Genomic DNA, 328,368 nt, shown 5'->3' with positions numbered 1-328,368 from the left:
TTATCAACATATCTGGCGTTGACTTTTAGCACGCTGTTGAGTTCTCAAGGAACGGTCGCTTCCTTTGTACTCACCCTCTCGGGCTTTCCTCCGGGCTTCCCTTCGGTGTTTCCGACTCTATCAGATCCTTTCGGCGTCTGATTCCCAGTCGGATTGGGATTGTCCTGGGCTTTTCGGCTTTCGCCGTCCGGCCTTTCGACATTCACTACGTTAGCCGATCTCCGCTGTTACTCATAATCGAGTCTCGCGGAGTCGAATTCGGACGTGCGGGCACGCCGAAATCATCCCCGCCAGGGGAAGTCGTAGGTAGTGGGTGGCCGCTTCCGGCTGCAGGCGATTGCCGTACCCGGTTCAAGCGACTCGGGCTACCTTACGCATCCGGCGGGGACGAGTCAACGTGGCCTGCGTCTCGGGACATGGGCCCGATAGGGGCTCACGGTGGGGTCGTCCGCGACCCAGAAGCGCCAGGGATGGGCTCCGCCGTCGCCGGCCACTCCGGTACGCGGGCCGCTGCGTACCTGCTCGGGCGGGACCGGCGTGCCCGTGAGGACCCGGATCGGGGTGTCCCCCGTGGTGCAGGCGTCGGTGCCGTCGAGGGAGCGGTCGACGTCCAGGGCGGTGGCCAACCGCGCCGGGCCCTTGGCCAGTTCCTTGTCGTTGCGGGCCGAAAGCCTGCGCTTCCGGGTCAGCTCGGCGCCCTCGACGATTTCGCCGGCGCGCAGCAGCACACCGCTCGCGGTGCCCTCGGGGCCGCAGACGAGATTCATGCAGTGCCACATGCCGTAGGTGAAGTAGACGTACACATGGCCGGGCGGGCCGAACATCACGTCGTTTCGGGGGGTGCGGCCGCGGTAGGCGTGCGAGCCGGGGTCGTTCGGGCCGTCGTACGCCTCCACCTCCGTGAGGCGGAGGGCTATCGGACCGTCGGGGGTCGTGCGGACGACGAGGCGGCCGAGGAGGTCGGGGGCGACCTCCAGTACGGGACGGTCGAAGAAGTCCCGAGGCAGTGGCGTACGGTCCGGGGGCGTGATCATGCCCTCCGAGGGTAATGCAGCCGCGTCGCGGTCCCGGCGGAACCGGTCGTGGCCGGCTCGCGTTTGTACGGGTCGAGGGTCCATACGTAAAGGGAGAGTCAATGGCGTTCAAGAAGCTGCTCGCGAGCCTGGGGGCCGGGGGCGCCTCCGTCGAGACGGTGCTGACCGAGGTCAATGTGGTGCCCGGTGGCGTCGTCCAGGGTGAGGTCCGGATTCAGGGCGGCTCGGTCAACCAGAACATCGAGGGCCTGTCCGTGGGCCTCCAGGCGCGGGTCGAGGTGGAGAGCGGCGACCAGGATTACAAGCAGGACGTCGAGTTCGCCAAGGTGCGGCTCGGCGGTGCCTTCGAGCTGCAGGCCGGGGCGGTGCACGCGGTGCCGTTCGGTCTGGAGATCCCCTGGGAGACCCCCGTCACGGTGATCGACGGGCAGGAGCTGCGCGGGATGCACATCGGGGTGACGACCGAGCTGCAGATCGCCCGCGCGGTGGACTCCTCCGACCTGGACCCGATCCGGGTGCACCCGCTGCCCGCGCAGAAGGCGCTGCTGGACGCCTTCATCCAGCTCGGCTTCCGCTTCAAGAACGCCGACATGGAGCGCGGCCACATCCGTGGCACCCGGCAGAGGCTCCCCTTCTACCAGGAGATCGAGTTCTACCCGCCGTCCCAGTACCGGGGTCTGAACCAGGTCGAGCTCAGCTTCGTGGCCGACGAGAACGCGATGGACGTCGTGCTGGAGATGGACAAGAAGCCGGGTCTGTTCAGCGAGGGCTCGGACACCTTCCGCTCCTTCCAGGTGGGCCTGCACGACTTCCACGCCACCGACTGGGCCGGTTACCTCAACCAGTGGCTGTCCGAGGTCGGAAGCAAGCGGAACTGGTTCTAGGCTCGGGAGTCACGAACGGAACGATCAGCAGGAGGTATCGACGTGACCGAGCACAAGCGGCGGCCGCTCCCCCATGACTTCCATCCGCCCGTGCCGTCGTTCACGGTGACGAGTGAGGACATCACCGAGGGCGCGACGCTGAAGGACGCCCAGGTGCAGTCGGAGGGGAACACCTCTCCGGAGCTGAGCTGGTCCGGCTTCCCTGCGGAGACCAAGAGCTTCGCCGTGACCTGCTTCGACCCGGACGCGCCGACCGGGAGCGGATTCTGGCACTGGGTGGTCTTCGACATCCCGGCCTCGGTGACCCAACTGCCCGCGGGTGCGGGCAGTGGCGACTTCGCGGGGCTGCCGGAGGGCGCCGTCCAGGTGCGCAACGACTACGGCGAGCCGGGGTTCGTCGGCGCCGCCCCGCCGCCCGACGACGGTCCGCACCGTTACGTGTTCACGGTGTACGCGGTGGACGAGGACAAGCTGAGTGTCGGCCCGGACGCCACTCCGGCGGTCGTGGGCTTCAACCTGCGCTTCCACGCGCTGGCTCGCGCCCAGCTCATCGGGGAGTACGAGATTCCCGCGCGGGGCTGAGTGCCCCTTCGGTGTTTGCCCGCCCCTGGTCTTGGAATTGATCAGGGGCGGGCGCTTTTTATTTCGTTGTCCATCTCGATGCGTCCGTCCAGAGTTGGTCCAGGTCCGCCGGGGGTGCGGACAGGCGCACGGGAGGTGGGCGGGATGCGTGGCACGTTGGTCCTGAACGCGAGTTTCGAGCCGCTGTCTACGGTGACGGTGAACCGCGCCGTCGTGCTGGTGCTCCAGGACAAGGCGGTGGTGGAGCAGGCGCACACCGGGCTGCGGATGCGCGGCACGGCGGTGGACATGCCGGCGCCGAGGGTGATCCGGCTGTGCAGATACGTAAGGGTGCCGTTCCGAAGACAAGCGCCGTGGTCGCGGCGGGGTGTGCTGGTGCGGGACCGGCACCGCTGCGCGTACTGCGGGCGGGCGGCGACCACGGTGGACCACGTGATACCGCGGGCCCAGGGGGGCGCGGACTCCTGGCTCAACACGGTGGCGTCCTGCGCGGAGGACAATCACCGCAAGGCGGACCGGACACCGCAGCAGGCGGGGATGCCGTTGCTGCGGCAGCCGTTCGAGCCGACTCCGGCGGACGCGATGCTGCTGGCGCTGGGGTCGGACGACTTCGCGGCGCTGCCGGAGTGGCTGGCGCCGCCCGCGGCCGCGTAGGCCGGTGGACGACAGTGGGGCCCGCTCTCCGTCGTCGGGAGAGCGGGCCCCTTGTCGTGCCGGGGTGGGCTCAGTCGATGGTCGGCCGCTCGCGGCGGTCGGTGCCGGTGGCCGTGCCCTTGTTCTGCTGGGGCACCGCGCCGCCGCCCCCGCCGAGGTTGCCGAAGTTGCCCATGGCTCCGGAAAGGCCCTTGAGGGCGTCGCCGATCTCGCTGGGGACGATCCAGAGCTTGTTGGCGTCGCCCTCGGCGATCTTCGGGAGCATCTGGAGGTACTGGTAGGAGAGGAGCTTCTGGTCCGGGTCGCCCGCGTGGATGGCCTCGAAGACGGTGCGTACGGCCTGGGCCTCGCCCTCGGCGCGGAGTGCGGCGGCCTTGGCCTCACCCTCGGCGCGCAGGATCTGGGACTGCTTCTCGCCCTCGGCGGTGAGGATGGCGGCCTGCCGGGTGCCCTCGGCGGTGAGGATGGCGGCGCGCTTGTCGCGGTCGGCGCGCATCTGCTTCTCCATCGAGTCCTGGATGGAGGTGGGGGGCTCGATGGCCTTCAGTTCCACGCGGTTGACGCGGATGCCCCACTTGCCGGTGGCCTCGTCGAGGACGCCGCGCAGGGCCGCGTTGATCTCCTCGCGGGAGGTCAGCGTCCGCTCCAGGTCCATGCCGCCGATGATGTTGCGCAGCGTGGTGACGGTGAGCTGCTCGATCGCCTGGATGTAGCTGGCGACCTCGTAGGTGGCGGCGCGGGCGTCGGTGACCTGGTAGTAGATGACGGTGTCGATGTTGACCACCAGGTTGTCCTGGGTGATCACCGGCTGGGGCGGGAACGGTACGACCTGTTCGCGCAGGTCGATGCGGTTGCGGATGGTGTCGATGAACGGGACGACGATGTTCAGGCCCGCGTTCAGGGTGCGCGTGTAGCGGCCGAAGCGCTCGACGATGGCGGCGCTGGCCTGTGGGATGACCTGGATGGTCTTGATCAGGGCGATGAAGACCAACACCACCAGAATGACCAGGACGATGATGACCGGTTCCATCGTGTTCCCCGTATCCCCTCTCCGCTTCGGTGCGCGCGGCGGATGCCGTGGCCTGTGAAAGATCTTGCCGGTCGAGTCTGACAGACCGTCCGGCAAGTCGTCTGCTGTTCGGTTCAGTTGAGTCGTACGAGGTCAGATGACGAGCGCGGTGGCTCCGTCGATGTCGACGACGTCCACCTCCTGGCCGACGTCGTAGGCGCGGGCGGTGTCGAGGGCGCGGGCCGACCAGATCTCCCCGGCGAGCTTGACGCGTCCGCCGGTGCCGTCGACCCGTTCGAGGACGACGGCCTGTCTGCCCTTCAACGCGTCGATGCCGGTGGGCAGATGGGGGCGACGGCTGCTGTGGCGGGCCGCGATGGGGCGGACCACCGCGATGAGCGCGACCGAGACGATCACGAAGGCGAGGACCTGGACGACGATGCCGAAGCCGAGTCCGGCCGCGCCCGCGGCGACCACGGCTCCGACCGCGAGCATGCCGAACTCGGGCATGGCGGTGACGACGAGTGGGATTCCGAGGGCCACGGCGACGACGAGCCACCACACCCATGCGTCTATGGCGTTCACCCGGTCATGGTAGGTCCGGGGGCCGGGCTGCCGACAGGGTGCGGCTGGACCGGTGGTGGCCGAAAGGGGCGGGTCAGCCCAGCGGGAGACCGCGCGCGGTCCAGCGCTCGCCGGCCTGCTCGACGACGAGCGGGAGGCCGAAGCAGTGGGAGAGGTTGCGGGAGGTCAGTTCCAGCTCGATGGGTCCGGCGGCGAGCACCTTGCCCTGGCGGATCATGAGGACGTGGGTGAAGCCGGGGGCGATCTCCTCGACATGGTGGGTGACCATGATCATGGAGGGCGCGATGGGGTCGCGGGCGAGCCGGCCGAGGCGGCGGACGAGGTCCTCGCGGCCGCCGAGGTCGAGTCCGGCGGCGGGCTCGTCCAGGAGGAGCAGCTCGGGGTCGGTCATCAGGGCCCGGGCGATCAGGGTGCGCTTGCGCTCGCCCTCGGAGAGGGTGCCGAAGCGGCGGTCGAGGAAGTCGCTCATGCCGAGGCGGTCGAGGAAGGCGCGGGCGCGCTGCTCGTCGACGTCCTCGTACTCCTCCTGCCAGCCGGCGGTCATGCCGTAGGCGGCGGTGAGGACGGTCTGGAGGACGGTCTGGCGCTTGGAGAGCTTCTCCGCCATGGCGATGCCGGCCATGCCGATGCGGGGGCGCAGGTCGAAGACGTCGACCTTGCCGAGGGTGTCGCCGAGGATGGTGGCGGTGCCCTTGGTGGGGAAGAGGTAGCTGGACGCGACGTTCAGGAGGGTGGTCTTGCCGGCGCCGTTGGGGCCGAGGATGACCCAGCGCTCGCCCTCCTTGACCGACCAGGAGACCTGGTCCACCAGAGCCCGGCCCTCACGGACCACGGATACGTCCTGAAGCTCCAGAACATCGCTCATGAGCGCGTTGTCTCCCCTTGCGTTGTGGCCGGTCTCGGCTGTCGCGTACGCCTGTGGCTCGGTCCGCCGCGCCGATGGGCGCAGCCCATATGAAATCTACGCCACGAGTGCCCCGCTCCATTCCATCGGTCCGGTCCTTAGGGTGGGGGCATGCTCACGGAACCGCGTTCAGGACGCCTCGCCGCTTGGGGAAATGCCCTATTGGCCGGACTTGTCTCGCCGGACGACGCCGTACTGGCCGCTGTCGGTGACGACGCGGTGCACCGGGTGGCCGGGCTGCCGGGTGAGAACAGGGTGGTGGGTCTCACGTTGGCGCTGGGCCGGCTGCGGGCGCTGGGGGTGACCGGGCTGCGGGTGGCGCTGCCCGCGCCGGGACATCCGCTGGGGCTGAGCGGTCCGCCGGACTTCAACGCGCGGGCGCTGGCCGCCGGGGAGGCGGTGGTGTGCACGGGGGCCGCCTTCGGGCTGGTGCCGGAGGTCACCGAGGCGGGTCCGGCGGGCGACGTGCACGTGGAGGTGGTGTGGCACGTCCTCCCGGTGCGGGAGGCGCCGCCGGCCGATGTGCCCTCCCTCGGTGAGGCGGAACGGGAGCTGGCGGAGGCGCTGCGGGAGGCCACCGAGGTGCTGTCCAGGTTGGACGTGGCCGGCTCGGGGCCGGTGGCCGCGGCGGCGATCGACGCGTACCGGGCGCGCGCCGAGCGGGACGGGGAGGTGCTGGCGCCGGGGTATCCGCCGCGTGCGGCACGGGTGTTGGAGCTGGCGGGGCGGGTGGGGCTGCTGGTCTCGCTGGCCCAGGAGCGGGGGCACGGCGGGGCGGTGAGTGCCTCGGAGATGGGGGCACGCGCCGAGGCGCTGCGCCCGGTGGAGCGGACGGCGCGGCGGGCGCAGGTGGCGGCCTACAACTCGGTGGTGGAGGAGCGCGAGCGGCGCTGAGCCCCGGTTCAGTCGGTCATGCCGTGGCGTACGGCCCACAGGGCGGCCTGGGTGCGGTCGGCGAGGTCGAGTTTCATCAGGATGTTGGAGACGTGCGTCTTGACGGTCTTCTCGGAGAGGACGAGGGCGCGGGCTATCTCCCGGTTGGAGCGGCCGTCGGCGATGAGGCCGAGCACCTCGCGTTCCCGTTCGGTGAGTGAACCGCCCCTGCCCTGGCCCGAGTTGGCCTCTTCCTGGGTGAGGAGTGCGTCGGCGACCTCGGGCTGGAGCAGGATGTGCCCGGCGTGCACGGAGCGGATGGCGGCGGCGAGGGCGTCGGGGTCCACGTCCTTGTAGACGTACCCGGCGGCGCCCGCGCGCAGGGCCGGTACGACGGTACGGCGCTCGGTGAAGCTGGTGACGATCAGGACGCGGGCGGGGTTGCCCAGCTCGCGGAGCCTGCGCAGGGCTTCGATGCCGTCGGTGCCCGGCATGAGGACGTCCATCAGGATCACGGCGGGCCGCAGTTCCTCGGCGCGGGCGACCCCCTCGGCGCCGTCGGCCGCCTCCCCGACCACCTCGATGTCGTCCTGCACCTCCAGGAAGGTGCGCAGGCCACGGCGGACGACCTGGTGGTCGTCGACGAGCAGGACCCTGATCGGCTCAGCCACCGGGCACCTCCATCTCGATCGCGGTGCCCTTGCCGGGCGCCGATTCCACGGTGAGCGTGCCGCCCGCACCGTCGGCCCGGTCCCGCATGGAGACGAGGCCGAGGTGGCGGCCGGCCCGGCGGACGGCGGTGGGGTCGAAGCCGCGGCCGTCGTCGGTGATACGCAGGACGGCTCCCCGGCCACGCCGTGCCACGTCGACGTGGACGTTGTCGGCGCCGGAGTGGCGCAGGGCGTTGTGCAGGGCTTCCTGGGCGACGCGCAGCAGGGCTTCCTCCTGGGCGGCGGGCAGGGCGCGCAGGCCGTGGCCGGTGAAGGTGACGCGGGCGGTATGGGCGCGGTCGAGGACCTGGATCTGGGTGCGCAACGTGGCGAGCAGGCCGTCCTCGTCCAGCGCGGCGGGGCGCAACTCGACCACGGCGGCGCGCAGTTCGTCGGCGGCTTCGGCGGCGAGGGCGGCGACCTGGTGGAGTTCGTCCTTGGCGCGGGCGGGGTCGCGGTCCACGAGGGCGGTGGCGGCCTGGGCGGTCAGGCGCAGGGAGAACAGCTTCTGGCTGACGGCGTCGTGGAGTTCATGGGCGAGGCGGGAGCGTTCCTCGGCGATGGTCAGCTCGCGGCTGCGTTCGTAGAGGCGGGCGTTGGTGAGGGCGATGGCGGCGTGCTGGGCCAGGATGCCGAGCAAGTCCTCGTCCTCGGCCGTGAAGCCGCAACCGCCCTGCGGTCGGGGGCAGTTCTTGTTGGCGAGGAACAGGGCCCCGAGGATCTCGTCGCCGTCGCGTACGGGCAGGCCCAGGAAGTCGGCGAGTTCGGGGTGGGCGTCCGGCCAGCCCTCGAAGCGCGGGTCCTCACGCACGTCGCCGAGGCGGACCGGGCGGCCCTCGCGCAGCATCGCGGCGAGGATGCCGTGCTGGCGGGGCAGCGGGCCGATGGCCTTCCACTGGGCGTCGCTGACGCCGTCCACGACGAACTGGGCGAAGCCCCCGTGGTCGTCCGGGACGCCGAGGGCCGCGTACTGGGCGTCGAGCAGTTCCCGGGCGGAGGCGACGATCGTCTTGAGGACGTCGCGCACCTCCAGATGCCTGCTCATGGCCAGCAGCGCGGCGCTCACGGCGGCGAGACCGGACCGGGGACCTGGGTGCATGCCCTCACGGTACCGGCGTGGCGCGGGGAGGCGGGACGAGGAGGTACAACGCGCGCGGGCGGGTGTGCACGCACAGACATCGGGGTGCCCGGAGAGTTTGCTAACGCAGAGAAACGCTCGATGACCGCGCGTGACATTGGACCCGTACCGGTGTGAGCCCCCGCATAGGGCGCACATCACTTACGAACGGACATAGGAGACAGAGCGCCCCTCGATGAACGGGTAGATGTGATGATCTGTCCTGTTTTATGTGGACCTGATCCACTACCCGGCTTCGTACGTCACATCGTTGCGAGGAGATTTTGCGGCCGCTAAGAATTGCTCCTGTCGCTCAGCGCCGCGGTTCACCCCGCGGCGTTCGTGCTGGAGGAACCGATTTCCCCGGCGGACGCGAGAGCGACCTCCGCGCAAACGAAGAGGTCCATCAAGCCATGCCCAAGAGCACCCTGCATCGTCGTCTCAGTCGCCCGCTCGAGAAGTTCTCCGCGCTGAACAAGCAGCACAAGATCGCCATCGCGGGTGTCAGCACCCTCGGTGCCGCCGCCATCGCCCTGTCCGCCGTTCCCGGCGGTGCCACGACCGTGGCCGGTGGTACCCCGGCCGTGGCCGCCAAGCCGGTGGCCGCCGAGCAGAGCCAGACCCGCGACCTGCACGCCACGCTCAGCAGCCCGCTGACGAGCGACAAGGTCAAGCTCGACGCCATCGCGGCCAAGCAGAAGGCCGCCAAGCAGAAGGCCGCCGACGCCGCGAAGAAGGCCGCCGCCGAGCGCAAGGCCGCCGAGTCGCGCGCCGCCAAGAAGGCCGCCGACCGGTCCGCGACGCGTCCCCAGATGGAGACGGTCGCCGCGAAGACCTACAAGAACAACCTCGACGGCTGGATCCGCGAGTCGCTCGACATCATGCACGCCAAGGGCATCCCGGGCAGCTACCACGGCCTGCACAAGAACATCATGCGGGAGTCCTCCGGCAACCCCCGCGCCATCAACGGCTGGGACATCAACGCCGTCAACGGCGTCCCGTCCAAGGGTCTGCTCCAGGTGATCCCGCCCACGTTCGCCACGTACCACGTGAAGGGCACCTCGAACGACATCTACGACCCGGTCGCCAACATCACCGCCGCCGCCAACTACGCGGCGCACCGGTACGGCTCGATCGACAACGTCAACAGCGCGTACTGAGGTCGGCGCGGACCTCTGAGACGACGCGGAAGGGCGGCACCCGAACCGGGTGCCGCCCTTCACGTGCCTCATCGAGGAGCGAGCGCCGCTACTTGCGCATGACCTCGGGCTCGTGCCGCCGCAGGAAGCGCGAGACGAGGAAGCCGCAGGCCGCCCCGAGCGCGATCAGCACGGCCATGTCCAGACTCCAGGCCGCCGCCGAGTGGTCCCACAGCGGGTCGGTACTGGTCGGGTCGTCGGTGTTCGGCGCGATGTTGTTGAAGTCCAGCGTGGTGCCGGCCGCGGCCACCGCCCAGCGGGACGGCATCAGGTACGAGAACTCGTTGACACCGGGCGTGCCGTGCAGGGTGAACAGGCAGCCGGTGAACACGACCTGGATGATCGCGAACATCACCAGCAGCGGCATGGTCTTCTCCGCGGTACGCACCAGCGACGAGATGACCAGGCCGAACATCATCGAAGTGAAGCCCAGCGCCATGATCGGCAGGCACAGCTCGAAGAGCGTCGAGCCGCCGAGGACGAGGCCCCGGTCCGGGATCTCCCGGCTGGCGAAGCCGATCAGACCGACCATGAGGCCCTGGAGCACCGTGACGGCGCCCAGCACGACCACCTTGGACATCAGGTACGCCGAGCGGGACAGGCCGGTCGCGCGCTCCCGCTCGTAGATCACCCGCTCCTTGATCAGCTCGCGGACCGAGTTCGCCGCGCCCGCGAAGCAGGCGCCGACCGCGAGGATGAGCAGGACCGTCGTCGCCGTGCCGTTGGGCACGTGCAGGCCGGTTCTGGGGTTGAGCGGGTTGACCAGCAGCCCCTTCTCGTGGTCGATGAGCAGGCTGACCGCGCCGAGCACGGCCGGCAGGATCACCGTCAGCGCCAGGAAGCCCTTGTCGGAGCCGATGACCGCCACGTACCGCCGGACCAGCGTCAGCAGCTGCGAGCCCCAGCTCTGCGGCTTGGGCGGCTTGACCGCCTGCGGCGGGGGCGCGGTGACGGACTGGGCGGCGACCGCGTCGAGGTCGGCGGCGTACATCTGGTAGTGCTGCGAGCCCTTCCAGCGGCCCGCCCAGTCGTAGTCGCGGTAGTTCTCGAAGGCGGAGAAGACGTCGGCCCAGGTGTCGTAGCCGAAGAAGTTCAGCGCCTCCTCCGGCGGGCCGAAGTAGGCCACCGCGCCGCCCGGCGCCATCACCAGCAGCTTGTCGCAGAGCGCCAGCTCGGCGACGGAGTGCGTGACCACCAGGACGGTGCGGCCGTCGTCGGCGAGACCGCGCAGCAACTGCATCACGTCGCGGTCCATCCCCGGGTCCAGGCCCGAGGTCGGCTCGTCCAGGAAGATCAGCGAGGGCTTGGTCAGCAGCTCCAGGGCGACCGAGACGCGCTTGCGCTGGCCGCCGGAGAGGGACGTGACCTTCTTGTCCTTGTGGATGTCGAGCTTCAGCTCACGCAGCACCTCGTCGATACGGGCGTCGCGCTCGGCGGGCGTGGTGTCGGCGGGGAAGCGCAGCTTGGCCGCGTACTTCAGCGCCTTCCGGACGCTCAGCTCCTTGTGCAGGATGTCGTCCTGCGGGACCAGGCCGATGCGCTGGCGCAGCTCGGCGAACTGCTTGTACAGGTTCCGGTTGTCGTAGAGCACCTCGCCCTCGTTGGCGGGGCGGTAGCCGGTGAGCGCCTTGAGCAGGGTGGACTTGCCGGAGCCGGACGGGCCGATGACCGCGATCAGGGACTTCTCGGGGGCGCCGAAGGAGACGTCCCGCAGGATCTGCTTGCCGCCGTCGACGGTGACGGTGAGGTGACGGGCGGAGAAGGACACCTCACCGGTGTCGACGAACTCCTCCAGGCGGTCGCCGACGATGCGGAAGGCCGAGTGGCCGACACCGACGATGTCGTCCGGACCGAGGACCGCGGTGCCGCCCTTGGCGATGGGCTGGCCGTTGACGTACGTGCCGTTGTGCGAGCCGAGGTCGCGGATCTCGAAGCGGCCCTCGGGGGTGGTCTGGAACTCGGCGTGGTGCCGGGAGACCTGGAGGTCGGAGACGACGAGGTCGTTGTCCAGCGAACGGCCGATGCGCATCACGTGGCCGAGGGCGAACTGGTGGAACGTGGTCGGGCTGCGGTCGCCGTGGTTCGGCTGCTCCGGCGCCGCGGGGGTGCCGCCCTGCTGGTGCGGGAAGGCCGGGGCCTGCTGCGGGCCGCTGTGCCACTCGGCGCCGTGCGGCTGCGCGGCCTGCGGTACGGCCTGCGTCTGCTGGGCCCACACGGCGGACTGGGCGGCGTAGGGCGCGGCCTGCTGCGCGTCGGCCGCGGTCAGGTTCAGCCGCGGGCCGTCGGTCGCGTTGCCCAGGTGCACGGCCGTGCCGGCACCCAGTTCCGTCCGGCCGACGCGGTGGCCCTGCACGTACGTGCCGTTGGTGCTGCCGTGGTCCTCGATGACCCAGGTGTGCCCGTCGAAACGGACCGTGGCGTGGCGCCACGACACCCTGGCGTCGTCGAAGACGATGTCGCCCTGCGGATCACGTCCGAGGGCATAGGACCGGGACGGCTCCAGCGTCCAGGTCCGTCCGTTTGTTTCCAGTACGAGTTCCGGCACTCCATGCCCCACTGAGTTGTCCCCCGAATCGCCCCCGACACGGGGAGTCTAGGGATGTCGAACATCGTGGGGAACTATTCCAGGCGGGACCGCCCAACTGTTAGTCGGGCGGCCGCGCGCACCGGAGTTGGGGGGCGTATACCGGTGCGGAGGGGTCCAATCGACCGCGACCGGGGCGGGCGGGGTGCTGTCCGGGTGGCGGACCTGTCGGGCGGGCGGCCGTGGGGGGCGGATACGGTGGTGGGACCATGAGCGCTTCGCAGATCGCCGCTTCGCGGACCGGTGAGGTCCCCACTCTTCTCGTCAAGGTGTTCGGGAAGGACCGGCCCGGCATCACGGCCGGGCTGTTCGACACCCTGGCCGCCTTCCAGGTCGACGTGGTCGACATCGAGCAGGTCGTGACGCGGGGCCGGCTGGTGCTGTGCGCGCTGGTCACGCAGCCCGCGGAGGGGCTGGAGGGCGACCTCCGGTCGACGGTCCACAGCTGGGCCGAGTCAATGAAGATGCAGGCCGAGATCATCTCCGGCCACGGCGACAACCGCCCGCGCGGTGTAGGCCGCTCCCTGGTGACGGTGCTCGGGCACCCCCTGACCGCCGAGTCGACGGCGGCCATAGCGGCGCGGATCGCCCAGGCCGGCGGCAACATCGACCGTATCTTCCGGCTCGCCAAGTACCCGGTGACGGCCGTGGAGTTCGCGGTGTCCGGCGTGGCGACGGAATCCCTGCGCAGCGCGCTGGCCGCGAGCGCCTCCGCACTCGGTGTCGACATCGCCGTGGTCTCGGCGGGCCTGCACCGGCGGGCGCAGCGGCTCGTGGTGATGGACGTGGACTCGACCCTCATCCAGGACGAGGTCATCGAGCTGTTCGCCGCGCACGCCGGCTGCGAGGCGGAGGTCGCCGCGGTGACCGAGGCGGCGATGCGCGGGGAGCTGGACTTCGAGCAGTCGCTGCACGCGCGGGTGGCCCTGCTGAAGGGGCTGGACGCCTCCGTGGTGGACAAGGTCCGCGAGGAGGTCCGGCTGACGCCGGGCGCGCGGACGCTGATCCGTACGCTGAAGCGGCTCGGCTATCAGGTCGGGGTGGTGTCCGGTGGCTTCACGCAGGTCACGGACGCGCTGCAGGACCGGCTGGGCCTGGACTTCGCGCACGCCAACACGCTGGAGATCGCGGACGGGAAGCTGACCGGCCGGGTCACCGGTGAGGTCGTGGACCGGGCGGGCAAGGCGCGGCTGCTGCGCCGGTTCGCCGCCGAGGCGGGGGTGCCGCTGTCACAGACGGTGGCGATCGGTGACGGCGCCAATGACCTGGACATGCTGAACGCGGCCGGTCTGGGCGTGGCCTTCAACGCCAAGCCGGTGGTCCGGGAGGCCGCGCACACGGCGGTGAACTTCCCCTTCCTGGACACCGTGCTCTATCTGCTGGGCGTCAGCCGGGAAGAGGTCGAGGCGGCGCAGACGCACGACGAGGACTGAGCCGGACACGCATGGGGCCCGGAACCGCCTCGGTTCCGGGCCCCGCGCGCGTGTCCGCGCAGGTCACTTCGAGGGCGCCCAGTAGTCCACCAGCGTCGCCTTGCCCGGCTCCAGGTCCTTCCAGTCGCCGTCGAAGGTCAGCACGGCGAAGGCGGAGGTGGGGAAGCCGCGCCGGTTCATCCGCTCGCCGGCGTCACCCTCCGCGGTTCCGGCCAGGATCTCGACCAGGTTCTGCACGCCGGGGTTGTGGCCGATGAGGATCGCGTTGCGTACGTCGTCCGGGGTCTCGTTCAGCACGGCGATCAGCTCGCCGGGCGAGGCGTTGTAGACCCGGTCCTCATAGACCGTTTTCGGCCGGTGATCCAGCTCGGGCACGGCGAGTTTCCATGTCTCGCGGGTGCGTACCGCGGTGGAGCAGACGGCCAGATCGAAGGCGATTCCGGTGTCGGCGAGCCTGCTGCCGGCGACGGGGGCGTCCGTGCGGCCCCGGTCGGCGAGGGGACGCTCATGGTCGGAAACGTCGGGCCAGTCGGCTTTCGCATGGCGGAAGAGGACGATCCTGCGGGGTTCAGCAACGCTCATGTCACCCAGCTTCGCATGAAACAGGCCACCTGGCGCAGGGAGTTGACATGCGGATTCACCGGGGCGGGGGCGTGGGTCCTCAGTGCTCGGCGAGCTGCCGGGCGCGCTCGAGTATGTGCGCGAGCGCGGGGTCGCCGCTCGCCGCCTGCGCGTCGGAGGGGTTCATGAGGAGCAGCAGCAGCGCGACGAACGCGAGTACCGGCAGGGCCAGCGCCCACCAGGGCAGCCGGGCACCGGCGGGGTGGGGCCGGGGGTGGGCGGGTACCGGCATGATCGCCTCCGTCGCTCGTCGGACCGTACGGGAATCCCTCTCCCGTACCCCTCGAAGCTACGCGGTCACCGGCCGTCAACCCATCCGGGCTTCCACCCACTTGACCCTGATCCCCGCCCCCTAGGGGATGGTGGGGAAAACCCCCGCCACCACCCCCCGGCGGATGCGGTCAGGAGGGGGCGAGCAGCATCGCGACGATGCCGATGACGATGAAGATGGCGAAGAACGAGCCGAAGACGATCAGCATCTTCTTCTGGCCGTTCTGAGGGTTCGGATCGAGCACAGGCTGCATGCGGCCAGTGTCCCACCCTCGCCGGGGCCGGAGGCCGCCGCCCCCGGCTTCAGTGCGCCTCGTCCTCCACGATCCGGTCGCGCCCGGCGAGGAACCCGACCGCCATCTGCGGCAGCATCAGCGCCGCCATGAGCGCGATCGGCACGCCCCAGCCGCCGCTGCGCTGGTAGAGCACGCCGACCAGCAGCGGGCCGGGGATGGAGAGCAGGTACCCGGTGCTCTGGGCGAACGCGGACAGCTGGGCCACGCCCGGCCCGGTGCGGGCCCGCATGCCAACCATGGTGAGCGCGAGCGGGAAGGCGCAGTTGGCCACGCCCAGCAGCACCGCCCAGGCCCAGGCCCCGGCGGCGGGCGCGAGGTACAGCCCGGCGTAGCCGGCGAGGCCGCAGGCGCCGAGGACCAGCACGATGGGCCCCTGGTGGGGCAGCCGGCTCGCCACGCGCGGGATGACGAAGGCCAGCGGGACGCCCATCACCATGGTGACCGCGAGCAGTACGCCCGCCGTACCGGCCGGGACCCCGGCGTCGCGGAAGATCTGCGGCATCCAGCCCATGGTGATGTAGGCGGCGGTCGCCTGGAGGCCGAAGAAGACGGCGAGCGCCCAGGCGGTGCGGCTGCGGGCGATGCGCAGCCGGGGGCCCGCCTCCGCGCCCGGCACCGGCACCGGCGCGGGCACCCGCTCGCGGACCAGCGGCAGCCAGGGCAGCACGGCGATGCCCGCGAGGACCGCCCACACGGCGAGCCCGGACTGCCAGTGCCCGCCGAGGGCGCCGGTCATCGGCACGGTGACGGCGGCGGCGACGGCGGTGCCGAGGGCCAGCGCCATCGAGTACAGGCCGGTCATGGTGCCGACGCGGTCCGGGAACCAGCGCTTGACGATGACCGGCATCAGCACGTTGCTCAGTGCGATGCCCATGAGGGCGAGCGCGCTGGCGGCCAGGAACCCGGCGGTGGAGCCGATGTACGGGCGGATCAGCAGACCGGCGGTGATGGCGGTCATGCCCGCGCAGACCACCGCGCCGGGGCCGAAGCGACGGGCGAGGCGGGGCGCCGTGGCGCCGAAGAGAGCGAAACACAGCGGGGGTACGGAGGTGAGCAGTCCGGCGACGCCGCCGCTCATGCCGAGCCCGTCGCGGACCTCCTCCAGGAGGGCGCCCAGGCTGGTGATGGCCGGGCGGAGGTTGAGCGCGGCCAGCACGATGCCGACGACCACCACGCGCACGGCCCAGGCGGGCGGGGCGGCGGCGGCCGTCAGGGGGGTGCTCGTTTCGGGAACGGCGGGCTTCCGCACGGTCCGGGTCTCCTCAGCCATGAGACCCATCATAGAATCATGGGATGATTGGTTGTCCATTCCGGAGCCGGCTCCGTACGGGGCGCCCCGGTCCGGTCCGTTGGTACGGGCCGGAACTCACGTGCCAAGGTGGGCCATGCCTCTGAGCCACCCGCGCCGGTCGGCGCTGTCCGAACAGGTCATCGCGGAGCTGCGCGCCCAGATCACGTCCGGCGAGTGGCCGGTCGGCTCCCGCATCCCCACCGAGCCGGAGCTGGTCGAGCAGCTCGGCGTGGCCCGCAACACCGTCCGCGAGGCGGTACGGGCGCTCGCGCACAACGGGCTGCTGGACATCCGCCAGGGCTCCGGCACCTATGTGGTCGCCACCAGTGAGCTGGCCGGGGTGATGCACCGCAGGTTCGCGGACGCCGACCCCCGGCACATCGCGGAGCTGCGCTCCACGCTGGAGTCGTCGGCGGCGAAGCTGGCGGCGGAGCGGCGCACCGAGAAGGACCTCAAGCAGCTGGACGCGCTGCTGACCCGGCGCGAGGAGGCGTGGGAGGCCGGGGAGGCGGAGGCGTTCGTGGCGGCCGACGCCACCTTCCACCTGGCGGTGGTCTCCGCCTCGCACAACGACGTGATGACGGCGATGTACGCGGACCTCGGCGAGGTGCTGCGGGAGTGGCTGCGCGCGGACGTGGGCGCCGAGCTGGAGCAGCGGGCGTACATGGACCACACCCGGCTGGTGGACGCGATCCGCACCGGTGACGCGCGGGCGGCGGCCACCGAGGCGGCGGGCTACCCCTTCCAGTGCCGCCCGGAGCGTGTCAGCCCGCCTTCTGGTGACTGATCCACACCACCCGGATCTCCTTCCAGCACCGCCCGGTCAGCTTCACCGTCAGCGCGGGCCCCGCGGGCACGGGCGCGCTGTCGGTGTCGATGTCCCACCACCGGGCGCACTCGATGTGCAGCCGCACCCGGTCGACGTGCACATACGGGTTGTGGCAGTAGGCCACCACCTCGGACCCGTCCACCTTGATGCGACAGGACGCCCCGAAGAGATCGGGGGCGTGCGGCTTGCCGTCACCGGCGCGCGCGACGCCGCCGGGCGGGGCGAGGACGAGCACCGCGGCCGCGGTCACCGGGGTCAGGCTGCGGGGAAGACGCACGTAGGGGGACTCCTCGGCCAGGGCTGCGGAGGGGACGCGTCCTACGAGAGTGCACCGCGGGAGCCGGGACGGCCCGGCCGGTGACCCGAACGGTTGACGGTGCTGGAAGGACGTTCACCCCCCTGCCGGGGCGGGAGCCTCCCCGCTCAGGCCGTGTCGCGGAGCATCGGGGCGTGCGGGGCCGTGGCCACGCCGAGGGCCAGTACCGCGGTGGCCGCGAGTGCGGCGGGCAGATGGTCCGGGGGCAGGAGGATGACCGTCCAGGGGTGGGGCTGACCGTTGCCGCCCGTGTTGCCGATGAGCATCATCGTGATCACCCAGGCGACGGGGGTGATGGCCGCCACCTGGTGACCCGCTGTCCGGCGGGCACAGAGCATCAGGCCGACCAGGAACGCGGTGTTGCGCCCGGCGGTGTTCGCGGTCCGGGCGTCGAGGAACACGGCGACGGCGTACGCCACGACGACCGTGGCCAGGACGGTGGCCAGGATCAGGGCTTGGTCGAAGCGGGCCACCGGACGGCTGCCCGACGCCTCGGCGGCGGGGAGTCTGCTGCCGAGGCAGACCGCCAGCCCCATGCAGACCAGGAGCGGGGCGAAGAGCACCAGGGGCCGGGCGGCGTCGCTGCCCAGGGAAGGAAGATCGACCAGCGTGTCACCGGCCGCCGCGGTCAGCGCGGTGTAGGCCGCGAGAGCGGCGGCGAGGACGGTGATCCATCGCGTTCTCAGCCAGATGCGCATCGGATCACTCCCTTTCCGCGGCGACGGTGGGCAGGGTCTCCGGAGCGGGGCGGCACCGCTGGAGCAGCGTGACGTTGCGGGTGAACCACGAGAGCTGCTCGGCGGAGGACAGTTTCGTCTCCCTTTTCACCACGGACATCACCCGGGGGTCGGCGGCCAGTTTCTGGCTGCGCTGGCTCTGGATCTCGTCCACGCCCATGCCGGCCTTGACCATGAGCCAGGCGGCGAGCGTGCCCGCGTGACCGGTGCGGACGTCGGAGGTCTCGGGGCACGGCGGCATCGTCGGCAGCGCCGACGCGGCGATGCTCGCCTTCAGGTCGACGTCCGTCATGTCGCGGTAGAGGAACAGCTTCCAGGTCCGGGTGTCGGTGTCGGCCGCGTCGGAGACGAACGCGAGTTCCTTCGGTGGCTGCATGCCCGCGTCGACCAGGCGCGGTACGACCTCCTTCGCGGCGCCGGACAGCGGCTTCAGACTGCCGGCCGCTTCGACGGGGACGCAGATCCGGGGTGAGGCGCCCGCGCACACGGGTGGGTCGGCGCGGGGGCGCGGCGGCGGGTCACCGTTCCAGTCGCGGACGGGCAGTACGGCCGAGACGGTGAACACGCTCAGGCAGACCACGGATGCGGCGGCCGCGGCGCCGACGCGTACGGCGCGGGGGCCGCGCCACCGGGCGATCTCGGCACTGACCAGCACGGCGGCCAGGATGCCCGTAGCCAGCACCATCGGGACGGCGAGCGCCACCGGATTCATGGTGACGGTGAGGTCGCCGTAGGGGGCGTCGAGCCAGCCGGTCAGTTCCCGCAGCCACATCGGGTCGACGACCGTGACCGGCATGACGAGGCACAGGTAGTCGACGACGAGGATCAGCGGGGTCGCCAGAATGCGCGGGAGCAGCATGCCGAGCCCGTAGCCCATGACGGTGTGGACGGTGATCAGGTACCCGGCCATGGCGAGGACGCCCAGGTGCGGCCAGTCGTGCGCCGCGCCGGTCTCCAGGCGCACGGTCAGCAGGCAGGCCACGACCGCCGTCACTCCGAGGGCCACCACGGGCCACAGGGCGCCGAACGCGATCGCGTATCTGCCGCGCACCGGTGCCAGCCGATGGACGCCCGCCCTCTTCAGCCGCCCGGCCTCCCATGCCGCGAAGGCCGCGCAGGCCGGGGCGTAGAAGGGCAGGGTGTGCCCGACCAGGGCGGTGTTACCGGCCCAGTAGGCGGGTTCGTTCGCGGCCTCGTGGCTGCTGACCAGCCATACCCATGCGAGGACCAGGGGCGCGACCCAGACGACGCTGGTGGTGCGCAGCGCTGTTGTCACGCGCATGCGGTCTCCTCCTGGACCGTGTGGTAGTACGCGGCTTCCGCCAGGCGGCCCGGCGCGGTGCCGGGCGGTGCCATGGCGTGGAACTCGCGTACCGCCCCGGCGAACCGGACGGTCCCGCCGTTGAGGACCACGACGTGGTCGTAGGTGTCCTCCAGGTCGGCGACGTCGTGGGTGGAGAGCAGTACGTGCTGGTCGAGTCCGGCGAGGATCTCGTGGAAGACACGCCGCTGGCGCGGGTCCATGCCGGCCGTCGGCTCGTCCAGGAGGAGGACTTCGGCCTTGTGCACCAGGGACTGCGCGACGCCGACCCGGCGCTGCTGTCCGCCGGACAGCCGGTGCACCTTCCGGTCGGCGAAATCCGCGAGTTCGACCCGCTGGAGAGCGCCGAGGGAGGCGTCCCAGGCGTCCCTGCGGTTCATGCCTTTCAGCCAGCCGACATAGGCCACCTGTTCGCGGGCGGTCAGCCGGGGGACCGACTCGATGCGCTGCGGCAGCCACGCGATGCGCCGACGGTATTCAGCGAGGTCACCGCGCCGGCCCGTCCTCCGCCTGCCGTACGCGACGGTGCCGGAACGCGGCAGCAGCACGGAAGCGGCCAGGGACAGGACCGTCGACTTGCCCGCCCCGTTCGGGCCGAGGAACACGGTCCGGCCAGGCGGAAAGACGAAGGTGAAGTCGTGGATGACCGGACTGCGGCGTCGATAGCCGAAGGCAGCCGAGTGGAAGCCGATGGGCATGGCGCATGCTCTCTGACGGTGGAAAAAGCCCGCACCGGATCGGTGCGGGCCCTCTTACTCCTCAAATCACCACATGTGAACGCGCGACGCGCTGAGCGTCGGCCCACTGCCACTGCTCGTGGTTCCGTTCACTGCCTTGATCTGGAAGAAGAGGTCATCGCCCTTGCGCCCGGTCCACTCGCCGTGGGACTGACCCCCGTCGAAGCAGGCGGTGAAAGTCTTCTCCTCCCAATACTCGTTCGGGGTGGTGTAGTTGTAGTTGATGAGCTGAACCTTGGTCGACTCGTTCACCAAGCCGTGGTCCGAGGTTCTGCAGTCGAAGAAGTCGATGATCGTCGGGGCCGACCCGATGTCGGTCTTGCTCGACTGGAAGCCCGGCCGCACACCCGAGAGGTAGCTGTCGATGGCCTGGATGGACACTCCGCCGCGCGCCTTGCTCCCGTAGGCGTCCTCGGCGGACGCCGCGGGCGCGGCGGCGAGCGGCAGGACGGCGGCGCAGGCCACGACTGCGGCAACCTTGCTTATATTGAGGGAAGAACGCATGGATCACTCCTGGTGTGATGGCGTTCGCGAGGCCGGATTCGACCTCGCCGCCTCTCCGGGAGTGCGACCCGGAGGGGCACCCCAGCTTCACCCGTTTTTCACAGCCCGCGAAAGCGGATCATGATCAGCGTGATCGATTCGTGATCAAGTCCAGGTAAAATACGCGTAGTTATTCGGACAAGGGATCACCAGCAAACGTCAAGTCGCCCTGGCGATCGGCCTCTTGGAGGCGTCCGCTCCCCCTGGACGTGTGAACGCGTGCCCCCTGAGCGGCTTCGGATGCCCCCTGTACGACCGCGAGGCCCGCACCCCTTGAGGGGATGCGGGCCTCGCGCACGTGCTGGGGCGGTCAGGCGCCGATGGCGTGGAGGCCGCCGTCCACGTGGATGATCTCGCCGGTGGTCTTGGGGAACCAGTCGCTGAGGAGGGCGACGACGCCCTTGCCGGCGGGCTCCGGGTCCTTGAGGTCCCACTCCAGCGGGGAGCGGGAGTCCCAGACCGAGGCCAGGTCGGCGAAGCCGGGGATGGACTTGGCGGCCATGGAGCCGATCGGGCCCGCGGAGATGAGGTTGCAGCGGATGTTCTGCTTGCCCAGGTCGCGCGCCATGTAGCGGTTGGTGGCCTCCAGGGCGGCCTTGGCCGGGCCCATCCAGTCGTACTGCGGCCAGGCGTACTGCGCGTCGAAGGTGAGGCCGACGACCGAGCCGCCGTTCTGCATCAGCGGCAGGCAGGCCATGGTCAGCGACTTCAGGGAGAAGGCGGAGACGTGCATGGCGGTGGCGACCGACTCGAACGGGGTGTTCAGGAAGTTGCCGCCGAGGGCGTCCTGCGGGGCGAAGCCGATGGAGTGGACGATGCCGTCGAGGCCGCCCAGCTCCTCGCCGACGATGTCGGCCAGGCGCGCGAGGTGCTCCGTGTTGGTGACGTCCAGCTCGATGACCTTCGCCGGCTTCGGCAGCTTCTTGGCGATGCGCTCGGTCAGCGTGGGCCGCGGGAACGCGGTCAGGATGATCTCGGCGCCCTGCTCCTGGGCCAGCTTGGCGACGTGGAAGGCGATGGAGGACTCCATCAGCACGCCCGTGACCAGGATGCGCTTGCCCTCGAGAATTCCGCTCATGGTGTTCAGTGACCCATTCCCAGTCCGCCGTCAACGGGAATGACGGCTCCAGTGATGTACGAGGCGTCGTCCGAGGCGAGGAACTTCACCGCCGCGGCCACCTCCTCCGGCTCGGCGTACCGGCCGAGCGGTACCTGCGACACGATGCCCGCGCGCTGCTCGTCGGTGAGCGCCTTGGTCATGTCGGTGTCGACGAAGCCGGGAGCGACGACGTTGAAGGTGATGTTGCGCGAGCCCAGCTCACGGGCGAGCGAGCGCGCGAAGCCGACCAGCGCGGCCTTGGACGCGGCGTAGTTCGCCTGCCCCGCCGAGCCCAGCAGGCCGACGACCGAGGAGATCAGTACGACGCGGCCCTTCTTGGCCCGCAGCATGCCCCGGTTGGCCCGCTTGACCACCCGGAAGGTGCCGGTGAGGTTGGTGTCGATGACCGAGGTGAAGTCCTCCTCGGACATGCGCATCAGAAGCTGGTCCTTGGTGACGCCGGCGTTGGCGATCAGGATCTCGACGGGGCCGTGCCGCTCCTCGATCTCCTTGTACGCCTGCTCGACCTGCTCGGCGTCGGTGATGTCGCACTTGACGGCGAGGAAGCCCGCCGGGGGCTCGCCCGAGCGGTACGTGATGGCGACCTTGTCGCCGGCGTCGGCGAAGGCGCGGGCGATGGCGAGGCCGATGCCCCGGTTGCCTCCGGTGACGAGAACCGAGCGGCTCAACGGATCACCCTTTCATCAGCGGTCTACAACGTTCCGACAATCAGCCCGGGCACCCTCGTGACGGACCTGACAGGCGGCTTCCCAAGAAACCTATCGGTCCGTACGCGACCACGGACAATCGGGCACCGACAGTGACACATCCCTGCTCCTGTCGGATTCCTACAGATCAGGACTCCCCGTCTCACACTCCGCCCGTACAGTCTTGCCGGGGCCGCTGCGGGGGCTCGTGCCCCAGCGGGTGGCCACGGCGTCGATCAGGAGCAGGCCCCTGCCTCCCTCGGCGGTGGGGTCGTGGGCCGGGAGCGTCGGGTGGGCGGGATGGGTGTCGGAGAGCTCGATCCTTACGGTGCCGTCCCGGTGGTGGAGGCGTAGCTCGAAATCCCTTCCCGGCACGCGGCCGTGCAGGACCGCGTTCGCGGCGAGTTCGGCGACGATCAGGGCGACGGCCTCGGAGGCGGGGGTCCCGTAGGGGTGGCCCCACTGGTCCAACTGGTGCACGGCCAAGCGGCGCGCGAGCCGGGCACCCCGCCGGGTGGCGGAGAAACGCTGAGCGAACGTACGTACGGTGACTGCCTCTTGGGCGGGTGTGGGCGACATACGTCCAGCGTGGGGAGTCCCTCCAGGCGGCCAACAGGAACGAAACCCATACAACTCCGCTTGTATCAGTGCACACTCTGGACTGGGTGGGTTACTCCCCGTGACGATGAGTGGATCGGCCGGGTTGAGCAGGGTGGGTGAAAGGTGGGCGGCGATGGTGGCAGAGCACGGGGCGGAAGCCTCCGGCAGCCTGAAGATGTTCGGCGCGGTACTGAAATCACTGCGAGACCAAGGGGGCCTGACTCAGGAGGAGTTCGGCCTCCAGGTGCAGTATTCGGCGCCCTACGTCGCCAAGATCGAGCAGGGGAAGCGGTTTCCTCCGGCGGACCTGCCCGCGCGAGTGGCGGGTGTCCTGGGTGAGGACGCGGCGAAAGTCCTTACGGCAGCGGCCAAAACCCTGACGAGGCGGTCGGGGCTGGCGACCTGGTTTCAGCAGTGGGCGGGGATCGAGGAGGAAGCAATCTCCCTGTGGGCTTACGAATGCCGAGTGATTCCGGGGCTGTTGCAGCCGGAGGGGTACATCCGGGCAGTGTTCGACCAGCAGATCCCGCCCCTGTCCGAGGAGCAGTTCGAGCGGCAGGTGGCGGCTCGGCTGGAGCGGCAGCGAATCCTGGACGCGCGGCCGAACACCGCGTTCTCCTTTCTCATCGAAGAGGCAGTGCTGAGGCGCGGTCTCGGTGGCGTGGAAGTGACGCGAGACGTCGTCAGGAACCTTTTGGAGCAGGGCAGCCGACGGAACGTAGAGATCCTCCTCATGCCACTCCAGCAGGTGGACCACTGCGGTGTCGACGGCCAGATGTACCTCGCCGAACGCGACAGTCACCAGTGGGTCGGCTACATCGAAGGACACGAGTGCAGCACCCTGCTCACCCAGCCCAAATTGGTGAGTTCCATGCTCCAGCGCTATGGAAAGATGCGCTCACAGGCCCTGAGTCACCTGGCCACCGCGGACGTGCTGAGAGACGTGCAAGGAGCGCTATGAGCACCGAACTGACATGGTTCAAGAGCAGCTACAGCGGTACCGGTGGCGGCAACTGTGTCGAGGTCGCCGTGCGCCCCGGTGTCATCCACATCCGTGACTCCAAAGACACCCGCATCCAGCCCCTCTCCGTGGCGCCGGAGGCGTGGGCCGCGTTCGTGGGCCGTATCGTGCCCTCATGCCCGGTGATCTGATTCGTATCGTTTCCCGCAACTCCCCCATGGCGCTCGCCCAAGTCGCGCGCGTCAAAGCGGAGTTGGCCGTGCTCCACCCCGACGTCCCTACCGAGGTACTGCCGGTCACGACCACCGGTGACCGTTGGATGGGGGACCTTGCCCAGGTCGAGGGCAAGGGAGCCTTCACCAAGGAAGTGGACGCCGCTCTGCTGCGCGGCGACGCCGACCTCGCCGTGCACTGCATGAAGGACGTACCCGGAGACCGCCCCATCCCGGCAGGGACCCGCTTCGCGGGATACCTCGCGCGGGACGACATCCGGGACGCCCTGGTCGACCCGCACGGCCGCACCCTGGACCAGCTTCCGGCGGGGACCCGCATCGGCACCTCCTCCGTGCGCCGGGTCGCACAGCTCGCCGCGTCCCACCCGCACCTGGACTGCGTGCCGATCCGGGGCAACGCGAACAAGCGGCTGGAGAAGATGGCGGCCGGGGAGGCGGACGCGCTGATCCTGGCGGTGTCCGGCCTGGAGCGCATCGGCCGGATGGACGCGGCCAGTGAGATCCTGACGCTGGAGACCATGCTGCCCCCGATCGGCGCGGGCGTCCTCGCCCTTCAGTGCCGGGAGGACGACACCGAGACCGTCGACATCGTCAGCGACCTGGGCGACCCCGCCACCCACCGGGAGACCACCGCCGAGCGGATGCTGCTGCACGTCCTCCAGGGTCACTGCAACTCCCCCATCGCCGGGTACGCCCGCACCGAGCGCTCGGGTGAACTCTCGCTGCGTGCCGCGGTGTTCACGCCGGACGGCAAGACCGTGCTGCACGCGCACGAGTGGGCCGGCCGTCTCGACCCGGCCACGCTCGGCACGTCCGTCGCCGTCGCCCTGCTCCGCCAGGGCGCGCGGGAGCTGATCGACGGCATCGCCCACTGAGCCAAGCGGGACCGGGCCCCCGAGCGACGTATCCTCCTGAGCACCCCACCCCGTGCAGGAGGAACCCGCCCGTGGCTCAACACATCGACCCTTCCTTCCTGGCGCTCCCCCTGCGGGCCCTCGCCGACGCGGCCCTCGCCCGTGCGCGCGCCCTCGGGGCCGAGCACGCCGACTTCCGGCTGGAGCGGGTGCGCAGCGCGTCCTGGCGGCTGCGGGACGGGCGCCCGTCGGGGTCCTCGGACACCACCGACCTGGGGTACGCGGTCAGGGTCGTGCACGGGGGCAGCTGGGGGTTCGCCTCGGGGGTGGACCTGACGATGGACGGCGCCGCCAAGGTCGCCTCGCAGGCGGTGGCGATGGCCAAGCTGTCCGCGCAGGTGATCAAGGCCGCCGGTTCGGACGAGCGCGTGGAGCTGGCCGACGAGCCCGTGCACGCCGACAGGACGTGGATCTCGTCGTACGACATCGACCCCTTCACCGTGCCCGACGCGGACAAGTCCGCGCTGCTCGCGGACTGGAGCGGGCGGCTCCTCGCGGCGCAGGGCGTCGACCACGTGGACGCCTCGCTGACCACCGTGCACGAGAACAAGTTCTACGCCGACACCGCCGGGACGGTCACCACCCAGCAGCGCGTCCGGCTGCACCCCGAGCTGACGGCCGTCTCCGTGGACGACTCCAGCGGCGAGTTCGACTCGATGCGCACCCTCGCCCCGCCGGCCGGCCGGGGCTGGGAGTACCTGACCGGCACCGGCTGGGACTGGGACGCCGAACTCGAACAGATCCCCGAGCTGCTGGCCGAGAAGATGCGCGCGCCCAGCGTGGAGCCGGGCCTGTACGACCTGGTCGTCGACCCCTCCAACCTGTGGCTCACCATCCACGAGTCCGTCGGCCACGCCACCGAGCTGGACCGCGCCCTCGGCTACGAAGCCGCCTACGCGGGCACCTCGTTCGCCACCTTCGACCAGCTCGGCAAGCTCAAGTACGGCTCCGAGCTGATGAACGTCACCGGCGACCGCACCGCCGAACACGGCCTGGCCACCATCGGCTACGACGACGAGGGCGTGGCCGCGCAGTCCTGGGACCTGGTGAAGGACGGCACCCTCACCGGCTACCAGCTCGACCGCCGCATCGCCAGGCTGACCGGTTTCGAGCGCTCCAACGGGTGCGCCTTCGCGGACTCCCCCGGCCATGTCCCGGTCCAGCGCATGGCCAACGTCTCGCTGCGGCCGGACCCCGCCGGGCTGTCCACCGAGGGGCTGATCGGGGGCGTCGACCGGGGTATCTACGTGGTCGGCGACCGGTCCTGGTCGATCGACATGCAGCGCTACAACTTCCAGTTCACCGGCCAGCGCTTCTTCCGCATCGAGAACGGGCGGATCACCGGCCAGCTCAGGGACGTCGCCTACCAGGCCAACACCACCGACTTCTGGGGCTCGATGGCCGCCGTGGGCGGCCCCCAGACCTATGTGCTGGGCGGCGCCTTCAACTGCGGCAAGGCCCAGCCCGGCCAGGTCGCCGCCGTCTCCCACGGCTGCCCCTCCGCCCTGTTCCGGGGCATCAACATCCTCAACACGACGCAGGAGGCCGGGCGATGAGCGCGCGGACCAGCAAGCCGTACGAGATCGTCGAGCGGGCCCTCGCGCTGTCCCGGGCGGACGGCTGTGTGGTCATCGCGGACGAGGAGTCCAGCGCCAACCTGCGCTGGGCGGGCAACGCGCTCACCACCAACGGAGTGACCCGCGGCCGTACCCTCACCGTGATCGCCACCGTGGACGGGCAGCAGGGCACCGCCTCCGGCGTGGTCTCGCGGTCGGCGGTGACGGCGGCCGAGCTGGAGCCGCTGGTGCGGGCCGCCGAAGCCGCCGCACGGGCGGCCGGACCCGCCGAGGACGCCCAGCCGCTGGTCAGCGGCGTTCCGGACTCCCCCGACTTCCGCGACGCGCCCGCCGAGACCTCCTCCGCCGTCTTCGCGGACTTCGCCCCGGCACTCGGCGAGGCGTTCGCCCGTGCCCGGGCCGGCGGCCGCGAACTGTACGGCTTCGCCAGCCACGAGACCGTCTCCACCTACCTCGGCACCTCCACCGGCCTGCGCCTCAGGCACGACCAGCCGACCGGCACCCTGGAGCTGAACGCCAAGTCCCCCGACCACACCCGTTCGGCCTGGGCCGGCCGCTCCACCCGTGACTTCAAGGACGTCGACCCGGGCGCCCTGGACACCGAGCTGGCCGAGCGCCTCGGCTGGGCCGAGCGCCGCGTGGAGCTGCCGGCCGGGCGGTACGAGACGCTGCTGCCGCCGTCCGCCGTGGCCGACCTGCTGATCTACCAGCTCTGGTCCGCCTCCGGCCGGGACGCCACCGAGGGGCGCACGGTGTTCTCCAAGCCGGGTGGCGGCACCCGTACCGGCGAGCGGCTCAGCGAGCTGCCGCTGACGCTGCGCAGCGACCCCGACGAGCCGGGCCTGGGCTGCGCGCCCTTCGTCGTCGCGCACTCCTCCGGCGGCGACCGCTCGGTCTTCGACAACGGGCTGCCGGTACGCGCCACCGACTGGATCAAGGACGGTGTCCTCGACCACCTCACCACCACCCGGCACAGCGCGGCCCTGACCGGGCTGCCGCTCGCCCCGGCGATGGACAACCTGATCCTGGACGGCGGCGGCGACCGCTCGCTCGCGGACATGGTCGCGGCCACCGAGCGCGGTCTGCTGCTGACCTGCCTCTGGTACATCCGCGAGGTCGACCCCGCGACCCTGCTGCTCACCGGGCTCACCCGCGACGGCGTCTACCTGGTGGAGAACGGCGAGGTCACCGGCCAGGTGAACAACTTCCGGTTCAACGAGTCGCCGGTCGGCGTGCTCGGCCGGGCCGCCGAGGCGGGCCGCACCGAGCAGACCCTGCCCCGCGAGTGGAGCGACTGGTTCACCCGGGCCGCGATGCCCGCGCTCCGCGTCCCGGATTTCAATATGAGCTCTGTCAGCCAGGGCGTATAACCTCGTACTCGGCTGTCACCCGACCGCCGCAGGATCATCTAGGAGACACGAGAACCGTGACGGACATCGTCGACGAACTGAAGTGGCGTGGGCTGATCGCCCTCTCCACCGACGAGGACGCATTGCGCAAGGCGTTCGCGGACGGTCCTGTCACGTTCTATTGCGGCTTCGACCCGACCGCGCCCAGCCTGCACCTCGGCAACCTGGTCCAGATCCTCACCATGCGCCGCATCCAGGACGCGGGCCACCGCCCGCTGGGCCTGGTCGGCGGGGCCACCGGTCTGATCGGCGACCCCAAGCCCACCGCCGAGCGCACGCTGAACGCGCCGGAGATCGTCGGCCAGTGGGTGGAGCGGCTGCGCGCGCAGATCCAGCCGCTGCTGGACTTCGAGGGTCCGAACGCGGCCGTGATGGTCAACAACCTGGACTGGACCCAGGGGATGTCGGCCATCGAGTTCCTGCGGGACATCGGCAAGCACTTCCGGGTCAACAAGATGATCGCCAAGGAGGCCGTCTCCCGCCGGCTGAACTCCGACGCGGGCATCAGCTACACCGAGTTCAGCTACCAGATCCTGCAGGGCATGGACTTCCTGGAGCTGTACCGGCGCTACGGCTGCACGCTGCAGACCGGCGGCAGCGACCAGTGGGGCAACCTCACCTCGGGCACCGACCTGATCCACCGGGTCGAGCCGGACGCGGTGGTCCACGCGCTGGGCACCCCGCTGATCACCAAGGCGGACGGCACCAAGTTCGGCAAGACCGAGTCGGGCACCGTCTGGCTCGACCCGGAGATGACCACGCCGTACGCCTTCTACCAGTTCTGGCTGAACGCGGACGACCGGGACGTCTCCAAGTTCCTGCGGATCTTCAGCTTCAAGTCCCGCGAGGAGATCACGGAGCTGGAGCGGCTGACCGAGGAGCGCCCGCAGGCCCGCGCGGCGCAGCGCGCGCTCGCGGAGGAGCTGACGACGCTGGTGCACGGCGCCGAGCAGACGGCCGCCGTGGTCGCCGCGTCCAAGGCGCTGTTCGGCCAGGGCGAGCTTTCCGAGCTGGACGAGGCGACGCTCGCCGCCGCGCTCTCCGAGCTGCCGCACATCCAGGTCGCGGAACTGGGCCCCGTGGTGGACCTGCTCGCCGAGGTGGGTCTGGTGGCCAGCAAGTCGGCCGCGCGGCGCACGGTGAAGGAGGGCGGTGCGTACGTGAACAACGTCAAGGTCGCCGGCGAGGACGCCGTCCCCGCCGCCGAGGAGCTGCTGCACGGGCGCTGGCTGGTGCTGCGCCGGGGCAAGAAGAACCTGGCTGCGGTCGAGGTCACGGGCGCCTGAGGCACCGAGAGAGGGCGGCTTCCCTTCACCGGGAGGCCGCCCTCTGCCGTACCCGCTGTGTCACACCCGTTCGTCGTACTTGCGCTTGCGGCGCTTGCCGAGGGTCGCGGTGTAGAGCATGTCGACGAAGAACACGATGATGATCGCCGCCACGAGCTGGAAGAGGTGCCTGCTCCAGTCGATGCCGCTCGTCTCCGCGACCCCCAGTGCCCGCGCGAGGGCGTTGCCCGCCAAGGCGCCCAGGATGCCGCAGATGGTGGTCAGCCACAGGGGGCTGTGCTGCTTGCCGGGAATGATCGCCTTGGCGAGCAGGCCCAGCACGAATCCCACGATGATCGCCCACAGCCAGCCCATGGCGGCCTCCTCGTCCGGTCCGACCTGATCGATCCGCTCGTCCCGGCCAGTCTGGGCGCGGCCCGGCCGCCCCGCATGCCGGAGCCACCCGGACGGTGGACGTTCCCGCAGGCCGGACGGCGCCCCGGTATCGAACGCGGCGCCCCGGCGGCGTACCGTTGGGGGGTGTCCCGGTCCGGTTCGGGCCCGGACACGGCTTTCGGGCCGGGGTTGGACCCATGCGGGCGGATGGTGGACTGATGGGCAAGCAGCGTGGCGAGGTCTTCCGGATCACCGGCGCCCGGACCGGCCTGGCGGAGGACGTGCGGGGCCGGCAGCGGCGGTACGTGATCTCGATGTCGATCCGGACGGTGGCCGTGATCCTGGCCGCCTCCCTGTGGAACGTGGAGCGATACGTCGCCATCGTGGCGCTGGTGCTGGGCGCCGCGCTGCCGTACATCGCGGTGGTGATCGCAAACGCGGGGCGGGAGCGGCCGCAGTCGCTGCCGTCGACCTTCGTCGCCATGCCGTCCAAGCCGATGATCACACCGCCACGTGACGAAGAGTCAGCGGGTCGGTCGGATTCCGGCCCGGAACACGCGTCGTCCCGGCCGGGGGCGGAGTCGCGGGAGAAACGTTCCGACCGAGCCTGAGCAGCGTGGGAGCGGAAAAAGCGGAAGGCGACTTCCCGCCAAGCTCAAGAAAAGCTCAGTTCAATCATGCTGTTCTTGTGCCGGTCGGCCAGTGGTGCGTGACATACTGCGTACGCGCTCCGCATCCCCCGTCGGAGCGACAGACCGACGCCGGGCAGCTCCCCCCGTGGCTGCTCGGCGTCGCCTTGTTCGCAGCCGTTTCCGCGCGAATTCACTCCGCTCCCACCGCGCCAATTCCCCTCCGCTCGCCTCTGCGAGAATCTTCCCGTGAGTGAGACACCGATCTGTTCCGCGAAGGGCTGCCGGGCCGACGCCGTATGGGTGCTGGCGTGGAACAACCCGAAGATCCACACCCCGGAGCGGCGCAAGACCTGGATCGCCTGCGAGGAACACCGCGAGCACCTGTCCCAGTTCCTCGGCGTGCGCGGCTTTCTGAAGGACGTGGTCCCGCTCCGGGAGTGGGAGGACTCAGCCGCCGATCGCTGACATGGGGCGCTCCGGCTGGACGAAGGACGGGTCGTCGAGGCCCGCGCCCGCCTTCTTGCCCCACATCGCCTTGCGCCACAGCTCGGCGATCTCCTCGTCCCGCGCGCCGGAGCGCAGCAGGGCGCGCAGGTCGGTCTCCTCGGTGGCGAACAGACAGGTGCGTATCTGGCCGTCGGCGGTGAGCCGGGTGCGGTCGCAGGCCGCGCAGAACGGACGGGTCACCGAGGCGATCACGCCGACCCGCTGCGGGCCGCCGTCCACCAGCCAGCGCTCGGCCGGGGCCGAACCGCGCTCGCCCTCGCCCTCGGCGGTCAGCTCGAAGCGGGTGCGCAGGGAGGCGAGGATGTCCTGGGCGGTGACCATGCCCTCGCGCTTCCAGCCGTGCTGGGCGTCGAGCGGCATCTGCTCGATGAAGCGGAGTTCGTACTCGTGCTCCAGCGCCCAGGCCAGCAGGTCCGGGGCCTCGTCCGCGTTCAGGCCCGGCATCAGGACCGAGTTGACCTTGACGGGGGTGAGGCCCGCCTCGGAGGCGGCGCGGAGGCCGTCCAGTACGTCCTGGTGGCGGTCGCGCCGGGTGAGGGTCTTGAAGACGTCGGGGCGCAGGGTGTCCAGCGAGACGTTGACCCGGTCGAGTCCGGCGTGCTTCAGGGCGGCGGCGGTGCGCTTGAGGCCGATGCCGTTGGTCGTGATCGACATCCGGGGGCGCGGCTGAAGCGCCGCGACGCGCTCCACGATGCCGGCCAGGCCGGGGCGGAGCAGGGGCTCGCCGCCGGTGAAGCGGACCTCTTCGATGCCGAGGTGGGTCACCGCGAGGCCGATCAGGCGGACGATCTCGTCGTCCGTGAGCAGATCCGGCTTGGCCAGCCACTGCAGACCCTCCTCGGGCATGCAGTAGGTGCAGCGCAGATTGCACCGGTCGGTCAGCGAAACCCTCAGGTCGGTGGCCACCCGGCCGTAGGTGTCGATGAGCACGTGGGCCCCCTCCCTCGTCCCGGACCGCTTGTCACTGTCATCTGCGAGCCTACGCGAGACCTCGGACATCGACAGCGGCTGGTTTCCCTGCCCGGTACGGACGCGGCCGCGCCGCGCGGGTGTCCTGCCCCCCGCGCGGCGCGGCCGTGAGGTGTGCCGGGCGGCCGGCTCAGTGCGCCCCGGTGCCGGTCAGGGACCGTACCTCCAGCTCGGCGTACTTCTCCGCGTCCGGGACCTCCTTGGACAGCAGGGTGCCGACGGCCCCCAGCAGGAAGCCGACCGGGATGGAGATGATGCCGGGGTTCTCCAGCGGGAACCAGTGGAAGTCGACGTCGGGGAACATCGAGGTCGGCTTGCCGGAGACCACCGGGGAGAACAGCACCAGGCCGACCGCGGTGACCAGGCCGCCGTAGATCGACCACAGGGCGCCTGAGGTGGTGAACCGCTTCCAGAACAGGCTGTAGAGGATGGTCGGCAGGTTCGCCGACGCGGCGACCGCGAAGGCCAGCGCCACGAGTCCGGCCACGTTCAGGTCGCGGGCGAGGGCACCGAGCACGATGGAGACGGCGCCGATGCCGACGGTGGCGTATCGGGCGGCGTTGATCTCCTGCTTCTCGGTGGCCTGGCCCTTCTTGATGACGTTGGCGTAGATGTCGTGGGCGAAGGACGAGGAGGAGGCCAGGGTGAGGCCGGCGACGACCGCGAGGATCGTGGCGAAGGCGACGGCGGAGATGCTGGCCAGCAGGATGGCGCCCCAGTTGGAGTCCACTCCCCCGAGGTGCAGGGCGAGCAGGGGGGCCGCGGTGTTGCCCGCCTTGTTGGAGGCGATGATCTCCGCCGGCTTGATCAGCGCGGCGGCGCCGAAGCCCAGGGCGAGGGTCATCAGATAGAAGGCGCCGATCAGGCCGATGGCCCAGATCACCGACTTCCGGGCCGCCTTGGCGGTGGGGACCGTGTAGAACCGGATCAGGATGTGCGGCAGGCCCGCGGTGCCCAGGACCAGGGCGATGCCGAGGGAGATGAAGTCCAGCTTGGAGGTGCCGGTGGCGCCGTACTTCAGGCCGGGCTCCAGGAACGCCTTGCCCTTGCCGCTGTTGTCGGCGGCCGAACCCAGCAGGTCGGAGACGTTGAAGTCGAACTTGAGCAGCACCAGGAAGGTCAGCAGAATGGCGCCCGCGATGAGGAGGACGGCCTTGACCATCTGGACCCAGGTGGTGCCCTTCATGCCGCCGATGGTGACGTACACGATCATCAGGACGCCGACCAGGGCGACGATGCCGATCTTGCCGCTGTCGCTGGTGATGCCGAGCAGCAGGGAGACCAGGACACCGGCGCCGGCCATCTGTGCGAGCAGGTAGAAGATCGACACCACGATTGTGGAGGTGCCCGCGGCGGTGCGCACCGGGCGCTGGCGCATCCGGTAGGCCAGCACGTCGCCCATGGTGTAGCGGCCGGAGTTGCGCAGCGGCTCGGCGACCAGGAGCAGGGCGACCAGCCAGGCGACCAGGAAGCCGATGGAGTACAGGAAGCCGTCGTAGCCGAACAGGGCGATGGCGCCCGCGATGCCGAGGAAGGACGCGGCGGACATGTAGTCGCCGGAGACGGCGAGTCCGTTCTGGAAGCCGGTGAACTGGCGGCCGCCCGCGTAGAAGTCGGCGGCGTCCTTGGTCTGGCGGCCCGCCCAGACGGTGATGACCAGGGTCGCGGCGACGAACACCGCGAACAGGGAGATGATCAGACCTCTGTGCTCACTGGCCTCGCCGGCCGCGAGCCAGGTGTGCTGGGCGGCGATCGTGTGCTGAGCGGAAATCATGCGCCGCCCTCCATCCGGGACTTGATGGCCTCGGCCCTGGGGTCGAGCTTGGCGGCCGCGTGCCGCGCGTACCACCAGGCGATGAGGAACGTGGTGAGGAACTGGGCGAGGCCCAGCACGAGGGCCACGTTGATGTTCCCGGCGATCTCGGTGCCCATGAAGCCGCCCGCGTAGCAGGAGAGCAGCACGTAGAGCAGGTACCAGGCGATGAAGGCGATCGTCAGGGGGAAGGCGAACGAGCGGTGGGCGCGGCGCAGTTCACCGAACTCCGCGCTCGCCTGCGCCTCGGTGAACTCCACGGGGGAAGGAAGTTGGTGCTTCGCGGGGGGCGGTGTCTCGGTCGCCACTCAAGGTCTCCTCGCGTCACGGACGGGCGGTTGCCGACCTCACTGGAACGGAGATCACGTTACCGGGCGTCAACGAGCGACTCCCCGTTGTGATCTTCCGGGGGGCGCGATCCGGCCGTGCCCCCTCGTTGACGCACACGGTCCGGCGCTGACGCCGGTTCACACGGGTTCGGGGCTTTCGCAGTTCCGCGCCCGCGGGATAGCTTCACCTTGTTCCACCCGTCATGTACCTGCCCGAGCACCACCCGTGCCTCGGGCGGTTCCGTTTCCGGATGATGTGGAGATCCCATGGCTCATCTGCGCTCCCGGCGCCGGTTCGCGCCGGCCGTCCCGGTCGTGCTGTCGCTGACCGCCTCGCTCGGCTTCCTGCCGACGGCGGCTTCGGCGGCCCCGTCCACGGCCCTGACGACGCGGGCGGCGGAGGGTTCGGCCACCACGTACGACGGCCCGAAGCTGTCCTACGTGGTCAACACGAGAACGGACCATCGCACGATCGAGTCGGTGCGCCGCGCGATAGGACGCAACGGCGGCACCGTCGTGGCCAGTTACGACCGTATCGGCGTGCTCGTGGTGCACTCCGCGAACCCCGGCTTCGCCACGTCGATCCGCAAGGTGTCCGGTGTCTCCTCGGCCGGGGCCACCCGCAACGCGCCGCTGCCCGCGCAGTCCACCACCGATCTGGGCGTGCCGAAGCCGCTGACGGCGGCGGAGCTGTCGAAGGCCAAGGCGGTGGACGGGCAGGACCCGCTGGAGCCGCTCCAGTGGGACCTGCCCGCCATCAAGGCGGACAAGGCCCATGAGAAGACGCTCGGCAGCAGCAAGGTGACGGTCGCCGTCATCGACACCGGCGTGGACGACACCCACCCGGACATCGCGCCCAACTTCGACCGGGCGGCCTCCGTCAACTGCGTCTCCGGCGCGCCGGACACGGCGGACGGTGCCTGGCGGCCCAGCGCGTCGGAGTCGCCGCACGGTACGCATGTCGCGGGTGAGATCGCGGGTGCCAAGAACGGCGTCGGCATCACGGGTGTGGCGCCGGGCGTGAAGGTGTCGGGCATCAAGGTGGGCAACCCGGACGGCTACTTCTACACCGAGGCCGTGGTCTGCGGGTTCGTGTGGGCGGCCGAGCACCACGTGGACGTCACCAACAACAGCTATTACACCGACCCGTGGTACTTCAACTGCACCGGCGACCCGGACCAGAAGGCCCTGGTGGACGCCATCACGCGGGCCACCCGGTACGCGGAGAGCAAGGGCACGGTCAACGTCGCGGCGGCCGGCAACGAGAACTACGACTTCGCCGCCGACTCGATCACCGACCCCTCCTCCCCCAACGACGGCACCCCCTCGGACCGGACCGTCGACCCGCGCAAGTGCTTCGACATACCCACCCAGCTCCCCGGTGTGGTGACGGTCGCGGCGACCGGCGCGAAGGGCATCAAGTCGTCGTTCTCCAACTACGGCCTGGGCACGATCGACATCGCGGCGCCCGGCGGCGACTCAACCGCCTACCAGACCCCGGCCCCGCCCGCGGCCAGCGGCCTCATCCTGGGCCCGCTGCCCGGCGGCAAGTGGGGCTACATGGCCGGCACCTCGATGGCCTCCCCGCACGTCGCCGGTGTCGCGGCGCTGATCAAGTCGGTCCACCCGCACGCCCCCGCCGCCGCGGTGAAGGCCCTGCTGTACGCGGAGGCGACGGCCACGCCGTGCACCGACCCGTACGACATCAACAGTGACGGCAAGGTCGACGCGGTGTGCGAGGGCACGAAGAACCGCAACGGCTTCTACGGCTGGGGGATCGCGGACGCCCTGGCGGCGGTGAGCCACTAGGGGCTGGGGCGCCTCTTGTCGGGCTCAGGCGGCTGATGCATAGTGCGGTCGTGATCGATCCCATGATCAAGTCCGCCTGGGCCGCGCTGGGCGACGACCGCGCGCTGCTCGCCCGGCTGGTCTGCGTCGAGCGGCCGGGGGCCCTGAGCGCCCGCCTTCCCGTGCAGCGGCTGGCGCGCGCGTGCGTGGGCACGTGCGCGCTGGCCGCCGCCGAGCTGGGCGCGCTGCGGGCCGGGCTGGGCACCGTGCCGCGCGCCGTGGTGGACGACGGCGCGGTCGTCACCGCCTTCCACAGCGAGCGGCTGCTGCGGATCGACGGCCGCGCCCCGGTCAACTTCGCCCCGCTGTCCCGCTGGTGGCGGGCGGGGGACGGCTGGGTGCGGACCCACGCCAACTACCCGCACCACCGGCAGCGCCTCCTCGGTGCGCTGGGCCTGCCCGACGGCGCCGGCCCCGAGGACGTGGAGCGGCTGCTCCTCGAACGCTCCGCCCTGGACATCGAGGAGACGGTGTACGCCGCCGGGGGCCTGGCGGTGGCCCTGCGCACCCCCGGACAGTGGGCGGCACATCCGCAGGGCGCCGAGGTGGCCCGGCGGCCACTGGTGGAGCGCGGCCCGGTCGGCGCGCCCTCGGCACGCCGACTCCCGCCTCTGGAAGGGGAGTCCGGCCCGCTGCTGCCCGCCGCCGGGCTGCGCGTCCTGGACCTCACCCGCGTCCTCGCCGGGCCCGTCGCCACCCGCACCCTCGCGCTGCTCGGCGCCGACGTGCTGCGCGTCGACGCCCCCGAGCTGCCCGAACTGCCCGACCAGCACGCGGACACGGGTTTCGGGAAACGGTCCGCCACCCTCGGACTCACCGCCGACAGCACGGCGTTGAACGACCTGCTGGCATCCGCCGACGTGGTCGTCACCGGCTACCGCCCCGGCGCCCTGGACCGCTTCGGCCTCTCCCCCGAGGCCCTGGCCGAGCGGTACCCCGGCCTGATCGTCGCCCAGATCTCGGCGTGGGGCACGTACGGACCCTGGGGCGAGCGGCGCGGCTTCGACAGCCTGGTCCAGGTCGCGACCGGCATCGCGGCCATCGAGGGCTCGGCCATGGAGCCCGGCGCGCTGCCCGCCCAGGCCCTGGACCACGGCTCGGGCTATCTGCTGGCCGCCGGCATCCTGCGGGCCCTGGCCGAACGGTCCCGCGACGGCCGGGGCCGCCTGGTGCGCCTCGCGCTCGCCCGGACGGCGCACTGGCTGACCGACGAGGCGGGGCGGGACCCGCGTACGGGCGGCCCGGCCTACGAGGGCCCGGACGCGTGGCTGGCCGAACGGGACAGCCCGCTCGGCCGGTTGCGGTACGCCCGGCCCCCGGTGTCGTTCACCGGCGGGCCGGCCGACTGGGCCACCCCGCCCGTCCCCCCGGGGTCCAGCGCGGCGGCGTGGGGCTGACCGTTCAGCCGTTGGTGACGAGGACCTTCAGCGCCGTGCGCTCGTCCATCGCACGGTAGCCGTCCGGGACGCCCTCGATGTCCACGGTCATGTCGAACACCGGGGAGGGGTCGATGGTGCCGTTCAGGACGTCGGGCAGCAGCTCGGGGATGTAGGTGCGGACCGGGGCGACGCCGCCGCGCAGGGCGATGTTGCGGTCGAACATGACGCTGAGGTCCAGGCCGGTGCCGCTGCCGTGGGGGACGCCGACGAAGCCGATGGCGCCGCCGTCGCGGGTGATGTTGACGGCGGTGCTCATGGACTGCTCGGTGCCGACCGCCTCGACGACGGCGTGCGCGCCCTGGCCACCGGTCAGCTCGCGGACGGCCGCGACCGCTTCCTCGCCGCGCGCCGCGACGACGTCGGTGGCGCCGAAGCGGCGGGCGATGTCGGTACGCACCTCGTGGCGGCCGAGGGCGATGATCCGCTCGGCGCCGAGCCGCTTGGCGGCCAGCACCGCGCAGAGGCCGACGGCGCCGTCACCGACGACGGCGACCGTGGCGCCGGGGCGGACGCCCGCGCCGAGGGCGGCGTGGTGGCCGGTGCCGAGTACGTCGGAGAGGGTGAGCAGGCCGGTGAGGAGGTGGTCGTCGGAGGCCGCCTCCTTGGGCAGCTTGACGAGCGTGCCGTCGGCGAACGGCACCCGTACCGCCTCGCCCTGGCCGCCGTCGTAGCCGACGGAGCCCCAGAAGCCGCCGTGCACGCAGGAGGTGGTCAGGCCCTCGGCGCAGTACTCGCAGGTGCCGTCGGACCACATGAACGGCGCGACCACGAGGTCCCCGCGCCGGAGCGTGCCGACGTCGGAGCCGGTCTCCTCCACCACACCGAGGAACTCGTGCCCGATCCGCTGCCCCGGCTGCCGGGCCGCCTCGCCCCGGTAGGCCCACAGGTCGCTGCCGCAGATGCAGGCGCGCAGCACGCGTACGACCGCGTCGGTGGGGAGCTGCACGATCGGCTCGGGCACGTCCGACACCCGCATGTCGAACGGGGCGTGGATGGTGGTGGCGCGCATGACGGGGTCCTTCTCGTACCGGAGGCGGGGGTGCCCGGAGATGTGCCGAGCGCACCCACGGTACGCCGTCGCGGGGCCGGTCCGCGCCGCGAGGGGCCCCGGACCAGCGGCGACGTCCTCAAGGGCGTTGGCCCGTATCGGCCTTGGGGGCGTACACCCATGCGAGGCACAACCCGGTCGGTGGGGCGGGAGCCCCTGGGCGGCCCGGCTGTCGGCGGTGACCCGTATCCTCATTGACCATGCTCGAAGACCCCGCGACCGCAGTGTCCTCGCCCACCCCGTGGCCGGCCGTGTATCCGAAGGGATACGCGGTCGTTGACGTCGAGACCACCGGGCTGGCCCGCGACGACCGGATCATCTCCGCGGCCGTGTACCGGCTGGACGCGCGCGGCGAGGTCGAGGACCACTGGTACACGCTGGTCAACCCCGAGCGCGACCCCGGCCCGGTGTGGATACACGGGCTGACGAGCGACGTGCTCGAAGGGGCGCCGCTCTTCACGGAGGTGGCGGAGGAGTTCGCGGCCCGGCTGGCGGACCGCGTGCTGGTCGCGCACAACGCGGTCTTCGACTGGCAGATGATCGCGCGGGAGTACGCGCGCGCCCGGCGCGAGCCCCCGGTGCGCCAGCGGCTGTGCACCATCGCGCTCTCCAAGGAGCTGCGCCTGCCCCTGCCCAACTTCAAGCTGGAGTCGCTCGCCGCGCACTTCGGGGTCGTGCAGCAGCGCGCGCACCACGCGCTGGACGACGCGCGGGTGCTGGCGGAGGCGTTCCGGCCGAGCCTCAGGGCGGCCGCCGCGAACGAGGTGCGGCTGCCGCTGCTGGAGTGCCGCCCGCTCACCGAGTGGTCGGACACCCCGCTCATCGGCCGTCAGGCGACCGGCGGTTACGGCGGCGGGCGCGGCCCCGGCTGGCGCCCGGCGCGCAAGCGGCCCGCGTGCCCGTACCCCAACCCCGGACGGTACGAACCGGGCAAACGCCTCAAGCAGGGCATGCGGGTGGCCTTTTCGGGTGACACCTCCACCGAGCGCGAGCTGCTGGAGGACCGGGCCACCGAGGCCGGGCTGCACGTGGCCACCAGCCTCTCCCGGCTGACCAGCCTGCTGGTCACCAACGACCCCGACTCGGGCACCTCCAAGACGGCCAAGGCCCGCCAGTTCGGCACCCCGGTCATCGACGAGGCCGCCTTCGGACAACTGCTGCGCGACGTCGAAGCGGCCGGCTGACAGCCGTACGGACGGGTGATTCCCCCGCGATTCGCGCCCGCCCCCGCTCGCCCCACGGCCGGGTACGGCCCACTCTGAGGCGCATGGCGAGATGCGAAGTTTGCGGCAATGACTACGGAATGACCTTCGAGGTCCACGCACAGGGCGCGGTGCACGTCTTCGACTGCTTCTCCTGCGCCATCCACCGCATGGCACCCATCTGCGAGCACTGCCGGGTGCAGATCATCGGGCAGGGCGTGGAGGTGGAGGGCCACTGGTACTGCGGCGCCCACTGCGCCCGCGCCGAGGGGAAGGCGGGGGTGGTGGACCGGGTCTGACCCGGTACCCGCCCGAATGCGCCCCACGGCCCGGAGGTACCGTCGTGGGGTGCACCGCTACCGCTTCCTGCTCACCCGCCAGTGGGTGATCCTCACCCTCGTCGTGATCGCGCTGATCCCGACGATGATCAGGCTCGGTTTCTGGCAGCACCACCGGTACGAGGAACGCACCGCCCGCAACAACCTGGTCGCGCGGGCCCTGCGCGCCGATCCGGTGCCCGTGGAACGGCTCACCTCCCCCGGCCGCGCCGTCACCCACGCCGACAAGTACCGCACGGTCACCGCGACCGGCACCTTCGACACCGCCCACGAGGAGGTCGTCCGGCGCCGCACCAACGCCGACGACGAGGTGGGCTTCCACGTCCTGACCCCGCTGAGGCTGACCGACGGCCGGGTGCTGCTGGTCAACCGGGGCTGGATTCCGGCGAACGGCGCCCAGACCGAGTTCCCGAAGGTCCCCGCGCCTCCGGCCGGGAAGGTGACGATCACCGGCCGGCTGAAGGCCGACGAGACCACCGAGGCCAGCGGCATCAAGCAGATCGCCGGTCTGCCGGACCGCCAGGTCATGCTGATCAACAGCGCCGACCAGGCCGAGCGCCTCGGCGCCCCGGTGCTCGGCGGCTATGTGGAGCAGACCGCGCCGGAGCCCAGGGGGGACACCCCGGAGCAGATCTCCAGCCCCGGCAGCGAGGACGCCCCGCTGAACTACGCGTACATGATCCAGTGGTGGCTGTTCGCCGCCGCCGTGCCCGTCGGCTGGTGGTTCCTGGTCCGGCGCGAGCTGCGCGACCGGGCCGCCGCGGCGGAGCAGGAGAGCGCGGCCGAGGCGGAGCCCGCCGCCGTGTGAGCCGGGTGTCACTCCCCCGGCGCACCACCTGATTGGCCGTCAGGCCGCCCGGGGAATCGCCAACCCGTGAACCCGCGCATCGAGGACTACGCCGTCATCGGCGACGAGCAGAGCGCCGCCCTGGTCGGCCGGGACGGCTCGATCGACTGGCTCTGCCTGCCCCGCTTCGACTCCGGCGCCTGCTTCGCCCGGCTGCTGGGCGACGAGGACAACGGCTACTGGCGGATCGCGCCGAAGGGCGCCGGCACCTGCACCCGGCGCGCCTACCGCCCGGACACCCTCGTGCTGGACACCGAGTGGGACACCCCCGAGGGCACCGTGCGCGTCACCGACCTGATGCCGCAGCGCGAGAAGGTCCCGGACGTCGTACGGATCGTGGAGGGCGTCAGCGGCCGGGTCACCGTGCGCAGCACACTCCGGCTGCGCTTCGACCACGGCTCCATCGTGCCGTGGATGCGCCGCGCGGACGGGCACCGGGTGGCCGTCGCGGGCCCGGACTCCACCTGGCTGCGCTCCGAGCCGCACGTGCGGACCTGGGGCGAGGACCTCGGCACGCACTCGGAGTTCACCCTGGCGGAGGGCGAGCGGGTGGCGTTCGTGCTCACCTGGCACCCCTCGCACCAGCCGCGCCCCCGGCTGATCGACCCGTACCAGGCGCTCAGCTCCAGCGTGCGGGACTGGCGGCGCTGGAGCGGGCGGTGCCGCTACGACGGGCCGTACCGGGACGCCGTGGTGCGCTCGCTGATCACCCTGAAGGCACTCACCTACCGGCCCACCGGCGGGATCGTCGCGGCGGCCACCACCTCGCTGCCGGAGAAGCTCGGCGGGGTGCGCAACTGGGACTACCGGTACTGCTGGCTGCGCGACTCCACCCTCACCCTGGACGTGCTGCTCGCCGCCGGGTACCACGAGGAGGCCGAGGCGTGGCGCGACTGGCTGCTCAGAGCGGTCGCGGGCAGCCCCGAGGACCTCCAGATCATGTACGGGGTCGCGGGCGAGCGCAGGCTCCCGGAGACCGAGCTGCCCTGGCTCGCCGGGTTCGCGGGATCGGCGCCGGTCCGCATCGGCAACAGCGCGGTGGACCAGCTCCAGCTCGACGTGTACGGCGAGGTGATGGACTCCCTGTGGCTGGCCCGGAAATCGGGCCTGTCGGCCCGGCCGCACATGTGGGCCCTGCAGTGCGCGCTGATCGACTTCCTCCAGGATCAGTGGCGTCAGCCGGACGAGGGGCTGTGGGAAGTGCGCGGCGGGCGCCGCCAGTTCACGCATTCCAAGGTGATGACCTGGGTGGCGGTGGACCGCGCCGTACGCACCCTGGAGGAGCACCCCGAGCTGGAGGGCGACCTTCCCGGCTGGCGGGAGCTGCGCGACGAGATCCACGCCGAGGTGTGCGCCAAGGGCTACGACCCCGAGCGCAACACCTTCACCCAGTACTACGGCTCCCGCGAGCTGGACGCCTCGCTGCTGCTGATCCCGCGCGTGGGCTTCCTGCCCCCGGAGGACCCACGGGTGATCGGCACGGTCGACGCGATCGCCGCCGGCCTGGGCGACAGGGGCTTCGTTCGCCGCTACGACACCGAGGACCCCGAGGGCCCGGTGGTCGACGGGCTGCCCGAGGGCGAGGGTGCCTTCCTCGCCTGCTCCTTCTGGCTGGCCGACGCCCTGTACCTGACCGGCCGCACGGACGAGGCCCGCGCGCTGTTCGAGCGGCTGGCCGGGCTGGCCAACGACGTGGGGCTGCTGGCCGAGGAGTACGACGCGGAGGCCGGCTGCCAGCTCGGCAACTTCCCGCAGGCGTTCAGCCACATCGCGCTGGTGAACACCGCCTTCACACTGTTCGGCACCGAGGAGGCAGGATAGGAGCATGGATCTTGGACTGAAGGACCGGGTGTACATCGTCACCGGCGCCTCGCGGGGCCTGGGCAACGCGGCCGCGCGGCAGTTGGTCGCGGACGGGGCGAAGGTGGTCGTCACCGGCCGGGACGAGCAGCGGGTGGCGGACGCCGCCGCCGAGCTCGGCCCGGACGCGGTGGGCGTGGCCGTCGGCAATGCCGAGGCGGACGCTCCGGAGCGGCTGATCGCGCTGGCCCGCGAGCGCTTCGGCCGTTTCGACGGCATCCTCATCAGCGTCGGCGGCCCGCCGCCCGGCTTCGTCGCGGACAACAGCGACGAGCAGTGGCGGGACGCGTTCGAGTCGGTGTTCCTCGGCGCGGTGCGCCTGGCCCGCGCCGCGGCGGCGGAGCTGGAGCCGGGCGGGGTGATCGGGTTCGTGCTGTCGGGCTCGGTGCACGAGCCGATCCCGGGGCTGACCATCTCCAACGGGCTGCGGCCGGGCCTCGCCGGGTTCGCCAAGTCCCTCTCCGACGAGCTGGGCCCGCGCGGCATCCGGGTCGTCGGCCTGCTCCCGGCGCGTATAGACACCGACCGGGTGCGCGAGCTGGACGCCCTCTCCGCCGACCCGGTGGCCACCAGGGCGGCCAACGAGTCCCGCATCCCGCTGCGCCGGTACGGGACGCCGGAGGAGTTCGGGCGGGTGGCCGCGTTCCTGCTGTCCCCGGCCGCGTCCTATCTGACGGGCGTCATGCTGCCGGTCGACGGGGGCATGCGGCACGGGTTCTGAGTCCTTCCGGGGCGGACCGTCAGCTCACCCGGTCCGCCTTGTGCCGTACCGCCCGCAGCCGCACCTCGGTGGGCAGCGTCTCGATGCCCGTCGAGTCGCGGGCCGCGCCCAGTGGGTGCGCGGCGAAGTCGGCCAGGGCGGCGGCCGGGGCGGCGCCGGGTTCCAGGCGGAGCCCGGCGCGCAGCGCGGGGGACGTCCGGCGGCCGCTCAGGCGGGCGCCTGCCCCGGCCACGCCCGGCCGGCGGGCCGCGTCCTCCGCGACCGCGGACTCCAGCGCGCCGCCGCGCACCAGGGCGCCGGTGCCGTCGCCGCTGTCGACGAGGATCTCGGAGAGCCGGTGCCTGCGCAGCACCGACACCAGCCACCACAGTCCGACGAGGAACAGAACGGCCAGCAGCGCGATCAGCGCGGGCCACCACCAGTCCTGGTCCCGCCAGGCGGTGCGCTCGGCCCGGCTGAGCAGCACGTCGTGCCGGCCGGAGTGCGGCCACCAGGAGGGCGAGGGCGCGCCGAGGCCGACGGCCAGCACCGACCCGCCGAGCACGAACAGCACCAGTCCGGCGAGCGCCAGCAGGACGCGGTTGACGACTCCTGAACGCATGCCCCTCATCCCTTCTTCCCGGGTCCCCTGAGGCGTACCGACAGCTTGGGGCGCCGCACCAGGCCGAGGTCGGTCACGGCACCGGCCAGCGCGGTGTCCAGGTCGCTCCGCACCTCGGCGGGGTCCCGGAAGTGCGAGATCACCCGCACGTCGGCCCGGCGGCGGTGCATCCTCACCCGCGCCTCGCGCACCCCGGAGACCTCCACGGCCCGGTCCCGCAGCACCTGGGCGGCGGCGTCACGGGTGAGCGCGGCGCGTACGTCGTGGCGCGGGCGGAGCATGGGGAGCAGGTTGCGCAGGCCGGGGGTGATCGCGAGCAGGATCAGCCAGAGGCCGACGGCGGCGACGAAGGCGGCGCCCGCGAGCACCGGGATGTCGTCGAGGGGACGCTCGGCCAGCTGGCGGGCGAGTTCGCGGCGCCAGTACATCGCCGGGTACCCGGCGCGGACGGCGACCACGTCGTACAGCAGCAGGCCGGCGCCGCCCAGGGTGAGCAGGGCGACGATCGCCGAGGGGACGCGGCGGGCGGACCAGAAACGGCCGCTGCCGCGGGCGTCCGGGGAGAGGGCCGGCTGCTGGGCCGTGGGCGGGGTGTGCCGCTCGGTGCCGGGGTGCTTCTCGGTGTCCGGGTGCTTCTCGGTGTCCACCACGGGCATGGGCCGGGTGGCGTCCTGCGGCGGCTCGCTCATACCGTCCTCCCCCGACGCTCACCGGGCAGCCGCAGCCGCTCCACCTCGACGACCACCTCCGGCACCTCCATGTTCGCCAGCGTGCCCACCCGCTCGGTGACCCGGCGGCGTACGGCCGCGCAGCGCGCGCCGATGTCGCCGGGGTACTCCAGCTCCAGCGCCACCCGCACCCGGGCCGTGGCGAAGGGGCTGTCCTCCACCGGGCCGGTGCCGCGTGCCCGGGGACGGACGTTGACCGTGGCGTGCGGCGGGTCGAGATCGCGGGGCAGCGGAGCGATCGCCTCCCGCGCGGCCCGCGCGGCGATCTTGGCGACGACCCGGTCCGCGATCCGGGTGTACCCGCGCTCGCCCGGCGGGGTGCGGTCCGGGACAGCCGGCGCCGCCGCGCCGGCCTCCGTGCTCATCGCGCTCACCGGCGCCAGTCGCGCCGGTCGCCGCCGGTGCGGAGCCGGTCGTCACGGGTGCGGTCGTCCCGGCGGCGGAAGAAGTCGCCGAGCTCCAGTTCACCGTCCATGAAGCGGCCGGCGAAGAATCCGATGGCCCCGAGGGCCGCCACCAGCACGAAGGCTCCGAAACCGCCGTAGAACCCGGCGAAGCCCAGCGCCATTCCGGCGATCATGCCGACTGCTGCCATGCTCATCTCTGCAGCGCTCCTTCAAGCGGGTCGGCTCGTCCGGCCGAGTGATGTCAGCCGGTCCGGCCTCTTGTACGAGTACCCCCCGACTCACTGGATACGAGGCTGCCCCGGCTCCTCGTCGTCCTCCTCTTCGGGGAGGTGGACGTCGCTGACCGCGATGTTGACCTCGACGACCTCGAGGCTCGTCATCCGCTCCACGGCGGAGATCACGTTCTCCCGGACCGCGCCGGAGACGTCGCCGATGGGATAGCCGTACTCCACGACGATCTCCAGGTCGAGCGCGGTCTGCACCTCTCCGACCTCGGCCTTCACGCCCCGGGTGACGGCCTTGCCGCCGCCCGGCACCCGCTCGCGCACGGCGCCGAGGGTGCGGGAGAGGCCGCTGCCCATGGCGTGCACGCCCTCCACGTCACGTGCCGCCATTCCGGCGATCTTCTCGACGACTCCGTCCGCGATGGTGGTGCGGCCTCTGGTCGCCGGGTCGCCGCCGCCGGACCGGGTCTGCCTGCGGGCCGAGGTCTGCGGCTCGTTGTCGCCGCCGTGGGTTGCCATCTCGCTCATCGCCACTGCTCCCCTTTTCGGTCGTCGTTCTCCGACCACGGTAAGCACGCCTGCGCCGTTGCGCGCCGTGGAGAGGGCAGGGTGGAGGAATGACGGCGGACTGGACACAGGCGGTACGGCAGCGACTGGCGCCCGGCAGACTGCTGCCGCTCGGCGGCAGCCGGGACGGTGCGTGGATGACGGAACGGGCGGCCGCCTCTGTGCTGGCCGGGGCGGCGGCGGAGGTGCCGGGGGCGTGGCTGGGCACGCTGCGGATCGGTCCGGCCGATCCGCGGGAGGTGCGCGAGCCGGTCGTACCGGCCCCGCCGAGCGCGCTGTGGCCGGGGCCCCTCCGGGTGACGGCAGACTTCGCGGCGACCGCCGCCCGGCCGCTGCCGGTGACGGCGGACCGGCTGCGGGAGGTGCTGACCGCGGCGGCCGACCGGCTGGGGCTCACCGTGACGGAGGTGGACCTGCGGGTGACGGACCTGTTGGAGCCGCCCGCCGAACCGCCCCCGGCGCCCCGGCCGCAGCGGGCGCCGGACGCCGAGCGGACCACCGACCCGGACGAGGCGACGGTGGCCGCGGCCGTGCTCACGGTGGCCGGGGTGACCCGGCTGACGGCGGCCTTCGGCGACCGGGGCCACGCGGTCCGGGTCCAGCGGCGCGAGTCGGACGCGGCCCTCCCGCACCGGCATGTGTACGTGGAGGTCGCCACGGACTCCGCGCACCGGGCCACCGAGGTGGCCCAGCGGGTGCGCGCGGCGGTACGGGACACGCTGGAGGACCGCCCGACGGTGGCGGTCCTGGTGACCGGCGTGGAATGAGCGCGACCGCGAACGGGGCCGCGGTGGGCTCAGTCCCCGATGCCCGCGAGGTCGCGCAGACGGCGGGCCTGGGCGGCGCGCTCGGCGACGACCTGCTCGTCGAAGGAGCGGCCCACGGCACCGCGCAGCAGCGCCTTGGTCTCCACCACGGCGTCGCGCGGCGCGGCCAGTACCGCGGAGGCGAGGTCGGCGGCCGCGCCGTCGAGTTCGGCGGCGGGCACGGCGACGCTGGCGAGGCCGGAGACGACCGCCTCCTCCGCGTGCACGAAGCGGCCGGTCACACAGATCTCCAGCGCGCGGGCGTAGCCGACGAGGCCGACCAGCGGGTGGGTGCCGGTGAGGTCGGGGACCAGGCCGAGGCTGGTCTCGCGCATGGCGAACTGCACGTCGTCGGCGACGACCCGCAGGTCACAGGCGAGGGCCAGCTGGAAGCCGGCGCCGATGGCGTGTCCCTGCACGGCGGCGATGGACACGATGTCGTTGCGCCGCCACCAGGTGAACGCCTCCTGGAACGCGGCGATGGCGGAGTCGACCCCGGCGTCGTCACGGCGCGCGAGATCGATGAAGCTCGGCTCGCCCTCGATCCCCTCGGGCGTGAACATCTGGCGGTCCAGCCCGGCGGAGAAGGACTTGCCCTCGCCACGCAGCACGACCACGCGGACGGAGCCCGGCAGCGCCCGGCCCGCCTCGGCCAGCGCCCGCCACAGAGCGGGGCTCTGCGCGTTGCGCTTGGCGGGGTTGGTCAGGGTCACCGTGGCGAGCGCGTCGTCGACGGTGAGCCGTACGCCGTCCTTGTCGAGTACAGGAGCGAGGTCCTGGTCGGGCGAAGCCATGGGGCGCCTCCGGTGGGTGCGGTCATCGCGCGGAGCCGTACGGCACCGCGAAGTGACTGCACAGTAACCACCCGGACGATCAGAGGACCGACCGGGTGGCCACCATCGAAGCCGATGGGCCGCCCGGAGTCAGGACGACGCGGCCTTCTTGCCCCGCGTCGCACCGCCACGCCCACGGAGCGTGACGCCCGACTCGCTGAGCATCCGGTGCACAAAGCCATACGAGCGACCGGTTTCCTCGGCCAGCGCCCGGATGCTCGCTCCGGAGTCGTACTTTTTCTTCAGGTCTGCCGCGAGCTTGTCGCGCGCGGCGCCGGTAACCCGGCTGCCCTTCTTCAGAGTCTCGGCCACCCGGTCCTCCTCATGGGAAGTGCGCTCTGGTCTTCTCATGATCACCCCTTCTCGTCGGGTTGGCCACCCATTCGGCAAGGTCCGTGAGACGAGGTTGTGACGACAGGAGCGGGTCCGCACATACGGAATCAGCGATTCCGAAGCGGCGCGCGCGTACCGCCGAACGGGTGGAATCGGGAAGTCCCAGGTCAGCGACGCGAGACGGCCGGTCCCCCGGTACCGCTCGGGTACGGGGGGACCGGCCGCAAAATCCGTGTAGGACACACCTCGGTATGAGGAGATCTCACTCAGATGGTGGATCACCGCTGGGCCGAATGATCGGGCCGAATGATCGCGCCGGGGTCAGGCGAGGGCCACCAGGTCGGCGTAACCGGAACCCCACAGGTCCTCGACGCCGTCCGGGAGCAGGATGATCCGCTCCGGCTGGAGCGCCTCGACGGCGCCCTCGTCGTGGGTGACCAGGACGACGGCGCCCTTGTAGGTGCGCAGCGCGCCGAGGATCTCCTCGCGGCTGGCGGGGTCGAGGTTGTTGGTGGGCTCGTCCAGCAGCAGCACGTTGGCCGAGGAGACGACCAGGGTGGCGAGCGCGAGGCGGGTCTTCTCGCCGCCGGAGAGGACCCCGGCCGGCTTGTCGACGTCGTCGCCGGAGAAGAGGAACGAGCCGAGCACCTTGCGGACCTCGACCAGGTCCATGTCCGGGGCGGCCGAGCGCATGTTCTCCAGCACCGAGCGCTCGGGGTCCAGGGTCTCGTGCTCCTGGGCGTAGTAGCCGAGCTTGAGGCCGTGGCCGGGGACGACCGCGCCGGTGTCGGGCTGCTCGACACCGCCGAGCAGGCGCAGCAGGGTGGTCTTGCCGGCGCCGTTGAGGCCGAGGATGACGACGCGGGAGCCCTTGTCGATGGCCAGGTCGACGTCGGTGAAGATCTCCAGCGAGCCGTACGACTTCGACAGGCCCTCCGCCATCAGCGGGGTCTTGCCGCAGGGGGCGGGCTCGGGGAAGCGGAGCTTGGCGACCTTGTCGGACTGGCGCACCGCCTCCAGGCCGGAGAGCAGCTTGTCGGCGCGGCGGGCCATGTTCTGCGCGGCGACCGTCTTGGTGGCCTTGGCGCGCATCTTGTCGGCCTGCGAGTGCAGGGCGGCGGCCTTCTTCTCGGCGTTGGCCCGCTCGCGCCTGCGGCGCTTCTCGTCGGCCTCGCGCTGCTGCTGGTAGAGCTTCCAGCCCATGTTGTAGACGTCGATCTGGGAGCGGTTGGCGTCCAGGTAGAACACCTTGTTGACCACCGTCTCGACCAGGTCGACGTCGTGGGAGATCACGATGAAGCCGCCGCGGTAGGTCTTGAGGTAGTCCCGCAGCCAGACGATCGAGTCGGCGTCGAGGTGGTTGGTCGGCTCGTCGAGCAGCAGGGTGTCGGCGTCCGAGAACAGGATGCGGGCCAGCTCGATACGGCGGCGCTGGCCACCGGAGAGGGTGTGCAGCGGCTGGCCGAGCGCACGGTCGGGCAGGTTGAGCGCGGCGGCGATGGTGGCGGCCTCGGCCTCGGCGGAGTACCCGCCCTTGGTGAGGAACTCGGTCTCCTGGCGCTCGTACTGGCGCAGGGCCTTCTCACGGGTGGCGCCGGAGCCGTTGGCGATGCGCTGCTCGTTCTCCCGCATCTTGCGGATCAGAACGTCGAGGCCGCGGGCGGAGAGGATGCGGTCGCGGCCGAGGACGTCGAGGTCGCCGGTGCGGGGGTCCTGCGGGAGGTAGCCGACCTCGCCGGAGCGGGTGATGGTGCCGGCGGCCGGGATGCCGTCACCGGCCAGGCACTTGGTGAGAGTGGTCTTGCCCGCGCCGTTGCGGCCGACGAGGCCGATGCGGTCACCCTTGGCGACACGGAAGGTGGCGTTCTCGATGAGGACGCGCGCACCGGCGCGCAGCTCGATACCGGAGGCGGAGATCACGGACATACTCCTGGGCGTACGTGGTTGACGGATGGGCGGCTGTCGAGGGCGTTCCCGCCGTCTAATGCGCGAGGAGAATGGCCATGGGGCCAGTCTAACGGGGGCGGGCAAGCCCTTTTCCTGCCTCGGGGGGCAGGTATGGGGAGTCTCGGGGTACAGATGCCGCGTGAGCTGCGGGCCCCGGTGTGACGGGTCGGGCCGGAAGCTCGCGAAAGCCGATGGAAGCCGACAGAAGGTGACGGGCTGTGCAGTTCGACGACGACGCGAATCTGGACACCTCCGAGGTGCGGGACGTGCGCGGGAGCCGGGTGCCGGGCGGCCGGGCGACGATCGGCGGGGGTGTCGTCGGGCTGGTCGGGCTGCTGCTGGCGCTGTTCCTGGGCGTCGGCCCGGACCAGCTCGGGCTCTCCTCGGGCGGTGAGGAGACCACGTCCCAGCCCTCCTCGGTGAGCGAGGTCCAGCAGTCCTGCCGTACCGGCCGGGACGCGAACACCCGCGAGGACTGCCGGGCGGTCGCGGTGGTCAACAGCGTGCAGGACTACTGGTCGGGCGAGTTCGGGCAGCGGGGGAAGCGGTACACCCCGGCGGAGACGTATCTCTTCAGCGGGCAGATCCGTACCGCCTGCGGGGCGGCGACGGCGGCCGTGGGGCCGTTCTACTGCCCTGGTGACCAGCGGGTCTATCTGGACCTGGGCTTCTTCGACGAACTGCGCACGAAGTTCGGGGCGAGCGGGGGCCCGTTCGCGCAGGCGTACGTGATCGCGCACGAGTACGGCCACCATGTGCAGGACCTGATGGGCACGCTGGGCCGGAGCCAGGACGGGACGACCGGCGAGAACAGCAGCTCGGTCCGGGTCGAGCTGCAGGCGGACTGTTATGCCGGGGTGTGGGCGCACCACGCGACGACGACCTCGGACGAGTCGACGGGGAAGCCTCTGATCACCAGCCTGACCCCGGCGGACATCAAGGACGGGCTGAACGCGGCGGCGGCCGTGGGCGACGACCGCATCCAGCAGGAGTTCCAGGGGAAGGTGACCCCGGAGACCTGGACGCACGGGTCCTCGCTGCAGCGGCAGCAGTGGTTCGACCAGGGCTACCGGACAGGCGATCCGGACCGGTGCAACACGTTCGGCTGAGGCGTGGTCAGTACCGGCTGCCAGACTGAGGGGACGAAGCGGGCGGAACCGTTCGCAAGGGAGTGATCGGCATGGCGGACACCGGCGGGCGCCCCAGCGTGTACCCGACGCTGCTGTACGCGGACGCGCGGGCGGCGATCGCGCAGCTCACGCGGGCGCTGGGCTTCACCGAGCTGGCGGTGTACGAGTCGGAGGACGGTACGGTCCTGCACGCCGAGCTGGCCCAGGGGAACGGGGCGGTGATGCTGGGGTCCAAGGGGCGCGGCGGTGTCTTCGCCGAGGTGATGGGTGGCGGGGGCCCGGCAGGGGTGTACGTGGTGGTGGACGACGTGGACGCCCATCACCGGCGCGCGGTGGAGCACGGTGTGGAGATCCTCGCGCCCCCGACGGACCAGGACTACGGCGCGCGGGACTACCTGGCGCGGGACGCCGAGGGCAACGTCTGGAGCTTCGGCACGTACGCCCCCGCGCTGTCTTCCTGAGCGGCGGGGGCGTTCCGGCGGGTCCCGCTCAGCCTCCGGTGTGCACCTGGAAGGCGGCCCGGCGCACGGCCTTGGCGAGGGCGGGGTCGGGGTGGGCGGCGGCGAGCGCGACCAGTACCTGCACGGTGCGGGGGTGTCCGACGGACCGGACCTCCTCCAGCAGGGCGGGGACGGTGGGCTGGACCGCCGCCTCCAGGTGCCGGACGAGCATGTCGGTCTCGCCGTGGTCGGCGACGGCGGCTGCGGTGTCGACCCACAGCCAGGTGGCTTCCTCGCGGGTGAGGACCTCGTGGGCGTCCTCCGGGTCGACGCCGTCGTACTCGGCGAGCCACAGCAGGGCGTAGGGGCGCAGCGCGGGTTCCGCGACGACGGCACGGACCTCGTGCTCGGCGGGGGCGCCGACCACGCGGAGCGCCTCGAAGGCGAGGCCGCGCAGCAGGGCGTCGTCGCCCCGGGCGGCGTCCAGCAGCTGGCCGACGGCTCCGCCGACCGTGCGGGCGGCGAGCCAGGCGCGGTACTCGGCGCGGGCGGCGTTGGGGCGGAGCTGGGCGCAGCCGCGCAGCATGTCCTCGGCGGACTGCTCGATGTTCCCGGCGGGGCTCTGCGCGGCGACGCAGATCTGCTCCAGCTTGACCCAGACCGCCCAGCTTCCGAGGGGGGTGAGGGTGGCGTGGCCGCCGCCGTGGGTGAGCGCGCCGACCGCTGCCAGCGCGTCCACGGCCCAGTCCAGGAGGGGGGCGAGGGGGACGTCCGGGGCGGGGGCGGTGAGGACGGGGACCTCGACGGCGCCGGGGGCGTAGGTGACCTCGCAGCGTTCGGTGCGCAGCTCGGTGACCCGCTGCTGGAGCAGGTCGAGCAGCTGCTCCACCGGGACGGGTCCCGCGGAGAGCTGGAGGAAGGAGAGGACCTGGGGCATGGCCGAGACGACCTCGGCGACCGTGGCCGGCTCATGGCCGTGCGGCTCGGGGGAGGCCAGCGACCAGGCGTCGAAGAGGGCGACCCAGCCACGCAGGACGGCGCTGTCGTCCCGGTCCCAGGCGCGCAGGCGCCAGCCGGGGCGGGCGCTGTCGCCGTGCACCTCGACCAGGCCGGAGAGGCGGGCGGTGTCCCAGTCGGCGCGGACCTGCGCGGGGGTGAGGCCGAGGTCGGCGGCGGCGCGCTCGGCGGTCGCGTCGGAGAGGGTGGCCTTGCCGTCGGCGGTGGCGGCGTCGCTGCCGGGCCCCAGGGCCTGGTCGGCCCACCGGGCCACCCGGACCGCCCCGGCGAGGACGGTCCGGGCGAGTCTCGCCAGTTCGGCGGGGGCCGGCGTCCCCTCGGGCGGCCGGGGCACGGTGCGGCGCGTGCGCCGCTGGTTCACAGCTCTGGGGGCGGCGGCCAGGGGTCGCGGTCGGACGAGTCGAAGCCTGGAGTCGCGCGGGATACGGGACGTCACGGGTGCAGTCTTCCGGTTGACGGTCCGAAAACCCAAACGGGAAGTCACACGCGGCAACAGAGAGGGCCATGACCTGGGGTTCCCGCGGGGGTCCGCGGGGCCGATCCGCTACAGCAGTGGGGTCAGGAAGCGGCGGAGGAGGTCCTCGTACGCGGTGGGGTCCGTGTTCCACATGGCGGCGTGCGGGGCCTTGGGGACGGGGTGGAGGGATATGAGGCCGGGCTGGCGGGCGGCCATGCGGCGGGAGTCGGCCCAGGGGGCGACCTTGTCGTCGGGGCCGTGGATGATCAGGGTGGGGACCTTGAGGGGTTCGACGCCCACGGCGTGGCGGGCGGTGCGCATGCCGGCCCGGCCCTGGGCGGCGCGTACCGCCAGGGGCAGCAGGGGGCCGGGGACGTGGCGGGCGTGGGCCAGGGCGCGCAGGGTGGTCTCCCAGCCGAGGACGGGCGAGTCGAGGACCAGCCCGGCGATCCGGTCCCGTACCGAGGAGCATTCGGCGGCGTGCAGCGCCATGGTGGCGCCGGTGGACCAGCCGAGCAGGACGACCCGGCGGGCACCGTGGTGGACGGCGTACCGGATCGCCGCGTCCACGTCCCGCCACTCGGTCTCGCCGAGGTGGCTCAGGCCGTCCGGGGAGCGCGGGGCGCCGATGTCACCCCGGTAGGCGAGGGCCAGTACGGGCAGTCCCAGCGCGTGCAGCATCCCCATGACGTTGAGGGTCTGCTCGCGGGTGGTGCCGAGACCGTGCACGGCGATGACCCAGGTGTCCCGGGGACCGGGCACGAACCAGGCGGGGAGCGGGCCGAGTTCGCCGGGGACGTCGATGTCGGCGTACTCCAGGCCGAGGGCGGAGCCGGGATCGCCCACGTACGCGTTGGGGGTGAGCCAGGCGGGGTCGCCGGGGGCGAAAGCGCCGTGGGTGAGGCGTTCGAGACGGCGTACGACGGTGTCCGGGCTCTGCTCGGCCCCCTCCAGCACCTCCCCGACGACCGCGTGCGAGCCGTTGCCCGCGAGGCCGTAGACGCCGGGTCGCCGGGAGGCGAGGTCACGGGTGAGGGTGATCCGGCCGCCCTCCAGGCCGTGCACGGTGAGCCGGGGTTCGGTGGGCAGCGGGCGGCCGGACGGCAGCTTCAGCGCGGCGCCGCTGGCCCGCCTTCCGACGGCCACGGACGCGGCGCCCGCGGCCAGCACGGCACCGATCGCGGCGGCGACCACGTGGACTTTTCGCACGCGTCCAGTGTCACGGGACGCGCGCCTCCCGGCCAGCGGAGCCCCCGCGCTCAGCGCTGCCCGTACCCCCGCAGCCGCTCCCCCGCCTCCGCCAGCTCCGCTTCCGTCAGCAGCGAGGGGCTCAGCCCCGGCACGGAGGACGCCGTGAGCCAGACACGGCACATCCACTCCAGCTGGGCGGTGCGGTCGTAGGCGCGGTCCAGGGTGTCCCCGTGGGTGAGCGTGCCGTGGTTGCGCAGCAGGCAGCCGGAGCGGTCCTCAAGGGCCCGGAGCACGTGGGCGGCGAGGTCGGGGGTGCCGTAGGGGGCGTAGGGGGCGACCCGCACGGGGCCGCCCAGGGCACCGGTCATGTAGTGGATGGCGGGCAGCTCGGTGACCAGGGTGGAGACGGCGGTGGCGTGCACGGCGTGGGTGTGGACGATCGCGCGGGCGCCGGTGGTGCGGTACACCGCGAGGTGCATGGGGAGTTCACTGGTCGGCACCAGTGACCCGAGCACCTGGCGGCCGGAGAGGTCGACGCCGGTGACGTCGGCCGGGGTGAGCCGGTCGTAGGGCACGCCCGAGGGGGTGACCAGCACGGTGTCGCCCACCCGTACGGAGACGTTCCCGGAGGTGCCGACGACCAGCCCGTCGGCGACGGTCCGCCGGGCGGTGGCCACCAGCTCGTCCCAGGCCCGCGCCTCGTCGCCGTCCGCGTCCCACCGCTGTTCCGCCATGCCGCGATCCTGCCAGGAGGCGGCCGCCCGTGTGCCCGCTTCGGCCCCCTCCACGCGCCACCGAATGGGCGAAAACGATCTGAAACGCCAGAAATGGTCACACTTCTGGCGACCCTCCGGCTTTCACTGATCCCTCTTGCCGCTGGACCACGTCTCGCCGGGGGACCGCATGGCCCGTGACCGCTCATCAACCCGTCGCCGCGCGGGCGTCCTCGCGGCGGCCCTCTCGGCCCTCACCCTCACCGGGGCCCTCACCGCGGCCCACGCCCCGCTGACCGCGAAGCCGGAGCCGCGCAGGATCCAGCCCAGGGGCCACGACGTCTCCTCGCACCAGAGGAGCGTCGACTGGTACGCGGCCCGCGCCGAGGGCGCCCGGTTCGCGTACATCAAGGCCACCGAGGCCACGACCTACCGCAACCCCTACTTCACCGGCCAGTACGACGGCGCCCGCCGGGCCGGCCTGGTCCGGGGCGCGTACCACTTCGCCCTGCCGGATCACTCCTCCGGTGCCGCGCAGGCCGCGTACTTCGTCCGGCACGGCGGCGACTGGCGGGCGGACGGGGTGACGCTGCCGCCCGCGCTGGACATCGAGTACAACCCGTACGACAAGCACCACAAGTGCTACGGGCTGAGCCGGACGCGGATGGTGCGCTGGATCAGGTCCTTCAGCGACGAGGTGCGCCGGGAGACCGGCCGCCGCCCGGTCATCTACACCACCGCCCACTGGTGGACCGCCTGCACCGGGAACAGCCGCGCCTTCGCCGCCGACCACGCGCTGTGGATCGCGAGCCACGGCTCCTCCGGCCCCGGCAGGCTGCCCGGCGGCTGGCGGTACTGGACCTTCTGGCAGCACGGCACCAAGGGAGAACTGCCGGGTGACCAGGATCTCTTCGGCGGCTCCGCCACCCGGCTGCGGACCTTCGCGCGCGGGCGCTGAACCGGCCCCGCAAGACCTCCCGAAACCCCCGGAATCCGGGGTGCCGCTTCCGGCACCAAGGCGCCCGGCCCAGTTCACCTTCCGTTCACCCAGGTTGCCTACGTTCATCCCGCCAACGACTTCGAACGATTGCCTGGGTAAATGGAAAGCTTCTCGCTGATCCTCGCGATAGTGGTGATAACCGCACTCGCGTTCGATTTCACGAACGGTTTCCACGACACCGCCAACGCGATGGCCACCACCATCTCGACCGGCGCTCTCAAGCCCAAGGTCGCGGTGGCCATGTCCGCCGCGCTCAACCTGGTGGGCGCTTTCCTCTCGGTGGAGGTCGCCAACACGATCTCCAAGGGTCTCGTCGACGAGACCGGCATCCGTCCCGAGGTCATCTTCGCGGCCCTGACCGGCGCGATCCTCTGGAACCTGCTGACCTGGCTGGTGGGCCTGCCCTCCAGCTCCTCGCACGCCCTGATGGGCGGCCTGGTCGGTGCCACCGTCGCCTCGGCGGGCTTCGGCGCCGTCCACGGCGACGTGCTGGTGACCAAGGTCCTGCTCCCGGCGGTGGCCGCGCCGATCGTGGCGGGTCTCGCCACGATGGTCGCCACCCGCCTCTCCTACGGCATCGGCCGGGACGGCGACACCCCGGTGACCCGCAAGGGCTACCGCGCCGGCCAGATCGCCTCGGCCGGTCTGGTCTCCCTGGCGCACGGCACCAACGACGCGCAGAAGACCATGGGCATCATCACCCTCGCGCTGATCGCGGGCGGTGCCCTCTCCCCCGGTTCCAACCCTCCCACCTGGGTGATCCTCTCCGCCGGCCTGGCCATCGCGCTCGGCACCTACATCGGCGGCTGGCGCATCATCCGCACCATGGGCAAGGGCCTGACCGACCTGGAGCCCCGTCAGGGCTTCGCCGCGCAGACCAGCGCCGCGACCGCGATCCTGGCCTCCTCGCACCTCGGCTTCTCCCTCTCCACCACCCACGTCGTCTCCGGCTCGGTGATGGGCGCGGGCCTCGGCCGCAAGGGCGGAGTGGTCCGCTGGTCCACCGCGACCCGGATGTTCATCGCCTGGGCGCTGACCCTGCCGGCCGCCGCGCTGGTCGGCGCGGGCGCCGAGGCCGTGACCGGCCTGGGCGACTGGGGCACCGGGCTGGTCGCGCTCTTCCTGATCGGCTCCAGCTTCGCCATCTGGAAGATCTCCCGCCGCGAGGTCATCGACCACACCCACGTCACCGCCGAGGAGTACACCGAGCCGCCCGGCGTGGTGACCACCGCGATGGCCATGGTCACCCCGCCCCCCGTGGGCGTCGTCGCGGACGACCTGACGGCCACCATCCCGGCCGCCGGCGCCGAGTCCGCGCCCGCCCCCGCCACCACCGCGCCGTCCGCCCGGGTCTGACCCCCCGGCAACTGGAGGAACATCCCCATGAAGATCGACTGGGCGGCCCTCGGCTCCGTCTTCGGCGTCAGCCTCGTGGCCACGGTGGCCCTGGTGGGCCTGTTCACCCTCGGCGTCAGCGGGCTGGCCCGCCGCGAACGCGCGGTGGCCACCGGCGGCTCGGCCCCGCTCGCGGTGACCGGCGCCTACGCCTGCTTCGCCGCCTGCGCGGCGGCGGTGGCGTACGGCTTCTATCTGATCGTCGCCTAGCACCGCCCACCTGGAAGGCCCCCGCACGGCATGTGCCGCGCGGGGGCCTTCCGCTGTTCCCACCGGTGCCGGTGTGGGGCTCCACACACTCTTCTCCCGCAGGTCACAGGCAGGTTGACGACCCTTCCGGGCACGTGGTGGACTTCGCGGGCCATGTACGGCGACAGCAGAGGAAGCCGGTGCGAATCCGGCGCGGTCCCGCCACTGTCACCGGGGAGAAGTCCCCGGGAGCCAGGAACTCTCGTCGCCGGTCTCGTCGAACCAGGGCGTGGACACCCTGAGTGAGGACTACCGTGATGCCCGGCCGCCGCCCGAGAACCCGCACCAGGAACACCGGCACGCCCACGGCGAGCTAGCCGATGGGCGCCGATCGCTCGTACGCGTACGGTGCCGCCGCCGGCCTCCTCGGTGATCTCCTCCTGGGCGATCCCCAGCGCATGCACCCCGTCGCCGCCTTCGGGCGGGCCGCCGGACGCGTGGAGCGCGCGCTGTGGCACGACCACCGCGGCTGGGGCACGCTGCACACACTGGTGTGCGCCGGAGGCGCCACCGCGCTCGGGGTGGTGGCCGCACGCGCCGTACGCGCCGTATGTCCTGGCCCCGCCGCCTCCGCCGCGCTGACCGCCGCCGCCACCTGGGCCGTCGTGGGCGGTACTTCGCTCGCCCGCGAAGCGTCTGCCGTCGGCCGCGCCCTGGAGCGCGGCGACCTCGCGGCCGCGCGCGCCCGGCTGCCGCATCTGTGCGGGCGGGACCCCGAGGTGCTGGACGCCGACGCGATCGCGCGCGCCGTCGTGGAGTCGGTCGCCGAGAACACCTCCGACGCCGTGGTGGGCGCCCTGGTGTGGGGCGCGGTGGCCGGGGTGCCGGGGCTGCTGGGCTTCCGGGCCGTGAACACGCTGGACGCGATGGTCGGGCACAGGTCGCCCCGGCTGCGCCGCTTCGGCTGGGCCTCCGCCCGGCTGGACGACGTGGCCGGCTGGCCCGGCGCCCGGCTCACCGCCGTACTCGCCGCGCTCGCCGGGGACGACCCGCGCGGGGCGGTACGGGCCTGGCGGGCGGACGCGCACCGGCATCCGAGCCCCAACGCGGGCCCGGTGGAAGCCTCGTTCGCCGGCGCGCTCGGCGTCCGGCTGGGCGGCACCCTCTCCTACGGCGGCCGGGTCGAGCACCGGCCCGTGCTCAACGGCACCGGGCGGCCGGTCGAGGTCGCCGACATCGGGCGGGCCGTACGGCTCTCCCGCCGGGTCGGTCTGCTCGCGCTCGGCGTCACCGTCGCCGGGCGCCTCATCGGAAGGGGGCGGGGCAGGTGAGCGGTGGTCTGCTGGTCGCGGGGACGACGTCCGACGCGGGCAAGAGCGTGGTGACGGCCGGGATCTGCCGGTGGCTGGTCCGGCAGGGCGTCAAGGTGGCGCCGTTCAAGGGACAGAACATGTCCCTCAACTCCTTCGTGACCCGTGAGGGCGCGGAGATCGGGCGGGCGCAGGCCATGCAGGCGCAGGCGTGCCGGGTCGAGCCGACCGCGCTGATGAACCCCGTGCTGCTCAAGCCCGGCGGCGAGCGCAGCAGCCAGGTGGTGCTGCTGGGGAAGCCGGTGGGCGAGCTGAGCGCGCGCGGTTATCACGGCGGGCGCCAACAGGCCTTGCTGGGCACGGTGCTGGAGTGCCTGGAGGAGTTGCGGGGCACGTATGACGCGGTGATCTGTGAGGGCGCGGGCTCGCCCGCCGAGATCAACCTGCGGCGCACCGACATCGTCAACATGGGCGTCGCGCGGGGCGCGGGGCTGCCCGTCCTCGTCGTCGGCGACATCGACCGGGGCGGGGTCTTCGCCTCCTTCTTCGGCACCGTCGCCCTGCTCTCCCCCGAGGACCAGGCGCTGGTCGCCGGGTTCCTGGTGAACAAGTTCCGCGGCGACGTGACGCTGCTGGAGCCGGGCCTGGACATGCTGCGCGGCCTCACCGGACGGCACACCTACGGGGTGCTGCCCTTCCGGCACGGGCTCGGCATCGACGAGGAGGACGGTCTCAGAGTCTCCCTGCGCGGGAGCGTGAGGGAGTCGGCCGTCGCTCCCCCGCACGGCGAGGACGTGCTGCGGGTCGCCGTGTGCGCCGTCCCGCTGATGTCCAACTTCACCGACGTGGACGCCCTCGCCGCCGAACCCGGCGTGGTGGTCCGCTTCGTGGACCGGCCCGAGGAACTGGCCGACGCCGACCTCGTGGTGGTGCCGGGCACACGCGGGACCGTACGGGCGCTTCAGTGGCTGCGCGAGCGGGGTCTCGCGGAGGCGCTCGCGCGCCGGGCCGCCGAGGGGCGCCCGGTGCTGGGGATCTGCGGCGGCTTCCAGGTGCTCGGCGAGCACATCGAGGACGACGTCGAGTCCCGCGCCGGAAGCGTGCCGGGACTCGGACTGCTCCCGGTGCGGGTGCGGTTCCACCCCGGAAAGACCCTCGCCCGGCCCGTCGGGGAGGCCCTCGGCGAGCCCGTCGAGGGGTACGAGATCCACCACGGGGTCGCCGAGGTGCTGGGCGGGACGCCCTTCCTGGACGGCTGCCGCACCGGCCAGGTGTGGGGCACCCACTGGCACGGCTCGCTGGAGTCGGACGGCTTCCGGCGCGCCTTCCTGCGCGAGGTCGCCACCGCCTCCGGGCGCCGGTTCGTCCCGGCCCCCGACACGTCTTTCGCCGCGCTGCGCGAGGAGCAGCTCGACCTGCTCGGCGATCTGATCGAACACCACGCGGACACGGACGCGCTCTTGCGGCTCATCGAGTCGGGCGCGCCCGCAGGACTGCCCTTCATTCCACCGGGAGCGCCCGCATGAGCACAGTGTTGCTGCTGTCCACCGCCGACACGGACCTGCTGGCCGCCCGCGCCAGCGGCGCCGACTACCGCATCGGCAACCCGTCCCGCGTCGACGCGGCCGCCGACCTGCCCGCCCTGCTCGACGGCGCGGACCTCGCGGTCGTCCGGCTGCTGGGCGGCAAGCGGGCATGGGAGGACGGGCTCGCCGCGCTGAAGGCGTCGGGGGTGCCGACGGTGCTGCTGGGCGGCGAGAGCGTGCCGGACGCCGAGCTGATGGCCGAGTCCACCGCCCCGGCCGGGGTCGTCGCGGAGGCGCTGCGCTATCTCGTCGAGGGCGGCCCGGCGAACCTGCTGGAGCTGTCCCGGTTCCTCTCCGACACCGTCCTGCTGACCGGCGAAGGCTTCGAAGAGCCGCACCGGATGCCGGAGTTCGGGCTGCACGGCGCCTACGAACAGCGGCCCGGCCGGCCGACCGTGGGCGTGCTCTTCTACCGGGCCCACGAACTCAGCGGCAACACCGCCTTCGTGGACACCCTGTGCGCGGCCATCGAGGAACGCGGCGCCAACGCCCTGCCGGTGTACTGCGGTTCGCTGCGCGACGCGGACGCCGGGCTGTACGAACTGCTGGGCCGGGCCGACGCCCTGATCGCCACCGTGCTCGCGGCCGGAGGGGCGCACGCCTCGGCCGCCTCGGCGGGCGGTGACGAGGAGGCGTGGGACGTCGGCGCCCTCGCGGACCTGAACGTGCCGGTGCTCCAGGGACTCTGCCTCACCTCCACGCGGGCCGCCTGGGACGCCTCGGACGCGGCCCTCTCCCCCATGGACGCCGCGATGCAGGTCGCCATCCCGGAGTTCGACGGCCGCCTGATCACCGTCCCCTTCTCCTTCAAGGAGCCCGGACCCGACGAGGTCCCGGTCTACGTCGCCGACCCCGAGCGGGCGGCCCGGGTCGCCGGGATCGCCGTACGCCACGCGGCACTCCGGCACAAGCCGAACGCCGAGAAGCGGATCGCGCTGGTCTTCACCGCCTATCCCACCAAGCACTCCCGCGTCGGCAACGCCGTCGGCCTGGACACCCCCGCCTCGGCGGTCCGGGTGCTGGACGCGCTGCGCGACGCCGGATACGGGGTGAGCGAACACCCCTCCGAGGGCGACGAGCTGATCCACCGGCTGATCGCGGCCGGCGGTCACGACGTGGAGTGGCTGACCGAGGAGCAGCTCGCCGCCGCGCCCGCACGGGTGCCGCTCGCGGACTACCGGGCCTGGTTCGACACCCTCGACCCGGAGCTGCGCGACGCCATGCTGGAGGCGTGGGGCGAGCCGCCGGGCAGCCTGTACGTGGACGGCGACGACATCGTGCTCGCCTCCCTGCGGTTCGGGAACGTCGTCGTGATGATCCAGCCGCCGCGCGGCTTCGGCGAGAACCCCATCGCCATCTACCACGACCCCGACATGCCGCCCTCGCACCACTACCTGGCCGCCTACCGGTGGCTGGAGAACAGTTTCGGCGCCGACGCGGTAGTGCACATGGGCAAGCACGGCACCATGGAGTGGCTGCCGGGCAAGGGCCTCGGCCTCTCGCGCGGCTGCGCCCCGGACGCGGTGCTCGGTGAACTCCCGCTGATCTACCCCTTCATCGTCAACGACCCCGGCGAGGGCACCCAGGCCAAGCGGCGCGGACACGCCACGGTGGTCGACCACCTGGTGCCGCCGATGGCCCGCGCCGACACCTACGGCGACCTCGCCAAGCTGGAACAGCTGCTGGACGAGTACGCGCTCGTCTCCGACCTGGACCCGGCCAAGGCGCCGGCCGTGCGCGCCCAGATCTGGACGCTGGTCAAGGCCGCCGAGCTGCACCACGACCTGCACGTGGACGAGCAGCCGGAGGACGACGACTTCGACTCGTTCGTCATGCACATCGACGGCTACCTCTGCGAGATCAAGGACGTGCAGATCCGCGACGGACTGCACATCCTGGGCGGCGGCCCCGAGGGCGAGCCCCGCGTCAACCTCGTCCTCGCCGTGCTGCGTGCCTCCCAGGTGTGGGGCGGCCGGGCCGATGCCCTGCCGGGACTGCGGGCGGCGCTGGCGCGGCACTTCGGCCTGGTGGAGAAGGAGCTGCTGGCCGAGCCGGGCGCGCCGGTGAAGGTGCCGGTGGAGCTGACCGACCTGGCCGAGGGCCCGGCGCGCACCGGGGCCGACGCGGTCGACCTGCTGGAGAAACTGTGCCGGGGCATCGCCGAGGGCATGGAGGCGCGGGACTGGGACCGGGCGGCCGTACCGGCGGTGCTGGACGAGGTGCTGGGCTTCGAACTGGCCGACGCCAAGGCCGTGCTGGAGTTCGCCTGTACGGAGGTCGTGCCCCGGCTCGCCCGGACCACCGACGAGATCGGGCACATCCTCCGCGCACTGGACGGCGGTTACGTCCCGGCGGGGCCCTCCGGGTCGCCCACGCGGGGTCTGGTCAACGTGCTGCCGACCGGGCGCAACTTCTACTCCGTCGACCCCAAGGCGATTCCGTCCCGGCTCAGCTGGGAGGTCGGACAGTCGCTCGCGGACTCGCTGGTGCAGCGGTATCTGGCCGACACCGGGGAGTACCCCAAGTCGGTGGGGCTCACCGTGTGGGGCACCTCCGCCATGCGGACCCAGGGCGATGACATCGCGGAGATCCTCGCGCTGCTGGGCTGCCGCCCGGTGTGGGACGACGCCTCGCGCCGGGTCACCGGCTTCGAGATCGTGCCGCTCGCCGAGCTGGGGCGTCCGCGCATCGACGTCACGGTCCGCATCTCCGGCTTCTTCCGGGACGCGTTCCCGCACGTGGTCGGGCTGATCGACGACGCGGTGCGCGCGGTGGCCGAGCTGGAGGAGCCCGGCGAGTCCAACTACGTCCGGGCCCATGTGGAGGAGGACACCGCCGGGCACGGTGACCGGCGCCGCGCCACCGCCCGCGTATTCGGCTCCAAGCCGGGCGCGTACGGGGCGGGCCTGCTGCCCCTGATCGACGCCCGCAACTGGCGCTCCGACGCGGACCTCGCCGAGGTGTACGCGGTCTGGGGCGGCTACGCCTACGGCCGCGGGCTGGACGGGCGCGCGGCGCGGGGGGACATGGAGACGGCGTTCCGGCGGATCGCGGTGGCGGCGAAGAACGTCGACACCAGGGAGCATGACATCGCGGACGCCGACGACTACTTCCAGTATCACGGAGGCATGGTTGCGATGGTCCGCCACCTGACCGGCACCAACCCTGAGGCCTATGTGGGTGACTCTGCCGTCCCTGATCAGGTGCGCACGCGGACACTCGGCGAGGAGACCCACCGGGTGTTCCGGGCAAGGGTGGTCAATCCCCGCTGGATGAGCGCGATGAGAAGGCACGGTTACAAGGGTGCCTTCGAGATGGCGGCGACCGTGGACTACCTCTTCGGGTATGACGCGACCGCCGGCGTGGTGGACGACTGGATGTACGAGAAGCTCGCTAGCGAATACGTGTTCGCGCCGGAGAACCGGGAGTTCATGAAGCGCTCGAATCCGTGGGCGCTGCGGGGCGTGACGGAGCGTCTGCTGGAAGCCGCGGATCGAGGACTGTGGGCTGAGCCGGACCAGGAGACCCTGGACCGGCTCCGCGCGACCTACCTCGAACTCGAGGGAGATCTGGAGGGAGACGCGTGATCCCCCTGGAAACCCCCGCAGTCGCGGGGACCAGTCGACCAGCTCGTGATCTCGAGTGTCGACGTTCGGACCACCCCCGCGTCTGCGGGGAGCACATGAGCAGCCTCGCAGCCTCCACAGCGCACGGCGCCCTATCAGCACATCAGTCCCTCGAAGGAGTGATCGCAGCGTGACCACCCCGTTTCCGTTCACCGCTGTCGTCGGCCAGGACGACCTGCGGCTCGCGCTGCTGCTGAACGCGATCTCGCCGGCTGTCGGCGGCGTCCTCGTGCGCGGCGAGAAGGGCACGGCCAAGTCCACGGCCGTCCGCGCCCTTTCGGCGCTGTTGCCGGAGGTGAACGTCGTCGCCGGGTGCCGGTTCTCCTGTGACCCGGCCTCGCCGGACCCGACCTGCCCGGACGGGCCGCACACCGTGGAGGCGGCCGAGGCGCGGGCGGCGCGGATGGTCGAGTTGCCGGTCGGCGCTTCCGAAGACCGACTCGTCGGCGCCCTCGACATCGAACGTGCTCTGGCCGAGGGCGTGAAGAGCTTCGAACCCGGCCTCTTGGCCCAGGCTCACCGGGGCATCCTCTACGTCGACGAAGTCAACCTGCTGCACGACCACCTGGTGGACGTGCTGCTGGACGCGGCCGCGATGGGGGCCTCGTACGTCGAGCGCGAGGGGGTCTCCGTACGGCATGCCGCGCGGTTCCTGCTCGTGGGGACGATGAACCCCGAAGAGGGGGAACTGCGGCCGCAGCTGCTCGACCGGTTCGGGCTGACCGTGGAGGTCGCGGCCTCGCGGGAGCCGGATCAGCGGGTGGAGGTCGTGCGGCGCAGGCTGGCGTACGACGACGATCCGGCCGCCTTCGCGGCGCGCTGGGCGGACGAGGAGAGCGCCGTACGGCAACGCGTCGTCGCGGCGCGGGAGCTGCTGCCCAAGGTGCGGCTGGGCGACGGTGCGCTGAAGCAGATCGCGGCGACCTGCGCGGCCTTCGAGGTGGACGGCATGCGGGCCGACATCGTGATGGCGCGTACCGCGACCGCGCTGGCCGCGTTGGACGGGCGGAGCGATGTGCTGGCCGAGGACGTGCGGCAGGCCGCGCTGCTGGCGCTGCCGCACCGGCGGCGGCGCAACCCCTTCGACGCGCCGGGTCTGGACGAGGACAAGCTCGACCGGACGCTGGAGGAGTCGGCCGGGGACGACGACGATCCCGATCCGGACGGTCCCGGTGGCGGCGGGCAGCCGTCGCCGGAGGAGGGGCCGCAGGGCGGGGACGCCGGTGCGCAGCCCGAATCCGGGGAGGACGGGGAGCCGCGGCCGGCCGCCGGCAAGGCGGGTGAGCAGGCGCCGGCTCTGGCGGCGGAGCCGTTCCGTACCAAGGCGCTGACCGTGCCCGGTGTCGGGGCGGGTGCGGCCGGGCGGCGTTCGCGGGCGCGGACCGAGCGCGGGCGGACCACCGGCGCGCTGCGGCCGCGCGGGGCGCTGACCAAGCTGCACCTGGCGGCCACCGTTCGGGCGGCGGCGCCGCATCAGCGGGTTCGGGGCCGGTCGGGGCCGGGGCTGGTGCTGCGCCGGGACGATCTGCGGCAGGCGGCGCGGGAGGGGCGCGAGGGCAACCTGGTGCTGTTCGTGGTGGACGCCTCCGGTTCGATGGCGGCGCGGCAGCGGATGAGCGCGGTGAAGGGTGCCGTGCTGTCGTTGCTGCTGGACGCCTACCAGCGGCGGGACAAGGTCGGTCTGGTGACCTTCCGGGGCACGGCCGCCGAGGTGGCGCTGCCCCCGACCTCGTCGGTGGACGCGGCGGCGGCCCGGCTGGAGTCGCTGCCGACGGGCGGCCGTACGCCGCTGGCCGCGGGGCTGCTGAAGGCGCACGACGTGCTGCGGGTGGAGCGGCTGCGGGACCCCTCGCGGCGGGCGCTGCTGGTGGTGGTGACGGACGGCCGGGCGACCGGTGGTCCGGAGCCGGTGGCGCTGGCGGGACGGGCGGCACGGCTGCTGGGCGCGGAGTCGGTGGCCTCGGTGGTCGTGGACTGCGAGTCGGGGCCGGTGCGGCTGGGGCTCGCGGGGCGGCTCGCGGAGGAGCTGGAGGGTACGGCGGTGACGCTGGAGGAGTTGCGGGCGGACGCCATCGCCGGGCTGGTCAGGGATGTGCGGGGGACGACTTCGAGGAGGGCCGCGTAATGCCGCAGGGGCAGCCGAGTGTGGTGCCGGACGACGGGCTGACGACGCGGCAGCGGCGCAATCGCCCGCTGGTGGTCGTGCACACGGGGATCGGGAAGGGCAAGTCGACGGCCGCGTTCGGGCTGGCGCTGCGGGCCTGGAACCAGGGGTGGCCGATCGGGGTGTTCCAGTTCGTCAAGTCGGCGAAGTGGAAGGTCGGCGAGGAGAACGCGCTGCGCGTGCTCGGTGCCTCCGGCGAGGGCGGGACCGTCGACTGGCACAAGATGGGCGAGGGGTGGTCCTGGGTGCAGCGGGACGCCCAGCTCGACAACGAGGAGAAGGCCCGGGAGGGGTGGGCGCAGGTCAAGCGGGACCTGGCCGCCGAGACGTACCGGCTCTATGTGCTGGACGAGTTCGCGTACCCGATGCACTGGGGGTGGGTGGACACCGAGGAGGTCGTCTCGGTGCTGCGCACCCGGCCGGGGAATCAGCACGTGGTGATCACCGGGCGTAACGCGCCCGCCGCCCTGGTGGATTTCGCGGACCTCGTGACCGACATGTCGAAGGTGAAGCACCCCATGGACGCCGGGCAGAAGGGGCAGAGGGGCATCGAGTGGTGATGTCCGTTCCCCGGCTGGTCATCGCCGCGCCCTCGTCGGGGTGCGGGAAGACGACCGTCGCCACGGGGCTGATGGCCGCGTTCGCCGCGCGGGGGCTCGCGGTGTCTCCGCACAAGGTGGGGCCGGACTACATCGACCCCGGTTATCACGCGCTCGCCACCGGGCGGGTGGGGCGGAATCTCGACGCGTATCTGTGTGGGCCGGAGCTGGTCGCCCCGCTGTTCGGCCATGGGGCCCAGGGGTGTGATCTCGCGGTCGTCGAGGGCGTGATGGGGCTGTACGACGGGGCCGCGGGGCAGGGGGAGCTGGCGTCCACCGCGCAGGTCTCCAAGTTGCTGCGGGCGCCGGTGGTGCTGGTTGTCGACGCGTCGTCGCAGTCCCGGTCCGTCGCGGCGCTGGTGCATGGGTTCGCGTCCTGGGACACGGGGGTGCGGATCGGGGGCGTCATCCTCAACAAGGTGGGGTCGTCGCGGCACGAGGCGTTGCTGCGGGAGGCTCTGGAGGAGGCGGGGGTGCCTGTGCTGGGCGCGCTGCGGCGGGCCTCGCAGGTGGAGACGCCGTCCCGGCATCTGGGGTTGGTGCCTGTCGCCGAGCGGGGTGCTGCCGCGGTGTCGGCGGTCGCGGCGATGGCGGCGCAGGTGTCCGCCGGGTGCGACCTGGACGCGCTGATGGCGCTGGCGCGTAGTGCGGGAGCGCTGCCGGGTGCGGGGTGGTCTCCGGCTGAGGCCCTTTCTCCGCCCAGCCACGACCAGCCGCCTCGGAGCGACGGCAGCGACGCCGTACGTCCACGACCCGTGGTGGCCGTCGCCGGTGGGCCCGCGTTCACCTTCTCCTACGCCGAGCACGCCGAGTTGCTCGAAGCCGCCGGGGCGGAGGTCGTCACCTTCGACCCGCTGCGGGACGAGCGGTTGCCCGACGGGACTCGGGGGCTCGTCGTCGGTGGGGGGTTCCCCGAGGTCTACGCCAGTGAGCTCGGGGCCAACGAGTCGCTGCGCAAGGAGGTCGCCGCGCTCGCCCTTTCCGGGGCGCCCGTCGCCGCTGAGTGTGCCGGACTGCTCTATCTGTGCCGGGAGCTCGACGGGGTCCCCATGTGCGGGGTGCTCGATGCGGCGGCGCGGATGGGCGAGCGGCTGACGCTCGGGTACCGGGATGCCGTGGCCGTGGGGGACAGCGTGCTGGCGGTGGCCGGGACCCGGATGCGGGGGCACGAGTTCCATCGGACCGTGATCGAGCCGGGGGCCGGCGAGGCGCCGGCGTGGGGCGTCGTCGCGCCCCGTCGGCGGGTGGAGGGGTTCGTGCAAGGGGGCGTGCACGCGAGTTATCTGCATACGCACTGGGCGTCGGAGCCCCAAGTGGCCCGGAGATTCACGGAGAGGTGCCGGACTTCATGAGCAGCAGGCTGGTCGGGGTCGGAGTGGGTCCCGGGGACCCGGAGCTGGTGACGGTGAAGGGGGTCAACGCGTTGCGGGCCGCCGATGTGGTGGTCGTACCGGTGATGGACACCATGGAGCGGGGCCGGGCGGAGGCGACGGTGCTGCACCACGTGTCCGGGGAGAAGATCGTCCGGGTGGTGTTCGCGCTGAACGAGCGGACGGACCACGCGCGCCGGGAGGCCGCGTGGGACGCGGCGGGCGCGCGGGTCGCGGAGCTGCTGCGGGAGCACGCGTACGTGGCGTTCGCGACCATCGGCGACCCCAACGTGTACTCGACCTTCACCTACCTCGCGCAGACGCTCACCGCGCTGGTGCCCGAGCTGGTCGTCGAGACGGTTCCCGGCATCACCGCGATGCAGGACCTCGCGGCCAGGTCGGGCGCGGTCCTGACCGAGGGCACCGAGCCCCTGACGCTGGTCCCGGTGACGGCGGGCACCGCGGCGCTGAAGGAGGCGCTGGCCGGTCCGGGGACCGTGGTGGCGTACAAGTTCGGGCGGCACGCGGCCGAGGTGGCCCGGGCGCTGCGGGAGTCCGGCCGACTGGAGGACGCGGTGTGGGGCTCGGCGCTGGGCCTGCCGGAGGAGTCCGTACGGCCCGCCGCCGAGCTGGACGGCGACGCGCTGCCGTACCTGTCGACGCTCATAGCGCCGCCCCGGCGCGCGGGCGGCCGGGGCGGGAAGCTGTGAGGGGGTCAGCCGCCGGAGAGGCCGACCACCAGCCAGATGAAGGCGGCGCCCGCGACGGTGCACAGCACGGTGGAGCGGGCGGGGTGTTCGTGGTGGGCCTCGGGGAGGATCTCGGCGGCGGCGAGATAGAGCAGCGCGCCGCCGAAGAGGCCGAGGTAGCCGCCGAGCAGCTTCTCCGGGATGTGCACGAGCGTCGTGGACAGCGCGCCCAGGACCGGCGCGCAGGCGTCGGCGACCAGCATGGCGACGGCCCGCCGGCGGGCGTTGCCGTACAGGCTGGTGATGGTGAAGGTGTTGAAGCCGTCGGCGAAGTCGTGCGCGACCACGGCGAGGGCGACGGACAGGCCCATGCCCTCGCCGATCTGGAAGGCGGCGCCGATGGCGACGCCGTCCATGAAGCTGTGCCCGACCATCGCGGCGGCCGCCGTGAGGCCGACCTCGGGCGCCCGGTGCGTGTGCTCGCCGGCGCCGTGCGCGGCCTGGCGGCCGGCGAGGAGACGTTCCACCAGATGGGCCAGCAGGAAGCCGGCGACGAACAGCACGAGCGCCGCCGGTACGCCGAACACTTTGTGACCGGCCGCCTCCAGCGCCTCGGGGAGCAGGTCGAGGCCGACCACGCCCAGCATGAGGCCGCCGGCCAGGCCCAGGACCAGGTGGCGACGGTCGGTCACGCGCTGCGCCGTCCAGCCGCCGGCCAGCGTCATCAGGAACGCGCCGAGCGCGACAAGGACCGCCATAGGCCCTTGCTATCCGATGCGGGCCCCTGTGCGCACATCCTGCGACCCGCAAACCTCATCAGACCCTGACATTCACCCCAGTTCCCCAGACCCCTCCCGGACCACGACCACGTGTCCGGGCTTCCCTCAGGAGAGGACCCTTCCCATGGCCGATGCCCCCGCCGGCAAGGTGACGTTCGTCGGTGCCGGGCCCGGTGCCGCCGATCTGCTGACGTTCCGCGCGGCCCGCGCGATCGCGGAGGCGGACGTGGTGATCTGGGCGGCCAGCCTGGTCCGCGCCGAGGTGCTGGAGCACGCCCGCGCGGACGCGGAGATCCTCGACTCGGCGACCCTCTCCCTGGAGGACGTGGTGGCCGTGTACCGGCGTGCCCACGCGGAGGGTCTGAAGGTCGCGCGGGTGCACTCCGGCGACCCCTCGCTGTGGGGCGGCACGCAGGAGCAGATGGACCGCTGCGCGGAGGCAGGCATCGCCACGGAGATCGTGCCGGGCGTGTCCTCGTTCTCGGCGGTGGCCGCGCTGGCGGGGCGGGAGCTGACCATCCCGGAGGTGGCCCAGTCGGTGATCCTGACCCGGCTCGGCGGCGGCAAGACGCCGATGCCGCCCGGTGAGGAGGTGCGCGAGTTCGCCCGGCACGGAACCACGATGGCGGTGTTCCTGTCGGCGGCGCGCAGCGGCCAGTTGGTGCGCGAGCTGCTGGAGGGCGGCTACCCGACGTCCACCCCGGTCGTGGTCGCCCATCAGGTGACCTGGCCGGAGGAGCTGGTGGTGCGGTGCACGATCGGCACGCTGGAGGAGACGGTCAAGGAGCACCGGCTGTGGAAGCACACCCTGTTCCTGGTCGGCGCCGCGCTGGACGCGCACGGCACCCGCTCGCACCTGTACCACCCCGGCCACTTCCACGGCTTCCGCAAGGCCGACCCGGAGGCGCGGCGGGCGCTGCGTGAGCGGGGGGCGAGCAGTTGATCACGGTCGTCGGCGCGGGGACGGGCGCCCCGCTCCCGCCGGACGCGCTCACCGGCGCGGAGCTGGTGGTCGGCGGGCAGCGCCATCTGGACGCCGCGCCGGTGCCCGAGGGCGCGGCACGCGTGGTGCTCGGCCCGCTGGCGCCCGCCCTTAACACGATCGGGAAGTACGTGGCCGAGCAGCGGCCGGTGGTGGTGCTGGCCTCGGGTGATCCGGGGTTCTTCGGCATCGTGCGGGTGCTTGCGGAACGCTTCGGCGCGGGGCTGCTCGAGGTGCGGCCGGGCGTGTCGTCGGTGGCGGGTGCCTTCGCCCGGCTGGGGCTGACCTGGGACGACGCGGTGGTGGTGAGCGCGCACGGACGGGACCTGCGTACGGCGGTGAATGTGTGCCGGGCACGCCCGAAGGTGGCCGTGCTGACCGGGCCGGGCTCGGGTCCGGCCGAGCTGGGTGCCCGGCTGGAGGGTACGGGCCGGGCACTGGTCGTGGTGAGCGCCCTCGGTGATCCGGAGCGGGAGCGGGTGGAGCGGGTGACGCCCGCCGAGGCCGCCGCGCGGGACTGGGGTCCGGCGGTGAGCGTGGTGCTGTGCCTGGACGAGACGCGGAACGAGGACGGCCCGCGCACGGTCGCCGGTCCGGGTGCCGGGCCCGCGCGATGGGCGCTCGCCGAGGGCGAGTTCGCGCACCGGGACTCGATGATCACCAAGTTCGAGGTGCGGGCGCTGGCGCTCGCCCGGCTCGGGCCGCGCCTGGGCGACCTGGTGTGGGACGTGGGCGCGGGGTCGGGCTCGGTGGCCGTGGAGTGCGCGCGGCTCGGCGCGGCCGTGACCGCGGTGGAGAAGACCGAGGACGGCGCCGGGCGGGTTCGGGCCAACGCCCGCGCCCACGGTGTCGACGTGAGCGTGGTGCACGGCACCGCCCCGGAGGCGCTGGCCGGTCTCGACGAGCCCGACGCGGTGTTCGTGGGCGGTGGCGGGCGTGATCTCGCCGCCGTGGTCGGCGTCTGCGCGGAGCGGGCGCGGCGGACGGTCGTGGTGGCCGTGGCCGCGCTGGACCGGGTCGGCCCGGTGCGCGAGGCGCTGACGCGGGCCGGGCTGAGCTGTGACGGGGTGTTGTTGCAGTCCTCGCGGCTGGCGCCGCTGCCGGGTGACGTGACCCGGCTGGCGGCCGGCAACCCCGTTTTCCTGCTGTGGGGCGACCGCCTCCCGGCACGGAGTGAAGGAGGAGTCCAGTGATCGGCCTGATTTCCGCCACCGCGGCGGGGGCGGCGGCCCGCGACCGGCTGGCCGCGGCCTGGCCGGACCGTACGCGGGTGTACGAGGGCCCGGCCGGGGAGGCCGTACGGGCGGCGTTCGCGGAGTGCGACCGGCTGGTGTGCTTCCTGGCCACCGGTGCCACGGTCCGGCTGCTGGCCCCCCTGCTCGGGGACAAGGCCACCGATCCGGGCGTGGTGTGCGTGGACGAGGGCGGCCGGTTCGCGGTGTCCCTGGTCGGCGGACACGGCGGCGGCGCCAATGAACTGGCGTACGAGGTAGCCGCGTTGCTCGGGGCGGAGCCCGTGGTGACGACGGCGACGGACGCGGTGGGCCTGGCCGGACTGGACACCCTGGGCCTGCCGGCGGAGGGCGCGGTCGCGGCGGTGTCGCGGGCACTGCTGGACGGTGAACCGGTGGCGCTGGAGGCCGAGTCGGCCTGGCCGCTGCCGCCGGTGCCCTTTGCCGAACAGGGTGCGTACACGGTGCGGTTGACCGACCAGGCCGTACAACCGGGTCCGCGGGAGGTGCTGTTGCGTCCGCCGTCCCTGGTGGTCGGGGTCGGCGCGTCCAGGGGTGCGCCGGTCGAGGAGGTGCTCGGGCTGATCGAGGAGGCGTTGCGCGAGGCGGGGCTCTCGGTGCGGTCGGTCGCCGAACTCGCCACCGTGGACGCCAAGTCGGAGGAGCCCGGCATCGTGGCGGCCGCGGAGCGGCTGGGCGTGCCCCTGGTGACGTACCCGGCGGACGAGCTGGCCGCCGTGTCCGTGCCCAACCCCTCGGACGCGCCCCTCGCCGCGGTCGGCACCCCGTCCGTGGCGGAGGCCGCCGCGCTGCGGACCGGTGGCGAACTCCTCGTGCCCAAGCGGAAGTCGGCCGCCAGCCCCGCCATGGCGACCTGCGCGGTCGTACGGCGTCCCGGCCGGGGCCGGCTCGCGGTGGTCGGGCTCGGGCCCGGCGCCCGCGACCTGCTGACCCCGCGCGCGGCCGCCGAACTGCGGCGCGCCTCGGTGCTGGTGGGCCTGGACCAGTACGTCGACCAGATCCGCGACCTGATCCGGCCCGGCACCCGGGTGCTGGAGTCGGGACTCGGGGCGGAGGAGGAGCGGGCCCGTACGGCGGTCGCGGAGGCCCGCAAGGGACACGCGGTGGCGCTGATCGGCAGCGGGGACGCGGGCGTGTACGCCATGGCCTCCCCCGCGCTCGCCGAGGCGTCCGACGACATCGACGTGGTCGGCGTTCCCGGTGTCACCGCCGCGCTCGCGGCCGGGGCGGTGCTGGGCGCGCCGCTGGGCCACGACCACGTCTCGATCAGCCTCTCCGACCTGCACACCCCGTGGGAGGTCATCGAGCGCCGGGTGCGCGCGGCCGCCGAGGCGGACATCGTGGTGACCTTCTACAACCCCCGTTCGCGCGGCCGGGACTGGCAGCTCCCCAAGGCGCTGGCCGTCCTGAGCGACCACCGGGAGCCGGGGACGCCGGTCGGTGTGGTGCGCAACGCCTCACGGCCGGACGAGTCCGCCCGGCTGACCACGCTCGCCGGACTCGACCCGGCGACCGTCGACATGATGACGGTGGTCACCGTCGGCAACACCGCCACCCGGAACATCGCCGGGCGCATGGTGACCCCGCGCGGCTACCGCTGGCAGCACGCCCCGGAGGGAGCCCGGTGAACCGTGTCGTCCACCCCATCGAGCAGGAGTCGTTCCGGCGGCTGCGCGCCCGCCTGGACACCTCCGGCTTCCCGCCGCTGACCCGTGCGGTGGTGGAGCGGGTCATCCACTCCGCCGCCGACCTCGACTACGCCACCGACCTCGTCACGGCCGAGGCCGACCTCCGGCGCGGGCACGCCGCGCTGCACGCCGGGGCGCCGGTCGTCGTGGACGTGGAGATGGTCGCCGCCGGGATCACCCGCCGTGACACCGTCTGCCGGCTGCGGGAGGCCAGGTCCGGCCCCGGACTGACCCGTTCGGCGCATGCCGTGCGGCTCGCCCACGAGCAGGTCGGTCCGGGCGCGCTGTGGGTGATCGGCTGCGCGCCGACCGCGCTGGAGGAGCTGCTCACCCTGGATGCCGACCCGGCGCTCGTCATCGGGCTGCCGGTCGGCTTCGTGGGCGCCGCCGAGTCCAAGGAGGCGCTGCGCGCGAGCGGGCTGCCCGCCGTGAGCAACGTCTCCGAGAAGGGCGGCTCGGCGGTCGCCGCCGCCGCGCTCAACGCCCTGCTGTACCACCCGACTCATCCCGAGGAGACACCGTGACCACCCAGCCGCCCGCCCTGCTCATCGCCGGACACGGCACCCGTGACGAGGCCGGGGCCGAGGCGTTCCGCGACTTCGTGAAGGAGCTGGGCCGCCGCCACCCCGAACTGCCCGTCGCGGGCGGCTTCATCGAGCTGTCCCCGCCCCCGCTGGGCGAGGCCGTCACCGAGCTGGTGGAACGGGGCGTACGCCGCTTCGCCGCCGTACCGCTGATGCTGGTGTCCGCCGGGCACGCCAAGGGCGACATACCGGCCGCGCTGGCCCGCGAGAAGGAGCGCCATCCGGGCGTCACCTACACCTACGGCCGCCCCCTCGGCCCGCACCCCGCCCTGCTGCGGGTGCTGGAACGCCGGCTGGACGAGACCCTCGCCGGCACCCCCCGCGAGGACGTGACCGTGCTGCTGGTCGGGCGCGGCTCCACCGACCCGGACGCCAACGCCGAGGTGTGCAAGGCGGCCCGGCTGCTGTGGGAGGGGCGCGGATACGCGGGCGTGGAGACGGCGTTCGTGTCGCTGGCGGCACCGGACGTGCCGAGCGGCCTGGACCGGGTCGCCCGGCTGGGGGCGCGGCGGGTCGTCGTGCTGCCGTACTTCCTGTTCACCGGCATCCTCCCCGACCGGGTGCGGCGGCAGACCGAGGAGTGGGCGGCCGCGCACCCGGAGGTGGAGGTGCGCTCGGCGGACGTGATCGGGCCCGAGCCGGAGCTGCTGGACCTGGTGATGGAGCGGTACGCGGAGGCCGTCGCCGGTGATCTGCGCATGAACTGCGACTCCTGTGTGTACCGGATCGCGCTGCCGGGGTTCGAGGACAAGGTGGGCCGGCCCCAGCAGCCGCACTTCCACCCGGACGACGACGGCCACGACCACGGGCACGGCCATCACCACCACGGCGGCCACTCCCACAGCCATGCGCACTGACGCCGGGCCCGATCTGCGCCATCACGGGGACGCCGAGGTCCGCGACGCCGGGGCGGGCCTGGTGGACCTCGCCGTCAACGTCCGCGCGGACACGCCCCCGCACTGGCTGCGCGAGGAGATCGCCGCCTCGCTGACCACTCTCGCGGCCTACCCGGACGGGCGGGCCGCGCGGGCGGCGGTGGCTCAGCGGCACGGGCTGCCGGTGGAGCGGGTGCTGCTGACGGCGGGTGCGGCGGAGGCGTTCGTGCTGCTGGCCCGTGCGCTCGAGGTGCGGCGGCCGGTGGTGGTGCATCCGCAGTTCACCGAGCCGGAGGCGGCGCTGCGGGACGCGGGGCACACGGTGGAGCGGGTGCTGCTGAGCGGGCGGGACGGCTTCCGGCTGGACCCGGCTTCGGTGCCCGAGGACGCCGACCTGGTGATCGTCGGCAACCCGACCAACCCGACCTCGGTGCTCCACCCGGCCGGAGCACTCACCCGACTCGCGCGGCCGGGGCGGACGTTGGTCGTGGACGAGGCGTTCATGGACGCGGTGCCGGGTGAGCGGGAGGCGCTGGCCGAGCGGACGGACGTGCCCGGCCTGGTCGTGCTGCGCAGCCTCACCAAGACCTGGGGCCTGGCCGGGCTCAGGGTCGGCTACGTCCTCGCGGCCCCGGACACGGTGACCACCCTGGAACGCGCCCAGCCCCTGTGGCCGGTGTCCACCCCGGCCCTGGCCGCGACCCGCGCCTGCGTGGCCCCCCGCGCCCTCGCCGAGGCGGCCCACGCGGCCCACCGCACGGCCGCCGACCGCGCCCATCTCCTGACCGGCCTGGCCGAGTTGGCCCCCTACGGCCTCAAGGTCACCGGCCCCGCGGAAGCGCCCTTCGTCCTGCTGGAACTGCCGGACGCACAGCGCGTACGGCACCGCCTGCGCGAGCTGGGCTACGCCGTCCGCCGGGGCGACACCTTCCCCGGCCTGGGCCCGGACTGGCTCCGGGTGGCGGTCCGGGACCGGACGACGATGGCGGGGTTCGTCGACGCGCTGCGCACGGCGCTGACGTAGACGCCTCAGCCCCGGCGCCCGCGGGCCACCGTCACCGCGCCGCCGCCCAGCAGGAGCAGGGCCAGCGCGCCACCCGCGATGTACGGGGTGGCCGAACTGCCGCCCGTCTCGGCGAGGTTGCTCCGGGCGCCCTGGGGCTCGGCCCGGGGCGCGGGGGCCTCGGTGGACTGCTCCGGCGTGGGCGCGGCGGGCTCCGAGGAGGCGGGGGCCTCGCTGGGCGTCGTCTCCTCCTCCCCCGCCGGTGTCTCACAGCTCGCCTCCGCCAGCGTGACGGTGCCCTTCACCTCGGCCACGTTCAGCCGCAGCGGGTTCACCGAGACCTTGAGGCGGAGCGCGGTGGCCGCCGCCGTGCCGGAGGTGGTCCGGTGTTCGGCCAGGCGGAGGCGGACCTCGCCGACGCCGGGGACGCGGACCTCGGTGGGACCGCCCGCGGTGAGGGTGGTGCGTCTGCCGAGCACGGTGACGGTGCCGAGGACGTTCGCCTCGGCCTCGGGCTCCTTTCCGGCCGCGCAGGTGGCGCGGGCGGTGACCGTGCCGACCTCGACCAGGGACAGCAGCGGCAGACCGGGCACGTGCAACCGGGCGTTGGCGAGACGGACCGAGCCCTCGGCGCGCTGGTCGTTGGCGGTGGCTCTGGCCGAGGCGACGTCGGCGCGCAGTACGGAGAAGGGGCGGCCCTGGTTCACGCCGTCGAGCCGGGCCGAGAGCGCGGTGCGGTCGGCGTCGCCCGGCGCCTGGACCTCGTTGAGCGAAAGGGTGAGGGGGACGTCGGCGGTGCGGTGGAGCAGGGACACGTCGAGGCCGGCGCGCAGCACGGCGGCGGAGGCGTGTCCATGGCCGCTGGTGGCGTGCGCCGGGCGCACGCTCAGGAGCAGGGGCGCGGCGGTGAGGGCGGCGGCCGTCGCCACGGCGGCGAGGCGGCGTGCGGGCATGCGGAAGTTGTCGCTGTTCAAGGCGGTGGGACCCCCAGGAGGAACGTGCTCGGGACACGACAACCCTTACGCACTGTGGGTGAACGGTCAGCGATCCTGGGTTACTTCACTCCATCGTGGGGTTTCCGCCCCCGTATTCGATTAAGCGGGCACGGCCGTTCGCTCCGCCTACTGCACGACCCGCCCGTTCAGCACCACCCGGCGCGGCGCCGCGAGCACCCGTACGTCGGCGCGCGGGTCGGACTCGTAGACCACCAGGTCCGCCGGGGCGCCCTCCTCCAGGCCGGGGCGGCCCAGCCAGGCGCGGGCGGCCCAGCTGGTGGCGGCCAGCGCCTCGACGGGCGGGATGCCGGCGGTGACCAGTTCCGCCACCTCGGCGGCGACCAGCCCGTGCGGCAGCGAGCCGCCCGCGTCCGTGCCGACGTACACCGGGATGCCCGCGTCATAGGCGTCGCGCACCGTGTCGTAGCGCCGCTCATGGAGGCGTCGCATATGGGCCGACCAGCGGGGGTACTTGTCGTCGCCGCCCGCCGCCAGGTCGGGGAAGGTGGCGATGTTGACCAGGGTCGGCACGATGGCGACCCCGCGCTCCGCGAACAGCGGGATCAGCTCGGGGGTGAGCCCGGTGGCGTGCTCGACGCAGTCGATGCCGGACTCCACCAGGTCCCGCAGCGAACTCTCCGCGAAGCAGTGCGCGGTGACCCGCGCGCCCAGCCGGTGCGCCTCCGCGATCCCCGCCTCGACCGCCTCGCGCGGCCAGCAGGGCGCGAGGTCGCCGACGCCCCGGTCGATCCAGTCACCGACCAGCTTGACCCAGCCGTCCCCGCGCCGCGCCTCCCGGCCGACGTAGGAGACGAGGTCGGCGGGCTCGATCTCGTGGGCGTAACCCCGGATGTAGCGGCGGGTACGGGCGATGTGCCGCCCGGCACGGATGATCTTCGGGAGGTCCGCGCGGTCGTCCACCCAGCGGGTGTCGGAGGGTGAACCGGCGTCCCGGAGCAGCAGGGCGCCGGCCTCGCGGTCGGTGAGGGCCTGCTTCTCGGCGGTGTCCGCGTCGACCGGGCCCTCCGCGCCGAGGCCGACATGGCAGTGGGCGTCGACCAGGCCGGGGAGCGCCCAGCCCGCTACAGTCATGACGTCACCGGCGCCGGCGGGGCGGTCGTAGGTGATGCGGCCGCCGACCACCCACAGCTCGTCGCGGACGTCGTCGGGTCCGGCCAGGACCCGCCCCTTCACGTGCAGCACCGCGTGATCGCTCATGCACCGCACCTTAGTGAGGCCGCCCCCCGGGCTGAAGCCCCGGCTACTTCTCCGTCTTGCCGGGTACGTCCTCCACCTCGGCCATCGCCGGGTCCAGGATGCGGGAGAGGAAGTGCCGGGTCCGCTCGTTCTTCGGGTTCCCGATGACCTCCTCCGGGGTGCCCTGCTCGACGATGACGCCGCCGTCCATGAACACGACCCGGTCCGCGACCTCGCGGGCGAAGGTCATCTCGTGGGTCACGACCATCATGGTCATGCCCTCCTCGGCGAGCCCCCGCATCACCGCGAGCACGTCACCGACCAGCTCGGGGTCGAGCGCGGAGGTCGGCTCGTCGAAGAGCATCACCTCGGGGCCCATGGCGAGCGAGCGGGCGATGGCCACCCGCTGCTGCTGGCCGCCGGAGAGCGAGGAGGGGTAGGCGTGCGCCTTGTCGGCGAGCCCGACCCGGGCCAGGTTCTCCGCCGCGACCTTCTCCGCCGCCGCCTTGTCCCGCCTAAGCACCCGGCGCTGGGGCAGCGTGAGGTTCTCGGTGACATCGAGGTGCGGGAAGAGGTTGAACTGCTGGAACACCATGCCGATGCGCCGGCGTACGGCGTCGATGTCCACGTCCGGGTCGGTCAGCTCGGTGCCGCCGACCACGATGGTGCCCTGCTGGGGTTCCTCCAGCAGGTTGACGCAGCGCAGCAGGGTGGACTTGCCGGAGCCGGACGGCCCGATGACGCAGACCACCTCGCCCTGGCCGATCTCCAGGTCGACACCGCGCAGGACGTGATTGTCGCCGAAGGACTTGTGCAGCCCCTCGACGCGGATCTCGGGAGTGCTCACCGGATCGCCTCCTGGGACTTGGACTCCATCCGGCGTACGACGAAGCCGAGCGGGATGGTGACCAGCAGATAACACAGGCCGGCCACCAGGATGGGGGTGGAGTTGGCGGTGGTGCTGGCCAGGTCGTTGCCGAACTTGGACAGCTCGCGCTCCTCCAGCGTGACACCGAGGAACAGCACCAGCGAGGAGTCCTTGAAGAGCAGGACGAGTTCGTTGGTGAGCGGGGGCAGGATGATGCGGAACGCCTGCGGGATGACGATGGAGATCATGGCCCGCGCGGGCGAGAAGCCCAGCGAACGCGCCGCCTCCATCTGCCCCTTGGGCACCGCCTGGATGCCCGCCCGGATCGTCTCGGCCATGTACGCGGCCGAGACCAGGCCGAGGGCGACCGCGACCTTGCCGTAGGTGCCGCCCGGATACTGCACGTCCGGGAAGGCCAGCGGCACGCCGACGCCGACGAAGATGAAGATCAGCAGGGCGGGCAGGCCCCGGAAGATCTCGATGTAGATGCCGGCGAGCCAGCGGTACGGCCCCACGGAGGACAGCCGCATCAGGGCGACCACGATGCCCAGCACGAGTCCGACCACGAAGCCGGACAGCGTGTAGAGCACGGTGTTCTTCAGCGCCAGCGTGATGATGTCCGGGAACATCTGCTCGGCGATGGGCAGTTGCGCGAACTGGTTCTTCAGCCGTCCCCAGTCCGCGGAGAACGCGAAGGCGAGGACGGCTGCGACGAAGACGACGTACTGCGCGCCGCGTGAGAGCCTGCGCCGCTGCCTGCGGGTCAGGCCCTTCTTGCGGGGCTGGATGCGGGTGTCCGTGTCGGCCATCGGGTCAGGAGCCCGCGGAGGGGGAGGCGGCGGACGGGTCGTACGGGCCGATCCACTTCTCGTAGATCTTCTTGTACTCGCCGTCGGACTTGGCGTGGGCCAGCGCCTTGTTGATCGCGTCGCGCAGGGCCGTGTTGCCCTTCTTCACCGTGAAGCCGTACTGCTCGCCGGTGTTGATGTTGTCCACCACCTGGAAGGCGGAGGAGTTGGCCTTGTCCTTCAGCCAGCCCTGGACCACCGGGTAGTCGATGACCACGGCCTGGACCTGGCCGGTGCGCAGGCCGTTGAGGACCGCGTCGGAGGAGTGGAAGGAGACCGGGTCGAGGCCCTTGCTCTTGGCGAAGTCCTCACCGGTGGTCTGCGCCTGCGCGCCGAGCTTCTTGCCCTTGAGGTCCGCGAACGACTTGATGCCGCTCTTCTTGTTGGCCAGCACCGCCTGGGTGGCCTCGAAGTAGGGGTCGGAGAAGTCGACGTTCTTCTTGCGCTCGTCGGTGATCGTCATACCGGCCGCGGCGAGGTCGCACTGGCCGGAGTTGAGGAAGGCGCCGGTCTTGAAGTTCTCGAACGGCGTGTCCACGATCTTCTGCTTCACGCCCAGGTCCTTGGCGACCAGGTCGATCAGGGAGACGTCGAAGCCCTGCACCTTGCCGTCGATCACCGACTGGAACGGCGGGTAGGGCAGGTGGGTGCAGACCGTCAGCGCCCCGGCGTTGGCGAGGTGGACCCCCTTGACGGTGGTCTTCCCGCCCCCGCCGCCCGAGGAGGAGCAGCCGGCGACGAGCGCGATCGCGGCCGTCGCGGTGATGGCTGCCAGCACACGGGGCCGGCGCCGAAGAAGGGTCTTCATGGGGGGAATCTCCCGATCGGGGGAACTGTGGGTTCCGATTATAAGGAGAGGTTTGGGCCTCTCAAATCAAACTGATGGCTGCGCGGCCGTCCAGCCTAAGATGTCGCCGGTCAAAACGGCACGGAGGCCGCCAGTTACCCTCGTCACCGTCGGCCCGGCCGGGGCCGGCCCCGTGGACCTCGTGAGCGAAGAAGGCACCCGCCGTGACCCATCCCCTCCTCGACCTGCCCCCGCTGACCGCTGCGCGGTTCGCCGCCATCGAGGACCGGGTGGCCCGGCTGCTGGACACCCGGCAGGACGTGCTGATCACCCAGGGCGAGGCGCTGCTGCCGCTGGAGGGTGCGATCCGCGCGGCCGCCGGCCCGGGCACCGTGGCGCTGAATGTGATCACCGGCCCGTACGGCCAGACCTTCGGCGACTGGCTGCGCGACTCCGGCGCGACCGTGCACGACCTCGCGGTGCCCTTCGACTCGGCGGTCACCGCGGACCAGGTCCGGGCGGCGTTCGCCGAGCACCCGGAGATCGACTTCGTCTCCCTGGTGCACGCGGAGGCGGCCACCGGCAACACCAACCCGGTCGCGGAGATCGGCGAGGCGGTGCGGGAGCATGGCGCCCTCTTCTACCTGGACGCGGTCGCCTCGGTCGGCGCCGAGCCGGTGCTGCCGGACGCGTGGGGCGTGGACCTGTGCGTGATCGGCGCCCAGAAGGCGATGGGCGGGCCCGCCGGGGTCTCCGCGATCTCGGTGAGCGAGCGGGCCTGGGAGCGGATGGCCGCCAACCCCGGCGCCCCGCGCCGCTCCTACCTCTCCCTGCTGGACTGGAAGGAGCGCTGGATCGACGGCGGCCGCAAGGCGCTGCCGCACGCCCCGGCGCAGCTGGAGATGCTGGCGCTGGACGCCTGCATCGAGCGGATCGAGGCGGACGGCCTGGACACGGTGATGGCCCGGCACCGCGACCTCGCGCGGGCCACGCGGGCGGGCGCGCTCGCCCTGGGCGGCGGCCTCCAGCCGTACGTCCGTGCGGAGCGGGACGCGGCGCCGGTGGCGACCACGCTGCGGGTGCCGGCGGGCACGGTGGCCTCGGAGCTGGTGGCACGGGCGCTGGAGAGCGACCCGGGGCTGCCGCTGGCCGCCGGTGGCGGGGCGCTGGCCAGGGAGATGATCCGGGTGAACCACTACGGGCCCGACGCCACGCCGCAGGTGGTGCGCCGCGCGCTGGCGGCACTGGGCACGGCACTGGCCGGACAGGGGCTGACGGTGGACGCCGAGGCGGCCATGGCGGCGGTGGACGAGTTCGTGCTCTGACCCCCGGCACCGACGAGCGGCCCGCGCGATTTCGCGCGGGCCGTTTTCTTTTCCGGCGACCATTCCAACCAATTGTGCATACGACGTAAATTCCCCGTGAATTCAATCGTCCAGGCCCAGCCTTTTTAGCCTGCCCGGTTTTTGCAGAGCTAAACAACTTCGATTTCCAACGGGTTTCGGTCCTGTGACACACTCCACACAGACACCTTTTTGTCCCGGTTTGACCCAGGTCATATCCGGCATACCACCAAGAGGTCCAGACCCTGCCGAGATCACTGCCGTGCATTTCGCAATTCACCTCGCTAAATTCAGGCCGCATGACTTCCGCATCCGCCGACCTGCTCATCGACAGACCCGCGGTCACCGACGGCGCCGCACTCTGGCGTCTCGCCAAGGACTCGAAAACGCTCGACCTGAACTCCTCGTACAGCTATCTGCTGTGGTGCCGTGACTTCGCCGGCACCTCGGCGGTGGCGCGCGGCGCGGACGGCGAGCCGGTCGGGTTCGTCACCGGCTACATCCGCCCGGACCGCCCGCACACGCTGCTCGTGTGGCAGGTGGCCGTGGACGGCTCCCAGCGCGGCAGGGGCATCGCCGCCGCGCTGCTGGACGGGCTGACCGCGCGGCTCGCCGCCGAGCAGGGCGTGACGGATGTGGAGACGACCATCACCCCCGGCAACACCGCCTCCGAGCGGCTGTTCACCTCGTTCGCCGAGCGCCACGGCGCCGGGCTGACCCGCGAGGTGCTGTTTCCGGAGGAGCTGTTCCCCGACGGCCCGCACGACCCCGAAGTGCTGTACCGCATAGGCCCGCTGACCCACGTCCCGGCGCACTGACGCCCCCCGAGGAGCGAATCACCGTGACCATCACCCAGCCCGACCTGAGCGTCTTCGAGACCGTGGAGTCCGAGGTCCGCAGCTACTGCCGCGGCTGGCCCGTCGTGTTCGACCAGGCGCGGGGCAGCCGGATGTACGACGAGGACGGCCATGCCTACCTCGACTTCTTCGCCGGGGCCGGCTCACTCAACTACGGCCACAACAACCCGGTACTGAAACGGGCGCTGATCGACTATCTGGAGCGCGACGGGGTGACCCACGGCCTGGACATGTCGACCACGGCCAAGCGGACCTTCCTCCAGACCTTCCAGGACCTGGTGCTCCGGCCGCGCGACCTGCCGTACAAGGTCATGTTCCCGGGGCCGACCGGCACCAACGCGGTGGAGTCCGCGCTGAAGCTGGCCCGGAAGGTGAAGGGGCGCGAGGCGATCGTGTCCTTCACCAACGCCTTCCACGGCATGTCGCTGGGCTCGCTCGCGGTCACCGGCAACGCCTTCAAGCGGGCCGGCGCCGGCGTCCCGCTGGTGCACGGCACCCCGATGCCGTTCGACAACTACTTCGACGGCACCGTGCCGGACTTCCTGTGGTTCGAGCGGCTGCTGGAGGACCAGGGTTCCGGCCTGAACAAGCCCGCCGCGGTGATCGTGGAGACCGTGCAGGGCGAGGGCGGCATCAACGTGGCCCGGCCCGAGTGGCTGCGCGCGCTGAAGGAGCTGTGCGAGCGGCAGGACATGCTGCTGATCATCGACGACATCCAGATGGGCTGCGGCCGTACCGGCCCGTTCTTCTCCTTCGAGGACGCGGGGATCACCCCCGACATCGTCACGGTCTCCAAGTCGATCTCCGGCTACGGCCTGCCGATGTCGCTGTGCCTGTTCAAGCCGGAGCTGGACATCTGGGAGCCGGGCGAGCACAACGGCACCTTCCGCGGCAACAACCCGGCGTTCGTCACCGCCACGGCCGCGCTGGAGACGTACTGGGCCGACGGCGCCGCGATGGAGAAGCAGACCCGCACGCGCGGCGAGCAGATCGAGCGCGAGCTGATCTCCATCACCGAGGAGAACCTCGCCGACGTGAAGGAGTACCGCGGGCGCGGGCTGGTGTGGGGCCTGGAGTTCCACCACAGCGACCGTGCCTCGCGGGTGGCCAAGCGCGCCTTCGAGCTGGGACTGCTGATCGAGACGTCCGGCCCGCAGAGCGAGGTCGTCAAGCTGCTGCCCGCGCTGACCATCACCCCTCAGGAGCTGGACGAGGGCCTGAGCATCCTCGCCCGCGCCGTCCGGGAGACCGCCTGACCGGCGAGAGAACCTGACCAGCCACACCCCCTGACCAGCCAGACCAGCCAGACCGTCTGACCGGCTAGTAAAGAGGAGGAGACACCGTGATCGTCCGTTCGTTCAAGGACATCGAGGGCACCGACCGGCATGTGAAGGCCAAATCGGGTACCTGGGAGAGCAAGCGCATCGTGCTCGCCAAGGAGCGGGTCGGCTTCTCTCTGCACGAGACGGTCCTGTACGCCGGGACCGAGACGTCGATGTGGTACGCCAACCACATCGAGGCCGTCGTCTGCACCGAGGGCGAGGCCGAGCTGACCGACCACGAGGACGGGCAGGTGTACACCATCACGCCCGGCACCATGTACCTGCTGAACGGGCACGAGCGCCACACGCTGCGGGTGAAGGAGGACTTCCGCTGCATCTGCGTGTTCAACCCGCCCGTCACCGGCCGGGAGGACCACGACGAGAACGGCGTCTACCCGCTGCTCACCGAGCCCGAGGAGGTGTGAGAACCATGACCACGCTCACCACCACCCCCACCGACCTGTACCCGAGCCGGGGCGCGACCGAGGTCCGCGTCCCGCGCAAGGACCCGGTCGTCTGGGGTTCCCCGGACACACCGGGCCCGATCCAGGCGGCCGAGCTGGAGGGATTCGAGCGCGACGGCTTCCTCACCGTCGACCAGATCATCACCCCCGCCGAGGTGCAGGTCTACCGGCGTGAGCTGGACCGGCTGGTCGGCGACCCGGCGATCCGCGCCGACGAGCGCTCGATCGTGGAGCCGCAGTCCGGGGAGATCCGCTCCGTCTTCGAGGTGCACCGGCTCAGTGAGCTGTTCGCCAACCTCGTGCACGACGAGCGGGTGGTCGGCCGCGCCCGGCAGATCCTCGGCTCGGACGTCTACGTCCACCAGTCGCGGATCAACGTCAAGCCCGGTTTCGGTGCCAGCGGCTTCTACTGGCACTCGGACTTCGAGACCTGGCATGCCGAGGACGGCCTGCCCAACATGCGTACGGTGTCCGTCTCGATCGCGCTGACCGAGAACTACGACACCAACGGCGGCCTCATGATCATGCCGGGGTCGCACAGGACCTACCTGGGCTGCGCGGGCGCCACCCCGAAGGACAACTACAAGAAGTCGCTCCAGATGCAGGACGCGGGCACCCCCTCCGACGAGGCGCTGACCGAGATGGCCAGTGAGCACGGCATCCGCCTGTTCACCGGCGCGGCGGGCTCGGCCACCTGGTTCGACTGCAACTGCATGCACGGTTCCGGCGACAACATCACGCCGTTCCCGCGCAGCAACGTCTTCATCGTGTTCAACAGCGTGGAGAACACGGCGGTGGAGCCGTTCGCGGCGCCGGTGCGCCGGCCGGAGTTCATCGGGGCGCGGGACTTCACTCCGGTGCGGTAGCCCTCGCCCGACCCCTTGTCACCGGGCCGGTGCCTCTTCGTGTGGGACGAGAGGCACCGGCCCGGTCATGTCCGGGCTCAGCCGGCCAGCGCGTCCAGCAGGCGGTCGACGTCCGCCTCGGTGTTGTAGAGGTGGAAGGACGCGCGCAGGTTGCCCGCCCGGTCGGACACCTCGATGCCGGCGCGGCCCAGCTCCGGCTGGCGGGAGCCGAGGCCCGGCACCGAGACGATCGCGGAGCCCGGCGCGGGCAGCGCCTCGTGGCCCAGCGCGGCGAGCCCGGCCCGGTAGCGGTCGGCCAGGGCCGTGTCGTGGGCGTGGATCGCGGACACGCCCAGCTCCTCGATCAGCTCCAGGGAGCGGCGCAGCGCGGGATAGCAGAACAGGGCCGGGCTGAGGTCGAACCGCCGCGCGGAATGGGCGAGTTCGGTGACGGGGCCGTAACAGCTGTCCCAGGGCCGCTCACCCGCGACCCAGCCCGCCAGCAGCGGGTCGAGCCCGCCGAAGTCCTCGGGGACGACGAGGAAGGCGACGCCGTGCGGGCCGAGCAGCCACTTGTAGGCCACCGACGCGGTGAAGTCCCACTCCCCCGCGTCCATCGGCAGCCACCCGGCCGCCTGGGAGAAGTCCACGTGCGTACGCGCGCCGTGGGTGCGGGCCGCCTCCCGCAGCGCGGGCAGGTCGGCCACCTTGCCGTCGGCGGACTGCGCGGCGCTGACGGCGACGAGCGCGGTGCCGGGGCGGACGGACTCGGCGATCCGCTCCACGGGCACCGCGCGCACCTTGAGGTCGCCCCGGACGTGGAACGGGTTGGGCACGGAGGCGAAGTCGTCCTCCGCGGTGAGGACTTCGGCGCCGGACGGCAGCGAGGCGGCGAGCACCCCGCCGTGCGCGGCGACCGAGGCGCCGAGCGCGACCCGCTCGACGGGGACCCGGGCGAGCCGGGCGTAGGCGGCCCGGCACGCCTCCACGTCGTCCCAGAGCGCGGTCAGCGGCTGCCCCTGCGCCCGCAGCAGGGCGGCGTCGTGCAGGGCGGTGACGGCGCGGGCGGGCAGCAGGCCGTTGCTGGCGGTGTTGAGGAAGGTGCCGACCGGGGCGAACTCGGCGCGGACGAGGCTCTCGAACGTCTCCGTGGTCTCCATGACTCCACTGTGCGGCGCCCGGAAGCCGTCGTCCATCACGCATCTCTACGAGGTGTCCGCAAGCAACCCTTATGCGTCAGCCCTGCTGGGGCACCGCGCAGCCGTCGGGGCCGCAGGTGCCGGCGTCGTCCTGGACAACCGCCTTCAGCGGGGAGCGGTCGCCCCACGCCTGGGTCAGGGCCCGGGTGAAGACCTCGGCGGGCTGGGCGCCGGAGACGCCGTAGGTGCGGTCGAGGACGAAGAAGGGGACGCCGTTCGCGCCGAGCTCGGCGGCCTCGCGCTCGTCGGCGCGGACCTCGTCGGCGTACGCGGCGGGGTCGGCGAGGACCGCGCGGGTGGCGCCGGCGTCCAGGCCGGCCTCGGTGGCCAGCTCCACCAGGTGGTCGTCTCCGCCGGTGAACACCGACTGTTCGTCGGCGAAGTTGGCCCGGTAGAGCCGGTCGAGCAGCGCCTCCTGCCTGCCCTGCTCCTTGGCGAAGTGCAGCAGGCGGTGCAAGTCGAAGGTGCTGCCGTGGTCGCGGCCGCGGGTGCGGTAGTCGAGGCCCTCGGCGGCGGCCTGGGCGCCGAGGTTGTCCTCGCCGGCCTCGGCCTGCGCCACGCTCATGCCGTACTTCCGGGTCAGCATGTCGAGCACCGGCTGGACGTCGCCCTTGGCGCGGCCGGGGTCCAGCTCGAAGGAGCGGTGCACGACCTCGACCTGGTCCCGGTGCGGGAACGCGGCGAGTGCCTTCTCGAAGCGTGCCTTGCCGACGTAGCACCAGGGACAGGCGATGTCGGACCAGATCTCGACGCGCATCTTCAGGGCTCTCTTCCGCTCGTACCGGACGGGGACTCTCTCCGCCCGGTACATGAACGTTCAAGCAGCTTGGTCCATTCCCCCGGCGGGGTCCAGCGCAGGGACAGGTGGTGGTCGTCCTCCGCGGGCGGGTGCTCCGGGTCGGGCGCCCAGCCCTGGCGGGCGTAGAACGCCTGGGCGCGCCGGTTGTCCACGTGTACGTCGAGCACGGCGGTCCGCCTGCCCCCGGCGAGCCACCGCTCGACGCAGGCGGCGTGCAGGGCGCTGCCGAGGCCCGCGCGCCAGCGGTCCGGCGAGACATGGAACTGGTACAGCTTCACCGTGTCCGCCGGCTCCCCCTCGGGGGTGCGGAAGGAGGCGACGGCGACGATCTCCCCGTCCCGCACCCCGCACAACACCTCCCCGTCCGGCCGCTCGATGGACCCGCGCCAGGCATCCGTCCAGTCGACGTCCAACCGCGGCAGGCCGTCCGGGTAGTACGTCGCCCGGGCCCGCGCGTGCAGGGCGGCGACGGCCTCGGCCTCACCGGGTCCGGCGGGTCGGATCACAGGGATCCTGCTGTCTCCTGACTGATCATGAGGTTCCGCCCCTCCCTCAGCTCCCGTCGCGCAGGTCGGCGGGCCAGACCGGGCGGAACTCCAGGTGGTCGTACGTCACCACGCAGCCCTCCCCCAGCGGTGACTGGGTCATGAAGCCGATCAGGGCGGCGCCGGTCTCCTTCTCGTCGCCGAGGGTGAAGAGGCGGACGAAGGTCCAGCGTTCGCCGTCGCGGGAGGCGTGGAAGGCCAGCGCGCGGCCGGTGCGGCTCACCCGGAGCCAGACGGAACTTCCGGGCACGGTGAAGGAGTTGGCGTCGTCGGAGTGGCCCCGGGTGACCACCGTGCAGATGGTGGACACGTCCGGGGAGTTCTCCAGGCAGAGCTTGGCCCAGGCCCGGTCGCCGACGTGGGCGTAGAGCACCCCGGCGTCGAAGGCGGCGTTGAAGCCGACCGTGACGCGGGCGATCAGCTGGAAGTCGCCCTCGGGCGAGCCGAGCAGCCGGGGCGCGTCGGCGGCCGGGTCCAGCGCCTCCCCGGTCGGAGTGACGAACCGGTCCTGCCGGGGCCCGGCCCAGCCGGTGAGCACCCCGTTCTCGTACGACCAGTGCCCGTCCGGGCCGTACGTCCGCAGGGGGAAGGGGAGTTCGGGAAGCTCTATGTCCATCGGGCGATTCTCTCAGCCGTCGTACGTCAGCGTTCGAGGACTCCGTCGTACCGCCGGGGCAGCCCGAGCGGGTTGCCGTCGCGCAGTTCGGGCGGGAGCAGGGGCTCGGGGGTGTTCTGGTAGGCGACCGGGCGCAGCCAGCGTTCGACGGCGGTGCCGCCGACCGAGGTCGAGGTGGAGGTGGTGGCGGGGTAGGGGCCGCCGTGGTGCTGGGCGGGAGCCACCGCGACCCCGGTCGGCCAGCCGTCGACCAGGACCCGGCCCGCCAGCGGGGTCAGCCGGGCCAGCAGCGCGGCCGCGTCCCCCTCCCCCGCCGCCTCGGCCGGGGAGAGCTGCACGGTCGCCGTGAGACTGCCCGGCAGCCGCTCCAGTACGGCGGTCAGCTCGTCCTCGTCCGTGTAGCGCGCGACCACGGTGACCGGACCGAAGCATTCCTCCAGCAGCAGTTCGTGCGCGCCCTCGGTGAGCCGGGCCGCGGGCACGGTGAGGAAGCCCGCGCTGACCGTGTGCGCCCCGGCCGCGCCCGGCGTGACGGGTGAGTCCACCTCGGGCAGGGCCGTGCGTTCGCCGACGCCCGCGAGGAAGGCGTCCCGCATGCGGTGGTCGAGCAGTACGCCGGGCTCGGTGTCGCTGACGGCGTCGGTGAGTGCCTTGACCAGGCCGTCGCCGTGGGCCCCGGCGGGGACCAGCACCAGGCCGGGCTTGACGCAGAACTGGCCGACGCCCAGGGTCATGGAGGCGGCGAGACCCGCGCCGATGTCCTGGGCCCGCGCGGCGGCCGCGTCCTCGGTGACCACCACCGGGTTGAGCGAGCCGAGTTCGCCGTGGAACGGGATCGGCACCGGGCGGGCGGCGGCCGCGTCGAACAGGGCCCGGCCGCCGCGCACCGACCCGGTGAAGCCCGCGGCGGCGACCAGGGGGTGCCGGATCAGGTCGACGCCCGCGGTGAAGCCGTGCACCAGGCCGACGACGCCCGCGGGCAGCCCGTGTGCGGTGGCGGCCCGGCGCAGCACCTTGGCGACCAGCTCGGACAGCGCCGGGTGGTCGGGGTGAGCCTTGACCACGACGGGGCAGCCCGCCGCGAGCGCGCTCGCGGTGTCGCCACCCGCGACGGAGAAGGCGAAGGGGAAGTTGGAGGCCGCGTAGACGGCCACCACGCCGAGCGGGATCTTCCAGCGGCGCAGGTCCGGCACGGGCGGGGTGGCGGCCGGGTCGGGGTGGTCGATGACGACGTCCAGGAAGGCGCCCTCGTCGACCAGGTCGGCGAAGGCCCGCAACTGGTAGGCGGTACGGGCGAGTTCGCCGGTGAGCCGGACCGGGCCGAGGGCGCTCTCGGCGTCGGCCACCTCGATCAGCAGCGCGCTCGCCGCCTCCAGGCCGGTGGCCGCCTCGCGGAGGAAGGCGGCGCGCACCGTGCGGTCGGCGAGGGCGCCGCGCGCGGCGTGCGCCTGCCGGACGGTGGCGTCCACCTCGTCCGCGGTGGCCTCCACCGCGACCTGCTCCCGGTGCTTCCCCGTACGCGGGTCGACACTCCAGACTGGTGCTGCTGTCACCGCGGTTCCCTCCAGACAAGGCCGCACTGCGGGGATTCGGCCATCGGCTCGTTCGATATGCTGAACGCCGTCTCCGATGGTGAATGAGCTGTTGGGAGACTATAGGGGCGGGGGCTTGCTCAACAGGGGTCCGCGGCCTTGGGGCGACGGCCGAGCGAAGGGTCCAGGAGCGATGACGGCAGCCGAGACGGGCGGCGGGGCGCAGGTCAAGTCCGCGGTGCGGACGGTGGAGTTGCTGGAGTACTTCGCGGGGCGGCCCGGCATGCACTCCCTGGCGGACGTGCAGGAGGCCGTCGGCTATCCCAAGTCCAGCCTGTACATGCTGCTGCGGACGCTGGTGGAGCTGGGCTGGGTGGAGACGGACGCGACCGGCACCCGGTACGGCATCGGGGTACGGGCGCTGCTGGTCGGCACCTCCTACATCGACGGCGACGAGGTGGTCGCGGCGGCCCGGCCCGCGCTGGACCGGCTCGCGGACGACACCACGGAGACCATCCACCTGGCCCGGCTGGACGGCACCAACGTGGTCTACCTCGCCACCCGCCAGTCCCAGCACTACCTGCGCCCCTTCACCCGCGTCGGCCGCCGGCTCCCCGCGCACTCGACCTCGCTGGGCAAGGCGCTCCTCGCCACGCACACCGACGACCAGGTGCGGGCGCTGCTGCCCGAGAAGCTCCCCACGCTCACCGAGCACACGGTGACCGACCGGGAGGAGCTGATCGCCGAGCTGCACCGCGTCCGGGAGCAGGGCTATGCCGTGGACCGCGAGGAGAACACCCTCGGCCTGCGTTGCTTCGGCGTCGCCGTGCCGTACCGCACCCCGGCCCGCGACGCGGTGAGCTGCTCGGTCCCGGTGGCCCGGCTCACCCCGGCGCACGAGCAGATGATCAAGGACGCGCTGCTGGACGCGCGGGACCGGCTGACGCTGGCCACGCGGCGGTTGTGAGTGGTCGCCGCGCACACGACCTCGGCACCAAAAATCTGAACATGTGATGAGAACCGCGTCGGGAAGGGAACGGAACCGGCGGTCCGGCTCGTCTTCCCCTGCGCCATGAACAAGACGATCAGGCGCGCCGCCGTCTTCTCCCTGCTGCTCGTACTCGCCCTGCTGATCCGGGCGACCTGGGTGCAGTTCTACGACGGCAAGGCCCTCGCGGACGCCCCCGAAAACCGCCGGAACGCCATCGGTACCTACTCCCGCCCGCTCGGCGACATCGTCGTGGCCGGCAAAGCGGTCACCGGTTCCGGCCGGGCCGGCGGGAGCGACCTCGCGTACAGGCGCACGTACACCGACGGCCCGCTGTACGCGGCGGTCACCGGCTACGCCTCGCAGGCGTACGCCCCCACGCAGCTCGAAGGCGTCTACGCCGACCTCCTCAACGGCACGGACACCCGGCTGCGCACCGTCATGGACACCGTCACCGGGCGGCGGGCCGATCCGGGCAACGTGATCACCACGATCGACCCGGCCGTGCAGAAGGCCGGTGCCCGGGCGCTGGGCGGCAACAAGGGCGGGGCGGTGGCGATCGACCCGAAGACCGGCAAGATCCTCGCCATGGTCTCGACGCCGTCCTACGACCCCTCGGCGCTGACCGCCGCGAACACGGCGGGGACGGCCTGGCAGAAGCTCACCACCGACAAGGAGAAGCCGCTGGTCAACCGGGCGATGCGGCAGCCGCTGCCACCCGGCTCGACCTTCAAGCTGGTCGTCGCCGCGGCCGCGCTGGAGGACGGGCTGTACCCGGACGTGGACCGGCCCACCGACAGCCCGGTGCCCTACACCCCGCCGGGCACCACCCGCGAGCTGCCGAACGAGAACACCGCGGCGCCCTGCGAGAACGCCTCGATCCGGGTGGCCCTGCAGTACTCCTGCAACAACGTCTTCGGCAAGCTCGCCGTCGACCTCGGTCAGGACAAGGTGCGGGCCATGGCGGAGAAGTTCGGCTTCGACGACGACAAGCTGGACGTCCCGGTGCGGGCCTACCAGAGCGTGTATCCGGCCCACATGGACAAGGCGCTCACCGCGTTGTCGGGCATCGGGCAGTACGACGTCACCGCGACGCCGCTCCAGATGGCCATGGTGTCCTCCGCCATAGCGAACGGCGGGGAGCTGGTTGCGCCCCATATGGTGTCTCAGCTCACCACGGGCGACGGCGACGTGTTGCAGGACTTCGGGGACGCGGACCGCGAGCGGATCGTCAGCGCCCGTACCGCCGAACAGCTCCAGTCCGCGATGCAGACGGTGGTGCGGGACGGCACCGGCCGGAACGCGCTCATCGACGGGGTGACGGTCGGCGGCAAGACCGGCACCGCCCAGCACGGCCCCAACAACAGCGAGACGCCGTACGCCTGGTTCACCGCGTACGGCAAGTCGGACAGCACGGGCCAGGAGGTCGCCGTGGCGGTGATGGTCGAGCAGTCCGGCGCGGCCCGCTCGGAGGTCAGCGGCAACGGGCTCGCGGCTCCGGTGGCCCGGGCGATGATGGCGGCGGCGCTCAAGCGGAGCTGAGCGCCGCCGCCATCAGGGCCGGCCGGGGTCCGTCAGGAGACGAAGTACGTCGGGTTGGGCAGCTTGTACGTGCGGTCGGCGTAGCCGCCGTCCAGGTCGGAGTACTGGTCGCCGAAGTTGGCGATGATCTCGTACCCGAGGTCCTGCTCGATGTGCTTGCGGGTGCCGCCCTTGTACTGGACGGTGGTGCAGGTCCAGGTACCCGGCGTGGCGCAACCGGACAGGTAGGCGGGCGGGTTGGTCTTGTCCTTGAGGAACATGTGGCCGGCGTCCAGGTTGACGTCGGCGCCGACCTTCTTCAGGTTCTCCACCGCACCGGCGCGCTGGGACTCGCTCAGGCCGGAGTTGTAGAACACGGTCACACCCTTGGCGGCGGCGTACCGCACCAGCTCCGGGCTGCCGAACACCTCGGGGCGGTCGGCGCGGTTCACGTAGTCGTTCCAGGTGGCGGAGTCGTACGTGTAGTTGTAGCGCTTCTCGTAGTCGAGGCTCAGCAGCAGGGTGTCGTCGATGTCGAACACCACGGCCGGCTTCTCGCCCCGGTGGTGCGCCTTGCGGGCCGCCTTGTCGATGTACCGCTTGGCGTCGGCGTCGATCTGCGCCAGGTCCTTGGCGTACGGGCTGGTGGGCGACGCCTGGTACTTGCCCGCACTGTCGGCGGTGGTGCCGTAGTAGGTGTCGATGTCCTTCACCAGGAGCCCGATGTTGTACGGCTCGTGCGTGGAGTTCGCCGTCGACTGCCCGGCAGTGGCCGCCCCGGCGCCGTACAGCGCACCCCCGGCAAGCGCACAGGCGGCGGTGGCAGCCGCGATCCGCAGTGATTTATGCATGACAGGTGTTCTACGCGCGTAAGCGCTGCCGCGCGACGGGTGTTGCAGGATCGAGATCAAGCCAGTGCCCGCCGGGCGGGGCGGGTGTCCAGGGCGGGTGGGCCCGGGCACACGCCTCGCGGTGGGCGTTGTGCCCGGGGTGCTGGAGAGGGCCGAGGCTCGTGTGGAGCGACTCCTACGCCCGCCACTTGGGGTCGCGGCCGCTCAGGCCCACCGCTCGGTCCAGGAGAGGGGCCTCCGGTGGGACCGGGACCACCGGGCCGAAGAGGCCGTCGCCTCGGCCGGGGTCTTCGGCCGCGGCGAGGAGGAAGCCGTGGGCGGAGGCCAGGGCGGGGAGGTCTGGGGTGTATGCGAGGTCCAGGGCGCGGGACAGGTCCCACCCGTGGATGACCAGTTCGTCGGCGGCCACGGCTCCCGCGATCTCACCGGAGAGGTCTACTCCGCCGGCGCGGGTCCGGCCGGTCCAGGCGGCGGGGTCGCGCCAGGCGTCGGCCAGTTCGTCCAGCGCCTTGGGGAGGTCCTCGCGCCAGCCGGGGGGCAGGTCGGGGACGGTTGCGTTGGGGTTCGTGTCGGTCGTGGCGCCCAGGTCCTTGCGGGCGGCGTCACGGAAGGCGATGGACAGGTGCAGCAGGTGCCCCAGCAGGTTCCGTACCGGGGTGTCCGGGCACGGCGTCGGCGCCGCGAGCTGCTCATCGCTCACGGCCTCGGCCAGCCGCGCCACGATCCGGGCCTGCGGCCCGAGGTCCAGGGGCGAGTCGGTCATGTCGGTCTCCCAAGAGGTGCGCACCGGGTGTACGAAGGGGGGACCGGCCGGCCGTCCGAAACTCATCGGCGCGATGCCCGCTCACCACCCCGCGAGCCCGTCCCGTACCGCCGCCAAGTCCGCGTCCGAGGCCAGACCCGCGTGGTACAGCCGCAGCTCGTTCGCCCCCGCCCCCCGCGCACGGGCCGCGTCCGAGGCGAGGCGCGCGGGGTTTCCGCCCATGCCCGATACCACCGTCAGGTTGGCCGCCAGGACCGTCCGCTCCTTCGCGTGCTCAGCGAACGGAGCCAGGCGGTGCACACCGTCCACACAGGGGACGACCACACCGTCCGCCCGCGAGAGTATGTGCGCCGGGTCCACCCCCGCGTTCGCGCCGCAGTGGTACGGAACCGGGTCCGCGTGCAGCAGGACCCGGAAGCCCTCGGGGGCGGCCCTCCGCACCGCGGTGATCGCCTCCTCCTGGAGCGTGCGGGCCACCGACTCGCGCCACGCCCGCACAGCCGCAGCCGTCTCCGCGCCGAGCGCCCGCTCCACGTACTCCCAGCCCCCGTCCCCCGCCCCCCGCCACACCGGCTCCAGCGCGGCCCGGACACGCGCGGCCAACTCCCCCGCGTCCGGCCCGTACCCCTCCCCGCAGGCCGGGCAGAAGCACAGGGACGTCAGGTACTGCCCCGCCTCCCCCAGCCGCACCCCGCCCGTCTTGTCATGGGCGTGGAGATGCGCGAGGCCGTACCAGCCGAGGGACTCCAGTTCGGTACCGGTGGCGCCGGGACGCACCGCCGCCTCGGCCGCGAGAGCGGTGAGGTAGGCGCGGACGCGGGGCTGGGCGATGCAGGGGGCCCAGGGGTACCGGTCGCCGTAGGCGTTGACGACGGAGGTGTCCGGATGCTCCGCGCCCAGCCGGGAGTTGTGCGCGAGGACGACCCAACTGTGCACCTCCAGACCGGCGGAGAGGAGGGCCGAGGCCGCCTCGCCGAAGGCGTCACCGGGGGCCCAGTCGCCGGCCGGGTGGGGCCGGAGATCGCGGCCGGCCCAGACATCGCCGGGGGGATACAGCACGGCCGCGTACTCCGCCGTGACGATCCGGTGGCGAGGATGTCGCGGGGTCAGCGCGCGGGTGGAGTGATAGGCGGCGGCCAGAGTCACCTGCGAGACCCCCAGCGAGGCGATCCGGCCCGGAGCCCCGGGGTCGCCGTTGACGTCCCAGGGGTAGACGAACGCCGACGCCCGCACGTGTCCTCCTCCAGCGGCCCGACCGCACCACCAGGCAGCAGGCTGACCGACGTCCGCATGCGTGAACGCTACGAGCCCCCGCCGCAGCGGTCAAGGTCACGCGCACCCCGTATCCACCAGCCAATTGACCGCATCCCCCAACCCACTTGACCCTCCCGAGCCCCCTCTCTAACTTCGCCAAGTATGTGAACGCCCCTCATGGCCGGACCACGCAAGGAGACCCCCCATGCCCGCCCCCCGCACCCTTCTGCTCACCGGCGCCGCAGGCGGCCTGGGCACCCTGATGCGCTCCCTGCTCCCGGCCCACGGCTACCACCTCCGCCTTCTCGACGCCCGCCCGGTCCCCGACGCCCCGGACGCCATCACCGCCGACCTCGCCGACCTGGACGCCCTGTGCGAAGCGGTACGCGGCACGGACGCGGTGCTGCACCTGGCCGGCATCTCCCTGGAGGCCCCGTTCGAGAAGATCCTGAAGGCCAACATCGAGGGCACGTACCACCTTTACGAGGCCGCCCGGCTGGAGGGCGTCCCCCGCGTGGTCTTCGCCTCCTCCAACCACGCGGTCGGCGACACCCCCGTCCCGGCGCCGGACGGCCCCCGCATCCCGGTGGACACCCCGCACCGCCCGGACACCTTCTACGGCCTCTCCAAGTGCTTCGGCGAGGACCTGGCCCAGCTCTACTGGGACCGGCACGGCATCGAGACCGTCTCCGTCCGCATCGGCTCCTGCTTCCCGGAGCCCACCAGCGTGCGGATGCTCTCGATCTGGCTCAGCCCCGCCGACGCGGCCCGCCTCTTCCACGCGGCCCTGACCGCCGGGGACGTGGGCCACACCGTGGTCTACGGCTCCTCCGCCAACACCCGCCTGTGGTGGGACCTCACCTCCGCCCGCGCCCTCGGCTACACCCCCGAGGACGACTCCGAGCCGTACGCCGCGAAGCTCATCGCCGAGCAGGGCGAACTGGACCCCGCGAACCCGGCCAACGACCGCCTCGGCGGCCACTTCCTCACCGACCCGCCGATCTGGCCGTACTGACCCCAACACCGAACGTCCCCACGGCCGGAAACGATCGCGGGCGGGCACCAAACGGGCCCGCCCGCGGTCGCGTTCGGGCACGCACCGCGCCCGCTCCCACCCCGGACCCCGCTGCCGCGCAGGTCCGAGGCGGGCGCGCCGGGACGTGATCGGTCACACACGGGCAGGATCGGGCGTGGAACAGGCCTGGTCAGCGCCCCGCGTCCGCTGTAGAACTTCCCCCAGGGCCCGAACGGGCATCCCAGCGGGCATCTCGATGACGAGAGCGGGTGACGACATGAACACCAGGACGGCCGAGGAACGCCAACGCGAGATCGTGCGTGCGGCGCGGGCCACCGGTTCCGTCGACGTCACCGCGCTCGCCGACGAGCTGGGCGTGGCCAAGGAGACCATCCGGCGGGACCTGCGCGCGCTGGAGGACCACGGGCTGGTGCGCCGCACCCACGGCGGCGCCTACCCGGTGGAGAGCGCCGCCTTCGAGACCACGCTCGCCTTCCGCGCCACCAGCCACGTACCCGAGAAGCGCAGGATCGCGGCCGCCGCGGCCGAGCTGCTCGGGGACGCGGAGACGGTCTTCGTCGACGAGGGCTTCACCCCCCAGCTCATCGCCGAGGCCCTGCCCACCGGCCGGGCGCTGACCGTGGTGACCGCCTCGCTGCCCGTCGCGGGCGCCCTGGCGGAGGCCGAGAACGTGTCGGTCCTGCTGCTGGGCGGCCGGGTGCGGGCGGGCACGCTCGCCACGGTCGACCACTGGACGACCAAGATGCTGGCCGGCTTCGTGGTGGACCTCGCCTACCTCGGCGCCAACGGCATCTCCCGCGAACACGGTCTGACCACGCCCGACCCCGCCGTCAGCGAGGTGAAGGCGCAGGCCATCCGGGCCGCCCGGCGCACGGTCTTCGCCGGGGTGCACACCAAGTTCGGGGCCGTGAGCTTCTGCCGGTTCGCGGAGGTCGGCGCGGTGGACGCGATCGTCACGAGCACCCAGCTCCCGGCGGCCGAGGCCCACCGGTACTCCCTCCTGGGGCCACAGGTCATCCGGGTCTGACACAGCACCGCACCACACAGCTTTCCGCACCACCTCTCCCCGAGGGCACCCGTACGCGCGGCCATGCCCTTCTGTCCCCATATATCCAGGAGCGATCCATGCGCACCCCGAGCCGACGGAGGCCGCGAACCACATTCGCCGTGGCCGCCGCAGGGACGCTGCTCGCCCCGCTTCTCTCCGGCTGCTGGGCCGGCGCGGGCGGGACCGGTTCCGGCGGCGACTCCATCAACGTACTGATGGTCAACAACCCGCAGATGACCGAGTTGCAGAAGCTGACCCGCGCCCACTTCACCAAGGAGACGGGCATCAAGGTCAACTTCACCGTGCTGCCCGAGAACGACGTCCGCGACAAGATCAGCCAGGACTTCGCCAACCAGGCCGGCCAGTACGACGTGGCCACGCTGTCCAACTACGAGATCCCGATCTACGCCCGCAACGGCTGGCTGCACGACATGGACGGCTATGTGGCGAAGGACCACGCGTACGACGAGCAGGATGTGCTCAAGCCCATGCGCCAGTCGCTCACCGGCGACGACAACAAGCTGTACGGACAGCCGTTCTACGGCGAGTCGTCCTTCCTCATGTACCGCAAGGACATCTTCGCGGCCAAGGGCCTGAAGATGCCCGCGCATCCGACCTGGCAGCAGGTGGCCGATCTCGCCGCGAAGGCGGACGGCGCCAAGCCCGGCATGAAGGGCATCTGTCTGCGCGGCCTGCCCGGCTGGGGCGAGGTCATGGCTCCGCTGACCACGGTGGTGAACACCTTCGGCGGCACCTGGTTCGACAAGGACTGGAAGGCCCGGCTGGACTCCCCCGAGTTCAAAAAGGCCGTCACGTTCTATGTGGACCTGGTCCGTGAGCACGGCGAGTCCGGCGCCGCACAGTCCGGCTTCGCGGAGTGCCTGAACAACATGACCCAGGGCAAGACCGCCATGTGGTACGACGCCACCTCCGCGGCCGGACTCCTGGAGGGCAGCGGCTCCCCGGTCAAGGGCAAGCTCGGCTACGCCCCCGCCCCGGTGGAGCGGACCAAGTCCTCGGGCTGGCTCTACACCTGGGCCTGGGGCATCCAGCACGCCTCCCGCAACCCCGACAAGGCGTGGAAGTTCGTCTCCTGGGCCTCCAGCAAGCGGTACGAGCAGCTGGTCGGCGACACCAGCGGCTGGGCCAACGCCCCGGCGGGCAAGCGCGCCTCCACGTACACCAACCCGGAGTACCGCAAGGAGGCCGCCTCCTTCCAGGAGATGACCAAGGAGGCCATCGAGAACGCCCGGCCCACCGACCCCGGCGTCCAGCCGCGCCCCGCGCCCGGCATCCAGTTCGTCGGCATCCCCGAGTTCACCGACCTCGGCACCAAGGTGTCCCAGCAGATCAGCGCGGCCATCGCCGGCCGCCAGTCGGTCGACTCGGCCCTGCGCAAGTCCCAGCAGCTCGCCGAGCAGATCTCCAAGGAGTACGAGGGACGATGACAGCGACGACAACGGCCCCGCTCGCGGCCGATTCCGCCCCCGCCCTCCGGCGTCCCCCGGCCCGGCTGCGGGCCTGGGCCACCCGCGCCCCGCTCCTGCCCGCCCTGGTCTTCATGATCGTCGTGACCCAGCTGCCGTTCGTGGCCACGCTGGTGATCTCGTTCTTCGACTGGAACGCGCTCTACCCCAAGGCCCGCCGCTTCACCTGGTTCGACAACTACCAGCAGGTGCTCACCGACGCCGACCTGCGCCACTCGGTGTGGGTCACCGTGCTGCTCACCGCCTCCGTGGTGGTGGCCAGCCTGGTCCTCGGACTGGCGCTGGCGCTGCTGCTGGACCGGAAGTTCAAGGGCCGCGGTGTGGTCCGCACCCTGCTGATCGCCCCGTTCCTGGTGGTCCCGGTGGCCGCCGCCCTGCTCTGGAAGCATGTGCTCTACAACCCGGAGTACGGTCTCCTCAATGGGCTGCTGCACTATGTGGGCGGCCCACAGCCGGACTGGGTCTCCAACACCCCGCTGCTCGCGGTGGAGGCTTCGCTGGTGTGGCAGTGGACGCCGTTCATGATGCTGATCCTGCTGGCGGGACTGCAGAGCCGGGACCAGCAGCAGATCGAGGCCGCCCGGGTGGACGGGGCGAGCGACTGGCAGATCTTCCGCCACCTCACCCTCCCGCACCTGCGCCGCTACCTGGAACTGGGCGCCCTGCTGGGTTCCATCTACATCGTGCAGAACTTCGACGCGGTGTTCACGCTCACCTCCGGCGGCCTCGGCACCGCGAACCTGCCGTACACCGTGTACCAGAGCTTCTACCAGGCCCATGAGAACGGCCTCGCCTCGGCGGCGGGTGTCCTCGTCGTCATCGGCTCCATCGTCATCGCCACCTTCGCGCTGCGCGTGGTGTCGTCCCTGTTCCGCGAGGAGGTGTCCCGATGAGTTCCACCACCGCCACCTCCGCGCGGCGCACCGGGCGCAGTGGGCTCGGTCTGGGCCTGGTGGCCTGGCTGGCCGGCATCGTCTTCTTCCTGCCCATCGCCTGGATGGTCCTGACCTCGTTCCACTCCGAGGCGGACGCGGCCACCAACCCGCCGTCCTTCGCCGCGCCGCTCACCCTGGACGGCTACCGCGAGTTCTTCGGCGCCGCCGGCGGCGCCAGCCCCTGGCCGGCGCTGATCAACTCCACGGTCGCCTCGCTGGCCTCCACCCTGTTCGTGCTGGTGTTGGCCCTCCCGGCGGCGTACGCGCTCTCCATCCGGCCGGTGAAGAAGTGGACCGACGTCCTGTTCTTCTTCCTGTCCACCAAGATGCTCCCGGCCGTGGCGGGCCTGCTGCCGCTGTATCTGTTCGCGAAGAACGCCGGGCTGCTGGACAACATCTGGCTGCTGGTCGTCCTCTACACCTCGATGAACCTGCCGATCGCGGTGTGGATGATGCAGTCCTTCCTCGCCGAGGTGCCGGTCGCCGTCATCGAGGCGGCGCGGGTGGACGGGGCGCCGCTGCCGGTGATCCTGGCCCGCGTGGTCGCGCCGATCGCGCTGCCCGGCATCGCGGCGACCTCACTGATCTGCTTCATCTTCAGCTGGAACGAGCTGCTGTTCGCCCGTGTGCTGACCGGCGTGGTCGCGGAGACCGCCCCCGTCTTCCTGACCGGCTTCATCACCAGCCAGGGCCTGTTCCTGGCCAAGGTGTGCGCCGCGTCGCTCGTCGTCTCCCTGCCGGTACTCGCCGCGGGGTTCGCCGCCCAGGACAAGCTGGTCCAGGGCCTGTCGTTGGGAGCCGTGAAATGAAGGCCGCCGTCATCGAGTCCGTGGGCCGTGCCGTCGTCACCGAGGTCCCCGACCCGGCGCCGGGCCCGCGCGACGTGGTCGTGGAGGTCGCCGCGTGCGGGATCTGCGGTACCGATCTGCACATCCTGCAGGGCGAGTTCGCGCCCAAGCTGCCGATCGTGCCGGGACACGAGTTCGCGGGCCAGGTGGTCGGGGTCGGCAGCCAGGTCACCGAGGTCGCGGTCGGCGACCAGGTCGCGGTGGACCCGTCCCTGTACTGCTACGAGTGCCGCTTCTGCCGCGACGGCCACAACAACATGTGCGAGCGCTGGGCCGCGATCGGTGTGACCACGGCGGGCGGTGCCGCCCAGTACGCGGTCGCGCCCGTGGCCAACTGCGTGAAGCTGCCCGAGCACGTACGCCCCCAGGACGCGGCCCTCATCGAGCCGCTGTCCTGCGCGGTGCGCGGCTACGACATCCTCAACTCCCGCCTCGGCGCCCATGTCCTGATCTACGGCTCCGGAACCATGGGCCTGATGATGCTGGAGCTGGCCAAGCGCACGGGCGCGGCGAGCGTGGACATGGTCGACATCAACCCGGCCCGGCTGGAGACGGCCAGGCTGCTCGGGGTCTCGGGCTCGGCGGCCAACGCCGACGAGCTGGACCGGCCGCAGGGCTGGGAGATCGTGATCGACGCGACGGGCAACGCGGCGGCGATCCAGGACGGCCTGGGCCGGGTGGCCAAGGCGGGCACGTACCTCCAGTTCGGCGTGGCCGACTACGCGACGCGGGTGACGATCGACCCGTACCGCATCTACAACCAGGAGATCACCATCACCGGCTCCATGGCGGTGCTGCACAGCTACGAGCGGGCGGCGGAACTGTTCGCGAACGGCGTGCTGAACCCGGACGTCTTCATCAGCGACCGGATCGATCTGGAGAACTATCCGCAGGCGCTGGAGCAGTTCGCGGCGGGCGTCGGCCGCAAGATCGTCGTGACTCCCTGAGCCGCGCTTCTCCGGCCAGGCCCTGTCGGCCGGGGGGGGCGAGCGCGCGGGTGCTCGCCCCCCCCGCCGTAGATCCCCGGCGGGCGGCCCGCCGGGTCGCCCGGTCCCGCGGCCCGCGCCGGGCTCCGTGCCCGGTGCGTATCTCCCCTCCGCGGCGCTCGTGACCCGAACGGGGGGTCTCGGGGCCGGGTAAGGGAACGGCAAAGTGGGCTCGTTCGTTCACCCGGCATGACCGCAATGACCCCTGGCTCCAACGTTCCGCTTCCGGCCGCCCGTGTGACGGTGGAGGTGGCCGCACCGGTGCGGCTGGACGTGTCGGGCCTGCTGCTCGCCGCCGACGGCAAGGTGCGCTCCGACGACGACTTCATCTTCTACAACCAGCCGGCTGGCCCCGGCGTGACCTACCGCTCGGGCGGCGGGTCCGCGCCGGACTCGATCACGGTCGACACCGGCGCGGTGCCGCCGGACATCGAGAAGATCGTCGTCACCGCGAGCCCGGACGCGGCGGGCCAGACCTTCCAGGGCATCGAGCCGACGGCCACGATCCGGGACGCGGACGGCGGCGCGGTCGTCGCCTCCTTCACCCCGCCCGGCCTCGGCGCCGAGACGGCCCTGGTGGTCGTGGAGATCTACCGGCGCAACGGCCAGTGGAAGGCCCGCGCGGTGGGGCAGGGGTACGCGAACGGGCTGGCGGGCATCGCGACGGACTTCGGCGTCACGGTGGAGGAACCGGCCCAGCCGGTCTCCGCGCCGCCGCTTCCCCAGACGCCGCCCGCTCCCCAGGCACCCCCGGCCCCCACGCCGGGCGCGGGCAAGATCAACCTGGACAAGGGCCGGGTGAACCTCCAGAAGAACCAGACGGTCTCCCTGGTCAAGGGCGGCGCCCCGCTCCTCTCCCGCGTCCAGATGGGCCTCGGCTGGGAGCCCGCCTACCGGGGCAAGGACATCGACCTCGACGCCTCGGTCATCGCCTACGGCCCCCAGCGCAACGCCGTCGACAGCTGCTACTTCGGCAAGCTCTCCATCCTGAACGGCGCCATCAAGCACTCCGGCGACAACCTCACCGGCGAGGGCGGCGGAGACGACGAGGTCATCACCGTCGACCTCGGCCGCGTCCCCCCGGAGGTCACCGGCCTGGTCTTCACCGTCAACTCCTTCTCCGGCCAGAAGTTCACGGAGGTCGCCAAGGCGTACTGCCGCCTGATCGACCCCACCTCCGGCGAAGAACTGGTCCGCTTCGACCTGACGTCGGCGGAGCCCCAGACGGGCGTCCTGATGGCCAAGCTCATCCGCCAGTACTCGGGCGAGTGGGACATGACCGCCCTGGGCGACTTCGTCAAGGCCCGCACGGTGAGGAACATGGTGAAGCCGGGGGGCGCGGCGCTGTGACAGAGGTCTAGGACGCCCGGCCGGGGCCCCGCACCGGGACCCCGGCCTCGTAAAGAGCCAGCAGCTCCGCAGTGGTCCCGGCGTCCGCCGCCAGCAGTGGTGCCCGCACCGGGCCCGCCGGGAGGTCCAAGGCGTTGAGGAGGGCCTTCGCCGTCACCGTGCCCGGCAGGTCCGAGGCCATCATCGCCTCGATCAACGGGGTCACGCGGGACTGGAGTTCAGCGGCCAGCGCCGTATCACCCGCGTCGAACGCCGCCAGGATTCCCGCCACCTCCTCCGGCACCGCGTTGGCGACCGTGCTCACACAGCCCGCCGCCCCCACGGCGTACAGGGGAAGGATGTGTTCGTCGCACCCGGCGTAGTACGCCAACTCCGTTTCCGCGAGCACCTTCTGGGTGCCGAGGAAGTCGTAGGAGCAGTCCTTGACCGCGACGACGCGCGGGTGGGCCGCGAGGCGGATCATCGTGGTCGGGGCGATGCGGGTGCCCGTGCGGCCGGGGATGTCGTAGAGCATCAGCGGGAGGCCGCTCGCGTCCGCGACCTGGCGGAAGTGGGCCTCGACGGCGGCCTGTTGGGGGCGGCTGTAGTACGGGGTGACGACCAGCGCCGCGTCGGCGCCCGCCTTCTCGGCCGCGAGGGTCAGTTCGACGGTGTGCCGGGTGTCCGCCGTGCCGACGCTCGCGACCAGCGGGACGGCGGGGCCCACCGCGGAGCGGACCGCCGCGATCAGCTCCCGCTTCTCCGCGTCGGTGGTGGTGGGCGACTCGCCCGTGGTGCCGTTCAGGACCAGCCCGTCGCAGCCCCCGGCCACCAGACGGGTGGCCAGGCGGGCCGCCCCGTCCACATCGAGCGCGCCGGCCGGCGTGAACGGGGTGACCATCGCGCAGAGCGTGCGGCCGAAGGGTGCGTTCCGTTGCCTCATGGTCGTAGTCTCGGCACCACGACCATGAAGCTCCACTTAAATCTGCTACGAGATGCGGCCAAGCAGATCTGAACAATCAGGGGCGGAAGCGCAGCACCTGCGGGTCGTGGTCGCTGATCTGGTCGTGGAACTCCGAGTTGATGTGCACGCTGTCGTACGCGAACGAGCCCCGCCGGATCGCCCTGCTGATCAGGATCTGGTCGAGCACCTGCGCGTTGCCCTGGTAGTCGTAGGTGTAACGCTCCCTGCGCGGCAGCGACTTGATCGCCGACCAGAGCTGCCCGTCACCCTCCAGGATCTTCGCGGTGCCGGAGAACTCGAAGTCGTTCATGTCCCCGAGCGCGATGACATCCGCGTCCTTCTGCACGGCGAGCAGGGACTTCACGAAGGTGTTGACCTCCGTCGCCTGCGCGTGCCGCTGCGTCTCCGAGCTGCGGACCACCGGCTGGTACTGCCCGGCCAACGGCTGGTCGCCGCCCTTGGAGTTGAGGTGGTTGGCGATCACGAAGACCGTACGGCCCCGGAAGACGAACTCCCCGGCCAGCGGCTTGCGGCTGTTGGCCCAGGCGGCGTTCGCCGGGTCGACACGGCCGGGCGACACGGTCAGCCGGGCCTTGCCGTTCTCCTTGGCGACGCCGACCGCCGTGGTGGAGTCACCGCCGGGGCGGTCGGTGAAGGAGACCCGCTCCGGGTTGAAGAGGAACACCTGCCGGATGTTGCCGCCCGGCTCACCGCCGTCCTGCTTGTCGACGGGGTCGATGGAGCGCCAGTCGTAGCGCGGACCGCCGGCGGCCACGATCGCGTCGATCAGCTTGCCGACCGTCGCGCCCGCGCTCACCGTGCCGTCGTCCTTGGCGCCGTTGTCGTCCTGGATCTCCTCCAGGGACACGATGTCGGGCGAGCGCAGGTTGTTCACGATCGCGGAGGCGTGCGCGTCGAAGGTCTTGTCGGACGGGTCGAGGTTCTCGACGTTGTACGTCGCCACCGCCAGCTCGCCGGACGCCTGCTTGCGGGTCGTCTCCCGCTCCAGGCCCCCGCTCTCCAGCGTGCCGAGGGCGCTCGCCACCAGCGTGTAGCCGCCGAACTGGTTGAAGTCCAGCGGTCCGGTGGTGGTGCCGGCGAGGGTGTCGCCGACGTTCGCCTGCGGGAAGTCCGCGGTCGCGCCGAGGGACTGGATCTGGAGGCGGCCGGTGTTCTGCGCGTCGTAGGAGCCGTACAGGGTGCCGCCCCGCTCGGTGCGGTGCTCCGTCGGCTTCACGGTGACCCACAGCTCGCTGTACGGGTCGGTGCCGGTGACTATGCGCGCGTCGCTGACCTGGACGTTCATGCCCTCCAGCGACTCGTAGTAGTCGAGGGCGTAGGTGGCGGGGGCGAGCGGCAGGGCGTTGATCGAGTTGTTCGCGGCCGGGTCGCCGGCCGGGGCGTATCGTTCCGGCACCGTGCGCTTGGTGATCACGACCGGCGCCGGGACCGGATTGCCGGTGGAGAGCGTGGTGACGACGGGCTTGGTGATCTCGGTGACCGACTGGTTGCCCGAGGCGGTGCCGCCCGGCACGTACTCCGAGACGGTTCCGGTGACGGTGACCGAGTCGCCCACGGCGGCCTTCGGCGTGGAGCTGGTGAAGACGAAGACGCCCTCACTGGTGGCCGGGTCGGCGTCCGGGTTCGGGTCCTGGAGCCAGAAGCCCTTGGACGAACCGTAGGTGCGTACGGCGGTGACCACGCCGGGCACGTCGGCGACCTGCTTGCCGGCGTACGGCGAGAGGCGGGTGGTGCCCTGGATGTCGTGGACGCGCACCGAGTCGGCGTGCGCGGGAGAGGTGGCGACGACGGCGGACGCGGCGCCGCACACGGCGGCGACGGTGAGCGCGGCGAGACGCGCGGAAGTCCTGCTCGGCAAGGGGATTTCCTCCGGGAACGTGACGGAACGCCGGGACGGCAACGCACAGCAGCGTGCAGGGCTCGTCGCCCTCAGTGACACGCGTAGAGCCGAGTGAACAGTCGTTCCCCCACCTCTACGCGCGTCAATCTCCTGCCTGGCGCCGGGAGTTGTCAAGGTTTCGGCCACGTACGAGGGGCAGCGGCGACCGGAACCGGATGGTGCGCCGGCAAAGCCGTCTACGCTGAGGGGTTGAGTGCTTTCCCGGTCCGAGGAGAACCAGCCGATGTCAGACAGCTCCCCCCTGCCGCCCGTACGGCTGCGTCCCGAAGCGGAGCTGGCGCGTGCCGCGCTGTCCACCCCGCTGCTCTCCCGCGCCGCCCGGCTCGCCCGCTGGGCAGGCCCCGACACCCGCGTCGACGGCGGCGGGAGCCTGGTCGAGGAGCAACTGCCCGCCGCCGCCGAACTGCTCGGCCTGACCGGGGACGACGCCGCCGCGAATGCCGCCGAGGCGTGGGGCGTGGCGGTGGACACCGGCCTGGTCGAGATCACCGACGAGGAGGCCGGGACCGTGGCCCCCGGCGCCGACCTGGCCCTGCTGACCGGCGCCCCGCACGACGTGCTGACGATCTGGCTGGCCGCGCTGGACACGGTCGTGGCGGACGCCGGGGTGCCGGACCTGGAGGGGCTGGCCGCGGCTCTGGAGGAGGGCGGCGAGATCGATTTCTCGACGTTCGACTGGGACCCCCAGGGCGAGGCGGAGCTGCTCGACGGCGTGCTCGGCAACCTCTATCTGCTGACCGCGGGTGAGGACGGACCCGGCGAGAGCCCGGTGCCGCTGCCCGTGCTGGCCGCCTCCACCATCGTCCCCGACGACCTGGAGGAGCCCAGCAACGACGTCCTGGAGCAGGTCTCCGACACGATGATGAAGCTGGACGACCAGTTCCGGATGCTGGAGCCGATCGGCCTGGTGGAGTACCGGCCGGTGGACGAGGAGGTGATGGCCGGCGCGGAGGAGGAACCCGCCGAGCCGGTCGACGAGGACGACATCGCCCGCTACGGCATGGTCCGGCTGACCCCGCTCGGGCTGTACGGGCTGCGGGCGCGGCTGCTGGAGGCCGGGTTCGAGGCGCCGGCCGTGGGCGAGCTGGCCGACAAGGGCGCGGACGCGCTGCTCGACGGCACCGCCGGGTACGGGGAGTTCGCCGCGCGTGCCGAGACCGAGCAGTGGCTCGGGCGGCGTGAACCCCTCGCCGCCGCGCGGGAGCTGCTCGCGGCGGCACGCGGTGCGGACGCCGGGGCGCCGCTGCGGCGGCTGCGCTGCCAGCAGGCGCTGTCCCTGGTCGGCGAGGCGGCCGAGCCGGCGCTGCGGGAGGTGCTGGACGATCCGGAGCTGGGCGGTCTGGCCCGGGTCTGGCTGAGCGAGCGGGGCGCGCCGGACGTGCCGCCGCCCTCGCAGGACCTGGTGTTCTGGCTGACCGTGGACACGATCGCCGCGCAGCTCCAGGCGGAGGGCAACTCCGAGGAGCTGCAGGCGCTGGTGGAGGGCCTGGCCGAGCAGCACAGCGGGTTCTTCTCGGCCGCCTGGCGGGTGGAGCACCCGGCTACGGCGGACGTGCTCGAGGCGATGGGACGGCTGCATCCGGACAAGCGGGTGGCCAAGGAGGCGCGGAAGGCGGCGTTCAGGGCGAGGTCGCAGCAGCAGGGGAACTGACGGGCCCGTCCCCGGGGTGTACGGCAGCGGTGTCCCGTGCGCGGCTCGGTGTTCAACTGCCGTTCAGCGGCGGGCGGGAGTGTGTCGGCCGAACGAGGCCCCGTCACCCTCGCCCTCCGCCACGGGCGTCCCGACCGTCACAGGAGACACCATGTCACTCACCCGCAGGGACTTCGCCAGGACGACGGCGGTCACCGGTGCCGGGGTCGTGCTCGCGGGCAGCGTCGGCGCCCTCGCCACCGCCCCGCAGGCCCTCGCCGCCGCGGACCTCGACGGCGCCCGGGACGCGCACGGCCACCCCGGCATCGGGTACGGCCCGCTGATCCCCGACCCGGACGGCATCCTCGCGCTGCCCGCGGGCTTCTCGTACCGGGTGGTGACGTACAGCGGCCGTACCCGGCTGGAGTCGGGCGAGCCGACCCCGTCGAACCACGACGGTACGGCGGCCTTCGCGGGCCCGCGCGGTGCGGTGCTGCTGGTGAACAACCATGAGCTGAAGGGGCCGCGCGCGAACTGGAAGCACCCGGTGCCGCTCGCCGAGGGCCTGGTGTACGACCCGGCCGCCTCGGGTGGCTGCACGGTGGTGGAGGTCCGCCGCGACCATGTCGCCGAGTGGGTGGGCATCGCCGGTACCTCCACCAACTGCGCGGGCGGCAGCACTCCTTGGGGCACCTGGCTGACCTGCGAGGAGACCGAGGACCGGGCCGGGCAGAACGGCATGACCAGGGACCACGGCTATGTCTTCGAGGTCGACCCCGCCGACCGCCGCGCCAACCGGGCCCCCAAGCCGCTGAAGGCGCTGGGCCGTTACGCCCACGAGGCGGTGGTGGTCGACCCGAAGCGGGGCCACCTCTTCCTCACCGAGGACGCCTCCGGCCCCAACGGCCTGTTCTACCGCTGGACTCCGCCGGAGGGCTTCCACCACGGCCGGGGCCGGCTGCGCACCCTCGCCGACGACGCGGGCGTCCTGCAGGCGTTCCGCTGCTTCGACTCCGGCGGCCGCTTCGTGGACGACCTCTCGCGCGCGACGCGCACCGGCACGGTGTACGGCGTGGACTGGGTCGACGTCCCCGACCGGGACGCGCGCACGGTGCCGGTCCGCAGGCAGTTCACCGACGGCCAGGTGACGCGGGCCCGCAAGCTGGAGGGCATGTGGTGGGGCGACGGCGGGGTGTACTTGGTCTCGTCCTACGCCCGCGAGGAGAGCCCCGTCCAGCACGACGGCCAGGTGTGGTTCTACGACCCCCGGCGGCGGACGCTGACCCTGAAGGTGCTCCTCGGGGTCAACCCGGACGCCTCCGCCGACGGCGCCTTCGACGGCCCCGACAACATCACCGTCTCCCCCTACGGGGGCCTGATCATCGCCGAGGACGGCGAGGGTGTACAGCACCTCTTCGGCGCGACCGACGGCGGCCGTACGTACCCGATCGCCCGCAACGAACTCAACATCGGCACCGAAACGGCCCCCGCGTACAGCGAGTTCACCGGCGTCACCTTCTCCCCCGACGGCCACACCCTGTTCGCCAACATCCAGGACCCCGGCATCATGCTGGCGATCACGGGCCCGTGGAAGCGGCAGCGGCGGGGCTAAACTCGGCGTGCACGCACCCCCGCCTGACAGAAAGCCCGGCCCATGCGGGCAGACGCCCGACGCAACCACACCCGCCTCCTGAACGCCGCCACCGCAGCCTTCGCCGAACACGGCGAGAACGCCTCCCTGGACGACATCGCCAAGCGCGCGGGGGTGGGCTCGGGCACGCTGTACCGCCACTTCCCGACGCGGCGCGCGCTGCTGGAGGCGGCGTATGCGGCCCGCATCGACGCACTGGGCGAGCGGGGCGCGGAACTGTCCCGACTGCTGCCTCCGGGCGAGGCCCTGACAGAGTGGCTGGGTGAGGTATGCCTGGCGACGATCCAGGTCAGGGGCCTGAAAATCCTCCTGGGCACAGCCGCGACTGACACTCCGCTGACCGCCTGCGGCACGGTGGTGAAATCCACGGCAACAACTCTGCTGGCAGCCGCCCAGTCCGAAGGCACCCTCCGCCCCGACCTGACCCCCACGGACCTCCTCCGCCTGACCCACGGTGTTGCCACGGCGGCGGAACTCGGGGGCGGGGAGGCACGGGAGATCGGGCGGTATCTGGGGTGGCTACTGGACGGACTTCGCGTCAGCGGAGGTTGAGGGCGCGGCGGGCCGCGGTGATGACGTTCTGGGCTTCGGTCCCGTACACGGCCGACTCGTGGAGGGTGTGCCAGACCTTCGAGTAGAGGGCGATGTTGTCGGCGTCGTCCAACCACATCTCGGCGTGCCAGTCCTCCGCGACGACCACCCGGTCGTCCAGGACCCAGAAGCCATTGGCGGGCACGATCTTCACGGGGGCGGCGAAGGGGACGACGCCCAGCTCGACGGTGTCCATGCCGATCATGCCCGTCAAGCGGTCGAGCTGGGCGGCCAGCACGGTGGGCGGGCAGATCAGCGAGCGCAGCGCGGCTTCCCACATCAGCACGTGCAGCTTGCGGCCGGGCCGGTAGAGCCACTCCTGCCGCTGGACTCGGGAGCGTACGGCGGCGTCGATGTCGTTGGCGCCGCCTAGCAGTTCGGCGTACCTCCGGATGACGTGGTGAGCGTACTCGGGGGTCTGCAGCAGGCCAGGGATCACCGACTCCTCCCAGAGCCACATCTCCGAGGCCCGCTCTATCTCCGCGCTCAGCCCTTCATGCATCACCTTGAAACCGTTCGCCAGCGCGCGACGCCATGACCTGATCTGGGACTCGAAGCCCGCCAGTCGGGCGGCCAGCTCGGCGTACACCTCAGGCTGCTCGGTCGCGTCGGCCCAGGCCCTAAGGTCCTCGGGGGTGGCCGTCTGCTTGCCGTTCTCCAGCTTGCTGACCTTGGAGCCCTGCCAGCCGAGCCGCTGGGCGAGTTGCTGACCGGTGAGCCGACCACCAGGGCATGAAAAGCGCAGCTCCCGCAGCCGCGTTCCCAGGGCCACCCTGGCTTGCTGATAGTCAGTGCTCACCGGTCACGCGCGCTATCCGGCCTCAGCGACCAGTGCCTCGAACTCGTCCCGCGCTATGGCGTGGTGCATCGCAGCGTCACGTGCGATGCAGTACCGGACGACCTCGGCTGGTTCGGTGATCAGCTCGATGTTCGTGATGTGGTCGGCGTCGTCGAAGTGCAACAGCGCGACGAGCCGCGAGTCAAAGATCCAGAAGTCCTCGGCGGGCAGGTCGGTGGCGTCTTCGCGCCACAGGTACCGGATGTCCTCGCCCACGGCCGCGTTGTGCCGGGCGTAGTCGAGCAGGAACAGTTGCTCCGTGGTGAGCGGCTTGTCCGCGACGCGCACCCGACCGACCGTCTTCCCTGCCTCGGTCTGCGCCTTGATGTTGACGAACCAGGGCTCACTGAAGTCGCACGGCGACGAGCCGGTGGCCAGGAACGCCTGGAAGTCGGGGTCCTCACGGTCCGAGGCGTAACCACGCCGGCTTTCCAGCCGCCAGGCGGTGCGCTTAAAGGTCTCGAAGAGGCGGCGAAAGGTGGCCCGGTCCACGAGTTCGGGCACGCGCTCCATCTCCTTCGGCCCCCAATTCACCAGCAGCTCGCGCGGCACGGCCACCGCCGCGTCACCGGGCCCGAAGTGCTGGAGCTGCGCGAGGTCGTCGGGGTCGGTGACGGGCGTGCCCTGAACGATGACATCACCGGTGCCCTCGTCCGTGTGCAGGGCGGGGCAGCCATCGACCTTGCTGTCTGTGCCGGTGAAGCGTAACTGACGGGCCATGAGCGGTCTCCGTTCCGGGGGATTTGCTCCAACAGCATGGCCAGGGCGGTGTCTCGGCGCTACGGGTTCAGGCTGGGCCGCTGAGAAAACACCAGCAATGTTGACGACCGGCCGAGCAAAGACGGGAAAACACCATACCGCCCGCCAACCCGCCAGCTCTAGCGTCCGGTTCATGGCAACCGAGGAACAGCAGGACCCCTTCACAGCGGTAGAGAATCTCAAAACAGCCCTGGCCGGCGCAGGCATCGTCCTCCCCTCCCTCGCCGTCGACATCGCGTCACCGGCACTGAAGCTCGTGGAGCTGGGCCGCGTACGAGCCGACGTGGCCGCCCGCCTAGCCGACGCCCTACGGCAGGAAGGCCAGGCGTGACCGAACGAGTTCCAACAACCCTCTGCACCGGCAAGCTCCCCTACCCCGCCGGAACCCTGGTGATGGATCGGATCTCAGAGCGCACGGGCCACCTGGTCTACGTCCTAGAGGAGCGCACCAAGGAGAAGTACAGACTCATCAGCAGCCAGGCTTTCATGCGCCCGGTCGGCGGCGGTATCGAGTGGGACGTACCCTTGGACCGAATCAGGCCGGTGGTGGAGTAGCAGACTTCAACAGCGCCCCGATGTCGACTCGTTGACGTCGGGGCGCTTCCGTGTGCCGTGCGCTATCATCGGCACTAGTGAGCGAAATGCTCCGCGCACCTGTGCGCCCCGGCTGCGAAACGGGAAGGCAGGGCAAGCCAGCCTAAGTGACTGGGCCTCGGTGCAACTAGGTCGCCGAGCCGACGATGTCAGTCAAGATCCCGGGTTGGCGGGTAGGGCAAGACCGCACGACTGTACAAACCCGGGTCAGCAATGACCCACCCGAGAACATTTGCGCGCCGCATCAGCGTAGGTGTCTCGGTCCCGACCGAAAGGGACGGATCGAGGCTGCCTATGCCACCGATTCCGACCCATGACAGGGAAGGTAAGGATCGGTGGACGGCACCGCCATCATCATCATTCTCGCCATCGCTGGCGTGGCTTCCGTGCTGCTCTTCGCTGTGAAGGGTCTGCTAGACCAGATTCCAGACGTGATCGAGTCCGCCGGAAAGGCGCGCGAGGCCTGGCAGCGCTTCAAAAAGCCCGATCAGCCGCACCGGACGGACGATCAAGAGCCGCCCATGGCCGCTTAGGCCATCCCTGGGCCTGCCGTCACTCTCCATGGACATGAGTGCCCTGCATCGCAGCCGCCAGCGGTGGATTGTACCGTCGACGACTATGCGTCGTGCTCCCTTGCGGCCCAGTGCCTTGTCTGCCCCCTCGATGCCGGGACGCTAGCGGACCCCGCTCACAGCGGAGGATGATGCGATGTCAGGGCCGTCTCTGGGCGGTACGAGGTCAGCCGACGCCGACCGACAACGGCAGAAGCCCACGGCATCTGAGCTGGTCAGAGCCGTGGGCTTCTTTAGGCCCGCTGGGCGGAAGAGCCGATCAGTAGACCAGCTACCGATCGCAGCTGCCGGCGCTCGCCAGGCTCATTCAGACTCCGCCGACCTCAGTGCGCTGGGTGGGCCGTTGAGCGCTGTTCGTGTTCAACTTCCCAGGCGTCACGGCCCAGCCGGAGTACGAATGAACTCGCACAGCGCTGACCGTGAAGGTAGACGAAATGCCCCGGGCCAGCCCACATCACAACGATACCCACGCCATCGAATGGCTTAGAACAAAGAAAGCAAAGCCGATCTAGGGATGGGTACTGATCACTACCTGGTCGAACCAGTACTTTACCTAGTACACGCCTTTCTGGACCCATTCATGCGCTTCCGACTCGATCAACCGCACAGCCTCATCGATATCCGATGTAGACGCATCTGAGAATTGAGCCGAGAGTACGTCATGGGCATCGTGCGGCCCACCCAAAACGTACTGATACCCACCCTCACCCGAGTCGAATGGAACTCCATTAGCAGGATCTTCGTAATTATCGAAGAACCAATCAACCATTTGATCAACAGAAACATAGCGTGCGTCAGCGATGCGCTCAGCCAAAAAGGCGACATCTTGCACCATAGAAAGCGAAACTGGCACATCGACGCCATGAGCAATTGAGTTACGCACTTGTCGAGCCGCATTCAACCTACTGAAGTCTTCGGGACTAAGTAGGCCTAGGCTGGCCAGCTCTGCCAGTCCGGGGTGCGGGCGACGCTTCGCCTGTTCACGCAGCTCAGGGGTGCGATCCGCGAGTCGAGCGATGGCTCCTTCGAGTGCTGCGTACGCGAGTAGTAGACCAGCCGCTTCATCATGCTTTGCGACTAGCACCGCTCGGTGGGCAAATGAATCGACGGCGCGCTCCTCGGGAACAACGGCATCCTCACCGATCCACATCACCTCGAAGCGCCAATTCTTCTTAGAATCGGTGAGGGTGGAGAATTCGGCAAGCGAGCGCTTCACTTCGTCTGGCAGGGAAGAGTTGGGCTGCCTGCGAGCGAATTCAACGATAACAACCTCATCACCTCGTCGAGCGATGAGGTCAGGACGGATGGCCGTCTTCTCGCCCAGGAGCATTGACATTTGCCCCTCGCGCAGGATCTCGAACCCGTCCCGCCGAAGCTCTAGCTCTTTCTCTCGGCGAGCGTCCTCCACTACACCGAGCATGGGCCCAATGTTCATGGCAGCTCCTTGTGGTCGGGCGCGAGATCTATTTTGATATGCACGAACGGACCGTTAGAAATAAATCCATCCGCCATGACGCGGCTCATGCCTTTGACAATGAATGCGTTCGCCAAGTCGCGCTTCGCTCCTCGTACGTCGGTCACATGCTTATCGTCTTCCAAGACGATGCCGATCAGCGCATCCTGGATCGGCTTCAACATATTGTCGACGTCGAGGGCGCTGCCCTCAAAGAAGTACGTGATGGTGACCTGAACGGGCACTGCGAGCGGAACTTCGCCTGCCGGCCATTGCGACGTCGCAGCAGCAGAGACGGCCGCCTTCCAGCGAGCGCGGGTAGATCCCTTTGACTGGAGTGACGCAGGGACCCCATGCACCACACATTCCCAAGGCAGTGTCGCCATGGCGAGACAATACCAATGCAGGACAGGCCGATTGGCGTCGATGGCACCTCTGCCCATGACACGAGCGCCCTCCCGGGCCGTCCTCGGGCCGTGGAAGGGCGCTCAACCTTGACCAACGTCGACAGCTACCGACAGCTCAGCAGCAGGTCAGGGCATTGATCGATAAGGCGGCCGCAGGTCACGGCCGCCGGTGATCAGTTGTGGCTGTGCAGGATGTCGTTCAGGCCGCCCCACACCGCGTTGTTCGGCCGGGCCTCCACCGCGCCGGTCACCGAGTTGCGGCGGAACAGGATGTTGGAGGCGCCGGAGAGGTCGCGGGCCTTGACGATCTGGCCGTCGGGCATCGTGACGCGGGTGCCTGCCGTGACGTAGAGGCCGGCCTCGACCACGCACTCGTCGCCCAGCGCGATGCCCACCCCCGCTTCCGCGCCGACGAGGCAGCGTTCGCCGATGGCGATGATGACGTTGCCGCCGCCGGAGAGGGTGCCCATGGTGGAGGCGCCGCCGCCGATGTCGGAGCCGTCGCCGATGACGACGCCGGCGGAGATGCGGCCCTCGACCATGGAGGTGCCCAGCGTGCCGGCGTTGAAGTTGACGAAGCCCTCGTGCATGACCGTCGTGCCCTCGGCGAGGTGCGCGCCGAGACGGACGCGGTCGGCGTCGGCGATGCGGACGCCCTTGGGGGCGACGTAGTCCGTCATGCGGGGGAACTTGTCGATCGAGGTGACCTGAAGGTGCAGCCCGTCGGCGCGCGCGTTCAGCCGGACCCTCTCGACGTCGTCCACCGCGACCGGGCCGAGCGAGGTCCAGGCGACGTTGGCGAGGTGGCCGAAGATGCCGTCCAGGCTCTGGCCGTGCGGCTTGACCAGGCGGTGCGAGAGCAGGTGCAGCCGCAGGTAGACGTCATGCGCGTCGAGCGGCTTCTCGTCCAGCGAGGCGATGACCGTACGGACCGCGACCACCTCGACGCCCCGACGGGCGTCCGGGCCGAGCGCGGAGACCGCGCTGTCGCCCAGCAGTTCGGCGGCCCGGTCGGCGGACAGCCGCTCGCTGCCGGACGGCCCCGGCTCGGCGACCAGCTCGGGCGCCGGGAACCAGGTGTCGAGAACGGTGCCGTCGGCGGCGATGGTGGCGAGACCGGCGGCGACGGCGCCGGTGGTACGGGAAGCAGTGTCGGTCATGCGGAAAACCTAACGTGGGAGCGGCGCGGGGGCCTAACCGGTGCGGCGCGCCGGGTACGCGAAGGCGGCGATGCCCGAGGGCACCGCCGCCTCGATCCGTGAGGGGGAAAGCAAGCCTCAGACGTTGAACCCCAGCGCACGCAGCTGCTCGCGGCCGTCGTCGGTGATCTTGTCGGGGCCCCACGGGGGCATCCAGACCCAGTTGATGCGGAGTTCGCTGACCAGGCCGTCGGTGACGGACTTGGCCTGGTCCTCGATGACGTCCGTCAGCGGGCAGGCCGCAGAGGTCAGGGTCATGTCGATCGTGGCGATGTTCGCGTCGTCGACGTGAATGCCGTAGATCAGACCGAGGTTGACGACGTCGATGCCCAGCTCGGGGTCGACGACGTCCATCAGGGCCTCGCGGAGTTCTTCCTCCGAGACCGGTTTCATCTCAGCGGTGTCGGTCATGCCGTCTTCCTTTCGGCGTCCGCGCCGGCCTCGCCCAGGGCCTGGGCCGTCGCGTCCTTCCACGCCATCCAGCTCAGGAGGGCGCACTTGACCCGCGCGGGGTACTTGGAGACACCGGCGAACGCGACCGCGTCCTCCAGCACCTCCTCCATCGCGTCGTCGGGCTCGATACGGCCCTTGGACTGCATCAGCTCCAGGAAGGTCTCCTGGATCTTCTGCGCCTCGGGCAGGTCCTTGCCCACCAGCAGTTCGTTCAGCACGGACGCCGAGGCCTGGCTGATGGAACAGCCCTGGCCCTCGTACGAGACGTCCGCGATCGTCGTACCGTCGTACCGCACTCGGAGGGTGATCTCGTCGCCGCACGTCGGGTTCACGTGGTGCACCTCGGCGTCGCCGTCCCGGAGACCACGCCCGTGCGGGTTCTTGTAGTGGTCCAGGATGACTTCCTGGTACATCGAGTCCAGCTTCACGGTGTCAGCCCACGCCTCTCAGCCGAAGAAGTTCCGTACGTGCTCCAGCCCCTCGACCAGTGCGTCGATCTCGCCGGGCGTGGAGTACAGATAGAACGACGCCCGGGTGGTCGCCGGAATTCCGTACCGCAGGCAGACCGGCCGCGCGCAGTGGTGGCCGACGCGCACCGCGATGCCCTGCTCGTCGAGGACCTGGCCCACGTCGTGCGGGTGGATGTCGCCGAGCGTGAAGGAGATCGCCGCGCCGCGGTCCTCGGCCGTGGAGGGGCCGATGATGCGCAGGTCGGGGACCTCGCCCAGCCGCTTCACCGCGTACTCGGTGAGCGCGTGCTCATGGGCGAGGATCTTGTCCATGCCGATCGAGTCGAGGTAGTCGATCGCGGCACCGAGACCGACCGCCTGGGCGATCGGCGGGGTGCCCGCCTCGAACTTGTGCGGGGCGGGCGCGTAGGTCGAGGAGTGCATCGACACCGTCTCGATCATCTCGCCGCCGCCGAGGAACGGGGGCAGGTCCTCCAGGAGTTCCTGGCGGCCCCAGAGCACCCCGATGCCGGTCGGACCGCACATCTTGTGACCGGTGAAGGCCACGAAGTCGGCGCCGAGCGCCTGTACGTCCAGCGGCATGTGCGGCGCGGCCTGCGAGGCGTCGACGCAGACCAGCGCGCCGACCTCCTGGGCGCGGCGCACGATCGCCTCGACCGGGTTGACCGTGCCCAGGATGTTGGAGACCAGCACGAAGGAGACGATCTTCGTCTTCTCGGTGATGATCTCGTCCAGGTTGGACAGGTCGAGGCGGCCGTCGTCGGTGAGGCCGAACCACTTCAGCTTCGCGCCGGTGCGCTGGGCGAGCAGCTGCCACGGCACGATGTTGGAGTGGTGCTCCATCTCCGTGATGACGATCTCGGTCTCGTGGTCGACCCGGTAGGGCTCGTCGGCCCAGCCCAGCATGTTGGCCACGAGGTTGAGCGACTCGGAGGCGTTCTTGGTGAATATCACCTCGTCGCGGCTGGGCGCGTTGATGAAGTCGGCGACCTTGTCACGCGCGCCCTCGTACAGCGCCGTGGCCTCCTCGGCGAGGACGTGCACGCCGCGGTGGACGTTGGCGTTGTAGCGCTCGTAGTACTCGCTCAGGGCGTCCAGCACCTGGCGCGGCTTCTGCGAGGTCGCCGCGTTGTCCAGGTACACAAGCTTGCGCCCGTCGTGGACCTGTCGGTCCAGGATGGGGAAGTCCTTGCGGATCGCCTCGGTGTCGAGGAGGCCCGGCAGCTCTGTCACGCGGATACGCCACCCTTCGTGTATGCCTCGTAGCCCTCGTTCTCCAGCTTGTCGGCCAGCTCGGGACCGCCGGACTCGACGATGCGGCCGCCGGAGAACACGTGGACGAAGTCCGGCTTGATGTAGCGCAGGATGCGCGTGTAGTGCGTGATCAGCAGGGTGCCGGTCTCGCCGGTCTCGCGGACGCGGTTGACGCCCTCGGAGACGATGCGCAGGGCGTCCACGTCGAGGCCGGAGTCGGTCTCGTCGAGGATGGCGACCTGCGGCTTGAGCAGCTCGAGCTGGAGGATCTCGTGCCGCTTCTTCTCACCGCCGGAGAAGCCCTCGTTGACGTTGCGCTCGGCGAAGGAGGGGTCCATGTGGAGCCGCTCCATGTTCTCCTTGACCTCCTTCACCCAGGTACGCAGCTTGGGGGCCTCGCCGCGGACGGCGGTGGCGGAGGTGCGCAGGAAGTTGGAGACGGAGACGCCGGGGACCTCGACCGGGTACTGCATGGCGAGGAAGAGGCCGGCGCGGGCGCGCTCGTCGACCGACATGGCGAGGACGTCCTCGCCGTCGAGGGTGACGGTGCCGCCGGTGACCGTGTACTTCGGGTGACCCGCGAGCGAGTAGGCGAGGGTCGACTTGCCCGAGCCGTTGGGGCCCATGATGGCGTGCGTCTCGCCCTGCTTCACGGTGAGGTCGACGCCCTTGAGGATCTCCTTCGTGGCGTTGTCGGCCTCGACGGTGACGTGCAGGTCTCGGATTTCAAGCGTTGCCATGGGTGCCTCAGGACTCCTGGGTGAGGGAGACGAGCACGTCGTCCCCTTCGATCTTTACGGGGTATACGGGGACGGGGCGCGTCGCGGGCGGACCGGACGGCTTGCCGCTGCGGAGGTCGAAGCAGGAGCCGTGCAGCCAGCACTCGATCTGCCCGTCCTCCACCTCGCCCTCGGAGAGGGAGACGTTCGCGTGCGAGCAGATGTCGTAGATCGCGTACACCTCGCCCTGGGTCTTCACGACCGAGACCGGCGTGCCGTCGAGTTCCACCCGCTTGGGGGTGTCCTCCGACAGTTCGCTCAGTCCGCAGGCGCGCTGGAAGGTCGTCGTCATGCGACCGCGGCCTCCAGCTCCTCCTCGATCTTGACGAGCAGGCGCTCCTCGATGTCGGGGACACCGATCTGCTGGACCAGCTCGGCGAAGAAGCCGCGGACCACCAGGCGGCGGGCCTCGTGCTCCGGGATGCCGCGGGCCATCAGGTAGAAGAGCTGCTCGTCGTCGAAGCGGCCGGTGGTCGAGGCGTGGCCGGCGCCGACGATCTCGCCGGTCTCGATCTCCAGGTTGGGGACCGAGTCGACGCGGGAGCCGTCGGTGAGCACCAGGTTGCGGTTCATCTCGTAGGTGTCGGTGCCCTCGGCCTTGGCCTCGATGAGCACGTCACCGATCCACACCGCGTGCGCGCCCTCGCCCTGGAGCGCGCCCTTGTAGACGACGTGGGAACGGCAGTGCGGGGTGTTGTGGTCGACCAGGAGGCGGTGCTCCTGGTGCTGGCCGGCGTCGGTGAAGTACAGGCCGAACAGCTCGGCCTCGCCGCCGGGGCCCGTGTAGCTGACGCGCGGGTGGAGGCGGACGACGTCGCCGCCGAAGGTGACGACCACGGACTTGAAGGAGGCGTCGCGGCCGACCAGGGCGTTGTGCTGGGCCACGTGCACGGCCTTGTCGTCCCAGTCCTGGACGGAGACGACGGTCAGCTTGGCGCCGTCGCCGAGCACGTAGTCGATGTTGGCGGCGAGCACCGCGTCACCGGTGTGGTCGATGACGACGAGGGCCTCGGCGAAGGCACCCAGTTCGATCACCTGGTGGCCGAAAGCGGTGCCGCCCTCGCCGTGCACCGCGATGCGGATCGGCTCGGTGAGGACGGTCTCCTTGGGCACGGTGACGACCGACGCCTGCTCGAAGGCGGAGTACGCCTGGGCGGCGACGCGGTCGACCGGGGTGCCGGCCTTGCCGAGCCGGGCGTCGTCACGGCCGACGTTCTCGACGGTGACGCCCTCGGGGGCCTCGACGACGACCTTCAGGCCCTCGCCCGTGGCGACGGCGGTGCCGTCGTGCAGGCCGCGCAGCCGCTCCAGCGGAGTGAACCGCCACTCCTCCTCCCGGCCGTGCGGGACGGGGAAGTCCGCGACGTCGTAGGAGGGGGGTGCGCTCATGCGCGTGGCGACGGTCGACTCCGCGGCGACCGCGATCGAGCCCGCGGTGGTGGACCCCACGGGGATGTTCTGCTCAGCCATGGCTGTCGGGGTGCTCGCTTTCTGGTGCGTAGGTGGCTGCGTGTGTGGCGTGACGGGGGACGGGCGGCGGGTCAGCCGACCGCGCCCTCCATCTGCAGCTCGATCAGCCGGTTGAGCTCAAGCGCGTACTCCATCGGCAGCTCCTTGGCGATCGGCTCGACGAAGCCGCGCACGATCATCGCCATCGCCTCGTCCTCGGAGAGGCCGCGGCTCATCAGGTAGAAGAGCTGGTCCTCGGAGACCTTGGAGACGGTCGCCTCGTGGCCCATGGAGACGTCGTCCTCGCGGACGTCGACGTAGGGGTAGGTGTCCGAGCGGGAGATCGTGTCGACGAGCAGCGCGTCGCACAGCACGTTGGACTTCGATCCGGCCGCGCCCTCGCCGATCTCGATGAGACCGCGGTAGGAGGTACGGCCGCCGCCGCGCGCCACCGACTTCGAGACGATGTTGGACGACGTGTTGGGCGCCATGTGGACCATCTTGGCGCCGGCGTCCTGGTGCTGGCCCTCGCCCGCGAAGGCGATGGAGAGGGTCTCGCCCTTGGCGTGCTCGCCCATCAGGTAGACGGCCGGGTACTTCATGGTCACCTTGGAGCCGATGTTGCCGTCGACCCACTCCATGGTGGCGCCCTCGTAGGCGACGGCGCGCTTGGTGACCAGGTTGTAGACGTTGTTCGACCAGTTCTGGATGGTCGTGTAACGGCAGCGGGCGCCCTTCTTGACGATGATCTCGACGACCGCGGAGTGCAGCGAGTCCGACTTGTAGATCGGCGCGGTGCAGCCCTCGACGTAGTGGACGTAGGCGTCCTCGTCGACGATGATCAGCGTCCGCTCGAACTGGCCCATGTTCTCGGTGTTGATCCGGAAGTAGGCCTGGAGCGGGATCTCCACGTGCACGCCCTTCGGCACGTAGATGAAGGAGCCGCCGGACCACACGGCCGTGTTCAGCGAGGCGAACTTGTTGTCACCGACCGGGATGACGGTGCCGAAGTACTCCTTGAACAGCTCGGGGTGCTCGCGGAGCGCGGTGTCGGTGTCCAGGAAGATGACGCCCTGCTCCTCCAGGTCCTCGCGGATCTGGTGGTAGACGACCTCCGACTCGTACTGGGCGGCGACACCGGCGACGAGGCGCTGCTTCTCGGCCTCCGGGATGCCCAGCTTGTCGTAGGTGTTCTTGATGTCCTCGGGCAGGTCCTCCCAGGACTCCGCCTGCTTCTCCGTGGAGCGCACGAAGTACTTGATGTTGTCGAAGTCGATGCCCGAGAGGTCCGAGCCCCAGTTGGGCATGGGCTTCTTCTCGAACAGCTTCAGACCCTTGAGGCGGAGCTTGGTCATCCACTCCGGCTCGGACTTCTTGTCCGAGATGTCGCGGACGACGGCCTCGCTCAGGCCGCGCTTGGCCGAGGCGCCGGCTACGTCGGAGTCGGCCCAGCCGTATTCGTACTTGCCCAGACCCTCGAGTTCGGGGTGGGCAGTCTCCGTGGGGAGCGTCATGCGGGGTTCCTCCCGGCCGTGCTTGCGTGGTGGCTCTGATCGGACTTGTCGGTCTTGGAAATCTTGGGGATGAACGTCGTGCAGACGCCGTCACCGTGGGCGATGGTCGCCAGTCGCTGGACGTGGGTTCCCAGCAGCTCGGCGAAGAACTCCGTCTCCGCCTCGCAGAGCTGGGGAAACTGCTCGGCGACGTGGGCGACCGGACAGTGGTGCTGGCAGAGCTGCTCACCCTGTTGCGGGAGGGGGGCACTGCGTGCCGTAGCAGCGTACCCGTCGGCGGTCAAGGCCCTGGCCAGGGCTTCGGCGCGGCGCTCGGGCTCCACTCCCTCGACGGCCTTGCGGTAGGTGGCGGCCTGGGCGGCGATGCGGGCGCGGGCGAAGGCGGCGACGGCCTCGTCCCCGCCCTCGCGCTCGGCGATCCAGCGCATGGCGTCCGCGGCGAGCTGGTCGTAGGACTGGTCGAAGGCGTCCCGGCCGCAGGCGGTCAGGGCGAAGACCTTCGCGGGGCGGCCGCGGGTACGGGCTCCGTACACCCGCTGCTCGCGTGCCTGCACGACGTCGTCGGCGGCCAGCGCGTCCAGATGCCTGCGCACGGCGGCCTGGGTGAGGCCCAGCCGGCCGGCCAGTTCGGCGACGGTCGACGGGCCGTGGTCCAGGATGGACCGCGCGACCCGGTTGCGCGTCGAACGCTCACCGGTCGCTAGCTCTTCCTGGGGCCCCGTGGGGGTCTCCCGGGCCTCGCCGACGTTTTTCACAACGCTATTGTTGCGTAATTCTTCGGAGCCTGACAAGCCGGTCCCCGAGCGGCCGACGGTGCCCTGCGTCACTTAGGCACACCTAACCTGACCTGCGGAAACGATCTCCGGAACGCCGATCGCGGCCCCCTCACCAGGCAAAACCGCTGGCGGCCGGCACCTCGGCCGGGCAGACTCCGCGCCATGCCGACCCCCGTCCCAGCAGGCCCCCTCGTCACCCGTTCCACCCTCGCCGAACAGCTCCTGGAGCTGGGTGTCGAGCCCGGCGAGACCCTGCTCGCGCACTCCTCGCTGAGTTCCCTCGGGTGGGTGAACGGCGGTGCCGTCGCCGTCGTCCAGGGCCTCCTCGACGCCCTCGGCCCGGACGGCACCCTGGTCGTCCCCACCCAGTCCGCCGACCTCTCCGACCCCGCGCTGTGGCGCGCGCCCCCGGTGCCGCCCGAGTGGTGGGAGACGGTACGGGCCACCATGCCCCTCTACGATCCCCGCACCACGCCCTCGCGCGGGGTCGGGGTCGTCCCGGAGACCGTGCGCACCTGGCCCGGCGCCCGGCGCAGCGACCATCCGCAGACCTCGTTCGCCGCGCTCGGCCCGCGCGCCGCCGAGATCACCCACGGCCACGCGCCGGACTGCCGGCTCGGCGAGCGCAGCCCACTGGCCCGCCTCGAACGGCTCGGCGCCCGGGTACTGCTGCTGGGCGTGGGCTACCACGCCTGCACCAGCTTCCACCTGGCCGAGTACCGGATACCCGCGCCGATGGTGGAGGTCGGGCGGCCCGGCCCCGGCGGCTGGGAGACGGTGACCGAGGTGTCCATCACCTCCGATCGCTTCGACGAACTGGGCCAGGACTTCGAGCGGGACCGCCCGGTCCTGCGGGGCCGGGTCGGCGCGGCCGGGGCCCGGCTGTTCCCGGTCACGGACGCGGTGGCCTACGCCCAGCGCTGGCTCCCGCTGCACCGGCCCCGCGAGGCCGGTTTCCAGCACCCCCACGCCTGAGCCCCGCCGCGCCTCCCTAGACTCTGGACCCATGCATAGTGACCCCGTGGTCCAGGTCCAGGCCCTGGTGAAGCGGTACGGGCGGAAGACCGCGGTGGACGGCCTCGACCTGGAGGCCCGGCCGGGCGTGACCGCCGTACTCGGTCCCAACGGCGCCGGCAAGACGACCACGGTCGAGACCTGCGAGGGATACCGCACCCCGGACGCCGGCACCGTTCGCGTCCTGGGCCTCGACCCGGTGCGGGACGCTGCCGCGCTGCGCCCCCGGGTCGGTGTGATGCTCCAGTCCGGCGGTGTCTACTCCGGCGCCCGCGCCGACGAGATGCTGCGGCACGTCGCCAGGCTGCACGCGCACCCCCTGGACGTGGGCGCCCTGATCGAACGGCTGGGGCTCGGCTCCTGCGGCCGGACCTCCTACCGGCGGCTGTCCGGCGGCCAGCAGCAGCGGCTCGCGCTCGCCATGGCCGTCGTCGGCCGCCCCGAGCTGGTCTTCCTGGACGAGCCGACCGCAGGTCTCGACCCGCAGGCCCGCCGCGCCACCTGGGACCTGGTACGGGACCTCCGCACCGACGGGGTCTCGGTGATCCTGACCACGCACCACATGGACGAGGCCGAGCAGCTCGCGGACGACGTGGCGGTCATCGACGGGGGGCGGGTCATCGCCCAGGGCTCCCCGGAGGAGCTGTGCCGCGACGGCGCCGAGAACACCCTGCGCTTCAGCGGGCGCCCCGGACTGGACGTGGCCTCGCTGCTCAAGGCGCTCCCGGCCGACTGCACGGCCGACGAGCTGACGCCGGGCGGGTACCGGGTGAGCGGCAAGATAGACCCGCAGCTGCTCGCCACCGTGACCTCCTGGTGCGCGCAGCACGGGGTGATGCCGGACCGTATCTCGGTGGAGCGGCACACCCTCGAAGACGTCTTCCTGGAACTGACCGGCAAGGAGCTGCGCTCATGACCACCGCGCCGGGCACGTACGCCCCCAGGCCCGGAGCGGCACCGCTCCCCCGCATGATCGGCGCGCAGGCCGCGCTGGAGACCCGGATGCTGCTGCGCAACGGCGAGCAGCTGTTGCTGACCGTGGTGATCCCGACCCTGCTGCTGGTGCTGTTCAGCTCGGTGGACATCGTGGACACCGGGTCCGGCAAGGCGGTGGACTTCCTCACCCCCGGCATCCTGGCGCTGGCGGTGATGTCCACGGCGTTCACCGGGCAGGCCATCGCCACCGGCTTCGAGCGGCGCTACGGCGTGCTGAAGCGGCTGGCCTCCTCACCGCTGCCGCGCTGGGGCCTGATGGCCGCGAAGACGGCCGCGGTGCTGGTCACCGAGGTGCTCCAGGTCGTCCTGCTGACCGTCATCGCCTTCGCGCTGGGCTGGTCCCCGCACGGCAGTCCGGCCGCCGTCCTGCTGCTGCTCGTCCTCGGTACGGCCGCGTTCTCCGGGCTCGGGCTGCTGATGGCGGGCACGCTGAAGGCGGAGGCCACGCTGGCCGCGGCCAACCTGGTCTTCCTGCTGCTGCTGGTCGGCGGCGGGGTGATCGTGCCGCTGGAGAAGTTCGGCTCCGCCGGGCAGCACGTCCTCGGGCTGCTGCCGATCTCCGCGCTCTCCGACGGTCTGCGGGACGTGCTCCAGCACGGCGCCGGGATGCCCTGGGGCGACCTGGCGATCCTCGCGGTGTGGGCGGTCGTGGGGCTCGCGGCGGCGGGGAAGTTCTTCCGCTGGGAGTAGGGGCCCCGGCGGCTCGGGGAGCCCCTCGTGAAAGTGTGCACAAGCGGGCGCCTACCATGGTGCGCGTGCCAAAGCTGACCCCCGCCGACGCCGCGGCGGCCCTCCGCAACCCGCTCGCCTTCATCGCCGACCGCTGGACCCCGGACCCCCGGACCGTCCGCCGGGCCGCGCTCGCCGCTCTCGTGATGTCGGTGGTCATCGTGGTCACTGGCGGCGCGGTGCGTCTGACCGGCTCCGGTCTCGGCTGCCCGACCTGGCCCACCTGCACCGACGACTCGCTGACCACCACCCGCGCCATGGGCGTGCACGGCGTCATCGAGTTCGGCAACCGCATGCTGACGTACGTGCTCTGCGCGGCCGTCGGCTGGGCGATCATCGCCGCCCGCTCCCGGAAGCCGTGGCGGCGCGACCTGACCCGGCTCGGCTGGGCGCAGTTCTGGGTGGTCATGGGCAACGCGGTGCTCGGCGGCATCGTGGTGCTGGTCGGGCTGAACCCGTACACGGTCGCCGCGCACTTCCTGCTGTCCACGGCGCTGATCACCGTGGCCACCGTGACGTGGCAGCGCGCCCCTGAGGGCGACGCCGAGGCGCGTCCGCTGGTCGGCGGGGCGGTACGGCAGCTCGTGTGGTTCCTGGTGGCCGCGTCCGTGCTGCTGATCGCGGTCGGCACGGTGGTGACCGGCGCCGGTCCGCACGCGGGCGACTCCTCCGAGGTGGCGCGCATCCCGCTGGACTGGGAGATGATCGCCAAGCTGCACGCGGTGCTGGCGTGGATCGTGGTGACCCTGACCTTCGCCCTCTGGTTCGTCCTCAAGGCGGTCGACGCACCCAAGGGCCCCCTGTCCCGTACCCGCGACCTCTTCCTGATCCTCCTGGCCCAGGGCGTCATCGGCTACGTCCAGTACTTCACCCACCTCCCCGAGGCCCTGGTCGCCCTCCACATGCTCGGCTCCTGCCTCGTGTGGATCGCCACCCTCCGCGTCCTCCTCTCCCTCCGCGAACGCCCGGCCGTCCCGGCCCCCGTGCCTGGCCAGGCGGCGGAGGTCTCGGTGGGCACCCGGGCCTGAGTCAGCGGTACCCGGCCACCAGCGCGTCGATGGCCGGTCCGAGGTAGGCACGGGTCAGCCGGGCCCTGCGGTCCGGCGAGGGTCCGGGGCCGTGTTCCCCGTAGCGCCGCCGCGTGATGTCCTCGACGACCTCGCGCGGCGCCCCCAGTGCGGGCAGCTCGGTGAGCGCCTGGCGCTTGGAGATCAGCCGCCCCTCGCGCAGGGTCACCGTGGCGCGGGCGAAGGTCAGCAGGCCGAGGTCGACCCAGATGTCCTCCGTCCAGAGCCGCTCCTTGTCCACGGCCGGGCGCCAGAAGTCCCGCTGGTCGGCCGCGACGAAGTCCCGCAGCTCCCGGTCCGGCACCGGCGGCAGATACGCGGCGGGCGGCGCCCCGTGCAGCACCCGGCCGAACTCGTGCAGCTCGCTCCGGGTCACCGGTGTGACCGGGCGGCGCTTGATGCGGCCGTGCGCCCAGGTCAGGTGCGGCCTTTCCGGGTCGGCCGCCGTGGGCGGGGTCAGGTACGAGCAGTGCAGCCTGTCCGCCAGTGGCGCGGCGCGCAGATGCCGGTGCAGCACGATCAGGCGGCGGACGGAGGCCGGGGTCAGCGGGCCGGGCAGGACCGCGATGAGGTCCAGGTCGCTGCGGCCCTCCTGGTAGTCCCCGCCGCCCAGTGAGCCGTGGGCCCACACGGCGAGCGGCCGGAGGGGGGAGAGGTCGTCCAGGAAGCGGGAGATGAGCGCTTCGGTCGGCATGGGGCGAGTGTCGGGGACGGGGGGCCGCCCGTACAGAGGTCAGCTCAGCCCGTACACCCGGTGGGCGTTCTCGGACGCCAGGAGGTGCGCCACGCGGCGGGCGTCCGTGGGGCTGCAGGCGCCCTCGGCCAGCCAGGTGCCGAGGACCCGGTCGAGGGACTCGCGGAAGAGGTGGGCGCCCACCACGTGGAGTTCGGGGAGGGACTGGGCGCCGGTGGAGAAGAGGACCTTGCCGAAGGGGGCGAGTTCCAGGATGTCCGCGAGGATCGCGGCCGCGCGGGCGCCGGTACGGGCGAGGGCGGCGCCGGAGTCGGCGTAGACGTGCGTATGGGCGCCGGCCAGCCGGGCCGCGTACCGGTGGTGGAAGAGGCCGGGCAGCAGGACCAGGTCGGTGCCCAGGCCCGCGGTGGCCCGTACGAAGCCGGTGAGCGGGGCGGGACCGGTGCGCAGGCCGGGCTCCTCCGGGCCGGCGTGCAGCTGGAGCGGGCGGCCCGTGGCCACCGCGGTCCACAGCAGGTGGCCCAGCAGGACCGGGTCGGTCAGCTCCTCCCCCACGCGCCGTCCGGCCAGCCAGCGGGCGGCGGCGCTCCGTACCGCGCCGGGTCCCGGCGGCTCGGGGGCGAGGGCGGCCCCTTGGCCGGCGAGGGAGGCCGTGGCGGCGAAGGCGACGGCGTTCGTCGCGGCGCCGTGCACCGACTCGGCCAGATTGGCGAGGAACGAGGCGACCGTGCCCGAGGTGTCCGCGACCTGCTCGGCCAGCGGCTCCAGCCGGACCACCTCGCGCGCCTGCGCGTCCCCGGCGGCGGCCATCTCCTCGGGCCCGGTGAGATCGTCCGGCAGCCCGCTGGAGACCAGGTAGGTGGTGATCCCGGACCCGCGCAGCAGCCTGCGCCCGGCCTCCAGCACGCCCAGTTCGCGGCGCCGGGCCAGATAGCGGGCGGGCGGACAGTGCGGCTCCAGGCCGAGCAGCGGCGGACACCAGCGCCGCACCGCGAACCCCGTCTGCGTGTCGAACAGCGTGGTCCCCGGCGCGGCGGGCCCCTCCCCCGGCCCCAGCCGCGCCTCGAACGTCCCGAGCCCCAGCTCGGTCCGAAGCACCCCATGGCAGTACTGATCCACGAGCGAAGGCGTGTCGATCATTCCGGCTCCCGACGAGGACGCTGTTTCACGTCCTAACGGCACGAACCGGATTCAGGTGGCGCGGGGACGGGACTCAGAGCTGAATACCGGCCATCCGCTTCCACTCGTACGCGCTGGTGCGGATCTTCGCCGCGAGCTCCCCGTCGAAGTCGTCCCTGAGCGCCACTCCGGCCTTCTCCACCGCCCGGCGCCCGATCTCCACGCTGGGGGCCACGAGGTTGCCCCACTCGCCGTCCTCGCCCACGAGGGCGATACGGGCCCCGCGCTCGCCGATGTAAGCCACGTTCCCCTCGGCGCCCCCGTGCGCCTTGGCGAACGTACCGATCTGGTGGGCGAGCCGCTTCACCTGGCGCTCGCTCTTCGCGTCAACCTGCTCCGTGTCAGCCATGACCAGGATGCTACCGACGAGTAGAGAAAAGGGCGACGGGAGGGGTCGGCGTCCCGGTCAGCGGAGGAAGGGGTCCACCGCGACGGCGACGAAGAGGAGGGAGACATAGGTGATCGACCAGTGGAACAGCCGCATCTCCTTGAGCTTGCCCCCCGTCACCTCGGCCTTGGCCCGGTTCTGCAGGCCGTGCGCCTCCCAGAGCCAGAAGCCGCCGGCCGCGAGGGCGACCACGGTGTAGAACCAGCCGGTGTAACCGAGCGGGGTCAGCAGCAGGGAGACGGCGACCATCACCCAGCTGTAGATCACGATCTGCCGGGCGACCACCTTGTTGGAGGCGATGACGGGCAGCATCGGCACGCCCACGCGGGCGTAGTCCTCCTTGACCTTCATGGACAGCGGCCAGTAGTGCGGCGGCGTCCAGAAGAACATCACGAGGAAGAGGATGACCGGCGCCCAGGACATCGAGTTGGTGACCGAGGACCAGCCGATCAGCACCGGCAGGCAGCCCGCGATACCGCCCCAGACGATGTTCTGCGAGGTACGCCGCTTGAGGATCATCGTGTAGACGACGACGTAGAAGAGGAGCGCACCGAGTGACAGCCAGGCGGACAGCCAGTTGACGGTCAGCCCGAACAGCAGGGTCGAGACGACCGCGAGGGTGATGCCGAAGGCGAGGCACTCGCGCGGGCTGACCAGTCCGGTCACCAGCGGCCGCTGCGAGGTGCGGTCCATCAGCGCGTCGATGTCGCGGTCGATGTACATGTTGAGCGCGTTGGCGCCGCCCGCGGACAGGTAACCGCCGACACAGGTGAGCAGGACGAGGCCCAGGTCGGGCACCCCCTGCTGGGCCAGGAACATCACCGGCACCGTGGTGATGAGCAGCAGCTCGATGATCCGCGGCTTGGTCAGCGCCACGAAGCCCTTGACACGGGCTCCGAACGACCGGTCAACCGGGCTCCGGCTCGTACCGGGACTGGCCTCCCCCAGAGCCTCGAGGGCCTGGGAAGTGCCGCCAGGACGGGATTCGACGGCCGTCACGCACACCCCTGACAGAGACATCAAGCGAGCATTCCCGTGTGAAAGCGGGGTAAAGGCTCGCGCGTACCACGCCACTTTAGACGTTGCCCATATCCGGTTTTTCGCCGGGGTCGGCTCGTGTTGGCGAGCCTTGCGACACGCCGCCCGTCCGAGGTCTCCCCCGGCTCGGTTGAGCACTCGGACGAGCGGCTCCGTATTCATGTGCCAAGCGGCTTCCGGGCCGGTCGGGAGGCGGATCGCGACGAGTCCCGGCAGTCTGGAATGACTCGAAAAACGCACGTCCCCTCGGGGGTAGGCTCGACAACGGCCGGTGGACACCAGTGCATCGGCGGCCGGCGGGCGCCACGCGCCGCGAACCGGCGACCAACATGTGGAGAGGAGCCCTGACCCAGGGTGAGCACCAAGCCGACCACCACAGACCTTGAGTGGACCGAGCTGGACCAGCGGGCCGTGGACACCGCCCGGGTCCTGGCCGCCGACGCCGTACAGAAGGTCGGCAACGGCCATCCCGGCACGGCGATGAGCCTGGCCCCGGCCGCCTACACCCTCTTCCAGAAGGTGATGCGGCACGACCCGGCCGACCCGCAGTGGGTGGGCCGCGACCGCTTCGTGCTGTCCGCCGGTCACTCGTCCCTGACCCTCTACACGCAGCTCTACCTGGCCGGCTTCGGCCTGGAGCTGGACGACCTGAAGTCCTTCCGCACCTGGGGCTCGAAGACTCCGGGCCACCCGGAGTACGGGCACACCAAGGGCGTCGAGACCACCACCGGCCCGCTGGGCCAGGGTGTGGCCAACGCGGTGGGCATGGCGATGGCGTCCCGCTTCGAGCGGGGCCTGTTCGACCCCGACGCGCCCGAGGGCACGTCCCCGTTCGACCACTACATCTACTGCATCGCCGGCGACGGCTGCCTCCAGGAGGGCATTTCCCACGAGGCGTCCTCCCTCGCGGGCCACCAGAAGCTCGGCAACCTGGTCCTGCTGTGGGACGACAACCACATCTCGATCGAGGGCGACACCGAGACCGCCGTGTCCGAGGACACGATGAAGCGGTACGAGGCGTACGGCTGGCACGTCCAGCGCGTGGAGCCCAAGTCCGACGGCGACCTGGACCCGGAGGCGATCTACGCGGCGATCGAGAAGGCCAAGGCGGTCACCGACCGGCCGTCCTTCATCGCCATGCGCTCGATCATCGCCTGGCCCGCCCCGAACGCCCAGGACACCGAGGCCGCGCACGGCTCGGCCCTCGGTGACGACGAGGTCGCGGCCACCAAGCGCGTCCTCGGCTTCGACGAGACCCAGAGCTTCGCCGTCGCCGACGAGGTCCTCGACCACACCCGCGGCGCCCTGGAGCGCGGCCGTCGGGCCAGGGCGGAGTGGGAGAAGGGCTTCCAGGTCTGGCGCGAGAACAACCCGGACCGCGCGGCCGAGTTCGACCGCATCAGCGAGGGCGCCCTGCCGACCGGCTGGGAGCTGAAGATCCCGGTCTTCGAGACCGGCAAGAGCGTGGCCACCCGTGCCGCCTCCGGCAAGGTCCTCCAGGCGCTCGGCCCGGTCATCCCCGAGCTGTGGGGCGGCTCCGCCGACCTCGCCGGGTCGAACAACACGACCATCGACAAGGACAGCTCCTTCCTCCCGGCGGGCAACCCGCTGCCGGAGGCGAACCCGTACGGCCGCACGATCCACTTCGGCATCCGCGAGTTCGCCATGGCCGCCGAGATGAACGGCATCACCCTGCACGGCAACACCCGCGTCTACGGCGGCACGTTCCTCGTGTTCTCCGACTACATGCGCAACGCCGTCCGCCTGTCGGCGCTGATGCACCTGCCGGTGACGTACGTGTGGACGCACGACTCGATCGGTCTCGGCGAGGACGGCCCGACCCACCAGCCGGTGGAGCACCTGGCCGCGCTGCGCGCGATCCCCGGTCTGAACGTGGTCCGCCCGGCGGACGCCAACGAGACCGCGACCGCCTGGCGCGAGGTGCTCAAGCGCTGGACCAAGGAGTTCGGCAAGGGTGCCCCGACCGGTCTGGTGCTGACCCGCCAGGGCGTGCCGACGTACGAGCCCAACGACGACGCCGCGCGTGGCGGTTACGTCCTGTTCGACGCCGAGGGTGGCGAGCCGCAAGTGATCCTGATCGCCACCGGTTCCGAGGTGCACGTCGCCGTGGAGGCGCGCGAGCAGCTCCAGGCCGAGGGCGTGCCCACCCGGGTGGTCTCGATGCCGTCGGTGGAGTGGTTCGAGGAGCAGGACCAGGGGTACCGGGATTCCGTGCTGCCGCCGTCGGTCAAGGCCCGCGTCGCCGTGGAGGCGGGCATCGGTCTGACCTGGCACAAGTACGTGGGTGACGCCGGCCGCATCGTTTCCCTGGAGCACTTCGGCGCGTCCGCGGACGGCAAGGTCCTGTTCCGCGAGTACGGCTTCACTCCGGAGAACGTGGCCGACAAGGCGCGGGAATCCCTCGCCGCTACGCAGCGCTGACGCCCGTAAACGACACGTAGGAGATGCAATTTCCATGACAGACGCACTCAAGCGCCTCTCCGAGGAAGGCGTGGCGATCTGGCTGGACGACCTGTCGCGCAAGCGGATCACGTCCGGCAACCTCGCCGAGCTGATCGACCAGCAGCACGTCGTGGGCGTCACCACCAACCCCACGATCTTCCAGAAGGCGATCTCGCAGGGCGACGGCTACGACCAGCAGCTCACCGACCTCGCCGCGCGTGAGGTCACGGTCGAAGAGGCCATCCGCATGATCACGACGGCGGACGTCCGTGACGCCGCCGACATCCTGCGCCCGGTCTTCGACGCCACCGGCGGCAAGGACGGCCGGGTCTCCATCGAGGTCGACCCGCGTCTGGCGCACAACACGCGCGCCACGCTGGCCGAGGCCCGCCAGCTCGCCTGGCTGGTGGACCGCCCGAACACGCTGATCAAGATCCCGGCGACCGAGGCGGGTCTGCCGGCCATCGCGGAGACGATCGGCAACGGCATCAGCGTCAACGTCACGCTGATCTTCTCCCTCGAGCGGTACCGCAAGGTCATGGACGCGTACCTGACCGGCCTGGAGAAGGCCAAGGAGCGCGGCCTGGACCTGTCCAAGATCCACTCCGTGGCGTCCTTCTTCGTGTCCCGCGTGGACTCCGAGGTCGACAAGCGGCTGAACGCGATCGGCACCGACGAGGCCAAGGCGCTGCGCGGCAAGGCCGCCATCGCCAACGCGCGCCTGGCATACCAGGCGTACGAGGAGGTCTTCTCCACCGACCGCTGGAAGGCGCTGGAGAAGGCGGGCGCCAACAAGCAGCGTCCGCTGTGGGCGTCGACCGGCGTGAAGGACCCGGCGTACCCGGACACGATGTACGTCACCGAGCTGGTCGCGCCGAACACGGTCAACACCATGCCGGAGGCCACCCTGGAGGCGGTCGAGGACCACGGTGAGATCACCGGTGACACGGTGACCGGCACCTACGAGCAGGCCCGTGCCGACCTCGACGCCATCGAGCGGCTCGGGATCTCCTACGACGACGTCGTCCAGGTGCTCGAGGACGAGGGCGTGGACAAGTTCGAGGGGTCCTGGAACGACCTGCTCAAGTCGACCGAGGCGGAGCTGAAGCGCCTCGCCCCCTCGGAGGGCTGATTTGTCACCCCTCAACGGTTCCGGAGCGAACCCGCTTCGTGATCCCGCGGACCGACGGCTCCCGCGCATCGCGGGGCCGTCGGGCCTGGTGATCTTCGGCGTCACCGGCGACCTGTCCCGCAAGAAGCTGATGCCGGCCGTCTACGACCTGGCCAACCGCGGTCTGCTGCCGCCGGGCTTCTCCCTGGTGGGCTTCGCCCGCCGCGACTGGGAGGACGAGGACTTCGCGCAGGTCGTGCACGACGCGGTCAAGGAGCACGCGCGTACGCCGTTCCGCGAGGAGGTCTGGCAGCAGCTCATCCAGGGGATGCGCTTCGTCCAGGGCACCTTCGACGACGACGAGGCGTTCGAGCGGCTGCGCTCCACCATCGACGAACTGGACAAGCAGCAGGGCACGGGCGGCAACTTCGCCTTCTACCTGTCGGTGCCGCCGGGCGCCTTCCCGGTCGTGATCCAGCAGCTCAAGAAGAGCGGTCTGGCCGACCAGTCCAAGGGCTCCTGGCGCCGCGCGGTGATCGAGAAGCCGTTCGGCCACGACCTGAAGTCGGCCGAGGAGCTGAACAAGGTCGTGCACGAGGTGTTCGAGCCGGACCAGGTGTTCCGGATCGACCACTACCTCGGCAAGGAGACCGTCCAGAACATCCTGGCGCTGCGCTTCGCCAACACGATGTTCGAGCCGATCTGGAACCGGTCCTACGTCGACCATGTCCAGATCACCATGGCCGAGGACATCGGCATCGGCGGCCGTGCCGGGTACTACGACGGCATCGGCGCCGCCCGTGACGTCATCCAGAACCACCTCCTCCAGCTGCTGGCGCTGACCGCCATGGAGGAGCCGTCCTCCTTCGGCGCGGACGCGCTGGCCAGGGAGAAGACCAAGGTGCTCGGTGCCGTACGGCTGCCGAAGGACCTGGGCGCCGACACCGTGCGCGGGCAGTACGCGGCCGGCTGGCAGGGCGGCGAGAAGGTCATCGGCTATCTGCAAGAGGACGGCATCGACCCCGAGTCGAAGACCGACACCTACGCGGCGCTGAAGCTGGAGATCGACAACCGCCGCTGGGCGGGCGTCCCCTTCTACCTGCGCACCGGCAAGCGGCTGGGCCGCCGGGTCACCGAGATCGCGGTGGTCTTCCAGCGGGCGCCGCACTCCCCGTTCGACCACACGGCGACCGAGGAGCTGGGCCAGAACGCGATCGTCATCCGGGTCCAGCCCGACGAGGGCATCACGGTCCGCTTCGGCTCCAAGGTGCCGGGCACCTCGATGGAGATCCGGGACGTGTCGATGGACTTCGCCTACGGCGAGTCCTTCACCGAGTCCAGCCCCGAGGCGTACGAGCGGCTCATCCTGGACGTGCTGCTGGGCGACGCCAACCTCTTCCCGCGCACGGAGGAGGTCGAGCTGTCCTGGAAGATCCTCGACCCGGTCGAGGAGTACTGGGACGAGCACGGGCGGCCCGCGCAGTACAAGTCGGGCACCTGGGGCCCGGCCGAGGCCGACGAGATGCTCGCGCGAGACGGACGGAGCTGGCGCCGGCCATGAAGATAGACCTGACCGACACCACCGCCGGTGAGATCAACAAGGCGCTGACGGAGGGCCGCCGCGCCATCGGCACGCCCGCCGTGGGCATGGTGCTGACCCTCGTCATCGTCACCGACGAGGAGAACGCCTACGACGCGCTGCGGGCGGCGACCGACGCCTCGCGGGAACACCCCTCGCGCACGCTGGTCGTCATCCGCCGGGTCTCACGCACCCCCCGCGACCGCACCACCTCCCGCCTGGACGCCGAGGTGCGGGTGGGCGCGGATGCGGGCGCCGGGGAGACGGTCGTGCTGCGGCTGTACGGCGAGGTGTCCGACCACGCCGACTCGGTGGTGCTGCCGCTGCTGCTCCCGGACGCGCCGGTGGTGGTCTGGTGGCCGGTGGACGCCCCGCTCGACCCGGCCGAGGACCCGCTGGGCGCGCTGGCGCAGCGCCGGGTCACCGACACCTACGCGGCCGAGCAGCCGGTGCGTGAGCTGGCGGCGCGTGCGGAGACGTACGCGCCGGGCGACACCGACCTGGCGTGGACGCGGATCACGCCGTGGCGGTCGATGCTGGCGGCGGCCCTGGACCAGGTGGACTGCGAGGTGCGGTCCGTCGAGGTGGAGGGCGAGGAGTTCAACCCGAGCTGCGAGCTGCTGGCCATGTGGCTGGCGGACCGGCTGGGCGTGCCGGTGCAGCGGTCGCTGTCCTCGGGTCCGGGTCTGACGGCGGTCCGGATGGAGACGACGTGCGGGCCGGTCGTGCTGGACCGGGCGGACGGTTCACTGGCGAACCTGTCCATCCAGGGCCAGCCGGGCCGTGCGGTGGCGCTCCAGCGCCGGGACACCGCCGAGCTGATCGCGGAGGAGCTGCGCCGGCTCGACCCGGACGACACCTACGCGGCGGCCCTGCGCTACGGCGTGGAGCGGCTGTCCGCGGGCGCGGAGGCGGTGGCGACGCTGGACGGCGTTCCGGCCGGGCCCACGGAGAAGGCCGCGGACAAGGCCGCGGAGGACGAGGCGGTCGCCGAAGTGGCTGTCGCCGAGTCCGAGGCGGGCACCGAGGAGGGCGAGGCCGAGCGGCCCACCCCGAACTCCCTCGCGAGGAAGGCGGCGTCGAAGTGAGCACTCCGCAACTGGTCGTGCACCGCGACAAGGAACTGATGGCCGAGGCCGCCGCCGCGCGGCTGATCACCAAGATCGTGGACGCCCAGGCGTCGCGCGGTCACGCCTCGGTGGTCCTCACCGGTGGCCGCAACGGCAACGGTCTGCTGGCCGCGCTGGCCAAGGCGCCCGCGCGGGACGCGATCGACTGGGGCCGCCTCGACCTGTGGTGGGGCGACGAGCGCTACCTCCCCGAGGGCGACCCGGACCGCAACTACACGCAGGCCCGCGAGGCCCTGCTGGACTCCGTACCGCTGGACCCGGCGCGGGTGCACCCGATGCCCGCCTCCGACGGGCCCTACGGTGCGGACGTGGACGCGGCGGCCGCCGCGTACGCGGCGGAGCTGGCCAAGGCGGCCGGTCCCGAGGACCACGCCGAGGTGCCGGAGTTCGACGTGCTGCTGCTGGGCGTCGGCCCGGACACCCATGTGGCGTCGCTCTTCCCGGAGCTGCCCGCGGTGCGGGAGACCGAGCGCACCGTGGTGGGTGTGCACGGCGCGCCCAAGCCGCCGCCGACCCGGACCTCCCTGACGCTGCCCGCGATCCGCGCGGCGCGTGAGGTGTGGCTGCTGGCGGCGGGCGAGGACAAGGCCGAGGCGGTGGCGATCGCGCTGTCCGGCGCGGGCGAGGTGCAGGCCCCGGCGGCCGGTGCCCGCGGCCGGGCGCGGACGCTGTGGCTGCTGGACTCGGCGGCCGCGGCGGACCTGCCGCGGTCGATGTATCCGCCGGCTTCACCGTGAGCTGAGCGCGGGGAAAGGGGCGGCGGGGATTCCCCGCCGCCCCTTTCGTGTGTCAGCGGGCGGCGCTCACCTGGTCCGGACCGCCCTGGAGCCGTCCGGCCCCGCGGAGTTCCGCGATGTCGGCGGCGAGCCGGTCCCGGATGTCCTTGCCGGTGCGCCGCCAGCCGAAGAACTCACAGGTCTGCTTGATGAGTTCGTCCTCGGTCATGCCGGGGCACTCGGCGGCCAGCTCGTACAGCGCCACATGGCGCTCGCCGGGCGCGATGTGCACGACCTTGCGGGGTGTGTCGCCCTCGCGGGGGTGACGGGCCTTCAGCGGGCCGGGGTCCGCGAGCGCGTAGAAGCCGTCGTCCGACGCGATCGTCCGCGAGCGCACCAGGGCGTCGGCGACCGCGCGGACATTGTCCCGGATACGGCTGCCGGCCCGGCCGACGCCCCAGGCCTCCCGCGCCCGCTGCACCAGCAGGTCCTCGTGGACGGGGCCTTCGGCCTCGACGATCCGGACCAGCACCTCGCGCAGCGCGGGCCGTGCCTCGGCGGTGTGCAGTTCGTGGCGCGGGGCGACGGTGACCACACCGGGGGCGTACGGCGCGCTCCACTCCCGTCCGGTGCCGAGGTCGACGGGAACGCGCTCCGGCGGGGTCTCGACGGACCGGGTGCGCTGGCCGGGCACGGTGGCGAGGGGCGCCGGGCCGGTCACCGTGGTCAACGGGCCGTCGGCCACGGCCTGTTCTACGGCCTCGCGCAGCCGGCGTTCGGCCGCCGCCCGGCCCCGGTACCAGTCGGTGCCCCAGATGCGGTGCAGCTTCCAGCCGAGCCCGGCCAGCACCTGCTCGCGCAGCCGGTCCCGGTCACGGGCGGCCTTGGACGAGTGGTACATCGCGCCGTCGCACTCGATGCCGAGCGCGTACGCGCCGGGCCGCTCGGGATGGCGTACGCCCAGGTCGATGCGGTACCCGGCGACGCCGACCTGCGGCTGGACCCGGTAGCCCCAGCCGCGCAGCACGGCGAGGACGGACTCCTCGAAGGGGCTGTCGGGCTCGGCGTCGGACTGGACGACGTCACGGGCGAGGACGGCGGGGCCGTTCTCGGCGTACTCCAGATAGCGCTTGAGGTACTGCACGCTTTCGTTGGCGCTGTCGGCCAGGCTGGTGCCCCGGAAGGAGGAGACGACCTCCATGCGGAAGCGGGCGCGGGTGACCGCCACGTTGAGGCGCCGCCAGCCGCCGTTCTTGTTGATCGGGCCGAAATTGAGGCCGAGGCGGCCGTGCTCGTCGGGGCCGTAGCCGATCGACATGATCATCACATCGCGCTCGTCGCCCTGCACCGACTCCAGGTTCTTCACGAAGAACCCGTCGAGCCGGTCCTCGGTGAAGCAGTGGTCGAGGTCGGGCCGGGCGAGCCGGGCCTGCTGCACGGCCAGGTCAATGGCGGAGGCCTGCGCCTGTGACAGCGCGACGACACCGAGGGTTCTGCCGGGCCGGGTGTCGAAGTGGTGCAGCACCCGCCGTGCCACGAACTCGGCCTCGGCCCGGTTGTCCCGGCGCCCGCCCCGGTCGTAGACACCGTCGGCCGCCAGGAACGCCACGCCCACGTCCTCGCCCTCGGCCACCGCGCCGGGGAAGGTGATCATCGAGTTGGCGTAGAACTCGCGGTTGCTGAAGGTGATCAGGTTCTCGTGACGGCTGCGGTAGTGCCAGCGCAGGGGCAGCTCGCGCATCGCGCCCGCCTTGCAGGCGTGCAGCAGGGACTCGAAGGAGTCGGGCAGGTCCTCGGCGTACTCGTCGGAGTCGTCGTCCACCGCGGAGTCGAAGAAGGAGGTCGGGGGGAGCTGCTTGTCGTCACCGGCGACGATGAGCGTGCGGCCCCGGTAGATGCAGTTCACGGCATCGCTCGGCCGCACCTGGGACGCCTCGTCGAACACCACCACGTCGAAGTGGAAGTCGGGCGGCAGGAACTGGCTGACGGTCAGCGGGCTCATCATGAAGCAGGGCTTGACCGCCTGGACGACCTCGCGGGTGCGGCCCAGCAGTTCGCGCACCGGCATGTGCCGGGTCTTCTTCTCGGCCTCGCGGACGATGACGGCGCCGCCGCCCCCGGCGAAGTTGCGCGGGCGCCGCTTGTTGCACGCCTCCGTCACCGCCCCGCCCGCCGCGGCGACCAGGCGCAGGTCGGCGGCGCGGAAGTCGGCCACTCGGGTGTCCAGGTCCTCGGCACGGGTGCTGCGCAGCCGGGGGTCGGTCGCGAGCAGGTCGTCCGCCCAGGCCCGCAGCACCGCCTGCTCGGCCACCTCGGGCAGCCGCTCCGGGTCGAGTCCGCGCTCGGCGGCACTGGCCACCAGCGTGTCGGCGCCGTGCCGGGCGAGCACGGCTACCCCGCCGACATGGGTGTGCCAGACCTCGGGTCCCTGCGGGTCGTCCAGCAGGGCGTCGACGGCCCGGCCGGCCTGGTCGAGGGGGCCGAGCAGGGCGGGCGAGAGCTGGGTGCGGCGGGCCGTGTCGAACTGGCCGAGCAGCTCGGTGACGGCCGCGTTCCAGCGCGTGGCGCGGGCGGTGGCGGCGGCGCACCAGGCGGCGAGGGCGCCCTGGATCTGGTCCGCGAGCAGCGTGGGCAGCGGGTCGGGGTCGGCGTCGGCGGCGAGGCGGTCGGCCAGCAGGGCGGACCGCTCGGCCGGGGCGCCGAGCACCGCGACACGGTCGGCGGTGGCGAGGGCCCGGTCGGTGTCGGCGCAGGCCGGGAGGGTGCTCGGGGTGTACGGGCCCAGGAGTTCCCGGTGGGTCTCGGTGAGCCGGGCGACCTCGGCGGCGGTCCGGTGCCAGGCGAGGGCGTCGTCCAGCCGGGTGAGGAGGGCCTTGTCCCAGGTGCCGGTGCGGGTGAGGGCGGTGAGCTGCTGCCGGTCGGCCTTGTACTGCGCGGAGAAGCGGGCCATCAGCCCCTTGTGCTGCTCCCCGAACCGGGTGACCAGTTCCGGGAGTCCGGGCTCCGCGAGCACCTGCTCCCCGAACACGTCGGCGGCGGCCGCGCGGGCCCGCTCCTCGGCGTCGAGGGCGCTACGCAGCTCCCCGGCGGCGGTGTGGGCACGGCGCAGCGTGCCGGCGTCGAACCAGTCGCGCGGCGGGCGGTGACCCGCGGTGGTGAGCCCGGCCAACTCGCACAGGGCGAACGCGGCCTCGGGCCGGTCCGGCTTGGGCATCCCGAACAGGTCGGCGAGCTGGGCGGTCTGGGCGGTGATGTCGTCGGGCAGCGTGCCGTCGGCCGGTGCCGCGGTGCCGGGCAGCCCGGCGGTGAGGGTACGGACGAGCTGCTGGAGCTCGCGGACCGTGCGGGGCTCGTCCACGGTGACGGCGAAGGGACGGCGTCCGGCGGCGGTGACCAGGGCGCCGAGGGCGTCGGCGGCCTCGTCCACGGCCTGGTGCGGGGCGGTGCCGGTCAGACCTCGCCAGGCGAAGGCGTCCCCCTCGGCCGCCGGGCGCCAGGCACGGGCGACGGCACCGGCGGCGGCCAGCAACTCCTGGAGCGCGGCGGCGCTCAGGGTGCGCGCGGCCTTGGCGTTGCGCGCGCCGAGCGGGAGCTGCGGCGTTCCGGCCTGCTCCAGCAGGACCAGCCGGCCCAGGACGTCGTGCAGGGTGCGGCCGAGGGGGTCGCGGGTCTCGTTCATCGCGGCCGCGTAGCCGGACAGCTCCTCGCGCAGGGCACGGGCGCGCTCCAGCTCGTGGGCGGCGGCGCCGGTGACACGGGCCTCGGTGGTGAGCACCCGCGCGAGCTCGGTGGCCACCGCCTTCTTACTGGTGTCGCCACTGTGCAGCGCCATCACGAAGTCACCGAGTCCGACCGCGCCCAGGCGGTTGCGCACCACGTCCAGGGCGGCGGCCTTCTCGCTGACGAACAGCACACTGCGGCCGGCGTGCATGAGCGCGGCGATCAGGTTGGTGATGGTCTGGCTTTTGCCGGTGCCGGGCGGCCCGCTCATCACGAAGGACCTCCCGTCCAGCGCGGCCGCCACGCACTGCCGCTGTGAGGCGTCCGCGTCGAGCACGAGCGGGGTGCGCTCGGGGAGCTGGACCTCGTCGATCCGGTCGAGGCCGGGCGGCTCGAAGTCGACCAGGTCGGCGGGGAGCCCGGCATCGGGGCCGAGAGCGACGGCGCGGACCAGCGGGTGGGCGAGGATCTGCTCCTCGTTCTGCTGGAGGTCCTGGTACATCGCCTCCCGGTGGGAGGCGAACAGCCCGAGCACCGCCCGCTCCCGCACTTCCCAGCCGTCCAGCCGGGCGGTGACCTTCCGGGCGGCGGCGAGCACCGCGGCGGGGTCGGCTGCGTCGGTGCCGGTGACGGCCGACCAGTCGACACCGAGCCGGTCCGCCTTCACGGCGAGCGCCGGGTTGTGGATGCGTTCCTGCCCCTCGGCCGGGTGGAGGCGGTAGCGGCGATTGCCGTCCCGGCGCAGCTCCACGGGGACGAGGAGCAGCGGGGCGGCGCTGCTCTCGTGCGCGCCGGGCTCGCGCCAGTCGAGCATGCCGATGCCGAGCCAGAGCACCCAGAGGCCGTAGTCGTTGAACATCTGGCCGGACTTCTGGCGGAGTTGGTACAGCGAACTGTCCAGCGCGGCCTGGGTGGTCTTCTGGGTGACCAGTCCGGGCCGGGAGCGCCGGGCAGAGCCGGTGTCGCCCGCTTTGGCGAGCTCCACTCCGGTCTCCCGCTCGGTGACGGGGGCGAACTCCCAGCCCTTGGCCAGCTCCGCGAGCAGGGCGGCCGGGTCCGGTGCGGTGATCTCCAGGGTGGCGGTCCTGGTGTGCCGGAAGTTCAGCAGCCGGTTGCGGCCGCCCATGTCCAGCAGAGAGTTCCGCCATCCGTCGAGCACGGCCTTCAACAGGGTGTGCGGCTGATGGGCCATGTGGTGGGTACCTCCCGGAGCTGCGCAGGGATGACCACCCTCTCCGGCCCCCTGGAGGTATCTCCCTATCAGGTGCGTTCCGCCACCACACCGAAGATCGACAACCCGATATGGATCTGTTGTGAAATTACCGGGGAACTCTTGCGCGGTCGGCGTGCCTTCGCTTGACCGGTGGCGACCGACTCTTTCGGGGGGCGGGCGCGGCGACCCGAACCGGCCGCGCCCGCCTCACGAACGGGTCAGCCGCCCATCTTCCGATACTCGGCGACCAGCGCCCGCGTGGACGGGTCGAGGCCGGGCACGTCCGCGCCTTCGGTCAGGGCGGGTTCGATGCGCTTGGCCAGGACCTTGCCCAGCTCGACGCCCCACTGGTCGAAGGAGTCGATGTTCCAGACCGCGCCCTGGACGAACACCTTGTGCTCGTACAGCGCGATGAGCTGCCCCAGCACGGACGGGGTCAGTTCCGGCGCCAGGATGGAGGTCGTCGGGCGGTTCCCCGGGAAGGTCTTGTGCGGGACCAGTTCCTCCGGCACCCCCTCCTCCCGGACCTCCGAGGCGGTCTTGCCGAAGGCGAGGGCCTGGGTCTGGGCGAAGAAGTTGGCCATCAACAGGTCGTGCTGAGCCTTCAGTTGATCGCTCAGCTCGTCCACCGGGCGTGCGAAGCCGATGAAGTCCGCCGGGATCAGCTTCGTGCCCTGATGGATCAACTGGTAGTACGCGTGCTGCCCGTTGGTACCGGGCGTGCCCCACACCACCGGCCCGGTCTGCCACTCCACCGGCCTGCCGTCCTTCTGAACGGACTTGCCGTTGGACTCCATGTCCAACTGCTGCAAGTACGCCGTGAACTTCGACAGGTAGTGGCTGTACGGCAGGACCGCGTGCGACTGGGCGTCGAAGAAGTTGTTGTACCAGATCCCCAGCAGGCCCAGCAGCAGCGGCGCGTTCTCCTTGGCCGGAGCGGTACGGAAGTGCTCGTCCACGGTGTGGAAACCGTCCAGCATCTCCCGGAAACGCTCCGGACCGATCGCGATCATCACCGACAGGCCGATCGCCGAGTCCAAGGAGTACCGGCCGCCGACCCAGTCCCAGAACTCGAACATGTTGTCGACGTCGATACCGAACGCGGTGACCTTCTCCGCGTTCGTCGACAGCGCCACGAAGTGCTTCGCCACGGCCTTGTCGTCACCGAGCGCGTCCAGCAGCCAGGTACGCGCCGACGTCGCGTTGGTGATCGTCTCGACCGTCGTGAACGTCTTCGACGCCACGATGAACAGCGTCTCCGCCGGGTCCAGGTCCCGCAACGCCTCATGCAGATCCGCGCCGTCCACGTTCGACACGAACCGCACCGTCAGGTCACGGTCGGTGAAGGCACGCAGCGCCTCGAACGCCATCGCCGGACCCAGATCGGAACCGCCGATACCGATGTTGACGATGTTCTTGATCCGCTTGCCGGTGTGACCGGTCCACTCACCCGAGCGGACCCGGTCGGCGAAGCCGCTCATCTTGTCCAGCACCGCGTGCACGGCCGGGACCACGTTCTCCCCGTCGACCTCGATCACCGCGTCCCGAGGGGCGCGCAGCGCGGTGTGCAGCACCGCACGGTTCTCGGTCGTGTTGATCCGCTCGCCACGGAACATCGCGTCCCGCTGCCCGAACACATCCGTGGCCACGGCCAGTTCGCGCAGCAGCCGCAGCGCCTCGGCGTCCACGAGCTGCTTGCTGTAGTCGATGTAGAGGTCCCCGGCCTGGACCGTGTACGTCCGCCCGCGCTCCGGGTCGGCGTCGAACAGCTCCCGCAGGCTCGTCCCGCCGAATCCCTCGCGGTGCTCCTGCAGAGCGGCCCACTCGGGCGTCCGGTTCAGTGCTGTACGGCCTTCTGCGTTCATCTCCGGCTTCCGCCTTCCTTCCTGCGCCTGTCGCCTGTCCTGCCCCGTGTGCCCACTGCGGGACCAACCTAATTGATCACCCGGGGGCCGGGCCGGTGGTGACACCACCCCGCTTCTCGTCCATCGATACGTCCGCCGAACGCGCCGGTATCAGTGCGAGCACCGCGGCCGCGAAGAGGGCGGCCGTGAGGAGCGCGGGGGCGTTGAGGCCGAGGGAAGCGGCGGCGGCACCGCCGAGCAGGGCGCCGAGGGGGGCACCGGCGGTGGAGGCGGTGCGGAAGGCGGCCGAGATGCGGCCGGTCATCGCGGCGGGGGCACGCTGCTGCATCAGCGTCACCTGGTTGACGTTCCACACCATGCCCATCGCGCCGAGCAGCAGCATCCCGGCGATCAGCGCGGCCAACTCCCGTACGGAGCCCAGGAGGAGCAGTGCGCCGGTCTGCACGGTGCCGGCCAGCAGCAGGGCCCGCAAGCGGCCGAGGCGGCCCGCCAGACGCTGGGCCAGGAAGCTGCCGGCGATGCTGCCGGCCGAGTAGGCGGTCATGGCGGCCGCGTATCCGGCGTTCCCCGCGTGCAGCCAGCCTGTGACGTGCAGGACGAGGGTGGCGATCAGGGCGCCCATGCCGATGTTGCACAGCAGGGTGGCTCCGCAGATCGCGCGCAGCGCGCGGTCCCGCCAGAGTTGCCGCAGCCCCTCCCCTATGTCGGCGCGCAGGGTGGCGCCGGGCGGGCGCGGTTCACGTGAGGGTGTCCCGATGCGCAGGGAGGCCACGAGGGCGGCGCCCAGCAGGTAGGTGACGGCGTCGGCCGCGTAGGGCAGGAACGCCCCGGCCGTCAGCAGCAGCGGCACCAGGGGTCCGCCGAGCAGCCCGCCGGCCAGCTGCTGACCGGTCATCAGGCGGGCGTTGGCGCTGCCCAGGGACTCCGGCCGGACCACGGAGGGCAGCAGGGCGGTCGCCGCGTTGTCGAACAGGGTCTGGAGTGCGGTGAGGGAGAAGGCGAGCGCGATCAGCAGCGGGATCGAGGCGTGGCCGAGAGCCACCGCGAGGGCGAACGCGGCGACGAGCAGCCCGCGTGCCATGTCCACGGCCCACATCGCGCGGCGTTGGTCCACCCGGTCGGCCACCGCGCCGCCCAGCAGGCCGAACAGCAGCCAGGGCACATAGCCGCAGGCGGTCACGGCGACGACGGCGAGCGGATCGTCGGTCAGCCGCACGGCGAGCAGCGGCAGCGCGGCCGTACGGAGCGCGTCGCCGAAGCGGGAGAGCACGGCGGCGCTCCACAGCCGCCCGAATCCCCCGCGCCACGCGGGCGTTGCCCCCTGCACCACCTGAGCCGTCGTCATGGCCGTCCCCCCGAGTCGCAGTTACCTCACTCACAGTAGGGGGCACCACTGACAACGGGGTCCGGCCGCGGGACAGGACGGCTCCGGCCGGGCACCCTCTCGGGTCCCGGCCGGTGTCAACTCCTAGATCTCTCCCCGCAGTTTGGCGAGCGCCTCGGCGAGGATCGCCTCACCGTCGGCGTCGCTGCGCCGCTCGCGCACATAGGCGAGGTGCGTCTTGTAGGGCTCGGTGCGCGGCGGGTCCGGCGGGTTGTCCCGGTCCTGACCGGCCGGGAAGCCACAGCGCGGGCAGTCCCAGGTGTCGGGGACCTGCGCGTCGCTGGCGAAGCTCGGCTGGGTCTCGTGCCCGTTGGAGCACCAGAAGGAGATGCGCAGACGCGGGGCGGACTCGCCGCGCTCGGCCTCGCCCATCGGCCCCGCACCGACCCGGCTTCCCCGGATCGCGTTGCCACTTGCCACGGTCGTAACTCCCTGCGTGATGGTGCCGCGAAGCAGGTCGGCCTATCGCTTCGCCGCGAGCGCCTCAGTCTACGTAAGGCCCAACGCGCGTCCAGTGATGGGAGGTACCGCCTCCGCCCAGACGCAAGCCCCATGATAGGCCGCGCTCGTGAGCGCGTACCGAACATGGGGCCTTACGTGTGGAATCTATGCACTTGTGGGACGTGCTGGGCATTGCGGCTGTACGCGCGGCCCCGCCTCGGCGGTCCGGTCAGCCGCTCGACTTCATGAGCAGGCCGAGCACGATGATCGAGGCGAACCAGAGCACGGCGATCACGACCGTGATGCGGTCGAGGTTGCGCTCGGCGACCGAGGAGCCGCCCACGGAGGACTGCATGCCACCACCGAACATGTCGGAGAGGCCGCCGCCCTTCCCCTTGTGCATCAGCACCAGCAGCATCAGCAGCAGGCTGAAGACGATCAGGGCGATCGAGAACCCCAAAACCACGGCTGGACCAACTTCCTCGGATTCGGACGGACGGATTGAGCTGGACGGACGGGGGCACGGCACGACGGCCATGCCCCCGCAAGAGTACGACGTATCGCCGCTACCGCCTACTCGCGGACCGGATCACTGATCGCGGAACCGCACGATCTTGACGAACTCGTCGGCGTCCAGCGACGCGCCGCCCACCAGGGCGCCGTCGATGTCCGGCTTGGCCATGATCTCGGCGACGTTGCCGGACTTCACCGAGCCGCCGTACTGGATGCGGATCTTGTCGGCGATGTCCTGGGAGTACAGCTCGGCGAGCTTGCCCCGGATCGCGCCGCAGACCTCCTGCGCGTCGTCGGAGCCGCAGACCTTGCCGGTGCCGATGGCCCACACGGGCTCGTAGGCGATCACGACGTTCTCGGCCTGCTCGGCCGGGACGTCCTTCAGGCCGCCCTCGACCTGGGCGAGGGTGTGGTCGACGTGGTTCCCGGCCTCGCGGACGTCCAGCTCCTCGCCGACGCACAGGATCGGGGTGAGGCCGTTCTGGAAGGCCGCCTTGACCTTGGCGTTGACCACGTCGTCGGTCTCGTGGTGGTACTGGCGGCGCTCGGAGTGGCCGGCGAGCACGTAGGAGCACTTGAGCTTGGCCAGCATCGAGCCGGAGATCTCGCCGGTGTAGGCGCCCGACTCGTGCTGGGAGACGTCCTGGGCGCCGTACTTGATCTTGAGCTTGTCGCCGTCGACCAGGGTCTGCACAGAGCGCAGGTCGGTGAAGGGCGGCAGGACGGCGACCTCGACGGCCTCGTAGTCCTTGTCGGCCAGGGCGAAGGCGAGCTTCTGGACGTGCGCGATGGCCTCGAGGTGGTTGAGGTTCATCTTCCAGTTGCCCGCCATGATCGGCGTGCGAGTGGTCATGCGGGGTCAGTCCTCCAGTGCGGCGAGGCCGGGGAGCGTCTTGCCCTCGAGGTACTCGAGGGAGGCGCCGCCACCGGTCGAGATGTGGCCGAATGCGTTCTCGTCGAAGCCGAGCGTACGCACCGCGGCGGCGGAGTCGCCGCCGCCGACGACGGTGAAGCCGTCGCAGTCGACGAGCGCCTGGGCGACCGCCTTGGTGCCCTCGGCGTAGTCGGGGTGCTCGAAGACGCCCATCGGACCGTTCCAGAAGACGGTCTCGGCGTCGCCGAGCTTCGAGGCGTACAGCTCGCGGGTCTTCGGGCCGATGTCCAGGCCCTCCTGGTCGGCGGGGATCTTGTCCGCGTCGACCACGGTGTGCTGCGAGGGGGCCTTGGTCTTCAGGTCCGGGAACTCCGGGGAGACCAGGACGTCGACGGGCAGGACCAGCTCGACGCCGTTCTTCTCGGCGCGCTCCATGTACTCCTTGACGGCCGGGATCTGGTCCTCCTGGAGGAGGGAGATGCCGACCTCGTGGCCCTGCGCCTTGAGGAAGGTGTAGGCCATGCCGCCGCCGATGAGCAGCCGGTCGGCCTTGCCGAGCAACTGGTCGATGACGGCGAGCTTGTCGGAGACCTTGGCACCGCCGAGGACGACGACGTAGGGGCGCCGGACATCGTCGGTGAGCTTCTTCAGGACGCCGACCTCGCGCGCGATCAGGTAGCCGGCGTAGTGCGGCAGCCGGGCCGGGAGGTCGTACACGGAGGCGTGCTTGCGGTGCACCGCGCCGAAGCCGTCGCCCACGTACACGTCCGCGAGGGCGGCCAGCCGGTCGGCGAACTCGCCGCGCTCGGTGTCGTCCTTGGAGGTCTCACCGGGGTTGAAGCGCAGGTTCTCGACGACAGCGACCTGGCCGGGCTCCAGTCCGTCGACCGCCGCTTGGGCGGCGGGGCCGACGGTGTCCTCGGCGAAGGCGACCGGGGTGCCGAGGAGTTCGGCGAGACGCTCGGCGACGGGCAGCAGCGAGAAGGCCGGGTCCGGCGCGCCCTTGGGACGGCCCAGGTGGGAGGCGACGACCACCTCGGCGCCCGCGTCCGCGAGGGCCTTGATGGTGGGCACGACGGCACGGATGCGGCCGTCGTCGGTGATGGTCCCCTCGGCCAGCGGCACATTGAGGTCGGCGCGGACGAAGACCCGCTTGCCGCTCACGCCGTCGGCGAGAAGTTCGTCGATCGTCTTCATTGAGTGGACTCCTGGAGAGGGCTCTTGATGCCCCTGATCGTAAAAGGGCGTGGTCCGTGCGTGAGACAGGGCCCGGACAGCGCGGCCGTGCGCTGCCCGGGCCCTGCTCTCACTTCAAGGTCCTGCGGTGTCGGATCAGAGCTGCTCGCCGACGAAGACCGTGAGGTCCACGAGGCGGTTGGAGTAGCCCCACTCGTTGTCGTACCAGCCGAGGATCTTCACCCTGTTGCCGTCCTGGACCATGGTCAGGGACGAGTCGAAGGTGCAGGAGGACGGGTCGCCGACGATGTCGGAGGACACGATCTCGTCCTCGGTGTAGGACAGGAAGCCCTTGAGCGAACCGTCCTCGGACGCCTTCTTGAACGCGGCGTTGACCTCGTCCTTGGTCACCTCGCGCTGCAGCTCCACGACCAGGTCGGTGGCCGAGCCGGTCGGGACCGGAACGCGCATCGCGATGCCGTCGAGCTTGCCCTTGAGCTGCGGCAGGACCAGCGCGGTGGCCTTGGCGGCACCCGTGGTGGTCGGGATGATGTTCTCGGCGGCGGCGCGGGCGCGGCGCAGGTCCTTGTGCGGGAAGTCCAGGATGCGCTGGTCGTTGGTGTACGCGTGCACCGTGGTCATCAGGCCGCTGACGATGCCGAAGTTCTCGTCCAGCACCTTCGCCATCGGCGCCACACAGTTGGTGGTGCACGAGGCGTTGGAGATGACGTGGTCCTTCGCCGGGTCGTACTTGTCCTGGTTGACGCCCATGACGATGGTGATGTCCTCGTCCTTGGCCGGAGCCGAGATGAGGACCTTCTTGGCGCCGCCGGCCAGGTGCTTGGCGGCGTCGTCGCGCTTGGTGAAGATGCCGGTCGACTCGATGACGATGTCGACGCCCAGCTCGCCCCACGGGATGTCGGCGGGGTTACGCTCGGAGAGCACCTTGATGGTGTGACCGTCGACCGTGAGCGTGTCTTCGGTGTGCGTCACCTCGGCCTTGAGGCGGCCCAGGATGGTGTCGTACTTGAGCAGGTGCGCCGTGGTCGCGGTGTCACCCAGGTCGTTGACAGCCACAACCTCGATCTCCGCACCATGCTCCAGCAGAGCGCGGAAGTAGTTACGCCCGATGCGGCCGAAGCCGTTGATGCCTACGCGGATCGTCACGAACCGATCTCCTCGTTGGTACGCCGGCCATGCGGTGCCGGCGAGCTGTGTTTGGGATGTCCCCGACCACCCACGACCCTACCCCTCCGCGGCCCCTGGGGTGACATCGAGATGGCGCATAAAAGGGCAGGCGTTCCGTACCCGTCAGTAGGGTACGGAACGCCTCGGAACGGCGGTGGATTCACTGCTCTTTGTCATGGAATGACGGGCACCGCCGACGCACTTTTCACTCGTTCGTGAGCGGGTTGGCTCACCTGATGCGGGGGCCTTCCGCGCACCGTTGAGAGGGGGGTTCGCTCACCTGTGGAGTGCGGTGAGCGCCTTGCGGACGAGAGCGGTCCGTTCTGCCGCCGAGGGGACCTGTTCGAGGCCGAATCCGAGCAGCACGGTGTCGTCGGTGGTGACCGCTCCATAGGTCTGGAAGAGGGCGCCGGTGCGGGTCCAGTCCTTCAGCACCGCCGGGCTCCCGGCCGGGGGTCCGGAGGCGCGCCAGGGACCGAGGGAGGACTCGAACCCTTCCGTCTCCTTCGCGTTGCCGCCGAGGACGAGCGAGGCGTCGTCGGCGAGCACGCCGTGGCCGCCGGTGCCGGGGTCGGTGATGTAGGAGAGGGACAGCTCGATCCGCTTGCCCGCGTAGGCGCTCAGGTCGAAGTCCACCCGCTGCCAGCCCGAGGACCGGCCGGTGAGGCTGTGCCACTGCCCGGTGGTCCCGGTGGCGGTGCAGGCGTTGCCCGTGAGGGTGAGGTAGTGCCTCAGCCAGGGGTGCTCCCCGACCAGGAACCCGGCCCCGCACTCGTCGGGCACGGCGTCGGTGGTGGCACCGCCCGCCTCGGGCAGCGTCGTCCAGTCGTCGGCGCCGACGGTGTGGACCTCCACCACCGCGTGGTCGTATCCGCGCTCGGTGTCCCACAGCAGCCGGGTGCCGAACGCTGGCTTCCCGGCGGCACCGACACCGGTGAGGTCGATGGTGCGGGTGAGGCGCTTGTAGGCGTCGTCGGTGTGCACGGCGGCGGCCATGTAGGAGCCCGCGTACGGCCCGTACGGGCTGACGGCACCCGTGAACCGGCCCGCCCCCGCGCTGCGGAACTGGGGGTACGTGGCGGCGGGCAGCTCGTCCGAGGTGACCCCGTAGGCACCGGCCGCGTCGAGCGGGTTGCCCGGTGCGTCGCCGAGCGCGGCGGAGACACCGTTCAGCGCGCCGGTGCCGGTGATGCCGGTGGCTCCCTTGGTGGAGGTCCGGCTGTAGGCGCCCAGGTAGTACTGGCTGAAGTCGTCGGAGAGGTTGCCGCCTCCGAGGTCCACCTCGCCGCCTGCCTGCTCGCCGGCCTCGATCAGCTTGCCGCCCTCGTTGAGGTAGGCGCGCAACTGGAGCTGGGTGGCGTTTCCGGGGCCGTCGGGGCCGGAGTAGTGGACGGCGGTGCGGAAGTGGGCGAGGACGCCGAGGACGTCGGGGGTGCCACGCCGGGCGGTGTCCCACACCAGGGGCCTGCGGCCGGCCGCCTTCAGGGCGTCGGTGTAGGCGCGGGTCCGGGTCGCGGTCGCGCCCTCTTCGGCCACGACGAGGGTGTCGGCGGTGCCCCGGTCGGCGACGGTGTAGGTGAAGTGGCGACTCGCCGTCGCACGGCCCGCTCCCGTGAACCAGACCTCGACCCGGTCGCCGGCTCTGCCGCCGGGCACCTCGGCGCGGTACTGGTCGAAGTGGAGGTTGTCGTCGCCGCCGTAGGTCTCGCCGCCCTTCCACGGGCGCAGGGTGCGCTCATGGGTCCGGCCGCCGTTGACGCGGTACACCAGCCGCTTGTTCCGGACCGCCTTGCGGGCGACGACGGAGACCTGCTGGCCGGTGCCTCGCGCGTAGGAGGTGGTGAAGGTGGCCGGGGTGAAGTCGGGGGCGCCCAGGCCGACCGTGGAGACGGGCCGGTCGGGGTGGGCGGCGGTCTCCGCGACGGAGAGCGCGAACGGCACGTTCTTCTCGAACTCCCGCTGGATCAACCTCTCGTCGTCCGGGAAGGTGAAGACCGAGCGGCAGTCGTCGGGGTTCCAGGCGTCGTCCGGGTCGGACTCGGAGGCGGTCGCGCAGGTGGACATCTCGGGGGTGAACATCGCCATCCCGTTGACGTTGGCGGCCTGCCCGTCCGCCTCGCCGTTGGTGGTGTACAGCTCGGAGGAGACCTGGGAGCGGTAGCCGGGGATCGCCGGCTTCTCGGGGGTGCCGGCCAGCGCCCGGTAGAGGACGTCGTCGGGCGTGTCGGTGGCGACCTGCCAGCCGACGCCGTAGAGGAGCAGCTCGGCGGCGGAGTGGTAGTTGATCCCGTACGCGAACCGGACGCGCTTCTCCAGCGCGTCCAGCGCCCTGGTCTCCGGCTCGGAGTTCGCGCTCGGGCCGCGGTAGGTCTCGCCAGCGGGGCTGGGCGACGAACCCTCGTCGTCGTAGCCCCACTTGTAGCCGAAGTTGCGGTTGAGGTCGACGCCGTCACCGGTGCCGATGACTCCGTCGCCGTTGATGTCGCGCAGGTTCTTCCGCCACAGCCGGGTGCTGGAGTCCTTGAAGGTGTAGTCGTAGCCGTCGGGGTTGGCGGACAGCACGAACCACAGCTCGGTGGTGTCCACGAGCTTTCTGATCCGTTTGTCCGACCGGTAGTTGTCCAGATAGTGGTGCATCAGGCGCCGGGTCATCTCCGGCGTGATCCACTCCCGCGCGTGCTGGTTGGACATGTACAGCACGGCGGGCCGCGAGCCGTCCCTCGCGGTCCGGGCGTTCTTGGTGACCTTGAGCGCGAGGATGTCCTGCCCGCGCACGGTACGGCCGATGGACTCGACCTTGGCGAGGCCGGGGTTCTCCTGCGCGGTCCGCAGGATCTCCTCCTTGAGCCCGCCGCTGCCGCTGTACGGGCGGAACACGCCCTGGGCGGCGGCCGTCAGGCGCTTGTTCGCGCCGCTCGGCAGGGAGTGCTCGGTGAGGCGGACGCCCTGCTCCTTCAGGCCGCGGGCCTGCCGGTCGGTGAGGTAGACCTCGACGGCGGTCCGGCCGCTCACCCCCACCCGCTCCCCCAGCTCATGGGCGTCCTGGCCCGCCCTGAGCAGCAGGGGCACCTGGGCGCGGGTGACCTCGGCCCGGAAGACCTTGACCTCGTTGCCGCTGTCGGCGGGCGCGCTCTCCCGCGCCTGGGCGACGGGCGTGAGGCAGGCCGCCCCGGCCAGCAGCGCCCCGACGGCGAGGACCGCTCTGGCCGCCGGTCTGGCTGCGGGCCGGGCTGCGGGTCTCACTCGGTGTCTCATGAACCCCCCTCGCGGTGGTCCGCCACAGCGGCGAACAGGTTGCCAGGCTCATGTCACCGCATGATCGAGTCAAGAGGGCCCCAAGGACACGCGAAACGCCGGTGCCGACCACCCGAACGGGCGGCGGCACCGGCGTCTGGACGGCGTTTTCCTGCTTCGACGCCTCGGCGATCAGCCCGCCAGGTTGTCCGCCAGCTCCTCGGAGAGGTTGGCCTCGGTGCTCGGGATACCGAGGTCGGAGGCGCGCTTGTCGGCCATCGCCAGCAGTCGGCGGATACGGCCGGCCACCGCGTCCTTGGTCAGCGGCGGGTCGGCCAGCGCACCCAGCTCCTCCAGGGACGCCTGCTTGTGCTCCATGCGCAGCCGACCCGCGGCGGCGAGGTGCTCGGGCACCTCCTCGCCCAGGATCTCCAGCGCCCGCTGGACCCGCGCCCCGGCGGCGACGGCGGCCCGCGCCGAACGGCGCAGGTTGGCGTCGTCGAAGTTGGCGAGCCGGTTGGCGGTCGCGCGGACCTCGCGCCGCATCCGGCGCTCCTCCCAGGCCAGCACCGACTCGTGCGCGCCGAGCCGGGTGAGCAGGGCGCCGATGGCGTCGCCGTCGCGGACCACGACCCGGTCCACGCCACGCACCTCGCGGGCCTTCGCGGCGATCGACAGCCTGCGGGCCGCGCCGACCAGCGCGAGCGCGGCCTCGGGGCCGGGGCAGGTGACCTCCAGCGAGGAGGACCGGCCGGGCTCGGTGAGCGAACCGTGCGCCAGGAAGGCGCCGCGCCAGGCGGCCTCGGCGTCACAGGTGGCGCCGGAGACGACCTGCGGGGGCAGGCCCCGGATCGGGCGACCCCGGCCGTCCACGAGCCCGGTCTGCCGGGCCAGCTGGTCACCGCCCGCCACGACCCGCACCACATAGCGGGAGCCGCGCCGCAGGCCGCCGGGCGCCATCACGATCAGCTCGGAGCTGTGGCCGAAGATCTCCAGGATGTCCCGCTTGAGGCGCCGGGCCGCCATCGCGGTGTCCAGTTCCGCCTCGATCACAATGCGCCCGCTCACCAGGTGGAGGCCGCCGGCGAACCGCAGAATGGCGGAGACCTCCGCCTTCCTGCAGCAGGTCCGGGTGACGGGAAGCCGGGAGATCTCATCCTTCACCGCTGCCGTCATCGCCATGGGCCGATCCTTCCATGCATCCGAAAAATACGGTCGTACGCGGCGGCCAGCAGCTCCGGATCGTGCCGGGGAGTTCCGTCGGTCCGGGCCACCGGCGCCAGCTCGACCGCGGCTCCCAGCCGCTTGGCGGCCTCGGCGAGCGAATCGCGGTCGGGCACGGCCGCCTCGTCGGCCAGCACCACGTCCAGGGCGAGTTTAGGGGCGTGTCGCCCCAAAACCTCCAAATGACGCTGCGGTGAGAAGCCCTCGGTTTCGCCGGGTTGCGGGGCGAGGTTCAGCGGGAGGACCCGGCGCGCCTTGGTCTGGGTGAGCGCGTCGAGCAGTTCGGGCACGAGGAGGTGCGGGATGACGGAGGAGAACCAGGAGCCCGGCCCGAGCACCACCCAGTCCGCGTCGAGCACCGCTTCCACCGCCTCAGGGACGGCGGGCGGGTCGGAGGGCACCAGGTGCACCGACTGCACCTCGCCCGGCGTCAGCGCGACCGTCGCCTGTCCCCGCACGGTGTCCACGTCGTCCGGCCGGTCCGGGTCGTGTCCCTTGACCAGGGCCTGCAGCTCCAGCGGCACCGCCGACATGGGCAGCACCCGGCCGTGCGCACCGAGCAGCCTGCCGACCAGGTCGAGCGCCATCACATGGTCGCCGAGCTGCTCCCACAGGGCGACGATGAGCACATTGCCGACCGCGTGGTCGTGCAGGTCGCCCTGGGACTGGAAGCGGTGCTGGATGACCCGGGCCCAGGTCTGGCCCCACTCGTCGTCCCCGCACAGCGCGGCCAGCGCCTTGCGGAGGTCACCGGGCGGCAGCACGCCCAGCTCGTCACGGAGGCGTCCGCTGGAGCCGCCGTCGTCGGCGACGGTGACGACGGCGGTGAGATCACCGGTGATCCGGCGCAGCGCGGCGAGCGAGGCGGACAGGCCCATGCCGCCGCCGAGCGCGACCACCTTGGGCTGGGCGCCGCGTCTGCGGGGCCGCGCGCCCCGCACCTCTACGGGGCGGGCCGCGCGGGCCTCCGCGCGGCCGAGGCGCCCCTCGGGGACCACGCGGCGCAGGCCGCGCAGCCGCCGTGCACGGTCGGTCATTCGCGTCCCATGTCCCGGTGCACGACCACCGTCTCCACGCCCTCCGCCGCGAGGCGCGCCGCGAGCTTCTCCGACATGGCGACCGAGCGGTGCTTGCCGCCGGTGCAGCCGATGGCGATGGTCACGTACCGCTTGCCCTCGCGGCGGTAGCCGGCCGCGATCAGCCGGAGCAGCTCGGCGTACCGGTCGAGGAACTCCTTGGCGCCGGGCTGGTTGAAGACGTAGGAGGCGACCTCCTCGTTGACCCCGGTGAAGGGGCGCAGCTCCGGGACCCAGTGCGGGTTGGGCAGGAACCGCATGTCCGCGACCAGGTCGGCGTCGACCGGGAGGCCGTACTTGAAGCCGAAGGACATCACGGTGGCCCGCAGCTCGGGCTCCTCCTCGCCCGCGAACTGGGCGTCCATCTTGGCGCGCAGCTCGTGCACGTTGAGGCTGGAGGTGTCGATGACCAGGTCGGCGTCGCCGCGCAGCTCGCGCAGCAGCTCCCGCTCGGCGGCGATGCCGTCCACGATGCGGCCGTCGCCCTGGAGGGGGTGCGGGCGGCGCACCGACTCGAAGCGGCGCACCAGGGCGTCCTCGGAGGACTCCAGGAAGACGATGCGCCGGGTGACGCCCCGGCTGTCGAGGTCGGCGAGGGACTCACGGAGGTTGTCGAAGAAGCGGCGGCCGCGCACGTCCACCACGACCGCGATCCGCGCCACGTTCCCCTGCGAGCGGGCGCCCAGCTCCACCATGGTGGGGATCAGGGCGGGCGGCAGGTTGTCGACGACGAACCAGCCGAGGTCCTCCAGGCACTTCGCGGCCGTCGAGCGGCCGGCTCCGGACATGCCGGAGATGATCACCAGCTCGGGGATGGGCGCATCGTTGGCCGCTGCCGGCGTTACGTCCTGACTCACCTGTGCTCCGTTGTCCTGTTCCGCCGCCCCTGGCGGGCTGTCGTCCGTCGCCGCGTGTGCGCGGTCCCGCTCGGCCGTGGGCCGTGCCTCGTGCTCCGTCATGTCTCCTGCCCCCGTCGGTCGTCCGGGAGGCCCGCGCTCACGGACTCTCCGGAGGAACCGCCCGTCGTGTCGGGTTCCTCTTCGTCAATGATCTCTCCGGTCGCCGTGTTCACGGCGGGTGCGGCCGGGGCCGAACGGGCGAGTGCCACCGCGATGGTCTCGGCCGTCTTCCGGCCTATGCCGGGTACTTCCTGGATCTGCTCGATGGTGGCGGCGCGCAGCCGCTTGACCGATCCGAAGTGCTTGATGAGGGCCTGCTTGCGGGTCTCGCCGAGGCCGGGCACCTCGTCCAGCGGGCCGCTGCGCAACCGCTTGGCGCGTTTGGCGCGCTGGTAGGTGATGGCGAAGCGGTGGGCCTCGTCACGCACCCGCTGGAGGAGGTAGAGGCCCTCGCTGCTGCGGGGCAGCACCACGGGGTCCTCCTCGCCGGGCACCCAGACCTCCTCCAGGCGCTTGGCGAGGCCGCACACGGCGATGTCGTCGATGCCGAGCTCGTCCAGCGCGCGCCGGGCGGCGGCGACCTGCGGGCGGCCGCCGTCGACCACGACGAGCTGGGGCGGGTAGGCGAACTTCCTGGGGCGGCCGTCGTCGTCCTTGGGGCCGCCGATGACGCCGTCGTCCTCGCCCGTCAGGGGGGCACCGGCCGACGAGCCGTTCACCTGGGTGTCCTCGGCGCCCGCCCACTCGCCGGACTTCTCCTTCTCCGCCAGGTAACGGCGGAAGCGGCGGGTGATCACCTCGTGCATGGAGCGGACGTCGTCCTGGCCGGCGAAGCCCTTGATCTGGAAGCGGCGGTACTCGTTCTTGCGCTGGAGGCCGTCCTCGAAGACGACCATGGAGGCCACCACGTCGTCGCCCTGGAGGTGGGAGATGTCGTAGCACTCGATCCGCAGCGGGGCGCTGTCGAGGTCCAGGGCATCGGCGATCTCCTCCAGCGCGCGCGAGCGGGTGGTGAGGTCGGAGGCGCGCTTGGTCTTGTGCAGCACCAGCGCCTGCTGGGCGTTGCGCTGGACGGTCTCCATCAGCGCCTTCTTGTCGCCACGCTGCGGGATGCGCAGCGAGACGTTGGCCCCGCGCCGGACGGTCAGCCACTCCTGAACCGGCTCCACCGGGTCGGGCAGCGCCGGGACCAGCACCTCCTTGGGCACGGAGTCCCCGGTCTCCTCGCCGTAGAGCTGCTGGAGGGCGTGCTCGACGAGAGCGCCGGTGGTGATCTCCTCGACCTTGTCGGTGACCCAGCCGCGCTGGCCGCGCACCCGGCCGCCGCGCACGTGGAAGATCTGGACGGCGGCCTCCAGTTCGTCCTCGGCGACGGCGATGAGGTCCGCGTCGGTCGCGTCGGCGAGCACGACCGCGTTCTTCTCCATGGCCTTCTTCAGCGCGCCGACGTCGTCACGCAGGCGGGCGGCCCGCTCGTACTCCATCTCGTCGGACGCCTCGGCCATCTGCTTCTCCAGGCGGCGGAGGTAGGTGCCGGTGCGGCCCGCCATGAAGTCGCAGAACTCCTCGGCCAGCTCGTAGTGGTCCTCCGGCGTGATCCGGCCGACGCAGGGCGCGGAGCACTTGCCGATGTACCCGAGCAGGCAGGGACGGCCGGTGCGCTCGGCGTTCTTGAAGACACCGGCCGAGCAGGTGCGCACCGGGAAGACCCGCAGCAGCAGGTCGACGGTGTCCCGGATCGCCCACGCGTGGGCGTACGGGCCGAAGTACCTGACGCCCTTCTTCTTGTGACCGCGCATCACCTGGACGCGCGGGAACTCCTCGTTCATCGTGACGGCGAGGTACGGGTAGCTCTTGTCGTCGCGGTACTTGACGTTGAACCGGGGGTCGTACTCCTTGATCCAGGAGTACTCCAGCTGCAGCGCCTCGACCTCCGTGGACACCACGGTCCACTCCACGGACGCGGCGGTGGTGACCATGGAGCGGGTGCGGGGGTGCAGGTTCGCCAGGTCCTGGAAGTAGTTCGCCAGGCGCTGGCGCAGGCTCTTCGCCTTTCCGACGTAGATCACCCGGCGGTGCTCGTCACGGAACCTGTACACCCCCGGAGAGTCGGGGATCTCGCCCGGCCTGGGGCGGTAGCTGGAGGGGTCGGCCATGACTCACACCCTACTGGCGAGCAGGGACACCGCGCCGGGCCTGTGGACAACGGTCGCGGAGGCACCGGACCGGTCTGTGGACAACCGGGCCGGAGGCGGCGCCGGGGCGTCACGATCCAGGCCATGACGTGACCCAGGGTGTTGTCGGGGTCTGGTCAACACGCTTCAATGCGGGGGAACTCGGGGCCGCGCACTCGGCGCACGCGAACGGCGTGCCCGCCCGCGAGCGCGCCCCCGGGGGCCCACGGGGGGGCCCACGACCCCGCACCGCGGTCTGACCAGCCGTGGTGACACCTCACAGAAAGGCTTCTGTGCATGCCACATGTCACAGAGCACCCGGACCTCGCCTCCGCCGAGCTGGAGACGGCCCTGCGGGGCGGCCCGTTCCATGTGGCGCTGCGCGCCGCGATAGCCGCCCGCGGGCTGCCGCTCCAGCGGGTGCAGCACCATCTGACGCGCCACGGGGTGAAGGTCGGCGTGACCAGCCTCAGCTACTGGCAGCAGGGCGCCCGCCGTCCCCAGCGCCCGGAGTCGCTGCGCGCCGTGCGCGCGCTGGAGGAGATCCTCCGGCTCCCCGAGGAATCCCTGATCAGGCTGCTCGCCGAGGCGCCGGAGACGGCCGACGGCGACCGCCCGGCGCCCCGCTCCTACCGCTCGCTGGTCGAGGCGTCCGACACACTGGACCGGCTCCGGGCGGAGCTGGACTGGACACCGGACGGCGGCATGCAGACCCTCGGCCACCACGAACGCGTCCGCATCGGGGGGCGGCGCGAACTCGCGGGCCGGGAGTCCGAGCACATCGTGCGCGCCCACCGCGACGGCGTGGACCGCTTCGTCGCCGTCCACCACGGCGACCCCGGCTGCCGTCCGGACGACATGGCCGTGCACGCGCTGGAGAACTGCCGCACCGGCCGCGTCCGGCTGGACCGGGAGACCGGTGTCCTGGTGGCCGAGCTGCTCTTCGGCACCCGGCTGCGCTCCGGCGACACCTTCCTCTTCCGGTACGGCATCACCGACGGCACCGCCGGGGCATCGCACGAGTACGTCCACCGCTTCGGCTCACCGGGCGGGCAGTACGCGCTCCAGGTGCGGTTCGACGCGTCCGCGCTCCCGGCCCGCTGTCACCGCTTCACCCAGTTCTCCCCCGCCGCGCCGCGCGCGGGACGGCAGGAGCTGGCGGTCAGCGAGCCGCACCGCAGCGTCCATGTCGTGGAGCCACGGGTGCGGCCGGGGACGGTGGGGATCGCCTGGGAGTGGGAGTGATCCTTTTTCAGACGCCCTGAGCAGGGACGACCGGCGGCGTCAGGCGGCCGGCCCCGCGACGATCCGGCCGTCCGCCACCTTCACCGGCAATTCGCTCAGCGGCTCGGTCGCCGGCGCCTGCACCACCTTGCCGGTGACGGCGTCGAACTCGCTGCCGTGGCAGGGGCAGACCAGGGTGGTGCCGCGCAGCTTGTTGATCACGCACCCGGCGTGCGTGCACACCAGGCTGTACGCCTTCAGGCCACCTTGGGCGTCCCGGCTGACCACCACGTTGTGGTCGCGGTAGAGCTTCGCGGCGCCCTTGGCCACCTCGCCCTCCGCCCCGAGGTCCACGGAGGAGGTGACCGCCGAGGCGCCCTTGCCGTCCTGCGGAGCGGCGCAGGCGGCCAGCCCGAGCCCGGCGACCGGCGCCACGGCGGCTCCTCTGAGGACGGTACGGCGGCTCGCGGACGATCGGGCGGGCATCGGTCTCTCCACAGGTCAGGGGATGTGCAGGACGACCTTATCCGGGCATGGGGGACAGTTTCCGGGCGGGGGCGGGCGCACGCGGCGTAGGGCGTCTCCGGACCAGGACGTCCGCGTAAACGCTTGCGCAAGCGTTTACGCACCGGTGGCGAATGGGATACCTTCCCGCCCGTGGGACCAACGGCGCGCGCCGTGGCCCGCACCCGCCCGCCGCGCTCCGGCCGACGGCCGGGACCGCGTTCGGGGATCTCGTGGGAGGGGGAGCGCGATGTCCACCATGGCCGACGTGGCCCGGAGCGCCGGTGTCTCCGTGGCGACCGTCTCCCATGTCCTGAACGGCACGCGCCCGGTGCTCCCCCACACCCGCCAGGCCGTGCTGGACGCCGTCGAGTCCCTTGGCTACACGCCCAACTCCCTCGCCCGCTCCCTGGTGACCTCCCGGACCCGCTCCATCGGGCTCGCGGTGTCGGCGATCAGCAACCCGTACTTCACCGAGATCCTCCAGGGCGTGGAGGCGGCCGCGCTGGAGGCGGGTTACAGCCTGCTCATCGCGGACCCGCACGACGACCCCGAGCACGAGCTGAAGGTGGTCCAACTGCTGCACGGGCGCCGGGTGGACGGCATGATCGTCGCGCCCTCCGCCGAGCCGGGCGACCTCGTGGCGTACCTCCGGCGCCAGGCCGTGCCGACGGTGCTGCTGGACCGGGTGCTGGAGCCGGCCAGTCCCGGGCAGGGACCGTTCGATCAGGTCTGCGCCGAGAACTCCGGGCCCATGGCGGAGCTGGTCACCCACCTCGCCTCCCTGGGACACCGGCGGATCGGTCTGGTCGCCGGGCTGCCGGGGCTCAGCACCACCAGCGAGCGCGTCACGGGGTACCGGCAGGGGCTCGCGGCGGCGGGGCTCGACGCCGACGACGAACTCGTGGTGTCCGGCAGCTCCGAAGCCACGGGTGCCGAGCGGGCCACGGCCGCGCTGCTCGCCCTGCCCGCTGCGCCGACGGCGCTGGTCACCGCCAACAACGCGATGACGATCGGCGCCCTGCGCGCTCTGCGGGAGCGGGGTCTGAGCGTGCCCGGCGACATCGCCCTCGCCTGCTTCGACGACTTCGCCTGGGCCGACCTGTTCGCACCCCGGCTCACCGCGATCGCCCAGCCCAGCCGGGAGATGGGCGCCCGGGCCGTCCAGGTGCTGCTGGACCGCCTGGCGGCGCCGGACCGGGAGACGAGGACGGTGCGGCTGCCCTGCGCTTTCGTCCACCGCGCCTCCTGCGGCTGCCCGGAGCCCTGGCCGGCGGAGACCGGCAGCAGCTTGGAATCGACCTCGCAGTCCGAGAAGGGAACCACCCCGTGATCGTCGTCGCCGGTGAGGCACTGATCGACCTTGTACCGCAGGGCCGTGGCGCCCTGGCGGGCCTCCAACCGGCGCTCGGCGGCGGCCCGTTCAACACCGCTGTGGCCCTCGGCCGGCTGGGCTCGCAGACCGCCTTCGCCTCCCGCGCCTCGCACGACGCCTTCGGCGAGGCCCTGCTCGACGGGCTGCGGCGGGCCGGGGTGGACGTCTCCGCGGTGCAGCGCGGCCCCGAGCCGACCACGCTCGCCGTCGCCACCATCGACTCCGGCGGCTCGGCGGCCTACTCCTTCTACGTCGAGGGCACCGCCGACCGCCTCTTCACCACCCCGGCCGCCCTGCCCGAGGGCACCCGCGCGGTGTCCTTCGGCACCTGCTCGCTCGCCCTGGAACCGGGGGCGAGCGCCTACGAGGAGCTGATGCGGTCGGCCGCCGGCCAGGGCCTGTTCACCGCGCTCGACCCCAACATCCGGGCGGGCCTGATCCCGGACGCGGACGCCTACCGCGAGCGCTTCCGGGGCTGGCTGCCCTCGGTGACGCTGCTGAAGCTGTCCGAGGAGGACGCCCAGTGGCTGGGCGGCACCCCGCGCGAGTGGCTGGCCGCGGGACCGTCGGCCGTGGTCGTCACGCGGGGCGGTGACGGCCTCACCGTCTACACCGCCGACGGCGCGGAGCACCGGGTGCCCGGTGAGAAGGTCGACGTCGTGGACACCATCGGGGCCGGGGACACCGTGAACGCGGCCCTGCTGCACGGCCTGTCCACCCTGGACGCGCTGTCCGCGCCGGCGCTCGCCGGGCTGGGCCCGGACACCTGGCGGCGACTGCTCGGCTTCGCCGCGCGCGCGGCGGCGGTCACCTGCTCACGGGCCGGCGCGGAGCCGCCCTACGCGACCGAGTTGGGCCCGCTGTGACCGGCTGAAACGGCGAGCGGCGCCTCGCGGGGTGAGTCCCGCGAGGCGCCGCTCGTACGAAGGGGCGCTGTCAGGCCTTGGGGGCCCGCGTCGCCTTCTTCGCGGCCGTCTTCTTGGCCGTCGAGGCCTTGGCGGTGACGGTGCCGTCGGCCTTGGCCGGAACCGTCTTCTTCGCGGTCTTCCGTGCCCGCGGGGCCTTCACCGGGCCCGCGTCGCTGACCCGGTCGGCGCCGAGGATCTCGCGCAGGAACTTGCCGGTGTGGCTGGCCGGAACCGCCGCGACCTCCTCGGGCGTGCCCTCGGCGACCACGAGACCACCGCCCGCGCCGCCCTCCGGGCCCATGTCGATGACCCAGTCCGCGGTCTTGATCACATCGAGGTTGTGCTCGATGACGACGACCGTGTTGCCCTTGTCCACCAGACCGGTGAGGACCTTCAGCAGCTTGCTGATGTCCTCGAAGTGCAGACCGGTGGTCGGCTCGTCCAGGACGTAGACCGTGCGGCCGGTGGAGCGCTTCTGCAGCTCGCTGGCGAGCTTGACGCGCTGCGCCTCACCGCCGGACAGGGTGGTCGCGGACTGGCCCAGGCGGACGTAGCCGAGGCCGACGTCCTTCAGGGTGCGCAGGTGCCGGGAGATGGCGGGCACCGCCTCGAAGAAGTCGGTCGCCTCCTCGATCGGCATGTTCAGCACGTCGGCGATGGACTTGCCCTTGTAGTGGACCTCCAGGGTCTCCCGGTTGTACCGGGCGCCGTGGCAGACCTCGCACGGGACGTACACGTCCGGGAGGAAGTTCATCTCGATCTTGATCGTGCCGTCGCCCGAGCAGTTCTCGCAGCGGCCGCCCTTGACGTTGAAGGAGAAGCGGCCGGGCTGGTAGCCCCGCACCTTCGCCTCGGTGGTCTCGGCGAACAGCCTGCGGACGTGGTCGAAGACACCGGTGTACGTCGCCGGGTTGGAGCGCGGGGTGCGGCCGATGGGCGACTGGTCGACGTGGACGACCTTGTCCACCTGGTCGTCGCCGTCCACGCGCGTGTGGCGGCCGGGGACGTTCCGCGCGCCGTTCAGCTCGCGGGCCAGGTGGGTGTACAGGATGTCGTTGACCAGGGTCGACTTGCCCGAGCCGGACACACCGGTGACCGCCGTGAACACGCCCAGCGGGAAGGACACGTCGATGTCCTGGAGGTTGTTCTCCCGCGCGCCGCGCACCACGAGCTGCCGGGAGGGGTCGAGCGGTCGGCGCACGTCCGGCAGCGGGATCGACTTGCGCCCGGAGAGGTACTGGCCGGTCTGCGACTCGGCGTTGGCGAGCAGTTCCTTGAGGTGACCGCTGTGGACGACCTTGCCGCCGTGCTCACCGGCGCCCGGACCGATGTCCACGATCCAGTCGGCGACCTTGATCGTGTCCTCGTCGTGCTCGACCACGATGAGGGTGTTGCCCATATCGCGCAGCCGGACCAGGGTCTCGATCAGCCGGTGGTTGTCCCGCTGGTGCAGACCGATGGACGGCTCGTCCAGCACGTAGAGCACGCCGACCAGGCCGGAGCCGATCTGGGTGGCCAGGCGGATGCGCTGGGCCTCGCCGCCGGACAGGGTGCCGGCCGCACGGTTGAGGGAGAGGTAGTCCAGGCCGACGTCGACCAGGAAGCGCAGCCGCTCGTTGACCTCCTTCAGCACGCGCTCGGCGATCTTCTTGTCGCGGGCGTTCAGCTTCAGCTCGCCCAGGAAGTCCGCGCAGTCGCTGATCGACATCGCGGCGACCTCGGCGATCGACTTCCCCATCACGGAGACCGCGAGGACGACCGGCTTCAGACGGGTGCCCTCGCAGGAGGGGCAGGGCACCTCGCGCATGTAGCCCTCGAAGCGCTCCCGGCTGGCGTCGCTCTCGGCCTCGCTGTGCCGCCGCTTGACGAAGGGCACCGCGCCCTCGAACGGGGTGGTGTACACCCGCTCGCGTCCGTACCGGTTGCGGTAGCGGACCTCGATCTGGGTCTTGTGGCCGTACAGCAGGGCCTTCTTGGCGCGCTGGGGCAGCCCGGCGAAGGGGATGTCGGTACGGAAACCGAGGGCGTCCGCGAGGGCGTTGATCAGCCGGCCGAAGTAGTCCTTGGTGTGGCCGTGCGACCAGGGGTGGATGGCGCCCTCGTCGAGCGACTTGTCCTCGTCCGGGACGATCAGCTCCGCGTCGACCTCCATCCGCGTGCCGATGCCGGTGCACTCCGGGCAGGCGCCGAAGGGGGAGTTGAAGGAGAAGGAGCGCGGCTCCAGCTCCTCGAACGACAGGTCGTCGTACGTGCAGTACAGGTGCTCCGAGAACATGCGCTCGCGCTCGGGGTCGTCCTCGGGGAGGTCGACGAAGTCGAGCACGACCATGCCGCCGGAGAGGCCGAGGGCCGTCTCCACGGAGTCGGTCAGGCGGCGCTTGGCGGAGTCCTTCACCGTGAGGCGGTCGACGACGACCTCGATGGTGTGCTTCTCCTGCTTCTTCAGGGTCGGCGGCTCGGACAGCTGGATGGTCTGGCCGTCGACCCGCGCGCGGGAGTAGCCCTTGGTCTGGAGGTCGGAGAAGAGGTCGACGAACTCGCCCTTGCGCTCGCGCACGAGCGGGGAGAGGACCTGGAAGCGGCTGCCCTCGGGCAGCTCCAGCACCTTGTCCACGATGGCCTGCGGCGACTGGCGCGAAATGGGCCGGCCGCACTCGGGGCAGTGCGGCTTGCCGATGCGCGCGAAGAGCAGGCGCAGGTAGTCGTAGACCTCGGTGATGGTGCCGACCGTGGAGCGGGGGTTGCGCGAGGTCGACTTCTGGTCGATGGAGACCGCGGGCGAGAGGCCCTCGATGAAGTCGACGTCGGGCTTGTCCATCTGCCCGAGGAACTGGCGGGCGTACGAGGAGAGCGACTCCACGTAGCGGCGCTGGCCCTCGGCGAAGATGGTGTCGAAGGCCAGGGAGGACTTGCCCGACCCGGACAGGCCCGTGAACACGATGAGCGCGTCACGCGGCAGGTCGAGCGAGACATTCTTCAGGTTGTGCTCGCGCGCGCCACGGACGATGAGACGGTCGGCCACGCCGGTCCGCACCTTTCTTCAGAGAAGTGACAGGGGCCGAGGCCCCGTGCTTCTTGGAGCCTAGGGGGAGCCACTGACAACGCCGGTCGGATTCCCGGATGCATAACAATCCCCAGCCATCCAGCATGCCCGACGCCGTCTTCGACGATATAGCACGCGCTTTCGAATTACGGCGGATGTTCGCCACCTTCACCCGAAGGAGTGGTCCCGCTAGGGTCGTGCCCCATGACCGATCACGCTCATGACCTGGCCCGTGTACAGGAAGCGACGGAACGGCTGCTCAGCGCGGCCGCCGCACTGGACAACGCGGCGCTGTCCGAGCCGTCACGGCTTCCGGGCTGGACGCGCGGACATGTCCTTGCTCACATCGCCCGCAATGCCGACGCCCTCGTGAACGTCCTCGAAGGCCGACCGATGTACGTGAGCGCCGAGACCCGCGACGCCGACATCGAGCGGGACGCCCCGCGCCCCCTCGATACCCACCTCACCGACGTGCGCGACAGCGCGGCCCGGTTCGATGCGGCGGGCTCGGCGCCGGGCGACTGGGACCGCGTGGTGGAGCTGCGCAACGGCATCACCGACGTCGCGGCCCGGCTGCCGTTCCGGCGCTGGGCCGAGATCGAGCTGCACCACGTGGACCTCGGCGCCGGCTACGAGCTGGAGGACCTCCCGGCCGAGTTCACCGAGCGCGAGACCGAGTTCCTGGCCCAGCGCTTCCTGGGCCACCCCGAAGTGCCCCCGACGCTGCTGAGCGACGGCACGCGGACCTGGAGCACCGGGCAGGAGGCGCCCGAGCCCGAGGTCACCGTCACCGGCACTCCGGCCGACCTGCTGGGCTGGCTCGCCGGGCGCCGCGAGGGGACCGCGCTGGAGGTGAAGGGCGGCGAGCTGCCCGCACTGCCCCCGCTGTGACACGGCACCGGGCCGCCAACCCCCGCCCCGCTATAGGCTGATCGTCATGACGTACAGCGGCGAGGTCAGGGTCGGCGGTCCGGCGGACGTGCACGAGCTGAAGGACCTGATGATCACGAAGGTCGCGGTCGGCCCGATGAACAACAACGCCTATCTGCTGCGTTGCCGGGCCACCGACGAGCAGCTCCTGATCGACGCGGCCGCCGAGCCGCACACGCTCCTCACCATGATCGGCGAGGACGGCATCGCGTCCGTCGTCACCACCCATCAGCACGGCGACCACTGGCAGGCGCTCGGCGAGGTGGTCGGCGCCACTGGCGCGCGTACCTACGCAGGCCGGGAGGACGCCCCGGGCATCCCGGTCCCCACCGATGTGCCGGTCGACGACGGGGACGTGATCCGGGTCGGCCAGGTCGAGCTGACCGCGCGCCACCTGGTCGGACACACGCCGGGCTCCATCGCGCTGGTCTACGACGACCCGCACGGCCACCCGCACGTCTTCACCGGCGACTGCCTCTTCCCGGGCGGTGTCGGCAACACCCATCAGGACCCCGAGGCGTTCGCCAGCCTGATCCACGACGTGGAGACGAAGATCTTCGACGCGCTGCCGGACGAGACCTGGGTCTACCCCGGCCACGGCGACGACACCAGCCTCGGTGCCGAGCGCCCGCATCTGCCGGAGTGGCACGCGCGCGGCTGGTGAGCCGGGGCGCCGCCTAGGGCCTGCCCGGCGGATCATGGCGCGAACGCGGAGTCTGGCACGCCCTCCCCCAAGCTCTGCGAGCAGGGGGGACCCCCAGCGGCGTTGTCGTCACTCCCCGACTCCCCCACGCTCGGCTGCCCTCGCGCGGGGGGGGGGGGGACCCATCGCGTCGGCTCCCTCCTCCGCCTTGCACCTGGACGCACCAGACCCCGCTCACCTGGGACGATCGGCACCGCTGCTTCACCGCCCCCTGATCCGCCGGACAGGCCCTAAGCGTCGGCCCGCGAAGGCCCCGCCAGCGTGGCGATCCGCTCCACCGCGAACACGTACCCCTGCACCCCGCAGCCCGCGATCACACCGTCGGCGCGCAGCGAGACGTACGAGTGGTGCCGGAAGGACTCGCGCTGGTGGATGTTGGAGATGTGGACCTCCACCACGGGCAGGCCGTCGCAGGTGTTGAGCGCGTCCAGGATCGCCACCGACGTGTGGGAGTAGGCGCCGGGGTTGATGACGATCCCGGCGTGGTCGAGGCGCGCCTCGTGAATCCAGTCCACCAACTGCCCCTCGTGGTTGGACTGCCGGCAGTCCACCGTGCCGCCGTACGCGGCCGCCGCCCCGGCGCACATGGCCTCCACGTCGGCGAGCGTGTCCTTGCCGTAGATCTCGGGCTGCCGCTGGCCCAGGAGGTTCAGGTTGGGCCCGTTGAGGATCATGATCGGGGCGCTGGCCAGACTGCGGGGCACGATGGTTTCCTCCGGTGCGTCGGGGGCGGCCGGCAGGACGGCCACCGCTCGCACCCGGTCTATCACGGCCCGCCGGGCGGCTCGCGGGCCCGGTGGGACCCCCGGCTACGGATTGAGGGCCAGCTCCAGGTAGGCGGCGAAGATGACCAGGTGGACGCCGCCCTGGAGCGGGGTGGCGCGGCCGGGTACCACCGTGAGCGAGGCGACGACCACGGTGAGCGCGAGCAGCAGCATGTGCGTGGAGCCGAGGCCCAGCACGAGCGGTCCGGACAGCCAGACCGACGCCAGGGCGACGGCCGGGATGGTCAGCCCGATGCTGGCCATGGCGGAGCCCAGCGCGAGATTGAGGCTGGTCTGCACCCGGTCGCGGCGGGCGGCGCGCAGCGCGGCGATGGTCTCCGGGAGCAGCACGAGCAGGGCGATGATCACACCCACGACCGAAGGGGGCAGCCCCGCGCCCTCCACGCCGGCCTCGATGGTGGGCGACACGCCCTTGGCCAGACCGACCACGCCGACGAGGGCGAGGCCGAGCAGGCCGAGGCTGATGCAGGCCCGGCGGCCGGTCGGAGGTGCCGCGTGGTCGGCTCCGGTGATGACGGCGCCCTCCTTGGTGACCGGCAGGAAGTAGTCGCGGTGCCGGACGGTCTGGGTGGCGACGAAGAGGCCGTAGAGGATCAGCGAGGAGAAGGCCGCGAACGTCAGTTGCACGGTGGAGAACTCGGGTCCGGGCTTGCTGGTCGTGAAGGTCGGCAGCACCAGGCTGAGGGTGGCCAGGGTGGCGACCGTCGCCAGGGCGGCTCCGGTGCCCTCGGGGTTGAACACGGCGGTGCCGTGGCGCAGGGAGCCGACCAGGAGGCAGATGCCGACGATGCCGTTGCAGGTGATCATCACGGCGGCGAACACCGTGTCGCGGGCCAGGGTGGCGCTCTTGTCCCCGCCGTCGACCATGAGGGTGACGATCAGCGCCACCTCGATGATGGTGACGGCGACGGCGAGCACCAGGGAGCCGAAGGGTTCGCCCACCCGGTGGGCGACCACCTCGGCATGGTGCACAGCGGCCAGCACGGACCCGGCCAGCACGACGGTGACCAGGGCGACGACCGCGCCGGGCAGGTCGCGACCCCAGGTGAAGACGAGGAGGACGACCGCGAGCACCGGCACGAGGAGCGTCCACCGCGCGGCGAGCGACCTGAGCCGAGTGATCATGCAGTGATGGTGGCAGAGGCGTACAGGGTTCGCATTCCGTTCGTTTCGTCCGGCGCACCGGTGGGGCGGACGCGGTGGGGCCGGCGGGCGGAGCCTTCCCGTGCGGAAGGTGCCGGGCCGCGGCACCTTCCGCACGGGTCGCCCACCCCTCGGGGGTGGCGGGTCAGGCGTCGATGCTGTCCTTGGCGCCGCCGCCCCCGGCCGCCTCGGCGGCGGCCTGCTTCCTGGAGGCGATGAGACTGGTGATCGTGGTGATGACGAGCACGCCGCAGATCACACCCAGGGAGACCGGGATGCTGATCTCCGGGACATGCACGCCCAGCTCGTGCAAGGCGTGCAGCACCAGCTTGACGCCGATGAAGCCCAGGATGACCGACAGGCCGTAGGACAGGTGGACCAGCTTCTTCAGCAGGCCGCCGATGAGGAAGTAGAGCTGGCGCAGACCCATCAGGGCGAAGGCGTTCGCGGTGAAGACGATGTACGGGTCCTGCGTCAGGCCGAAGATCGCGGGGATGGAGTCCAGCGCGAACAGCACGTCGGTGGTGCCGATGGCGAGCATCACGACCAGCATCGGGGTCATGACCCGCTTGCCGTTCTCCTCGATCCACAGCTTGGTGCCGTGGTACCGGTCGGCGACACCGAACCTGCGCTCGGCGGCCTTCAGCAGCTTGTTCTCCTCGTACTCCTCGTCCTCATGATCGGCGCGGGCCTCCTGGATGAGCTTCCAGGCGGTCCAGATCAGGAAGGCGCCGAAGATGAAGAACACCCAGGAGAAGCTGGCGATGATCGCCGCGCCGGCCGCGATGAAGACGGCCCGCAGGACCAGGGCTATGAGCACGCCGAAGAGCAGGACCCGCTGCTGGTACTGCGCGGGCACCGCGAACTTCGTCATGATCAGGACGAAGACGAAGAGGTTGTCGACACTCAGCGACTTCTCGGTGATGAAGCCGGCGAAGAACTCCCCGGCGGGCTGGGCGCCGCCGAAATAGAACAGTCCGAGGCCGAAGAGCCCGGCCAGGGCGATCCAGACGGCTGTCCAGATACCGGCTTCCTTGATGGACACCTCATGCGGCTTGCGGCCGATGAAGAAGTCCACCGCGATCAGGGCTGCAAGCCCCACGATGGTCAAGACCCACAGGGTCATCGAGACGTCCACTGCACCTCCGGCATCACGTCACGGCAAACATCAGCGTTGTCGCTGCCGGAGGTCTCTTCCACCCGAGGGACGGGCCGGCGCCCCGGAATCCATGGGGATTCGTACTGACGGGGTCGCCGCATCAGGGAGTACTCCCCTCCGCACGAATACGGTAGCGCAATCACCAAGGAAGAGTAAAGAGAAAAGTAAAGTAAAGACCAAGTGAGCAGCTCAGAGACTCTTTACTTTCCCTTGATCCTGGCTGCGGAGACCACGCCGAGCACCTGCTGAAGCACCGCCCCGCCCTGCGGCGGCAGTGACGGTTCGAAGGTCCAGGCGTGCCCGACCCACGGGTCGGCGAAATGGTCGTCGGGTGACGGCGTGAGTCGCGTCAGCGAACGCCACAGCGGGTCGAGCAAAGGCCCGTACTCCCCGGCGTCCGCACGGTCCGCGACCAGCAGCAGATGGACCCCGGCCGCCGGGCCCTCGTCGGCGAGGAAGCGGAGCCGGGTCAGAGCGCGGTCGTCGAAGCCCTGGGGGAAGTCGTTGACCATCAGCAGCCGCCGGGCGGTGTCGAAGCCGTCCGGCAACGCCTCGGTGGCGCCACCGCCGATCGCCATGCGTACGAGGTCGACCCGGCGGGTGAGCGACTCCAGCGCCTGCGCGACGCCCGCCGTGCCCCTCGAGGGCGGTCCCGTCAGCACGCCCGTCCGGGTCAGGGCGCCGAGCGGTCCGGCTCCGGCCCCGGCCGGGTCGATGACCTCCACGGAGAACTCCCCCACCGGGTGGACGGCGAGCAGCCGCGCGGCGAGGGCAACGGCGACTTCCAGGGCCAGCCGGCGCCGCTCGGCCGAGTCCGTGAAGCCGGCCTGTGTGGCGCCGCTGTCGACCCACAGGCCCCGCTCCAGCGGCAGCCTGACCAGCATCGGAATGCGCAGGGACGCGCTCTCGGGTAGGTGGAGGTCGCCCAGCCGTACGGCCCGGGGCAACTCGGCCGGCATCCGGTGCCCGTGCCAGACCGGGCTGTCCCAGCGGGCGTACGCGGGCGGCAGGGCGGGCTCGACGGCCTCCGCCTCGGCGGTGAGCTGGGCGAGGTCGCGGTCGTGGGCCGCCTGCGCCCGGCCCATCAGCTCGTCGTGCTTGGCCCGGGCCGTCTCCCGTGCCGCCTCCCCGGCGCCGCCGATCCTGGCGCGCGGGTCGGCCAGGGCTTCGTCGAGTTCCCGGTCGAGGCGGGCGGCGGCGAAGTCCGCCGCGCTCCGGAGGGCGGCGGTGGAACGGGCCAGGTCCTCGAACATGCCCCAGACCTGGTTGTACAGCCGTTCCTCCATGGACCAGCCCGGCGCGTCGCCCGCGATGGGCTGCGGCTGCGGCTGCGGCTGCGGCTGCGGCTGCGGCTGCGGCTGCGGGGGACCCTGTCGCCCGGGGTGGGTGTAGTCGACGGGCCCGTGCTCGGACGGGCGGGCCTTCGGCGGAGCGGCGGCCCGGGCCGCGCCGAGGCGCCCTGCTTCGTGCGTCGCCTCGGCCATTTCGCTGGCCCCGGACAGCCCAAGGTCCGCCAGCAGTGCGGTGAGGCCCTCCGCGTACCCCTGGCCGACCGCCCGCACCTTCCAGCCGCCCTGCCTGCGGTACAGCTCCAGCGCGACGACGGCCGACTCGGCGTCCAGCCCGGCGAGGGTGAAGCAGACGATCTCCGTGCCGTCGGCATCGGTGACGGTCGCCCTCGGGGCGGCGGTCGCGCCGAACCGCGCTGCCATCCCCGGCAGCGCCAGCAGCACGGTGACGCGGTGCACCGCCTCGGACAGCTCCCGCAGGTCGGCGGAGAGACAGTGCTCGGCGGCCGCCGCGCGGGGCACCTCGATGCCGGGGAGGACCGGGGTGCCGTGATGGGCGATCCCGTGGCCGTCATGGACGCGGCCGCCCTCGTCACCGAGAGCGGCCGCCACGAGCACGGGGACCTCGGCCGAGATCAGGATCTCCAGCCGGGTCCGAGGCAGCGGGTGGTTCTGCCCCCGCACCAGTTCGGCCACCATCGCCGTCCCCCTGTGGTCGTGTCTGGTGCGCGCCGGGCGGGTCCTAGAGGTGCGGCAGGATCGCCGGCATCAGGTCCTGGAAGGTGCGCCCGTTGGCCGGCTCGCCCAGCGCGGTCATCGTCCAGCCGGCGCCCTGGCGGTGCACCTTGGCCATGATCTGCGCCGTGTACTCGCCGCCGCCCGCCAGCGTGTAGCGCGCCAGTTCCTGGCCGTTGGTCTCGTCCACCAGGCGGCAGAAGGCGTTCTGCACCTCCTGGAAGGTCTGCCCGGTGAAGGAGTTCACCGTGAAGACGATCTGGTCGACGTGGGGCGGGACCCGCTGGAGGTCCACCAGGACGGCCTCGTCGTCACCGCCCTGCCCGACACCGCCGACGAGGTTGTCCCCGGTGTGCCGCACGGAGCCGTCGTCGCTCACCAGATGGCGGAAGAAGACCACGTCGACCGGCTGCTTCTCGGCGAAGAGGACCGCCGAGGCGTCCAGGTCGATCTCGCGGGTGCGCGAGCCGAACAGCCCGCGTCGCTTCGCCGCCTGCCAGCCGAGACCCATACGGACCGCGGTCAGGGTGGCCCCGTCCTTCTTCTCCAGGCTGATGGCCTGGCCCTTGGTCATGTTGACGGTCACGGCTGAGTCCCCTCTCGGTGTTCCCCTGTTGCCGCGCATCGCGCGGTTGCCCAGAACCCTACGCAGCGTCGCCGACCGTGCCGAACCCCGGCCCGCGCTTTGTGTCGGTGTTGCAACACTGGGCCCGTATGCCGAGGTCCGGACGGGTCGGGAGGGTCAGGCGAGACCGGCCTCCCGCATCTGGCGCAGTTCCTTCTTCATCTCGGACACCTCGTCGCGCAGCCGGGCGGCGATCTCGAACTGGAGCTCCGCGGCGGCGGCGCGCATGCGGTCCGTCATCTCCTCGATCTGCCCGGCGAGTTCTGCGGCCGGCTGGTCGGTCGGCTGCGTCCTGCCCTTAACCTTCGTCCTGGCCGCCTTCGCCTTGGCGTCCTGGGTCGCCTTGCCGCCCAGGCTGGGCACCGGCGCCTTGGCCGCCTTGCCGTCCTTCTGCTGCCGGTAACCCGTGCCGAGGAGCTGCTCGGTGTCGACGTCCTCACGGGCGATCTGCGCGACGATGTCGTTGATCTTCTTGCGCAGCGGCTGCGGGTCGATGCCGTTGGCCTTGTTGTACGCGACCTGCTTCTCTCGGCGCCGGTTGGTCTCGTCGATGGCCTTCTCCATCGCCGGGGTGATCTTGTCGGCGTACATGTGGACCTGGCCGGAGACGTTGCGCGCCGCGCGGCCGATGGTCTGGATCAGCGAGGTGCCGGAGCGCAGGAAGCCCTCCTTGTCGGCGTCGAGGATGGCCACCAGGGACACCTCGGGCAGGTCGAGGCCCTCGCGCAGCAGGTTGATGCCGACCAGGACGTCGTACTCACCGGCGCGCAGCTCGCGCAGCAGCTCCACGCGGCGCAGGGTGTCCACGTCGCTGTGCAGATAGCGGACCTGGATGCCGAGTTCCACGAAGTAGTCGGTGAGGTCCTCGGCCATCTTCTTGGTGAGCGTGGTGACCAGGACGCGCTCGTTCTTGTCGGTGCGCTCCCGGATCTCGTGCACCAGGTCGTCGATCTGGCCCTCGGTCGGCTTGACCACGACCTCGGGGTCGACCAGGCCGGTCGGGCGGATGATCTGCTCCACCACGCCGTCGCCGCGGGACAGCTCGTAGGCGCCCGGCGTCGCCGACAGGTAGACGGTCTGTCCGATGCGCTCCTGGAACTCCTCCCACTTCAGCGGGCGGTTGTCCAGCGCGGAGGGCAGCCGGAAGCCGTGGTCGACCAGGGTGCGCTTGCGGGACGCGTCGCCCTCGTACATGGCGCCGATCTGCGGGACGGTGACGTGCGACTCGTCGATGACCAGCAGGAAGTCGTCCGGGAAGTAGTCGAGCAGGGTGTTCGGCGGGGAGCCGGGGAGGCGGCCGTCGAAGTGCATCGAGTAGTTCTCCACGCCGGAGCAGGTGCCGATCTGGCGGAGCATCTCGATGTCGTAGGTGGTGCGCATCCGCAGGCGCTGGGCCTCCAGGAGCTTGCCCTGCTTCTCCAACTCGGCCAGGCGCTCCCCCAGCTCCTTCTCGATGCCGTTGACGGCGCGCTCCATGCGCTCCGGTCCGGCGACGTAGTGGGAGGCGGGGAAGACGTAGAGCTGCTGGTCGTCGCTGATGATCTCGCCGGTGATCGGGTGCAGCGTGGACAGCGCCTCGATCTCGTCGCCGAACATCTCGATGCGGACGGCCAGCTCCTCGTAGACCGGGAAGATCTCGATGGTGTCGCCACGCACGCGGAAGGTGCCGCGGGTGAAGGCGGTGTCGTTGCGCGTGTACTGAATGTCGACGAAGCGGCGCAGCAGGTCGTCCCGGTCGATCTCCTCGCCGACCTTGAGCGGGACCATGCGGTCCACGTACTCCTGCGGCGTGCCCAGGCCGTAGATGCACGAGACGGAGGCGACCACGACCACGTCACGGCGGGTGAGCAGGGAGTTCGTGGCCGAGTGGCGCAGGCGCTCGACCTCCTCGTTGATCGAGGAGTCCTTCTCGATGTAGGTGTCCGACTGCGGGACGTACGCCTCGGGCTGGTAGTAGTCGTAGTACGAGACGAAGTATTCGACCGCGTTGTTCGGGAGCAGCTCGCGGAACTCGTTGGCCAACTGGGCGGCCAGTGTCTTGTTCGGCGCCATGACCAGGGTCGGGCGCTGGAGCTTCTCGATCATCCACGCGGTGGTGGCGGACTTGCCGGTGCCGGTCGCGCCGAGCAGTACGACGTCCTTCTCGCCGCCCTGCACACGCTTGGCCAGGTCGGCGATGGCCGCCGGCTGGTCGCCGCTGGGCTGGTAGGGGCTGACGACCTCGAAGGGCGCCACCGTGCGTTCGATCTTTGAAACGGGCCGCATGCCATCAACCGTACGACCCCCCACTGACAACGGGTCCGGAGTCAGTGGCGCTGCGGGGTACGGGCGCCGTGGGCGTCGGCGTGGACCGGCTCCCGGTGCGGCCGCTGCCGCGGGCGAACGCGCTGGTGGGAGAGGACGGCGGCGGCCGGGACGCCCGGCTTGGACTCCGCGGGGATGCGCCGCGGCGCGCCCTTGACCATCAGCGGATCGAACATCACGACGACGGCCGCGAGGAGCAGCAGGGCGAGCGGTCCGACGAGGATCGGCGCGAGCACGGCGGCCGGCGAGCCGCTGGTCGCGGTGCCGGGGGTGCCGTGAAGGTGGACGGTGAGTCCGGCCATCCCGGTGTAGTGCATGCCGCTGACGGCGAGGCCCATGACGAGGCTGGCGCCGATGCTGCCCCGCCACCCCCGGACGTGTCCGGCGGCCCAGAGGGCGACGGTGGCGGCCACGACGGCGATGACGACGGAGGCGACGACGCCGGTGATGTCGTAGGTGAACTCTCCGTCGAAGCGCATGCCGACCATGCCGAGGTAGTGCATCGAGGCGACGCCCAGGCCGGTGATCGTGCCACCGGTGACGAGCGAGGTGCCGTTGGCGCCCCGGTAGCCGATCATGAAGATCCCGACGCCCACCATGACGATGGCCAGACCGAGGCTGGCGTAGGTCATCGGTTTGTCGAAGCGGATCGGCGTCTCGTCGATGGAGAAGCCCATCATGGCGATGAAGTGCATGGTCCAGATGCCGGAGCCGATCGCGGTCGAGCCCAGGGCCAGCCACGCGGGCCGCCAGGAGTGGGTGACCAGCAGGGACCGGGTGGTGCAGCGCAGGCCGAGGGCGCCGCCCAGGCAGGCCATCACATAGCCCACCAGGGGGGTGACGACCCCATAGCTGAATCCGTCGATCGTGCCTCGCATGCGCGGCTGTCCCTCGCCTTCTCGCGTCCCTTCACCGACGCGATGTTCCCCCTGCCCGGCACCGCGGTGGCGGTCGGGACTGTCGGAGAGAGTATGGCCGCCACCGGAATGGTCGAATGATATTCCGGCAAAGAAACACGGCCTTACCCCACTTGTGCGGCACCGGTGTACGGAGTTGGGCCCCGCCGTTCATCGTGTGGCCGTTCTGCGCTCCTGTGCTGTTGACGCTGCGCTGTCACCCTGGTGCTGTTGGTATTCGCCGGACGTGAGGAGTACGCATGCACGCGCACGCAGTCGCCGCCGCGGCCACCGCGGCCCTGGGAGCGACGGTCCTGCTGAGCCCCGGTCCTGACGGCCGGCCCGTCAGGGCGGCCCAGCCCACGGTGGTCGCCCACCGCGGGGCCTCCGCGTACGCGCCCGAGAACACGCTGTCCGCCATCGACAAGGCGGCGAGGCTGGGCTTCTCCTGGGTGGAGAACGACGTGCAGCGGACCAAGGACGGCAAGCTGGTCGTCATCCACGACGACAGCCTGGCGCGCACCACGAACGTCGAGGACGTCTTCCCCGGCCGGGCGCCCTGGAAGGTGAAGGACTTCACGGCGGCGGAGATCGCCCGGCTGGACGCGGGGAGCTGGTTCTCCCCCGCCTACGCGGGCGCGCGCGTGCCGACGCTCGATCGCTACATGCGCCGGGTCGAGCGCAACCACGAGAAACTCCTGCTGGAGGTCAAGAACCCCGAGCTTTACCCCGGCATCGAGGCGCAGATCCTCAAGAGTCTGAGCAACGAGGGCTGGCTGGACCGCGCGCACCAGAACCGGCTGATCGTGCAGAGCTTCAGCGCGGACAGCATCCGTACCGTGCACCGGCTCAAGCCCGCGCTCACCACCGGCTACCTGGGCCGTCCGAAGGTCGCCGACCTGGGCGGCTACGCCGGGTTCGCCGACCTGGTCAATCCGGCGTACGCGGACATCTCCGCGAGCTACGTCTCGGCGGCGCACGCCCTGAAGGGGCCGCACGGCAAGCCTCTCCGGGTCTTCACGTGGACGGTGAACGACGCGGCCACGGCGCGGAAGGTCCGGGGCTACGGCGTCGACGGCATCATCACCAACAAGCCGGACGTGGTGCGCACGGCGCTCAGCGCCGACTGACTTCCCCCGTCAGTGCCCCTTGTCGGTGCCGGGTCGTACCGTGGTCGGCATGGACAGCCAGGGGCAGGACGGACAGCGGGTCGTGTGGGCGGTCGTGGACACCCGCATCGGCCCGCTGATGCTGGCCGCGAGCGGCCAGGGGCTGGTCAACGTGGTCTTCCACGCCACCGGGCCGGTGCGCGAGCGCGCACTGAGGCGGCTGGCGGCGCGGTACGGCACCGAGCCGGTCGAGGAACCGGGCGCACCCCTGCTGGCGGAGGCGATACGGCAGGTCGGGGACTATCTGGCGGGCGGGCGGCAGGACTTCGACCTGCCGCTGGACTGGTCGCTGATCTCCGGTTTCAACCGGGCGGTGCTGCGCGAACTGGCGGACGGCGTCCCGTACGGCACGGTGGTCGGCTACGGCGATCTGGCCCGGCGGGTCGGGCAGCCGGGCGGGGCGCAGGCGGTGGGCACGGCGATGGGTGCCAACCCGTTGCCGGTGGTCGTGCCGTGTCACCGGGTGGTGGAGAGCGACGGCGGGATCGGGGGGTTCGGGGGCGGGCTGGAGACGAAGCGGCAGTTGCTCGCGCTGGAGGGCGTGCTGCCCGAGCCGCTGTTCTGACGGTGCCTACCGCCGATTCCGGGGCACGGCGTTTGGCCGGGGGCCGCACCCGCCAGGAATGAGGGGAGGCGACTGACGGGAGGCGGGCGCGTGGTGCTGGTGTTGTCGGAGGAGGTCCGGGAGGCGACGGGCACCGGACGGCCGGTGGTGGCCCTGGAGTCGACGATCATCGCGCACGGGCTGCCACGCCCGCGCAATCTCCAGGTGGCGCTGGAGCTGGAGGACGTGGTCCGCCGCGAGGGGGCCGTCCCCGCCACGATCGCCGTGCTCGACGGCAAGCCCCATGTCGGTCTGGACAAGGGCCAGTTGGAGCGGGTGGCCAACGAGGACGGCATCCGCAAGCTGGGCCACCGGGACCTGCCGCTCGCCGTGGCCACCGGGGCGAGCGGGGCGACCACGGTGTCGGCGACGGCGCGGTTGGCCGCGCTGGCCGGCATCCGGGTGTTCGCCACCGGCGGGCTGGGCGGGGTGCACCGGCAGTGGACGACGACCCAGGACGAGTCGGCCGACCTCGGGCTGCTGGCCCGGACCCGGATCACCGTGGTGTGCGCGGGCGTGAAGTCGATCCTGGACGTGCCGGCCACCTTGCAGCGGCTGGAGACGCTGGGCGTGGCCGTCGCCGGTTACCGTACCGCGCGGTTCCCCGGCTTCTATCTGTCCGACTCGGGCCATCCGGTGGACTGGACGCTGCGGGACCCGGAGCAGGTCGCGGAGGTCATGCGGGCACAGGACACGCTCGGCGGACCGGAGTCGGCGCTGATCGTGGCCAACCCCGTCCCACCCGGGCAGCAGCTCGACCCCGAACTGCACGCGCGTGTGCTCGCCGAGGCGCTGCGCGCCTGCGAGGAGGAGGGGATCAGCGGCCAGGCCGTCACCCCGTTCCTGCTCGCTCATCTCGTCCGGCACACGGACGGGGAGTCGCTGCGCGCCAACCTGGCGGCGGTGCGCGGCAATGTGGAGCTGGCGGCGCGCATCGCCTCGGCGTGGGCGATGAGGTGACCGGCGGCCCGGCGGAAGGGCTGCTGGTCGTCGGGGACGTGATCACCGATGTGGTGGCCCGGCACCGGGGCCCGCTCGCCGCGCGCACCGACACGGCCGCCGTGATCCGGACGCTGCCGGGCGGCGCGGGCGCCAACGTGGCGTGCTGGGCCGCCGACGCGGGCTGCGCGGACGTACGGCTGCTGGCGCGGGTGGGCGTGGACGCGGTGCGGTGGCACGAGCGGGAGCTGCGGGCGGCCGGGGTGCGGCCGCGGCTGGTGGTGGACCCGGTGGAGCCGACCGGCACGGTGATCTGCCTGGTCGACGGGGAGGCGGCGGCCGAGCGCACGTTCCTCACCTCCAGCGGGGCTTCGCTGCGGCTCGAACCGGACGACTGGTCGGAGCGGTTGCTCGACGGGGTGGCCCGGCTGCATCTGTCGGGGTACCTGCTGTTCGCCGAGTCCAGCCGGGCGTTGGCCGAGACCGCGCTTGCGGCGGCGCGTGCGCGCGGGGTGCCGGTGAGTCTGGACCCGGCTTCGGCGGGGTTCCTCGCACGGTTCGGGGCGGAGCGGTTCCTGGAGTTCGCCAAGCAGCTCGATGTGCTGCTGCCGAGCCGGGACGAGGCGTACCTGCTGACGGGGGTGTCCGACTGGGCCGAGGCGGCGGCTGAGTTGAGCGGGCTCGGGCCGGTGGTGGTGGCCAAGTCGGGGGCCGAGGGGGCGTTGGTGGCGCGGTCGGGGGTGGTGAGCGCCCGAATTCCGGCGGTACCGGCTCGGGCGACGGACAGTACGGGGGCCGGGGACGCGTTCACCGGGGCGTTCCTGGCGGCTCTGGTGGCGGGCGCCCGTGCGGAGGTCGCGGCGGAGTGGGGGTGCCGGGCCGGGGCGCGGGCGGTGCGGCGGGTGGGCGGCCGGCCCCCGCACCCGGACGACGCCGGGCGGGCGCCGCACACCCTCTGAGGCCGGTACTCAGACCCTGCGCCCCCATGCCGAGATCAACGGCGCCGTCGCCAGATCCATGCCGCCCGCCGCGACGTTGGCGAGGTGGCGGTCGATGTCCTCGTCGGTCGCGAGCCCCGCCTCGACCAGGCGGCCCCGGATCTGACGGACCGTGGCCAGTTCGAGCGCGGTGCACGCCGGTGAGGTGAGCGGGAAGTACGCGTCGGCCTCGACCTGCCGCAGCCCGGCCTCACGGAGGAGCCGCGGCAGGCGGCGCCCGTAGGAGAGGTCGGCGCCGCGCTCGGCGAGGAGCCGGCGGAAGCCCTGGCGGAGCCGGTTGGCGAGCCGCTCCTCGGGGCCGTGCTCGTCGGGGCAGGTCAGGGGCTGCAGGGCCGGGTCGGCGTCCTCGACCAGCAGCCGGCCGCCGGGCCGCAGCGCTTCGATCATGGAGCGCAACGCCCCCTCCCGGTCCGGGACATGGACCAGCACGAGCCGGGCGTGCACCAGGTCGAAGCCCCCGCCGGGCGGCTCCTCGGCGCCCACGTCATGGGTACGGACCTCCACCGGCGGCCGGGCCACGGTGTCCAGGCGCGAGGTGTCGATGTCGGTGGCGAGGACGGTACCGGTCGGGCCGACCTTCCGGGCGAGCCAGGAGACGACGGAGGTCCCCCCGGCGCCGGCCTCCCAGCAGCGCCAGCCGGGGCCGACGCCGAGGCGTTCCAGGTGGCGGAACGTGGTGGGGTCGAAGAGGGAGGCGAAGGCGTCGAAGCGCTCGCCCGCCTCGGCCTGCCGGTTGTCCAGGAGGTATCCGTCCGATGGCGCCATGTCCCGCATCGTCCCAGCCGGTCGCCGGGTCCGGGGCGGCCGACCCTCCGTCCACAGGCGGGAACCAAGCGGAATCCGCTGTTCCCACAGGCTTCCCCGGCCTTCTCGACGGACTGGCAGACTGACCGGGCAGGGCACGAATGGTGTGGGGTGCGGAGATCCAGGCAAGGAGATCCAGATGTCGATGGCGGGGAATCTGCGGAAAGTCTCAAAGCTGAGCAAGGTCGGCGGCCTGCGCAAGGTGGCCGGTCTGGCCCGGCGCCGGCCGCGTGTGGACCTGAGCCACCCGGCCAGGTCGCCGCTGGGTTCCTCGGTCGTGAACTGCGTGATGTATCAGGACGGCATACGCGTGCCGGGCTCCGCCGATGTGGTGGACGCTGTGAAGACGGTCCGCAACACCGGCGACGGTTTCGTCTGGCTGGGTCTGCACGAGCCGACCGCCGAGGAGTTCGCCGATGTGGCCGAGCTGTTCGACCTGCACCCGCTCGCGGTGGAGGACGCGGTGGAGGCCCACCAGCGCCCGAAGCTGGAGCGGTACGGCGACACGCTCTTCGCGGTGCTGAAGACCGTCTGCTACGTGGAGCACGAGAAGCTGACGGCGACGAGCGAGGTGGTGAACACCGGCGAGATCATGGTGTTCGTCGGCGAGGACTTCGTCATCACCGTGCGGCACGGCCACCATGGCTCACTGGGCCCGCTGCGCGAGGAGCTGGAGTCGCGCCCGCGTCAGCTCGCCAAGGGCCCCTCGGCGGTGCTGCACGCCGTCGCGGACCACGTGGTGGACGAGTACCTGAACGTCACGGACGCGGTGCAGGGCGATGTCGAGCAGGTCGAGACGGACGTCTTCTCGGAGGAGGGCGGCCGGGCCGATCCGGGGCGGATCTACCAGCTCAAGCGCGAACTGCTCGAACTGAAACGGGCGGCGGTGCCGCTGGTGCGCCCGGTGGAGGACCTGGCCACCCGGCCGATGAGGGTGGTCGACCCCGAGATACAGGCGTACTTCCGCGATGTGATGGACCATCTGATACGGGCCAAGGACCAGATCGCCGCGTTCGACGAGCTGCTCAACTCCATCCTCCAGGCCCATCTGGCCCAGGTGACGGTCGCGCAGAACGAGGACATGCGGAAGATCACGGCCTGGGCCGCGATCGTCGCGGTGCCGACAATGGTCTGCGGTGTCTACGGCATGAACTTCGAGTACATGCCGGAGGCGCGGTGGCACTACGGCTACCCGGTGATCATGGGCGTCACCGCGCTGGCCTGTGTCGCGCTGTGGCGGGGCTTCCGGCGCAACGGCTGGTTCTGACCCGCCGGTCCTCCGGGTCCGGCGGGCGAGGTCAGCCGTTCCAGGCGGGATGCCGGGGGTCGTCGGCGCGTACGACCACGTCGGCCGTCGCGGCGGGGTCGGTCTCCCTCTCGTAGCGGGCGAAGGCGGGGAGCGTCCAGTGCTCGGGGTCGGGGGTGCGGCGGCGCAGGGCGCCGGACGACAGCAGGACGTGGACGGTCAGGTCGAACGGGAACCAGTGCTGGAGAAGAAGGGGGCCGTGCAGGAGCAGAACTCCGCCGGGCGGCAACTGGACGTAGGAGCTGCGGGTGGCGCGGTCGGTGACCGGGTCCCACAGATCGGGCAGCACCCGCCCGTCGCCCCCCGCGTCCAGGGGACCGAGGACCTCGCGCCACAGCGCGCCGGTGTCGAACCAGCCGCTGTAGTACGACTCCTCGTCGCGCCGCCCGTGCTCCAGGCGGAGGGAGGCGGGGCGCAGGAAGCCCTCGGCGCCGACGACCAGTGACGGCCGGCCGCGTACCCGGAGCGCCTCGGAGATCCGGGTGGCCAGGTCACCCGGCCCCGCGGCGGGCGCTCCGTCGAGGCCCACGCGCGGCCAGGGGCTGCCGTCGGCGGGCTCCAGCGCCAGAATCTGGTCGGCGAGCCGTTCGGCCAGCCGCTCCCAGGTGATCGCTTCGAGTCGCACACGCCCATGATGCCGGGAAGCCGGAAAGGGAAGGCCCAGGAGGGGAGGGAAGGAGGAGTGGCCGGGTCTCGTGCGGGGGGAGGACCGGCCGGTGCTGGGGAAAGAACCGCGTATGGCACGTCCCGCAGGTGCACGCCGTTCCGTGGAGCCACGCTCCCCCGCGCTGCCCGATGCCGGAGGCGGTCCGGTCGTGGTGCAGCCGCAGCAGCGCAAGCACTGCGTGGCCTGCCGGCAGGGGCCGCTGGCCCTGCTGGTGCTGGAGGACGGGGCGCCGCGTTGCCTCGACTGCGCGGATCTGGGGCACCTGGTGTTCCTCCCGCGCGGGGATGCCGCGCTGACCCGCAGGGCGCGGGAGGAGAGCGCGCTGTCGGCGGTGGTGGTGCGGTTCGCGCGGCGGCGTGGCCGGTACGAGCGCCAGGGCCTGCTGGTGGAGGAGGCCGCACTGGCGCGGGCGGAGGAACGCTGTCTGGCCGACGCGGAGGTCCGGCAGCGGCGCCGGGTGCGGGACGCGCGACGCCGGATGGCGGAGGACGAGCGGTTCGTCGCGGAGTTCGCGGCGGAGATCGGGCGGCTGTTCCCCGGCTGTCCGGACGGCCGGGCGCGGGCGGTCGCCGGGCACGCGGCCCTGCGGGGCAGTGGGCGGGTCGGGCGGAGCGCGGCTGGCCGGGCGCTGTCGGAGGCGGCGGTGACCTCGGCGGTGGTGGCGTCGGTACGCCACCTGGACACGCCGTACGACGGGCTGCTGATGAGCGGAGTGCCCCGGCGCGAGGCGCGCGAGCGGATCGCCGGGGCGGTGGAGGAAGTGCTGCGGGAGTGGCGGGAGCCGGCCGCGCGGGAGGTGGTGGAACCGGGACGGGAGCAGGGAGAGGAGTGACGGAAGTGGAGCGAGGGAGCCGGGGGTCGCGGGCGTGGGCCGGTGGGCCGCTGGAGTGCGGAAAGGTGGCGTCCGCCGCCCTGCGCCGGGGTCGGTGGAGACGTATCGTGGCCGGAAAGACACAGGGACGGGGTCGTCTTCGGGCCGGGTGACCGCCGAGGGCCCCCGTCCGATGCCGCACGGCCCGTGGCACCCTCAGTGCCCTCCATACCCCGGTACACGTCCGCGAGGAAGACGCCCATGGCCGATCCCAAGGGGTTCATGAGCACACCGCGCCAGGAGTGGCCGCGGCGGCCGGTGGTGGAGCGGGTCCGGGACTGGGACGAGATCTACGTACCGGGGGCGTTGCTGCCGATCGTGAGTGCGCAGGCGAACCGGTGCATGGACTGCGGGGTCCCGTTCTGCCACGACGCCTGTCCGCTGGGGAACCTGATCCCCGAGTGGAACGACCTGGTGGCCCGGTCGGACTGGCGGGCGGCGAGCGAGCGGCTGCACGCGACGAACAACTTCCCCGAGTTCACCGGCAGATTGTGTCCGGCGCCCTGCGAGGCGGGGTGTGTGCTGGCCATCAACCAGCCCGCCGTCACGATCAAGAACGTCGAGTGGGCGATCGCCGAGCGGGCCTGGGAGGAGGGGTTCGTGCCGCCCCGGCCGCCGGACCGGCTGTCCGGGAAGACGGTCGCGGTGATCGGGTCCGGGCCGACCGGGCTGGCCGCCGCGCAGCAGCTCACGCGGGCGGGGCACACCGTGGCGGTGTACGAGAAGGACGACCGGATCGGGGGGCTGATGCGGTACGGCATCCCCGAGTTCAAGATGGAGAAGCGCTTCCTGGACCGGCGCCTGGAGCAGATGCGGGCGGAGGGGACCCGGTTCCGTACGTCGACGGCGGTCGGGCAGGACATACCGGCGCCGGAGCTGCGGTCCCGGTACGACGCGGTGGTGATCGCCACCGGTGCCACGGCGTGGCGGGAACTGCCGGTGCCTGGACGGGAGTTGGCCGGGGTCCATCAGGCCATGGAGTACCTGCCGCCGGCCAACCGGGTGTGCGCGGGCGACCTGGAGGCCAACCCCCTGTCGGCGGCCGGGCGGCATGTGGTGATCGTGGGCGGCGGGGACACCGGCGCCGACTGCCTGGGGACGGCGGTACGCGAGGGCGCCGCGTCCGTGACCCAGTTGGACATCTACGCCCGGCCGGGCGGCGAGCGGGACGCGGAGGCGGAGCCGTGGCCGACGTACCCGAAGCTCTACCGTCTCTCCGGCGCGCACGAGGAAGCGGGTGAGCTGCGGACCGCTCCGGCGGCGGACGCGGACGCCCGGCTGTTCGCGGCGTCCACGCTCCGGTTCACCGGGGACGGGCAAGGGCGGGTGAAGGAACTGCACCTGGTGGAGGTGGACGAGCGGCGCCGGCCGGTGACGGGCACCGAGCGGGTGCTGCCGGCCGACCTGGTGCTGCTGGCGCTCGGCTTCTCCGGGCCGGACCGTGCGGACGGTCTCATCGACCAGTTGGGGCTGGAGACGGAGCCGCGCGGCACGCTCGCGCGGGACGGGGAGTTCGGCACCAACGTGCCGGGGGTGTTCGCCGCCGGGGACGCGGCGCGCGGTCAGTCGCTCGTGGTGTGGGCGATCGCGGAGGGCCGGGCGGTGGCGGCGGCCGTGGACCGGTATCTGATGGGTGAGTCGTGGCTGGAGGCGCCGATCTCGCCGTACGACCGGCCGATGGCGGTGTAGCCATCGGCCGGACCGGAGCGAAAGGGGGAGTGCGGGGACGGGGGGTCAAGGGTGTTGCGCAGAGTCAAAAACAGTGACAGCCGTTCAGGAGAGCAGGAAGTCCGCCTCTCCCGCCTTCGCACCCTCGATGAAGGCGGTCATCTCGGCGGTGGTGTATATCAGCGCGGGGCCGTCCGGGTCGGTGGACTGACGTACGGCGATGCGGCCGTCGGCCAGCTTCATGGCCTCCAGGCAGTTCCCGCCGTTGCCGCCGCTCCAGGGCTTGTGCCAGCCCACGGCGCCCAGTTCCCGCGCGGGCATGCCGTTGTAGACGCGGCGGCGCGGATTGATGCGATCCATTCACAGCTCCTTGCGGAGATCCCGCAGGATCTCCTTCGTGCGTTGTGCCGTGGCGGCCTGCGCCGCCATGCGGTCCATGACCTCCAGATGAGTCGCCACCTCGGAGCGCGCGTCGAGGTAGACCGCGCCGGTCAGGTACTCGCTGTAGACCATGTCCGGGAGTTCGGGCATGGCGAACCGGAACAGTACGAAGGGGCCGTACGTGCCCGGATGCGGCCCGTTGGCGAACGGGGCCACCTGGAGGGTGACGCCGGGCAGCGTCGTGGCCTCCAGAAGTCTGTCGAGCTGGGCGCGCATCACCTCGGGGCCGCCGACCGGACGGCGCAGGGCGGTCTCGTCCATCACGGCCCAGAAGCGGGGGGCGTCGGGGCGGGTGAGGAGTTCCTGACGGCGCATCCGGAGATCGACGTGGCGCTCGATGTCGTCGGGGCTGGTCTGGCCGACGGCGCCGGATCTGAGCACCCCGCGCGCGTAGTCCTCGGTCTGGAGCAGGCCGGGGACGAAGTGCGGCTCGTAGGAGCGGATGAGCGCGGCGGCGCCCTCCAGGCTGACGTACATGGAGAACCAGCCGGGCAGGATGTCGTGGAACCGCTGCCACCAGCCGGGCCGGTTGGCCTCCTCGGCGAGCTGCACGAAGAGTTCGGCCTCGTCGTCCGGAACACCGTAGGACTTCAGCAGGAGTTGGAGGTACGGGATCTTGAGGGAGACCTCGGCCGTCTCCATGCGGCGCACGGTGGCGGGGGCGACGCGCAGGACGCGGGCGGCCTCCTCGCGCTTGAGCCCGGCGCGTTCCCGCAGGTCCAGCAGGCGGCGGCCGAGGACCACCTGACCCACGGTCGGCGCGGACCGCGGTTCGCTCACGTTGCCACCTCCGACGGAAGGGATACCGGTTGCCTGGGCGGGGATACCCGGTGAAGGAACCCCGACAGCCCTGCGGCGCCGTTCGAAGACGCGATCGACGATCCGGACGGATCGGCGAGGGTCCCAATTGGCGCCGCGCGAGGTGCTGTTGCGAGCAGTGTGCCACGGCCGTTCACCGCGTCATACCGCACTCTGCATTTTTCAGAGTGACACTTGCCAAGTGTTCACGGCGAGGAGATAGTGGCAAGCGTGATTCCGTCCGCGCCCTTAGGAACAGACTCCGCCGCAGACCGTTCCCGTCCCGGCGCAGCACCGGCACCGGCAACGGCCGGGGCCGGCCGCCGGTTCCGCTTCGAGCTGGCCGCGCATCCGGGCTCCCCGGCCCAGGCCAGACGCCTGGCGCGGACCCGGCTCGCCGGCTGGTCGGTGTGCGCGGACACCTGCGAAAGCGCGGTCCTGGTCGTCTCCGAGCTGGTCACCAACGCCGTCGTGCACACCGCGAGCAGTCGCGTGGTGTGCGAACTGGCCGACCACGACGGCCTGGTGCGCATCGCCGTGCGGGACGAGGGATGCGCGCCCGGCGAGCCCCACCCGGCACAGCAGCGGCCCGACGAGGAGCACGGGAGGGGGTTGCTTCTGGTCGCCGCGCTGTGCCGGGCCTGGGGTGCCCAGGAGTACGGACCGGGCCTGCTGGTCTGGGCCGAGCTGGACCGCGGCCCCGCCGCGGACGGCCACTCCGACGCCCCGGCGCACACGGGCACCCGCGTCGGCACCCGCGCCACCGAGCCCCGCCACGACCTCGGCTGGGGCACACGCGGCAAGCCCGACCCCTCCCGCGCCCCCGGCGAGGACGTACGCTCCGCCCCCGGCCGCCACATCCGGGTGCCCGAGCAGTACGCCCCTGCCGCCGAACCCGCCGAAGTCCGGAGCCGGTCGTGACCGGCGCCGCCGGGCACCCGCTCGGTCTGAACACCCTGGTCCGGCTCGGGCGCGGCCGCCCCGCCCCGGCCCGGTCCCCCGGACCGCCGGTGCCCGAGGGCATGACCGCCCCGCTCGGCTGCGACGCCGTCGCCATGCCCGACCGCCTGGCCGCCCTGATCGTCCCCCGACTCCCCCGGGTGGGCTGTGTGTACGCCGAGGGCGGCCGCTGGTGGTGGCTCGTCCCGGCCGACTCCGACTACGCGCTGCCCTGGCCCGCCCCCGCCCAGTACGCTCCCGGCGCCCCCGTCCCCCGCACCGCCCATCTGCTGCGCCGCCCGGCCGGCACGATCCCCTACACCCCGCCCATCCCGCTCTACCTGGCTCTGTGCCGGGTCACCGGCACCACCCCGGACTGGTCCCGCCCCATACCGGCCTGACGCCACGCGCCCCCGGTACGGCATCCGCTCCGGCCGCCCCTCCCCGCGCACCCCCGTACGCCCCCGTTGCCCCCGCTCGCGCTCTGCCCGTGCCGGGCGCCCGCGGGGATAGTGGCCGTTCGGTCACGGCGAGCGGGAGGTCCGCGGTGCGGCAGCGACGGGGGCGGAACAGGCCAGGCGACTCCAAGGACCCGGACGGTCCCGAGGTCTCCGAGTCGGAGCGGCTGCTCTTCGGCGGCCCCCTGCGGTACGACATGGGGTGGAACGAGCACGCCGAGGCCTTCCTGGAGCTGAGCCTCCGCTCGATGGTGCGACGGCTCCCCGGCATGCTGGCGTCCAGTCTGGAGCTGGCCCGGCAGGCGGACCCGCGGGCCGCCCGTACCGTGCTGGCCGCCGAGGTGGGCCGGGGTGTGGCCCAGGCGGTGAGCCTGCTGGCCGTCAACAGCGCGCTCGGCAGCCTGCTCACCGGGCCGGACATCGAGCACCGGCTGCGCGCCGCCGTACCCGCCCTCGCGGTGATGGCGGCGACGATGCTGATCTCGGCGCTGCTGCGGGCCGCCTCCACCTACGCCACCGGGCGGCTGGAGCCCAAGGTGGAACGGGTGGCCACCGAGCTGTATCTGGAGCGGGCGGCCAATGTGGAGCTGGCCGCGATCGAGGACCACGCCTTCCACAAGCTGCTGGACACCGCGCAGTACGGCGCCCGCTCGGCGCGCCACATGATCTCCTACAGCGCGCGGGTGATCAACGCGCTGATCTCTCTCATGGCGGCGGCCGGTGTGCTGACCGTGCTGCACCCCGCGCTGCTCCCGCTGCTGGTCACCATGACGCTGCCGAGCGCCTGGAGCGCGCTGACCAACGCGCGGCGGCGCTACGAGTCGTTCCACACCTGGGTGCAGCACGCGCGGGCCGGGCACCTCATCGGCAGTCTGCTCACCGAGCCGGGGGCGGCGCCGGAGATCCGGGTGCACGGGGTCGGCCCGTTCCTGCTGCGGCACTATCGCGCGATGTCGGAGACGGCGGAGGCCGAACAGGCCCGGCTCTCCCGGCTGGCCGCCCGCACGGGCCTGGCGGCGGCCGCTTGGACGGGGCTGGCGACGCTCGCCACGTACGCCACCCTGGGCGCGCTGCTGCTGGCCGGGGCGATGGCGCTTTCGGTGGCGGGTACGGCGGTCATCGCCATCCGTACCGGGTCGGCGAGCCTGGACACGCTGGTGCTGGAGATCAACCAGCTGCACGAGGAGGCGCTGTTCGTCGGGGACCTGAAGCGGCTGTACGTGGAGGCGGCCGAGCGGGCGATCCCGGTGGGCGGGGAGGAACTGCCGGAGGAGCCGAAGGAGATCAGGTTCGAGGACGTCACCTTCAGCTACCCGGGCGATTCGGCGCGGCCCGCGCTGGACGGGGTGAGCCTCAGCCTGCCCATGGGCCGGATCATCGCGCTGGTCGGCGAGAACGGTTCGGGCAAGACGACCCTCGTCAAGCTGCTCGCGGGCCTGTACGCGCCGGACCGGGGCCGGGTGCTGTGGGACGGGGTGGACGCCGCGCGGGCAGACCGGCGGCTGCTGGCCGAGCGGGTGGCGATGGTGGCGCAGGACTTCAAACGGTGGCCGTTCACCGCGCGGGTGAACGTGGCGGTGGGCCGCTCCTCCGTACCGATGACCGAGGAGCGGCTGGCGGCGGCGGTCGCGGAGGCGGGTGCCGAGGAGGTGGTCGCGGGCCTGCCGCGCGGTCTGGACACCCTGCTGGCCCGCAATTTCACCGGCGGCCACGAGCTGTCCGGGGGCCAGTGGCAGCGGCTCGGGATCGCGCGGGCCGCCTACCGGCGGGGCGGCATCCTGATCGTGGACGAGCCGACGGCGGCGCTGGACGCGCGGGCCGAGCTGGCGGTGTTCGAGAAGATCCGGGCGCTGGCGGGCACCGGGCAGACCGTCGTGCTGATCACGCACCGGCTCGCCTCGGTCCGGCACGCGGATCTGGTGCATGTGCTGGAGCGGGGCCGGCTGGTGGAGTCCGGCAGCCCGGAGGAGCTGCTCGCGCGGGGCGGGGTGTACGCGGAGCTGTACGCGCTCCAGGCGGGGCAGTTCACCGCCCCGGTCTCCGCGCCGGGGCCCGGGTGAGCCGGAACCGCTCAGAAGTTCAGTCCACGCCCTCGGCGGCGCGCAGGATCACCAGGAAGGTGTCGGTCGCCAGGTCCATCACGACCTCGGCCGGCATCCCTTCCTGCCGTCGCGCGTGCGCGAACTCCTCCGCGGGCCACGAGCCGCGCGGGCCGCCTGCGGGAAAGCGTTCGAGCACGGTCCGCCCAATCACCATCTCGCACCTCCAGTCATGCGTCGTACTTACCGAAGTCAACGCGCTGGAGGGGGTGATCGCCTCGCCCGGTGACGGGACTGAGACATAGCCGACACCGGTTCACAGCCGAACGTGTACGTCCGCTCACCACAGGACATCGGCGGGCGCGTTCGGTGCCCGGACGGACACGGAACGGCACCGCCCGGTCAGTGGTCGTACTCGTCGTGCAGCCGGAGCCGGTCGCCGCCGTGCGGGTGGCGGCCGAGGGCGGTGAGGTCGAGCAGGCCGGAGAGGGCGCCGATGCCGTCCAGGGCGTCGTCGTACACGGAGTAGGTGTGGAAGATCCGGTCTCCGTCGCGCAGGAAGCAGCTCAGGCCGGGGCGTTCGACGGGGGCGCCGTCGCGGTCCACGGTCGCCTCGAAGTCGCGGTTGAAGTCGCTGTGGCAGGAGGAGTACCAGGGCACGGTCCAGCCCATCCGCGCCTTGAAGGGCAGCAGCCGGGTGAAGGGCGCGAGCGAGACGGCCGCGAAGGCGGTGTCGCGGGCCCGGAGGTGGGCGAGGGGGCCGAGCTGGTCGAGGAAGGCCGCACAGCAGGGGCAGCCGGCCTCCTGCTCCGGCGCGAACACGAAGTGCTGGACGACGAGCTGGGCGCGGTCCCCGAACAGGTCGAGCAGGGTGGCCTTGCCGTCGCCGCCCTCCAGGACGTACTCGTCGCGGACCTCGACGATGGGCAGCCGGCGCCGTTCCTCGCCGAGCGCGGCCCGTGCCCGCTCGACGGCCTGCTCCTTGCGCCGTAACTCCTCGCGCGCCGCCCGCCACCGTTCGCGGCTGACGATCTCCGGAAACGACATGAGCCCTCCTGTCCGACGGTCCGTCCGGGGTGCTGACCGTGGACGAGGGCACAACTCATCGGCGCGCGGCGGATTTTTTTTCCGGTGAGCGGCGGGCGGTCAGGCGGCCGTGCCGAGCCCGGTCCAGTCCCGGCCCCCGGCCTCCAGTTCCCGCAGCGCGGACTGGAGCTGGCCGGTGTGCCGGGGGGTGAGGCGGCCGGTGTCGTCCAGGTGGACCGCGCAGGCGGTGGTGGTGTCGACGAGCCGTTCCAGTACCGCGGCCACCTGGTCGGTGCCCTTCGTGTGCCGGGCCAGGGTGGGCAGCTCGGCGGCGGAGACGGCGATGGCGGTACGGGCCTCGGCGAGGGTGCGGTACGCCTCGCGGCGCAGCGCCCAGCGTTCGGCGTGGTCGCCGGTCCCGGCGAGGACGTGCGCGAGGTAGGCGTCCGCGGCGCTCCCCGCGGCGGCCAGCCGGGCCCGGACCCCGGCGCCGTGGCGGCCCGGCATCGGCAGATGGCCGACGATCAGGACGAGCGCGCAGGCCACCATGGTCTCGGCGATCCGGCCCAGGCACGCCTGGGGCTCCCCGCCGGCCATGATCAGGGCGAGCACGAGCACGGTGACGACGGCGGTCAGCGCGGCGAAGTGCCGGGTGGAGACGGGCAGCAGCGCGCCGGACACGGTGACCATCACGATCAGCCCGGCCGGATGGGGCAGCAGCGCGGCCAGACCGGCGAACACCAGCGCGCCGAGCACGGTCCCCGCGGCCCGGCACAGCACGCGGGAGACCAGCGGGCCGAGGTCGGGCTTGACGAGGAAGACGACGGTGAGCGGCAGCCAGTACCAGTGCGGGTGGCTGCCGTACCAGCCGGTGTGGTGGAGGGCCTGGGCGATGCCGGCTCCGGCACCGAAGCAGAGGGCGACGCGCAGCCCGTACTCGCGGCCCGCCGTGCCGGCCATGGCCCGTATCGCACCGCGTACCCCGCCGCGCCGGCCGAGGGTGAGGTGACGGACGCTTCCGGCGCGGTCGAACGCTTCGGCGGCGCGCAGCAGGGCGTCGTCGAGGGCGCGCAGGGCGGGCGCGGCGCGGGTGGGGGCGGGCAGCGGACCTGCGGCGGTGTTGCCGCGGACGGCGGCGGCGAGCCGGCGGGGGCCCGCCGAGGCCCGCGCGGAGAGCGCCTCGCCCGCCCAGGCGAGGGCGGTGGCGGCCTCGGCCAGGGGCAGCGCGGCCCGGTACTGGGCGTGCAGGCGCCGTTCGGCGGCTGAGGCCGCGTGGCGGCGCAGCCGGGGCCCGGCGAGGGCGTCCTGCGCGTGGTCGAGGGCGGCGGTGAGCGCGGCCCGGCGGGCGGGCGCGGTGCCGGTGCCGGCCGCGTCGAGGAGGGCGGCGACGGCGTCGTACACGTCCGCCACCGCCCGGCGCTCGCCGTCGAAGCGGAAGTCGCCCGAGAGCGAGCCGGGGGTGGGCAGGGCGAGACGGAGCAGGAGCAGCCAGAGCGCCCCGGCGAGGAAGGTGAGGGCGCCCTGCCAGGCGGGCGGCCCGGCCGGGGTGCCCGCGCCGACGGCGGCGGTGACGAGGAGCTGGGTGCCGGCCGCCGAGGCGACCGGGCCGACGGCACTGATCGAGCCCGCCAGCAGGCCGAGCACCGTCAGCGCGACGGTGAGCGGTACGGCGGCAAGGTGCTGTCCGCCGTAGATGCCGGCGAGCAGGCCGAGGGCGCCGGCCAGGGCGGGGGTGCCGAGGCGGTCCACGGAGGCGCGCCTGCTGCCGGGGCGGTCGTTGATCCCGGCGAGCATCGCGCCGGTCGCGGCGAGGACGCCCTCGGTGGTCAGTCCGGCGAGCATCCCGGCGACCAGCAGCGGTCCGGCGGCGAGGGCACCCCGGACCACCGCACTCCAGGGCAGGGGGCCGCGCTGGGCGCGGAAGGCGTGGGCGAGCCAGGGCGGAAGTGACCGGACGGCGGGGCGCGACACGGGGCTCCTGTTCGTACGAGGGCGGGGGCCTTCGGACGACGGTGGCCGAGTGGGGGTCACTCCAGGGTAGAGCGTGGCGCGGCGGTGGATGCTACGCCTGGGTTTCGAGGAGGTGAAAGATGCCCCGGTGGCGTGAGCAGGATCTCCTCCGCCTCGGTCACCGCGCCGATGAGCGTCCTGGGCGTGAGGGCGGCGGTCACCTCGTCGATCCGGCGCAGCCCGGCGCGCTCCAGCAGTCGCTTCTCGTTGGTGATCCACTCCCCGCGCTCGGCCAGCACTGCGTGCGCGGCCTGGGCGGCGGCGGTGGCCAGCGCACCGGCGACCTCGGTGAGCCGGCCGTGCGGGGCGTGGTTGGCGCGGGCGTAGCCGAGGGTGGCGCGGGCGGTGCCCCGCCAGCGCTCGGGCGCGGTGCGGCGCAGCGCGTCCGGGTAGGCGGCGGGGCGGGGCAGGGTGCCGCGCAGCACCTGGTTGACGGCCAGCTCGGCGACGATCAGGTACGTGGGAATCCCCGCGAGGTGGAACAGCAGGGGCTCGACGCGGAAGCGCCCCTGCTCCGCCTCGGCCAGCTCGTGCTCAACGGTGCCGAGGTCCCGGTAGTGGACGTCGACCCGGCGGCCGTCGACGGTGAGCCACGCCCCGCCGTTGAACACCCCGCCGCCCCAGCCGCCGACCTCGGAGACCTCGCCCTCCCAGCCGAGGGCGCGCAGGTCGGCGGGGTCGAAGCCGCCCCGGTAGTACACGGCGAGGTCCCAGTCGCTGTCCTCGGTGTGGGTGCCCTGCGCCCGCGACCCGCCGAGCGCGACGGCCCGCACGGTGGGCAGCCCGGCGAGACGGTCGGCGGTGGCGGAGAGGAAGTCGGCGTCGGAGAGGGCGGGCACGGCGGCTCCTCGGTGTCGGCGTTATTCGGATGCGCGGGCGGCTCCGGCTGCCAATGATGGGCGGTCGTCCGCCCGCGTATCCAGGGAGCCGCCATGATCCGCCGTGTCACCGTCCCCGGTCTCTTCCCGCCGCCGGCCTACGCCCATGCCTCCGTGGTGGAGGCGGGCACCCGGCTCGCTTTCCTCGCGGGCGCGGTGCCGCTGGACGAGCGGGGCGAACTGGTGGGGCCCGGCGATCCGGTGGCCCAGGCCGGGCAGGTGATCGCCAACCTGCGGGAGCAGCTGCGGGCCGTGGGCAGCGATCTGGAGCACGTCCTGGTGACCGAGGTGTACGTGGTGAGCGACCAGCCCTCGGTGCTCTCGTCGGTGTGGGAAGTGGTGGAGGCGTCCGGTCTGAGCAAGGGCCCGCACTCCTCCACCCTGCTCGGCGTCGCCTGCCTCGGCTACACCGGCCAGCTGGTGGAGATCACCGCCACGGCCGCGATCCCGGAGGCGGGCGAGTGACGGTCCGGCTGCGGCGGGCCGCCCCGGCGGACGCCCGCGCCACGGCCGATGTCTGGCTGCGCTCCTTCGCCGCCGCCCTGCCCACGGTCGTCCGGCCCCGCTCGGACGACGAGGTCCGCGCCCACACCGGGACGTGGTGATCCCGCTGCGCGAGACCTGGGTGGCCGAGGCGGAGGACGGCGCGATCGTCGGCATGATGGTGCTCGACGGGGACCTGCTGTCCCAGCTCTACCTGGCCCCCGCCCATCGCGGACGCGGCCTCGGCGACCGGTTCGTGGCGCTGGCCAAGGAGCGCGGGCCGGGCGGGCTGACGCTGTGGACGTTCCAGGTGAACGAGCCCGCGCACCGCTTCTACGAGCGCCACGGCTTCGTCGCCGTCGAGCGCACCGACGGCCGCAACAACGAGGAGCGGGAGCCGGACGTGCGGTACGTCTGGCAGCCCTGACCTGTTAGAGCAGCCCCGCCGCCCTGGCTGCCGTCCCCAGGGTCTCCCGGAGCATCTTGGGGGTGAGGCGGCCGGTGAAGGTGTTGCGCTGGCTGACGTGGAAGCAGCCGTAGAGGTCGAGGCCGCTTTCGAGCGGGACGTGGGTGCCGTGGCCGAAGGCGGGGCGGGGGCGGGGGACGGTCCAGCCCGCCTCGGTGAGCGCGGGCAGCGCCGCCTGCCAGCCGAAGGCGCCGAGCACGACGACCGCCCGGAGCGTCGGCCGGAGCAGCTTCAGCTCCTGCACCAGCCAGGGCCGGCAGGTGTCGCGCTCACCGGGCGTCGGCTTGTTGGCGGGCGGGGCGCAGTGCACGGGGGCGGTGACACGGACGCCGTACAGTTCCAGCCCGTCGTCGAGGGCGACCGAGGTCGGCTGGGAGGCGAGGCCCAGGTCGTAGAGGGCCTGGTAGAGCACGTCGCCGGAGCGGTCGCCGGTGAACATGCGGCCGGTGCGGTTGCCGCCGTGCGCGGCGGGGGCCAGCCCGATGACCGCCAGCCGGGCGTCGGCGGGCCCATAGCCGGGTACCGGGCGCCCCCAGTACGTCCAGTCCGCGAACGCGGCCCGCTTGGTACGGGCCACCTCCTCGCGCCACTCCACCAGCCGCGGGCAGGCCCGGCACTCGCTCACGCGCCGGTCCAGCCGTGCGAGGCCACCACTGTCGTCCATGCCCTTCACGGTAGTCCGGCCCGGTCAGGTGAACGCCGCGCCCAGTGCGAGGAACCCGCAGATCAGCGCGAACAGCACGGCCAGCAGCGGCCACGCGAACCGCAGGTACTTGTCGTAGCCCACCTTGGCGAGCGCGACACCGCCCATGACGACGGCGGTGGTCGGCACCCACAGGTTCATCCAGCCGCTGGACGCCTGCCAGGCGGTGACCGCGACCGCGCGGGACACCCCGGCGAAGTCCGCCAGCGGGGCGAGGATCGGCATGGCTAGCGTGGCGTGGCCGGAGGTGGAGGGGATCAGGAAGGCCAGCGGCAGGTTCACCACGAACACGATGACCGCGAAGACACCGGACGAGGTCCCCCGCACCACGCCCTCGATGGAGTGCAGCACGGTGTCGGTGATCTTCGAGTTGTTCATGATCACGGTGACGCCGCGGGCCAGCACGATGACCAGCGCGGGCGAGATGAAGTCGGCCGCGCCCTGCACGATGGTGGAGCTGAGCCGCTGCTCCCCCATCCGCGCCACCAGCCCGACCAGCACGGCCGCGCAGATGAACAGCGCGGCGAGCTGCGGGAAGGACCAGTCCAGCTCGAACCCGTACGGGGTGGCGTCCGCGTTGCCGGTGAGCGCGCTGGACCAGGGCACCACGGAGAAGATCATGAACGCGAAGACCAGGACCATCGTGGTCAGCACCGCCCGGTGCAGCCCGGTCAGCTCCGGTTCCGCGTCCGGTGCCTCGGTGGCGTGCTCGCGGTCGCCGGGCAGGAAGCCGGTGAGGGAGCGGGCCGGATCCCGCCGTACCCGCCGGGCGTACCGGATGACGTAGGCGACCGTCACCGCCGTCAGCACCACCCACATCAGGAACCGCAGCGCGATGCCGTCGCCGAGGGAGATGTCGGCGGCCGATGAGGCCACCCCGGTGGCGAAGGGGTTCACCGTCGAGCACAGCACGCCGATGCCCGCGCCCAGGATGATCGTGCCGACGGCCACCATCCGGTCGTAGCCGAGGGCGAGCATCAGCGGCACGATCAGGCCGTAGAAGCCGAGGGTCTCCTCGGCGAAGCCCTCCACGGTGCCGAGCACCGAGAAGACCACCATGATCCCGGCGATCAGCAGCGCGCCCCGCTCCCGCAGCCGGTGCGCGAGCCGGGCGATGCCCCGGTCGAGCGCGCCGGTGGCGAAGACGACGGTGATGAACGCGCCGATGGCCAGCACGAACAGGAACACCCCCGCCGCGCCGTACAACTCCCCCGCCAGGTCCGGCCCCACCACCCCGGTCTTCGGGTCCCTCAGCCCGTACAGCCCGTTGACCGGGGAGAGGAACAGGTCGTTGAGCCGGTCGACGACGGACTCCCCGGCGGAGACGCGGTGGTACGTCCCCTGCACGGGGGCGCCCGCCGCGTCCCGGTCGTACTGGCCCGGCGGGACGAGGAAGGCGAGCAGCCAGACGGCGATCGTGACGACGGCGAGCACGGTGAGCGCGCTGGGGAAGGTGAACGTCCGCCGGTGCCGGGGCGGCTCCTCGGCCTCGGCCTCGGTCTCCATGTCCCCTCCTCTGCCCGACCTCGGCAACAGCCTCCGGGGTGCACCGGCGGGCCGCATCCGGGGCGGAGCGCGGGAGTGGTGGGAAACGCCGTACCGGCCCGGCGCGGCGGAGCGTTAGGGTCGGCAGCATGGCACTCGCTTCACAGGACCCGGCCGCCGACGGCGCCCGGGAGGCCGCAGCCCCGGAGGCACCGGCGCCCGACCCCGGTACCGCCGCCGCGGTGGCCGCCGCCGAGGCCGCGGGTCTCGCCGCCGGGGAGTCGGTGCGGATCGACAGCTGGATCTGGGCCGTGCGCCTGGTCAAGACACGGTCGCTGGGCGCCACCGCGTGCCGGGGCGGCCATGTCCATGTGAACGGTGAGCGGGTGAAGCCCGCGTACTCCGTGCGGGTGGGTGACGAGGTGCGGCTGCGACACGAGGGCCGGGAGCGCGTGGTGATCGTGAAGCGGCTGATCCGCAAGCGGGTCGGCGCTCCGGTGGCCGCCCAGTGCTACGTCGACAACTCCCCTCCTCCCCCGCCCCGCGAGGCGGTCGCCCCCGTCGGCATCCGCGACCGGGGCACCGGCCGCCCCACCAAGAGGGACCGCCGCGAACTGGAACGCCTGCGCGGCCTGGGCGCACCGGACGCCCCCGGCGCTCCCGGCGTCGCCCCGGACCCCGACGGCAGGCGCCGGCCGGGCCGCTGAGCCACGGCGCCGGCGGCCCGTCCCCTTTGGCCCTCAGCCCGCCGGCACCGCCCGCACCCATGTCCCGTCGTCGGTCAGCTCGGCGTCGACTCTCAGCCCCGCCTGCGCCAGCGCGGTCTCGAACTGCTCCTTCGTCAGGGGCCTGCTGCGGAAGGTCTGGGTCCAGGTGGCGTCCGGGAAGGTGTACTCGGCCCGCACCGAGTTGACCCCGTCCCCGACCGGTTCCACCGAGGCGATCCGGACGGTGAAGCCCCGGGGGTCGACGCGCTCCCTCGGCACGTTCTCGTGGTAGTCCGCGCCCTCCCGCTGGATGAGCACGCGGCCGTCCGGCGCCACATGGCGGGCGCAGGCGTCCAGCAGGGCGTGGCGCAGCCCCGGGTCGGCGGTGTGGACCAGGAACGAGCCGAGCAGGACCACATCGAACCGTTCGCCCAGGTCCAGGTCCTCGATCGGCGTGCATATGGTGCGCTCCGCCCCGCGCACCCGCTCCAGCATCTCGGCGGACTCGTCCACCGCCGTCACCCGGAAGCCGCGCTCCAGCAGGGCGTGGGTGACCCGGCCCGCGCCGCTGCCCAGCTCCAGGATGTGCGCCCCGGCGGGCACGGCGGCGGCGATGACGTCCGGTTCGTCGCCCGGGGGAAAGCGGACGTACAGCTCGACCGCACAGCCGTCCGGGGTGATCGCTCCGGGGCCGGTGCCCTGATGTCCTTCACGCATCTCGACTGTCATGCCGGAAGAACGGACGATCTTCGCTCAGCCGTTCCCGTCCCGCCCCGAACCACTCGTTCGAGTCAATTCACACCGTCCCCGGAACCGGAGTACGTTGCGAGAGAGGTTGCCGGAGAGGTGGTGATCGGATGCGTACCGGCAGTGAACCGACGACCGCGCGCAGTGCGCTGCGGGCGCGGCTGTGGCTGAGCGTGTGGGGGTTCGCCTGGACCGCCTTCGGCACCGTGGCCTTCGCACTCACCGGACGGACCGGCTGGGCGGTCGCGTGTGCCGTGCTGTGGCTGGTGGTCACGGTCGACCTGGCCCTGGTCCTCCGTCATCTGCGCCAGGGACCGCACTACCAGCCCGGCCGCGACGTGCCCCCGTACCAGCCCGCGCACGACGAGCCGGCGGTACGGCCCAGACGGCGGCGAGGATTCCCGCGCCTGCCCGCGCCCCGGCACCACCACCCCTGAGAGACGGGGGCTTTCAGGAGTCGAAGCGGGCCGCGCGCAGATAGTCCGGGTTGGGGTCCAGCGCGGCGGCCAGCCGGAAGTGACGCCGGGCCTGACCCGGCCGGCCCTGTCGCTCGTAGGTGCGGCCCAGCGCGAAGTGGGCGAAGGCGTTGTCCGGCTCGCGCTCCAGCACCACCGTGAACTCGAGTTCGGCGGGCCGCAATTGCGCGGCGGCGAAGAAGGCGCGCGCCCGCAGCAGCCGGGCGGCGGTGTTCTCGGGGTGAGCGGCGATCACTTCGTCGAGCAGTTTCACCGCGCCCCTGGGGTCCCGCGCGTCGAGCAGATGCTCGGCGGCGCGGAAGTCGATGACATCCGTCTCCGGTGTACGTCCGGCGGAACCATTGCTCTCGGGCACGGCGAAGTCCTTCCCTCACTCCGCCGTTCCAACGCCTCGGAGCCGAAGGGCTATTCCGCGCCACCGCTCCGCGCGGCCGCGCGCCGGTCCAGCTCGGCCCAGACCTCCGCGACCCGCTTCTCCAGCGCGTCCAGCGGCACGTCGTTGTCGATCACGATGTCGGCGATCTCCCGGCGCTGCTCGCGGCTGGCCTGGGCGGCCATGCGGGCGCGAGCGTCCTCCTCGGTCGTCCCGCGCAGCCGGACCAGCCGGTCGAGCTGGGTCTCGGGGCTCGCGTCCACGACGACGACGAGGTCGTACAGCGGCGCCAGCCCGTTCTCGGTGAGGAGCGGTACGTCGTGCAGGACGACGGCGTCGGCGCTCGCGGCGCTCTCCAGCTCGCGGGACCGCTCGCCCACCAGGGGGTGCACGATCGAGTTGAGGACGGCCAGTTTCTCGGGGTCGGCGAAGACGATGGACCCGAGCCGGGGCCGGTCCAGCGAGCCGTCCTCGGCGAGGATCTGCGGCCCGAACGCCTCCACCACGGCCGCCAGCCCCGGTGTCCCCGGCGCCACGACCTCCCGCGCGATCCGGTCCGCGTCGATCAGCACGGCCCCGTGCTCCACCAGCAGCCGCGACACCTCGCTCTTGCCGGCTCCGATGCCGCCGGTCAGCCCCACTTTCAACATGCCGCGCAGCCTAGACCCTGCTGCCGGGAGGCTTACGCCTCCCCCTCCCGCTCCGCGAGGAACCGCTCGAACTCGCGGCCGATCTCGTCGGCGGAGGGGATGTCGACGGGCTCGGCGAGCATGTTGCCGCGGGTCTCGGCACCGGCGGCGGCGTCGTACTGGTGCTCAAGGCCCTGGATGAGCGAGGTCAGTTCCTCGTCGCCCTCGCGGATCTGGCGGTCGATCTCGGTCTGGGTGCGGTGGGCCTCGGTGCGCAGGCCGTGCGCGACGCCGGGCAGGACGAGACCGGTGGCGGCGGTGATCGCCTCCAGCACGGTCAGCGCGGCGTCCGGGTAGGCGGAGCGGGCGAGGTAGTGCGGGACGTGCGCGGCGACACCGAGGACGTCGTGCCCGGCCTCGCCGAGCCGGTACTCCAGCAGCGCGGCGGCACTGCCCGGCACCTGGGCCTCCTCGAAGGGGCTGCGGTGTCCGGGGACGAGGTCGGTGCGGTTGCCGTGCGGGGTGAGGCCCACGGGACGGGTGTGCGGCACGCCCATCGGGATGCCGTGGAAGTTGACGGACAGCCGGACACCCAGCCGCTCCACGATCTGCTGCACGGCGAGCGCGAACCGCTCCCACTCCACGTCGGGCTCGGGCCCGGACAGCACCAGGAACGGCGCGCCGGTGGCGTCCTGCACCAGGCGGACCTCGATGGCCGGCACCTCGTAGGCGGTCCAGCCGTCCCGCTGGAAGGTCAGCAGCGGACGGCGGGCCCGGTAGTCCACCAGCCGGTCGTGGTCGAAACGGGCCACGACCTGGTGCGGCAGCGTGTCGAGGACACGCTCGACGATCTGGTCGCCCGTCTCCCCCGCGTCGATGTATCCGTCGAAGTGGTAGAGCATGACCAGCCCGGCCGACTCCTGAGCCAACGCCATGTCCACCACGGCAAGCCCCTTCGGCTCCCAAGCGAACAAACCCTGCGGATCAACCACGATGACCGCCCCTCCTTGTGTCCGAATGAGCCAACACCGAGAAGCAACAGAGCATTCCCAAGATCACCTAACAGGGTCCAGCTGCAATTCCCTGAAGGGGCGCGGGGAACTGCGCGAACACCCCCACGGCCCGCACCTGACCACGGACCAAAAACACCGAAGGGACCCGCACCTCGAAAGGTACGGGTCCCTCAAGTCAGCCTAGGCGGCTAAACCTCAGCGGCAGCGTTCAGCTCTGGCCGCCCGCCAGCTTCTCACGCAGCGCGGCAAGCGCCTCGTCCGAAGCAAGGGCACCGGAGGTGTCCGCACCCTCGGAGGAGTAGGAACCGCCACCGGACGCGGCCGGAGCGGCACCCGCGGCGTCGCCACCCTCGGCAGCGGCCTTCTCGTCCGCCTCGCGGGACTTGATGACCTGGGCCTGGTGCTGCTCGAAGCGCTGCTGCGCCTCGGCGTACTGGCCCTCCCACGCCTCGCGCTGGGTCTCGTAGCCCTCGAGCCAGTCGTTGGTCTCGGGGTCGAAGCCCTCGGGGTAGATGTAGTTGCCCTGGTCGTCGTAGGACGCGGCCATGCCGTACAGGGTCGGGTCGAACTCGACCGACGCCGGGTCGGCACCGAAGGCCTCGTTGGCCTGCTTCAGCGAGAGGCTGATGCGGCGACGCTCGAGGTCGATGTCGATGACCTTGACGAAGATCTCGTCGTTGACCTGGACGACCTGCTCCGGGATCTCCACGTGGCGCTCGGCCAGCTCGGAGATGTGCACCAGACCCTCGATGCCCTCGTCCACGCGGACGAACGCACCGAACGGAACCAGCTTCGTGACCTTGCCGGGCACGACCTGGCCGATCTGGTGGGTGCGGGCGAACTGCTGCCACGGGTCTTCCTGGGTCGCCTTCAGCGACAGGGAGACGCGCTCGCGGTCCATGTCCACGTCGAGGACCTCGACGGTGACTTCCTGGCCGACCTCGACAACCTCGGACGGGTGGTCGATGTGCTTCCAGGACAGCTCGGAGACGTGCACCAGGCCGTCGACGCCACCCAGGTCCACGAAGGCACCGAAGTTGACGATGGAGGACACGACGCCGGAGCGGACCTGACCCTTCTGGAGGGTCGTGAGGAACGTCTGGCGGACCTCGGACTGGGTCTGCTCGAGCCAGGCACGGCGGGACAGGACCACGTTGTTGCGGTTCTTGTCCAGCTCGATGATCTTCGCCTCGAGCTCCTTGCCCACGTAGGGCTGGAGGTCGCGGACGCGGCGCATCTCGACCAGGGAGGCCGGGAGGAAGCCGCGGAGGCCGATGTCGAGGATGAGACCACCCTTGACGACCTCGATGACGGTACCGGTGACGATGCCGTCCTCTTCCTTGATCTTCTCGATGGTGCCCCAGGCGCGCTCGTACTGGGCACGCTTCTTCGAGAGGATCAGGCGGCCTTCCTTGTCCTCCTTCTGGAGAACCAGGGCCTCGATCTCGTCGCCGACCTTGACGACCTCGTTCGGGTCGACGTCGTGCTTGATCGAGAGCTCGCGGCTCGGGATGACACCTTCGGTCTTGTAACCGATGTCGAGCAGGACCTCGTCCCGGTCGACCTTCACGATGACGCCGTCGACGATGTCGCCGTCGTTGAAGTACTTGATCGTCTCGTCGATCGCGGCGAGGAAGGCTTCCTCGTTACCGATGTCGTTGACCGCAACCTGCGGGGTGGTGGCGGTGGTCTCGGTGCTGCTCGTCATGTGGGAAAGGGCTCCGGTACGGACATTGAAGTCGTAGGTACTGCTTACGCCGGGAGCCCGTTTCGCTCTGCAGAAGCCGGACAGCCAAGGAAGCGCCACAAGAGCACCGGGTGCCCGGTGGCGCCTCGACAACCGAGGGATACATACAGATGCGAGCGCGACCTGCTACGTCTGAGGTGCGCAGGCCCGCAGCGCAACTTGTAGCATACGGGGGCAGCCGGGCAGGGTCAATGCGCGAAGGCGCACACCGCGGACGGATCGCCGCATACCCGGCGGAACAATCGCCCAACTGGGCGCGCGTGACCGCGCGATCCCTTCCGTGACACGCGTCCGGCGGGCCGGTTGGACGGAAGAGTACGACGAGGGAGCCGATCATCCAAGAGCCTGTGGGGCACGACCCGGAGGGGTCCGAGCCGGAAGCCACCCGCCGTGACGCGGGGGTCGCGGAGAGCAGCAGGGCCAACCGCGGCTGGTGGGACCGGAACGCCGACGAGTACCAGGTCGAGCACGGCACCTTCCTCGGTGACGACCGCTTCGTCTGGTGCCCGGAGGGGCTGGACGAGGTGGAGGCCGAGCTGCTGGGCCCGGCGGAGGATCTGAAGGGCCGGGACGTGCTGGAGATCGGCGCGGGCGCGGCGCAGTGCGCGCGCTGGCTGGCCGCGCAGGGGGCCCGGCCGGTCGCGCTCGACCTCTCCCACCGGCAGCTCCAGCACGCGCTGCGCATCGGCTCGGGGTTCCCGCTGGTGTGCGCGGACGCGGGCGCGCTGCCCTTCGCGGACGCCTCCTTCGACCTGGCGTGCTCGGCGTACGGGGCGCTGCCGTTCGTGGCCGATCCCCGGCTGGTGCTGCGCGAGGTGCGGCGGGTCCTGCGGCCGGGCGGCCGGCTGGTGTTCTCGGTGACGCATCCGATCCGCTGGGCGTTCCCGGACGAGCCGGGTCCGGAGGGGCTGTCGGTGGCGTCGTCCTACTTCGACCGCACTCCCTACGTGGAGCAGGACGACGACGGGCGCGCCGTCTACGTGGAGCACCACCGCACGATCGGTGACCGGGTGCGGGACGTCGTGTCCTCCGGGTTCCGGCTGGTGGACCTGGTGGAGCCGGAGTGGCCGGCCTGGAACACCTCCGAGTGGGGCGGCTGGTCCCCGCTGCGCGGCAATCTGATCCCCGGTACCGCGATCTTCGTCTGCGAACGGGACTGACCGCCCGGCGTACGACACTGGGGGCGTGATCCGTGACGACGCCCTCGCCGCGCTGCCCGTGCGCTCCGCCCTGCCCGACCTGACCGCCGCGCTGGACGAGGAGGGCACCGCCGTGCTGGTGGCGCCGCCCGGTACCGGCAAGACGACGCTCGTGCCGCTGGTGCTGGCCGGACTGGTCGGCGGGGGTCCGGCGCGGCGGGTAGTGGTGGCCGAGCCCCGCCGGATCGCGGCGCGGGCCGCCGCGCGGCGGATGGCGTGGCTGCTGGGCGAGAAGCCGGGGGTGAGCGTCGGCCACACCGTTCGCGGCGAACGTGTGGTGGGACGCCATACCCGCGTCGAGGTCGTGACCACCGGTGTCCTCCTCCAGCGGCTGCAGCGGGACCAGGAGCTGACCGGTGTCGACGTGGTGGTGCTCGACGAGTGCCACGAGCGGCATCTCGACGCCGACACGGCCGCCGCCTTCCTCTGGGACGTACGGGGGACCCTCCGGCCCGACCTCCGCCTGGTGGCCGCCTCCGCGACCACCGACGCCCGGGGCTGGGCCCGGCTGCTCGGCGGCGCGCCGGTGGTGGAGGCGGCCGGGGTCTCGTACCCCGTGGAGGTGATCTGGGCGCCGCCCGCGCGTCCGGTACGGCCGCCGCACGGCATGCGGGTGGACCCCGCCCTCCTCGCGCACGTGACCTCGGTCGTACGGCGGGCTCTCGCCGAGCGGACCGGTGACGTGCTGTGCTTCCTGCCCGGGGTCGGCGAGATCGCCCGCGTGGCCGGGCAGCTGGGCCGGCTTCCCGATGTCGACGTGCTCCAGGTGCACGGCCGCGCCCCCGCCGCCGTGCAGGACGCGGTGCTCTCCCCCGGCGAACGGCGCCGGGTGGTCCTGGCGACCTCCGTGGCCGAGTCCTCCCTCACCGTGCCGGGCGTCCGGGTCGTCGTCGACTCCGGGCTCGCGCGGGAGCCCCGGGTGGACCACGCGCGCGGCCTGAGCGGCCTGACGACGGTACGGGCCTCCCGCGCGGCGGGCGCCCAGCGCGCGGGGCGGGCCGGGCGCGAGGCACCCGGCGTGGTCTACCGCTGCTGGGACCGCGCCGAGGACACCCGTCTCCCCGCCTTCCCGGCCCCGGAGATCAAGGTCGCCGACTTGACCGCCTTCGCCCTCCAGGCGTCCTGCTGGGGCGACCCCGACGCCACGGGCCTCGCCCTCCTGGACCCGCCGCCGGCCGGCGCGATGGCAGCGGCCAGGGACGTCCTGACCGCGGTCGGGGCCGTCGATCCGCTCGGCCGGGCCACCCCCCGGGGCACCCGCCTCTCCCGCCTCGGCCTCCACCCCCGCCTCGGCCGGGCCCTCCTCGACTCCCCCGCCCCCGCCGCCGAAACGGTCGCCCTCCTCTCGGAGGAGGTGCCCCGCGAGTACGGCGACGACCTGGCGGGTGCCCTGCGCCGGGCCCGCCGGGGTGGCGACGCGTATGCCGCGAGGTGGGCGGCGGAGGTACGGCGGCTGCGCGGGGCGGTGGGGGCGGACGGCACGGGCGCGCCCGGTCCCGCCCGTGAGCCCCGCGGCGACGAGGCCGTCGTCGCTCAGGCAGCCGCTCTGGCCTTCCCCGAGCGGATCGCCCGGCTGGACGGCGGGTCGTATCTGATGGTGTCCGGGAGTCGGGTCGAGCTGGACGAGGGGTCGGCGTTGCGGGGGGCGCCGTGGATCGTGGTGGCTGTGGCGGACCGGGCCGTGGGGAAGGCGCACGGCCGGGTGCGGCTCGGGGCTGCTGTGCGGGAGGACGTGGCCCGGGCGGCCGCCGCTCCGCTGCCGGAGGAGCGGGAGGAGGTGCGCTGGGTCGACGGGGAGGTCGTGGCGCGGCGGGTCGAGCGGCTGGGGGCCGTCGAGCTGGCCGTGCGGGCCCTCACCCGGCCGGACCCCGAGTTGGTGCGGGCCGCCCTGGTCGACGGACTGGAGCGGGAAGGGCTGGGGCTGCTGCGGTGGACCGAGCATGCCCGACTCCTCCGCCAACGGCTGGCGTTCCTGCGCGCGCGGCTCGGGGAGCCGTGGCCCGACGTGTCGCAGGAGGCGCTGCTGGCTCGCGTGGACGCCTGGCTGGAGCCGGAGTTGGGGCGGGCCCGGCGCCGGGCGGACCTGGGGCGGATCGACGCGGGACAGGCGCTGACGCGGCTGTTGCCTTGGGCGGGCGGGGAGGCGGTCCGGCTGGACGAGCTGGCGCCGGAGCGGATCGCCGTACCGAGCGGGTCACGGGTGCGGGTGGACTACGCGGACCCCGAACGGCCAGTGCTGGCCGTGAAGTTGCAGGAGATGTTCGGGCTGCGCGAGACCCCGGAGGTGGCCGGGGTGCCGCTGCTGGTGCATCTGCTGTCGCCCGCCGGGCGGCCCGCCGCCGTGACGGCGGACCTCGCCTCGTTCTGGCGGGACGGCTACCGGGCGGTCCGGGCCGAGCTGCGCGGGCGCTACCCGAAGCATCCCTGGCCCGAGGACCCCGCCACCGCCGAGCCGACCCGTCACACGACGGCCCGGCTCAGGCGATGAAGGACCTCAGGAACTGGCCGACGGGCTCGGCGACGGGCTCGCGGAGGCGCTCGCCGTGGCGGCGACCTTCAGCTCGACGGTGACGCTCCCGCCGCCCGGCGTGGTGACGCGGAGCAGGTAGGTGCCGCTGAAGAGGTCCGCGTACAGCTTGGGCAGCGTGACGACACCGTTCGCGTCGGTGGTGAGCCCGGTGAGGGTGCGCACGGGCTGGCCGTCCGCGTCCTTGAAGTAGGGCCCGACGATGTTCGCGGTGGGGTTGGCCGCGGACTTGATCAGCGTGGCGGTGGCGCCGACCTTGGCCGCCGGAGCGCCCTTGTACGTCGCCTTCACCTGGACCTGACCGGCGAACTCGCCGCCCGGAGCGCAGGTCAGTGCGGTGTCGGAGGTGCGGACCAGCTTGTCGGCGGGGCGCGGGGTGACGGTGGCCGTGTAGCCGACGCCCTTGGCCGCGTGCCCGACGACCACGCCGGTGACCTTGAAGGTGCCGGTCTTCTCCCCCGCGAGGAGCTGCGGGGCGAGCGCGACGCCCTTGGCATCGGTGGCGATGGTGGCCACCCGCTCGCCGCCGGTGAAGGTGGCGTCGGTGTCGCCGCTGATGGTGAACCGCACCCGGACCTTGGCCACGGACTTGCCGTCCTTGGTCACCGCGCGGGCGCCGATCCGCCGTTCGAAGGCGTCCCCGGCCGTGGCGGTCAGCTCGGTGCCGTCCAGGTCGGGGGAGACGAGGTGGTCCACCGTGTCGGACGGGGTGGGCGTCCCGGCCGGCGGGGTCGGCTCGGGCGAGGGACTGCCGGGCGTGCCGGGGGCCGGACTGGGGCTGCCCTTGGACGGGTTGGCCGGTTTGGCGGGCTTGGCGGGCTTGGCGGGCTTGGCCGGCTTCGAGGGCTTCGGCTCGGCCGCGCCCGGAGCGGCGGGCATGCTCGTGCGCGGCAGGCCGTCGTCGCTGCGATGGCGGGGTACGCCGCCGGAGCCGTCCGGGACCGAGTGGGTGCCCTTGCGGTAGTAGTCCACCCAGCTCAGCACGAGGTCGAGGTAGTCGGTGGAGTTGTTGTAGCTGAGGATCGCGCGGTGCAGGTCGCGTTCCGTGGAGAGGTCCCAGCCATTGCGGCACAGGTAGTGGCCCGCGGCGAGGGCGGCGTCGTAGACGTTGTTCGGGTCGGCCTTGCCGTCGCCGTTGCCGTCGCGGCCCGCCCACGCCCAGGTGGAGGGGATGAACTGCATCGGGCCGATGGCCTGGTCGTAGGAGCTGTTGCCGTCGTAGGCACCGTGGTCGGTGTCCTTGATGAGGGCGAAGCCGTTGCCGTCGAGCTGGGGGCCGATGATCGGGCTGATCGTGGTGCCGTCGGCCCTCACGCGGCCGCCTCTGGCCTGGCCGGACTCCACCTTGCCGATGGCGGCGAGGAGTTGCCAGGGCAGGTTGCAGCCGGGCTTGGCGGCGCGGAGTTCGGCCTCGGCCTTCTGGTAGGCGTCCAGGACGGTCGCGGGGATGCCCGCCTCGCCCTCGCCCCGCGAGACGGGCGTGCCGATCGTCGAGGACGGGCTCGGGAGGGGGCTGTTGAGCGGCGGAAGGTCCGTGTAGTACGGAGAGTTGCCGGTGGCGTTGCCGTCCGCCGAGACCTCCGGCACGGGGGTGCTGTGGCCCGCGCTGGTCTGGAGGGGTTCGGGGGCGCCGGTCGCGCCCGGTGCCTGGGACGCGGAGAGTGCCGCCACCGCCAAGGCGGCCGCCGCGGTCGTCGCCGCTCCCTTGCGCAGCCGCCTGCCCTTGTGCGCCGCCATAGAGTGAACCCCTCCCGTGGACGCTCTCGGCGTCCGTCTGCGCCTGTCCCGACTGAAGGTGTGACGGCCGAGCCGGTGCCACGGTTGCCCGGTGTGCCGTCCTGTGGTCTGTGGGGTGGGTCACCTGACCGTGTGCACGACAGATGCGCCCCGGCCGACCCTACGTCAACTCCCCTGCCTCGAGGCACCCGTGGCGCCCGCGTTTTGCGGACTTGGCCGACTCCCGTCGCCCGTAGGGCCGGTGAGGGCGGATCACGCATACTGGGCGCGCGATCACCGGCGCCGCCCGTGCCGGGCGTTCCGGGAGGTCCCGTTGCCCTTCACCCTCAGCCATGCCGCGGCCGTACTGCCCGCCGTCCGCCGGGACGGGACCGGGCGCGGGCCGCTGGTCCCCGCGGTGCTCGTCGCGGGCTCCTTCGCGCCGGACCTGACCTATTACGCGGCCGGCGTCCGCCCGGAGGCGATGGAGTTCGGGACGTTCACGCACTCCTTCACCGGTGTGCTCACCGTGGACGTGCTGATCTCCTGGGCGCTGGTGGCGCTCTGGCTGCTGGTGCGCGAGCCGCTGGTGGCGCTGCTCCCCGGGGCCTGGCAGCCGAGGCCCGCCGCCCTGCTGCGCTGCGGGGCACCCCGCGCGCGGGTCCGGGCCGGGGCGGTGCTGTGGTGGTACGTCTCGGCCGCGCTCGGCGGGCTCACGCACGTGGTGTGGGACGCCTTCACCCACCACGACCGCTGGGGCACCGGCCTGGTCCCGGTCCTCACCCGCGTCATGGCCGGAATTCCCCTCTTCCAGTGGCTCCAGTACGGCACCTCGGCCCTGGCCGCCGCCGGGATCGCCGCCTTCCTGGTGCGGGCACTCCGGTCGGCACCGGCCGGGGAGCCGGTGGGCGTGCCTCTGCTCTCCGTACGGGACCGGTGCTGGGCGCTGCCCCTGCTGGTCGGCTGCGCGCTGGGCGCGGCGGTGGTGCGGGCGGCGCGCTGGTGGGCCTACTGGGGCGCGGTCGCCCGGCCCTGGGAACTGGTGCCCGCGGTCTGCTTCGGCGCGGGCGCGGGCCTGTTGCTCGGGGTCGTGCTGTACGCGGGAGCGGTACGGGTGTGGCGGCCCCGTGCTGCTACGCCCGCTTCCGTTCCGATCGGGGACCCGGTGTCGCGGGGCGCGACGGCCGGCGCGGGGCCGCAGGGGCGGGGCGGTCGGTGAGGGAGGCCACGAACACGGTGAGCGTGTGCCGGGGGCGTGCCTTCGGCAGGTGGGTCAGCAGCAGCGCGAGGTAGCCGCGCGCGAGGTCGGCGCAGGCGTGCCGGTCGGGAAGACGGCGGGTCCCGGCGGCCAGGGCCCGGCGGGTGGCCGCGCCCGCCCGGCGGACGCGGGTCAGCGGGTACCCGGGGTGGCGGGCGGCGCTGGCGTCGGCCGCCACGACGGGCACGGCCGTCCTGGACGCCTCGGGCGCCGGTCCGGTGTCCGTACGCTCCGTGCTGCCGTGCCGCGGGGCGGGCCTCAGGCGGTGAAGCATGCGTATACCCATGCCCGCAGTCTCGCGGGTGGCGGGCGGGGCCTGCGTCCTGGCGGGGGCCACGTGAGTGAGACCCCGCGGGGAGGGCGGCTCTCCGCGGGGTCTCAGGTGGCTCAGTGCGCCGCGGACTCCCAGTCCGGGCCGACGCCGACCGAGACGTCCAGCGGGGCTCGCAGGCTGACGGCGTCGGCCATCTCGCGGCGGACGATCTCCTCGGCGGCCGCGCGCTCGCCGGGGGCGATCTCCAGCACGATCTCGTCGTGAACCTGGAGCAGCATCCGGGACTTCAGCCGCGCCTCGCGCAGCGCCCGGTCCACGTTGAGCATCGCGATCTTGACGATGTCGGCGGCGGTGCCCTGGATCGGGGCGTTCAGCGCCATCCGCTCGGCGGCCTCGCGGCGCTGGCGGTTGTCGCTGTTGAGGTCGGGCAGGTAGCGGCGGCGGCCGAAGAGGGTCGCCGTGTAGCCGGTCGCCCGCGCCTCGTCGACCGCGCGGCGCAGATAGTCCCGTACCCCGCCGAACCGCTCGAAGTAGGTGTCCATCAGCGCGCGGGCCTCGCCGGCGTCGATGTTGAGCTGCTGGGAGAGGCCGAAGGCGGACAGGCCGTAGGCGAGGCCGTACGACATGGCCTTGATCTTGCGGCGCATCTCCGCGTCGACCGCGTCCCGGCCGACCGAGAAGACCTGGGAGGCGACCGTGGTGTGCAGGTCCTCGCCGGAGGTGAACGCCTCGATCAGGCCGGCGTCCTCGGAGAGGTGGGCCATGACGCGCAGCTCGATCTGGCTGTAGTCGGCCGTCATCAGGGACTCGAAGCCCTCGCCGACCACGAAGCCCCGGCGGATCGCGCGGCCCTCGTCGGTGCGGACCGGGATGTTCTGCAGGTTGGGGTCCGTGGAGGACAGCCGGCCGGTCGCCGCCACCGTCTGGTTGAAGGTGGTGTGGATACGGCCGTCGGCGGCGATGGTCTTGATCAGGCCCTCGACGGTGACGCGCAGCTTGGCCTGCTCCCGGTGGCGGAGCATGATCACCGGCAGTTCGTTGTCGGTCTGCGCGGCGAGCCAGGCCAGGGCGTCGGCGTCGGTGGTGTACCCGGTCTTGGTCTTCTTCGTCCTGGGCAGCGCCAGCTCGCCGAAGAGGACCTCCTGGAGCTGCTTGGGCGAGCCGAGGTTGAACTCGTGCCCCGCCGCCGCGTGCGCCTCCTTCACCGCCTGCTGCACGGCGCCCGCGAAGGTCTGCTCCATGCTCTCCAGGTGCGGGCGGTCGGCCGCGATGCCGTGCCGCTCCATGCGGGCGAGCAGGGCGGAGGTGGGCAGCTCCATGTCCCGCAGCAGGTCGGCGGCGCCGACCTCGGTGAGCCGGGTCTCCAGCGCCTCGCCCAGGTCGAGGATGGCGCGGGCCTTGATCATGAGGGCCTCGGCCTCGGCGCCGTCGTCCCCGCCGAAGGCGAGCTGACCGTCGGCCGCGGCGGCCGGGGCCAGCTCGCGGTGCAGGTACTCCAGCGAGAGCGCGTCCAGGTCGAAGGAGCGGCGGCCGGGCTTGACCAGGTAGGCGGCGAGCGCGGTGTCCATGGTCACGCCCTCGACCTGCCAGCCGTGCTCGGCCAGCACCCGCATGGCGCCCTTGGCGTTGTGCAGCACCTTGGGCCGCGCGGCGTCGGCCAGCCAGTCGGCGAACGCCCGCTCGTCGGCCTCGTCCAGCTCGGCGGGGTCGAACCAGGCGGCGGCTCCCCCGGCGGCGGCGAGGGCGACCTCGGCGACCGAGCCGGAACCCAGCGCCCAGGTGTCGACCGTGGCCATGCCCAGCGGCCCGGCGGCGTGCTCGGCCAGCCAGCCGGCCAGCTCGCCGGTGCCCAGGACCGTGCCGTCCACCTCGATGCCGTCCGCGACGACCGGGGTGGCCTCGGCCTCCTGGGCGCCGGGGTCGACGGCGAAGAGCCGCTCGCGCAGAGAGGGGTTGCGGATCTCCAGGGTGTCCAGGAACGCCGCCACGCCCTTGCGGTCGTACGGCTCACGGCCGAGGTCCGCGACCGTCCTCGGCAGCTCGACCTCGCGCTCCAGCTCGGTCAGGACACGGTTGAGCTTGACCGACTCCAGGTGGTCGCGGAGGTTCTGCCCGGCCTTGCCCTTGACCTCCTCGACGCGCTCGACCAGCTCCGCGAACGAACCGAACTGGTTGATCCACTTCGCGGCGGTCTTCTCGCCGACGCCGGGGATGCCGGGCAGGTTGTCGGACGGGTCGCCGCGCAGGGCGGCGAAGTCGGGGTACTGCGCGGGCGTCAACCCGTACTTCTCGAAAACCTTCTCCGGGGTGAAGCGGGTCAGCTCCGAGACGCCCTTGGTCGGGTAGAGCACCGTGGTGTGCTCGCTGACCAGCTGGAAGGAGTCCCGGTCGCCGGTGACGATCAGCACGTCGAAGCCCGCGGCCTCGGCCTGGGTGGCGAGGGTGGCGATCACGTCGTCCGCCTCGAAGCCGTCCACGGCGAAGCGGGGCGCGTGCATCGCGTCCAGCAGCTCGCCGATCAGCTCGACCTGGCCCTTGAACTCGTCCGGCGTCTTGGAGCGGTTCGCCTTGTACTCGGTGAACCGCTCGGAGCGCCAGGTCTTGCGGGACACGTCGAAGGCGACCGCGAAGTGCGTCGGCGCCTCGTCACGCAGGGTGTTGGCCAGCATCGAGGCGAAGCCGTAGATCGCGTTCGTCGGCTGGCCGGTCGCGGTGGTGAAGTTCTCCGCGGGCAGCGCGAAGAACGCGCGGTACGCCAGTGAGTGCCCGTCCATGAGCATCAGGCGGGGTCGGCCGCCGGGAGGGGTGTCGGTCTTCTTCGATGCTGTCTCTGCCACGCCCCCGATCCTGCCACGCCGCACCGACAGCCGAGTCCGCGAACCTTTTCCCCGGAAGATCGCACACTGTCCACAGGGCTCCTCCACCCGCTGTCCACAGGGCTCCCGCTGCGGACGCCCGCGGGGCATGCTTGTCCGGCGGGGCCGGGGGACCCCGGATGCGAGAAGGACGATCGAAGGGGAGCGGGCGATGGCGACGAAGCCGCCCAAGGGTGATCCGGTGCAGGACGCGCCGCGGACAGGGGAGCCGAAGCACGCGGCGGCGGGGCTGCCCGCGGTGGGGCATTCCCTGAAGATCGCGCAGCAGCAGATGGGGGTGCGGCGCACCGCGCTGACCCTGCTGCGGGTGAACCAGAAGGACGGCTTCGACTGCCCCGGCTGCGCCTGGCCCGAGCCGGAGCACCGGCACATGGCGGAGTTCTGCGAGAACGGCGCCAAGGCGGTGGCCGAGGAGGCCACGCTGCGCCGGGTCACCCCGGAGTTCTTCGCCGCGCACCCGGTGGCCGACCTCGCGGGGCGCAGTGGCTACTGGCTGGGCCAGCAGGGGCGCCTCACCCACCCCATGTACCTGCCCGAGGGCGCCGACCGCTACGAGCCGGTCACCTGGGAGCGCGCCTTCGACATCATCGCGGAGGAGATCGCGGCCCTCGGCTCGCCGGACGAGGCCGTCTTCTACACCTCGGGACGCACCAGCAACGAAGCGGCGTTCCTGTACCAGCTCTTCGCCCGTGAGCTGGGCACCAACAACCTGCCCGACTGCTCCAACATGTGCCACGAGTCGTCCGGTTCGGCGCTCTCGGAGACGATCGGCATCGGCAAGGGCAGCGTCCTGCTGGAGGACCTGTACCGGGCCGACCTGATCATCGTGGCCGGGCAGAATCCCGGCACCAACCATCCGCGCATGCTCTCCGCGCTGGAGAAGGCCAAGGCGGCCGGCGCGCGGATCATCAGCGTCAATCCGCTGCCCGAGGCGGGCCTGGAGCGGTTCAAGAACCCGCAGACCCCGCAGGGCATGCTCAAGGGCGCCGCGCTCACCGACCTGTTCCTGCAGATCCGCATCGGCGGCGACCAGGCCCTCTTCCGCCTGCTGAACAAGCTGATTTTGGAGACGGAGGGCGCGGTCGACCAGGAGTTCGTCCGCGAACACACCCACGGCTACGAGGAGTTCGCGGACGCGGCGGCCAAGGCCGACTGGGACGAGACACTGGCCGCGACCGGGCTGACCCGCGCGGAGATCGAGCGGGCCCTGGAGATGGTGCTGGCCTCGAAGCGGACCATCGTCTGCTGGGCCATGGGCCTCACCCAGCACAAGCACTCGGTGCCGACCATCCGCGAGGTGGTCAACTTCCTGCTGCTGCGCGGCAACATCGGCCGTCCCGGCGCCGGGGTGTGCCCGGTGCGCGGGCACTCCAACGTGCAGGGCGACCGCACGATGGGCATCTTCGAGCGCCCCGCGCCCGCCTTCCTGGACGCGCTGGAGCGGGAGTTCGGCTTCGCCCCGCCGCGCGAGCACGGCTTCGACGTCGTACGGGCCATCCGCGCACTGCGGGACGGCGAGGCGAAGGTGTTCTTCGCCATGGGCGGCAACTTCGTCTCCGCCTCCCCCGACACCGAGGTCACCGAGGCGGCCATGCGGCGGGCCCGGCTGACCGTGCACGTGTCGACCAAGCTCAACCGGTCGCACGTGGTCACCGGCGCCCGCGCGCTGATCCTGCCGACGCTGGGCCGCACCGAGCGCGACGTCCAGGGCGGGGGCGAGCAGTTCGTCACCGTCGAGGACTCCATGGGCATGGTGCACGCCTCGCGCGGCCGGCTGGCGCCCGCGAGCCCCCACCTGCTGTCCGAGCCCGCCATCGTGGCCCGGCTGGCGCGGCGGGTACTGCCGGACAGCACGGTGCCGTGGGCGGAGTTCGAGCGGGACTACGCGGCGATCCGCGACCGCATCGCGCGGGTGGTCCCCGGCTTCGAGGACTTCAACGCCCGTGTCGCCCGGCCCGGCGGCTTCACCCTGCCGCACGCCCCGCGCGACGAGCGCCGCTTCCCCACCGCCACCGGCAAGGCCAACTTCACCGCCGCGCCGGTGGAGCACCCGGAGCTGCCCGAGGGCCGGCTGCTGCTCCAGACACTGCGCTCGCACGACCAGTACAACACCACGATCTACGGCCTGGACGACCGCTACCGGGGCATCACCGACGGCCGCCGCGTGGTGCTGGTCCACCCCGAGGACGCCCGCGAACTCGGGGTGAGCGACGGGAGTTACGTGGACCTGGTCGGCGAGTGGAGCGACGGGGTGGAGCGGCGGGCGCCCGGTTTCCGGGTGGTGCACTACCCGACCGCGCGGGGCTGCGCCGCCTCGTACTACCCGGAGACCAATGTGCTGGTGCCGCTGGACGCCACCGCCGACACCAGCAACACCCCGGCCAGCAAGTCGGTGGTGATCCGGCTGGAGGCGCGCCCGGAGGGCCGTCTGGAACAATCGGTGACCGACTGAGCGTTCGCTCAGTGATATGGGTCGCCGCCGGACAGGCGTACGAGAACGGAGCCGGGCATGGGTGAGCAGCAGCAGGTGAAATTCCCGCAGGAAATCATCGACGAGTACGCGGCGCTCGGTGTGGACTTGCCCGCGATGTTCTCCGCCGGTCACCTGGGGACGCGGATGGGCGTGCAGATCGTCGAGGCTGCGCCGGAGCGGGTGGTCGGCACCATGCCGGTGGAGGGCAACACCCAGCCCTACGGCCTGCTGCACGGCGGTGCCTCGGCGGTGCTCGCCGAGACCCTCGGCTCGGTCGGCTCGATGCTGCACGGCGGCAGTTCCAAGATCGCCGTCGGCGTCGACCTGAACTGCACCCACCACCGGGGCGTCCGCTCCGGCCTGGTCACCGGCGTCGCCACCCCGGTCCACCGGGGCCGCTCCACGGCGACGTACGAGATCGTCATCACCGACGAGCAGGACCGCCGCGTCTGCACGGCCCGTCTGACCTGTCTCCTGCGCGACCTCCCGGCGGGCGAGGCCCCGGCCAAGGACTGACGCTCCCCGTTGCCCCGCCCCGTCCCACGCCGTAGCTTTCGGCGCATGGGACGGGGCGGGGCATTTCTCGTACGGCCCGGATTTCGGCGATGACCGGCATCGGCCCGCTGGAACCCGGCGAGGGCACCTGGGCGCGCGAGCCCGCCGAGGCACGTCCGGCACCCCGCCCATGGCGCCGCCGCACCCTACTGATTCCGGCCACCGCCTGCGCCGTGCTGGCGGCCGGCGCCGCCCTCTGGATCACCCGCCCGCGCCCGGCTCCCCCGCCCGAACTCCCCTTTCCCGCACAGACGGTGACCGTGACCTTCCTGGTCGGCCGGAGCACCGCGCCCCACCGCCTCGCCTTCGACGTGCGGCTCGCCGTCGAGCCCGGACCCCCGCTCACCGTGACCCGGGTGAGCCAGCCCTACGCCGGGATGTCGGCCGAATCCGAACCCCGCGCGCCCTTCCGCACCGCGGCCGGCTCGTCCCGGGTGATCACCGTGACCATGCGTGTCACGGAATGCGGAAGGGTGCCCAAAAACGCCGCATTGCCTTTCCTGGAAGTAACACTGCGTAATGCGCGCGCAATACAAACCCAGAGTTTCATCCTCGGCCCGCGCTACACCCGATACCTCTCCCGCGCCCTCGGGGAAGCCTGCGGCGAAAGTACGCCGTCATCACCAAAACACCCGAGACGCCTGAACAGTTGAGGGCGCGTGCTGCGCGTTCTCAGCATGTGGACAGGGCGAATCGGCCGGAATTCCGGCGTTCCCCCCACGGGGTACCGCTCTGCATTACCTCGTGTCATAACAAGAGCGTCACAGCCTTGGTCAAGCTCTCCTACACGTTCCCATCACACGCTTAGAGTCACGGCCAGTCACCGCGCCCCGGATTCGCTTTTCGGCCAGGCGCGCGGCTCGACCGTTTCCATGGGGATGCGGTCGTCCAGGGAAAGGACTGATCGTGCGTCAACGTTCGCTCATCGCCATCACCGCCGCGCTGTCCGCGGGAGCGCTCACCCTCACCGCCTGCGGCTCGCGCGACAGCGGCGACAACGGCTCCGACGCCAAGGGCGGCACCACCGTCACCATCGGCATCGACGCCCCGCTGACCGGCGACCTGTCCGCGCTGGGCCTCGGCATCAAGAACTCGGTGGACCTCGCGGTCAAGAACGCGAACAAGAAGGAGTACGTCAAGGGCGTCACCTTCAAGGTCGAGGCCAAGGACGACCAGGGCCAGCCCTCCTCCGGCCAGCAGAACTCCACCGCCTTCGTCACCGACAAGAGCGTCCTCGGGGTCGTCGGCCCGCTCAACTCCTCCGTCGCCGAGTCGATGCAGAAGGTCCTCGACGACGCCAAGCTGGCGCAGGTCTCCCCCGCCAACACGGGCCCCGGTCTCACCCAGGGCCCGGACTGGCAGAAGAAGAAGGTGCGCCAGTACAAGTCGTACTTCCGCACCGCGACCACCGACGCCATCCAGGGCCCGTACGCGGCGGAGTACGTCTTCAACAAGGCCAAGAAGAAGAAGGTCTTCGTCATCGACGACAAGAAGACCTACGGCGCCGGCCTCGCCGCCACCTTCACCGACGCGTTCAAGAAGCTCGGCGGCAAGGTCGTCGGCACCGAGCACATCAACCCCGACACCAAGGACTTCTCCGCGGTCGCCACCAAGGTGAAGAACTCCGGCGCCGACGTCGTCTACTACGGCGGCGAGTACCCGCAGGCCGGTCCGCTCACCAAGCAGATCAAGGCCGCCGGCGCCAAGGTGCCGCTGGTCGGCGGCGACGGCATCAAGGACGACACCTTCTTCAAGCTCGGCGGCCCCGCCGCCACCGGCGACTACGCCACCTCCGTCGGCGCCCCGGTGGAGACCCTCCCCTCCGCCAAGCAGTTCGTCGCCGACTACAAGGCGGCGGGCTACAAGGAGGCGTACGCGGCCTACGGCGGCTACTCCTACGACTCCGCCTGGTCGATCATCGAGGCCATCAAGAAGGTCGTCGACGACAACGACGGCAAGGTGCCCTCCGACGCCCGCGCCAAGGTCACCGCCGCCCTCCAGAACGTCTCCTTCGACGGCGTGACCGGCAAGGTCTCCTTCGACGAGTACGGCGACGCCACCAACAAGCAGCTCACGGTGTACTCCGTCAAGGACGGTGCCTGGAAGGCCGTGGAGTCCGGCACCTACAACGGCTCCTGACCCACGCCCGCACCAGCCGAGCCGCGCGGGGCGCTCAAGAGGCGCCCCGCGCGGACTCGCATCCGGCCACTTCCGGCCACATCCGTCGCTTATCCCACGCTCGGAGGACATGCGGTGAACGAACTGCCGCAGCAGCTCGTCAACGGCCTGCTACTTGGTTCCATGTACGGGCTGGTCGCCATCGGCTACACCATGGTCTATGGCATCGTCCAGCTCATCAACTTCGCCCACGGCGAGATATTCATGACCGGCGCCTTCGGCGCCCTCACCGTCTACGTGTACATCCTTCCCGACGGCACCTCCATGTGGATCGCCCTGCCGCTGATGCTGGTGGGCGCCATCGTGGTCGCCGTGACCGTCGCCGTCGGAGCGGAACGATTCGCCTACCGGCCGCTGCGCAGCGCCCCCCGGCTCGCCCCGCTGATCACCGCCATCGGTCTCTCCCTCGCCCTCCAGCAGGCCGTGTGGGCGTGGTACCCCGAGGCCAAGTCCGCGCGCACCTTCCCGAGCATCCCCGGCGGACCCTTCGAGATCGGCAACGTCACCATCCAGACCGGAGACGTCTTCCTCGTCGCCGCCGCCCCGCTCAGCATGGCCGTCCTCGCCTACTTCGTGATGCGCACCCGCACCGGACGCGGCATGCAGGCCACCGCCCAGGACCCGGACACCGCCAAGCTGATGGGCGTCAACACCGACCGCATCATCGTGATCGCGTTCGCCCTCGGCGCCGCCTTCGCCGCGGTCGGCTCCGTCGCCTACGGCTTCAAGTACGGCCAGATCGACTTCCGCATGGGGTTCATCCTCGGCCTCAAGGCGTTCACCGCGGCCGTCCTCGGCGGCATCGGCAACATCTACGGCGCCATGCTCGGCGGCCTCGTCCTCGGCGTCGCCGAAGCCCTGTCCACCGCCTACATCGCGGACATCCCCGGCATGGACAAGTTCGGCAGCCAGTCCTGGGCAGACGTCTGGGCGTTCGTACTCCTCATCCTCGTGCTCCTGCTGAGGCCACAGGGCCTGCTCGGCGAGCGCGTCGCGGACAGGGCGTGACACCGATGACCACACACACCACCGCACCCGGCACCCCGGAGACCCCGGACACCCCGGACTCCAACGCCCCCGCCGCCACCGGCCTGATCGGCCTGCCGGCCACCGTCGGCCGGGCCCTGGCCACCGGCGGCGGCGCCCTCGCCGTCGTCTCCGCCTTCCTCGCCTGGACCTGGACCGCCGAATTCCCCGGCGACCTCACCGTCTACGGCTACCCCGGCGGCCTCCAGGTCCTCGTCCTCATCGGCGGCCTGTTCACCACCCTGTTCGGCCTCGCCTCCTACGGCGTCAAGGGCCTCAAGGTCCTCACCCCCGGCAACGCCGACAGCGCCCTCAAGCTCGCCGCGCTCGGCACCTTCGCCACCGCCTGGTACACCGTCATCGCCATCAGCGCCAAGCTCGGCGGCGTCGTCAACCTCGAACCCGGCGGCTACCTCGTCGCGCTGGCCACCCTCGTCGCCCTGCTCGGCGCCCTCGCGCTGCCCTTCCAGCGGCCCGAGCCCGACCCGGCCGACCCCGACGACACCGGCTGGGAAGCCTTCCGGCACCGCGCCCGGCAGAAGCGCGCCAACTTCAAGGCCGCCTTCGCCGCCGAACCCCCCGCCCCCGGCCGCACCCTGCCCGCCTGGGCGGAGATCCTCGTCATCACCGGCGTCATGGCCCTCGGCCTGCTCGTCTTCACCTACGGCATCGGCACCGAGTACGACGAGCTCTTCATCGGCTTCCTCCTCACCGCGGGCTTCGGCTTCGCCGCCCTCGCCAAGGCCGGACTCGTGGCCCGGATCTCGGCGATCACCACACGGCACCGCACCGTCACCATGACCGGCGCCTTCGTCGCCGCCGCGGCCTTCCCCTTCACCCAGTCCGACGACCAGTACGCCACCATCGGCGTCTACATCCTCATCTTCGCCACCGTCGCCCTCGGCCTGAACATCGTCGTCGGCCTCGCCGGCCTGCTCGACCTCGGCTACGTCGCGTTCCTCGGCGTCGGCGCCTACACCGCCGCCCTCGTCTCCGGCTCGCCCTCCTCGCCGCTGCACGTGCACTGGCCCTTCTGGGCCTCCGCCCTGCTCGGCGCGGTCGTCGCCATGATCTTCGGCGTCCTCATCGGCGCCCCGACCCTGCGGCTGCGCGGCGACTACCTCGCCATCGTCACCCTCGGCTTCGGCGAGATCTTCCGCATCACCGTCCTCAACATGGACGGCACCTCCGGACCCGACGTCACCAACGGCTCCAACGGCATCTCCTCGATCCCGAACCTCAACATCCTCGGGTTCGACTTCGGCCAGGAACACCAGTTGCTCGGCACCACCATCGGGCGGTTCGCCAACTACTTCCTGCTGATGCTGCTCATCACCCTGGTCGTGGTCGTCGTCTTCCGGCGCAGCAGCGACTCCCGCATCGGCCGCGCCTGGATCGCCATCCGCGAGGACGAGACCGCCGCCCTCGCCATGGGCATCAACGGCTTCAGGGTCAAGCTCATCGCCTTCGCCCTCGGCGCCTGCCTCGCCGGACTCGCCGGCTCCGTCCAGGCCCACGTCACCTACACCGTGACACCGGAGCAGTACCAGTTCGCCCACGTCGTCCCGCCCAACTCGGCCTTCCTGCTCGCCGCGGTCGTCCTCGGCGGCATGGGCACCATCTCCGGGCCCCTCGTCGGCGCCTCGCTGCTCTACCTGATCCCGGCCAAGCTGCAGTTCCTGGGCGACTACCAGCTCTTCGCCTTCGGCGTCGCGCTCGTCCTGCTGATGCGCTTCCGCCCCGAGGGCCTCATCCCCAACCGGCGCCGCCAACTCGAGTTCCACGAGGACACCGCCGCGCCCGCCGTCCTCAGCAAGGCAGGGGCCTGACCACCATGACCACCGACACCACCACCAAGGACACCGCACCCGGCACCACCCCCGGCGAGACGGTCCTCGACGCCCGCGGCGTCACCATGCGCTTCGGCGGACTCACCGCCGTCCGCGACGTGAACCTCACCGTCAACAGCGGCGAGATCGTCGGCCTCATCGGCCCCAACGGCGCCGGCAAGACCACCTTCTTCAACTGCCTCACCGGCCTCTACGTCCCCACCGAGGGCGAGGTCCGCTACAAGGGCACCGTCCTGCCGCCCAAGTCCTTCAAGGTCACCGCGGCCGGCATCGCCCGCACCTTCCAGAACATCCGGCTCTTCGCCAACATGACCGTCCTGGAGAACGTGCTCGTCGGCCGGCACACCCGTACCAAGGAAGGACTCTGGTCCGCCCTGCTGCGCGGCCCCGGCTTCCACAAGGCCGAAGCCGCCTCCCGCGCCCGCGCCATGGAACTCCTCGCCTTCGTCGGCCTGGACGCCAAGGCCGAGCACCTCGCCCGCAACCTCCCCTACGGCGAGCAGCGCAAACTGGAGATCGCCCGCGCGCTGGCCAGCGAGCCCGGCCTGCTCCTGCTCGACGAGCCCACGGCGGGCATGAACCCGCAGGAGACCCGCGCCACCGAGGAACTGGTCTTCGCCATCCGCGACCAGGGCATCGCCGTCCTCGTCATCGAGCACGACATGCGCTTCATCTTCAACCTCTGCGACCGCGTCGCCGTCCTCGTCCAGGGCCAGAAGCTGATCGAGGGCGACAGCGCCACCGTCCAGGGCGACGAACGCGTCGTCGCCGCCTACCTCGGTGAACCCTTCGAGGACGCCCCCGGCGACGAGGAGGCCGCCGAGGTCGAGGCGGCCGAGGCACAGGCGGACGCCGTGCCCGGCAAGGAGAACCGCAAGGAGACCGACCGATGACCGCACTGCTCGAAGTCGAGGACCTGCGGGTCGCCTACGGCAAGATCGAAGCCGTCAAGGGCATCTCGTTCAAGGTCGAGGCCGGCCAGGTCGTCACCCTCATCGGCACCAACGGCGCGGGCAAGACCACCACGCTGCGCACCCTGTCCGGGCTGCTCAAGCCGGTCGGCGGGCAGATCCGCTTCAACGGCAGGTCGCTGAAGAAGGTCCCGGCCCACCAGGTGGTCTCCCTCGGGCTCGCCCACTCCCCCGAGGGGCGGCACATCTTCCCGCGCATGACCATCGAGGACAACCTGCGCCTCGGGGCCTTCCTGCGCAACGACAAGCCGGGCATCGAGAAGGACATCCAGCGCGCCTACGACCTCTTCCCCATCCTCGGGGAGCGGCGGAAGCAGGCCGCGGGCACCCTCTCCGGCGGTGAGCAGCAGATGCTCGCCATGGGGCGGGCGCTGATGTCACAGCCGCAGCTGCTCATGCTGGACGAGCCGTCCATGGGGCTCTCGCCGATCATGATGCAGAAGATCATGGCGACGATCGCCGAGCTGAAGGCGAGCGGCACCACGATCCTCCTGGTCGAGCAGAACGCCCAGGCGGCGCTCTCGCTCGCTGACCAGGGACACGTCATGGAGGTCGGCAGCATCGTGCTCTCCGGCACCGGGCGGGACCTGCTCACCGACGAGTCGGTGCGCAAGGCGTACCTCGGCGAGGACTGAGCGCGGTACGAAAAGGCCCGCGTCCCTCCGGCTCGGGGGGCGCGGGCCTTCTTCGTGCCGTCGGTCAGCCCTTCTTGGCCGACTTCTTCTCCTGGTCGTCGGAGATGACCGCCTCCGCGACCTGCTGCATCGACAGGCGGCGGTCCATCGAGGTCTTCTGGATCCAGCGGAACGCGGCGGGCTCGCTCAGGCCGTACTCGGTCTGGAGGATCGACTTCGCGCGGTCGACCAGCTTGCGGGTCTCCAGGCGCTGGCTGAGGTCGGCGACCTCCTGCTCCAGCTGCTTCAGCTCGGTGAAGCGGGAGACGGCCATCTCGATCGCCGGGACCACGTCGGTCTTGCTGAACGGCTTCACGAGGTACGCCATCGCGCCGGCGTCGCGGGCCCGCTCCACGAGGTCGCGCTGCGAGAAGGCGGTGAGCATCAGGACCGGGGCGATGGACTCCTCGGCGATCTTCTCGGCCGCGGAGATGCCGTCCAGCTTGGGCATCTTCACGTCCAGGATGACCAGGTCCGGCTTGTGCTCACGGGCCAGTTCCACGGCCTGCTCGCCGTCCCCGGCCTCACCGACCACCGTGTAGCCTTCCTCCTCCAGCATCTCCTTGAGGTCGAGCCGGATCAGCGCCTCGTCCTCGGCGATGACGACCCGGGTCGTCAGCGGGGGCACATGCGACTTGTCGTCGTCGGACACGTCTGCGGGCTGGGGCGACTCGGGAGTCGTCACTGGGGCTCTCCGTTCAGGGCAGGGGTGCTGCTGACAAGAGCCTACCTAGCTACGGTATGGTGGACGCGCGGAGGGTCAAGGGACACCTTGGAATCTGCGAGCCCCGGTAGCCCAATTGGCAGCAGGCAATGGATTCAAAACCCATACAGTGTCGGTTCGAATCCGACTCGGGGCACTTTTCCTTCGATTCGAAGGATTGACTCAGCAAGCGGATGCTCACGTTCTCGTGAACATCCGCTTTTTGCTGCGTGTCGTCGCAATTGGCCGCACAAGGTGGCCGTATGTACGACCTCAGCACACGTGAGCGGGCGCTCGCACTTGTGGCCCAAGGCCGCAGCCTCAACTCTGTCAGCAGAGAAACCGGAATCTCCCGCAGTGCGATTCGATCCTGGCAAACCCGCATCACACCGCTCCCGCGTATGCAGAGCACTCCGTGTTCACTGTGCGGTCCGACGGGAGAGCCGCCTGCGGACAAGGCTTCATACAGCTACCTTCTTGGCCTCTACCTCGGTGACGGCTGCATCAGCCCGGGCATGAAGGCGGGCTACTACCTCCGCATCGCATGCTGCGATGCCTGGCCGGGTCTCATCGAAGCCTGTGTCGCCGCGGTCGAAACCATCAACCCCAGCAAGAAGGCATACCGGGTCCAAGCTGTCGGGTACACGTCCGTGGTCGGCTACAGCCGACATTGGTGTTGCCTCTTCCCCCAGCATGGTCCGGGCAAGAAGCACGAGCGCGCGATCACTCTCGAACCATGGCAGGAAGCGCTCGTCGACGCCCACCCCTGGGAATTCGTACGCGGCCTCATCCACTCCGACGGCTGCCGTATCACCAACTGGACGACGCGGCTGGTCGGCGGGGAACGAAAGCGCTATGAGTACCCGAGGTACTTCTTCACCAATGTCTCCGCCGACATCCGACGCCTCTACACCGACACTCTGGACAAACTCGGCGTCGAGTGGACCCTGTGCACGCGCAACGGAAGGCCGTTCAGTATCTCCGTCGCCCGCAAAGCCTCCGTCGCCCTCATGGACACCCACGTGGGGCCCAAGCACTGACCCCTACTTAGGGCTGTCGTCCTCCGCGATGTGGTGGACGCGGACCAGGTTGGTGGTGCCGGGGAGGCCGGGTGGGGAGCCGGCGGTGATGACGACGACGTCGCCCTTTTCGCAGCGGCCGTAGCGGAGAAGCAGCTCGTCGACCTGGTCGACCATCGCGTCGGTGGAGTCGACGTGGGGTCCGAGGAAGGTTTCCACGCCCCAGGTGAGGCTGAGCTGGGAGCGGGTGGAGGGTTCGGGGGTGAAGGCGAGGACGGGGATGGGTGAGCGGTAGCGGGAGAGGCGGCGGGCGGTGTCGCCGGACTGGGTGAAGGCGACGAGGAAGCGCGCCCCGAGGAAGTCCCCCATCTCGGCGGCCGCCCGCGCGACGGCGCCCCCCTGGGTGCGCGGCTTGTTCCGCTCGGTCAGCGCCGGCAGCCCCTTCGCCAGCATCTCCTCCTCCGCGGCCGCGACGATCTTCGCCATGGTGCACACGGCCTCGACGGCGTAGCGCCCCACGCTGGTCTCGGCGGACAGCATCACCGCGTCCGCCCCGTCGAGGACGGCGTTGGCCACGTCGGAGGCTTCCGCGCGGGTCGGCCGGGCGCTGTCGATCATCGAGTCGAGCATCTGGGTGGCGACGATGACCGGCTTGGCATTGCGCTTGGCGAGCTTGACGGCGCGTTTCTGCACGATCGGCACCTGCTCCAGCGGCAGCTCCACCCCGAGGTCGCCCCGGGCGACCATGAGCCCGTCGAAGGTGGCGACGACGTCCTCGATGTTCTCCACGGCCTGCGGCTTCTCCACCTTGGCGATGACGGGCAGCCGGCGCCCCTCCTCCGCCATGATCCGGTGCACCTCGGCGGCGTCGCGCCCACTGCGGACGAAGGAGAGGGCGACGACGTCGAAGCCGGTGCGCAGCGCCCAGCGCAGGTCGTCCTGGTCCTTCTTGGAAAGGGCCGGGACGGAGACGGCGACACCGGGGAGGTTGATCCCCTTGTGGTCGGAGATCACGCCGCCCTCCACCACACGGGTGTGCACGCGGGGGCCGTCCACTCCGGTGACCTCCAGGCAGACCCGGCCGTCGTCGACGAGCACGCGCTCACCGGGCCGGACGTCCTCCGCGAGACCGGCGTAGGTGGTGCCGCACTGGTGGCGGTCGCCCTGCACGCCCTCTTCGACGGTGATGGTGAAGGTGTCGTCGAGTTCGAGGAGTACGGGTCCTTCGGCGAAGGTACCGAGCCGGATCTTCGGACCTTGAAGATCGGCGAGGATTCCGACACTGCGGCCGGTCTCGTCGGCGGCCTTGCGGACACGCTGGTAACGCGCCTCGTGTTCGGCGTGGGTGCCGTGGCTGAGGTTGAACCGGGCGACGTCCATTCCGGCCTCGACCAGTGCCTTGATCTGGTCGTAAGAGTCGGTGGCGGGCCCCAGGGTGCAGACGATCTTTGCTCGGCGCATGGGTCGAGCCTATGGCTTACCGACGGGTAGAGAATTCTGACTCCATGGCCACTCAACAACCTTTGGGGAAAGGGTTATTGACAAGTGTTGAATTGTGCGATGAGCCGCTCCTATGAGCGATGTTTTTCGCGCGATGGTTCTTTTACCCCTAGGCGGCGCTAAAGCCGGGGCGTAGACGCCGCTAAAGCCGGGGCGGCACCAGCGTGAAGCGCGCGGTGACCTGCGCGGAGACCCACAATTGCGCGGGCTGGAGATCGAACGGTTCGGCGGATTCCGCCGCGTCGGCCCGGCGGGCGGCCCGCCCGAAGGCGGAGACGTTGCGCGGCCGGTCGGCACCGGTGTCGGCGAGTTCGGTCAGCGCGGCGAGGGAGGTGCCGAGCGCGTCGGCGTACTCGCGGGCCCGCTGGAGGGCGTCGGCGACGGCGCGGCGGCGGGCCTCGGCGTGGGCCGGGGAGTCGGGGCGCAGCGACCACGAGGGGCCGTCCAGCTCGGTCAGCTCCAACTCGGCCAGCCGTGCGGTGAGTTCGCCGAGGACGGTGAAGTCGGTGATCTCGGCGTCGATGCGGACGACCCCTTGGTGGCTGCGCACCCGCTCGCCCCGGCCGCGTTCGCTGAGTTCGGGGGTGACGCCGAGGGAGCCGGTGGTGAGTTCGGGTACGGCGTCGCCGTAGGACTTGAGGATGTCGAGCGCGGCGGTGTTACGGCGGCCCAGGTCGTCGAGGGTGGCGCGGCGGTCGCGGCCGCGCGCGGTGACGGTGACGCCGATGCGGGCGATCTCGGCCTCGGTCTGGAACTCGGCCTCGCCCCGGACGGCGAGGAGCGGGGCGTCGGCGGTGCCGTACGCGGGGTTCGCCTCAGGGGTCATACGTCCCACTGTGTCATGTGTCCGGCGTACCGGCGGGGGGAGTTGACGGAAATCGGTCACCGGATCGCAACCTGGGGGGTCTGTTGCGGCCTGTCATGGTCGGGCCACAATCTACGCGCGTTGTCGACCCCTTGCCGTGGAGACCGAGAGATGCCGTTCGACCGCCGGAAGTTCCTGAAGCAGTCCGCCGTCACCGGGGCGGGCGTGGCGATCGCGGGCGGGGCGGGAGCCCCGGCGGCCCGGGCGGCCGGAGCCGCCGCGGCGGCCCACGGGCACCACGAGAAGCGGTACGCGCTGACCGTGATGGGCACCACCGACCTGCACGGCCACGTCTTCAACTGGGACTACTTCAAGAACGCGGACTACAAGGACGCGGCGGGCAACGCCCAGGGCCTGGCCCGGATCTCGACGCTGGTGAACCAGGTCCGCGAGGAGAAGGGCCGCCGCAACACCCTGCTGCTGGACGCGGGCGACACCATCCAGGGCACCCCGCTGACGTACTACTACGCCAAGGTGGACCCGATCACCGCCGAGGGCGGCCCGGTGCACCCGATGGCGAAGGCGATGAACGCGATCGGGTACGACGCGGCGGCGCTGGGCAACCACGAGTTCAACTACGGCATCGAGACGCTGCGCCGCTTCGAGCACCAGCTCGACTTCCCGCTGCTGGGTGCCAACGCGGTGGACGCCAAGACGCTGAAGCCGGCGTTCGCGCCGTACTACATGAAGCGGTTCCACGTGCCGGGCGCGCCGCCGGTGAAGGTCGCGGTGCTGGGTCTGACCAACCCCGGCATCGCCATCTGGGACAAGGCGTTCGTGCAGGGCAAGCTGGCCTTCGAGGGGCTGGAGGAGCAGGCCGCGAAGTGGGTGCCGAGGCTGAGGTCGATGGGCGCGGACATCGTGGTGGTCTCGGCGCACTCGGGCACCTCGGGCACGTCGTCCTACGGTGACCAGGTGCCGTACGTGGAGAACGCGGCGGCGAACGTGGCGCGGCAGGTGCCGGGTATCGACGCGATCCTGGTCGGGCACGCGCACCTGGAGATCCCGGAGCTCCGGGTCGTCAACGAGAAGTCGGGGAGGACGGTCGTGCTGTCGGAGCCGCTGTGCTTCGCGGAGCGGCTGACCCTGTTCGACTTCGAGCTGGTCTTCGCGCGGGGCCGCTGGCAGGTGGAGTCGGTGAAGGCGTCCCTCAGGGACTCGCGGACGGTGGCGGACGACCCGAAGATCACCAAGCTGCTCTCCACGGAGCACGCGAAGGTGGTGGCGTACGTCAACCAGGTGGTGGGCCGGGCGACCGAGACGCTGACCACGGTGGAGGCGCGGTACAAGGACGCCCCGATCATCGACCTGATCACCAAGGTGCAGGAGGACGTGGTCAAGGCCGCGCTGGCGGGCACCGAGTACGCCTCGCTGCCGGTGCTGGCGCAGGCGTCGCCGTTCTCCCGGACGAGCGAGATCCCGGCGGGCGACGTCACCATCCGGGACCTGTCGGGTCTGTACGTGTACGACAACACGCTGGTGGCGAAGCTGCTGACGGGCGCGCAGGTGCGGGCGTACCTGGAGTTCTCGGCGCAGTACTACGTGCAGACCGCGCCGGGCGCGCCGGTGGACGTGGACAAGCTGACGAACGCGGCCGACCGCCCCGACTACAACTACGACTATGTGTCTGGGCTGTCGTACGACATCGACATCGCGCAGCCCGCCGGGTCGCGGATCAAGAACCTGACCTTCGGCGGGGCTCCGCTGGACGACGCGGCCCAGTTCGTGTTCGCGGTGAACAACTACCGGGCCAACGGCGGCGGCGCGTTCCCGTACGTGGCGTCGGCGAAGGAGCTGTGGTCGGAGTCGACGGAGATCCGGACCCGGATCGCGGAGTGGGTGACCGCGAAGGGTGTGCTGGACCCGAAGGACTTCGCGTCGGTGGACTGGAAGCTGACGCGGGCGGGCACGCCGGTGTTCTAGCAGGTCGGTCGGGGTGGAGCCCCGGTGGCGGTGCGGGCCCGGTCGGCCGTGCCGTCGCCGGGGCTCCGGCGTTGCGGGTGCAGGCCGAAGGTGGTGAAGGCGGTCCGGGCGGGGAGCGGGTACTGCTCCTTGCCGGTCAGGGAGTTGAGGATGGTGGCGCTGCGCCAGGCGGCGAGTCCGAGGTCGGGGGCGCCGACGCCGTGGGTGTGGAGTTCGGCGTTCTGGACGTGGACGCGGCCGCTGACGGCGGGGTCGAGGACGAGGCGGAACTCGTCGTCGATCAGGGGGCGTCCGGCGCTGTCGCGGCGCAGGTGGGGGTCGAGCCCGGCGAGGAGGCCGTCGAGCGGGCGCATGCGGTAGCCGGTGGCGAGGACGACGGCGTCGGTGGCGAGGCGGGTGCGGCTGCCCTGGTCGAGGTGTTCCAGGTGGAGTTCGACCTGTCCGGTGCCGAGGCGTCCGGCGGTGCGGACCTGGACGCCGGGGGTGAGGACGGCGTCGGGCCAGCCGCCGTCGAGGGTGCGCCGGTACAGCTCGTCGTGGATGGCGGCGAGGGTGCCGGCGTCGACGGCCTTGTGGAGCTGCCACTGGGCGGCGACGAGCCGGTCGCGGACGGGCTCGGCGAGGGCGTGGAAGTAGCGGGTGTGGTCGGGGGTGAAGTGCTCCAGGCCGAGCTTGGAGTACTCCATGGGCGCGAAGGCGGCGGTGCGGCCGATCCAGTGCAGGTGTTCGCGTCCGGCCGGGCGGTGGCGGAGCAGGTCGAGGAAGACCTCGGCGCCGGACTGCCCGGAGCCGACGACGGTGACGTGTCCGGCGGCGAGCAGCGCCTCGCGGTGGGCGAGGTAGTCGGCGGCGTGCAGGACGGGAACGCCGGGGGCGGCGGTGAGGGGGCGCAGCGGTTCGGGGACGTGGGGCGCGCTGCCGATGCCGATGACGATGTTGCGGGTGCGGGTGCGGCCGAGGGCCTCGGCGTGGCCGTCGGCGTCGAGCCGGGTGAAGTCGACCTCGAACACGTCGCGTTCGGGGTTCCAGCGGACGGCGTCGGCCTGGTGGCGGAAGCGGAGTCCGGGGAGCTGTCCGGCGACCCAGCGGCAGTAGGCGTCGTACTCGGCGCGCTGGATGTGGAAGTGCTCGGCGAAGTAGAAGGGGAAGAGCCGGTCGCGGGTGCGGAGCCAGTTGAGGAAGCTCCACGGGCTGGTGGGGTCGGCGAGGGTCACCAGGTCGGCCAGGAAGGGGACTTGGAGGGTGGTGCCGTCGATGAGGAGGCCGGGGTGCCAGTCGAAGCCGGGGCGCTGTTCGTAGAAGACGGCGTCGAGTTCGGCGAGGGGTGCCGCGAGGGCGGCCAGGGAGAGGTTGCAGGGGCCGATGCCGATGCCGACAAGGTCGCGGGGGGACTCGGGTTCCTGGCCTTCAGGGTGGGGCGGGTGGCTCATGCGGGGGTGTGTCCTTCGGCGAGTTTCAGCAGGTGGGCCAGGTCGTCGGGCCCGGTGTGGGGGTTGAGGAGGGTGGCCTTGAGCCAGAGGCGGCCGTCGGCGTGGGCCCGGCCGAGGACGGCGCGGCCCTCGTGCAGCAGGGTGCGGCGGACGGCGGCGACGGCGTCGTCGCTCGCGTGGGCGGGCCGGAACAGCACGGTGGCGAGGGTGGGCCGGTCGTACAGTTCGAGGCGGGGGTGTGCCTCGACGCGGTCGGCGAGGTCCCGGGCGAGGGTGAGGACCCGGTCGATGAGGTCGGCGAGGCCGGTGCGGCCGAGGGTGCGCAGGGTGACCGCGGCCTTGAGCACGTCGGGTCGGCGGGTGGTGCGGGTGGAGCGGCCGAGGAGGTCGGGGAGGCCGGCCTCGGTGTCGTCGCCCGCGTTGAGGTAGTCGGCGCGCTGGTGGAGGGCGTCGAGTTCGGTGGCGTCGGCGACGGCGAGGAAGCCGGTGGCGACGGGTTGCCAGCCGAGTTTGTGCAGGTCGAGGGCGACGGTCTGGGCGGCGTCGAGTCCGGTGAGCAGGGGGCGGTGGCGGTCGCTGAGGGCGAGGCAGCCGCCGTAGGCCGCGTCGATGTGCAGCCGGACGCGGTGGGCGGCGCAGCGGGCGGCGATCTCGGGGAGCGGGTCGATGAGCCCGGCGTCGGTGGTGCCCGCGGTGGCGGCGACGAGGAGGGGCCCGGTCAGCTCGGTGAGGGCGGCGTCCAGCGCGGCGGGGTCCAGGGTGCCGGCCGGGGCGGGGAGGACGACCGGGTCGGGCAGGCCGAGCAGCCAGGCGGCACGGGGCAGGGAGTGGTGGGCGGCGGCCGAGCAGACCAGCCGGACGTGGGCGCCGTGGGCCTCGCGGGCGAGCAGCAGGGCGAGCTGGTTGGCCTCGGTGCCGCCGGTGGTGACCACGGCGTCGGCGAGGCCGAGCCGGGCGGCGAGGGCGCCGGTGACGCGGGCTTCGAGGGCGGAGGCGGCGGGCGCCTGGTCCCAGGAGTCCAGCGAGGGGTTGAGCGCGCTGACGGCCAGGTCGGCGGCGGTGGCGACGGCGAGCGGCGGGCAGTGCAGGTGGGCGGCGCAGAGCGGGCCGGCGGGGTCGGCGGCGCCCGCGGCGAGGGCGTGCGTGAGGGCGCGCAGGGCGTCGGGGTCGCCGTGTTCGGGGAGTACGTCGCCGAGGGCGTCGGTGACGCGGGCGGCGACGGCGTCGGGACCGCCCGCGGGCAGTGGGCCGCCGCGGGCGGCCGCGCCGGTGGTGAGGGCGCCGAGGACGGTGTCCAGGAGCGGGCGCAGGGCGTCCGGGCCGTGGGGTCCTGAGGCGAGGGGCGGGGTGCTCATGGGCTCTCCTGCGGGGCGGGGACACGCATCGGCGCTCAGGTTCGGGAGCCGGGTGTCCGCGCTGCACAACGAGCGGGAGCGGGAAATGGGTACTGCCGTACGGGGAAAACGCGTTGGAGCGGCGTCCGGGCGGCACTACCGTCGCCGGGATGAGCGAGATGTGGACGGTGGAGCTGCCCGGTGAGCGGGTGCTGCTGCGAGAGCCGGGGCCGGCCGACGAGGCGGCGCTGCTGCGGCTGTTCGAGGAGTGCGAGGACTGGTTCACGGCGGCGACGGGTCTGCCGTCGGCGCCGGGCGACGTGCAGAGCCTGTACTACGCGCTGCCCGAGGGCGCGGACCCCGCTGACAAGGTGCTGCTCCTGGTGGAGCGGGGGGGCGAGGTCGCGGGCCTGGTGGACGCGGTACGGGACTGGCCCGAGCCGGGCGCGGTGGCGGTGGGGCTGTTCCTGCTGGCGCCGTGGGCGCGGGGCCGGGGTCTGGGGCGGGTGGTGGCGGAAACGCTGCTGGGGCGGGGCGCGTCCCGTGTCACGGCGACGGTGCCGGCCGGGTGGAAGGCGGGTGAGCGCTTCCTGGAGCGGCTCGGCTTCGCCCTGGAGGCGCCGGAGGGCGCGCTGCGCCGGGCGGAGTGGCTGCGGGGGTCCTGAGCCACGCCGCCCGGCGTGGCGAAGCTACTCCCCGCGCACCCGCAACGCCCTTGCCAGGTCGTCGAGTTCGTCGGCGAGCCTGCGCCGCAGCGCGGGCACCGGGTCGGCGTCGCGCAGGCACGCCTCCCCCAGCGCCAGGTTCTCGGTGTCGACGGCGTGGTGCGGGAAGGCCCAGGCGCCGGCGGCGGTGGCGATGGCGGGCCCGCGCCGGGCGGACACCGCGACCGCCTCGTCGTAGTAGCGGGGTACGTACTCCCGGACGAGGTCGGCCTGTTCGGGCTGCCAGAAGCCCTGGGCGGTGGCCTTGAACAGGTAGTTGGAGAGGTCGTCGGTGGCGAACATCGACTCCCAGGCCCGCCGCTTGGCCTCCGGGTCGGGCAGCGCGGCACGGCAGCGGGCGGCGCCCTCCTGGCCGTTGGCGGAGGGGTCGCGCTCCAGTTCGGCGGCGATGGCGGCCTCGTCGGTGGCGCCGAGCACGGCGAGCCGTCCGAGGATGCGCCAGCGCAGCTCGGGGTCGAGTTCGGGCCCGCCGGGCACGGTGCCGTCGGCGAGCCAGGCGGCGATGGTGTCGGGCTGCGCGGCGACGTCGATGAAGTGCCGTACGGCGACCAGGCGCAGGCCCGGGTTGTCGCCGTCCTCGGTGCGGCGCAGCAGGTCGCGGCAGAGGGAGCGGAGGGTGGCGAGGGCCGCGGGCCGCTCCTCGGGGGTGAGGTAGCGGTCGGCGACGTGGGGGCCGGCGAAGGCCAGGACGCCCTCGACGAGGGCGAGGTCGGTCTCCAGCGGCAGGTGGGCGCGGGCGGTCTCCAGGTAGGCGGTGGGCGGGAGTTCGCCGTCGCGGACCGCGTCGCGCAGGGCGTTCCAGACGACGGCGCGGGTGAGCGGGTCGGGCAGGCCGGAGAGGCTGGTGCGCAGGGTCGCGAAGGACTCGGGGTCGAAGCGGACCTTGGCGTAGGTGAGATCGCCGTCGTTGAGGATGAGCAGCGCGGGCCGCTTGCCGAGCGGCTGGGGCGCGGTCTGCGGAACGTCGAGGCCGACGCGTTCGCGCAGGGTCAGGCGGCCCTCCTCGGTGAGGTCGTGGTCGTAGAGGCCGGCGGTGACGCGGTGCGGGCGGCTGCCCTCCTGCTCGACGGTCAGGACGCGCTTGCCGTCGGTGGTGGTGAGGCGGGGGGTGAGCTTGTCGACGCCGGTGGTGCGCAGCCAGGCGTCGGCCCAGGCGGGTACGTCGCGCTCGGTGGCGGAGGCGAGGGAGTCGATGAAGTCGGCGAGGGTGGCGTTGCCGAACCGGTGGCGCTCGAAGTGGACGTTGATGCCGGCCAGGAAGTCCTTCTCGCCGAGCCAGGCGACCAGTTGGCGCAGGGCGGAGGCGCCCTTGGCGTAGGAGATGCCGTCGAAGTTGAGCAGCGCGGCGGCGGTGTCGTCGACGGATTCGGGGGCGACGGGGTGGGTGGAGGGGCGCTGGTCGGCGTCGTAGCCCCAGGACTTGCGGGTGACGCCGAACTCGACCCAGGGCTGGGTGAAGCGGGTGGCCTCCAGGGTGGTCTGGTAGCCCATGTACTCGGCGAAGGACTCGTTCAGCCAGATGTCGTCCCACCACCTGAGGGTGACGAGGTCGCCGAACCACATGTGGGCCATCTCGTGCGCGATGACCATGGCGCGGGTCTGCCGCTCGGTGTCGGTGACGGCGGAGCGGAAGACGAACTCGTCGCGGAAGGTGACGAGTCCGGGGTTCTCCATGGCGCCGGCGTTGAACTCGGGGACGAACGCCTGGTCGTAGGAGTCGAAGGGGTAGGGCTCCTCGAACTTCTCGTGGTACCGGTCGTAGAGGGCGCGGGTGGTGTCCAGGATTTCGTCGGCGTCGGCGTCGAGGTGGGGGGCGAGCGAGCGTCGGCAGTGGATGCCGAAGGGCAGGCCGCGGTGCTCGGTGCGTACGGAGTGCCAGGGGCCTGCGGCGACGGCGACGAGGTAGGTGGAGATGAGCGGGGTGGTGGCGGCGCGCCAGCGGCCCCCGCCGAGGTCCTCGGTGATGCCGTTGGCGAGTACCTGCCAGCCCTCGGGGGCGGTGACGCTCACGTCGAAGACGGACTTGAGGTCGGGCTGGTCGAAGGCGGCGAAGACGCGCTGGACGTCGTCGAGGAAGAGCTGGGTGTAGACGTAGGTCTCGCCGTCGGTGGGGTCGGTGAAGCGGTGCATGCCCTCGCCGGTGCGGGAGTAGCGCATGACCGCGTCGACGGTGAGTTCGTGCTCGCCCGCGGTGAGGTTCTTCAGCGGCAGCCGGTTGCCGTCGAGGGTGGCTGTGTCCAGGGGCTGTCCGTCGAGGGCGACGGCGCGCAGCTCGGCGGGCTTCAGCTCGACGAAGGTGTCCCCGTCCGTGCGCGCGGTGAACCGGACCGCGGTACGGGAGCCGAAGGTCTCGTCACCGGTGGTGAGGTCGAGATCGACGGTGTAGTGGTGGACGTCGAGGAACTCTGCTCGGGCTTGCGCTTCGTCGCGCGTCAGTACGGACATGGGGGCCATGCTGCCCGATCGTCCCCGGCTGCCGACAGGGGCGGTTCGGTACGCGGCTTATGTCCGCCCCACGCCGGGCGTACGCGGGTCAGGGTCGGATGTGGGCGGAGTCCTCGGCGATGCGCTCGTGGTGCCGGATCACCTCGGCGACGATGAAGTTCAGGAACTTCTCGGCGAAGGCGGGGTCGAGGCGGGCGTCCTCGGCGAGGCTGCGCAGCCGCTCGATCTGGCGGGCCTCCCGGCCGGGGTCGGCGGGCGGCAGGTGGTGGCGGGCCTTGAGGCGGCCGACCTGCTGGGTGGCCTTGAAGCGTTCGGCCAGCATGTGGACGACGGCCGCGTCGATGTTGTCGATGCTGGCCCGCAGCCGCTCCAGTTCCTCGCGGGCCTCGGGGTCGACGTCACCGGTGCCGGTGTTGCTGATGGTCATGGGCGTCAACCCTAGGCCCTGCCGTCGGACTCCCGTCGTCCGCCCCGAGGGCGGGCGTCGCGGCGCCAGGGCCTCAGGGGCGCGGGGCGGTCGCGGTGGCGGTGGGCGGTTCTACAGTGGGAGAGGTGTTCCGGGCGACCTTCGGGGGTGCGGGCGTGGTGGCAGGCGGACCGGTGGAACACGGCTTCCCGCACCTCGGGACGGTGCGGTCGGCGGTCACGGCGCTGTACCGGCGGCTGTCGGAGGACGGCCTGCGGACCTTCGCGGCGAGCGTGGCCCCGGCCGACGTGGCCTTCGGCGACGAGGACGACCTGCATCTGGGCGCGCAGCGGGTGGCGCGGGAGCTGGTGCGGCACTTCCGGCTGCCGGACGCGCGGCTGGTCGTCTGCTTCCGGGAGATGACGCACGCCGCCGATGTGGAACTCGCGGCGGGCCCGGAGTACTTCGTGGAGCTGAACGACCGTTTCCGCACCCACCGGCGGGACATCGGCGCGGCTCTCGCCCACGAGGTGGCCCATGTGTATCTGCACCGGCTGGGCCTCGCGTTCCCCACCACCGCGGAGAACGAGATCCTCACCGACACGGTGACCACGTACCTCGGCGCGGGCTGGCTGCTGCTGGACGCCTACCGGGAGCACGGCGAGGCGTCGCAGAAGCTCGGCTATCTCACCCCGGAGGAGTTCGGATACGTCCTGGCGAAGCGGGCGGCGGTGTTCGGGGAGGACCCGGCGGTGTGGTTCACCAGTCCGCAGGCGTACACGGCGTACGTCGCGGGCCGGGACCGGGCGCGGGCGGACGAGCGGCGGGCGCCGCTGAGCGGGGCGGGCTGGGCCGCCCGGCGGCGTTACGCCCACGACCGGCGTGACACCGCCCGGCAGGACACCGGCCGGCCCCGTCCGGATTCCCCCTACGAGTTCACCCCGGACGGGGCGGGGCTGAAGGTGGCCTTCCCGTGCCCGGTGTGCCACCAGCGCATCCGGGTGCCGGTGAAGGGCCGGGTCAAGGCCCGCTGCGGGCTGTGCCGGACGGTGCTGGAGTGCGACACCTAGCGGTGCCTGGTTCGGTTCAGTCGGGGAGGCGGTCGAGCAGCCAGGCGCCGAGTTCCTCGGTGACCGCCGTGTGCGCGGTGGTCGTGGAGGACCAGATGAAGTCGTCGGCCTCGCTCTCGTCCGGGTCGACGTCCTCCACCTTCACGTAGAGGTCCTTCTGCTGGTCCAGGTCGCGGAGGGCGACCGCGCTGACCGTGGGCACGAAGCAGACGTCCTCGTGCCGCAGATCGACCTGGGCGCCGGCCTTCCTCAGGGCGTCGGCGAGGATGCCGTAGGAGCGCAGGGTGCCGCCGGGGGCACCGTCCGTCTCGGGGAGGTCGCCGGTGGTGATCGTCTTCTCGGACGCGGGGAAGCGGCGCTTCAGTTCGGCGACGGTGACCTCGCGGCCCTGCGCCTGGGCGTAGAAGACGGTGCCGGGGTAGACCCGCTCCGACTTCAGCACCGTCTCGCCGGGCGGGACGGCGAGGCCGGTGCCGTCGCCGCGGCCGTTGGCGAGGGCCAGGACGCGCGGGACGCGCGGCCAGCCGCCGACGTCGGCCAGGCGCTGGAGGAACTCGCGGCGCTCGGGGGCGATGCCGTTCTGGCCGGTCATCGCGTCGTAGTGCCGCCAGAGCATCTGGCGGGCGGCCGGGCTGTTCATCTGCCGGGCGAAGTCGTTGGGCACCGGGATGAAGTGCGCGAACGCCTGGAGGCCGATGGGGATGTAGGCGCCGCGGTGCGGGGTGTCGTAGGAGAAGTACACGCCGACACGGTGGTCCATGCCCTCGTGCTCCATCTTGGCGAGCGCGTAGCGCGTGACAAGACCGCCCATGCTGAAGCCGCCCGCCATCAGGCGGGCGGAGCCGAGCTGTTCGGCGCCGGTCCGCGTCACGGCCTCGGTGACCGTCCGGGCGTTGTCGAGCACCGAGGCGCTGCGCTCGTCGAAGCCGACCAGGATGACGTCGCGGCCCCGGCGGCGCAGTTCGGTCAGGAGGGGGAAGTCGCCGTCGAGGCCCGCGTAGAGCCAGGCGAGGTCGCTCTTGCCGAGGTTGAAGCCGTCGGCCATGATCACCGGGTGGACGAGGCCCTGGTTGCGCTCGCCGTAGTAGACGTGGGCGAAGCCGCCCCGGAGCGTCCACTTCTCGTCGGGCTCGGGGGCGGTGTACCCGGCCGGCGGCGCGGTGGTCAGCGGGCCGGTGAGGGTGAACTCCCCGACGCCGCGCTCCGCCTGCTCGATCTGCTCGGTCAAGGCCGGCTCCTTCCGGAGCCGCGCACGGCGCAGCAGCCCGTCAGGTGCGGGCTGGGTGACTACGGTTGGCGCGGCGCTCCGGGCCAACATCAGCACGCCCTCCGACCTGCGGGAACGTGCCGCGCCGGTGGGTTCATCCGCACGGGTGCGGAGCGCGCGGGGTGGTGACGCGGCGTCGGGAAATCGGTTGATCACAGCCGGGGGCGCGGCGATCCTGCGATGATCCGATATTTTGTTCGCCGCCGTCCCCACCGGCTCACCTTCGACACCCCTTTCCTCTAAGGAGCCGGCCGTGACCGCCGAGTCCGCCGTGACCACGTGCTTCCGTCATCCCAAGGTGGAGTCGCACGTCCGCTGCACCCGCTGTGACCGCTACATCTGCCCGGACTGCATGCGCGAGGCGTCGGTCGGCCATCAGTGCGTGGAGTGCGTCCGGGAGGGCGCCCGCTCGGTGCGGCAGGCGCGGACCGCGTTCGGCGGCCGGATCAGCACGTTTCCGCTCGTCACCTGGGTGCTGGTGGCGCTGAACGTGCTCGCCTACCTCGCGGAGCTGGCCCGGCCCTCGATCGTGGACCGGTTCGGGATGCTGGGCGCGGGCCTGGTGGGCCCGGACGGCGGCCACTACCTGTGGCAGTACCCGTACGACTCCGTGCTGACCCCGGAGGGGGTGGTGGGTGGCCAGTGGGAGCGGCTGCTGACCGGCGCGTTCCTGCACATGCCGCCGGACGACGGGATCGGCGTGGTGCACATCGTGCTGAACATGGTGGCGCTGGTGAACGTCGGCCGGGTGGTGGAGACCCAGCTCGGCCGGGCCCGCTACCTCGCGCTGTATCTGCTCTCGGCGCTCGGCGGCTCGGTCCTGGTGCTGCTGATCGCGCCGGACGTGCCGACGGTGGGCGCCTCGGGCGCGGTGTTCGGCCTGGGCGCCGCGTACTGGGTGATGGGACGGCGACTCGGCTACGACATGCGGTCGGTCAACCAGTACATGACCGGTCTGCTGATCTGGCTGGTGGTCTCGGCCTTCGCGACCTCCTGGCAGGGCCACCTCGGCGGCCTGCTCGCGGGCGCCGTGGTCACCCTGGCCTTCGCCTACGCCCCGCGCGGCGACCGCCGCACGCTGATCCAGTGGGCCGCGTGCGCGGGCCTGCTGGTCCTGCTGCTGGTGCTGGCGGCGGTGAAGGCGGCCTCGCTCACCAGCGGCACCTACTGACAAGGCGGCGGCGCCTGCCCGGGCGTCCGGTCGGGGACTGTCGGGCAGGCGCCGTCTGATGTTCCGTACGCCGTTGTACGGCACACCGGGTGTGAGGGGGTCAGACCGCCAGGGCGCGGTCGGTGGGGCGGATCGGGGCGGGCAGTTCGCTGGCCCCGGTGAGGTGGCGGTCCACCCCGCGGGCGGCGGAGCGGCCCTCGGCGATGGCCCACACGATGAGGGACTGGCCCCGGCCCGCGTCACCGGCGACGAAGACACCGGGCACGTTGGTCTGGAAGTCGGCGTCGCGGGCGATGTTGCCCCGCTCGTCCAGCTCCAGGCCGAACTGCTCGACCAGGCCGTTCTCCCGGTCGGTACCGGTGAAGCCCATGGCCAGGGTGACCAGCTGGGCCGGGATCTTCCGCTCGCTGCCCGGCTTGGGGGTCAGCTTGCCGTCGATGAACTCGACCTCGGTCAGGTGCAGCGCCTGGACGTTGCCGTCCTCGTCGCCCTCGAAGTGGGTGGTGGAGACGGCGTAGACCCGCTCGCCGCCCTCCTCGTGGGCGCTGGTGACCTTGTACAGCATGGGGAAGGTCGGCCAGGGCTGGTTCAGCGGGTGCCGCGCGTCGTTCGGGCGGGGCATGATCTCCAGCTGGGTGACGGAGGCCGCGCCCTGGCGGTGGGCGGTGCCCACGCAGTCGGCGCCGGTGTCGCCGCCGCCGATGACCACGACGTGCTTGCCCTCGGCCGTGATCGGCGGGGACACGTAGTCGCCCTCCTGGACCTTGTTGGACAGCGGCAGGTACTCCATCGCCTGGTAGATGCCGGTCAGCTCCCGACCGGGGACGGGGAGATCGCGGGCCGTGGTGGAACCGGCGGCGATGACGACCGCGTCGTACCGCTTCTTCAGGTCGCCGGCCTTGAGGTCGCGGCCGATCTCCACACCGGTGCGGAACCGGGTGCCCTCCGCGCGCATCTGCTCGATACGGCGGTTGATGTGCCGCTTCTCCATCTTGAACTCGGGGATGCCGTACCGCAGCAGGCCCCCGACGCGGTCGGCGCGCTCGTACACGGCGACCGTGTGGCCGGCGCGGGTGAGCTGCTGGGCCGCGGCGAGCCCGGCCGGTCCCGAGCCGATGACCGCGACCGTCTTGCCGGACAGCCGCTCGGGGATGCGCGGGGCCACGTCCCCGGTCTCCCACGCCTGGTCGATGATCGAGACCTCGACGTTCTTGATGGTGACCGGCTGCTGGTTGATGCCCAGCACACAGGCCGACTCACAGGGCGCGGGGCAGAGCCGCCCGGTGAACTCGGGGAAGTTGTTGGTCGCGTGCAGCCGCTCGGAGGCGGCCGCCCAGTCCTGCCGGTAGGCGTAGTCGTTCCACTCCGGGATCAGGTTCCCGAGCGGACAGCCGTTGTGGCAGAACGGGATGCCGCAGTCCATGCACCGGCTGGCCTGCTTGCCGATGATCGGCAGCAGGGCGCCGGGGACGTAGACCTCGTTCCAGTCCTTGACGCGCTCGTCGACAGGACGGGTCCGGGCGACCTCGCGGCCGTGGTTCAGAAAGCCCTTGGGATCAGCCATTGGTCGCCGCCTCCATCATCTTCTCGGTGATCTCGGTCTCGGAGAGACCGGCTCGCTCGGCGGCGTCCTTGGCGGCGAGCACTGCCTTGTACGTGCTGGGGATGATCCTGCTGAAGCGCTCCACGGACCGGTCCCAGTCCGCGAGGAGCTTCTCCGCGACCGTGGAACCGGTCTCCTCGGCATGGCGGCGCACCACGTCGTGCAGCCAGGTCCGGTCGGCGTCGTCCAGCGGCTCGACCGCGTTCGCGTTGCCCGCGTTGACGTTGTCCGGGTCGAGGTCGATGACGTACGCGATGCCGCCGGACATGCCCGCCGCGAAGTTGCGGCCGGTCGGCCCGAGGACGACCGCGTGACCGCCGGTCATGTACTCGCAGCCGTGGTCGCCGACGCCCTCGGAGACCACCAGGGCCCCGGAGTTGCGGACACAGAACCGCTCGCCGCTACGGCCGCGCAGGAACAGCTCGCCGCCGGTGGCGCCGTAGCCGATGGTGTTGCCCGCGATGGTGGAGTACTCGGCGAGGTGGTCGGCCGCCCGGTCGGGGCGGACCACGATCCGGCCGCCGGAGAGGCCCTTGCCCACGTAGTCGTTGGCGTCGCCCTCCAGGCGGAGGGTGACTCCGCGCGGCAGGAAGGCGCCGAAGGACTGGCCGGCCGAGCCGGTGAAGGTGATGTCGATGGTGTCGTCGGGCAGGCCCGCGCCGCCGAACTTCCGCGTCACCTCGTGGCCGAGCATGGTGCCGACCGTGCGGTTGATGTTGCGGATGGCGACCTGCGCGCGCACCGGGTGTGCCTCGGTGGCGTCGGTGGCGGCCAGCGCGTCGGCGGCGAGCCTGATCAGCTCGTTGTCGAGCGCCTTCTCCAGCCCGTGGTCCTGGGGGACCACCTGGTGGCGGACCGCGCCCTCGGCCAGCTCGGGCACGTGGAACAGCGGCTCCAGGTCCAGGCCCTGGGCCTTCCAGTGGTCGACCGCGCGCTCCACGTCGAGCACCTCGGCGTGGCCGACGGCCTCCTCGATGGAGCGGAAGCCCAGCTCGGCCAGGAGCTCGCGGACCTCTTCGGCGATGAACCGGAAGAAGTTGACGATGTACTCGGCCTTGCCCTCGAAGCGCTCGCGCAGCACGGGGTTCTGGGTGGCGATGCCGACCGGGCAGGTGTCCAGGTGGCAGACGCGCATCATCACGCAGCCGGAGACCACCAGGGGCGCGGTGGCGAAGCCGAACTCCTCGGCGCCGAGCAGCGCGGCGATGACCACGTCCCGGCCGGTCTTGAGCTGGCCGTCGGTCTGGACGACGATCCGGTCCCGCAGCCCGTTGAGCAGCAGGGTCTGCTGGGTCTCGGCGAGACCCAGCTCCCAGGGCCCGCCGGCGTGCTTGAGCGAGGTGAGCGGGGAGGCGCCGGTGCCGCCGTCGTGGCCGGAGACCAGCACCACGTCGGCGTGCGCCTTGGACACACCGGCCGCGACCGTGCCGACGCCGACCTCGGAGACCAGCTTCACGTGGATGCGGGCCGAGGGATTGGCGTTCTTCAGGTCGTGGATGAGCTGGGCGAGGTCCTCGATGGAGTAGATGTCGTGGTGCGGCGGCGGCGAGATCAGGCCGACGCCAGGCGTGGAGTGCCGGGTCTTGGCCACCCACGGGTACACCTTGTGGCCGGGGAGCTGGCCGCCCTCGCCGGGCTTGGCGCCCTGGGCCATCTTGATCTGGATGTCGTCGGCGTTGACCAGGTACTCGGAGGTGACGCCGAAGCGGCCGGAGGCGACCTGCTTGATGGCGCTGCGCCGGGCCGGGTCGTACAGCCGCTCCGGGTCCTCGCCGCCCTCACCGGTGTTGGACTTGCCGCCCAGCTGGTTCATGGCGATGGCGAGCGTCTCGTGCGCCTCCTGGGAGATGGAGCCGTACGACATGGCGCCGGTGGAGAAGCGCTTGACGATCTCGGAGACCGGCTCGACCTCGTCCACCGGGATGGGCGCGCGGCCGGAGTCGAAGCCGAACAGGCCGCGCAGCGTCATCAGGCGCTCGGACTGCTCGTTCACCCGGTCGGTGTACTTCTTGAAGATGTCGAAGCGGCCGGAGCGGGTGGAGTGCTGGAGGCGGAAGACCGTCTCCGGGTCGAAGAGGTGCGGTTCGCCCTCGCGGCGCCACTGGTACTCGCCGCCGATGTCGAGCGTGCGGTGCGCGGGCGCGATGCCGCTGGCCGGGTACGCCTTGGCGTGCCGTGCGGCGACCTCCTTGGCGATGACGTCGATGCCGACGCCGCCGATCTTGGTGGTGGTGCCGTCGAAGTACTTCTCCACGAAGGCGTCGTCCAGGCCGACGGCCTCGAAGACCTGCGCGCCCCGGTAGGAGGCGACGGTGGAGATGCCCATCTTGGACATCACCTTCAGCACGCCCTTGCCGAGGGCGTAGATCAGGTTGCGGATGGCCGCTTCCGGCTCCATGCCGGGCAGGAAGGTGCCCGCGCGGACCAGGTCCTCGACGGACTCCATCGCCAGGTAGGGGTTGACCGCGGCGGCGCCGTAGCCGATCAGCAGGGCGACGTGGTGGACCTCGCGGACGTCACCGGCCTCGACCAGCAGGCCCACGTGGGTGCGCTGCTTGGTGCGGATGAGGTGGTGGTGGACGGCCGCGGTGAGCAGCAGCGACGGGATCGGGGCGTGCTCGGCGTCGGAGTGCCGGTCGGAGAGCACGATCAGCCGGGCGCCGTTGTCGATGGCGGCGTCCGCCTCGGCGCAGATCTCCTCGATGCGCGCGGCGAGCGAGTCGCCCCCGCCGGAGACCCGGTACAGGCCGGAGAGGGTGGCGGCCTTGAAGCCGGGCATGTCCCCGTCGGCGTTGATGTGGATGAGCTTGGCCAGCTCGTCGTTGTCGATCACCGGGAAGGGCAGCACGACGGAACGGCAGGAGGCCGCGGTGGGGTCGAGCAGGTTGCCCTGGGGGCCCAGCGAGGAGCGCAGGGAGGTGACCAGTTCCTCGCGGATGGCGTCCAGCGGCGGGTTGGTGACCTGGGCGAAGAGCTGGGTGAAGTAGTCGAACAGCAGCCGGGGGCGCTCGGAGAGGGCCGCGATGGGACTGTCGGTGCCCATGGAGCCGATGGGCTCGGCGCCCGCCTTGGCCATCGGGGCGAGGATGACCCGCAGCTCCTCCTCGGTGTAGCCGAAGGTCTGCTGGCGGCGGGTGACGGAGGCGTGGGTGTGCACGATGTGCTCGCGCTCGGGCAGGTCGCCCAGCTCGATCTCGCCGGCCTCCAGCCACTCGGCGTAGGGCTGGTCGGTGGCGAGGGACGCCTTGATCTCGTCGTCCTCGATGATGCGGTGCTCGGCGGTGTCCACGAGGAACATGCGGCCGGGCTGCAGGCGGCCCTTGCGGACGACCTTGGCGGGGTCGATGTCGAGGACGCCGACCTCGGAACCGAGGACGACCAGGCCGTCGTCGGTGACCCAGTAGCGGCCGGGACGCAGGCCGTTGCGGTCGAGCACGGCGCCGACCTGGGTGCCGTCGGTGAAGGTGACGCAGGCGGGGCCGTCCCAGGGCTCCATCATCGTGGAGTGGAACTGGTAGAAGGCCCGGCGGTCGGCGTCCTTCACGTTCATGGTGGCGTGGTTCTCCCACGCCTCCGGGATCATCATCAGCACCGCGTGGGGCAGCGAGCGCCCGCCGAGGTGGAGCAGTTCCAGGACTTCGTCGAAGGACGCCGAGTCGGAGGCGTCCGGCGTACAGACCGGGAAGGTGCGCGCGAGGTTGTTCTCGGTGCCGAACAGGTCCGAGGCGAGCTGGGACTCGCGGGCGCGCATCCAGTTGCGGTTGCCCTTGACGGTGTTGATCTCGCCGTTGTGGGCGACGAAGCGGTACGGGTGCGCCAGCGGCCACGACGGGAAGGTGTTCGTGGAGAAGCGGGAGTGCACCAGCGCGATCGCGGAGGCGAACCGGCGGTCGGACAGGTCCGGGAAGAACGGTTCGAGCTGGCCGGTGGTCAGCATGCCCTTGTACACGATCGTCCGGGCGGACAGGGACGGGAAGTAGACCCCGGCCTCCCGCTCGGCGCGCTTGCGCACCACGAACGCCTTGCGGTCGAGAGCGATGCCCTCGCTCGTGCCGTCGCCGACGAAGAGCTGGCGGAAGGCCGGCATGGTCGAGCGGGCGGTCGCGCCGAGCAGTTCGGGGGCGACCGGGACCTCGCGCCAGCCGAGGACGTCGAGGCCCTCCTCGGCGGCGATCGTCTCGATCCGTGAGACGACCTCGTCGGTGCCGGCCTCGGGCAGGAAGGCGATGCCGACGGCGTAGGAACCGGCGGCGGGCAGGTCGAATCCGGCCACCTCGCGGAAGAACGCGTCGGGCACCTGGGAGAGGATGCCGGCGCCGTCGCCGGAGTCGGGCTCGGAACCGGTCGCGCCGCGGTGTTCGAGATTGCGCAGTACGGTCAGCGCCTGCTCGACCAGCGCGTGGCTCGCCTCACCGGTGAGGGTGGCCACGAAGCCGACGCCGCAGGCGTCGTGCTCGTCGCGGGGGTCGTACATGCCCTGCGCGGCAGGGCGGGCATCCATGAAGGACCAGGCGCGGTCGGTCACGGAATGCGGGGACGGCTGGCGCGTCGTACGCATCGGCTCTCCCGTCGTCGTCAGTGGCGTGTGGCAGGTGCCGAGGGACGACGCTGGCCCTCTGCTGGTGCGAAATTTCGTGCAGGTTACATGATGGAACGCTTGTCGGGAACCGGATACTCCGTTCCACCATGCGGACGCCACAGGGGGCGCGGCGGGGTGCCGTGGGGTACGGCGGGCGCCGCTCGGGGCGGCGGGAAAAGCGGGGTTTCGCTGCGGTTTCGAGCGGGTCCTGCGACTGGGCCGGACGGGTGGTGACCGGTCGGACCCAGGGGGCGGAAGAGGCGTCGTCGCCCGTCCCGCGAGTACACCGCGGGCGCCGTTGCCCGCAGTGCTTACGGCTCATGCCCGACGGTCAAGCGCGCGAAACCCGCGAGTAACAATTATTTATGCGCGCCCCGGCATATGTCCAGGGTCTCTCAGCTCACAGCGGTGTCGAACAGGGTGCCGAGTGCGAAAGTCACCCCGGCGGCCGCGCCACCGAGCGCGAGCTGGCGCAGGCCGCTGAACCACCAGCTGCGGGCGGTCACCCGGGCCACCACCGCGCCGCAGCCGAAGAGTCCGGCGAGCGCCAGCAGCACGGCGGGCCACAGCGCGGTCGCCCCCAGCAGGTAGGGCAGGACGGGCAGCAGGGCGCCCAGTGCGAAGGAGCCGAAGGAGGAGACGGCGGCGGTCAGCGGGGAGGGCAGGTCGTCGGGGTCGACACCCAGCTCCTCACGGGCGTGTATCTCCAGGGCCTGCTCGGGGTCCTTCGAGAGCTGCCGGGCCACCTCGCGGGCGAGGTCGGGTTCGACCCCGCGGGAGACGTACAGCGCGGCCAGCTCGTCCTCCTCGGCCTGCGGATGCCGGCTCAGCTCACGGCGCTCGACGTCCAGCTCGGCCTGGACGAGTTCGGCCTGCGAGGCGACGGAGGTGTACTCACCGGCCGCCATCGAGAAGGCACCGGCCGCGAGCCCTGCGAGGCCGGTGATCACGATCGTCTGGTGCCCCACCGAGCCGCCCGCGACGCCGGTCATCAGGGCGAGGTTGGAGACCAGGCCGTCCATCGCGCCGAACACGGCAGGACGCAGCCAGCCGCCGTTGACGTCGCGGTGCGTGTGGTTGTCGCGGTGCGCCTCGTGCAGCGCGGCCCCGGTCTCGATGACGGCCATGAGGACCCCCGGTAAGCTGAGCCAAAGCTAACTTTGGACTGATTCTATTTTTCGAACGACCTTCAACCTACGTTGATTCCCGCTCCGCCGCCAGCAAGGCCAGGCTGAGCTAACCTCCGGCTTCTTCCCAGCTCAGGCACTCGGGGTGGGGATTTCCCGGTACCGAGCGGGTGATGGCGGCGACCCGGAGGCTAGGGCACCGCCCCCCGGGTGGGACACATCCGCAAAGGGCCACGCGGTCCTGGCGAAGGAGGGCCCGCCCATGGCATCGAACGCACCCGCTTCCCCACTGCCCGCCCCCGCCGGACCCGGACTCCGCGAGCGGGCGCGCGGCGCGCTGCTCGGCCTGGCCGTGGGCGACGCGCTGGGCGCCCCCGCCGAGAACCTGAAGCCCTCCGAGATCCGCGCCCGCTGGGGCCGCATCACCGGGTACGTCACCGACCGGCCGTGCGGCACGGACGACACCGAGTACGCGATCTTCTCCGGGCTGCTGCTCGCCCGGCACGGCTCCGCGCTCACCCCGGCCCATGTCGAGGCGGCCTGGCACCAGTGGATCGCCGACCGGGCCGAGGGTCCCTTCCGGGGCGCGGGCTTCAGCGAGCGGGGCACGCTGGAGAACCTGCGCCGGGGGCTGGCGGCGCCCATCTCGGCCCAGCACCGGCACGCCTGGAGCGACGGGCTGGCGATGCGGGCGGCGCCGTTCGGGGTGTTCGCGGCGGGACGGCCCTCCGAGGCGGCCCGGCTGGTCGCCGTCGACGGCTCGGTCAGCCACGAGGGCGAGGGCATCTACGGCGGCCAGGCGGTCGCGGCCGGGGTGGCCGCCGCGATGGCGGGTGCGGAACCGGCCGTGGTGATCGCCGCCGCCCTCGCCGTCGTACCGGACGACTCCTGGACCGCCCGCTCGCTGCGCCGGGCGGTCGCCGTCGCTCACCGGGGCGAGCGCGCGGTCCGTACGGCGGTGGTCATCGGCGGCTATCCCTGGACCGACCTGGCCCCCGAGGCGGTCGCCCTCGCCTTCGGCGCGTACGCGGCGGCCGACGGGGACTTCCGGGAAGCGGTGCTGACGGCCGTGAACATGGGCCGGGACGCCGACACCACGGCGGCCGTCGCGGGCGCCCTGGCCGGTGCGACCAACGGGGTCACCGCCATCCCCGGTATGTGGGCCGCCGCCATTGGTCCGGCGCGTGGCAGGTGTCTGCCCGCCATGTCGGGCCACCACATCCTGGACGTGGCCGAGCTGCTGACCCCGGAGGAGGGCGGCAAGTGGGGCGAGGGGGTGGTGGTGCCGGAGCTGTTGCCGGAGGGGCTGCGGCCGGCCGTGGAGCCGCCGCTCACCCTGGTGGGCAGCGTGGTGGAGACACCGTTCCCGCGCGGGGCGGCCGTGCGCAACGCGGACACGGAGGACGGGTCGTGACCGGGCGGATCGAGGGGCTGCTGCTGGGGCTCGCCGCCGGGGACGCGGCGGGCTGGCCCGCCGCCCGGCACCGGGCGGCCCGGATGCCGGAGTGGACGCGGCGGCTCACTCGCGAGCTGGACACCTTCGCCGAGCAGAACGCCACCACCACGCTGCCGGTGCCCATCGCGCTGAACCAGCCCCCGGAGCCCCTCCGCCTCGGCCCCTCCGACGACGCGGAGTGGGCGGCGTTCGCGGCGGAGGCCGTCCTGCGGGCCGGGGACGACGTGCTCGGCGACCTCAGCCGGGACCGCCGGATACGCGCCGCGATCGACCTGACCTGGACCGCCGTGGCCTCCGAGGTGGCGGCGGCGGCCGAACGCGCGCCGGAGATCGAGTCGGCCGTACTCCCCCTGCGCGCCCGCATCTCGGTGCGCGCCGGGCTCGGCAACCTCGCCGCCGGTCTGCGCCCGCCCGCCACCGGCCACGACAACCCGCACTACTTCGACGACGCGGCCTGCGTACGCGCCTGCGTGCTGGCCGTCGCCCACCCCGGCGATCCGGCGCGCGCCGCCGGCCTCGCGGAGTTCGACGCCCGCTACACCCAGGACGGCGACGGGGTGCACGGCGCGCGGGCGATGGCGGCGGCGCTGGCCACCGCCCTGTCCGGCGCGAGTGCGGACGCGTGTGTGGCGGCCGCGCTGGACGAGCTGCCCGAGGGCACCGAGATCGGCCGCAACGCCCGGCACGCGCTGGCCCTGGTGACCGCCACGGACACCGCGTTCGCCCTGGTCCCCCTGCTGGAGCACCAGATCGTGGACCACGTCTACAGCTACGGCATCGCCGCCGCCGAGACCGTCCCGGTGGCGCTGGCGCTGACCCTCGCGGCGGCCGGGCGGATCGCGGAGGCGGTACCGGCCGCCGCCTGCCTCTCCCGCGTCGCGGACTCCGCGCCCGCGCTCGCGGGGGCGCTCTGCGGGGCGCTGGGCGGCGGGGAGTCCGTACCGGAGGCGTGGCGGCAGTCCTGCAGGACCCTCTCCGGCTGTGCGCTGCCCCGGCTGACCGGCACCGATCTGGTGGAACTCGCCGGGCTGCTGGAAGCCACCCAACGGACCCGAGCAGAGGGATGATGCGGGCATGACGCCGAAAAGTGATGAAATCTCAAATTCCGGTGGAATCGGCCTGGACGAACGGATCACCGGCGCCCTGCTCGGAGCCGCCGTGGGCGACGCGCTCGGCGGACCGGTGGAGGGCTACAGCCCGGACCAGATCGTGGAGCGCCACGGCGGACGGGTGCACGGGATCGTCGGCCCCTGGAACGGTGACGACTGGCGCACCGCCCGCCCGATCGCGCCGTACCACAAGGGTGACGGGCACGTCACCGACGACACCCTGATGACGCACGCGCTGATCCGGGTCTACGCCCGCGTCCGGGACCACCTCGACGCGTACGCCGTCGCGGAGCACCTGGTGCCGGACCTGATGACCGAGCCGCGCTGGATTCCCGAGCTGGAGGCGGAGGCGCTGCCGCTGCAGCGGATCTTCCTCGCGGAGAAGTGGCTGGTGGCCCGGATCGCGTACGGGCACGTGGACCCGCGTGAGGCGGGCACCGGCAACATCGTCAACTGCGGTGCGGCGATGTACATGGCCCCGGTCGGCCTGGTCAACGCGGCCAACCCGGCGGGTGCCTACGCCGAGGCGCTGGACGTCGCCGGCGCCCACCAGTCGTCGTACGGCCGGGAAGCCGCCGGGGTGTTCGCGGCCGCCGTGGCCGCGGCCTGCGCGCCGGGCGCGACCCCGGACTCGGTGGTGGCCGCCTGCCTGGAGCTGGCCAAGGACGGCACCCGCGAGGCCGTCGAGAAGGTCTGCGAAGTGGCCGCCGGACACGGGGACTTCGAGTCGGCGCTGCTCCCGCTGCGCCGGGCGGTCGCCCCGTACGACACCGTCGGCCCCGACTACCGCGCCCCCTCGCTCGGCGCCCGCCGCCCCTCCCGGCTGCACTCGATCGAGGAACTCCCCGTCGCACTCGGCATGCTGGTGGTCGCCGGCGGCGACGTGCGGCACGCGGTACTCGGCGCGGTCAACTACGGCAGGGACTGCGACTCGATCGCCACCATGGCCGGCGCTCTCGCGGGCGCGCTCGGCTCGCCGGTGCCCGAGGAGTGGGCGAAGACGGTCGCCGAGGCGAGCCGCCTGGACCTGTGGGCCCCGGCCCGCGAGCTGACCGAGGTCGCCCGCGAGGTCTTCGTCCGGGACACCGAACGGCGCCGGGCGCACGAGCGGGCGTTCGCCGCGCTGGGAGGCCAGGCATGCTGCGACTGACCTGGGTGCAGCCCGAGGACCTGGTCGGCCACGAGCTGCGCCAGGCCCGCCTGGACGGCCGCGACGCCACCCGGATCGAGGCGCGCTGGCGCGCGGCGGGCGGCGCGGACGCCCCCGAGCGCGCCGGAGCCTCACCGGAGCCCGTCTCCCGCTACCTGCGGCTGCTTGCCGAGGACCTGCTGGACGAACTGGCCGAGCTGCCCAGCGACCTGGCCGAGCTGGAGCCGACCGCCCTGGACCGGATCACGGCCCTGTGCCCCGACTGGCCCGCCTCCCCCGCCCGGCGCACCGCCCCCGAGCCGGAGGCGCTGGAGGCCGCCTGGCTGGGCCGGGCCGTCGGCTGCCTGCTCGGCAAGCCGGTGGAGAAGCTCCCGCTGGACGGTATCCGGGAGCTGGCCCGCGCCACCGGCAACTGGCCGCTGACCACGTGGTTCACCGCTAAGGGCGTGCCCGGGGACCTGCTCGCCCGGCACCCCTGGAACCGCCGTTCCGCCCCGACCTCGCTGGCCGAGAACATCGACGGGATGCCGGAGGACGACGACCTCAACTACCCCCTCCTGGGCCTGCTCCTGCTCCGCCGCCACGGCCGCGCCTTCACCACCGACGACGTGGCCCGGCTCTGGCTGGACGAACTCCCGCCCGGCCGGGCCTTCACCGCCGAGCGCGTCGCCCTGCGCAACCTCCTCGCCGGGGTCGAGCCCCCGCACACCGCCCGGTTCCGCAACCCGTTCCGGGAGTGGATCGGCGCCCTGATCCGGGCCGACGTGCACGGCTGGACCAACGCGGGCGATCCGGGGGCGGCCGCCGCGCAGGCACACCGAGACGCGGTCCTCACCCACACCTCCACCGGCGTGCACGCCGCGATGTTCGCGTCCGCCGTCGTCGCCGCCGCCACCACCGGCACCCAGGACGTGCACGCCTGTCTGCGCACCGGCCTCACGGTGGTCCCGCCCGCCTCCCGGCTGGCCCGCGCCGTGACCCACGCCGTGCGACTGGCCGCGGAGCACGAGGACTTCGACGACGTGGTGGACGCCCTGCACGCCCTGCACGGCCCCGGCCACCACTGGGTGCATGCCCTGCCCAACACCGCCCTGATCGCCGCCGCCCTCACCCACGCCGACGGCGACTTCACCGGCTCGGTCTGCCGGGCGGTGTCGGGCGGGTGGGACACCGACTCCAACGGCGCCACGGCCGGCTGCGTCGCGGGTCTCCTGGCGGCCGCCCCCGACGCGCTGCCCGAGCGCTGGCGGGCCCCGCTGAAGAACCGGCTCGCCAGCACGGTCGCCGACTTCGACGGCACCGGTTTCGACACCCTCGCCCGACTCACCCACCTGGAGGCGACCCGCCCATGACCCACATCGTCGTGCTCGGCAGCACGAACATGGACCTCGTCACCTATGTCGCCCGGGCCCCGCAGCGCGGCGAGACCGTCACCGGCCGGGAGTTCCGCACCATCCCCGGCGGCAAGGGCGCCAACCAGGCGATGGCCGCCGCCCGCGCGGGCGCCACGGTGTCGCTGATCGGCGCGGTCGGCAACGACGCGTACGGCGTCCGGCTCCGCGACAACCTCGAACACTCCGGTGTGGACACCGACTTCCTCCGCACGGTGGAGGGCCCGTCCGGCACAGCGCACATCGTGGTGGACGACGAGGGCAACAACGCCATCGTCGTGGTCCCCGGCGCCAACGGCACCGTCGACCACCTCTCCCCCGGCGACGAGGGCCTGATCGCCTCCGCCGACGCCCTGCTGCTCCAGCTCGAAGTACCGCTCCCGGCCGTGATCGCGGGCGCGGAGGCCGCGCGGCGCCACGGCGTCCGTACGGTCCTCACCCCCTCCCCCGCCCAGCCGCTGCCGGAGGAGCTGCTGAGCGTGACCGACGTGCTGGTCCCCAACGAGTACGAGGCCGTCACCCTCACCGGCCGCACCGACCCCCTCGACGCCGCCGTCGGCCTGCTCGACCTGGTGCCGGAGGTCGTCCTCACCCTGGGCGAGGCGGGCGTGCTGTACGTGTCCCGCGACACCGAGCCGCTCGCGGTGCCCGCGCACCAGGTCGCCGCGATCGACTCCACCGGCGCGGGCGACACCTTCGCCGGGGCGTACGCGGTCGCCGTCGCCGAGGAGAAGCCGCTGCGGGAGGCACTGTCCTGGGCGGCGGCCGCGGCCGCGCTGTCGGTGCAGCGGGAGGGCGCGTCGGCGTCGATGCCGTACCGCCCCGAGATCGAGGCGCAGTACACCGCATGAGCGCCGACCGCCCCGACGACGCCACCCGCCCGCCGCTGGACGGCCTGCGGGTGCTGGACCTGGCCACCCTGTTCGCCGGTCCGCTGGCCGCCACCATGCTCGGTGACTTCGGCGCCGAGGTGATCAAGGTCGAGCATCCGCTGCGGCCCGACCCGTCCCGCGGGCACGGCCCGGCCAAGGACGGCATCGGACTGTGGTGGAAGATGCTCGGCCGCAACAAGCGGACCATCACCCTGGACCTGTCCCGCCCCGGCGGCCGGGACACCCTGCTGAGGCTCGCCGCCACCGCCGACGTGGTGATCGAGAACTTCCGCCCCGGCACCCTGGAGAAGTGGGACCTGGGCTGGCCGGAGCTTTCGGCGGCCAACCCCCGGCTGGTGCTGGCGCGGGTCACCGCCTTCGGCCAGTTCGGCCCCTACGCGCACCGGCCGGGCTTCGGCACGCTGGCCGAGGCGATGAGCGGCTTCGCCGCCCTCACCGGCGAGCCGGAGGCGCCCCCGACCCTGCCGCCCTTCGGGCTCGCGGACTCCGTCGCCGCCCTGGCCACCTCGTACGCCGTGCTCACCGCGCTGGCCGCCCGGCAGCACACCGGCGCCGGACAAGTGGTGGACATGGCGATCATCGAGCCGATGCTCGCCATGCTGGGCCCCCAGCCGACCTGGTACGACCAGCTCGGCTACGTCCAGGAGCGCACCGGCAACCGGTCCGCGAACAACGCCCCGCGCAACACCTACCGCACCCTGGACGGCTCCTGGGTCGCGGTCTCCACCTCCGCGCAGTCGGTGGCGGAACGGGTGATGCGCCTGGTGGGCCGTCCGGAAATGATCGACGAGCCCTGGTTCGCCACCGGTGTGCAGCGGGCCGCGCACGCCGACGAACTGGACGAGGCGGTCGGGAACTGGATCGCCGCCCGCCCCCGTGACGAGGTGCTGGCCGCCTTCGAGAAGGCGGAGGCGGCGATCGCCCCGGTGCAGGACGTACGGGACGTGTTCGAGGACCCCCAGTACCTGGCGCTGGACACGGTCACCACCGTGGCCGACCCCGACCTCGGCCCGCTGCGCATGCAGAACGTGCTCTTCCGGCTCTCCGCGACCCCCGGCGCGATCCGCTGGGCCGGGCGCGGGCACGGTGCCGACACCGACGCGGTCCTCACCGAGCTGGGCCTCGGCCCCGCCGAGATCGGCGCGCTGCGCGAGGAGGGTGCGCTGTGACCCCGCTGACCTGGCTCTACGTCCCCGGCGACCGGCCGCGGGTGGTGGACAAGGCGCTCGCGGCGGGCGCCGACGTGGTGGTGATCGACCTGGAGGACGCGGTCGCCCCCGACCGCAAGGAGTACGCCCGCGCGGCCACCGCCGAGCGGCTCGCGGACCCCCAGCCGGTCCCGGTCCACGTCCGCGTCAACGGCCCCGGAGGACCCTGGGCGGCGGCCGACCTCGCCGCCCTGGCCGCGCTGCCGGGCGCCTCCGGGCTGCGGCTGCCCAAGGTGGGCGTTCCGGAGCAGATCCGCCGTACCGCGGAGGTGACCGCGCTCCCGCTGTACGCGCTGCTGGAGTCCGCCCTCGCCATCGAGCACGCCTACGCCATCGCCACCGCCCACCCCTCGCTGCGCGGCCTCTCCCTCGGCGAGGCCGACCTCCGCTCCGACCTCGGGGTACGGGCCGACGCGGGCCTGGACTGGTGCCGTTCCCGCGTGGTGGTGGCCGCCCGCGCGGCCGGCCTGGCCCCGCCGCCCCAGTCGGTGCATCCCGACGTACGGGACCTGGACGGGCTCGCCGCGTCCTGCGCCCACGGCCGCGCGCTGGGCTTCGTGGGCCGCGCCGCGATCCATCCCCGCCAGCTCCCGGTGATCGCGCGGGCCTACCTCCCCACCCCGGAGGAGGTGGCGGAGGCGGAGACGGTGCTGAAGGCGGCGGCCGCCGAGCAGGGCGCCCTCGCCCTCCCGGACGGCCGCTTCATCGACGCGGCGGCGGTGGCGCAGGCGCAGCGCATCCTGTCGATGGCGGGCGGGGCCTGAACACGCCGCAGGGCGCCCGGCAGAGTTCCGGGCGCCCTGCGGCGTGCGTACGGGGCCGGCGTCAGCCCTTCTTGCCGGAGTCGGCGGTGTCCTTGATCCCGGCCTTGGCATCGGGCCCGGACTCGGTCTCCGACCCGGACTCGGGTTCGGCCTTCTCGGCCTTCTCGGCCTTCTCTGCCTTCTCGGCCTTTTCCGGCTCGGTCGCATCGGCCTTCGCGTCCTTGGCCTCGGCCTTGGTCTCACCGTCATCCGCGTCCGCCTCGGCCTCACCGGCGTCCGGATCGCCCGGGGCACCCTGCTCGACCACTGTCTCCCGGCCCGGACGGCACCGGGCGGAGAGCACCAGGTAGGTCACCGCGAGCAGGAACACCACGAGGGCGGTCCAGACGTTCAGCCGGACACCCAGGATGTGGTGGGCGTCGTCCACCCGCATGTACTCGATCCACGCGCGGCCCGTGCAGTACGCGGCGACGTACAGCGCGAAGGCGCGGCCGTGGCCCAGCTTGAAGCGGCGGTCGGCCCAGATGACCAGAAAGCCGACGCCCACGCACCACAGCGACTCGTAGAGGAAGGTCGGGTGGTAGTAGCCCGGTACCCGGCCGCCCTCGGAGGAGGTGATGTGCAGGGCCCAGGGCAGGTGGGTCTCGTGGCCGTACAGCTCCTGGTTGAACCAGTTGCCCCAGCGGCCGATGGCCTGGGCGAAGGCGATGCCGGGGGCGACGGCGTCGGCGTAGGCGGGCATGGCCACGCCCCGGCGGCGGGCGCCGATCCAGGCACCGAGCGCGCCGAGGGCGATGGCGCCCCAGATGCCCAGGCCGCCCTCCCACACCTTGAAGGCGTCCACCCAGTCGCGGCCCGGACTGAAGTACAGCTCGTAGTCCGTGATCACGTGGTAGAGCCGGCCGCCGACGAGGCCGAAGGGCACGGCCCACACCGCGATGTCGGCGACCGTGCCCGGACGGCCGCCCCGCGCGATCCAGCGCTTGTTGCCGAGCCAGACGGCGACGAAGACGCCGATGATGATGCAGAAGGCGTAACCGCGCAGCGGGATGGGGCCGAGGTACAGCACCCCGCGCGACGGACTGGGAATGTAGGCAAGTTCCATGGCAGGACCGACGCTACCGTGCCGGGCCGTACGGTCGCCGTGCGGCCGGGCTACGGGTGCATAACGGGGAGGTGAGAAAAACCCTCATCCGCGGTCGGCGCTCTCCACCATCTCCTTGAGCTTCTCGGGGGTCATGGACTGGTCCTGGTAGATGTTCTTCCCCCCGAACAGCACGGTCGGTGTGCCGCCGAAGCCGCCGGAGGCGAACGCCTTCTGGGACCGGTCCACCCAGGTGTTGTGGGTGCCGTCGTTCACACACGCGCGGAACGCGGGCGTGTCGAGGCCCTTGACCTTGCCCGCGAGGTCGATCAGCTTGCCGTTGTCCGCGAAGGCGTCGTCGGTCTCCCGGGGCTGGTTCTGGTACAGCACGTCGTGGAAGTCGCGGAACTTGCCGGCGTCCTGGGCGCAGGCCGCCGCGTTGGCCGAGTGCAGCGAGCCGGTGCCGCCCATGTTGCCGTCGATCAGCCGGACCAGGTGGTACTCGACCCGGAGCTTGCCCGCGTCGGTCAGCTCGTGCAGCGTGGAGCGGTACCGCGTCTCGAAGACCTGGCAGGCGGGGCAGCGGAAGTCCTCCCAGACCGTGAGCGTGGACTTCGCGTCCTCCTTGCCCACCGGGATCGCCAGGCTGTCCTTGCCCTGGGCGCCGGAGGGGGCCACGACCGGGCCCGCGTTCTTGCTGCCCTTGTCCTTGCCCGCGTTGGCCGCGATGACCCCGATCACCGCGGCGAGGCCCAGCACGCCGACGACACTGCCGCCGACGATCAGCGCGCGCCGGCGCCTCTCCGCGGACTTCTGCTTCTCGCGCTCGGCGGCCAGGCGCTGGCGGGCGTCGCGCTTTCCGTCACGGTTCTTCTCGCTCACACCTCCTGAACGAACCGGGGAGACGCATTGCGCCTCCCCGGCCGGAGGTCCACCCGTTCGAGTGACGTGGAGCGACCGGGGTCAGGCGCCCCGGCGGACGCCCTTCGCCAGGTCGGCGGCGAGCGCGCGGACGGCGTCGACACCGGAGGCGTCGTCGGGGGCGTCCAGCATGCGCTTGACGAAGGCCGAGCCGACGATGACGCCGTCGGCGAAGGCGGCCACCTCGGCGGCCTGGGCCGCGTCGGAGACGCCGAGGCCGACACAGACGGGCAGGTCGGAGCGGGTGGCGCGGGTGCGCGTCACCAGATCCTCGGCCTGCGCGCCGACGGACTCACGGGTGCCGGTGACACCCATCAGCGAGGCCGCGTAGACGAAGCCGCTGCCCGCCGCGGTGATCTCGGCGAGCCGGGCGTCCCGGCTGCTGGGGGCGACGACGAAGACCGTGGCGAGACCGTGCTTCTGGGCGTGCTCGCGCCAGAGCGCGGCCTCCTGCACGGGCAGGTCGGGCAGGATGCAGCCCGCGCCGCCCGCCTCGGCCAGCTCGGCGGTGAACCGCTCGACGCCGTAGCGGTCGATGGGGTTCCAGTAGGTCATCACGAGCACCGGCTTGCCGGTGGCCGCGTGGGCCTCGCGGACCGTGCGCATGACGTCCGCGATCCGTACCCCGCCGCGCAGGGCGATGTCGTCGGCGGTCTGGATGACCGGGCCGTCGAGCACCGGGTCACTGTGCGGCAGGCCGACCTCGACGACGTCGGCGCCGCCGTCGAAGGCGGCCTTGATCGCCTCGATGCCGCCGTCCACGGTCGGGAACCCGGCCGGGAGGTAGGCGATGAGCGCGGCACGGTCCTCGGCCTTCGCGGCGGCGAGGGTGTCCGACAGCAGGTTGATGTTGCCGCTCACTTGGCGTCCCCCTCGATCTCGGCGGTGTGGGCCTCGTCGGCCGCGACCTCGGCGTCGGTGTCGTAGAGCCCGAAGTACCGGGCGGCGGTGTCCATGTCCTTGTCGCCGCGTCCGGAGAGGTTGACGACGATCAGCCCGTCCGGGCCCAGTTCCTTGCCGACCTCCAGGGCGCCGGCCAGCGCGTGGGCGCTCTCGATGGCCGGGATGATGCCCTCGGTGCGCGACAGCAGGCGCAGAGCCTGCATGGCGGCGTCGTCGGTGACCGCGCGGTACTCGCCCCGGCCGGAGTCCTTGAGGTAGGAGTGCTCGGGGCCGATGCCGGGGTAGTCCAGACCGGCCGAGATCGAGTACGGCTCGGTGATCTGGCCCTCGTCGTCCTGGAGGACGTAGGAGCGGGAGCCGTGCAGGATGCCGGGCTCGCCCGCGGTCAGGGTGGCCGCGTGCTCGCCGGTGTCGATGCCGTGTCCGGCGGGCTCGCAGCCGATCAGGCGCACGTCCGCGTCGGGGATGAAGGCGTGGAAGAGGCCGATCGCGTTGGAGCCGCCGCCGACGCAGGCGATGGCGGCGTCGGGCAGGCGCCCGGCGCGCTCGAGGATCTGGCGGCGGGCCTCGACGCCGATGACGCGGTGGAAGTCGCGGACCATCGCCGGGAAGGGGTGCGGGCCGGCGACCGTACCGAAGAGGTAGTGGGTGTGGTCGACGTTGGCGACCCAGTCGCGGAACGCCTCGTTGATGGCGTCCTTCAGGGTGCGGCTGCCGGACTTCACGGCCACGACCTCGGCGCCGAGCATGCGCATCCGGGCCACGTTGAGGGCCTGGCGCTCGGTGTCGATCTCGCCCATGTAGATGGTGCAGTCGAGGCCGAAGAGGGCGCAGGCGGTGGCGGTGGCGACGCCGTGCTGGCCGGCGCCGGTCTCCGCGATGACACGGGTCTTGCCCATCCGCTTGGTGAGCAGGGCCTGGCCGAGGACGTTGTTGATCTTGTGTGAGCCGGTGTGGTTCAGGTCCTCGCGCTTGAGGAACACGCGGGCTCCGCCCGCCTCGGCGGCGAAACGGGGGACTTCGGTGAGCGAACTCGGCCGGCCCGTGTAGTCGACCATGAGGTCGTTCAGCTCGCGGGCGAACTCGGGGTCCGCCTTGGCCTTGTCGTACTCGACGGCGACCTCGTCCACGGCGGCGACCAGGGCCTCCGGGATGAACTTGCCGCCGAAGGCGCCGAAGTAGCCCCCGGTGGTGGGAACTTGACCCTCCGGGTCGGGGAAGAAGTAATTGTTGCTGGGCATGCCAGTACCTCACGGTGAGTGCGTGTGAAAAGACACTGTTCGCCGTGGGGGCGGGGATGGTTATCCGGCTGCGGGCCGTTCGTGGCTGGTCGCGCAGTTCCCCGCGCCCCTACAGGTCGGCTGTCGCCATCGCATGCCATTGATCTGGCCCGGCTCCGCCCCGATGTGGTACCTGACCCTGCGGCCGTGGACGCGGCGGGCCGGGGCGCGGCAGCCGCGGGGACGGCAGCCGCGCGCGAGGCGGGCGTGGCGGTCCACGGTGGCGGTCAGGGTGAGAGTCATCGGGGTCAAGCCTACCGGGGGATCAGCCGCGGCCGTGCCGGAGTGCGGGGTGCTCGCCCGCGGCCACCAGGTCGGCCACCGCGCCCTTGGGGTCGCGGCCGGTGACCAGGGACTCGCCGACCAGGACGGCGTCGGCGCCGGCGTTGGCGTAGGCGATCAGGTCGTGCGGGCCACGTACACCGGACTCCGCGACCTTGACCAGCTCGTCGGGGATCTCCGGGGCGATCCGCTCGAAGGTGCCCCGGTCGACCTCCAGGGTCCTCAGGTTGCGGGCGTTCACACCGATGATCCTGGCGCCCGCGTCCACGGCACGCTCGATCTCGTCCTCGTCGTGCACCTCGACCAGCGGGGTCAGCCCGATGGAGACGGCACGCTCGATCAGCGACTCCAGCGCGGGCTGCTCCAGCGCGGCCACGATGAGCAGCGCCAGGTCGGCGCCGTACGCGCGGGCCTCCCAGAGTTGGTACGAGGTGACGATGAAGTCCTTGCGCAGCACCGGGATGTCGACGCGGGCGCGGACGGCCTCCAGGTCGGCCAGCGAACCGCCGAAGCGGCGCTGCTCGGTGAGGACGGAGATGACGGCGGCGCCGCCCGCCTCGTAGTCGGCGGCCAGCGCGGCGGGGTCGGCGATGGCGGCCAGCGCGCCCTTGGACGGGCTGGAGCGCTTGACCTCGCAGATGACCTTGACGCCGTCGCCCTTGAGGGCGGCCACGCCGTCCTTGGCGGCCGGGGCCTGCGCCGCGCGCTCCTTGAGCTCGTCGAGGCTGACGCGGGCCTGCCGCTCCGCGAGGTCGGCCCGGACTCCGTCGATGATCTCGTCGAGCACGCTCACGCGAGCGGCCCCCTTTCAGCGGGTGGTCTGGGGCGGGTCCGAAAACCCAGGTCACACCGATGGTATCCGGAGGAACTGCCAGGCCTCGCATCCGGCGGGCGGCGGTCCCATTACCTGGACATTCCTTGTTGATCAAGGACGGATCGGGCCACCGAACGGCAGGTTCCGGACGACGGTGAAGAGCAGCAGCGCGGAGCCGAGGACCCACAGCGGGGTGCGGTCCAGGACCAGGCGCACCGGCAGGCTCCGCGCGGCCCGGACCGCCCAGAGGGTCCACAGCACGGCGAAGGCGAGGTAGGCGGCGACTCCGGCCGCGTTGTCGTGCAGGGCGCCGAGGAGGTCGCCGTGGACGAAGGCGTGCGCGCTGCGCAGTCCGCCGCAGCCGGGGCAGTACAGCCCGGTCAGCGCGTACAGCGGGCAGACGGGGTAGTGGCCGGGCTGGTTGGGGTCGACCGTGCCGACGTAGGCGAAGGCTGCGGCCACCGCCGCGAGCACTCCCGCCGGGGCGGCCAGGCGCCGCCACAGCGGCATCCGAGCGGGCGGGGCGAAGGGCGGGGCACCGCTGTCGGCGTTCACCCTGGCATTCTGCCGTGGCCCCGGTACGGACGCGTGAAGGGGCGCCCCTGAGCCGTCCGTACGGCTCAGGGGCGCCCCTTCACGGGTGCTTCGCTCAGCTCTCCGCGGCGACCGGCTCACGGGTGGCCGCGGCGGTAGGGCGGACCGCGTTGTCCTTCGGCATGCCGAGGCCCATGGAGCGCATGATCCAGCCCACGACGCCACCGAGGGCCACGACGACCATGCCGGCCCAGAAGCCGACGGGCTGGGCCATCACGATGAAGGCGCCCGAGACGCAGAAACCGATGAAGGCGATGATGACACCGGTCCAGGCGGCCGGGGTGTGACCGTGGCTGCTGCCCGCCATGACTTGCTCCTCGTTGCTGTGTACGTGTCGAGTTTCATGCCGTACGGGTCGTACGGTCCGAGCCCGCCCGTCACTGTCCGAGCCGGGTCGCTCGGGGTCCATTCTCCCGTACGCCCACCCGCGACCGGCGCGGGGGTGGGAGTCTGTTTGGCCACACTCGGGCGGAGCTTCAGGCGCCGGTGGGGTCCTCGCCCCGGTCCAGGGCCTTCCAGATCTCCTCGGGACGCTCCGGGTCGACCGGGCGGGGGCTGCGCCGGGGGCGGTCCGTGCCGCGCTCGTAGCGGCCGGACATGGCGGGCCATCGGGGGCCGTAGCGCAGCGCCAGGAGCCCGGCGAGCAGGATCAGCACGCCTCCGGCGGCGGCGGCGTAGGGCCAGGCGGTGTGGCTGAGGGCCTGGACGGTGGCGGAGGTGTCGCCGGTGGTGGCGGCCGCCTTCTCGTCCAGCGCGGAGCCGTCCGCGACCCCGGCGAGCGAGGCGGCGACGATGCCCGCGCCGGAGAGCGTGAGCAGCGCGGCGACGGCGAACCGGCCCGTCCGCCGCACCGCGAACACGGCGACCAGCGCGGCGAGGCCCACGACGGCGAGAGCGGCGGGGACGCCGGTGACGTCGCTGCCCGTGGCGGTCAGCGGGAAGTTGCCGCCGGCGACGGTCGCGGTCCCCTCGGCCCAGCGCTGCCGGGTCGCCAGCAGCGCCACGGCCGCGCCGAGCGCGCCGGACAGCAGGGCGACGGCGAGGCTGCGCCGGCCGGAGCGGGCGGGCGCGGCGGCTTCGGAACGGGGGTGCGGTACGGCAGTCACGTACTCCACTATCGCCTGAACCCCGGACGAAGCGTCATCCGGGGTTCCCGCGAGCGGGTCACACCGTGCCCAGCCGGTTGGCGGTGTGCACGGCGCGCAGCACGGCCGCCGCCTTGTTGCGGCACTCCTGGTCCTCCGCGACCGGGTCGGAGTCCGCGACGATCCCGGCCCCGGCCTGCACGTATGCCGTGCCGTCGCGCAGCAGGGCGGTGCGGATGGCGATGGCGGTGTCGGAGTCGCCCGCGAAGTCGAGGTAGCCGACGCAGCCGCCGTACAGGCCGCGCCGGGAGGGCTCGAGCTCGTCGATGATCTGCATCGCGCGGGGCTTGGGGGCGCCGGAGAGGGTGCCGGCCGGGAAGCAGGCGGTGAGCACGTCGAAGGCGGTCCGGTCCCCGGCGACCTCGCCGGTGACGGTGGACACGATGTGCATCACGTGCGAGTAGCGCTCGATCGACATGAAGTCGACGACCTCCACCGAGCCGGGTTCGCAGACCCGGCCGAGGTCGTTACGGCCGAGGTCGACCAGCATCAGGTGCTCGGCGCGCTCCTTGGGGTCGGCCATCAGCTCGTCGGCGAGCGCCTGGTCCTCCTGCGGGGTGCTGCCCCGGTGCCGGGTGCCCGCGATGGGGTGCACCATGGCGCGGCCGTCCTCGACCTTGACCAGCGCCTCGGGCGAGGAGCCGACCACGTCGAACCCGTCGAACCGGAACAGGTACATGTACGGGGACGGGTTGGTGGCCCGCAGCACCCGGTACACGTCCAGCGCGCTCGCGGTGCACGGCGTCTCGAAGCGCTGGGAGGGGACGACCTGGAACGCCTCGCCCGCGCGGATGCGCTCCTTGACGTCCTCCACGGCCGCCCGGAAGTCGGGGCCGCCCCACAGCGCGGTGTACTCGGGCAGCTCGGAGGGCGGCAGCACGGCCGGGGGCTGGGCGACCGGGCGGGCCAGGTCGGCCTCCATGGCGTCGAGCCGGGCGACCGCGTCGGCGTACGCCTCGTCCACGCCGGTGTCGAGGTCGTTGTGGTTGATCGCGTTGGCGATCAGCAGGACCGAGCCCTCCCAGTGGTCCATCACCGCGAGATCGCTGGTCAGGAGCATGGTCAGCTCGGGCAGGTTCAGGTCGTCGCGCTCGCCGGGGCCGATCTTCTCCAGGCGGCGGACGATGTCGTAGCCGAGGTAGCCGACCATGCCGCCGGTGAAGGGCGGCAGGCCCTCCTGGTGCGGGGTGTGCAGGGCCTGGAGGGTGGCGCGCAGCGCGGCGAGCGGGTCGCCGTCGGTGGGGACGCCGACCGGCGGGGTGCCGAGCCAGTGGGCCTCGCCGTCGCGCGTGGTCAGGGTGCCCGCCGAGCGGACGCCGACGAAGGAGTACCGGGACCAGGAGCGGCCGTTCTCGGCGGACTCCAGCAGGAAGGTGCCGGGGCGTTCGGCGGCGAGCTTGCGGTAGAGGGCGACGGGGGTGTCTCCGTCGGCGAGGAGCTTGCGGGTGACCGGGACGACCCGCCGGTCGGCGGCGAGCTTGCGGAAGGTGTCGAGGTCCATGGCGTTCACCGGTCCTCCTCCTTGAGCAGCACGTCGGCGTCGAAGCAGGTCCGGTCACCGGTGTGGCAGGCGGCGCCCGTCTGGTCGACCTTGACGAGCACGGTGTCGGCGTCGCAGTCCAGCGCAACCGACTTGACGACCTGGACGTGGCCGGAGGTGTCGCCCTTGACCCAGTACTCCTGGCGGCTGCGGGACCAGTACGTGCAGCGCCCGGTGGTCAGCGTGCGGTGCAGCGCCTCGTCGTCCATCCAGCCGAGCATCAGCACCTCGCCGGTGTCGTACTGCTGGGCCACGGCGGGGACGAGGCCGTCCGGGTCGCGCTTGAGGCGGGCGGCGATCTCGGGGTCGAGGCCGCTGGGACGGGGGCTGCGGGTCGTACGGGTCATGGGAGCCATTGTGCCGTGCGAGGCCCGGGGTCACGTTCCGTGTCCGCTGCGTGGTCCTCCGCGGTGGCCGTACGCTGAAGTCATGTCGACCTTCGCCAAGCGTGAACGTCTCCTGCTCGCAGACCTCTTGGAAACCGCCGGCCCGGACGCACCGACCCTGTGCGAGGGCTGGACGACCCGTGATCTGGCCGCGCACGTGGTGGTGCGCGAACGGCGCCCCGACGCGGCGGCCGGGATGCTCGCCAAGCCCCTGGCCCCCCGGCTGGACCGGGTGATGGAGGAGTACGCGGCCAAGCCCTACGACGAGCTGATCCGGCTGATCCGCACCGGCCCGCCGAAGTTCTCCCCGTTCCGGCTGAAGCAGCTGGACGAGGCGGCCAACACCGTCGAGTTCTACATCCACGCCGAGGACGTGCGCCGCGCCCAGCCGGACTGGAGCCCGCGCGAGCTGGACCCGGTGTTCCAGGACCTGCTGTGGTCGCGGCTGGAGCGCACGGCCCGGATGACCGGACGGCACGCCCCTACCGGCCTGGTGCTGCGCCGACCGGACGGCCGTACGGTGGTGGCGCACCGGGGCACGCCGGTGGTGACGGCGACCGGTGAGCCCTCGGAGCTGCTGATGTTCGCCTACGGGCGGCAGGACGCGGCCAAGGTGGCACTGGAGGGCGACGCGGACGCGATCACCGCCCTGCACGACTGCCGTCAGCTCGGTCTCTGAGCCGCTCCGGACACCTGACGAGAGCGGGGCACCGCCATGATCAAGGTCGCCATGACCGGGGTCTATGTGGACGACGTGGCGCGGGCGCACGCCTTCTACACGGAGGTGCTGGGGTTCGAGACCCGGCTCCACCTGGACCTCGGCGACGGCGTGCTGTTCGTGACGGTGGGCGCGCCGCAGGGGGCCCAGCCGGACCTCCAGTTGCTGCTGGAGCCCGGCGGGGGCCCCATCGCCGAGCCGTACCGCACCGCGCTGTACGAAGCGGGCCTGCCGACCATCGTGTTCGAGGTGGACGACATGCGCGTGGAGTACGAGCGGCTGCGCGCCGCCGGTGTCCGGTTCACCCATCCCCCGCAGGAGCAGGGGCCGGTGCTGGCGGCCGTGTTCGACGACACGGTGGGCAATCTGGTCCAGCTCACCCAGCGACTGCGCTGACCCCTCAGACGGGCAGCTCGGCCCGCCTGAGGTGCGGGAAGCACAGCACCACGACCCCGCCCAGCCCGCACACCGCCGCGCTGGCCACGAACACCGGCCCGAGCCCCCAGACACCGATCGCGGTGGCCGCGAACGGCATGCTCAGCGGGGCGAGCCCCAGGCTGACCAGGCTGGCGACGGCGGTGATCCGGCCCAGGTAGGCGGGGTCGGCCTGGGTCTGGAGCAGCGCCCCGCACATCACGCCGCTGAGCCCGGCGAGCAGCCCGACCAGCAGGGCCGTGCCGACCGCCGCGGGGAGCACCGGCACATAGGCGAGGGCGCCGATGGCGACCGACCCGGCGAGGATCGAGCAGGCCGCGGTAAGCCCGGCGCGCGGAACCCGGCCGCGTACCGCGAGCAGAGCTGAGACGGCACCCGCGCCGACGCCGAACCCGGCGAGCACCCAGCCCATGCCTGCCGCGCCCCAGCCACGCCGGTCGGCGAGCAGGGTGAGACCGACGTTGAGCGGGCCGACGAAGCCGAAGTCGCCGAGGGCGATGGCGAGCATCAGCGGGCCGAGGACGCGGTGGCGGCGGACGTAGCGCAGGCCGTCCACCAGGCCGGCCCAGGCGGTGCCCGCCTCTCGGCCGCTCCTCTCGTCCGGGAGCGGCCTGATCCGGACGGTGATCAGCAGGGGTAGCGAGAGCGCGATGAGCAGTCCGGCCAGTCCGAACGCGGTGGCCGCGCCACCCATGGCCACGCCGAGCCCGCCGAGCGGGGCGCCGACGACACCGGCGATCCGGATGGCGAGCCCGCGCAGGCCCTGCACGCGGGCGAGCTGGCCGGGTGCGGTGATCCGGGCCGGGAGCGCGCCGACGGCCGGCATGAAGACGGCGTCGACGGTGCCGAAGACCAGCGCCAGCGCGGCGAGCGGCCAGAGGCCGGGCGTGGTGACGGACAGCAGCGCGGCGACCGCGAGCACGGCCGCGCAGCGCACGGCGTCGCTGCCGACGACCACCCGGCGCGGCCCGAACCGGTCCGCGATCACCCCGCCGCCCAGCAGCAGCAAGGCCCTGGGCACCGCGCTGGCCGCCATCACGAGCCCGGCCTGCGAGGGGCTCCCGGCCCGCACGGCGGCCCAGGACAGGGCGATGTAGTAGACGTTGTCCCCGAGCATGGACGCGGTGTACGCGGCCAGCCAGCGCAGGACGTTGGGGTCACGATGAGCCGCCCGGTCGCCTGTGGGGGCGGCCGGGCGTATCTCGGTGTCGGTGCGGGGGCCCGGTTCAGACACGGACCGGGTGGCCCGCTTCTCGCAGGGTGTGCTTGACCTGGCCGATGCGCAGGTCGCCGAAGTGGAAGACGGAGGCGGCCAGCACCGCGTCCGCGCCCGCGTCGACGGCCGGGGGGAAGTGCGCGAGGGCACCCGCGCCGCCGGAGGCGATCACCGGGACGGAGACGTGCTTGCGGACGGCCGCCAGCATGTCGAGGTCGTAGCCGTCCTTGGTGCCGTCGGCGTCCATCGAGTTGAGCAGGATCTCGCCCGCGCCCAGCTCGGCGGCCCGGTGTGCCCACTCGACCGCGTCGATGCCGGTGCCCGTGCGGCCGCCGTGGGTGGTGACCTCGAAGGAGCCGGACGGGGTGCGGCGGGCGTCCACCGAGAGGACCAGCACCTGGCGGCCGAACCGCTCGGCGATCTCGCGGATGAGGTCCGGCCGGGCGATGGCGGCGGTGTTGACACCCACCTTGTCGGCGCCGGCCCGCAGCAGCTTGTCGACGTCCTCGGCGGTGCGGACGCCGCCGCCGACGGTGAGCGGGATGAAGACCTGCTCGGCGGTGCGGCGCACCACGTCGTAGGTGGTCTCCCGGTCGCCGGAGGAGGCGGTGATGTCCAGGAAGGTCAGCTCGTCGGCGCCCTCGGCGTCGTAGACCTTGGCCATCTCCACCGGGTCGCCCGCGTCGCGCAGGTTCTGGAAGTTGACGCCCTTGACGACCCGGCCGTTGTCCACGTCGAGGCAGGGGATCACGCGTACGGCCAGGCTCATGCGGACACTCCTCGGAACGCCTCCACCTCGATCTCGACGACCAGGCTGGGGTCCACGAAACCGGAGACGATGATCATGGATGCGGCGGGCCGGACGGTGTCGAACAGCTCCTTGTGTGCGCGTCCGACCTCCTCCACGTCGCGGGCATGGGTGATGTACATACGGGTGCGCACCACATCGTCACGGCCGAGGCCCACCTGCGCCAGCGCGCCGAGCGCGACACCGAAGGCGTTGACGGCCTGCTCGTACGGGCCGCCCCCGGCGATCTGCCCGTCCACGATGGAGGTGCAGCCGGAGACCAGCACCAGGCCGTTGGGCAGCTCCACGGCGCGGGCGTAGCCGAACTGGTCCTCCCACGGCGCGCCGGTGCTGATCCGGCGTACGTCGCTCATCGGGACACCGCCGCGAGGGCCTCTTCCAGGGTGAACGCCTTGGCGTACAGCGCCTTGCCGACGATGGAGCCCTCGACGCCGAGCGGCACGAGGTCGGCGATGGCGCGCAGGTCGTCCAGCGAGGAGACGCCGCCGGAGGCGACGACCGGGCGGTCGGTGGCCGCGCAGACGTTCTTCAGCAGCTCCAGGTTGGGGCCCTGGAGGGTACCGTCCTTGGCGATGTCGGTGACCACGTAGCGGGCGCAGCCCTCGCGGTCCAGGCGGGCGAGCGTCTCGTAGAGGTCGCCGCCGTCGCGGGTCCAGCCGCGGCCACGCAGGGTGGTGCCGCGTACGTCGAGGCCGACGGCGATCTTGTCGCCGTACTCCGCGATGACCTTGGCGACCCACTCGGGGGTCTCCAGGGCGGCGGTGCCGAGGTTGACGCGGGTGCAGCCGGTGGCGAGGGCGGCGGCGAGGGTGTCGTCGTCGCGGATGCCGCCGGACAGCTCCACCTTGATGTCCATGGCCCCCGCGACCTCGGCGATCAGGGCCCGGTTGTCCCCGGTGCCGAACGCGGCGTCCAGGTCGACCAGATGCAGCCACTCCGCGCCCGCGCGCTGCCAGGCGAGGGCCGCCTCCAGCGGGGAGCCGTAGGAGGTCTCGGAGCCGGACTCGCCGTGCACGAGGCGTACGGCCTGGCCGTCGCGGACATCGACGGCGGGGAGCAGTTCGAGCTTGGCCATGGTCTCAGAGGGTTCCGATCCAGTTGGTGAGGAGCTGGGCGCCGGCGTCGCCGGACTTCTCGGGGTGGAACTGGGTGGCGGACAGCACGCCGTTCTCCACGGCGGCCACGAACGGCCCGCCGTAGGTCGACCAGGTCACCGCGGGCGGGGTCATGGCCGCGCTGAGCTGCTCGAAGTCCCAGTCCTGCACGGCGTAGGAGTGCACGAAGTAGAAGCGCTCGGCCGGGTCCAGCCCCTCGAAGAGGCGGGAGTCGGCCGGGGCGTCGACGGTGTTCCAGCCCATGTGGGGCACCACGTCGGCCTTGAGCGGGCCGACCGTGCCGGGCCACTCGTCCAGGCCGTCGGTCTCCACACCGTGCTCGATGCCGCGCGCGAACAGGATCTGCATGCCGACGCAGATGCCGAGCACCGGGCGGCCGCCGGCCAGGCGCCGGTCGACGACCCAGTCGCCGCGGGCCTCGCGCAGGCCGGTCATGCAGGCGGCGAACGCGCCGACGCCGGGCACCAGCAGGCCGTCGGCGTTCATCGCCTTGCCGAAGTCGCGGGTGATCTCCACCTCGGCGCCCACGCGGGCCAGGGCACGCTCGGCGGAACGGACGTTGCCGAAGCCGTAGTCGAAGACCACGACCTTCTTCACGTCGCTCAACTCCACACCCCCAGCCGCATGACGCCCGCGACCAGGCACATGGCCGCGCCGATGGAGACCAGCACGATCAGGCTGGTGGGCATCTTCTGCTTGACGAAGGAGATGATGCCGCCGACCAGGAAGAGGCCGACGACGATCAGGATGGTGGACAGTCCGGTCATGGGGTTACAGCGCGCCCTTCGTGGAGGGGAGGATGCCGGCCGCGCGCGGGTCGCGCTCACTGGCGTAGCGCAGCGCGCGGGCGAGGGCCTTGAACTGGCACTCCACGATGTGGTGCGCGTTGCGCCCGTAGGGCACGTGCACGTGCAGCGCGATCTGGGCCTGGGCGACGAAGGACTCCAGGATGTGCCGGGTCATCGTGGTGTCGTACTCGCCGATCATCGGCGCCATCTTCTCGGGCTCGGTGTGCACGAGGTAGGGGCGGCCGGAGAGGTCGACGGTGACCTGGGCGAGGGACTCGTCCAGCGGGACCGTGCAGTTGCCGAAGCGGTAGATGCCCACCTTGTCGCCGAGCGCCTGCTTGAAGGCGGCGCCGAGCGCGAGGGCGGTGTCCTCGATGGTGTGGTGGGTGTCGATGTGCAGGTCGCCGTCGGTCTTCACGGTGAGGTCGAACAGGCCGTGCCGGCCGAGCTGGTCGAGCATGTGGTCGTAGAAGCCGACGCCGGTGGCGATGTCGGTCTTGCCGGTGCCGTCGAGGTCGATCTCGACGAGGACCGAGGTCTCCTTGGTGGTGCGCTGCACGCGTCCGGTGCGGCTCATGCGTCAAGCTCCTTCTTCAAGTCCCGTACCGCGTCGAGGAACGCGTCGTTCTCTTCGGGGGTTCCGGCGGTCACCCGCAGCCATCCGGGCACGCCGTTGTCCCGGACCAGCACCCCGTTGTCGAGGATGCGCCGCCACGCGCCCTGGGTGTCCTCGAAGCGGCCGAACTGCACGAAGTTGGCGTCGGACTCGGTCACCTCGTAGCCGATGGCCCGCAGTTCGGCGACGAGCCGGTCCCGCTCGGCCTTGAGCTGCTCGACATAGCCGAGCAGCGTGTCGGTGTGCTCCAGCGCGGCCAGCGCGGTCGCCTGGGTGACGGCGCTCAGGTGGTAGGGCAGCCGGACCAGCTGGACGGCGTCCACCACGGCGGGGTCGGCGGCCAGGTAGCCGAGGCGCAGTCCGGCGGCGCCGAACGCCTTGGACATGGTCCGCGAGACCACCAGGTGCGGGCGGCCCTCGAGGAGCGGCAGCAGCGAGTCGCCGTGACTGAACTCGATGTACGCCTCGTCCACGACCACCATGGACGGCTTCGCCGCCTGCGCGGCCTCGTACAGCGCGAGGACGGTCTCCGGCGGGACGGCGTTGCCGGTGGGGTTGTTGGGGGTGGTGATGAAGACGACGTCGGGCCTGTGCTCGGCGATGGCGCGCTCGGCGGCGACCAGGTCGATGGTGAAGTCCGCGCCGCGCGGTCCGGAGATCCAGCCGGTGCCGGTGCCGCGCGCGATCAGCGCGTGCATCGAGTACGACGGCTCGAAGCCGAGCGCGGTGCGGCCGGGTCCGCCGAAGGTCTGCAGGAGCTGCTGGATGACCTCGTTGGAGCCGTTGGCCGCCCAGACGTTCCGGGCGTCGAGGGGGTGGTGGCCGGTCGTGGTGAGGTATTTGGCGAGTTCGCTGCGGAGCTGGACCGCGTCCCGGTCGGGGTAGCGGTTCAGGTTCCGGGCGGCATCGCGCACCCGCTCCGCGATCCGCTCGACCAGCGGTTCGGGCAGGGGATAGGGGTTCTCGTTGGTGTTCAGCCGGACGGGGACGTCCAACTGGGGCGCGCCGTAGGGGGACTTGCCGCGCAGCTCGTCCCGTACGGGGAGTTCGTCGATGCCGGTCACTTGGTCCCCGGTACCTTCCAGCCGAAGCGGGCCTTGACCGCCGCGCCGTGCGCGGGCAGGTCCTCGGCCTCCGCGAGGGTCACCACATGGTGGGCGACCTCGGCGAGGGCGTCCTCCGTGTAGTCGACGATGTGGATACCGCGCAGGAACGACTGCACGGACAGGCCCGAGGAGTGGCAGGCGCAGCCGCCGGTGGGCAGCACGTGGTTGGACCCGGCCGCGTAGTCCCCGAGGGAGACCGGCGCCCAGGGGCCGATGAAGACGGCGCCCGCGTTGCGCACCCGGTCGGCGACGGCGGCCGCGTCGCGGGTCTGGATCTCCAGGTGCTCGGCGCCGTACGCGTCGACCACCCGCAGGCCCTCCTCGACTCCGTCCACGAGGACGATCGCGGACTGCTGACCGTTCAGCGCGGGCACGATCCGGTCTTCGATGTGCTTGGTCGCGGCGACCTGCGTCTTCAGCTCGGCCTCGACGGCGTCGGCCAGGGCGGCCGAGTCGGTGACGAGGACGGCGGCGGCCAGCGGGTCGTGCTCGGCCTGGCTGATCAGGTCGGAGGCGACGTGCACCGGGTCGGCGGTGTCGTCGGCGAGGACCGCGATCTCGGTGGGGCCGGCCTCCGCGTCGATGCCGATCCTGCCGGTGAAGAAGCGCTTGGCGGCGGCGACCCAGATGTTGCCGGGACCGGTGACCATGTTGGCGGGCGGGCAGGACTCGGTGCCGTAGGCGAACATCGCCACGGCGGTGGCGCCGCCGGCCGCGTACACCTCGTCCACCCCGAGCAGGGCGCAGGCGGCGAGGATGGTGGGGTGCGGCAGGCCCCCGAACTCGGCCTGCGGCGGGGAGGCGAGCGCGACGGAGCCGACGCCGGCCTCCTGCGCGGGCACCACGTTCATGATCACGGAGGAGGGGTAGACCGAGCGGCCGCCGGGCGCGTACAGCCCGACCCGGTCGACGGGGACCCACTTCTCGGTGACGGTGCCGCCGGGGACGACCTGGGTGGTGTGGGTGGTGCGGCGCTGGGCGCGGTGGACCAGGCGGGCCCGGCGGATGGACTCCTCCAGGGCGGCGCGCACGGCCGGGTCGAGGGCCGCGAGCGCCTCGGTGAGCGCCTGGGCCGGGACACGGACGTGTTCCAGCCGTACTCCGTCGAACTTCTCCGCGAAGTCGATCAGTGCCGCGTCGCCACGATGATGCACGGCCTCGCAGATCGGACGCACCTTCTCCAGGGCGGCCGAGACGTCGAAGTCGGCTCGGGGCAGCAGGTCGCGCAGGGCGGGGCCCTCGGGGAGGGCGTCGCCGCGCAGATCGATTCGGGAGATCACAGTCCCAATTCTCTCAGACCGGCGCCGGGGCCCGTCCGCGTGTATCAGTGGCTGATACAGAACATGGGACAACCGGTGGCACAGAGCGTGGCCGGAACCCGCGAATTCACCCTCACTTTGTGTGTCGAACCCGTCACTGACCGGGCATGAGCCGGGGAACGACGTGTGGGACGGACGTGGGCGGCGGGCCAGGCGGTGACGCCCGTGGCCGGCTCGCGGGAGAGGAGCCGCGGTGACCGAGGCACTGGCGGCGGGTCCGGGCGCTCAGGAGCTGCCGGACGATCTGACCCCGGCCGAGGCGGGCATGTGGCAGGCGTTCCGCAACGGCAGCGTGTACGACCTGAGCAGCGGCGAGTCCGGCGTGGACGATCCGCACGGCGGCGTCCCCTGGGGCCCGGAACGCAGTGTGCGGGCGCGCGTGGTGTGCTGGCTGCTGCTGGACGGGCCGCCCGCGCTCGCCGGCCGGGTCTCCTCGCTGAAGCTGACCGGGGTGCGGATCACCGGCACGGTGGACCTGGCGGGCGGCACCGTCACGCCGTACGTGGAGCTGCGGTGCTGCCGGTTCGACGACGAGGTCCGGGTGCCGGAGGCGCATTTCACCACCGTGCGCCTGGTGGACTGCGCGGTGCCCCGCCTGGAGGCGGCGCGGGTGCGCACCGAGGGTGATCTGCATCTGGCACGCTGCCGCTTCCGTACCGGCATCCGGCTGACCGACGCCCGGATAGGCACCGACCTGATGCTCAACCAGGCGGTGGCGCACCGGGACCGGGGCGGGCGGTCCATCGCGGCGGACGGCATGACGGTGGGCCAGGACCTCCAGGCGGAGATGCTGGAGTCGTACGGCGAACTGCGGCTGCGCGGCGCCCAGGTGGGCGTGTCGCTGAGCCTGCGCGGGGCCCGGCTGTCCAACCCGTACGCCCGGCTGGCGCTGAACGCCCCGCAGCTCACGGTGGAGCGGACCCTGTATCTGACCCCGGCCGCGGTGGGCAGCCCGCTGCTGAGCGGGACGACACCGGCGCGCGGGACGCGGGTGCAGCGGTTCGAGTGCCGGGGCGGGATGCGGCTGGACGACGGGCGGTTCGGGGACGCGGTGGACCTGGAGGGGGCCCGGTTCGTGCTCACCGACGACCAGGAGCTGTCGCTGCGCCGGGTGCAGACGCCCGAGCTGCGCTTCCTCGGGGACCGGCCGCCGTCGGGCCGGGTGGTGCTGTCGGGCGCCCGGATCGTCAACCTGGTGGATCACGTGGGCAGCTGGCCGGAGCCGGGGAACCTCCAGATGCGCGGCTTCACGTACGAGAACCTCGTACCGCGCGGACCCTTCCCGCTGGCCCACCGGCTGGACTGGGTGGCGGCGGCGACCGCCGAGTACCACCCGGAGCCGTACGAGCGGCTGGCGGCCGTGCTGCGCGCGGCCGGGGAGGACGAGGACGCCCGCGACGTACTGCTCGCCAAGCACCGCAGACGCCGCGAGACCCTGCCGCTGGCGGCCAAGCTGTGGGGGTACGCGCAGGACTGGACGGTCGCCTACGGGTACCGGCCGGGGCGGGCCGCGCTGTGGCTCGCGGTGCTGTGGGCGGCGGGCACGCTGGCCTTCGCGCACGCCGACCCGCCGCCGGCGCACTCGGAGGACCATCCGGCGTGGAGCCCGGCGCTGCTCACGCTGGACCTGCTGCTGCCGGTGATCGACCTGGGCCAGCTCGACCAGTGGCGGTTGCGGGGTGCGTGGCCGTGGCTGGCGGCGGTGCTGATCATGCTGGGCTGGGTGCTGGCGACGGCGGTGGCGGCGGGGGCGACCCGGCTGCTGCGGCGGAGCTGATGCGAAGGGGTCGCGTGGGGTTCGTGGTGCCTTTTTGGTGGCAGGGGCCTGACAATAGTTGAAAAGCCACCTTTTTGCGGTTCCTTGACCCTCGGCCGCACAACCTTCCACAACTTGCCCCAACCCTCTGGCGCGGGCCGGACCTGCGGACTTTCAATGGTCGGCACCATGGTTCTGCTGCCGGCGTTCCTCCGCCCCACCCGGAAGACACGACGCGCCTCGCGCCCGGACTCCCCCGCACCGGCCGACGACGTCATCCTCGACGCGCCCGACGACCGCCTCTCCCCCGCCCTGGTCTCGGCCGGGCAGGGCGAGTTCACGGTCGCCGCCGCCCTGCTCGCGGCCACCCGCGCGGCGGCCCAGTGGGAGGAGCGCGACGCCTACGCCACCCGGCTCGCCGCCTTCGCCCGCTCCCGCCCCGAGTGGTTCGAGGCGTGGCGGGCGGCCGACCCCGGCGATCCGGGCGTGCTGCTCGTCGGCGCCCAGCTGGCCGTGGACCGCGCCTGGCCCTCGCCGGGCCGCGCCGAGCTGCTGCGCGAGGCCAGCCCGCTGATCACGGCCGCCGCCCGCGCCGACGACCGCGACCCGGTGCCCTGGCGGATCGCGCTGGACCACGCGCGCGGCTCCCGCGCGGGCCACCGCTACTTCGAGGAGCTGTGGGAGGCGGCCGTACGCCGCTCCCCGCACCACTACGGCTGCCATGTCGCGGCGCTGCGCTATCTGGCCACCTTCTGGCACGGCTCGCACCGCGAGTGCTTCGACTTCGCCGAGCCGGCCGCCCAGGACGCCCCGCCCGGCTCGCTGGTGCAGGCGCTCCCGCTGCGGGCCGCCTTCGGCTACCTCACCGACGCCTGCGGCCCCGAGGTGCCCCGCGAGAGGCTGCTCGCGGCCGCCGACCGCGCGGCGGCACTCTCCGCCCGTTACCCGGCCGCCGACCCCCGCCTCGCCCAGGTCCGCAACAAGCTGCTCTACGTCCTGCTGCGTCTGGAGCGCTGGGAGGAGGCCCGCACCCAGCTCGCGCTGATCGGCCCGTACGCCACCTCGTACCCCTGGAGCCGGGTGTCCGAGGACCCGCTCGGGCACTTCCTGCGGCTGCGCGACGCCCTGCTGACCGACGCCCCGCCCGCCGCCCTGGCCGCCCTGCTCCCGGCCCCGCCGCGCTCCCACGTCTGAGCCCGGCGGGGGCCGACGGGGGCCGGCCGGGCCGGGATCGGTGAGACTGCCGCTGCGCCGCGGACGCTCCCGCGCGCCGGACCATTAGGCTGGGGCGTCGTGACCACCGCCCGCCTGCCCCTCTTCCCGCTGAACACGGCGCTGTTCCCGGGACTCGTGCTGCCGCTGTCCGTCTTCGAGGAGCGGTATCGCGCCATCATGCGCGAGCTGCTGAAGACCCCGGAGGACGAGCCGCGCAGGTTCGTCGTCGTGGCGATCCGCGACGGCCACCAGCTGGCGCCGAGCGCCACGGGGCTGCCGGACCCCGACGCCGACACCGAGGAGGGCCCCGCGGCCGGCTTCGGTCCCGACCCGCTCAAGGCGCTGCACCGGGTGGCCTGTGTGGCGGACGCCGCGACCATCCGGGAGCGTCCCGACGGTACCTTCGAGGTGCTGTGCACCGGCACCACCCGCGTCCGGCTGCTCTCGGTGGACGACTCGGGGGCGTTCCTCACCGCCGAGGTGGAGGAGCTGCCGGAGGAGCCCGGCGACGAGGCGGGCGCGCTCGCCGAGGGGGTGCTGCGCTCCTTCCAGCAGTACCAGAAGCGGCTGGCGGGCGCCCATGAGCGCTCCATCTCCGCCGATTCCGACCTGCCGGACGACCCCGGTGTGATCTCCTACCTGGTGGCGGCCGCGATGGTGCTGGACACCCCGACCAAGCAGCGGCTCCTCCAGGCACCGGACACCGCGTCCCGGCTGCGGGACGAGCTGAAACTGCTTCGCGCCGAGACGGCGATCATCCGTAGTCTGCCCTCACTGCCCGCGTTCGAGCTGACGCGGGCGCGCACCAGTCTGAACTGAAGGAACAGAGGGCCGGCACCCGCGATGGCGAAGAAGTCCAAGAAGCAGCAGGCGGGCGGCACGCCCGCCACGGTGGCCCTCACCGCGGCGGGCGTGGACCACACGGTCCACTCCTACGAGCACGATCCGGCCCACCCCTCCTACGGCGAGGAGGCCGCCGAGGCGATGGGCGTCTCCCCCGACCGGGTCTTCAAGACGCTGGTGGCCGACGTGGACGGCGCCCTGACGGTCGCCGTGGTCCCGGTCTCCGGCACGCTGGACCTCAAGGCGCTGGCGGCGGCCGTCGGCGGCAAGCGGGCGGCGATGGCCGACCCGGCGCTCGCCGAGCGCACCACCGGCTATGTGCGCGGCGGCATCTCGCCGCTGGGCCAGCGCAAGAAGCTCCCCACCGTGCTGGACGAGTCGGCCGGGGCCCACGCCACGATCTGCGTGTCGGCGGGCCGGCGCGGCCTGGAGGTCGAACTCGCCCCGGCCGACCTGGCCACCCTGACGAAGGCCGTCCTGGCGCCCATCGGCCGCGGCTGACCGGTTACGCGGACGGCGTCCCGTACGGGCCCCGCGGCTCGTGGTCGTAGGGGCCCTGCTCGTACGGGTCGGGGTCGCGGGGGCCGAAAAGAGCCGTCAGGCCCAGGTGGACCAGGAGCGCGCCCAGCGGCCAGGCCAGCAGGGCGCCCTTGGCACCGAGCCGGAGCGGTGCCGGGAAGGTGACACCGGCGCCGACCGCCTTGGCGTGCGCGATGACGTCCGAGGTCGGGCCCAGCCAGACCCCGAGCCGCCAGCCCAGCACCGAGGCGAGCAGCCCGCCGACACCGAGGCCCACCACCAGCGGCACACCCCCGCGCCGCCGCAGCAGGAACACCAGGACCGCGCTGATCAGGCCGAACGCCAGGCCCAGCAGGGCGAAGGTGCCGTCCACCCCGGCCGCCTGCTCGCCCTCGGTGTCCTTGAGGTAGACCACCCAGCTCCGGTCGGTCTCCTCGCCCACCAGCGGCACGTGCGGGGCCAGCCACCACCACAGCAACCCCAGCAGCACCCCGGAGAGGGCCACCGCCACGGCCACGACGACGGCTTCGCGTACTTCGGTCTTCATACCGGGGCCGTCCTGTCCGTACGGGTCCGCGACCGGTGTCCCGCCCGAGGGGCCCCCTCCGTGCTGATGCGCGAAGTCGTCGTGCGGCGGCGGTGGCGGAGTCAGCGGTGCGGTCACCCTGACATCGTGCCAGGTCGCGTCGCGCGCCGCGTCACCGGACGGCGGCCCTGCGGTACGCGCGGGTCGCCACGGCCAGCGAGATCACTCCGACGCCCGCGCACACCCCCAGGTCAGCGAGGACCACCGCCCAGTCGGGGTGCGGGCCGAAGGTGCGCGCGTACGCCTCCACCCCGTAGGTCGAGGGCAGCAGGTCGCGGGCGAAGCGCACGACGCCGGGCATCCGGTCGGCGGGCAGCACGCCGAGCAGCAGCGCCGCCGACATGCCGAGCTGGCCGAGCAGTGTGGCGAGTTCGGGGCGCGGGGCGAGCAGCCCGAACGCGGCGCCGAGCCCGGACAGCGCGGCCCCGGCCAGCGGGATCACCGCCAGCAGCACCCAGAGGTTGGACAGCGGCAGCCCGAACAGCGCGCAGCCCACGACCGCGGTGACCAGCGTCCCCGGCACGGTGAAGGAGGCGTACGCGGCCGCCGCGCCCAGCACCACGGCGGCCGGCGGCACCGGCAGCGTGGCGTAGTGGTCGAGCCCGCCGCTGGCGCGCAACTGGCCGAAGTACTGCGAGAGCAGGTTCAGCGCCACGTACGCGACGACCAGCACCGAGGACCCGGCGACCACGGCCTGCGCCTCGGGCCCGCTGTCCACCACGCCCCGCATCATCACGGCGATGCCGACCGACTGGAAGGTCGCCACGAACAGCAGCGGGATGCGCGCCACCCGGGCCCGCGACAACTGGGCCCGGTAGACGGCGGCCAGCGACGGCCACAGCCGCACGGGCGGCCCCAGCTCGGCCGCGCGCCGCGCCTGCCCCGGCCCGCTCCTCGCGGCGCCCGGCAGGACCTCGGCGGGTACGACACTCACGACGCGCTGCTCCTCTTCCCGACGGCGGCCGGACAGACGTCCCCGAGGGACCATACGGATGCGATCAGGACCGCGCTCACGCCTTCACCAGCCCCTGCCGGGCGGCCCCGCCGAGGGCGAGGTAGACGTCCTCCAGGCTCGGCGTGGCGAGGGTGAAGTCGTCCAGCGCGGCGAAGGCGGCCCCGCCGGTGACGGTGGCGACGGCGGCCCGCGCCTCCTCGGGGGCGAGCCGGAGCGTCCAGCGGCGCCCCGCCTCCACGGCCCGCTCGCGCAGTACGGCGACCTCGGGCACCTCCAGCGGCGCCCGCTCCCGCCAGACCAGCTCGACCCGGACCTCGCCGGAGACCCGCTCCTTGAGCCCGGCCGGGGTGTCGCAGGCGATCACCCGGCCCTCGTCGAGCACGGCAACGCGGTCGAGCACGGTCTCGGCCTCGATGACGTTGTGGGTGACCAGCAGCACGGTGGCGCCCTGCTCGGCCCGGCGCCGGTCGACGGCGGCCCAGACCGCGCGCCGGGCCACCGGGTCCATGCCGGTGGTCGGCTCGTCCAGCACCAGCAGCGGGCGGGCGCCCACGAGGGCGGCGGCGAGGCAGGCGAGCCGCCGCTGGCCGCCCGACAGCTTCTTCAGCGGGCGTCCGGCGATCGGGGCGAGGCCCAGCTCGTCCAGTACGGCGTCACGTTCGGCGCGGGCGGCGCGTGCCTCCAGGCCGCGCAGCCGGCCGGTGGTCTCGGCGGCGAGGGCGACGGTCAGCTCGTCCAGCGCGGAGGACTCCTGGCCCAGGTATGCGAGGATGCGGGCGGCCCGCTCGGGGTGGCGCACGATGTCGTGGCCGAGGATCTCGACGCTGCCGGAGTCGGGGCGCAGCAGCCCGGTGAGCTGGCGGACCAGGGTGGACTTGCCCGCGCCGTTCGGGCCGAGCAGCCCGAAGATCTCGCCGTGCCGCACGTCCAGGGTCACCTGGTCGGTGGCCCGGACCTCGGGCGCCCCGGCCGCTCCGCGCCGCCCCTTGAGGGGCGGATAGGTCTTGCTGAGCGCGCGCACGCGTACGACGTCGTCGTACCTGAGTGGCTCTCCCGCGCGCGTGGTCACGAGGGACGAGACTACGCGGTGCGGCCCCTTTACTCGCCTTTGGGGCACCTCATCTCGGCATCCGCCGGTCAGGGCGCGTTCACTCCCCGGCGGTGGCGTTCTCCGCCGCGGCCGGGACGTCGAATTCCCGCCAGAACCCCGCCCGGATGGCGTAACGGTCGTGCTCGTCGATCTGGTCGTCCTTGTGGGCGAGCAGACCGAAGCGGGCCGCGTAGCGCAGCAGCTCGCCGTCGATGCGGTGCGGGATGCGGGGGTACATCGCGGACAGCCGCTGGAGGTGGCCCTGGTCGCCGAGCCGGGCCATCCAGCGGCGGGCGAACACCTGGCCGACCTCGTAGGGGTCGCCGCCGACCGTGGTGATGTCCTCCTCGCGGTCCGCCCAGCGCTGCTCGGCGGTGGTGAGCTGCGCCAGGGTCGGCATGGCGGCGACCTCCGGCGGCTCGGCGGCGGTGCCCGGCCGGTCCACCCAGCCCTTGTCGGAGGACCAGCGCAGGGTGGCGCTCGCCGGAGCCTGCGCCGGCGCGGCACCGGAAGCGCGCAGCGCGGCCAGGTCCTTGGGGGTGGGGACGCCCTTGTGGGCGACGGCCCGGTCCTGGGTGCCGTTCTCCGAGGCGGGGGCGGCCGGGCGATGGGTGTCGTCCTCGGCGGTGCCTTCGCGGCCGGAGGGCGCGGACTCGGGCAGGGGGGCGGAGAGGATCGCGGCGATCTCGGGACGCGGCGCCGGGGGCGGGGCGCAGACGCCGGTGAGCTCCTTGGCGCGGACGGCCTTGACGATCCAGGCGCGGTCCAGCACGCGCCGCTCGTCGGCCTCGGCGACCAGGTCCTCGGACTGGTTGTAGTCCCCGTCGGCGGCCTGCACGGCCCATAGGTGGACGGCGACACCGTGCTCCTTGGCCGCCATCATGCCGGGCAGCAGATCGCCGTCGCCGGTGACGAGGACGATGTCGGAGCAGGCGCGGTTACGGGCCAGCTCGGTCAGCTCCGCGTGCATGGCCGCGTCGACGCCCTTCTGGGCCCAGCGGCCGTCGCTTCTGGTCAGGGCGCCGAGCCGGACGGTCACGCGGGGCATCACCCGGAGCCTGCGGTGCTCCGGCTGGGGGACCCGGTCGGGGGCGCCGTCGAACCAGTAGATGCGCAGCAGCGGGCGGCCGGTCTCGGACTCGGCGCGTTCGCGCAGCGCCTGGATGAGCGCGGTGTGGTCGACGATGATCCGGGACCGCGAGGGCTCACCGGCGAGGAGGCTCGCGGCGGCTCCCAGCAGATACCCGGCGTCCACCAGGACGATGCAGCGGTCCACGCGACTCACCCTCTTTCCGGGAGGTATTGCTTCGGCGTTCCTTCGAGTCTGCCCGACCGCGCGGGGGTTAACGGCCGGAACTCGATCTTCGGCGTGGCGTTTCGGGGGCCGGTGTCCCCATCAACCCTGTCACACACGGTAATTATCCGACATGCGCTTGATGTCAGCGTATGTGAATCTAATTTCGGCCCTGGCCCCTAGACCCCCTTCAGGAGGCAGATCCCCATGGCCAAGAACAAGAACCGCAAGCAGACCGGCCCGAAGAACCGCGCTTCCCAGGCCGAGCAGTCCCAGCGCTCGAGCGAGCAGGCCCCCGAGGCGCAGGAGGCCACCGCCCAGGTCGCGGGCGGCCAGCAGGACTACACCCGCAAGCAGAACAAGCGCTTCGGCCACAACTGAATGTCGCCACAGGGCATTTGAGCCCACAGCGGGCATACAGAAAGGGGCGCACCGCCGCGGGGTGCGCCCCTTTTGTTCCGCGTATCGCCTTGGCTCCGTGCCCCCGCCGGGCTCAGCCGGTCAGGCAGGACGGGCCGAGCAGGACCTTCAGGTCGCCGTAGAGCGCGGGGTCGGGCTTGACCCGGTGCCGGTCCAGGCGCAGCACGGTGGTCTTGTGCGGGCCCTGGAGTTTGATGCGGACCTCGCTGTCGCCCTTGTGGTGGGTGAGGATCTCGCCGAGGCGGCTGATCATCGGCGGGGTGACCCGGACCGCCGGGATGGTCAGCACCACGGGGGCGTTGGTGCCCGCGTTGGACAGGTCGGGCACCTGCAGCTCCATGGCGACCAGCCGCGGCACGTCCTCCCGCTTGTCGAGCCTGCCCTTGACGAACACCACGGCGTCCTCGACGAGTTGGGTCGAGACGAGCTGGTAGGTCGCCGGGAAGAACATGCACTCGATGGAGCCCGCGAGGTCCTCCACGGTGGCGATGGCCCAGGCGTTGCCCTGCTTGGTCATCTTGCGCTGGAGGCCGGAGATGATGCCGCCGATGGTCACCACCGCGCCGTCGGAGTGCTCGCCGCCGGTCAGCTGGGAGATGCCCGCGTCGGCCTTGTCGGAGAGCACGTGCTCCAGGCCGAAGAGCGGGTGGTCGGAGACGTAGAGACCGAGCATCTCCCGCTCCTGGGCGAGGAGATAGGTCTTCTCCCACTCCTCGTCGGTGAACTGGACGTCCAGTCCGAAGCCGGGCTCGTCGCCGGCGTCGTCGCCCATGCCGCCGAAGAGGTCGAACTGCCCCTCGGCCTCCTTGCGCTTGACCGCGACCACGTTGTCGATCATCGGCTCGTACTGCGCGGTGAGGCCCTTGCGGGTGTGGTTCATCGAGTCGAAGGCGCCGGCCTTGATCAGCGACTCGGTGGTGCGCTTGTTGCAGGCGACCGCCTCGACCTTGTCGAGGTAGTCCGGGAAGGAGAGGTACTTCCCCTTGGTCTTGCGGCCCCGGATGATCGCCTCGACCACGTTGGTGCCCACGTTGCGCACCGCGGAGAGGCCGAAGAGGATCACGTCGTCGCCCTGGGCGGCGAAGTTGGACTCCGACTCGTTGACGTTCGGCGGGAGCACCTTGATGCCCATGCGGCGGCACTCGTTGAGGTAGACCGCCGACTTGTCCTTGTCGTCCTTGACCGAGGTCAGCAGGCCGGCCATGTACTCGGCCGGGTAGTTGGCCTTCAGATAGGCGGTCCAGTAGGACACCAGGCCGTACGCGGCGGAGTGCGCCTTGTTGAACGCGTATCCGGCGAACGGGACCAGCACGTCCCACAGCGCCTGGATGGCCTCGTCGCTGAAGCCCTTGTCGCGGGCGCCCTTCTGGAACAGGACGAAGTTCTTCGCCAGTTCCTCGGGCTTCTTCTTGCCCATCACCCGGCGGAGGATGTCGGCCTCGCCGAGCGAGTAACCCGCGATGATCTGGGCGGCCTTCTGCACCTGCTCCTGGTACACGATCAGGCCGTAGGTGACGTCCAGGACCTCCCGGAGCGGCTCCTCCAGCTCCGGGTGGATCGGCGTGATCTCCTGCTGCCCGTTCTTGCGCAGGGCGTAGTTGGTGTGGGAGTTCATGCCCATCGGGCCCGGCCGGTACAGGGCCGAGACGGCGGAGATGTCCTCGAAGTTGTCCGGCTTCATCAGGCGCAGCAGCGAGCGCATGGGGCCGCCGTCGAACTGGAAGACGCCGAGGGTGTCGCCGCGCTGGAGCAGCTCGAAGGTCTTGGGGTCGTCGAGCGGAAGGCTCAGGAGATCGATGTCGATCCCCTTGTTGGCCTTCACCATCTTGACGGCGTCGTCCATGATCGTGAGGTTGCGCAGGCCCAGGAAGTCCATCTTCAGCAGGCCGAGCGACTCACAGCTCGGGTAGTCCCACTGGGTGATGGTCACGCCGTCGGTGTGCCTCACCCACACCGGGACGTGCTCGGTGATGGTCTCGCTGGACATGATCACGCCGGCGGCGTGCACACCCATCTGCCGGACCAGGCCCTCCACACCGCGCGCGGTGTCGATGACCTTCTTCACGTCCGGTTCGTTCTCGTACATCGCCCGGACCTCGCCCGCCTCCGAGTAACGGGGGTGCTCGGGGTTGGTGATGCCGTCGATGTTGATGCCCTTGCCGAGGACGTCGGCGGGCATGGCCTTGGTGATCCGGTCGCCCATCGCGTACGGGTAGCCCAGCACGCGCGCGGAGTCCTTGATCGCGTTCTTGGCCTTGATGGTGCCGTAGGTGCCGATCATGGCGACCTTGTCGGCGCCGTACTTCTCGGTCACGTACCGGATCACCTCGACGCGCCTGCGCTCGTCGAAGTCGATGTCGACATCGGGCATCGAGATGCGCTCGGGGTTGAGGAACCGCTCGAAGATCAGGCCGTGCGGGATCGGGTCGAGGTCGGTGATTCCCATGGCGTAGGCGACGATCGAACCGGCCGCGGAGCCTCGGCCGGGGCCGACCGCGATGCCGTTGTTCTTGGCCCACATGATGAAGTCGGCGACCACGAGGAAGTAGCCGGGGAAGCCCATCGAGATGATGACGTCCATCTCGTACTCGGCCTGCTTCTGCCGGTCCTCGGGGATGCCGCCCGGGAAGCGGCGCTCCATGCCGCGGCGCACCTCCTCCTTGAACCAGCTGACCTCGGTGTAGCCGTCCGGGATGTCGAACTTGGGCATGAGGTTCTTGGCCTCGAACATGCCCGTGGTGTCGACCATCTCCGCCACCAGGAGGGTGTTGGCGCAGCCCTCCTGCCAGGCGTCGGAGGAGTCGATGGCGTACATCTCGTCCGTGGACTTCAGGTAGTAGCCGGTGCCGTCGAACTTGAAGCGGCCGGGCTCGGAGAGGTTCTTGCCGGTCTGGATGCACAGCAGGGCGTCGTGGGCGGCCGCCTCGTGCGCGTAGGTGTAGTGCGAGTCGTTGGTGACCAGCGGGGGGATGCCGAGCTTCTTGCCGATCTCCAGCAGGCCGTCGCGGACCCGGTGCTCGATGTCGATGCCGTGGTCCATCAGCTCCAGGAAGTACCGGTCCTTGCCGAAGATGTCCTGGTAGTCGGAGGCGGCCTTGAGGGCCTCGTCGAACTGACCGAGCCGGAGGCGGGTCTGCACCTCGCCGGAGGGGCAGCCGGTGGAGGCCACGATCCCCTCGGACCACTTGGAGATGGTCTCCTTGTCCATCCGGGGCCACTTCTGCAGCCAGCCCTCGGCGTACGCGTCGGAGGACAGCCGGAAGATGTTGTGCAGGCCGGTCTTGTTCACCGCCCACATCGTCTTGTGGGTGTAACCGCCGGAGCCGGAGACGTCGTCCCGCTTCTGGTGCGGCTGGCCCCACTGGATCTTGCGCTTGTTGCGCCGGGACTCGGGGGCGACATACGCCTCGATCCCGATGATGGGGGTGATCCCTGCCTTCTTCGCGGAGTGGAAGAAGTCGTACGCCCCGTGCAGGTTGCCGTGGTCGGACATGGCGATGTGCGTCATGCCCATCTCGTTGCAGGCGTTGAACATGTCCTTGAGCCGCGCGGCACCGTCCAGCAGCGAGTACTGGGTGTGGACGTGCAGGTGCGTGAAGGGCGGCTTCGACACGGTTTCGGCCTCCGGATGAACAAGAAGGGGACAGCGAGGAAGTCTATGCCCCGGCACTGACACCGCCGGGCCCGGTCCGCGTACCTTCAGGTGGGAACCGGGCACTCCGGCGCGGCGCCGCCCGTTGTGGACGGGGGGCACGGCGGTACGGCTCCTCCCGTGTTCCCGCTCACCTCACGCACGATCCCGCACCAGGAGGCACCCCGCGATGCCGGTTTCCCAGCTCAGTGACGAGCAGCGCGGCGAGGAGATCCTCGCCGTCTTCGACACCGCCTTCGGCCGGCTGCTGGCCGCGGACCCGGCCGCGTTCCGGGTGAAGTTCCGCAAGATGGCCGCGAGCGCCTTCGCCTTCTACCGGGGCACGGCGGGCCTCTTCTACCACGACCTGGACGCCGAGAAGCGGGGCGGCCCGTACCTGGACGAGCGCACCTCGCGGGTGTGGGTGCACGGCGACCTGCACGCCGAGAACTTCGGCACCTACATGGACTCCAACGGCCGCCTGGTCTTCAACGTCAACGACTTCGACGAGGCGTACGTCGGCCCCTTCACCTGGGACCTCAAGCGCTTCGCCGCCTCCATCGCGCTGATCGGGTACGCGAAGGCGCTCAGCGACGACCAGATCACCGAGCTGGTGACGGTGTACGCGGTCGCCTACCGCGAGCGCATCCGCGCCCTGGCCACCGGCGCCAAGGACGACGAGGTGCCGCCCTTCACCCTGGACACCGCCCAGGGCCCGCTGCTGGACGCGCTGCGCGACGCCCGTTCCCTGACCCGGTTCGGGCTGCTGGAGTCGATGACGGAGATCCGCGACTTCGAGCGCCGGTTCGCGCCGGGCGGCGGCTCGGTGGAGCTGGACGCGGCCACCCGGTACAAGGTGCTGGCCGCCTTCGACGGCTACCTGGAGACGCTCCCGGAGACCTCGCTGGCCCGCCCGGAGTCCTACCGGGTCAAGGACGTCGTGGGGCGGCGGGGCATCGGGATCGGCTCGGCCGGGCTGCCCTCGTACAACATCCTGCTGGAGGGGGCGACGGACGCGCTGGAGAACGATGTGGTGATCTACATCAAGCAGGCGCAGACCCCGGCCGTCTCCCGGCACATCACGGACCCCGCCATCGCCGGTTACTTCCAGCACGAGGGCCACCGCACGGTGATTTCCCAGCGCGCCCTGCAGGCGCACGCCGACCCGTGGCTGGGCTGGACCGAGCTGGACGGCGCGGGCCAGCTGGTCGCCGAGATCTCGCCGTACGCGGTCGACCTGGACTGGAGCGACATCGACGACCCGGAGGAGATCGCGGCCGTCGTCGCCGACCTCGGCCGGGCCACGGCCACCATGCACGCGGCGGCGGACGAGACCACCTCGGGCGAGTCCCTGGTGCCGTTCTCCACCGAGCGGGCCATCGACGCCGCCATCGCGGGCGACGAGGAGGGGTTCGCGCCCCTGCTGGTGGACTTCGCGCACAGCTACGGGGCCCGGGCCCGCGCCGACCACCAGACGTTCCTGGACCTGTTCCGCAACGGCCGGATTCCGGGGCTGTGACCGCCGCACACCCTTTACGGGTGTCTCACAGCGGTCCGTGACACACTCTCCTCTCGCTATGGACATATCCGGGACCCAGCTCAGAGCCGTGCGCGCGGCGCTGTTCACGGCCTTCACCGTGACGCTCAGCACCGCGTCGCACGTGCTGCTGTCCCGGTCCCCGCTGCCGGTGGCGACCGTCCTCGCGGTCGCCGCCGGGGTGTTCACCGCCGCGTACGCGCTGGCGGGCCGGGAGCGCGGCTTCGGTCCGATCGCGGCCCTGCTGGTCCCGCTGGAGCTGGCCGCCGACACCGTGTTCACCACCGGCCAGCACGCCTGTTACGGCCGGGCCGGCGGCCCGGTCACCGGCCCGCTGCACGCGGTGGGCCTGGACCTGCTGTGCCGGGGCGGCGCCGTGGGCGGCCCGCTCGCCCATGTCCCCGGCTCCCCGGACCGCGCGGGCGCGCTGCTCGCGCACACCGACCCGGCCGCCTCCTGGCTGCTCCTCGCCGCGCACATCGGGGTGGGGCTGCTGGCCGCCGCCTGGCTGCGCCGGGGCGAGCGGGCCCTGGCCGGGCTGGTCCGGGCCGTAGCGGCGACCACGTTCCGGCCGCTGCTGCTGGCGGTGGCCGCCGGTGCGGTGCGGCCGGCCCCGGCCCGCCGTACGCCCGGCCCGGCGCCGCGTCCGGCCGCCGCGCGGGCTGCCCTGCTCCTCGCGCACTCCCTGGGACGGCGCGGACCGCCGTGCTCCCTCGCGCTCGCCCACCCCTGAGCGACACCGGGCACGACCCCGTTCCCCACACATATCCCGCGCACACGTACCTCGGGTACGGCATGTGCGCGTCCCCTATGGAGATCACCAACATGAGCAAGCGGAACACCCAGGCGGCGAAGACGGCGGCGCGTGAGCGGCTGCGCGAGGAGCGCGAGCGCCAGGCCAAGCGGGACAAGGTGAAGCGCCAGGCGATCGTCGGCCTGTCGGTGGTGGCGGTGCTCGCCGCCGCGGGCGGCATAGGTTACGCGGTCGTCCAGAACAACAAGCCGAGCGGCTGGGAGGCGGCGAAGAAGGCCACCCTGGTCAAGCCCGCCCACACCACGGGCAAGGACGGCACGACGGTCGTCATCGGCAAGGACACCGCGAAGAAGACCCTCACGATGTACGAGGACCCGCGCTGCCCGGTCTGCGCCCAGTTCGAGCAGGCGTCCGGCGCCACGGTGGACAAGGACGTCGCGGACGGCAAGTACAAGATCCAGTACGTCGGCGCGACCTTCATCGACAACAACATCCCGGGCGAGGGGTCCAAGAACGCGCTCAGCGCGCTCGGCGCGGCCCTGAACGTCGACCAGGAGGCTTTCCTCAAGTACAAGGCGGCGCTGTACTCGGCGAAGTACCACCCCGACGAGCAGGACGACAAGTTCAAGAGCGACGACTACCTGATCAAGGTGGCGGACACCGTGCCCGCGCTCAAGGGCAACGCGTCCTTCCAGAAGGCCGTGAAGGACGGCACCTACGACAAGTGGGCGCTGGTGATGAGCGACAAGTTCAACACGGACGGCAAGAAGTACGGCTTCCAGGGCACGCCGACGCTGCTGATGGACGGCAAGAAGGTCACCGGCTCCGACGGCCAGAACGCGCCGATGACGCAGGCCGAGTACGTCACCGCGATCACCAAGGCCCTCAAGGGCTGAGCCTCTCGCGCCGAGGCACCGCGTGAAGGGCGGGCGAACTTTCGGGGTTCGCCCGCTCTTCGGGCGTACCGATCAGTAACCTGATCGGCCGTGACCAGACCCCACAGATCCATCGAGGCCGTACCGGCCCGCAACACCCTTGCGCCCAGCCGCCGTACGGTCGTCAAGGCCGCGGCGGCCGGCGCCGTCCTGGCCGGGCCGCTCGCCACGGCGCTCCCGGCGCGCGCCGCCACCGCGGCCCCCGTCTTCCAACACGGCGTCGCCTCCGGCGACCCGCTGCCCGACGGCGTCCTGCTCTGGACCCGGGTGACCCCCGTGCCCGAGGCGCTGCCCGGCTCCGGGGCCGGCCCGGACACCGAGGTCGGCTGGGCCGTCGCCCGCGACAAGGCGTTCACCGACGTGGTCGCCACCGGCTCCACCACCGCCACGGCGGCCACCGACCACACCGTGAAGGCCGACATCCGGGGTCTTCAGCCGGGCACCGACTACTGGTTCCGCTTCACCAGCGGCGGCGCCGAGTCCCCGGTGGCCCGCACCCGCACCGCGCCCGCGGCCGACGCGGCCGTAGCTGGTCTGCGCTTCGGCGTGGTCTCCTGCGCCAACTGGGAGGCGGGCTACTTCAGCCCCTACCGCCACCTCGCGGCCCGCGGCGACCTGGACGCCTGGCTGCACCTGGGGGACTACATCTACGAGTACGGCACCGGCGAGTACGGCACCCGGGGCACCGTGGTGCGCCCGCACTCCCCCGCGCACGAGATCCTCACCCTGGCCGACTACCGGATACGGCACGCCACTTACAAGACCGACCCCGACCTCCAGGCGCTGCACCTGGCCGCACCGGTCGTCGCCATCTGGGACGACCACGAGTTCGCGGACAACGCCTGGTCGGGCGGCGCGGCCAACCACACCGAGGGCGCCGAGGGCGCGTGGGCGGCCCGTCAGGCGGCCGCGAAGCAGGCGTACTTCGAGTGGATGCCGGTCCGCCCGGCCGTCGCGGGCACCACCTACCGCAGGCTGCGCTTCGGCAAGCTGGCCGACCTGTCCCTGCTGGACCTGCGCTCGTTCCGTTCCCAGCAGGCGGCGACCGCCTCCGGCTCGGTGGACGACCCGGACCGCACGCTGACCGGACGGGCCCAACTGGACTGGCTCAAGGCGGGGTTGAAGACCTCGGACACCAAGTGGCGGCTGGTCGGCAACTCGGTGATGATCTCGCCCTTCGCGGTGGGCGCGCTCTCCGCCGACCTCCTCCGGCCGCTGGCCAAGCTGCTGGGGCTGCCGCAGGAGGGCATCGCCGTCAACACCGACCAGTGGGACGGCTACACCGACGACCGGCGCGAACTCCTGGCCCACCTCAAGGCCAACGCCATCGGCAACACCGTCTTCCTCACCGGTGACATCCACATGGCGTGGGCCAACGACGTGCCCTACGACGCGGGCACCTACCCGCTGTCGGCGTCGGCGGCCACCGAGTTCGTGGTCACCTCGCTCACCTCGGACAACCTCGACGACATCGTGAAGGTCCCCCAGGGCACCGTCTCCGCCGTGGCCGCGCCGGTCATCCAGGCCGCCAACCGGCACGTCCACTGGGTGGACACCGACCGCCACGGCTACGGCGTGCTCGACATCACCGCCGAGCGCGCGCAGATGGACTACTACGTGATCTCCGACCGTGCGAACCCCGATGCGAGCTCGGCGTGGGTACGTTCGTACCGCACCCGCAGCGGGACGCAGAAGGTCGAGCGGAGCTACACGCCCGTGTAGCCGCTCACAGGCCCGCTAGAGGCTCTCGAGGAAGCCGAGCGCCACCCGCCAGGTGGCCTCGGCGGCCTCGGCGTCGTAGTCGGGCAGGTCGCGGTCCATGTAGAGGTGGCCGGCGCCGGGGTAGCGGTAGACCTCCACGTCCGCGCCGGTACGGCCCATCTGGAGGTACCAGGCGCTCAGCCAGTCGTCCGTCTCGAACGGGTCCGGCTCGGCCACGTGCAACTGCACCGGCAGCTCGTCCGCGAAGGCGTTCGGCGCGATGTCCGAGGTGCCCTGGAGAAGCAGCAGCCCGCGTGCCTTGTCGTCGCCGAGGGCGAGAGTCTGCGCGATCGAGGCGCCGAGCGAGAACCCCGAGTAGACGAGCCCGCGGTCGGAGTAGGGGGCGACGGCCAGCACGGCCCGCTTGAGCAGCTCCTCCTTGCCCACGGACTGCTGGTACTCCATGCCTTCCTCGACCGAGTCGAAGGTGCGGCCCTCGAAGAGGTCCGGCGTCCACACCTCGTGCCCGGCCGCGCGCAGCCGGTCCGCCGCGTCGCGCACCGCGGGGGTGAGCCCGTAGGCCGAGTGAAAGAGCATGATGTTCATGCTCCCCATGGTGCCAGCCGCACCAGGTCAGGGCGTTACCGGCGCGGCCCGTCTACCCGGCACGAGACCGAACACACAGGTTCATGCCGCCGCCACGCGGTTACGTTCCCCCTCATGGAGAACGTCATCCGGCCCCTGGCGGTGGTCGGCGGTGCCGTCGCGCTCACCGTGGTGCTCGGCTGGGCCACCGATCTGCTGCTTCGCAAGGCCGACGAACGGCACGGCGAGACCCCGCTGTGGGACCTGCTGCGCCGTTGCCGCATCCCCTACCAGCTCGTCCTGCTCACCGCCCTGCTCAGAGGGTCCTACGCCCAGGTGCCCTGGCTGCGCGGCCACCTGGTCGGCATCGGCCAGGCCCTGACCCTGGTGCTGATCGGGTCCACCGCGTGGCTCGTCATCGGCATCGCGGGCGCCGTCGTGGAGACCTCGTACAGCCGGTACGCCCGGATGCACCGGGACGCCGCGCGGGTACGCCGGGTGCGCACCCAGGTCACGCTGATCATGCGGGTGGTGTCGGCGACGGTCGGGGTGGTCGCGGTGGGGGCGATGCTGCTGACGTTCCCGGAGATGCGCGCGGCCGGCGCCTCGCTGCTGGCCTCGGCCGGCATCCTCGGCATCGTCGCCGGTGTCGCGGCCCAGTCGACGCTGGCCAACCTGTTCGCCGGGCTGCAGATCGCCTTCGGCGACATGGTGCGCATCGGCGACACCGTGGTGGTGGACGGCGAGTGGGGCACCGTCGAGGAGATCACTCTGACCTTCCTGACGGTACGGACCTGGGACGAGCGCCGGATCACCATGCCGGTCTCCTACTTCACCTCGCGCCCGTTCGAGAACTGGTCGCGCGGCACCCCGCAGATGACCGGCACCGTCTTCTGGTACCTCGACCACAGTGCGCCGGTGGAGGCGATGCGGGAGAAGCTCCGCGACATCCTGCGCCACTGCCCCGCCTGGGACGGACGTGCCTACGGCCTGGTGGTGACCGACACGACCCCGAACACCATCGAGGTGCGCGCCCTGGTGACCGCCAAGGACGCGGACGACATCTGGACGGTCCGGGTCACGGTCCGTGAGCAGCTCATCGCCTGGCTCTCCGCCGAGCACCCGTACGCGCTCCCCCGCGTCAACACCTCCGACGCGGTCAAGGCCCCGTACCAGATCCCCTCCCCGGACCGGGCCACCCTGCGCAAGGCCTACGACTTCCCGCGCACCGGCCGGGTCTAGCCACATCCCAGGGAGCCGGGGGCGGCTCAGCGCATGCTGCGTACGTCGAGATGGCGCAGCACCCGGTCCACGATCTCCGGGTCCGCCCCCGGCTCGCTGCGTGCCGCGAGCACCTCGTGACGGGCGGCGCTCATCATCTCCGACTGGATCTGCCGCACCCGCTTCAGGCGCCGGGCCCGCTTGTGGTGGGCCTCCCGGCGCTCCTCCTCGCCCATGTCGGGGCTGATGCGGATGCCGATGTCGTATGCGCGCCGGAGCATCTGCTCGGACAGCTCCTCGGGGAGGTCCTCGACCTGCTCGATCTCCCGCAGCTTGCGGCGCGCCGCCTTGGTCGCGCGGACCGCCAGCTCCTTCTCGAAGTCCTTCTCCCGCTCGGAGTCGGCCCGCACCCCGAGCCTGCGCACCAGCGCGGGCAGGGTGAGCCCCTGGAGCACCAGGGTGGCGATGATCACCCCGAAGGCGATGAAGATGATGATGTCCCGGTCCGGGAAGGGCCTGCCGTCCTCGGTGGTGAGCGGGACGGCGAGGGCCAGCGCCACCGAGGCCACCCCGCGCATCCCGGACCACCACATCACGACGGTCTCGCGCCAGCCGACCGGGATCTCCTCGTCGATGTCCCGCCGGGCGTGCAGCCGTTTGGTCAGCCAGGTCGCCGGCAGCAGCCACAGCAGCCGGACCAGGATCACCACGGCCGCGACCGCCGCCGCCCAGCCGAGCAGCTCGCCCCAGCGGCCGGAGGCGGTGCGCACCGCGTTGTGCAGTTCGAGGCCGATCAGGCCGAAGGCGACGCCCGTGACGAGGGTGTCGATGATGTCCCAGAAGGTGTGCCCGGCCAGCCGGGTCATCACGTCGTCGGCGTCGGTGGCGTACTCGGAGAGGAACAGGGCGGTGGTGAGCACCGCGAGCACGCCCGAGCCGTGCAGCTCCTCGGCGAGCACGTAGGAGGCGTAGGGCACCAGCAGGGAGAGACCGATCTGGAGGGTGGCGTCGCCCAGCAGGGACATCAGCTTGTTGGCGCCCCAGCCGAGCGCGAGGCCGACGACGACGGCGACGACGGCGGAGAGCACCAGGTCCAGCCCGGCCTCCCAGGGCGAGAACTCACCGCTGATCGCGGCGGCGATGGCCACGTGGTAAAGCACGATCGCGGTGACGTCGTTGAACAGCCCCTCGCCCTCCAGGATGGACACCAGGCGGCGGGGCAGGCCCAGTTGACCGGCGACGGCGGTCGCGGCGACCGGGTCCGGCGGGGCGATCAGCGCGCCCAGCGCGACGGCGGCGGCAACCGGCAGGCCCGGCACTATGGCGTGCGCGACCGCGGCCACGCAGATCGTGGTCACGAAGACCAGGGCGACGGCCAGCAGGAAGATCGGCCGGAGGTTGGCCGCGAACTGCCGCCAGGAGGTGCGCCGCACGGCCGCGTAGAGCAGCGGCGGCAGCAGGGCGGGCAGGATCAGGTCGGGCGGGATGTCGACGTTGGGCACGAAGGGCAGCACGGCGAGCACCCCGCCGAACACCGTCATCAGCACCGGCGCCGGGAGATTGAAGTAATCGCCCACCGGCACACTCACCAGGGCGGCGAGCAGGATCACGAACAACAGGGCCAGCTGATCCACGTAGCGCGCTCCGGAGGTAAACGATCACCGCGAGCCTCCAGCCTGCCACGCCGGCCGGAAAAGCCCGGTCAACGGCCCGCCCCGTACGGCAGTCCTACGCGGGCCCGAGCGGGCGGCGCATCGCCCGGTGCGCGATCCCGGCGTCCTGGAACTCCGGGCCGTACGCGGTGTAGCCGAGGCGCTCGTAGAAACCGAGGGCCCGGGTCTGGGCGTGCAGGTCGACGGCGGTGAGGCCGAGGTCCCGGGCCGCGTCCTCGATGGCCCGCACCAGGGCCGCGCCGACGCCGAGGCCGCGCACCCGGCGGGTCACCGCGAGCCGGCCCAGCGAGCCCACCGAGAGGTCCTCGCCGGTCCTGCCCGCGGCCGCCTCTCCGTGCAGCAGCCGGCCGGTGCCCAGCGGTATGCCGTCCCCGCCGATGGCCAGCACGTGCAGGGCCGTGGCGTCGTGGCTGTCGTACTCGATGTCCTGCGGTACGCCCTGCTCGCCGACGAAGACCTCCTTGCGGACCGCGAAGCACGCCTCGCGGTCGGCGGGCTCCTCGGCGACCCGGACGGTGTACGGCGTGCTCACGCGTACGTCTCCTCGCGCACCCGGTCGAGGGCGCGGCTGAGGTCCTCGGGGTAGTCGCTCTCGAACTCGACCCACTGGCCGTCCGCCGGGTGCTCGAAGCCGAGCCGGACCGCGTGCAGCCACTGGCGCTCCAGTTTGAGGCGCTTGGCGAGCGTGGGGTCGGCGCCGTAGGTCAGGTCGCCGACGCAGGGGTGGCGGTGGGCGGCCATGTGGACGCGGATCTGGTGGGTGCGGCCGGTCTCCAGCTTCACGTCCAGCAGGGAGGCGGAGCGGAACGCCTCGATGAGGTCGTAGTGCGTCACCGAGGGCTTGCCCTCGGCGGTGACGGCCCACTTGTAGTCGTGCTGGGGGTGGCGGCCGATGGGGGCGTCGATCGTGCCGCTCGTGGGGTCGGGGTGGCCCTGCACCAGGGTGTGGTAGCGCTTGTCGACCGTGCGCTCCTTGAACTGGCGCTTGAGCGAGGTGTAGGCCCGCTCGGACTTGGCGACCACCATCAGGCCGGAGGTGCCCACGTCCAGCCGGTGCACGATGCCCTGGCGCTCGGCGGCGCCGGAGGTGGAGATCCGGTACCCGGCGGCGGCGAGACCACCGATGACGGTGGTGCCGGTCCAGCCGGGCGAGGGGTGCGCGGCCACGCCGACGGGCTTGACGATCACGACCACGTCGTCGTCGTCGTACACGATCTCCATGCCCTCGACCGGCTCGGCGACGATCTGCACCGGGGCGGGTGCCTGGGGCATCTCCACCTCCAGCCAGGCGCCACCGTGCACGCGCTCGGACTTGCCGACCACGGCGCCGTCGACCTGGACCTTGCCGGCCGCGGCCAGCTCGGCCGCCTTCGTGCGGGAGAAGCCGAACATCCGGGAGATGGCGGCGTCGACGCGCTCGCCCTCCAGGCCGTCGGGCACGGGCAGGGTTCGGATCTCGGGAATCGTGCTCACCCGTCGAGTATGACGGACGGCCCGGAAGGCACCGAACGAGCCTGTGGAAAACCGGTGGGGGGCCCGTCAGTCCTTGTGGACGGTGCCGTCCGGGTCCAGCCCGCGGAAGGAGAGCAGCACGATCAGGATGCCGCCGCACACGATCGCGGAGTCCGCCAGGTTGAACACGGCGAAGCCGCGGGGCGCGATGAAGTCGACAACCTCGCCCTGGAAGACGCCGGGGGCGCGGAAGATCCGGTCGGTCAGGTTGCCGAGGGCGCCGCCGAGCAGCAGGCCGAGCGCGACGGCCCAGGGGAAGCTGTAGAGCTTGCGGGAGAGCCGGACGATCACCGCGATCACGGCGACGGCGATCACCGTGAAGATGATCGTGAAGGCCGCGCCGAAGCCGAAGGCGGCACCAGGGTTGCGGATGGCGTGCAGCTCCAGGAGGTCGCCGGCCAACTGGATCGGGGCGTGGTGCTCCAGCTTCGCCACCACCAGCAGCTTGCTGCCGAGGTCGAGGGCGTAGGCGAAGGCGGCCACCGCGAAGAGCACGGCGATCCGGCGTCCCCGCCCGGTCCGGGGCGCGGGGGCGCTCGCCCGCTCTCCGCTGTCCTCCGGAGTGTCCGGCGTACCGATGATGCGCTCCGCCTCTGCCACGTGAGTCCCTCAACCTAGGTGCCTGACTGAGGAGAGAGTACGGCACGCCCCCGGCGGCGGAGAGCGGACCTGGAGGTCAGGAGCGGCGTTCCTGCTTCTGCTTGCACTCCACGCACAGGGTGGCCCGCGGGAACGCCTGCATACGGGCCTTGCCGATGGGGTTGCCGCAGTTCTCGCACAGGCCGTAGGTGCCCGCGTCCAGCCGTTCCAGGGCGCGCTCGGTCTGGCTGAGCATTTCGCGCGCGTTGGCGGCCAGCGCCAGCTCGTGCTCGCGGGTGATGTTCTTGCTGCCGGTGTCGGCCTCGTCGTCACCGGCGCCGTCCGCCGAGTCGCGCATCATGCCGACCAGAGTCGCCTCCGAGGAGGAGATCTCCTTGCCGAGCCGGTCCGCCTCGGCGGCCAGCTCCGCGCGCGCCTCGGCGACCTCCTCCGGGGTCCAGGGGTCCTCACCGGGACGTACGGCCAGGTCACCGGGTTCCGCGGCGGTCAGGCGCGTGCCCGGCAGGGCACCGCCCTCCGCCGTGGCCGTGCCAGGAGTCTTCTTAGCAACCACCGTCGTGGCTCCCGTCTTCTCGGCCGTGCTCTTCCCGGCCGCCTTCTCGGCGACCGCCTTCTTCGCCGGCGCCTTCGGGGCCGCGGTCTTCTTGGTGGCGGTCTTCTTGGCGACCGCCTTCTTGCCCGCCGTCTTCTTGGCGGCGAGCTTCTTGGCGGGCGTCTTCGTGGCTGCGGTCCGGGAAGCCGTCTTGTTGTCGGCGGTCTTCCTGGTGGCCGGTTTCTTCGCCGCCGTCGTCCCGGGCGCCGTTCTCCCGGCCGTCGTGCCCTGCGGGGTGGCCGCCTCCGCGGCGGTGGCCTTGGCGGCCGTCTTCCCTGGAGTCACCGTCTGGCCGCCCGTCCTCTCACCGGCCGCCCGCCCGGCGGACGCCCTCTTGGCCCTGGTCGTCTTCTTCGCGGCGGGCACACGCTTCTCGCCTGCGGTCCTCTTCTCGGCGGCGCCCTTGTCGGCGGCCTTGTCCGCCTTTTCGGGCCGCCCGCTCCCCCTTCCTGCCGAACCGCCGGAGGTCTTCTTCGCCACCATGGCCGGGACCCCTTCACATATGTGAGATTGCAGGCGAATCGTGCTGGGACGATAAATCGACTTGGGTCCCGCGGCAACGGGGCACGCCGCCCGATTCGCCCGCCCCGCGCCCCCGCGCAGCAGACCTGCATCCGTTGTGCCCAGCTCCCCGGCCCGTAACCCGTCACTCCCGCCCCCGCCGCCATTCGGGTCCCACCACCGGGCCGGAAACGCGGTCGGCCGCTGTCCGCCCGGCGCCGTACACTGGGCGCAGCGAGAAGCGTGGATGGGGACGAGTAGCGTCGTAACGCAGCCCAGAGCGAGCCGGGGTCGGTGGAAGCCCGGTGGCGAGCGCGATGTGAAGATCACCCCGGAGCCGCCGGAGGAAAGCCCCCTCGGGGCGAGTAGAACCGGCTTCGCGACCCCAATGAGGGGGCTCACCGCCGGACGGACCCCGGTGGCGGGCCAAGGAGGGTGGTACCGCGGGAGCGCGCCGCACATGGCGTGAACAGGAAGAACGCTCTCGTCCCTCCGACGGAAGGCAGCAAGTTCCGTTGGAGGATGCTCGCAGATGACAGCGCCGACGTACCGCCAGGTGCCCGCCCAGGTCGACCTGCCCGCGCTTGAGCACGCCGTGCTCGACTTCTGGCGCGACCAGAAGATCTTCGCCAAGACCCTGGAGCAGTCCGAGGGCCGCCCCGAGTGGGTGTTCTACGAGGGCCCGCCGACCGCGAACGGCATGCCGGGCGCCCACCACATCGAGGCCCGCGTCTTCAAGGACGTCTTCCCCCGCTTCCGCACCATGCGCGGCTACCACGTCGGCCGCAAGGCGGGCTGGGACTGCCACGGCCTGCCGGTCGAGCTGGCCGTGGAGAAGGAGCTGGGCTTCTCCGGCAAGAAGGACATCGAGGCGTACGGCATCGCCGAGTTCAACGCCAAGTGCCGCGAGTCGGTGACCCGGCACACGGACGCCTTCGCCGAGCTGACGACCCGCATGGGGTACTGGACGGACCTCGAGGACCCGTACCGCACGATGGACCCCGAGTACATCGACTCGGTCTGGTGGTCGCTGAAGCAGATCTTCGACAAGGGCCTGCTGGTCCAGGACCACCGCGTGGCCCCCTGGTGCCCCCGCTGCGGTACCGGTCTCTCCGACCACGAGCTGGCCCAGGGCTACGAGACGGTCGTCGACCCCTCCGTCTACGTCCGCTTCCCGCTCACCTCCGGCCCGCTGGCCGGCGAGGCGTCCCTGCTGGTGTGGACGACGACCCCGTGGACCCTGGTGTCCAACACGGCCGTCGCCGCCCATCCGGACGTCACCTATGTCGTCGCCACGGACGGCACGGAGAAGGTCGTCGTCGCCGAGCCGCTGCTCGCCAAGGCCCTCGGCGAGGGCTGGGAGCCCACCGGCCGGTCCTTCACCGGCGCCGAGATGGAGCGCTGGACCTACCAGCGCCCGTTCGAGCTGGTCGAGTTCCCCGAGCCCGCGCACTACGTGGTCAACGCGGACTACGTCACCACCGAGGACGGCACCGGTCTGGTCCACCAGTCCCCCGCCTTCGGCGAGGACGACCTCAAGGTCTGCCGCGCCTACGGCCTGCCAGTGATCAACCCGGTCCGCCCCGACGGCACCTTCGAGGAGGACGTCCCGCTGGTCGGCGGCGTCTTCTTCAAGAAGGCCGACGAGCAGCTCACCGAGGACCTGCGCGAGCGCGGCCTGCTCTTCCGCCACCTGCCCTACGAGCACAGCTACCCGCACTGCTGGCGCTGCCACACCGCGCTGCTGTACTACGCCCAGCCGTCCTGGTACATCCGCACCACCGCCGTCAAGGACCGGATGCTCGCGGAGAACGAGGGCACCAACTGGTTCCCGGAGACCGTCAAGCACGGCCGCTTCGGCGACTGGCTGAGCAACAACATCGACTGGGCGCTGTCCCGCAACCGCTACTGGGGCACCCCGCTGCCCGTGTGGTCCTGCGACAACGACCACCTCACGGTCGTCGGCTCCCGCGCCGAGCTGAGCGAGCTGACCGGCACCGACCAGTCGGGCCTGGACCCGCACCGCCCGTACATCGACGCGGTGACCTTCCCCTGCCCGGAGTGCGGCGACACCGCCACGCGCGTGCCCGAGGTCATCGACGCCTGGTACGACTCGGGCTCGATGCCGTTCGCGCAGTGGGGCTACCCGCACAAGAACAAGGAGCTGTTCGAGAGCCGGTACCCGGCGCAGTTCATCTCCGAGGCCATCGACCAGACCCGCGGCTGGTTCTACACCCTGATGGCGGTCGGCACCCTGGTGTTCGACCAGTCCTCCTACGAGAACGTCGTGTGCCTCGGCCACATCCTCGCCGAGGACGGCCGCAAGATGTCCAAGCACCTGGGCAACACCCTGGAGCCCATCCCGCTGATGGACCAGCACGGCGCGGACGCGGTGCGCTGGTTCATGGCGGCCGGCGGCTCCCCCTGGGCGGCCCGCCGCGTCGGCCACGGCACCATCCAGGAGGTCGTCCGCAAGACGCTCCTCACGTACTGGAACACGGTCGCCTTCCAGGCCCTGTACGCCCGCACCTCCGGCTGGGCCCCCAGCGAGTCGGACCCGGCCCCGGCCGACCGTCCGCTGCTGGACCGCTGGCTGCTGTCCGAACTCCACGCCCTGACCGACCAGGTGACCAAGGCACTGGAGGCGTACGACACCCAGCGCGCCGGCAAGCTGCTCTCCGCGTTCGTGGACGACCTGTCCAACTGGTACGTGCGCCGCTCGCGCCGCCGGTTCTGGCAGGGCGACAAGGCCGCGCTGCGCACGCTGCACGAGGTGGTCGAGACGGTCACCCAGCTCATGGCGCCGATCACCCCGTTCATCGCCGAGCGGGTCTGGCAGGACCTGATCGTGCCGGTCACCCCGGACGCCCCGGAGTCGGTCCACCTCTCCACCTGGCCGGAGGCCGACCTGTCGGCGATCGACCCGGAGTTGTCGAAGCGGATGGTGCTGGTGCGACGGCTGGTGGAGCTGGGCCGCGCCACGCGTGCCGAGTCGGGCGTGAAGACGCGTCAGCCGCTGTCCCGCGCGCTGGTCGGCGCGGCCGGCTTCGACACCCTCGGCGCGGAGCTGCGCGCGCAGATCACCGAGGAGCTGAACGTCGAGTCCCTGGCCTCGCTGTCCGAGGTCGGCGGCTCGCTGGTGGACACCACCGCCAAGGCCAACTTCCGGGCGCTGGGCAAGCGGTTCGGCAAGCGGGTGCAGGACGTGGCCAAGGCGGTCGCCGCCGCCGACGCCGCCGCGCTGTCGCTCGCGCTGCGCGAGGGCACCGCTTCGGTGGAGGTCGACGGGGAGCTGGTCGCTCTCGCCCCGGACGAGGTGATCATCACGGAGACGCCGCGTGAGGGGTGGTCGGTGGCGTCCGACTCCGGTGCGACGGTGGCGCTGGATCTGGAGATCACGGAGGAGCTGCGGCGGGCGGGGCTGGCGCGGGATGCCATCCGGCTGATCCAGGAGGCGCGTAAGAACAGCGGGCTCGACGTGGCGGACCGGATCGCTCTGCGGTGGTCGGCCACCGACCCCGCGGTGGTCGCCGCGCTGTCCGAGCACTCGGGGCTCATCGCGGAGGAGGTTCTCTCCACGGACTTCGCCCAGGGCGAGGGGGACGAGGGCTTCGGAGAGGCTTTCGTGGATGAGGGACTGTCTCTGACGTTCCGTCTGCGCAAGGCGTAACGCTCCGCTGGACCGACGGCGGCTGCCCCGCGGGGTGGCCGCCGTCGTGGTTTCCGGCTGCGGGTGCGTGGTGGCTGGTCGCGCGGTTCCCGCGCCCCTTGAGGTCGGCATGCGTCCCGTTGGCTGCCACGCAACCCTGCTCAACGCGCGTAAAACAGGGCGGCCCCCGGACCGGAGTCCGGGGGCCGCCCTGAACGCTGCCGACGCCTGTGGCGTACTAAAGGCCGTGCGGGGCCGTCAGTTGTCGTCCTCGTCGATCAGGAACCCACGCATCGGCGAGGGAGCCTGGCCCATCGGGGACGGGCCCTGCGGCCGGACCGGAGCCATCGGCTGGGTCATGGCCGGCGTCATCTGCTGCTGGCCGCCGTAGGACGGGCCGGAGGGCGACTGGGGACCGCCCATGCCCTGGTTGCCGCCACCGTAGGACGGGGCGCTCGCGCCGGCCGGAGCCATCGAGGGCGCCGGGGACGGCGGCAGGGACGCGGCGGCCGGAGTGCGCGGCGGAGCGAGCGAGTCGTCGGCCTGCGTCTCGAGCTGACGGAGCTGAGACTCCAGGTACGACTTCAGACGCGTCCGGTACTCGCGCTCGAAGCCGCGCAGGTCCTCGACCTTGCGCTCCAGCGTGGCGCGGGCGGACTCCAGGGAGCCCATGGCCACGCGGTGCTTCTCCTGCGCGTCCCGCTCCAGGGCGTCGGCCTTGGCACGGGCGTCGCGCTCCAGACCCTCGGCGCGGCTGCGGGCCTCACCGACGATCTTGTTGGCCTCGGAGCGGGCCTCGGCGATCGCCTGGTCGGCGGTCTGCTGGGCCAGCGAGAGGACACGCGCGGCGCTGTCGCCGCCGGGGCCACCCTGACCGGGCAGGCCGGGGCCGCCCATCGGACCGCCCATGGGGCCGCCCATCTGCTGCGGCATGGGCGGCTGGCCGCCCATCGGACCCTGGCCCATCGGACCGGGACCCTGGCCCATGGGGCCGGGGCCCTGCTGGCCCATCGGACCCTGGCCCATGGGGCCCTGGCCCATCTGTCCCTGACCCTGGCCCATCGGACCGGGACCCATCTGACCCTGGCCCATCTGACCCTGGCCCATCGGGCCGGGGCCCTGCGGGCCGCCCTGTCCGCCGGGACCGGCGGGGAGCTGCGGGGCACCGCTCGGCAGCTGGGGCGGGCCACCCATGGGGCCACCCATCTGCTGCTGCGGCGGACCCGATATCCCGGCGGGAACCGGGGCGCCGGGACCGCGCATGCCCTGCTGCTGGTCCTGCCCCTGCTCCGGGGGCTTGCGCATGTTCTGCTGGTTCTGCGCGGCGGCCCGGGTGGCGGCGGCCAGCTTGGCGCGCAGATCCTCGTTCTCGCGGAGCAGACGGGTCAGTTCGGCTTCGACCTCGTCGAGGAAGGCATCGACCTCGTCCTCGTCATAGCCTTCTCGGAGGCGGACGGTCGTGAACTGCTTGTTCCGCACGTCCTCGGGGGTCAACGGCATCTCTTCACCTCAACGTAGTCATCGGCAGTCGGCAAGACCGTATCGTCCACCCTCATCGCACGAAGCTCCCCGCCACGGTGATGAGGATGTAGACGATGATCATCAGGACGAAGAAGGACAGGTCGAGTGCCACGCCCCCGAGCCGCAACGGCGGGATGAACCGCCGCAGAAGCTTCAACGGTGGATCGGTGACAGTGTAGGTGGCCTCCAGTACGACCACCATCGCCTTGCCGGGTTGCCACGAGCGGGCGAACTGGAAGACGTAGTCCATGACCAGCCGGAAGATCAGGACGACGAGAAACACCATCAGCGCGATGTAGATCACCTGCGCGAACACGCTCATGGCTGCTGGTTCCCTCTCCCCTGTTCCGTGCGTCTTCCGGTGGTGCGTCTTCAGCTCTGGTTGAAGAACCCGCCCTCTGCGATGCGGGCCTTGTCCTCCGCCGTGACATCGACGTTAGCAGGAGACAACAGGAAGACCTTCTGCGTCACCCGTTCGATACTGCCGTGGAGTCCAAACACCAAACCCGCCGCAAAGTCGACAAGTCGCTTCGCGTCGGTGTCGTCCATCTCGGTCAGATTCATGATCACCGGGGTGCCCTCGCGGAAGTGTTCCCCGATGGTACGGGCCTCGTTGTAGGTCCGCGGGTGCAGCGTGGTGATGCGGTACGGCTCTCGTTCCGACACGACCTTGGGCATGATCACCGGCGCGTTCTTCTCCAGGGACTGACGTTCTTGTGTGATGGACGCCACGGGCGCGATGCGCGCCGGGCGGCCCGATTCCGCGGTCAGCGCCGGGGAATGGGACACCGGTTCGCGTTGCGCCGGAGGCTGCACCACTCGCACCGATTCATCCCTTTGGGACACATGTGCACTGTGCGGCTGGTGTGTCGGCTCGTGTCGTCGGTGGTCCCGCTCGGGCTCCGGGTCCAGTTCGGGCTCGAAGTCGTCGTCGGGGTCGAAACCCCGGCCGTCGTACCCATCGTCCTCCACGAGGCCGAGGTAGACCGCCATCTTGCGCATCGCGCCGGCCATGCTCTGAGTCCTCCGCTCTGTGGTGGATCGGGTGACGACTGCCAAATTCCCGCGATCCACTCGGTCGTTGCGCCCGCTTTCGGCGGACATTGACCATATTTTCTGCTGTGGTCCGACTTCTTGGCGACGTTACCCGAGCCTGGCACGGACTCCGAGTACCGCGCTGCCGACGCGCACATGTGTCGCCCCGGCCGCCACGGCCTCCTCGAGGTCCGCGCTCATCCCTGCGGACACCATGGTTGCAGCAGGATGGGCCCGGCGCAGGTCGGTCGACAAATCCACGAGCCGTTCGAACGCCGCGCGTTCGCGTCCCGCGTACTCGCCGGTGAGCGGCGCGACGGTCATCAGGCCGTCCAGCCGCAGTCCGGGCGAGCCGGCGATCAGGTCCGCCAACTCCCCGATCCCGGCCGGTGCGACACCGCCCCGCTCGCCCCGGCCGCTCGCCCCCGCGTCCAGGGCGACCTGGATGAGGCAGCCGATCTCGCGCCCGGCCCGCACGGCCTCCTTGGAGAGTGCGGTGACGAGCCGGTCCCGGTCGACGGACTGCACGACATCGGCATAACCGACCACGGAGCGGACCTTGTTGGTCTGCAACTGACCCACGAAGTGCCATTCCAGGGGCAGATCCGCGCACTCGGCGTGCTTGGGTGCCGCGTCCTGGTCCCGGTTCTCCGCGACCTGACGCACCCCCAGTTCCGCCAGGATGCGGACATCGTCGGCCGGGTAGGTCTTGGTGACCACGATCAGGGTCACCTCTTCACGTGCCCGCCCCGCGGCCGCGCACGCGGCGGCGATGCGTTCCTCAACCTTCGCCAGATTCCCGGCGAGTTCGGTCCTACGGTCCGTCATGCCCGCTCAGTCCAGCCACACATAGCCGGCGAGCCGTCCGGTGGAACGGTCGCGGCGGTACGAGAAGTGATCGTCCGACTCCCTTGTGCACACCGGGGACTGCTCCCGGTCGCGCACCCCGAGCCGGTCCAGCTGCGCGTGCACTCCGGCGCTCACGTCGACGGCGGGAGTGCCCCAGCTCGTCTCCGCGTGCGCCGCCGGTTCGGCGGCGGCCACCTCGGCGCGCATCGCCTCCGGCACCTCGTAGCACCGGCCGCACACGGCGGGTCCGGTGCGGGCGACGATCCGGCCGGGCTCGGCACCCAGCCCGGTCATCGCGCGTACGGCGGCCGGGACGACCCCGGCGAGCATGCCGGGCCGTCCCGCGTGCGCCGCCGCGACGACACCCGCGACGGGGTCGGCGAGCAGCACCGGTACGCAGTCGGCGGTGAGCACGGCGAGGGCGAGGCCGCGGCGGGCGGTGACGATCGCGTCGACCTCCGGCACCGGGCGCTCGCCCCAGGGCTCGTCCACGACCGCGACCTCGGCGCCGTGCACCTGGTTCATCCAGACCACCCGCGCCGGGTCCACGCCCAGCGCATGGGCGGTCAGTTCGCGGTTGGTCCGCACGGCACCGGGGTCGTCGCCGACCGCGCCGCCGAGATTGAGCTCCGCATACGGAGCGGCGCTCACCCCGCCCCACCTGTCGGTGAAGGCGAAGTGCGCGCCGCTCACGTGTCCGCGCTGTCCTATCACTTCAGGAAGTCCGGCACGTCCAGCTCCTCGGCCGCACTGTCCGCGTAGGTACGGGACTGCGGCACCGGCGGGGCCACCGGGATCTCGACCACCGGCTCGGGGGCCGGCTCCGGCTCCTCCTTCGGGGTCACGCTGCCGAGCGAGCCGAAGGTCGGACGGCTCTCCGCCTGCTGCTGGCGCGGCGGAGCGGGCTCCTCGCGGCGCTGGGCCGAGGAGTTCGCGGAGGAGGAGGCCGAGGACGAGCCGAGGACGTTGTCCCGGCGGGCCGGGGGCTGGCCGCCGTCGAAGCCTGCCGCGATCACGGTGACCCGCACCTCGTCGCCGAGGGCGTCGTCGATGACCGCACCGAAGATGATGTTGGCCTCGGGGTGGGCGGCCTCGCTGACGAGCTGGGCCGCCTCGTTGATCTCGAACAGGCCGAGGTCGGAGCCGCCGGAGATGGAGAGCAGGACGCCCCGGGCGCCGTCGATGGACGCCTCCAGCAGCGGCGAGGAGATCGCCATCTCGGCGGCGGCCACCGCGCGGTCGTCGCCGCGGGCCGAGCCGATGCCCATGAGGGCCGAGCCGGCCTCGGACATGACCGACTTGACGTCGGCGAAGTCCAGGTTGATCAGGCCGGGGGTGGTGATCAGGTCGGTGATGCCCTGGACACCGGAGAGCAGGACCTGGTCGGCGGACTTGAACGCGTCCAGGACCGAGACCTGGCGGTCCGAGATGGACAGCAGCCGGTCGTTGGGGATCACGATGAGGGTGTCGACCTCTTCGCGCAGCTCCGCGATGCCGTCCTCGGCCTGGTTGGCGCGGCGCCGGCCCTCGAAGGTGAACGGGCGGGTGACCACGCCGATGGTGAGGGCGCCCAGCGAGCGGGCGATGTTGGCCACGACGGGCGCGCCGCCGGTGCCGGTGCCGCCGCCCTCGCCGGCCGTCACGAAGACCATGTCGGCCCCCTTGAGGACCTCCTCGATCTCCTCGCGGTGGTCCTCGGCGGCCTTGCGGCCGACGGCCGGGTTGGCGCCGGCGCCGAGTCCGCGGGTGAGTTCACGGCCGACGTCCAGCTTGACGTCGGCGTCGCTCATCAACAGTGCCTGCGCGTCGGTGTTGATGGCGATGAACTCGACGCCCTTGAGGCCGACCTCGATCATCCGGTTGATGGCATTGACACCACCGCCGCCGACACCGATGACCTTGATGACTGCGAGGTAGTTCTGCGGTGCTGCCACGTCGAAGGCCTCTCGCCTCGAATTACGTTGTCGCGCCGGGCGGTTCCCGACCGGGACGACGGATGCCGAATTGGGACGGTCCGAACGCCGACCCGAACCCTAACGGTGAAGTTTAGGGTTACCAGTGTGTCTGTTCCCTGGAGTCTTCTGAACAGGACACTAAGTCGACAAGCCGCGCCCGTTCAACGAACACGCCGAACCTCCCGTTTTTCTTTTCACCCTATGTGATCAGCCGTAGCAGTGCCCAACCAGGGTGCTGGCCTGCGCTGATGTGCGTCAACTCCCCGCTGACGCGGGGGCGGTGGGCACGCTCACGTCGAAGCGCCGGGCGCCCGGAGCTGCTTTCATGAGAGCTGTGAGGGCCCGTGCCTTGGCGCGGCCCTGCTCCCCGCTCCCCCACTCCACGGTGCGTCCGCGGTCCAACTCCAGGGTGATGGCGTCGAACGAGCCCACCCTGACCGTCCCGGTGTCGCGGGCGACGGCGGGCGGGAGACTGCCGGCCACCCGGACCGCCTCGCGCACGAGACGTCCGGTGCCGAAGCGGCGCAGGCTGGCGGCACCCGATCCCTTGCGGGAAGCGGCGAGTTCGAGCATCGGTACACCCTTCGGCGCCTTCCCCACGACCGCGAAACGTACGCCCTCGTGATCGATCTCGGTGAACTTGCCGTTCTCGCGGGCCAGCAGCACCGGGGTGCGCTCGGTGACCTTCAGGTCGATGCCGTCCGGCCAGGACCGGGACACCTCGACGGTGTCGATACGGCGCAACTTCCCGCGCAGCCGGGCCTCGACGGCGTCCGTGCCGATGGAGGCCAGCGGGGCGCCGACGGGAACGGCGGCGGCGGCGCGGACCTCAGCCGGGCCCAGCACCCGGGTGCCGGAGACCGAGACGTGCTGTACGCGCAGCCACTCGGAGCCGTAGAGCAGCCAGACGGTACCGGCGCCCGACAGGACCAGCGCGACAGCCGATGCGATGATCACACGAAGGCGGGGGCGCCTGAACCGGCGGACGAGCGGCGGGCCGGCCGACTCCTGCTGGCGTTCACCGCGCTCGGCGGTGGTCGAACCGGCCACGCTCGCTGTCCCTTCGTCGTGCGATGCCTAACGGCTGGAGGCGATGGCCTCGTACACCATGCCGACGAGCAGGTCGTCGGCGTCCCGGCGGCCGAACTCACCGGCGGCGCGGGACATCTCGTAGAGACGGTGCGGGTCGGCGAGGACGGGGAGCACGTTCTGCTGCACCCACTCCGGCGTCAGTTCCGCGTCGTCCACGAGGAGTCCGCCACCCGCCTTGACCACCGGCTGGGCGTTCAGCCGCTGTTCGCCGTTGCCGATGGGCAGCGGGACGTAGGCGGCCGGGAGCCCGACGGCGGTCAGTTCGGCGACGGTCATCGCGCCCGCGCGGCAGAGCATCATGTCGGCCGCGGCGTACGCGAGGTCCATCCGGTCCAGATAACTTACCGGGACGTACGGGGGCATCCCCGGCATCTGCTGCACCTGCGGCAGTTCGTTCTTCGGGCCGACCGCGTGCAGGATCTGGATGCCGGCCTGCTGGAGCCAGGGCGCGACCCGCTGGACGACCTCGTTGAGGTGCCGGGCGCCCTGGGAGCCGCCGGAGACGAGCAGCGTGGGCAGGTTGGGGTCCAGGCCGAAGCGGGCGCGGGCCTCGGGGCGCGCGGCGGCACGGTCCAGGGTGGCGATGGAGCGGCGCAGCGGGATGCCGATGTAGCGGGCGTCACGCAGCTTGCTGTCGGGCGTGGAGACCGCGACCCGGGCCGCGTAGCGGGAGCCGATCTTGTTGGCCAGGCCGGGGCGGGCGTTGGCCTCGTGGATCACGATCGGCACGCCCAGGCGCTTGGCGGCCAGGTAGCCGGGCAGCGCGACGTAGCCGCCGAAGCCGACCACCGCGTCCGCCTTGGTGCGCTCCAGGATCTGCTCGGCGGCCTTGATCGTGCCGCGCAGCCGGCCCGGCACGGTGATCAGCTCGGGGGTGGGCTTGCGCGGCAGCGGGACCGCCGGGATCAGCGCCAGCTCGTAGCCGCGCTCCGGGACGAGCCGGGTCTCCAGACCGCGCTCCGTGCCCAGGGCCGTGATCCCCACGGTGGGGTCCTGCCTGCGCAGGGCGTCCGCGAGGGCGAGCGCGGGCTCGATGTGGCCCGCGGTACCCCCGCCGGCGAGTACGACATGCACCGAAATTCACCGCTCTCCGGACGAACGCGCCGCCGAGGCACGCCGTCGCATCGTGTTCCATCTCCGTGGCACCCGCTCGGCACGGGAGCCCCCCGACCGCTTTCTACCAAAGCGGGGTTGCCGCATCGCAAGTGCCGCCCGCGCACCGGGCTCGTCACGCGCGAACGCGATCAGCAGCCCGACGGCGAACATGGTCGGCAGCAGGGCGGACCCTCCGTAGGAGAACAGCGGGAGCGGGACGCCGGCGATCGGCAGCAGGCCGAGCACCGCACCGATGTTGATCACCGCCTGGGCGATGAGCCACGTCGTCACGCCTCCCGCGGCGTACCTCACGAAGGGGTCCTCCGTGCGTCCGGCCACGCGGATACCCGCATAGCCTAGAGCCGCGAACAGGGCCAGTACCGACAGCGTGCCCGCCAGGCCCAGTTCCTCACCTGTGACGGCGAAGATGAAGTCCGTGTGAGCTTCGGGGAGTTGGCCCCATTTCTCCACGCTGGCACCCAGTCCGGAACCGAAGATCCCGCCCGAGGCCAGGGCGTAGATGCCGTGCACGGCCTGCCAGCAGTCGGCGGCGCCCGCCTTGGGCTCGGTGGCGCCGATGCAGGCGAGCCGGGCCATCCGGTTGGGGCTGGTCTTGATGAGGATCACACCGATCAGCCCCGCCACCGACAGCACCCCGGCGAAGAGCCGGGTCGGGGCGCCGGCCAGCCAGAGCAGGCCGAAGAGGATCGCGGTGAGGATGATCGCGGTGCCCATGTCACCGCCGAGCATGATCAGTCCGAGCAGCAGGAAGGCGACCGGTACCAGCGGGACCAGCATGTGCTTCCACTGGGTCAGCAGCCGCTTCTCCTGCTTGCGGGCGATCAGGTCGGCGCCCCACAGCACCAGGGCGAGCTTGCCGAACTCGCTGGGCTGGATCTGGAAGGAGCCGCCGAGCGAGATCCAGTTCCGGTTGCCGTTGACCGACATCCCTATCCCCGGCACCTGCACCAGGGCCATGGAGAACACGGCGGCGGCCAGGATCGGGTAAGCCAGCGCCCGGTGCAGCTTGACCGGCATCCGGGAGGCGGCGAACAGCAGCGCGCCGCCGATGAGCGCGGCGAGGAACTGCTTGCGGAAGAAGAACGAGCCGGGCAGCGAGAGCTGCAGCGCGGTGATCTGGGAGGCCGAGTAGACCATCACCAGGCCCAGGACGGTGATCAGCATGCTGCCGCCCAGGATCAGGTAGTAGGCGGTCAGCGGCCGGTCCCACGCCTTGCGGGCGCGGTCGCGCAGCCGGCGCAGCGGGTTCTCGGCCGCGATCCCCGGGGGCGCGGGCCGGGCCGCCCGCTGTACGGGCGGCCGTCCGGTACGGCTACTGGGCATCCTGGCCTCCGCTGAACGTCGACCGTCCCACGCGTCCCTCCCAAGGTCCGCCCGGCGGGCGGCCGGGGTCAGGCGCCGAGTTCGCGGACCGCGGCCGCGAACGCGTCGCCGCGCTGGTTGTAGTTGGTGAACATGTCCATGGAGGCACAGGCCGGGGCCAGCAGGACCGTGTCGCCGGGCCGGGCCAGCCGCTTCGCCTCCGTCACCGCCTGGAGCATCGCCCCAGTGTCGGTCCGGTCGAGGTCCACGACGGGTACTTCCGGGGCGTGTCGCGCCAGGGCCTCGCGGATCAGCGCGCGGTCGGCGCCGATCAGGACGACCCCCCGCAGCCGCTTGGCGGAGTTGGCCACCAGCTCGTCGAACTCGGCGCCCTTGGCCAGTCCCCCCGCGATCCAGACGATCGGCTCGTAGGCGGCCAACGAGGCTTCAGCGGCGTGGGTGTTGGTGGCCTTGGAGTCGTCCACGTAGGCCACGCCGTCGATGTCGGCGACGTGGGCGATGCGGTGGGCGTCGGGCTTGAAGGCGCGCAGTCCGTCGCGCACCGCCTGCGCGGGCACCCCGAAGGAGCGCGCGAGGGCCGCCGCGGCAAGGGCGTTGGCGATGTTGTGCGGGGCGGGCGGGTCGACATCGGAGACCTCGGCCAGCTCCTGCGCGTTCTTCTGCCGGTTCTCCACGAAGGCGCGGTCGACCAGGATGCCGTCCACCACGCCGAGTTGGGAGACGGCCGGCGCCTGGAGCGTGAACCCGACGGCGCGGCAGCCCTCTTCGACATCGGCCTCGCGCACCAGGTCCTCGGTGCGGGGGTCGGCCACGTTGTAGACGCAGGCGACCTTGTTGCCCTCGTAGATGCGGCCCTTGTCGGCGGCGTAGGCGTCCATCGAGCCGTGCCAGTCGAGGTGGTCCGGGGCGAGGTTGAGGACCGCGCCGGAGTAGGCGCGCAGGGAGGGCGCCCAGTGGAGCTGGTAGCTGGACAGCTCGACGGCGAGCACGTCGTACTGCTCGTCGCCGAGGACCGCGTCCAGCACGGAGACGCCGATGTTGCCGACCGCGGCCGTGCGCAGGCCCGCCGCCTTGAGGATGGCGGCGAGCATCTGGACGGTGGTGGTCTTGCCGTTGGTGCCGGTGACGGCGAGCCAGGGGGCCGCGTCGGGCCCGCGCAGGCGCCAGGCCAGCTCGACGTCGCCCCAGACGGGGACGCCCGCCTCCTCGGCGGCGCGGAACAGCGGCTTGCCGGGCTGCCAGCCGGGGGCGGTGACGATCAGCTCGGTGCCCTCGGGCAGGGTCGCGCCGTCGCCGAGGCGGACGGTGATGCCGAGCGCCTCCAGTTCCGCCGCCTGCTCGCGGGCGCGGGCGTCGTCGCCGTCGTTGACGGCCGTGACGATCGCCCCGCGCGCGTGCAGCGCCTTCGCGGCCGGCAGGCCGGAGACGCCGAGGCCGGCGACGGTGACGTGCTTGCCCTGGAATTCGCTGGTTCCCGAAGGCACCGAGGAGGTCACTTGTCCGCTGCCCATCCCGCGTAGAAGAGGCCCAGTCCGACGATGACGCAGATGCCCTGGATGATCCAGAAGCGGACCACGACAAGGACCTCGGACCAGCCCTTGAGTTCGAAGTGGTGCTGGAGCGGTGCCATCCGGAAGACGCGCTTGCCGGTGAGCCGGAAGGAGCCGACCTGGATGACGACCGACATGGTGATGAGGACGAACAGGCCGCCCATGATGGCCACCAGCAGCTCCGTGCGGGAGAGGATGGCCAGGCCGGTGAGGACACCGCCGAGGGCGAGCGAGCCGGTGTCGCCCATGAAGATCTTCGCCGGGGAGGTGTTCCACCACAGGAAGCCCAGGCAGGCGCCCATCAGGGCGGAGGCGACCACCGCGAGGTCCAGCGGGTCGCGCACCTCGTAGCAGGCGGCCGGGTTGGTCAGGGTCATGGCGTTGGCGCAGGACTCCTGGAACTGCCAGACGCCGATGAACGTGTAGGCGCCGAAGACGAGGACGGAGGCGCCGGTGGCCAGGCCGTCCAGACCGTCGGTGAGGTTCACGCCGTTGGACATGGCGAGGATCATGAAGAGGGCCCAGACCACGAACAGCACCGGGCCGATGGTCCAGCCGAAGTCAGTGATGAACGACAGCTTGGTGGAGGCCGGCGTGTTGCCCCGGTTGTCGGGGAACTGCAGGGCGAGGACGGCGAAGCCGATGCCGACTATGAGCTGGCCGGCCATCTTCGCCTTGGCCCGCAGACCGAGCGAGCGCCGCTTGACGATCTTGATGTAGTCGTCGAGGAAGCCGACCAGGCCCATGCCGAACATCAGGCCGAGCACCAGCAGGCCGGAGTAGGTCGGCGGCTTGCCGGTGATCACCTTGCTGAGGAAGTACGCGGCGATCGTGGCCAGGATGAAGGCGATACCGCCCATGGTCGGCGTACCGCGCTTGCTGGCGTGCTCGCGCGGGCCGTCGTCGCGGATGTACTGACCGTAACCCTTGCGGGCGAGGAGCTTGATCAGCAGCGGGGTGCCGATCAGCGTCAGGAAGAGGCCGATGACGCCCGAGAACAGGACCTGGTTCATCATCGGGCGGAAACCTCACCCTCGGTACCGGCCTCGGCGAGCGTCTGCGCGACGCTCTCCAGCCCCACCGACCGGGACGCCTTCACCAGCACGACGTCCCCCGGACGCAACTGCTTGCGCAAAAGGTCGATCGCCGCCTGTGCGTCGGACACGTGCACCGACTCCTCACCCCACGAACCCTCGTTGTATGCGCCCAGTTGCAGCCAGGAGGCTTCGATGCCACCGACCGCGACGAGCTTGCTGACGTTGAGCCGGACGGCGAGCCGTCCGACCGCGTCGTGCTCGGCGAGAGCCTCGTCCCCCAGCTCGGCCATCTTGCCGAGCACCGCCCACGTGCGGCGCCCCTTGCCCATGGCCACGAGCGCCCTGAGGGCGGCCCGCATGGACTCGGGGTTGGCGTTGTAGGCGTCATTGACGATGGTCACGCCGTCCGGGCGCTCGGTGACCTCCATGCGCCAGCGGGAGAGGGTGCCCGCCCCGGAGAGCGCGGTGGCGATCTCGGTTGCGGACATGCCCAGCTCATGGGCGACGGCGGCCGCGGCGAGCGCGTTCGACACGTGATGCTCACCGTACAGGCGCATGGTCACATCGCTTGCACCGGAGGGTGTGTGAAGCCTGAAGGAGGGCTGTCCGCTGTCCGTGAGTCGTACGTTCTCGGCGCGTACGTCCGCTTCGGCCGACTCTCCGAAAAGGACCACCTTCGCCTTGGTACGGGAGGCCATCGCGCGCACCAGCGGGTCGTCGGCGTTGAGGATCGCCGCGCCGCCGTCCGCCGCGGAGGGCAGGCTTTCCACCAGCTCGCCCTTGGCCTGGGCGATCTGCTCGCGGCCGCCGAACTCGCCGATGTGGGCGCTGCCCACGTTGAGCACCAACCCGACCTTCGGCGGGGTGAGTCCCGCCAGGTAGCGGATGTGCCCGATGCCGCGGGCGCCCATCTCCAGCACGAGGAACTTCGTCTCCTCGGTGGCGGACAGGGCGGTCAGCGGCAGCCCGATCTCGTTGTTGAGCGAGCCGGGCGTGAACACGGTCGGCGCCTTGCCGCCGAGCACCTGGGCGATGAGGTCCTTGGTGCTGGTCTTGCCGGCCGAGCCGGTCAGCGCGACGAGGGTCGCGCCGAGCCGTTCGACGACATGGCGGGCGAGGGCGCCGAGGGCCTCCTGGACGTCGTCCACGACGATCGCGGGCACGCCGACGGGACGCGACGCCAGTACGGCGACCGCGCCCGCCTCGACGACCTGGGCGGCGAAGTCGTGGCCGTCCACCCGCTCGCCGACGAAGGCGACGAACAGGGTGCCGGGCACCACCTCGCGGGAGTCCCGGACGACCGGGCCGGTGACCTGGACGGACGTATCCGGTATGTCGTGCGTCTGCCCGCCGACGACTGCTGCGATCTCGGCGAGGGAGAGGGCGATCACAAGTTCATCCCTGGGTGTTCTGGATAGCTTCGCGGAGCACCTGGCGGTCGTCGAAGGGACGGATCACGCCGGCGATGTCCTGGCCCTGCTCGTGGCCCTTGCCCGCGACCAGCACCGTGTCACCGGCGGCGGCACGGCCCACGGCGGCGGCGATGGCGGCGGCCCGCTCCTCGAACAGCAGCACCTCGCCCCGCTCGTGCGCGGGGACGGAGGCGGCGCCTTCGAGCATGGTCGCCAGGATGGCCAGCGGGTCCTCGGAGCGGGGGTTGTCGGAGGTCAGTACGGCCGTGTCGGCGTACCGGGCCGCGGCCGCGCCCATCGGGCCGCGCTTGGTGCGGTCGCGGTCGCCGCCGCAGCCGAGCACGAGGTGCACCCGGCCCTTGGTGACCTTGCGCAGCGCCTTGAGCACCGATTCGACCGCGTCGGTCTTGTGGGCGTAGTCGACGACGGCGAGGTAGGGCTGTCCGGCGTCGACGCGCTCCAGGCGGCCGGGGACGCCGGGCACGGCGGCGATGCCGTCGGCGGCGGTCTGCGGGTCGATCCCGGCGGCGGCGAGGGCGGCCAGCGCGGCCAGGGTGTTGGCCACGTTGAACGGGCCGGGCAGCGGCGAACGGGCGTGCACCCGCTCACCCTTGGGGCCGAGCGCGGTGAACGTCGAGTCCATGGGGCCGATCTGGACGTCCTCGGCGCGCCAGTCGGCGTCCGGGTGGCCCTCGGCGGAGAAGGTGACGACGGGCACGCCGGCCTCGGTGACGAGCCTGCGGCCGTACTCGTCGTCGGTGTTGACCACGCCGAGCCTGCTGCGCTCGGGGGTGAACAGGCTCGCCTTGGCCTGGAAGTACTCCTCCATGCCGGAGTGGAACTCCATGTGCTCCGGGCTGAGGTTGTTGAAGACCGCGATGTCGAAGACGCAGCCGTCGACCCGGCCGAGGACCAGGGCGTGGCTGGAGACCTCCATGGCGACGGCGTCGGTGCCGCGTTCGCGCATGACGGCGAACAGGGCCTGGAGGTCGGTGGCTTCGGGGGTGGTGCGCTCGGACTTGATGCGCTCGTCGCCGATGCGGGTCTCGACGGTGCCGACCAGCCCGGTGGTCCGGCCGGCCGCCCGCAGGCCGCCCTCGACCAGGTAGGCGGTGGTGGTCTTGCCGGAGGTGCCGGTGATGCCGATCTGGAGCATGTCCCGGCCGGGGTGCCCGTAGATGGTGGCGGCCAGCTCGCCCATCTCCGCACGCGGGTCCTCGACGACCAGGACCGGCAGGCCGGTCGCGGCGGCGCGGTCGGCGCCCGCCGGGTCGGTGAGGACGGCGACGGCGCCCAGGCCCGCCGCCTGGGTGGCGAAGTCGGCGCCGTGCAGTCTGGCGCCGGACAGCGCGGCGTACATGTCACCGGGGCGGACGGCCCGCGAGTCGTGGGTGATGCCGGTGATCCCGGCGGTCTCGGCGGGCGCGGCGGTACCCAGTTGACCGGCCAGTTCCGCGAGGGAGATGGCGGAGACCTGAACCGGTCGCGGCGGTCCCGGATTTGTCACGGAAGCGCCTTTCTGAGTGGTTTGGGACTGATCGGCGTGTGGCACGGCGGTGAGCGTACCGGGAGTACCCGCTCCGGAGCTAAAACGGGGCTCGCGCTCGGTGCGGTGGGACCCTCGGTTCCCGTCGTCGGGGGTGATCGTTGTCACGGGCTCGTTCCTGGTGGTCGGTGCCTGGTTCCGGTGGGGGCGCCTCAGGGCTGGTAGGAGACGGGCAGGGCGGCGGCCTTGGCTCCGGTCGGCGGCACCTGCAGGGTCTTCAGCGCGAACTCCATCACCTGCTTGTAGACCGGACCGCAGATCTGGCCGCCGAAGTAGCTGCCGGAGGTGGCGTTCTGGATGGCGCAGTAGACGGTGACGCGGGGCTTGTCGGCGGGGGCGAATCCGGCGAAGGAGGAGGTGTAGCCGTGGTACCTCCCGGTGGCCGGATCGACGCGGTTGGCGGTGCCGGTCTTGCCCGCGACCCTGTAGCCGGGGATGCGGGCCTTGACGCCGGTGCCCTGCTCGTCGTCGACGACCGACTCCAGCATCTGGGCCACGGTCTTCGCGGTCTTCTCGCTGACCACACGGGTCTTCTTGGGCTTCGGCGCCGGGGCGAAGCGGCCGTCGGCGCCCTTGGTGCCGCGCACCAGGGTGGGCGCGACGCGGACTCCGCCGTTGGCGATGGTGGAGTAGACGGAGGCGGCCTGCATGGCGTTGATGGAGAAGCCCTGGCCGAAAGGGATCGTGTACTGCTGCGAGGTGGACCACTTGGCGGCGGGCGCGAGGATGCCCGGTGTCTCGCCGGGGAAGCCGAGCCCGGTGTAGCGGCCGATGCCGAACTGCCGCAGGTACGAGTAGAGCGTGTCGTTGGCGGCCCGCTGGGTCTTGCCGAGCTGGCCGGTGGCGAGGATGGTGCCGATGTTGCTGGACTTGGCGAGCACCCCGTTGAGGGTGAGGTACCAGGTGGCGTGGTCGACGTCGTCCTGGAAGAGCCGGTCGCCCCGGTGCAGCCGGTTGGGTACGACGACATGGGTGAGCGGGGTGGCCGCGTTCTCCTCCAGCACGGCCGCCATGGACATCACCTTGGCGGTGGAGCCGGGCTCGTACGCGTCCTGGAGGGCGGCGTTGCCCATGGCGGCGGAGTCGGCCTTGGAGAGGTCGTTGGGGTCGAAGCCGGGCGAGTTGGCCATGGCGAGGATCTGGCCGGTGGCGGTGTCCTGGACGACGACGTAGCCGCGGTCGGCCTTGGACTTCTTCACCTGCTCGGAGATCGCGTTCTGCGCGGCCCACTGGATGTCGCGGTCGATGGTCAGCTCGACGTCGCTGCCGGGCACGGCGGGCGTCTCGGTGGAACCCGCGGTGGGCACCTCGCGGCCGCCGGACTGGGCGTAGCGGATCTTGCCGTCCTTGCCGGAGAGCTGCTTGTCGAGTTGCTGCTCGATGCCGCCGCCGCCCCGGCCCTCGTTGTTGACCCAGCCCAGTATCCCGGCGGCCAGCTCCTTGTTGGGGTACACCCGCTGGCTGCTGGGGTCGGCGAAGACCCCGGCGAGCACGTTGGGGGTGCCCTTCTTGACGAAGGCGGCCTTGAGGTCCTTGATCTGCTTCCAGACCTGCGGGGTCTGCCGGGAGGCCAGCCGGGCGTAGCGGGACTGCTTGTTGGCCGGGCGGAGCTTCTTGACGAGCGCTTCCTGGTCCTGGCCGAGGATCGGGGCGAGCAGCGCGGCGGCCTGCTCGGGCCCGTCGGAGATCTTGAGCTGTTCGCTGTTGAACATCTTCGGGTCGGCGGTGATGTCGTAGGCGTCCTCGCTGACGGCGAGGGCGACGCCGTTGCGGTCGGTGATGCCACCCCGCTCGGCGGTGAGGATGTGCGCCACGTAGCGGTTCTGCTCGGCCTTGGCGCTGTAGGTACTGGCGTCCACCGCCTGCACCTGAAGGAGGCGCACGGTGAAGGCGGTCAGCACCAGGGCGAGGGCGAGGCCGATCAGGCGCAGCCGGGGCCGGGGGCTGCCGAGCCGCAGGGCGGGCTTGGCCGGGGGCCGCCGGCCGGCGGAGGGGCGGCGGGCGGGGCGGCCCTGGGAGCCGGGGCGGCGGGGGGCCGCGCCCCGGGGACGGGGCGGCCTCGCGGGTCCGGGCACGCGGCGGCGCGGCGTTTCCCTGTCGGACACTTCCGTCACCTGCCGGGGGTCGGGGTGGTGGGGGCGGACCGGAGGGCGCCGCCCGGCGCGGGAGTCGTGGCGGCGGGGATCGCCGGGGTGCTGCCGGGTGTGCCGCCAGGCGTGGTCGCGCCCGGCGTGGTCGCCGGTGCGGTGCCCGGGGCAGCCGTCAGCGCCTCGGGGGCGCGCGGGCCGGTGAGGGCGGCGGAGCGGGGGGCCGGGCTGGGGACGCCCTTGACGCTGCCGTCGGGATCGAGGAAGGCGGGGTCGCCGCCGGGGACCATGCCGAGTTCGCGGGCGCGGCGCTGAAGGGCGTCCGGCGCGGAGTAGGCGTCGATGTCCCGCTGGAGGGCCTGTTCCTCGTCGGTGAGGCTCTTGGTCTTGCGCTGTATGTCGTCCAGCTCGAACGACCCTTCGCTGAGCGCGGAGTTGAGCACCAGCAGGCCGAGGAGCCCGCCGCCGAGGAGCAGTACGACGAGGAGGACGAAGGGGGTGCGGGCCGCGCGGGCGCGGCCGGCGGGGATGAGCCGGGCCAGCCGGGCCGCCCTCCCCCGGGGTGCGGGCTTGCTGCTCACTGTCCCTCCCGGCGGGTCGTGGCACCCGGCCGGACCCGTTCGTTCACTCGGCGTCCTCCCTGATGCGCTCGACGCCGCGCAGCCTGGCCGGGGCGGCCCGGCGGTTCTCGGCGATCTCCTCCTCGGTGGGAAGTTCGGCACCGCGGGTGAGGAGCTTGAGGCGCGGCTGGTAGCGCTCGGGCACCACGGGCAGTCCGGGCGGCGCGGTGGTGGCGGCGCCGGCTGCGAAGACCTGCTTGACCAGCCGGTCCTCCAGCGACTGGTACGACAGCACGGCGATCCGGCCGCCGACCGCCAGCGCCTTCACCGCGGCCGGTACGGCCCGTTCCAGTACGGAGAGTTCGCCGTTGACCTCGATGCGCAGGGCCTGGAAGGTGCGCTTGGCCGGATTGCCGCCGGTGCGCTTGGCGGCCTGCGGCAGGGCGTCCCGGATCAGCTCGACCAGGCGGGCGCTGTTGGTGAACGGCTCCTTCTCGCGCTCGCGGACGACCGCCGAGACGATCCGCTTGGCCTGCTTCTCCTCGCCGTACGCGCGCAGGATGCGCACCAGTTCACCGGCCGGGTAGGTGTTGAGGACCTCGGCGGCGCTGATGCCGGACGTCTGGTCCATGCGCATGTCGAGCGGGGCGTCCTGGGCGTAGGCGAAGCCGCGGTCGGCCTCGTCCAGCTGCATGGAGGAGACGCCGAGGTCGAACAGGACACCCTGGACGGAGGGGATGCCCAGGCGGTCGAGGACCTCGGGGAGTTCGTCGTAGACGGCGTGCACGAGGGTGGCGCGGTCGCCGTAGGGGGCGAGGCGTTCGCCGGAGAGGCGGAGGGCTTCCTTGTCCCGGTCGAGACCGATCAGCCGGGCCTCGGGGAAGCGGGCCAGCAGTGCCTCGCTGTGGCCGCCGAGGCCGAGGGTGCAGTCGACGACCACCGCTCCCGGCCGCTCCAGGGCGGGCGCCAGCAGGTCCAGGCACCGCTGGAGCATCACCGGGACGTGTCGACTCTCGGTCAAGGGGGCCTCTCATTCCGGCGGGCGGTACGCACCGCCGGGTCCCCGCCCGCTCCGTGAAGGGGAGGCCCGCCGGCGCCGGAAGCGTCAGCCGGCCGGGAGCGGGAGGAGGCCGAGCCGCACGTACGCGCCGCGCACGCGGGGAGACGGTCCGGGCGGATGCCGGGATCTCCGGGGTTTCACCAGCGGGAAGAGCCGCGCCTCCCGCTTCGCGTCACTTTAGTCCACCCCGTGTCGCGGTCAATCAACCGGCCTGCGCGTCGCGTACGGCTTGCGGGCGGGCCCCGCGATTCGTCGGGATTCACCCGTCCGGCGGAGGTTCGCACTCCGTGTGGGTTAGCTCACAACAAGCCACGAAGTGGTTCTTTGTGGCCGCCCACAGCAGGCCGGGGACACCGTTGACCAGTAACGTCGGGTGCATGACGACTTCCGCAGCAGTTCCGACCGGGTCCGACGGCGCCATGACGGGTGACGGCAGCGTGACGGACCGCCTGGTCGACGCCAACCAGACATATGCGAGCGAGTTCACCGACCCCGGCATGGACGCCCGTCCGGTGCTCCAGGTCGCCGTCGTGGCCTGCATGGACGCCCGCCTCGACCTGCACGCCGCGCTCGGCCTCGAGCTGGGCGACTGTCACACGATCCGCAACGCGGGCGGCGTGGTCACCGACGACGTGATCCGCTCGCTGACCATCAGTCAGCGCGCGCTGGGCACCCGCAGCGTGGTCCTGATCCACCACACCGGGTGCGGTCTGGAGTCCCTCACCGAGGAGTTCCGGCACGACCTGGAGATGGAGGTCGGCCAGCGCCCGCCGTGGGCGGTGGAGGCGTTCCGGGACGTGGACCAGGACGTACGGCAGTCGATGCAGCGGGTGCGGACCTCCCCCTTCCTCCTGCACACCGACGACGTGCGCGGCTTCGTCTTCGACGTGCGCACCGGTCTGCTCCGGGAGATCGACCCGGCCGGCGGCGGCGCCGCGAAGTCGGCCTGACGCCCCGGCGGCCCTCCTCCCGCCCTCGTGGCGGGGGGTGAAAGGGCCGCAAGCCCGGCATCACGGGGGCAGTTGTCCACAGGCGGTGACACGAATCCGTAACGGCGGCAAGAATGCGGGGTGTGACGGCGCGCGGCCTGGTCCGCGCGGCGTCACAGTTCCGGGGTGGGCCGGTCGCGTTCGCGTGCACAGGCCCCGGGTGATGACGGGCCGAGGAGGGCCGGGTGACGACCTATGACGATCGGGCGAGCCAGGGGGGCGTCCCCGCTCGGACGGAGTCGGGCGCGGGGCGGGATCTGACCGCCACCGCGGAGCGTGTCCGCGCTTCGGTGGAGGACGTGATCGAGGGCAAGCCCGAGGTCGTACGGCTCGCGCTGACCGTGCTGCTCGCCGAGGGGCATCTGCTGATCGAGGACGTCCCCGGCGTGGGCAAGACCATGCTGGCCAAGGCGCTGGCACGGTCCATCGACTGCTCGGTGCGGCGCATCCAGTTCACCCCCGACCTGCTGCCCTCGGACATCACCGGGGTCTCCATCTGGGACCAGCGGGGCGGTGACTTCGAGTTCAAGCCGGGGGCGATCTTCGCCCAGATCGTGATCGGCGACGAGATCAACCGGGCCTCCCCCAAGACGCAGTCGGCGCTGCTGGAGTCCATGGAGGAGCGCCAGGTCACCATCGACGGCCACAGCTACGAACTGCCGAGCCCCTTCATGGTGGTGGCGACGCAGAACCCGGTCGAGATGGAGGGCACGTACCCGCTGCCCGAGGCCCAGCGCGACCGCTTCATGGCCCGCGTCTCCGTGGGCTACCCCAGCGTCGAGGCCGAGCTGCGGATGCTGGACGTGCACGGCGGCGCCTCCCCGCTGGAGGACCTGGAGCCGGTGGCGCACGCGCACGAGATCGTAAAGCTGATCGAGACGGTGCGCACGGTGCACGTCTCGGAGGCCGTGCGGCGGTACGCGGTGGAGCTGGTCGCCGCCACCCGTGTCCATCCCGACCTCAGACTCGGCGCCTCGCCGCGCGCGACGCTGCACCTGCTGCGCGCGGCGAAGGCGTCCGCCGCCCTGGAAGGCCGGGAGTACGCGCTGCCGGACGACCTGCAGGCGCTCGCCCCGCCGGTGCTGGCCCACCGGCTGCTGCCCACCTCGGAGGCCCAGCTCAACGGGCGGACGGCCGAGGACGTGGTGCGGGAGATCATCCAGCACACGGCCGTGCCCACCACCGGCCGGCAGAGCGGCTACGACGGCCTGGACGCCTCGGCGGCCCTTCCCCCGCGGCCGCTGCGGTCTCCCAGGGGTCTGTGATGTCCGCCGGGGGGCGGGGCGGGGTGCGCGCGACGCTGTCCGGGCTCACCACCCGCGGGCGCTCCTTCCTGGCCGCCGGGATCGCGGCCGCGGTCTGCGCCTATGTGCTCGGCCAGGACGACCTGCTGCGGGTGGGGCTGCTGCTGGCGGCGCTGCCGCTGCTCTGCGCGGCCGTCCTGCACCGCACCAGGCACCGGGTGACCGCCGAGCGCGGCCTGGCCCCCGCACGGGTGCCCGCGACCGGGGAGGCGCGGGTCCGGCTCAGGGTGGACAACGTCTCCCGCCTGCCCACCGGCCTGCTGATGCTCCAGGACCGGGTGCCGTACGTGCTGGGGCCCCGGCCGCGCTTCGTGCTGGACCGGGTCGAGCCGGGCGGCCACCGCGAGGTGTCCTACCGGGTGCGCTCGGACCTGCGCGGCAGATACCGGCTCGGCCCGCTCCAGGTGCGGCTGAGCGACCCGTTCGGGATGTGCGAGCTGACCCGGTCCTTCTCGGCGTACGACACCCTCACGGTGCTGCCCCGGGTGGAACCGCTGCCGCCGGTGCGGTTCGGCGGGGAGGCGCTCGGGCACGGCGACGGGCGGCAGCGCTCGCTGGCGCTGGCCGGCGAGGACGACGTGATCCCGCGCGGCTACCGGCACGGTGACGACCTGCGCCGGGTGCACTGGCGCTCCACCGCCAAGCACGGCGAGCTGATGGTGCGCCGCGAGGAGCAGCCCCGCCGCTCCCGCTGCACGGTGCTGCTGGACACCCGCGCGGCGGCCTACGAGGGCGCGGGCCCCGGCTCGGCCTTCGAGTGGGCGGTGTCGGGGGCCGCTTCGGTGGTGGCGCATCTGCTGGAGCGGGGGTTCTCGGTGCGGCTGCTGACGGACTTCGGGGTCACGGTGTCCGGCGAGGGCGGCTCGGGGCACGAGCGGGCGGCGGCGGCCGCGCTGATGATGGACACCCTCGCGGTGATCGACCACTCCGACGGCGCCGACCTGGCGGGTGCGTACGACGTGCTGCGGGACGGGCACGACGGGCTGCTGGTCGCCTTCCTCGGTGATCTGGACGGCGGACAGGCGGCCTCGGTGGCCCGGATGCGCAGGCGCGGCGGCGCGGTCGCCTTCGTGCTGGACCCGGACGCCTGGACGCGCGAGCCGACGGCGGTGCCCGAGCCGAACGCCCCGCTCCCCCAGCGGCTGCGGGTGCTGCGCGAGGGCGGCTGGACGGCGCTGGGCGTGCCGCGCGGGGCCTCGCTGGAGGAGCTGTGGCGGCAGGCGGACCGGGAGCGGCCGGGGCCGGCCGCGCTGAGCGGGAAGGCACGGGGATGAGCGGACGGGCACGACTGGCGCTGTGCGCGGCGGCGGCGACCCTGATGGCGTCCTCGGCCCTGCTGCCGCTGGTCGACGGCCCCACCTGGCTGCTGCTGTCGGCGCTGCTGGTGGCCGCGCAGGCGGGGGTGGGCACCGCGGCCCGGCGGATTCCGCTGTCCCGGTCGCTGACGCTGCTGGCGCAACTGCTGGTGACGCTGGTGCTGCTGACGCTGGCCTTCGCGCGGGCCGAGGCGCTGGGCGGGCTGCTGCCGGGGCCGGACGCGTTCCTGCGGTTCGGGGCGCTGTTCGGGCAGGGCGCGGACGACGTAAGCCACTACGCGATCCCGGCGCCGCTGACCGACGGCATCCGGCTGCTGCTGGTCGGCGGGGTGCTGCTGGTGCATCTGCTGGTGGACACCCTCGCGGTGTCCTTCCGGCGGGCGGCCCCGGCGGGGCTGCCGCTGCTGGCGCTGTACTCGGTGGCGGCCGGGCTGTCGGACGGGGCCGCGGACTGGCTGTGGTTCCTGGTGGCGGCGGCCGGTTACCTGATGCTGCTGCTCGCGGAGGGCCGGGAGCGGCTCGCCCAGTGGGGCCGGGTCTTCGGCGGCACCGCCCGCGCGGGTGCCCCGGCGGGCGGGCTGACGGCACCGGCGCGCACCGGACGCCGGATCGGCGCGGTGGCGCTGGGCGTGGCCCTGGTGGTGCCACTGGCCCTGCCGACGCTGCACGGCGGCCTGCTGGGCCGGGCGGGGTCGGGCGTCGGCGCGGGCAACGGCCGGGGCGGCACGATCTCGGCGGTGAACCCGCTGGTGTCGCTGCGGGACAGCCTGAACGTGGACGACGACCGCGAGGTGCTCTCCCTGCGGCCCAGCTCCGGCGAAGTGCCGGACATGTACGTGCGGATAGTGTCCCTGGACGACTTCGACGGTACCGACTGGAAGCCGTCCCAGCGCCGCATCGCCGCGGTGCCCGGCGTCTTCCCGGCCCCGGTCGGCCTGAGCGACGACGTCAGGCGGACCACGCTGCGCACGGTGATCACGGCGGCGGACTGGTACGCCCAGGACTGGCTGCCGATGCCGTATCCGCCGAGCGGCGTCCGGATCGACGGGAACTGGCGGTACGAGCCGGTCGGCATGACCCTGGTCGGCGACCACGGCCAGACCACGCGCGGCGAGACCTACCAGGTCACCAGCCTGGATCTGCAGCCGACCGCGAAGCAGCTCGCCGACGCCCCGAAGCCGCCGGCCCCGCTGGAGCGGGAGTACACGCGGGTGCCGTCCCGGCTGCCGGACGTGGTGGCGCGGACCGCCGAGAAGGTCACCTCCGGGGCGCGCAACCACTACGAGGAGGCGGTACGGCTCCAGGACTGGTTCTCGGTGGACGGCGGCTTCCGGTACGACACCGAGGTGCAGGTGGGCCGGGGCGCCGACGCGATCGCCAACTTCCTCAGGAAGAAGGAGGGTTTCTGCGTCCACTTCTCCTTCGCCATGGCGGCGATGGCCCGCACGCTGGGCATTCCGGCCCGGGTGGCGGTGGGGTTCGCGCCGGGCACCCCGCAGGGGGACGGCTCGGTGTCGGTGAGCCTGAAGGACGCGCACGCCTGGCCGGAGCTGTACTTCGAGGGCGTGGGCTGGACCCGGTTCGAGCCGACGCCGACGCGGGGCACGACCCCGGCGTACACCCAGCAGGACACCCCGAGCAGCGGGCGCCCGGACCAGGAGCTGCCCTCGCGCGGGGCGTCCAGGGAGCCTTCGGCGGCGGCGACGCAGGGTGAGAGCTGCGCCGGGCAGGACGGGTCGGGCCCGTGTGCCGACCCGTCGGCGGCGGTGGCGGCGCCGGGCGGGGGCGGGGGTCCGTCGGGCGGGCTGTGGGCCGCGCTGATCGTGCTGGGCGCGCTGGCGCTGGTGGTGCTCCCGCTGTCCCCGATGCTGTGGCGGACGCGGGTGCGGGCACGCCGGCTGGACGGGCGCTCCCCCGACCCGGCCGGGCGGACGCTGGCGGCCTGGCGGGAGCTGACCGACAGTGCCTGGGACCACGGTGTGATACCGGACGACTCACTGACCCCGCGCGGCTCGGCGGCGCGCATCGTGCGGCTGGGGAGACTGGACCCGGAGGCCGGGGCCGCGGTGCACCGGGTGGCGGCCGCCCTGGAGCAGGTGCTGTACGCCCCGGAGCCGCGACCGGCGCCGGACCTGGCCAGGGACGTGCGCCGGGTGATCGCCGGGCTGGCGGCCCCGGTGGGCCGGGGCACCAGGCTGCGGGCGCTGTTCGCACCGCGCTCGGCACGCCGGGTGCTGTGGTCGGCCCGGGCCCGCCGGGCCGCCCTGCGGGCCCGGGTGGCGGCGCTGCGGCCGGCGCGCGGGGCGGCTTAGCGGAGCCGGACACGAGCGAGGGGGTGACCACTGGAATCGGTGGTCACCCCCTCGTACGAAACCTTGGGAGTCCGCGGGCGGCTCAGTGGCCCTGTTCGTCGCGGCGGCGCTGCCAGCGGTCCTCGATGCGTTCCATGACGGTACGTTTCCGCCGGACCGGGCGGCGCCCGGTGTGGCCCCTGGGGGTTTCGCCCGGCTTCGGCGCCTTGCGCCATCCCGTGACGGCGAGCACGGCGCAGCCGAGCATCACGAGGAAGCCGACGACACTGATCCAGATCAACTGGGCGACCATACCGGCCATGAGGAGCGCGATACCGACGAGGAAGCCCGCGACCGCCTGATAGACCCGGCGCCGGGTGTAGGTCCGCAGCCCGTTTCCCTCAAGCGCCGACGCGAACTTGGGATCTTCGGCGTACAGCGCTCGCTCCATCTGCTCGAGCATGCGCTGCTCGTGCTCCGAGAGCGGCACGGAGTCCTCCTCATCGTGCAGTCGCCGGGGCGACTCTGGGGGGTCCTTTCAGGATAGGCAGGGAATCGCCCCCGTGAAACCCGCCCCTCTGCGCCATCTGGCCAACCAGGACGTAAGGGCGTCCAGGCCCGCTGAGGCTGTCATTCCCCGGCGGCCGACCCGTCATGCCGGCCGGTGTACCTCGATCATACGGCGCAAACCCCTCGATCGGGGGGCTTGTGGCGTACTCCATCTGCCGCCGCGCCCCTGATCAGCGCCGTGTCCCACAGGGCGGGCTCAGTCCCCGGTGCCTTCGGCGGGCGCTCCGGTCCCGCCCGTCTCACCGAGCACATGGACCTGGGTGGCCACGGCGTGGAAGGCGGGCAGCTCCGCCACGGCGGCCTCCAGCCGCAGCAGGGCGTCCAGCGCGCCCGGCTCGGTGTCCACCAGGACGCCGGGCACCAGGTCGGCGAAGACGCGTACGCCGTGCACGGCGCCGACCCGCAGGCCCGCGCCCTCGACCAGGGCGGTGAGCTGCTCGGGGGTGAAGCGGTGCGGCACCGGGTCGCCCTCGCCCCAGCGGCCGTCCGGGTCGGCGAGGGCCTGGCGGGCCTCGGTGAAGTGCCCGGCGAGGGCGCGGGCCAGCACGGCGCCGCCGAGGCCGGCCGCGAGCAGGCTGAGCACGCCCTCGGGGCGCAGCGCGGCCACCGCGTTGCCGACGCCCTCGGCGGGGTCGTCCACGTACTCCAGGACGCCGTGGCAGAGCACCGCGTCGTAGCCGCCGCGCTCGACCACGTCGAAGAGGCCGTGGGCGTCGCCCTGGACACCCCGGACCCGGTCGGCCACGCCCGCCTCGGCGGCCCGGCGCTCCAGGGCGAAAAGGGCGTTGGGGCTGGGGTCGACGACGGTGACGCGGTGGCCGAGCCGGGCGACGGGCACGGCGAAGTTGCCGCTGCCGCCGCCGGTGTCGAGCACGTCCAGCGAGTCCCGCCCCGTGGCCTTGACCCGGCGGTCGAGGGCGTCCTGGAGGACGTCCCACACCACGGCGGTACGGAGAGAGGCGCGGGGGCGCGTCGGGTCCGGCACGGCTGTTGCTCCTCGGCACGGCACCGCCCGTTGCCCGGCGGCGCGATGGGGGCCTCCCCGGCCGGTCACGGGGAGGTGCGCGGCAGGTGGAGACATAAGGCGTCTCCACCCTATGGCCTCGCCCGCCGCACCCGGTCACCCCGGCCGGGTGCGGTGGGCCGCGTCTCGCCCACTGGACGAGAACGCCGGGTCAGACGGTCTCCGGGCTCGTCCGGGGCAGCACCGGCTGGAGGGCGAGCATCCGCTCGATCAGGCGCAGGAACATGCCCGCGTCGCGTATCAGGTCGTCCGCGTCACGGGGGCCGGCCGCGCCCCGGATGCCGGCCTCGGCTCGGGCACGGCGGTCGGCGCCGGAGGCGAACAAGGCGCTCCACTCGGCCAGCTCCGGCGCCAGTTCGGGCAGCACCTCCCAGGCGGCGCGGATACGGGCGCGGCGACGCGCGGTGGCCTCGGGGCGCCCCCGGACGGCGAGGACGGCGGCGGCCGCGCGGAGGGCGGCGAGGTGGGCGAGGGCGTACCGCTCGTTCGGGGTCTCCATGGCGGCGGCCTCGTCCAGCGCGCTGTGCGCCTGGCCGAGCAGGGCGACGGCGGCGGGCGGTGCCGTGGACCGGCGGAGCACGGGGTGGACGTCGCTCGCGGCGGTGGTCGCTGACGAGCTGGTCATGACGAACCTCCTGTCGTCCGGTGACGGCATGGATGCCGTATGCCCACATCGTGCGGTATGCCACTGACAATCCGTTCCGACCTGCGGTTTCACCCCAACTGTGGCTGAAATCGGGGGTATCGGCGAACGCCTGTGGGGCATCCGGGCTTTGTCGCGCACGCCGGGTCGGGCATACTTTTGAACTGACCAGTCAGTTCAAAAGCAGTACCGGGGAGAGGCGGGGGCTTGTGCACGGCGTGGACGTCACGGCCGGGGGGTTCGGGCTCAGGGGGCCACGGGGGTGGGCCTTCCGGGACATCGGCTTCGAGGCCGGGCCGGGTTCGCTGATCGCCATGGAGGGACCGTCCGGCTCCGGCCGTACGTGTCTGCTGCTGGCGCTCGCCGGGCGGATGAAGCCGAGCGTGGGGCAGGCGGCCGTCGGCGGCCTGCCTCTCCCCCGGCGCATGGGGGCGGTACGCCGGTTCAGCGCGGTGGCCAATGTCGCGGGGGTGACCGACCTGGAGCCCGCGCTGACGGTGGGCGAGCATCTGCGCGAACGGGCCCTGCTGCAGCGCCGGTTCGGCGACTCGCTGCGCGAGGCGCTGCATCCGCGCCCCCAGCGCGCCCACGAGGCCCGGCTCCGCGCGGACGCGGCGCTGGCCGCCGCCGGGCTCGACCTGGACGCGCTGCCGAGGGGCTCGCGGACGGCCGTACGGGACCTGGAACGGCTGGAGGTGCTGCGGCTGTCCGTGGCGCTGGCGCTGATCGGCAGGCCCCGGCTGCTGGCGGTGGACGACGTGGAGCTGAAGCTCTCGGCGGGCGAACGCGCCGAGGTGTGGGACCTGTTGCGCTCCCTGGCCGACGCGGGGACGACGGTCCTGGCCGTGTGCCGCACCGCCCCGGACGGCTGCGTCACCGTCTCCACGGAGCCCGCCGACGCCGGACCCCCGGAGGACACCGAGGACACCGGCCCCGTCCAGGACCAGCCCGCCGAGGACGCCCCCCGAGAGGAGGCCCCCGATGCGCTCACCGAAGCTGGCCGCGCTTGAGCTGCGCCGGTTCGGCCGGGGCCGGCTGCCCCGCGCCGCGCTGGTCGCGCTGCTGGTGCTGCCCCTGCTCTACGGCGCCCTGTACCTGTGGTCGTTCTGGGACCCGTACGGCCGCCTGGACCGCGTCCCCGTGGCCCTCGTCAACGAGGACCGGGGCGCGACGGCGGGCGGGAAGAAGATCCACGCCGGTGCCGACATCGTCAAGGGCCTGCGCGAGCGGCGGACCTTCGAGTGGCACGAGGTCGACGCCGCCGAGGCCCGCCGGGGCACGGAGGACGGCACCTATTACCTCTCGCTGACCCTCCCGGCCGACTTCAGCCGCCGCGTCGCCTCCAGTTCGGGTGACTCCCCGGAGACCGGCGCGCTCCAGGTGCGTACCAACGACGCGAACAACTACATCGTCGGCCAGATCTCGCGGACCGTGTTCGCCGAGGTCCGCTCGGCCGCGTCCACCAAGACCTCCCGGACCTTCCTGGACCGGATCTTCATCAACTTCTCCACCCTGCACGACAAGACCGAGACCGCCGCCGAGGGCGCCGACAAGCTGAGGAACGGCCTGGGCAAGGCGGAGAAGGGCGCCCGGAAGCTCGCGGACGGCCTCAAGGAGGCCAACAGCGGCAGCGGCAGGCTCGCCAAGGGCCTGGCCCGGCTCGACAAGGGCGCCGGCGACCTGGAGGACGGCTCCCGGCAGGTCGCGTCCGGCACCCAGACCCTGGCGGACAAGGTCGACGGGGCGTACGCGAAGGCCGGCCCCTTCCTGGAGAAGAACGGGAAGACGATCGGCGCCACCGCCCGCCTGGTCTCCGACTCGGCCCGCACGGTGCAGGACAACCTCGACACCCTGGTCCGGCTCGCCCCCGGCGCCGCGAAGACGGCCCACGCCTCCGCCGCCGTACTGGACCAGGTGCACAAGGCCCGCTGCGAGACACCGCCCGTGCCCGACCCCGCCTGCCCGGACCTGGCGAAGGCCCAGCGGGCGGCGGACGAGGTGGCGGTCGTGGCCGACGACATGAACAAGGTCGTCGCCGCGCAGGGCGGTGATCTGACGACCATGCGGAAGAACCTGACCACCCTGCGCGCGCAGGCCGACGCCCTCGCCGAGCGCGCCCCGCACCTGCACCAGGACGTCGCGGACGCGGTCGCCCGCATCGACAAACTGAACGCGGGCGCGAACGCCGTCGCCGCCGGGGCGAAGAAGCTGCACACCGGCCTCGGCACCGCCCAGTCCGGCGCGGCCACCCTGCATCGGGGCATCGGCACCGCCGAGTCGGGCGCCAAGGCGCTGGACAGCGGCCTGTACAAGCTGGTGGACGGCTCCGAGCGGCTGGCGGACGGTCTGCACGAGGGCGCCGGGAAGATCCCCGACTACGACGAGCGGGCCCGCGACCAGCGCACCGGCGTGATGGCCGACCCGGTCCGGCTCTCCTCCGCCGACCTGCATCACGCGCCCAACTACGGCACCGGCTTCGCCCCGTACTTCATCCCGCTCTCCCTGTGGGTCGGCGCGATGGTCGCCTACATGCTGATCCCACCGCTCAACCGGCGTGCCCTCGCGGCCGGTGCCCCGTCCTGGCGGATCGCGCTGGCGGGCTGGCTGCCGGTGCTGGCGGTGGGGGTGCTCCAGACGGCGGCGCTGATGTCCGTACTGCACTTCGGCATCGGTCTGGAGATGGTCCGGGCGGCCGGGACGACCCTGTTCCTGTTCCTGGTCACGGCGTGCTTCACGGCGATCGTCCAGTGGCTCAACGCCCGCTTCGGCGCGGCCGGCCGCATCCTCGTGCTGGCGCTGCTGATGCTCCAGCTCACCTCGGCGGGCGGCACGTACCCGGTGCAGACCAGTCCGGGCTTCTTCAACGCCATTCACCCCTTCCTGCCGATGAGTCACGTGGTCTCCGCGTTGCGCCGGCTGATCACCGGCGGCGGGCTCGGCCCGGTGTGGCAGGCGTGCGTGGTGCTGACGGCGTTCACCGCGGGCGCCCTGGCGCTGACCGCGCTCACCGCCCGGCGCCGGCAGGTGTGGACGCTCCAGCGGCTGCACCCGGAGCTGAGCCTGTGAGCGCCGGGGCGGCGGAGGCGGCCCGGCCGGCCGGCGCACCTGTGAGAATCGGGTCCATGGAAAGCACCAGCGCCCGGCCCTCCGGCAGCACCCGCCGCGAGGCCACCCGGCAGAAGCTCTACGAGGCGGCCGTCACCCTCATCGCCGAGCAGGGGTTCTCCGCGACCACGGTGGACGAGATCGCCGAGCGCGCCGGGGTGGCGAAGGGCACCGTCTACTACAACTTCGCCAGCAAGTCGGTGCTCTTCGAGGAGCTGCTGCGGCACGGCGTGGGTCTGCTCACCGCCTCGCTGCGGGAGGCCGCCGAGCGCACCGCCCGCGAGGGCGGCGGCGGGGTGGATGCGCTGGACGCCATGGTCCGTGCGGGCCTGGTCTTCATCGACCGCTACCCGGCCTTCACCCAGCTCTACGTGGCCGAGCTGTGGCGTACCAACCGGGCCTGGCAGTCGACCCTGATGGTGGTGCGCCAGCAGGCCGTGGCGGTGGTCGAGGGGGTGCTGCGCGAGGGCGTGGCGGCCGGGGAGTTCAGCGACGAGATCGACGTGCCGCTGACCGCGGCCGCGCTGGTCGGGATGGTGCTGGTGGCCGCGCTGGACTGGAAGGCGTTCCAGCCGGAGCGGTCGCTGGACGACGTGCACTCCGCGCTGTCCCGGCTGCTCCAGGGGCGGGTCAGCAGGGGCTGACCCGAGATCCGGGAAGACCCGAGGCGCGCGAAGGGCGCCGGACCGTGTGGTTGCCGGTCCGGCGCCCTTTTCTCGCCCCCGTACTCCCCCGTACGGTTCCCACCGCGGTCCCCCGTGACCGTGACGGCCACGGGCCCCGTGTCTCGCTTCCGCCGACGGATCGGCGGAAGGAACGGCCGGCGGGCGGGCCCGTTCCGCCGCCCCGTGTCGGCGGTGCCGGGCCGCGCCCCCTGGCCGTGTCTCCACTCTCCCCTCCGGCCGGTCCCCGGCCCATCCGCGCGGCTACTCATCTGTGCGTCTAGGTACGGGTACTCACGCCCCCGCGTTCGGGCCCGGACCCGGCAGTGTCGGTGCTGGTCGGTAAAGTCGCGGTCATGGCACGGATTGCGGTGATCGGCGCCGGGACGGGCGCGCTGGCGGCGGCCGCCCGGCTGGCCGTCGCGGGCCACCGGGTGACGGTGTACGAGCGGACGGACACGTACGGCGGGGCGGTGCGCCGCTTCGAGCGGGACGGGTTCGCCTTCGACACCGGCCCCGGTCTGCTGCCGCTGCCCGCGGTCTGGCGGGACCTGTTCCTGAAGACCGGCAAGGAGCCGCTGGAGGACCTGGTCGAGCTGGTCCAGGTCGACCCCTCCTCCCGCCACCTCTTCACGGACGGCACGCAGGTCGCCGTGCCCAACGCCTCGCGCGCCGGGGTCGTCTCCGCGCTGGACGAGGCGCTGGGCGCCGGGGTCGGGCAGCGCTGGGGCGACTTCCTGGTGCGGGCCCGCGAGGCCTGGGACCGCACCCGGCGCCCCCTGCTGGAGGAGCCGCTGTGGCCCAACTGGCAGGTGCTGGCGGAGCGTGAGCCCTACCCGGCCGTCCCGCACAAGCGCCTGCTGCGCACCCGCCGGGCCGCCACCCTCGCCGAGGTCGCCGACTGGGAACTGCGCGACGACCGGCTCACGGCCCTGCTGACCGGCCACGCCCTGGCCCACGGCCTCGACCCTCGCACCACCCCGGCGAGCGCGGCCGTCCTGCCGTACCTGGAGCACGCCTTCGGCACCTGGTACGTACGCGGCGGCATCCGCGAGCTGGCCCGCGCGGTGTACGAGCGCTGCGTGCGGCGCCGGGTGGAGTTCGTGTTCGGCGCCGAGGTCACCGAGATCATCGTGAAGGACGGCCGCGCGGCGGGCGTCGAGCTGGCCGACGGCACGGTGGCGGACGCCGACCATGTGGTGGCCGACGTGGACCCGGCGCTGCTGGGCCGCCTGACGGACCGCCCGCTGGACGGCACCGGCGATGTGCGCCCCGGCGCGCGCGGCGCCGCCCGGCTCACCCTGCTGCTGGCGCTGAGGGGCGCCCGCGAGGCGGGGGCCGCGCACCGCACGGTCGTGCACGCCCCGGACCCGGAGGCCGAGCTGGACTTCCTGGCGAACCCGGGCGGCGATCCCTTCCCCGTCCCCACGGTCACCGTGCTGCGTCCCGACGACCCGGCGCTGCGCCCGGACGACGCCCACGAGTCGGCGGTGGTGTGGGCGACCCTGCCCGCCGGCCTGGACACGGACGCGGGCCACGCGGAGGTCCT

General features: G+C 72.0%; 301 protein-coding genes, 1 tRNA gene, 1 pseudogene and 1 riboswitch (1 of these 304 running past the window's edge). Of the genes and pseudogenes, 134 read left to right on the top strand and 169 right to left on the bottom strand.

Annotated elements, in window-relative coordinates; translation table 11 throughout:
- Positions 1 to 392 precede the first annotated feature (392 nt).
- A complete protein-coding gene (locus E5082_RS08785) occupies positions 393 to 1,034 on the bottom strand; it encodes a DNA-3-methyladenine glycosylase (protein ID WP_135790689.1) in 642 nt (213 codons plus the stop codon).
- A 101-nt stretch (positions 1,035 to 1,135) separates the two neighbouring features.
- On the opposite strand from E5082_RS08785, the gene E5082_RS08780 reads away from it, so the two are divergent.
- The 3 genes from E5082_RS08780 to E5082_RS08770 all read left to right on the top strand — a co-directional run bounded on the left by E5082_RS08780 (position 1,136) and on the right by E5082_RS08770 (position 3,154).
- On the top strand, positions 1,136 to 1,918 hold the full coding sequence (locus E5082_RS08780) for a sporulation protein (RefSeq protein WP_135790688.1): 783 nt from the start codon (positions 1,136 to 1,138) through the stop codon (positions 1,916 to 1,918).
- A 42-nt stretch (positions 1,919 to 1,960) separates the two neighbouring features.
- Entirely contained in the window at positions 1,961 to 2,500 is a 540-nt protein-coding gene (locus tag E5082_RS08775; protein WP_135790687.1) for a YbhB/YbcL family Raf kinase inhibitor-like protein, read from the top strand.
- Positions 2,501 to 2,644: 144 nt separating this feature from the next.
- Positions 2,645 to 3,154, top strand: a complete 510-nt coding sequence (locus E5082_RS08770) for an HNH endonuclease (RefSeq protein ID WP_086693280.1) — start codon at positions 2,645 to 2,647, stop codon at positions 3,152 to 3,154.
- 70 nt (positions 3,155 to 3,224) lie between these two features.
- Here the strand turns inward: E5082_RS08770 and E5082_RS08765 are convergent, their stop codons facing one another.
- From E5082_RS08765 to E5082_RS08755, 3 genes are all read right to left on the bottom strand, one after another.
- Complete coding sequence (locus E5082_RS08765; protein ID WP_135790686.1) at positions 3,225 to 4,184, bottom strand: SPFH domain-containing protein; 960 nt, start codon at positions 4,182 to 4,184, stop codon at positions 3,225 to 3,227.
- A 132-nt stretch (positions 4,185 to 4,316) separates the two neighbouring features.
- On the bottom strand, positions 4,317 to 4,748 hold the full coding sequence (locus E5082_RS08760; RefSeq protein WP_135790685.1) for an NfeD family protein: 432 nt from the start codon (positions 4,746 to 4,748) through the stop codon (positions 4,317 to 4,319).
- A 73-nt stretch (positions 4,749 to 4,821) separates the two neighbouring features.
- The gene (locus E5082_RS08755) at positions 4,822 to 5,613 is read right to left on the bottom strand and encodes an ABC transporter ATP-binding protein (RefSeq protein ID WP_086693277.1); all 792 of its coding nucleotides are present in this window, start codon (positions 5,611 to 5,613) and stop codon (positions 4,822 to 4,824) included.
- A 150-nt stretch (positions 5,614 to 5,763) separates the two neighbouring features.
- On the opposite strand from E5082_RS08755, the gene E5082_RS08750 reads away from it, so the two are divergent.
- The gene (locus E5082_RS08750) at positions 5,764 to 6,546 is read left to right on the top strand and encodes a hypothetical protein (RefSeq protein ID WP_135790684.1); all 783 of its coding nucleotides are present in this window, start codon (positions 5,764 to 5,766) and stop codon (positions 6,544 to 6,546) included.
- Between the two features lie 8 nt (positions 6,547 to 6,554).
- Here the strand turns inward: E5082_RS08750 and E5082_RS08745 are convergent, their stop codons facing one another.
- Both E5082_RS08745 and E5082_RS08740 read right to left on the bottom strand, forming a co-directional pair.
- Positions 6,555 to 7,196, bottom strand: a complete 642-nt coding sequence (locus tag E5082_RS08745) for a response regulator (protein WP_135790683.1) — start codon at positions 7,194 to 7,196, stop codon at positions 6,555 to 6,557.
- Positions 7,189 to 8,334 carry a GAF domain-containing sensor histidine kinase gene (locus E5082_RS08740; protein WP_135790682.1) on the bottom strand — a complete coding sequence of 382 codons (1,146 nt, stop codon included), beginning with the start codon at positions 8,332 to 8,334 and terminating at the stop codon, positions 7,189 to 7,191. Before E5082_RS08740 ends, E5082_RS08745 begins: the two co-directional genes overlap by 8 nt.
- Before the next feature lie 431 nt (positions 8,335 to 8,765).
- Between E5082_RS08740 and E5082_RS08735 the strand changes: the two genes are divergently transcribed.
- Positions 8,766 to 9,512, top strand: coding sequence for a transglycosylase SLT domain-containing protein (locus E5082_RS08735; RefSeq protein WP_135790681.1), 747 nt, complete (start codon positions 8,766 to 8,768; stop codon positions 9,510 to 9,512).
- 88 nt (positions 9,513 to 9,600) lie between these two features.
- Here the strand turns inward: E5082_RS08735 and E5082_RS08730 are convergent, their stop codons facing one another.
- Positions 9,601 to 12,096: an ABC transporter ATP-binding protein/permease gene (locus E5082_RS08730; protein WP_229918665.1), complete on the bottom strand. Its 2,496-nt coding sequence runs from the start codon at positions 12,094 to 12,096 to the stop codon at positions 9,601 to 9,603.
- A gap of 248 nt (positions 12,097 to 12,344) precedes the next feature.
- Between E5082_RS08730 and serB the strand changes: the two genes are divergently transcribed.
- Positions 12,345 to 13,568, top strand: coding sequence for a phosphoserine phosphatase SerB (gene serB / locus E5082_RS08725; RefSeq protein WP_135790679.1), 1,224 nt, complete (start codon positions 12,345 to 12,347; stop codon positions 13,566 to 13,568).
- A gap of 63 nt (positions 13,569 to 13,631) precedes the next feature.
- Here the strand turns inward: serB and E5082_RS08720 are convergent, their stop codons facing one another.
- From E5082_RS08720 to E5082_RS08710, 4 genes are all read right to left on the bottom strand, one after another.
- Positions 13,632 to 14,150, bottom strand: coding sequence for a SixA phosphatase family protein (locus E5082_RS08720; protein ID WP_135790678.1), 519 nt, complete (start codon positions 14,148 to 14,150; stop codon positions 13,632 to 13,634).
- 79 nt (positions 14,151 to 14,229) lie between these two features.
- Positions 14,230 to 14,421: a hypothetical protein gene (locus tag E5082_RS08715; RefSeq protein ID WP_135790677.1), complete on the bottom strand. Its 192-nt coding sequence runs from the start codon at positions 14,419 to 14,421 to the stop codon at positions 14,230 to 14,232.
- Positions 14,422 to 14,590: 169 nt separating this feature from the next.
- Entirely contained in the window at positions 14,591 to 14,713 is a 123-nt protein-coding gene (locus E5082_RS33385) for an SGM_5486 family transporter-associated protein (RefSeq protein ID WP_268255589.1), read from the bottom strand.
- Between the two features lie 49 nt (positions 14,714 to 14,762).
- Entirely contained in the window at positions 14,763 to 16,037 is a 1,275-nt protein-coding gene (locus E5082_RS08710; RefSeq protein WP_135790676.1) for a CynX/NimT family MFS transporter, read from the bottom strand.
- Positions 16,038 to 16,140: 103 nt separating this feature from the next.
- Between E5082_RS08710 and E5082_RS08705 the strand changes: the two genes are divergently transcribed.
- Complete coding sequence (locus tag E5082_RS08705) at positions 16,141 to 16,833, top strand: FadR/GntR family transcriptional regulator (protein WP_135790675.1); 693 nt, start codon at positions 16,141 to 16,143, stop codon at positions 16,831 to 16,833.
- On the opposite strand, the gene E5082_RS08700 is transcribed toward E5082_RS08705, so the two are convergent.
- The 8 genes from E5082_RS08700 to E5082_RS08665 all read right to left on the bottom strand — a co-directional run bounded on the left by E5082_RS08700 (position 16,811) and on the right by E5082_RS08665 (position 22,914).
- On the bottom strand, positions 16,811 to 17,152 hold the full coding sequence (locus E5082_RS08700) for a hypothetical protein (RefSeq protein WP_135790674.1): 342 nt from the start codon (positions 17,150 to 17,152) through the stop codon (positions 16,811 to 16,813). The two genes, E5082_RS08705 and E5082_RS08700, sit on opposite strands and share 23 nt — an antisense overlap.
- A gap of 146 nt (positions 17,153 to 17,298) precedes the next feature.
- The gene (locus tag E5082_RS08695; RefSeq protein WP_135790673.1) at positions 17,299 to 17,889 is read right to left on the bottom strand and encodes a hypothetical protein; all 591 of its coding nucleotides are present in this window, start codon (positions 17,887 to 17,889) and stop codon (positions 17,299 to 17,301) included.
- Between the two features lie 4 nt (positions 17,890 to 17,893).
- Positions 17,894 to 19,210, bottom strand: a complete 1,317-nt coding sequence (locus E5082_RS08690) for a DUF7224 domain-containing protein (protein ID WP_135790672.1) — start codon at positions 19,208 to 19,210, stop codon at positions 17,894 to 17,896.
- Entirely contained in the window at positions 19,201 to 19,947 is a 747-nt protein-coding gene (locus tag E5082_RS08685) for an ABC transporter ATP-binding protein (RefSeq protein ID WP_135790671.1), read from the bottom strand. The genes E5082_RS08690 and E5082_RS08685 overlap by 10 nt, the downstream gene beginning before the upstream one ends.
- Before the next feature lie 66 nt (positions 19,948 to 20,013).
- Entirely contained in the window at positions 20,014 to 20,490 is a 477-nt protein-coding gene (locus E5082_RS08680; protein ID WP_135790670.1) for a hypothetical protein, read from the bottom strand.
- Positions 20,491 to 20,839: 349 nt separating this feature from the next.
- A complete protein-coding gene (gene fabI / locus E5082_RS08675; protein WP_135790669.1) occupies positions 20,840 to 21,607 on the bottom strand; it encodes an enoyl-ACP reductase FabI in 768 nt (255 codons plus the stop codon).
- 5 nt (positions 21,608 to 21,612) lie between these two features.
- A complete protein-coding gene (gene fabG, locus E5082_RS08670) occupies positions 21,613 to 22,317 on the bottom strand; it encodes a 3-oxoacyl-[acyl-carrier-protein] reductase (protein ID WP_135790668.1) in 705 nt (234 codons plus the stop codon).
- Positions 22,318 to 22,476: 159 nt separating this feature from the next.
- Complete coding sequence (locus E5082_RS08665) at positions 22,477 to 22,914, bottom strand: ATP-binding protein (protein ID WP_135790667.1); 438 nt, start codon at positions 22,912 to 22,914, stop codon at positions 22,477 to 22,479.
- Between the two features lie 154 nt (positions 22,915 to 23,068).
- Between E5082_RS08665 and E5082_RS08660 the strand changes: the two genes are divergently transcribed.
- From E5082_RS08660 to tyrS, 6 genes are all read left to right on the top strand, one after another.
- Positions 23,069 to 23,896 carry a helix-turn-helix domain-containing protein gene (locus E5082_RS08660; RefSeq protein ID WP_135790666.1) on the top strand — a complete coding sequence of 276 codons (828 nt, stop codon included), beginning with the start codon at positions 23,069 to 23,071 and terminating at the stop codon, positions 23,894 to 23,896.
- Positions 23,893 to 24,087 carry a DUF397 domain-containing protein gene (locus tag E5082_RS08655; RefSeq protein ID WP_135790665.1) on the top strand — a complete coding sequence of 65 codons (195 nt, stop codon included), beginning with the start codon at positions 23,893 to 23,895 and terminating at the stop codon, positions 24,085 to 24,087. The genes E5082_RS08660 and E5082_RS08655 overlap by 4 nt, the downstream gene beginning before the upstream one ends.
- Complete coding sequence (hemC, locus tag E5082_RS08650; protein WP_135790664.1) at positions 24,072 to 25,004, top strand: hydroxymethylbilane synthase; 933 nt, start codon at positions 24,072 to 24,074, stop codon at positions 25,002 to 25,004. Before E5082_RS08655 ends, hemC begins: the two co-directional genes overlap by 16 nt.
- A 71-nt stretch (positions 25,005 to 25,075) precedes the next feature.
- On the top strand, positions 25,076 to 26,599 hold the full coding sequence (locus E5082_RS08645) for a TldD/PmbA family protein (protein ID WP_135790663.1): 1,524 nt from the start codon (positions 25,076 to 25,078) through the stop codon (positions 26,597 to 26,599).
- Positions 26,596 to 27,990: a TldD/PmbA family protein gene (locus E5082_RS08640; RefSeq protein ID WP_135790662.1), complete on the top strand. Its 1,395-nt coding sequence runs from the start codon at positions 26,596 to 26,598 to the stop codon at positions 27,988 to 27,990. Before E5082_RS08645 ends, E5082_RS08640 begins: the two co-directional genes overlap by 4 nt.
- A 56-nt stretch (positions 27,991 to 28,046) precedes the next feature.
- Positions 28,047 to 29,315: a tyrosine--tRNA ligase gene (gene tyrS / locus E5082_RS08635; RefSeq protein WP_135790661.1), complete on the top strand. Its 1,269-nt coding sequence runs from the start codon at positions 28,047 to 28,049 to the stop codon at positions 29,313 to 29,315.
- A 60-nt stretch (positions 29,316 to 29,375) separates the two neighbouring features.
- On the opposite strand, the gene E5082_RS08630 is transcribed toward tyrS, so the two are convergent.
- Complete coding sequence (locus E5082_RS08630) at positions 29,376 to 29,669, bottom strand: GlsB/YeaQ/YmgE family stress response membrane protein (RefSeq protein WP_135790660.1); 294 nt, start codon at positions 29,667 to 29,669, stop codon at positions 29,376 to 29,378.
- Positions 29,670 to 29,908: 239 nt separating this feature from the next.
- Here E5082_RS08630 and E5082_RS08625 point away from each other — a divergent pair, with 239 nt between their 5' ends.
- Positions 29,909 to 30,301 carry a DUF3099 domain-containing protein gene (locus E5082_RS08625; protein ID WP_135790659.1) on the top strand — a complete coding sequence of 131 codons (393 nt, stop codon included), beginning with the start codon at positions 29,909 to 29,911 and terminating at the stop codon, positions 30,299 to 30,301.
- A gap of 267 nt (positions 30,302 to 30,568) precedes the next feature.
- The gene (locus E5082_RS08620; RefSeq protein ID WP_031182095.1) at positions 30,569 to 30,787 is read left to right on the top strand and encodes a hypothetical protein; all 219 of its coding nucleotides are present in this window, start codon (positions 30,569 to 30,571) and stop codon (positions 30,785 to 30,787) included.
- On the opposite strand, the gene moaA is transcribed toward E5082_RS08620, so the two are convergent.
- The 3 genes from moaA to E5082_RS08605 all read right to left on the bottom strand — a co-directional run bounded on the left by moaA (position 30,770) and on the right by E5082_RS08605 (position 33,919).
- On the bottom strand, positions 30,770 to 31,759 hold the full coding sequence (moaA, locus tag E5082_RS08615) for a GTP 3',8-cyclase MoaA (RefSeq protein ID WP_229918666.1): 990 nt from the start codon (positions 31,757 to 31,759) through the stop codon (positions 30,770 to 30,772). The genes E5082_RS08620 and moaA overlap by 18 nt on opposite strands.
- Positions 31,760 to 31,928: 169 nt before the next feature.
- The gene (locus E5082_RS08610; protein ID WP_135790657.1) at positions 31,929 to 33,572 is read right to left on the bottom strand and encodes a solute symporter family protein; all 1,644 of its coding nucleotides are present in this window, start codon (positions 33,570 to 33,572) and stop codon (positions 31,929 to 31,931) included.
- A complete protein-coding gene (locus E5082_RS08605; RefSeq protein ID WP_135790656.1) occupies positions 33,569 to 33,919 on the bottom strand; it encodes a DUF485 domain-containing protein in 351 nt (116 codons plus the stop codon). Before E5082_RS08605 ends, E5082_RS08610 begins: the two co-directional genes overlap by 4 nt.
- Positions 33,920 to 34,207: 288 nt before the next feature.
- On the opposite strand from E5082_RS08605, the gene E5082_RS08600 reads away from it, so the two are divergent.
- Entirely contained in the window at positions 34,208 to 35,749 is a 1,542-nt protein-coding gene (locus E5082_RS08600; RefSeq protein WP_135790655.1) for a S8 family peptidase, read from the top strand.
- Between the two features lie 62 nt (positions 35,750 to 35,811).
- Entirely contained in the window at positions 35,812 to 37,185 is a 1,374-nt protein-coding gene (locus E5082_RS08595) for a CoA transferase (RefSeq protein WP_135790729.1), read from the top strand.
- Positions 37,186 to 37,189: 4 nt separating this feature from the next.
- Here E5082_RS08595 and E5082_RS08590 read toward each other — a convergent pair whose 3' ends face one another.
- Complete coding sequence (locus E5082_RS08590) at positions 37,190 to 38,236, bottom strand: zinc-dependent alcohol dehydrogenase family protein (protein WP_135790654.1); 1,047 nt, start codon at positions 38,234 to 38,236, stop codon at positions 37,190 to 37,192.
- Positions 38,237 to 38,475: 239 nt separating this feature from the next.
- Here E5082_RS08590 and E5082_RS08585 point away from each other — a divergent pair, with 239 nt between their 5' ends.
- The 5 genes from E5082_RS08585 (at position 38,476) to E5082_RS08565 (ending at position 43,243) form a co-directional block, all read left to right on the top strand.
- A complete protein-coding gene (locus tag E5082_RS08585; RefSeq protein WP_086694311.1) occupies positions 38,476 to 39,459 on the top strand; it encodes a DEDDh family exonuclease in 984 nt (327 codons plus the stop codon).
- 83 nt (positions 39,460 to 39,542) lie between these two features.
- Positions 39,543 to 39,776: a hypothetical protein gene (locus E5082_RS08580; RefSeq protein ID WP_078858611.1), complete on the top strand. Its 234-nt coding sequence runs from the start codon at positions 39,543 to 39,545 to the stop codon at positions 39,774 to 39,776.
- 49 nt (positions 39,777 to 39,825) lie between these two features.
- The gene (locus E5082_RS08575) at positions 39,826 to 40,623 is read left to right on the top strand and encodes an SURF1 family cytochrome oxidase biogenesis protein (RefSeq protein WP_135790653.1); all 798 of its coding nucleotides are present in this window, start codon (positions 39,826 to 39,828) and stop codon (positions 40,621 to 40,623) included.
- 66 nt (positions 40,624 to 40,689) lie between these two features.
- Positions 40,690 to 42,483: a glycoside hydrolase family 15 protein gene (locus tag E5082_RS08570; protein WP_135790652.1), complete on the top strand. Its 1,794-nt coding sequence runs from the start codon at positions 40,690 to 40,692 to the stop codon at positions 42,481 to 42,483.
- Between the two features lie 4 nt (positions 42,484 to 42,487).
- Complete coding sequence (locus E5082_RS08565; RefSeq protein ID WP_135790651.1) at positions 42,488 to 43,243, top strand: SDR family oxidoreductase; 756 nt, start codon at positions 42,488 to 42,490, stop codon at positions 43,241 to 43,243.
- Between the two features lie 19 nt (positions 43,244 to 43,262).
- Here E5082_RS08565 and amaP read toward each other — a convergent pair whose 3' ends face one another.
- From amaP to E5082_RS08540, 5 genes are all read right to left on the bottom strand, one after another.
- Complete coding sequence (amaP, locus tag E5082_RS08560) at positions 43,263 to 43,853, bottom strand: alkaline shock response membrane anchor protein AmaP (protein WP_373309974.1); 591 nt, start codon at positions 43,851 to 43,853, stop codon at positions 43,263 to 43,265.
- Positions 43,850 to 44,533 (bottom strand): DUF6286 domain-containing protein, encoded by a 684-nt coding sequence (locus tag E5082_RS08555; protein ID WP_135790649.1) that lies wholly within the window; start codon positions 44,531 to 44,533, stop codon positions 43,850 to 43,852. The genes amaP and E5082_RS08555 overlap by 4 nt, the downstream gene beginning before the upstream one ends.
- Positions 44,530 to 44,937, bottom strand: coding sequence for a hypothetical protein (locus E5082_RS08550; RefSeq protein ID WP_135790648.1), 408 nt, complete (start codon positions 44,935 to 44,937; stop codon positions 44,530 to 44,532). The genes E5082_RS08555 and E5082_RS08550 overlap by 4 nt, the downstream gene beginning before the upstream one ends.
- Positions 44,938 to 44,942: 5 nt before the next feature.
- The gene (locus E5082_RS08545) at positions 44,943 to 45,173 is read right to left on the bottom strand and encodes a hypothetical protein (protein WP_135790647.1); all 231 of its coding nucleotides are present in this window, start codon (positions 45,171 to 45,173) and stop codon (positions 44,943 to 44,945) included.
- Positions 45,174 to 45,257: 84 nt separating this feature from the next.
- Positions 45,258 to 45,722 (bottom strand): Asp23/Gls24 family envelope stress response protein, encoded by a 465-nt coding sequence (locus E5082_RS08540; RefSeq protein WP_373309993.1) that lies wholly within the window; start codon positions 45,720 to 45,722, stop codon positions 45,258 to 45,260.
- 98 nt (positions 45,723 to 45,820) lie between these two features.
- On the opposite strand from E5082_RS08540, the gene E5082_RS08535 reads away from it, so the two are divergent.
- Complete coding sequence (locus E5082_RS08535; RefSeq protein ID WP_135790645.1) at positions 45,821 to 46,537, top strand: nucleopolyhedrovirus P10 family protein; 717 nt, start codon at positions 45,821 to 45,823, stop codon at positions 46,535 to 46,537.
- 29 nt (positions 46,538 to 46,566) lie between these two features.
- Here E5082_RS08535 and E5082_RS08530 read toward each other — a convergent pair whose 3' ends face one another.
- The 3 genes from E5082_RS08530 to abc-f form a co-directional block, all read right to left on the bottom strand.
- On the bottom strand, positions 46,567 to 47,370 hold the full coding sequence (locus tag E5082_RS08530) for an enoyl-CoA hydratase/isomerase family protein (protein WP_135790644.1): 804 nt from the start codon (positions 47,368 to 47,370) through the stop codon (positions 46,567 to 46,569).
- Between the two features lie 129 nt (positions 47,371 to 47,499).
- Positions 47,500 to 47,721, bottom strand: coding sequence for a helix-turn-helix domain-containing protein (locus E5082_RS08525; RefSeq protein WP_004002281.1), 222 nt, complete (start codon positions 47,719 to 47,721; stop codon positions 47,500 to 47,502).
- A 342-nt stretch (positions 47,722 to 48,063) separates the two neighbouring features.
- Positions 48,064 to 49,662 carry a ribosomal protection-like ABC-F family protein gene (abc-f, locus tag E5082_RS08520; protein ID WP_135790728.1) on the bottom strand — a complete coding sequence of 533 codons (1,599 nt, stop codon included), beginning with the start codon at positions 49,660 to 49,662 and terminating at the stop codon, positions 48,064 to 48,066.
- 245 nt (positions 49,663 to 49,907) lie between these two features.
- On the opposite strand from abc-f, the gene ypfJ reads away from it, so the two are divergent.
- Together ypfJ and E5082_RS08510 are read left to right on the top strand one after the other, a co-directional pair.
- Entirely contained in the window at positions 49,908 to 50,798 is an 891-nt protein-coding gene (gene ypfJ / locus E5082_RS08515) for a KPN_02809 family neutral zinc metallopeptidase (protein ID WP_135790643.1), read from the top strand.
- Between the two features lie 71 nt (positions 50,799 to 50,869).
- On the top strand, positions 50,870 to 51,280 hold the full coding sequence (locus tag E5082_RS08510; RefSeq protein ID WP_135790642.1) for a VOC family protein: 411 nt from the start codon (positions 50,870 to 50,872) through the stop codon (positions 51,278 to 51,280).
- 28 nt (positions 51,281 to 51,308) lie between these two features.
- Here E5082_RS08510 and E5082_RS08505 read toward each other — a convergent pair whose 3' ends face one another.
- The 3 genes from E5082_RS08505 to E5082_RS08495 form a co-directional block, all read right to left on the bottom strand.
- Complete coding sequence (locus E5082_RS08505; RefSeq protein WP_167514010.1) at positions 51,309 to 52,712, bottom strand: hypothetical protein; 1,404 nt, start codon at positions 52,710 to 52,712, stop codon at positions 51,309 to 51,311.
- A gap of 108 nt (positions 52,713 to 52,820) precedes the next feature.
- Complete coding sequence (locus E5082_RS08500) at positions 52,821 to 53,942, bottom strand: alpha/beta hydrolase (protein ID WP_229918667.1); 1,122 nt, start codon at positions 53,940 to 53,942, stop codon at positions 52,821 to 52,823.
- A 50-nt stretch (positions 53,943 to 53,992) separates the two neighbouring features.
- Positions 53,993 to 54,658, bottom strand: a complete 666-nt coding sequence (locus tag E5082_RS08495; protein ID WP_135790641.1) for a class II aldolase/adducin family protein — start codon at positions 54,656 to 54,658, stop codon at positions 53,993 to 53,995.
- Positions 54,659 to 54,827: 169 nt separating this feature from the next.
- On the opposite strand from E5082_RS08495, the gene E5082_RS08490 reads away from it, so the two are divergent.
- The 10 genes from E5082_RS08490 (at position 54,828) to cobI (ending at position 68,586) form a co-directional block, all read left to right on the top strand.
- Positions 54,828 to 55,595: a lysozyme gene (locus E5082_RS08490; RefSeq protein WP_135790725.1), complete on the top strand. Its 768-nt coding sequence runs from the start codon at positions 54,828 to 54,830 to the stop codon at positions 55,593 to 55,595.
- A gap of 141 nt (positions 55,596 to 55,736) precedes the next feature.
- Positions 55,737 to 56,993 carry an inorganic phosphate transporter gene (locus tag E5082_RS08485; protein WP_135790640.1) on the top strand — a complete coding sequence of 419 codons (1,257 nt, stop codon included), beginning with the start codon at positions 55,737 to 55,739 and terminating at the stop codon, positions 56,991 to 56,993.
- A gap of 27 nt (positions 56,994 to 57,020) precedes the next feature.
- Positions 57,021 to 57,242: a hypothetical protein gene (locus tag E5082_RS08480; protein ID WP_135790639.1), complete on the top strand. Its 222-nt coding sequence runs from the start codon at positions 57,021 to 57,023 to the stop codon at positions 57,240 to 57,242.
- A 121-nt stretch (positions 57,243 to 57,363) separates the two neighbouring features.
- A riboswitch (cobalamin riboswitch) is annotated at positions 57,364 to 57,502 on the top strand.
- Positions 57,503 to 57,601: 99 nt separating this feature from the next.
- Positions 57,602 to 58,552, top strand: a complete 951-nt coding sequence (locus E5082_RS08475; protein WP_135790638.1) for a cobalamin biosynthesis protein — start codon at positions 57,602 to 57,604, stop codon at positions 58,550 to 58,552.
- Positions 58,549 to 60,057 (top strand): cobyric acid synthase, encoded by a 1,509-nt coding sequence (locus E5082_RS08470; protein WP_135790637.1) that lies wholly within the window; start codon positions 58,549 to 58,551, stop codon positions 60,055 to 60,057. The genes E5082_RS08475 and E5082_RS08470 overlap by 4 nt, the downstream gene beginning before the upstream one ends.
- Complete coding sequence (cobN, locus tag E5082_RS08465; protein ID WP_135790636.1) at positions 60,054 to 63,704, top strand: cobaltochelatase subunit CobN; 3,651 nt, start codon at positions 60,054 to 60,056, stop codon at positions 63,702 to 63,704. The genes E5082_RS08470 and cobN overlap by 4 nt, the downstream gene beginning before the upstream one ends.
- A 169-nt stretch (positions 63,705 to 63,873) precedes the next feature.
- On the top strand, positions 63,874 to 65,868 hold the full coding sequence (locus tag E5082_RS08460) for a putative cobaltochelatase (protein ID WP_135790635.1): 1,995 nt from the start codon (positions 63,874 to 63,876) through the stop codon (positions 65,866 to 65,868).
- Positions 65,868 to 66,467: a cob(I)yrinic acid a,c-diamide adenosyltransferase gene (cobO, locus tag E5082_RS08455; RefSeq protein ID WP_135790634.1), complete on the top strand. Its 600-nt coding sequence runs from the start codon at positions 65,868 to 65,870 to the stop codon at positions 66,465 to 66,467. Before E5082_RS08460 ends, cobO begins: the two co-directional genes overlap by 1 nt.
- The gene (locus E5082_RS08450; RefSeq protein WP_190045166.1) at positions 66,467 to 67,858 is read left to right on the top strand and encodes a cobyrinic acid a,c-diamide synthase CobB; all 1,392 of its coding nucleotides are present in this window, start codon (positions 66,467 to 66,469) and stop codon (positions 67,856 to 67,858) included. The genes cobO and E5082_RS08450 overlap by 1 nt, the downstream gene beginning before the upstream one ends.
- A complete protein-coding gene (gene cobI, locus E5082_RS08445) occupies positions 67,855 to 68,586 on the top strand; it encodes a precorrin-2 C(20)-methyltransferase (protein ID WP_135790632.1) in 732 nt (243 codons plus the stop codon). The genes E5082_RS08450 and cobI overlap by 4 nt, the downstream gene beginning before the upstream one ends.
- A 5-nt stretch (positions 68,587 to 68,591) precedes the next feature.
- Here the strand turns inward: cobI and E5082_RS08440 are convergent, their stop codons facing one another.
- Positions 68,592 to 69,323: a ZIP family metal transporter gene (locus tag E5082_RS08440; RefSeq protein ID WP_135790631.1), complete on the bottom strand. Its 732-nt coding sequence runs from the start codon at positions 69,321 to 69,323 to the stop codon at positions 68,592 to 68,594.
- 145 nt (positions 69,324 to 69,468) lie between these two features.
- Between E5082_RS08440 and cobM the strand changes: the two genes are divergently transcribed.
- From cobM to cobC, 6 genes are read left to right on the top strand one after another with little or no spacing between them, the layout of a single operon-like run.
- Entirely contained in the window at positions 69,469 to 70,287 is an 819-nt protein-coding gene (gene cobM / locus E5082_RS08435) for a precorrin-4 C(11)-methyltransferase (protein WP_135790630.1), read from the top strand.
- On the top strand, positions 70,284 to 71,519 hold the full coding sequence (gene cbiE / locus E5082_RS08430; RefSeq protein ID WP_135790629.1) for a precorrin-6y C5,15-methyltransferase (decarboxylating) subunit CbiE: 1,236 nt from the start codon (positions 70,284 to 70,286) through the stop codon (positions 71,517 to 71,519). Before cobM ends, cbiE begins: the two co-directional genes overlap by 4 nt.
- Positions 71,516 to 73,207: a precorrin-3B C(17)-methyltransferase gene (gene cobJ, locus E5082_RS08425; RefSeq protein WP_135790628.1), complete on the top strand. Its 1,692-nt coding sequence runs from the start codon at positions 71,516 to 71,518 to the stop codon at positions 73,205 to 73,207. Before cbiE ends, cobJ begins: the two co-directional genes overlap by 4 nt.
- Positions 73,204 to 73,791, top strand: a complete 588-nt coding sequence (locus E5082_RS08420; protein WP_135790627.1) for a precorrin-8X methylmutase — start codon at positions 73,204 to 73,206, stop codon at positions 73,789 to 73,791. Before cobJ ends, E5082_RS08420 begins: the two co-directional genes overlap by 4 nt.
- Positions 73,788 to 74,708: a sirohydrochlorin chelatase gene (locus E5082_RS08415; protein ID WP_135790626.1), complete on the top strand. Its 921-nt coding sequence runs from the start codon at positions 73,788 to 73,790 to the stop codon at positions 74,706 to 74,708. Before E5082_RS08420 ends, E5082_RS08415 begins: the two co-directional genes overlap by 4 nt.
- Positions 74,698 to 75,750 carry an Rv2231c family histidinol phosphate aminotransferase CobC gene (cobC, locus tag E5082_RS08410; protein WP_135790625.1) on the top strand — a complete coding sequence of 351 codons (1,053 nt, stop codon included), beginning with the start codon at positions 74,698 to 74,700 and terminating at the stop codon, positions 75,748 to 75,750. The genes E5082_RS08415 and cobC overlap by 11 nt, the downstream gene beginning before the upstream one ends.
- A gap of 5 nt (positions 75,751 to 75,755) precedes the next feature.
- On the opposite strand, the gene E5082_RS08405 is transcribed toward cobC, so the two are convergent.
- From E5082_RS08405 to E5082_RS08385, 5 genes are all read right to left on the bottom strand, one after another.
- Positions 75,756 to 76,703, bottom strand: coding sequence for an SCO1860 family LAETG-anchored protein (locus E5082_RS08405; protein ID WP_135790624.1), 948 nt, complete (start codon positions 76,701 to 76,703; stop codon positions 75,756 to 75,758).
- A 147-nt stretch (positions 76,704 to 76,850) separates the two neighbouring features.
- Complete coding sequence (locus tag E5082_RS08400) at positions 76,851 to 77,942, bottom strand: amidohydrolase family protein (protein WP_135790623.1); 1,092 nt, start codon at positions 77,940 to 77,942, stop codon at positions 76,851 to 76,853.
- 43 nt (positions 77,943 to 77,985) lie between these two features.
- Positions 77,986 to 78,768, bottom strand: a complete 783-nt coding sequence (locus E5082_RS08395) for an amino acid ABC transporter ATP-binding protein (protein WP_135790622.1) — start codon at positions 78,766 to 78,768, stop codon at positions 77,986 to 77,988.
- Positions 78,765 to 79,598, bottom strand: coding sequence for an amino acid ABC transporter permease (locus tag E5082_RS08390; RefSeq protein WP_086695322.1), 834 nt, complete (start codon positions 79,596 to 79,598; stop codon positions 78,765 to 78,767). Before E5082_RS08390 ends, E5082_RS08395 begins: the two co-directional genes overlap by 4 nt.
- Before the next feature lie 4 nt (positions 79,599 to 79,602).
- Positions 79,603 to 80,445, bottom strand: a complete 843-nt coding sequence (locus E5082_RS08385) for a basic amino acid ABC transporter substrate-binding protein (RefSeq protein WP_135790621.1) — start codon at positions 80,443 to 80,445, stop codon at positions 79,603 to 79,605.
- Between the two features lie 203 nt (positions 80,446 to 80,648).
- On the opposite strand from E5082_RS08385, the gene E5082_RS08380 reads away from it, so the two are divergent.
- The 5 genes from E5082_RS08380 to thpD all read left to right on the top strand — a co-directional run bounded on the left by E5082_RS08380 (position 80,649) and on the right by thpD (position 85,276).
- On the top strand, positions 80,649 to 81,749 hold the full coding sequence (locus E5082_RS08380) for a pyridoxal-phosphate-dependent aminotransferase family protein (RefSeq protein WP_135790620.1): 1,101 nt from the start codon (positions 80,649 to 80,651) through the stop codon (positions 81,747 to 81,749).
- 317 nt (positions 81,750 to 82,066) lie between these two features.
- Complete coding sequence (gene ectA / locus E5082_RS08375; RefSeq protein WP_135790619.1) at positions 82,067 to 82,585, top strand: diaminobutyrate acetyltransferase; 519 nt, start codon at positions 82,067 to 82,069, stop codon at positions 82,583 to 82,585.
- A 23-nt stretch (positions 82,586 to 82,608) separates the two neighbouring features.
- Positions 82,609 to 83,880 carry a diaminobutyrate--2-oxoglutarate transaminase gene (gene ectB, locus E5082_RS08370; protein WP_135790618.1) on the top strand — a complete coding sequence of 424 codons (1,272 nt, stop codon included), beginning with the start codon at positions 82,609 to 82,611 and terminating at the stop codon, positions 83,878 to 83,880.
- Positions 83,881 to 83,966: 86 nt separating this feature from the next.
- The gene (locus E5082_RS08365; protein ID WP_030815454.1) at positions 83,967 to 84,371 is read left to right on the top strand and encodes an ectoine synthase; all 405 of its coding nucleotides are present in this window, start codon (positions 83,967 to 83,969) and stop codon (positions 84,369 to 84,371) included.
- 5 nt (positions 84,372 to 84,376) lie between these two features.
- Entirely contained in the window at positions 84,377 to 85,276 is a 900-nt protein-coding gene (gene thpD, locus E5082_RS08360) for an ectoine hydroxylase (protein WP_135790617.1), read from the top strand.
- A 77-nt stretch (positions 85,277 to 85,353) separates the two neighbouring features.
- Here thpD and E5082_RS08355 read toward each other — a convergent pair whose 3' ends face one another.
- The 5 genes from E5082_RS08355 to E5082_RS08335 all read right to left on the bottom strand — a co-directional run bounded on the left by E5082_RS08355 (position 85,354) and on the right by E5082_RS08335 (position 89,967).
- Complete coding sequence (locus E5082_RS08355) at positions 85,354 to 86,415, bottom strand: aminotransferase class V-fold PLP-dependent enzyme (protein ID WP_135790616.1); 1,062 nt, start codon at positions 86,413 to 86,415, stop codon at positions 85,354 to 85,356.
- A 76-nt stretch (positions 86,416 to 86,491) separates the two neighbouring features.
- Entirely contained in the window at positions 86,492 to 87,211 is a 720-nt protein-coding gene (locus E5082_RS08350) for a DsbA family oxidoreductase (RefSeq protein ID WP_135790615.1), read from the bottom strand.
- 2 nt (positions 87,212 to 87,213) lie between these two features.
- Complete coding sequence (locus tag E5082_RS08345; RefSeq protein WP_135790614.1) at positions 87,214 to 87,759, bottom strand: GNAT family N-acetyltransferase; 546 nt, start codon at positions 87,757 to 87,759, stop codon at positions 87,214 to 87,216.
- 46 nt (positions 87,760 to 87,805) lie between these two features.
- Positions 87,806 to 88,414, bottom strand: coding sequence for a DUF1349 domain-containing protein (locus E5082_RS08340; protein ID WP_135790613.1), 609 nt, complete (start codon positions 88,412 to 88,414; stop codon positions 87,806 to 87,808).
- A gap of 26 nt (positions 88,415 to 88,440) precedes the next feature.
- The gene (locus E5082_RS08335) at positions 88,441 to 89,967 is read right to left on the bottom strand and encodes an aldehyde dehydrogenase (NADP(+)) (RefSeq protein WP_135790612.1); all 1,527 of its coding nucleotides are present in this window, start codon (positions 89,965 to 89,967) and stop codon (positions 88,441 to 88,443) included.
- Between the two features lie 172 nt (positions 89,968 to 90,139).
- Here E5082_RS08335 and E5082_RS08330 point away from each other — a divergent pair, with 172 nt between their 5' ends.
- Complete coding sequence (locus E5082_RS08330) at positions 90,140 to 90,913, top strand: IclR family transcriptional regulator (protein ID WP_135790611.1); 774 nt, start codon at positions 90,140 to 90,142, stop codon at positions 90,911 to 90,913.
- Between the two features lie 105 nt (positions 90,914 to 91,018).
- Positions 91,019 to 92,476 carry a peptidoglycan D,D-transpeptidase FtsI family protein gene (locus tag E5082_RS08325; protein ID WP_135790610.1) on the top strand — a complete coding sequence of 486 codons (1,458 nt, stop codon included), beginning with the start codon at positions 91,019 to 91,021 and terminating at the stop codon, positions 92,474 to 92,476.
- 32 nt (positions 92,477 to 92,508) lie between these two features.
- Here the strand turns inward: E5082_RS08325 and E5082_RS08320 are convergent, their stop codons facing one another.
- The 3 genes from E5082_RS08320 to E5082_RS08310 form a co-directional block, all read right to left on the bottom strand.
- Positions 92,509 to 93,306, bottom strand: a complete 798-nt coding sequence (locus E5082_RS08320) for an HAD family acid phosphatase (protein ID WP_135790609.1) — start codon at positions 93,304 to 93,306, stop codon at positions 92,509 to 92,511.
- Positions 93,307 to 93,481: 175 nt separating this feature from the next.
- Complete coding sequence (locus tag E5082_RS08315) at positions 93,482 to 94,069, bottom strand: TIGR03086 family metal-binding protein (RefSeq protein WP_135790608.1); 588 nt, start codon at positions 94,067 to 94,069, stop codon at positions 93,482 to 93,484.
- Between the two features lie 81 nt (positions 94,070 to 94,150).
- Positions 94,151 to 95,302, bottom strand: a complete 1,152-nt coding sequence (locus E5082_RS08310; protein WP_135790607.1) for a hypothetical protein — start codon at positions 95,300 to 95,302, stop codon at positions 94,151 to 94,153.
- Between the two features lie 226 nt (positions 95,303 to 95,528).
- On the opposite strand from E5082_RS08310, the gene E5082_RS08305 reads away from it, so the two are divergent.
- The 7 genes from E5082_RS08305 (at position 95,529) to E5082_RS08275 (ending at position 103,013) form a co-directional block, all read left to right on the top strand.
- The gene (locus E5082_RS08305) at positions 95,529 to 96,338 is read left to right on the top strand and encodes an NAD-dependent epimerase/dehydratase family protein (RefSeq protein ID WP_135790606.1); all 810 of its coding nucleotides are present in this window, start codon (positions 95,529 to 95,531) and stop codon (positions 96,336 to 96,338) included.
- A 277-nt stretch (positions 96,339 to 96,615) separates the two neighbouring features.
- Complete coding sequence (locus tag E5082_RS08300) at positions 96,616 to 97,386, top strand: DeoR/GlpR family DNA-binding transcription regulator (RefSeq protein ID WP_037775373.1); 771 nt, start codon at positions 96,616 to 96,618, stop codon at positions 97,384 to 97,386.
- A 98-nt stretch (positions 97,387 to 97,484) separates the two neighbouring features.
- Positions 97,485 to 98,855, top strand: a complete 1,371-nt coding sequence (locus E5082_RS08295; protein WP_135790605.1) for an ABC transporter substrate-binding protein — start codon at positions 97,485 to 97,487, stop codon at positions 98,853 to 98,855.
- Positions 98,852 to 99,787 carry a carbohydrate ABC transporter permease gene (locus E5082_RS08290; RefSeq protein ID WP_135790604.1) on the top strand — a complete coding sequence of 312 codons (936 nt, stop codon included), beginning with the start codon at positions 98,852 to 98,854 and terminating at the stop codon, positions 99,785 to 99,787. Before E5082_RS08295 ends, E5082_RS08290 begins: the two co-directional genes overlap by 4 nt.
- Positions 99,784 to 100,638, top strand: a complete 855-nt coding sequence (locus E5082_RS08285; RefSeq protein ID WP_135790603.1) for a carbohydrate ABC transporter permease — start codon at positions 99,784 to 99,786, stop codon at positions 100,636 to 100,638. The genes E5082_RS08290 and E5082_RS08285 overlap by 4 nt, the downstream gene beginning before the upstream one ends.
- Positions 100,635 to 101,624: a zinc-dependent alcohol dehydrogenase family protein gene (locus tag E5082_RS08280; protein WP_135790602.1), complete on the top strand. Its 990-nt coding sequence runs from the start codon at positions 100,635 to 100,637 to the stop codon at positions 101,622 to 101,624. Before E5082_RS08285 ends, E5082_RS08280 begins: the two co-directional genes overlap by 4 nt.
- A 237-nt stretch (positions 101,625 to 101,861) precedes the next feature.
- Positions 101,862 to 103,013: a TerD family protein gene (locus E5082_RS08275; RefSeq protein WP_135790724.1), complete on the top strand. Its 1,152-nt coding sequence runs from the start codon at positions 101,862 to 101,864 to the stop codon at positions 103,011 to 103,013.
- Positions 103,014 to 103,020: 7 nt separating this feature from the next.
- On the opposite strand, the gene dapA is transcribed toward E5082_RS08275, so the two are convergent.
- The gene (gene dapA, locus E5082_RS08270) at positions 103,021 to 103,935 is read right to left on the bottom strand and encodes a 4-hydroxy-tetrahydrodipicolinate synthase (protein WP_167514008.1); all 915 of its coding nucleotides are present in this window, start codon (positions 103,933 to 103,935) and stop codon (positions 103,021 to 103,023) included.
- A 76-nt stretch (positions 103,936 to 104,011) separates the two neighbouring features.
- Positions 104,012 to 105,835, bottom strand: coding sequence for an endonuclease/exonuclease/phosphatase family protein (locus E5082_RS08265; protein ID WP_135790600.1), 1,824 nt, complete (start codon positions 105,833 to 105,835; stop codon positions 104,012 to 104,014).
- A 265-nt stretch (positions 105,836 to 106,100) separates the two neighbouring features.
- On the opposite strand from E5082_RS08265, the gene E5082_RS08260 reads away from it, so the two are divergent.
- The 3 genes from E5082_RS08260 (at position 106,101) to E5082_RS08250 (ending at position 109,710) form a co-directional block, all read left to right on the top strand.
- Complete coding sequence (locus tag E5082_RS08260; RefSeq protein ID WP_135790599.1) at positions 106,101 to 107,528, top strand: hypothetical protein; 1,428 nt, start codon at positions 106,101 to 106,103, stop codon at positions 107,526 to 107,528.
- A 151-nt stretch (positions 107,529 to 107,679) separates the two neighbouring features.
- Positions 107,680 to 109,119: an alkaline phosphatase PhoX gene (locus tag E5082_RS08255; RefSeq protein ID WP_135790598.1), complete on the top strand. Its 1,440-nt coding sequence runs from the start codon at positions 107,680 to 107,682 to the stop codon at positions 109,117 to 109,119.
- A gap of 42 nt (positions 109,120 to 109,161) precedes the next feature.
- The gene (locus tag E5082_RS08250) at positions 109,162 to 109,710 is read left to right on the top strand and encodes a TetR/AcrR family transcriptional regulator (RefSeq protein WP_135790597.1); all 549 of its coding nucleotides are present in this window, start codon (positions 109,162 to 109,164) and stop codon (positions 109,708 to 109,710) included.
- Here the strand turns inward: E5082_RS08250 and E5082_RS08245 are convergent.
- Both E5082_RS08245 and E5082_RS08240 read right to left on the bottom strand, forming a co-directional pair.
- Positions 109,697 to 110,548 (bottom strand): helix-turn-helix domain-containing protein, encoded by an 852-nt coding sequence (locus tag E5082_RS08245; RefSeq protein WP_135790596.1) that lies wholly within the window; start codon positions 110,546 to 110,548, stop codon positions 109,697 to 109,699. The genes E5082_RS08250 and E5082_RS08245 overlap by 14 nt on opposite strands.
- Before the next feature lie 12 nt (positions 110,549 to 110,560).
- A complete protein-coding gene (locus tag E5082_RS08240; protein ID WP_135790595.1) occupies positions 110,561 to 111,307 on the bottom strand; it encodes a DUF6879 family protein in 747 nt (248 codons plus the stop codon).
- A gap of 172 nt (positions 111,308 to 111,479) precedes the next feature.
- Between E5082_RS08240 and E5082_RS08235 the strand changes: the two genes are divergently transcribed.
- The 3 genes from E5082_RS08235 to E5082_RS08225 all read left to right on the top strand — a co-directional run bounded on the left by E5082_RS08235 (position 111,480) and on the right by E5082_RS08225 (position 112,473).
- Positions 111,480 to 111,677: a hypothetical protein gene (locus tag E5082_RS08235; protein ID WP_135790594.1), complete on the top strand. Its 198-nt coding sequence runs from the start codon at positions 111,480 to 111,482 to the stop codon at positions 111,675 to 111,677.
- Positions 111,674 to 111,901: a hypothetical protein gene (locus E5082_RS08230; RefSeq protein ID WP_135790593.1), complete on the top strand. Its 228-nt coding sequence runs from the start codon at positions 111,674 to 111,676 to the stop codon at positions 111,899 to 111,901. The genes E5082_RS08235 and E5082_RS08230 overlap by 4 nt, the downstream gene beginning before the upstream one ends.
- A gap of 374 nt (positions 111,902 to 112,275) precedes the next feature.
- Positions 112,276 to 112,473 (top strand): hypothetical protein, encoded by a 198-nt coding sequence (locus E5082_RS08225; RefSeq protein ID WP_130340288.1) that lies wholly within the window; start codon positions 112,276 to 112,278, stop codon positions 112,471 to 112,473.
- Positions 112,474 to 113,065: 592 nt separating this feature from the next.
- On the opposite strand, the gene E5082_RS08220 is transcribed toward E5082_RS08225, so the two are convergent.
- From E5082_RS08220 to E5082_RS08170, 11 genes are all read right to left on the bottom strand, one after another.
- Positions 113,066 to 113,947, bottom strand: coding sequence for a hypothetical protein (locus E5082_RS08220; protein WP_135790592.1), 882 nt, complete (start codon positions 113,945 to 113,947; stop codon positions 113,066 to 113,068).
- The gene (locus E5082_RS08215; protein WP_167514007.1) at positions 113,944 to 114,351 is read right to left on the bottom strand and encodes a RusA family crossover junction endodeoxyribonuclease; all 408 of its coding nucleotides are present in this window, start codon (positions 114,349 to 114,351) and stop codon (positions 113,944 to 113,946) included. The genes E5082_RS08220 and E5082_RS08215 overlap by 4 nt, the downstream gene beginning before the upstream one ends.
- Positions 114,352 to 114,545: 194 nt before the next feature.
- Entirely contained in the window at positions 114,546 to 115,532 is a 987-nt protein-coding gene (gene dapD / locus E5082_RS08210) for a 2,3,4,5-tetrahydropyridine-2,6-dicarboxylate N-succinyltransferase (RefSeq protein WP_135790590.1), read from the bottom strand.
- 117 nt (positions 115,533 to 115,649) lie between these two features.
- Positions 115,650 to 115,982, bottom strand: a complete 333-nt coding sequence (locus tag E5082_RS08205) for a metal-sulfur cluster assembly factor (protein WP_031182020.1) — start codon at positions 115,980 to 115,982, stop codon at positions 115,650 to 115,652.
- Positions 115,979 to 116,452 (bottom strand): Fe-S cluster assembly sulfur transfer protein SufU, encoded by a 474-nt coding sequence (gene sufU / locus E5082_RS08200; RefSeq protein ID WP_086692707.1) that lies wholly within the window; start codon positions 116,450 to 116,452, stop codon positions 115,979 to 115,981. Before sufU ends, E5082_RS08205 begins: the two co-directional genes overlap by 4 nt.
- Positions 116,453 to 116,470: 18 nt before the next feature.
- Positions 116,471 to 117,727 carry a cysteine desulfurase gene (locus tag E5082_RS08195; RefSeq protein WP_135790589.1) on the bottom strand — a complete coding sequence of 419 codons (1,257 nt, stop codon included), beginning with the start codon at positions 117,725 to 117,727 and terminating at the stop codon, positions 116,471 to 116,473.
- Positions 117,724 to 118,488 (bottom strand): Fe-S cluster assembly ATPase SufC, encoded by a 765-nt coding sequence (gene sufC / locus E5082_RS08190; protein WP_135790588.1) that lies wholly within the window; start codon positions 118,486 to 118,488, stop codon positions 117,724 to 117,726. Before sufC ends, E5082_RS08195 begins: the two co-directional genes overlap by 4 nt.
- A 7-nt stretch (positions 118,489 to 118,495) precedes the next feature.
- The gene (locus tag E5082_RS08185) at positions 118,496 to 118,819 is read right to left on the bottom strand and encodes a non-heme iron oxygenase ferredoxin subunit (protein ID WP_135790587.1); all 324 of its coding nucleotides are present in this window, start codon (positions 118,817 to 118,819) and stop codon (positions 118,496 to 118,498) included.
- Positions 118,816 to 119,997 carry a Fe-S cluster assembly protein SufD gene (gene sufD / locus E5082_RS08180; RefSeq protein WP_135790586.1) on the bottom strand — a complete coding sequence of 394 codons (1,182 nt, stop codon included), beginning with the start codon at positions 119,995 to 119,997 and terminating at the stop codon, positions 118,816 to 118,818. Before sufD ends, E5082_RS08185 begins: the two co-directional genes overlap by 4 nt.
- A gap of 71 nt (positions 119,998 to 120,068) precedes the next feature.
- On the bottom strand, positions 120,069 to 121,490 hold the full coding sequence (gene sufB, locus E5082_RS08175) for a Fe-S cluster assembly protein SufB (protein WP_030815341.1): 1,422 nt from the start codon (positions 121,488 to 121,490) through the stop codon (positions 120,069 to 120,071).
- Entirely contained in the window at positions 121,487 to 122,245 is a 759-nt protein-coding gene (locus tag E5082_RS08170; RefSeq protein ID WP_135790585.1) for a helix-turn-helix transcriptional regulator, read from the bottom strand. Before E5082_RS08170 ends, sufB begins: the two co-directional genes overlap by 4 nt.
- Before the next feature lie 183 nt (positions 122,246 to 122,428).
- Here E5082_RS08170 and E5082_RS08165 point away from each other — a divergent pair, with 183 nt between their 5' ends.
- Genes E5082_RS08165 through E5082_RS08150 form a run of 4 tightly spaced genes read left to right on the top strand, consistent with a single transcriptional unit; the run spans position 122,429 to position 126,033 of the window.
- Positions 122,429 to 123,241 (top strand): AAC(3) family N-acetyltransferase, encoded by an 813-nt coding sequence (locus E5082_RS08165; RefSeq protein ID WP_135790584.1) that lies wholly within the window; start codon positions 122,429 to 122,431, stop codon positions 123,239 to 123,241.
- A gap of 31 nt (positions 123,242 to 123,272) precedes the next feature.
- Positions 123,273 to 124,196, top strand: a complete 924-nt coding sequence (locus E5082_RS08160; RefSeq protein WP_135790583.1) for an ABC transporter ATP-binding protein — start codon at positions 123,273 to 123,275, stop codon at positions 124,194 to 124,196.
- Positions 124,193 to 124,966: an ABC transporter permease gene (locus E5082_RS08155; RefSeq protein ID WP_135790582.1), complete on the top strand. Its 774-nt coding sequence runs from the start codon at positions 124,193 to 124,195 to the stop codon at positions 124,964 to 124,966. The genes E5082_RS08160 and E5082_RS08155 overlap by 4 nt, the downstream gene beginning before the upstream one ends.
- 56 nt (positions 124,967 to 125,022) lie before the next feature.
- Positions 125,023 to 126,033: a COX15/CtaA family protein gene (locus E5082_RS08150; protein ID WP_135790581.1), complete on the top strand. Its 1,011-nt coding sequence runs from the start codon at positions 125,023 to 125,025 to the stop codon at positions 126,031 to 126,033.
- Between the two features lies 1 nt (position 126,034).
- Here the strand turns inward: E5082_RS08150 and E5082_RS08145 are convergent, their stop codons facing one another.
- The 4 genes from E5082_RS08145 to E5082_RS08130 all read right to left on the bottom strand — a co-directional run bounded on the left by E5082_RS08145 (position 126,035) and on the right by E5082_RS08130 (position 129,338).
- Positions 126,035 to 126,766 (bottom strand): nucleotidyltransferase domain-containing protein, encoded by a 732-nt coding sequence (locus tag E5082_RS08145; protein ID WP_135790580.1) that lies wholly within the window; start codon positions 126,764 to 126,766, stop codon positions 126,035 to 126,037.
- Between the two features lie 39 nt (positions 126,767 to 126,805).
- Positions 126,806 to 127,906 carry an amidohydrolase family protein gene (locus E5082_RS08140; protein ID WP_135790579.1) on the bottom strand — a complete coding sequence of 367 codons (1,101 nt, stop codon included), beginning with the start codon at positions 127,904 to 127,906 and terminating at the stop codon, positions 126,806 to 126,808.
- Between the two features lie 73 nt (positions 127,907 to 127,979).
- Positions 127,980 to 128,294, bottom strand: coding sequence for a hypothetical protein (locus E5082_RS08135; protein ID WP_135790578.1), 315 nt, complete (start codon positions 128,292 to 128,294; stop codon positions 127,980 to 127,982).
- Between the two features lie 57 nt (positions 128,295 to 128,351).
- Positions 128,352 to 129,338, bottom strand: a complete 987-nt coding sequence (locus E5082_RS08130) for a heme o synthase (RefSeq protein ID WP_167514016.1) — start codon at positions 129,336 to 129,338, stop codon at positions 128,352 to 128,354.
- A 387-nt stretch (positions 129,339 to 129,725) separates the two neighbouring features.
- On the opposite strand from E5082_RS08130, the gene tkt reads away from it, so the two are divergent.
- The 5 genes from tkt to pgl are packed head-to-tail and all read left to right on the top strand — an operon-like array spanning position 129,726 to position 136,391.
- Positions 129,726 to 131,813 (top strand): transketolase, encoded by a 2,088-nt coding sequence (tkt, locus tag E5082_RS08125; protein ID WP_135790576.1) that lies wholly within the window; start codon positions 129,726 to 129,728, stop codon positions 131,811 to 131,813.
- Positions 131,814 to 131,847: 34 nt separating this feature from the next.
- Positions 131,848 to 132,966, top strand: a complete 1,119-nt coding sequence (tal, locus tag E5082_RS08120) for a transaldolase (protein WP_135790575.1) — start codon at positions 131,848 to 131,850, stop codon at positions 132,964 to 132,966.
- 1 nt (position 132,967) lies between these two features.
- Entirely contained in the window at positions 132,968 to 134,506 is a 1,539-nt protein-coding gene (gene zwf / locus E5082_RS08115; protein WP_135790574.1) for a glucose-6-phosphate dehydrogenase, read from the top strand.
- On the top strand, positions 134,503 to 135,612 hold the full coding sequence (gene opcA / locus E5082_RS08110) for a glucose-6-phosphate dehydrogenase assembly protein OpcA (RefSeq protein WP_135790573.1): 1,110 nt from the start codon (positions 134,503 to 134,505) through the stop codon (positions 135,610 to 135,612). The genes zwf and opcA overlap by 4 nt, the downstream gene beginning before the upstream one ends.
- On the top strand, positions 135,609 to 136,391 hold the full coding sequence (gene pgl / locus E5082_RS08105; protein ID WP_130340320.1) for a 6-phosphogluconolactonase: 783 nt from the start codon (positions 135,609 to 135,611) through the stop codon (positions 136,389 to 136,391). The genes opcA and pgl overlap by 4 nt, the downstream gene beginning before the upstream one ends.
- A 52-nt stretch (positions 136,392 to 136,443) precedes the next feature.
- Here pgl and E5082_RS08100 read toward each other — a convergent pair whose 3' ends face one another.
- The 13 genes from E5082_RS08100 to uvrC form a co-directional block, all read right to left on the bottom strand.
- On the bottom strand, positions 136,444 to 141,282 hold the full coding sequence (locus E5082_RS08100; RefSeq protein WP_135790572.1) for a DUF3320 domain-containing protein: 4,839 nt from the start codon (positions 141,280 to 141,282) through the stop codon (positions 136,444 to 136,446).
- A 239-nt stretch (positions 141,283 to 141,521) separates the two neighbouring features.
- Complete coding sequence (gene pgi / locus E5082_RS08095) at positions 141,522 to 143,168, bottom strand: glucose-6-phosphate isomerase (protein ID WP_135790571.1); 1,647 nt, start codon at positions 143,166 to 143,168, stop codon at positions 141,522 to 141,524.
- Between the two features lie 76 nt (positions 143,169 to 143,244).
- Positions 143,245 to 144,513 carry an MFS transporter gene (locus E5082_RS08090; RefSeq protein WP_135790570.1) on the bottom strand — a complete coding sequence of 423 codons (1,269 nt, stop codon included), beginning with the start codon at positions 144,511 to 144,513 and terminating at the stop codon, positions 143,245 to 143,247.
- Between the two features lie 123 nt (positions 144,514 to 144,636).
- Entirely contained in the window at positions 144,637 to 144,972 is a 336-nt protein-coding gene (locus E5082_RS08085; RefSeq protein WP_003957010.1) for an RNA polymerase-binding protein RbpA, read from the bottom strand.
- A gap of 250 nt (positions 144,973 to 145,222) precedes the next feature.
- Positions 145,223 to 145,459, bottom strand: coding sequence for a preprotein translocase subunit SecG (gene secG, locus E5082_RS08080; RefSeq protein ID WP_030809737.1), 237 nt, complete (start codon positions 145,457 to 145,459; stop codon positions 145,223 to 145,225).
- Between the two features lie 123 nt (positions 145,460 to 145,582).
- Positions 145,583 to 146,359 (bottom strand): triose-phosphate isomerase, encoded by a 777-nt coding sequence (gene tpiA, locus E5082_RS08075; protein ID WP_135790569.1) that lies wholly within the window; start codon positions 146,357 to 146,359, stop codon positions 145,583 to 145,585.
- Positions 146,360 to 146,365: 6 nt separating this feature from the next.
- On the bottom strand, positions 146,366 to 147,577 hold the full coding sequence (locus E5082_RS08070) for a phosphoglycerate kinase (protein ID WP_135790568.1): 1,212 nt from the start codon (positions 147,575 to 147,577) through the stop codon (positions 146,366 to 146,368).
- 135 nt (positions 147,578 to 147,712) lie between these two features.
- Entirely contained in the window at positions 147,713 to 148,723 is a 1,011-nt protein-coding gene (gene gap, locus E5082_RS08065) for a type I glyceraldehyde-3-phosphate dehydrogenase (protein ID WP_135790567.1), read from the bottom strand.
- Between the two features lie 297 nt (positions 148,724 to 149,020).
- On the bottom strand, positions 149,021 to 151,999 hold the full coding sequence (locus E5082_RS08060; RefSeq protein WP_135790566.1) for a M14 family metallopeptidase: 2,979 nt from the start codon (positions 151,997 to 151,999) through the stop codon (positions 149,021 to 149,023).
- Between the two features lie 171 nt (positions 152,000 to 152,170).
- A complete protein-coding gene (gene whiA, locus E5082_RS08055) occupies positions 152,171 to 153,160 on the bottom strand; it encodes a DNA-binding protein WhiA (RefSeq protein ID WP_030809753.1) in 990 nt (329 codons plus the stop codon).
- The gene (locus E5082_RS08050) at positions 153,151 to 154,239 is read right to left on the bottom strand and encodes a gluconeogenesis factor YvcK family protein (protein WP_135790565.1); all 1,089 of its coding nucleotides are present in this window, start codon (positions 154,237 to 154,239) and stop codon (positions 153,151 to 153,153) included. The genes whiA and E5082_RS08050 overlap by 10 nt, the downstream gene beginning before the upstream one ends.
- Positions 154,236 to 155,237: an RNase adapter RapZ gene (gene rapZ / locus E5082_RS08045; RefSeq protein ID WP_031182822.1), complete on the bottom strand. Its 1,002-nt coding sequence runs from the start codon at positions 155,235 to 155,237 to the stop codon at positions 154,236 to 154,238. Before rapZ ends, E5082_RS08050 begins: the two co-directional genes overlap by 4 nt.
- On the bottom strand, positions 155,234 to 157,333 hold the full coding sequence (uvrC, locus tag E5082_RS08040; RefSeq protein WP_135790564.1) for an excinuclease ABC subunit UvrC: 2,100 nt from the start codon (positions 157,331 to 157,333) through the stop codon (positions 155,234 to 155,236). Before uvrC ends, rapZ begins: the two co-directional genes overlap by 4 nt.
- A gap of 315 nt (positions 157,334 to 157,648) precedes the next feature.
- Between uvrC and E5082_RS08035 the strand changes: the two genes are divergently transcribed.
- Positions 157,649 to 158,596, top strand: a complete 948-nt coding sequence (locus E5082_RS08035) for a hypothetical protein (protein WP_135790563.1) — start codon at positions 157,649 to 157,651, stop codon at positions 158,594 to 158,596.
- A 39-nt stretch (positions 158,597 to 158,635) separates the two neighbouring features.
- On the opposite strand, the gene E5082_RS08030 is transcribed toward E5082_RS08035, so the two are convergent.
- Positions 158,636 to 159,061: a Rieske (2Fe-2S) protein gene (locus E5082_RS08030; protein ID WP_135790562.1), complete on the bottom strand. Its 426-nt coding sequence runs from the start codon at positions 159,059 to 159,061 to the stop codon at positions 158,636 to 158,638.
- Between the two features lie 268 nt (positions 159,062 to 159,329).
- Between E5082_RS08030 and E5082_RS08025 the strand changes: the two genes are divergently transcribed.
- Both E5082_RS08025 and E5082_RS08020 read left to right on the top strand, forming a co-directional pair.
- Complete coding sequence (locus E5082_RS08025) at positions 159,330 to 160,412, top strand: LacI family DNA-binding transcriptional regulator (RefSeq protein WP_135790561.1); 1,083 nt, start codon at positions 159,330 to 159,332, stop codon at positions 160,410 to 160,412.
- Positions 160,409 to 161,320 carry a carbohydrate kinase family protein gene (locus E5082_RS08020; RefSeq protein WP_135790560.1) on the top strand — a complete coding sequence of 304 codons (912 nt, stop codon included), beginning with the start codon at positions 160,409 to 160,411 and terminating at the stop codon, positions 161,318 to 161,320. The genes E5082_RS08025 and E5082_RS08020 overlap by 4 nt, the downstream gene beginning before the upstream one ends.
- A 70-nt stretch (positions 161,321 to 161,390) precedes the next feature.
- Here the strand turns inward: E5082_RS08020 and uvrA are convergent, their stop codons facing one another.
- The gene (gene uvrA / locus E5082_RS08015) at positions 161,391 to 164,384 is read right to left on the bottom strand and encodes an excinuclease ABC subunit UvrA (RefSeq protein WP_135790559.1); all 2,994 of its coding nucleotides are present in this window, start codon (positions 164,382 to 164,384) and stop codon (positions 161,391 to 161,393) included.
- Between the two features lie 225 nt (positions 164,385 to 164,609).
- Here uvrA and E5082_RS08010 point away from each other — a divergent pair, with 225 nt between their 5' ends.
- Positions 164,610 to 165,296, top strand: a complete 687-nt coding sequence (locus E5082_RS08010; protein WP_135790558.1) for a maleylpyruvate isomerase family mycothiol-dependent enzyme — start codon at positions 164,610 to 164,612, stop codon at positions 165,294 to 165,296.
- 46 nt (positions 165,297 to 165,342) lie between these two features.
- Positions 165,343 to 165,999: an MBL fold metallo-hydrolase gene (locus E5082_RS08005; protein ID WP_135790557.1), complete on the top strand. Its 657-nt coding sequence runs from the start codon at positions 165,343 to 165,345 to the stop codon at positions 165,997 to 165,999.
- 269 nt (positions 166,000 to 166,268) lie between these two features.
- On the opposite strand, the gene aroQ is transcribed toward E5082_RS08005, so the two are convergent.
- The 7 genes from aroQ to E5082_RS07970 all read right to left on the bottom strand — a co-directional run bounded on the left by aroQ (position 166,269) and on the right by E5082_RS07970 (position 174,956).
- Complete coding sequence (gene aroQ / locus E5082_RS08000; protein ID WP_135790556.1) at positions 166,269 to 166,742, bottom strand: type II 3-dehydroquinate dehydratase; 474 nt, start codon at positions 166,740 to 166,742, stop codon at positions 166,269 to 166,271.
- A gap of 105 nt (positions 166,743 to 166,847) precedes the next feature.
- Positions 166,848 to 167,948, bottom strand: coding sequence for a calcium:cation antiporter (locus E5082_RS07995; protein WP_135790555.1), 1,101 nt, complete (start codon positions 167,946 to 167,948; stop codon positions 166,848 to 166,850).
- A 163-nt stretch (positions 167,949 to 168,111) separates the two neighbouring features.
- Positions 168,112 to 169,092: a TerC family protein gene (locus E5082_RS07990; RefSeq protein WP_167514006.1), complete on the bottom strand. Its 981-nt coding sequence runs from the start codon at positions 169,090 to 169,092 to the stop codon at positions 168,112 to 168,114.
- 233 nt (positions 169,093 to 169,325) lie between these two features.
- A complete protein-coding gene (locus E5082_RS07985; protein WP_135790553.1) occupies positions 169,326 to 171,113 on the bottom strand; it encodes a TerD family protein in 1,788 nt (595 codons plus the stop codon).
- A 43-nt stretch (positions 171,114 to 171,156) separates the two neighbouring features.
- A complete protein-coding gene (locus tag E5082_RS07980; RefSeq protein WP_030809798.1) occupies positions 171,157 to 171,735 on the bottom strand; it encodes a TerD family protein in 579 nt (192 codons plus the stop codon).
- Between the two features lie 156 nt (positions 171,736 to 171,891).
- Entirely contained in the window at positions 171,892 to 174,039 is a 2,148-nt protein-coding gene (uvrB, locus tag E5082_RS07975) for an excinuclease ABC subunit UvrB (protein WP_135790552.1), read from the bottom strand.
- A 41-nt stretch (positions 174,040 to 174,080) separates the two neighbouring features.
- Positions 174,081 to 174,956 (bottom strand): MHYT domain-containing protein, encoded by an 876-nt coding sequence (locus E5082_RS07970; protein WP_135790551.1) that lies wholly within the window; start codon positions 174,954 to 174,956, stop codon positions 174,081 to 174,083.
- 278 nt (positions 174,957 to 175,234) lie between these two features.
- On the opposite strand from E5082_RS07970, the gene E5082_RS07965 reads away from it, so the two are divergent.
- From E5082_RS07965 to E5082_RS07950, 4 genes are all read left to right on the top strand, one after another.
- Positions 175,235 to 176,104, top strand: a complete 870-nt coding sequence (locus tag E5082_RS07965) for a glycerophosphodiester phosphodiesterase (protein ID WP_135790550.1) — start codon at positions 175,235 to 175,237, stop codon at positions 176,102 to 176,104.
- 49 nt (positions 176,105 to 176,153) lie between these two features.
- On the top strand, positions 176,154 to 176,708 hold the full coding sequence (locus E5082_RS07960; RefSeq protein WP_135790549.1) for a methylated-DNA--[protein]-cysteine S-methyltransferase: 555 nt from the start codon (positions 176,154 to 176,156) through the stop codon (positions 176,706 to 176,708).
- Positions 176,709 to 176,798: 90 nt separating this feature from the next.
- Entirely contained in the window at positions 176,799 to 177,707 is a 909-nt protein-coding gene (locus E5082_RS07955) for a pseudouridine-5'-phosphate glycosidase (RefSeq protein WP_190045168.1), read from the top strand.
- Positions 177,692 to 178,645, top strand: a complete 954-nt coding sequence (locus E5082_RS07950; RefSeq protein ID WP_135790548.1) for a carbohydrate kinase family protein — start codon at positions 177,692 to 177,694, stop codon at positions 178,643 to 178,645. The genes E5082_RS07955 and E5082_RS07950 overlap by 16 nt, the downstream gene beginning before the upstream one ends.
- 9 nt (positions 178,646 to 178,654) lie before the next feature.
- Here the strand turns inward: E5082_RS07950 and E5082_RS07945 are convergent, their stop codons facing one another.
- Positions 178,655 to 179,449, bottom strand: a complete 795-nt coding sequence (locus E5082_RS07945; RefSeq protein WP_135790547.1) for a methyltransferase domain-containing protein — start codon at positions 179,447 to 179,449, stop codon at positions 178,655 to 178,657.
- A 178-nt stretch (positions 179,450 to 179,627) separates the two neighbouring features.
- Between E5082_RS07945 and E5082_RS07940 the strand changes: the two genes are divergently transcribed.
- Positions 179,628 to 180,755: a magnesium and cobalt transport protein CorA gene (locus E5082_RS07940; RefSeq protein WP_135790546.1), complete on the top strand. Its 1,128-nt coding sequence runs from the start codon at positions 179,628 to 179,630 to the stop codon at positions 180,753 to 180,755.
- A gap of 31 nt (positions 180,756 to 180,786) precedes the next feature.
- Here E5082_RS07940 and E5082_RS07935 read toward each other — a convergent pair whose 3' ends face one another.
- Entirely contained in the window at positions 180,787 to 181,419 is a 633-nt protein-coding gene (locus tag E5082_RS07935) for a nucleoside/nucleotide kinase family protein (RefSeq protein WP_135790545.1), read from the bottom strand.
- A 142-nt stretch (positions 181,420 to 181,561) separates the two neighbouring features.
- Here E5082_RS07935 and E5082_RS07930 point away from each other — a divergent pair, with 142 nt between their 5' ends.
- A complete protein-coding gene (locus E5082_RS07930; RefSeq protein WP_229918668.1) occupies positions 181,562 to 182,293 on the top strand; it encodes a DUF2293 domain-containing protein in 732 nt (243 codons plus the stop codon).
- Positions 182,294 to 182,533: 240 nt separating this feature from the next.
- Positions 182,534 to 184,021, top strand: a complete 1,488-nt coding sequence (locus E5082_RS07925; RefSeq protein ID WP_135790543.1) for a glutamate synthase subunit beta — start codon at positions 182,534 to 182,536, stop codon at positions 184,019 to 184,021.
- Between the two features lie 84 nt (positions 184,022 to 184,105).
- Here the strand turns inward: E5082_RS07925 and E5082_RS07920 are convergent, their stop codons facing one another.
- Together E5082_RS07920 and E5082_RS07915 are read right to left on the bottom strand one after the other, a co-directional pair.
- Positions 184,106 to 184,360: a DUF397 domain-containing protein gene (locus E5082_RS07920; protein ID WP_030809830.1), complete on the bottom strand. Its 255-nt coding sequence runs from the start codon at positions 184,358 to 184,360 to the stop codon at positions 184,106 to 184,108.
- Positions 184,361 to 185,221 (bottom strand): helix-turn-helix domain-containing protein, encoded by an 861-nt coding sequence (locus E5082_RS07915; protein WP_135790542.1) that lies wholly within the window; start codon positions 185,219 to 185,221, stop codon positions 184,361 to 184,363.
- A 240-nt stretch (positions 185,222 to 185,461) separates the two neighbouring features.
- Between E5082_RS07915 and E5082_RS07910 the strand changes: the two genes are divergently transcribed.
- The 3 genes from E5082_RS07910 (at position 185,462) to E5082_RS07900 (ending at position 188,696) form a co-directional block, all read left to right on the top strand.
- The gene (locus E5082_RS07910; protein WP_135790541.1) at positions 185,462 to 186,160 is read left to right on the top strand and encodes an ATP-binding protein; all 699 of its coding nucleotides are present in this window, start codon (positions 185,462 to 185,464) and stop codon (positions 186,158 to 186,160) included.
- On the top strand, positions 186,157 to 186,579 hold the full coding sequence (locus E5082_RS07905) for a hypothetical protein (protein WP_135790540.1): 423 nt from the start codon (positions 186,157 to 186,159) through the stop codon (positions 186,577 to 186,579). The genes E5082_RS07910 and E5082_RS07905 overlap by 4 nt, the downstream gene beginning before the upstream one ends.
- A 254-nt stretch (positions 186,580 to 186,833) precedes the next feature.
- Complete coding sequence (locus tag E5082_RS07900; RefSeq protein ID WP_229918695.1) at positions 186,834 to 188,696, top strand: ABC transporter ATP-binding protein; 1,863 nt, start codon at positions 186,834 to 186,836, stop codon at positions 188,694 to 188,696.
- A gap of 19 nt (positions 188,697 to 188,715) precedes the next feature.
- Here E5082_RS07900 and E5082_RS32300 read toward each other — a convergent pair whose 3' ends face one another.
- The 4 genes from E5082_RS32300 to E5082_RS07885 all read right to left on the bottom strand — a co-directional run bounded on the left by E5082_RS32300 (position 188,716) and on the right by E5082_RS07885 (position 192,550).
- Positions 188,716 to 188,892 (bottom strand): hypothetical protein, encoded by a 177-nt coding sequence (locus tag E5082_RS32300; protein WP_167514005.1) that lies wholly within the window; start codon positions 188,890 to 188,892, stop codon positions 188,716 to 188,718.
- Between the two features lie 185 nt (positions 188,893 to 189,077).
- Entirely contained in the window at positions 189,078 to 189,722 is a 645-nt protein-coding gene (locus E5082_RS07895; RefSeq protein ID WP_135790538.1) for a DUF899 domain-containing protein, read from the bottom strand.
- A gap of 99 nt (positions 189,723 to 189,821) precedes the next feature.
- Complete coding sequence (locus tag E5082_RS07890; RefSeq protein WP_229918669.1) at positions 189,822 to 191,672, bottom strand: FUSC family protein; 1,851 nt, start codon at positions 191,670 to 191,672, stop codon at positions 189,822 to 189,824.
- A gap of 56 nt (positions 191,673 to 191,728) precedes the next feature.
- Positions 191,729 to 192,550: a nucleotidyltransferase domain-containing protein gene (locus tag E5082_RS07885; RefSeq protein WP_135790537.1), complete on the bottom strand. Its 822-nt coding sequence runs from the start codon at positions 192,548 to 192,550 to the stop codon at positions 191,729 to 191,731.
- A gap of 93 nt (positions 192,551 to 192,643) precedes the next feature.
- On the opposite strand from E5082_RS07885, the gene E5082_RS07880 reads away from it, so the two are divergent.
- Both E5082_RS07880 and E5082_RS07875 read left to right on the top strand, forming a co-directional pair.
- Positions 192,644 to 193,054 (top strand): RidA family protein, encoded by a 411-nt coding sequence (locus E5082_RS07880; protein WP_135790536.1) that lies wholly within the window; start codon positions 192,644 to 192,646, stop codon positions 193,052 to 193,054.
- Positions 193,051 to 193,499, top strand: a pseudogene (locus E5082_RS07875) (GNAT family N-acetyltransferase). Before E5082_RS07880 ends, E5082_RS07875 begins: the two are co-directional and overlap by 4 nt.
- Before the next feature lie 4 nt (positions 193,500 to 193,503).
- On the opposite strand, the gene E5082_RS07870 reads toward E5082_RS07875, so the two are convergent.
- A complete protein-coding gene (locus E5082_RS07870; protein WP_135790535.1) occupies positions 193,504 to 194,202 on the bottom strand; it encodes a uracil-DNA glycosylase in 699 nt (232 codons plus the stop codon).
- Between the two features lie 24 nt (positions 194,203 to 194,226).
- Positions 194,227 to 195,747 (bottom strand): YfcC family protein, encoded by a 1,521-nt coding sequence (locus E5082_RS07865; RefSeq protein WP_135790534.1) that lies wholly within the window; start codon positions 195,745 to 195,747, stop codon positions 194,227 to 194,229.
- Positions 195,748 to 195,875: 128 nt separating this feature from the next.
- On the opposite strand from E5082_RS07865, the gene E5082_RS07860 reads away from it, so the two are divergent.
- The gene (locus E5082_RS07860; RefSeq protein WP_229918670.1) at positions 195,876 to 196,433 is read left to right on the top strand and encodes an RNA-binding S4 domain-containing protein; all 558 of its coding nucleotides are present in this window, start codon (positions 195,876 to 195,878) and stop codon (positions 196,431 to 196,433) included.
- A gap of 33 nt (positions 196,434 to 196,466) precedes the next feature.
- Here E5082_RS07860 and E5082_RS07855 read toward each other — a convergent pair whose 3' ends face one another.
- Positions 196,467 to 197,150, bottom strand: coding sequence for a class I SAM-dependent methyltransferase (locus E5082_RS07855; RefSeq protein WP_135790533.1), 684 nt, complete (start codon positions 197,148 to 197,150; stop codon positions 196,467 to 196,469).
- A gap of 140 nt (positions 197,151 to 197,290) precedes the next feature.
- On the opposite strand from E5082_RS07855, the gene E5082_RS07850 reads away from it, so the two are divergent.
- On the top strand, positions 197,291 to 197,617 hold the full coding sequence (locus E5082_RS07850) for a DUF6343 family protein (protein WP_135790532.1): 327 nt from the start codon (positions 197,291 to 197,293) through the stop codon (positions 197,615 to 197,617).
- A gap of 13 nt (positions 197,618 to 197,630) precedes the next feature.
- Here E5082_RS07850 and E5082_RS07845 read toward each other — a convergent pair whose 3' ends face one another.
- The 4 genes from E5082_RS07845 to rpsA form a co-directional block, all read right to left on the bottom strand.
- Entirely contained in the window at positions 197,631 to 198,011 is a 381-nt protein-coding gene (locus E5082_RS07845; RefSeq protein ID WP_086695140.1) for a tetratricopeptide repeat protein, read from the bottom strand.
- 50 nt (positions 198,012 to 198,061) lie between these two features.
- Positions 198,062 to 198,679: a dephospho-CoA kinase gene (coaE, locus tag E5082_RS07840; protein ID WP_135790531.1), complete on the bottom strand. Its 618-nt coding sequence runs from the start codon at positions 198,677 to 198,679 to the stop codon at positions 198,062 to 198,064.
- Between the two features lie 32 nt (positions 198,680 to 198,711).
- Positions 198,712 to 199,650 carry a PAC2 family protein gene (locus E5082_RS07835; protein WP_135790530.1) on the bottom strand — a complete coding sequence of 313 codons (939 nt, stop codon included), beginning with the start codon at positions 199,648 to 199,650 and terminating at the stop codon, positions 198,712 to 198,714.
- Between the two features lie 229 nt (positions 199,651 to 199,879).
- Entirely contained in the window at positions 199,880 to 201,379 is a 1,500-nt protein-coding gene (gene rpsA, locus E5082_RS07830) for a 30S ribosomal protein S1 (protein WP_086695143.1), read from the bottom strand.
- Positions 201,380 to 201,765: 386 nt separating this feature from the next.
- Here rpsA and E5082_RS07825 point away from each other — a divergent pair, with 386 nt between their 5' ends.
- Together E5082_RS07825 and hrpB are read left to right on the top strand one after the other, a co-directional pair.
- Positions 201,766 to 202,578: a class I SAM-dependent methyltransferase gene (locus E5082_RS07825; RefSeq protein WP_229918671.1), complete on the top strand. Its 813-nt coding sequence runs from the start codon at positions 201,766 to 201,768 to the stop codon at positions 202,576 to 202,578.
- Positions 202,579 to 202,603: 25 nt separating this feature from the next.
- Positions 202,604 to 205,105, top strand: a complete 2,502-nt coding sequence (gene hrpB / locus E5082_RS07820; RefSeq protein ID WP_135790528.1) for an ATP-dependent helicase HrpB — start codon at positions 202,604 to 202,606, stop codon at positions 205,103 to 205,105.
- 6 nt (positions 205,106 to 205,111) lie between these two features.
- Here hrpB and E5082_RS07815 read toward each other — a convergent pair whose 3' ends face one another.
- Positions 205,112 to 206,881, bottom strand: a complete 1,770-nt coding sequence (locus E5082_RS07815; protein ID WP_135790527.1) for a lytic transglycosylase domain-containing protein — start codon at positions 206,879 to 206,881, stop codon at positions 205,112 to 205,114.
- 313 nt (positions 206,882 to 207,194) lie between these two features.
- Here E5082_RS07815 and E5082_RS07810 point away from each other — a divergent pair, with 313 nt between their 5' ends.
- The gene (locus tag E5082_RS07810; RefSeq protein WP_135790526.1) at positions 207,195 to 208,079 is read left to right on the top strand and encodes a DUF4184 family protein; all 885 of its coding nucleotides are present in this window, start codon (positions 207,195 to 207,197) and stop codon (positions 208,077 to 208,079) included.
- Here E5082_RS07810 and E5082_RS07805 read toward each other — a convergent pair.
- Both E5082_RS07805 and polA read right to left on the bottom strand, forming a co-directional pair.
- A complete protein-coding gene (locus E5082_RS07805; protein WP_135790525.1) occupies positions 207,994 to 208,404 on the bottom strand; it encodes a hypothetical protein in 411 nt (136 codons plus the stop codon). The genes E5082_RS07810 and E5082_RS07805 overlap by 86 nt on opposite strands.
- Before the next feature lie 101 nt (positions 208,405 to 208,505).
- Positions 208,506 to 211,229 (bottom strand): DNA polymerase I, encoded by a 2,724-nt coding sequence (polA, locus tag E5082_RS07800; RefSeq protein ID WP_135790524.1) that lies wholly within the window; start codon positions 211,227 to 211,229, stop codon positions 208,506 to 208,508.
- A gap of 190 nt (positions 211,230 to 211,419) precedes the next feature.
- Between polA and E5082_RS07795 the strand changes: the two genes are divergently transcribed.
- From E5082_RS07795 to E5082_RS07760, 8 genes are all read left to right on the top strand, one after another.
- Positions 211,420 to 213,720: an FdhF/YdeP family oxidoreductase gene (locus E5082_RS07795; RefSeq protein ID WP_135790523.1), complete on the top strand. Its 2,301-nt coding sequence runs from the start codon at positions 211,420 to 211,422 to the stop codon at positions 213,718 to 213,720.
- Positions 213,721 to 213,777: 57 nt separating this feature from the next.
- Positions 213,778 to 214,257 (top strand): PaaI family thioesterase, encoded by a 480-nt coding sequence (locus E5082_RS07790; RefSeq protein WP_135790522.1) that lies wholly within the window; start codon positions 213,778 to 213,780, stop codon positions 214,255 to 214,257.
- 89 nt (positions 214,258 to 214,346) lie between these two features.
- Positions 214,347 to 214,949, top strand: coding sequence for a Tat pathway signal sequence domain protein (locus E5082_RS07785; protein ID WP_135790521.1), 603 nt, complete (start codon positions 214,347 to 214,349; stop codon positions 214,947 to 214,949).
- Between the two features lie 253 nt (positions 214,950 to 215,202).
- Positions 215,203 to 216,435, top strand: a complete 1,233-nt coding sequence (locus E5082_RS07780) for a branched-chain amino acid ABC transporter substrate-binding protein (protein WP_135790520.1) — start codon at positions 215,203 to 215,205, stop codon at positions 216,433 to 216,435.
- A 114-nt stretch (positions 216,436 to 216,549) separates the two neighbouring features.
- Complete coding sequence (locus tag E5082_RS07775; RefSeq protein ID WP_031182872.1) at positions 216,550 to 217,482, top strand: branched-chain amino acid ABC transporter permease; 933 nt, start codon at positions 216,550 to 216,552, stop codon at positions 217,480 to 217,482.
- Between the two features lie 5 nt (positions 217,483 to 217,487).
- The gene (locus E5082_RS07770; RefSeq protein WP_135790519.1) at positions 217,488 to 219,329 is read left to right on the top strand and encodes a branched-chain amino acid ABC transporter permease; all 1,842 of its coding nucleotides are present in this window, start codon (positions 217,488 to 217,490) and stop codon (positions 219,327 to 219,329) included.
- A gap of 5 nt (positions 219,330 to 219,334) precedes the next feature.
- Entirely contained in the window at positions 219,335 to 220,243 is a 909-nt protein-coding gene (locus E5082_RS07765) for an ABC transporter ATP-binding protein (RefSeq protein ID WP_135790518.1), read from the top strand.
- Positions 220,240 to 220,956, top strand: a complete 717-nt coding sequence (locus E5082_RS07760) for an ABC transporter ATP-binding protein (RefSeq protein WP_086695666.1) — start codon at positions 220,240 to 220,242, stop codon at positions 220,954 to 220,956. The genes E5082_RS07765 and E5082_RS07760 overlap by 4 nt, the downstream gene beginning before the upstream one ends.
- Positions 220,957 to 221,020: 64 nt before the next feature.
- Here the strand turns inward: E5082_RS07760 and E5082_RS07755 are convergent, their stop codons facing one another.
- Positions 221,021 to 221,680, bottom strand: a complete 660-nt coding sequence (locus E5082_RS07755) for an ANTAR domain-containing response regulator (protein ID WP_135790517.1) — start codon at positions 221,678 to 221,680, stop codon at positions 221,021 to 221,023.
- Between the two features lie 100 nt (positions 221,681 to 221,780).
- Here E5082_RS07755 and E5082_RS07750 point away from each other — a divergent pair.
- Together E5082_RS07750 and E5082_RS07745 are read left to right on the top strand one after the other, a co-directional pair.
- Positions 221,781 to 221,855: transfer RNA gene (locus E5082_RS07750), tRNA-Leu, on the top strand.
- A gap of 106 nt (positions 221,856 to 221,961) precedes the next feature.
- On the top strand, positions 221,962 to 222,738 hold the full coding sequence (locus tag E5082_RS07745; protein WP_135790516.1) for a helix-turn-helix domain-containing protein: 777 nt from the start codon (positions 221,962 to 221,964) through the stop codon (positions 222,736 to 222,738).
- Between the two features lie 3 nt (positions 222,739 to 222,741).
- Here the strand turns inward: E5082_RS07745 and pyk are convergent, their stop codons facing one another.
- Entirely contained in the window at positions 222,742 to 224,178 is a 1,437-nt protein-coding gene (pyk, locus tag E5082_RS07740; protein WP_135790515.1) for a pyruvate kinase, read from the bottom strand.
- Between the two features lie 181 nt (positions 224,179 to 224,359).
- Positions 224,360 to 225,043 (bottom strand): SIMPL domain-containing protein, encoded by a 684-nt coding sequence (locus E5082_RS07735; RefSeq protein ID WP_135790514.1) that lies wholly within the window; start codon positions 225,041 to 225,043, stop codon positions 224,360 to 224,362.
- Positions 225,044 to 225,193: 150 nt separating this feature from the next.
- Here E5082_RS07735 and E5082_RS07730 point away from each other — a divergent pair, with 150 nt between their 5' ends.
- Positions 225,194 to 227,005 carry a bifunctional metallophosphatase/5'-nucleotidase gene (locus tag E5082_RS07730; protein WP_135790513.1) on the top strand — a complete coding sequence of 604 codons (1,812 nt, stop codon included), beginning with the start codon at positions 225,194 to 225,196 and terminating at the stop codon, positions 227,003 to 227,005.
- Here the strand turns inward: E5082_RS07730 and E5082_RS07725 are convergent.
- Together E5082_RS07725 and E5082_RS07720 are read right to left on the bottom strand one after the other, a co-directional pair.
- Positions 227,002 to 228,435, bottom strand: a complete 1,434-nt coding sequence (locus tag E5082_RS07725) for a lysine N(6)-hydroxylase/L-ornithine N(5)-oxygenase family protein (protein WP_135790512.1) — start codon at positions 228,433 to 228,435, stop codon at positions 227,002 to 227,004. The two genes, E5082_RS07730 and E5082_RS07725, sit on opposite strands and share 4 nt — an antisense overlap.
- Positions 228,432 to 229,790, bottom strand: a complete 1,359-nt coding sequence (locus tag E5082_RS07720; RefSeq protein WP_135790511.1) for a pyridoxal phosphate-dependent decarboxylase family protein — start codon at positions 229,788 to 229,790, stop codon at positions 228,432 to 228,434. The genes E5082_RS07725 and E5082_RS07720 overlap by 4 nt, the downstream gene beginning before the upstream one ends.
- 149 nt (positions 229,791 to 229,939) lie before the next feature.
- Here E5082_RS07720 and E5082_RS07715 point away from each other — a divergent pair, with 149 nt between their 5' ends.
- Positions 229,940 to 230,434 carry a GNAT family N-acetyltransferase gene (locus E5082_RS07715; protein WP_135790510.1) on the top strand — a complete coding sequence of 165 codons (495 nt, stop codon included), beginning with the start codon at positions 229,940 to 229,942 and terminating at the stop codon, positions 230,432 to 230,434.
- Positions 230,435 to 230,458: 24 nt separating this feature from the next.
- On the opposite strand, the gene pepN is transcribed toward E5082_RS07715, so the two are convergent.
- Both pepN and E5082_RS07705 read right to left on the bottom strand, forming a co-directional pair.
- On the bottom strand, positions 230,459 to 232,939 hold the full coding sequence (pepN, locus tag E5082_RS07710; RefSeq protein ID WP_135790509.1) for an aminopeptidase N: 2,481 nt from the start codon (positions 232,937 to 232,939) through the stop codon (positions 230,459 to 230,461).
- A gap of 88 nt (positions 232,940 to 233,027) precedes the next feature.
- Complete coding sequence (locus tag E5082_RS07705) at positions 233,028 to 233,366, bottom strand: chorismate mutase (RefSeq protein WP_130334497.1); 339 nt, start codon at positions 233,364 to 233,366, stop codon at positions 233,028 to 233,030.
- A 155-nt stretch (positions 233,367 to 233,521) separates the two neighbouring features.
- On the opposite strand from E5082_RS07705, the gene E5082_RS07700 reads away from it, so the two are divergent.
- Entirely contained in the window at positions 233,522 to 234,415 is an 894-nt protein-coding gene (locus E5082_RS07700) for a hypothetical protein (RefSeq protein WP_135790721.1), read from the top strand.
- A gap of 16 nt (positions 234,416 to 234,431) precedes the next feature.
- Here the strand turns inward: E5082_RS07700 and E5082_RS07695 are convergent, their stop codons facing one another.
- Positions 234,432 to 235,643, bottom strand: coding sequence for an esterase/lipase family protein (locus E5082_RS07695; protein ID WP_190045169.1), 1,212 nt, complete (start codon positions 235,641 to 235,643; stop codon positions 234,432 to 234,434).
- 292 nt (positions 235,644 to 235,935) lie between these two features.
- Between E5082_RS07695 and E5082_RS07690 the strand changes: the two genes are divergently transcribed.
- Positions 235,936 to 236,853 carry a rhomboid family intramembrane serine protease gene (locus tag E5082_RS07690; protein WP_135790508.1) on the top strand — a complete coding sequence of 306 codons (918 nt, stop codon included), beginning with the start codon at positions 235,936 to 235,938 and terminating at the stop codon, positions 236,851 to 236,853.
- 100 nt (positions 236,854 to 236,953) lie between these two features.
- On the opposite strand, the gene E5082_RS07685 is transcribed toward E5082_RS07690, so the two are convergent.
- The 3 genes from E5082_RS07685 to E5082_RS07675 all read right to left on the bottom strand — a co-directional run bounded on the left by E5082_RS07685 (position 236,954) and on the right by E5082_RS07675 (position 244,162).
- On the bottom strand, positions 236,954 to 238,417 hold the full coding sequence (locus E5082_RS07685; RefSeq protein ID WP_135790507.1) for a glutamate synthase subunit beta: 1,464 nt from the start codon (positions 238,415 to 238,417) through the stop codon (positions 236,954 to 236,956).
- The gene (gltB, locus tag E5082_RS07680; RefSeq protein WP_190045170.1) at positions 238,410 to 243,014 is read right to left on the bottom strand and encodes a glutamate synthase large subunit; all 4,605 of its coding nucleotides are present in this window, start codon (positions 243,012 to 243,014) and stop codon (positions 238,410 to 238,412) included. The genes E5082_RS07685 and gltB overlap by 8 nt, the downstream gene beginning before the upstream one ends.
- A 416-nt stretch (positions 243,015 to 243,430) precedes the next feature.
- Complete coding sequence (locus E5082_RS07675) at positions 243,431 to 244,162, bottom strand: VIT1/CCC1 transporter family protein (protein ID WP_135790506.1); 732 nt, start codon at positions 244,160 to 244,162, stop codon at positions 243,431 to 243,433.
- A gap of 262 nt (positions 244,163 to 244,424) precedes the next feature.
- Here E5082_RS07675 and E5082_RS07670 point away from each other — a divergent pair, with 262 nt between their 5' ends.
- Genes E5082_RS07670 through E5082_RS07640 form a run of 7 tightly spaced genes read left to right on the top strand, consistent with a single transcriptional unit; the run spans position 244,425 to position 252,133 of the window.
- Complete coding sequence (locus tag E5082_RS07670) at positions 244,425 to 245,576, top strand: ADP-ribosylglycohydrolase family protein (RefSeq protein WP_229918672.1); 1,152 nt, start codon at positions 244,425 to 244,427, stop codon at positions 245,574 to 245,576.
- A complete protein-coding gene (locus E5082_RS07665; protein WP_190045171.1) occupies positions 245,573 to 246,685 on the top strand; it encodes an ADP-ribosylglycohydrolase family protein in 1,113 nt (370 codons plus the stop codon). Before E5082_RS07670 ends, E5082_RS07665 begins: the two co-directional genes overlap by 4 nt.
- A gap of 7 nt (positions 246,686 to 246,692) precedes the next feature.
- Positions 246,693 to 247,877 (top strand): ADP-ribosylglycohydrolase family protein, encoded by a 1,185-nt coding sequence (locus E5082_RS07660; protein ID WP_135790504.1) that lies wholly within the window; start codon positions 246,693 to 246,695, stop codon positions 247,875 to 247,877.
- Positions 247,865 to 249,229 (top strand): ADP-ribosylglycohydrolase family protein, encoded by a 1,365-nt coding sequence (locus E5082_RS07655; RefSeq protein ID WP_135790503.1) that lies wholly within the window; start codon positions 247,865 to 247,867, stop codon positions 249,227 to 249,229. Before E5082_RS07660 ends, E5082_RS07655 begins: the two co-directional genes overlap by 13 nt.
- On the top strand, positions 249,226 to 250,119 hold the full coding sequence (gene rbsK / locus E5082_RS07650; protein ID WP_135790502.1) for a ribokinase: 894 nt from the start codon (positions 249,226 to 249,228) through the stop codon (positions 250,117 to 250,119). The genes E5082_RS07655 and rbsK overlap by 4 nt, the downstream gene beginning before the upstream one ends.
- A complete protein-coding gene (locus E5082_RS07645) occupies positions 250,116 to 251,330 on the top strand; it encodes a CaiB/BaiF CoA transferase family protein (RefSeq protein ID WP_190045172.1) in 1,215 nt (404 codons plus the stop codon). Before rbsK ends, E5082_RS07645 begins: the two co-directional genes overlap by 4 nt.
- The gene (locus tag E5082_RS07640; protein ID WP_135790501.1) at positions 251,327 to 252,133 is read left to right on the top strand and encodes an HpcH/HpaI aldolase/citrate lyase family protein; all 807 of its coding nucleotides are present in this window, start codon (positions 251,327 to 251,329) and stop codon (positions 252,131 to 252,133) included. Before E5082_RS07645 ends, E5082_RS07640 begins: the two co-directional genes overlap by 4 nt.
- Positions 252,134 to 252,194: 61 nt before the next feature.
- On the opposite strand, the gene lgt is transcribed toward E5082_RS07640, so the two are convergent.
- The 11 genes from lgt to hisI form a co-directional block, all read right to left on the bottom strand.
- Positions 252,195 to 253,238 (bottom strand): prolipoprotein diacylglyceryl transferase, encoded by a 1,044-nt coding sequence (lgt, locus tag E5082_RS07635; protein WP_135790500.1) that lies wholly within the window; start codon positions 253,236 to 253,238, stop codon positions 252,195 to 252,197.
- 84 nt (positions 253,239 to 253,322) lie between these two features.
- Positions 253,323 to 254,099 (bottom strand): DsbA family protein, encoded by a 777-nt coding sequence (locus tag E5082_RS07630; protein ID WP_135790499.1) that lies wholly within the window; start codon positions 254,097 to 254,099, stop codon positions 253,323 to 253,325.
- Between the two features lie 81 nt (positions 254,100 to 254,180).
- Entirely contained in the window at positions 254,181 to 254,999 is an 819-nt protein-coding gene (gene trpA / locus E5082_RS07625; protein WP_135790498.1) for a tryptophan synthase subunit alpha, read from the bottom strand.
- Positions 254,996 to 256,282 (bottom strand): tryptophan synthase subunit beta, encoded by a 1,287-nt coding sequence (gene trpB / locus E5082_RS07620; RefSeq protein WP_135790497.1) that lies wholly within the window; start codon positions 256,280 to 256,282, stop codon positions 254,996 to 254,998. The genes trpA and trpB overlap by 4 nt, the downstream gene beginning before the upstream one ends.
- 60 nt (positions 256,283 to 256,342) lie before the next feature.
- On the bottom strand, positions 256,343 to 256,564 hold the full coding sequence (trpM, locus tag E5082_RS33665; RefSeq protein WP_135790496.1) for a tryptophan biosynthesis modulator TrpM: 222 nt from the start codon (positions 256,562 to 256,564) through the stop codon (positions 256,343 to 256,345).
- Between the two features lie 22 nt (positions 256,565 to 256,586).
- A complete protein-coding gene (gene trpC / locus E5082_RS07610; protein WP_135790495.1) occupies positions 256,587 to 257,396 on the bottom strand; it encodes an indole-3-glycerol phosphate synthase TrpC in 810 nt (269 codons plus the stop codon).
- Positions 257,397 to 257,528: 132 nt separating this feature from the next.
- Entirely contained in the window at positions 257,529 to 257,972 is a 444-nt protein-coding gene (locus tag E5082_RS07605; RefSeq protein WP_373309979.1) for a DUF2752 domain-containing protein, read from the bottom strand.
- A gap of 94 nt (positions 257,973 to 258,066) precedes the next feature.
- Entirely contained in the window at positions 258,067 to 258,318 is a 252-nt protein-coding gene (locus E5082_RS07600) for an HGxxPAAW family protein (protein WP_135790494.1), read from the bottom strand.
- A 169-nt stretch (positions 258,319 to 258,487) separates the two neighbouring features.
- On the bottom strand, positions 258,488 to 259,126 hold the full coding sequence (locus E5082_RS07595) for a TIGR02234 family membrane protein (RefSeq protein ID WP_135790493.1): 639 nt from the start codon (positions 259,124 to 259,126) through the stop codon (positions 258,488 to 258,490).
- 49 nt (positions 259,127 to 259,175) lie between these two features.
- Complete coding sequence (locus E5082_RS07590) at positions 259,176 to 260,657, bottom strand: anthranilate synthase component I (protein WP_135790716.1); 1,482 nt, start codon at positions 260,655 to 260,657, stop codon at positions 259,176 to 259,178.
- A 5-nt stretch (positions 260,658 to 260,662) separates the two neighbouring features.
- Positions 260,663 to 261,043, bottom strand: coding sequence for a phosphoribosyl-AMP cyclohydrolase (hisI, locus tag E5082_RS07585; RefSeq protein WP_135790492.1), 381 nt, complete (start codon positions 261,041 to 261,043; stop codon positions 260,663 to 260,665).
- An 82-nt stretch (positions 261,044 to 261,125) separates the two neighbouring features.
- Between hisI and E5082_RS07580 the strand changes: the two genes are divergently transcribed.
- The gene (locus E5082_RS07580) at positions 261,126 to 261,761 is read left to right on the top strand and encodes a TIGR03085 family metal-binding protein (RefSeq protein ID WP_135790491.1); all 636 of its coding nucleotides are present in this window, start codon (positions 261,126 to 261,128) and stop codon (positions 261,759 to 261,761) included.
- A 36-nt stretch (positions 261,762 to 261,797) separates the two neighbouring features.
- Positions 261,798 to 262,196, top strand: a complete 399-nt coding sequence (locus E5082_RS07575; RefSeq protein WP_135790490.1) for a VOC family protein — start codon at positions 261,798 to 261,800, stop codon at positions 262,194 to 262,196.
- A 4-nt stretch (positions 262,197 to 262,200) separates the two neighbouring features.
- Here the strand turns inward: E5082_RS07575 and E5082_RS07570 are convergent, their stop codons facing one another.
- From E5082_RS07570 to hisD, 9 genes are read right to left on the bottom strand one after another with little or no spacing between them, the layout of a single operon-like run.
- Complete coding sequence (locus E5082_RS07570) at positions 262,201 to 263,436, bottom strand: MFS transporter (RefSeq protein ID WP_229918696.1); 1,236 nt, start codon at positions 263,434 to 263,436, stop codon at positions 262,201 to 262,203.
- A 25-nt stretch (positions 263,437 to 263,461) separates the two neighbouring features.
- A complete protein-coding gene (hisF, locus tag E5082_RS07565) occupies positions 263,462 to 264,220 on the bottom strand; it encodes an imidazole glycerol phosphate synthase subunit HisF (protein ID WP_135790488.1) in 759 nt (252 codons plus the stop codon).
- Positions 264,217 to 264,612: a RidA family protein gene (locus E5082_RS07560; RefSeq protein ID WP_135790487.1), complete on the bottom strand. Its 396-nt coding sequence runs from the start codon at positions 264,610 to 264,612 to the stop codon at positions 264,217 to 264,219. Before E5082_RS07560 ends, hisF begins: the two co-directional genes overlap by 4 nt.
- On the bottom strand, positions 264,609 to 265,334 hold the full coding sequence (gene priA, locus E5082_RS07555; protein ID WP_135790486.1) for a bifunctional 1-(5-phosphoribosyl)-5-((5-phosphoribosylamino)methylideneamino)imidazole-4-carboxamide isomerase/phosphoribosylanthranilate isomerase PriA: 726 nt from the start codon (positions 265,332 to 265,334) through the stop codon (positions 264,609 to 264,611). Before priA ends, E5082_RS07560 begins: the two co-directional genes overlap by 4 nt.
- A gap of 4 nt (positions 265,335 to 265,338) precedes the next feature.
- Complete coding sequence (gene hisH, locus E5082_RS07550; protein ID WP_135790485.1) at positions 265,339 to 265,986, bottom strand: imidazole glycerol phosphate synthase subunit HisH; 648 nt, start codon at positions 265,984 to 265,986, stop codon at positions 265,339 to 265,341.
- Positions 265,977 to 266,141, bottom strand: coding sequence for a hypothetical protein (locus tag E5082_RS32295; protein ID WP_030810044.1), 165 nt, complete (start codon positions 266,139 to 266,141; stop codon positions 265,977 to 265,979). The genes hisH and E5082_RS32295 overlap by 10 nt, the downstream gene beginning before the upstream one ends.
- A 4-nt stretch (positions 266,142 to 266,145) precedes the next feature.
- Positions 266,146 to 266,739, bottom strand: coding sequence for an imidazoleglycerol-phosphate dehydratase HisB (gene hisB, locus E5082_RS07545; protein WP_026248532.1), 594 nt, complete (start codon positions 266,737 to 266,739; stop codon positions 266,146 to 266,148).
- Complete coding sequence (locus E5082_RS07540; RefSeq protein WP_135790484.1) at positions 266,736 to 267,842, bottom strand: histidinol-phosphate transaminase; 1,107 nt, start codon at positions 267,840 to 267,842, stop codon at positions 266,736 to 266,738. The genes hisB and E5082_RS07540 overlap by 4 nt, the downstream gene beginning before the upstream one ends.
- Complete coding sequence (gene hisD / locus E5082_RS07535) at positions 267,839 to 269,164, bottom strand: histidinol dehydrogenase (RefSeq protein ID WP_135790483.1); 1,326 nt, start codon at positions 269,162 to 269,164, stop codon at positions 267,839 to 267,841. The genes E5082_RS07540 and hisD overlap by 4 nt, the downstream gene beginning before the upstream one ends.
- A gap of 232 nt (positions 269,165 to 269,396) precedes the next feature.
- On the opposite strand from hisD, the gene E5082_RS07530 reads away from it, so the two are divergent.
- The 4 genes from E5082_RS07530 (at position 269,397) to ybaK (ending at position 273,518) form a co-directional block, all read left to right on the top strand.
- Positions 269,397 to 270,980 carry an oxidoreductase gene (locus E5082_RS07530; protein WP_373309980.1) on the top strand — a complete coding sequence of 528 codons (1,584 nt, stop codon included), beginning with the start codon at positions 269,397 to 269,399 and terminating at the stop codon, positions 270,978 to 270,980.
- Positions 270,981 to 271,136: 156 nt separating this feature from the next.
- Complete coding sequence (locus tag E5082_RS07525; RefSeq protein WP_190045173.1) at positions 271,137 to 272,153, top strand: hypothetical protein; 1,017 nt, start codon at positions 271,137 to 271,139, stop codon at positions 272,151 to 272,153.
- 99 nt (positions 272,154 to 272,252) lie between these two features.
- On the top strand, positions 272,253 to 272,993 hold the full coding sequence (locus E5082_RS07520) for an LON peptidase substrate-binding domain-containing protein (protein ID WP_086691327.1): 741 nt from the start codon (positions 272,253 to 272,255) through the stop codon (positions 272,991 to 272,993).
- Between the two features lie 24 nt (positions 272,994 to 273,017).
- The gene (gene ybaK, locus E5082_RS07515; RefSeq protein WP_135790481.1) at positions 273,018 to 273,518 is read left to right on the top strand and encodes a Cys-tRNA(Pro) deacylase; all 501 of its coding nucleotides are present in this window, start codon (positions 273,018 to 273,020) and stop codon (positions 273,516 to 273,518) included.
- Positions 273,519 to 273,522: 4 nt separating this feature from the next.
- On the opposite strand, the gene E5082_RS07510 is transcribed toward ybaK, so the two are convergent.
- The 4 genes from E5082_RS07510 to E5082_RS07495 form a co-directional block, all read right to left on the bottom strand.
- A complete protein-coding gene (locus E5082_RS07510; RefSeq protein ID WP_135790480.1) occupies positions 273,523 to 274,200 on the bottom strand; it encodes an AAA family ATPase in 678 nt (225 codons plus the stop codon).
- A gap of 34 nt (positions 274,201 to 274,234) precedes the next feature.
- Positions 274,235 to 275,056 (bottom strand): ABC transporter permease, encoded by an 822-nt coding sequence (locus E5082_RS07505; protein WP_135790479.1) that lies wholly within the window; start codon positions 275,054 to 275,056, stop codon positions 274,235 to 274,237.
- A gap of 76 nt (positions 275,057 to 275,132) precedes the next feature.
- The gene (locus E5082_RS07500; RefSeq protein WP_135790478.1) at positions 275,133 to 276,146 is read right to left on the bottom strand and encodes an ABC transporter ATP-binding protein; all 1,014 of its coding nucleotides are present in this window, start codon (positions 276,144 to 276,146) and stop codon (positions 275,133 to 275,135) included.
- Positions 276,147 to 276,225: 79 nt separating this feature from the next.
- Positions 276,226 to 277,443, bottom strand: coding sequence for an NYN domain-containing protein (locus E5082_RS07495; RefSeq protein WP_135790477.1), 1,218 nt, complete (start codon positions 277,441 to 277,443; stop codon positions 276,226 to 276,228).
- A 225-nt stretch (positions 277,444 to 277,668) separates the two neighbouring features.
- Here E5082_RS07495 and E5082_RS32290 point away from each other — a divergent pair, with 225 nt between their 5' ends.
- Positions 277,669 to 277,842 (top strand): hypothetical protein, encoded by a 174-nt coding sequence (locus E5082_RS32290; protein ID WP_167514004.1) that lies wholly within the window; start codon positions 277,669 to 277,671, stop codon positions 277,840 to 277,842.
- A gap of 112 nt (positions 277,843 to 277,954) precedes the next feature.
- Here E5082_RS32290 and dnaE read toward each other — a convergent pair whose 3' ends face one another.
- Positions 277,955 to 281,494, bottom strand: a complete 3,540-nt coding sequence (dnaE, locus tag E5082_RS07490; protein WP_135790476.1) for a DNA polymerase III subunit alpha — start codon at positions 281,492 to 281,494, stop codon at positions 277,955 to 277,957.
- Between the two features lie 208 nt (positions 281,495 to 281,702).
- Between dnaE and E5082_RS07485 the strand changes: the two genes are divergently transcribed.
- The 4 genes from E5082_RS07485 to E5082_RS07470 all read left to right on the top strand — a co-directional run bounded on the left by E5082_RS07485 (position 281,703) and on the right by E5082_RS07470 (position 286,460).
- Entirely contained in the window at positions 281,703 to 283,031 is a 1,329-nt protein-coding gene (locus E5082_RS07485) for a DUF2252 domain-containing protein (protein WP_135790475.1), read from the top strand.
- Between the two features lie 58 nt (positions 283,032 to 283,089).
- Complete coding sequence (locus E5082_RS07480; protein ID WP_135790474.1) at positions 283,090 to 283,782, top strand: hypothetical protein; 693 nt, start codon at positions 283,090 to 283,092, stop codon at positions 283,780 to 283,782.
- A gap of 92 nt (positions 283,783 to 283,874) precedes the next feature.
- Positions 283,875 to 284,699: a thioredoxin domain-containing protein gene (locus E5082_RS07475; protein WP_135790473.1), complete on the top strand. Its 825-nt coding sequence runs from the start codon at positions 283,875 to 283,877 to the stop codon at positions 284,697 to 284,699.
- A gap of 90 nt (positions 284,700 to 284,789) precedes the next feature.
- Positions 284,790 to 286,460, top strand: coding sequence for an alkaline phosphatase D family protein (locus E5082_RS07470; protein WP_135790472.1), 1,671 nt, complete (start codon positions 284,790 to 284,792; stop codon positions 286,458 to 286,460).
- Between the two features lie 15 nt (positions 286,461 to 286,475).
- Here E5082_RS07470 and E5082_RS07465 read toward each other — a convergent pair whose 3' ends face one another.
- Positions 286,476 to 287,045, bottom strand: coding sequence for a dienelactone hydrolase family protein (locus E5082_RS07465; protein ID WP_135790471.1), 570 nt, complete (start codon positions 287,043 to 287,045; stop codon positions 286,476 to 286,478).
- Positions 287,046 to 287,159: 114 nt separating this feature from the next.
- Here E5082_RS07465 and E5082_RS07460 point away from each other — a divergent pair, with 114 nt between their 5' ends.
- The gene (locus tag E5082_RS07460; RefSeq protein WP_135790470.1) at positions 287,160 to 288,266 is read left to right on the top strand and encodes a mechanosensitive ion channel family protein; all 1,107 of its coding nucleotides are present in this window, start codon (positions 287,160 to 287,162) and stop codon (positions 288,264 to 288,266) included.
- 26 nt (positions 288,267 to 288,292) lie between these two features.
- Here the strand turns inward: E5082_RS07460 and E5082_RS07455 are convergent, their stop codons facing one another.
- The 5 genes from E5082_RS07455 to E5082_RS07435 all read right to left on the bottom strand — a co-directional run bounded on the left by E5082_RS07455 (position 288,293) and on the right by E5082_RS07435 (position 293,105).
- Complete coding sequence (locus tag E5082_RS07455; protein WP_135790469.1) at positions 288,293 to 289,879, bottom strand: Na+/H+ antiporter; 1,587 nt, start codon at positions 289,877 to 289,879, stop codon at positions 288,293 to 288,295.
- A gap of 94 nt (positions 289,880 to 289,973) precedes the next feature.
- Positions 289,974 to 290,450 carry a GNAT family N-acetyltransferase gene (locus E5082_RS07450; protein WP_135790468.1) on the bottom strand — a complete coding sequence of 159 codons (477 nt, stop codon included), beginning with the start codon at positions 290,448 to 290,450 and terminating at the stop codon, positions 289,974 to 289,976.
- Positions 290,447 to 291,391 (bottom strand): RluA family pseudouridine synthase, encoded by a 945-nt coding sequence (locus E5082_RS07445; RefSeq protein WP_135790467.1) that lies wholly within the window; start codon positions 291,389 to 291,391, stop codon positions 290,447 to 290,449. Before E5082_RS07445 ends, E5082_RS07450 begins: the two co-directional genes overlap by 4 nt.
- A gap of 66 nt (positions 291,392 to 291,457) precedes the next feature.
- On the bottom strand, positions 291,458 to 292,030 hold the full coding sequence (gene lspA, locus E5082_RS07440) for a signal peptidase II (RefSeq protein ID WP_135790466.1): 573 nt from the start codon (positions 292,028 to 292,030) through the stop codon (positions 291,458 to 291,460).
- A 76-nt stretch (positions 292,031 to 292,106) separates the two neighbouring features.
- Positions 292,107 to 293,105, bottom strand: coding sequence for a TraR/DksA family transcriptional regulator (locus E5082_RS07435; protein ID WP_135790465.1), 999 nt, complete (start codon positions 293,103 to 293,105; stop codon positions 292,107 to 292,109).
- A 550-nt stretch (positions 293,106 to 293,655) separates the two neighbouring features.
- Here E5082_RS07435 and ileS point away from each other — a divergent pair.
- A complete protein-coding gene (gene ileS, locus E5082_RS07430) occupies positions 293,656 to 296,793 on the top strand; it encodes an isoleucine--tRNA ligase (RefSeq protein ID WP_135790464.1) in 3,138 nt (1,045 codons plus the stop codon).
- 237 nt (positions 296,794 to 297,030) lie between these two features.
- Here ileS and E5082_RS07425 read toward each other — a convergent pair whose 3' ends face one another.
- From E5082_RS07425 to rsmH, 16 genes are all read right to left on the bottom strand, one after another.
- The gene (locus E5082_RS07425; protein ID WP_135790463.1) at positions 297,031 to 298,272 is read right to left on the bottom strand and encodes a DivIVA domain-containing protein; all 1,242 of its coding nucleotides are present in this window, start codon (positions 298,270 to 298,272) and stop codon (positions 297,031 to 297,033) included.
- A gap of 52 nt (positions 298,273 to 298,324) precedes the next feature.
- On the bottom strand, positions 298,325 to 298,615 hold the full coding sequence (locus tag E5082_RS07420) for a YggT family protein (RefSeq protein ID WP_030810117.1): 291 nt from the start codon (positions 298,613 to 298,615) through the stop codon (positions 298,325 to 298,327).
- Positions 298,616 to 298,665: 50 nt separating this feature from the next.
- Positions 298,666 to 299,307 carry a cell division protein SepF gene (locus tag E5082_RS07415; RefSeq protein ID WP_030810120.1) on the bottom strand — a complete coding sequence of 214 codons (642 nt, stop codon included), beginning with the start codon at positions 299,305 to 299,307 and terminating at the stop codon, positions 298,666 to 298,668.
- A gap of 129 nt (positions 299,308 to 299,436) precedes the next feature.
- Complete coding sequence (locus E5082_RS07410) at positions 299,437 to 300,156, bottom strand: YggS family pyridoxal phosphate-dependent enzyme (RefSeq protein WP_135790462.1); 720 nt, start codon at positions 300,154 to 300,156, stop codon at positions 299,437 to 299,439.
- Between the two features lie 6 nt (positions 300,157 to 300,162).
- Positions 300,163 to 300,891: a peptidoglycan editing factor PgeF gene (gene pgeF / locus E5082_RS07405; protein WP_135790461.1), complete on the bottom strand. Its 729-nt coding sequence runs from the start codon at positions 300,889 to 300,891 to the stop codon at positions 300,163 to 300,165.
- On the bottom strand, positions 300,888 to 302,111 hold the full coding sequence (gene ftsZ / locus E5082_RS07400; protein WP_135790460.1) for a cell division protein FtsZ: 1,224 nt from the start codon (positions 302,109 to 302,111) through the stop codon (positions 300,888 to 300,890). Before ftsZ ends, pgeF begins: the two co-directional genes overlap by 4 nt.
- A 276-nt stretch (positions 302,112 to 302,387) precedes the next feature.
- Positions 302,388 to 303,182: a cell division protein FtsQ/DivIB gene (locus E5082_RS07395; protein WP_135790459.1), complete on the bottom strand. Its 795-nt coding sequence runs from the start codon at positions 303,180 to 303,182 to the stop codon at positions 302,388 to 302,390.
- Between the two features lie 27 nt (positions 303,183 to 303,209).
- Positions 303,210 to 304,298, bottom strand: a complete 1,089-nt coding sequence (gene murG, locus E5082_RS07390) for an undecaprenyldiphospho-muramoylpentapeptide beta-N-acetylglucosaminyltransferase (RefSeq protein ID WP_031183759.1) — start codon at positions 304,296 to 304,298, stop codon at positions 303,210 to 303,212.
- Between the two features lie 6 nt (positions 304,299 to 304,304).
- Positions 304,305 to 305,663, bottom strand: a complete 1,359-nt coding sequence (gene ftsW / locus E5082_RS07385; RefSeq protein WP_135790458.1) for a putative lipid II flippase FtsW — start codon at positions 305,661 to 305,663, stop codon at positions 304,305 to 304,307.
- 68 nt (positions 305,664 to 305,731) lie between these two features.
- Entirely contained in the window at positions 305,732 to 307,174 is a 1,443-nt protein-coding gene (gene murD / locus E5082_RS07380; protein WP_190045174.1) for a UDP-N-acetylmuramoyl-L-alanine--D-glutamate ligase, read from the bottom strand.
- On the bottom strand, positions 307,156 to 308,229 hold the full coding sequence (gene mraY, locus E5082_RS07375) for a phospho-N-acetylmuramoyl-pentapeptide-transferase (RefSeq protein ID WP_030810142.1): 1,074 nt from the start codon (positions 308,227 to 308,229) through the stop codon (positions 307,156 to 307,158). The genes murD and mraY overlap by 19 nt, the downstream gene beginning before the upstream one ends.
- Positions 308,226 to 309,641: a UDP-N-acetylmuramoyl-tripeptide--D-alanyl-D-alanine ligase gene (locus E5082_RS07370; RefSeq protein WP_135790457.1), complete on the bottom strand. Its 1,416-nt coding sequence runs from the start codon at positions 309,639 to 309,641 to the stop codon at positions 308,226 to 308,228. Before E5082_RS07370 ends, mraY begins: the two co-directional genes overlap by 4 nt.
- 4 nt (positions 309,642 to 309,645) lie before the next feature.
- Positions 309,646 to 311,316: a UDP-N-acetylmuramoyl-L-alanyl-D-glutamate--2,6-diaminopimelate ligase gene (locus E5082_RS07365; protein WP_135790456.1), complete on the bottom strand. Its 1,671-nt coding sequence runs from the start codon at positions 311,314 to 311,316 to the stop codon at positions 309,646 to 309,648.
- A gap of 44 nt (positions 311,317 to 311,360) precedes the next feature.
- Entirely contained in the window at positions 311,361 to 313,313 is a 1,953-nt protein-coding gene (locus tag E5082_RS07360; RefSeq protein ID WP_279638096.1) for a peptidoglycan D,D-transpeptidase FtsI family protein, read from the bottom strand.
- A gap of 5 nt (positions 313,314 to 313,318) precedes the next feature.
- Positions 313,319 to 313,876: a cell division protein FtsL gene (ftsL, locus tag E5082_RS07355; RefSeq protein WP_135790454.1), complete on the bottom strand. Its 558-nt coding sequence runs from the start codon at positions 313,874 to 313,876 to the stop codon at positions 313,319 to 313,321.
- Positions 313,877 to 313,919: 43 nt separating this feature from the next.
- On the bottom strand, positions 313,920 to 314,876 hold the full coding sequence (gene rsmH / locus E5082_RS07350; protein ID WP_135790453.1) for a 16S rRNA (cytosine(1402)-N(4))-methyltransferase RsmH: 957 nt from the start codon (positions 314,874 to 314,876) through the stop codon (positions 313,920 to 313,922).
- 416 nt (positions 314,877 to 315,292) lie between these two features.
- Between rsmH and E5082_RS07345 the strand changes: the two genes are divergently transcribed.
- From E5082_RS07345 to E5082_RS07330, 4 genes are all read left to right on the top strand, one after another.
- Complete coding sequence (locus E5082_RS07345; protein ID WP_135790452.1) at positions 315,293 to 315,865, top strand: beta-class carbonic anhydrase; 573 nt, start codon at positions 315,293 to 315,295, stop codon at positions 315,863 to 315,865.
- Between the two features lie 224 nt (positions 315,866 to 316,089).
- Complete coding sequence (locus E5082_RS07340; protein WP_135790451.1) at positions 316,090 to 317,169, top strand: AAA family ATPase; 1,080 nt, start codon at positions 316,090 to 316,092, stop codon at positions 317,167 to 317,169.
- Positions 317,169 to 318,482, top strand: a complete 1,314-nt coding sequence (locus E5082_RS07335) for a DUF58 domain-containing protein (protein WP_135790450.1) — start codon at positions 317,169 to 317,171, stop codon at positions 318,480 to 318,482. Before E5082_RS07340 ends, E5082_RS07335 begins: the two co-directional genes overlap by 1 nt.
- Positions 318,479 to 320,836 (top strand): transglutaminase TgpA family protein, encoded by a 2,358-nt coding sequence (locus E5082_RS07330; protein WP_135790449.1) that lies wholly within the window; start codon positions 318,479 to 318,481, stop codon positions 320,834 to 320,836. Before E5082_RS07335 ends, E5082_RS07330 begins: the two co-directional genes overlap by 4 nt.
- A gap of 82 nt (positions 320,837 to 320,918) precedes the next feature.
- Here the strand turns inward: E5082_RS07330 and E5082_RS07325 are convergent, their stop codons facing one another.
- The 3 genes from E5082_RS07325 to E5082_RS07315 form a co-directional block, all read right to left on the bottom strand.
- Complete coding sequence (locus E5082_RS07325) at positions 320,919 to 321,305, bottom strand: DUF3040 domain-containing protein (RefSeq protein ID WP_130334365.1); 387 nt, start codon at positions 321,303 to 321,305, stop codon at positions 320,919 to 320,921.
- Between the two features lie 276 nt (positions 321,306 to 321,581).
- Positions 321,582 to 322,370, bottom strand: coding sequence for a methyltransferase (locus tag E5082_RS07320; protein ID WP_135790448.1), 789 nt, complete (start codon positions 322,368 to 322,370; stop codon positions 321,582 to 321,584).
- Between the two features lie 190 nt (positions 322,371 to 322,560).
- Positions 322,561 to 323,064: an SAV_6107 family HEPN domain-containing protein gene (locus E5082_RS07315; RefSeq protein ID WP_135790447.1), complete on the bottom strand. Its 504-nt coding sequence runs from the start codon at positions 323,062 to 323,064 to the stop codon at positions 322,561 to 322,563.
- A gap of 197 nt (positions 323,065 to 323,261) precedes the next feature.
- Between E5082_RS07315 and E5082_RS07310 the strand changes: the two genes are divergently transcribed.
- From E5082_RS07310 to E5082_RS07295, 4 genes are all read left to right on the top strand, one after another.
- Positions 323,262 to 324,062 (top strand): ATP-binding cassette domain-containing protein, encoded by an 801-nt coding sequence (locus E5082_RS07310; RefSeq protein ID WP_229918674.1) that lies wholly within the window; start codon positions 323,262 to 323,264, stop codon positions 324,060 to 324,062.
- On the top strand, positions 324,034 to 326,118 hold the full coding sequence (locus E5082_RS07305) for a YhgE/Pip family protein (RefSeq protein ID WP_135790445.1): 2,085 nt from the start codon (positions 324,034 to 324,036) through the stop codon (positions 326,116 to 326,118). Before E5082_RS07310 ends, E5082_RS07305 begins: the two co-directional genes overlap by 29 nt.
- Before the next feature lie 56 nt (positions 326,119 to 326,174).
- A complete protein-coding gene (locus tag E5082_RS07300; RefSeq protein ID WP_135790444.1) occupies positions 326,175 to 326,801 on the top strand; it encodes a TetR/AcrR family transcriptional regulator in 627 nt (208 codons plus the stop codon).
- A 374-nt stretch (positions 326,802 to 327,175) separates the two neighbouring features.
- Positions 327,176 to 328,368, top strand: the 5' portion of a protein-coding gene (locus tag E5082_RS07295; protein WP_190045175.1) for a phytoene desaturase family protein. Its footprint extends 298 nt past the window's final position; only the first 1,193 of its 1,491 coding nucleotides appear in the window; the start codon lies at positions 327,176 to 327,178; its stop codon lies beyond the right edge, outside the window.

This window comes from Streptomyces griseoluteus (assembly GCF_004784465.1).
In the GTDB taxonomy this organism is placed as follows: Bacteria; Actinomycetota; Actinomycetes; order Streptomycetales; family Streptomycetaceae; genus Streptomyces; species Streptomyces griseoluteus.
The sequence above is the reverse complement of the archived record's forward strand: the minus strand, read 5'-3'. Positions and strand labels throughout refer to the sequence as shown.

Excerpts from the sequence above, each read along its gene's own strand:
- E5082_RS08785 (WP_135790689.1), bottom strand. The coding sequence starts at position 1,034 with ATGATCACGCCCCCGGACCGTACGCCACTGCCTCGGGACTTCTTCGAC.
- E5082_RS08780 (WP_135790688.1), top strand. The coding sequence starts at position 1,136 with ATGGCGTTCAAGAAGCTGCTCGCGAGCCTGGGGGCCGGGGGCGCCTCC.
- E5082_RS08770 (WP_086693280.1), top strand. The coding sequence starts at position 2,645 with ATGCGTGGCACGTTGGTCCTGAACGCGAGTTTCGAGCCGCTGTCTACG.
- E5082_RS08765 (WP_135790686.1), bottom strand. The coding sequence starts at position 4,184 with ATGGAACCGGTCATCATCGTCCTGGTCATTCTGGTGGTGTTGGTCTTC.
- E5082_RS08755 (WP_086693277.1), bottom strand. The coding sequence starts at position 5,613 with ATGAGCGATGTTCTGGAGCTTCAGGACGTATCCGTGGTCCGTGAGGGC.
- E5082_RS08750 (WP_135790684.1), top strand. The coding sequence starts at position 5,764 with ATGCTCACGGAACCGCGTTCAGGACGCCTCGCCGCTTGGGGAAATGCC.
- E5082_RS08740 (WP_135790682.1), bottom strand. The coding sequence starts at position 8,334 with ATGCACCCAGGTCCCCGGTCCGGTCTCGCCGCCGTGAGCGCCGCGCTG.
- E5082_RS08735 (WP_135790681.1), top strand. The coding sequence starts at position 8,766 with ATGCCCAAGAGCACCCTGCATCGTCGTCTCAGTCGCCCGCTCGAGAAG.
- serB (WP_135790679.1), top strand. The coding sequence starts at position 12,345 with ATGAGCGCTTCGCAGATCGCCGCTTCGCGGACCGGTGAGGTCCCCACT.
- E5082_RS08720 (WP_135790678.1), bottom strand. The coding sequence starts at position 14,150 with ATGAGCGTTGCTGAACCCCGCAGGATCGTCCTCTTCCGCCATGCGAAA.
- E5082_RS08715 (WP_135790677.1), bottom strand. The coding sequence starts at position 14,421 with ATGCCGGTACCCGCCCACCCCCGGCCCCACCCCGCCGGTGCCCGGCTG.
- E5082_RS33385 (WP_268255589.1), bottom strand. The coding sequence starts at position 14,713 with ATGCAGCCTGTGCTCGATCCGAACCCTCAGAACGGCCAGAAGAAGATG.
- E5082_RS08710 (WP_135790676.1), bottom strand. The coding sequence starts at position 16,037 with ATGATGGGTCTCATGGCTGAGGAGACCCGGACCGTGCGGAAGCCCGCC.
- E5082_RS08705 (WP_135790675.1), top strand. The coding sequence starts at position 16,141 with ATGCCTCTGAGCCACCCGCGCCGGTCGGCGCTGTCCGAACAGGTCATC.
- E5082_RS08695 (WP_135790673.1), bottom strand. The coding sequence starts at position 17,889 with ATGCGCATCTGGCTGAGAACGCGATGGATCACCGTCCTCGCCGCCGCT.
- E5082_RS08690 (WP_135790672.1), bottom strand. The coding sequence starts at position 19,210 with ATGCGCGTGACAACAGCGCTGCGCACCACCAGCGTCGTCTGGGTCGCG.
- E5082_RS08685 (WP_135790671.1), bottom strand. The coding sequence starts at position 19,947 with ATGCCCATCGGCTTCCACTCGGCTGCCTTCGGCTATCGACGCCGCAGT.
- E5082_RS08680 (WP_135790670.1), bottom strand. The coding sequence starts at position 20,490 with ATGCGTTCTTCCCTCAATATAAGCAAGGTTGCCGCAGTCGTGGCCTGC.
- fabI (WP_135790669.1), bottom strand. The coding sequence starts at position 21,607 with ATGAGCGGAATTCTCGAGGGCAAGCGCATCCTGGTCACGGGCGTGCTG.
- E5082_RS08665 (WP_135790667.1), bottom strand. The coding sequence starts at position 22,914 with ATGTCGCCCACACCCGCCCAAGAGGCAGTCACCGTACGTACGTTCGCT.
- E5082_RS08660 (WP_135790666.1), top strand. The coding sequence starts at position 23,069 with ATGGTGGCAGAGCACGGGGCGGAAGCCTCCGGCAGCCTGAAGATGTTC.
- E5082_RS08655 (WP_135790665.1), top strand. The coding sequence starts at position 23,893 with ATGAGCACCGAACTGACATGGTTCAAGAGCAGCTACAGCGGTACCGGT.
- hemC (WP_135790664.1), top strand. The coding sequence starts at position 24,072 with ATGCCCGGTGATCTGATTCGTATCGTTTCCCGCAACTCCCCCATGGCG.
- E5082_RS08640 (WP_135790662.1), top strand. The coding sequence starts at position 26,596 with ATGAGCGCGCGGACCAGCAAGCCGTACGAGATCGTCGAGCGGGCCCTC.
- E5082_RS08630 (WP_135790660.1), bottom strand. The coding sequence starts at position 29,669 with ATGGGCTGGCTGTGGGCGATCATCGTGGGATTCGTGCTGGGCCTGCTC.
- E5082_RS08625 (WP_135790659.1), top strand. The coding sequence starts at position 29,909 with ATGGGCAAGCAGCGTGGCGAGGTCTTCCGGATCACCGGCGCCCGGACC.
- E5082_RS08610 (WP_135790657.1), bottom strand. The coding sequence starts at position 33,572 with ATGATTTCCGCTCAGCACACGATCGCCGCCCAGCACACCTGGCTCGCG.
- E5082_RS08600 (WP_135790655.1), top strand. The coding sequence starts at position 34,208 with ATGGCTCATCTGCGCTCCCGGCGCCGGTTCGCGCCGGCCGTCCCGGTC.
- E5082_RS08595 (WP_135790729.1), top strand. The coding sequence starts at position 35,812 with ATGATCAAGTCCGCCTGGGCCGCGCTGGGCGACGACCGCGCGCTGCTC.
- E5082_RS08590 (WP_135790654.1), bottom strand. The coding sequence starts at position 38,236 with ATGCGCGCCACCACCATCCACGCCCCGTTCGACATGCGGGTGTCGGAC.
- E5082_RS08585 (WP_086694311.1), top strand. The coding sequence starts at position 38,476 with ATGCTCGAAGACCCCGCGACCGCAGTGTCCTCGCCCACCCCGTGGCCG.
- E5082_RS08580 (WP_078858611.1), top strand. The coding sequence starts at position 39,543 with ATGGCGAGATGCGAAGTTTGCGGCAATGACTACGGAATGACCTTCGAG.
- E5082_RS08565 (WP_135790651.1), top strand. The coding sequence starts at position 42,488 with ATGGATCTTGGACTGAAGGACCGGGTGTACATCGTCACCGGCGCCTCG.
- amaP (WP_373309974.1), bottom strand. The coding sequence starts at position 43,853 with ATGAGGGGCATGCGTTCAGGAGTCGTCAACCGCGTCCTGCTGGCGCTC.
- E5082_RS08555 (WP_135790649.1), bottom strand. The coding sequence starts at position 44,533 with ATGAGCGAGCCGCCGCAGGACGCCACCCGGCCCATGCCCGTGGTGGAC.
- E5082_RS08550 (WP_135790648.1), bottom strand. The coding sequence starts at position 44,937 with ATGAGCACGGAGGCCGGCGCGGCGGCGCCGGCTGTCCCGGACCGCACC.
- E5082_RS08545 (WP_135790647.1), bottom strand. The coding sequence starts at position 45,173 with ATGAGCATGGCAGCAGTCGGCATGATCGCCGGAATGGCGCTGGGCTTC.
- E5082_RS08540 (WP_373309993.1), bottom strand. The coding sequence starts at position 45,722 with ATGGCAACCCACGGCGGCGACAACGAGCCGCAGACCTCGGCCCGCAGG.
- E5082_RS08535 (WP_135790645.1), top strand. The coding sequence starts at position 45,821 with ATGACGGCGGACTGGACACAGGCGGTACGGCAGCGACTGGCGCCCGGC.
- E5082_RS08530 (WP_135790644.1), bottom strand. The coding sequence starts at position 47,370 with ATGGCTTCGCCCGACCAGGACCTCGCTCCTGTACTCGACAAGGACGGC.
- E5082_RS08510 (WP_135790642.1), top strand. The coding sequence starts at position 50,870 with ATGGCGGACACCGGCGGGCGCCCCAGCGTGTACCCGACGCTGCTGTAC.
- E5082_RS08495 (WP_135790641.1), bottom strand. The coding sequence starts at position 54,658 with ATGGCGGAACAGCGGTGGGACGCGGACGGCGACGAGGCGCGGGCCTGG.
- E5082_RS08490 (WP_135790725.1), top strand. The coding sequence starts at position 54,828 with ATGGCCCGTGACCGCTCATCAACCCGTCGCCGCGCGGGCGTCCTCGCG.
- E5082_RS08485 (WP_135790640.1), top strand. The coding sequence starts at position 55,737 with ATGGAAAGCTTCTCGCTGATCCTCGCGATAGTGGTGATAACCGCACTC.
- E5082_RS08480 (WP_135790639.1), top strand. The coding sequence starts at position 57,021 with ATGAAGATCGACTGGGCGGCCCTCGGCTCCGTCTTCGGCGTCAGCCTC.
- E5082_RS08475 (WP_135790638.1), top strand. The coding sequence starts at position 57,602 with ATGGGCGCCGATCGCTCGTACGCGTACGGTGCCGCCGCCGGCCTCCTC.
- cobN (WP_135790636.1), top strand. The coding sequence starts at position 60,054 with ATGAGCACAGTGTTGCTGCTGTCCACCGCCGACACGGACCTGCTGGCC.
- cobO (WP_135790634.1), top strand. The coding sequence starts at position 65,868 with ATGCCGCAGGGGCAGCCGAGTGTGGTGCCGGACGACGGGCTGACGACG.
- E5082_RS08450 (WP_190045166.1), top strand. The coding sequence starts at position 66,467 with ATGTCCGTTCCCCGGCTGGTCATCGCCGCGCCCTCGTCGGGGTGCGGG.
- cobI (WP_135790632.1), top strand. The coding sequence starts at position 67,855 with ATGAGCAGCAGGCTGGTCGGGGTCGGAGTGGGTCCCGGGGACCCGGAG.
- E5082_RS08440 (WP_135790631.1), bottom strand. The coding sequence starts at position 69,323 with ATGGCGGTCCTTGTCGCGCTCGGCGCGTTCCTGATGACGCTGGCCGGC.
- cobM (WP_135790630.1), top strand. The coding sequence starts at position 69,469 with ATGGCCGATGCCCCCGCCGGCAAGGTGACGTTCGTCGGTGCCGGGCCC.
- cobC (WP_135790625.1), top strand. The coding sequence starts at position 74,698 with ATGCGCACTGACGCCGGGCCCGATCTGCGCCATCACGGGGACGCCGAG.
- E5082_RS08400 (WP_135790623.1), bottom strand. The coding sequence starts at position 77,942 with ATGAGCGATCACGCGGTGCTGCACGTGAAGGGGCGGGTCCTGGCCGGA.
- E5082_RS08390 (WP_086695322.1), bottom strand. The coding sequence starts at position 79,598 with ATGGCCGACACGGACACCCGCATCCAGCCCCGCAAGAAGGGCCTGACC.
- E5082_RS08385 (WP_135790621.1), bottom strand. The coding sequence starts at position 80,445 with ATGAAGACCCTTCTTCGGCGCCGGCCCCGTGTGCTGGCAGCCATCACC.
- ectA (WP_135790619.1), top strand. The coding sequence starts at position 82,067 with ATGACTTCCGCATCCGCCGACCTGCTCATCGACAGACCCGCGGTCACC.
- thpD (WP_135790617.1), top strand. The coding sequence starts at position 84,377 with ATGACCACGCTCACCACCACCCCCACCGACCTGTACCCGAGCCGGGGC.
- E5082_RS08355 (WP_135790616.1), bottom strand. The coding sequence starts at position 86,415 with ATGGAGACCACGGAGACGTTCGAGAGCCTCGTCCGCGCCGAGTTCGCC.
- E5082_RS08350 (WP_135790615.1), bottom strand. The coding sequence starts at position 87,211 with ATGCGCGTCGAGATCTGGTCCGACATCGCCTGTCCCTGGTGCTACGTC.
- E5082_RS08340 (WP_135790613.1), bottom strand. The coding sequence starts at position 88,414 with ATGGACATAGAGCTTCCCGAACTCCCCTTCCCCCTGCGGACGTACGGC.
- E5082_RS08330 (WP_135790611.1), top strand. The coding sequence starts at position 90,140 with ATGACGGCAGCCGAGACGGGCGGCGGGGCGCAGGTCAAGTCCGCGGTG.
- E5082_RS08325 (WP_135790610.1), top strand. The coding sequence starts at position 91,019 with ATGAACAAGACGATCAGGCGCGCCGCCGTCTTCTCCCTGCTGCTCGTA.
- E5082_RS08320 (WP_135790609.1), bottom strand. The coding sequence starts at position 93,306 with ATGCATAAATCACTGCGGATCGCGGCTGCCACCGCCGCCTGTGCGCTT.
- E5082_RS08315 (WP_135790608.1), bottom strand. The coding sequence starts at position 94,069 with ATGACCGACTCGCCCCTGGACCTCGGGCCGCAGGCCCGGATCGTGGCG.
- E5082_RS08305 (WP_135790606.1), top strand. The coding sequence starts at position 95,529 with ATGCCCGCCCCCCGCACCCTTCTGCTCACCGGCGCCGCAGGCGGCCTG.
- E5082_RS08300 (WP_037775373.1), top strand. The coding sequence starts at position 96,616 with ATGAACACCAGGACGGCCGAGGAACGCCAACGCGAGATCGTGCGTGCG.
- E5082_RS08295 (WP_135790605.1), top strand. The coding sequence starts at position 97,485 with ATGCGCACCCCGAGCCGACGGAGGCCGCGAACCACATTCGCCGTGGCC.
- E5082_RS08290 (WP_135790604.1), top strand. The coding sequence starts at position 98,852 with ATGACAGCGACGACAACGGCCCCGCTCGCGGCCGATTCCGCCCCCGCC.
- E5082_RS08285 (WP_135790603.1), top strand. The coding sequence starts at position 99,784 with ATGAGTTCCACCACCGCCACCTCCGCGCGGCGCACCGGGCGCAGTGGG.
- E5082_RS08280 (WP_135790602.1), top strand. The coding sequence starts at position 100,635 with ATGAAGGCCGCCGTCATCGAGTCCGTGGGCCGTGCCGTCGTCACCGAG.
- E5082_RS08275 (WP_135790724.1), top strand. The coding sequence starts at position 101,862 with ATGACCCCTGGCTCCAACGTTCCGCTTCCGGCCGCCCGTGTGACGGTG.
- dapA (WP_167514008.1), bottom strand. The coding sequence starts at position 103,935 with ATGAGGCAACGGAACGCACCCTTCGGCCGCACGCTCTGCGCGATGGTC.
- E5082_RS08260 (WP_135790599.1), top strand. The coding sequence starts at position 106,101 with ATGTCAGACAGCTCCCCCCTGCCGCCCGTACGGCTGCGTCCCGAAGCG.
- E5082_RS08255 (WP_135790598.1), top strand. The coding sequence starts at position 107,680 with ATGTCACTCACCCGCAGGGACTTCGCCAGGACGACGGCGGTCACCGGT.
- E5082_RS08250 (WP_135790597.1), top strand. The coding sequence starts at position 109,162 with ATGCGGGCAGACGCCCGACGCAACCACACCCGCCTCCTGAACGCCGCC.
- E5082_RS08240 (WP_135790595.1), bottom strand. The coding sequence starts at position 111,307 with ATGGCCCGTCAGTTACGCTTCACCGGCACAGACAGCAAGGTCGATGGC.
- E5082_RS08235 (WP_135790594.1), top strand. The coding sequence starts at position 111,480 with ATGGCAACCGAGGAACAGCAGGACCCCTTCACAGCGGTAGAGAATCTC.
- E5082_RS08220 (WP_135790592.1), bottom strand. The coding sequence starts at position 113,947 with ATGAACATTGGGCCCATGCTCGGTGTAGTGGAGGACGCTCGCCGAGAG.
- E5082_RS08215 (WP_167514007.1), bottom strand. The coding sequence starts at position 114,351 with ATGGCGACACTGCCTTGGGAATGTGTGGTGCATGGGGTCCCTGCGTCA.
- dapD (WP_135790590.1), bottom strand. The coding sequence starts at position 115,532 with ATGACCGACACTGCTTCCCGTACCACCGGCGCCGTCGCCGCCGGTCTC.
- E5082_RS08205 (WP_031182020.1), bottom strand. The coding sequence starts at position 115,982 with ATGACCGACACCGCTGAGATGAAACCGGTCTCGGAGGAAGAACTCCGC.
- sufC (WP_135790588.1), bottom strand. The coding sequence starts at position 118,488 with ATGGCAACGCTTGAAATCCGAGACCTGCACGTCACCGTCGAGGCCGAC.
- E5082_RS08185 (WP_135790587.1), bottom strand. The coding sequence starts at position 118,819 with ATGACGACGACCTTCCAGCGCGCCTGCGGACTGAGCGAACTGTCGGAG.
- sufD (WP_135790586.1), bottom strand. The coding sequence starts at position 119,997 with ATGGCTGAGCAGAACATCCCCGTGGGGTCCACCACCGCGGGCTCGATC.
- sufB (WP_030815341.1), bottom strand. The coding sequence starts at position 121,490 with ATGACGCTCCCCACGGAGACTGCCCACCCCGAACTCGAGGGTCTGGGC.
- E5082_RS08165 (WP_135790584.1), top strand. The coding sequence starts at position 122,429 with ATGCCGACCCCCGTCCCAGCAGGCCCCCTCGTCACCCGTTCCACCCTC.
- E5082_RS08160 (WP_135790583.1), top strand. The coding sequence starts at position 123,273 with ATGCATAGTGACCCCGTGGTCCAGGTCCAGGCCCTGGTGAAGCGGTAC.
- E5082_RS08155 (WP_135790582.1), top strand. The coding sequence starts at position 124,193 with ATGACCACCGCGCCGGGCACGTACGCCCCCAGGCCCGGAGCGGCACCG.
- E5082_RS08150 (WP_135790581.1), top strand. The coding sequence starts at position 125,023 with ATGGTGCGCGTGCCAAAGCTGACCCCCGCCGACGCCGCGGCGGCCCTC.
- E5082_RS08145 (WP_135790580.1), bottom strand. The coding sequence starts at position 126,766 with ATGCCGACCGAAGCGCTCATCTCCCGCTTCCTGGACGACCTCTCCCCC.
- E5082_RS08140 (WP_135790579.1), bottom strand. The coding sequence starts at position 127,906 with ATGATCGACACGCCTTCGCTCGTGGATCAGTACTGCCATGGGGTGCTT.
- E5082_RS08135 (WP_135790578.1), bottom strand. The coding sequence starts at position 128,294 with ATGGCTGACACGGAGCAGGTTGACGCGAAGAGCGAGCGCCAGGTGAAG.
- tal (WP_135790575.1), top strand. The coding sequence starts at position 131,848 with ATGACAGACGCACTCAAGCGCCTCTCCGAGGAAGGCGTGGCGATCTGG.
- opcA (WP_135790573.1), top strand. The coding sequence starts at position 134,503 with ATGAAGATAGACCTGACCGACACCACCGCCGGTGAGATCAACAAGGCG.
- E5082_RS08100 (WP_135790572.1), bottom strand. The coding sequence starts at position 141,282 with ATGGCCCATCAGCCGCACACCCTGTTGAAGGCCGTGCTCGACGGATGG.
- pgi (WP_135790571.1), bottom strand. The coding sequence starts at position 143,168 with ATGAACGCAGAAGGCCGTACAGCACTGAACCGGACGCCCGAGTGGGCC.
- E5082_RS08090 (WP_135790570.1), bottom strand. The coding sequence starts at position 144,513 with ATGACGACGGCTCAGGTGGTGCAGGGGGCAACGCCCGCGTGGCGCGGG.
- tpiA (WP_135790569.1), bottom strand. The coding sequence starts at position 146,359 with ATGACCACTCGCACGCCGATCATGGCGGGCAACTGGAAGATGAACCTC.
- E5082_RS08070 (WP_135790568.1), bottom strand. The coding sequence starts at position 147,577 with ATGAAGACGATCGACGAACTTCTCGCCGACGGCGTGAGCGGCAAGCGG.
- E5082_RS08060 (WP_135790566.1), bottom strand. The coding sequence starts at position 151,999 with ATGAGACACCGAGTGAGACCCGCAGCCCGGCCCGCAGCCAGACCGGCG.
- whiA (WP_030809753.1), bottom strand. The coding sequence starts at position 153,160 with ATGGCGATGACGGCAGCGGTGAAGGATGAGATCTCCCGGCTTCCCGTC.
- E5082_RS08050 (WP_135790565.1), bottom strand. The coding sequence starts at position 154,239 with ATGACCGACCGTGCACGGCGGCTGCGCGGCCTGCGCCGCGTGGTCCCC.
- rapZ (WP_031182822.1), bottom strand. The coding sequence starts at position 155,237 with ATGACGGAGCACGAGGCACGGCCCACGGCCGAGCGGGACCGCGCACAC.
- uvrC (WP_135790564.1), bottom strand. The coding sequence starts at position 157,333 with ATGGCCGACCCCTCCAGCTACCGCCCCAGGCCGGGCGAGATCCCCGAC.
- E5082_RS08035 (WP_135790563.1), top strand. The coding sequence starts at position 157,649 with ATGCCACATGTCACAGAGCACCCGGACCTCGCCTCCGCCGAGCTGGAG.
- E5082_RS08030 (WP_135790562.1), bottom strand. The coding sequence starts at position 159,061 with ATGCCCGCCCGATCGTCCGCGAGCCGCCGTACCGTCCTCAGAGGAGCC.
- E5082_RS08025 (WP_135790561.1), top strand. The coding sequence starts at position 159,330 with ATGTCCACCATGGCCGACGTGGCCCGGAGCGCCGGTGTCTCCGTGGCG.
- E5082_RS08010 (WP_135790558.1), top strand. The coding sequence starts at position 164,610 with ATGACCGATCACGCTCATGACCTGGCCCGTGTACAGGAAGCGACGGAA.
- E5082_RS08005 (WP_135790557.1), top strand. The coding sequence starts at position 165,343 with ATGACGTACAGCGGCGAGGTCAGGGTCGGCGGTCCGGCGGACGTGCAC.
- E5082_RS07995 (WP_135790555.1), bottom strand. The coding sequence starts at position 167,948 with ATGATCACTCGGCTCAGGTCGCTCGCCGCGCGGTGGACGCTCCTCGTG.
- E5082_RS07990 (WP_167514006.1), bottom strand. The coding sequence starts at position 169,092 with ATGACCCTGTGGGTCTTGACCATCGTGGGGCTTGCAGCCCTGATCGCG.
- E5082_RS07985 (WP_135790553.1), bottom strand. The coding sequence starts at position 171,113 with ATGGTGGCCGAACTGGTGCGGGGGCAGAACCACCCGCTGCCTCGGACC.
- uvrB (WP_135790552.1), bottom strand. The coding sequence starts at position 174,039 with ATGCGGCCCGTTTCAAAGATCGAACGCACGGTGGCGCCCTTCGAGGTC.
- E5082_RS07970 (WP_135790551.1), bottom strand. The coding sequence starts at position 174,956 with ATGCGAGGCACGATCGACGGATTCAGCTATGGGGTCGTCACCCCCCTG.
- E5082_RS07965 (WP_135790550.1), top strand. The coding sequence starts at position 175,235 with ATGCACGCGCACGCAGTCGCCGCCGCGGCCACCGCGGCCCTGGGAGCG.
- E5082_RS07960 (WP_135790549.1), top strand. The coding sequence starts at position 176,154 with ATGGACAGCCAGGGGCAGGACGGACAGCGGGTCGTGTGGGCGGTCGTG.
- E5082_RS07945 (WP_135790547.1), bottom strand. The coding sequence starts at position 179,449 with ATGGCGCCATCGGACGGATACCTCCTGGACAACCGGCAGGCCGAGGCG.
- E5082_RS07940 (WP_135790546.1), top strand. The coding sequence starts at position 179,628 with ATGTCGATGGCGGGGAATCTGCGGAAAGTCTCAAAGCTGAGCAAGGTC.
- E5082_RS07925 (WP_135790543.1), top strand. The coding sequence starts at position 182,534 with ATGGCCGATCCCAAGGGGTTCATGAGCACACCGCGCCAGGAGTGGCCG.
- E5082_RS07920 (WP_030809830.1), bottom strand. The coding sequence starts at position 184,360 with ATGGATCGCATCAATCCGCGCCGCCGCGTCTACAACGGCATGCCCGCG.
- E5082_RS07900 (WP_229918695.1), top strand. The coding sequence starts at position 186,834 with ATGGGGTGGAACGAGCACGCCGAGGCCTTCCTGGAGCTGAGCCTCCGC.
- E5082_RS32300 (WP_167514005.1), bottom strand. The coding sequence starts at position 188,892 with ATGGTGATTGGGCGGACCGTGCTCGAACGCTTTCCCGCAGGCGGCCCG.
- E5082_RS07895 (WP_135790538.1), bottom strand. The coding sequence starts at position 189,722 with ATGTCGTTTCCGGAGATCGTCAGCCGCGAACGGTGGCGGGCGGCGCGC.
- E5082_RS07880 (WP_135790536.1), top strand. The coding sequence starts at position 192,644 with ATGATCCGCCGTGTCACCGTCCCCGGTCTCTTCCCGCCGCCGGCCTAC.
- E5082_RS07870 (WP_135790535.1), bottom strand. The coding sequence starts at position 194,202 with ATGGACGACAGTGGTGGCCTCGCACGGCTGGACCGGCGCGTGAGCGAG.
- E5082_RS07865 (WP_135790534.1), bottom strand. The coding sequence starts at position 195,747 with ATGGAGACCGAGGCCGAGGCCGAGGAGCCGCCCCGGCACCGGCGGACG.
- E5082_RS07860 (WP_229918670.1), top strand. The coding sequence starts at position 195,876 with ATGGCACTCGCTTCACAGGACCCGGCCGCCGACGGCGCCCGGGAGGCC.
- E5082_RS07855 (WP_135790533.1), bottom strand. The coding sequence starts at position 197,150 with ATGCGTGAAGGACATCAGGGCACCGGCCCCGGAGCGATCACCCCGGAC.
- E5082_RS07850 (WP_135790532.1), top strand. The coding sequence starts at position 197,291 with ATGCGTACCGGCAGTGAACCGACGACCGCGCGCAGTGCGCTGCGGGCG.
- coaE (WP_135790531.1), bottom strand. The coding sequence starts at position 198,679 with ATGTTGAAAGTGGGGCTGACCGGCGGCATCGGAGCCGGCAAGAGCGAG.
- rpsA (WP_086695143.1), bottom strand. The coding sequence starts at position 201,379 with ATGACGAGCAGCACCGAGACCACCGCCACCACCCCGCAGGTTGCGGTC.
- E5082_RS07815 (WP_135790527.1), bottom strand. The coding sequence starts at position 206,881 with ATGGCGGCGCACAAGGGCAGGCGGCTGCGCAAGGGAGCGGCGACGACC.
- E5082_RS07805 (WP_135790525.1), bottom strand. The coding sequence starts at position 208,404 with ATGGGTATACGCATGCTTCACCGCCTGAGGCCCGCCCCGCGGCACGGC.
- E5082_RS07795 (WP_135790523.1), top strand. The coding sequence starts at position 211,420 with ATGGCGACGAAGCCGCCCAAGGGTGATCCGGTGCAGGACGCGCCGCGG.
- E5082_RS07790 (WP_135790522.1), top strand. The coding sequence starts at position 213,778 with ATGGGTGAGCAGCAGCAGGTGAAATTCCCGCAGGAAATCATCGACGAG.
- E5082_RS07785 (WP_135790521.1), top strand. The coding sequence starts at position 214,347 with ATGACCGGCATCGGCCCGCTGGAACCCGGCGAGGGCACCTGGGCGCGC.
- E5082_RS07770 (WP_135790519.1), top strand. The coding sequence starts at position 217,488 with ATGACCACACACACCACCGCACCCGGCACCCCGGAGACCCCGGACACC.
- E5082_RS07765 (WP_135790518.1), top strand. The coding sequence starts at position 219,335 with ATGACCACCGACACCACCACCAAGGACACCGCACCCGGCACCACCCCC.
- E5082_RS07760 (WP_086695666.1), top strand. The coding sequence starts at position 220,240 with ATGACCGCACTGCTCGAAGTCGAGGACCTGCGGGTCGCCTACGGCAAG.
- E5082_RS07745 (WP_135790516.1), top strand. The coding sequence starts at position 221,962 with ATGTACGACCTCAGCACACGTGAGCGGGCGCTCGCACTTGTGGCCCAA.
- pyk (WP_135790515.1), bottom strand. The coding sequence starts at position 224,178 with ATGCGCCGAGCAAAGATCGTCTGCACCCTGGGGCCCGCCACCGACTCT.
- E5082_RS07735 (WP_135790514.1), bottom strand. The coding sequence starts at position 225,043 with ATGACCCCTGAGGCGAACCCCGCGTACGGCACCGCCGACGCCCCGCTC.
- E5082_RS07730 (WP_135790513.1), top strand. The coding sequence starts at position 225,194 with ATGCCGTTCGACCGCCGGAAGTTCCTGAAGCAGTCCGCCGTCACCGGG.
- E5082_RS07725 (WP_135790512.1), bottom strand. The coding sequence starts at position 228,435 with ATGAGCCACCCGCCCCACCCTGAAGGCCAGGAACCCGAGTCCCCCCGC.
- E5082_RS07720 (WP_135790511.1), bottom strand. The coding sequence starts at position 229,790 with ATGAGCACCCCGCCCCTCGCCTCAGGACCCCACGGCCCGGACGCCCTG.
- E5082_RS07715 (WP_135790510.1), top strand. The coding sequence starts at position 229,940 with ATGAGCGAGATGTGGACGGTGGAGCTGCCCGGTGAGCGGGTGCTGCTG.
- pepN (WP_135790509.1), bottom strand. The coding sequence starts at position 232,939 with ATGTCCGTACTGACGCGCGACGAAGCGCAAGCCCGAGCAGAGTTCCTC.
- E5082_RS07705 (WP_130334497.1), bottom strand. The coding sequence starts at position 233,366 with ATGACCATCAGCAACACCGGCACCGGTGACGTCGACCCCGAGGCCCGC.
- E5082_RS07685 (WP_135790507.1), bottom strand. The coding sequence starts at position 238,417 with ATGGCTGATCCCAAGGGCTTTCTGAACCACGGCCGCGAGGTCGCCCGG.
- gltB (WP_190045170.1), bottom strand. The coding sequence starts at position 243,014 with ATGCGTACGACGCGCCAGCCGTCCCCGCATTCCGTGACCGACCGCGCC.
- E5082_RS07675 (WP_135790506.1), bottom strand. The coding sequence starts at position 244,162 with ATGGCCGTCATCGAGACCGGGGCCGCGCTGCACGAGGCGCACCGCGAC.
- E5082_RS07670 (WP_229918672.1), top strand. The coding sequence starts at position 244,425 with ATGGCATCGAACGCACCCGCTTCCCCACTGCCCGCCCCCGCCGGACCC.
- E5082_RS07660 (WP_135790504.1), top strand. The coding sequence starts at position 246,693 with ATGACGCCGAAAAGTGATGAAATCTCAAATTCCGGTGGAATCGGCCTG.
- E5082_RS07655 (WP_135790503.1), top strand. The coding sequence starts at position 247,865 with ATGCTGCGACTGACCTGGGTGCAGCCCGAGGACCTGGTCGGCCACGAG.
- rbsK (WP_135790502.1), top strand. The coding sequence starts at position 249,226 with ATGACCCACATCGTCGTGCTCGGCAGCACGAACATGGACCTCGTCACC.
- E5082_RS07645 (WP_190045172.1), top strand. The coding sequence starts at position 250,116 with ATGAGCGCCGACCGCCCCGACGACGCCACCCGCCCGCCGCTGGACGGC.
- lgt (WP_135790500.1), bottom strand. The coding sequence starts at position 253,238 with ATGGAACTTGCCTACATTCCCAGTCCGTCGCGCGGGGTGCTGTACCTC.
- trpB (WP_135790497.1), bottom strand. The coding sequence starts at position 256,282 with ATGCCCAGCAACAATTACTTCTTCCCCGACCCGGAGGGTCAAGTTCCC.
- trpM (WP_135790496.1), bottom strand. The coding sequence starts at position 256,564 with ATGACTCTCACCCTGACCGCCACCGTGGACCGCCACGCCCGCCTCGCG.
- E5082_RS07600 (WP_135790494.1), bottom strand. The coding sequence starts at position 258,318 with ATGGCGGGCAGCAGCCACGGTCACACCCCGGCCGCCTGGACCGGTGTC.
- E5082_RS07590 (WP_135790716.1), bottom strand. The coding sequence starts at position 260,657 with ATGGACCTCGACACCTTCCGCAAGCTCGCCGCCGACCGGCGGGTCGTC.
- hisI (WP_135790492.1), bottom strand. The coding sequence starts at position 261,043 with ATGACCCGTACGACCCGCAGCCCCCGTCCCAGCGGCCTCGACCCCGAG.
- E5082_RS07580 (WP_135790491.1), top strand. The coding sequence starts at position 261,126 with ATGTCGACCTTCGCCAAGCGTGAACGTCTCCTGCTCGCAGACCTCTTG.
- E5082_RS07575 (WP_135790490.1), top strand. The coding sequence starts at position 261,798 with ATGATCAAGGTCGCCATGACCGGGGTCTATGTGGACGACGTGGCGCGG.
- hisF (WP_135790488.1), bottom strand. The coding sequence starts at position 264,220 with ATGAGCCTGGCCGTACGCGTGATCCCCTGCCTCGACGTGGACAACGGC.
- E5082_RS07560 (WP_135790487.1), bottom strand. The coding sequence starts at position 264,612 with ATGAGCGACGTACGCCGGATCAGCACCGGCGCGCCGTGGGAGGACCAG.
- priA (WP_135790486.1), bottom strand. The coding sequence starts at position 265,334 with ATGGCCAAGCTCGAACTGCTCCCCGCCGTCGATGTCCGCGACGGCCAG.
- E5082_RS32295 (WP_030810044.1), bottom strand. The coding sequence starts at position 266,141 with ATGACCGGACTGTCCACCATCCTGATCGTCGTCGGCCTCTTCCTGGTC.
- hisB (WP_026248532.1), bottom strand. The coding sequence starts at position 266,739 with ATGAGCCGCACCGGACGCGTGCAGCGCACCACCAAGGAGACCTCGGTC.
- E5082_RS07525 (WP_190045173.1), top strand. The coding sequence starts at position 271,137 with ATGGTCGGCACCATGGTTCTGCTGCCGGCGTTCCTCCGCCCCACCCGG.
- ybaK (WP_135790481.1), top strand. The coding sequence starts at position 273,018 with ATGGCGAAGAAGTCCAAGAAGCAGCAGGCGGGCGGCACGCCCGCCACG.
- E5082_RS32290 (WP_167514004.1), top strand. The coding sequence starts at position 277,669 with ATGGCCAAGAACAAGAACCGCAAGCAGACCGGCCCGAAGAACCGCGCT.
- E5082_RS07485 (WP_135790475.1), top strand. The coding sequence starts at position 281,703 with ATGCCGGTTTCCCAGCTCAGTGACGAGCAGCGCGGCGAGGAGATCCTC.
- E5082_RS07480 (WP_135790474.1), top strand. The coding sequence starts at position 283,090 with ATGGACATATCCGGGACCCAGCTCAGAGCCGTGCGCGCGGCGCTGTTC.
- E5082_RS07475 (WP_135790473.1), top strand. The coding sequence starts at position 283,875 with ATGAGCAAGCGGAACACCCAGGCGGCGAAGACGGCGGCGCGTGAGCGG.
- E5082_RS07465 (WP_135790471.1), bottom strand. The coding sequence starts at position 287,045 with ATGAACATCATGCTCTTTCACTCGGCCTACGGGCTCACCCCCGCGGTG.
- E5082_RS07460 (WP_135790470.1), top strand. The coding sequence starts at position 287,160 with ATGGAGAACGTCATCCGGCCCCTGGCGGTGGTCGGCGGTGCCGTCGCG.
- E5082_RS07435 (WP_135790465.1), bottom strand. The coding sequence starts at position 293,105 with ATGGTGGCGAAGAAGACCTCCGGCGGTTCGGCAGGAAGGGGGAGCGGG.
- ileS (WP_135790464.1), top strand. The coding sequence starts at position 293,656 with ATGACAGCGCCGACGTACCGCCAGGTGCCCGCCCAGGTCGACCTGCCC.
- E5082_RS07425 (WP_135790463.1), bottom strand. The coding sequence starts at position 298,272 with ATGCCGTTGACCCCCGAGGACGTGCGGAACAAGCAGTTCACGACCGTC.
- E5082_RS07420 (WP_030810117.1), bottom strand. The coding sequence starts at position 298,615 with ATGAGCGTGTTCGCGCAGGTGATCTACATCGCGCTGATGGTGTTTCTC.
- E5082_RS07415 (WP_030810120.1), bottom strand. The coding sequence starts at position 299,307 with ATGGCCGGCGCGATGCGCAAGATGGCGGTCTACCTCGGCCTCGTGGAG.
- E5082_RS07410 (WP_135790462.1), bottom strand. The coding sequence starts at position 300,156 with ATGACGGACCGTAGGACCGAACTCGCCGGGAATCTGGCGAAGGTTGAG.
- ftsW (WP_135790458.1), bottom strand. The coding sequence starts at position 305,663 with ATGCCCAGTAGCCGTACCGGACGGCCGCCCGTACAGCGGGCGGCCCGG.
- murD (WP_190045174.1), bottom strand. The coding sequence starts at position 307,174 with ATGGGCAGCGGACAAGTGACCTCCTCGGTGCCTTCGGGAACCAGCGAA.
- mraY (WP_030810142.1), bottom strand. The coding sequence starts at position 308,229 with ATGATGAACCAGGTCCTGTTCTCGGGCGTCATCGGCCTCTTCCTGACG.
- E5082_RS07345 (WP_135790452.1), top strand. The coding sequence starts at position 315,293 with ATGACGACTTCCGCAGCAGTTCCGACCGGGTCCGACGGCGCCATGACG.
- E5082_RS07335 (WP_135790450.1), top strand. The coding sequence starts at position 317,169 with ATGTCCGCCGGGGGGCGGGGCGGGGTGCGCGCGACGCTGTCCGGGCTC.
- E5082_RS07330 (WP_135790449.1), top strand. The coding sequence starts at position 318,479 with ATGAGCGGACGGGCACGACTGGCGCTGTGCGCGGCGGCGGCGACCCTG.
- E5082_RS07315 (WP_135790447.1), bottom strand. The coding sequence starts at position 323,064 with ATGCCGTCACCGGACGACAGGAGGTTCGTCATGACCAGCTCGTCAGCG.
- E5082_RS07305 (WP_135790445.1), top strand. The coding sequence starts at position 324,034 with ATGCGCTCACCGAAGCTGGCCGCGCTTGAGCTGCGCCGGTTCGGCCGG.
- E5082_RS07300 (WP_135790444.1), top strand. The coding sequence starts at position 326,175 with ATGGAAAGCACCAGCGCCCGGCCCTCCGGCAGCACCCGCCGCGAGGCC.